Below are 442,992 nucleotides of genomic sequence, written 5' to 3'. Positions count from 1 at the left end.
GTCGAAGAGCTGACCACGCGCGTTCCGCTTCCCCGCGACCTGACGTCGGTCGTTCTTCTCGCCCCGGGCACGACCCAGGGTGACTCGGCCTTCGGTAACCTCGCCTCGATCGGTGGTTCGTCGGTCGCTGAGAACGCTTACTACGTGAACGGCCTCAACATCACCAACTTCGACAACTACCTGGGTTCGGCTCGCGTGCCGTTCGACATGTATCGTTCGGTCGAAGTGAAGTCGGGCGGTTATCCGGCCGAATTCGGTCGTGCGACCGGTGGTATCGTCAACGCCGTCACCAAGTCGGGTTCGAACGAATTCTTCGGTGGTATCCACCTCGACTGGTCGCCCGACTGGGGTCGTTCGACCGGTAAGGACTTCGAGACCTGCAACTACGACGACAACACCTTCACGACGTTCACCTGTGAAAACACCACGAACCGTGAAGCCGATTATGCCCAGAGCTACTCGGCCGTCCTCGAAGCCGGCATGCCCGTCATCAAGGATCGCCTGTTCGTCTATGGTTTGATCGAGTTCCGCGAAAGCGAGAGCCGCACGGTCAGCCGTCCGAACAGCTTCTCGACCCGCAACATCCAGAACGACCCGTTCTGGGGTGTTAAGGTCGATGCATATCCGATCGACAGCCAGCACCTCGAATTCACCATCTTCGACACCCGTCGCCAGACCCAGCAGGCCCGTGCGCCTTATGCTGAGACTGCCGATGGCTTCTCGATCGGTGGCTACAGCGAGACCGGCCGTTTCAACTTCGGTGGCGTCAACTGGGTCGGTAAGTATACCGGCAACTTCACCGACTGGCTGACCGTCTCGGCTGCCTACGGTAAGATGGAAGACCGCTTCGACAACGTTGCGCTCGGTGCGGCTGCTGCCGAACCGCCGTACGTCAACTTCTCGGGTCAGACCGTCAACGGTGTTCCGGATGGTTCGTTCGTCGGCAACCAGACCACGACCAGCACGACCGCTCCGTACGAAACCGAGCGTAAGTTCTATCGTGGTGACGTCGATCTGTACTTCGACGTCCTCGGTGAGCACCACATCCGTGCAGGCTTCGACGTTGAAGAGACCACGCTGTCGCGTGCGACCATCTACAACGGCGGTGACTTCCTGTTCGCTAACAACCTCATCACCTCGGAAGCTTACAACGCCGGTGTCGGCGGTGCGGGCATCTACTACATCATCTTCCCGGGTCGTCGTTCGGACGGCAGCGTGGGCCTGGTCCAGGATCAGATCTACTTCAACTCGGGTGGTGCGTTCGACGGTGTGAACCAGGCGTTCTACATCCAGGACGAGTGGAAGGTGAATGAGCGTCTGACGCTGAACCTCGGTCTGCGTCGCGACGACTTCAAGCTGAAGAAGGCCGACGGTTCGACCTTCGTGGAGCTCGACAACAACATCGCGCCGCGTCTCGGCTTCACCTACGACCTGTGGGACAATGAAGAAGGCAAGCTGTACGGCTTCTTTGGCCAGTACTACCTCCCGGTTGCTTCGAACACGGCGTTCCGCTTTGCCGGTACCGAGTTCTTCTTCCGTGAGCGCTTCGACTTCGAAGGCTTCCAGACGGTCGGCGGTGTCACGGTTCCCGATTTCTCGGGCAACCAGATCACCGACGCGGTCGACAGCCGTTATGGCTCGCCCTGCCCGTTCCGCCTCAACCCGAACGCTGCTGGTGGCAACACCTGCCGCGTGACCGGTGACGGTTCGGTTCCGGACAGCCAGGCTGCGTTCGCTGAGAACCTCGAAGCCACCAAGCAGTCGGAATACATCATCGGTTACGAGCACGACTTCGGTTCGTTCACCGGTGGTATCGCCTACATCCATCGCAACCTCGACCGTACGGCCGAAGACGCCGCGATCGACATCGTCGTTCTCGAGTATTGCGAAGAAGTGGGCATCGTCGGCTGCGAAAGCATCTGGACCGGCTTCCACCAGTACACCACCTACAACATCGGCGGCGACCTCACGGTCCTGCTCGACGGTGATGCGCTGTGCGATACCGACCCGCGTGCTTGTGAAATCGTGACCTTCGCGGCGGAAGACCTGCCCTACGGCGAAGCCACCCGTACCTATGACGCTGTTGAAGTCACCTTCAACCGTCCGTGGGACGGCAGCTGGAGCCTGGGTGGTTCGTACACCTGGTCGCGCAGCTACGGTAACACCGAAGGCTACGTCCAGTCCGACTTCGGTCAGGATGACGCTGGTATCACGCAGGACTTCGACCAGCCGGGCTTCGTCGACTTCGCCGAAGGCCGTCTGCCGAACGATCGTACCCACCGCATCAAGCTCTTCGGCGCCTATCAGCCGCTCGAAGGCCTGGTCATCGGTGCGAACCTGTCGGTTGACAGCCCGCGTCCGCTGAGCTGCTTCGGCTTCCACCCGACCGACGTGTTCGGTAACCTCTACGGTGCGGCGTCGAACTTCTGCGGCCTGCAGGGCATCCAGCGCGGTACCGCGTCGGAGACCGATTGGGTCAGCACGCTCGACCTGTCGGCGCGTTACAACTGGGATATGGGCAACGATCGTCAGATCGCCTTCACGGTTAACGCGTTCAACGTCCTGAACTCGCAGGCTGTCACGCAGCGTAACGAGTTTGGTGACCGCGACATCGCGACGTCGAATGCTGATGGCGAACCGACCTCGGTCATCGCCAACCCGAACTACGACCTCCCGTCGGGCTACCAGGCCCCGCGGAGCCTCCGGTTCGGCATCGACGTCACCTTCTAAGCTTCGGCTTAAAAGGCGACAGCCAAAAAGAGGGGGGTGGGCTTCGGCCCGCCCCCTTTCTTTTTGCGTGAAGGTTGGGCGCGAGAATGTGCGCCAAAAAGAAAGGGCCGCCCGGTACATCACCGGGCGGCCCTTTGCTTGTTCGACTGCTGGGAAGCGCTAGCCGTTATAGACCTTGCGGAACGGCTCCAGCCATGTGTCGATAGCCTTGGCCTGGCCGATCTTGCTAGCGCTGATCGGCTCGCGCACCTGCGCCACACTGGCCGTCTGGACGTCGCGATCGGCGCGATGGAAGTCGGCGATGCCGTCTTCATGCTCCAGGCCGACATGATCGAGGATCTTGCCGATCCACGTTTCGGGATCCTGGACCAGTTCTTCATACTGCACGGTCAGGATGTGCTCGGGGAAGAGCGCGGCCATCTTGGCATGCACGCGATCCTCGATCTTGTAGTAGCGGGCGATGTCCTCGAACGACCAGCTCCACGGCACGGGGCTCGCGAAATAGTTGCGATAGGTCGACCAGGCCATGTCCTCGGGATCACGGCGCAGCCAGATCATCCGCGCGTCGGGCAGCATCTGGAAGAGCAAGGGCACCATCTGGCCCTGCAACAGGGTCTTGTCGACGACATGACCGCCCTTGCCGAAACGTTGCTCGAGCAAGTTCTCGTACTTCTCGGCGAGATGGCCCCAAGGGTCATCGCCAGAGTGACGCGTCTCGAAGCCCTTGGCCGCCTGCGGCATGACGCCGCCGACGGGAAGGAGTGCCGGGCGAACGAGATTGATCTCGGCGCCGCCATCCACCTTCGAATGGGCGTTGAGCAGCGAATCCACAAGCGTCGTGCCCGAACGGGGCAAGCCGTTGACGAAGATGGCCCGCGAGCCCTTGTGCGTGGATGGCGTCAGCGCCTTGATGGCGTCGCTGTCCCACGCGTCGAGCAGCGCATCGACGGCTTTCTCCATCTGGTCGAGGTCCATTTTCTCGACGGTCCGGCGCAGCGCTGCACCCTCGCCATATAGCTCCATCGCCTTGTCGATATTGCCGGCGTCGAAGTGCGCCTTGGCGCGCGCATAGGCAAAGCGCGACCGCGGATCGGCAGGCAATTGCTTGGCCTGCTCTTCCAGCGCGTCCATCGCGGCCAGATCGGGATCGTCCGCGCTAAACGTCTTGATCATCGCCAGCGCGAACCAGCTGAACGGTGCAAAGTTGCTGTTCTTGATGGCGTTGCGCAGGTGCGTCTCGGCCGCCTCGGTGTCGCCGCGGTTGGTCGCGATCGTACCCAGCAGGTGCTGGACATGCGACTGCGCGCGGACATTGTCGGGCAGCTTGGCAGCTTCCTTGACGACGAGGTCGGCGCGGCCATGCGCTGCGAGCGAGCCCCAATAATGCAGCACGCGTTCGAGCCGCATGGGCTGCGTCTTGGCAAAGCGGCGCGCCGCTTCGAGCGCGATGTCGATCTCGCCGATCTGCGTGGCGAGACGTTCGACGCTCGCCCAGCGCTCACCGCTGCGAGGCCCTTCTGCGAGATCCTTCTGGAGGAGATTGACGGCCTTGTTGCGCGCGCCCTGCTTCAGGGCGTCAACGGCCTGCGCGACGGTCGATTGGTTCTGATTCATGAACCGCCTTCTAGGCCGCTTCGTCACCGCCAACAATGGTCAGTTGCCCATCGCCCTCATCGACCTTCACGGTCATGCCATCATGGACGCGCCCGGCGAGGATTTCGTCGGCGAGCGGGTCCTGCAGATACTTCTGGATCGCCCGCTTCAAGGGCCGCGCGCCATAGACCGGGTCGTAGCCGACACGGCCAAGCCAGGCGCGCGCGGCGTCGGTCAGCTCAATGACGATCTTCTTGTCGTCCAGGAGCTTTTGGAGGCGCTTGAGCTGGATATCGACGATCGGCCCCATGTGCGACTGCGACAGGCGGTGGAACAGGATGATCTCGTCGAGGCGGTTGAGGAATTCGGGGCGGAAATGGCCGCGCACGACTTCCATGACCTGGTCCTCGACGACCTTGGGATCGGCATCCTCTTCCTGCTGCGCCAGATATTGGCTGCCGAGATTGGAGGTGAGGATGATGATCGTATTGGTGAAGTCGACCGTGCGACCTTGCCCGTCGGTCAGGCGCCCGTCGTCGAGCACCTGCAACAGGATGTTGAAGACGTCGCCATGGGCTTTCTCGACCTCGTCGAACAGGACGACCTGGTAGGGGCGGCGGCGCACCGCTTCGGTGAGCTTGCCGCCTTCTTCATAGCCGACATAACCCGGAGGCGCCCCGACGAGGCGGGCGACGCTATGCTTCTCCATGAATTCGCTCATGTCGATGCGCACCATTGCAGTGGGATCGTCGAACAGGAATTCGGCCAATGCCTTGGTGAGCTCGGTCTTGCCCACGCCGGTCGGCCCGAGAAACAGGAAGCTGCCCAGCGGACGGCCGGGATCCTGCAAGCCTGCACGGCTGCGGCGGACCGCCTTGGCCACCGCATCGACGGCTTCCTTCTGGCCGATGACGCGCTTGCCCAGCAGCTCTTCCATCTGCAGCAGCTTCTCGCGCTCGCCCTCCATCATTTTCTCGATGGGAACGCCGGTCCAGCGGCTGACGACGGAGGCGATGTCCTCGTCGGTCACTTCCTCGCGCAGCATCGCGCCCTCGGTGGCGGCGCTGGCTTCCTCGAGCTTCTTCTCGAGCTCGGGAATGCGGCCATATTGCAGCTCGCCTGCCTTGGCGAGGTCGCCGGCACGCTGCGCCTGTTCGAGCTCGATGCGGGCGGCATCGAGATCGGCCTTGAGGTCGCCTTCGGCGTCGATCTTGTCCTTTTCGGCCTGCCAGCGCTGGGTCAGCTCGGCCGACTGTTCTTCCAGCTCGGCCAACTCCTTCTCGAGTTTGCCGAGACGGTCCTTCGAGCCCGCATCCTTCTCCTTCGACAGCGCCTCGCGTTCGATCTTCAGCTGGATGATACGGCGGTCGAGGCTCTCGATTTCTTCGGGCTTGGATTCGACTTCCATACGGATGCGCGAGGCGGCCTCGTCCATAAGGTCGATGGCCTTGTCGGGCAGGAAGCGGTCGGTGATGTAGCGATTGGACAGGGTCGCCGCCGACACCAGCGCCGCATCGGTAATGCGCACGCCGTGGTGAAGCTCGTATTTTTCCTTGAGGCCGCGCAGGATCGAGATGGTGTCGGGCACCGTCGGTTCCTCGATCATGACGGGCTGGAAGCGGCGTTCGAGCGCGGCATCCTTCTCGACATATTGGCGATATTCATCGAGCGTCGTCGCGCCGATAACGTGCAGCTCGCCGCGCGACAGGGCCGGTTTCAGCAGGTTGCCGGCATCCATCGCGCCGTCGGTTTTCCCGGCGCCAACCAGCTGGTGCATCTCGTCGATGAACAGGATGATCTGCCCGTCCGACTGCTTCACCTCGTCGATCACGCCCTTGAGGCGCTCCTCGAACTCGCCGCGATATTTCGCACCGGCGATGAGGGCGCCCATGTCGAGCGAAACGAGCGTGCGGTCCTTGAGACCGTCGGGCACGTCGCCATTGGCGATGCGTAGCGCGAGGCCTTCGGCGATGGCGGTCTTGCCGACGCCGGGTTCGCCGATGAGGACTGGATTGTTCTTGGTGCGCCGCGCCAGCACCTGGATGGTGCGGCGAATTTCCTCGTCGCGGCCGATGACCGGATCGAGCTTGCCCGACTTGGCTTTCTCGGTGAGGTCGACGGCATATTTCTTGAGCGCGTCGTAGCGATCCTCGGCATTTTGCGTGTCGGCAGTGCGGCCGCCTCGCAGATCCTCGATTGCGCTGTTGAGGCCTTGCGCAGTCACACCAGCCTGCTTGAGGGCTTCGGCGACATCATCCTTGCCCATCGCGGCGGCGAGCAGCACGCGCTCGACCGTGACATAGCTGTCGCCCGATTTCTCGGCGACTTCCTGCGCCCGGTCGAGGAGGCGCATCGTGTTGCCGTCGACACCCGGGGCCTGGCTGGCGCCGCCACCGGTGACGCTCGGCTCCTTGGCCACGAGCGTGTCGACATTCTTGCGGGCCATGCGCGCATCGCCGCCGGCCTTGGCGATCAGCCCGGCGGCCATGCCCTGCTCGTCATCGAGCAACGCCTTGACGAAATGCGCCGGCGTGATGCGCTGGTGATTTTCGCGCGCTGCAATGGTCTGCGCTGCCTGGAGGAAGCCGCGCGCGCGTTCGGTCAGTTTTTCCAAATCCATCTTGTCCGCCCCTCAACGAAAATCCTCGGGTTTCCGGCGATATGGTGTGACCTTTTCGTCACACAAGAGGCGGTGGGCGATTTTTGTCGATGGGTCGGGAGCGCTCGTCGAAGCGCGCCCGACCCGAAGGGCGGGCGATCAGCCTCCCTGACGCGCCGCGCGGATCGCGCGGACCCAGGATGCCCAGCTGCCGAAATAGCTGTCTTCCTTCCATTCCGGCGCCTCGTCTTCCATCGCCAGCGTATAGGTCACGCGCGCGCCGATTTCGGCGAAGCGCGCGGCCGCATAATAGTCGATGTCGAGATCGGTTTCGTCGCTGACCTTGTGATAATGGTTGCCCATGAAGCGATCGGCCTCGGCCTTTTTCGCTGCATTGAACGGGTCGATCATCACCGAGGGCACGCCCTCGAGCACGAAGCTGTAATGGTCGGAGCGGACGAAATAGGCCTGCTCGGGATCGGGATCTTCGGCCTGGGTGAGGCCCATGGCCCGGGCGGCTTCGTTGACCGCATCGCCAATATCGCTGTGATGCGCGCCGAAGGCGATGACCTGGTCGAAGTCTCCGAACAGCATGGGCATGTCGAGATTGACGTTGGCGACGATGGTCTTGCCGGCGATCGTGCCGCGCTTGGCCATCTGCTGCGAGCCGAACAGGCCCTGTTCCTCGGCAGCGAGCGCCACGAAGGCGATCGAACGACGCGGCTTTTCATCGCGGGCCAGGATGGCGCGGGCGCTTTCCAGGATCGAGGCGACGCCGACCGCATTGTCATAGGCACCGTTGAAAATCTGGTCGCCGCTGCGATCCTCGTCCACGCCCATATGGTCGAGGTGCGCGGTGACGACGACGATCTCGTCGGCAAGCTCGGGATCGCTGCCTTCGATGACCCCGATGACCGTATCGCTCGAGACGATCTCGGCGGCCGGGGCCGACAGGTCGACGCTGACATTGGGGTCGAGCGCGAAGCTGTCGAGACGACCGCTGGCCTTCAGCTTGCGCTCGAGCGTGGCGAGGCTGGTGCCCGAGCCGTCGAACAGGGCGGCGGCGTCTTCAGGACGGATCGAGGCGGCGAATGCGAGGCCTGCCTGACTGTCATATTCCGGCAGGAAGCGTTCGCCGTTGAAATAGTCCATGTAGCGCTGCCAGGCGAAGACCGGGATGCCGCGCGGCATGATGCTGATGAAGCCCACCGCGCCATTCTGCGCGGCGATGCGGGCACGGGCGCTGCCGAGATGGGCGCCGACATCGGGCTCGAGACCCTCTGTATCGCGGACCATCGCGACGACGACCTTGCCGCGCACGTCGACATTGGCATAGCTCGAGCCGCCATATTCGGGGGCATCGAAGCCGTCACCGACGAAGACGAGGCCGGTCGTGCCGCGGATCGGCGCACGCAGCGGGTCGACGCGGATGATGGCATTGTCGCCATGCTCATAGGTCTTGCCGTCGACCGTAAAGCTGGCGGCCAGTTCGGTATCTTCCGCGATATGATGCAGGCGCACCGGCTCGCGATACGTGTCATTGAACCCGCCCGGGGCAAGCCCGATTTCGCGCATGCGCTGTTCGACATGGTCGGCAGCGCGGGCATAGCCCTCGGTGCCGGTCTTGCGACCTTCCATATCGTCGGCGGCGAGGGTGACGGTATCGGCCTCGATACGCTGCGAGGCTTGCGGCGCGACCCAGTCGGTCGCGGACGAGAAAGCAAGGCTGCTGGCGGCGACCAGCGCTACGAAAAACTTCATGTGATAAATCCCCGGGTAAATTACCGTGCGATGCTGGCGGGGACGGGTCCCATATTCAACCCGGTTTTCGACGAATTGCGGCTAGTCGACCTCGTCGCTTTCGACCCGGGCTGACTCGCGCCGTTCCAGCGCCCATTCGCAGGCGCGGCCGCCCTCGGCGACATTGAGGCCCCAGCTTCGATAACCAGACGCATCGACATGAAACCGAATGCCGGCATAGACGCCAAGGCCGAACTCGCGCTCGCGGCCATAGGCGCCGTGGAGGATGCACAGGCGGCGCATCAGGTCGACGCGTTCGATCTGGATTACGGGCACCAGGTCCAGCGCCGCACCGCCGCGATGCGCCGATGCCCTGCTGCCGCCGGCGCAATTGTTGAGATAGGGATTGCGATAGCCTGAGAGCGGCTCGACCTGCCCCAAATTGGGGATCACCACGTCCCGCACGAGGTCGAGCGTCTCGACCAATTCGTCCCAGGATTGGCGGGGGGGCACTTCGAACGGTGCAGCGCCGCAATCGCGCCAGGACGAGGCCGTGCGCAGCAATTGCCAGCTCGGGAAGACCGAGCCGACGCCGCGCGCCTCGAGATAGGCCTCGAACGTCGCAACCCGGCTGGCGCGCGCCGGGCTGGCTTGCAGCCACCCTTGGAACGCCTGCTCGCTCTGGCCCTCGTTGAGATAGGGGGTGGCGGGATCGAACATGCGCACCGACGCCTCGGGCGGCAGCGCGGACGATGGCGCGTTGAGGGCCAGTCCGAGGAACCCCAGCATGGCCAACCGTCGAAGCCCTATTGCGCGCATACCCATCACGTCCCTAGCCTTAGAGGCATGAGCGCACCGATAGAAGTGGAATTGCCGCACCAGCTCGGCAAGGCCGAAGCCAAGCGCCGGATTGCCGGCAACATGCACAAGTTGTCTGGTTTCATTCCGGGCGGCGTCGCCGACGTCCAGGAGGACTGGACCGACGACCATTTGCGTCTCGCCATCTCGGCGATGGGGCAGGAAGTGGTCGCTGCCATCGACGTCGAGGATGCCCTCGTGAAATGCCGGATCGACCTGCCGCCCTTGCTCGGCATGTTTCGCGACGCCTTCGAAAGCGCCTTTCGCAAACATGGCCAGGAAGTCCTGCTGGAGGATCATTCCAAGGACTGATACAGCTTCTGACGCAACAGCGAGGGGTGTCGAATATGCGTCATTTCGCCATTGTCGGGTCGGGCCCGGCGGGATTCTACACCGCGGAGGCGCTGGCCAAGGCCTATGGCGAAAACGCGCGGATCGACATCATCGACAAGCTGCCGGTACCCTACGGCCTCATCCGCTTCGGCGTCGCCCCCGATCACCAGTCGATCAAGAAAGTCTCGGTCCGCTACGACAAGGTCGCCGAAGGAGCGCATGTGCGCTTCGTCGGTAATGTTGCCGTCGGGGATGCGGTCGAGGTCGACGAATTGCGGGACATGTATGATGCCGTGGTGATGGCGACCGGCGCGCCGCATGACCGCCAGCTCGGCATTCCCGGCGAGGACCTGCCGGGCGTCATGGGCAGCGCGGCTTTCGTCGGCTGGTATAATGGTCATCCCGATTTTGCCGAGCTCGACCCGCCGCTCGATACGAAAAGTGCCGTCGTCATCGGCGCAGGCAACGTCGCGCTCGACGTGGCGCGCATCCTGTCGAAGACCGAGGATGAATTCGAAGGGTCCGACATTGTCGGACATGCGTTGCAGGAATTGCTCCGCAGCGACATCGAGACGATTACGATCCTCGCGCGTCGCGGCCCGCATCAGGTCGCGATGACGCCCAAGGAGCTTGGCGAACTGGGGCACCTCCATGCGGCCGCGCCGATCGTCGATCCTGCCGATTTTCCACCGGAATCCGCCGATGAGGGGCTTGAGGATCGCGGTCTCGCCAAATCGGTGGGTCTGCTGCGCGGCTATGCGGCGGAGACGTGGGACAAGCCCAAGCGCATCATCTTCGACTTCTTCGCGCGACCAGTGCGCGTGGAGGGCGATGGCAAGGCGCAAAGCGTCCGGGTCGAGCGCACCCATATCGACAAAGATGGTCGTGCGCGCGGGACGGGCGAGAAATATGATGTGCCCGCCGGGCTTGTCGTCAGCTGCATCGGATATTCCAGCCCGCACATTCCAGGCGTGCCCTACGATCATCGGCGCGGGCGGTACTTGAACGAGGATGGCCGCATCGACGACGGCTTTTTCGCCGTCGGCTGGGCACGGCGCGGGCCGACCGGCACGATCGGCACCAATCGTCCCGACGGCTACGAGGTCGCAGGCCAGATCGAGGAAGCCATGCCGCCCGGCAGCGATGGCGGCAAAAAAGGCGGCGCGGCACTCGATGACCTGCTCGACCATCGCGATGTGGCGGCCACCAGCTTCACCGACTGGCGCAAGATCGAAGCGGCCGAAACCGCCGCCGCGCGCGAGGGCAGCCCGCGCGAAAAGTTCGTGGCGGTGCAGGACATGCTCGACCTGCTGGACGACTAGGGGCGCTTATCCGCTTGCATGGGGGGCAAGAGGTCGCTAGGGAGCGCTTCGCCCTTGCCCCGCGCATCATGCGTTTCGAGCATCAGTCGGGGAGTAGCTCAGCCTGGTAGAGCACTGTCTTCGGGAGGCAGGGGCCGGAGGTTCGAATCCTCTCTCCCCGACCATTTTTTCAAGCAGGCTTGTATCAATTCGTCCGGGGGACGAATTGCGCCTGCTCGAAAGATGGTCGCCACCGGATGGTGAGCCGAGTTTCCCGCAACCTAGCCTTTAAGCGTCGGCATATTCCCGTTTCGCTTCGAGCGCTTTCATCAGCGCTTCGGCCGTGGGTGCGCTCGACGGGGGGTTTTGGCCGGTGATGAGCAGGCCGTCAGCGACGACATGGGGTTGGAAGGTGCCGCCTTCGCTCCATTGGGCGCCCTGTTCCTTGAGCACGTCTTCCAAGAGGAAGGGCACGACATCGGTCAATTCGACCGCGGCTTCTTCCTCGTTGGTGAAGCCGGTGACCTTGCGGCCCTTCACGATGGGCGAACCGTCCTCGCTCTCGACATTCTTGAGGACGGCGGGCGCGTGGCAGACCAAGGCGACGGGCTTGCCTGAACGCAACGTCGTTTCGATGATGCGCTTGCTGTCGGCACTTTCCGCGAGGTCCCAGAGCGGGCCGTGGCCGCCCGGATAGAAGACCGCGTCAAAATTGCTCGTATCCATGTCGGCGAGCACCTTGGTGGTCGACAGCTGCATTTGTGCTTCGGGGTCCGCCTTGAAGCGGCGCGTGGCTTCGGTCTGCGAATCTTCTTCATCGGAACGCGGATCGAGCGGCGGCTGGCCGCCCTTGGGGCTGGCGAGCGTCAGCGTGTGGCCGGCATCCTTGAGCGTGTAGTAGGGCGCGGCAAGCTCTTCGAGCCAGAAACCGGTTTTCTCGCCCGTATCGCCAAGTTCGTCATGGCTGGTGAGGACAATCAGGATATTCATTGGGGTGTCTCCCGGACAAATTGATGAGGGTGACGCATTGCGTCTTCGCCCCTACAACGCATGCATGCACAGCAGCGATCCGATCATTGTCGATAGCCGGTTCCAGGGACCGGACGGAATGGGAAATGGCGGCTATGTGTCCGGCCTCGTCGCCGAGGCGATCGGCGGCCCCGCCAAGATCAGGCTGAAGGCGCCCACCCCGCTCGACATACCCCTGACGTTGGTCCGTGACGGAAGCGGCGCGCGCTTGATGGATGGTGACAGATTGCTGGTCGAGGGCGAGCCGCTGGGCAAACCGCTCGATCTCGATCCGCTCCCGTCACCGCCTGGCGCAGAGGCGATCGAGGCGGCGCGCGGGAGCTTTCCGACCGTCGATCAGCATATGGCGCCCAATTGCTTCGTCTGCGGTCCCAAGCGTGATCCGGATGACGCGCTGCACCTACTCACGGGCTGCGATCCGGCGACTCATCTGGCGGCAGACCATTGGGTGCCGCGCCCCGATCTTGCAGACGATGATGGCCTGGTGGCGGTGCGCTATTTTTGCGCCGCGCTCGACTGCCCGTCCTATTTCGCGACCGGGCTTATCGATATTCCGGCCCTACTCGCAGGCTTCGCGCCGCGCATTGAACGACGGCCCCAACCGGGCGAGAAGCTGACCGTGACGGGTTGGCCGATCATGCGCGACGGGCGCAAATTCCATTCGGGCAGCGTCATCCACGACGAAGCCGGCATCCCGATCGCGATGGCGCGCGCCTTCTGGGTCGCGCCGGACGAATTTGCCGATTACGTTGCGAACGAGGGGTCGAGGCGGTAGGCTTTCCTGAGCAGTGCCGGCCATGCCAGCATGTTGGCGACAATGCCTAGACCCGCCTGTCCCTGCTGCGCGGTGATTTCGGGCGCGCCCTGCGGCGGCTTGTTGAGATTGGCCTCGCCCGCAGCGAGCGCGAGGTTCTGCATCTCGCAGGCCTTTTCCAGATAATAGAGCTTGATGAAGCATTCGCCGACGCTGCCGCCGGTGGCGAGCGTGCCGTGATTACGCAAAATCATCATCGATTTGTCGCCGAGGTCCGCGACCAACCGCTCGCGCTCTTCCATGTCGACCGCGACACCCTCATATTCGTGAAAGCCAATATCTTCGCCGAGCAACATGGCGTGCTGGGTGAGGGGCAGGAGGCCGTCTTTGTGGGTGGAGACGGCGATGCCGTTGGGCGTGTGCAGGTGCATGACGGCATGCGCATCCTCGCGCGCCATATGGATGGCCGAATGGATGACGAAGCCTGCGGGATTGGTCATGAAGGGCGTCTCGTCGACCGCATTGCCATTCTGGTCGACCTTCACCAGCGAACTTGCGGTCACCTCTTCGAACATGAGGTTGTAGGGGTTGAGCAAGAAGTGATGCTCGGGCCCCGGCACGCGGGCCGAAAGGTGGGTGAAGATGAGGTCGTCCCAGCCGAAATGCGCGACCATGCGGTAGGCCGCGGCAAGATTGACGCGGGCGTCCCATTCCTCGTCCGACACCTTGCCTTCAAGGCTGGGGATGTCGCTACTCGCGATCGGCTGCGCGCCTTTCATGGCGGCGGAAAGCGTGTCGGCACGGTTCATCAATGTTGCTCCTGAAGGTCGGGATGCGCGGCGGCGAAGGCCGGGTGCGCGCATGCCGTCTCGCCGGCGCGGCGCAAATGCGGATAATCGTGGATCGGGACCGAAAAACGGCGCGCATTGTAGAGCTGCGGCACCAGGCAGATGTCGGCCAGCGTCGGCGCATCGCCGAACAGGAAGGTGCCGGCGCGCGGGGCCGCCAGCTTTTCCAGCGCATCGAAGCCCTCGCGGACCCAGTGACGATACCATTCGTCCTTGGTGTCCTCGGACAGCTCCAGCTTGCCCTTAAGATATTTGAGGATGCGCAAATTGTTGAGCGGATGGATGTCGCAGGCGATGATCGTCGCCATGGCGAGGACGTGGCTGCGGTCGGCCGGATCATCGGGCACGAAGGGCGGATCGCCCCGCGTCGCGTCGAGATAATCGAGGATGGCGAGGCTTTGCGTCAGGCGATGGCCGTCAATCTCGAGCATCGGAACGAAGCCCTGCGGATTGAGCGCCTTGTAGGTCTCGTCCTTTTGCGCGCCGGCGGCCAGATCGACCTTGCAGCTTTCATAGGCGACGCCCTTGAGATTGAGCCCGATCCGCACGCGATAAGCGGCGGAAGACCGGAAATAATCGTGGAGAATGACGTCGCGCATGGGTTGCAGACTGCAACCTCGTTACGCGCCCGTCAATCTTTGGCGAGGAAGGGCGCGATATGCTCCTTGCGGACCCGCGCGGGTCGGCCGCTTGCCTTGTCGATCATCGCCCAGTTGGTGACCGCGCGGACGAGCGTTTTGCCGTCTTCGCCGACAAATTCCATGTGGCGGTTCGAGCGGGCGCCGCGCACCTCTTCGTCGATCCAGGTGCGGGCGATGACGCTCTCGCCCTCGTGGAGCGGGCGCAGATAATCGATCTCGTGCCGGATCACGACCCAGAAGACGGCTTCGGCCAGCGCTTCGTCGGCAACCGCATACCAGTGCGAAGTCGCCACCTCCTGGATCCAGCGGACCCATTCGGCATTGTTGACGTGGCCCAACTCGTCGATTTGCTCGGCCTTGGCCGTGAGGCTCAATTCGAAGACGGGACTGGTCATGATGACGGCGCCGCTCGAGGGCCGGCCGGGCTGCTGACTCCAGCATAAGCGAGCAAGGCGGAGAGCGTGTTGAAGTCGCCGCCGCGGTCGAAAGCGATGGTGCGCATGAAGGCGGCTGCGGCAGCGGACCCGCCGATCGCCTCGTAATGCGCGATCCATTCTTCGGCGCTCACCGTGCCGCCCTCGCGATTGGCCTCGATGAGGTCCGACCAGAAGGTAAAAAAGTCGCCGCCGGCTTCTTGGGCAGCCTTTTCGGCGACGAGGGAGAAGAGCAGGCCGCAGCCATAGAAACTGCTGTGCAAGCCGCGCTCGGGCGCGGTGGCGAGCGGGCCGCCTTCGATGCCTTGAAGGCAGCTACCCCAGGCCTGTTGTTTTACAGCTGCGGCAAAGCGGGGGCCGACCTCGGGGTCGATCGCCTCGCCGGCGCGAAGGGCCATCAAGTCGGCGCCGCCCTCGGTCGACCAGGCATCGCCGGGGCGACCATAATCAACGAGGTTACCGAGCCAGAAATGCGCGCTTTCATGGGCGATGAACTGGCGCGCATTGGCGCCGAGGCCGCGCGATTCCTCGACCAGCATGTCGCCTTCGATCTGCATGACGATCTGGTCGCCGATGACGCTGCCGCCAAGGCTGGAGGTGCCGGGCGTCGGCCCGTTCCACGAGATGAGCAATTCGGGCGTGCCGCTTTCGTGCGGACCGAGGCGCTCGGCGTAGAAATCGAGCACTTGCGGGGTCTCGGCCTCGATTTGCGTGCCGAGCCATGTAGGCAACTCGGCATCGATGATGGTCGACATGTAGGGGCCGACCGTCGGCACGATATCGCCATGGATCACGTAAGACGCTTCTTCCAGCGAGAAGCGGCCCGGATAGTCGCTGCCGTCGAAGAAGCCGTCGCCACGGAAGCTGACGACCGGGTGGCCGCCTTCATAGTCGGGCAGCGGGGTCCAGTCCTGGCCGAGTTGCTGCACGGCGGCGATGGAGGGCGCCGGGCGCATGGTGAAATGGTCGGAGAAGATCGCCACCGATCCGTCGCCCAGGTCCATGGCCGGCTGGTAGTCGGCTTCGAGAAGGCCGGTATAGGGCCGGAACTGGATGACGATATTGCGCGGCAGGTCGCCGCCATCCTTGGCGATCAGCGCGTCATGATGCCCGATGCGGGTCAGTTCGACGCCGGGGGTAAGGACCGTCCAGCCCTCGGGTCGCCAGCTCGCATCGCTGCCGCGCGCTAGTCCCGAGCGCAGGAAAATCCAGACCGGTGCATCCTCGGACAAGGTCATGCCGACGCGGTAGATGCCGGCCTGCGGCATGTCGCGGATTTCGGCGCGCATGACCGGTTCCGGACTGCCCGGCTTGGCGCGCTCGGTCGGGTTGGGGGCAGCCGCAGCTGCCCCCGCCATCAACATGGCAACAAAAGCGAGGCCGCGCGTCATTCGCTCCCCAGCTGGTCGAGCACGAAGCCATAAGCCTCGGCCGTCTCGTAGAGGCTGTTCCAGCGTCCCGACTTGCCGCCATGACCGGCGCCCATGTTCATCTTCATGAGCAGGAGATTGTCGTCGGTCTTGGTGGCGCGCAGCTTGGCGGTCCACTTGGCCGGCTCCCAGTAGGTGACGCGGGGATCATTGAGCCCGCCGGTGATCAGCATCGAGGGATAATCCTGTGCGGTCACATTGTCGTAGGGCGAATAGGCAAGGATCGTCTCGAACGCTTCCTTGCTTTCGATCGGGTTGCCCCACTCGTTCCACTCGCCAGGGGTGAGCGGGAGCGTGTCGTCGAGCATGGTGTTGAGGACATCGACGAAGGGCACGTCGGCGACGACCGCGCCGTACAGTTCGGGCGCCTGGTTGACGATCGCGCCCATCAATTCTCCGCCCGCGCTGCCGCCCTGCGCGGCGACATTGCCGGCCTTGGCATAGCCTGCATCGATGAGGCCCTTGGTCACGTCGACAAAGTCGTTGAACGTATTTTCGCGCTTGTCGAGCTTGCCATCGAGGTGCCACTGCTTCCCCATGTCGTCGCCGCCGCGAATATGCGCGATGGCATAGGCGTAGCCGCGATCGACGAGGCTCAGGCGTGCGGTCGAGAAGCCCGGCGGAATGGCATAGCCGTAAGCGCCATAAGCATAGACGAAGAGCTTGCCCGTTTGGTCGAGGTCGAAATCCTTTCGGCGCATGACACTGACCGGGACCATCGCGCCGTCGCGCGCTTCGATCATCAGGCGATCGACCGTGTAGAGATCGGCGTCATAGCCAGAGGGGATTTCCTGCACCTTCAGCACTTCGAGCCGCTTGTCGGCGGGATGGTAATCGTAGGTCGTGCCCGGCGTCACCATGGAGGAATAGCCGACGCGATAGGCGTCGGGGGCATATTCGGGATTACCGCCGAAGCTTGCCGAATAGGCTTCCTCGGCAAAGGGCAGGCGCTCCATCGCGCCGCTGGCATAATCGCGCAGGTAAAGCTGGTCCAAGCCATCGACGCGGCCCTCGACCAGCATATGGTCGCGGTGGCTGTCGATGCCCTGCAGGTAGAAGCTGTCCGAGCCTTCGATCACCGTTTCCCAGCTGTCCGCATCTGCAGGATCGGCGCTGTAGAGCGCGAAGTTCACGTGTTCGTGATTGGACACGATCCACAGTTTTCCGTGCGCCGCATCGACATCATATTGCTGGAGCGGCGCGCGTGGCTTGACCAGCTTGAGCGGCTGGGTGGGATCGTCGGCGGACGTGAAATAGGTTTCGTCCGAGCTATTCTCGCCGGTCTGGAGGAGGATCAGGCTCTCGTCGGTCGACTTGCCGACGCCGACGGTGAAGGCCGGGTCTTTGGTTTCCTCATAGAGCAGGACGTCATCCGCAGGCTCGCTGCCAAGCTTGTGGAAGAAGGCCTTGTCGGAGCGCCAATTGTCGTTGACGACCGTATAGACGATGCCGTCCGACCCGTTGGTCCAGACCGGCTGCCCGATCGAGACTTCGGTGATGGTCTCGAGATCCTTGCCTGTCGCAATGTCGCGGATCTTGAGCGTGTAACGCTCGGCGCCGCTCGTATCGGTCGAATAGGCCATGAGCTTGCCGTCGGGGCTGATCGACATGGCGCCCAGACGGAAATATTCGACGCCCTCGGCAGCCTTGTTCTCGTCATAGAGAAGCGTGCCGCCTTCGGGCTTGGCGTCTGCCGCGGTGCCGGTCGCGGGCTTGCGATACCACAGGCGATATTGCGTGCCGGGCGCAAATTCTGACCAGTAGACATGGTCGCCATCCTTTACCGGTACCGACTTGTCATCTTCCTTGATGCGGCCCTTCATCTCCTCGAAGAGACTTTCGATCATCGCTTCGTGCGGGGCCTTCCACGCCTCGAAATAGGCGTTCTCTTTCTTGAGATAGGCGAGCACGTCCTCGTCATCGATCTTGGGATAGGACTGGTCCTTGAGCCAGTGATACGGATCCTCGACCGTGATGCCGTGCGTGGTGAAACTGTAGGGACGCTGTTCGGCAATCGGTGCTGGGGGCATGGAAAAGCTTTCTTCGGTTTCAGAAGGGCTGTCGGTCGTCGTGCAGGCGCTTAAGCCGAGGGAAATGCCGACCAGAGCAGTGGCGATCTTCTTCATGGGTGGATGGGTCCTTCCAATGTGTGCCGCGCATCCTAGAGCGCAAGGCGAGGCCTGCAAGACGCATCTCGACAAACGAGCGCACTGGTGTATCGCTTGACGCGAAGGGCCGCGTCCTGGCCGTCAGTATCCGGAGTTTCTTTCCATGATTTCAATCGTCTCGCTGGTGGCAGCCTCGCTGGCCGCGCAGCCCGCCGCCGATGACGGGCGCAAGCCGGTCGTCCTCGTATCGCTCGGCCATGTGGAGCGTGGCAGCGACGCGCGCTACCCGCGCATTCCCGAAAACTGGATCCGCCGTGCGGTCGCCGACAAGACGATCTACGACCTGTTCGACGAAGACGGGCCGCTGGTGACGATGCAGCTGACCCGCAAACTGCACAATACGGGGGGCTTCGACCTGCTGCTCGATATTGCGGCGGATGGAACGCTGTCCTGCGCGCTCGATCCCGAAAGCCAGGCAAAGCGGGCCGGGGAGATGTCCGCGCAGGACATTGCCGACATTGCCTGCGGGGAATTGATGCAGTCGAGCCCATGGATGCCGGCGCTGACCGAGGGTGGTGAGCGTGTCGCCTCGACCGCTCGGATGTCGATCGGATTCGCCTATCGCCGCCCATGGAGCGAGCGCGAGGAAAATGGCTATGTCAGCTACTTCATCAGCCCCGCGCCGCCCGCACCGCCGCCGCCGACGCTGGCGACGATCGAATGGCTACCACGTAGCAGCGGCACGAAATTGCAGATCGAAGGTCTCGATCTCGCGCAGGGCGTGGCGCCCGAGACCGTTGCCGAAGATGAAAAGGGCTGGGCGGGGCTTGCCGCCTATCTCGACGAGGCCGGGACGTTGTCCTGCCGCGTCGTTCGCCCCTCGGGCAGCCGCCGCTTCGACGAGGCCGCTTGCGATGAGGTGCGCGAAGCGACGGGCATCCAGCCCGAAACGCGCTGGGCATGGCATCGCTACGCCATGCTGATTGCGCTGCCCGGCGAGGACGGCCCGCAATTCCTCACGCAGTCGCAGGACGGCTATCGGATCGGGCGGCCCAGTGAGCAGGGCCTCGCGCTTGCTGCAGCCGAAGTCGAGGCAGCCGGCGGCGATTGGGAACGGATCGCCGTGCGCGGCGGCATTCGCGAAAATGGCCAGGTGTCGAGCTGTTTCGTGATGCAAAGTTCGGGCACAGATGCCGGCGATCTCGCGGCTTGCCGGGTCCTGTCCTCGCACCCCGACATGATGGTCGCGCGCCGCGACTTGTTCGGTTTCCCGATGGCGGGCTATTATCGCTATTTCGCGGACGGCGTCGACGACCAGTAACGCCCTGCCGTGCCGCGGGCTTGAGAAATGCGCCATCCCGACCATGTGGGAGGGGCAAGTTTGAACAATTGAAGATGGAGGATCGACCATGTCGACCCACAAGGACCGCCTCGATGCGCTGCGCGCGCAGCTGAAGACCGACAATCTCGACGGCTTCGTCGTGCCCCTGACCGACGAACATATGAGCGAATATGTCGGCAGCTATGCGCAGCGGCTGGCCTGGCTGACGGGGTTCGACGGGTCGGCGGGTGCCGCTGCGGTGCTTCCGGAAGAAGCCGCCATCTTCACCGACGGGCGCTACACCATCCAGGTGCGCAACCAGGTCGATGGTGATCTGTTTGCCTATGAAGACGTCCCGCAGACCAGCATTGCCGCCTGGCTCCAGGAACATGCGCCCGAAGGCGGGCGGATCGGCTATGATCCCTGGCTCCACACCAAGGCATGGGTGAAACAAGCGACAAAGAGCCTTGCCGCGCGCAATGCCGAACTGGTGGCCGTCGAGCGCAATCCGATCGATGCGGTCTGGGTCGGCAAGCCCGAGCCCAGCAAGGCGCATCTCGAACCCTATTCGGAAAATCTCGCCGGTCGATCGAGCGCCTCCAAGCGCGACGAGATTGCCGACTGGCTGAAGGGCGAAAAGGCCGATGCCACCGTGATCGCCGCGCTGGACAGCATCGCCTGGGTCCTGAACGTGCGCGGTGCGGACATTGTCCATACGCCGGTCGCCTTGGCCTTCCTGATCGTCCAATCGGACGCCACCGCCGACCTCTTCATCGAGGGCGACAAGGTCGACGACGCGCTCCGCAACCATCTTGGCGACGCGGTCCGCATCCACGAACGTGCCGACTTCGAAGCGCATTTGAAGTCCGATTATTCGGGCAAGCTGGTCGCGGTCGATCCCGAGCGTTCTGTCGCGGCGATCGAGCAGGCGCTGGAAGCTGGCGGTGCTCGCATCCTGTCGCGCCGCGATCCCGCCGTGCTGCCCAAGGCGATCAAGAACGAAGCCGAAGTCGCCGGTCACCGCGCCGCGCAGGAACGCGACGGCGCGGTCATCAGCCGTTTCCTCAAATGGCTCGAAGAAGAAGCGCCCAAGGGCGGGCAGGACGAGCTCAGCGTTGCCGCCAAGCTATACGAGCTGCGCAAGGAGACGGGCGAGCTGCGCGACCTCAGTTTCGATACCATTTCGGGTGCTGGTGCCAATGGCGCGCTGCCGCATTATCGCGTGACCGAGGCCTCGAACCACCCGCTCGAGATGAACTCGATCTACCTCGTGGATTCGGGCGGGCAGTATCTCGATGGCACGACCGACATCACGCGCACGGTCATCGTCGGCACGCCGACCGCCGAGATGATCGACCGCTATACGCGCGTCCTGAAGGGCCACATCGCGATTGCCCGCGCCCGCTTCCCCGAAGGCATTTCGGGTGGGCGCCTCGACAGCTTCGCGCGCCAGTACCTCTGGGAAATCGGCGAGGACTTCGCGCATGGCACCGGCCATGGCGTCGGCGCCTTCCTCGCGGTGCATGAAGGCCCGCAGCGCATCTCGCCCCCTGGCGGTGCCTATGCGGGCTCTGACGAGCCGCTCAAGGCCGGTATGATCCTCTCCAACGAACCCGGCTTCTACAAGGAGGGCGAGTACGGCATGCGGATCGAGAATCTCGTGCTCGTCGTCGAGCATGAGGTCGAGGGTCGCAAGGTGCTCGGCTTCGAGACGCTCACCTTCGCGCCGCTCGATTGCCGCCTCATCGACGTCGACATGCTTTCGCCCGCCGAACGCCAGTGGGTCGACGAGTATCACGCGCAGGTTGTCGAGAAGATTGGCGGCCAGCTGGAGGGCGAGGAGCTCGACTGGCTCAAGGCCCAGTGCGCGCCGCTTTAGTCGCGCGAATCGCTCGACTTTTCAGGTGCCGGGTTCGTTTCCTTGGCCTGCGCCTTGCGTCGCCGCAGGTTGGCGCGCAGCGCATCGGCGAGGCGCTTGGCCTTGTCGTCTTTGGATTCGCTCATGAAAGTCATGCTACTCGCTTGACAGATCGGCATCCAGTGGCGATAGGGCCGCGCACTCCAAAAGCGATGCTGCCGTAGCTCAGGGGTAGAGCACTCCCTTGGTAAGGGAGAGGTCGAGAGTTCAAATCTCTCCGGCAGCACCATCCTCAGCCGCCATTTTCGACTTCCTCTTCCGGGTTCGCCACCGAGCGAAAGCCGCTGATGACGGTCATGATCGTCTGGTAGAGGCTCGTGACGGTCATCGCGAGGCTGGCGAGGACCAGCACTGTCATGGTGAACATGATGTTGAAGAGCCAGCCGAACCATTTCTGCGGGATTTCCTTATATTCGCCGATGGGAAACACCATCAGCAGCAGGAGTAGGAGGCTGAGCATCAACGCCAGGGTTGCGAATTTGGAGATGCGCTTGACCAGCACCGAAAGCCCGTCGTCGAAGTCGATCGCATCGACCCGGTTGATCATCCCGAGCAGGGTGAGCATCAACGCGAGAATGGTGGCTGACGCACCGGCACCGGTCGACGCGAGATAGAGACCGGATTCGGTCAGCGCCTCGATCAGCTGGTAGGCTTGCGCGCTGCTGTAGATGGCACCCACGGCAAACCATGCGCCAGCGCCAAGCGCGACGAAGAACGCAAAAGCGAAATAATTCCAAAACCCTGACGGCATCATTTTTCCCTCTTTTGCGCCATGCAACGAAGCGAGACCCTCGACCGTTCCGTTGCCGGAAGATGTGGAGAAAAGCCGAATGGTAGGCGAAACCGACAATCACGGCCGCGACAGCCAGGAACTGGCTGAAGACCGTACCGACCTTGCCGAGGACCGCACCATCATGGCGGTCGAACGCACCATGGCGAGCTGGATGGGATCGGGCATGGGCCTGATCGGCCTCGGGCTCGGCCTGCGCGCCTTGTTCGGCCAGTTCGAGCCGTCATGGGTGCCCAAGCTGATGGCGACCTTCTTCATGATCCTCGCCATCATCGTCGTACAGTCGGCCAAGCGGCGCATGTGCGGCGCGATTCAGCGCATGAGCTCCAATTGGGTGGATTCGCCCAATACGAAGGGCATGGAACTGGTCGCCGGCGGGATTTCGGTCGGTGCCGTTATCGTGGGTGTCGGCATCTGGCTCTTTTTCGAGTAGGGCTTGTCACCATGTCCGAAGAAACCGACCGTATCGACGATGATTACCGCCCCGGCGGCACGGGGATCGTGATGATCGTCCTCACCTTCCTGCTGCTCATCGCGCTCATCTTCATCTTCCGCAACGAGCTTGGCATCGGCACGCCGCAGATCACCGTTTCGGTGCCCGAGGAAGTGCCTGGCGAGGCGCGTTCTCCTGCCGATCTGGCCAGGCAGGCGCCAGCTGCTCCCGAAAAGGATTGATCGGCATCAAGGCAGCGTCGCCCAAGGTGCAGCACACGCGTTGACAGTGCGGGGCAGAGGGGCCAATCCGCAATCCAAGCAGGAGGGAGCCAGCCATGACCGACTATCTGACCGGCTTTGGCGGTATGCACGAGACCGAGGCAGTCGCCGGCGCGCTGCCGATCGGGCGCAATAGTCCGCAGCGGCCCGCTTTCGGCCTCTACGCCGAACAATTGTCGGGCAGCGCCTTCACCATGCCGCGCAGCGAGAACCGTCGCAGCTGGCTCTACCGGATGCGCCCCACCGCCGATCACCCGCCTTACGAAGCCTATCGCGGCAACCAAATGGTCGGGGCGAAGGGTAGCGACAAGCCGCTCGCGCCCAATCGGCTCCGCTGGGATCCGCCCGAGCTTCCGGTCGGCAATGATTTCGTCGACGGGCTGGTGACCATGCTGGCGACGCGCGATCCCGCCGACCTCGAGGGCGTCGCGCTGCATTGCTACCGCGCCGATGTCTCGATGACGCACCGCAGCTTCATGAGCGCCGATGGCGAATTGCTGTTCCTGCCGCAGCGCGGCGCCTTGCATCTGTTCACCGAAATGGGCCGGCTCGACGTGCCGCCCGGCCATATCGCCATCGTCCCGCGCGGCGTGCGCTTCCGCGTCGAAGTGCCCGAGGGCGGCGCGGGCGGCTATGTCGCCGAAAATTACGGCGCGCCTTTCCGTCTGCCCGATCTCGGCCCCATCGGTGCCAATGGCCTTGCCAATCCGCGAGACTTCGAGACGCCCGCTGCGGCCTTCGAGGATGTCGAGGGCGACCATGAGCTCATCCAGAAGAATGGCGGGCATCTGTGGGCCGCGACGATCGACCGTTCGCCGCTCGATGTGGTCGCCTGGCACGGCAATTACGCGCCCTGTCGCTACGACCTCACCCGCTTCAACACGTTGGGTACGGTCAGCTTCGACCATCCCGATCCCAGTATCTTCACGGTGCTGACGAGCCCGAGCGATGTGCCGGGCCGCGCCAATGCCGACTTCGTCATCTTCCCGCCGCGCTGGATGGTTGCCGAGGACACGTTCCGGCCGCCCTGGTTCCACCGCAACGTCATGAGCGAGGCGATGGGCCTCATCCACGGCGAATATGACGCCAAGGCCGACGGCTTCACTCCGGGTGGGCTCAGCCTGCACAATGTGATGAGCGGCCACGGCCCCGACGTCGAAACATGGCGCAAGGCCAGCGAAGCCGAGCTCCAGCCGCATAAGATCGACGGCACCTTGGCCTTCATGGTCGAGACGTGCTGGCCCTACAAGCCCACCGATTTCGCGCTCCAGCGCGCGCAACATGATTATGACGAGGCCTGGCAGGGCTTCCCCAAAGCAAAGGTGCCCGATGCAGATTGACGCGACCCACGACACGAACCTGATCAGCTGGGTGGAGGGCGCTGACGGCCATCCCGACTGGCCGGTCCAGAACCTGCCGCTGGGCGTGTTTGCGGGCGAGGACGGGACGCCGCGGATCGGTACGGCGATCGGCGATCATATTGTCGACCTGGACGGGCTTGGCCGCACCGACTTGCTCGACGAGGATTGGGCCGATGCACTGCAGCAGCCGATGCTCAATGCCTTCTTCGCGCTAGGTGCCGACGCGATGCAGGGCCTGCGCGAGCGGCTGAGCCTGCTGCTGACCAGCGAGAGCCATCGTGCCGAAGTCGAGCCGCATCTCGTGGCGATGGACGCGGTCGAGATGCAGATGCCCGCGCTGCCTGGCGACTACACCGATTTCTATGTCGGCATCCATCACGCGACCAATGTCGGCAAGCTGTTCCGCCCCGACAATCCGCTGTTGCCCAACTACAAATATGTCCCGATCGGCTATCATGGCCGCGCCAGTTCGGTGCGCGTGTCCGGCCATCCGGTGATCCGCCCCAAGGGGCAGAAGCGCCCGGCCGAAGAGGGCGCCGCCCCCAATGTCGGCCCATCGTCGCGGCTCGATTACGAGCTCGAAATGGGCATCTGGGTGGGTGAGGGCAACGCGCTCGGCGACCCCATTCCGCTGGGCGAGGCGGAGCAGCATATTGCCGGCTATTGCCTCTTGAACGACTGGTCGGCTCGCGACCTGCAGGCGTGGGAATATCAGCCGCTGGGTCCGTTTCTCGCCAAGAGCTTCCTCACCACCGTGAGCCCTTGGGTGATCACGCCGCAGGCGCTCGCACCCTTCATGCAGGAAATGCCGGCGCGTCCGACAAACGATCCCGAACCGCTCGATTATCTGAAGGGCGGGCCCAGCAAGGCCGCGCTCGGCATCCATCTCGAAGTCCATTTGCTGACCGCGAAGATGCGCGAGGCGGGCGAGGCCCCGCATGTCCTGTCGAAGGGCGAGGCGGCAAGCGCCATGTACTGGTCGGCGGCACAGATCGTGACGCATCACGCGTCCAACGGCTGTAATCTCCAGCCGGGCGACCTGATCGGCACCGGTACGCTCTCGACGTCGGAAGAAGCAGGCTACGGCTCGCTGCTCGAACTGTCCGACGGCGGCAAGAAACCGATCACGCTCCCCAATGGCGAAACGCGCACCTTCCTCGAGGATGGCGATGAAGTGACGCTGGTCGCGCGTTGCGACGCCGATGGCGCAGCCAGCATCGCGCTGGGCAGCTGCACCGGCCGCGTGATGGCGGCGCGCGCATGACCCTGGCCCTCGCTTTCCTCATCGGTTTCCTCAACGGCCCGCGAACCTTTGCGCCGATCGCACTTGTCGCGTGGAGTGCGGCGTTTGGGTGGCTCGATATTGCCGGGACGGGGCTCGGCTGGCTCGGGGCGGCGGCGCCGGCGGCGATCCTGACATTAGTCGCCTTGGGCGAACTCTATGGTGACAAGCATACCGACCGCTCGCGGACCTGGGTGCCAGCTGTGATTGGTCGCGTGGTGATGGGGGCGGTTGCCGGGGCGGCGCTTGCGCTCGGTGCGGCAGATCCCGCCGTCGGCCTTGTCGGTGCCGGGCTCGGTGCGGTCGGCGCTTTGATTGGCACCTATGCGACATTGCCGCTTCGCCTCCGCCTCGCCAAGAAATGGGGCAAGGACTTGCCGGCCGCTCTGATCGAGGACGCTGTCGTAATCGGCGGTACCGTCCTCCTCATCTTCCTCGCAGTGCAGGCGTAGCCCTAAGGCGGGGTTGGCCTTTTGGTGTCGATCCCCATCTAGAGCGCATGGCCGACGAAACCGAACGCCCACGTGAACGTGCTGTCCCCTCGGGGCGGGCCGCGCGTGTGGGACAGTTTACTCGCCTCGGCCTCGGCGTCGTTGGCGGGATGGTCGGCGAGGGCGCACGGCGGCTGGCGCGGGGCGAGGGGCTCAAGGCACGCGACCTCATGCTCACCCCTGGCAATGTCGCCAAGGTTACCGAGCGCCTGTCGCACCTGCGCGGTGCGGCGATGAAGCTCGGTCAGATGATCTCGATGGACGCGGGCGACATGCTGCCGCCAGAACTGGCGCAGATCCTTGCTCGCTTGCGCGACCAGGCGCATCGCATGCCGCCCCAACAACTGAACACGCTGCTCAAGGCCGAATGGGGTCCGGATTGGCGCAAGCGCTTCAAAAGGTTTGAGCCGACGCCGATGGCCGCGGCTTCGATCGGGCAGGTACACCGCGCCATCCTCCCTGATGGGCGCGAGTTGGCGATCAAGATCCAGTATCCGGGCGTCGCCAAGTCGATCGACAGCGATGTCGACAATGTCGCGACGCTGCTGCGCGTCTCGGGCCTGCTGCCCAAGGAACTCGATATCGCGCCGCTGCTGGCGGCGGCGAAGGAGCAGCTGGCCGAGGAAGCCGATTACGTGCGTGAGGGTGCGCAGATGATGGCCTATGCCGAGCGGCTGGACGGCGATGCACGTTACGTGCTGCCCGAGCTGGTGGAGGAATTCACCACGCCCAACATCCTCGCCATGACCTTCGTGCCGGGCGTACCGATCGAGCAGTTGGCGGACGAAACGCAAGAATTGCGCGATCGCGTCATGGCCGAGCTCATCGAACTGGTGCTGCGCGAGTTATTCGAATTCGGCGTCATGCAGACCGATCCCAATTTCGCCAATTATCGATTTCAGCCCGACAGCGGCAAACTGGTCCTGTTGGATTTCGGCGCGGCGCGCCCGGTCGATCCGGCGGTTGTGGACGGATACCGGCGTATCCTCACGGCGCTCGGCAAGGGCGACCGGGACGGCGTCATCGACGCGGCGTTGGATGCAGGCTTCGTCGGGCAGGCAGCGGTCGACCGGCACCGCCCGATGGTCGAGCGGATGACCGACGTGGTGATCGAGGAGTTCGGACGCGACGGACCCTTCGATTTCGGCGACCGTGGGTTCGTCCAGGTGCTGCGCGATCATGGCATGCAGATCGCCGAGGATCGCGCCGCCTGGCACTTGCCGCCGGCCGAAACCCTGTTCGTCCAGCGCAAGATTTCGGGTACGGCATTGCTTGCCGCCAATCTCAAGGCGAAGGTCGAAGTGCGCCCGATGGTCGAGGCGGCGCTCGCCTAGGCGAGGCTGCGGTCGAGCAGCCGGATCAATCCCAGGATCGAATCGATGAAGGGCGTGTCGATGCCTTTCGACTTGGCGATAGCGCGTGGGGCGGCGACCAATGCCTTCCATTCGAGCGGACGGCCTGCCTCCAGATCCTGCAGCATGCTGGTCTTGAACACGCCCAGCGTACGCGCAACGTCGAGCCGGTCGTCGACGCTCTGTTCGATCGGGCAACCGATCGCAGCGCCAACTTCGCGCAGCTCTTCCATCGCGCCGCGCACCAGCACCAGCAATTGCTCGTCGGCGAGCAGCCGGTCCATCGTCTCGCGGGTGAGCGCGGAGAGCGGGTTCATCGTGAGATTGCCCCAAATCTTGTACCAGATGGCGCGGCGGATATCCTCATCCTCTTCGGACGGCACACCGGCATCGCGGAACAGCGCGGTCAGTGCGGCGACGCGCTCGCTGGTGCCACCGTCGACTTCGCCCAGCAGCAACGTGTCGGCCTTTTTCACATTGATCCAGTCGCCCTGGCGGCTGACTGCGGCATGGACCACGGTGCCGATCGTCTGGTCGCGGGGGATTGCTGTGCGGACCGATCCAACGGGGTCGACATCGACGATGGTCTCGTCCTTCATGAACCAATAGGGGACGCCATTTTGCAGCGGCAGGACCAACGTCTCCTCGCTCATATTGGCGGCGATCAGCGGCGCTACGTCGGGCAGGAACATCGCCTTGACCGCGACCAGCAGGATGTCGGGCTTGGGGTCGAGCGCGGAGAGCACCGGGACCTGGACCCGCTCCTCTTCCTCGCCTTCCTTGATGACGAGGTTTTCGTGCGGCGCCTTGATCCGCTCTTCTTCGCGCAGGATCGCGACTTCGTGACCGGCGGCCTTCAATCGGCCGCCAAGCCAGCAGCCGATCGAGCCCGCGCCGATAACGCCGATATAAGTGGGTTTCTTCATGGTCTTCCGCTTGCCTCTTTTGGCTCAAGCGACGTGCCCCGTATCGGGGTTCCTTTCCCGCAAAAGAAATGGGCGCCAGCGGGTGTCCCCGACCGGCGCCCATGTCCGTTGGCTTGGCCTAGTGCCTAGTCGACATAGGCCTCGGCAGGTCGCCGTGCGAAAACACCGAAGCCGGCGATGATCGCGTAGCAGATGATCGGGAGGACCAGCGCGTTCGACAGGCTGGTGGCATCGGCCACCATGCCGAACACGACCGGGACCACCGCACCGCCGAAGATGGCGATGTTGATGATGCCCGACCCGTCGGCTGCGCGCGGACCCAGCTTCTCGCAGGCGAGGCTGAAGATGGTCGGGAACATGATCGAGTTCATGAGACCGACCGCCAGCAGCGAGTAGGCCGCGACTTCGCCTGTCGACATCATGCTGATGGCGATAAGCGTGATTGCGCCGATGCAGTTGAAGGCAAGGATCTTGCCGGGCGAGAAGATGCGCAGCAGTCCCGAGCCGATGAAGCGGCCGACCATGGCGCCGCCCCAATAGACGGCGATGAGCTTGCCCGCTTCGCTCTCGGGCAGGTTCAGCACGCTTTCCTGCATCAGATAGTTGACGATGATCGAGCCGATCGCGACCTCGGCACCGACGTAGAGGAAGATGCTCAGGGCGCCGTAGCCGAAGCGCTTGCGCTTCAGGAGGTCGTTGTCGAACAGCCAGAGCGCCGGTGCTGCCATGATGATGAGTAGGCCGAGGATCTGGCTGACGTTCAGCGCGACCACGCCGCCAATGACGACGATGGCGATGCCGATGACATAGCGGTTCCACGAGACGAGCTTGTTCTCGCCCATGCTCTTGGCATCGTGCGGCAAGCGATTGCGGAACGCCCAGACGGCGGCGGCGACGATGCCGATCAGGACGGTAAGGCCGAGATAGCCCTTCCAGATGGCGGCGCTTTCGGCCTGGCGATATTCCTGGAGCTCGATGCCCGACAGTTGGTCGGCGGTCACCGTGGCAAGGCTGCCGAGGATGATGATCGTACCGACGATCGGGAAGACGGTCGTGCCCAGCGAGTTGAAGGCCTGCGCGAAGGTGAGGCGGCTATGCGCCGTCTTTTGCGGCCCCAAAAGGCTGATCAGCGGGTTGGCGACGACCTGCACGACGACCACGCCCGAGGCGAGGATGAAGAGCGCGAGCAGGAAGACCCAATAGGTCGCGGTCTGGCTTGCCGGAATGAACATAAGGCAGCCTGCCATCATGGTGATGAGGCCCACCGTCGCTCCGCGCATATAGCCGATGCGCTTGACGAGCTTGGCGCCCGGAATGCCGATTAGCAGGTAGGCGGTGAAGAAGCAGAACTGCACCAGCATGGCTTCGGTGTAGCTCAGCGTGAACAGCTCTTTCAGCTTGGGGATGATGACGTCGTTCAAGGACGTGATCCCGCCGAAGATGAAGAAGAGCGCGAAGACGAAATAGTTGAGCCCCGGCGCCTTCACGCCGCCATCGTCCTCGACGATCGGCCGCGGATCGGTGCTCGTTGCCGCGTCGGGCGAAACGGATACCATAGAAAAACCTCCCCATTATGGTGGCTTGCCCCTGACCGGCATCCACCCAGATCGGCGAATGTGAACGATCACATCGCGAACGTCCATCCCGTTTTATGCGAAGTTGGCGCACCACAGGCCAGTGAAAAATTCGCGAAGCCGCTCAGCGTACGCTTTCGATGCGCGCGATGAGGAAGGTCGAGGCGACCGCTGCAAGCGCTGCGATGCCGAGCAGGGTGCGCAGGACGCCGCCGCCCAAAGCGGCCTCGGCAATGACTAACGCCATTGCCGGCGCGATGATCGCGGGCAGCGTGTTGGTGAGGTTCATGAGGCCGAGCAAGGCGCCTCGTTTTTCGCGACCCGACACGATCTGCGCGACCATCGCGCTGTCGACCGAGAGGAAAGCCGTTAGCCCCGCCGTGAACAGCGCATAGCCGAGGATGATGAGGCGCCAGTCGGGCGCTGCAGCGAGCAGCGCCAGCGCACCGGCGGCGAGCAGGGCGGCAAGCACCAGCGGCAGTTTGCGCCGGCCAATCCGATCGCTCCAGCGACCCGCTGCCAGCCCCGCGCCGATGGCGACGATATTGGCAACGAGGGTGAGGGTGCCGACCGCGGCGCTACTCGTGCTGCCGCCATAGCCCGGCGCCGCGCGCGCGACGCTGTCGACATAAAGGAAGAGGTAGGGAAGCAGGCTCGCGCCGCCGAGCTGGACGAGCAGGCGGGCGACCCAGGCGCGCGCATAGTCGCCCGTGAGCAGGCTGAGATCGGGCAAGCCGCCGTCCTCGTTGCGCTGGCTCGCTTCCTGGAAAGCTGGCGCATGGCGTCGCCAGCCGATGAGCAGCGGCATGACGAGCAGCAGGATCGTGAAGGCGGTCAGGAGGAACGGCCAATCGGCATCCTCGCTGCTGATCCAGCCTAGCGCCGTGACCCCGAAGCCGGCGAGCGGGAGCGCCATGTTGAGCGCGCCTGCCATCAGCCCCTTGCGCGCATCGGGCACATAATCGGCGAGCAGCACGCCCATCGGCGAAAACATGAGGTTGAAGGCGAGCTGGAAGGTGATGATCGCTGCAAAGAGCAAAGCCGGCGTCGCGGCGACTGCAAGTAATGCATAACTGCCCATCAAGGCGGTGAGCCCGATGGCGATCAGGCCGCGGCGTTCGCCATGCCGCGCGACCCAGCGATCGCTCCAGGCGCCGGCCAGGTAATGGGCGATACTCGCGGCGATGCCGCCGACCAGCAGTAGCTGCGACAGGAGGATGAGCGGGGCATCCGGCGAGATGGCCTCGACCCGCCGCGGTAGCAGCAGGACGAGCAGGGGCAGGAAAGCGAGGAACGCGCCGAAATTGGCGAGGACGAAGCGTCGCTCGAACGCGTTCATCGCGGCGCGGGGCCAGTCGTCTCGCGCTTGATCAGCTGGAAGGGCAGGACTGTCTCGTCATTCGATTCCTCACCCTCGGCCGCATCCATCAGGATTTCGCAGGCCCGCGCGATCATTGCAGCAGTAGGCTGGCGGATGGCGGTGAGCGGCGGGACCGAGAAGCGCACGCCCGGCGTATCCTCGAAGCTGATGACCGAAAGATGCTTGGGCACTTCGATCCCGAGTTCGTCGGCGACGTGCAGGACGGCGAAGGCCATTTCGTCATTCTCGGCAATGATCGCCGTGGGCCGGGCCTGGCGGCCGAGCCATAGCCGCGCCATGTCGGCGGCGCGGTCGAAGCTGAAGTCGGCGCTGTCGAGCAGGGGTTCGAGCCCGGCGCTGTCCATCGCTTCGAGATACCCATCCTTGCGGAAATGGCTGCCCGCATATTCGGCGCTTCCGGCAAGAAAGCCGATCCGCTCATGGCCGAGGCCGATGAGGTAACGGGTCGCGGATTCTGCGGCGGATTCCTCGTTCATGTGGATCGAGACGCCATCGATATTGTCGGAGGGCAGGTCGATGCGGGCGTAGGGTTTGCCCTGTTCCTTTAGCATCTCGACGAGCGCGGCATTCTGGCTATGCGGCTGGGTCAGGATGATGCCGTCGGGTTGCAGACTGGAGAGCACGCGGCGGACCTGGCGGACGGCCTCCTCCTGGTCGGTGTCGACCAGTTCGAAGAGCATGTGATAGCCGCGCGCCTCGCAAGCCATCATGCCGCCATAGAGCATCTGGTCGACCCAGTCGTTGCCGCGCCCCGCGGCCCAATTTTCGATGGTGCGGGCACGATCGTTGATCGCCATGATGAGGAAGGAGCGCGCCCCGCCCATGCGGCGGGCGGCAAGGTTCGGCGAATAGCCGAGCTGGGCAATCGCCGACTCGACACGCTCGCGCGCCTTGGCGCTAACGCTCGGCATGCGGTTGATGACGCGACTGACCGTCTGGCGTGAGACCGACGCGGCCCGCGCGACGTCCTCGATCGTGATTGCCTGTTTTTTCATCGGCCTAGGTAATTCCCCCAATTGGCCATTGATAACAGTGACTATTATGTCAGCAAAGCGGTAAAATGTGAACGTTCACGCTACACCCTTGTGAACGATCACAAATTCGCTACTCTTGCGCCCGAGGGGAACCGGGGGCGGTGATGCGCCGTCCTTGGGGTACAGGAGAGGAGTTTCACCCAAGATGCGAATCGCCCAATCGATTTCCGCGCTTGCCATGGCCGTTGCACTGGCCGGCTGCGCGACCATGCCCGCCGATGCGCCCGCAACCGTCGAGGCGCCCAGCGCCGAGATGAGCGAGGATGCGATCGTCGCCGATCTCATTTCGCGCATGACGCTCGAGCAGAAGATCGGCCAGCTGATCCAGCCGCAGATCAACAGCTTCACGCCCGAGGACATGGAGAAGTATCGCTTCGGCTCCTATTTGAATGGCGGCAATGGCGGCCCGTTCGGCGATGAGTTCGCGCCTGCCGAAAAGTGGCTCGAATATGCCGACATGATGTACGAAGCCTCGACCCGGCCGCTGCCGGGCGACCAGCCGGTCATCCCGACCATGTGGGGCACCGATGCGGTGCACGGCCATACCAACGTCATCGGCGCCACCATCTTCCCGCACAATATCGGCCTTGGCGCCACGGGGGATGTCGACCTCGTCCGCCTGATCGGTGCGGCGACGGCGACCGAGATCGAGATTACCGGGATCGACTGGAACTTCTCGCCCACCGTCGCGGTCGCCCGCGACGATCGCTGGGGCCGGACCTACGAAAGCTATTCCGAGGATCCCGAACTCGTCGCCAAGATGGGCGCGGCGCTGGTCGAGGGCCTACAGGGCAGGCCCGGCGATGACGATTATCTCGGCTATGGCCGCGTGATTGCGACGGCCAAGCATTTCTTCGGCGATGGCGGCACCGAGGGCGGTGTCGACCAGGGCAACGTCAATGGCGATATCGAGGAATTGAAGGCGATCCACGCCGTTCCATATCCCGCCACCATCGATGCCGGCGTGCAGGCCGTGATGGCGAGCTTCAACTCGATCAACGGCAAGAAGATGCACGGCAATGAAGAGTTGCTGACCGGCGTCCTGCGCGAGGAGCTGGGTTTTGACGGCCTGGTTGTCGGCGACTGGAACGGTCACCAGCAGGTCGCTGGCTGCACCGTCACCGATTGCCCGCAATCCCTGCTCGCCGGTCTCGACATCTACATGGTGCCCGACGACTGGAAGGGCCTTACCGAAACGCTGATCGCACAGGTCGAAGACGGGACGATCCCGATGGCCCGCGTCGACGATGCGGTCGCCCGCGTGCTGCGCGTGAAGCTGCGCGCAGGCATCCTCGGCGACAATATGCTCAAGCCGTCCGATCGCGCCAATGCGGGTCGTTTCGACAAGATGGGCTTCGCACCGCACCGCATGGTCGCGCGCGATGCCGTGGCCAAGAGCCAGGTCATCCTAAAGAATGACGGCATCCTTCCGCTTGACGGGGCGGCCAACATCCTGGTCGCCGGCACAGCGGCGGATTCGATCGCGCAGGCTTCGGGCGGCTGGACGCTGACCTGGCAAGGCGGGCGCGAGCTCACCAATGACTATTTCCCCGGCGCGACGTCGATCTGGGCGGGCCTGGAAGCCGCAGCCGAAGCCGGTGGCGGCAGCGCGGTGCTGTCCGAAGATGGCAGCTACAACACGAAGCCCGACGTCGCCGTCGTGGTCTTCGGCGAGCAGCCCTATGCCGAATTTGCCGGCGACCTGAAGACGATGGTCTTTGCGGACGAGGAAGGTCTCGACCTCCTCAAGAAGTTCGACACCGAGGGCATCCCGACCGTCGCCTTGTTTCTGTCGGGCCGACCGATGTGGATGAACCGCGAAATGAATGCGTCGGACGCATTCATCGCCTCCTGGCTGCCGGGTAGCGAAGGGGCTGGCATTGCCGACATCGTCTATGGTTCGAAGCCCGCGACCGGGCGGCTGTCATTCAGCTGGCCGGCCTCGTGCAACGGCAATCCTTTGAACGGTCCCGAAGGCGCGCTCTTCCCGCTGGGCTACGGGCGCAGCCTCGACGACCATACGCCGACGCCTGAGCTGGATGAGCAATGCTTCTATCTTGGCGAAGGGGCGGCGACCGACTGGTTCGTGAACGGCCGCCTCGATGCGGACGTGACCGCGTCGGTCGGCGAAGGCATCGAGCTTCCCAACCTGCGCGGCGAAGCCAGCGGCATCGTCGCGCGCGGGGTCGATCGTAATCGCCAGGAAGATGCGCGCCAGATCGACTTCGGTCCCGGCGCCGCGATCCGGCTTGCCAGTGCCACCGATGGCGATGGCGATTATCGTATAGCCTATCAGGTGGGCGCTGCGCCTGCCGACACCGTGATGCTGATGGTCGGTGAACAGGCCATCGACATCACGGCCGATCTCGCCGTCGCGGCGGGCAAGGGCTGGCGCGAAATGGTCATCACCGAAGCCTGTGCGGGCGAGCTGGGCGATGCACTGACCATCCGCTCCGAGGCACCCTTCACGATGCAAATCTCGGCCATCTCGCGGCAGAACATGCCCGAAGATACGGCCTGCTCGTTCTGATCCTTCTTTAGAGCGCTGCCCCGTCCGCCTAGCGGGCGGGGCAGTAGCTTGCGAGGAACTGGTCGTGCGTCGGCATCTCGTTGACCAGATAGGCGATCGATTTCTCGATCTCGCCAACCTCGCGCGCGACGCCATCCTGATTCATCGACGGCGTCATGACATGTGGCCCACCGGGCATGATCCCCTGGCCCATCATCACGGCGACCCAGCTCGTTTCGACGAATAGCTCGTCTTCCTCGCGGAAGATGTGTCCGGTAGCCTTGAACATCTCGATCTTCTCGGTGAGCGTGTCGGGCACATCCATCGTGCGGACGTAATTCCAGAACTCGCTGTCGTCGCGCTTGGTCGCGTTATAGTGCAGGATCAGGAAGTCGCGGATGCGGTTATATTCCGTGCCCGTGAGCCGGTTGAACGTATCCTGCTGCGTTTCGGTAATGCCGTCCATCGACATGATCGTCATGAGCTTGTTGATGCCGGTATTGATGAGGTGGATCGAGGTGGATTCGAGCGGCTCCATGAAGCCTGCGGCCAAGCCGATCGCCACGACATTCTTGTTCCAGAATTTCTTGCGGCGCCCGGTAACGAAGCGAAGGTGATTGGGGTCGGCCTGCGCTTCGCCGTCGATATTTTCTAGCAGGATGCGCGTCGCCTCGTCTTGCTCCATGAAGCTGGAGCAATAGACATGGCCGTTGCCGTTTCGCCGCTGCAGCGGGACGCGCCATTGCCAGCCGGCACTATGTGCGGTCGCGCGGGTATAGGGCAGGACCGTATTGTCGCCCGCCGAGGGGATCGCCACGGCGCGGTCGCAGGGCAGCCAGTGGGTCCAATCCTCGTAGCCCGTTTCCAGCGCCTGTTCGATCAGTAGCCCGCGGAAGCCCGAACAATCGACGAACAGGTCGCCCTCGATCTCGGTCCCGTCATCCATGGTGATCGAGCGCACGAAGCCGCTCTCGCCATGCAGCGCATGGTCGACGACCCGGCCTTCCTTGCGCACGACGCCGAGCTTTTCGGCATAGGCACGCAGATATTTGGCATAGGCCGTCGCATCGAGATGGTAGGCATAGTTGATGGGCGGCAGGTCACCGCGCTGGTTGGGCGGGGTCTTCGCAAACTTGCGATGCATCGCCGCCATTGTTTCCGCATTGAAGCGGTGGAGAGGTCGCGGATCGCCATCGCGGCGCGCCTTGATCCAGACATGATGGAAGCCGACACCGTCGATCGGATAGCCATAGCCGCCGAACGGGTGAAAATAGCTGTCGCCCTGCCGCTCCCAGTTCACGAAATGGATGCCGAGCTTGAAGGTGCCCTGGACCGAGGAGAGCAGGTCCGCTTCATCGATGCCGAGTCGCTCGTTGAAATCGAGGAAGGGCGGGATCGTGGCTTCGCCGACGCCAACGGTACCGATCGCTTCGGATTCTACGAGGGTGATCTTGAGCCCCGGATGCAGTTTCATCATCTGCGCCAGCGATGCCGCGGTCATCCAGCCGGCAGTGCCCCCGCCGACGATCACGATTCTCTTGATACCCATTGTCGTTTCGATCCTCGCCAAATTTACCTGTCACTCAACCGCAACAGTCGGTCCGGCCTCACGCTCCCCTTAGGCCCGCTTTTTAGCGAGTTTCCGGCGAATTGTGAACGCTCATCTTTTTCTTGTGAGCGTTCACAGCAGGCGGTAGAACTAATCCTGTATAGGAGTGTCAGGCTCCAATGCTCAACATAGCCAAGTCATCAGGGGAGGAACCTTTGGCTCGCGAATCAAAAGAGTTTGAAACGAATCTGTCGTGGAAGATGCTCGGTACGGCATCGACCCTCGCCATCTGCATGGGTCTTGCGACCCCCGCTTTCGCGCAGGACACGACTCCGCCGGAAGATGAAGAAGAGGGCACCGATGCCCCGGTGACCGAGGAAGACGATACGATCCTCATCACCGGCTTCGTCCAGAGCCTCAACACCGCGCAGGACATCAAGCGCGACGCCGACACCTTCGTCGACGTCATCTCGGCCGAAGATATCGGCGCGCTTCCCGACCGCTCGGTCGCCGAATCGCTGCAGCGCGTCCCCGGCGTCAACATCAGCCGCTTCGAACAGCGCGACGACCCCGACCGCTTCTCGGTCGAAGGTTCGGGCGTCATCATCCGCGGCCTCCCCTATGTCCGGTCGGAACTGAACGGCCGCGACATCTTCTCGGCCAATGGTGGCCGCGCGCTGAGCTTCAACGACGTCTCGCCCGAGCTTCTCGGCCGCGTCGAAGTCTACAAAAACCAGACCGCCGACATGGTCGAAGGCGGCATTTCGGGTCTCGTCAATCTCGTCACCCGCAAGCCCCTCGATAATGCCGGCCTCAAGGTCGCCGGCACGATCGAGGCGAATTACGGCTCGCTGGCCGAAGAATGGTCGCCCGGTTTCTCGGTGCTCGCCTCGAACACCTGGGACAGCGATTCCATGGGCACCTTCGGCCTGCAGGTCGGTTATGCCCAGTCGGAACTGAAGTCGCGCGCCGACGCTTCGCAGATTACCGACCCTTGCTATCGCGACGATACGCTTGACGGTCCCTGCTTCCGCGTCGCACCGGTGACGTCGGCGGGTTATGACCCCGACAATGCCAGCTTCGATGACGCCAGCTTCCCGCCCGCGGGGACGCTGATCACGCCCAAGGGCGCTGGTGTTCGCACCACGCAGTTCGAACGCGATCGCCGCGCCTATTCGGCGGTCGGCCAGTGGGAGAGCCCCAACGGCAATCTCGTTGCGACTGTCGAATATCTTCGCGCCGAGACCGAGGCGAACCTCAGCGAATTCGCTGTCCTTGCCCAGGTCAACGAGGCCATCAACTTCCCGACCATCGTGGACGGCACCAATCCGGTCATCATCGGCAACGAAGTCGTGTCCGCGACGCTGACGCAGCTCACCGCCGACGATGTGAACAATCCGGGCGTGCTCACGCCGGGTATCCCGACGGAACTGCTTCGCTTCCAGCGTCAGGACGACGCAATGACCGAGGATTTCTCGGTCGACCTCGATTTCTCGCTGACCGACCGTCTGCGCGGTAACTTCGAGTGGCAGTACATCAATTCGGATCGTACCGAAGAGGGCATCATCCTCGCCAACCGCACATTCGCGGATATCTTCTACGACAATCGTGGCGATACGCCGATCGTGCAGTTCCTGCAGCCGGGTAGCTCGGGTGCGAACCAGAACGTTTCGGACCCCGAAGGCGTGTTCTACTGGTTCCATCTCGACAACCAGGTGCGCAACGAAGGCGAACTCTACTCGACCCGCGCCGATTTCGAATACGATGTCGACCTGGGTCCGCTCAAGCAGGCCCGCTTCGGCGCCCGTTGGGCCGAGCGCGATCGCACGACGCGTAGCGCCAACTTCTCCAACTGGTCGAACCTGGGTTCCACCTGGACCACCCGCCAGGGCGACTGGAGCTGGGGCAGCCTCGAGCCGGGTCGCTTCTTCGGCGCAGGTGGCGGCGCCTATGTCGTCGATTTCCCCGACCAGGCGAATCTCTACGATCCGTTCGGTGAGAACTTCCAGAACGGTGAAGTGCCGGCTCCGGTTGGCGCAGCCTATTATTATGGCGGTGCCGACCTCGTGACGCCCTACGTCAATGGCGACATCGAGGCCGACCTCCAGGCAATCAAGGACTTCACCCGTTCGCCGGAAGGCCGTCCGCTCATCTACAGCCGTGCAGGCCTTGTCGATGGCACCTTCCTCGATGGTGAAATCTCGAAGGTCGGCGAAAGCACGCTGGCTGCCTATGGTCGCCTCGACTTCGAGCATGAGTTCGACAGTGGCATCGTGCTTGAAGCCAATGCCGGCGTGCGCTGGGTCGAAACGACTGTGCAGTCGCGCGGCGAACTCCAGCTGATCGGCCCCGAATATATCGATGCCGAGATCGAAGGCGGTCGCGGTGGTGATGGTGACGGGGTCGCGGAGGTTTCCGACGCGCTTAACCGTTGCGCCAACATCGCCACCGGTCAGACCGGTCCGGGCTATTGCGAATTGTCTTCGGCGCGTCTGCAGGAATTCGTGAACTCGCTGACTGGCGAGATCGTCGATGACAGCACCGACGTGGTCTATGACAACTGGCTGCCGAGCTTCAACGCGAAGCTCGACTTCGGTAACGGCATGCTGATCCGTGGTGCGGTCTCGAAGGGTATTTCGCGCCCCGACCTCGCCGCCTACCGGACCGGTGGCTTCGTCGCCGACAATACCCGCACGCTGGTGCAGGAAGGCACGCTCAATGACGGTGCGCTCTTCGCGATCACCACGGGTAACCGTCTCATTCGTCCGATCGAATCGTGGAATTACGACCTTTCGTTCGAATATTATTGGGACGATGTCGGCTCGCTGACCGTGTCGGCGTTCAAGAAGGACTTCTCTAACCTGCTGACCTTTGGCCCGGCGCCGCGTCAATTCGACATCGGTTCGGTTCAGGATCTCGACGTTCTCGTGTTCGGCACGATCAACCAGGGCGATGCAGGTCTACAGGGCGTTGAAGTCGCCTATCAGGACCTGTTCCAGTTCCTGCCCGGCATCCTTTCCGGTTTCGGGACGCAGCTGACCTACACCTATGTCGATGCGAACGACTTTGGTAGCGACGGGGATGTCTTCCCGAACCTGCCGCTGCCGGGCGTGTCGGAGCATACGGTCAACGCCGTGCTGTTCTACGAAAAGGGTCCGCTGTCGGCTCGTGCCGCCTATAACTGGCGCTCCGAGTTCCTGCAGACCCCGCGCGACGTGATCTTCCCGTTCTCGCCCATCTATGGCGAAGCCACGGGCCAGCTCGACGCGTCGATCTTCTACTCGATCACCGACAATGTGAAGCTCGGCGTGCAGGGCGTGAACCTGCTCGACGAGGTCATCGAGACGAGCTACGTCCTCGACTTCGACGGCACCCGGTCGCGCCGTTCGGCCTTCCGTACCGACCGTCGCTTCTCGGCGATCCTGCGCTTCGACTTCTAGTCGAACGCCAACATATTGCTCCCTTATCGGGGGCGGGGGACGAGGGCTCCGGCAGCAATGCCGGGGCCCTTTTCCTATCTGCAGGGAAGCAGGCTAGTCGCTGATGCGGGTGAATGCCGCCGAACAGACGCCGCCGCCGCGCTCGGATGTTCCGAAGCTTGCGCCGTCGAGGATGAAACTGTCGCCGTCGATCGTGATCTTGCCGGCGACAATATCATCGGGGATATAGTTGCCCCCTGTCGCCTCGATCGAGATCGTGCCGGCATCGGCATTGAGCTCGTACGTGCCCCAATAGTCGACATAGGTCTCGAAGGGCCTCCAGGTGATCTCGATGCGGCCGTCAGGCTCGAACTTCGCTTCCAAGATGCGGTCATCGGGATTGCAGTTCCCGCCTTCCTGTTTCCACGTGCCGACCAGCGGTTTCATTGACCGGTCGTAGACATAGATCTGGCCCGCCGCAGTCGTTCCATGGTGGAGCGTTGCGGTAACGTCGATGACAAAGTCCACCGGTGCGTTCTCAGCAAGGGTCAGGCGCTGCACGCCCTCATCGTCGCGCACGACCGATACGATGTCGGGCGCGTTCGTCGTTACCGACGCGACGCAACGGGGATCCAGTTGGCGCGGGGCATAGGGAATGAAGGCCGTTGCGGTAATCGGAATGGTGTCGCCTGGCTGGGCATTTTGCGGTCGCTGCCAGACATAGAAGCTGCCGTCATGATCGGCCTTGCAGTCGACACCTGTAAGGTCGATTTCGGGCGGCACGTCGGCCTTGACGGCATTTGCACTGGCGCATCCTGCCAGCGAAGCTGACGCCAGGAGGACCGAGGTCCATCCCAATGCCATCGAATGGTTACGATACGCACGCATCATCGGCCGTCTCCCTGCTGTTGCGGGCACAACCTAGGAAAAGCAGCAGCTTTCGTCGAGATTCGGTGGAAAATGGTGCCGCTTACAGGACTCGAACCTGTGACCCCATCATTACGAATGATGTGCTCTACCAGCTGAGCTAAAGCGGCCCTTGGGTCCGGCGGAATCAACTTCCGCCGACTGGTGGATGCGCGCCTCTACCAACCTACGTGCCCGCTATCAAGACTTAAGCGCGCCTTGGGAGCGCCGAAGAAGGTTGCCGGCTTTTTAACGCTTTCTTATCGGCTGCGCGCATAGCGTTTCCTGCGAATTGCCATCAGGGCGGGGAAACGACAAAATGCATGCCGATCAGAGCCAGTTCGACACGACCACCAGCAAGCCTGCGGGAGACGCGGTTACCGACCGCCGCATGCAGGTGCGCGCCTATAATTACTGGTATTCGCTGCTCGACGGACGTGACTTTCCCTCGATCGAAGATCTGAAGCCGTCTGAATTGCAGAGCTTCGCGCTCTACAGCGTGCTGATCGACTTTTCGCTCGGCGCCGATGATCCCTCGATCCCCTATATCGGCAACGCCATTCGCCAGCATTGCGCGATTGGCGAAGAAGTCGAGCGCCTGTCCGACATTCCGGGCGACTCGCTCCTGGCCGTGCTTGCCCAGCATTATCCGCGCCTCATCGAATCGCGTGCGCCCGTCGGTTTCGAATCGCCCGACAGTGAAGCAGACCAGCCGATCCGCTATCGCGGCATCCTGATGCCCTTCAGCTCGGACGGCCGTGCCATCGATTTTGTTTATTGCGTGCTCAACTGGAAAACCGCCGAACAGCAGGCTGCCGAAGAGGCCGCCGAAAACCCGCCGGTCGACGAGAGTGCTTACGAAGATCTCGACGCCCCCGCAGCGCTCCCCGACGCAGCGCCCGAGCCGGTGCTCGACAGCTTCGAGGACGGACCGATGGCCCGCGAGGCCGAGGTCGTCGTTCCGGTCGATCCTTATGCCGAGGATGAAGAGGAACAGACCGAGGCGGTGGAAGAAGAAACCGCGCCGGTCGAGGACGCGGTAGAGGTTGAAGAGACTGGCGAGGTCCACGAGGAAGTCGAGATTGTCGATGAAACGCCGACGGTCGACCTGCCGGAAGAACCCGATGTCGAAGCGGTTGCTGCCGCCGAGCCCGAGCAGGAAGATGTGACCAGCGCATCGAGTGCAGCCTATGGTGAACTTGCTTCGGTCGACCTGCCAGAATTCCTCACCGACGAGGATGAGGGAGAAGAGGTCGTCGAGAGCAAGCCGAGCGGTCCGTTCGCCAAGCTCACCGGCACCTTCAGCAAGATGATGGGCCACAATCCGCTCGCCGGCATCGAAGTCGACGAGAATGGCGACGCGCACGACGAAGCCGAGGACGTGACGGACACGGCGGAAGAATTTGTCGCAGCGCCGACCGAGGATGAGTTTGTCGCTGAGGTGCCCGTCGAATACGAGATCGTTGCTGACGAGCCGGTCGCGGAAGAAGAGTTCAACGCCGAGGAGCCCTTCGTCGAGGAAGTAGCGGAAGAGGTCAGCGAACCGGTCGTCGACGAGATTGTCGACCAAGTTGAAGAGACCCCGGTCGTCGCGGACGAGGCGCCGGCCTCATCTGTCCCGAGCTTCGATGGCACGGTGTCGTTCGCGGCACCCGACGAGGTCGAGGAAGCCAAGGCCGAAGCCGAGGCCGAAGATCGCGTCATTCGCGAGCTCGAAGCCGCTGCCGAAGCCGAGATTGCTGCAGCGCAGCCCGAAACGGTCGAACCCGTGGTCGAAGAGACCGAGCCTGTCGTTGAAGAAGCGCAGGCGGAAGAGCCGCTCGATCTCGACAATGTCGTGGCCGAAGACGTCGAAGCGTATGAGCCCGAGCCCGCGCCGGTTGCGGAAGAGCAGCCCGAGGAGCCGGTCGAAGAACACGTTGCCGACATTCCGGACATTCCTGTCAGCATCGTCGCGCCGGTCGCCCCGGTTGCTAGCTTCGCTACGCCCGAGCCGACGCCCGAACCTTTTGTCGAAGAAACGCCTGTCGAGACTCCCGTCGAAGAAGAGGTCGTCGCACCGACCGAGCCGGAAGCCGCGTTCGCCCCCGAGCCCGTGGCCGAAGATGAAGAGGTGACCGACGAGGTTGTCGAGTTCGCTCCGGTCGAAGAAGAGGTTGCTGCCGAAGAGCAGGCCGAAACGCCGGAAGAGGCGATCGAGGAAACGCCCGTCGAGGAAGAGGTCGTCGTCGCGGCGGCCGACACCGACGAGCAAGCCGAGAAAGAGCAGCCCGTCGAAGCCAGTGCGCTCGAGACGTTCCTGGCCGCTGCGCGCGATGCTGCTGCCGCATCGAAGGATGCCGACGGGCGCAGCCGCGCCGCGCTCTACAAGGCGCTGGGCCAAGCCTTCGATTTCAGCATCGTTGCCGCTCAGGACGAGGCCGCTTATGCCGCCTTGCTCGAAGCTGCCGATCTGACCGTCCAGGCGCGTGCGCCGATGACGCCGATCGTCAAGCTCGTCTTCGGTGCCGATTATGACAAGACCCGCCTCACCGAGTTTGCTGCCGCGCTGAGCTACGGCCATCGCAACAATGTCGAGCAGGGCGAGTTCGAAGACTTCGTCGCCGATGCCGATGGCGGTCTCAAGGGCCTCGTCGCTGCCGAACGCGCCTTGAAGCGCGGCGAGGAAGTGCGCAGCGATCGTCCCAGTGCCCGTCTCGAGAAAGCGCATGCAACGCTGCGCCGCCGCGATGCCATCGACCTGGCCTCGCTCGGTGCCAACGAGGAGTTTGCGCTGGTCGTGGTCCGCCGCGACGAGAATGGCCGCCACGTTCCGGTCGCGCGCGTCCTCGACGACAAGCTGGTCGAACGCGCGGTTCTCAAGAGCGCGCGCTAGGCCGCACCATCCGCCCCACGAAAGCGGGTTGTCCCCCTATGTAGCGCGGGTCTATAGCCCGCGCCCTGTGAAACGCAGGTCAGGGATTGAGGATGGCAGAGCGGGACATCGCGCCCACTTGGGTTAAGAAGCTCGAAAAAGCGTTGAAAGACAGCGCTTTACCGGGTGATCTCGAAGGCTTCGACAAGGCCGATCTGGCAGAAGCGGCGGCATTCGTTGCGGAAGCTGCGCAGAGTCGCAAGTCAGGCGAGTTGAAGCTCGCGCTCGAAAGTTCGGGCGGCGACGCCGGCAGCAGGCGCATGCGCCTCGCGCTCGTCAACGATGACATGCCCTTCTTGGTCGACTCCGTCGCCGCGGCCATCGCGGCGCGGGGCCTCGCCGTCTACCGCCTGCTGCACCCCATCCTGTCCGTGGAGCGCGATGCCAAGGGCAACCTCACCGGTCTCGGCGGCGAGAAGCAGGAAAGCTTCATCTACATCGAGCTCGACCGCGCCGACGCGCGTGGGCGACACGAATTGTCGGTCATGCTGCGCGACGTCCTTTCAGACGTGCGCGCCGCCGTCACCGACTGGCGCGACATGCTTGCCGAAATGGGCTCGGATGCCGAGATGCTGCATGCCGATCGTCCCGAGGCAGCAGCCTTCCTCAAATGGCTGCAACGCGACAATTTCACCCTGCTCGGCCATTGCCATGTCGACAAGAAGGGCAAGTGCGAGAATGGCCTCGGCTTGCTTCGCGACGGCATCGACCTGTGGGACGCCTCGATCATCAAGGCGGCGATCGAAGCCCTGACGACTGGCGGTCGAACTTATCTCATCATGAAGGCCGACCAGGTCGCGCCGGTCCACCGCCGCGTGCCGCTCGACGTCATCATGGTCGCGCGCAAGACCGGCATTTCGGTGCATTGCGGGCTGTGGACCTCCGAAGCGCTGCGTGCGCCGGCGACCGAAGTCCCGATCCTGCGCCAGCGTCTCGCTGCGCTCGACAAGGAACTGGGCTTCTCGCCCGCCTCGCATGGCGGCAAGGCGCTGACCCACGCCATCTCGACCCTGCCGCACGATCTCGTGATCAGCTTCGAGGAAGAGGAAGTCCGTCAGGCCGCGCTCACGGCGATGAGCCTTGCCGACCGTCCGCGTCCAACGCTCCTCGTGCTCAACGGCGCGCTGCAGCGTCACCTCTATGCCTTTGTCTGGCTGCCGCGCGATGAGCTGTCGACCTCGCGCCGCCTCGCTATCGCGATGATGCTCGAGGAAGAGGTGGGCTCGCCCATCTCCAGCTGGTCGGTCGAACTGGGCGACGGCGAACTAGCCTTGCTGCGTTACACGATGGCGACCGCGCCCGAGGCCGAAATGCCCGACGTTGGCGCGCTCGACAAAGCCTTGGTCGAAATGGTCCGTGGCTGGGCCCCTGCGGTCGAAAGCGAGCTGATCGGCGAAGTCGGCGCGGGCCGCGCGACGCGGCTTGCGCTCACCTACCTTCCGGCAATGCCCGAAGGCTACCGCGCCCGCACCGAGCCGCGTGACGGGGCGATGGATATCGTCCGTATGGCCGCGCTCGATGACGACAAGGACGAGCGCGACGCGCGCCTTTATCGCACCTCGGTTGACGGCCCGCACCAGCTGCGTCTCAAGACCTATCGCCGCAAGGGCATCATCCCGCTGTCAGATGCGGTGCCGGTGCTCGAGGATTTCGGTTTCCACGTGCTAGAGGAAATCCCGACCGCGCTCGCCGACGGGGCGCTGGGCTATGTCCACGATTTCCATCTCGAATTGCCCGAGGGCACCGATGTGGATGCGATCATGGAGCGCCGCGACGTGGTCGAGCGCGCCATCGCCAACGTCATGGCGGGCGAGGCGGAGAATGACGGTTTCAACAGCCTCGTCCTGTTCGCCGGCCTTGAGCCGCGCTCGGTCGTCTGGCTGCGTGCCTGGTTCCGCTATCTGCGCCAGATCGGCATCGCCTTCAGCCTCGCGACCGTGGTCGAGACGTTGCAGGACGCGCCCGAAGCGACCGCAGCCCTGATTGCCGCCTTCGAAACCGCCCATGACCCCGCGATCAAGGGCAAGCGCGAGGACAAATATGCCGAAGCGCTCGGCGAATTCGATGGCGCGCTGCAGCAGGTCCAGTCGATCGACGACGACCGCATCCTGCGCCTGTTCCGCAGCATCGTCGATGCGACGCTGCGTACCAACGCTTTTGCGCAAAAGCAGGGCGAGGCGCTCGCCTTCAAGCTGGAATCCGGCAAGATTTCGGGTCTCCCGCGCCCGGTGCCCTATCGCGAAATCTGGGTCTACAGCCCGCGCGTCGAGGGTATCCACCTGCGTGGTGGCCCGGTTGCGCGCGGCGGCCTTCGCTGGTCCGATCGTCGAGACGATTTCCGCACCGAGGTGCTCGGCCTCGTCAAGGCGCAGCTGGTCAAGAATGCCGTCATCGTACCGACCGGCGCGAAGGGCGGCTTCTATGCCAAGCAGCTGCCAAACCCCAATATCGACCGCGATGCCTGGCTCGCCGAAGGCACCGAGGCTTATCGCATCTTCATCCGTTCGCTCCTGTCGGTCACCGACAATATTGTCGATGACGATGTGGTGCATCCCGACAATGTCGTGATCCGCGACGGCGAAGATCCCTATTTCGTGGTCGCCGCCGACAAGGGCACCGCAAGTTTCTCCGACGTCGCCAACGCCATCGCGCTCGAGCGTGGGTTCTGGCTCGGCGATGCCTTCGCCAGCGGCGGGTCCAACGGCTACGACCACAAGGCGATGGGCATCACCGCCAAGGGTGCCTGGGTCTCGGTCCAGCGCCACTTCCTCGAAATGGGCGTCGACGTTCAGGAAGAAAGCATCACCGTGGCCGGTGTCGGGGACATGTCTGGCGACGTGTTCGGCAATGGCATGCTGCTTTCCCAAGCGCTGAAGCTGGTTGCGGCCTTCGACCATCGCCACATCTTCATCGACCCCGATCCCGATCCGATTTCGAGCTGGAAGGAGCGCAAGCGCCTGTTCGAGATGAAGCGGTCGAGCTGGGACGACTATAATCGCGATGTGCTGTCGCGCGGCGGCATGATCGTGTCGCGCGCACAAAAGCAGATCGAGCTCACCAAGGCGGCGCGCGAGGCCATCGGGATCGAGGAAGAGGGGCCGCTTTCGCCGCCGCAAATCCTCAATGCAATTCTCAAGGCGCCGGTCGACCTTCTATGGTTCGGCGGCATCGGCACCTACATCAAGTCGAGCGCGCAGAGCCAAGCGGATGCCGGCGATCCAACCAACGATGCAATCCGCGCCGATGCCAATGAAATTCGTGCCAAAGCGATCGGCGAGGGGGCCAATCTGGGGATCACCCAGCAGGGCCGCATCGAATTCGCGCTGAATGGCGGTCGGATCAATACCGACTTCATCGACAATAGCGCGGGCGTCGACTGCTCGGATAACGAGGTCAACATCAAGATCCCGCTCAACCGCGAAATGCGCGAGGGCCGGCTTGAGGAAAAGCGGCGCAACAAGCTTCTTGAACAAATGACCGATGCCGTGGCCGACCTCGTGCTCGAGGATAACAGGCTGCAGGCGCTGGCGCTGTCGGTGGCGGAATCGCGTGGGCCGTCGGGGCTCCCCGGCTTCGTGCGCACGATCGAGATCCTCGAGGCATCGGGTCGGCTCGACCGCCGTGTCGAGGGCATTGCGACCTCGGATGCGCTGCTGCGGCGCGGGCTCGACAATAAGGGCATGACCCGTCCCGAACTGGCGGTCGTCCTGTCCATGTCGAAGATGGCGCTGCAGGAAGCCGCCGAAAAGCTCGACCTGCATGAAGATCCGCTGATGGAGGAAGAGCTGTTCGACGCCTTCCCCGACGCGCTGATCGCCAAGCATAAGGATGCCGTGGCGGCGCACCGCCTCGAAAAAGAAATCATTGCGACCAAGGTTGCCAACCGCCTCGTCAATCGCCTCGGTCCGTCGGTCGCGCTCGACATGACCGAAGAGGAAGGCGCGGCGCTTAGTCAGGTGCTGGTGGCCTTCTTGGTTGCCGAACGACTGCTCGGCCTGCGCGACTTGTGGCAGCGCATCGAAGATGCCGATGTCGATGAAAATACACGCATCGAACTGTTCGCCATGACCTCGCGTACCGTGCGCACGCACTTGTCCGACATCCTGCGTTCGGCAGGCTCGGAGAACCGTGTCTCGGCTTTGATCGATCTCTTCGGCCCCGGTTACGCAAAGGTCGCCAAGGCCACCAAACGCCTCATCAAATCCGAGGTGAAGGCCGAAGCCGAAGCGCGCCGCGCCAAGCTTGAGGAAATGGGCGCCGAGCCGGCGATCACCGAAAAGCTGGTCAAGCTTTACGAGCTGGACGGCGTGTTCGGTTTGGCCGCGCTGGCGCAGCGGAAGGATGTCGACATCCTCACGCTGACCGGCGGCTATACCAAGCTTGGCGAAGCGCTGGGTCTAGACTGGGCGCAGCAGCAGGTGGCGGGCTTCGTACCGCAGGACCATTGGGAACGCCTGCTCATCGCCGGTCTCGCCCGCGATTTCGAGCAATTGCGCATCGACTTCCTGTCGCGCCAACGCGCCAAGGATGGCGAGGTCGAGGCCGCGATCGACCGCTGGATCGACCGCAATCGCCCGCGCATCGCGCAGTTCAAGCGACTGGTCGACCGTGCCCGCCATGCCGGCGGCGTGACCACGCCGATGCTGGCCCAGATTGCCAGCCAGGCGCGCATCCTGCTCGCACGCTAGGGACCAGATGCGCATCGCCATTCTCACCCCGTCCAAGTGGGACCCGCAATTCTACGCGGCCGAGCTGGAGCGCCAGCGCGCGCTGTTCGAAGGGTCAGGACACAAGGTGGTCGACCGGCGCTGGAATACGGCGGACGATGCGTTTTTGCGCGAGGTCGATGCGGTGCTCCCGCTCATTGCGTGGGGTTATCATCTCGATGGCGGCCGCTGGTTCGACCTCCTCGACCGCGTCGCGTTTCGCAAGGTGCCCTGCGTCAATGACCCCGCAATCCTGCGCTGGAACAGCGACAAGGCTTACCTGATCGAACTCAATGACAAGGGCGTCGCCTGCGTCCCCACGATCGAGGGAGAGGGCGGCGACGAGCACTTGCTGGCGCGCGCCGGCGAGCGGTTCAAGACCGACAAGCTCGTTGTCAAACCTCGTCTCTCGGCCTCGGGTGCGGGCACCTACGCCTTGCATTTCAGCGACAACTTGCCGGCCGACCTCGACGGCAAGCGGCTGATCGTCCAGCCCTTCCTCACCGAGATCCTTACCGAAGGCGAGATGAGCCTGCTCTATTTCGACGGCGTCTACAGCCATTGCGGGCTGAAGCGCGCCAAGGAAGGCGATTTCCGGGTCCAGCCGGAATTTGGCGGCAGCGAGGAAAAGATCGACCCGCCGGCCGCGGCCAAGACGCTCGCTGAGGCAGCGATTGCCGAGGCACCGGTGCTGCCCGCTTATGCGCGGGTCGATATCGTCATGACGGCGGACGGTCCGCAGATCATGGAATTGGAACTGATCGAGCCCGACATGTTCCTGCGTTTCGCCCCCGACGAGGGCGCAGCCTTCCGCGATGCGGTCCTGAAGCGCCTCTCCTAATCGCGGGCGCGGGCGATGGGCCCTTCCACCATCAGCCATTGCCGGATCGCGCTGGCGAGCCCGGTGCGCGCTGCGCCGGTGGCATCGAAGCGCGTGAGGTCGATTTGGGCGATGAGGGCGTTGACCGGCAGGTCGCGCTCCGCGGCCGCCACCTTGAGCGCCTCCCAGAAAAGCGGCTCGAGGCTGATCGAGGTTTCATGCCCGGCAATGGTGACCGAGCGCTTGGCGACAGCTTCAGGCGCGAAGGCCATCAATACATGTGCTGGCCGCCGTTGATCGACAGCGTCGACCCGGTAATGAAACCAGCATCCTCGTCGACCAGGAAGCCCACGCCGCGGGCGATTTCTTCGGCCTTGCCGAGGCGATTGACCGGGATACGTGCGACGATCTTTTCGAGCACATTGTCGGGCACGGCAGCGACCATGTCAGTGTCGATATAGCCCGGCGCGATGGCGTTGACGGTCACGTTGTTGCGCGCGCCTTCCTGCGCCAGCGCCTTGGTGAAGCCGTGGATACCGGACTTGGCGGCGGCATAGTTGACCTGGCCATACTGGCCGGCCTGCCCGTTGATCGAGCCGATATTGACGATGCGGCCATAGCCGCGCTCGGCCATGCCTTCGAACACCGACTTGGCCATGTTGAAGCAACCGCCAAGGTTGGTGTCGATGACTTCCTGCCACTGCTGGTGCGACTGGCGCTTCATGGTGGCATCGCGGGTGATGCCGGCATTGTTGACGAGGACGTCGATCGACCCGAGGTCATTCTCGATTTTCGTCACCGCATCCTGGCAGGCATCGAAGTCGGAGACGTCAAACTTGTAGGCGGGAATACCGGTCCGCTCGGTAAATTCGGCGGCCTTCTGTTCATTGCCGGCATAGGTCGCGGCGACCTTCATGCCCTTGTTCTTGAGGTGCAGCGAAATCGCCTCGCCGATCCCGCGTGTCCCACCGGTCACCACTGCAACGCGTTCCGTCATGTCAGCCTCTCTCCCTTGTTACATGAACCAGCCGGCAAGCTCCCTGCGAACCAGTTCTTCGAGCATGTCCATACCTGCTTGCCCGTCATTTAGACAGTCGAGGCGGGCGAATTGTTCACCACCGGCCTCGAGAAATTCCTCTTCGCCGCGAATGCCCAGCTCCTCGATCGTCTCGAGACAGTCGGCGGAAAAGCCGGGCGCGGCGATCGCGACTTTCTTCACGCCCTCGTCCGGATAGGCTTTGAGCAGGTCGTCGGTTGCGGGCGTCAGCCATTGTGCGGGGCCGAAGCGCGACTGGAAGGCGACATCGGTCGGGACGTCGAGCTTTTCCGACAGGAGGCGCGCGCTCTTCTGACAATGGCAGTGATAGGGGTCGCCCTGCTCGAGCGTGCGTTGCGGCATGCCGTGGAAGGACAGGACCAGGCGTTCGGGCGTGAAGTCGAGCGCATCGAGCTGGCGCTTCAGATCCTTTTCGAGCGCGGCGATATAGGCCGCATCGTCGAAATAAGGCGGCAGGGTGCGGATCGCCGGGCCCCAGCGCTTCTTGTCCAGCCAGTCGCTCAGCGCATCGAGGCTGCTCGCCGTCGTCGCGGCGCAATATTGCGGGTATAGCGGAGCGACGAGGATCTTGCGCGCGCCGGCCTGCCACAGATGGTCGAGGCGGTCGGGAATGGACGGATTGCCATAGCGCATCGCCCAGTCGACGAGGACATCATCACCGAGCCGTTCCTGCAATTTCTCGGCCTGCTTGCGCGCGATAACGGCGAGCGGCGAGCCTTCGTCGGTCCAGACTTCGCGATAGGCCTCGGCACTTTTCTTGGGGCGGGTATTGAGGATGATCGTGCGCAGGATCGGCTGCCAGGCGATGGCCGGGATCTCCACGACGCGGCGGTCTGACAGGAACTGCTTGAGATAGCGGCGCACCGATCCCGTCTCGGGCGCGTCGGGCGTCCCGAGGTTGGTCAGCAGGACCCCGACCCGCTCGCGCGGGAAGGTCGGATGTGAAGCGGGTTTTTCCATTTGCCTAGCGATCTAGTGAAAAGGGCACGGTGCGCAACCGTGGTCCTTGGTCCGCCGCCAGCGCGTTGGCAAGGGCCGGGGCCAACCCCATCGCACCAAGGCTGGTCACGCCGCCCATTGGCGCATCGCTCGGCATGACGATGATTTCCATCTCGGGAATGCTCGCCATGGCAGGGCGCGCAGGCCGTCCGCGCAGTCGTGGCAAGGCACGCTCGATCACCGGCGCGGGGTCCTGCATGTCGGCCAAGGCGGAAAGCAAACCACCGGCCACCTGTTGCTCGACGAGACCCGGATTGATGACGCGCCCGCAATCGACCGCAGCGACGAGCCGCGCCACGCGGAGCGACCCTGCGGCCATCTCGGCTTCGGCGATGAGCGCGATGCGGCTGCCGTCGATGGCCGCGCAGGCAACGCCCATCGCGCTACCGGGGCCGCCACCGTCCCACTGCGCCGCATCGGCGACCCGGCCGAGCAATTGGGCGAGCCGCACGTCGCCGCCCAGCATGCCGATCCGGAAGGAGACGGGTTCTGCACCAATGGCGCGCGCGACCTCGTCGACCATGGATTCGCTGGCGAAATTGAGCATCGCATCGAGGCTGGAGCGGTGATGGCCGGTGCGTAGCGGCAATCCGGCATCGACGCTTTCGATGGCGAGGTCCGGGATCGCATAGGGCGTGCCGGTACGACCGACGACCGGCGCAATGCCGCGGCCATCGCCGCCAGCGAGCCGGTCGAGGCTTGCGCCCATCCCGCCATTGGCGACGAGCCGGAGCTGCATGGCGGCGATCCGGCGTTCGGGGCTGATCCTTGCGCTGGCCCGTACCAGTCCCGGCGAGCGCATTGCCGAGGTGAGGCGGGTCTGTGATTGGGACAGCGTCAGCATGACCGGGCGTTCGGTGCGGATGGCTAGCTGCGCAGCGATCGGCGCGGCGTCATTCTCGATAGCGCGGCCGCTATCGTCGCCAACCCCCATGGGGATGACCGAAACGGCACCGATGGCAACGCCGGTAGCGGCAGCGACGGCCTCGCGCAGCGCATCTGGCGCCTGCGTGGTGGCCCAGATATCGAGCCCGCCATCGCTCCGCTGGCGCGCAGCGCAAGACATGGGCTCCAATCCGTGATGGACGAGCGGCGCGAAACGGTAGCGCGCGGACAAGGGCGCTTCGGCGCCGCGCAGCGCACGCGATGCATCGCCGCGCGCGAACTGAGTCTCGCCGCGGCCCTCATTCATCGCCGCATCGAGCCGCGCAGAGAGCGAGGCATCGTCGAGCGGGGCGGTGTCGAAGCGGACGCGAGCGGCGACCAGCGCCTGCTCGGCCTGCCACCAGCTTTCGCCCAGTGCCGCGACATAGTTTGGAGTTTCGATGAGGTCGATGAGGCCCGGACGGTCTGCGGCGGCGCGGTCGAGCCGCGTGATGCGCTGGCCGCGCGGCGCCAGCCGCGCGGCGGCATGGATCATGTTGGGCAGCCGGACATCGCTTGCGAAGCGCCAGAGGCCGCGCGCCTTGGCGGCGATGTCGATCCGCGGTGCGCTGGTGCCGGCAATGCCGCCCGATCCCCATTCGCGCAGGGTCATGCCGCCCGGGACCGATCGCGAGGCAGCGCCTTCCGCAAGGTCGGCAAAGGCGAGCGGGCGCGGCCCGCCGATGATCTCGCTATTGATGGCGGTGAGGCTTGTCGCGTCGATGTCGGTTAGCGCTTCGGCTTCTGCGAGCAGCAGGCCGCGAATGCCGGCGGCGGCCTGGCGCACCGGTTCGGCAAAGCCGCGCACGGAAGTCGCCGCGCCCGTCAGCCGGACATTGCGCCCGAATGCTTCGGCAATGACCGGGTTAGCGAAACCTGCGCCGGCCTGCAGCGGCTGCACCGCCACATCTTCGAGGCGTGCGCCCATTTCATCGGCGGCAAGCTGTGCCAGCGCGGTCCAGATGCCCTGGCCGGTCTCGACCTGCGGGATGTGGAGGGTGATCTCGCCCGACGGCGCGAGGCTGATCAGTCCGCCAATCTCGGCGCTGCCCTCGGGGACGGGGAGCGGGGCATCGCCTTCGGGCCAAAGCCGCCAGGCGACCAGCAGCCCGGCGCCGACCCCGCCCGCAATGAGAAGGCTCCGTCGGTCGATCTGCATCGCCGCCCCCAAGCCCCGTCCTAGCCCTTATTCGCCATATTGCTTCTGGAGCGTCACGCGGTCGATCTTGCCGGTGCCGAGCCGCGGCAGCGGCGCGTCGGCCATGATGAACTCCTCGGGCACCTTGAAGGCAGCAAGCTTGGAGGCGCAATGCGCTTCGAGATCATGCGGTGTGCATTCGCCCTTGCACAGCACCACCGCGATCGGGACTTCGCCCAACCGCTCGTTCTTGCGCGGCAGGACGACGCATTCGACGACGGCTGGATGCTCGTAGAGCGCCTGCTCGACTTCGGCCGAGGCGATATTCTCGCCGCCACGGATGATGATCGATTTCTTGCGGTCGACGATGAAGAGATAATCCTCTTCGTCGAGATAGCCGACATCGCCGGTGCGGAAATAATGATCGTCGGTATAGGCTTCCGCGGTCGCTTCGGGGTCGCGGAAATAACCCTTGATCGTGGCGGGGGCCTGGATCGCGACTTCGCCAGTCTGGCCGGCGGGCAAGTGATTACCCTCATCATCGAGGATGGCGACCTTCACGAACGGCTTTTGCGGCGCGCCGGTCGAGGTCGGCTTGGCAAGGTAATTGTCCCAGATATTGCCGCAGCCCACCGCATTGGTTTCGGTCAGGCCATAGCCCTGGATCGATCGTGTGCCGGGCAGGTCGTCCTTCTGGCGCTTGAGGTGGGCGGCAGGGCGCGGCGCCCCGCCCGAATTGATGTCGCCAAGGCTGGAGAGGTCGTATTCGTCCTTCTTGGGATGCGCCATGAGCTCGAGCGCCATGGTCGGCACGCCGGTAAAGACAGTGACCTTTTCGTCCTGGATGAGCTGCATGGCGAGCTCGACATCCCATTTGGGCATGAGGACCAGCGCGCGGTTGATGACATAGCTGGTGAGCATGACCGGGGTCTGGCCGGTGACGTGGAAAAGCGGCACGCTGACGAGCGCGCGCATCTGCTCGGGCACCGGATTGCCCTCGCTCTCGAGGATCCCGCGCAGCGTCATGAGCGAGACGACATAGATATAGGCGCCCTGCACGACCTGGCGGTGGGTCGACAGCGCGCCCTTGGCCTTGCCGGTCGAACCCGAGGTGAAGAGGATGGTGGCATCGTCCTCGGGCTGCACTTCGGGAAGCGCAGTACCCTCGTCGGCGCCCATCAGGTCGGCCAGCGCCTGCGTGATCGGCTGGTCGATATCTGCATCGACGACCTTGGTGTCGGTGCCCAGCTTCTCGATGAGGCGCGCGCGTGGATGATCACAGATGACGGCCTTGGGCTCGGTCAGTTCGATCGCATGTGCCAATTCCTCATGGCGCCACCAGCCGTTGATGAGCGTCGCGACGCCGCCGGCCTTGGCGATGGCGGCATAGGCAACGACCCAGGCGGTGCAGTTGCGCATCGCGATGCCGACACGGTCGCCTTTCTCGATACCCATCGCGACTAGGCCCTGCGCGGCCTTGGTCGAAAGCGCATCGAACTCGGCATAGGTCAGGCGCTCGTCGCCCGAGATGACGAAATCGTTGGGGCCGTAAAGCTGCGCGAACATGCCGAAGAACATCGGCAGCGTCTGCGGGAAGTTGGCGACGAAGCTGCGACCCTGCTCGTCCTGGTCGATGACGATCCGTCCGCCCGGTCCGCTGAGGGCTGCCAATACGGCTTCATATTTCTGGTCAAGCGGACTGGGCATTCATCTCTCTCCTTTGCCTTTACGCGTCGCCACCCTATGAGGCAGTGACAGACTAGGAAAGCCCAGAATGCCCGCAAACCCGCCGACCAGCGCCGAAACCGTGCCCAATGCCGACCAATATGTCGCCTTTCCCGATCTCGGGATCAGCGACACGGCCATCAATTTCGGCATTTACGAGCTCAAATGGTACAGCCTTGCTTACATTGCCGGCATCTTCATCGGCTATTGGTATGTGCTCAAGATGAGCCGCCAGCCGGGCTCGCCCATGGCCAAGCGCCATGTCGACGATCTCGTCTTCTGGTCGGCGCTTGGTGTCATCCTCGGCGGCCGCCTCGGCTATGTTTTGTTCTACAATCTCGAACTCTATCTGACGCAGGGCACGACCATGTTCGGGGTCGACCTGCCGGCGCCATTCGGCATCCTCAATTTGCGCGACGGGGGCATGAGCTTTCATGGCGGCATGATCGGCGTTTCGGTCGCCATCATCCTCTATGCGCGTAGCCAGGGGCTGCAGTGGCTCCGGGTCAACGACTATATCGCCTGTTGCGCGCCGATCGGGCTCGGGCTCGGGCGCATGGCCAATTTCGTCAACGGTGAGCTATGGGGCGGCGTGACGACCGTGCCTTGGGCCGTGCGCTTCGTCGAGAACGTCAATGGCGTCGCGATGCTTGGCCCGCCGCGCCATCCGAGCCAGCTTTATGAAGCGTTGCTCGAAGGGCTCGTCCTCTTCATCATCCTCGCCATCCTCTTCTGGAAGACCAAGGTGCGCTATTATCCGGGCTTCCTGATGGGCGCTTTCGGGCTTGGCTATGGCATCTTCCGCTTCGGCATCGAATATGTCCGGGAGCCCGACGCGCATCTCTCCGAGTTCGCCGCGTCGACCGGCATGTCGATGGGTCAGTGGCTGTGCGTTCCGATGATCCTCGGCGGGCTCTATCTCATGCTCACTGCCAAGAAGCGCCGCCAGCGCGTCGAACCGATCGCCGGCGGCACGAGCGTGGCGTGAGCCTGCGCGAAGAGATCAAGGCGCGCATCGAGGCCGAGGGGCCGCTGCGTCTCCATGACTATATGGAGATGTGCAATACGGCTTATTATGCGAGCCGCGACCCGCTCGGGCGGGCGGGTGACTTCACGACCGCGCCCGAAATCAGCCAGATGTTCGGCGAGATGGTCGGCGCCGCGCTTGCCGACCTGTTCCTGCGTGCCGGCGCGCCAGCCGATGCGGCTTATGCCGAATTGGGGCCGGGCCGCGGCACGCTGGCAACCGACGCGCTGAAGCTGCTGCGCGGGGTCGGGTTCAAGGGCGGCGTCAATTTCGTCGAGACCAGTCCGGCGCTGCGCCGCGAACAGGAAAAGCGGCATCCGACCGCCGTGTGGCTCGAGACGATCGACAATCTGCCCGAGCGACCGCTGATGATCGTCGCCAACGAATTTTTCGACGCTTTGCCGGTCGCGCAATGGGTCGGTGACGAGGAGCGGATGGTCGCGCTCGGAGGGGACGAGTTGATGCTCACGCCCGACGGCGAGGTGACCCGCGAGGAATCTGAGGTGTCCGTTGAGTTGATGGGCAAGCTGGCCGCGCATCTCGCGCAATATGGCGGCGTCCTGCTGGTGATCGACTATGGTTATGGCGAGGGCGAGCAAGGCGACACGTTGCAGGCAGTGAAGCGTCACGAGAAGGTCGAACCGCTTGCGCATCCCGGAACGTCCGATTTGACCGCCCATGTCGATTTTGCCGCGCTTCGCACCGCCGCAACGGAAGCGGGCGCGCGCGTGACACCGGTCATGACGCAGGGCACGTGGCTGGAGACGCTGGGGCTGGGGCCGCGGGCGATGAGCCTTGCCGGTGCCAATCCCGCCGAAGCCGACAATATCGCGGCGGCACGTCGCCGCCTGTCTTCGCCCGAGGGGATGGGCACCTTGTTCAAGGTGATGGCCGTCCACCATCGCGGCTGGCCCGCACCGGCAGGTCTCGGGGCGTGAGCATGCTCGACATCGTGACGGCGCCTGCGTTGGACGGCGTCGCGCATGGCTTCTTCGGTCGCCCCGGGGGCGTGTCGAGGCCGCCCGTCGAAGGTCTCAATTGCGGTTTCGGCGCCGACGATGATCCCGATGCGGTACGCGCCAACCGTCGCCTCGCCGCCGATGCGATGATCGAGGGCGCCGATATCGCCGCGCCCTACCAGGTCCATTCGCCCGATGTGGCGATCGCGACCGAGGCATGGCCGATCGACGCGCGGCCCACGGCCGATGCCGTCGCAACCAAGACGCCCGGCCTCCTGCTCGGCATTGTGACCGCCGATTGCGCGCCGGTCCTACTTGCCGACCGGGAAGCCGGCGTTGTCGCTGCCGCGCATGCCGGCTGGCGCGGGGCGATAGGCGGGGTCACCGACAAGGCCATTGGCGCGATGATCATGCTGGGCGCGGAGCCCCGTCGCATCGATGCCGCCATCGGCCCCTGCATCGCCCAGAAAAGCTATGAAGTAGGCGAGGATTTCGTGACGCCGTTCGAGCAGGAAGACCCGGAAAACATGCGTTTCTTTCGCGAGGGCTCGACGGGCAAGCCGCATTTCGACCTTGAAAGCTATGTCGCGGCGCGGCTCGCCGGCGCGGGCGTTCGCTCGGTCTGGATGGCCGGCGAGGATACCTATGCCCAGCCCGACCGCTATTTCAGTTTCCGCCGCGCGACCCATGAGGGCGCGGCCAATTACGGGCGCCAGATCAGCCTCATTGGCATTGCGCCCGCCACGCGCTAATCAGCGCCCGAATTTTCTTCAGGAGAACGCCACGTGAAAGATCGCAAGATCGGTAACCACCAGATCGACCCCTCGACGCTCATGATGGGCTATGGTTTCGACCCGAAGCTGTCCGAACAGAGCCTCAAGGCCCCGATCTTCCACACCTCGACCTACGTCTTCAACAAGGCGCAGGACGGCAAGCATTTCTTCGAGGGCATTACCGGCAAGCGTCCGGGTGGTGGCATGGACGGGCTCGTCTATGCGCGTTTCAACAATCCCAACCAAGAAATCCTCGAGGATCGCCTGGCGCTGTGGGAAGATGCCGACGACGCGCTGGTTTTCTCGAGCGGGATGACCGCCATCGCGCTGCTGTTGCTGAGCTTCGCGCGCCCCAATGACGTGATCGTGATGTCGGGCCCGCTTTATGCCGCGACCGAGAGCGTGATCATGAAGATCCTGCCGCAGTTCGGCGTGCAGCATATCGACTTCCCGGCCAGCGCCGAGCGCGACGTCATCGACGCCACCATCGCCAAGGCCAAGCAGATGGCCGCGGACAAGGGCGGCAAGGTCGCGATGATCTACCTCGAGAGCCCGGGCAACCCGACCAACGCCCTGGTCGACGTGCAGGCCGTGCGCGCTGCTGCCGATGCCGCATTCGATGGCGGCGACGTCCCCCCGATCGCCATCGACAACACGTTCCTCGGCCCGCTCTGGTCGAAGCCGCAGGCGCATGGCGCGGACCTCTCGATCTACAGCCTTACCAAATATGTCGGCGGCCATTCGGACCTCGTCGCGGGCGGCATTACCGGCAAGCAGGCGCTGATCGACCAGATCCGCCCGATGCGGAACACGCTGGGCGGCATTTGCGATGCCAACACCGCCTGGATGCTGATGCGCAGCCTCGAGACGCTCGAACTGCGCATGACCCGTGCCGGCGAGAACGCCAAGGCGGTTTGCGAATTCCTCCGGGACCATCCCAAGGTCGAAAGTGTCGGCTATCTGGGCTTCCTTCCCGAAGGCAGTCGCCAGCGCGACATTTACGACCGTCACGAACTGGGCGCAGGCTCGACCTTCTCGCTCTACCTCAAGGGCGGCGAAAAGGAGGCATTCGCCTTCCTCGATGCCTTGAAGATCGCCAAGCTCGCGGTCAGCCTCGGCGGCACCGAAACGCTTGCCAGCGCGCCCGCCGCCATGACGCACCTGTCGGTGCCGGAAGAGCGCCGTCAGCAGCTCAAGATCACCGACAATCTGGTGCGTATCTCGATCGGGATTGAAGCGGCCGACGACCTGATCGCCGACTTCGCCAACGCGCTGGACGCGGTCTAGCCCCAGTCCTCGATCCGCCAGCCGCGCTTGCGGGCGCGCTGGCGGAGCGTCTCGTCCGGATTCACCGCGACCGGCTCGTCCGCCATGTCGAACATGGGCTGGTCGCTATGATGGTCGCTGTAGAAGGCGATCGTGCCCGGCTCGATCGCCGCGCTCGCGAGCCAGGCGTCGACCATGCGCTTCTTGGCCGCCGCATAGCAATTTTCGCCATCGATCCGGGCGCACAGGCGCTGGCGTTCATCCTCGACCGCTTCGGTGCCGATGACATGATCGAAGCCCAACGCTTTGCCGATCGCTTCGGCGTAGAAGCGATAGCTGGCGGTGGCGAGGACGAGCATGCGTCCTTCCTCCTTGTCGCGCCGGATGGCGGCACGCGCACCAGGGCGCAGGTTGCGCTGCAGCGTGATGCGCGAAAAGCTTTCGACATGCGGCGCGAGGCGAGCGGGATCGACCTTGCCGCCGATCAGCAGCCGATGGTTGATCTCCTTGAGCCGCGCGCGGTCAATGGCCTTGGCGCCATAGAGCAGCAACGAGACCGCCACGAACGGCAGCAGGAGCAGCCGCCATGGCGCCGTGCGCAGCGCGACGTGCATCAGGAAGGGCGTGTAGGTCGGCCGCCGCGTGACCGTCTTGTCCATGTCGTAAATGGCGAGGTCGGTCATGCGTCGGTCGCTTCTTCTTCCTGTTCGTCGGTCTGTTCGGGTTCGAGCCAGCTGACGAGTTTTTCGCCGCGCAGGCGCGCCCCCTCGGCTTCAGCGAGTGCGAGGCCCAGCATGATGACGGTCACGACCAGCCAGGCGGCAACCCATTGAATACCGAGGTCGGGCCGCGCGATCAGCAGCGAGGCGCCGAGCAAAGCAAGGTTGATATTGCGCCGCGCCGCAATGAGACGGAACCAGCTGTCGCGCTTGCGCCAAAGCGACGGGGCGAGGCCGTGGCGCTTCTCGAACCACCATTCGATCCAGCGCATGGTGACATAGGCACCGATCATCAGCGCGGTGAGCAACACCGCATAGACGGGCTCGAAGGCGGGCGTGCCGAGCTCCAGCCCGTGCATCCAGGCAACGTACCAGAAGGGCGGGTGAATAAGGTCGAGCCAGGCATCGAGACGCCGACCCCACAGGCTCGACGTGCCGGTGACCTTGGCAAGCTTGCCGTCCACCGTGTCGAGCAGAACGAACATGATCGCCGCGCCCAGTCCGGCAGCAAAGGCCCCGGTCCAGAATCCGAAAAAGGCGAGCAGGCTGAAGACGCCTGCCAAGGCGGTCACGCGGTTTGCGGTGAGCCCGAGGCGCGCGGCCATCTGGGTCAGCGGAAAGCCGGGCAATCGTAGGACGTAGAGGCTAATCGCATCGCTGACCCGCGGTGTCGCGGCATCGTAGAGTTTCCGCTCGACCGCCTCGACCGGTTCGTCGTCGAGCCGTGCCACGAAGGGCTGGCGTCGTTGGTCGAGGGCGTGGGGGTCGATCTCGCTTGCCTCCAGCATCGTCAAGAGGCCCGCTTCGTCCGCTGCCGCTTCACCGCCTTCGATCAGGCGTAAAGCTTCGATACGTTCCGAGGGACGGCTGGCATGGACGAGAACGACGCGACCCTCATGGCACAGTGCGTGGCCGGGCCACTTCATCATCAGCTTTATCCAAGTGGGATCGAGCGCATGATCGATCGACTGGATGACGATCGGGCGGGTGCCATCTTCGCCGAGCATGTCTTCGGTGCCGGGGTCGAGGCCGAGCATCGCGGCGACCCGGTATGCACGCACCTTTGGCGCGAGCCCATAGGGCCGCGCATCGGTCTCTCCGACCGGCAGGAACAGCATCGGGCGCGTGTCGATATCGGGATCGCTGGCACTCATCGCCATCGCCTTAGCGGGAAAAGCGGGCGGCGCGAAATGCTTTTGCAGCGCGGTGCGGCCTTGCCCCGCGCCCTGATTTGCCCCAATCCTTCCCGCCAGATGGCAACGCGCGAAGATGATATGCCCGTCAGCGAGGACGGGGCGACGCTGGCGCCGACGGGGGTGATTTCCATCACGCGCGTCGGGACGCTGGAGCGCGATATCGAGGAGGCGGCGGATCCGCTGGCCATCGACCTGTCGCGCGTCGAGGGCGTCGATACGGTCGGCGCCTGGCTGCTCTATCGCACTGCCAAGCATCGCGACGCGCAATTGGTGAACGCCTCGGCCAATGTCGCCGACCTCCTCGAGCAGGTCGCCAAGGCGGACCAGCAATGTGATATTCGCCCTGAAAAGAAGCCCGGCCCGCTCGCCTTGTTCGAAGAAGTCGGCATGTGGGCCGAGGATTTCTGGCGCACCAGCAAGGGCATTCTCGGCTTTTTCGGCGCAACGCTGATCGGCTTTGCGATGATCTTCCGCTATCCGCGCCGCTTCCGCTTCAATGCGGTCGTCCAGCGCTTCGACATGGTCGGCGTGCGCGCGCTTTTCATCATCGGCCTCATGAGCTTCCTCATCGGCATCGTCATCGGCCAGCAGGGCGCGGTCCAGCTCCAGCAATTCGGCGCCGAGGTCTACACGGTGAATCTCATCGGGCGCCTCACTATCCGCGAACTCGGCACGTTGATGACCGCGATCATGGTCGCAGGCCGCTCGGGTAGCGCTTTCGCCGCGCAGATCGGCACGATGAAGATTACCGAGGAAATCGACGCCATGCGTACGATCGGCGTCTCGCCGGTCGAGGCGCTCGTCATTCCGCGCATGTTGGCGGCGGTCATCATGATGCCGCTGCTCGCCTTCTTCTCGATGGTCCTGACGCTGATCGGCGGCGGGCTGTTCGTGTGGATGGAGCTCGACATGCCGCCTGTCACCTATGTCGCGCGGCTCCAGGAAGTCGTGCCGCTGACAGATATCTGGGTCGGCCTCATCAAGGCGCCGGTTTTCGGTTTCCTGATCGCGCTCGCAGGCTGCTTCCAGGGCATGCAGGTGAAGGGCAATTCCGAAGAAGTCGGCCTGCGCACCACCAATGCCGTCGTCCAGTCCATCTTCCTCGTCATCGTCCTCGACGCCGTTTTTGCCGTCTTCTTCAGCCGGATCGGGTGGATCTGATGCAGCACGGCGAACGCGACATCGTGATCAAGGTCGAGGGCCTGCGCAACGTGTTCGGCGAGCAGGTCGTCCATGACGGCCTCGACCTTGAAGTGCATCGCGGCGAGATTCTCGGCGTTGTCGGCGGCTCGGGCTCGGGCAAGTCGGTGCTGATGCGCTCGATCATTGGGCTGCAGACGCCCAGTGCCGGGCATGTCGAGGTGCTGGGCGAGGACATGATCGGCCGCGACGATGACGAGGCCAAGAATATCCGCCGGCGCTGGGGCATCCTGTTCCAGAATGGCGCGCTCTTCTCGACGCTGACCGTCGCTGAGAATGTGCAGGTGCCGATCCGCGAATATTTCCCGTTCATCCAGCCGCCGCTGATCGACGAGATCGCGTCCTACAAGATCGCGATGAGCGGGCTCGATCCCAATGCGGGGCCCAAATATCCGAGCGAATTGTCGGGCGGCATGCGCAAGCGCGCGGCGCTGGCCCGCGCACTGGCGCTCGATCCCGAGCTGTTGTTCCTCGACGAGCCCACGGCCGGGCTTGATCCGATCGGGGCCGCTGCCTTCGACGATCTCATCAAATCGCTGGCGCGCAAGCTCGATCTCACCGTCTTTCTCATCACGCATGACCTCGACACGCTGCACGCAATCTGCGACCGCGTTGCTGTGATTGCGGACAAAAAGATCATTGCGGTCGGCACGATCCCGGAGCTGACTGCGCTGGACCATCCCTGGATCGAAGAGTATTTCTCGGGACCACGGGGCCGCGCCGCGCTGGCCAGCACGGCGAAGAAGGGGGACTGACGACACCATCATGGAAACGCGTTCGAACCATATCCTCGTGGGTGCCATCGTATTGGCACTGCTAGCGGGCCTGCTCGTCTTCACCGTCTGGATCGCCGGCCTCTCGAGCGATGCCAAGAAATGCTATGACATCTACGTGCCGGGCGACGTGTCCGGCCTTGCTCGCGGCTCCAACGTGAGCTTTGCCGGCGTGCCGGTGGGCGAGGTGGAGTCCATCGCGCTCCAGCCCGACGATCCCGAATTCATCTGGGTGCGCATCAGCGTCGATGCCGATACGCCCGTCCTGCAGGGCACCGAGGCGCAGATCGCCGGCATCGGCTTTACCGGCGTCAGCGAAGTGCGCCTGTCGGGCGCGCAGACCGGGCAGCCCGCCATCAGCGATGTCGGCCCCGAAGGCTGCCCCGTCATCCGCGCCAGCGAAGGCGTGCTCGACAGCGTTCTCAATTCGGCGCCCGAACTGCTCGACCGCATCCAGCGGGTCAGCGAGCGGCTTGGCGAATTGCTGTCGGACGAGAACCAGAATTCGATCGCCGACATTCTCGAGAATATCGAAACCACCACCGACGTCCTTGCCGCGCGCGCACCCGATCTTGCCGATGCCGTCGCCGACGCGCAGGTCGCCGCCAAGCAGGCCGGCATTGCCGCCGAACGCGTCAGCGTCCTGGTCGACAGCACCAACGGCCTTATCGTTAACGAGGCGACGCCCGCGGTCGCCGACCTTCGCGTCGCCATCAACAGCGTCCAGAGCGCGGCCGACAATCTCGACAGCGCGATCACTGCCGCGCGCCCGGGACTGGAGGGCTTCTCCAACAATACGCTGCCCGAGGCGGAGCGCCTGATGCGCGACATGCGCACGCTGACCGACAGCCTGCAGAGCTTTACCAACCGGCTCGACGATGGCGGCATTGGCGGCGCGCTCGGCCCGCGGCCGCTGCCCGACTACAAGCCAGGAGGAAATTGATCGATGCGTAGCCTAGTCATCCTGCTGGCAACCGGTGCCCTTGCGGCCTGCAGCGTCCCCGGCCTGTCCGGACCCGAAGTCCCGCCGTCGCTGACGACGCTGGCTTCGAGCGCGCCCGAGGCCAACGAGAATTCGGTGGTCCGCAGCGAAGCGGTGAGCTTTGCCCTGCCGCTTTTGCCGCAGGCCTACAACACCAACCGTGTCGCCGCGATCGAGGGCGGCACCGCGATCGCCTATATCGAGGGTCTGATGCTGGTCGACCGGCCCGACCGTCTGTTCCAGCAGCTGGTCAGCGAAACCGTCTATCGCCGCACCGACCTGTTGGTCATCGACCCGCGCCAGGCCGCCGGCACCGACCGTCTCAATGTGACCGGCACGCTGTATCGGTTCGACTATGACGGCGATCGCGGCGAAGTCGTCGTCGGTTACGAGGCGATGTGGAGCGATGGCGAACAGGTCGCCACCCGCCGCTTCGAAGCGAGCGCCGGTGCTGCGCCGAGCGCGGCCAGCGTTTCGACCGCGCTCAATCGCGCCGCCAACGATGTTGCCGAAGAGGTCGCCGCCTGGATTTCGGGCAGCTAGCCCAGCGACTTCGACACTTGCTCGAACACGTCCTTGGACAGGCCGTCCGCCTGTTCAATCCGCTGTAGCGCGGCGCGCATCAGCTTGGCGCGCGCATCGGTATAACGTCGCCACCGCCCCAGCGGCGGGACCAGTCGCGCCGCCACCTGCGGATTGAGCTTGTCGGCCTCAATTACCATCCGTGCGAGCAGGTCGTAGCCTCGTCCCGAGGCGTGGTGGAAGACCCACTGGTTGGACGCAAAGTTGACCAGCAGCGCGCGCAGGCGATTGGGGTTCTTGAGCGTGAAATCGGGATGCTCGGCCAGTTTCTCGACCGCGTCCATCGTATCGTCGCGCTCGGCGCGCGCCTGCAGCCCGAACCATTTGTCGAGCACCAGGCCCTGGTCCTTGAAGCGGTTGTAGAAGTCCTCAAGCGCAGCCCCGCGCTCGGCGCCGTCCAGCGAGACGAGCACGGTCAGCGCACCCTGTCGCTCGGTCATATTGCGCGCCCCGTCATACTGCGCCTTGGCGAGCCGCGCGCCCTTGGCCGGGTCGCCCGAGGCGATGAGCCCGAGAAGCTGGTTGGACAAGGCACGCTGGCCCTTGGCCGCGACCGACAGATCGTCGCCAGCCGGGCGTTCGCGTCCGTACATCTGTTCCAGCTTCTCTGTCAGCCCCTTGCCGACCTCGTGGCCCAGCGCCTGGCGCGCTGCGTGCACCTTGTCCGGATCGATGGTGGCGAGCTTCTCGCCGATCATGGCTTCGGACGGGATCATGATCGCTTCGGCCTTGAAGGCATCGTCGAGCCGCTCGTCGGACAAAGTAGCATCGAAGGCCGCGATGACCTTGCTGGCATCCATTACCGTTTCGCCGCGAATGACCGGGAGTAGGGCGCGCAGGTTTAGTTCCTGCAGCGCTTCGTACCGCGCGAAAGCGTTACCGTCGACGCGCGCCAGCGCGGCAAGCTCCTCGTCATCGCGGTCGCTTTCGAGGATGATCGGGGCGGAAAAGTCGCGGTTGATCGAGAGGATCGGGTCGGCCTCGGCGATATCCTCGAACGTGACTGTTTGTTCGGCCTCGCCGAGCATCACGGTGCGCTCTTCGACCAGCTCGGCGCCGGACTGGCGCGACAGCAAGGCCATCTTGAGCGGGATGGCCATCGGCTGTTTGTCCTTTTGGCCCGGCGTGTCGGGAATGTCTTGCTGCAGCTTTAGCACCGCTCCCGACCCGCTGGCATCGACATGGGCACGCACGGTCGGCGTGCCAGCCTGGCTGTACCATAAGCGGAACTGCGCAAGGTCCTTGCCGCTCGCATCTTCCATCGCTTTGACGAAATCCTCGCAGGTCACGGCCTGACCGTCATGCCGCTCGAAATAAAGATCGGAGCCTTTGCGGAAATCTTTTTCGCCCAGGATTGTGCGCATCATGCGGATGAGCTCGGCGCCCTTATTGTAAACCGTTGCGGTGTAGAAGTTCGAAATCTCGATGTAGCTGTCGGGGCGAACTGGATGCGCGAGCGGACCCGAATCCTCCGGGAACTGGATGGCGCGCAGCAGGCGCACATCCTCGATCCGCTTCACGGCCTCACTATTGTGATCCTGGCTGAAGCATTGGTCGCGGAAGACCGTGAAGCCTTCTTTCAACGACAGCTGGAACCAGTCGCGGCAGGTGACGCGATTGCCCGACCAATTATGGAAATATTCGTGCGCGACGACGCCGGCAATGGCGTCGAAATCCTGGTCGGTCGCGGTCTCGCTGTCGGCCAGTACGTAGCGCGAATTGAAGATGTTGAGGCCCTTATTCTCCATCGCGCCGAAGTTGAAATCGTCGACCGCGACGATGTTGAAAAGGTCGAGGTCATATTCGCGGCCATAGACCTCCTCGTCCCACTTCATGCTGTCCTTGAGGGCCTGCAGCGCGTGGTGGGTGAGGGGAAGGTCCTTCTCGCGGACCCAGATGTTCAATTCGACCTCACGCCCGCTCATGGTCGTGAACGCGCCCGAATTGGCAGAAAGGTCGCCTGCCACCATCGCGAACAAATAGGAGGGCTTGGGGAAAGGGTCTTCCCAGCGCGCCCAGTGGCGTCCGTCCTCGCCGATGCCCTCGGAAACCTTGTTCCCGTTGGCGAGGAGGATGGGATAGGCCTTGGCGTCGGCATGCATCGTCACCGAATAGGTCGACAACACGTCGGGCCGGTCGGGGTGGAAGGTGATGCGCCGAAAGCCTTCGCTCTCGCACTGGGTGCAGAGCAGGCCGCCCGAGGCATAGAGGCCCATGAGCTGCGAATTGGCGCTGGGATCGAACTCGACCGTGGTCGCGATTTCATGCGCCTCGCCCGACAATTCGATCAGAAGGTTATCGCCTTCCAGCGTCCACTGCGCATCGGCGCCATCGACCTGCACGGTGAGCGGTTTCAATCCGTCGCCGGCCAGCACCAGCGGGCGGTCGTGCGACCCGTTCTTCTCGACGTTCAGCGTAGCACGGATGCGCGCCTTGTCTGCGGAAAGGTCGCAGTCGAGATCGACATGGCGCACCCACCATTTCGGCGGCTCGTAATCCTTGGCGTAGATCGTCACATGATCGGGCGTCGGCGGCGCTTCGGGGTTCATGCGGCTGTCGGTCATCTCGATTTCTTTCCTTTATCCGGCGTCCGGATTGGTGATGCGTTGCGGTTTCTGGCGCGACCAGAGCGCCAGCATGAGGCCAAGGAGCGCGAGGCTGGCGCCACCTATGGCCAGGGGTGTCCATTGAAAACCCTCGAACAGGGTCGAGAGTGCCATGGCGATGATGGGCACCATGGCCGAGGAATAGGCCGCCTTGCCCGGCCCGATCCGGCGTACCACCGGATAGTATAACGAAAAGCATATGACAGACGCGGCAAGCGCGAGCCACAGGAGACCCGCCCAATAGCCGAGGCGCCATTCGAAGACCGGTGGCCCGGACAGCGCGAAGGCGATCACGCCGTCCAAGACAGCGCCGATCGCCATCGCCCATGCAAGCAGTGCAAAAAGCGGGAAGCGCTTGGCGCGATCGGTGGCCTGATAGACGTTGGAGATCGCCGCAGCGACGAGCGCAAAGATGGTCCAGGCCACCCCGATCATCAGCGCGGTGAGCGTAAGGTCCGGCCGTTCGGCCAGTTCATGCCGGAAGAGCAAGGCGATCCCGGCGACTGCGATCAGCCCGGCACCGCTGAACCGCGCATTGGGCTTCTGCCCTAGCCACAGCCAGCCGAGGATGGCGTTGGGCAGCATCAATAGCGCGAACACCGTCGCGACCAGGCCAGAGGTGATATATTGCTCGGCGGCGTAGACGCCGTTGAAGTTGAAGCAGAATTGGGTGACGCCGACGACGCAGGCGGCGGCGAACATGCCGGGCTGGAGCTTGAGGCTCTCGCCCTTCCAGCGCGCGACCAGCGCCATGCCGGCAGCCGCGATGATGAAGCGATAGGTCACTGACCAGGGTGCCGGGACGACGCCCAACTGATCCTTGATGACGATCCAGGTAGATCCCCAGATCAGGGTGAAGATGATGAAGGGCAGGGCGACCTGCCGGAGGCCGTCTTGCGGGAGGCTCATAGGCGGCGGATGGCCTCGGCGAGCTTTTCGACCGCGCCCATGTCCTGGTCCCAGCTGGTGACGAGCCGCACTTCACCCGCAGCCCAGTCGTAGAAATCGAAGCCCTGCGCGCGAATGGCCGCGGCCTCGTCGGGGGTCATCTTCACGAACAGCTCGTTGGCCTCGACCGGATAAACGAGCCGCTCGCCGCAGGCTTCGGCCAGCACCGTCGCGGCTATATTGGCGGCGCGGGCATTGTCGAGCCACGTCTCGTTTTCCAGCATGGCGAGGATCTGCGCGGCGGCGAAGCGGCCCTTGGACTGGAGATGGCCGGCCCGCTTCTTCATGACCCGGATCGTGTCGGCGAGCGCGGTGTCGAACAGGACCAGCAGTTCCGCGCTCATCCCGCCATTCTTGATGAAGCCGAAGGAGAGCGCATCGACGCCGGCCTTCCAGGTGAGTTCGGCAGGGCTGCAACCGGTCGAGACGACGGCATTGGCGAAGCGCGCGCCGTCGACATGGAATTTGAGCTTGTGCCGCTTGGCCGCCTCGCCGAGCGCGGCCATCTCGTTACGGCCATAAGCGAGGCCATATTCGGTCGCGTTGGTCACCGACAGGCAGGCGGGCTGGACCTGGTGCACGTCCTTGCGGATCGCGGCCATGGCATCGTCGATCGCTTGAGACGCGACCTTGGCGCCCGGTCCATCGAGCAAGGTGAGCTTGGCACCGTGGGCATAGAAACCCGGGGCGCCGGCCTCGTCCTGTTCGATATGGGCGAAGCGGTGGCACAGTATGCTGCCCCAAGGCGGGCACATGGCGGAAAGCGCAAGTCCGTTGGCGGCGGTCCCGGTCGTGACCCAGATGCCGACGGCCTCGGTCTCGAACAGGTCCGAAATCGCCGCGTCGATCCGTGCCGACCATTGATCGCCGTCATAGGCGGTATCGAGCTGGTTGGCGTCCTGCAGCGCAGCCATCACGGCGGGGCAGGCGGGGGCGGCATTGTCCGAGAAAAAGCGCATGGCAATTCGCATGGCCTCTCGTCATGATGGCGTCAATCGCCGCGACTTTCGAGGCGCATAAAAATGGGGCCAGGCATCTGACCATGCCCGGCCCCGAGACTTTAGGGAACATCATGAAGAAAGCCGTCGCTTTCGAGGATCATCTTTACGCGGATATGGTTAACGATTCCTGTATCCCGGGCGGCATCTGATGCCCGCAATGTCGGTTCGTCGCATGGCGCGCTCGCTTGGCACCATTGCGGTGCTCGTGGCGATCCTCCTCCTAGTTGAACGGGCCGGCTTGTTTGGCTCGGTGACGCGCGATGGCGAGGCGATCGTCATCGACAAGATTTTCGTCAGCTGCGACCGACCTTCGTCAGGCGATGCGTGCGTCTCGGATGGCGACAGTTTCCGGCTGGAGGGCGAGCGTTACCGGATCAGCGGCATCGACGCGCCGGAGATCGGGGCGCCTGAATGTCCGGCGGAGCGGACCAAGGGTTTTGCCGCCCGCGACGAGTTGGAGCGATTGTTCAATGCCGGGCCGTTTCGTTTCATTCCCGATGCGCGGCGCGAGCGCGACCAATATGGCCGCTATCTCGGGCGGGTCGTGCGGGATGGGCGTGATCTGGGAGCGGCGATGATCGAGGCTGGCCATGCGCGGCGCTATCAGGGCCGCCAGGCGAGCTGGTGCTAGCCGACCAGGCGGGCGGCGGCAACGAGCGGCTCTTCGAGCTCGTTCGGCAGGATGACCGCAGGAGCCTTCTTGCCGAGGCGCTTGGCACCGCGCACCAGCGCATAGACGACACCGCCCATGGCGATGCCCGAAATGGTGGCGCGGATGGCTTCGTCGCTGCTTTTCATGGGTCCCTTTATAGCCGGCAAAAGTGAACAGAAGCTTGGCGGGAGATTGCGTTTCGATGACGCCGCGCCCAAGCTTCGCGCCATGAAACGCAAGACCTATGAAAAGCTCGTCCAACCCTTGAACCACGAGCTCGTCGCGATGGCGCATTGGGCCAAGGCGACGGGGCACCGTATCTGCGTCCTGTTCGAGGGGCGGGACACGGCGGGCAAGGGCGGGACGATCCGCGCGATCAGCCGCCATATCAATCCGCGCCAGTGCCGCGTCGTGGCGCTGGGCAAGCCGACCGAGACCGAGCGCTCGCAATGGTATTTCCAGCGCTACGTCCCGCATTTGCCGGCAGCGGGGGAGATCGTGCTGTTCGACCGCAGCTGGTACAATCGCGCCGGGGTCGAGAAGGTGATGGGGTTCGCCAGCGACGAGCAGGTCGAGCAGTTCCTCGAGCAGGTGCCGACCTTCGAGAAGATGCTGGTCGACGACGGCATGCTGCTCTTCAAATATTGGCTGTCGGCGAGCCAGGAGAAACAGGAAGAGCGCTTTGCCGAGCGACTGGAAGATCCGCTGAAGCGCTGGAAACTTTCGCCGATCGATATTGCGGCGCGGACCAAATATCAGGACTATTCAGCGGCGCGGGAGACAATGTTCGCGGCGACGCATAGCGATCATGCGCCGTGGACGGTGGTCGACTATAACGACCAGAAGCATGGCCGCCTGACGCTGATCCGCAACCTGCTCGACCGCCTGCCCGACACCCATGTCCCGCCCGAGGAGATTGACTGGCCCGAGCTTGGCCATGCGCCGCTGACCGAGGAATTTACGAGCCTCCAGCCGATCCCTGATTTCCCGACCGACTAATCCGCGGGCGGATAAGCGGGCGCAGCGCCGTGATCGACGCTGATGCTCTCGGTGAGTTTCAGCCCGTCGGCGGTCCATTGCCAGACATGGATGTAGCGCGCGCCGCCGGTCATGACCCAGCTGCCGTCGGCCTGCAGCTCATAGAATTGGTGATGGCCTTCCTCGAGCGCACCCCAGTCGCCGAGCGCCTGGACACGGCGCGAGCCGGGGGTGAGGAGGCGGCGGTTCATATAGCCGCTCTCGGCGCGGCCGGCGCAATTCTGCTCCATCCCAGCGACGAAGTCGGCGCGGCTGGCGACCGACAGGCCGGCAACATCGTGGACCATGCGGAAATCCTCGGTCAGGAGATCGCCGAGGGCGGCGGGGTCGCAGCCTTCGAACGCGGCCCAGAACAAGGCGCTGTCCGCTTCGGCGACGGCGGCGGTCAGATCATTGCCGGTCGGCATGGGATCGGGCGCGGGCTGTGCGGCCAGCAGGGCGGCAAGGATGGTCAGCATGTTTGTCTCCCCCAACATGAATAAGTTTATGAATTTAACGGTGGGGCGTGCCTGTTTCCGGCCCCCGCCGCGAGGGCGGTTCGATCAACGGGTGTGTTATACCACTCAAACGGCCTGTAGGACAGAAATTAACATAGGATAGTCGGGCAGCCGACATTGTGATATTGCGGTGCCTTCTTCGGGGGGAGACACATCATGCCTTATCGTCACGCGCACTGGTGGGTGCTGGCCTGTTTCGGCGTTATCCTGCTGGGCTTCTGGCCGAGCTATTGGTCGGTGGCGACGACATCGCCCTGGCCGTTCCACCTGCATGGCATCGTGGCGACGGTCTGGGTGCTGATGGTGGCGGCGCAGGTCTGGACCATCCACAAGAAGAAGCGCGGGCTGCACCGTGCGACGGGGCAGGCGAGCCTGTACCTGTTCCCGTTCCTGATCATGGGTCTTACCGCGATCGGTGCACGCAATGCGCAGGGGTATGCGACGGATCCGGGGCCGGTCTCGGCGATGTTCGGCGAGAGCTTCCTGCTTGGCCTGTGGATCGCGGTCGCGGCCTATGTCGTGCTGTTCTACCGCGCGATGAAATACCGGCGGAAGGTATGGGTGCATTCGGCCTATCTGCTGGGGACGCCGGTCATCCTGTTCGAAAGCCCGGCGGGGCGCGCGATGAACGGGTTCGTCCCGGGGCTGCAGATACGCGGGCCGGAAGATTTCGGCCATGTCCTCGACGGCATATTGGTGTCCGACGCGCTGATGGTGGCTTTGTGCCTCGTCCTGTGGTGGCGCGCGAAGAAGCATAGCAATGCGTGGGGCGTAGTCGCGGCCTTCGTCGCGGCGCAGATGGTGCTGATGTACGGTGCCTATCACTGGTGGAGCATCGAAAGCTGGGTGATGGCGGCCGCGACCATCCCGATGCCAGTGATGCTGGCGTTCGGCTTCATCCTCGGCGCGGCGACGAGCTGGCTCGGCTGGCAGGCGGGCAAGGGGTCGGCTAGCGTGCGTCCCGCAGGCGCGGTGCCTGCCGAATAGGGACAGGCGCAGATGGACGGATTTTTCTGGGTGATGCTGGCGGGCTTCATGGGGTTCGTCCTCGGCCGCAAGAGCATGGAGAATGAACTGCTCGGCAAGGCCGAAGGCCCGCCGCGCGAACCCGGCACCCTATCCGACCGCGCCCGCGTGGCGATGGAAGACGCGATCCGCCGCGGATCGACAATCGAAGCGATCAAGATCGTGCGCACCGATACGGGCGCGGGCCTCAAGGAGAGCAAGGCGTTCGTGGATGCCTTCGCGGCGAAACGGGCCGAAGGCAGGAAGGGTGATCCTATATCGTGAGGCAACGAGCGTAGCGAAGCGGACGCACAGCGTCCGTTAGCTACGTCGAAGAGATGCCGAACGGCGGACGGCCTGCCTGCCAAAGGCGGGACAGGACCGACGGGGCAAGCCGCCTTGCCCCGTCACCTTACGAGCTATCTGAGCCAGTCGTAGATGATTAGTGAGCCCACACCAGCTGTGATAGTGATTATCCACGACAGTAGGGAGGGCCAAGATTTTCTCCAGAGACCCTCTGATCTTGCGCCTAAGGCCGCTGAAAAATGGGGGATCCACTTTGAATGTGCTGCCGAAGCTGCAAGCAATAATCCTATAACGGAAACTGCGAACGCTGCTCGCTCCAGAAGCTCTAGCTCCGGGAGTACAATGACGGCAGCTACTAATATCAGCTGGTTAATATTAACCCGATGCTTCCCTACTGCGCTTGCGAGCTTATGTAGTCTGGGCCGAAGCTTTCCTGCCAATGCTTCGGCTTCGCCCAACACCCATGACTCATCAGTGCCGTTTGTCATCACGCGATTGAAAGACTGGCCAAGATCTATCGTCACCGCCTTAGAATGGCCCGTAGCCTTGGCGGTGTTCACCGAAAGCTTCAACCACCTCAGATCCTGATTGGACGAATCGCTTTTCAAAAAGTCGCTAACAAACTGCGCCCGCTCCGTCCCCTCGTGAATGTAGCTAACAACGGTTCGTGATTCTGGGAATCTGGTCTCAAGATGACCAACTATCCGTTCCAAGTCAGAACGGGTGATCCGAAGCGCCCCGAGATCGCGAGTTGCAGTGTATGTTTGCGTGGGCGAGGCGCCTTCTTCTCGGATTTCTACGCCCGAGTGCGGATAGAGACTGAGAGGTCCACCAGTTCCTGACGAAGAGGTCCATTCACCATGGAACGACCCGTCGGCCACCAATTTCGCCGTAGCCGTGACGACCCCAAATTCGATGTTCTCTGGAGCCTCTACGACTTCGCATTTGAGTTCGAGAGTGCCACCCGCATACGTGCCAACGGCCTTGAAAACAGCTATTCCGTATACTGTGTCGTTTAAGCGTAGCGTGCCCTCCAGCGCATCAGAAGCAACGCTATCGAACTTCAGGAAGAATCGCCCAGTATTCGTCCCAAAGATGTTGCCTGCCCAGTACCGACTGAAACGCTCAACAGTCATATTCCGGACCTACTCCGCCGCAAACATATCCGCTTCGTCGGCCTCGCCGGCATCCTCGTTCGCTACTTTCGCCTTCTGGCGGGCGTCGAAATTGTCCCAGACGTCGTTCCATTCGCCCTTCGTCGCGCCCTTCGAATATTCGGTCGCGCGGGTTTCGAAGAAGTTGGCATGCTCGACGCCGTTCAAGAGCGGGGCGAGCCAGGGGAGGGGATGTTCCTCGACCATGTAGATGGGCTTGAACCCCATCTGCCCGAGGCGCCAGTCGGCGATATAGCGGATGTAGCGCTTGATATCCTTGGCGGTCATGCCCTCGACCGGCCCCATTTCGAAGGCGAGGTCGATGAAATTGTCCTCGAGCCGCACCACCTTCTGGCAGCAGTCGATAATGTCGTCCTTGACCGACTTGGTGAGGCAATCGCGCTCGCGCACGAATTCGTGGAACATGCGGATGATGCCTTCGCAGTGCAGGCTCTCGTCGCGGACCGACCAGCTGACGATCTGGCCCATGCCCTTCATCTTGTTGAAGCGCGGGAAGTTCATCAGCATGGCGAACGAGGCGAAGAGCTGCAGCCCCTCGGTGAAGCCGCCGAACATGGCGAGCGTCTTGGCGATGTCCTCGTCATTGTCGACGCCGAACTCGTTCATATAGTCGTGCTTGTCGGCCATCTCCTTATATTGGAGGAAGGCCGAATATTCGCTCTCGGGCATGCCGATCGTGTCGAGCAGGTGCGAGTAAGCCGCGATGTGGATCGTCTCCATGTTGGAGAAGGCGGCCAGCATCATCTTGACCTCGGTCGGCTTGAACACGCGGCCATATTTTTCGTGGTAGCAATCCTGCACCTCGACATCGGCCTGCGTGAAGAAGCGGAAGATTTGGGTCAGCAGGTTGCGCTCATGCTCGGTGAGCTTCTGCGCCCAGTCGCGGCAATCCTCGCCCAGCGGCACCTCTTCGGGCATCCAGTGGACCTGCTGCTGCTTTTTCCAATAGTCGTACGCCCAGGGGTATTCGAACGGCTTGTAGGTCTTGCGGGCTTCGAGCAGCGACATGGCGGTTTCTTCCTTCCTTAGGCGGCAAAGATAGGCGCGGGCGCAGGCTTTTGCAGCGCGCGGCGCGACGAGTTGTGATTCGACTGCGCCTGATCGCGGAGCGGGCGGCGCTTTGCGTGCGTTGGTTTAGCGAATTGAGAATGTAGGAGTTTTTGAGAATGTTCGAACGTATGCAGATCAAGGAACATATGGAAGTCAGCGACTGTAACGGACAGCATGTCGGGACCGTCGACAAGATCGACGATGACGACATTGTCCTCACCAAGTCGGACTCCATGGACAACCAGCATCATCGCATTCCGATGAGCCAGGTCGACCGCGTCGACGACAATCGCGTCTATCTCGAACCGAGCGCGCGCATTCCGGAAGGCATCGGTCCGGTAGGCCGGTAACTGATCAACAGGGGCGCGGCGGGCGCGCGTGTAGTTCGCTCGCCGCCGTCCTGACCCGTCACAGGGTTTGCAAAATCGAGAGTGTCGCGGCGACGTTACCGCGGCGCTCTTTTTATGTGCGCGCGATCCGGCCATCCATCAGGCGCCAGGCGAGAAATGGAGGAAGATCGCGACGGCGATGAGGATCAGGCCGACGACCACTTCGCCCGCAAGGATGACGGGGAGGTGCTTCTTCGGGATGCCGGCGATGCGGGGAATGACCAGCAGCGCCGAAGCGATGAAGATGACCCCGAACATGATCAGCAAGATGGGCAGCATTTCCATGGTTCAAGCCTCCCTTACTGGCACGCCAAGCATTCGTCATAGTCGGTCGAGGGCAGCTCGTACTTGGCGGCCTCGGGCGTATTGTCCTTCTCGACGCCACCGGCGAACCCGGCGCGCTGGACCGACTTGGAGCGCAGGTAATAGAGCGACTTGATGCCGAGCTCCCAGGCGCGGAAGTGGAGCATCAACAGGTCCCACTTGTCGACATCGGCCGGGATGAAGAGGTTGAGGCTCTGCGCCTGGTCGATCATCGGCGCGCGGTCGCCCGCCAGTTCGAGCAGCCAGCGCTGGTCGATCTCGAAGCTGGTGCGGAAGGCCGCTTTCTCGTCCTCGCTGAGGAAGTCCAAGTGCTGGACCGAACCATCTTTCTCGAGGATCGAGTTCCAGATCGTGTCGGAGTTCTTCGACTTCTCCTCGAGCATCTGCTCGAGATACTTGTTCTTTACGATGAACGAGCCCGACAGCGTCTTGTGCGTATAGATGTTGGCCGGGATCGGCTCGATGCAGGCGCTGGTGCCGCCGCAGATGATCGAGATCGACGCGGTCGGCGCGATCGCCATCTTGCAGCTGAAGCGCTCCATCGCGCCCATGTCGGCAGCGTCAGGGCAGGGGCCGCGTTCCTTGGCGAGCATCATCGAGGCTTCGTCGACCTGCGCGCGGATATGCTTGAAGATCTTGTTGTTCCAGCTCTTGGCCATGGCGCCTTCGAAGGCGATCCCACGGGCCTGCAGGAAGCTGTGGAAGCCCATGACCCCGAGACCGACCGAACGCTCGCGCTCGGCGCTATATTTGGCGCGGGCCATCTCGTCGGGCGCGCGGGCGATATAGTCGGAGAGGACATTGTCGAGGAAGCGCATGACGTCCTCGACGAAGCGGTGGTTGCCGTTCCACTCGTCCCAGGTTTCGAGGTTGAGGCTCGACAGGCAGCAGACCGCGGTGCGGTCGGCGCCGAGATGGTCGCGGCCGGTCGGCAGGGTGATTTCCGAGCACAGGTTCGAGGTCGAGACCTTGAGGCCCAGATCGCGATGATGCTTGGGCATCGAATTGTTCACCGTGTCGGCGAAGACGATATAGGGCTCGCCAGTGGCCAGGCGGGTCTCGACAAGCTTCTGGAACAGGCTGCGCGCATTGACGCTGCCGCGCACCGAACCGTCGCGCGGCGACTTGAGTTCGAAATCGGTGCCGTCGCGAACCGCTTCCATGAACTCGTCGGTGATCAGCACACCATGGTGCAGGTTCAGCGCTTTGCGGTTGAAGTCGCCCGAGGGCTTACGGATTTCGAGGAACTCCTCGATCTCCGGATGGTGGATATCGATGTAGCAGGCGGCGCTGCCGCGACGCAGCGAGCCCTGGCTGATGGCGAGCGTGAGGCTATCCATCACGCGAACGAAGGGGATGATGCCGCTGGTCTTGCCGTTGAGGCCAACGGGTTCGCCAATGCCGCGCACGCTGCCCCAATAGGTGCCGATGCCGCCGCCCTTGGAGGCGAGCCAGACATTCTCGTTCCATGTGCCGACAATGCCGTCGAGGCTGTCGTCGACGCTGTTGAGATAGCAGCTGATCGGCAGGCCGCGACCGGTGCCGCCGTTCGAAAGAACCGGCGTGGCGGGCATGAACCAGAGGTTCGAGATCGCATCATAGAGACGCTGCGCATGCGCCTGGTCGTCGGCATAGGCCGCCGCGACGCGGGCGAAGAGATCCTGATAGGTTTCGCCCGGCAGGAGGTAGCGATCTTCGAGCGTCGCCTTGCCGAACTCGGTCAGCTTGGCATCGCGCGAAGCATCGGTCTCGATCTTGAATCGACGTTCGTGAACCTTCTTCGAATCCTGGACGACGACGTCGTCTGCAGTGACTTCGCTCGAGCTCGAAAGATCCATGATCATGCTCCCCTTTTTCCTACCGTCCTGGGACCGATCCGAATCGGTCCGATGTTCTTGTTCTGTTCAGGCCCCGCTTCTACCCCCAGAAGGACCTTATGGACAGGGAAAATCGAGTCATTTGAATCGCTTATCCCCAGCATCCCCGTTACGCACAGCCATCCTCATGCCGGAAATAGGGATTCCCGGCCCCAATCGCTATATCTTGCGGGGCGTGTGCTGCCGTAACACTAGGGATAGTGGTCGAAGGCCATTCGCAACACAAGAGTCTTTTTTGCAACTCAGGCAAAAATTAATGGTTGGTTACCGAATTTTTGACGCGCTTTCGGGCTTTTAGCGGGGCAAAAAAATCTGTGGAAAATTCGGTCCCGAAATGGAGCAGGATTCGGCCCCCTCTGTGCGCGCTCTAGATGCTGCATTGCAGCGTCGCAATTGTGGCATCGAAAGCACTATACTTATGCGTGCCGAGCGGCTTGGATATTGCCGCAAGGAATGCGCGGGAGGGAATAATGATGAGCATTGGACTTGCGGCATTGCTGCTGAGCTTCGGACAGGTGGGCTTGTCGGCGAAGGGCGCCGCTGATTCGCTAACCGCAACGCCAACTACCGACACCGAGACTGCAGCGCGCTCGGCCATTGCCGCCCAGGCCAGGGCCTTCTCCGCCGCTTATGTGGCCGGCGACCTCGATGCGCTGCTCGACATCTATACCGACGATGCCGTCGCTATCGCAGGCGCGCGCGATCCGATCATCGGGCGCGAGGCACTGGCGGCCTATTGGCAGCCTTCGGACCGGTTCGAGGTCGTGCGCCACGAGACGGTCACCCATGGTCTCGATATCGAGGGTGATATCGCGATCGACCATGGCATCTATCGCGGCGCCACGCGCGCTACAGGCAGTGAAGAGGTGCAGGCCTTTTCGGGACGTTATGTCATCGTCTGGAAGCGCGGCGAGGATGGCGTCTGGCGGATGAGCCACGACATGTGGGCCGCGCACGACGAGCCGCGCTAGCACAGCTCTACCTGCTTTGGTCCATGCTGGAACCCAAACCCGCATTGCCTAGTTATATTGCCAACGGACCGGGCCCCTCTGGCGGGCGCAGATGACAAGCGCTCGTGATGTCGGACCGTATCGGAAGAACCGATGCGAAAAACCGACTGGCCTATTCCCTCCCCCGCATTGAAGGCCGCGAAAACTCGCATCGGTTCTCCGATCAACATTTGAACGATGTTGTCTGAGGAGACTGAATATGACGGCCCGCATGTATCGCATGACGGAGATCCACCAGCGGATCGACGAGCGCCTGCGCGATGAACAGAAGCGCAAGCGTCCCGATGATCTCGAGATATCGCGCCTCAAAAAATTGAAGCTGCGCGCCAAGGACATCTTGCACCGCTTGACGCATCGCGGGCGCTGACGCGCCGGCGACATTCCGGGGCGGGCGGCCGATCCCTCTGGCCACCCGTCCCACCCTTCTGCCCCATCATGAAAAGATGACTTCGCGGACACGTCGCGGGGTCGGAACACGAAGAAACAGGGATTTCATATGGTAACCGCGATCGCCCCCGCCTTGCGCGACTTCCTGCAAAAGGAAAGTGCCGGCGGTATCCTGTTGATGGGTGCCGCCCTGCTGGCGGTGGTCGTCGCCAATTCCCCGCTCGCGCCGCTCTATCGCGACTGGCTAGCTCTTCCCGTCGTCGCGGGCATTGGCGGCGCGGTCATCGACAAGCCGCTCATCCTCTGGATCAACGATGGCCTGATGGCCGTCTTCTTTTTCCTCGTCGGCCTCGAGGTGAAACGCGAAATCCTGACCGGCCAATTGTCGAGCTGGCGCAAGGCATCGCTGCCGCTGATCATGGCGATTGGCGGGATGGCGCTGCCGGCGGCAATTTTCGCCGCGTTGAACTGGGGCGATCCTGAAACGCTGCGCGGCTGGGCAATCCCGGCTGCGACCGACATCGCCTTTGCATTGGGCGTGCTGGCCTTGCTCGGCAGCCGTGTGCCGGTGGCGTTGAAGGCGACACTACTGGCAGTGGCGGTGATCGACGATATCGGTGCGATCACGGTCATTGCGCTCTTCTATACCGAGAGCGTGGCCACCGACATGCTGATCGGCGGTGCCGTGACGCTGGCGGCGATGTTCGCGCTCAATCGCGCGCGGGTTGCCGATAGCTGGCCCTACGTCCTGCTGACCGTGATCCTGTGGGTCTTCGTCCTGAAGTCGGGCGTCCATGCCACTTTGGCCGGCGTCGCCGCAGCGATGATGATCCCCCTGAAGGCGCGCGGTCAGGAGCCGCTCATCCGTATGGAGCACGCCCTCCATTATTATGTCGCCTTCCTGATCATTCCGATTTTCGGCTTCGCCAATGCCGGGGTGGATTTCACCGGCGTGGCGCTGTCCGACATGCTCGCGCCGCTGCCGCTTGGCATCGCGCTCGGCCTCCTTATCGGCAAGCAGGTCGGTATCTTCGGATTGGGCTGGGTCGCCATCAAGAGCGGGATCACCAGCATGCCCGAAGGCATGAACTTCCGGCAGCTGCACGCGATGAGCCTGCTCGCCGCGATCGGTTTCACCATGAGCCTGTTCATCGGCAATCTGGCCTTCGCCGATCCGGCGCTGGTCAACCAGGTCAAGATCGGTGTCCTGTCGGGATCGCTCGTCGCCGCGCTGGCCGGATATTTCCTCCTCAAGTCAGCGCTGCCCAACGCGGCGCAGTCGGCCCCCAAGGAACTTGCCAATGCCTGAATTCCTGATTGCCGACTGGCTCGGCACACCCGTCTGGTTCTGGGCGGTGTTCCTGATCATCGTCGTCGCGCTGACCGCGTTCGATTTGGGCTTCCTCAACAAGGAAGACAAGGAACTGGGCATTGCCGAGAGCCTGAAGCTCAGCGCCTTCTATATCGGCTGCGCGATGCTGTTCGGCGTCTGGGTCTGGTTCGAGCGCGGCGCCCAGTCGGGCATGGAATATTATACCGGCTTCTTCATCGAGAAGGCGCTGTCGATCGACAACGTTTTCGTGATCAGCCTTATTTTCACCTACTTCTCGATCCCGCCCAAATACCAATATCGCGCCCTGCTCTGGGGCATCATGGCGGTGATCGTGCTGCGCGGCCTGATGATTGCCGGCGGCGCAGCGCTTCTGGCGGAAGCCTATTGGGTCCTCTACCTCTTTGCCGCCTTCCTAATTGTGACGGGCATCAAGATGTCCTTTGCGGGCGATGAGCCGATGGATGTCGGCAAGAACCCCGCGGTGCGCTGGATCTCCACCCACATGCGGGTGACGCCCGAACTGCACGGCCAGAAATTCCTGGTAAAGGTGAAGGACGAGAAGACGGGCAAGGTCGTCCGCGCGGCGACGCCGCTCCTGCTGGCGCTGGTCGTCATCAACATTGCCGATCTCGTCTTTGCGGTCGACAGCGTGCCGGCGATCTTTGCCATCACGACCGACACGTTCATCGTCTATACCTCGAACATCTTCGCGATCCTTGGCCTGCGCGCGCTCTATTTCGCGCTCGCGGCGATGATCCACCGTTTCCATTATCTCAAATATGCGCTGGCGGCCGTGCTGGTTTTCATCGGCTCGAAAATCTTCGTCGCCGACTTCGTTCTGGGCGGGGACAAGTTCCCGGCCTGGATCAGCCTGGCCGTCACTTTCGCGCTCATCACCGCAGGCATCCTCTACTCGCTCTGGAAAACGAGAGGCGAGGAGGAAGAGGAGTGGCCTGCCGAACCGAATGCCGGGGGGCAGAATTTCACGACCAATACTCAACAGGAGAATTTGACATGATGACCAAGCTTTTGGGTGCCGCCGCTGCGTGCGCCATGATTGCGACCCCGGCGCTGGCGCAGGAAAAGCCCGGCAAGGACTGGAATTTCGGCGACGGCGTGACCGATGAACGCTGGAGCCTGATCAGCACCGAATATGGCATGTGCGATGCCGGCCTGATGCAGTCGCCCATCGACCTTGCCACCGCCAAGGCGCGCGGCAATGTCGAGCTCGACGTGAATTTCGGCGATGCGCCGGGCACGGTCGCGCTGGGTGAGGAAAAGGTGCAGGTCGACTTCGCGCCTGGCTACGGCATGAATTCGGGCGGCAAGGACTTCAACCTGATCCAGGTGCATTTCCACACCCCGGCCGAACATGCCATCGACGGCGAGCGCCAGCCGCTGGTCGCGCATTTCGTCCATGCCACGGATGAAGGCGAGCTGGGCGTGCTGGGCGTGCTCTATGAAGTCGGCGATGGGAATGACGCGCTCGACACCCTCGTCGCTGCGGTCAACATGGGCGACGGTACTAGCGTGACGGTCGATACCGAAGGCATGCTGCCTGATGATCTCGACGTCTATCGCTACATGGGGTCGCTTACCACGCCGCCGTGCAGCGAGGGCGTGAACTGGCATGTCGTGGCCGAGCCGGTGGAAGCCAGCGCCGAGCAGATTGCGGCGATCCGCGCTGCGCTGGGCGGCGATACGGCGCGCTCGATCCAGCCGACCGGCAACCGCTTGGTGGTCGCTCCTGAATAAGGCGGACCATTAGCTTTGAAAAAGGAACGGGCCCGGCGTCAAAACCGGGCCCGTTCTTTATTGGGTCGAGGCCGAAGCCCCGAGCAGGCTTAGCTGCAATCGCCGGTGCGCGTCGCGGCGAATGCCTGCGCCAGCTGATAGTCGCCAGCGCCCGGGAAGTAGGTGCCGGTGCGAACCGTGCCCTCGATGCTGTCGGCAGTGAAGTCGCCCTCGACCTGGAGGTTGAGGTTGCCATTGCCTTCACGGGTGCAGGTCAGAGCCTGGGTGATGCGACCGCGGCGGGCGCGGTCGCTGTCGAGCTCGCACGTATCGCCGTCTTCCAGCAGGGCAGTGGCCGGCAGCTGGCCATCCTCGCCGATACAGATGTTGCGCTGGACGACATCGTCCATCGTCAGCGCTGTCGCCGGGTCGGTGCCGTCGGTGCTCGAGATCGACGTCGTCGTAAGCGTGAGTTCGTAGGCACCGGGCGTCAGCGATTCCGCGACCGCTTCTTCTTCAGCCGGCGCGGCTTCTTCGGTGCCGCCCCCGCAGGCGCCGAGCGCGAGCGCCAGCGCGCCCGTGATGATGAGTTGATGCTTCATGAGTTACCCCTCTCCTTGTGGTGTATCTGGTGTCTCAACTGGCGCGGGAAAGCAATCGCCCGCGCGATTGGCTTCGATACGCAGGGTCATGGCCTGCTCACCGAATGTGTCGTTGCGCATCTCCATGTCGACGGCATAGCGTTCCGGGCCATATTCGCCCGACAGATGCGTTTCCATGGCGAGCCCCTGGACCGAGCAGGTGAGGCGCGCGTCGATGCGGCCGCCCTCAAGCTCGAAGCTGCGATAGGTGCAGTCCTGGTCGTCGCCGGTAATGAAGCGAGCGTCCGAACGCTCGGCCTGCTCCGCGGCAAGGCAGGTGGCGCTGGCATCATTGCCCATCGCGCGGTTGCGAGCCTCGACCATGTTGGCGCTGAGGCCCGGGATCGAGACGAAGCTGATCCGCGTTTCCCAGCGCCCCGGGGCCAGGAATTCGCCGTCGGCGATGGCGCGGTCGATGCGGCTTTCCACTTCTTCTTCGGTGAGGATGCGGTCGGCCTCGTCCTGCGGCGCGCCGCAGCTCGCCAGCATGATGCCGCCTATGATGATGCTGTGCAGGCGAACGCGCCCGCATCCAAATCCCCGCTTCATGCGCGCAAGCTTAGGCAGACGGATAGCGAGCGCAAGCCTCCTAACGATGCTTGGCGCGCGTCGGTGCGTGAAAGTCAGGATCCTTGCCGGAAATCCATTCGAGGAATGGCGCGAGGCGAGCATCTTTACGCAGCGCGTCCGGGTCATTCCCGATCGCGGCCAGCTCCTTGTTGGTGAATTGAACGTGCAGGGTGCGGTGGCAGATGGGATGCACGCCCTGGGTCTCGCGCCCACCGCGCGACTTCGGGACTGGATGATGATATTCGACACGCGCCCCGAGCGGACGTTGGCAGAGCCAGCAGGTCTCGGCCTCGTCGCTCAACAGTCGCCGATGCGCCGGCCTTCCTGGATGGCCGATACGCGGATGTTGCGGCGGCCAAGCTCGGCACCGAGATCGGCAGTGCCTTCGAGCGCGATGATCGCCTTGTAATAGGTCGGGCTTTGTTCGACCGTGACGCGCAAAGCGGGCTCGAACTCGGCATCGGAACCGCGCAATTCGGAGCGTCCCGTGCCCGTGACGCGTGCCGCTGTCACGTCCCATGTATCGAGGGTGCACGACCCATTGGTGCGCCGCGAAATGTCGCGCCGCTGCCAGTCGGGCTCGGTGAACAGGGGCTCGCCGCATTTGGCCTCGCTGCCCTCCATCGCCTTGAATTCGGGCGGGAGCTGGTCACCGGTAATGCTCATGCCGCTGACCGTCAGCGTGCCGACGCGCGTCTCCATCTCCCACATCCCGCGCTCGGGAATATTGTCGGGATTGTCGGCAGCGCAGCCGGCCAGCGCGAGAAGGGCGATGGCGGCGAGGCTACGGCTAGCGGTCCTCATCCCACCTCGGTCCCGTCGCAGTCGCCAGTGCGGCGGCCTTCGACTTCGACGACCAGTTTGCCATCGCCTTCGGGGGTCGACATTTCCATCTCGTTGCGCGCCGAATAGCTGTTGCGGCCCTGCGTCCCCGACATGGTCATGCGCATCTCGGCGCCGCCGCTATTGCACACCGCAACGGCCTCGACCTGGCCGCCATTGCGCTCGAAGCTTTCGAACTCGCAATCGCCATTGGATTCCTTCCACACCTGGTCGGGATCCTGCTCGGCCTGTTCGGGCGTCATGCAATAGGCGAAGCTGTTATTCATGCCCATCGAATTGACCACCATGTCGCGCATATTTTCGGGCACGCCGGGGATTTGGGCTTCGATGATCTCCGTTTCGACTTCCCAGCGCCCCGCCTGGGGCTTGTCGCCTTCCGCCAGCACATCAAGCACGCTGTCGCTTTCGGCTTCTGCGGTCGCTGCGCTGTCGGTGTCGGCGCTGTCGCCGGCATCGCCGCTGCTGCCGCAAGCCATGAGCATGGCGCATCCTGCAGTCACAAGGATCATTCGTTTCATCGTCGCTTCTCCCCTGATTGTGCGGGCGAGACTAGCATAGATCGGGCCCCGCCTGCACTGGTGATCAGGGGGGCTGGAACAAAGCAGGCACACCGCCCATATAGTCGGGGCAATGTCCATCCAGATCCGCACCAGCCTCGACGAACCCGAAACGGGGGAAGCCTTTGTCCCGCACCGTCCGCCGCGCCCCGACAAGGCGGAGGGCGGCAGGAAGTTCGTGCTCAAATCGGACTATGAGCCTGCGGGCGACCAGCCGACGGCGATCAAGGAGATTGTCGAGGGCATCAAGGATGAGGGCGAGGACAGCCAGGTGCTGCTGGGCGTCACCGGGTCGGGCAAGACCTTCACGATGGCCAAGGTGATCGAGACGCTGCAGCGCCCCTCGCTCATCCTCGCGCCCAACAAGATTCTGGCGGCGCAGCTTTATGGGGAGTTCAAGGCCTTCTTCCCCGACAATGCGGTCGAATATTTCGTTTCCTATTACGATTATTATCAGCCCGAGGCCTATGTGCCGCGCTCGGACACGTACATCGAGAAGGAAAGCTCGGTGAACGAGGCGATCGACCGGATGCGCCACTCGGCGACGCGCGCGCTTCTGGAGCGGGACGATGTGATCATCGTCGCCTCGGTGTCGTGCCTCTACGGCATCGGGTCGGTAGAGACCTATTCGGCGATGACCTTTGCGCTGAAGCGGGACCAGAGCGTCGACCAGCGCGAGATCATCCGCAAGCTCGTCGCGCTCCAGTACAAGCGCAACGACACCAATTTCGCGCGCGGCTCCTTCCGGGTGCGCGGGGACAATCTGGAAATCTTCCCGTCGCACTATGAGGATATGGCGTGGCGCATCAGCTTCTTCGGCGACGAGATCGAGGAGATTGTCGAGTTCGACCCGCTGACCGGCAAGCCGGGCGGCAAATTGGACAGCGTCAAGATTTACGCAAACTCGCACTATGTGACGCCGGGGCCGACGCTCCAGCAGGCGCGCCATGCCATCAAGCATGAGCTGGACGAGCGGCTGAAGGAACTGACAGCCGAGGGCAAGCTCTTGGAAGCGCAGCGGCTGGAGCAGCGGACCAATTTCGATCTCGAGATGATCGCGGCGACAGGATCGTGCGCGGGCATCGAGAATTACTCGCGCTTCCTGACCGGCCGCCTGCCGGGCGAACCGCCGCCGACCCTGTTCGAATATCTGCCCGACAATGCGCTTCTGTTCGTTGACGAAAGCCACCAGACGGTGCCGCAGATCGGCGCGATGGCGCGGGGCGATCATCGCCGCAAGATCACCCTCGCCGAATATGGCTTCCGCCTTCCGAGCTGCATCGACAACCGGCCGCTGCGTTTCAACGAATGGGACGTAATGCGTCCGCAATCGGTGTTCGTGTCGGCGACGCCGGGGCCGTGGGAGCTGGAGGAAACGGGCGGCGTCTTCTCCGAACAGGTCATCCGCCCAACCGGCCTCATCGACCCGCCGGTCGAGATCAAGCCGGTCGAGGACCAGGTCGACGACCTCGTCCACGAGGCGCGCGAGACTGCGAAGAAGGGCTATCGGACCTTGGTCACGACGCTCACCAAGCGGATGGCCGAGGACCTTACCGAATATATGCATGAGCAGGGATTGAAGGTGCGCTACATGCACTCGGACGTCGAGACGCTTGAGCGTATCGAGCTGATCCGCGATTTGCGGGTCGGGGTCTATGACGTGCTCGTCGGCATCAACCTGCTGCGCGAGGGGCTCGACATTCCCGAATGCGGGCTGGTCGCGATCCTCGATGCTGACAAGGAAGGCTTCCTGCGCAGCGAGACCTCGCTCATCCAGACGATCGGGCGTGCGGCGCGTAACGTGGATGGCAAGGTCATCCTCTATGCCGACCGCGTGACCGGCTCGATGGAGCGCGCGCTCAACGAAACCAGCCGCCGCCGCGAGAAGCAAATCGCCTACAACCAGGAACATGGCATCACGCCGGAATCGACACGCCGCGAAATTGCCGACCTGTTGAAGGACGTGAAGGAAGCGACCGCGGGCGGCGCGGACAAGCCCGCCAAGGAGGCGCCGCCGCTCGCCGGCTCCAACCTGCGCGCGCATATCGAGGGCCTCGAGGAGAAGATGCGCAAGGCGGCTGCCGATCTCGAGTTCGAGGAGGCCGCGCGCATTCGCGACGAGATCCGCAAGCTGGAAGAGGACGAGCTCGGCATTCCCGAAGCCGACCGCGCTGCGCCCCGCGTCGGCTATTCCAATGCGGGCCGCCCCGGCACGCGCAAGGATCGCTTCGGCAAGACCCGCTACAAGAAGATGGGCGGGCGGCCCTAGGTCCGCATGGCGAGCCAGCCTTGTCGCGGGTAGACAGTCGCCATGTTCTGGAGCCTCGCCATGATCCTTGCCGCCGCGCAGCCTGAAAATTGCTGGACGATCGCCGACTTTTCCGATCCCGAAGAGGCGCGGCGCTGGCAGGTCGTCAATGACGGCGTGATGGGCGGTCGCTCGGTGGGCGAGGCGGCAATTCGCGATGGCGCGCTCTATTTTGCCGGCACGATCAATACCAATGGGGGCGGCTTTTCGTCCCTGCGGCGCAGCCTCGATCCCGGTGCGCTGGATGGGGCAGGCCGCATTCGCGTGACAATGCAGGGCGACGGGCGCGACTATCAATTGTCAATGCGCTCCGACGTCGCATGGCGCGGCCGCCCGGTTGCCTATCGCGGCAGTCTCGACCCGCTGGGCGTGGAGACGGGCTGGCAGGTGGCGAGCGTGAAGCTGAGCGACAATCTCGACACCAGCATTTTCGGGCGCACGGTGCGCGCGCCGACCTTCGAGCCTGCCGCCGCACGCGAGATCGGCATCATCCTCGCCGACGGGCAGGATGGCGATTTCGCGGTACGGATCAAACGCATCGAGGCCTGCAAGTAATGTCCGGGCCGACAGGCCTAGTCATAGATGGAATTGCGGCCTAGCCTCTCAGCATGTTCAATCATCGCGGGGGACGCGAGACATGGTATTCCGGATGGCCGCAGCGGCCGCAGCCTTGGCATTGTTGCCAGCCTCGGCGCAGGCGCAGCAAAACGAGATCGACCTTGAAAATGTCATCACGTCGTTCGACCGCGCGTTCATCGAGCGGCTGACCGCTTTCTATAACGGAACGATCGTCCGCGAAGATGGCGAGCACGAATATCAGATCTACTTCAACGGCGATCCGACCAGCATCTACTACCGGCTCTATGGCTGCGATGAGGGGCGCGAAACGACGGGGTGTATCGGCATGCACCTGCAGATCCAGGACACGTTGGTGCCGGGTGCCGATGCCGGCGAATTCATCGAAAGCATCAACGAATGGAATTACGATGCCCGCGTGGGCGCGATTTCGTTGAACGATCGCGATATCCGCTATTCGACCTATTTCGTCGCCGATTACGGCATCAGCGAAGGCAGCATCGTCGTCGAGATGCAGGCCTTCATGTCCAACTGGAACTCGATCCTCAATCCGGAATAGGACCATGAACAAATTCATTCCGAGCCTGTGCCTGCTCGCAGGCCTCGCGGCCTGCGCGCCGGGCGCGCTGACGGCCGACGAACGCGCCGCAATTGCCGGCGAGGTCGAGGCGCGCTTCGAGAGCCTCGTGGCCGCGGCGGAACGGGGCGACACCAACGCCTATTTCGCGCATTTCGACGGCGGGACCTTCACCGCGCTCAATGCCAGCGGGACGGTGAATACCGATTTCGACCTGTTCCGCGTCGACTATCTCGAAGCCTCGGGCGCGATCGAGGGCTATGACGCGCTCGATTTTCCCAAGGTCGAAGTGCGTGTGCTCGACCGCGACACCGCAGTGCTGGTCAACGAATATCAGGGCCGCGTGCGACTGGGCGACGGCAATGTCGTCGCCATCGCCGGTGGCGGGCAGCAGGTGTGGCAGAAGACCGACGGCGAGTGGCTGATGGTCTCGGTCGGGAGCAGCGTCGCCGATGCCTTGCCGATCGTGGAGGAAGAACCTCAAGTCGACGAAGAGCCGACCGGGCTTCCTTAGTCGCAGCCGGCCTCGACGGCGTCCCAATTCTCGCAGTCGATCCGCTTCATGACGATTGTCGACGGTTCGGGCCATGCGCCGTCGGCGTAGATGCTCGTGGTGGCGACCCAGCGTCCTTCCTCATCGAAGCGACCGGTCCCATAAATGTCGAGAATGCTGCCCTCGGCGGTGCGGTGGCGGATATTCTCGAACAGCAAGGTACCATCCTCGGCGAGCATGATATCGCCATCGGAGAAAGCGCCGAGCGAGGTGTAATAATGGAAGCGTGCGATGCCGGCTTCGGGATCGCGGAAATAGACGGTTTCGCCGCGATAGTCGCTGGCCGCGCCGCGAACGATGTGACGCGAGCGCAAATGGCTGCCGGGCATCGTCTCGACACACATGATGTCATAGGCCGCACCGCCCGAAAACTGGCCACGCCAGCAGCTGCCTACGAGCGGCGCCATCGCCTTGAGGGCGTCGACTTCGGGAGTCGGTTCAACGGCCGCAGCGAGCTGCTCGAAGGTCCAGCGATTTGCGCGGACGAAAAAGCCAAGCATGGTGCGATAATCGGGATCGTCGCGATAGCCGGTGCCCCAACTGACGATGCGCGTGCGCCCGGGGCCCAAGGCGTCGAAGGTGATGACGTTGTAGAAGCTGTCGGCTTCGGCGCGAATGGCGTCGGTGAGCCAGTCCGCCTCGACCTCCGACAGGTCGGCCTGCAGGGTAAGGATGCGTTTGGGCGCGAAGTTGACGATCCTGAGCTCGGTCGTTCCCGGATCGCCGATCGCCGCTGCGGGATCGTAATTGGTGCGAATGGCACCGCCGGGACGCAGGTCCACCTCGGCGACGGGGGCCATCCAGGTCGCAGCCCCCTCGCCAGTCGTGAACATCGACCATGCGGTATCGAGATCGGTGTCGAGCACGACTTCCTGGCGCAGCGTCAGCTGGTCACCCGGGCCTTCGATGATCTCGTCCGCCGCTTGCGGGGCGGGCTGGATCGCAAATGCAGGCGTTGCGACGAGCAGGGCGGCGGCGAGAAGAAGGCGCATCCTAGCCCAGCGCGCCGAGGATCGCGCCGATCAGCGTGAACTGAAGCGTGTGATAGCCGCCATTGATGAGCCAGAGAGCGAAGGGGCGATCTTCGAACAGGTAGTTGATGCCGAAGCTCGCTGCGACCCAGAACAGGCCGGCGGTGAAGCCGTACATCAGGCCCATTTCCAGCCCGGCATCGCGGCCGAGGAAGAAGCTGAAGGCGATGACGGCGAGCAGGTTGAGGATGAAGGCGGTGCCGTAAACCTTGCCCATATTGGCATCCTGCACGTCGGCTTCGGTCTTGCCGGTCAGTGCCATCCACTTCTTGCCGAAGAGCGGGCCGTACCAGATGCCGCCGAGCATGAAGCTCGACACCGAGGCGACGAGGATCGCGATCCAGTTCAAATCCATAATGCATTCCCCCTTGTGATGTTGGTCAGGCGATGGCCCGCTCAGCTTCGCGCATGAGCAGGTCGAGATGGGTACGCAAAACCTCGATATTGCGGTCGAACAGGGCGATGTCGCGATGCGTGCGTGCCTGCATGATGCCGCCCTCCATGATGGTCAGGATGAATTCGGCGAGCGCCTTGCGGTCGGTGTCGGCGGGCAGGCGCGGCCCGGCATCGACGAGACATTGTTCGACCGCGTCGACCCAGTTTGAGAAATTCTTGGCGATGAGTTCGCGGACCTTCGGGTCGGGCTCGCTAATCTCGAGCGCCAGGTTGCCGATCGGACAGCCATGCGCGAAGTCGCTGGTGACCAGCATGATGCGATAGCCGTTCAGCAGTGCGAAGATGCGCTCGATCGGATCGTCGACATCCTTCCACGCATAAGCGAGGAGGTTCTCCTCGATCCCGTCGCGATAATATTCGAGCACGGCGACCAGCAGGTCCTGCTTGCCGGGGAAGAAATGATAGAGGCTGCCCGAATGGACCTGCGTGCGAGACAGGATGTCGGCGATCGAAGTCGACTGGAATCCCTTGACCCAGAACAGCTCCATCGCTGCCTCGATGATCTTCTGTCGTGTCGCGCTGTTCATGGCCGTGGATCGTAGCCTTGGTTGAACGTTCAATCAAGTGGTCTGTGGCGCGGCGGTAACAGGCCGCACCTTAACTGGAATTAACCCTTGAAATCAGTGACAAAAGTGGATTGAAGGCAGGGCATCGCCATCCTGGCGGTCTTGAGTGAATGGGGTAATTTTCAAATATGCGTAAACTGATTCTGGTCGCTGCCGCGGCCGTCTCGCTGTCGGCCTGTGCCAGCAACAGCAACACCGTCGTTCTCGAAAATTCGCGCGTCGCCTACGAGGCGCAAAATGTCGAACTCGTCTATGATGAGGAAAACGCCACCGTGGACGTCGAGGAAGGCAAGCTTGCCAAGCTCGACGAATATCTGCGTTCGGCCTTCGTCGAGCGTGGCTTCACGCCGGGCGAGGACGGCCTGACCGTTCGCTACGGCTTCGTTGGTTATGACGAAGGCAGCCAGGCCATGCGTTACCTGGCCGGTGGTCTCGCCGGTGGTGCGAAGATGGTCATCGTCGCCGAATATTTCGACGCCGAGGGCAATAGCCTCGCCAAGATCCACGCCGAAGGCACCGTCGCCGGTGGCTTCTTCGGTGGTGATTCGGACAGCGCCATCAAGGGCGCCGCTAAGAAGATCGCGACCTTCGCCGAGGACAATTTCTCGGACGACGGCGAATAAGCTTCCTATCGCTTTGCCGATCATGACGAAGGGTCGGTCGCTTGCATGCGGCCGGCCCTTTTTCATTGCCTAAAGACCCCGGTAACCAGTTCATGTTATTGGGGCTTTCGATGCAAACGATCGGCCCCGACCCGCTCTACGCCGCCTTGCGCGACGAGCTGGAAATTGGAGAGTCGCTCCGCTGGTGGGGGCGGCCGGTGAAGGGGCCTGCCATCGTCTGGGGTGCGTTTGCCATCTGGCTGTTCGCGGTGCCCTGGACTGCCTTTGCCGTCTTCTGGACCTATATGGCCGCCGCCGGGATGAGCACGATGCCGTCCGAAGGCATGGGAGATATCCTGAAATATGCCTTCCCCGCCTTCGGGCTGCCCTTCATCTTTGTCGGACTGGGCATGATGGCCGCGCCCTTTTTTGCCGGGCGCGCCGAACGCGACACGATCTACGGAGTCAGCGACCGCCGGGTCATTCGCCTACAGGGCAAGGGCCGCAAGATGTCGGTAACGTCGATCGCGGCGCGCCAGATCGGACCCGTCATCCGCTCCGAACGCCAGGGTGTAGGAAAGCTCAAGATCCAGACACATAGCTACCAGGATGATGGCGATCGGCGCACCGGGACGTTCGACCTCAATGGCCTGGCCGATGCGCGCAAGGTCGAACGGCTGGTGCGCGAGCTTGGCCGCTCGGTCGATCCCGCGGCCCCGCGCGAACCTGCCAACGCGGCCTAGGCGCGCCGCTTCGTCGAAACAGGCTGGTCTGACCCCTGTAGGCGTGCATCCTGCTTTCCGACACGAGGAGGGCTGCGTCATGAAGCATGATCTCGATCCCGACGGCACGAGGCTGCCGATCCGCTACGACACCACTACCAATGGCGAATTCTCCCCACTGCCCGCCGATGCGCGGCAGCGGGCGATCAACGAGGCGGCGCAGGCGATGGCGGGGGAGCATGCGCGGCGGCTGGGATTGGGACGGCGCGCCTTCCTCACCTCGACCATGGGCGCGGCGAGCGTGCTGACTGCCTGCAACGCCGCCAACAAGAATGCCGGCGGATCGTTTGCGCTTGAGAAGGATGCGGCGCTCGACGAGGCCGCGGCGGACGCGACCTTGGCAGGCGACGAGTTCATTTTCGACGTGCAGATGCATTGCGTCGACCCGTCGATGGAATGGGCAAACGGGCCGGACGGGCAGGTCTGGCTATCCGCTCTGCGCGATGCCTTTCCGCAGCGGGTCAAATGCGATGGCGAGGACTTTTCCTGCTATTCGGCCGAGACACTGGCCAAGGAAGTCTTTCTCGACAGCGACACCGATGCGGGCGTGGTGAGCGCCTTGTGGGGCACCGACGAGACGAGCCCGACGCCGACCGCCTATGCCGCCGAGGCGCGCGACGTGATCGACACGTTGGAGGGCGATCATGCGCGTTGCCTGATCCATGGCGGCGTGCTGGCTAACGAGCCGGGCGAGATTGCGGCGATGGAGGCCAAGGTGACGGTGCACGGCATCAACGCCTGGAAACTCTACCCGCAATATGGCGTGACGCAGCCCGGCTATTGGCTCGATGACAGTGAGCCGGCGGCGGCTTTTTTCGATGAAGCGCGGCGCCTCGGCGTGACGACGGTCGCGGTGCACAAGGGCATTTCGCTGTTCCAGCAGGACCCGGCATTGTCGAGCCCGCGCGACCTCGGCAAGGCGGCGCTGGCCAATCCCGATTTCACCTTCCTGACCTATCATTCGGGTTTCCAGCCCGGCGTCCCGGAAGGCCCCTACAATCCCGACCAGCCGAACGGCGTCGACCGCCTGATCCGCGCCCACCAGGATGCCGGTTTCGCGCGCAACGAGGGCAATCTCTATGCCGAGATGGGGGCGACCTGGCGTATCCTGATGGGCCAGCCCGACCAGGCCGCGCATTATCTTGGCAAGCTGCTCAAACATTTCGGGGAGGAGCGGATCCTGTGGGGCACGGACAGCCTGTGGTTCGGTAGCCCGCAGGACCAGATCCAGTCCTTCCGCGCCTTCGAGATCAGCGAGGAATATCAGGAGCGCTACGGCTACCCCGCGCTTACCCAAGCGGCCAAGGCGCGCATCTTCGGCCTCAATGCGGCGGAGGTGTACAGCCTCGATCCGGCGACGGTGACGGCAGGACGCCTCAACGAAAAACGCGCAGCCTATGCGGCCGCGCGTAATCCGTCCTTCAGGACTTACGGACCCAAGGACCGGCGCGCGTTCCTGGGCCTCCATGCAGAGGCGCCGGGCGCGCCGGGCTAGGGCCTATTTGAGGACGCCCTTCGTCGCCATGCTGCGGCTGTACCACAGCAGGAAGACGGCGATGATGACGATGAGCCACGGCATGATCGTGGCGACAGCGCCTTCCATCGCCAGCGGGCGATCGGTGAGGCCGGCCATCTCGACGACGAGGCTTGCCATCATGCCGAGGAAGGAGACGAGGAACGCCGTGAAAGCGTGGCGCGAGCGTAAGAGGAGCAGGATCGAGCCGACGACCGAGCCCCAGACGCCGAACGCCCAGGCGGCTTCCTGCGACATCGGCATGGCATCGAGATAGGCGATCATTTCTTCCATGGTGACGCCCATGCTTTCGCCCATGGCGAGATATTCCTCGTTGCGCAGCTGGCTTTGCACATAGTCGTTGGCGCCGATGAGGTTCCACAGCAGCGAGACAATCCCCACGGCCCAGAGGTGCCAGGGTGCCTTGGGCGCAGCGGCTGTTTCGTTCGAGGTGACGATATGGTCGGTCATGATTGAAATCCCCCTTCATCCCAATACGAATGCGAAGGAGACTGCTCTTTCGGGGCCGTAACGTCAATCAGCTGGCGTCGGGTGCGCTCCAGCTGGCAGCGATATCGTCGCGGTCCTCGTCGGCATCGAGGCCGACGGTCACGCCGCGTATCGCCAGCGCGGCGCGGGCTGCTTCGAGCGGTTCTGCCGGGCCCTGCAAGGTGATGCGATTGCCCGTGCGTTTGGCCGCCCATGCGATGAGGTCGACCGCGTCGAGGTCGAGCGCGCCTTCTTCGTCTATAGAGATGGGGGGCAGCGGGCGGGCCGGCGGTGCGATCTCGACGCCCCAGCCCGTGGCATCGGCGGCGATGCGATCCTCGAGCTCGCGGTAGGCGCGTAGGCTCGCCCCGTCGATCGGGCGGGCACGGACGAGCGCGCGGCGCTTTTCGCGATCGATGATGACATCGCCCTCGTCGACGCCGGCAACCAGCGCAAGCTTTTCGATCAGCATGTCGATCTGGCGCTGCGTGGCTTCGGCCTGCGCGCGGCTGCGCGCGGCGCTCAAGGCAGCCTCGGCGGCATCCTCGCCGACCGCGACCTGGAATTGTTCGATCTCGACATCGACCGGCCGGCCGAGCGAGTCGGTCAAGGCGGCTTCGGCGCGGCGCTCGGCCTCCACCTCGACATCGGGGGTGAAGACCACCGAGCGAATGGCGAGCGGCGTCGCCTCCCAGTCGATCGACGGCGTCTCGAACCGCGCGCGGCTATCGAACTCGCGCGCCAGCGCCTGGTTGATGGCGCGCGTCGCGCGCGTCTCGAAGGCGATGTTGGACAGGCTGATGGTGAGCGGCACGGCGAGGATGGCCAGCGCCGCCACGATGATGACCGACTGGATGGCACCGCGCTTCTTCGAAAGGGCGGTACGGAAGCCATAGAGGCGCGCCATTGCGGCAGCGGCCGCGGCGATGGTGACAAGGTTGGTAATAAACAGCATCAGGGCGCCGCCGAACACGCTCCAGTTCCACGTCGCGAGACCGAAGCCGACGACCGACAGAGGCGGCATCAGGGCGACCGCGATGGCAACGCCGACGATCGTCCCGGCACGCCCTTTGATCATGGCGTAGGCGCCTGCCAGTGCGGAAAAGAGCGCGACGGCAAGGTCGAGCAAATTGGGTCTCGTGCGCGCGGCAATCTCGCTGGTGACGGTCTGGATCGGGCTCATCCAGGTGATGAAGGCCGACAGGAGGATGGCGGCGAGGACGCCCGCGAAGAGCGTCTTGCTACTTTCGCGCATCCATTTGACGTCCCAGATGGCGAGCGCGAAGCCGGCCCCGATAATCGGGCCCATCAGCGGCGACAGGAGCATTGCGCCGATGACGACAGCGGGCGAAGACAGGATGAGGCCGAGGACGGCGATGCCCGCCGACATGCTGGTCATGAAGATGTAGCGGCCGTTAAGGCTGCATTCTTCCTTGGTCCGGCGGATCGCCGCCATCTGGTCGACCGGCTTGACGATATTGCGGCGCCACCACTGGCGGGCCAGCGCCAGCATGCGGACGCGCTCGTCACCGAAGGCGCGGCGCTGTGTCTGTTCTGCCTCTTGGGTGGCAGCGGTCCCCGTTTGATCCCCGTTCATGGCAGCTTTCTAGCGGTTTGCGGGGAGATCCGCCAACGAATTAGTGGCCTAGGCGCAACAGCTTCCCGCAAGTTGCACGCTGTGTCGGCAAAAGGACTTTGCGAGAGGCGCGTCCATGGTATCGCGGACGCAACTTGAGTTGAGCGTAGTTGGGGAATTTTCCATGAAAAAGATGATGTTGGCTGGCGCCGCGGCGCTGGCATTGGCCTCGTGTGGTGGTGGCAGCGGCGGTAGCTCTGGCGGATCGAGCGGCGGCGGCTCCGGCGGTGGCTCGGGCGGCGGGCTTGCGGTGACGTCGGGCACCAGCTTCACGGTCACCGAAGGCAATCTCTCGCCGGTTCAGCTGACCGCCAACCGGTCGGGCGTCACCTACTCGATCAGCGGTGACGATGCGGCGTTGTTCGACCTTGACGGCGACATCATCCAGTTCCGCGGCAATCCGAGCTACGAGAGCCCGGCCGATGCCGATGGCGACAATGTCTATCGCTTCAATCTGACCGTCAGTGTCGGCGGCGAAAGCGAGACCGTTGCCATCACCGTGACCGTCCAGAACGATCCCGAAGGCGTGGTCATGACGCGCGTCGCATCGGGGCTCGGTAACATCGTATCGGCAACGCGGGTCGGCTTTGACCGTATCGTCGTGACCGATGCGAACGGCAATATGAGGGAATATAACAACTCGACCGGCGTGCTGAGCGACCTCGGCCAGGCCGCCAACATCGACCTCGGTGGCGGTGGCGCGATCGTGTCGCTGGGTTGGTCACAGGATGGCGAAGATGGCGACCTGTGGGCCGTGCTCGATCGGAATGCAGGCGAAACGCATATCGTGCTGTGGAACAACGGCATCGGCAATGCGCCGCTCGAGGTGACCAATTTCATGTTCTCCGATCCGGGTGAAATTCACGCGGTGATTTCGGGCCATGAGGTCGGCTTCGGCGACAATGGCGATCCGGCCAGCGCTGCCGACCAGAACAGCCTGTTCGGCACGATCCAGATGCTGGTGCGGCAGACCGATCCGATGGGTGTGGAAACGGCACGGCTCGAATATGTCGCGCATGGCTTCCACCGCCCCTATCCGACCTCGACCTGGTGGCTCGATCAGGGCGAGCAGTTCGACGAGGGCAATCAATGGATGTTTGGCGGCAACTTCCAGTGGCCGACCATGGACGGCTTTGCGAGCACCGGCTTTTCGGGTTCGATCCCGACCACCGGCACGCCGCAGACGCCCGTCGTCGCCATCCCACGGGGCACCGGGGCGCTCGAAAGTGCGGGTCTCGTCGGCGCGGCCGCGGGTATCTATGTCACGACTGACGGCACCGACGTGATCCTGGTCGATGCCGCCGGCAACTTCTTCAGCTGGAGCCAGTTCCGCCAGATGGAATTTGGCCAGGGCCTTGAAAATCGTAACGAGGACTTCACGCCCGATCAGGGCTCGGTGGACCAGCCTGTCTTCATGGGGATGGTCGACAATTCTCCGGTCGGCGGGTCGCTTCGTTTCCCCGTCATCGTCGACCGAGACGGCGACATCTTCATCGTGACCAGCGCGAACCCCTAAACGCCATTCGTCGAAGCGGCGATTGCGCAAGCGGAGGCGGCTGAGCTAGGGACAGGGGCATGAAACAGATCATGCCCCTCGTTCCGCTGCTCCTCCTTTCCGCTTGCGCGCGCACCGAACCGGTAAGCGATGCCGAGCTGGAGGATGTCGAAACCACTGCGCCCGTCGGTCAACCCGACCTCGAAGTCGATGATGACGGCCCCGAGGCGCTGCCGACCAGCGCGATGAGCTGGATGGTCGAAGGCGACAGCGCCGTCTATGGCGCCAGCGCGTCGGAGCCGGCCTTTGCGATCAATTGCCAAGATGGCGGCAACGGTATCGATGTCGTGCGTTATGGCGCCGAGGGCTCGGGCACGGCAGGCAGCCTCAGCATCGTCGGCAATGGATCGACCGCGACCGTCCCGGTCGTGGCCAGCGAAGCCGGCGAAGAAGGCGAGTTCAACTGGAGCGCCTCGCTCGAGCGTGGCGAGCTGGCGACGAACTTGGTGACGGCATTCGGCAGCGACGATCCGGTCAACATCAATGCGACGGGTGTCGAGCCGCTGATCCTCAGCGCGACGCCGGACCTGCGCGGCTTGCTCGACCGCTGTGCCGGAAGCAGCGAACAGGAAGAGGCTGACGACGCGGCTTGAGCCGTTTTCCTCATCTAACCCCAACAAGAAAGGGCGGCGGGCCGATTGGCCGCGCCGCCCTTCTTTTTGGGCCGGTGCCCGCGCCGGCTAGAAGCCGAGCGTCAGGCCGACCGAGGCTGCGGTCTCTTCGCCGTCACCCTTGTCGACGGTGGTCGTGGCCGACACGTCGAGGCGGAGCGAGGAGAAGATCTGCGCCGAGAAACCGGCACGCAGGCGACCGTAAATGTCGTCGTCGAGTTCACCGACCGTCCACGAATTGACGATTTCGGGGCTCGCCGTCTGCGAGAAGGTGAAGTCGCGCGGACCGCCCGACATTTCCTTCTCCAGCATGATGCCGCCATAGGGGCGCAGCTGGATGCCTTCACCGGCAAAGTCGCCGCGCACTTCGACACCGACCGAACCGCGGGTCGAGCTGATCTGCGCTTCCGAAACGCTCAGCGCCAGCGCGGCGTCGCCCATTTCGGTGTACGGATCGACGTCGACGTCGAGATGGTCGATGGCGACCACCGGACCGACGCGCAGCTTGCCGACATTGGCGAGGTAGCCGATCTTGCCGCCGACAAAGAAATGTTCGCCGTCCGCCTGACCTTCGAGGCCGAGGCTGTCGACGACGCCGCGGCGCTCGATCTCATGATCGTCGGTGCCGATGCCGACATAGGCCTGCGCAAAGACAGGGCCGAGCGCGTAGGCGCCATAGACCGAGCCCGACAGGCTGGTGGATTCGGTTTCGGCGGCGCCGTTGAGGAATTCGGCTTCGGGCATGCCGTAGCGGACCGCGAGGCCGATCATGGCATTGCCGGCACCATATTCGAGGCCGGCAGCGACGCCGTAATTCTCGATGGCGTAGGCATCGCTGTCCATGGTCATGCCGGTGGTGCGGCTGAAGGTATCGCCCTGGACGAAGAAGTTGAGGCCTTCGCCGAGGCCGCCGTCACGCGGGCTGCTGCCGTCCATGCGGGCGGTGACCGCGCGGCCCATCTGGCGCGCATTGTCGAGCGCATTCTCGCTCGGCGCGACAAGGGTCAGCGGGGCCTGCAACTGAGTAGCGACATATTGCGCGACGATGTCGAAGCCTGCCGACGTCAGGTGCAGCGCATCGCCGTAGAACAGATACTTGGCAGCTTCCGCAGGGTCGGCAGCGCAGGTCGTGTCCGGGAAGATCGGGCAGACCGCACCGACGAGGCCGAACTCGGAGAAGTTGGCACTGATCGACTGGTTCACCGCGCTGAGGTCAAGGTAGTGAACCATCACGCCATTGGCAGCGTAACCGGCCAGGACCTGACGGATCTCGGCATTGAAGGTCGTCGAATATTCGTTGCGAATTGCAGCCGCTTCCAGCGGATTGGGCTGACCGGCAACCTCGGGGATCTCGGCAGTGTTGCCGGCGAGAAAGGAGATGTTGCGTGCGCCGGCGTCGACCAGGAGGTCGAGACCGAATTCGGCTTGCGCGGCGGAGGCGACGGCTGCCGAGGCAGCACCGGCGAAATCGCCACCCTGCGTTTGGTAGAAGCGCGCATCGTTGCCGCCGATTGAAATGGCAAGCAGGTCGTTTTCGTCGAACGTGCCGTTCACGGTCGGGAAGGCGCCGCCGCCGCCCGACAGGAACGCGCCATATTCGGTCGCGAAGCCGAGCGGCGGACCGTTAGTGTTGGTGTTGTCGGTGAGCGCGCCGCCGATAGCGAAATTGTCGATCGGGGCATCGAGCAGAATGCCGAGCGTGTCGATATAGTTGGTGCCGCCGGAGAAGCGTCCGGTCGGATAGACGAGCGTATCGACGGGATCGAGCCCGACGAGTTCAAAGAAGTTGCCATCATCGGCATAGCTGTCGCCGAATGCGACGATGCGGTCGACGCGCTGGGCGTGTGCGGCCTGCGGCAGCGCCATCGTGGCTGCGGCGCCAAGCAACGTGGCGCCGAGAAGCTTTTTCTTGGTCATGTTTTTCCTCTCCTGACGGGCTGTGAGACGCGCCCGCATACAAATAGCCCGATCAGGAGTGCCGCGCCTCTTGTTGCAACACAAGTGTAAGCAAGCGCGAAAGGCGCACAAATTTGGCCAAGTGGTGCGCGCGAACCACAATAAAATCATCGCGCTGTCCTACAGATAACCAATATGGTTATATATTGCGACTCGGACGATCCGGGCCGTAAGGGCCCTTCACTGACGGAAGGCGGCCACATGAAGCCCATGGAATATGCGAGCGCGGAGGCTAAGGTCGATTTTGTCGACCGACTTGTCGATGCACTGATCGAGCGCAAGGGCGGTTTCGTCGACCATCCCGATGATCGCGGCGGGGCGACACGCTGGGGCATCACCGAGCGGGTGGCACGGGCGCATGGCTATGCCGGGCCGATGCGCGAACTGCCGCGCGAAGAGGCGCGCCACATCTACCGGCGCATCTACTGGCTGCGGCCGCGCTTTGACGATGTTGCCGAACGATTGCCGCTGGTGGCGGCCGAACTGTTCGACACCGGCGCGAATATGGGGCCGGCGGTTGCGGCGACGTTCCTGCAGCGCGCATTGAATGCCTTGAACCGGCAGGGCCGCGATTATCCCGATCTCGTGCCCGACGGGCGTATTGGCGAGAAGACGCTGGGCGCGCTGGATGCCTTTCTCGACAAACGCGGCAGGAAGAATGGCGGCATCGTTATCCATCGCGCGCTCGAGGCTTTGCAGGGCGCGCGCTATCTTCGGTTGGCCGAGACACGGCCTGCCAATGAAAGCTTTCTTTATGGCTGGCTCGCCAATCGCCTCGGACCGGTCGAATGAGCGGTCCGCATCAGAAACGCGCCGGTAGAATGAGGCTGCCGAACTGGAGCCCGCGCGACTGGCGCGCGATGATCGCTTTGTGGGCCTCGGTCGCTGGCGCGGCGGTGCTGACCGGCCTTGCCGCTTGGCTGGTGCGCTTGATCCACACAATGGCGCTTGCCGATCCGGCCCTCGCGCCGCGCACGGTGGATGTGCTGGCGCGGTTCAATTACGGCTTCATCGCGATCATCGGGGCGATCCTGCTGAGCCTCGGCCTCGCCATCAATCGTCGCAGCTTTCGTGCCGAGGCCTTCGGGGCGAGCATCGAGGCCGACGGCGGTGCACGGCACCCTGACGAGGGAAGCTGTGATGCGTGAGCTGCTTCATCTGAAAGACCCGCTCGCCTGGCTTGGCCTGTTGCTCGCGGTGGTGCTGCTCGCAACGCCCATCGCCTGCCAAGTCCATCGCAAGCGCGCCGCCGAAGCGCGTGTCAACGAGGCGCAGGCCGACGCAGCGCGAGAAGCGGGCCGCGACGCCGTCGAGACGGTCGGCCGCGCCGCGACCCGCGAAGCGCAGGGCGATGCGCTTACCCGATCCAACGACAAGGAGATCCGCAATGCCCAAGGTGCCGATGCGCGCGTGCATCCTGATGCTCATGCTGCCGGCCTCGACAGCCTGTGTCGGCGCGCAGCCTATCGTGACAGCGAGCGCTGCCGATTGCGCGAGCCTGCTCCCCGCTGACTGGCGCGAGGGGGTCGCCGGGGCCGACCTCCCTGAGGCGGCCGCGACGACAGGTGACTGGATCGCCTTTGCCGATGCCCAGACCGGGCGGCTCGATGCGGCGAATGGTCGCACCCGCGATGCCATCGAGATCGTCGAGAATTGCGAAGCGCGCGAGCGGGCCGCGATTGCCCGCGCAAAACGTCGCGGCGGCCTGTTGGGGTGGATCGGGCTCTAGCCGACGCTACGGAAATGCTGCGGTTTGTTCGCGGGTGCAACATTTGCTAGCAAATGCGCGAATGAAAGTGCCCACGACCACCACGCGTCGCCTGAAGACGCCCGAAGTGCCGCGCCGCGCCAAGCGCTGGGCGAGGCGCGTCGCCGTGGCGGGCGAGCAGTCGCTCTATGTGCTCGATCGCGTGGGCGTGTCGCCGGCGACCCTGCTCGACCGCGCAAGCAAGCTGCGCGAACCCAAGAAGGCCAGCCGCCGCATCGCCACCGGGGTCCGCTATGGCAGCGACAAGCGCCAGCGGATGGACATCTACGTGCCCCAGAAGCCGGGGCCGCACCCGCTTCCCGTCGTCACCTTCTTCTATGGTGGCGGTTGGGTGCGCGGGCATCGCGACGAGTTCGGCTTTGTCGGACGGGCGCTTGCGGCGCGCGGCTATATGGTCGCGATGCCGGACTATCGCCTCGCGCCCAAGCACCGCTTCCCCGCCTTCATCGAAGATGGCGCGGCAGCGATGGCCTGGCTCACCGAACATGGGGCGACGCTGGGCGGCGATCCGACGCGCCAAGCTGTGGGCGGGCATAGCGCAGGCGGGCATCTTGCCGCATTGCTGGCGCTCAATCCCGATTATCTTGACGCGCATGGCGTGCCGCATGACCATGTGAAGGCCGCGGCCTTGCTGTCGGCGCCGACCAATTTCCTGCCGTTCGTCGACTGGCGCGCCATTTCCGCGCTCGGCCATCACGAGCCGGCGCACGAGACGCAGCCCATCAACTTCGCCCATGCCGCCGCGCCGCCCATCCTGTTCCAGCATGGCCGCGCCGACCGCGTCGTGCGCGCCCGCAACGCGCAGCAATTGCATGCCAAGTTGGTCGAGGCCGGCGCCGATGCCGAACTGATCCTCTATCCCGGCGCGACCCACTCCGATCCGATCAAGGCCTTCAGCCCGCTCTTCCAGCGTTTCCCGGTGGTCGAGGACCTCGACGACTTCCTTGCCGGGCACCTTGGCTTGCACGACTAGGCTTCGCTCCCCACATCCCCTCTCGAACCAACGAGAGGATTAGAGTGGAACAGTTTCACGGAACCACGATCATCGGGGTCAAGCGCGAGGGCAAGACCGTCGTCGCTGGCGACGGACAGGTCAGCCTCGGCAATACGGTGATCAAGCCCAATGCCACCAAAGTCCGCCGCCTTGGCAAGGACGGCAAGGTCATCGGTGGCTTTGCCGGCGCGACCGCAGATGCCTTTACTTTGTTCGAGCGGCTGGAGGGCAAGCTGGAGGCGCATTCGGGCAAGCTGATGCGCGCTGCGGTCGAACTCGCCAAGGACTGGCGCACAGACAAATATCTCCGCAACCTCGAAGCGATGATGATCGTCGCCGATGCCGAAACGATGTTAATCGTCACCGGCAATGGCGACGTGCTCGAACCCGAGGGCGGCATCGCCGCGATCGGATCGGGCGGCAACTATGCGCTCGCCGCCGCGCGGGCGCTGTCCGATTATGAACCCGACGCGGAAAAACTGGCCCGCAAGGCGATGGAAATCGCGGCCGAAGTCTGCGTCTTCACCAACGACCGCCTGACGGTCGAAACGGTCTGAACGAGATGAACGAACATATCCCCATTACCAAGGCGCAGCCGCTTACGCCCAAGGCGATCGTGGCGGCGCTCGATGAACATATTGTCGGCCAGAAGGACGCCAAGAAGGCGGTCGCCGTGGCGCTGCGCAATCGCTGGCGCCGCCAGCAGCTCGGCAGCGAACTCAAGGCCGAAGTCACGCCCAAGAACATCCTGATGATCGGGCCGACCGGCTGCGGCAAGACAGAGATTTCGCGGCGCCTGGCCAAGCTTGCCGATGCGCCGTTCGTCAAGGTCGAGGCGACCAAGTTCACCGAGGTCGGCTATGTCGGCCGCGATGTCGAACAGATTGCGCGCGACCTCGTCGAGGAAGCCGTGCGCCTTGAGCGCGAACGCCGCCGCAAGAAGGTCAAGAAGGCCGCCGAGGATGCCGCCATGGAGCGGCTCCTGGATGCGCTGACCGGCAAGGGCTCGACCGAAGCGACGCGGGCGAGCTTCCGCGAGCGGTTCGCGGATGGCAGCCTCGATACGGCCGAGGTCGAGATCGAGGTGGTCGAAGCGCCGCAGACGCCGTTCGACATGCCGGGCCAGGGCGGCATCGGCATGATCAACCTGTCGGACATGATGAAGGGCCTTGGCGGCCAGATGCCGCGCAAGAAGCGCAAGCTGAAGGTACCTGACGCTTATACCCGGCTGGTCGACGAGGAAGCTGACAAGCGCCTCGACGATGACGACGTCAATCGCGCTGCGCTCGAGGATGCCGAGGCCAATGGCATCGTCTTCCTCGACGAAATCGACAAGATTGCGGTGAGCGATGTGCGCGGCGGCTCGGTGAGCCGCGAAGGCGTGCAGCGCGACCTCTTGCCGCTGATCGAAGGGACGACGGTCGCGACCAAGTACGGGCCGCTCAAGACAGACCATATCCTCTTCATCGCTTCGGGCGCATTCCATGTGGCCAAGCCGAGCGACATGCTGCCCGAACTACAGGGCCGCCTGCCGATCCGCGTCGAATTGCGCGCCCTGACGCAGGAGGATTTCGTCGCAATCCTGTCGGATACAAGGGCGAGCCTCACCGACCAGTATCGCGCGCTTCTCGGCACGGAAGACGTGCAGATCGACTTTACCGACGAGGGCATCGAGGCGCTCGCGCGCATCGCGGCTGACGTCAACGAGAGCGTCGAGAATATCGGCGCACGGCGTCTGCAGACGGTGATGGAAAAGCTGCTCGAAGATATCAGCTTCGAGGCCGAGGACCGCGCTGGCGAGACCGTCGTCATCGACGCGGCCTTCGTCGAGAAGCAGCTCAGCGACATTGCCGGTGATACCGACTTGTCGCGCTACGTCCTCTAATCTTCGCCGGGCTCCCGGAAGCGCCAGGGCAGGCCCTTTGAAAAGGGCACCCAGAGGCTTGTCTCGACGCCGGCAATGCGCAGGCGCGAGGCGACCCACTGGTTGCAGGTCTGAACGGCGCTGAAGGGACCTTGCCCTGCATAGAAGGCATCGGACGGGAAATAGCCGTCGACGTCGGCGAGCAATTGCGGCTGGCCGTCATCATCAAGGTCGAAGCTGGAGCGCACCGCCTGGTAGAGGCGGCGATATTCTGCGGGGCGCAGGCGGATTTCGGCGACGGCGAACCTTGCGGGGTCCTCGACATATTGGACATGCATGACCCGCTCGCCATCGACGAGCGCGTTGACGGCGACGCCGGGACGCAGGTCGCCCCAATCCTCCGCCGTGGTGTAGATGCCGAGGTCCCCCGCGCCGATCATGACATGGCTGGCGCTGGCCCAGAGCGGTTCGGCGAGATGATCGGCAGGAAAGTTGGGTCGCCAGTCGAGCCCCTCGGCGGCGACCGGGAAGGCGATGTCGAGATGGACGCCATTGTCGACCAGATAGACGGTCGTGCCTTCTTCGGGCTCTTCCCATGATGGATTGAGCGGCACGATGGCGCCCAATGCAGCAAGGCCGAGATAGCAGGCAAGCGGAATGGCGATCGCGGCGAGGATGCGCCGCGGCCAGCTCGATCTCAGTTTTTTACGTTTGCGCTTGGGCATTCGGGCTTGGTGGCAGGGGTAGTGCGTGATGAAAAGAGTTTAGCGTGGCTCGATGATTGCACCGACCTCGATGTTGCCGATCTGCGCGTCGCTGGTCGCCCATGCCGCAGCCTCGCGTAAGGCTTCGCTGGTTTCGAAGATGCAGGTTTCGAGATATCCGTCTTCGTAGGTCAGGCCTTCGATGTGGGCCATCTCTTCGACGCATGGAGCCCTGCTGAGGTGCAGCTCGTCACCGACCTGATTGATCAGCATGTAGTTTTGATCGTCCATTTCTTCGTCGAGCCCGTTCGACTGGACGACGAACCAATGCTCCTTGAATTGCATGAGGTAGAAACGAAGCTCGTCGCCTTCGACGCTGATCGTGTAGCTGCGGTCTTCGTTGAGCTGGATCGTCGCTGCCGCGGAACGTTCATTGTCGGTTTGGTCATGCCAGGTGAAATTCCCGGCTTCGATGGGCGTATCGGCATTTCCGGCGTGGATTAGCACGCTTTCGGAGGCCCAGCAGGACGCCAAAGCCGCCGCCGCGAACGAAATTGTCGCCCAGCGAACGAATGCCGGATGTTTCATGACAGCGCTCTCCTCTCAAGCAGCTACACCGTATCATTCTCGACGGATTGCTTGAAGCAGCGCAATTGTTCTTGAAAAAATGGTCGGGGAGACAGGATTCGAACCTGCGACCCCCACACCCCCAGTGTGATGCGCTACCAGGCTGCGCTACTCCCCGACCGGTGCCCGCATTGAGCATGGGTATCGCCATGCGGGTCAGGGGGCGGCCTCTAGCGCCGACTTGCCGCCCTTGCAAGCGCCCACTGGCATTCCCAACTGCCTTCTGATAGCGAAGCGCATCTTTTTTAGCGGGGTGGGGCGCATTCGCTGCGACAAGCGAATCGCGTTACCCATGCCGCGCCTTAGACAAGAGTGCATGATCCCATGACCAATATCCTTCTCGTCGCCGCTGCAGCCCCCGCTTCGGGCGGTGGCAGCTTTATCGGCGGCCTGATCCCGCTCGTCCTCATCTTCATCATCTTCTGGTTCCTGCTCATTCGTCCGCAGCAAAAGCAGATGAAGCAGCACCAGGCGACGATCGCCGCGACCAAGAAAGGCGACCAGGTCGTCACCGGTGGCGGGCTGATCGGCAAGGTGACCAAGGTCAGCGATGACGAGGTCGAAGTCGACCTGGGGGGCGGCATGAAGGTCCGCGCGGTCAAGTCGATGCTCGCCAAGGTCGTCGACCCCAAGGCCAAGCCGGCCAACGACTAGGACTTAAGGCACCAACATGCTCGATTTCCCCCGCTGGAAGGTCTGGTCGATCTGGGCGATCATCGCCATCGGCATCGTCCTGTCGATCCCCAGCCTGCTCAGCGAGCGTCAGCTCGAAAGCTATCCCGACCAGCTGCCGCAATCGCGGATCAACCTGGGTCTCGACCTCGCCGGCGGTTCGTACCTGCTGCTCGAGGCTGATGCCGCGGACGCCGCTGTCCAGCGCCTGACGGCGATGGAAGAGAATATCCGCAACGAATTGGTACGCGGCGAGCCGCGCGTGCGGATCGGCGATATTTCGCGCAGCGAGGGGCAGCTGTCCTTCATGGTCCGCGACGTGACGCAGGTCGACGAAGCGGTCGAGCGCCTGCGCGCCATGACGCAGCCGGTCGGCTTTACCGGCCAGCGCGACTGGACCGTGGAAGTCGAGGATACGAGCCGCATCATCGTCGCGCCAACGGCCGATGGCGAACAGCGCGCGCTGGCCGATGCGGTCACCGTCGCGCGCGACGTCGTGCGTCGCCGTATCGATCCGTCGGGCACGCGCGAAGTCACCGTCCGCACCTCGGGCGAAGAGCGGATCGAAGTGATGGTGCCGGGTGTCGATGATCCCGAAGCGCTGAAGGACCTTATCGGCCAGACGGCGCGTCTCGAGTTCCGACTTGTCGACCTGACCGCCAGCCCCGAGCAATTGAGCCAAGGCCGCGCGCCCGCCGGCAGCGAGGCCATTCCCTATCCCGATGCCCCGCCCGGCGTCCCCTATGTGGGCTATGGCGCGGCCGACGGCATTCCGCGCATCGGTCTCGAACGCCGCGTCATTGTTTCGGGCGACCAGCTCGAAAATGCGCAGCAGAGCTTCGATGCGCAGACCAACGAACCGGTCGTCTCGATCAAGTTCAACCCGCAGGGCGCGCGCCGTTTCGGCCGCGTGACGCAGGAAAATGTCGGCGAACCCTTCGCCATGGTGCTCGACGGCAATGTCCTGTCGGCACCCAACATCATCCAGCCGATCCTTGGCGGTAGCGCGCAGATCCAGGGCAACTTCACGGTCGAGAGCGCCAACCAGCTCGGCATCGCGCTGTCCTCGGGCAAGCTGCCGGTGAAGCTGGACGTCATCCAGGAATATACGATCAGCTCGGACCTCGGTCAGGACTCGATCGAGAAGGGCATGCTCGCCTCGATCGTCGCGACGCTCGCGGTACTCATCTACATGCTGATGACCTATGGGCGCTTCGGCCTCTATGCCAATGCGGCATTGGTCGCGAACGCCTTCCTGATCCTCGGCGCGATGGCCGTGTTCAACGCGACGCTGACATTGCCCGGCATTGCCGGCTTCGTCCTCACCATCGGTGCCGCGGTCGACGCCAACGTGCTGATCAACGAGCGTATCCGCGAGGAACTCCGACGAGGACGCAAGATCCTCGACGCCATCGAACATGGCTACAAGGAAGCCTCGACCGCGATTTTCGATGCGAACATCACCAACACCATCGCCGCGGCGATGATGTTCTACTTCGGCTCGGGCCCCATTCGCGGGTTTGCCGTGGTGCTGCTCATCGGCATCGTGACCTCGGTCTGGACCGCGGTGAACTTCACCCGGATGCTGGTCGCCGTATGGGCCCGCGCCAAGCGCCCCAAGAAACTTCATATCTAGGGGCGCGGGAAGATTATCATGAAACTCATCAAACTCGTTCCCGACAATACCAATGTCGACTTCATGCAGTTTCGCAAGATCGCGATCTGGATCACCATGCTGCTCGCCATTGCGGGTTTCGTCCTGACCGGCGTTCGCGGTCTCAACCTCGGCATCGACTTTGTTGGCGGCCAGGTCGTCCAGGCCGAATTTGCCGAACCGGTCGATATCGAGGACCTGCGCGGCAGCGTGGCCGATTTGGGGCTTGGCGATGCCTCGATCCAGGAATTCGGATCGCCCACGACCTTCCAGATCCGCCTGCCGGTTCCGGAAGGCGAGGAATCCGAAGCCAACCGCGTCGTCGGCGAATTGCGCGGCGGTCTTGAAGCCGCCTATCCCGGTGTTGACGTCGGTTCGGGCCAGCTCGTCTCGGGCAATGTCAGCCAGGAACTGGCTATGGACGGCGCATTGAGCCTCATCTTCGCGATGATGGGCATCGCCGCCTATATCTGGATCCGCTTCGAATGGCAGTTCGGGGTCGGCGCATTGGCGACCCTGTTCCACGATATCGGCCTGCTATTGGCCTTTTTCTCGATCACGCAGTTGCAGGTCGACCTCAATATCGTCGCGGCCTTCCTGACGGTGGTCGGCTATACATTGAACGATACGGTCGTCATCTATGACCGCATCCGCGAGAATCTGCGCAAATATCGCAAGATGAACATCGTCCCGCTGATCAATCTCAGCCTCAACGAAACGCTGTCGCGCACGATCACGACCTCGGTCGCGTTGTTGCTGGCGATCGGCGCGATGCTGATTTTCGGCCCGGAAGTGATTTTCGGCCTGACGATCGCGATCTTCCTGGGGCTGTTCATCGGGACCTATTCGTCCATCTACATCTCTGCGCCGTTGCTGGTGATGCTCGGCGTGACCGGCGACAGCTTCGTCCATGACGAAGACAATGTCGCCAATCGCGAGCAGCGCCGCGACGATGGTGCGGTGGTCTGAGGCGACTGACTGCGCGAAGCCGCTTGGCGAAGCCTTAGAGGAAGGTTAGAGTTACCCTTATGTCCATCCGTAATCTTCGCCACGCGGCGCTCATCGCCGCCATCGCCCTTCCGCTCGGTGCCTGCGCCGGCGGCGGTGGCGGCAATGCGCTCGACACCAATTATGTCGCGCGTGACGTCAACACGCTCTACGCGCTCGCCAAGGATCGCCTCGACAGCGGCAATTGGAACCGCGCTGCCGAACTGTTCGAGGAAGTCGAGCGCCAGCATCCCTATTCGGTCTGGGCGCGCCGCGCGCAGCTGATGGGTGCGTTCGCCCACTACCAGTCGGGCAGCTACACCGATGCCGTCTCGGCAGCGCAGCGCTTCCTGACCATCCATCCCGGCAACAAGGATGCGCCCTACGCGCACTACCTCATCGCGATGAGCTATTATCGCCAGATCGAGGATATCAGCCGCGACCAGAAGATCACGCAGCAGTCGAAGGACGCCTTCGAAGAGCTGGTGCGTCGCTATCCCAACAGCCAATATGCCGCCGATGCGCGCATCAAGATCGACCTCGTCAACGACCAGCTGGCGGGCAAGGAAATGGCGGTCGGCCGTTTCTATCAGGACTCGCGTCGCTGGATCCCGGCGACCATCCGCTTCCGTAATGTCGTCGAGAATTACGAGACCACCGCGCATGCGCCCGAGGCGCTGCATCGCCTGGTCGAAAGCTATCTCGCCATCGGTGTGCCCGAAGAGGCGCTGAAGGCGGCGGCGGTGCTCGGCGCCAACCACCCGGACAGCATCTGGTATGAGCGCAGCTATGAACTCATCCAGGAACATCACCCCGATTATTGAGGTCAGCTAAATGCTGCGCCGTCTCTCGATCAGGAATGTCGTGCTGGTCGAGCGGCTCGACCTCGATTTCGAGGCCGGGCTGGGCGTCCTGACGGGCGAAACCGGCGCGGGTAAGTCGATCCTGCTGGACGCCTTGGGCCTTGCGCTCGGCGCGCGGGCGGAGACCAGTCTCGTGCGCGAGGGCGCCGAGCGCGCCGAAGCGGTGGCCGAGATCGAGGTCGCCGCAAACCATCCTGCCATGACCCTGCTCGACGATGCGGGAGCGGAGCCCGAACCTGGCGAAGCTTTGCTGCTGCGCCGCCGCGTACGCGCCGATGGCGGCTCGAGCGGGCAGGCCTGCGGGGCGAGCGTGCCGGCCAAGGTGCTGCGCGCGGCGGGCGACATGCTCGTCGAGGTGCATGGCCAGCATGCCGATCGCGGCCTGCTCGATGCCAAGGCGCATCGCGGCATGCTCGATGCCTTCGGGCAGGTGGATACGACGACGATTGCCGCGACATGGGGCGCCCTGTCGGCGCTGCGGCGTGAACGCGCGGCGCTTGCCGAGGAGATCGAGGCCGCCAAGGCCGATCGCGAATGGCTCGACCATGCCATTGGCGAGATTGAGGAGCTGTCGCCCCAGCCGGGCGAGGAAGAGGAATTGGCGGGCCTGCGCCAGCAGATGAAAGATGCGGCGCGGATCGAGGATGATCTCACCGACATCGAGCCGCTCCTGTCGGGCAGCGAGGGCGCCCTCTCGCAGATGCGCCAGGCCGCGCGAGCATTTTCGCGCGTCAGCGAGGTGCATGAGGGGCTTGCCAATGCGCTGACCGCGATCGACCGCGCGATCATCGAGGCGGACGAGGCAGAGCGGCAATTTGCCGAGGCGCGCGCCGAACTGGTCCATAATCCGCAAGTGCTGGACGAAGCCGAGGAACGGCTGTTCGCGCTGCGCGGGCTGGCGCGCAAGCATCGCGTCGAGGTGGAAGGGCTGCCGGCCCTGCTCGGCGACCTTGTGAAGCGGCGCGATGCGATCACGACCGGCGATGCACGCCTCACCGAACTGGATGGCGAGATTGCCAAGAGCGAGGCGGCCTATCGCAATCTCGCTGCAGCCCTCACCGAGCAGCGCAAGTCGGCTGCCAAAGCGCTCGATGCGCGCGTGGCCGAGGAATTGGAGCCGCTGAAGCTCGGCGCGGCGCGCTTCGTCACCGATATCACCGATGCCGAACCGGGTCCGGCGGGCAGCGACCGCGTCGAATTCACGATCTCGACCAATCCGGGCTCGCCCTTCGGGCCGCTCGGCAAGATTGCGTCGGGCGGCGAATTGTCGCGCTTCCTGCTCGCGTTGCGCGTCGCGCTTGCCGAAGTGGGCGGGGCGGGCACGATCATCTTCGATGAAATCGATCGCGGGGTCGGCGGCGCGGTCGCCAGCGCCATCGGCGAACGCCTCGCGCGGCTGGCGGAAAAGCACCAGGTATTGGTCGTCACGCACTCGCCACAGGTCGCCGCGCGCGCCAGCCATCATTACCGCATCGCCAAGTCGAGCGATGATGGCGTGACGCGCACGAGCGTGGAGCGCCTCGACGATGCCGCACGGCGCGAAGAGATTGCGCGCATGCTGTCGGGCGCGGCAGTCACCGACGAAGCCCGCGCAGCCGCCGCGAAATTGATGGAAGCCGCTTGAACAGGGAAGATACGTCCATGAACCACACCGAACTCACCCAGACCCATGACGGCACCGAGCTCGTCCACCTTGCGATGGACGATGGCAGCGGGGTCGCGCGGCCTGGCGTGGTCATCCTGCCGAGCTTCCTCAATCGCGGGCCGGTCGAGATCGATCATGGCCACCGACTGGTCGACCTTGGCTATTCGGTGCTGGCAGCCGACACGTTCGGCAAGGACATGCATGGTCTCGATGGCGGCAACGAAGAAGATCGCGGTCGCGCCTTCGAGGAAATGAACAAGCGTCTCGAGGATCGCGGCGCCTATGTGAAGCAGCAGCAGGCCATCCTCGACTTCGCCAAGGGCCTCGACAGTGTCGACGAGACTAAGGTGGCGGTGATGGGCTTCTGCTTTGGCGGGCTGTGTACCCTCGACCTCGCGCGTTCGGGCGCGGACTTCGAGGTTGCGGCCAGCTTTCACGGCCTTCTCAAGATCCCGAATTTCGCCACCCAGAAGGTGAAGCCCAAGGTTGCGGTCTATCATGGCTGGGACGATCCGATGGCTCCGCCTGCCGATGTCGTTGCCTTGGGACAGGAACTGACCGAGCAGGGTGCCTGCGACTGGCAGATCCATGCCTATGGCGGGGTCGGCCATGCCTTTACCAACCCCGATGCGGGCAAGCTGGAAATCGATGGCGTGAGCCACGACGCCAATGCCGCCAAGCGCAGCTGGAACAGCTTTGTCGACCTGCTCGAGGCGACGCTGCGCCGATGAACGAGCCCATGCCTCTCTGGCAGAACCGGAGTGCCTATCTGCCGCTCCTGTTCCTGATCCTGCTCATGCCCTGGGCGGCATTTGCGGTGATCGTGATTGCGGGGGCGATGCACATCGTCCAGCCGCTCTTCTATTTCTACCTGGTGATGATGGTGTTTGTCTTTTTCGTCGGCATCCGCCTCATCAAGGAGCGCCCCTCGCTCGGTCTCTATAAGGCCGTGCGCGTGATGGTGGGCGTTTCGGCGCTGCCGACCTTCATTGCCGGCATCTATCTCGTCAGCACGCTGGAAGCGGCGCGATGAGCGATGTCGAGCAGCTGTCGGAGGCCGAGGCCGCCAACCGGCTGATGCGGCTCGCCAAGGCGATCGCGCGCGCCGATGCGGCCTATCACGACCGCGACGATCCCGAGATTTCGGACGCCGAATATGACGCGCTGGTGGGTGAGAACAAGGCGATCGAGGCGGCTTTCCCGCACCTTGTGCGCGAGGACAGCCCCTCGAAGAAGGTTGGCCACATGCCGACCTCCGCGCTTGGCAAGGTCACGCATGCGCGGCCGATGCTCAGCCTCGACAATGGCTTCGATGCGGAGGAGGTGCGCGACTTTGCGGGACGCGTGAAGCGTTTCCTCAACCTCGATGCCGACGCGCCGGTGGCTTTCACTGCCGAGCCCAAGATCGATGGCCTGTCATGCTCGCTGCGCTATGAGGGCGGCAAGCTGGTGCTGGCGGCGACGCGGGGCGACGGGTCGGTGGGCGAGGATGTGACGCCCAATGCGCGGACCATCGCTGACATTCCCAAGACGCTGGACGGAGCGCCCGCCGTGCTGGAGGTGCGCGGCGAAGTTTACATGGCGACCGAGGACTTCCAGGCCTTGAATGCGCGGCAGGAAGCGGCGGGTGACAAGGTTTTCGCCAATCCCCGCAATGCTGCGGCGGGCAGCTTCCGCCAGAAAGACCCCAAGGTCACGGCGGCGCGTCCGCTGCGCTTCTTCGCGCATGGCTGGGGCGAGATTAGCGAGGTCCCGAACGAAACGCAGGCCGAGGTGGTCGCATGGCTGGAGAAGCTCGGCTTTCCGGTCGATCCGATGTTCACGCGTTGCGAGAATATTGCCGAAGCGCTGGAGCAATATGATCGTATCGCCGAGGCGCGGCCCTCGCTCGGCTACGAGATTGATGGCGTCGTCTACAAGGTCGACCGGCTGGATTACCAGGAACGGCTGGGACAGGTGGCGCGCGCGCCGCGCTGGGCGCTGGCACACAAATTCCCCGCCGAACAGGCCGAGACCATCCTCGAAGCCATCGATATCCAGGTCGGGCGCACGGGCAAGCTGACCCCGGTCGGGCGCTTGAAGCCGATCGGCGTCGGCGGTGTCGTCGTCTCCAACGTGACGCTGCACAATTTCGACGAGATCGACCGACTGGGCGTCAGGCCCGGTGACAAGGTCCGCATCCAGCGCGCCGGCGATGTCATCCCGCAGATCGTCGCCAACCTGTCGAATGCGAGCGGCCGCGATCCCTATCCGCGCCCCGACACCTGCCCGGTCTGCGACAGCGATGCCGTGGCCGAGGAAAGCGAGGTCGACATTCGCTGCACCGGCGGACTGATCTGCGAGGCGCAGCGCTTCGAGCGGTTGAAGCATTTCGTATCGCGCGGGGCGATGGATATTGACGGGCTGGGCGAGAAATCGGTGGCCGAATTCCTCGAGCTTGGCTGGATCGAGAAGCCGTCGGACATCTTCACGCTGAAGGCGCACCGCGAGGACTTGCTCGGCCGCGAAGGCTGGAAAGAGAAGTCGATCGACAATCTCCTTGCGGCCATCGAGGCGCGCAAGGGCTTCGATCCCGGCCGCTTTCTGTTCGGGCTCGGCATTCGCCATGTCGGTGCGGTGACAGCCAAGGACTTGATGAAGGGCTTCGGCTCGGTCTCGGGCCTGATGGAGGTGGCGCAGGCCGACGATGCGCTGGCGCAGCTCGTCTCGGTCGATGGTGTCGGCGAGGTGGTCGCGCAGGCGATCATCGACTTCTTCCACGAACCGCATAATCGCGAGGAAGTGGCGCGGCTGATCGAACGCGCGGCACCGGCCGACTATGTCAGCGACGTCCAGGAAACCGCCTGGAGCGGCAAGACCATCGTCTTCACCGGCAAGCTGGAAAGCGTCAGCCGCGACGAGGCCAAGGCACAGGCCGAACGCATGGGCGCCAAGGCGGCGGGCAGCGTGTCGTCCAAGACTGACCTGCTGGTCGCGGGACCGGGCGCAGGCTCGAAGCTTAAGAAGGCGCAGGACCTTGGCGTGCAGGTGATGACCGAAGAGGAGTGGCTAGCTGAGGTTGCACGGGGCTGATGGCGACGCTTCACTTTTTTTGCGGCAAAATTGCCTCGGGCAAATCGACATTGGCCAAGAAGCTAGCGGGCGATGGCGTGCTGGTTTCCGAGGACCATCTGCTGGCGACTCTCTATCCTGGTCAGATTCGCAATCTAGACGAGTTTGCCACGGCTTCGCGCCGCATGCGGGCAGCGATGGCGCCGCATTTTGTGGCTATCTTGCGCGGCGGGCAGGACCTCTATCTCGACTTCCAGGCCAATACGGTGAGATCGCGCGAATGGGCCAGCTTACTCGCGGGCAGCGCCGGTGCCGAATTGGTCGTCCATTATCTCGATGTCAGCGATGCCATCTGCAAGCAGCGGCTGGCCGACCGCAACGCCGAAGGCGAGCATGAATATCAGGTCGACGAAGCGACCTACGACCAGTTCTCGGCTTTCTTCGTGCCGCCTTCGGAGGATGAAGGGTTCAGGGTCGAAATCTACTAATTTCGTGCCCCTGTCGCATCGCCCGACCCTGCGGCGTCTTCCCCGTGAAGCCTGCATGGTGCAGGCTCGTTTCCGAGGGGAGATGCGACGATGAAATATGTGATTTTGATCAACGAGGATGAGAGCGCCTACGCGGTTCCGAATGGCGACCAGGTGGTTGCCGAGGTGATCGAGGGCCACAACAAATTCTCCGCCGCGATGGCCGAAAAGGGCGTGGAATTTTCCGGCGAGCGGCTCAAGGAAGCGCATACCGCGACCACGTTGCACTACAAGAATGGCGGGGAGCCGGTGGTGCGCGACGGGGCCTTTGCCGAAACGCATGAAGAGCTTGGCGGCTTTTACATCATCGATGTCGCCAATCTCGACGAGGCGATCGAGTGGGCCAAGATGATCCCCATTCCCGGCAACGGTGCGGTCGAGGTGCGGCCGGTATGGCCGATGGACGAATACTGAGCCTCGCCGACGACATCATGGCGGCGCGGCCCCGCGTGGTGGCCGCGCTTGCCGCGCAATTTCGTGATCTCGATGCCGCCGAAGACGGCTTCGACGCGGCGGTCGAGAAACTGCTCGCGAGCGGCGAACGGCCGCAGGACGTGTCCGCCTTCCTGTTCGTCGCGGGCAAGCGAAAGATCCTCGATGCGCGGCGTAAGTCGGGGCGCGAGGCCAGGGCGCTGGAGGAGGCTGCAAAGGTGGCCGATACTGCCGATATCATCGACTTTCCCGAGGCGGTACCGGACGAGCGGTTGAAATTGCTCTTCATCTGCTGCCACCCGGCCATCGCGATCGAGGCACGCGTCGCGCTGACCTTGCGCGTCGTGATGGGCGTCGAGGTGGAGGCGATCGCCAGCGGCCTTCTCGCCAAAGTCGATGCGGTGCGCCAGCGCATCACCCGCGCCAAGGCCAAGATCAACGAAGCCGGCGTTCCGTTCGAACTGCCGCACCGGCGTTTTTGGCCCGAACGGGTCGAGGGCATCCTGATGACGCTCGAACTGGCTTTCGCCGCCGCCTATCGCGAGGGCGCGCGGGCCGAGCTTGCCGAGGAAGTCGAGCGGCTGGCGTTATTGCTGGTGGAAGTGCTGCCCGAGGAGGGGGAGGCGCTGGGACTGGCGGCGATGGTGCTGCTTGCGCGTTCGCGCGAGGTAGCGCGGGGCGAGGGAGCCGATATGGTCGCCTTGTCGGAGCAGGATACCGACCTGTGGGACGCGGTGCGGATCGAGGCGGCAGCGGGCCTTCTCAAGCGACCGTTCGCGCACCCCGCGGGGCGTTTTCGATACCTCGCGCTGATCCACCTGGCGCATGCGCAGCGCAAATATCGCGGCAGTATCGATTGGGAGGCGATCGTGACTTTCTACGACGCGCTGGCACGGCTCGATCCGGGGCCGGTGGTGGCGATCAACCGGGCAGTGGCGCTGGGGTGCGCAGGCAAGGTCGAGGCAGGGCTGGCGGCCATGCCCGAACCCATGCCCGATTTTGGGCCATGGCATGCAGCGCAGGCAGACTTGCTCGAAAAGCATGGGGATGTTGAAGGGGCCAGAACCGCAGTCACGCGGGCGCTGGAACTGACGCAAGCGGCGGGACCGCGGGCAATGCTGCAACGGCGATTGGCGCGCCTTTAGCCGATAGCCGATATGGTGACGCGGGCAGTGCCGCGGCTCTTGTCGGCAATTTGCTCGAAAGCGCTTCGCGACAGGTCGATGTCGCGGTCGTCATGGAAGGGGCCGCGATCGTTGATTTTGACGATGACGGTCTTGCCGTTGGCGAGGTTGGTGACCTCGACCATCGTGCCAAACGGCAGGGTGCGATGCGCCGCCGTCGGCTGTTCGGGATCGAACGTCTCGCCGCTCGCCGTCAGCCGACCGGCAAAGCGTGCGCCATAATAGCTCGCCTCGGTCTCGCCCAGCAGGGTGCGGGGCGGCTCGACCACTTCGGGCTCGATCTCGACAATCGGCGCGGGTGGCGGCGGGACTTCCTGCACGAGCTCGACCTTACCGGCGGCGACGGGCTCGGCGGGGAGCACGCTCGCCAGCGCAAGCGCGGGCACGCCGGCCATCATCGCCACGCGGCCACGAAGGCGCGGTCGACGAAACAGGCGACGCAGGCGGTCGCGTTTTCTTAGGTGGGCGGGCTCGGCTGTCATCTCGACGCGGGTCATATATGAGAACAGCGAATGGTCCACCCGCGCCGTTCCGATTCTGGGCACGAAGCGTGATCGAGGTGCGCCGAGGCGTTATTTTGCCGGTTTTTCCAGCACCAGCACACGCCACTGGCCGCTGCCTTTTTCGCGCAAGGTGAGGCCCTGCGACTCATAGGCGGCAGCGACGCGATCGGCCTGATCGTCTAGCAGGCCGGACAGAATCATCGTCCCGCCATCGGCCAACGCACCGGCAAATCCGGGCGCCAGATCGATCAGCGGACCGGCGAGAATGTTGGCGATCAGCAGGTCGAAAGGCTTCAACCGCGCAATCATCGGATGGCCGAGCCCTGCCGCCGTGAGCAGCAGGACATGGCCCGAGCCTTCGCCGACCGGGATGCGATTGAGGCTGGCATTGCCCTCGGCGACCTCGATGGCGACGGGGTCAATGTCACTGGCGACGATCCGCGCCTTGGGCCAGAGGCGATGCGCGGCAAAGGCGAGCAGGCCGGTGCCAGTTCCGATATCAGCAATGTTGGAATAATTGCGGCCTTCATCGGCAATGCTGTCGATCGCCTCGAGGCAGCCCGCAGTCGTGTCATGCTGGCCGGTCCCGAAGGCAAGGCCGGCCTCGACGGTGAAATCGATCACGCCCTCATCGGTGATGCAGGCAAATTGCGGGGTGTGGACATGGAAACGCCCGGCGCGGATCGGCTCGATCCCGGCTTGGCTCATGGTCACCCAATCCTCGTCATCGAGATGCTCGACATGGGGTTCGCCCGAGGCGAGGCGTTTCAACAGGATCAGCTCCTGCGTCGTCGGCTCGGCCTCGAAATAGGCGCGCAGGCACCATTGTTCGGGCTGGTCCTCGTCGGGTTCTTCGGCGACCAGGACGGGGGGCTGGTCGTACATGGCAAAGGCGAGCTCGCCGGTTTCGGCGATGGCCTGCGCTTCGGCGCGGCTGCAATCGAGGGTGACGCGCCAGCTCATAGCATTGCCGTCTCTTCCTCGATCCGCTGGTCGAGGCGTCGGCGCACCTCGTCGGCGTATCGCTGGCAGGCGGTCTCGTCGAGAATGTCGGCATCGCCGGCAAAGCGGTCGATCATGTCGCTGGCGCTGGGATGCGGGGTCAGCAGGATGTCGCAGGGTAATTCGGCCAGCGCATCGAGCCCGGCGCGATAGGCGGCGAGATAGTCGGGATGATCACTGAAGCGATAGCCTTCGGCCGAGACGGGCGAGAGGCTGTCGGCATAGACGATCGACAGGCAGGTGCGATTGTCATCGAGGCCTTCGCAATCGATCCACTGCCAGCTCAGCGCGCCGGGCGTATGACCGGGCGTGGCAAGCGGTGTGACGATGAGGTCAGCGACCTCGATCGGCTGGCTGGTAACCAGCACCTCGTCGGGCGCGATCGGCGTGAAGGCGTCGTGCGTGCCGTGCTGGGGGTCGTCTTCCATGACTTGCCCGGTGCCCATGACGGGCGCGGCCTGCGGGCTGGAGACGAGCGTTGCGCCGCTGGCCTGCTTGATCGCGGCCATGCCACCGACATGGTCATAATGTTCGTGGCTGAAGGCGAGATAGCGGATGTTGCGCGGGGAGAAGCCGGCGCGGCGGACATTGTCGAGGATAAGCTCGGCGCCGCGCTCGGTCCCGGCATCGAGGAGGACGTGGCCCTCGGGCGTGGTGATGAGCACCGAGGAGATGCCGCACGTACCGACCAGGTAGGTACCGCCATAGATGCGCACGACGGGTGCGGGTTTCTCCCACTCGTCCCAATCCTCGCATTGCTCGGCAAAGGCGCTGAAGGGGAAGGGGTCGGGGATGGGATCGCCCGGCGTTTCGGTCACAAGCGCACCCTGCGGCGCGGTGGTGCAGGCGGCGAGCGCGAGGGCTGCGGACATGGCGAGAAGGCTCTTATCGGACAAAGCTTGCTCCATTGACGTCGAGGATGGCGCCGGTGGCGCTTGCCGGTGCCGAAACGGCGAGCCAGCGGATGGTTTCGGCGACTTCTTCGGGGCTCGCGACACGGCCCAGCGGGATGTCGGCGAGCAATTTTTCGCCGCCGCGGCTTTCGACATAGTCTTCAGCCATGCCGGTCATGGTAAAGCCGGGGCAGACGGCGAAGGCGAGGATATTCTCTCCGGCATAGCCGCGCGCGATCGACTTGGTCATCGCCACCATCCCGCCCTTGGAGGCGGCATAATGCCAATGCTGCGGCGAATCGCCGCGATAGGCGGCGCGGCTGGCAACATTGACGATGCGCCCGCTGCCAGTGTCGCGGAAATGATGGATTGCAAGGCGGCAGAGATCGGCGCTGGCCTGTAAGTTGACCTGCATGGTGCGCGCCCAGGCGGCGTGCCAGTCGGCTTCGTCCGCATCGTCGGCGACGGGCTCGAAGATGCCGGCATTGTTGACGAGCACGTCGATCCGTCCGCCGAGGCGCGCCAAGGCGGCCTCCCACAAGGCGCGCGGCGCGAAGGGGTCGGTGAAATCGGCGGCGATGAGGCCGTCGCCACCGCCGGTCGACTGGCCGACGACGTCGTGGCCATCGCCGCGGAGCGCGGCGAGCGCGGCCGCGCCGATGCCGCGGCTGGCCCCGGTGATGAGGACGTTCATAAAGGCCTGACTAGCGGGCCGGCGGCAGGAGGAAAAGGCTTATGCCGCGACGTTGGCCGCGAAGTCGCTCGATGCCTTGGAGAAGCTGTCGATCTGCTGGGTGAAGTCGTCGAAATCGGCCTTTACCTCGCCGATCGAGCTGGCGACGGCTTCGGTCTCGCCGCGGATCGAGGCGATGGTGCTCGACATACTGTCGGCAGCCAGCGCGGTCTCGTCGACTGCAGCGGTGATCGTCGTCACGGTCTGCGCCTGCTGCTCCATGGCTTCGCGGATGCGGTCAGCGGACTTCTGGACATCCTCGACGGTGCGTTCGATCGAGGCGTTGCTGTCGACCGTCTGCTTGGTCGCCGCGGTGATGGCGGTGATCTTGGCAGTAATGTCGTCGGTGGCGCGTGCGGTCTGGCTGGCGAGCGATTTCACTTCCTGCGCGACGACGGCAAAGCCACGACCGGCATCGCCTGCACGCGCAGCTTCGATGGTGGCGTTCAGTGCGAGCAAATTGGTCTGGCCGGCAATGTCGCGGATGAGGCCGAGGATTTCCTCGATCGTGGCGACATGGCCCGACAGCGCTTCGGAGCTTTCGACGGCCTCGCGGGCCTGCCCACCGGCGCGGGTGGCGACATCGGCGGCGGTTTCGACCTCGGCGCGGGCATCTTCGATGGCGCGGATCAGGCCGGCGGCGGTCTGCGCAGCTTCGCGCATCGCGACGGCGCTCTGTTCGGCGGCTGCAGCGACTTCGCTGGTCTTGCCGATCATGCCCTTGGCGCTTTCGGCCGTGGTTTCGGCGCGCGTCAGCATGTGACGCGCCTTGTCGGCGGCGGTGCCGCTGATCTGCTTGACCTGGCGCTGGAACAGGCGGCCATGGACGGTGCGTTCCTCGGCAGCCTCGCGGCTTTCGCACACGGCGACCTGCGCGAGGATGATGTCGGCGGTGTAGAGCATTGTCGTCAACATCGCATGGGCGACGCGTTTGCCGGTTTCCGGATCGTCGGTCTTGTCGCGAACCTTGGCGAGCACTTCCTTGGTCATCGCGGTGCGTTTCACGTTCCAGTTGGGGATCGATTCCTCCTCCCCGAACAGGACGATGCCGATCTGGGCGACATCGCGGACCCAGGCTTCGCTCGGCTCGGTGCCGAACAAGCGGGTCACGAAATCCTCTCCGCGATTGCCGAAATGCTGGCGCGCAGCGGCTTTCAGTTCGTCCTCGAGCAGCGGCCAGACTTCCTGGTGATCGCGCACGAAGTCGGGGTCGCCCAGATAGGCGTCGACACGAGCGCCGACCTGCGCATCGGTGATGGGCTGGAGGGCACGCATCTTGCGGTTGGAAGGCTCGGTCATGCTCATCTCTCTCCTAGACGGCGAAGCGGGCGACGAATTGCTGAGTCGCGTCGCGGAAGTTCGAAATCTGCTGGCTGAAGCGGCCAAACCCTTCCTCGACGCCATCGATATCCTTGGCGACCGCTTCGGTGTCGCTGCGGATGGTGGCGATGGTCGAGCTCATCGAGTCGGCGGCGAGTGCGGTCTCGTCGACGGCGGCGGTGATTGTGGTCACGGTCTGTGCCTGCTGTTCCATCGCCTCGCGGATGCGGTCGGCCGACTTCTGGACGTCGGCGACAGTATTCTCGATCGAAGCATTGGAATCGACCGTCTGCTTGGTGGCCGAGGTGATGGCGGCGATCTTGGTGGTGATATCGTCGGTCGCGCGCGCCGTCTGGCTGGCGAGCGACTTCACTTCCTGCGCCACGACGGCAAAGCCACGGCCGGCATCGCCCGCTCGGGCGGCTTCGATCGTGGCGTTCAAGGCGAGCAGGTTGGTCTGGCCGGCAATGTCTCGGATCAAACCAAGGATTTCCTCGATCGAGCTGACATGGCCCGACAGCGCCTGGCTGACCTCGACGGCCTCGCGGGCCTGGCCGCCGGCGCGGGTGGCGACGTCGGCTGCAGTTTCGACCTCGTTCCGTGCATCCTCGATGGCGCGGATGAGGCCGGCGGCAGTCTGCGCAGCCTCGCGCATGGCGACGGCGCTCTGTTCGGCGGCAGCGGCGACTTCGCTGGTCTTGCCGAGCATGCCGCGCGCCGAGGCAGCGGACTGGCTGGCACGGCCGCGCAGCTGTTCGCTTTCGCTGGCGCAGCTGTCGACGACGCCGAGCACCTGGTCGTTAAATTCGCCCGCCTGACGCGACTGGGCAAGATCGGCCTGAGCGCGAGTGAGCGAGATGGCATGGTGGATGAAGCAGTCGACTTCCAAGGCCTGAATTTCCGACAGGGTGCGCGCAAAGATGACGACCTGTTCCTCGCTCACCGAATGTTTGCGGATGGCGGCAAAGGCGGCTTCGGTCTGCGCAGACACACCGGCGAGCAGCGTCGACAGGCTGATATCTGCATCCAATGAGCGCTCGACATAGGCGCGGGCATTTTCGGTCCAGCCCGGCTGGTCGATGGCGACAAACTTCTTGCGAATATAGGGGACGATGCGTTCGGCGAGGCTTTCGATCTTGCCATTGTCGAACGTTTCCTGGACCTCGGGCGACTTGGCATAACGGCGCCAGAATTCGCGGGCCATCTCGATTTCGACGCCTTCAATGGCTTCGAACAGCGTCTTGGCGCGGACCGCCAGATCGCCGGAAAGGTCATACATCTTCAGACCCCGTTCGAGGTCATATTCGTTAGATGCGTCGCTCTGCAGCACCTTGGACATCGCGTTCATACTTTCCAATCCGTCGACTCAGAATTTCAGATACTGGGTGGGTTCATGCCCTTCTGGCCCGAAAGTGGTTAAAACCCCGTTAGCTTCACGCGCTGCCTTGCACCTTGTCGGGAGAGACCCTATCGGGTTGATCGCCCTAGTTTTCATGAAGAGGAACGTGATGAACGCGCCGACTTCGCGGCCCCTTTCGCCGCACATTTCGATCTACCGCTGGCAACCGCACATGATCGTGTCGATCCTGCACCGCGCGACGGGCGCGGCGCTCACCGTTGCCGGCCTTGCCGTGCTGACCTGGTGGCTCATCGCCATCGCCGCCGGCGGATCGACCCATGCCGACTTCGTTACGGCCGTGACCTCGATCCCGGGCACCATCGTGCTGGTCGGCCTAACTTGGTCGTTCATCCAGCACCTGCTCTCGGGGCTTCGTCACCTCGTCCTCGACATGGGCGCAGGCTACGAACTGAAGACCAACCGTTTCTGGGCCATGATGACGATGGCGGTGAGCGCATTTGCAACCGCCCTCATCTGGGCCATGATCAAGGGGGTGCTCTAATGAGCCGCGGGAAAAGCGCATCGCCGCTCGCCAAGGTTCGCGGGCTGGGCTCGGCCGGTGAAGGCGGAGAGCATTGGCTCTACGAACGCTTCACCAGCGTCGCCCTCGTCCTCCTGTCGGCATGGCTCGCTTATGCCCTTTTCACGCTGCCCGATCTCAATGTCGGCACGCTGCAGGCCTGGCTCGCCAGCCCGCTGGGCGCGGTGCCCATGGCGCTCTTCATCGTCACCAGCTTCGCCCACGGCCTCGACGGCCTCAAGGTGGTGGTTGATGATTACGTCCATGTTGAAGGCAACCGCATTGCCCTCCATTTCATCCTCAACATGATCGCGATTGCCGGCGCCGCACTGGCGCTCTTCGCGCTCGCCCAAATCGCTTTCGGAGCCTGAGACCCCCATGTCCGCTTACAAGATTATCGATCATATCTATGACGTCGTCGTCGTGGGCGCCGGCGGTTCGGGCCTTCGCGCCACGATGGGCGCGGCCGAAAAGGGCCTCAAGACGGCCTGCGTGACCAAGGTTTTCCCGACCCGCTCGCACACCGTCGCCGCACAGGGCGGCATCGCTGCCTCGCTCGGCAATATGGGCCCGGATCACTGGACCTGGCACATGTACGATACCGTCAAGGGATCGGACTGGCTGGGCGACCAGGATGCGATCGAATATTTGTGCCGCGAGGCACCGGCGGCGGTCTACGAACTCGAACATGCCGGCATGCCTTTCTCGCGCACCGAAGATGGCGAGATCTACCAGCGCGCCTTTGGCGGCATGACGCAGAATATGGGTGAAGGCCCGGCAGCGCAGCGCACCTGCGCAGCGGCCGACCGTACCGGCCATGCCATGCTCCACACGCTCTACCAGCAGAGCCTCAAGTATGACGCCGACTTCTTCATCGAATATTTTGCGCTCGACCTGATCATGGAAGATGGCGAGTGCCGCGGGCTCATCGCCATGTGTCTCGACGACGGGTCGATCCACCGCTTCCGTGCGCAGGCCGTGGTGCTGGCAACCGGCGGCTATGGCCGTACCTATTTCAGCGCGACCTCGGCGCACACCTGCACCGGCGATGGCAATGCCATGGTGCTGCGCGCCGGCCTACCCCTGCAGGACATGGAGTTCGTGCAGTTCCACCCCACCGGCATTTACGGCGCGGGCGTACTCATTACCGAGGGTGCGCGCGGCGAGGGCGGCTATCTCACCAACAAGGATGGCGAGCGCTTCATGGAGCGCTATGCGCCGAGCGCGAAGGACCTGGCCTCGCGCGACGTCGTGTCGCGTTCGATGGCGATGGAAATGCGCGAGGGCCGCGGCGTCGGCGAGGAAGGCGATCACATCTTCCTCCACCTCGACCATATCGCGCCCGAAATCCTGGCCGAGCGCCTTCCGGGCATTACCGAGACCGCGAAGATCTTCGCCGGTGTCGACATGACCAAGGAGCCGATCCCGGTCACCCCGACGGTCCACTATAATATGGGCGGGATCCCGACCAATTATCATGGCGAAGTCGTCACCCTGAAGGATGGCGATCCCGATGCGGTCGTGCCGGGCCTGTTCGCGGTCGGCGAAGCGGCCTGCGTCAGCGTCCATGGCGCCAACCGTTTGGGCTCGAACAGCCTTATCGACCTTGTCGTCTTCGGCCGCGCTACCGGTCACCGCCTCGCCGAGGTGGTCAAGCCGGGTGCCGCCCAGGCCAACCTCAAGGACGATGCCGCGGACCTCGCGCTCGCGCGCCTCGATCATTTCCGCAATGCCGATGGCGGCAGCCCGACGGCGGAGATCCGCCTCGACATGCAGAAGACGATGCAGTCCAATTGCGCGGTCTTCCGCACCGAGGAAATCCTCGCCGAGGGCGTGGACAAATTGAACAAGGCCTATGCCCGGATGCAGGACGTGTCGGTCGCCGACCGCGGTCTCGTCTGGAACTCGGACCTTATCGAGACGCTCGAACTCGACAACCTGCTGGGCCAAGCCAAGGCCACCATGGAGCTCGCCGCCAACCGCAAGGAAAGCCGCGGCGCGCACATGCACGAGGATTATCCCGATCGCGACGATGCGAACTGGATGAAGCACTCGCTCATCTGGGTGAATGGCTGGGGCGGCAAGGACGGCTCGACCAAGATCGACTATCGCCCGGTTCACGATTTCACGCTGACCGATGACGTCAGCTATATCGAGCCCAAGAAGCGGGTTTATTAGGCTAGGCGTGGGGGCGGCTTCGGGTTAAGCCGCCCCCATGACTGAAAAACACGATCCCAAGAAGCGCGTCTTTCCGACATCGAAGTCGGATGCAGAAGCCGCCGCGCACGTCCCCTCATCCCCGCAGACCGAGAGCGAAGCCTACAAGCTCGCTTTCCAGGACAATCAGCTCATGCTGCGCGACGAGCTTCGGCCCGTCCGCCTGCAGCTCGAGCTGATGAAGCCCGAACTCTTGATGCAGGAGGCGAATATCGCCTCGACCTTCGTCATGTACGGATCGGCCCGCGTGCCCGAACCTGCCAAGGCGCAGGAAATGCTCGACAAGGCCAAGACCGACTGGGACCGTAAGGTCGCCGAGCGGATGGTCGCCAAGGCGCATCTCTATGACGAGGCCTACAAGCTGGCGCAGATCGCCTCGACCTATCCGGTTGATGCCAATGGCGACCGCCACTTCGTGGTGACTAGCGGAGGCGGCCCGAGCTTCATGGAAGCGGCCAATCGCGGCGCGCACGAGGCGGGCAAGGAATCGATCGGCCTCAACATCGTCCTGCCGCACGAGCAGTTGCCCAACGGCTATATCACCCCGGACCTGTCGTTCCAGTTCCACTATTTCGCGATCCGCAAGATGCACTTCCTCATCCGCGCCCGCGCGGTGGCGGTGTTCCCGGGCGGCTTCGGCACGTTCGACGAATTGTTCGAACTGCTGACGCTCATCCAGACCGGCAAGATGCATCATGTGCCCGTGCTGGTCTTCGGGAAGAAAGAATTCTGGGACCGCGTGCTCGATCTAGACGCGCTGGCGATGGAAGGGACGATTTCCAAGAAGGATCTCGACCTCATCACCTGGGTCGAGACGGCCGAGGAGGCTTGGGCTGAAGTGTGCAAGACCTACGAGGTCTGCCACCACCCCTAAGCGTGGGATCAGGGCGTCGCTGTCTGCTGGTCGAGGAATTGCATGCCGACGACCAGCAGCGCGAGCCCCAGCGCCAGCGCGCCATAGCCGACGCAGCCTTTATGGTCGGTGCGTAGTGCGATCATGCCGATCAGCGCGAGCAGCCCACCGGTAAAGAACAGCCCCGCCAGCCCGATCCCGTAGATCATCAGGCGCGTTTGCCCTTGCCGATGGCCTCGTCGCGGGCCTTGGTTGCGGCGTCGGCAAACTCGGCGGGGGTGAGGTCGATCTCGCGCCCGACCGCGTCCCACGGCACTTCGTCATTGCTTTTGAAGCGGATGCAGGCCTTGCCGCGATCGAGTTTCGAGCCGTGCGCTTTCCACGCCTGTTCGAGCCGGGCCATGCGATCCTCGCTCATATAGGCGCACATGACATAGAGCCCGAGATGGTTCTTCTGCGCAGCGAGCGCGGCGAACATGAGCGGCTTCTTGTTATAGGTCGGCCCCGACACGTCCATCGGGACTTCGAATGTGGGGAAGCCCCAGGTCATGTTGAGGTCGTACCCGTCAGGCACTTGCGCCGAGAGCGAATCAAAAGCGGCGCGAAATTCATCGCGCCGCTTCTCGTCTATGCTGTCGATATAGGCTTCGACCGAGGCTGCATTGCGATCCCCGGCCGTCTGCATCAGGCCGCGTCCGCGGTTTCTTCGACGACCTCTTCAGTCTCTTCGACCGCGCCTTCTTCCTCGGCACTTTCCTCGGTGGCGGCTTCGCCGCCTTCCTCGGCAGGAGCTTCTTCGACGGCGGGCGGGGGCGGGACGGCGATGCCCGAACCCTGCTGGTTGAGCCACAGCATCAAGGCTGCGCGATCTTCCGGCGAGGACATGCCCGGATAGCTCATCTTGTTACCCGAAATGGCGAGACGCGGATTGGCGAGCCATGCCGACATCTTCTCCCAATCCCAGACACCCGGCTCTTCCGAGAGCGCCGAAGAATAGGAGTAGCCAGGCTTCGAACCGATGTCGGCGCCCATAATGCCATAAAGGTTGGGGCCGGCCGCATGCGCACCGCCCTGCACGGCGTTGTGGCAGTTGGTGCAGCTGCGGAACAGGTCTTCGCCGCGCGAGGCGTCGGCGGTCGCAAGGTAGAAAGCGATCGGCTGTTCGGCCTCTTCGTCTGCGGAAGCGACGACGGCGTTGCAGATCTCTTCCGACCCGAAGCCACGAAGCGGTTCGCCTTCTTCGGTCGGACAGTTGGCAAACTCTTCCTTATGGAAGATTTCACCGATCAGCAGGGTCGAACCCAGTGCGATAATGCCTGCGAAGAGAATCCAGCCGGCGATCGTGTTGTTGCGGTCTTGCATATCATCCCCAAAGAATTGCTTGTGCGCCCTTTAGGGCGAGGGGCGCAGGACTTCAAGCGGTGAGCGGCCCTGAACGTTCCGCTTTTGCAAAAGCCTTGACCGCCTTGGCGTATAAAGTGGGCAAACCGGCCTCGTCGAGGCGGTCCAAGGGCTGCCACCATCCTTCGGTCTGGTCGGGCGGGGCGTCGCGCTCCTCGATGCTGAGCGTCAGTGCGAAATGGGTGAAGACGTGTCGGACCGAAATGGCCGGATTCTCGTCGGGCGTGCCATCGTTCCAGTCGGTCCCGGGCAACGCTGCCATGCCGCCGAGCAGCCCCTTTTCGGGGCGACGCACGAGGAACAGCTTGCCCTCGCGCTCGATCCACCAGGCGGTGCCATGGCGCTCGGGGCGCTGCTTCCTGGGCGGTTTGGGCGGGAAGGCTTCGGGCGTGCCGCTCGCAAAAGCCTTGCAGTCGGCCTGCGCGGGACATTCGCTGCATTTGGGGTTTTTCGGGCGGCAGATGGTCGCGCCGAGGTCCATCAGCGCCTGCGCCATCTGGCCCGAATCAACGCTGTCGAAGAGAGGGTCGGCGAGGCGGGCGATCTCGCCCTTGGCCGATTTGACCGGACGATCGAGCGCGTGGAGCCGCGCGACGACGCGTTCGACATTGGTGTCGATGACGACGCTATCCTCGCCGAACGCGATCGCGGCGATGGCGGCGGCGGTATAGGCGCCGATGCCGGGCAACTCACGGAGGCCCGCCTCGGTCTCGGGAAAGCCGCCGCGTTCGGCAACGGCTCTGGCGCAGGCATGGAGATTGCGCGCGCGGGCATAATAGCCGAGCCCCGCCCATTGCTGGAGAATGTCCTCGAGCGGCGCGGCGGCCATCGCCTCGACGTCGGGCCAGCGCTCGAGAAAGGCGGCGAAGCGCGGCGTCACGGTGGCGACGGTGGTCTGCTGGAGCATCACTTCGCTCAGCCAGACGCGATAGGGATCGGGCCGGTGATTGGCGCGCGGACCCACCCGCCACGGCAGGTCGCGGGCAGTGCGATGATAATGAGCGAGAATGGCGTCACGCGCTCTAGCGGGCATGGCAGTGCTATGGCATGGTCGAGGCCTATGAAGGAAGAGCGGGGCGGCAAGAATCGCCGGAAGGGCGATAATGACGAGCGGCGGGTCCATGGCCTGCGCCGTGCCGGCGACCTCGTGTCCGATATCAGTGGTACCGCCTTCAAGCGATTCGGCTTCGTCCAGTCGGCCGTCGTCGAGCGCTGGGAAGAGATAGTCGGCGAACAATATGCCGCGCAGAGCCTGCCCGAGTCGATCCGTTTTCCCGCAGGGTCGAAACGCGGCGGGACGCTGACCCTGCTGGTCGAGGGCGCGCAGGCGCCGTTATTCCAGCATCTCGCGCCGATGATCATCGAGCGCGTGAACGACTTTTTCGGCGCCGGCGCGATCACCAAGGTCGTCTTCCGCCAGGGCCGCGTGCCGCAGCGCAACGTCTCGCCCAGGCGCACCGCGCCCGCGCCGGTGCCCGATGAACTGGGCGAAGGATTGCGTGAAATTGCCGATCCGGAATTGCGCGCCTGTCTGGAATCGCTAGCGTCCAGTCTCGAAGGGTCGCAAAATCCGGTCAACACCATCCCGCTTGTCGGTCGCATCGGCGATCCCAAGCCCAAGAAGAATTAACGGAGTGAAAGCACCATCATGAAGAAATTGATTCTCGCCGCCCCCGTCATGCTTGCCGTGGCCGCTTGCGGCGACAATGGCGACGGCGCCGCCAGCGGCGGCGAACTGCCGGTCGCGACCGAGCGCGTCGAAGAAGTTGCCCCGCCCGAGGGCCAGCAATGGTCGGAGGTCGTCAGCAAGACTTCTGCCGGCGGCTACATGATGGGCAACCCGGATGCGCCGGTGACGCTGATCGAATATGGCTCGCTCACCTGCCCGGCTTGCGCGCGCTTCGATGAGGAAGGCTATCCGCAGCTCGTTCAGAACTACATCAATTCGGGCCGCCTCAATTTCGAATTTCGCAATTATGTACGCGACCCGATCGACATGACGGCGGCCCTCCTGGCGCGTTGTGGCAGCGAGGCGACCTATTATCCGCTTACCCACGCTCTTTACGGTGCGCAGGGCCAGTGGTTCGGTGAGCAGGTCAACCAGCTCTCGGCGCTGATGCAGCAGATCGGCACCCAGCCGCCGGCACAGCAATTCCCGCAGATCGCCGAGGCGGCCGGTCTCAAGACCTTTGCCGCGCAGCGCGGCGTTCCGGCCTCGCGCGCCGATGCGTGCCTTGCCGACCAGGATGCGATCGACGAGCTCGTTGAGATGAAGAATATCGCCGACACCGATTTCGAAGTCCCCGGCACGCCGGCCTTCTATCTCGACAATACGTTGGTGCAGCACGCCTATCAGTGGCCGTCGCTAGAGCCGGCGCTGAAGGCGGCCCTGGGGGACGACAGCTAGGAAAGGAGCGCGGGGGCGCTTCCCGACAGACGTGAAGTTCAAGCGGCTCAAACTGTCCGGGTTCAAAAGTTTCGTCGAACCCACCGAGCTCCGGATCGAGCGGGGGCTGACCGGCGTGGTCGGCCCCAATGGCTGCGGCAAGTCCAACTTGCTCGAAGCCATCCGCTGGGTAATGGGCGAGGGCAGTCCCAAGTCGCTGCGCGGCGGCGGGATGGAAGACGTGATCTTCGCCGGCACGCAGGCGCGCCCCCCGCGCGATTTCGCCGAAGTCAGCCTCTTGGTCGATCGGGACGCGCAGGAAGCGGGCGAGGACCAGGCCGGCGAGATGGAAGTCACGCGCCGCATCGAGCGCGGGGCGGGCAGTGCCTATCGTATGAATGGCCGCGACGTGCGCGCCAAGGATGTCTCGCTGCTTTTTGCCGACGCGGCGACCGGGGCGCATAGCCCGGCGCTGGTCAGCCAGGGCAAGATCGGCGCGGTGATTGCTGCAAAACCGCAGCAGCGCCGCCAGCTGCTCGAAGAAGCGGCGGGCATTTCCGGCCTCCATGCGCGGCGCAAGGATGCCGAGCAGAAATTGCGCGCGGCGGAGAATAATCTCGAACGGCTCGACCGCATCCTCGGTGAGCAGGCAGCGCGCGCCGCGTCCTTGAAACGCCAGGCCAAGGCGGCCGAGCGCTATCGCATCCTGTCCGAACAGATCCGCAACCTCGAGGCACAGCTGACCTATGCGCAATGGCGCGAGGCCGATGCGGCGGCGAAGAAGGCGGAAGCCGACGCCAAGGCGGCCGAAGGCAAGGTCGATGAGCTGCGTGGCGCGCAGGAAGAGGCGCAGAAGGCGCAATATCTCGCAGCGCGTGAGCTGACGACGGCGCGCGAGGCAGCGATTGCGGCTCGGTCGGCCGGACAGGAGCTGGCGCACAAGCTCGCCACCGCGCGGGCCGAGGAGCAGACGGTGCTGCGCCGGATCGCCGAGCTCGATAATGCCGATGCCGCGCTGATGGCCGACCGGGCGCGCGAAGAGGCGCTCAAGGAAGATGCCGCGCGGGCGATCGACGCGCTCGACAAGGAACGCGAGACGATCGAAGCGACGCTCGCCAATGACGAGCAGGAGGCCGAGAAGCTCGCCAAGGCGCTCGGTAAGGCGGAAGACAAAGCCGGCGAAGCCGAAGCGGCGTTGGCGGCGTTGCTGGCCAAGGAGGCGGCGGGGCGGGCCGAGCGACGCGTGGCGGAAGCCGCGCTCGATGCTGCCGAGAGCCAGGCGGCTCGCGTCCAGAATGAATTGCGACGACTGGCCGAGCAGGAAGCGGCGCTCGATGCGGGCGACGATTATCGTGCCGCGCTTGAGCAAGCCGAGAAGGCAGCCAACGAGGCCGAAGCCCGCGCCGAACAGGCCGAGCGCGCCATTGCCGAGGCTGAAGCCGAACGCGACAAGGCTGTGGGCGAGCGCGATGCCGCCGAGGCCGCGCGCGCCGACGCTCGCGCCGCGCTGGCGAGCGTGGAGGCCGAATATCGCACCTTGAAGGCTGCGCTTGCCGAGGGGGGCAGCGGGGCACTGGCGGGCATCAAGGCGGCGCCGGGCTATGAGCGGGCGCTGGCAGCAGCGCTGGGCGAGGATTTGCAGGCCGATGTCGGCGGCGATGGCCCGCGGCGCTGGGAGGGCGCGGCAGGGGCGGGCGATCCGGACCTGCCCAAGGGCGCCGAGGCGCTCAGCAAGCATGTGACCGCACCCGACGCGTTGAAGCGACGCCTCGATATGATTGCGGTAGTCGAAAAGGATGACGGTCAGGCGCTGGCTGCGGGCCAGCGGCTGGTGACGCGTGATGGCGTCATGCGGCGCTGGGACGGGTTCGTCGTGTCGGGCGAGGGGGCTGCTGCGGCCGAACGGCTGGAGCGGGCCAATCGCGCCGAGGCGCTTGGCTCGGAACTGCCGCGCCTGACCAAGGAAGCCGAAGCTGCCGACGCATCGCGCGATGCGATCGAGCGGCGGATCGTGAAGGCGCGCGAGACCGAACAGGATGCACGCTCGCGGCTGGCGCGGAGCGAGGAAGCGCGGCGCATTGCTGCGCGCGATGCCGACCGCGCCCGCGCCGCGATCGAGCGACAGGATGAGCGTAAGGCGGCGTTGATCGAACGTCGCGAGGAATTGAAGCCCTTGTCGGAAAGCGCCGAAGAGCGGTTGGCCGAAGCGCAACGCCAATTGGCAGCGCTGCCCGACGACGATCACATGGCGCGCGATGTCGAGAAAGCGCGCGAAAAAGCCGCGGATGCCGGCAAGGCGGTGGCCGACCAGCGTGCCGCGGTAGCGACGCGCCAGCAGACTATCCGCGCCGCGCGCGAGCGCCATGGTGCAGCAGGGAAGGAGCAATCCGACTGGCGCGCCCGTGCCCGCGATGCCGAAAAGCGGCTTGAGGAAACCGGTGCGCGTGCCGAGCGGCAGGCCGAAGAGCGCAAGGCGCTGGCCGGGCGCCCCGACGAAATTCGCGCGGCCATTGCCAAGCTGGAAGCCGATAGCGGGTCGGGTGCCAAGGCCGCCTCCGAAGCGCGCGCGGAGGAAGAGAAGGCGCAGGCGGCGCTGAGCCAAGCCGATGCCGAGCTCGCCAAGCGCGCCGAGGCCTTCTCGAGCGCGCGCGAGACCCGCGCCGCCGCAACGGCCCGGGCGGAAGCGGCAAGCCAGCGGCGCATGGACCAAGTTCGCGCCAGCCTCGAAGCCTATGAAGCGCAGCCCGGCAGCTTGCCCGCACGCTTCGAGTTCGATCCCGACGCATTGGACAAGGCCTCGGCCATCCGCGATGAGGTCCAGAAGCTGACCGCACAGCGCGAGCGGATCGGTCCGGTCAACCTGGTTGCCGAACGCGAGCTGGCCGAGCTTGAAGGCGAACAGTCGGACAATGCGGTCGAGCGCGAAGAATTGGGCGAGGCGATCAATCGGCTGCGCGGCTCGATCGGCCATTTGAACCGCGAAGGACGCGTGCGCCTGCTCGAGGCGTTCGAAGCGGTAGACGAGCATTTCAAGAGCCTGTTCACGACCCTGTTCGGGGGCGGGCAGGCGCATCTCGAACTGGTGGAATCCGACGATCCGCTGGAAGCCGGTCTCGAAATCATGGCGCAACCGCCAGGCAAGAAATTGTCGGCACTGACCCTCTTGTCGGGGGGCGAGCAGGCGCTGACCGCGGTCGCGCTCATCTTCGCCATCTTCCTCACCAACCCGGCGCCCATCTGCGTGCTCGATGAAGTCGATGCGCCATTGGACGATGCCAATGTCGAGCGCTTCTGCGACTTGCTGGAACGGATGAACCGCGAGACGCAGACACGCTACCTGATCGTCACCCACAATGCCGTGACGATGAGCAGGATGGACCGGCTCTATGGCGTGACGATGATCGAACAGGGCGTCAGCCGCCTGGTCTCGGTCGACCTCGGCGCCGCGGAGGAATTGATCGCCGCGGAATAATTCCACACTTTCGCAACTCTGCTATTGCGAATGATTATCAGTAACGATAGGGCGTCTCTCGAGAGCTTAATTCGGGAGTCGTTCCTTCGTGACCAAATTCGTTTCCGCTACCCTTCGTACCAGCCTGCTCGCGGGCGCCGCTTTCGCGGCCGCGCCTGCGCTCGCCGAGCCAGTCGCCAGCTTCGATGAGAATGATGTCGTCCTCGATGGCGGCGAAGAGGGGCCGGGCGATCCGATCGTCGTCACCGGCACGCGCGATGGCTATGGCCAGCAGCGCAGCCGTAGCGCCACGCGCACCGATGCCGACCTCAACGACGTGCCGCAGTCGATCAGCATCGTCACCGACGAGCAGATTGCCGACCAGGCGCTGCGCAGCGTCGCCGATGTCGTGCGTTACGTGCCCGGCATTTCGGCCGAATCGGGCGAGGGCCATCGCGACGCCATCATCATTCGCGGCCAGTCCTCGACTGCCGACTTCTACACGGACGGCCTGCGCGACGACGTCCAGCATTATCGCGGTCTCTACAATGTCGAGCGCGTCGAGATCCTGAAGGGCCCCAATGCGCTGGTCTTCGGTCGCGGCGGCGGCGGCGGTGTCGTCAACCGCGTGCTCAAGCGTCCCTTCCACGAAGAATATTTTGCAGGCGGCGTGTCGATCGACAATGAAGGCGCCGGTTTTGCCGAAATCGACCTCAACAGCCCGCTTGGGTCCACCGTCGAAGGGCGACTGGTTGCCGTCTATGAACGATTCGACGATTTCCGCGACATTGAGGGCGAGCGCTTCGCAATCAATCCGACCTTGTCCTGGCATGTTGGCGAGGCGACGCGTCTCGACCTCGGCTATGAATATGCCAAGGACGAACGCGACGTCGATCGCGGCCTGCCGCCGGCGCGCGAAGGCACGGTAGCCGATCCGGCCCGCGCGGTCGAAGGCTTCGACACTACCTTCTTCGGCGTGCGCGGGCAGAACCGCACCGACTTCGAAAAACAGGTCGTCGACGCGCGCCTCGAGCATGAACTCGCACCGGGCGTGCTGTTCACCTCGAAGGCGCTCTATGGCGACTATGACAAGATCTACACCAACGCGCTGCCGTCCAGCGCGGTGACCGACATCGATGGCGTCGATAGCGTGAAGATTACCGCCTATCAGGACTTCACCTATCGCCAGAACTTCCTCGTCACCAACGATCTGGTCGCCGAGTTCGACACGGGGTCGATCGGGCACACCTTGCTGATCGGTGCCGACTATGCGCGCCAGGATACCGAAGCCGGCCGCTTGCGCGGCTTCTTCGACGGCCTGCCCGCCGACGAGAAGAGCCCCAATGGCCGCGAGACCTTCGTCCCGCTGGCCGATCCGGTCGACATTCCGGCGATCACCTATCGCAGCGGCTCGGGCGAACGCCGCGCCGATACCGATGTCGAGGCGCTGGGCCTGTTCGTTCAGAACCAGTTCCGCATCGGCGAGACGGTCGAGGTCATTGCCGGGCTGCGCCATGACTGGGTCGACGTGCGCGTGCGCGATTTCATCGGCGATACCGACCTCGAGCGCTCTGACTCGCTGTGGAGCCCGCGTCTCGGCGTGGTGCTGATGCCCAAGCGTCCGCTGAGCTTCTATGCCAGCTGGAGCCGGTCCTACCTGCCGCAGTCGGGCGACCAGTTCTCGTCGCTGTCGGTGACCACTGCCGCACTGGAGCCGGAGCGTTTCACCAGTGTCGAAGCAGGCGTCAAATGGCGCATCATGGACGGGCTCGACCTCACCATGGCCGCCTATCGCCTCGACCGCACCAATGTGCGCGCCACCGACCCCGACACGTTCGAGACGGTCCTCACCGGCGAACAGCGCGCCGAGGGTATCGAGATGGAGATGCACGGCAAGATCGGACGCTTCTCGCTATCGGGCGGCGTCGCCTTCCAGAATGCCGAGATCACGCAGGACACGGCTGCTGCGCCGGCCGGGCGCCAGGTTGCCGACTTGCCCGATTTCGAAGCGACTTTGTGGGGTCGCTATGACGTGACCGAGCGCCTCGGCCTCGGCATCGGCGTCAACCACCGTTCGAGCATGTTCACCAGCTTCTCCAACGAAGTGATTATCGATCCGGTGACCCGCCTCGACGGCGCGCTCTTCTACGATCTTGGCGACAAGATCGCGCTGCAGGTCAATGTCGAGAATATCCTCGGCGAGGACGGCATCGAATTCGCGCATAACGACAACAATCTCTATCCGGTCGCGCCGCGCAATGTGCGCGGGACCATCCGCTTCGCCTTCTAGGCGGCTTCGACAAGGCTGCGGGCGCGCTTCATTTCTTCGACGAAGCGCGCCCGTTCCTCGGCTGCCTTGCCCGGGTCGGGCAGGCGCAACAGGTAGCTGGGATGAATCGTGACAAGCCCGGTGCCCCCGGGTAGCGCGATCGGCTCGCCGCGCACCTTCGAAATCGTGACGGTCTTGCCGAGCAGCGCGCGGGCCGCCGTGGCGCCCAGCGCGACGGTCACCTGCGGCGCGACCAGCTGGCGTTCGGCTTCCACCCACCAGCGATAATATTCGATGTTCCCGGCATTCGGCTTCTGGTGGATACGCCGCTTGCCGCGCTGCTCATATTTGAAGCGCTTGACGGCGTTGGTGACGTAAGTCTCCGCGCGGTCGATGCCCGCTTCTTCGAGGATCTGGTCGAGCAGCTGGCCTGCGGGCCCGACGAAGGGGCGTCCGGCCTTGTCCTCTTCGTCTCCCGGCTGCTCGCCGATCAGCATGAGCGCCGCATCGCGATTGCCGTCGCCGAAGACGAGCTGCGTGCCTGAATTGCCATTGTCCTCACCATGGCGTCGCTGCGCCTCGCGGGCGAGTGCCTCCCAGCTGTCGATGACTTGCGCCGCCGACGTGTCGATCATGCTCGCCTCGCGCGCCTGTGCGCCCGCCAGCAGCTCGGGAATGAGCGCGGTTTCGGGCATGTTCTTCCAATATTTCTTGGGCATTTCGGCGGTCATCGCCTTCACCTTCACTCGCGCGGGATTGAAGATGCTCTTGTAATAGCTCTTCCAGGTCGCCTCGACCGGATCGCCGTCGGGCGCATCGGCGCGGGTCGCGCCCGGTGTCTCGGTCAGTGTTTCGCCATCCCAATGGATGCAGACCTCCGGCGTCAGGATCGACCAGCGCATGTTGGGAAAGCGGCGGATGAAGAAACCCGCTTCGGCGCGGGTGATGTGATTGTCGGGCTCGAACCAGGCGACCATGCGGGTGCCGTCATCATCCTCGGCCTCGCGGAAGCGGACGAAGGCATGCATCTTGTGCGCGTCGCGGCCGACTTCCTTGGCGAGCGCATTCAGCCGCACGACCAGCGGATCGGCGCGGTCTTCGAGCGCGCGGCGGTTGGACTGGAGCTTCCACAGCAAGGCGTAAAGCAGGTCGTAGCGTTCTGTGTCGCGGTGCAGCGCGACGCGCTTTGCCAACGGGACAAAGCCCTTGGGGACGCGCACTTCGCGGTCCCCGTCGTCGGGGAGCGGCGTGTCCTCGCCGAACAGGCCGGCCTGTTCGCCCGCGACTTCGAAGGTCACAGCCTGGGGCGGGACACCCGCCTGAATCAGCGACCGCGCGGCCTCGCGCCACCCTTCGAAATCGTCGGGGCGGGCGAGGGCCACGCGGTGCTGATCGATCTGTGGCCCGTCGGGCAGGATTTTGGTCATCGCACCCCGACAGGCGTCATCTGGTTATTCGCGATTATCTTCGAGGTCGGTGCCCTCGAGCGCGCGATCATATTCTTCGGGTTTGCGCTCTTCGAAACGCTCGCCCATTTCCTTGGCCTTGGCTTCGCTCAGCCCTTCCTTGGCGACGGGGAACATGTCCTCTTCCTCTTCATCGATATGATGGAGGTAGTCGTGGCGCAGCTGCTTGAACTTCTTGGTCCATTCGGCGCTGTCCACGTCCATGTCGGCAAGCTCGCCCATCAGCTCGTCCAGCTCATGATGTTCGGCAACGCTATGCTGCCCGTCATGACGAAGGTCCGGCTTTTCGAGCATGGTCGAATAAAGCGTCTCTTCCTCGGCCGCGGCGTGCGCGGTCACTTCCATGCGGAAGTTGGTGAAGAGCTGCTTGCGCTGTTCGCCCTTGGCTTCGCTGATCTCGTCGAGCAGCTTGCGATGGGTTTCGTGGTCGTTTTTCAGCTGTTTGAAAATCGTATCGGTCATATCTGCAAAAACTCCTGTTTTCTCTTACTTTTCCAACGGATGGAGCCGCGAAAAGTTCAGGCAGCCTTTGGTCTAGGGGTGTCGAAAAGGTCGAGTTGCGCCGGCGGCGGGGCGAGTTGTGCGCGCAGGTCCGCCCGGTCGGTGAGATGGGTCGGACGCCAATCTTCGGCGGTGATGAAAGGGCGGACCTTGGCGATCGAGACGGTCAGGCGCGCCACGTCGTCGAGGCGCAGTCGGCGGTGGCGGCGCGAAGCAAGGATCCGTCCCACCGCGCGGGTGCCGAGCCCAGGCACGCGGAGCAATTGTTCCTTGCCGGCACGATTGACGTCGACCGGGAAATGCTCGCGAAACTTCAATGCCCAGGCCAGCTTTGGATCGATGTCGAGCGGCAGCATGCCCTTGTCGTCGGTCGCGGCGATCACCTCCTGCGGTGCGAAACCGTAAAAGCGCATCAGCCAGTCGGACTGGTAGAGCCGGTGCTCGCGCATCAAAGGCGGGCGCTTCAATGGGAGCACCGCGCTCGGGTCGGGGATGGGCGAAAAGGCGCTGTAATAAACGCGGCGCAGGCCGAACCCGTCATAGAGCCCCTTGGCGCGGGTCACGATGGCGCCGTCGCTCGCCCCGTCGGCGCCAACGATCATCTGGGTCGATTGGCCGCTCGCGGCAAAACGCGGCGCGTGGCGGTAGCGCTTCTTCGCATCCTTCGCGTCGAGAATGTGGTGACGCATCGCCCCCATCGCGCCCTCGATCCGCTTCTCGTCCTTCTCGGGCGCGAGTTCGGCAAGCCCTTTCTTCGTCGGTAGCTCCACATTGATCGACACGCGGTCGGCATAGCGGCCTGCTGCCTCGACCAGTTCGGGATCGGCATCGGGAATGGTCTTCAGATGGATGTAGCCGCGAAAGTCGTGCACCTCGCGCAGCGTCCGCGCGACGCCGACCAGCTGCTCCATCGTATAATCGGGCGACTTGATGATGCCCGAGGAGAGGAACAGCCCCTCGATATAGTTGCGCTTGTAGAAGTTGAGCGTGAGCTGCACGACCTCCTCGACCGAGAAGCGCGCGCGGCGCACGTTCGAGCTCTTGCGGTTGATGCAATAATGGCAATCGAAGATGCAGCTGTTGGTTAGCAGGATCTTCAACAGGCTGATGCAGCGGCCGTCGGGGGCATAGCTGTGGCAAATGCCGCTGCCCGTGGTCGACCCCATGCCCTTGCCGCCCATGCTCGAGCGTTTCTGCCCGCCCGACGAGGCGCAGGACGCATCATATTTCGCCGCATCGGCGAGAATTTCGAGCTTGGACTGGGTGTCGAGGCGGGCCATCTGTTCTCTATACGTTCTTGCGGGTGAGTCGCCAAGTCCGCTGCCCGACACAAAACGAAAATTGGTCGACATTTGGGGGCGGCTCGTCCTAGCGTCCCGCCGTTACCAAGGGAGATATCCGATGCGCCTCATGCTTGCCGCCGCCCTGCTCGCCACTGCCGCCCCGCTGCACGCCATGCAGCCCGCGCCGAGCGCCACCGAACGGTTCGAGGAAGTGACCGAGCGTTATTGGCAGGCGTCGCTGGAAAACAGCCCCTTGCTCGCCAGTTCGGTAGGCGTTCGCGACTATGACGATCAACTTGGCGATCCGTCGATCGAGGCGATGGATGCGCGTGCGGCGCGCGCCGCCGGCTTTCTGGCCGAACTGCACGCCATTCCCGCCGACGAGCTCGACCCCGATGATGCCGTCGCCAAGGCTATCCTCGAGCGACAGCTGGAAGGCGTGATCGAAGGCAATCGGTTCGGCCAGCGCCTCATGCTCTTCACCAATCGCTCGGGCTGGCACCAGATGCTCGCCGGGCTGGCGGGCAACCTCACCTTCCGCAGCACCGAGGATTACGAGAATTACCTGAAGCGCCTCGCCGCCTATCCCGACTATAATGCGGTGGCGCTCGCCATTTCCTCGCAGGCCGTGGCCGAAGGTTATGTCCTGCCCTGTGCGGCGATGGGGAATTTCGAGCAGACCATTACCGGTGTGATCCCCGAGGATCCGACCGCCAGCCGCATCTATTCGCCCTTTGCGGGCGATCGTCCCGACTTCGTCGCGCCCGACAAATGGGCTGAACTGAGCGCCGAGGCCGAAGCGCTGATCGATGGCCCGCTGCGCACTTCCTACACCGAACATGCCAGCTGGTATCGCAACAGCTACGCGCCATATTGCGCCGAAGCGGTCGGCGTGTCGGCGCAGCCCAATGGCGAGGATTATTACGAATATCGCATCGCCCAGATGACGACGACCGACCTCACCGCCGATGAAATCCACGAGATCGGACTGTCCGAAGTCGCACGCATTCGCGCCGAAATGGAGGAGGTCGCTGCGACAGCCGGGTTCGACAGCCGCGAGGCCTATATTGCTGACCTGCGCACCAACCCGGTCTACTATGCCAAGACGCCCGAAGAGCTGATGCAATATGTGGCGCGCGAGACGAAGAAGATCGACGAGCTCATGCCCTCGCTCTTCACCGTCCTGCCGCGGCTTCCCTATGGCATCCGGGAAATCCCGGCGGAGATCGCGCCGGGGACGACGACGGCCTATTACAATCCGGGCAGCCCGCAGAACGGCATTGCCGGGCTCTACTACGTCAACACCTCGAAGCTCGACCAGCGCCCGCTCTTCGAAGTGCCTGCGCTGACGGTGCATGAAGGCGTGCCGGGCCACCACCACCAGATCGCGCTCCAGCAGGAAATCGACATGCCCGAGTGGCGGCGGCAGGTCTTCTTCACCGCCTTCGTCGAGGGCTGGGGGCTTTATTCGGAGCGACTCGGGATCGAGATGGGTCTTTACGACACGCCCGCCAAGGAAATGGGCCGTCTGAGCTACGAAATGTGGCGTGCGACGCGCCTCGTCGTCGACACCGGGCTGCATTCGAAGGGCTGGTCGAAGCAGCAGGCGATCGACTTCATGCTCGACAATACCGCGCTTGCCGAGGCTAATATCGAGGCCGAGGTCAATCGCTACATCAGCTGGCCGGGCCAGGCGCTCGCCTACAAGATCGGCGAACTCAAGATCCGCGAGCTGCGCGGCATTGGCGAGGAGCGCCTCGGCGACGATTTTGACCTGCGCCGCTTCCACGACGTGGTGCTGGGATCGGGTTCGGTCCCGCTCGACGTGCTCGAAATGCAGGTCATGGCATGGATCGAGGCCGAAGAAGAAAGCCGCGACCAGTAAGGCTGGCCGCGGCTTTCGGAAGTATCAGGTTGGGGTGAGGCCCTATTCGGGGACGCTTTCGCGCTCCTCGAGATCCTCGCGGTCGATCCGGCCCTGTTCGATGAAAGTGTTGAGACAGCCGATCGCGCCGGCCGGTCCGACGGGCGAGCAGCGGCTGATGCCGGTTTCGTTGACCGTTTCGAGATAGCGCGCATTGGCAACCCAGCTCTGGCGCGACTGGCGCGAGCCGGTGTCGCGCAGCTCCTCGGGAATGCGATAGCGTTCGCTTTCGTCCTTGCGCGCGCAAATGACGACCTCGTCCTCGGTCGAACGCGGGCAGGGATCGTCACCGAAGACGACGACCTCGATGATGTTGCGGCGCGGCTGATCCTGCGCGGTGGCGGGGCCGGCGATCATGGCTGCTGCACCGACGGTGCCAAGGGCGGCGCCGGCAAGGGTGAGGAACTTGGACTTCATGCTCGTTCTCCTTGATGCCACCAACGTACCGGCGGCCCGAAAGGTCATCAAATGCGTTTTGACAGCTCGATCGCCACCTTGCAGCCGGCACGAATGAGGCCGGTCATGAGCGGGTAGGCGGGCGCTTCCTCGCTGCCGTGCTCGCGCGCCGTGTCGCGATGCTCCAGCTCTTCGGCCTGGAACTGCTTGATATCGGCGCTGAGTTCGGGGTCGCTGTCGCCCAGTGCCTGCAGCTGCTCTTCATAATGCTTGTCGATCTCGGTCTCGACCGCATCGGTGCAGGCCATGGCAGCCTTCTCGCCGATGAGCGCGGTCACCGCGCCAAGGCCGAAGCCGGCAATATTCCAAAAGGGTTGGAGGATCGTGGGGCGCACCTTGCGCTCGGCCATCAGCTGGTTGAAGCGCGCGAGGTGGCGGTCCTCCTGGCTGGCCATGCGGGCGATGACGTGCGCGGCCTGGCTATCCTCGCCGAGCACGGCGAGCTGGCCCGCATAGATGCGCGTGGCGCCATATTCGCCGGCCTGGTCGACACGGATCATGCTGTCGATGTCGGGCTTGCGTTCGCCCGGGGTCCAACCGTCGGTCATGCGCGTCCTTTCTTCGAAATGCCGATCGCGATCAAGGCTGCAGCGCCCAGCGAGATGATGGCGTTCCATCCGGCCATCGAAATGCCGAGAAATTCCCACTGGACCGCATCGCAGCGCACGATGGGCGCCCCCATGATCGTGTCGAGGCCGCCGGCCGTGGTGCTGGCGCAGCTGGTGAGGCCTTCGAAAATGTCGAGCTCGACGCCGGCATGATAGACGCCGATGCCGCCCGACACGGCGATTGCCAGCGCGGCGAGCATGACCATCAGGCGGCGCTGCCCCTTGAGCAGATATCCGCCCAGTGCGAGCAGGATGGCCGCGCCGTGCGGCCAGCGCTGCCAGATGCACATTTCGCACGGGGTGAGGCCGCCGAAGATTTGCGACCCGATGGCACCGCCGAGCAGCAGCGCCGGCACAAGTAGCGCCATAGCGTGCGCGCGGGCCGGGGTCAGCAGACCCTCGTTACGGGAAGCAGGCGCCAGCATCGTCTAGTCGAGCGTCGCCGCGATGCGGTTGCCCGCGCGGGTTTGCGACAGGCGGCCAAGCGTCTCGACGGCATAATGAAGCTGGAAGTCCTCGATGCCCGCTTCGGCTATTTCCTCGGCCGTCTGCGAGAAGCGCGGATCGGGCGTCTTGTCTTCCTCTAGCACCTCATCCTCGACACCGGCCTGCGCAACCAGGTGGCGACGAAGGTCGGCTTCGCGAAGGCGCACGCGGTTGAGGCGGTCGGGGTCGGACAGCTGCGGCACGATGATGTCGGGTTCGATGCCGCCGGCCTGCACGCTCTTGCCCGAAGGCGTGTAGTAGCGCGCGGTGGTGAGGCGCAGCGCGGTCATTTCGCCGGTCTGCACGACGGTCTGGACGCTGCCCTTGCCGAAGCTGGTTTCGCCCATGACGACGGCGCGGCGATGATCCTGCAGCGCGCCGGCGACGATCTCGGAGGCCGAGGCCGAGCCGGCGTCGATGAGGACGATGACGGGGCGGCCTTCGGTGAGGTCTCCATCGGTCGCGTAGAAACGCTGGATGTCGCCCTTGTCGCGGCCGCGTTCGGAAACGACTTCGCCGCGCTCGAGGAAGACGTCGCTGACTTCGACCGCCTGGTCGAGCAGCCCGCCCGGGTTGCGGCGGAGGTCAAGAATGTAGCCGGCGGGGTGACCACCCAGCTCGGCCTTGATCGAGCGGATCGCGTCGGCGACTCCTTCGCCCACGGGCGAGGAGAACTGGTTGATGTTGATGATGCCGACATTGTCCTCGACCGACCATTGCACCGGCTTGAGGTCGATGATCGCACGGGTGATGGTCAGTTCGATCGGTTCCTGGCGACCGGGACGGATGATGGTGATGTCGACATCGGTGCCGGGACGACCGCGCATCATCGAAATGGCTTCATCGAGCGTCATGCCGAAGACGAGTTCGTCGTTGATCTGCGTGATGAAGTCGCCTGCCTTGACGCCAGCGGCATCGGCCGGCGTGCCTTCGGTGGGCGAGACGACGTAGACGACGCCCTGCTGCATGTTCACGCTGATGCCGAGACCGCCATAATTGCCGTCGGTGGTCTGGCGCATATTCTGAAAATCGGTCGCGGTGAGATAGGCGCTATGCGGGTCGAGGCTGGACAGCATGCCGTCGATGGCGCCGCGGATCAGCGTCTCGTCATCGACCTCCTCGACATAGTTTTCGCGCACGCGCTGGAAGACCGCCATGAACTTCTCCAGTTCTTCGTAGGTCTTGGCGTCCTGGGCGCCTGCCGATGCGCTCATTCCCGGAGCCAAGGATACCGCCCCTACGATTGCGAGTGCGGGCAGCGCGGAAAGCGCCATTTTCTGCGGGAAAGTCGTCGTCACCGTGGCCAAATCCTTTTTCTCGGTCGGGCCCCATATGGGACCGATGTCGCGTCATTGCACCGATTCTAGACCGGATGGCGCAAAATTGCACTCAATAGGATGAACCTGCGATGAGGGCCGCAGGTTGCGGGACGCCGTCATGCCACAGCTCGACGCCGACGGGGCCGAGCGCGCGGCCGAGGCGGTTGCCGCGACGCACCCGGCTGTCGGGCGTGACGGCGGTCTGCAGGTTGGTGATGAGGCTGATCCAGCCATTGCCATGGTCGATGACGACGACCCCGTCGCGGTCGCGGAAGGCGCCGGCGAACAAGAGCGTCCCGCTGGCCGGCACGTCGATCTCGGCGCCGGGCGCTGCATCGATCAGGATGCCGCGGGCACGCACGCCGTCGCGCGACAGGCTGCCGAGCCCCTGCAGGACAGCGCCCTCGATTGGGAGCTGGTAATCGAAAGAGGGGCGCGGGCGGCCATCGTCGACCTCGTCGCCCGACAGGCGGCCGGGACGGATCGGCGCGGCGCCGTAATTGCCCAGCGCCTCGGCAAATTCGCGCGAATAGCGGGTGCGTTCGGCCTGGTCCTCGAATTCTGCGGTCTGTTCGTTGGCCGCGATGGCGCGCAGGTCGGCGCGCGCGGCTTCGCCCGCAAGGTTGGTCGCGGCTTCGCGCTGCTCGGCGGCGAGCGTTGCAAGGCGTGCCACCGTGGCTTCCAGATTGACGATTTCCTCGGCCAGCTCCGTCTGCCGCTGCGAAGTGGCGGCAGCCAGGGCGGCGATACGCTGGCGCGCGGCGCGGGTAGCGGCGGTGCGCTCTTCGATGGCGGGGCCGATGATCCCGGCGAGCGATTGCAGGCGGACGAGCTTCTCGACCGATCCCGCATCGGCAAGGGTCAGGACGGGCGGACGACGCGACAGGCTGGCAAGACCGGCATAGAGCGCGGAAGCGGGCGCGGCCTCGGCAGCAAGGCGGGTTTCGATCCGCTCACGCTCGGCGGTCAGTTCCGCCGCCTCGATTTCCAGCGCGGCGCGGCGGGCATCTCTGGCTTCGAGCTCGGCGGCCAGTGCGGCGCGTTCGGCGGCGAGCCGGTCGGCCTCGTTTCCTGCCTCGGCGGCCTCGCGGGCAAGGGTGGCCGCCCTTGCCGACGCGGCTTCGGCCTCGGCACGGACCTGCGCCAGCGTCGCATCCGCTTCCTCGACCGGCTGGGCATGGCCTGCAGCGGCCACCAGCGCGCCGATGAGGAGCAGCCGCCTCATCGCGGCCCCTCGCGATGATAGGGATGACCGGCAAGGATGGCGGTGGCGCGGAACAGCTGTTCGGCGAGCATGGCGCGGCACATCATATGCGGCCAAGTGGCAGGACCGAATGAAAAGAGCAGGTCGGCGCTGGAGATCGTCTCGGCCTCATGGCCGTCGGCGGCACCGATGAGGAAGCGCGTCTCGCGCACGCCTTCATCGCGCCAGCGTTCGAGTTTCCTGGCGAAATCCTTCGAGCGCATGGCCTTGCCGCGCTCGTCGAGGACGACGCTGCGAACGGGCGTGCCGATGGGATCGGGGATGTTGCCGCCCGTATCGGGCAGCTCGGTGACCTTGGTCTTCCACTGGATGCGCTGGAGGTAGCGGTCGGTGAGGTCAGCTTCGCTGGAACGACCGATCTTTCCCCTGGCAATGATGTGCAGCAGCATGGCGGCACGGCAGCGTCAGGCGCTGCCTTCCTCGTCGCCGAACGCCCACATGCGTTCCAGATTGTAAAAGCTGCGCACTTCGGGGCGGAAAAGGTGGACGATGACGTCGCCGCAATCGATCAGCACCCAGTCGGCGACCGGCAGTCCCTCGATGCGGGGCGACTTGCCCGTATCCTTCTTGACCTTTTCAGCCAGCTTGTTGGCGATCGCCGCGACCTGGCGCGAAGAACGACCGCTCGCAATCACCATGTGATCGGCAATCGAGCTCTTGCCCGTTAGCGGGATCGACACGACTTCCTGTGCCTGTTCGTCATCCATCAGCTGCATGACCAGATCGTGCAGCTTTTCGACTTCCTCGGAAGTCGCGGGCGGGGCAGGGTTGTCAGTCGTCATGTCTCGGTCGGTCGCAGATGCTTGGGGCAAAGTCACTCCTCATGGCTTACGACCGGTTCCTCCCGGTCGCTTCTAGGTCGTGAAACCAATTGGGATCGCGCGCGCGCAGCGCGGTTGCGGAGGTCGGATCGGGCGGCAGACGCAGGAACGTGATCGCCGGTACACTCCAATTCGTCCAGTTGATTGCTTGCGCTGCGGGGCGGACGAACCACCGTAGCCAACCCATGGCGCGCGCCGCCCGGGCATCATCCTTATAGCCCGGGCGAGTCATGACGGCAATCGGCATGGTGCGCGCCAGGCCGCGCCAGTCTTTCCACTGGTGGAATTGTGCAACACCATCCTCGCCCATCAGCCAGATGAATTCATGCTGCGGATAGGCCTTTCGGATCGCGGCGAGCGTGTCGACAGTATAGATCGTGCCGGCATGCACCTCGAAATCGCTGGCGCGGATGGGCGCGCGCCTCGACATGAGCTGCGCCGATTTGAAGCGCGCGTCATAGGGCGCCATGCCTTTCTTTGGCTTTAGCGGATTGCCGGGGCTTACCAGCCACCACACTTCGTCGAGCCCGAGCGCGCGATGTGCCGCCAGGCTGATGTGGCGATGTCCGCGGTGCGCCGGGTTGAAGCTCCCGCCCAAAAGGCCGATCCGTGCCATGGCCTGCGGCGCTAGCAGACAAGCTTTGCCCCTGCCAGATGTCAGTGTATGGATGGGGTAAGACGCTGCGACTGGGGGATAAGAGGCAGATGAACGGCATCGAAGGTGCAAGCGCGATCGGCGAGATCGTTGGCGGTGCAGGCGCGGCCAAGGCGATCGAGCCCGGCAGCGAGGGCAAGAAGGGGCATGAGCGCCCCGACAATTGCCTCAATTGCGGGGCCGCGCTGCAGGGCGATTATTGCCACGAATGCGGGCAGAAGGGGCATCTCCACCGTACGCTAGGCGGGCTGCTGCACGATATGCTGCACGGGGTGCTCCATCTCGACGGGAAATTCTGGCGCACCTTGCCGGCACTGATCTGGCGCCCGGGCCGCCTGACGCGCGACTATATCGAGGGCAAACGCGCCCGCTTCATCAGCCCGATCGCCATCTACCTGTTTACCGTCGTGGCCATGTTTGCGCTGGTCGTGTCGGTCGATATCAGCGACCAGCAGATCAATACGATCCGCGAACCGGCCGCGACGATCGAGCAGCAGCGCGAGCGTGTGGCCGAGCTCGAGGCGAACCTTGAAGAGCTTGAAAATGCCGACTTTCCAGGCGTTTCTGGCGCGATGACGGGTGTTCGCGCCGAACTTGACCTTGCCCAATTACAACTCGAAGCCTGGGAGACTGGTGGTGATCCAGCAGCGGTGCAGCGCAGTGGCATCACCTTCGGGGAGTCCGGTATCGGCATGTTCGACGAGCAGATTGCCAAAGCAGAGGAAAATCCGGGCCTCTATCTCTATAAGGTGCAGACTGCGGCCTACAAATTGAGCTGGCTGCTCATTCCATTGTCGCTGCCCTTCCTGTGGCTGCTCTTCCCGATTTCGCGGCGGTTCAAGCTCTACGACCATGCCGTTTTCGTGACCTATTCGATCAGCTTCATGATGCTGCTGGCCATCATCGTGAACCTCATGACTCGTACTGTCGGATGGCAGGACTGGTTTGCGCTACTCCTCGTCTTCATCCCGCCCATCCATATCTACCGCCATTTCCGCGGCACCTATGGACTGGGTAGGCTGCGCTCGCTTGCCGGGACCTTCTATCTCAGCATTATCTCGATCATTACCCTGTCGCTGTTCCTCGCGTTGATGCTGACGCTGGGCGTGATCAGCTGAACCGAAAAGGGCGGCGCCATCGCTGGCACCGCCCTTCGCGTTTGGTGATGTGGTGACGGTTAGGCCGTTGCCGGTCCGCCGATGCCGCTGCCACCCTTCTTGGGCCGCTTGGCCTTGGGGATCGAGCTACCGGCAGTCGGGATGACCGGGCCCTTGGGGCCGCCGCGATCGATCTCGCCGCCATCGAGGATCAGCTTGATCTCCTCGCCCGACAGCGTCTCATATTCGAGCAGCGCCTGGGCCAGCGTTTCAAGTTCCTCGTTATAGTCGGTCAGCACCTGCTTGGCGCGGTCATAGCCCTGGTCGATGAGGCGGCGGATCTCCTTGTCGATCTTCTGTGCCGTCTCGGCCGAGACATTCATGCCCTGGCTCTGCGAGTAGCCGAGGAAGGTTTCGCCCTGCTGCTCCTCATACTGGACCGGGCCCATCTCGTCGGACATGCCCCACTGGGTGACCATGTCGCGCGCCAGCTTGGTGGCGTACTGGATGTCTCCGCTCGCACCCGACGAGACCTTTTCGTAGCCGAAGATAAGTTCCTCGGCGACGCGCCCGCCCATGGCCACGGCCATGTTCGCGTGCATCTTGTCGCGGTGATAGGAATAGCTGTCGCGTTCGGGCAGGCGCATGACCATGCCGAGCGCGCGGCCGCGCGGGATGATGGTCGCCTTGTGAATGGGATCCGACGCGGGCTCATGCAGCGCGACGATGGCGTGACCGGCCTCGTGATAGGCGGTCATGCGCTTTTCATCCTCGTCCATCACCATGGACTTGCGCTCGGCGCCCATCATGACCTTGTCCTTGGCCTCTTCGAACTCGGCCATGGCGACGAGGCGCTTGCCCTTGCGGGCCGCCATCAGCGCAGCTTCGTTGACGAGGTTAGCAAGGTCGGCGCCCGAGAAACCGGGCGTGCCGCGCGCAATCACGCGGGCATCGACGTCGGGGGCCAGCGGCACCTTGCGCATATGCACTTCGAGAATTTTCTCGCGGCCATCGATGTCGGGACGCGGCACGACGACCTGGCGGTCGAAGCGGCCCGGACGCAGCAGCGCCGGGTCGAGCACGTCGGGACGGTTGGTCGCGGCGATGATGATGATGCCCTCATTGGCATCGAAGCCGTCCATCTCGACCAGCAGCTGGTTCAATGTCTGTTCGCGCTCGTCATTGCCATTGCCGAGGCCGGCACCGCGATGGCGACCGACCGCGTCGATTTCGTCGATGAAGATGATGCAGGGCGCATTTTTCTTGGCCTGCTCGAACATGTCGCGCACGCGGCTGGCGCCGACGCCAACGAACATTTCAACGAAGTCCGAACCCGAAATGGTGAAGAAGGGGACGCCTGCTTCACCCGCAATGGCGCGGGCCAGCAGCGTCTTACCCGTACCGGGAGAGCCGACCAGCAGCGCGCCCTTGGGAATCTTGCCGCCGAGGCGCGCAAACTTGCCAGGATCCTTGAGGAATTCGACGATCTCCTGCAGCTCTTCGCGCGCTTCGTCGATACCGGCAACGTCCTCGAAGGTGACGCGGCCCTTGGCCTCGGTCAGCATCTTGGCCTTGGACTTGCCGAAACCCATCGCGCCGCCGCCACTATTCTTCTGCATTTGGCGGATGACGAAGAAGGCGATGACGAGGATGAGGATGAAGGGCAGCGACTGGAACAGGAGATATTGCCAAATGCTGGTCTGCTCCTGCGCGCGCACATCGACCGCGACGCCCTGTTCGAGCAGGCGGTCGGACACATTGGCGTCGGCAGGCGCGGTGGTGGTAAAGCGTTCGCCGTCCAGTTCGCCCGAGATCACCGATGTGCGGTCGGGCTGGCTAGCGATGGTTACCGACTGGATGTCGCCCTGTTCGACGCGATTGACGAACTCGGAATAGGACATCGGCTCGGCGGCATTCTGGCTGTTGCTGCCGCCCAGTGCCTGGACGAACAGGATCAGGCCGAAAATGATCGCCAGCCAGATGACGAGGCTGCGAACCCATGCATTTTTGGGCTGTTCGGGCGGCTGGCCCTGCGGCTGATTATTGTCCATCGCGATACATTATCCGAAAATTGTGGTCGGGTACAAAGATAGGGAGCGCATGGCTCTCCTACAATATGGGCCTAAAGTTGGCGTTCAGTTGACGTCCACGGCGCTTGTGGTGCCGGTTGCGGTCTCTACGCTTTCCTCGGTTCCCGCATGGGGTTTTGGTCGCGTGATCGACCATCTATCGCCGGGAGCGAAGCGCAGTCCGCCAAGGGTCGCGATCTCTCCGGCATTGAGCGCACGGATGAGGCGCACCGTTGCGGGGCCGCGCGGGCGCGGACGGCCGAACCGGTCGAAGGTCCGCAGGATGAGGCGGCGGCGGACCTCGAAGGGCAGACCCTCGGGATCGAGCAGCAGCCCGTTCTCGACGCGCTCGAGCCGGATATCGGCAAGCCCCTCGGCCATCCACTCGACCGCTTCCTCGGCATCGGCCAGATGGCCTGCGGAGCGCGCAATGGCGTCGAAGTCGCCAAGGCCCGACGCCTCGATCGCCTCGCGAATCTTGGTGCGGTCATGCTGGGGATCGCGGTTGGACGGATCGTCGACCGGCTCGATCCCGGCTTTGGCGACGATGTCCTTGAGCTCGCTGCGGCGCCAGCCGAGCAGCGGGCGAACGAGGCGGACATTGTCGGTAAGGCGGCGGTTGCGGCGGATCCCCGCAAGACCGGGCAGCCCTGCACCGCGCGCGAGGCGCATCAACAGCGTCTCGACTTGGTCGTCGGCATGATGCGCCATGGCGATAACCGGCAGGCCATTGGTCTCGGCCCAGCGAATGAGATAGCCGAGGCGCTGTTCGCGTGCGCGGGCCTGAAGGTTGCTGGTCGGCTTCTGACCCCAGGCAATCTCCAATGTTTCGTGCGGCACGCCGAGCTTGGCGCACAAATTGGCGACGAACCTGGCCTCGTCGGCCGCTTCGGGGCGCAATTTGTGGTCGACCGTGGCGACCCAGATGCGGCTCGGCGCGACGACGCGGGCGAGCAGCAGCAGAGCAATGCTGTCGGGCCCCCCGGACACGGCGAGCCCGATTTTCTGGCGCGGCCCGACGAGCGTTCCAAGGATCCTCCTGAAACGCTCTACGACGGCGTCGTCTAGCTGCATTGCGCCGATGCCATCGCGCTCGGCAGGCGGTCGCGCAGGAACTGGCGCATGCTGTCGCCATAATAGTCGATCAGCTCGCCATAGGCCTGGCAGGCGCTTTCATTCTCGCCCAGTTCGACGAGGGCAAGGCCGAGGAAATAGAGGCTGTCGGCAGCCCGCTCGCCAAACGGGTCGGTCTGGTAATTGTCGTAGAGGACACGCGCAGCAGCGGTCGGATCGCCTTTGTCGAGCAAGGCGCGGCCATGAAGGTTGCGGGCCCAGCTGGCGCGGCGATGGTCGGGATAGGTCGCGGCCATCGACGACAAGGCGGTGATGGCGGCGTCGAACTGGCCCTCGTTCCACAGGCGATAGCCGGCAATATAGGCTTCTTCGCCGGCAGCTTCGAAATTGGGATCGCTGGCAGCGACCGTATCGACCTGCGCGGGCGGCTGGGTCGCAGGAGGCGTGTCCTCGACCACCGGCTCGGGCGCAGGCGGGGTGGCGTCATTGACGGCCATTGGCGTCGACTGCTCCGGCACCGTATTGGCGGCGCGGTCGGCCTGCATTTCAGCACGCATACGGGCGATTTCCGCTTCCATCTGGCCGAGGCGATAGGTCGCCTCTTCGGAGGCGCGGACAAGCTCGGTCATCTGGCGTTCGAGCGCTTCGACGCGGCCGGTCATGATGTCGACCGAGCGGCGCGTGGCGACGGGCTCGTCATAATAGCCTGCCGTGCTGGCCGGGCGACCATCGGGATAGACGCGCTCCTGCATCTGGCGAACCTGGCGTTCCAGTCGCTCGATACGGTCGCGATTTTCACGCTCGCGGGCGCGGTCGGACTCTTGCGCGGCCGCCGTGTCGGCCAGCATGAACAATGCGAGCACGGCCAGAAGAAAACGGGTCATTTCAAAGGTTCCTCAAGGTGTTACGTTCCGCCGTCACCCTTTCCAAGGGCAGATGAGCGGGAGATGAATCATTCGGTTGCAGTATCGCCTTCGGCAGCCGCTTCGCCGCCATCGTCGGTCTCGGCAGGCGGGGTCGGCGGCGGCGCGGGCGGTTCGTCCTCGGCGGCCTCAGCGGCCGTATCCTGCGCTTCCTCAAGCGCCTCCTGGGCGCGGGCGGCGGCCTGGCGGTTGAGCTCCTGCGTGGTCGGGCTCGACTGGCGCTGCGGCGTCGGCTGCGGGGCCGTGCGCTGCGGTGCCGGGGCCGGCGCCGTTGCCGTACGTGCCGGCGCTTCGGGCTCGGGCTCCGCCTCGGCTTCGGGCTGCGCCGTCAGGTCTTCGCCCAGCAGGCTGACATTGCGCACGCGCACGCCATCCTCGGCTAGCTGCGGGATGTCATTGCTGCCGACGCGGATGCGAAGCCATTCGGGGCGTGCGGTCTCGAGCATCGGGGCTTCGGCATCGTCGGGGACGCGATAGGTATCGCCGCGCGCAAGCTCACCCGAAAAGAGTGTCGTGCCGCCATCGGTGACCTGTAGCCAGACCTGGTCCTCGGCGATCAGCAGGACGGGCATTTCTGCAGGCGGGATATCGGTCGGCGTATTGGCAGCATCGTCCGCTTCGGACTGTGCCAGCGCATCTTCGGCACGCTCTTCGGCGACGAGGCGCTGGTCGTTCATCCAGCTGAACAGCAAGACGGCAAGGATGATCGCGGCGATGGCAACGATGATGACCCAGCCGGGCATACCGCGCTTGGGATCGGCAATCTCATAGCCGCCAACCTCGGCCATGGGCGGTGCAGCGGCGCCCATTTCCTCGCGCACCTCGGCGGCGGTCGCACTGACATCGAGGCCGTAGCGTTCGGCCAGCGTCTTGGAAAAACCGATCGTGTAAGTGGGGGCGGGCAAAGCTGCCCAGTCGCCGGCCTCGAGGCTGCGAATATGGCGCTGCGGAATGCGGGTTTCGGCGGCAACTTCCTCGATCGATTGACCGGTTTCGTTGCGCGCGGCCTTCAGCCGTTCGCCGATCGGCACATAGCTTTCGTCAACCGCGCCAGTTTCTTCTTCGTCCATGCCTGTCCCCAGCCTCGAAAATCCCGTCTCGTGCCAGAGAAGGCACGGACCACTTCTTTGTCAACCGATGCAACGCACAGGGCCGCGAAAAAGCCTAATCGAGGACGATTTCGTGCGCCTGTGCCCATTCTTTCAGCACCCGGCGCATGTCACGCGGCGGATCGGCGAGCAGTTCGGTCATGCGGCTCTCGATCTCGCTCGCATCGAGCGACCGGATCATCGCCTTGATCGGCCCGACCGCTGCCGGGGTGATCGAGAATCTGCGAAGACCCATGCCGACCAGCGCCATCGCTTCCAAGGTTCGCCCGCCCATTTCGCCGCAAATGCGCAATGGCGTCTCGTGTGCGTTGCACGCATCGATGACGCGCTTGAGGAAACGCAGGATGGCTGGGCTCAGCCAATCATAGCGATCGGCAAGGCGCGGATCGCCGCGATCGGCGGCAAAGAGGAATTGCGTAAGGTCGTTGGTGCCGATCGAGATGAAGTCGCAGCGCGGCAGCAATTGGTCGAGCATCTCGGCCAGCGCCGGCACTTCGAGCATCGCGCCATATTCGATGACCGTCGGCAGGAAGCGCTTGCGCTTGCGCAGCCAGGCGACCTGGTCCTCGAACAAAGCGCGGGCCTCCTCATATTCCCACGGCTCACTGACCATCGGGAACATGACCTTGAGGTGGCGACCTGCGGCGGCTTCGAGCAAGGCGCGGGCCTGCGCCTTCATCAGCGCTTGGCGGTCGAGACTGAGGCGCAGCGCGCGCCAGCCCATGGCCGGATTTTCCGCCTCGTCCTTCTCGTCGAGATAGGGCAGCGCCTTGTCGCCGCCAATATCGAGCGTGCGGAACACGACCGGCTTGTCGCCGGCCAGTTGCAGCACCTGCTTGTAGAGTTTGTACTGGCTCTCGCGTCCCGGCAGCGTGGCCGCGACGAGGAACTGGAATTCGGTGCGGAACAGGCCGATGCCTTCGGCGCCGCTGCTCTCCAGCTGGTCTGCATCGTCGGCAAGGCCGGCATTGACCATCAGTTCGACCCGCGCGCCATCCTTGGTCTCCGCAGGCTTGTCGCGCTGCGCGGCAAATTCGGCGCGGCGCTCGTTGGAGGTCGCCATCGCCTTGTCGAAGCGGTCGCGGGACGTGTCGGACGGGCGCACGGTGATCGTTCCGCTGTCGCCATCGACGAGAATCTGGTCGCCATCGGCGGCGATGTGACGGATTTCCTCGATCTTGCCGACCATCGGCACGCCCATCGCGCGCGCCACGATGGTAACGTGGGCGGTGAGCGAGCCTTCCTGCAGCACGACGGCCTTCAAGCGGCGACGGTCATAATCGAGCAGGTCGGCGGGCCCCAGGTTGCGGGCGATGAGCACGGTATCTTCCTGCAGCCCCTGCTGTGCCGCCGTGCCCGACTTGCCGGCGACGATCCGGAGCAGGCGGTTGGAAAGATCTTCGAGGTCGTGCATCCGCTCCTTGAGCAGCGGATCGTCGATTTCCTGCATACGGGTGCGGGTGCGCTGCTGGACGCGTTCGATCGCCGCTTCGGCGGTCAGGCCGCTGTCGATCGCCTCGTTGATGCGGCGGCTCCAGCCCTCGTCATAGGCGAACATCTTGTAGGTCTCGAGCACCTCTTCATGTTCGCCATGGACGCCGAATTCGGCGTCGCGGGTCATATTGTCGATCTGTTCGCGCATCCGGCGGAATGCCTGGTAGACGCGGGCGCGTTCCGCCTCGGTGTCCTCCGCGACGGTATGTTCGACGGTCACCTTGGGCTGGTGGAAGACGGCGCGGCCGCGGGCCATGCCGGTGACCAGTTTGAGGCCTGCCAGCTGCTGCTCCCCGGTATTGCGCGCGCGCCCCTTGGTGCCGTCGGCAATGCCCGCATTGGCGAGCAATTCGCTGAGTACCATCGCCACGGTCTGCAGCGCCTCGATCTCGACATCGAGATATTTGCGGCTGTCTTCGTGCTGCACAGTGACGACGCCGATCGGCACGTCATGGCGCACGATGGGGACACCGGCGAAACTGTGGAAATGCTCTTCGCCCGTTTCGGGGCGGAAGGCGAATTGGGGATGCTTGCTCGCTTCCTCGAGGTTGAGGATGAGCATCTGCTCGGCAATCGTGCCGACCAGGCCTTCGCCCATGTCGAGCCGCGTCTGGTGTACCGCTTCCTTGTTGAGGCCGTGCGTGGCGTAGAGCTCGAGCGCGCCTTCCTTGAGCACGTAGATCGAACAAACCTCACTCGCCATCGCCTCGGCGATGAGGTCGACCACACGGTCCAGCTTGGCCTGCGCGCTGCCACGGCTGGCCATGACGGCGTGGAGGCCGGTCAGGATCTCGCGGGCGGAGGCGGAAGCGCTTTCAGGCATGCCAGTGGAGCTAGCAGGAAGGCGGGGCGCTGCAAAGCAAATCGCCAGCTGAATCCGATATGGACCGGAATAGGCTGGCGGGGTGGCAAGCGGACCTGCCACAAGAATCCCGTTTCGTTGTAGTAACGAAGGAGGCGGTATGAACGCCTATTCGAGTATCGATGTGCCGGGAGGCGGCGGCCAGGGGGGCGACCTTCGCGACCTTTCCGCCGACCTCCTATGCGCGATCGACCAATATCGCGCCGAGAGCGACAACAGCCTCCTGGTCATGACACTGGCGCGGCTGATCACGCTCCTGCGGCGCCATTATGTCGCTCATCAGCGCCCCTTGCCCGATGCAGCGCTGGCAACCGGTCATGCGCGACTCGCGATGCTGATGCGCGAACGCGCCGAGGCGATGGGGCGGATGGCAAGCGAGGTGGAGCGTTTTGCCGAGCGCTATGAAAGCGGGCTCACCATCATCGACGACTTTGCCGGATTCCGGCACGATGCCCGCGCGCTGATCGGCCTGCTTGCCGAGGGCATGGAGACGGGCGGCGAGGCGGTGCCGATGCCGACCATGCCGGAGGCGAAGGGCTAGGCGGGCTGCTCGGCGCGCATCGTCAGCGCGGCGGCGGCTTCCTCGACCAGTTCGGCGATGATGTCGGCAACCGGCTCCTCGCGCTTGACCATCCCGACCGACTGGCCGGCCATGATCGAGCCCGACTCCACGTCGCCGTCGATCACCGCGCGCTTCAGCGCGCCCGCCCAATAATGTTCGATCTGAAGCTGGGCTTCGGCCATTTCCAGTTCGCCCTTGTCCAGAAGGTCGGCGACTTCGCGCTGCTTGGCGGCGAAGGCTTCGGTTTCCTTATTCTTGAGCGCGCGGACCGGAATGACCGGCAGGCGCGGGTCGATCTGGACGCTGGGGACCGCATCGCGGGCATTGCCGCGCAGGAAGGCCTTCTTGAAGTTTTCGTGCGCGATGCATTCGGTCGCGCAGACGAAGCGGGTGCCGAGCTGCACGCCGACCGCGCCCATTTCGAGATAGGCGGCGATGGCTTCACCGCGCCCGATCCCGCCGGCGACGAAGACGGGCATTTCCTCGGCGACATGGGGCAGGATTTCCTGTGCGAGCACGCTAGTGGAGACGGGGCCGATATGGCCGCCGGCTTCCATGCCCTCGACGACCAGTGCGTCGACGCCTGACCGCTTCAATTTCTTGGCGAGCGCCAGCGCCGGCGCGAAGGCGATGAGCTTGGCGCCGTGCTGCTTGATCCGGTCGATTGCCTTGCCCGACGGAAGGCCGCCCGCCAGCACGACATGGCTGACGTCATGCTTGGCGCAGATGTCGATGAGGTCGTCGAGATCGGGATGCATGGTGATGAGGTTCACACCGAATGGCTTGTCGGTCATCGCCTTGGTGGCGGCGATTTCCTTGTCGAGCAATTCAGGCGGCATCGCGCCGCAGGCAATCACGCCGAAGCCACCGGCATTGGAAATGGCGCTGACGAGATTGCGCTCCGAGATCCAGCTCATCGCGCCGCCGAGGATTGCATAGTCGCAGCCGAGAAATTCGGTGCCGCGCGCCATCAGGCGTTTCAGTTTGTCGTGTCCACGACCCATGTTCATTCTCCCCCCAGGCCGAACGCGGCATGCAATGCCCGGACCGCCACATCGACATGGCTTTCGGGCACCAGCGCGCTGGCCTTCAATTCTGAAAGTGTCGCCGCGAGCAAGGGCACCTGCCGGTCGGCGAGCACGTCATACACTTTGGCCGCGAGCGCCGGGTCCGATCGGACGCCGACACCGACGACGGAAATCTTGGCGACTTCATTGTCGCTTTTGATGGCCGTGTGGCCGATCTTGTCCTTGGCCTTGTCGAGTGCCTTCAATGCGCGGTCCAATGCCGTACGCGGAACCGTGAAATGCAGGCTGTCGGAGGCCTGCGCGACCATATCGACGGTCAGCCCCTCGTCGGCCAGCGCGTGCAGCGCGGCGGCGAGGCGGCCTGGCCTGTCCTCGGCGATGAGTTTCACCAGCGCTTCATTGCGATCCGCGGCGATGCCCGAAATGGCGGTCCGTTCCATAGTCTCGTCCCAGTTGGAGATGATTTCGCTGCCCGGCACATCCTCGAAGGCCGAGCGCACCATGAGGGTCATGCCCTCGCGCATGGCAAGCCCGACCGAGCGTACCTGCAGCACCTTGGCGCCCGAGCCGGCAAGCTCGAGCATTTCCTCGGCCCCGATGCGGTCCAGTTTGCTGGCATTGGGGTCGATGCGCGGGTCGGTCGTGTAGACACCGTCGACATCGGTATAGATATCGCAGCGATCGGCCTTGAGCCCTGCTGCAATGGCGACCGCGCTGGTGTCCGACCCGCCGCGGCCCAAGGTGGCGACGCGCCCGTCGGGGGTCGCGCCCTGGAAGCCCGGAATGACGCTGACCGTGCCGTTCGACAGCGCGTCGTCCAGCTCGCTGCTGTCGATGCCGTCGACGCGGGCATTGCCGTGGACGCCGCTGGCTTTGACCAGTTGCCAGCCCATGAAGCTGCGCGCGTCGAGGCCCGAATTCTGGAGGGTCATGGCGAGAAGGCCTGCCGTCACCTGTTCGCCGCTCGCGACCACCACGTCATATTCGCGCGGGTCGTGTTCGGCGGCGGCTTCCTTGCAGAATTGGACGAGGCGGTCGGTCTCGCCCGCCATCGCGCTCACCACCACGCAGGTCTCGCTCTCCGCTGCCTGTTTGGCGACCAGCGAGGCGACATGGCGGATGCGCTCGATGCCGGCCATCGAGGTGCCTCCGAATTTCATGACGACGCGCGGCAAGTGCGGTTTCCCTTGGGTGAGTGATGTTGAGCGTGTAGGAAGGGGACATGGCAAAGACAAGCATCCTGGCCTCCGAGGCCCAGCATTTCGGGAGCCTTGCGGGCGACTGGTGGGACCCCAAGGGCGCCAGCGCGATGCTGCACAAGCTCAATCCGGTGCGGCTGGGCTTCATTCGCGAACAGCTGGATCGCCATTTCGGGTTGGACGAATGCGACCTGAAGCCGCTGGCCGGGAAAAGCGCGCTTGATATCGGATGCGGGGCCGGGCTGCTGGCCGAGCCGCTGGCGCGGATGGGCGCCAAGGTGACCGCGGTCGATGCTGCCCCCGAACTCATTGACGCGGCCAAGGCGCATGCGGGTGCCCAGGGTCTCGACATCGACTATCGCGCCGGCGAAGTCGCGGCGGTCGAGGCGCAATATGACCTCGTCACCGCATTGGAAGTCATCGAACATGTCGCCGACCCCCACGATTTCCTGAAGGTCGTGGTGTCGAAGCTGGCCGATGACGGCCTGCTTATCCTGTCGACGCCCAACAAGACGCCCTTGTCGAAGCTGCTGACGATCACGCTGGCAGAAGGCACCGGTCGCATCCCGCGCGGTACGCACGATTACGACCAGTTCATTCCGCCCGAGCAATTGGAAGAGATGCTGGCGGCCGAAGGCATGGAGCCCATTGAAACGCGCGGTATCGCCTTCTCGCCGACCAAGGGACTGCACCTAAGCGAGGATCTGCGGCTCAATTATCTGATCGCGGCTCGGCGGGTTTAGCGTCGTGCCGGGGCAGGGCGGCCTGCCCCGTCAGTCCTGTCGCTTTGCGCAGGCTGGCCGGCATTCGCCATCTTTCACGCAATGCCGCTCGCTTCGCTCCGCTTGCATTGCGCTCGGTGGCTCCTGCTAGAAATCGACCTTGTCGTAATGCGCGGGCGGCGCGACGCCCTCCATGCGCTCGCCTAGTAACGGCCTGAAGCCGGGGCGGCTCTTCATCACCGCGTACCAATTCTTCGCATTTTCATGCCCGCGCCAGTCGAGCGCGCCGAGATAGTCGACGACGCTCAGCTGTGCGGCGGCGGCGAAGTCGGCCAGGCTCAGGCGGCTGCCCGCCAGCCAGCGGCGATGGTCGAGCAAGTAGTCCATGTAGTCGAGATGCCCGTTGGCGGCGCGCATGGATTCGCGCAAGCGCACCGTGTCGGGGCTGGCGCGGCTGATGATGCGCTTGAACATCTTTTCCTCGAGCAGGGGGGCGACCACGTCCTGCCACATCTTGCGCCCGAACCAGTCGGCGAGGCGCCGCACCTCGGCGCGGGCGGCGGCGCTCCCTTCGAGCATCGGCGTCTTGGGGTTGGTCTCGTCGAGATATTCGCAAATGGCCTGGGTCCCGATCAGCACGTCGCCCGAGCGATCCTCGACCAGGACCGGGGTCTCTCCCGCCGGATTGAGGTCGAGAAATTCGTCGCGCCGCTCCCACGGGTGCTCGCGCACGAGATTATGCGCGATTCCCTTTTCGCCCATCACCAACCGGACGGTGCGCGAATGGGGACAGAGCGGATATTGATATAATTGCCACATGGGATGCAGCCCTAACTAGGAAAGGCCGCCCCGCCCGGCAAGCGGGCGAGACGGCCTTTCCCGTCTTGAAACGCTTTTAGTCTTCGCTGCCGGCGCGCAATTCCTCGGCACGGGCACGATAGTCGGCGGCCTCGGCCTCGGCGTCGGCGGCCCATTCTTCGTACATGGCGGCGAGGTCTTCGTCGCTCATCTGGATTTCCTCGGTCGCCGTTTCGATCTCCACCGCTTCGGCTTCCATCGCTTCCTCTGCGACTTCCCAGCTATCGTCGTAGCAGGCGTCGACCTCGTCACCTTCCTCGACTTCCGAGCAGGCGATCTCGTCGAACGGCTCGGGCTCGGGGAACATCGGCGGCAGGTCGGCTTCGGCAAAGCGCGTTTCCATGGCCTCGACAAGGCGCGGCATGCCGCGAATGAAACCAGGCATCGCGGCAATGATGGCGCGATAATAGCTGGGCTCGAGGCTCATGGTCCAGAACGTCCGGGTGAGCTTCATGCCCGTCTCAGTCTGAGAAAATGCAGCCAGTTCGAGCAATTCGCTTTCGGTGAAGCGATCGGCGAACAGTTCGGCCATCACCTCGCGCAGGCGCGGTTCGGAATCCGCCATGACCGGCGGGAATTCGGTCGCCATGACATCGCGCACGATCGCGAGACGCTCGTTGAAATATTCGTCTTCCTCGAGGATCATTTCGCGCAGCGTCTTGTCACCCAGCGCGCCGAGCATCATGTCCGCGGCCATCTGCATCTGTTCGGGCGTCATTTCGGGCGGCGCGGTGAATTCCTCACCATCCTCTTCGACTGCCGCTTCGATATCTTCATCGGCCGCCGCCTCGGGTACGTCCATGCCGGCCATGCCGCCAAGGCCCGGGAATCCGAACAGGTCCATGCCTTCGCCCATTTCATAGGCGACTGCGGCCAGCTCCATCATTTCCTGCGCGCCGAATTCGCGCGCGAGTTCCTGGATCGGCGTATCGAGCAGGCGGTCGGCATAGTCACCCAAGACATAATTGACCGTGTTCGCGGCCTGGCCCTGCGGCCAGTAAATGTCGACCGCCTGGAGCGCGAGCTCCATCTTGGCATTGGACGGGTCGAGATCGACTTCCTGGACATTGGTCAGAACAGGCGGCGGCGCGTCCTGCGTCGTCACGACGACCACAGGAGGCGCTTCGTCGGCATCCTGTGCGATGGCCGGCGTGGCAATCGCCATCGCCATGGCCGAAACGGTCAAAGCAAACTTGGTCTTCACTGGAATGTCCCCCACGAACAAAAACTTAGATGGCGCCGAGCCAGAACAGCGCGGCAATCCCGACGACAATACGATACCATGCAAAAGGCGCAAAGCCGATTTTGGTCACGATGGCGATGAAGGCCTTAACAACCGCATAAGCGACGACGAAGCTGACCAAAGCGCCTAGGCCGATCATGCCCAGATCGTCGGCGACCAGTTCGTCGCGCGCCTTGAACAACGAATAGACGGTCGCGCCCGACAGGGTCGGGACGGCAAGGAAGAAGCTGAACTCTGCGGCGGTCTTGCGGTCGATGCCGAGCGCCATCGCGCCCATGATGGTCGCGCCGGAACGCGACACGCCGGGGATCATGGCAAGGCATTGGACGAGGCCGACGGTCAGAGATTTCTTGAAGCTCATCGTCGCGACGGCACCGCCGACCTGGTCTTCTGGCATGTCCGGCCGCGCCGGCGGATTGGCGAGCTTTTCCACGAGCAGGATGCCGATGCCGCCGATAATCAGCGCCCAGGCGACGACCACCGCATTGGCCAGCAGATCGTCGATCTGGTCACCGAAGAGGAGGCCCAGCAGCACCGCCGGGAAGAAGGCGACGAGCAGGTTGCGGGTAAAGTCCCATGCGCCCTTCGAGCCTTCGAACAGGCCCTTGAGCACGCCCCAGAAGGTCTTCCAGTAGAGGACGACGACCGCGAGAATCGCGCCCGGCTGGATAGCAATGTTGAAGACTGCCCATTCCTCTGCCGAAAAACCGAGCAATTCGGTCGCGAGGATGAGGTGCCCGGTCGAGGAGACGGGCAGATATTCGGTGAGGCCCTCGACGATGCCGAGGATGATGACGAGGAGCGTGGTCGACATGGGTTCGGCTAGCCGTGCCGGCCAGTGCCGAAGCGTCCGCCCTTGCGATAGCGGATCAGCCAGTCGCCGGCGACCGCATCCATCGGGGTCGGCGTGATGTCGAAGGCCTTGAGGCCGCGACAATCGGCGTGGGCGATGCTGTCATGGGCGAGCATCTTCCACTGATCCTTGGTCATCGGCGCGCCGGGCAGGAAGCCGAAGCTGGAGATGAAGTCGCCGGCAATGCGCGGGAAGGCGGCAAGGTTGGGCTCCTGGCCCGACAGCTCGGCAATCTTCTCGTTCAATTCCATCATGGTCATGACGTCGGGACCGGCAATGTCCCAACCGTCGCCGCCATAAGTGTCGGGGTCGAGCGCGGCCTTGGCGATGGCCTCGCCCAGATCGCGCACGAACACCGGCTGGAATTTCGTCTGCGGCGCGAGCACCGGCGTCATCGGCAGTCTCATCATCCCGGCAAAGCGGTTGGTGAACTCGTCTTCGGGGCCGAAGACGACGCTCGGGCGCAGCATGGTGGCATTGGGAAAGGCTTCCCACACCGCCTCTTCGCCGGCCTTCTTGGTGTTCGAATAATTGCTGTCGCCCATCTCGCCGGCGCGCAGCGCGCTGATATGGACGAAGGCCTTCACCCCGGCTTTGGCCGCAGCCTCGGCGACGCGGCGCGGCGCATCGACATGCAGCGCCTTCTGCTTTTCCGTATCGAACGTGCCGACCAGGTAGACGACCGCATCGGCGCCCTCGACCGCAGCCTCGACCGACTTATCCTTGGTCACGTTGGCGGGCATCAGCTGGATCTGGCCGACCTTGGACAAAGGTTGGAGCGTATGCGCGCTCTTAGGGTTGCGCTCGGCAATGCGCAGCTGCGCACCGCGCTTCAGCAGCGCTTCGCTGGCATAGCGGCCGATGAATCCGCCGCCGCCGAAAAGGGTGACGAGTTTGGGGCTGTTGGGGTCGGACACGGGTAAATCGCCTCTTGTCGGATCACGCTAGGAAATGTTGCGCCCTCCCTAGGCGAGAGGGCGCCTATCCGACAAGCGCGTTTTAGGTCGGTAACGTTCCCTCTTTTCAGGCGGCCCTCAGCGTGGATCGGGGAGCGGTTCGCCCGGCTCGACGATGACGCCCTGCTCGACCGCTTCCTCGGCCTGCGGCGCGCGCGTCGGGAATTTGACCACCAGCATGATGATCACGCCGATGCTGAAGAGCGTGCCGACGATGTAGAATGGCAGGGTGGTCCCGGCGACTTCCGCACCGACCGTCGCCCCGGCAATCGCGGCGCCCAGCGGACGGCCGAAATTGGCGGTGGTCATGTAGAGCGTGAACTGCGTCGCCGCGACCTGCGGCTGGCACAGGCGCATCGCCAGCGGGATGGTGGCGACGGCGACCAGGGTCGACACGATCGCCTCGACCCACAAATAGGCGCTCACGAAACCGCCATCGGACCAGCGATCGGGCGACAGCGCGAAGGTCAGTGCATAGGCCGCGGTCAGCGCGAAAAGGATCATCGCACTGCGCTGTGCCCCGATGATGCGCACGGCAAGTCCGCCCAGCACCAGGGCGATGAGGCCCGCAGCGAACTGCGCGGCGGCGATGATGTCGGTATATTGCGAGGCTTCCCAACCGGCGAGCTCGGGGCCGAGCACCGGGAAGATGCTTTCCGAGATGCCGAGCGGCACTGCGCGCATGAGCAGCAGAACGAGCAGGACGATGCTCAGGGGCGCGAGCATGGCCTTGAGGCTGTCGCGGATGAGCGGCCACCACGCCTCGACCTGGATGGCGCGGTTGCGCGGATGCTCATCGCCCGCGGTCCAAGGGAGCAGCTTCTCGCCCTCGCGCTCGCGGATGATGATGCCGTAGAACAAGACGATCGCGACCACGGCGCCCGAAGCCATGTAGCCGGCGGCAACGCCCATATCTTCCATCAGGCGCCCGTTCATCCAGGTCGAGAAGCTCATGCCGAGCATCTGCGCCCCGAACATGATGCCGGCGGCGAAGGAGCGTTCGTCTTCCTCCATGATATCGACCGCTAGGCCGTCGATGCCGACATCCTGGAAGGTGACGGCCGCGTTGGCGGCGAAGGCGAGCGCGATGAGGAGCTGCACTTGGTCGGCACCGGGCTGCAGCGCCGCGCCAAGCAGGAGGATCGCGACCATGAGGAACTGCGCGCCGATGATCCATGCCCGGCGGCGGCCCATGGCGAGATAGGTGTAACGGTCCATCAGGAAGCCGTTGACGAATTTCAGCGTCCAGGGGAGCGAGGCTGCAGCGACCACCGAAGCGACTTCGTCGACGCTGCCGCCATTGGCGCCCAGCCATGCCGGGACCGCGAAGAAAAAGAGCCCGATCGGCACTCCCTGCGTGAAATAGAAAAGGAAGACGGTCGCGAGACGCAGCAACTTGTTCTGGGCGAGGATCATGCGGGTTCCTTTGGCTTGGTTCAGGCGGTGGCGGGGATTTCGGGGACTGGCTCGTCCTCGACCTGCGGCGTTTGCGCCTCGACGGCTTTAACCGACGCGACCGAGACAAGCGGCAGCTTGGTGAAGACCGCGATGATGCAGGCGACCAGCAGGATGCCGCCCAGCGCGAAATAGAGATATTGCGGCGCGTAGGAGGCAGTGATGCCGGCGGCGAGACCCGCACCCAGCGGGCGGCCGAAGTTCGAAAGCGCCATGTAGACGGTATATTGCGTCGCCGCGACGCTGGGATCGCAAAGGCGCATCCCCATCGGAATGGCCGCAACCGTGATCATCGTGGTCGCGAACGGGAAAGCGATGAGGATGGCGATGACGAGGCGGCTGTCGGTCCACTGGTCGGGCACGAGGGCGAAGGCGAAGCAGGCGATTGCGAGGGCCGCGAACAGCACGCGGAAGGCACGGGGTTCGCCGGTCTTGCCGACGATCCAGCCACCGATGGTCATAGCAAAGACACCGGCCCCCAACCCGAACATCGAGACACGGTCGGTATAGGTGGTGAGCTCCCAACCGGCGATTTCCTGACCGAGCACGGGGTGGAAAGTCTCGGCGACCCCGCTCGGCATCGAGCTGATCATGAAGGCGATGACGAACAGGATGCTCACCGGCTTTAGGATGGCGCGCACGCTGTTGCGCAGGAGTGGCCACCAGGCGCCGAGTTTGATTTCGAGGTTGCGCGGATGGGCGTTGCCCTTGGACCAGGGGAAACGCCGTTCGCCCTCGCGCTCCTTGAGAAGCAGCCCCATGAGCAGCACCGCGCCGACCACGGCCGCGCCTGTAAAGAAGGCCGCTGAAACCCCTTGCGCGGCAATGATACGCCCGGCGGCGAAGCTGGACGCCGCCATGCCGACCATGCCGGAGCCATACATGAGCCCGGCCGCGATAGAGCGCTCATCCTCTTCGAGAATGTCGACCGCCAGCCCGTCAATGCCGACGTCCTGCGTCGAGGCCCCGAAGCCGCAGGCCAGCGCGACGGCGGACAGCAGAGCGATGTCGGACGAGGGGGGCGAAATGAACGCGCTCAGCAGCAGCGCGCCGACCAGCACGGTCTGTGCGGTGATGATCCAGGCACGCCGGCGGCCCATGGGCAGGAAGGTATAGCGGTCCATCACCAGAGCGGTGAGGAACTTCCAGATCCAGAAGAACATGTAGGAGGAGACGACCTGCGCGGTTTCCACTGCAGTGCCGCCGTTCGATACGATCCACGCCGGGATGGCGACGAGGAAGAGGCCGTTGGGTACACCTTGCGTGAAATAGAAGGCCGACATCATGGTCAGCCGCAGCGGCTTGCTCTCAGCCAAGATCATGCAAAATGTCTCCCACCCCCGTGAAGGAAGGCGAGAGCCTGCGTCAGAATGTCAATAAGTGCAAGCTGGCCAGCAGCTTAGCGCTTGGTCTCTTCCATGCGTTGGCGGATCGTGTCGAAGACCGCGGGATAGAGCGGCGTCGTGAACGCACAGCCGGCAGTCCAGCCGTCATTCCAGCAGACCTGCGCCTCGATCGGCTGCAGGCCGGGCAGGGTAACCCACAGGCGCTCGCCATGCTTGGGGCTGTAGGACAAGTCGACGCAGCAACCGCCCGGCGAGAGGTTGCGAATCGTCGTCGGATAGGCCTTCGATCCCGGGTGGCGCGAGCGCACCTCGCCCTCGAGCGCCACGCGTTCCTCGCGGCGGGTCGATTCCATGTTCGTCCGTGCATTCATCGCCTGATTCTCCGGCACATGCTTCTGTTCGCCTGAGACATTGGCAAAATCCTGTTAAAAACCAGTTAAATAGGTTCCGGAACTGCGGGCGCGCGTGACTTTCCCGTTGACAGGGGCGCCCTCTCGCGAATAGAGCGCGCGGCCTACCGGCAATCCATGCCTGTGCCCAGGTGGCGGAATTGGTAGACGCACCGTCTTCAGGTGGCGGCGGGAGTAATCCCGTGGAGGTTCGAGTCCTCTCCTGGGCACCACTACAGCCGTAACGTCTTGTTGCGGCGAGATATTCTCGGTAATCAGCCCTTCGTTTGTCGCTCCGACGCTACAAAAGACGCTACAAATGCGTCCAGCCGGAGTTGGTTCTATGGGTATGGTCGTGCGCTACATCGCAAAGTTAAAAACAGGGCGGCTCCAATTCAGGCGCGCATATCCGAAACGTCTTCAGCCGCTTATTGGCGCTTCCGAGTTTGTCAGAACCTTTGGCTTTGCCAAACCCACGGACCCCGCCTTCATGGAGCGCTACAGCGACCTGATGGCCGAATACGACCGAATTGTTGGAATGGCGAAACGCGCGTCGGCTGGCGAGTATGATGAGCTCTCTCATGAGGTTGTGGAGTGGGCCGCCGAGGTCTTCAAAATCGAATGGCTCAGGGACAACGACGCAGCACGAGCAGACGGCACACTTTCGGATGAAAAGATAGAGGCCGATTCCATCGGTTTTTCGGACTACGTGGAGGACGCGAGTTCCAACGAAATTATTCGTCACTTTCGCGATGATGCCTTGCGGCTGGCCACGCAGGCTGGATTGGTCGTTGACCCGGCCAGCACTTCGTTTGCTCACTTGTGTCGCCGTCTGGCCGAAGCAAGATGCGAAGCAGCCAGCATCGCGCAAGCTCGCTTAAATGGTGCCATCGTTCCCACTCCTCTTGCTCCCTCCGTTCCCGAAGAGGCATCGCGTGGGCTGAGGCAGTCCGAAGCGCGCTTAGGTGCTAGTCCGGCTATCGGGTTTGTTACACTTGCCCGGGAAGAAGCTCAGCGTGTCACTAAGGAGCGCGGTGAGAGCACGCTCCAGGCGCTGCGAGCGGCTCTTCAGCTTTGGGAGCGGGAAAATGGTGACATTCCGCCGACCGCCATCACGCGTCTCATGGTGACCGAGTTTATCGACGTGCTGCGGTTGCTTCCCAAACAGTGGAAGAAGGCGAACAGCAAAGCGTCGCTGTCCGCCATTGCGGCGAAGGCTAAGGTGGCCGGCGGGCCGACGCTGGCAGCGAAAACCGTCGCTCAACACGTTGGCTCGCTCTCGGCCATTTGGAACCGCATGCTTTCGAGCGGGCGGTTGCCGGAAGGAGCCTCCAACCCCTTCGCAAAGCACAGCCTCCCTAAGCAGGCGAAGAGAAAGGCTGTTAAGGGGCTCACGCGCGATGAAGCTATCGCCATCTTTCAGACGCCGGTCTTTCGTGATGGCGAGCGTCCGCGCAACCTGAGGGGAGAAGCGGGCTATTTCTTGCCCTTGCTGTTGCTTGCAACCGGAGCGCGCCCCGAGGAGATTGCGCAGCTCGTCGTGGACGACTTGCGCTTTCACGATGGCAGGATGTGGCTTGAGATTTCGGCCAATGGCGACCATCCGCATGAGGCAAGTAGGCGCTTGAAAACCGAGGCCTCAGGGCACGGCGCGCGACGATTCCCGCTGCCCCAGTTTCTCATCCGCCTCGGCCTGAGTGACTACATCGATTGGCTAAAGGCGCATGGCGAGGTCGCCTTGTTTCCCTCGCTGCGCACGAAAGGGAAGCGCGACCTTCTTTTTGACAGCTTCACGGCTCCTTGGCGCGATTACCTGAAAAGCCACGGCATCGAGCCGATTTGCCGTCAGCCAGCACGCGGCTTCAGGCACCTTTGGACGACGGAAGCGCGCAAGGCGCACGTCCCGCAGGATGCTCAGGAGTACATCCAAGGCCATGCGCCCTCTGGACGTATGAACGCTGTCTATGGTGACCGCGAACCGTTGGGTTTGGAAATTGACAAGCTCGACTTTGCTTGGCTTCCGGAGAGCATCATGCCTTGGTCTAAGGCTTGAACGTGGTGCTCGTGGAGGGCATACTCAGCCAGCGCGACGACGGTGTTTGACGTCGCCTTATCCGCGAGAATCAGTCAGTTTCTCGATGAAACTAAAAATACGAATATATCTGCCGGGCAAAAGGCCTGTGCAGCGTGCATAGGTGTGTCGAATGGCGGACATTGAAAGACCTAATAGGTTTGAAATTGAAGACGAGCGTGAATCGCTCCTGAAGCTCGAGAAGGAGGGCGGAAAACCCAACGCCTCCTCAGAAATCTTGGCTTCGGATGTGCTCGTCGCCCCCGCGCACTTCCAGCCGCGCGGAGATAGCTTGGTCATGCGCTATGGCGCCTCTCGCAGCCATATCACCGAGATGGCCAAAGTCGTTTCCGGAGGAGGTAGGCTGGACCCGATGACGGTGGTGTCTTTTGGTCCGCGCTATGTCCTTCTTGATGGGCATCACCGGCTTGCCGCCTATCGCGAAGCAAACTTTTCTGGTGCGATTCCTGTCGAAGTTCTCGACTGCGATAAGGAAGGTTTGGACCGCATCAAGTGGGCAATGGCCGAGAGCTCCAAAAGGAACATCAAGGACAAGCTCCCGATGAGTAAAGACGACAAGCAGGATAACGCTTGGCGTATTACCGTCGCGCAAGGCTTGGAGTTGAGCAAGCGCGAGCTTCACGAGACATGCGGAGTGTCGGAGCGGAGTATCGGCAACATGCGGGCAGTTGCGAACAAGCTGTCCGCGTCTGGGTACGACGAAGCGGCGCTGCTCGGAATGAGTTGGCGTGGAGCACGCTGGGAGCTCGGTAGGCTCGAAGGGAATGCGGACGAAACGTCTCCCGATGCACGTCAGAAGCGCCTACGGCGTCTCTCGAAGAAGCTCGCTCCCATCTTGACGCAGCGCTTGGCTGCTAAGGACTTGCTTGAGGCGATGGAGTCCGCTCGACCTGGCATTGTGATTGAACTTGAAGCGGCCATCGCGGACCACAAGGAATTTGAGCGGCTCTCCAAGGAGTTGAACATTTAGGAAGCGGCCTTCGACCGCGCTAACAGGTTGCGGACAGTCGCGGGATGCCAACGTCCGCCCCTCGCAGTCCTGATGCTTCGCTCGTTTAGGCCGTCAGCCATCGCCCGCAGCGAGTGATGGCCTTCCGAGCGCATCGCTTCGATAACGGGCAGAACATCCGCTGCGTGTTCGTCCGCCGACCGCTTGATTTCATTTAGAGCTGCTTTGTTGCCCTTGTTGGCGCGGCGTAGAGCTCGAGCACCATTGGGGTTGCCCAATTTAACACCGCGTCGCTTGGCGGCTTGGAGAGCTGCAGACGTGCGCTGCGAGATGGCCTCGCGCTCCGCCTGAGCGATGACAGCGAGGATGCCGACAGTCATGTCGTTCACATCGGGATTGTCGGCGGCCACGAGCTTCGCGCCGCTATCTCGTAGCTGGAGCAGGAAAGCCGCATTCCGGGATAGCCTGTCGAGCTTCGCAACTACGAGTGTCGCATTCGTCACCTTCGCGTGGTGGAGGGCCTTTGCGAGCTCTGGGCGGTCGTCGCGCTTCCCAGTCTCAACCTCAACATACTCACCCAAAACGTTGCAGCCCCGGCTCGCGCAGAACCGTTGAACCGCCTCTCGTTGCGCCTCTAATCCTAAGCCGGACCGCCCCTGCGCCGCCGTCGAAACGCGTATGTAACTGACAACCTGCATGCCGCTTCCCTTGTATAAAATTGACTAACCACCATTAGGCCAAGTAATACGCATAAGTGAACAGGGACGGAAGGGCCAATACGGGTCCCATTCTTGCCATTTTGAGAGACTCTGTTCTTGTTCATGCAGGCGATTCAAAAATAGGGTTAAAGCTCCTTAGGTGCTGTTGTTGGTTGGTCCTTCTTGGGCTGTGCTCGCCATCCGTTTAAAATAGGGGTGGCTGGTGGGCGTCTTGCTGGCTATCCCTATCGGCGCCGAACGGGGGAGTTTGCGTGGGTACTACCGAACATACGTTGAATGACGCGATTGCGAACATTCTCAGGGAAACTAGAGCGGCTTGGGATGCAGACGGCGTTGTTGCCTCTGAGAACACGGGTGCCTTTTCTGGCAACAACCAGCGACCGGACATCTTGGTTTGCGAACCGCATACTTCACCGGTCGTAATCGAAACTGAAGTCTTGCCCGCGACGACAGTTGAGGTTGAGGCAAAGTCTCGCCTCGGGCAGACTCTGAGGTCGACCGGAAGGGTGGTTTTATCTGCTATCGCGCTACGCTTGCCGAAATCCTATCGAATGCTTGCGGGCAAGCCGCTCCGAGCATCCATTCGGGCCGAGACCGAATTTGAATTGTGCCTCTTTACCGGGGAATCTCCAACCGATTGTGAGCGATGGCCACGCGACGGTTGGTTGCGATGCAGTATAGAGGATATTTCTCGCTACGCACAATCGGCGGCCGTCCCGCCTAAGGTCATCGAAGATGCTGCGGAACAGCTCGTCTTGGGCGTTCAGCAAGCTGCCGCTCTTCTTAACGAACTCTCGACCGACAACCCGAAGTCAACGGAAGCTATCGCCAGCGATCTGCGTCAGCAGGACGAGGACCAAACGCGTAGGATGGCCGCAACCATGTTGGCCAACGCTTTTGTTTTTCACGAGACCCTTGCTGGTGGCTCTGGGAAATTGGGCAGTGTGCTTTCAGTCGATGAATTGCGCGCAAATAACCAGTTCACAAAATCCCATGTCTTGAAGCAATGGCGACGCATCCTAAAGGTCAACTATTGGCCTATCTTCGATATTGCATGTCGTGTTCTGACCCATATTCCGGCCGGACGAACACAGCCAATTCTTGAGATAATGGCGGAGACTGCTGAACGCTTGCTGCAGAACCAAATGATGCGGTCCCATGACCTAACAGGGGCCATCTTCCAGAAACTCATCACTGATAGGAAATTCCTCGCCGCGTATTACACGACCCCTGCAGCGGCCGCTTTGCTTGCGGGTCTAACGCTTCGTCCAAAGCAGACGCCTATGGGCTCCGATTGGTCTGACGAAGACGAGCTGCAGAAAATGAGGGTTGCCGATTTTGCGTGCGGAACCGGCACGCTCCTCTCTGCTGCCTATCAGCGGATGAGTCAGCTCATTGAGTTTGCCGGTGGTGAAGCCGCAAGCCTCCATCCGCATATGATGGCTGATGTTATCGTCGGATGTGACGTGCTTCCGGCCGCATCCCACCTCACGGCTTCTATGCTTGCAGGCGCACACCCGACCGTGAAGTTTGACCAAAGCCACATTCTTACAGTTCCTTACGGTCTGCAGCCTGACAAGAGCGTTGCACTCGGCTCGCTCGACTTGCTGAATCCTCAGAGGACCTTGGGCGTTCTCAATATTACCGCAAAGGCAGCAGAAGGTCTCGGCGAGAAAGAAAAGGAAATGTGGGCGGCTTTGCCCCACGACGCATTTCATCTCGTTCTAATGAATCCGCCGTTCACCAGACCCACAGGTCATGAAGGCGACAAGGTCGGCGTCCCCAATCCGATGTTTGCTGCATTTAGTTCTACTAAGGAAGAACAACGTCGAATGGGGTCGGCCATGAAGAAGCTGGCTGAGGGTACGTCTTACCATGGAAATGCGGGTGAGGCGTCGGCCTTCCTCGCGCTGGCCGATTGCAAGCTGTCGAAGGACGGCACATTGGGCCTTGTTATGCCCATGAGCCTTCTCGCAGGCGATGCTTGGGAAGCGTCTCGGAAGATTGTTCGCGAGAAATTTGGCGATTTGATTGTCTGCACAATTGCGGGTGCCGATGATGACGAGATGTCATTCTCAGCGGACACGGGAATGGCCGAGTGTTTGCTGACAGCCAGAAAAGGCAAAGGACGCAAAGGAAGGGCCCTATTCGTCGTCCTTTTCGAGCGGCCCGATTTCCCAATGCTTGGGTGGTCGCTCGCTGAGCAAATTGCGAACCTCCACGACAATGGTGCAGTTCGTAAGCTTGAAGACGGTCCGCTGGGTGGCACTCGCATTTCTTTTGGAAACGACCTGGTGGGATATGCGCTGGACGTCCCCATCAATGACACTGGTCACTGGAATGTCGCTCGCATTAGAGACCTCGCGCTGGCTCAAACGGCTCATCAAATCGCGGTCCATGGGATGGCATGGCTGCCGGGGATGCCTTCAAGAAACGCGGCGCAGAGTCTTCCGATGTCCACTGTCGGTCAAATCGCGGCGATTGGGCCATATCATATGGACGTCAACGCATCGGGGGCCGGCGGTACCGTCCGAGGGCCCTTCAAGGTAGTCTCGGCATCTGGAAGTCCAACCTATCCTATCCTTTGGGCGCACGAGGCAGATCGTGAGCGGACCATCGTATTTGAGGCGGAAGCAGAAGGCGAAGTGAAGGTCGGGAAAGACTCAGACGAAGTCGATCTCATCTCTCGCAAGGTCACCGCTTTGCAGGCTACTGCCTCCCACGCCCACTTTAACCGCGATTGGCGCTTCAACTCCCAATCGACCGGCATGCAGTTCTCAAATCGCAAGGCGATTGGTGGGCGAGCTTGGCTCTCCATCAAAGTCGGCGACGAAAAGCGAGAGAAGGTGCTCGCTCTCTGGGGTAACACTTCTGTCGGCAGTCTCATGTATTGGTGGCATGCGAACAAGCAGCAAGCGGGTCGAGGTAGCATTGGGAAAAACGCACTCGAAGATTTGCCAGTGCTCGACCTTACTTCCCTCTCCGACAAGCAACTCGATAAGGCTGCGGAAGTCTTCAAAAACTTCCAAAGCAAAGAGTTACAGCCTCTTCACGAAATAGCGAATGACCAAGTTCGTGCGGCACTCGACGAAGCATTTTTCACAGAGGTCTTCGGTTGGCCAGCCGCTCTTTTCGTTGCCAACGGTCCAATGGACCTTCTTCGGCAAAAGATGGGTGACGAGCCGTCGATTCACGGCGGACGGTAATAACAGGCTCGCATACCTTACAAACAGGCGCTACAAAACTGGCGTTGGAGCTTGCAGAAAAGTCGCGATTTTAGGGAAAAATCATCAATTGGCGCCAGTCCTCTCCTGGGCACCATTTTTCCTATATGACAGCATCTTGCGCCGTGCTGGCGCGTGCCCAATTGGTTCCGAAACGGACCAATTAGCGAGATTTGATTCAGGCTGATTGCGGCAGAATGCTTCCGTGCCGATCGCATGGGAGGAAATTCGTGTCGCGCAGAGCCAATCTTGTCACCATCGCGGCGGTGGCGTGCATCTATCTCACGGCCCGGCTGGCCGGGTTCGGCATGGTGGCTACGGCTTGCTTCGTCGTGCTGCTCGCGATCCTCGTCATCAACGATGCGCGCATCTGGAAGATGACGCGCCAGCAGAATCGCAACCTGTCGCGCCAGTCCGAGCAGCGCCGTGTCGCGCTGGAAGAATTGGAAGAATCCAATCGCTTGCTCCTGATGACCGAGGCGACCGCGCATGTCGGGCATTGGAGGATCGATCTGGAATCGGAAGAGCTCTACTGGTCCGACGAAACCTGCCGCATCCATGGCGTGCCCGCCGGCTGCAAGCCCGAAATGTCCAAGGCGATCGAATTCTTCCATCCCGACGATCGTCACATCGTCACGGACGCCGTCGACCATGCGGCGCGCACGGGCGAGGGCTATCGCTTCACGGCAAGGCTCGTGCGAGAGGATGGCGAGATCCGCACGGTCGAATCTGTCGCCAAGGTCGAACAGGACGAGAAGGGACACGCCATCGGCCTGTTCGGTGTCTTCTGGGACCGGACCGAGGAGTTGCAGCGCGAGGATGCGCTGCGCCGGGCTCTGAAGGCGGCGAAGCATGCGACCTCGGCCAAAAGCCGCTTCCTTGCCAATATGAGCCATGAAATCCGCACGCCGATGAATGGGGTCATCGGCTTTACCGACCTGCTGCTCGCCGAGCCTTTGTCTGAGAGGCAGCGCCGCTATGTCCAGCTCATCAGCGACAGTGGCCGCTCGATGCTGCAGCTGCTGAACGACATTCTCGATATCTCCAAGATTGAAGCGGGCAGCCTCGAACTGGCCGTAGAACCGGTCGATATCCGCGCCAAGCTGGAGGATTGCGCCGACATCATGCGTGCTGCGGCGGAAGCGAAGGGCATATCGATTACGGTCGAGGTGGCCGATGACGTGCCGCAGCTGATCGCCGGGGACCGGCTGCGCTTTCGCCAGATCCTGCTCAACCTGCTCGGCAATGCGGTGAAGTTTACCGACGAGGGAGGGGTGGTGATGAACGCGCATGTCGAGCTGGGCGACGGCGCGCGCGAACTGGTCATCGATGTCATCGACAGCGGGATTGGGATCGGCAAGGCGAAACGCGAGATGGTCTTCCAGAGCTTCGGCCAGGCCGATGCAACGACGGCGCGCAAGTTTGGAGGATCGGGCCTTGGCCTTTCGATCAGTCGCAACCTCGCCGAACTGATGGACGGATCGCTCGAGGTCGAAAGCGAACTCGGCGTCGGGTCCACCTTCACCATCCGCCTGCCGATCAAGGAAGTCGCGGTCCGCAAGCTGGAAGACATGGCGGAGGCGCGGCGCGCGTCCAGCCCCGGCAAGGGACGCGTCCTCATCGCCGAAGACAATGAGGTCAACCAGATGCTGTCCAAAGCGATGTGCGAGCGCCTGGGCCTCGAAAGCGATATTGCCGAGAATGGCCGCGAGGCGGTCGAGAAGATCGAGCTGGCGCGCGAGACCGGCCACTTGCACGATCTCATCCTCATGGACCTGCAGATGCCCGAAATGGACGGGCTGGAGGCAACGCGGAACCTGCGCGCGATCGGCTATGATGCCGAACGCCTGCCCATCGTTGCGCTGACCGCCAACGCCTTCCGTGAAGATATCGATGCCTGCCTCGCTGCCGGCATGCAGGATCATCTCACCAAGCCGGTGCGACTGGAGGATATGCAGGCGATGCTCGCCAAGTGGATGCCGCGGCATGCTGGCGGCGATCCGGTCGAGGAGGTGCGCGCTGCGGTCTAGGCAGCGGCGCGGCGAGTGCCTATCGTCGCGGCCATGACATTATACGCCTTGGATGACCTTGAGCCGACGCTCGACGAGGGCGCCTGGGCCGCGCCATCGGCCGACCTCATCGGCGATGTGCGGTTGGCCAAGCGCGCCAGCGTCTGGTTTGGCGCCGTCATCCGCGCTGACAATACGCCGATTATTCTTGGCGAGGACACCAACTTTCAGGATGGCGCGATCGGCCATTCGGATCCCGATGCACCGCTTACCATCGGTTCGCGCTGCACGATCGGGCACCAGGCCATCCTGCATGGCTGCACGATCGAGGATGAAGTGCTGGTCGGCATGGGCGCGCGCATCCTCAACCATGCTAAGATTGGCGCGCAGTCGATCGTCGGCGCGGGCGCATTGGTGACCGAAAAGAAGGAATTCCCGCCCCGCAGCCTGATCGTCGGCGCACCCGCCAAGGCGATACGGACGCTGGACGACAATGTCATCGAGATGCTCCGCGCCTCGGCCAAACTCTACGCCAAAAAAGCTGTGCAATACGCGACGGGCCTCAAGGCACAGGACTGATACCGGGTCACAAAACGGAACCTCGCTTACATCGCCGCTTCTTGAACCCCTTGAGACCCTTACGCATTTCAGGGTCATGATTGATATCCGACCCTTCGCCACATTGGGCCATGCGAACCATGGCTGGCTCAATGCCCGTCACCATTTCAGCTTTGCCAACTACCATGACCCGCAGCGCATGAACTGGGGCCCCATTCGTGTGTGGAACGACGACGAGATCGCCGCGCAGTCGGGCTTCCCGCCGCATCCGCATCGCGACATGGAAATCATCACCTATGTCCGCAAAGGCGCGATCACCCATGAGGATTCGATGGGCAACAAGGGCCGCACCGGTGCGGGCGATGTCCAGGTCATGAGCGCCGGGCGCGGCGTCATGCATGCCGAGTATAACCTTGAGGACGAGCAGACGACCTTGTTCCAGATCTGGATCGAGACCGCCAAGCCGGGCGTCGAGCCGGGCTGGGGGCAGATGCCGTTTCCCAAGGACGAACGCGACGGCGCCTTCCAGGTGCTGGCCAGCGGCGATCCCGACGATGGCGCGTTGACCTTCCATGCCGATGGCGAGGTGCTCGGCGCGACGTTGAAGGCCGGCAATAGCCTGACGTACGAGAGCAAGCCCGGTCGCTATCTCTACCTCGTCCCGTCGGCGCCGATCCGCATCAACGGCAAGGACGCCCAGGGCCGCGATGGCATCGCCATCAAGGATGAGGGCCAACTGACCATTGAGGCACTCGATGAGGATGTCGAACTGGTGCTGGTCGACGCGGCGTGACGATGCATCGCTAACCGCTTGCATATGCGGGCAAAGACGTTAGTCCAGCCCGCATCATGTACCGGTTGAATCTCTCTGTCCGGGCCCTGCTCGCGGCCCTCGTTCTTGCCCTGCTTCCCGCCACTGCTGCCGCGCAGGAGACGGGCAACGTCGTCGCGCCTGCGCCTGCCCAGCCGCAGGATCGCGGCGATGTGATCGGGCCCGACAGCCTGCGCGATTTCTCGCTCGACCCCAATGCGCCTGCGCAGCCGCGCCAGCAGCAGCCGCAACAGCCGCAGACCCAGCCGGACACCACGCCACCGCCAGCGGAAACGACACCGCCGCCAACCCAGCTGCCGACCCGCCAGGCCCCGCCGCCCGCGCAGAGCGCGCCTGCACCGGTCGAGGCGCAGCCGACGGCCCCCGCGCCCGCACCGCAGCGCGAAATCACGCTGCCGCCGCTCGAGGGTCTTGAGGACACTGTCGATCCCGATCTTGAGGTCGAAGGTTTCGACCCGCAGCCGTTCGACCCGGCCGATCTCGATGCCGATACGGGCGCAATGGGCGTCGGCTGGTGGTTGCTGGCGATCCTGCCCGTCATCCTGGTCTTCGGCGCGTTCGTGGCGATCCGTCGCCGCTCGCGCACCCGCGCTGCGCTGGCCGGTGGCGGCGAGATGGTGATGGAGCGCGACGTCGCGCCCGAGCCGGAGCCCGCACCGGCGCCTGCGCCCGAACCGGCACCGGCACCGGCTCCCGAACCGGCGGCACCTGTCGGCGGCATCGTTGCTAGCGGACTGAAGCCCGAGCTCGAGGCCAAGGCGCGGCTCAATGTCGCAGTCGTCGACGGCGAGAATTTCTGGGTCGAATATCGCCTGCTCGTCGCCAATGTGGGCGGTGCGGGCGCGCGCGACATTCGTGTCGACACCGCCATCCTGCCCGCCGGTCCCGACCAGCAGGAAATGATCGCCCAATTCGAAGCGCATCCCGATATCGGCAAGGGCGACCCGGCGATCGAGCGCCTCGCGCCGATGGAGGATGTCATGCTGCAGGGCCGCGTCTCGGTCCCGCTCGCCCAATCGCGCATCGCGCAGGTTGGCGATCGCAAGATCATCATGCCGATCCTGGCCTTCACGCTCCGCCGTGCTGCCAATGCCGAGAGCGCCGTGCCCGTCGCTGCGGGCACGTTCGCCTACATGATCGGACGCGAAGGCGGTGCCGACGGCAAGCTGGCGCCGATCCGTGTCGATCTCGGTTCGCGCCAATTCCGCGACGCGACGCTCAAGGAAATCTAGAGCGGTTCGTTATTGTAGGTATGCCAGGCGAGGATCGCGGCGCTCCCGCGATGCGGCGACCATGGCTCGGCCCATTCGCGCACCAGTTTTTCGGGCGGGCGCTCCTCGCGCTCCAGCAGCCGGCCCAATTGCACCTGCACGGCAAGGTCGCCGGCAGGAAAGACGTCCTGTCGCCCCTCGCTGAACAGCAAGTAGATTTCGGCTGACCAGCGGCCAATGCCCTTGATCTTCGTGAGTTCGGCAATTGCTTCTTCGTCATCCTTGGGGAGGTGGTCGAAATTGACCTCGCCATCTTCCACCATCCCGCAGAGGCTGCGCATGTAGCCGGCTTTCTGGCGCGACAGCCCGGCCTCGCGCAGCGTTGCATCGTCGGCGGCGCGGATCGCAGCAAGGTCCGGATCGGCGCCATAGGCATTTTCGAGCTTGTTCCACATGGACGAGGCTGCAGCGACGCTGACCTGCTGTCCCACGATCGTCCGCATCAGGGTAACATGACCCGTGGGCCGGAGGCGCGGCTCGGGGCGGCCATAGGTCTCGATGGCGCGCGCGAAAGCCGGCTCGAGTCCGCACAGCGCATCGACACAGGCGTCGAGACTGGCCTGCGTCGCGACCATCAGGCCCCGCGTCCTGCAATGCTCGCCGCGTAGAGGCTGATGGCGGCGGCGTTGGAGACGTTGAGGCTTTCCATGCGCTCGCTGATCGGCAGCTTGGCGAGCGCGTCGCAATGATCGCGCACATTGGCGCGCATGCCTGGGCCTTCGGCGCCCAGCACCAGCGCGACCCGCTTGGGGCCCAGCGCCTCGGCCAGCGTGGTGTCGGCTTCGCCCGCCAGCCCGATACGCCAGAAACCGGCCTCGGCCATTTCATCCAGTGCACGGGCGAGATTGACGACGCGCACCCACGGCACGGTCTCCAGCGCGCCCGATGCGGCCTTGGCCAGCGCGCCGCCTTCGGGCGGGGCGTGGCGGTCCTGCGTGACGATGGCGGCGACGTCGAAGGCCGCGGCCGAGCGCAGGATCGCGCCGACATTGTGCGGGTCGGTGACCTGGTCGAGCACGAGGATGGTCGATTTCTCGTCCGCCTCGGCGAGCACGTCGCCCAGCCAGATATCTTCCAATGGCTCGCATTCGATCACGACGCCCTGGTGCGGCGCATCGTGCGGGACGAGGCGGGCAAGGTCGGTGACCTCGGCGCGGACCACCTGCACTTCGCTCGGGAAGTTCATGTAATTGGCCATTTCCTGCGTGGTCCAGGCCTTGAGGACCGTGCGGTCGGGATTGTCCAGAGCAGCGGCGACTGCATGCTTGCCCCAGAAGCGGGGCCGATTGGGGTTATCCCCGCGCTTGCCTTTACGTTTGCGTGCCATGGCCCGCCTCATGCGGCGCTGGCGCGGGCTTTACAAGTGCGCGCGCAACGGGAATCCTCATCAATTCTCGAATGGAATGGGGGGCTTATCCATGAGAACAGCAATTTTCAGCCTTGTTGCCGCCGGCCTGATGGTCGTCGGATGCACGCAAACTGCCGAGAGCGGCGATGCCGGCGCCGATGTGGCGGCGACCGATACGACTGAGCGCAACAAGCGGCTCGCGCGCGAATTTTACGAGAATCTCTGGTTCTCCAACAATACGTCGGTCTACGCCGACTATGTCGCCGACGAATATGTCGTGCATGACCTTGGCGAGCGCAAGAATGTGACCGAGCAGGCGATCGAGCAGAAGAATATCGCCGATTTCTTCCACGGCATGGGGACCATGACCGGCGAGATGGATTACCAGATTGCCGAGGGTGACATGGTGGCCAACCGCTGGTGGCTCAGCCTGTCCGATATTTCCGAACAGGGCCAGGCGATGGGCATGCAGCCGTTCGAGCGGGTCGCGATTATCAACGTCTTCCGCTTCAACGAAGAGGGAAAGATCGTCGAGATCTGGAACCACCGCCACGACGTCGAACTACCGCGACCGCCGGAACGGCATGACGCCTAGCGCAGGATACTTTCGAGCTTCTTGCCGCGGGCCAGTTCGTCGACGAGCTTGTCGAGCCAGCGGACCTTCTGTTCCAATGGATCCTCGATGTCCTCGACACGCTTGCCGCAGACGACGCCGTTGATCTCGCCGACATTGGGATGAAGCTGCGGGGTTTCTTCGAAGAATTGCGCAAACGTCGTCTTGCGCTCGATCTGGTCGGCGAGGCCGGCATCGTCATAGCCGGTCAGCCACTTGGTGACCGTATCCAATTCATCCTTGGTGCGCCCCTTCTTCTCCACCTTCTGGAGATACATCGGGTAGATCATCGCGAATTCATACTCGCCGATGGTCTTGCGCGGCATGACTAGCGCGCGCCTTCGGCGTCCAGTGCATAGCCTGCGGCGCGGACGGTGCGGATCAGGTCGGGGCCGCCATGTTCGTTCAAGGCAATGCGCAGGCGACGGATGTGGACGTCGACGGTGCGCAGTTCGATATCCTCGCTATGCGGCCAGACGGTCTCGAGCAATTGCTGGCGCGAAAAGACGCGGCCGGGATTTTCGAGGAAGTGGCGGAGCAGGCGATATTCGGTTGGGCCGACCTGGATCGGCTCGCCGTCGCGGCGGACGCGGTGCGCGGCGAGGTCCATCTCGATACCGGCATATTCGAGCTGTTCGGCGGCAAGCGCGGGGCGGACGCGGCGCAGCACGGCGCCAGCACGCGCGACCAGTTCCTTGGGGCTGAACGGCTTGGTGATGTAATCGTCGGCGCCGGTTTCGAGGCCGCGGATGCGATCATCCTCTTCGCCGCGCGCGGTCAGCATGATGATCGGGAGGTTGGCGGTATTCTGGCGGCGGCGCAGGCGGCGGCAAACCTCGATGCCGCTAATACCCTCGATCATCCAGTCGAGGAGGATAAGGTCGGGGGTGATTTCCTCGGCGAGGATCAGCGCCTCTTCGCCATCGCCGGTGCGGGTGACGTCGTAGCCGGCCCGATCGAAATGATAGGTGACGAGATCGGCCAGTGCGCGATCATCTTCAACCAGCAATAGCTTCTTGTCCGACATGCGCTTCGACCCCTTTTTCCGCTCTAACCCTAAACGGTATCGTCTGCGTTCAATGCGTCGGCCATCCGCCCGCCGGTGGCTGCATAATAGACCATCTCGGCAATGTTGGTGGCATGATCGCCGACACGTTCGATATTCTTGGCGACGAACAGCAACTGCGTCGCGTGACCGATATTGTGGCTGTCTTCCATCATGTGCGTGAGCAGGGTGCGGAAGATCGAATTGTAGAAATCGTCGACCGCCTGGTCGCGGCGCGCGACGCGCAAGGCCGTCTCGGCATCGCGTTCGACAAAGGCGTTGAGGACATCGTGCACCATCTCTGTCGCGATGCGCGCCATTTCGGGCATCAGCGACAGCGGCTCGATGGCAGGCGCGCTTTCCAGCTCTTCGACGCGGCGGGCGATATTCTTGGCATAATCGCCGATCCGCTCGACCACGTTGGAAATCTTGAGCGCGGCGACGACGTCGCGAAGGTCGCCGGCGAGCGGCGCGCGCAATGCGATCGTCTCGATGGCGCGGCGTTCGGTCTCGGTTTCCAGCTCATCGAGGCGGCGATCGGCCTCGACGACCTTGCGCGCACCTTCGATGTCACGCTGCGTCAGGCAGCGCATGCTCTCGCGAATCTGGTGCTCGGCAAGCCCGCCCATCTGGCTGATGAGCGCACGCAACTGGTCGAGGTCTTCGTCGAAGGCCTTGAGCGTGTGCGCCCCGATGAGCGACTCGTTTTCGGTAGGATCAACCATAGCGACCGGTGATGTAGTCCTGCGTGCGTTGCTTGGCAGGATTGGTGAAGATCCGGCCGGTTTCGCCATATTCGACGAGCGTGCCCAAGTGGAAGAAGGCGGTGCGCTGCGACACGCGCGCGGCCTGCTGCATGTTATGCGTGACGATCGCGATGGCATATTTGCCGCGCAGTTCGTGGATCAATTCCTCGATCTTGGCCGTCGCGATGGGATCGAGCGCCGAGCAGGGCTCGTCCATCAGGATCACTTCAGGATCGACCGCGATGGCGCGCGCGATGCACAGGCGCTGCTGCTGGCCGCCCGACAGGGCCGTGCCGCTTTCCTCGAGGCGGTCCTTCACTTCGTCCCACAGGCCGGCGCGGCGAAGCGACTGTTCGACCACTTCGTCCATTTCCGCCTTGTTGGTGGTGAGACCGTGGATACGGGGCCCGTAGGCGATGTTCTCGTAGATCGATTTGGGGAAGGGGTTGGGCTTCTGGAACACCATGCCGACGCGTGCGCGCAGCTGGACGACGTCCATGGCAGCGGCGTGGATGTCTTCGCCGTCCAGCTCGATATGCCCGGTGACGCGGGCCGAGGGGATAGTGTCGTTCATACGGTTCAGGGTGCGCAGGAAGGTCGACTTGCCGCAGCCCGAAGGGCCGATGAAGGCAGTGACCTTGTCATCGAAAATGTCGATCGAGACGCCCTTGATGGCCTGCTTGTCGCCATAGAAGACGTCGACATTCTCGGCACGCATCTTGGGCGGCCCGTTGGTGGCCGGCGCCGTGCTTGCGTCCTGGGTGGTGGTGTTGGTGTCGTTCATTGGTGGGACGTTCCTACCAGCGCTGTTCGAAGCGGTTGCGGAGATAGATGGCGAGGGCGTTCATCGCGAGCATGAAAAGCAAGAGAACGATGATTGCCGCACTGGTCTTTTCAACGAAGCCGCGATCGACTTCATCGGACCAGAGGAAAATCTGCATGGGCAGCACGGTCGCGTCGCTCATGATGCCGGTGGGCGGCGAGGAGACGAAGGCGCGCATGCCGATGAGCAGCAGCGGGGCGGTCTCGCCCAGCGCGCGGGCCATGCCGATGATGGTACCGGTGAGGATGCCCGGCAGCGCGAGCGGCAGGACGTGATGGAACACGACCTGCATCTTGGAGGCGCCGACGCCGAGTGCAGCATCGCGGATCGAGGGCGGGACGGCCTTGATGGCGTTGCGCCCGGCGATGACGATGACCGGCATGGTCATGAGCGCCAGCGTCAGGCCGCCGACCAGTGGGGCCGAACGCGGCAGGTGCATGAAGTTCAGGAAGACGGCCAAGCCGAGCAGGCCGAAGATGATCGACGGCACGGCAGCCAGGTTGTTGATCGAGACCTCGACCATGTCGGTCCATTTGTTCTTGGGCGCGAATTCCTCGAGATAGACGGCCGAGAGGACGCCGATCGGGAAGGCCAGCAACATGGTGACGATGATCGTCAGGAAGCTGCCGACAAGCGCGCCCCAGATGCCGACTTCGCCGGGATTGGTGGCGTCGCTGGCCGTAAGAAAGGTCCAGTTGAATTTGGTATCGATGGTGCCGCGCTCTGCAGCCAAAGCCGCAAGGGCCTCGCCGGCAGCGCTGCCATCGCCCTTATGGGCAAGATCGACTTCGCTGGTGACCGGCAGCATGATGTCGACTTCGCGCATCAGCATGTCGGGATCGTCGACCAGCATGTCGGTCAGCGCATTGACCGCGCTGCCGCCGAACAATTCTTCGCCTGCCTCGCCATAAGTGTCGACGGCGGCCTCGCGGATCGCGCCGCGCAGCCCGGCGCCCGACAGGATCGAGCGGGCATCGTCGCCCTCGAGCGAGGCCGGATCGACCATGACGTCGCTGGCCGGGAAGTTGACGGTCACGCTGGCTTCGGTCCGGAAGAAGCCGGAGAAACCGTTGGTGGCCATGTTGACGAGCAGAAAGGCCAGGAAGGCGACCGACAGGCCGACCGCGGCCATGCCGAACATCTTGAAGCGACGTTCGGCGGCATAGCGCTGCTTGACGCGGCGCTGCATGGCCTCGCTGGTCCAGCGCTCTGCGGCGCCCAGTTTCTCGGTGGGACTATTCATATGCTTCACGATATTTGCGGACGACGCGCAGCGCGTAGAGGTTGAGCACCAGTGTGATGAAGAAGAGGACGAGGCCGAGTGCGAAGGCGGCGAGCGTCTTGGCACTGTCGAATTCCTGGTCCCCGGTCAGCAGCTGGACGATCTGCACGGTGACGGTGGTCACGCTGTCGAACGGATTGGCGGTAAGGTTGGCGGCGAGGCCGGCGGCCATCACCACGATCATGGTTTCGCCGATGGCGCGGCTGACGGCGAGCAGGATGCCGCCGACAATGCCGGGCAAAGCGGCTGGGAAAATGACCCGCTTGATGGTTTCCGACTGCGTCGCGCCCAATGCCAGGCTGCCATCGTTCATGGCAGCAGGCACGGCGGCGATGCTGTCATCGGCCATCGAGGAAACGAACGGGATGATCATGATGCCCATGACCACACCGGCAGCCAGCGCGCTTTCGCTCGATGCGTTGGACAGGCCCATGGCGAGCGCGAAGTCGCGAACCGCGGGGGCCACGGTCAGCGCGGCGAAATAGCCGTAGACCACGGTCGGCACGCCGGCGAGGATCTCGAGGATCGGCTTGAGCCAGCTGCGCAGCCGGGCGGGGGCATATTGGGTCAGGAAGATCGCGCTCATCAGGCCCAGCGGGATGGCGACGATCATGGCGATGATCGCGCCGATGAAGACCGTGCCCCAGAAGAGCGGAATCGAGCCGAATGCGCCCGAGGAACCGGCCTGGTCGGCGCGGATCGCAAGCTGCGGCGACCAGTCGAGACCGAACAGGAATTCGATCGGATTGACGAGGTTGAAGAAGCGGATCGTCTCGAACAGCAGCGAGAGGACAATGCCGAGCGTCGTGAAGATCGCGACCATCGAGGCGATGACCAGCAGGCCCATCACCCAGCGCTCGACGCCGTTACGGGCGCGGAAGTTCACGCCGACGCGGCGCATCGAGAAGAAGGTGCCGAGGCCTGCAACGACGAAGGCGATGAAGGCGCCGATCATCGAATAGCGGCCGATGGCAGCTTCGAAATAGGGAGCGAGCGCGCGGGCATCGCTGTTGAAGGCGCTGGAGATTTCGCCGGTGGCGAGCGCCTTGGCTTCGGCAAGCACGGCCGGGCGGAAGCCGGTGTCCGGCAACGCCATGCCCTCGGGCGTGGCGAGTACGGCCTGCTCGACGAACATGGCCTGGAGCGGAGCCCAGACCAGGAGGAAAATGAGGGCGGGCACCGCGCCCCACAGGAAGACGTAGGCGGCGTGATAGTTGGGAAGACTATTGAGCCGCGCACCGCCGGCCCGCAGGCCCTTCACGCGCGAACGCGCGAAGGACGCGGCAAAGCCGACGGCGATCAGGATAATGATGGTGGCCAACATGAGGCTCATCGATAACTGTTCCTTGTCTCCCTTGGGGCGCGGCGTCGCTTATTCGAACGACGCTGCGGTGAGCGTGGTCATGCCGTCGGCAGCAGCGTCGGCTTCGGCGCGCTGCGCTTCGGGAAGCGCGACCAGGCCGCGCGTACCGAGCATGCCACCGGGCTGCCAGGCCTGCTTGTAAGCTGCGACGAACTGGCCGAGCGCCGGCTTGTTCTCGACGTGCTGCCCCTTGATGTAGACATAGAGCAGGCGCGCCGCCGGATATTCCAGGTTGCCGATCGTTTCGGCAGTCGGGACGACACCGTCAAGGCCGACCGGCTGGATCTTGTCGAGATTCTCTTCGACGAAGCTGTAGCCGAGGATGCCGATGCGGCCCGGCTCGGCCGAGACCTTCTGGACGAGTAGGTTGTCGTTCTCGCCGGCTTCGGTGAAGGCTTCGTCTTCACGGATCTTGGTGCAGACGGTCTTATATTCGTCTTCGTTCGACTCTTCGAGTTCGGCCATGGCGGGGTTGGCGTTGCAGCCGACTTCCATGATCAGTTCGACGAAGCTGTCGCGGGTGCCGCTCGTCGGAGGCGGGCCGAGGACGCGGATCGGGGCGTTCGGCAGGTCGGGCGAGATGTCCGACCAGTTTTGCGCGGTCTGCTCACCACCATAGGGGTTGGCGGCCAGCGCTTCGTAGACCTGCTGGCTGGTGAGGTTCAATTGCTCTTCGCCCTGCGCCTGGATGAGCGTCAGGCCGTCAATGCCGATGGTGAGTTCGACAATGTCGGTCACGCCGTTCGACTGGCAGTCTTCGAATTCGCTGATCTTCATCTTGCGCGAGGCGTTGACGGCGTCATGCTCGTCGATGCCGAGGCCTTCGCAGAAGAGCTTCATGCCCGAACCGGTGCCGGTCGATTCGACCTTCACGCGCACGCCTTCATTGGCGTTTTCGAACTGTTCGGCGACCGCGGTCGTGAACGGATAGACGGTCGAGGAACCGACCACCGAAAGCTGGCTCACCGAATCGGTGCTGCCACCACTGCCACAGCTGGCAAGAATCATGGCGAGCGGCGCCGCCAGAACGATTTTCTTCATGTCGTATCTCCCCTCGGCGCTCATTCGCCGTATTCATGGATGGGGCTTCCGTTAGTGGCCTAGACTACAGCCTGTGTGACTTTGTCATGACAGAACCATGACACGGTTCGCGGTTCCGTGACGTTTCGGGTTCAGGAGAATGGCAGCGCAAGGGGCTAGCGCAGGATCGGCAAGTCAACCGTCACGGTGGTCCCGGTGCCGAGCGCACTGGCGATATTCAGCGTCCCGCGATGCCGCTCGACAATATGCTTGACGATAGCGAGGCCGAGGCCGGTGCCGCCGCTGCTGCGGCTACGAGCCGGGTCGACGCGGTAAAACCTCTCGGTAAGGCGGGGCAGGTGTTCGGGCGCAATGCCGGGGCCCTTGTCGGCGACCGTGAGGCGGATGCGGTCGCGGCCCGAACGAGCCAAGCCAACACGCACCGAATCGCATTCGCCGTCGCAGCCATAGCGGATCGCATTGCCGACCAGATTATCGACCAGCTGCATCAATTGCGCTTGGTCGCCGCGCACGGGCGGCAGGTTGGCCTCGACATCGCTGACGATATTGCATTGCCGGCGTTCGGCGGTGGGCTGGATTTCCTCGAGCGTGTCATTGACCAGGTCAGCAAGATCGAGCGTTTGACGCGGCGTGACGAAGCGGTCCGCCTCGATCCGCGACAGGCCCATCAGATCTTCGACGATCCGCAGCATGCGCCGCGCCTCGCTCTCGATCGTGTCGGCAAAGTTACGGCGGGTCTCGTCGTCCATCGGTCCGTCGTCGGACAGTGTTTCCGCGTAACCGAGAATGCCCGCGAGCGGGGTGCGCAATTCGTGACTGGCATTTGCGACGAAGTCGACGCGCATGCGCTCTGCCGCACGCTCTGCGGCGCGGTCGATCATGCGCACCAGGGTGATGTCCTCGTCGACCGGGGTGACGATGACCCGCCAAGGCTGATCGGCGCGGCCGATGCCTTCGACCTCGAGCCGGCGCTGGTCGCCCGAATTGATGGCGTCGAGCACGTCGGGGTGGCGGATGGCGAGGCGGATGTCGCTATTGGCGAGGCGCAAGCCCAATTGGTCGCGTGCGGCATTGTTGATGGCGATGATGCGCTGCCCCTCGACCAGGATGACCGGATCGGAAAAGGCGTCGATGAGGGCGGCGGGCAGCGGGTCGATCATGACGGACCCAGTTCTAAACATGGTCGAAGCGTGCGGCTAGGCCGCGCGTGCCTGCTGCGTGTTTTTCTCGGCGCGCAGGCGACGCTGCCAGCCGCGCCACGTGCCGATAATGAGGATGAGGAGGATGGGATAGACCCAGAAGCGCGCCGCCGCGCCATAGGCGTAAGGCAGCAGGTCGGCATTCATCGCCTTCATTGCATGCGCGAAGCTGGTGGTGAGCTGCAGCCCGGCTACCCAAAGCGGCCAGAAACGATCGCTCCGCAGGGCAATCACGCAGAAGATGATGAGGATGAACAGGTCGACTGCAAGGACGCCATATTCGATGCCGCCATACCGTTGATCGACCGGATTGAGAACAAGCGCTGTAGCCAGCGTTCCACCGACGCAGGCGGCAGCAACCAGCCGATGGTCGCGATCGCCGTACAGGAAGGCGAAACCGCAGGCGGCGGCGAGAAAGGCGATATAGAGAGCGAATGGCAGCATGGTTCGTCTTCGAATGGCCGGATCGCCGGTACGCAGGCGATCCGGCCTGTCCCCCTTACTTTGGAGAAACGAAACTAGGCAACGATCTTGAGGTCGACTGCGCCTTCGGGCGGCGGGCATTCGCCCACATCGCCGAAGCCGGTGGTGCGCAGGCCTGGAACGACGCGGGTCGTGTCCTTGAGGATGCGGTGGGCATTGGCCATGCCGCCTCGTGCCTCGACGAGGCCTTGGATGGTCTTGGCGACTTCGGCGAGCGCCTCGTGGCCGGTCGCGGTGGCAACGCCGGCGACGCTGCGCGCATGGATCATGCGGCCCTGCAGCTCTGCAATTTCGGCGAGCGCGGCTTCGATCGTATCTTCGACGACGCGCACTTGGGTCGCGACCTCATGGGCGGCGTTTTGGATCTGGATCTTGCGCATTTGAAAAACTCCCAACTGGTGCGGGCCAGCGGGGAAGCGCATGGGTCAGCCGGAAAGCAACCGGGCGAGGCTTTCAAGTCCTGCCATATACATCCCGGCGGCGAAGGAAGCGCCCAATGCGATGAGCACGATCCACAAGAGCCGGGTTCCGACGCCCATTTCGTTCCGCGGCTGTTTCCGCGTAGCGAACGGCAATTGCAGGAGGAACCGGTCAGAGACGACATCCTGCTCGGTTTGCGACGCCGAAACACCGGTTCCCCCTGCGTGATCGGCGTGCCGAATCTCTGTGCCGATCACCGCTTCTGGATGGCGGGGATCGGGGGTTTCCGGAATGTACGGCGATTGATGTATCAAGCGTTGATATGGGTCTTCACCCGGCGCCGCCTCGGCCTCCGCTAGAAGACGGGCCGCTTGCTGCCAGCGCGAGACACCGAGAATCTGTAGCGACTGGCGCACGCGCTGATCGACCGTATGCGGGCTGATGCCCAATTCGGCAGCGATTTCCTTGGACGACATGTGGGCCGCGACCAGGCGCAGGCATTCGCGCTGCCCGTCCGACAGCCGGGCGACAAGCTCGGTACTAGTGGGCGAGACTGGCATGCTGTCAGGATGCGGGTTCACAAAATGGTGTCCTGCAAAGTTCATAAACGCGACGAGAGCCCCCCGGCTTTACACAATCCAGTTTAATCGAAACTGGAGCTTTATACCACTACACGCTCTTTACCATGGAGCAACGAAGCCGGAAAATCTCGCAATATCATGAACTAATGCGGCTTTGGCGGGATTTAGTTCCTTCGCCGACACGCTCCATTTTGTTGCGTATCCGTCACAACTAAATGGACGTGCGTTCGGTTTTTGATGCCAAAGCGGCATTACGAATCACTGATTCGCGCCAGAATGCGTCAGTTTTTCTGAAAAAGGGAAAGTGGTGGACAGGGCTGGATTCGAACCAGCGTACGCTTGCGCGGGCAGATTTACAGTCTGCTGCCTTTAACCACTCGGCCACCTGTCCACAGATGCTTAAGGCAAGGCAGGCGCGCCGTTTGGCGTTTTCATGGCCCCAAGTCAACAGGGCGAATGGACCTTTTGGCGCAAATTTTGGCGGCTGGAGCGGGTAACGGGAATCGAACCCGTATATCTAGCTTGGAAGGCTAGTGTTCTACCGTTGAACTATACCCGCACGCCGGGTGGCCCCAAGGGCCGGAGCAGCGCTTTGCCAAATGGGGGCGACCCGGTCAATCGGCAAGCGTGACGACGAGCGCGATGGCCGAGGCCGTCACCATCAGGATCGCACCGATGATGAGCAGGACCTTGCCGCCCGAAGGCGGTTCGGCCGCTTGCTGCTTAAGGCCCTTTTCGGTGAGGAAATAGCGCCCGTCCGCGGTCTCCTCGACCTGTTTTCCCTTGAGCAGCATCTTCAACGCACTGCCGCAATCCTTGCCGCCGGGGACGTCGCGCGTCGCACTTTCGGGCGATACGGAGCCCTTGGCCTTGAGCGCATCGAGCACTCTCTTCTGCTGCTGCGCTATGTGCGCGACGATGACGGTGGTGGCGGCGGCGCTGCTCATGCCGACTTGCCTGCAAACCGGTCGGTCGCGCGGACGAGGCCGTCGAGAATGCCGGGTTCGGAATAGCTGTGCCCGCCATCATCGACGATCTGCAATTCGCCCTCGGGCCAGGCCTTGGCCAGCAGCCAGGCCGAATGGGGCGGGGTGCAGCAATCGTGGCGACCCTGGACAATGATCCCGGGGATGTGGGCGATGCGGTCCATCTTGGCGAGGATCTCGCCTTCCTCGAGGAAGCAGCCGTGGCGCATATAATGGTTCTCGATGCGGGCCATGGCGAGCGCCTGCTTGGCGTCCTGCATATGCGCCATGACGTCGGGATCGGGCAGGACGGTGACGGTCACCGCTTCCCAGCGCGACCAGGCGCGCGCGGCTTCCAGTTTCTTGTCTTCGTCATCGCCGGTGAGGATGTGGTGGAAGGCCTGGATCGGATCGTCGCGACCATCTTCGGGCAGCACGGCAAGGAATTTCTCGAATTCGTCGGGATAGAGCTCGCTGGCGCCATATTTGAACAGCCAGCCATATTCGCGCTCGTCGCCGAAGAAGATGCCGCGCAGGATGAGTTCGTCGACGCGCTCGGGATGGGCCTGGGCATAGGCAAGGCTCAGCGTCGAGCCCCAGCTGCCGCCGAAGACCTGCCATTTGTCATGGCCGCAATGCGCGCGCAGCTTCTCGATATCGGCAATGAGGTCCTGCGTCGTATTGTTCTCAAGGCTGGCAAAGGGCGTCGAGCGTCCGCAGCCGCGCTGTTCGAACAGCAGGACGTCGTACAGTTCGGGGTCCCATTGGCCGCGATGGCTGTCGCTGATGCCGCCGCCAGGACCACCGTGGAGAAAGACGGCCGGCTTGGCGCCCGGCGTGCCGACACGCTCGTAATAGAGGCTGTGGCCGTCTCCGACATCGAACATGCCGCTCTCATAGGGTTCAACGATTTCGTAGAGGCCGCGGCGCTCGCTCATGCAGTCATTCCTTGTCATGCACATAAAAAAGGGGCGGGCCCGATGCGGACCCGCCCCCATGTTCTAACGTGGCTTTTGGCCGATTAGAAGTTCACGCCCAGTTCGACGCCGTAGATGCGCGGTTCGTTCACGAAGGCAGTGAGGTTGTTGAAGTCGATACCGCCGACGGGGCTGTAGTCGTTCGTGATGTTACGAACGAAGCCGGCAATGTCGAAGGTGTTGGTGCGGTAACCGATACGCAGGCCGCCCTCGAGGAGGTCGGGGTCCGAATATTCGACCGACTCATAGAGGAAGAACTGGATTTCGCTGCGATAATACCAGTCGGTGAAGACGTAGATGTCGCCATTGCCGACCGGGACTTCGTAGCCAGCGGTCCAGTTGATGGTCCAGTCCGGTGCCTGCGGCAGCGGGTTGCCGTCGATCGAGAAGATGCCCGGGGCACCGCCACGCTCGGGGTCGAGCACGGTGCAGCCCGAGGCGCAGCCCGCGACGAACGCGCCGGGATCCTGGGTCTCGGTGCTGTTGTAGCTGGCGCCGGCGGTCAGCAGCAGGCCCGGCAGCGGGGCAGCGACCAATTCGGCTTCGAGGCCGTAACCGTCAACTTCGGCCGCGTTCAGCAGGCGGGTGAAGTTGTTCTCGCCACCGACCGCAGTGAGCTGCAGGTCTTCGGTTTCGAAGAAATAACCGGTGAGGTTGAAGCGAAGCGCGCGATTGAACTCGGTCTTCACGCCGGCTTCGTAGCTCATGGTCGTTTCGCTGTCGGCGACCGAAAGGTCACGACCGAACAGCAGGCGGCCCTGGATCGACGGCGCGCGATAGCCCTTGGCAGCGCGGGCGTAGATGTTGACGTTGTCATTGACCTCGTAGGTCGCGGCAACGTCCCAGGTCACGACTTCGTCTTCGACCGTGGTTTCGATGGGATCGACCGGACCGCCGAAGCCGAGGAAGCCCGGGCGGGTGTCGAGCGGACGCGCAGCGCGGAAGTCGCGACGGTCGCGGTTGTAGCGAAGACCGCCCTGCAGGGTGACGCCGTTATCGAAGGCGTAGCGCAGCGTACCAAAGACGCCGAGGCCTTCCGAGAACTGCTCCTGATTGGCGATGGCGGCCGGCGCGAGGTCGGTCGGCGTGCCATAATCTTCCGAGCTGATTTCGAGATCTTCCCAGAAGAAAAAGGCGCCGGCCTGGTAGCCGAAGCCGGTCGCCGGGTTGCTGGCGATGCGGACTTCCTGGGTGATCTGCGACAGCGACGGGATGTCATCGCGGCTCTGGGCCGAGAAGGGGATGAAACCCGGGCCCTGTTCGGGGCCGAACTGGTTGCCGAAGCCGCCATCAATGTCACCGCGCGATTCAAGGCTGCCGCCCCAATAGCTGGTGACGCTGGTCAGCGTGGCGTCGGCGCCGATGTCGAAGTCGGCGGTCAGCGCGACATTCTTGGTTTCGAGGCGCTGGAAGTTGATGCCGTCGGCACGAACCTGGTCACGCTTGAACTCGTCACCAATGATAACGCCCTGGAGGTCGTTATCTTCCGGAACAAGTGCGTTGGCGCGGAAGATACGGGCCGAGCCTTCCATGTCGCGGATCTGACCGGTCAGGCGGAAGGTCGCGAAGTCGGTCGGCTCATACTGCAGCTGCAGGCGAGCGGCGAAATCGTCATAACCTTCGAGGTCGCCGATTTCCGGGGTGTCGATATTGTCGATCCAGTCGGCGCGGTGCTGGTAGAGGACCGAGGCGCGGATCGACCATTCGTCGCTCAGCTCGCCGCCCATGCCACTTTCGATGTTGATCGTGTCATAGGTGCCGTAGCTGCCGCGGAAATAGTTCTCGTTCGAGTCCGGACGACGGCTGTCGAACTTGACGATGCCGGCCGGCGTGTTGCGGCCGAACAGGGTGCCCTGCGGACCACGGAGCACTTCGACGCGCTCCATGTCGAATACCGGGAAGCCCTTGAGGATCGGGTTTTCGAGAACGACGTCGTCATAGACGAGGCTGACCGGCTGCGACGCGTTGAGGTCGAAGTCGGTGTTGCCGAGGCCGCGAATGTAGAAACGCGGGAAGGTACGGCCGAACGAGCTCTCGATGTTGAGGCTGGGCACGCGGCCGGCGAGGCCGCGAATGTCCGCGCCACCGGTCGAGACGGCGTTGAGGACGTCTGCATCGACGGTCGCGACCGAGATCGGGACGTCCTGCAGGTTCTGTTCGTAGCGCTGGGCGGTGATGACGATGACGCCGATGCCTTCTTCGGGCTCGGCGACTTCCTGCGGCGTGGTGACGTCCGCTTCTTCATCGGTGCTCTGCGCGAGCGCCGGGTTGGCGGTGGCGGCCATGGCAAGCGCCAGAGCCGAATAGGAAAGCAGGCTGGTGGTGCGACGCATCAGTCCATTCTCTCTTTTCAATATCTTAGAAGTGAGAGGCAGACATGCGCGCCTGCCCGATGGGGGCGCCGTCTAAGCAAGCTGACTTAAGAGTCAATGAATCATCGTCACATGGGTGAAATTATCACTTCATGTTGCTTTGCAGCATCGATTTTTTGGCGGAAAATCAGAAACTTTTTTCGTCATAGACCGGCGCGACGGTTTCGCCCCATCGGCCATGATAGGCATCGAGCAGCAGGTCGGCGGGCGTCTTGCCCTGCGCCAGCAGGTCGCGCAGCGGATCGAGGAAGCCGGTTTCATCATCGCCGGCTGCATTGAAACGAGCGCGGGCGCGAAGGCCGTTGGCCGCCTTGTCGACCACTTCTTCGGCCAGATCCTGCATCGTCCCGCCATTGGGAAGCGGCGTTTTGAGGCCGAGCCGCGGAACGTCGGCGCGCAGCTGCTCGCGCTGCTCGATCGACCAGCCCTTCACGCGGTCCCAGGCCGCATCGAGAGTCGGCTGGTCGTAGAGCAGGCCGACCCAAAGCGCCGGCAGCGCGCAGATACGGTTCCACGGCCCGCCATCGGCGCCACGCATCTCGAGGAAGCTCTTGAGGCGGACTTCGGGGAAGATGGTCGAGAGGTGGTCGGTCCAGTCGGCGCGCGTCGGCTTCTCGCCTTCGAGGCCTTCCAGCTTGCCATCGAGAAAGTCGCGGAAGCTCTTGCCGGCAACATCGTGATAGATGCCGTCGCGGAAGACGAAATACATCGGCACGTCGAGCGCATAGTCGCACCAGCGTTCGTAGCCGAAGCCATCTTCGAAGACGAAGGGCAGCATGCCGGTGCGATCGGGATCGGTGTCGGTCCAGATCTGGCTGCGGAACGAGAGGAAGCCGTTGGGTTTGCCTTCGGTAAAGGGCGAATTGGCAAACAATGCCGTGGCGACCGGCTGGAGCGCGAGGCCGACGCGGAATTTCTGCACCATGTCGGCTTCGCTCGCATAATCGAGATTTACCTGGATCGTGCAGGTGCGCAGCATCATGTCGAGGCCGAGGTCGCCCTTCTTGGGCATGTAGCCCCGCATGATCCCGTAGCGCGCCTTGGGCATCCAAGAGAGATCGCTACGCGCCTTGTCGGGCCACATGCCGAGGCCGAGGAAACCGACGCCCAATTTCTCGCCCACCGCCTTGCACTGCTTGAGGTGGCGACCCGCCTCGTTGCAGGTCTGGTGGAGATGCTCCAGCGCCGCGCCCGACAGCTCGAACTGGCCCGACGGCTCGAGGCTGATCGTGCCATCATCGCCGGTCAGCGCGATGATCTTGCCGCCTTCGATGACCGGCTTCCATCCGAACTCGGTGAGCGCGGTGAGGAGGTCGCGGATACCGCCATCTTCTTCCCAGCTGGGGGCCGAATGGTCTTCGACATTGTAGACGAATTTCTCGTGCTCGGTGCCGATCCGCCAGTCCGACTTGGGCTTCTCGCCGCCGGAAAATACCGCCAACAAATCGTCGCGGCTTTCGATGAGCGGACTCTCGGAAAGGTCGGTGCGCGTCGTCATATTTTTTGCCCTAGCGCTTCATTTGAGTGGCGACTAGCCACTAATCGGTCCAGTCGCCCGCGCTTGCCATATAGGCGGTAACGGCGGCCAGAGCGGCGGTTTCGGCGCGCAGGATGCGCGGCCCGAGACTGATCGCGACGGCAGCTTCTTCGGCGTGGATCATTTCGCGCTCCTCATCGGTAAAACCGCCTTCGGGACCGACGAGGATCGTCGCGGGCGGTGCCCTGAAGCTTTCGAGTGCCGGTGCGCCGCCATTCTCGTCGGCAAAATAAAGTGGCTCGGAAGTTCGCTCGATCAGCCATTGCTTGAGGCGCACCGGCTGCTTCAATTCGGCGATCGCGGTGCGGCCGCATTGCTCGGCCGCCTCGACGATATGCGCGCGGATGCGGTCTTCGCCGATCCGGCTGGCAATGGTGCGCTGGGTGAGGACGGGCTGGAGGGTCTCGACGCCCAATTCGACGGCTTTCTCGATAAGGAAATCGATCCGCTGCTTCTTGATCGGCGCGAAGGCGAGGGTGAGCCCGGTCGCCGCTTCCTGCGGGCGGGTCTGGCCGGTGACCCGCAGCCGGGCGCGCTTCTTGGCGACCTCGACGATCTCGCCGCGCCATTCGCCATGCTCGCCGTCGAACAGGAGCAGGGCATCGCCGAACTGGCGGCGCATGACCGTGCCGACATAATGGGCCTGGTTCTTGGGCAGGTCGATCTCGATGCCTTCGCTGAGCGAGGTCTCGACGAACAGACGCGGCAGGCTTTCGGGCGGCCAGGCGGGAGTAGCGGGCATGGTCATCCATGTAGCCCGCGATGGAACGTGCGTCACCATCAGGCTTTAAGCCTTAGCATGAGCGAGGAAATCACCCCCATCGTTGCGGTCGGCCGCAATTGCTGGCGCATCGAGCGGGCTAGCCACGCCAGCGTCATCGTCGATGCCGCAGACTATTACCGCGTCATCGCCGAAGCGATGGAGCGCGCGCAGGAACGCATCTTCATCGTCGGCTGGGATTTCGACACGCGCATCAGCCTCGCCCCCGATCGCGAGGGCAGCTACCATGCCAGCCTCGGTCACTTCTTCCTCGAATTGGCGCGCAAGAAGCCGGGTCGGAAGATCGATATCCTCAAATGGAATTTCGGAGCGCTGAAGCAATTTCTGTCGCTGCGCGCGACTTACTGGCTGATCCGCTGGTGGATCGCCAGGCCAATCAATCTCAAGTTCGACAGTTCCCACCCCAAGGGCTGCTCGCATCACCAGAAGATCGTCGTCATCGACGAGAGCCTTGCGGCGTGCGGCGGGATCGACATTGCCATGCGCCGCTGGGACACGCGCGAGCACAAGCCCGACGATCCGTGCCGCAAGACACCCAACGGCCATCCCTATGAGCCGTGGCATGACACCACGATGCTAATGAAAGGCGATGTCGCCGAGGCGCTTGGCGAGCTGGGCCGCGAACGCTGGAAAGTCGCGACCAGCCGCGACCTCGATCCGGTCAAGCAGATCGATGATGACTGGCCCGAAAATCTCGACCCGATGTTCGAGGATGCCGACATCGCCATCGCGCGGACCCGCGCGGCGTGGAACGATGTCGAGGAAGTTCGCGAGAACGAGGCGCTAGTCATCGACATGATCGAGAAGTGCGAGCGCTTCGCCTATATCGAAAACCAGTATTTCACCTCGCCCCGCATCGCCGCCGCCATTTGCACGCGGCTGAGCGAACCCAACCCACCCGAAATCGTCATGGTGATGCCGCGCACGGCGGATGGCTGGCTGGAGAGCGTTGCGATGGACGGGACGCGCCAGCGGCTGATGCAGACCATCCAGAAAAATCCGGGCGGCGAGAATTTCCGCATCTACGTGCCGGTTAACGAGGCTGGTACCGACATCTATGTCCACGCCAAGCTGGCAGTCATCGACGACCGGTTTCTGCGGGTCGGGTCGGCCAATCTCAACAATCGTTCGATGGGGCTCGACAGCGAATGCGACGTCATCGTCGATTGCGGGCTGCCGCAGAACCGGAACCGCGGTTTCGAGGAGGTCATTCGTGACCAGCGTCGCGACCTCATGGCCGAGCATCTCGATTGCGACATTGCCGAGATCGAGCGACTGGAAAATGAGGGCAAGGGCCTGATCGACACGATCGAGAAGCTGCGCGGCGAGGGCAAGACATTGACCCTACTCGAGCTCAAGGATTTGAGCGATGCGGAGAATTTCATCTCCGATCACGAGCTGCTCGACCCCGAAAGCACCGAAGAGATGTTAGAGCCGTTCGCGCGCAAGAGCCTGCGCCAGCGCTGGCGCGAACGGCGAGCGCGATTGAAGAAGCGTTTCTCGCGAAGTTCTTGACCGGCAAGGGCGCGCCGCGCCATGCCCGCCAACATGGATCTCGTCCCCGATAGCGAACGCACCGGCCTAATCGGCGCGCTGCCGCAAGGCTGGCGCCCCTACGCCGCATTGATGCGGCTAGACCGACCGATCGGGACGTGGTTGCTCTACTGGCCTTGTGCTGCAGGGCTGGCATTGGGCGGGGTCAATGGTCGCTGGGACCTGTTCGCCTGGTTCCTCATCGGCGCGTTCGCGATGCGCTCGGCGGGGTGCGCCTATAACGACATTGTCGACCGCGATCTCGACGCCAGGGTCGAGCGCACGCGCAACCGCCCACTGGCGAGCGGGCGCGTCTCGTTGAAGGCGGCATGGACGTTGACCATCGCGCTCTGCCTCGTCGGGTTCGTGGTCCTGCTCCAGTTGCCGCGCATTGCGGCCTATGTCGCACTTGCGAGCCTGTTCCTCGTGGCCGCCTATCCCTTCATGAAGCGGATCACATGGTGGCCGCAGGCCTGGCTCGGCCTCGTCTTCAGCTGGGGCGCCCTGGTGGGATTTGCCGCGACCGGCGAGGCCGATCTGGCGCGCGCCGGGCTGCTGCTCTGGGGCGGCTGCGTCTTCTGGGTCATCGGCTATGACACGATCTACGCCATCCAGGATATCGAGGATGATGCGCTGGTCGGCGTGAAATCGAGTGCGCGGGCGCTCGGCAGGAAGGCGCGGAGCGGCGTGACCATCCTCTATTTCCTCGCGCTCACCCTGTGGGGCTTCGCGCTCTTCACGATCAAACCCAATTTCCTCGCGCCTCTTGCCTTGCTGCCGGTCGCCTTTCACCTGGCCTACCAAGCGGTGCGTATTGACCCAGTCGATGGTGCGGGCGCGCTCGGCCTCTTCCGTTCCAATCGCTGGACCGGGCTGCTGCTGGCGCTGGCCTGCGCGAGCGTCGGCTTGTCCCGCGTCCTGTGACGCCCTAAGTCGCGAGCCATGCGAAGCCTCCAACATGCGCGCGACGCCGCGCAAGCCGCCGTCGAAAAAGCCAAAGCCGCAGGCGCCGATGCCGCCGATGCGGCCTATGTCGCGCAAGGATCGACCGAAGTCGAGGTGCGCATGGGCGCGATGGAGGATGTTTCCGCATCCGAAGGCGAAAAGCTCGGATTGCGCGTCTTCATCGGCCAGCGCGTGGCGAGTGTCTCGACCTCGGCGCTGGACGGCGATGCGCTGGAAGACCTGGCGACCCGCGCCGTCGCCATGGCGCGCGCGGCGAGCGAGGATCAATATGCGGGCCTTGCCCCTGCCGACATGCTGCTGGATGGCGAGGCGCCCGATCTCGATCTCGATCCCGACGAGCCGACCGATCCTGCCGAACTCAAGGACATGGCGCTTGCTGCCGAAGCTGCGGCGCTGGGCGTGGATCGCGTGACCCAGTCTATCGGCGCCAGCGCGAGCGCGCAGGCGACCCGTTTCGCGCTGGCCACCAGCCACGGTTTCTCGGGCGCATTCTCAGGCTCGGGCCGCGGCCTTTCGATCAGCTGCATTGCCGGCGAGGGCGATGCGATGGAGCGCGACTATGCCTTCCATTCGGCGCGCTATGCCGAGGATCTGGAATCGCCCGAAGAGATTGGCCGCCGCGCCGGCGAGCGTGCAGCAGCACGTTTGGGACCCGTGAGCTTCAAGCCCGGCAAGATGCCGGTGATCTACGACCCGCGCGTCGCGACCAGCCTGATCAATCATCTGTGCACCGCGGTAAATGGCGCGATGGTCGCGCGGCGCTCGAGCTTCCTCAAGGACATGATGGGCGAGCGGGTCTTCGGTTCAGGCGTCACCATCACTGACGATCCCCTGCGCCGCCGCGGGCTGCGCAGTCACGGCTTCGATGGCGAGGGCCTGCCGGTGAAACGCATGAACATCATCGAAGATGGCGTGCTCAAGACCTGGTTCGCGGCGAGCGCGGCAGCGCGGCAGCTCGGCATCGATCCGACCGGCCACGCCATTCGCGGCCCCGGCGGGTCGCCCGCCGCGGGACCGAGCAATATCTGGATCGAACCCGGCAAGCGCAGTCAGGACGACATGATTGCGGGTGTGAAGCGCGGCTTCCTCGTCACCGAGTTGATCGGGCAGGGGGTCAACCAGGTAACCGGCGACTATTCGCGCGGTGCCTCGGGCTTTTATATCGAAAATGGCGAGATCGTCGGCCCGGCCAGCGGCGCGACGGTCGCGTCCAACCTCAAGGACATGTTCGCCGCGCTCGAACCGGGCAGCGACCTCGAGATCCGCCGCGGCGTTGACAGCCCGACGCTGCTGGTCCCCGAAATGACCGTGGCCATCGGATAGAAAAAGAGCGCCGCACCCCGTGAGGTGCGACGCCCGATTTCGTGGTGCCTCGCGCGCCTAGCGGCGACGCGAACCTTCAGGGCGATAGCCCTTGGCCCACATGACGAAGGTGTAGCGCTTGGCCCCGCCGCGCATGTCGCGCAGGAACTGGTTGGGGCGTCCTTCGGCATCGTAGCCGACGACCCCGCCGAAGCGGCCGCGTTCGAGGCCGGTTTCGGAGGCCGGCAGCGCACCAAGCTTGTTCTTGCCCTTGCCCGGGGGCGGACCGCCGCCGCCGCCATCGCCCTTGTCGGGCTTGCCGCCGCCTCTGCCGCCGCCACCGCCGCCGCCGCTGTCAGCGGCGCCATACATGGTCGAGCTGTTGAGCACGTCCCAGTCGACCTGACCCGGATCGCGATTGTCGGGCGGGCCGGCAGGGTTGGACGTATAGTCCATGCAGCTGCCCAAATTGCCATTGTTGAAATTGGTGTCGAGGTGACCAAGGCCGAACGTGTGGCCGATTTCGTGGCACATCACGAATTCGCGCTGGCCCGGCGTGTCGTAGAAGCTGTTATATTCATAATAGCTGTCGTTCATCTTGGCCGTGGCCTGCGTGATCTGATCGCCGCTGGCCCAGATCTGCGCGATGCCGACCCAACCCTGGTTGGTGCCATATTCGTCGGCGCAGACGATGATCTCGCCGGCAATCGGCTCGCAGCCTGCCGACGTTTTGCCAGCGGCTTCGCCCTTTTCGATGAGCGTCAACGGCGATTGCGAATTGCTGTCCCACTTCTCGATCGCATTGTACGATGCCTGGCTATAGTAAGGCAGCCACTTCGCCTCGGTCGCGGCCGAGAATTTGTAGCTCAGCTCGAGCGTCACCGGCTCGTTGCCCGGACCCCAGCGATAATTTCCCCACTGGTGGCCGGTGCCGGCCATCGCCGCACCGCCGAGCACGACTGCAGCGCAGCCGCCCAATACCCATTTCTTGGTCATCTTCGTCCCCTTTCCCTGTTCGAGACGGGTCGAAGACTGGACCCCCCTCGCTGACAAAGAGCTTCCCGATATGGTTAGCGCAAGTCAAGCAAGTGACTGTCCCGATTAGGGATTCGGCGGATTTCTCAGTCAATTTCGGTGACCGGCTCGATGCCGAGGCGGGGGATTTCGATCTTGGGGCAGCGGTCCATGACGACCTTGAGGCCGGCGGCTTCGGCCCGCGCGGCGGCATCCTCGTCGATCACGCCCAATTGCATCCAGATGGCCTTGGCGCCGACGAGGATGGCCTGGTCGACGATGGCTCCGACGCGGCTCGAATTGACGAAACAGTCGACGAGGTCGATGGGCACGCCGATCTGGTCGAGCTCGCGCCAGACATATTCGCCATGGACATGCTGGCCAGTGATGCGCGGGTTGACCGGCAGGACGCGGTAGCCGCGCCCGACCAGATATTCCATCACCCGGTTGCTGTCGCGCTGCGGCTTGTCGCTGGCGCCGACCATGGCGATGGTGCGCGTGTTGCGCAGCAAGGTGGCAATGTCGTCGTCACTGGTGAGCGGCATGGAAGTCTCCTTTGCCGCCCCAACGGATCAGCCCGCCGCTTGGCTCCCCAGCGCATCGAGCAGGGCGCGGGCGAGCGCTTCGAATGCATCCTGCGCCGGGCCTTCCTCGCCCGCGGGGGGACGGCCCGCATCGCTTGCCTCGCGCAGGCTTGCCGACAATGGCAGCCGCCCGAGGAAGGGGATGTCGCGTGCCTTGGCTTCTGCCTCGGCGCCGCCCTGGCCGAACGGATCGCTTGCTTCCCCGCAATGCGGACAGGCATAGCCGGCCATATTCTCGATGAGGCCGAGCACCGGCACGCCGGTCTTGCCGAACAGGTCGATGGCGCGGGTAGCGTCGATGAGGGCGAGGTCCTGGGGGGTCGAAACGATCACCGCGCCCTCCGGTCTTGCTTTCTGGATCAGCGACAATTGCACGTCGCCGGTGCCGGGCGGCAGGTCGATGAGGATGAGTTCGGCATCGCCCCAGTCCGCCTCGATCAACTGGTTGACCGCGCCCGCCGCCATCGGCCCACGCCAGGCCAGTGCAGTGCCCGGCTCGACCAGCTGGCCGACCGAAAGCATTTTAACGCCCTGCGCATCGACGGGGATCAGTGTCTTGCCCTCGGCCTTAGGTTTGACCTGCGCGTCGAGGAGGCGCGGCTGCGAGGGGCCGTAAATATCGGCGTCGATAAGGCCGACCTTGTGGCCGAGGCGGGCGAGCGCGATGGCGAGATTGGCGCTCATCGTCGACTTGCCGACGCCGCCCTTGCCAGAGCCGATAGCGATCATCCGCCGCTCGACTTTTTCCTCGGTAAAGCCGACGCGCACGCCCTCGACATCGGGCAGGGCGCCGACCGATTGCTCGAAATCCTCCTTGAGCGCGCGCCGCTCGAGTGCGTCCAGTCCCGTGACGTCGACGATCAAACTGACGACACCATCCACCAGCTTCTTTGCGCGGATACGCGCGGCATGAAGATGGCTGTCGAGCGGGTTCAAGGGGTCGTTCATGACCACGGACTTAGGGCGGCTTTCGACGAATGCCACTTTTTTTTGCCTCGATGCTCCCTATTGTAGGGTCATGAGCAAAAGTACGGGCTGGGCCGGATGGGCCCTCTTCAACATGGGTAAGGGTCCCTGGGGCGCTGGCGGCAAAGGCAGCGGCGGCGGGGACAATGGCGGCGGTTCGGAGCCGCCCAAGGGACCGTGGTTCGGCGGCGGCGGGCAAGGTGGCCCGCAAGGCCCCGGCGGCCCCGGCAAGCGCAATGTCACCTCGCTGGACGAGTGGCTCGGCAAGAATCGCGCCCGCTTCGGTGGCGGCAAGGGCGGCGTGCCCGGTCGTCCTGACGGCTCGATCCTGATGTGGGGCTTTATCGGCCTCATCCTCGTCGTGCTGATCTTCTCCAGCTTCCACCAGATCCAGCCTGAACAGCGCGGCGTGCTGACGCGCTTCGGGCGCTATGTCGACACGCTCTCGCCGGGCGTCTCGATCACCCTGCCGGCACCGATTTCGCGGGTCGAGAAGGTGAATGTCGAGGAAGTGCGCGAAATCAAGATCGGCGCCGAGAATTCGGAACGCCTGATGCTGACCGGCGACGAGAATATCATCGACATCGAATACATCGTGCGCTGGCGCGTGCGCGAGCCCGAACAGTATCTCTTCGAGCTCGCCAATCCTGAAGATACGGTTCGCCAGGTCGCCGAGAGCGCGATGCGCCAGGTGATCGCCAACAGCTCGCTGCAGGACGCGATCGGTGGCGGTCGTTCGGCCATCCAGGCTGCGGTCGTTCAGGAGATGCAGGAAACCTTGGACGCCTATGAAGCGGGCATCGAGATGAGCGGTGTGGAAATCAACCGCGCCGATCCGCCGGCTGAAGTGAACGAGGCCTTCAAGGATGTGACTGCAGCGCAGCAGGATGCGCAGAGCTCGATCAACGAGGCTAACGCCTATGCGCTCCAACTGACGGCGCGGGCGCAAGGTGAGGCCGAGGCCTTCAACCGCGTCTACGAGGAATATCGCCTCGCACCCGAAGTGACGCAACGTCGTATGTATTACGAGACCATGGAAGCGGTGCTGAAGGGCGTCGACAAGACGATCATCCAGGCCGATGGCGTGCAGCCTTACTTGCCGCTGTCCGAAGTCAACCGCGGTGCCCGCTCGACCAGCCAGGGAGGCCAGTAAGATGTTGTCGACCTTCAAACGCTATCCGATGGCCTCGCTGTTCATCGGCCTCGCCATCATCGCTATCCTCGCCTTGAGCTTCCCGGTCGCGACCGAGACGCGACAGGGCGTGGTCGTGCGCTTCGGTAATCCCGACCGCATCATCAACCCCTATGTCGAAGGCGATATTGCCGGCGGTGAGGGCGCGGGGATCACCTGGCGCATCCCGTTCGCGGAAAATATCGTCTGGATCGACAAGCGCGTGCGCGACATCGACATGGACACGCAGCAGGTGCTTTCGACCGACCAGCTGCGCCTCGAGGTGGACGCCTTTGCGCGCTATCGCATCGTCGATCCGCTGCAAATGTATGTCGCCGCCGGCAATGAGGAGCGGGTCGAAGCCGCGTTGCGCCCGATCCTCGGTTCGCAGCTGCGCAACGAACTTGGTCGCCGTCCCTTCGCCCTGCTGCTCAGCCCCGAGCGTGAAGGCGTGATGGAGAATATCCGCCAGGGTCTCGATCAAGTCGCCGCGCAATATGGTGCGGAAATCATCGACGTGCGCATCAAGCAGGCCGACCTGCCGCAGGGCTCGCCGCTCGAATCCGCCTATATCCGCATGCGCACCGCGCGTGAGCAGGAAGCGCGTTCAATCCGTGCGCAGGGCCAGAAGCAGGCGCAGATCATCCGCGCCGATGCGCAGGCCGAAGCCGCGCGCACCTATGCCGAAGCCTTCAACCAGGATCCCGATTTCTACAATTTCTATCGGGCGATGGAGAGCTATCGCGTGACCTTTATCGGCGACAGCGCCGGCGCGGCCGCGCCTTCGTCGATGATCCTGTCGCCCGACAATGAATATCTACGTGAATTTAACGGGCAATAGCAACGCTTTAGGGCGTATATGCATTTGGTAGAAGTGAGGCGCCCGTTCGTCGGCACGATGGGGACCATTCAAACCCCGTTCAGCCGTCGGACCTAGCCTCGCTTTTGATATTCAGCCGTGCAAAATAAGGATAGGGAATGGGCAAGGAGATGACTGCCGTGCGCTACGTTTACGGGATTGCCGCCGCTGTGTTGCTGGGGGGTAGTGCCTACTCGATGACAGGTGGAGAGGTTGCGCAACCGGTCAACTCGAACCGGCCGGTGCCGGTCGCCGGAGCGCCGGAAAGCTTTGCCGACCTTGCCGAGCGCCTGCAGCCCGCCGTGGTCAACATTTCCACCCGCCAGCGCGTCGAAGTGCCGCAGCGCGCCGACCCGTTCGAACAATTCCTTCGTCGCTTCGGCCAACCTGTTCCCGAACGCAATGGCGGCGGCGAACCGATCACCCGCGAAACCGGATCGCTGGGTTCGGGATTCGTCATTTCGCCCGATGGTTACATCGTCACCAACAACCACCTCATCGAAAGCCAGGCCGGTGATAACGGCACGGTCGATGAAGTCTTCGTCGTCTTCCCCGATCGCACCGAATATGAGGCGCGCATTGTGGGCCGCGACCCCGAGAGCGACCTCGCGGTTCTCAAGATTGACGGCGACAACCTGCCGTTCGTCCAGTGGGGCGACAGCGACGAAGTGCGCGTCGGCGAATGGGTGATGGCCATCGGTAACCCCTATGGCCTTGGCGGCACCGTGACCGCGGGCATCGTATCGGCGCTGCATCGCGGTCTTGGCCGCGGCAACGCCTATGATCGCTACATCCAGACCGATGCCAGCATCAACCGCGGCAATTCGGGCGGCCCGATGTTCGACATGGCCGGCAACGTCGTCGGCGTGAACAGCGCGATCATTTCGCCCACCGGTGCCAGCGTCGGGATCGGCCTTGCCATTCCGGCCGAGGCTGCGCGCCCGGTCATCGACAGCCTCATTCGCGGCGAACGACCGCAGCGCGGCTTCCTCGGCGTCGGCCTCCAGCCGCTCACCGAAGACATTGCAGCGGGTCTTGGCCTGCCCAAGGATCGCGGCGAACTCGTCAACAGCGTCATCGAGGGCGAAGCCGCCGACAATGCGGGTATCCGCCGCGGCGACGTCATCCTTTCGATCGGCGGCGAGGCCGTCACGCCCGACGACACGGTGAGCTATCTCATCGCCAATACGCCGGTCGGCAGCTCGACCCCGGTTGAGATTATCCGCAACGGCGAGACCCGCACGCTCAACGTCACTGTCGGCCAGCGCCCGACGCAGGAAGAAATGCGTGCGCAGCTCGGCCTCGAGGAAGATGGCGACGGCATGCGCGGCGAAGATGACCCCACGCCCGAAGGTGCCGAAGCCCTCGGCATGACCATCGAGCCGCTGACGACCCGCATCCGCGAAGCGCTGCGCCTGCCCGATGACCTCGAAGGCGTCATCATCAGTGGCGTCGACCCGGCCAGTGATGCCGCCGAGAAGCGCCTGACGCGCGGCGATGTCATCATTTCGGTCAACCAGCAGGAAGTCCGCAGCGTCGCTGACGTCAACGAAGCGATCGAGTCGGCGCGCGATGCCGGTCTCGAAAGCGTCCTCCTGCTGATCCAGCGCGGTCGCGGCCGCCCGGCCTATATCGGGATCGATCTCGACTAGCTTAAGGCTTGCCAGCGTTAGCGCTGACCCCCTAGGCTCCCCGTCTTGCAATGCAATGCGGGGAGTTTCGGGGTGAGTGCAGGCGATACCGTTTTTCTTGGTGCGGCCGGTGAAGGCGGCGAAAAGATCGGGATGCGGCTCGACCGCTCCAACCGTCATGGACTGATTGCCGGCGCGACCGGTACCGGCAAGACCATCTCTCTGCAGGGCCTCGCCGAAGGCTTTTCGCGCGCTGGCGTCCCCACCTTCATGGCCGACGTCAAGGGTGACCTGGCTGGGATCGCCATGCCCGGCTCGCCCACCCACAAGTTGCACGATCCCTTTACCAAGCGCGCCGGCAAGATCGGCTATGACGATTATGCCTATGAGGATTTTCCGGTTCAGTTCTGGGACCTGTTCGGCAAGCAGGGGCATCCGGTCCGTACCACGGTGAGCGAGATGGGGCCGCTGCTGCTGGCGCGGCTGATGGACCTCAACGACACCCAGGAAGGCGTGCTGACGATCGCCTTCCACCTTGCCGACGAGGAAGGGCTGCTCCTGCTCGACCTCGACGATTTGCAGGCGATGCTGGGCGAGGTCGGCTCGCGTGCCAGCGAGCTGCGCAACGATTACGGCAATGTCTCGTCGGCCAGCGTCGGCGCGATCCAGCGCAAGATCCTCCAGCTGCGCAGCCAGGGCGGCGACCATTTCTTTGGCGAGCCCGCACTCAATCTCGACGATTTCATCGCGGTGGACGATAGCGGCAAGGGCGTCGTCAACGTGCTCGCCGCGGACCAGCTGATGCAGAGCCCGCGCCTCTATTCGACCTTCCTCCTGTGGCTGCTCTCCGAATTGTTCGAGGAGCTTCCCGAGGTCGGCGACCCGGACAAGCCCAAGCTCGTCTTCTTCTTTGACGAGGCACACCTCTTGTTCGATGATGCCCCCAAGGCGCTCGTCGAAAAGGTCGAACAGGTCGTCCGCCTCATCCGCTCCAAGGGCGTCGGCGTCTTCTTCGTCACCCAGAATCCGATCGACATTCCCGACGATGTGGCGGGCCAGCTGGGCAACCGTGTCCAGCATGCGCTGCGCGCCTTCACCCCGCGCGATGAAAAGGCGGTCAAATCGGCCGCGGAGACCTTCCGCGAAAATCCCGAGATCGACGTCAAGGAAGTCATCACCGAGTTAAAGGTGGGCGAGGCCTTGGTCTCGATCCTCGACGAGGATGGCGCACCGACCCCGGTCGAGCGCGTGCTGATGAAGCCGCCGCGCGCACGGGCCGGCATCCTGTCGACTGGCGAACGCGCCGCGATCATCGCGTCGGATGCGATCGGCGCGCGCTATGACGAGCGACTGGACCGCGAAAGCGCCGACGAAATCCTCGAAGCGCGCGGCGAGGCGAAAGCCAAGGCCGCCGCCGAAGCCGAAGCCCGCGAAGCCGAGGAAGAAGCACGCGAGAAGCGCGAAAAGGAAGAAGCGCGCCGGTCGCGCTCGAGCCGGTCGCGCCGGTCGTCCTCGCCCGTGGACAAGGTGATCCGCTCGGCCGAGCGTACCATCGTCAACAAGATCGGGCGCCAGATCGGCAATGCCATCCTGCGCGGGATCCTTGGCAGCATGTCGGGGGGTAAGGCTGCACGTGCGACCTCGTCGACCTCGAAGCGCAAGCGCAAGACGAGTAAGAAGAGCAGCAAGCCCGACTGGAACAAGCTCAAATGACCGAGCACCAGTCTCTCGTACAGCGTCTTGAAGCCGAGTGGCGCGAAGCCCTGTTCGCCAAGGACGAGGCGCGGCTGCGCAGCCTCATCCATCCCGATTTCCAGCTTGTCGCGGTGCGCGCCGAACAGCCGGTCGCGCTCGACCTCGACGGCTGGATTTCCGCGCTCAGCCAGATGGACCTTGCCGACATGCAGGTCGAGATCGGCCATTGCGTGCGGGTCGAGAATACCATCGTCGCGACGGTCGATGCCCGCTGGACGGTCAAATGCCTCGGCCAGCTGGTCGAAGAGCGCGTGCTGCTGACCGATGTCTGGGTACAGTGCCAGGAAGGCTGGCGGGTGATCCGCCGCCATTCCTCGCCATTGCCGAGCGACCCGGTCGAACCGGAAGTCGAAGAGGAAGCCTAGCCGCGACCGCGATTGCGCGCGGCGAGGCCTGCCTCAGCCACGGCCACGATACGGTTGGACGCCCTGGTCCGGGAGCCACAACCCCTCGGGCGGCGCGCCGGTCTGCCAGAAGACATCGATCGGAATGCCGCCGCGCGGATACCAGTAGCCGCCGATGCGCAGCCATTTGGGCTTCATCTCGTCGGCAAGCCGCTTGCCGATGCCGACCGTGCAATCTTCGTGGAAGGCCTGGTGGTTGCGGAATGAGCCCAGGAACAGCTTGAGGCTCTTGGATTCGACGATCGTCTCGCCCGGCGCATAGTCGATGACGAGATGTGCGAAATCGGGCTGCGCGGTGACCGGGCAGAGCGAGGTGAATTCGGGCGCGACGAAGCGTACCATGTAGAGCTCGCCCTTGCGCGGGTTGGGCACATAATCGAGTTCGGCCTCTTCGGGCGAGGCGGGGAGCGGGCTGTCCGATCCGAGAAATTTGGGTTCCATGGGGCGAGCGCATAGCCGCGCGGCGCCGGTCGCGCAAATATCTCCCTTGGGCGGGGATCAGGAACCCGACCCCTCCGACGCGCTTTGAAGGCGTGAAAAGGAGAAAAGACATGAGTAATTCGAACAGCTTCCAATCGAACCAGTATGTCAAATGGGACTGGGGCAACGGCACCGGCTGCGGCCAGATCGAGGAGCGTTTCGAACGCGAAGTGACGCGCACGCTGCAAGGCAACGAAGTCACCCGCGACGGCAGCGAGGACAATCCCGCTTACCTCATCAAGCAGGATGACGGCGACAAGGTGCTCAAACTCGGCTCCGAGCTCGAAGCGCAGGACTGACGCGACACAAGCGCGGGGGAGGAAGATGGACGATCTGGTCACCGGTAAATGGCTCCAAGCGCATCTCGACGAGGTGCAGCCGCTCGATGCCAGCTTCTTCCTTCCCGCGCATGAGCGCGACGCCAATGCCGAGTTCGAGGCCGGGCATATCCCCGGCGCCCTACGGCTCGACATTGGCAGCTTTGCTGATCCCGACCATCCCGCCCCGCACATGCTGCCCTCGCCCGAACTGGGCGCGCAGATGCTCGAAAGCATTGGGCTGCGACGGGACAAGCCGATCATCGTTTATGACAATAGCCCGCTGCGCACGGCGACCCGCGGCTGGTTCATTGTGCGCCATTACGGGGCTGCGGAAGCTGCTGTCCTAGATGGCGGCTTCGGCAAATGGACGGCGGAAGGACGCCCGGTCGAGAGCGGGCCTGCCCGCGTGCGCACGGGCCTGTGGCCTGTGACTGCAGCGCAGCTCGAGGTGGTGACCAAGTCCGACATCCTCGCCGGCACGACGCCGCCCGTTGCCGACGCGCGCGGGCCCGAGCGCTTTGCCGGCACGACACCCGAACCGCGCGCAGGCATGGCCGCCGGTCACATACCGGGCGCGAAAAACCTGCCTTATTCGAAATTCTATGCGGAGGGCGGCACGCTCAAGTCGCAAGACGAGCTGCGCCAGGTCTTCGTCGATGCGGGCATGGATCCGTCAGCGGCGTTCACCGCCAGTTGCGGGTCGGGGGTGACGGCCTGCTCGATCCTCTTCGCCGCCCATCTGTTGGGTGGGCGCGAGGGCAAGCTCTACGATGGCAGTTGGGCAGAATGGGGCGCCGATCCGACGACTCCCAAGGAGCAGGGCTCCTAAAGCGCGAGGAAGGTCGGGGCCTTCGATACGCCATTCTGCGCCAGCTTGTCGGCGAGCGCCTTTCGCGCGGCGTCGACGGGCCGGTGAGCCTTCTCGATGAAATGCAGTTTGGGCAGTGGTGCGATCATGAGGACCCTTATAGCGGGCCAAGCATGAAAACCGCGTTAAGCGCGCTGTAGTGCGCGGTTAATCCGCATCCTTGTCGCGCAGGATCCAGCCACGCTGCGGGATCGTCTCGATAAACTCCGCACCACCCGAGGCCGAGCGCAGTTTCTTGCGCAGCTTCGAGATGAAGACATCGATGATCTTGGGCTGCGGCTGGTCGTCGGCGCGGCGATAGAGATGCTTCAACAGCATGTTGCGCGTCACGACATTGTTTCGGGCATAGGCCAGCAGTTCGAGCACGCGATACTCCATCTCGGTAATGCCGATCGGATGACCGTCGATGCGGATGAGGCGCTGCTCTGCATCGACGCCGAGGCGGCCGCCGCACAGGGTCTCGGGCATTTCCTCGCCCGCGCCCTTGAGGCTTTGGAGCAGTTTGGATGCGGCTTCGTCGGGATCGGCGCTGGCATGGCTCTTGGGCGCGCCCAGCACTTCGGCCTGGATATCGCCAAGCGCCTTCTGCGCGGCATCGACCAGTTCGAGCCCGTCTTCCAGCTTCTTGCGCGCGCGCTCGAGCTGGCTCTCGATATCGACCAGGGTCGCCTGGATGTTCTGCCCCGCGTCCGCCATCTTACTGGGGCGTCTCGGCCTGGGCGTCCTGACCGTCGCCAGCCGGCGCGGCGAGGATGGTCTGGGTGGTCGTACCCTTGTCGACGACGCGGGTGCCGGGGTCGCCGGCGGTCGAGCGCGCATCGAGCGGGATGGTGCCTTCGCTGGCACCCTGGATCACCGCACGTTCGCCGGGCGAACGCGGCGCGGGGCCGCCGAACAGGGCTTCAAGAGCCTGGCTCTGCGCTTCGCCCGCGCTGGTCGAGACGGTGCCGGCACGCGGCGGCTCGAGCGTGTAATCGGGCGGGATGATCAGCGGCGCGTTGCGCGTCACTGCGAATTCGTCGAGCGATCCCTGCGCACCTCCACAGGCAGCAAGCGTGCCGCAGGCAGCGACGAGGATCAGGGTCTTACGCATTGTCATTCTCCGGTTGCGCCTTCTTTTCGGGCATGAAGGCGCGGATCAGTAATAGCACGACGCCGATGCTAATGGCTGCATCGGCAATGTTGAACACATAAAAAGGCCTAAACTCGCCAAAGTGCAAGTCCGCATAGTCGACGACATAGCCGAAGCGTGTGCGATCGACGATATTTCCGAGCGCGCCGCCGAGGATCATCGCGAAGCCCAGACGGTCGCCTTCCTCGCCGGGACGGGTGATCATATAGCCGACACCAGCGGCAATCGCCGCCGTGCCGATGACCAGCGCCCAGCGCGCCGTCTCGCTACCGGCCTGCAGGAGGCCGAGGCTGATGCCGCGATTTTCGACCCAGGTCAGGCTGAAGATGCCGACAATCTCGATCGTCTCGCGCGCTTCGAGGTTGAGAGGGTTGATGACCCACCATTTCACCACCTGGTCGACGATGAAGATGGCGAGCGCGATGGCGAACGCGCGGCGCTGGCTCATTTGAGCACCTCGCTGCAGCGGTTACACAGGTCGCCATCTTCCTCGACCTCAGGGAGGTGCCGCCAGCAACGGCCGCACTTCTTGTCCTCAGTGACGCTAGGCAAGACGCGGACTGGTTGAAAACGATCATCGAACTGATCGTATGCAGGCAGCAGTTCGGTCTTGACCTTCGCTACAATGAAAATCTCATCGAGATCATAGTCGTTTATTGTGGAGAGAGTATTGGGATCGTCCACTCCCAATCGCACATTGGCTTGGAGACTTGACCGGATACGCTTCTCTTTCCGCAGCGGTTCCACGGCTGAAGTCACTGCCTCACGGAACGATCGGATCATTCTCCAATTCTGAGCCAGCGCCTCGTCCATCCAGCCGGCATCGACCTCGGGCCATTCGGCGAGGTGAACGCTGTCGGCATCCGGATAGCGGTGGCCCCAGGCTTCTTCCGCCGTGAAGACCAGCACCGGCGCGAGGTAGCGCACCATGGCTTCGAACAGATGGTCGAGGACCGTGCGATAGGCTTTGCGCGTCGCGGTTTCCTCGCCGCTTTCCATGTCGACATCGCAATAGAGCCGGTCCTTGCGGATATCGAAGAAGAAGGCTGAAAGGTCTTCATTGGCAAAGTCGACCAGCGCGCGGACATAGGTGTTGAAGTCGAGATCATCGACGGCGTGGCGGAGCTTCGCGTCCAGCTCGGCGAGGCGGTGGAGCATGTAGCGCTCCAGCTCGGGCATGTCAGCGGGCGCGACGGCCTCGCTGCGATCGTATCCCGAAAGCGCACCGAGCATGTAGCGGAGCGAATTGCGCAGCTTGCGATACTGGTCGCCGACGCCGCGGAGGATCTCGTCACCGATGCGATGGTCCTCGGTATAGTCGACCGAGAGCGCCCACAGGCGGATGATGTCCGCGCCGTTGGTCTCCATGACCTTCAGCGGGCTGATCGTGTTGCCGAGGCTCTTCGACATCTTGAAGCCCTTCGAATCCATGGTGAAGCCATGGGTGAGGACGGTGTCGTAGGGCGCACGGCCGCGCGTGCCGCAGCTTTCGAGCAAGCTTGACTGGAACCAGCCGCGATGCTGGTCCGAGCCTTCGAGATATAGGTCGGCGGGGCTGCGCAATTCGGGCCAGCGCTCGCTTTCCAGCACGAAGGCATGGGTCGACCCGCTGTCGAACCAGACGTCGAGAATGTCGGTGACCATCTCGTAATCGTCGGGGTTGCGGTCGGGGCCGAGATAGTCGGCGGCGCGGCTTTCCTCCCACGCATCGACCGTCTCGCTGGCGATGGCGGCGACGATGCGCGCGTTCACTTCCGGGTCGACCAGCAACTCGCCGGTCTTGCGCTCGACGAACAAGGCGATGGGCACGCCCCAGGCGCGCTGGCGGCTGATCAGCCAGTCGGGGCGGCCTTCGACCATCGAGCTGATGCGGTTCTTGCCCTTGGCGGGCACCCAGCGCGTCTGGTCGATCGCCTCCATCGCGGCTTCGCGCAGCGTGGGGTAATCGTCGATCGGACCGCCATCGTTGGGCGGACCGCCTTCATCCTCCCAGCGCTTCTCCGCGGGCGTCTTGGGATTGAGGTGGTGCAGCGGCTTGTCGATGGCGATGAACCATTGCGGGGTGCAGCGATAGACGACCTTCGCCTTGGACCGCCATGAATGCGGATAGCTGTGCGCATAATCGGCGCTGGCCGAGAGCAGCGCGCCCGCCTCGCGCAAGTCCGAGCAGATCGGGCCTTCGGGCGAGTTGAAGGGCTTGTTGATGACGCTGCGGCGGCGCTCGTCATCGCCGCCCAGCCATAGCCAGTCGTCGCGATAGCGCCCGTCCGCCATGACCGCGAAAACGGGGTCGATGCCGTTGGCCTTGCACAGGTCGAAATCGTCCTCGCCATGGTCGGGCGCCATGTGGACGAGGCCGGTACCGCTGTCGGTCGTGACGAAATCGCCCGCGAGGAAGGGACGCGACTTGGCGTAGAAGCCGCCGAGATGGTGCATCGGGTGACGGGCCACGGTGCCGGCGAGGTCGGCGCCTTTGATAAGAGCGTCTCGTTCCGAAAACGGATCGACATATTCTTGAACGAAGATTGCACCCTTATCGATCTCGCCAAAATCAAGTGCGCGTACGGTCTTGTTCAGTCGGGCAACAAACTCGGTGGCCAAGTCCTTTGCTACTAGAAACTTGACGATGTGATTGACGTTGAAGGGGAGACCCGCAGCCCCGACAACTTCATTTACCCGGTCATCACCCGCCGTGCCGATTCCAACCGTGTCGATTGTCACCGAAAGAAGGACGTATTCAACATCAGGACCATAGGCGAGCGCTTGATTGACCGGGATCGTCCACGGGGTCGTCGTCCAGATGACCGCAAAGGCCCCGACCAATTCCTTGATCGGACTCTCGACAATCTTGAATGACACATCGATCTGCGGGCTATCGGTCAGATCTTGATATTCGACCTCGGCATCCGCGAGCGCGGTCTCCTCGACAGGCGACCACATGACCGGCTTGGCGCCGCGATAGAGCTGGCCCGTCTCGGCAAACTTGAAAAGTTCGGCGACGATCTGCGCTTCCGCCTCGGGGCGCATGGTAAGGTACGGATCGTCCCACTTGCCGCCGATGCCGAGGCGCTTCAGTTGCTCGCGCTGCACGTCCACCCATTTCTGGGCATAGGCGCGGCATTCGGCGCGGAATTCCTTCGCCGGGACCTCGTTCTTGTTCTTCTTTTTCTTGCGGTAAAGCTCCTCGACCTTCCACTCGATCGGCAGGCCGTGGCAGTCCCAGCCGGGCACGTAGGGCGCGTCCTTGCCGAGCAGGGTCTGCGTGCGCACCACCATGTCCTTGAGGACGTGATTGAGCGCATGCCCGATATGCATGTCGCCATTGGCATAAGGCGGGCCGTCATGGAGGATGTATTTCTCGCGACCCGCGCGGGCTTCGCGCAGGCGCTCATACATGCCCATTTCTTCCCACTTGGAAGCAATCTTCGGCTCCTTCTGCGGGAGGCCGGCTTTCATCGGGAAATCGGTCTTGGGCAGGAAGACCGTGTCTTTATAGTTCGGCTTGTCGGACATAGCCGCCCGCCTTAAGCGGTGGCGCTTCCTGCCGCAAGCAGACGTTTCGCCTCTTCGCCATCCGCGTCCATCTGGCGCTTCAGCGCATCCATGTCGTGGAAGGCCGCTTCAGGGCGGAGGTAATGGTGCAGCGCGACGGTGATTTCCTGCTCGTACAGGTCGCCCGCGAAATCGAAGATGAAGGTCTCCAGGAGTTCCTTGGGCGGGTCGAACATGGGCCGTACGCCAAGGTTCGAGACAGCATCATGCTCGCTGCCATCGGCTAGCGTCACGCGGGTTGCGTAGACGCCGTAAGCGGGCCGCAGATATTGCCCCATCTCCATATTGGCGGTGGGCCAGCCCAGTTCGCGGCCGCGCTTGTCGCCATGGACGACTTCGCCGCGAATGGCGAAGGGACGGGTGAGGAGGCGGGTTGCGGTGCCGGGGTCGCCGGCCTGCAGGGCTTCGCGGATGCGGCTGGAGGAGACGATGCCCGCTTCCAGCTCGACCGGATGGACGGCTTCCGCAGCGATGCCCTTGGCCGCGCCCAGCTCGGCGAGTTTCTCGACATTGCCCTCGCGGCCCTTGCCGAAGGTGAAGTCCTCGCCGGTGACGACCGCAGCGACTTTCAGGACGTCGGCCAGCATCGCGACGAACTCGGCAGCGGTAAGCGAGGCAAGTGCATCGTCGAAGGCAAAGACCAGCATCCCGTCCGCGCCCGCCGCCCCGAACATCTCCTCGCGCTGGTCGAGGCTGGTCAGGCGGAACGGCTTGGCGTCGGGGCGGAAGTGGCGGACCGGATGCGGGTCGAAGGTCGCAACGATCGCCGGTCGCCCCTCATGCGCCGCCCGCGCAATGGCGCGTCCGACGACTGCCTGATGCCCGAAATGGAAGCCGTCGAAATTGCCGAGTGCAATGACGGCACCCTCGAGGCCGGCGGGGACAGGATCAGTGTGCGTGAAACGCTGCATGGGGCTTGCTTAGCGAGGGAAAAGCGCCGCGCCTAGTCGATCTCATGCTCATCCAGCATCGCGCCCGACAAACGCTCTTCGGTGAGCGGGTCGAGGTAGATGCCGGGTTCGCCCAGTTGCGCGATGTGGAGTAGCGCATCGCCGCGATTGACCACGCCCATGCGGCTATGGCCGATGACGATGCCTTCGATGGGCGACTTGATGATGCTTTCCTCGGTGCTGGTCGGATCGCGCACGACCGCGACCTGCTGGCCGAGATGGACCTTGCGGCCCGATGGCGTGCGGATCGCGGCGATGCCGCCGCGCGGGGAGCGCAGCCACAGTGAGCGGGTGCTTTCCAATGGCTCGATGATCTTCCGCTTGGTGGGCTTGAGGTCGATCATGTCCATTTCCTGCATGACGCGCATGATGCCGTTGACGCCGACGCGGGTGGAAAAATCGTCGAAGCGGAGCGCCTCGCCCGCTTCGTAGAGGATCATCTCCAGCCCCTCGTCCATCGCCACGCCGCGCATCGATCCTTCGCGCAACTTGGAATGCATGATGATGGGTGGCGAGAAAGCGCGGGCCAGTTCGCTGGCGCGGGTGCAATCGGGGCTGACGCGGACCTGAGGCAGGTTGTAGCGGTGGATCGCCGCCGAATGGAGATCGATGGCGAAGTCCGCGCGGCGCATCAGCCTAGTGCGGAACATATAGGCGATGCGGCTGGCCAAGCTGCCATCCTCGCGCCCCGGGAAGCTGCGATTGAGATCGCGCCGGTCGGGCAAATAACGCGACCAGGCGACGAAGCCGTAGGGATTGACGATGGGCACGCAGATGAGCGTGCCGCGCAGCTTGCGCGCCTTGACCTTGGCGAGGATGCGGCGGACGACCTCGATCCCGCTGATTTCGTCGCCATGGACGGCGGCGCTGATTAGGAGGACGGGGCCTTCCTCGGCGCCATGGACGATGCGCACGGGCATGTGCACGAGGCTACCCGTGGCGTCGCGGCTGATCGGCAGGTCGAAGCTGGCACGGTGGCCGGGCTTGACCTTTTGCTCGTCAAATTCGAAGATGCTTGCACCCATGGAGCAGACCAATAGCGGGCTCACCCGTTTTGCTCCATCAAAAGTGTTGCGCCCCTTGACTCTCAAAGGGGCCAAACCTATTTCGCACCCATCCTGAACCACCGGGGTCCGGCGGCACACTCGTTGTGTCTGCCGTTTTTTCGTTGGAAATCAGGGTTTTAACGCTTTGAGATGGGATCGTGGAGTGCCCGCGATTCTGTGGAGCTTAAGGAGAATCGTTTCAATGGCACGTATCGCGGGTGTTAATATCCCGACCAACAAGCGCGTTGAGATCGCGCTGACCTACATCCATGGCATCGGTCACACGACCGCCAAGGAAATCACCAAGAAGCTGAAGATCAAGCCGGAAACGCGCGTTGCCGACCTGTCGGACCAGGAAGTCCTGCAGATCCGCGAAACCATCGACGCTGACTACACCGTCGAGGGCGACCTTCGCCGCGAAACCGCAATGAACATCAAGCGGCTCATGGACCTCGCGAGCTATCGTGGTCTGCGTCACCGTAAGGGCCTCCCGGTCCGCGGCCAGCGCACCCACACCAATGCCCGCACCCGCAAGGGCAAGGCCAAGCCGATCGCCGGCAAGAAGAAGTAAGCCCTGAAGGGTTTGCTTCCAGCTGCAGCTTTTAGATTAGAGAGATTTCAAAATGGCACGTGAACCGCAACGCGTCCGCCGCCGTGAGCGCAAGAACATCACCGCCGGCGTCGCCCATGTGAACGCTTCGTTCAACAACACCATGATCACCATCACCGATGCGCAGGGCAATGCCATCAGCTGGTCGTCGGCCGGCATGATGGGCTTCAAGGGCTCGCGCAAGTCGACCCCTTATGCCGCGCAGGTTGCCGCCGAAGATGCCGGCAAGAAGGCGCAGGATCATGGCGTTCGCACCCTCGAGGTCGAAGTGAAGGGTCCCGGTTCGGGTCGTGAAAGCGCGCTTCGTGCGCTGCAGGCGGTGGGTTTCACCATCACCTCGATCCGCGATGTTACCCCGATCCCGCATAACGGGGTCCGTCCGTCCAAGCGTCGCCGCGTCTAACAAACGCGCTGATCGCTTCCGGTCCCGCCGTTCGGGACCGGCACTGAATATTACAAATCGGCAGGGGACGCCCTGCCAACAGTCTGGGGACATTATGTCGATCAACGCGAAAAACTGGCAGGAACTGAAAAAGCCCAACGGCCTCGACCGCAAGCCCGGCACCGATGCCAAGCGCAAGGCCACTTTCGTCGCGGAGCCGCTCGAGCGCGGTTTCGGCATGACGCTGGGCAACAGCCTGCGTCGTGTGCTCCTGTCGTCGCTCCAGGGCGCTGCCGTCACCTCGATCAAGATCGAGGGCGTGCTGCATGAATTCTCCTCGCTCGCCGGTGTGCGCGAGGACGTCACCGACATCGTCATCAACGTCAAGCAGATCGCGCTCAAGATGGAAGGCGAAGGCCCCAAGCGCCTGCAGCTTTCGGCGACCGGCCCCGGTGAAATCACCGCCGGCCAGATCGCCTGCCCGGGCGATATCGAGGTCACCAACCCCGACCTCGTCATCTGCCACCTCGACGATGGTGCGACGCTCAACATGGAACTGACCGCAGATGTCGGCTCGGGCTACGTGCCCGCGGCGATGAACCGTCCGGCCGACGCGCCGATCGGCCTCATCCCGGTCGACAGCCTGTTCAGCCCGATCAAGCAGGTCGCCTACAAGGTGGAAAACACCCGCGTCGGCCAGGAACTGGACTATGACAAGCTGAGCCTGACCGTCGAAACCGACGGTACGGTGACGCCCGAAGATGCCGTCGCCTATGCCGCGCGCATCCTCCAGGACCAGCTCCAGCTGTTCGTCCACTTCGACGACAGCATGGTCGCTCCGGCCCCGGCGCAGAGCCAGGGTGGCAGCGAAGGTGGCCAGGACACCAACCAGCTCAACCGTTACCTCCTCAAGAAGGTCGACGAGCTGGAGCTGTCGGTGCGTAGCGCCAACTGCCTCAAGAACGACAACATCATCTATATCGGTGATCTCGTTCAGAAGACCGAAGCCGAGATGCTCCGCACGCCGAACTTCGGCCGCAAGAGCCTCAACGAGATCAAGGAAGTCCTTGCCTCGATGGGCCTGCGCCTCGGCATGGAAATCCCCGGCTGGCCGCCCGAGAATATCGAGGAAATGGCCAAGAAGCTCGAGCAGGAACTGCTCGGCTAAGCTTCGACCGGTTCGAACGACAAAAGGGCCGTCCCTCGCGGGGCGGCCCTTTTTCGTTGGTGAACATGCCGCTAGGCTGCCCCCGTCACGGGTAGGGGCTTGGCGATGACGGCAATGGACGCTTTGTTCGACGAGTTCTTCGCGCGCTCGCCTGTGCCCTTTTTCGTCAAGGACCTGGACGGCCGGTTCGTTCGGCTGAATGCGGCAGCCGACGCGCTGTTCGTCGAGCGTGAAGGCTCGGCGCTTGGCACGCATTATTCGGATCATATGGACGAAGGGACGGCGGCCTCGATCGCCGCCGTTGATCAAGCCATCCTTGGGACCGGCGAGCCGCAATTGCGGCGCCAGACGTTCGTCGTGGGGGGCGAGGAGCGTTACGCGCTGGCGGCAACCTTCCCGCTGCGCGACGAGGCTGGCGAGATCGCCCATTTCGGCGTGGTCATTCTTGAGACGACCGAGGCGGTGAAGACCGAGAAAAGGTTTCGCGCGCTGTCCGAACATCATCCGGTGGCGATGCTCATTGCGCGGCTCGAGGATAATGAGGTGCTGCTCGCCAATCCGGCATTCTTCGAGCTCATTGGTATTCCCGGCGAACATGATGCTGCAAAGATCAGCAAGGCGCGTTGGCTTGCCTCGGCGGAGGAGCATGAGGATTATCGCCGCGCGGTGCTGAGCGAGAAGGATCGCGACATCTACGAATGCCGGGTCCGGCATGCCTCTGGCGACTGGTTCTGGGCTAGTGTCAGCTGGCGCCGCATCGACTATGATGGCGAGCCCGCCGTGGTCGTCAGCGTCGTCGATATTGGCGACAAGAAAGAGGCCGAGGCCAAGCTGCTCGACAGCGAGGCGCGGTTGAAGGCGTTCCTCGATCATGCACCGGTGGCGATGTACCTGAAGGATGCAGACGATCGCTATGCGGTGGTCAACAAGTTCATCGCGCAGATCTTCCAGCGGCCGGCCAAGGACGTGATCGGCATGACGCCGCCGCAATTGCTCGATCCGCAATCGGCCAAGGAAGCCGCAGAGGTCGACGCGATCATCCGCGAGACGCGCGAGCCGCATGTGCGCGAGGCCACATTCGAGACGCCGGCGGGTCCGCGCAGCACGCTGTCGATCCGCTTTCCCGTAATCGATGAAGAGGGCGAGATCCGTTACATTGGCGGCGTCATCCTCGACACCAGCGAAGTGAAGCAGGCCGAGGCCGCCATGCGCGAAAGCGAAACGCGCCTCAACGCCTTCCTCCAGAACGCGCCGATGACCATGTTCATGAAAGATGAGGACGGACGCTTCCTGATCATGAACGAAGAGGGTGGCCGCCAGCTGGCGATGGATCCCGAGGACATAATCGGCAAGACGGTCGAAGAGGTCTCGCCGATGATCGCCAAGGCGGGCGAGCCTTATGAGGCAGAGGTCCGTAAGACCGGCAAGCCGGTGACGGTACAGCAGGAATATCGGCTCGAACATGGCCGCGCGGTCGGCCTCAACATCCGCTTTCCCATCCCCGACGTGAATGGCGAGATGACCCGCGTCGGCGGCGTTTTCATGGACGTGACCAAGCAGGTCGTGGCCGAGGAGGAATTGACGCGCAGCCGCGACGCGCTTCACCAGTCGGAGAAGATGAACGCGCTCGGCAGCCTGCTTGCCGGGGTAAGTCATGAGCTCAATAATCCGCTCGCCATAGTCGTCGGCGAGGCGGCGATCCTCGAGGAGGAGGCAGAGGGGACCGAGGCTGGCGAGGCGGCGGCACGGATCAAGAAGGCAGCGGAGCGGTGCGGGCGCATCGTGCAGACCTTCCTCGCCATGGCCCGGCAAAAGGAGCCGCAGCGCACCGAGACCGACCTCAATGCCCTTATCAAGTCGTCGCTCGAGTTGGCCGCCTATGGCCTGCGTAGTGATGGGATCGAGGTCGTCGAGGAGCTGGATCCCGACCTGCCCAAACTGAGCGCCGACCCCGACCAGATCGCCCAGGTCCTGCTCAACCTCATCATGAATGCCAGCCAGGCGCTGCAACTCTGCGAAGGCGAGCGCCGGCTGATGATCCGCACGTCGCGAACGAACGACGGCATGGCGCGCATCGACCTGATCGATAACGGGCCAGGCGTGCCGGAAGACATTCGGCGCCGCATCTTCGAGCCGTTCTTTACGACCAAGTCGGTAGGGTCCGGCACCGGCATCGGCCTCAGCTTCAGCCATGGCATCGCCGAGGCGCATGGCGGTGCCTTATCGCTGGAGCCCAGCGAGGCGGGCGCGCATTTCCGGCTCGAATTGCCGATCGGAGAAGGGGAAGAACGGGTGGAAGAGGTGACACCGACGCCAACGCCGGTCGAGGGCGGCAAGCGCGTCCTGGTCGTCGATGACGAGGAGGAATTGGCGGGCACGTTGAAACGCATGCTCGAACGCGAAGGGATGCAGGTCGAGATTGCGGTCGGCGGCGCGCAGGCGATCGCCACGCTGGAGGAAGGCGGGGCGTTCGACCTGATCCTGTCGGACCTGCGCATGCCCGACGTGGACGGCCCTGCATTCTATCGCTGGATCGAGGAGAACAGGCCCGAATATGCCAAGCGTTTCGGCGTGGTCACGGGCGATATATTGGGGCCGTCGGCGACGCGCTTCTTGTCCGACGTCGACCTGCCGGTCCTCGAAAAACCTTTCTCGCGCGGACGGCTGCGCGCGCTGATCGAAAGCTTTTTCTAGGCTGCGGCAGCGCGGCGGCGGGCGCCTTCGAGCATGGTCGTCGACATGATCGTATAGGCGGCGATCCAAGCCAGCTTCACCTCGCGGCTAAAGCCGGTGCCTAGCACCTTGTCGAGGCTCCACAGCAGGGCCGATCCGACCGTGTCATAGTCGCGTGGCGCAACACCATAATCCTGGTGCCGCTCGCCCAAGGCACGTAGCACGGGTACGAGGCCGCCGAAGGAATCCAGCGAATTCACGACCAGCTGGATCATCTCCATGAGCCGCTGTTCCTGGTGCCCCATATCGCTTGCAAACAGACGGCGCAGCTGCGGGTTCAGCGCGAACAACCGCGCATAGAAAAGCGCCGAAAAATGGGGTGCGTCGACGGCGATCCTGTCGAAGCTGTTCTGGACGTGGGCAATCTGCAACGGGGTCATCTCTTCCTCCTTGTTCGAGGCTGAAGATGAACCGGCCCTGTCGCAGGCGAATGTCGGCGTACGCGCGACAATGTTTCTATTGTGTCAGGGCGGCCGGCGGCAGATATGCTTTGCCCTTGACTTGGCGGGCAAAATCCCCTTTTAGGCGCGGGCAAGTTCGGCGGGCCTCGCTCGGCCGGATTTTTTGTTGGGGCAAGGCCGTTCCCCCGAAAGCATCGGCCAGGCTGGAGCTACCTAATACGGGCTCCATACGAACGGAGAAAAGATTATGCGCCATCGCGTTGGCCATCGTAAACTCAACCGCACCTCCTCGCACCGTCAGGCCATGCTTCGCAACATGGCAGCCTCGCTGATCAAGCATGAGCAGATCAAGACGACCCTGCCGAAGGCGAAGGAACTGCGTCCCTATGTCGAAAAGCTGATCACGCTTGCCAAGAAGGGCGGTCTTTCGAACCGTCGTCTCGCGCACGCCAAGCTGATGGACGACACGCAGCTCAAGAAGCTCTTCGACGTGCTCGCCGAGCGCTATGCCGATCGTGACGGCGGTTACACCCGCGTCATTAAGGCCGGCATCCGCGCGTCGGACGCTGCGACCATGGGCGTCATCGAACTCGTCGATCGCGACGTCGACGCCAAGGGCCAGGATTCGGGTCCGGTCGATATGGACGACGAACTGGAGGCCTAAGCCCCCGGCACGTTGCCAGAATGAACAAAGAGGGCGCGCTTGCCATGACGGCAGGCGCGCCCTTCTTGTTTTAGGCGGGGCCTATTCGACGACAGGGCAGCTTTCGAGCAGGGTCTGGCCGAACCGTTCGCCGGGGATGCCGAGTTCGGTCCCGTCATCCTTGGCGATCCAGTAGGTGACCCCGCCAGTGTCGGGATGGCCGATCGAGACGAGCCAGGCCTCGCGTGCGCCGGTCGGCGTCTCGACCACTTCCTCGCCCTGCACCTCGATGAGGAAACGCGTTTCGCCCCGCTCATAGTGGAAGGCGGGCAGGTCGAGTTTCATGCCGGGTTCGAGGTCGATCGCCGACAGCAGCGGTCCCCAGATATTCGCATCGAGCGCGGCCGGGTCGATCTCGATCTCTTCGCTCGTCGCGGGCGAGGCCGCCATGGTGCGCGAGACCATGCCATCGCCATAGACGAGCGTCGCATAGGCTTCGCCATTGCGGCTATTGTCGAGGCGCAGCGGCTGGAGCGTCGCGCCATCGAGGATCGCGACGTCCTGCATTTCGAAATTGTTGGCGTCGATCCGCTGCGTGGCGGTGATGGTCCAATAAGGGTCGCCATCCACGTCGCTACGCTCGATGACATGGCGCGCCGTGCCGATGCGATTGCCGCCGGCATGGATGGCAAAACACTGCTCGCCTTCGTGGAGCCGGGCGCCGTCGATCGGCGTGGATTGGATAAGGGCAAGGGCGACGAGGCCGAGAACCATTGTGAACTTCTCCATGTCTTGCGATCCGTCGCGACCGACCTAGCGAGGGCGCCCGCAGGAGCAATCACGCTTCGACCAAGCGTCGTCGCGACTGGACAAGACCCGGGCGAGGGGCCATCCATTGCGCGATTTTGCATCCGTACGGAGAATGACCATGCGCCTTGCCGCCCTGACCGCCATCCTGCTCGCCAGCACGGCCTGCACCACCGCCTATGACGAACCCGCCATGACGACCGGAGAGCCCGAAATGACGATGGCCTATCCCGACACGGTGCGGCAGGACGTGACCTACCAGGTCGGCTCGCTGAGCGTGGAGGATCCTTATCGCTGGCTCGAGGCCGATGTCCGTGAAGAACCGGCAGTCGCGGCCTGGGTCGAGGCGCAGAACGAGCTGACCTTCGACTATCTGGAGACGCTGCCACAGCGCAATTATTTCAAGCAGCGCATGACTGCGCTTTACGATTACGAGCGGATCGGCGCGCCGAGCGAGAAGGGCGGACGCTATTTCTACTCCAAGAATGACGGGTTGCAGCCACAGTCGGTGCTCTATGTCCGCGACGGCATGGACGGCGGTGAGCGCGTCCTCATCGACCCCAATGGCTGGTCCGAAGACGGCGCCACCGCGCTGGCCGGCTCGGTCGCCAGCGACGATGGCAGCAAGCTTGCCTACTTCATCCAGGATGGCGGCTCCGACTGGCGCACCATCGAAGTGCTCGATGTCGCGACCGGCGAGAAGCTGTCCGACAGCATCGAGTGGGTAAAGTTTTCGGGTCTATCCTGGGCCAAGGACGGGTCGGGCTTCTACTACAGCCGTTTTCCCGCCACCGAGGAAGGCGGCAAATTCACCGGGCTCAACACCGACCAGGCGGTCTATTTCCACGCGCTCGGCACCGACCAGAGCGAGGACAAGCTGGTCTTCGCGCGCCCCGACAATCCTGATCTCAACAATACCGCGAGCGTCAGCGATGACGGGCGCTATCTCGTCACTTCATCTTCGACGGGCACGGACGGCTGGGAAACCGCTGTAATCGACCTTGAGGGCGACGGCATGCCGATCGTGATCGAGCCGGGCGTCGACTATGAGACGAGCTATGTCGGCAATGCCGGCACCACTTTCTATTTCGCGACCAATCGCGACGCGCTGCGCGGCGGCGTATTCAAGGTCGACATTGCCGATCCCGACCTTGCCCGCGAATGGGTGATCGCTGAGGATGAAGCGGTGCTAAGCGGCGTCAGCCATGTCGGCGGCCACCTCATCGCCAACTATTTGGTGGACGTGAAATCGGAAGCGCGCGTCTATGACATGGACGGCGATCTCGTGCGCACCGTCGACCTGCCGGGCATCGGCAGCGCGGGCGGTTTCGGCGGCAGCCCGGAGAAGAGCGAGACCTTCTACGCCTTCTCCAGCTTTGCGCAGCCGACGACCATCTACCGCTATGACGTGGCGACCGGGACCAGCAATGTCTGGGCCGCGCCCGACGTGCCGTTCGATCCCAGCGACTATGTCACCGAACAGGTCTTCTACGAGAGCAAGGACGGCACGCGCGTGCCGATGTTCATCACCCGCCGCGCCGATGTCGAGGGGCCGGTTCCGACCCTGCTCTACGCCTATGGCGGCTTCAACATTTCGGTGACGCCGGGTTACAATCCCGTGCGCCTCGCCTGGCTCGATGCCGGCGGTGCCTATGCGGTCGCCAACATTCGTGGCGGCGGCGAATATGGCAAGGCGTGGCATGATGGCGGGCGCCGCTTCAACAAGCAGAATGTGTTCGACGATTTCGCTGCAGCAGGCGAATGGCTCAAGGCCAATGGCGTTACCACGCCCAAGGGTCTCGCCATCGAGGGCCGCTCTAATGGCGGCCTCTTGATCGGTGCCAGCATGAACCAGCGCCCGGACCTTTACGATGCAGGCCATGCGGCCGTGGGTGTAATGGATATGCTGCGCTTCGACCGCTTCACCGCGGGCCGCTACTGGGTGGATGATTACAATTATCCGCAGCAGGAGCGCGACGCGCGCTATAATCTTGCCTTCTCGCCCTATCACAATGTCGAGGCGGAGACCGACTATCCGGCGATTCTTGTGACAACGGCGGACACGGACGATCGCGTCGTGCCGGGTCACAGCTTCAAATATGTCGCCGCGCTGCAGGAAGTGGCCGGGCCTGGCGATGATCCGCTGCTCATCCGCATCGAGACCCGCGCGGGTCACGGTTCGGGTAAGCCCACCGACAAGATCATCGAAGAAGCCGCCGACGTCGCCGCTTTCCTGGCCGAACATACCGGCCTCGACGTGCCGATCGCCGATCCCGCACTCAACATGGCGGGCGGTGAATAAGGATCAGGCGGCGTAAGGCCAGGCAAGGTTGAGCGCGAGAATGGCGACGAAGATCAGGGCAAACAGCTTCCAGCTGAACTTGCCCTTTTCTTTCCAGCCCAAGTGGTCCGACACCAAGATGGCGACGGCAAGCACGACCATCGTGGCGAACAAGTGCGGAATATCGATGTCCATCTGATTTCCCTACTGTTTGGCTGCGGCAACGGTGATCGGGACGCCGGTCGTTTCTGCCCGGATCGGGGCGGGGGTAACCAGCACGTGCATCCCTGCGGATAGCACCGGCTTCAACCGGCGTTCGAATTCTTCGGGCAGTCGCATTCGCTCGAGCAATGTTGCATCGAGCGCATGTCCGCCGTCGCCCTCGTGACCGGGCAGAGGGATGACCGACCAATGAAATTGACCCGTACCGTCGACGATAAGGGTGGCGAGCTTGGTGGCGCTGTGCTGCCCGCCTAGGTCGACAATGCTTCGCCCGATCTCCTTGCCATTGCGCATGACGACCATGCGTCTGTCGCTCGAACTGATGACGATCGATACCGGACCTTCGGGAGCCACTTCAGGGGTCCAGCGCCAGTCTGCACTTCCCAGCGGGCGATAATCTTCGCCTTCGCCTTGCCCGGTGGCGGGCGAAAGGACGCCGGCGGCGCGGAGCTTTATCGGCGCGCCGGCGCGCCCCTGAACGATGATCGTGCCGCCCATCGTGGTCGTGCCGAACAATTCCTCGGCGAATTCGTAGGGCAGGTGCACGCAGCCATGGCTCTCGGGATAGCCCGGTAGGCCGCCGGCATGGAGCGCCACGCCGTCCCACGTGAGGCGCTGCTGAAAATACATGGGCGCGTTGTTGTAGGTGGAGGAATGGTGCCACCGATCCTTTTGCAGGATCTTGAAGATGCCGGTCGGGGTCTCGTGGCCAGGCTTGCCGGTCGATACGGTCGTGACGCCGATCCGAAGACCATTGCGATACACGTCCGCCAGTTGGCGGGTGAGATCGACATAGACGACGACCGGCCCCTCGGGCGCGATCTCGGGCGCCCAAACCCATTCGCCGGGCTTCAAGTCGTCGGCTCGCTGCGCCAGTTCGATCGGCGAGGTTACCTTCGCTCCTTGTGCAAGAGCGGGGGTGGAAATAAGCAAGGCGGCTGCCGCAATCAGAATGCGCATTACGTTACCTTTACCGACGCGGGCGCGAGAAGCGCCAGATGAGATAGATGTTGAGGGCGATGGCGGCAGTGCAGAAGGCAAGGCTTCCCCACGTGCCGACATCTCCCATCAGGTAGAGCGCGATGGTCCAGGGCAGGGCGAGGAGCAGGGCAAAGACGCCTGATAGCGGATCGGACTCCACCCCGAACCAGCCATAGACGCTGGCCGGGATGACAATCAGCGCAAGCAGGCCGGCTAGCGCATAGACGATGCCGAAGCCCAGCAGGACGCGCTGCGCGCCCGAGCGCTTCGATCCAGTCCCCCCGGTCATGGCCTATCCGCCTTCGACGAAGGCATCGACGACGATATAGGTTTCCGGACCGTAATTGATCGTCACCTGGTCGCCGTCACGGCTGACTTCGAAGTCCCAACCGGCGGAACCGTCGGCCTGTGCGCCGTCGGCACCATAAGGCGTCGTGCCGCGGAAGAAGATGGCCCGTTTGCGGCCATCGGGTTTGGTAACTTCGACCAACGTGGTGCCATCATCGCCCCAATTGCGCTTGACGCCCGCATCGCAGTTGGACGTTGGCGCCGCGCCGCCAAAGCCGCAGGGCACCATTGCCGTCGCATTGTAGCCGGTTTCGGGATCGGGAAGGTCGGGCATTTCCTCGACCATCGGCGGGCCGCCTTCGCCCATGCCGGCATTAGCATCGCCTGTCGGGACCGAGACCAGGCGGACGCCGCCGACATTGCCGACAATCTCGCCGTCGAGCGCTTCGGCATCGGCCTCGGTCGGACAGCCGACAAGGATCGCGCTATCGTCGAGATAGTTGCTGGTCGCCTCGCTCTCGCCGAGGCGGAGGCAGGGATCGCCGCTGTTGGGATAGCCGTCGCCGAAGGGTGCGAGATCCTCGCCGATGACGGCGACTTCTTCGGCTGGAGCCTCGGGTTCGTCGGTGGCCGCATCACCCCCGCAGGCGGCAAGTGCCAGCGCGAAGGCAGGCGCGCAGAATATCGACTTCATGTCGGCCTCCTTAGCGACAGCGCGGATGCGTTCGGATGTCGGTGATATTCTCGAGGCGACCGTCGGCAGTGATCACCTGCAGGCATTGGCGGGACCCCTCGCGCCACCAGATCGAATAGCGGGCATTGCCGCTTACGAAATTGTCGACTTGCTCGAAGCCGCGATTATTGAGTTGGTCGATCGCAGTGGCGCGCGCGCCGACAAGATCCCGCCAATCGGCATAATCTGAGTAGCCACCGCGGCGGTCATGATGGCGTAGATTGGCGTTTCGCTGGGTTACACCCGCCCGGTAGCCGCTTGCATATTCATCCGTCCCCCTTCGGTTATGGTATGATGCATTGTGAAGGCCGTCGGTATAGCCGCGATCATATTCCCGATCAGAGTTTCGCTGATTCTCATCCCGATCATCGTCATGGCCTTTGCTTCCGAAGATTGCGCCGAGAATGGCTGCACCCGCAGCGACGCCGAGAGCCGTTTCAACCCCCGAACTGAGATGGTGACCGCAATCTTGATCGCTGGCATCGCTGATCGACTGAACGCGTCCGTCATATTCCTCTACGCGAACGCAATCATCGTCGTCTTCGTCCCACCAATAGCTGTAGTCGTAGCCCCGCGAGTTCCGTTCGTGACTGACAAAGGCAAAACCGCGATCACGCAATGCACGTTCGCCTGGGCCGGCATACATACCGTTGATATCGACTAGCTGGCGTGCTGGGTCCGCAATTGCAGGTGCCGGAACTGCGACCAAGGCAATAGCTCCCAAGGCGAGAGTGCGGGTGGCAACGGTTTTCATGTCAGTCTCCCTTAAGTCACTAGATTGGCATCACTCCGATCAAAGGTCGCGCCTTGAACAAATCAGCGCGCGGTAAAGCGGTAGCTGGCGGTACGAGTGCGCACGACGAGCGTGCGATCATTGTCGTAAATCTCGTAGGCGGTCGCGAGCGGCAGCGCGGCGGCCATCTCCTCGCCATAGCTTGGCGACGGGCAAAGGGCGCGGGTCGACGCAATCTCGCCGATTTCGAGCAGGCCTTCGCGCGCACCCGATGCGCCCGAACCCGGACGATACCAATCTCCATTGCCAGTATTGCAGTCGAGGCTGGCATTGAAATCGCCGCCCTGGCGGAAACGGATCCAGTGGCTGTCCTGCGCCCGGCCCGACAGGTTGACGGTCGGCTGGCTGGGCCGCTCGATGGCGACCAGATGCCATTGGTTCGCCGTCAGCGGATCGGTGGGTATGTCGAGGCCCGCGCAGCCTCCCAGCGCTGCGGTGGCCAGAGCCACGGGGAATAGGAATCTCTTCATGCGACTCGCCCCTTTCCCCGGCATGATGACTAAACCATGTTACATTGGCAAGGCGACGACCCGGCATTTATGGCGGAAAAGTAAGGTTTCGTAGGCGAAACGACTGCATGCGTTAACGATGAACCGCGCCGCCATTCGGCCAAGATGAACCCCCGCCAACAGCTACGTTCAGGATGAATGCATGCACGCTTTCCTACCCCTGTTGGCGAAGATCGACGCGCTGCGACGCCGTGCCGGTCATCGGTGTAACAATGGAACAGGATTGGGAGAGAACCCCATGGCGAAATTTCTGAAGATGGCAGTGCCGGCCGCCGGCATGATCGCAGCGAGTGCAGCATTGGCCAGCCCGGCGCAGGCGCAGGGCTATGACCGCGACGGCAGGGCCGCAGAACGGATTGTCGGCGCAGTGCTGAGCGAAGTTCTGGGCGGACAGCCTTATTACCGCGATCGCTACGATCGCTATGACCGTCGCGGTATTCGCGGCGAGCGTGAAGCGGTCGATCGCTGCGCCCGCCGTGTCGATGCGCGCATCCTGCGCGACTATCGCGGCCGTTACGGCCCTGGCGGCCAGGTGACCGACATCACCCATGTCGAACGCACGCGCTATGGCTGGAAGGTCTATGGCACCGCCACCAGCGGTCGCAACGTCTACGGCTATGACCGCTACAGCCGCTACGATCGCAACAGCCGCTACAATCGCTACGACCGTCGAGGCGGCGACCTCAACTGGAATTGCGAGATCGAATATAATGGTCGCATCCGCGATACCGATGTCGACCGCAACGATCGCTATGACGATCGTCGCTATCGTAACTATGGCTATCGCTACTAAGCGACAGTGACGCGAGAGAGAGGGCCGCGGGAGCAATCCTGCGGCCCTTTTTCGTTGAGGGTCAGGCGCGGCGTCGCGCGAGGCCGAGCAATGCCTCGACCCGCACCACCAATTCGTCGCTGTCGAACGGCTTGATGAGATAGTCGTTGGCCCCGGCCTCGTAAGCGATGGCCTTGTCGGCGACCGACTGGCGACTGGTCAGGATGAGCACCGGAATGCGCGGTGCAATCCCCTCGGCGCGCAGTTGGCGAAGCACTTCGAGCCCCGATTTGCCAGGCATGCCGCAATCGAGGATGAGCAGGTCCGGCTGCTTGGCGAGGATTACCTCGGCAACGCGCTCGCCATCCGGCAGCACGCCGACAATATGGCCCGCATCTTCGAGCAGCGAGCGAACGAGGAAGGTGACCACCTCGTCATCGTCGGCCATGATGATCCGTGCCATGTGAAATGCTCCTGCATCGTCGCGTATCGGCCCCGCCGGTGCCGCCGACCGCGTGGAATACGCGCACGGTCGGCGGCGGGGGTGGAGCTCTGTCGAGGTGACGGAAATCGCCCTAGCAGCATGGCCGCCGCCTTGCCTGCCAAACTGGGTCCGTTTCGGTGAGGATTTCGCATGCGCTCGACCGGCGTTGCGGCGCGCGGCCTTGTCGGCTAGGCGCTTCTCGCAAGGCAATGGCAGACAGGCAGCGAGGGCAATGAGCGATAGCGTGGATCATGGCGGCACCATCCTAATCGTCGATTTCGGGAGCCAGGTGACCCAGCTCATCGCCCGCCGCGTCCGCGAGGCCGGCGTCTATTGCGAGATCGCTCCCTTCACCATGGCCGAAGAGGCGTTCGACCGCTTGAAGCCCGCAGGCATCATCCTGTCCGGAAGCCCCGCCAGCGTCCCCGAAGAGGGGTCTCCCCGCGCCCCGCAAATGCTGTTCGACAGCGGCCTGCCCATCCTCGGCATCTGCTATGGCCAGCAGGTGATGAGCCACCAGCTTGGCGGCGAGGTTCGCCCCGGTCACGAGACCGGCGAGGGCGGCGAGTTCGGCCGCGCCTACCTCACCGTCACAAAAGAATGCGCCCTGTTCGACGGCCTGTGGGAAGTGGGCGAGCGCCACCAGGTATGGATGAGCCACGGCGACAAGGTGACGCAGTTCGCCGAAGGCTTCGAAATCGTCGCGGAAAGCGATGGCGCGCCCTTTGCCGTCATCGCCGATGAGAGCCGCAAATATTACGGCACCCAGTTCCACCCCGAAGTGGTGCATACGCCCGACGGCGCCAAGCTCATCGCCAATTTCGTGCGCCATGTCTGCGCGCTGCCTGGCGATTGGACCATGGCTGCCTACAAGGACCAGCAGATCAAGGCGATCCGCGAACAGGTCGGTGACGGCAAGGTCATTTGCGGCCTGTCCGGCGGCGTCGACAGCGCGGTCGCGGCCGTCCTCATCCACGAAGCGATCGGCGAGCAGCTGACCTGCGTCTTCGTCGATCATGGCCTCATGCGCGCGAACGAGGCCGAGCAGGTCGTCGGCCTGTTCCGCGGCCACTATAATATCCCGCTCGTCCATGTGGATGCCGAAGAGCAGTTTCTCGGCGGGCTCGAGGGCGTCACCGACCCCGAGAAGAAGCGCAAGTTCATCGGCGGCGCCTTCATTGATATCTTCGAGAAGGAAGCCAAGGCAATCGGCGGCGCGGACTTCCTGGCGCAGGGCACGCTCTATCCCGACGTGATCGAAAGCGTCAGCTTCACCGGCGGCCCGTCGGTGACGATCAAGTCGCACCACAATGTCGGCGGCCTGCCCGAGCGCATGAACATGAAGCTGGTCGAACCGTTGCGCGAACTCTTCAAGGACGAAGTGCGCGAACTGGGCCGCGAGCTTGGCCTGCCTGACGCGTTCGTCGGTCGCCATCCCTTCCCGGGACCGGGCCTTGCCATCCGCATTCCGGGCGAAGTGACCAAGGAACGCTGCGACATCCTGCGCAAGGCTGACGCGATCTATTTGGACGAGATCCGCAAGGCGGGCCTCTATGACGCGATCTGGCAGGCTTTTGCTGTGCTGCTGCCGGTGCGCACCGTCGGCGTGATGGGCGATGCGCGGACCTATGACTCGGTCTGTGGCCTGCGTGCCGTCACCAGCGTCGATGGCATGACGGCGGACGTCTATCCCTTCGAAAGCCAGTTCCTGCAGAATGTCGCGACCCGCATCATCAACGAGGTGCAGGGCATCAACCGCGTCGTCTACGATTATACGAGCAAGCCCCCCGGCACGATCGAGTGGGAGTAGTCTCGAACCCGCATAGTTGGGTCGGCTAGACTAGACGGCCACCTTGGCGACGCGGAATGCCGAGTAGAGCAATGCGCCGCCGGCAAATTTGTTGATCGTCGGACGACCGAGGGGCGCACCCCGCGGCTTGCAATCTGCGCGCCGAGCACCGCGTATCCCGAATAGACGATCCAATCGAAGACCAGCGTCACAAGTCCCATGATGACCATCTGCGGCAAGATTGGCGCGCTGGTGTCGAGGAACTGGGGCAGGATTGCCGCGAAATAGAGCAAGGCCTTGGGGTTGGCTGCCTCGACCAGGAAACCCTTGCCGAACAAGGCGGACAGGCTTCCCACTTCGCCCCGCTCGACCTGCAGGCCGCCCGTGCGGCTGAAGATCGCGCTTAGCCCTAGGTAGGTGAGATAGGCGACCCCGAACCATTTGATCGCCGTGAAGATCGATTCCGAGGCGATGATGGTGGCGGAGATACCGGTCGCCGAAAGGACGAAGAAGGCCGCATTGGCGCTGGCAATGCCCGCAACGGTCGCCTGTGTTCGGGCCACCCCGTTGCTCGAAGCCTGCGCCGCGGCCGCGATCGCGGCGGGTCCGGGGGTGAGGACAACCACCAGGGTGGTTGCCGCAAACAGCATGAATGTGCTCAATTCCATGTCAGCCTCCTGTATCGGGGCCGAGTTTGGGGGCGCGAGGCTGGCGCCTCTACCAGCAAGACGGGGGCGATGAAGGAAATCGTCCGGTGCGGCTGGCATTGTGACGGCGAGGCAGAGGGCAACATCGATCATGGCCGACCTGGACGAGAAGGACCGGCTCCTGTTGCGGGCGCTCAGGAAGAATGCGCGCGCAAGCCTCGTCTCGCTGGCGCGCGACATCGACCTGTCGCGTAGCGCGACGCATGACCGCATCTCCAAGCTGGAGGAAATGGGGGTCATTCGCGGCTATACGATCGAGCTGGCGCCCGATGCGCTGCCCGACGTGCGCGGCTTCCTCACGATCAGCTTCAAGGTCGGAGAATCCCACACCAATGTCCTAGACGAAATCAAGCAGCTGCCCGGCGTCGTGGCAGCCTATTGCGTCACGGGAGACATCGATTCCGTAATTTACTGCGAGTGCGATTCCATCCAGCAATTGTCCCAGCTACGCGACGAGCTGGCAGGCTGGCCAAGCGTCGTTTCGATTACCACGCGGCAGATCATCGCCTCGACACAGGACTAGAATAGCGCGGGTTTAACCCATTCTTGCGCATTTCCTCCTATCATTCGAAGTGAAGGAGACGGGAATGTTTGCGCGATCTGTATGGGTAGTGTTGGCCGCAGGCCTGGTGACCGGCTGCGGCCAGGACTTGGAGGCAGCCGCTTCCGAAGAGCCGGTCGAAATCCTCGCCGGGCGTTACGAGGTCGTGCCGAAGCGCAAGATTTTCGAGGCTTTCTACGCCGACTTTGCCGAGCCCAAGACCGCGATGTGCGTCCAGGCCGACAGCATCCTCGATGCCAAGAAGCTAGTGCGGCTGTACCTCCCCAGCAACGAGATTTGCACGCAAGGCACGTGGGAACGTGAGGGCAATGCATTTCGCGCGGCCGGCTCCTGCCGCCATCCCGCTTTCGAGGGCAGCATCGCCATCGTCATCGAAGGCGTGATCAGCGCCGAGGGTTATGAAGGCCATATCCGCTTCGATCCCGAGGACGATGCGACGACCATTTCGCCCGAGGAATTGGCGCAATTGAAAGCCATGGGTTCGCTCGACAGCCCGATCAGCGCCCGCCGCACGGGCGATTGCAGTTTCTAGCGCTCAAGGCGCCAGCGTGCAGTCGAACAGCAAGGTCTCGCCAAACCGATAATCGCCGCCGGAGCAATTGAGGCGGACGCCTTCGCCCTCGCGTAGGCGCGACAGTCTGGATGCGCCCACCGTGTCGACATCGGCAGCGATCGGCGCGCCGCCGCCAGCGTCGAGATAGACGCGATTGCCGTAATTCGGATCGATCTCGATTTCCGTCAGCTCGCCATCGACGGTGAGCCCGTAGCGCCCGAACCCGCCTTGGTAAGCGGGCGGCAAGGCGTCCTGCCACGTACCGATATCGAGCGCGTCGACGCGGCCCTGCTCGTCGGCGGGGAATGGCGGCACTTGCGCGGCGCGGGCGACGGCGTCCGGCATTCTTGTGGGCTCGCGCAAGATGATCTGGTCGGAGGGGATACTGGCAACAGGCGGCCAATCATCCTCGACGTAGCTTGGCGACGGATTGTTCAGCGCCTCGACGACATTGTAGGCCGAATAGCCGACGAATCCGATCCAACCGATGATCCCCACGACCAGGATGACGTTGCGGATGCGCTCCACATTCTCGGTCCGCTGCACCCGGCTCACGGGCTGTCCGTCCGTACCGAATATCGCCATTGTACTGTCCCCCCACGCCACTTGTTGAGCGCTACCTTAGGCCGCGCGTCCCGGATTTCCAGCACCCATTGGTCGAAGCACCGGTTGCCATGCATCTCTCGCGCCCTAGGTTCCGTATCTGCTCGGTGGGTAACGAACAGGGGATGATGATGAAGGCGATGAAATTCCTGGCCTTGGCGCCATTGATGCTGGCGAGTCCGGCACTGGCGCAGCCGCTTTCGGAAGCCGAGCGCGAGGCCGTTGATGCGATCATCTCCTCGATCGAGGTTGGCAAGGCGCCGGGATATGCGATCGGTGTCGTGCGCGGCGGCGAGACCGTGTTCGAGGCCACCGATGGCTTGGCCGACATGTCGCACGGCAATGCGATCACGCCCGACACGGTCTTCAACATCGCTTCGGTCGCCAAGCAGTTCACCGCGATGATGATCCTGCAACTGGCCGAGGACGGACGGATCGACCTCGACGAGGATTTTCGCACTTACCTGCCGAATGCGATGCCGGGCATCGAGGACGAAATTACGGTGCGGCAACTCCTCCGCCACCGCAGCGGCATTCGCGACATATTCGACCTGTGGGGCCTGACCGGCATCACCTGGTACGAAAACCGCCTGCGCAACCGCGAGGCCATGGCGCTGCTCAACCGCCAGACCGATCTCAATTTCGCACCGGGCAGCGACTTTCTCTATTCCAATAGCAATTACATCTTGCTCGCCGAGATGATCGCCAACGTGACGGGCGAGCCGTTCTATGAAGTTGCCAATGGCTTCTTCGCCTCGCTGGGAATGGACGATACGCTGGTGCGTCGGCGCTATGGCGTGGTGATCCCGGACCTGGCGCGCGGCTATATGAATTTCGGCAGTTGGCTGGAAAATCCCGATATCGCAAACACGCAGGGCGACGGGTTCGTCTATTCGAGCCTCACCGACCAGCTCGCTTATGAAGCGATATTGCAGGGCGCCCCGGGTCCGCTCGCTCCCGAGCTCATCGAACTCAGCCAATCGCGTCCCGAGGGCGGCGGCTACGGCTTCGGGCTCGAACACACCGATACGAACGGTCTACACGACATCTACCACCAGGGTTCGACCGGCGCTTACAATGCCTACACGCTGCGTTATCCCGAGCAGCGTTTGAGCATCGTCGTGCTCTCCAACGCCTCCAACCTGCCGATCGTGCAGGCGGTCAACAATATCGGCATCGCGCTGCTGGGCGATGCCCTGCCGCCCGCGCCGCCGCCGTCGCAGCCCTCCGGTCCGCGCAATGTCGTGACGATGGAGGCGGCCTATGATGCGGGCACGCTGGCAGCGATGGAGGGTCGCTACGTCAATGCCGAGACCGATACGGTGATCGTGCTCGAACAGGGTGAGGGGATGGCCTTCACCATGAGCAAGAATGGCCGCGCCCGCGATGCGGTTGCCGATGGCTATGATCGCCTCGTCTGGAACAATTATGTCTTCCGCGGCGTGCGCGACGAGGCCGGGAACGTCATTGCCCTTTCGGTCGACAATAACCGCATCCGCAACGTCCGCTTCGACCGCGAAGACTAGGCACTTCTCAACGCGGCATTAACCACAACTCCACCTTTTGCAGGCACAGATACGCGCATGGGTGTGGAAGGATTTGCCGGAGACCTTGAAGGTCGCGGTCGCGTGGGCAGTGCGCCCGCGCCGTTCCGGCTCGCCTATCGGCCCGAAATCGATGGCTTGCGCGCGATTGCCGTCCTGCCGGTCATGGCCTTCCACGCTGGCTTCGAGGCCTTTGGCGGCGGCTTTGTCGGGGTCGATATCTTCTTCGTCATTTCGGGCTATCTCATCACGTCGATCCTGGTCGGCGAGATGGAGGCAGGACGCTTCAGCCTGACCCATTTCTACGAGCGGCGCGCGCGGCGCATCCTGCCTGCACTGGCGGCGATGATCCTGGCCTGCATTCCCTTTGCCTGGGCGTGGATGACACCCGCCGAATTCGACGCCTTTGCGCGTTCGATGATGGCGGTCGGCCTGTTCCTCTCCAACCTCCATTTCGAGAATGAAAGCGGCTATTTCGACGCAGTGGCTGAAGAAAAGCCGCTGCTTCATACTTGGAGCCTCGCGGTCGAGGAGCAATTTTACGTCATCTTCCCGATCGCTTTGCTGGCCTTGTGGCGGTTTGGCCCGAAGCGGGTCGGTTGGACATTGCTCGGCATCGCGCTCGCCAGCCTCGCCTATAGCGAATGGCTGCAGCCGCGCGATGGCAGTGCCAACTTCTTCCTTGCACCGAGCCGCGCCTGGGAGCTGCTGGCCGGATCGATTTGTGCGCTGCTGATCCGTGAGCGCGGTATCGGCAAGAACGATGCGCTCGCGCTGGTCGGTATCGTGGCAATCGTGGCGTCGATCCTGTTCTACGATGCCGGTACGCCCTTCCCGGGCAAGGCTGCATTGTTGCCGGTGGGTGGGACGGTGCTGCTAATCCTGTTTGCCGGTCAGGGCAACAGGGTCGGCAAGCTGCTCTCGCACCGCTGGCTCGTTGGCGTGGGCCTCATCAGCTACAGCGCCTATTTGTGGCACCAGCCGCTATTCGCCTTTGCGCGGATCCGGAGCCTCGGCGCGCCCGATCCGCTACTGATGGCCGGACTGCTGGTTGCTGCACTCGGGCTGGCGGCGTTGAGCTGGCATGTGATCGAGCGGCCGTTCCGTGACAAGAAAGCGATGCCCGCGCGCGTGCTATGGCGCTGGGCAGCGGTGTTGCTGGCGCTACCTTTGGTGCTGGGGATGGTCGCTGACAAAGGGGACGGTTTTGCAGCAGCGCGTACCGAGCCGTGGCAGCGTGATTTTCTTGCAACGGCGACGCCGAGCCCGCTGCGCGGTGATTGCCATGCCGGCGACGACAATCCGATTTCCTATGCCGACAGTTGCGTCATCGGCGAGGGCGAACCGACCTTGGCCGTGCTCGGAGACAGCCACGGTGTCGAACCCGCCTTCGCGCTCGGCCAGCAAGTGGCGGTGCGCCAGCTGACCTATAGCGATTGCCCGCCACTCTACGGCACCTCCCTCGAGGGTCGGGAGGCCTGCGGCGTCTGGACGCAGCAGGTCGTGGACGCGTTGGTCACTGACGAGGCGGTTCAGACCGTTTTGGTGGCCTATCGGTTGCCCTATCACCTCGCCGGCGAAGTGGCCGGTCACTATCCGGCGCAGCCTGCCGACAAGGATCGCCTGTCGCGGACGGCGATGTACGAGGCCTCGCTCGGCGATACCGTTGCGCGGCTTCGGGCGGCGGGCAAGCGGGTCATCCTGCTCTTGCCGCCACCCGAATTGCCCAAACATGTCGATGCGCTGGTGATGCGGGCCGAAGGTGCGGAAGTTTCGGGTGTGCCGCAACGATGGTGGGAGGAGCGTATGGCGTCCACTCGCCGACTGGTCACTGCCCTGCCGAGCGGCATCACCGTCATCGATCCGAGCACATGGCTGTGCGACGACACGCAATGCAGCGCGACGCTCGATGGCAAAGCGCAATATTTCGATGATGATCACCTGTCGATCGCCGGTGCATCGCGGGTCGCGGACGCCGTCACCGCCGCGCTCTAGGTTGCGCTTGCCCGCATTGGGCGCGATAGCTCGTGCGACCACTCGATCAGGAGCGCACCCCATGACCCCCACCGCGACCATTCTCCTTCTTGGCTCGGGCGAGTTGGGGAAGGAATTCGTCATTTCGTGCCAGCGTCTCGGGTGCCGGGTGATTGCCTGCGATTCCTACGCCGACGCGCCGGCCATGCAGGTTGCCGATGCGGCGGAGGTCTTCTCGATGCTCGATGGCGAGGCGCTGCGGGCGGCGGTCGAGAAGCACCGCCCGAGCCATATCGTCCCCGAAATCGAGGCGATCCGCACCGAGATGCTGGTCGAGCTGGAAGGCGAGAGCTGGAATGTCGTGCCGACCGCCAAGGCGACGCGGCTGACCATGAACCGCGACGCGATCCGCGACATGGCGGCAGGCGAACTGGGGCTGACCACCTCGCGCTTTCGCTATGCCGAGACCTATGACGAACTGGAGGCCGCAGCAGCGACGATCGGCTTTCCGCTGGTGGTCAAGCCGGTCATGTCGTCGAGCGGGAAGGGACAGTCGACGGTCGAGCGGCCTGCCGATTTGGACACGGCCTGGAAATTCGCCTGCGCCGGCATGCGCGGCGATCGCGTGCGCGTCATTGCCGAGCAGTTCATCGACTTCGACTATGAGATCACCCTGCTCACCATTCGCGCGAAGGACGGCGTCCACTATTGCCCGCCCATCGGCCACCGGCAGGAGCGCGGCGACTATCAGGAAAGTTGGCAGCCGGCAGCGATGAGCGATCAGGCGATCGCCGATGCGCAGGCGATGGCAAAGAAGGTCGTCGACGCCTTGGGCGGGCATGGCCTGTTCGGGGTCGAATTCTTCGTGAAGGATGACGAGGTCATCTTTTCCGAGCTGAGCCCGCGCCCGCACGATACCGGCATGGTCACGCTGGCGAGCCAGAATCTGAGCGAATTCGACCTGCACGCGCGCGCCATTCTCGGCCTGCCGATCCCGCCCATCAATGCGCGCCCCAGCGCAAGCGCGGTCATCCTCGCCGATCGCGAGGCCGACGACTTTGCGTTCGAGGGACTGGCCGAGGCAATCGCAGCGCCCGAGGGCATGCATGTTGATGTGCGGATCTTCGGCAAGCCCGTGACGCGGCCCTATCGCCGTATGGGTGTCGCGTTGGCGAGCGGCGGCTGTATCGACCGCGCGCGGCAAGTCGCCGCCGCGGCGGCGGCCAAGGTGAAGATCAACTATTCCTAGCGTGAAACTCGCCTGGATCGGCTTGCTGGCCATCCTCGCTTTCGCCGCCAACTCGCTGCTGGCGCGCGCGGCCTTGCTGGATGGCGACATGGGACCGGGGGCGTACAGCGCGATCCGCCTGGGCGCTGGGGCGCTCATCCTGCTGCCGCTGATGCGCGGCGCTTCGATCAAACGCGATGCGCCGGCCGGGCTGTTTCTCGCGCTCTACGCCATCGCCTTTTCCTTCGCCTACGTCCGGCTCGATACGGCGACGGGGGCGCTGCTCTTGTTCGCGACGGTCCAGACCGTGATGGTGCTGGTCGGATCGGCGCGTGGCGGCCGCATTGGCTGGGGCGGCTTCACCGGGATCGCCATCGCGCTAGCCGGTGTTGTCTATCTTCTGTCGCCAGACGTGGGCACGGTCGATGTTGCTAGCGCCGCGCTGATGATGCTCGCCGGCCTTGGATGGGGCCTCTACTCGCTCGTCTGTCATTCGGGCGAAGGCGAAGCGGCACCCGCGACTGCCGGCGCGTTCGCGGTCGCTGCGGTGCTGGCGCTTCCTCTTTTCGTGATGGCAGAGCCCGTGACCGGCACGGGCGCGGTGCTTGCCGCCTTGTCGGGGGCGTTGGCGAGCGGCCTTGGCTATGTCGCCTGGCGCCTAGTCGCCCCGCACTTCAGCCTGTCGGGCGTCGGCGCCGTGCAACTGGCAACGCCGGTCGCGGCAGGATTGATGGCCTGGCCGCTGCTTGGCGAGGCCGTGACGATGCGCTTGGTCCTCGCGGCCGCCATCATCCTGGGCGGCGTCGCCCTGGCGATGCGCAAGCCTCGGGCAAACTAGATCGAGATTTCCGCCCCGCAGATATTCTTCGCGAAATAGAGAGCGGCCCGTTCCAGTGAGGCAATCTGACCGTCCAGCGGCAGGCCCTTGTTCGATCCCGGCGTATTGGCGACGTCGACAATATAGATGCGACCACTATTGCGATCGCGCAGGCAGTCCAGTTCCCCGACATCGAGGCCCATGCGGCCGCAGAACGTCTCGATCAGCCGGATTTCTTCGTCACTGAAATGCTCGCTGGTCTGCACGACGTCGGTCTTGATGTTCGTCGTCGAGAAGCGAATTTCGATCCGGCGGCGCTCGCGGAAGCAGAAGTCGGCAAGCTCGCCGATATACATGAGCCGGAAATCCTGGACCGAGCCCTCGTCGACCCGCGTATCGACGAGGACGCTGTAGACACAATCCTCGCGCACCTCGCCCGGGGCGATCGGCCCGGTAATGACGCGGCCATCATGCTGGGCATTGGTATCGGACTTCTCGACCATCTCTCCCTCGTGGGTGGTCGGATCGACGTCGAGCGGATAGCCGAACACGTCCTCGAAGACCTTGGCGACATTCCGCTTCGAGATGTCGCGGCACCCATTGTTGATCATTGTGAGGCCCGACAGGTCGCCGGCGTGGTTCGCCACGGCTTCGAGGGCCTTGAATTCTTCCTCGCCTCTTACGGCGTTGGTCGTGTCTTCGAAGCGAATGAAGATGGCCCGCTCGGGGTCGAAGCCATCGGTCGGGCTGAGCCGCTTGATGCCCAGAGCGATGAGGATCTTGGGAAGGTAATAATTGGTGTCGAGCAGGCTTGCCGGGCGCGACAAATCATCGGGCCAGCTCACCGCCTGCATGCGGCTGATCCGCTTCCAGTCGCGCATGCCGATCCGATCGCGCAGCCGGCGTCGCAGTGCCATGCGCAACGGGAAACTAGCCACATTGGCGATCGCGATGGCGGCGCGCCGTCCCAGCAGTTTCTTGGCCCGCTTTTTCAAGCTCACATCAAATCCCTTTGCGAAAATGTCGCGATTCGCGGCTGGCGATGAGACCACCTAGCCGGTTTGCGGTTCGGCTTGGGCATAAATGTGGTCTGCTGTCCATAAAGGCAAAGCGGCTGGGCAATCGACGTCACGACTATCGCTATCCGAAGCTTTGCCATAACGACGACAGGCATGGCTTCTGATTCCCCTGCCGCCGACGCCACCGATAGCAAGCCTTCGCGCAAGTCGGCGATGCTCGTTACCGGTTCGATCCCCGGACATCTCGTCAGCCAGACGCTGCCGATGATGGTCGGCGGCGCCGCGCTGATGAGCGTCGGGATCATCGATGCCTATTTCGTCGGCCAGCTCGGCGCCGATGCACTGGCCGCGATCAGCTTCATCTTCCCGATCACGGTTGCGCTCTCCTCGCTCGGTGTCGGGGTGATTGCCGGAATCAGCAGCGTGGTCAGTCGCGCGCTGGGCCAAGGCGACGAGCAGCTGGCGCGGCGGCGCGGCAATATGGGCGTCGTGCTGGCCGGCGCGTTCGGGATTGCCGTCGGCCTGTCGCTCTACGTCTTCATGGATCCGCTGTTCCGGCTGATGCAGGCGGACGAGGAATTATTGCCGCTCATTCGCGCCTATATGGGGCCGTTCGCGCTCGGCTTTCCTCTGTTGCTCGTCAACATGGGGGCTAATGGCTGCCTACGCGGGCAGGGGCTGGCCAAGCGGGCGAGCACGATCCTCGTTGCTTATGCGGCGGCCAACTGGATCCTCGATCCGATCCTCATCACCGGTGCGTTCGGGTTCGAAGGGATGGGCGTGGCAGGCGCGGCCTGGGCGACCATTGGCGGTTGGGTTGTCGGCTGCGCGATGGGCTTCTTTTTCCTCCAGCGCAGCGATTTGTCCTTCCATCCCAAGACGCTGAACCAGTGCGACTGGAAAGGCGGCACGCGCGCCATCTTCCGGGTCGCAGGTCCGGCAGCCTTCTCCAATTCGATCAACCCCATTGGCCTGTCGGTGCTGACCGCCTTCCTCGCCGCAGGCGCGGGCGAGGCGGCAGTGGCGGGCTTCGGGACCGGCGGGCGATTACAGAGCTTCGCGGTCGTGCCCTTGCTCGGGTTGAGCGCGTCGATCGGCGCCATCGTCGGGCAGAATTGGGGTGCCAAGGAATATGGCCGGGTGCGCCAGGCTTTGCTCTACGCCGCGGGCTTTTGTCTCGCTTACGGCTTGGTGATTGGCGCCGTGCTGGTCATCTTCCGTGAGCCCTTGGGCGGTCTCTTTACCGACGACCCCGAAGTCATCGCGGCGATGGCCGACTATCTCAAGATCGCGGCCTGGGGCTATGCGGGCTATGGCGTGTTGATCGTTGCGAACGGCGCATTGAACGCGCTCGATTTCGCCGGCAACGCGCTGGTGCAGAGCCTCGCTCGCGTCCTGCTGGTGATGGTGCCGGTGGCGTGGTTGCTGCGCGATGCCTGGGGCGCCGACGCCGTCTATGTCGCGGAGCTGGCCGCCAATGTGGTTGGAGGGCTGATTGCCGCGGCGATGATCTGGTGGGTGGTCCTGCGCAAGAAGGCCTAGTCCCCAGGCGGCGCAGGCGGAGGCATAATCGGCTCGGCCAGTTGCTCGCCCCAATACCAGGTCTCGACCGCGCGCGAGAGCGCGCCCGCATCATCGACGGCATTCATCGCGGCAAAGGCCTCGCCGGTCCACAGATTGTAGGCGGCGCGCGACTTGAAGGCGCCGTTGGAGCCCGACAGCCAGAAGACACGCTGGTCGGTTTCGGCATCGATGAGGATGCTGCCGCCAAGCGTGTAGGCTGTCCCGTCCTCGTTCCAGGTCGTCGGCTCCATCAGCGCCTCGACGCCATCCACGCTCAGCGCGTCCTGCTCGACCCAGTACATGAAGCCGATCAGGTCGACAGGCGTGGTCACCATGCCGCCGGCGCATTGCAGCCAGCCGGGCACGGGCATCACATCGCCTTCGACGGCGGGTGCATCGTTGAGGTCGGGGATGCCGCTGGCGATGAAGGTGTCGGCGAGGTTGGCCGCTTGCTGGCCGAAAAGGTCATCTGCCAAATAGTCGGCGATCGGCTGGCTCGACTGATGCTCGAGGATCGCCTGCACCATGATCCAGTTGACCAGGTCGTAGCTATAGTCGCTGTCGCGCGGCGCTGCGGGATCGCCTGCGGCAAACATGTTCGCCGCCTCGAGCGCGCCGATGTCCATCATGAGAAGCGCCTCCGGGCCTTGCTCGCGCAGTGCCGGCATGAGGCCGTCAGCGAGGCCGGATCGATTGGCGAGCAAGTCCCGCACGCGGATCGTAGCGGCGCCTTTACCCTCATAGCCCGGCAGGACGTCGCCAATGGTGCTGTCGAGCGTGAAGCGGTCGCTGTCGACCATGCGCAGAATTGCGACGCTACAGGCCCATTTGGAAATCGATCCGGCCTGGAACTGCGTCGCCGGGGTCAGCCCTGGATCGGCGGCGGCGAGCACGTCGCCATATTCGGTCCGGATCGCGGTGACGCTATTGTCGATGGTCGGCGCCGCTGTGGGCTGAACGGCGCTGCCAATGGCAAGCGCGAAAAGGCTGGGGATCATAGGAAAACTCGGAATCTCGTCAGTATATGCTCTTTCCCTACCGCGCGCCGGAAGCGCGCGCAAAGCCACTTCGACGAAATGTGGCAAACCTCATTTCCGCTATTGCGAACCATTTGCAATAATGACATGAAGGAAGAGTGAAGAGGCAGGCGGGAATCGGGCGCACCAAGGCGCTGGTCTGGGCAGTGCTGGCGGCGCCGGCATTGGTCATGGCGGTGCGTTTGGCGTTGGCCGAGGATCCTTGGCTGGCCGACTGGATCGCCGAGACGGGCGAATGGTCGGCGCGCTTCATCATCCTCGCGCTCATCCTGACGCCGCTGCAAAAGCTTTTCGGCAACCGGCCGTGGGTTGCCTTTCTCATTCGCCACCGCCGCGCGATTGGCGTTGCCGCCTTCCTCTACGCGCTGGCGCATCTCGGCTTCTACCTCGTCGACATGGGGGCGCTTTCGTACGTCATCGACGAGGCACTGGTGCCCTCGATCCTGACTGCCTGGCTGGCGCTGCTCGCCATGCTGCCGCCGGCTCTGTCGTCGAGCGATGCCGCGATGCGTGCGCTCGGCAAGGGATGGAAGCGTCTCCAGCGCTTTGCCTATCCCGCCGCCATCCTGACCCTCATCCACTGGCTCCTTGTTCATGACGGCATGACCGAGGCGCTCGTCCATTTCGTCCCCTTGGCAGCGCTCCAGCTGGCGCGCCTCGCCCAACCGTTTTTCAAAAGAAGGAATTTTGCATGAAGTATCTGATGATTGCCGCCGGCCTTGCTGCGGCCACGACCGGTTTTGCCCTGACCGCGACCCCGGCGCACGCCACGGGCAAGATGAAGTGCGACGTGAAGGCTGAAGATCGCAAGCCGATGGATGCGCTCGAGGCCAAGCTGGTCGAAGAAGGCTGGCAGGTGCGCAAGGTGAAATTGGATGGCGGCTGCTACGAAGTGTACGGCACGACGCCCGATGGCGACCGCGTCGAAGCCTATTTCGATCCTGCCAATTTCGAAAAGCTGCTGGTCTCGCGCCGCGGCGAAATCCTGTTCCGCAAGGAAGGCCGCTAAACGCTCTCAACGGGCGGCTTGGCCTTGCACCCCGCGTTCGCTTCGGTCTCTTAGGGGGTTGAAGCGGGCGCGGGGCTTTCGCATATGGCGTTCCAACAGATTTCCGGGAGGGGTTTCCCCATGATCACGATGTACGGCATTCCCAATTGCGATACGGTCAAGAAGGCCAAGAACTGGTTCGAGAAGCGCCAGATCCCCTACACTTTCCACGACTATAAGAAGTCGGGCGTTGACAAGGAAACGCTGGAAATGTGGGTGCTCGAACATGGTTGGGAGCCGCTTTTGAACAAGCGCGGCACGACCTTCCGCCAGCTGCCCGACGTCCTCAAGCAGGACATGGACGGCGACAAGGCGATCACGCTGATGGTCGCGCATCCCAGCATGATCAAGCGTCCGGTCGTGACCGATGGCGACACCATCCTGATCGGCTATGATTCGACTGGCTACGAAAAGATGACCGGTATCGCCGACTAGGCGACGATTTCCTTTGGTGCGCCGCACACATTAATCTATATCAGCCCCGCCGACGAGGGGTCGGTGCGGGGGCATGATGTCTTGATGAGTCGCCCCCTTGTTAAAGGATGCGGCGCAATGCGCTTGCCGCCCCGATTGAGTTTCGCACTCGTGACATTGGCGATCCTGTTCCTGGTCCTGACCATTCCGGGGGTCTGGAAAATGCTGGTCTAAGCCGAAATTTAACGATGCCGTGCCATGCATGCGGCATGACCGGAAAGCTCAACAACCTTCAGGCAATGCGCGCCGTGGCGGCGGGGATGATCCTCGTCCTTCATGGCGTGTCGATTGCGCTTGGGCTGGGCTATCCGCTCGAGTCGCTCGCCATGCTCGACCCGTGGGCCAATGCCGGGGTCGATCTTTTCTTCGTCCTGTCGGGCTATCTCATGGTCGCGATCCAGGATCGCAAGGCGCGCTCGCCATGGCGTTTCGCTGCCGACCGCGCAGCGCGAATCCTGCCGCTTTACTGGTTCATGCTGGCAATCGTCACGGTCGCGGGCATGGCCGGCCTGTTCGCGCCCAGCAGCGCCGCCCACATTCTGGCAAGCTTTGCCTTGCTGTCGCAGCCGCTCGTCGGCGCCGATCCCATCCTCTATGTCGGCTGGACGCTGGAATATGAGGCCTGGTTCTATGCCGCGTTCGCCGGGGCGATTGCTCTCGGCTCGCGGGTCGGCCTGCTGCCAGTGCTGGCCATCGCGATCGCCTTGATGGTGATGGTCGCCGGCGCCGAATGGGTGGCGTTCGAATTCCTGCTCGGCGCGATGGTCGCGCGGCTGCTGCCGAGGCTCGACACGCGTCGACATCGGGCCGTAGGCATGGCGGCGTTGGCAATCGGCATATGCGGGCTGCTCGCCAGTCTCGGGCTGGAGGGATCTTACGACCTGCGCCTTATCGCCTGGGGTTTGCCCGCCACCTTGCTACTGGTCGCTGCACTCACCCTGCCCCAGATCGGCGAGGGCGCGCTCACGCGAGCGGGCGATGCGTCTTACGCGCTTTACCTCAGCCATCCCATCGTCCTGCAGCTGGCGCTATCGATCGACGTGCCGTTGCCGTGGTGGGCGCAATGGGCAGGCGCGATGCTCCTCGCTTTCCTTGCCGGCAACTTGCTTCACCGGCGGGTCGAACTGCCGCTCACCGAGGCGGCACGCTGGCTCACCAAGGGCCCGCGGCTCGGCTGGCGCCTGCGTCCCGCACCCTAGAGGGAACGGCATTGCCATCTGTCTCGTTCGCTTGGGCGAAGGAGATATGAGAGATGGTCAAGGCAGTGTGGAATGGCGAGACGATCGCCGAGAGCGACGATACGGTGGTGGTCGAGAACAACCACTATTTTCCCCGCGCGGATGTGAAGATGGACCAGCTCGTCCCGTCAGACACGACCAGCCATTGCCCATGGAAGGGCGAGGCCAGCTATTTTTCGATCCGCGCCGACGGCGTCACCAACAATGACGCGGCCTGGACCTATGAAGAACCCAAGGCGGCGGCCGAGGAGATTAAGGGCCGCATCGCCTTCTGGAAGGGTGTCGAAGTCTCTTAATAGCCTTCGAGGCGGCGCCGTTCCTGCCGGGTTTGTTCAAGCCGGGTTTCCAGCGCAGCTAGCGTATCGCGCGCACCGGCGAGGCGATCGCGCGCATCGGCAACGTCTCCGCGCTCTTCGGCAACTTCCTCTTCGGCTTCGCTGAGATTCTTTGCAGCTTCCGAGCGGCGTTTTGTTTCTGCCGCAATCGTCTCGCTGTCGCCAGTCGGGACTGGCGTACCCTCATAGACCGACCATGCACGCTGGGCCTCGACAAGCTCTCCCTCGGCTTTCCGGAGGTCGCCTTCGGCATCGTCGAGTTTGTTGATCGCGCTCTGCACGTCGTCCCTGGCGTCGGCCACCTCTTCGCGCAGTTCTTGCTCTTCGCGGGCAAGGTCCACCCATTTGGTTTCGTTCGCAGTGCCTTCGACCGCAGCAGGCAAGATCATCGGTTTCTCGCCTCCGCCACCAAGGCAGGCGGTCAGCGCAAGGGCGAGCGGGACAATGGCAAGCGATTTGGTCATTATTGTTTCCTCGTGAACTCGGACTGGTTTTTAAAGGTCTGCATAGACTGTGCAACGCGTATTTTCAGATGCGCGGATGCCTAGAGCCAGCGGCGCGACCGGGCGCGATAGTCGTCATAGTCGCTGCCGAACTTGGCCGAGAGATAGCGTTCCTCGCGCGCAATCACGAAGCGGTCGATCACGATCAGGATCGGCGCGAGTATCGCCAGCAGGAGGTAGCAACCGGCCAATACCGACAGGCCAAAATAGATGGCGGCCATGCCGAGATACATGGGGTTTCGGGTGAGGCGGTAAGGCCCCTTGAAGGTCAGCGCGCGGGTCGGCTCCCACGGCTCGGCAGGCGTATCGGCGCGGCGGAAGGCGAGGATTGCGCCGGCAATCATGAAGGCCCCGAAAATGACGAAGCCCGGCCCCATGGCAGCGCGCACCAGCCAGGGCAGGTCGCGCACGGTGAAATCGAACCCGCCGACTAACTCGTGAAAGGCGAGCCCGGCGATCAGCGGCACGCCGAAGATGAGCGGCGGCGGCGCGATGACGCCGGCAATGTCCTTGGTCTCGTCCATCTTTGTGCCTTCTAGCATCGGTCAGGCGCTGCGTACTGCCCTTTTCGACCAAGGGCAGGCAGGGTAGGGAAGGGCCATGTCCAAAATCACGCTCGACAGCGATACGTCCCGCGCCACCCCGACCCCCAAGCCCGGCAAGCGCGTCACTGCGCCCGCGATTCAGGCCCGCAAGCAGGACGGGAAGGTTGACGAGCCGATCGTCATGCTGACGGCCTATACGATGCGCATGGCGCAGTTGCTCGATGCGCATTGCGACATGATCCTGGTCGGAGACAGCCTGGGGCAGGTCATTTACGGGCTCGACAGCACCATTCCCGTCAGCCTCGACATGATGTGCAATCACGGCGCCGCGGTGGTGCGCGGCTCATGGCATGCGATGATCATCGTCGACATGCCGTTTGGCAGCTACGAGCAATCACCGGCCCAGGCCTTCGAGAGCGCGAGCCGGATCATGAAGGAAACCGGCTGCGCGGCGGTCAAGCTGGAGGGCGGCGAGGCGATGGCGGAAACGATCGCCTTCCTCACTTCGCGCGGCATTCCGGTGATGGGCCATGTCGGCCTGACCCCGCAGGCGGTGAACATGCTGGGCGGCTATCGCGCGCGAGGCCGCGACGATAGCGAAGAGGCCAAGATCCTCGCCGATGCTAAGGCTGTGTGCGATGCAGGCGCCTTCAGCCTCGTCGCCGAAGGCGTGATGGAGCCTATTGCCGACAAGCTGGCCGCGCAATGCCCGGTGCCGGTGATCGGGATCGGCGCGTCGAAGAATTGCGACGGGCAGGTGCTGGTGACCGAGGACATGCTCGGCCTGTTCGAACGCACCGCGCGCTTCGTGAAGGTCTACCACAACCTTGCCGAACAGATTTCCAGCGCCGTCGAGACCTATGCGGGCGAAGTGAAAGACCGCAGCTTCCCGACCAGCGACCAGACCTACCGACCGAAAAAGTGACATTCTCCGAGGCGATTCTGTTTTTTGGTGTCTATTTGATCCTTGGCTTCTTAGCCGGTCTCATATCTCGACGTTGGCTTGCCGGGTCGCGTCAGAGGTGGATGTTACCCATTCTACTGTTGGGGATGATTTTTTGGCCGACAATCAGACACTACTATCTGTTGAAGCTGGGTCGCCCGCCTTTTGCCACTCTTAGCGACATGGCCAGCACGTCGTTCATAGCTTCGATCGTAGCGATTATCGGCATGTGGCTAGGATGGCGCATGATGTCTCAAATCAGGTCGCGCTAACCCCCTTTGCCTTTAGGTTGGAAGGGCGCTAAGCCAGCCTCCATTCATCTTGGGGAGGGATAGTCGGTCGCCGACCCCCGCCCCTTACGCATTCAGGTCTGAGGAACAACGTGGCGATCCCCCCGCAAGACAGCGAAACATTCCAGCGCGAAGTCGACGAGAATTTGCGTCGCGACCAGATGGCCGATTTCGGCCGCAAATGGGGTAAGTGGATCGGCGGCGCCGTCTTCATCTTCCTCGCTGCCGTCGCGGGCTTCCTCTTCTGGCAGGACCAGTCGGCAAAGAATGCAGAAGCGAGCGCCGAGGAACTGGCCAAGGTCATTGCCGATCTTGGCAACCCCGAAGAATCCGACACGCTCGTCCCGCGCCTCCAGGAAGCGGCGGGCGAAGCCTCGGGTGCCGGCAAGGGCGCGATCATGATGGCCGAGGCGGCGATCGAGATCGACAATGCCAATCGCGACCGTGCCATCGAAATCTATGCCGCAATCGCGGCTGACGAGGATATCGCCAAGCCCTATCGCGACGCCGCGCTCATCCGCCAGACCCTGCTCGATTTCGACCGGGTCGAACCCGATGTCGTGATCGCGCGTCTCCAGCCGCTGGTGAACGAGGAAGAGCCCTTCTACGGCAGCGCCGCCGAACTGACCGCACTCGCCCTTATCGAGGCCGAGCGTGAGGACGAGGCGGCGCAGCTTTTCAAACAGATTGCCGAAAATCCGGACGTGCCGCGCTCGCTGCGCGCGCGCTCGGTGCAGATTGCCGGCACCTACGGGGTCGACGCGAGCGCCGCGCTGGCCAGTATCGAACAGCAGGATTTCTAAATGATGATGCGTCCTTTCATCCGCCTTTCGGGCTTCGCCGTCGCGGCCGCCATGCTGTCGGGCTGCGGCCTGATCTCGCTCGGCGACAAGAATGACACGACCCCGGTGATCGGCGAACGCCAGCCGGTGCTGGGCGCCGAGCTCGACATCGGTATCGATGCCGCGACTGCAGCGCTGCCGGCGAACATTCCGGCCGCGCGCGTCAACAATGAGTGGAGCCAGTCGGGCGGCAATGCGGCCAAGTCGATGGGCCACCTTGCCATCGCCGATAACGTCGGTCTCGCCTGGAGCCAGAGCATCGGCCAGGGTTCGTCCTCGACCGCGCGTCTCGCTTCCGAGCCGATCGTCACGCAGGGCCGCGTCTACACGATGGACACGCTTGGCGTCGTCCGCGCCTTCGATGCGCAAACCGGCACGCTGAGCTGGTCGACCGAGACCAATTCCTCGGATGAAAATCGCGACTCGCTCTATGGCGGCGGCGTCGCCTTCGGCAATGGCCGCATCTACGCCACCAACGGCCTTGGCAACGTGGTCTCGATCGACCCCGCCAATGGCGGCATCTTTTGGACCGTGACCCCGGCCGGCCCGCTGCGCGGTGCGCCGACGGTCGACGGCACCCACGTCTATGTCACCACGCAGGACAACCAGATTTTCGCCCTGTCGCCGGTGAATGGCTCGACCCAATGGTCGAACCCCGCCAGCTTCGAAATGGCCGGCGTCTTCGGTTCGGCCGCACCGGCAGCGGGTCGCGGTACCGTCGTCGCGGGCTTCAGCTCGGGCGAGCTCAATGGCTATCGTTACGAAAATGGTCGTCTCGTCTGGCAGGACGTGCTGACGCGCACCTCGATCTCGCGCAGCGTCTCGAGCCTGTCGGACATCGACGCCGATCCGGTGATCGACGGCGGCCAGGTCTTCGCGCTCGGCCAGGGCGGCCGCATGGTCGCGCTCGACATCCTGTCGGGCCGTCGTCAGTGGGAACTCAACATTGCCGGTTCCTCGACGCCTTATGTCGCGGGCAACTGGGTCTATGTCGTCACCAGCGAAGCGCAGCTGATCGCGATTGCGCGCCAGACCGGCCTCATCCGCTGGATCAACCAGCTGCCGCGTTTCCGTAACGAGGAAAAGCGTCGCGGCCCGATCTTCTATGCAGGTCCGGTGATGGCGGGGAACCGCCTGTTCGTGACGGGCTCCAACGGTGCATTGGTCGAGATCAACGCCGATACCGGCGCGTTCATGAACCAGCGCGATGTCGGCCAGCCGGTGAGCCTGCAGCCCGTCGTGGCGAACCAGACGCTCTACGTCCTGACCGACGAAGGCCGCCTTGCCGCCTACCGCTAATGCTTGACGGCCGAGCGCGGTCCGTGCAGGGCCGCGCGATGGCCCGAAGCTCCGGAAAACCCGTCGTCGTCATCGTCGGCCGCCCCAATGTGGGCAAGTCCACCCTGTTCAACCGCCTGGTTGGGCAGAAGCTGGCGCTTGTCGACGATCAGCCGGGCGTCACGCGCGACCGGCGCGCGGGCGATGCGACGCTGCTGGGCCTCGATTTCACGCTGATCGACACGGCCGGTTTCGAGACCGAAGACGAACAGACGCTGCCGGGCCGCATGCGCGCGCAGACGCAGGCTGCTGTCCGCGAAGCCGATGTCGCCCTGTTCCTGATCGATGGCCGCGCTGGCCTGACGCCGCTCGACCGCGAGATCGCCAACTGGCTGCGCGGGCTCGACACGCCGATCGTGCTCGCCGCCAACAAATGCGAGGGCAAGGCGGGCGAGGCCGGGCGCCTCGAAGCCTATGAACTCGGTCTTGGCGAGCCGTTCGCCATGTCGGCCGAACATGGCGAAGGCGTGGTCGACCTGTTCGAAGGCCTGCGCGAACATATCGAGCGCGACGAGGAGGAGGTCTGGGAAGAGGACCTGCCGCAGACCGACGTCGTGATCGATCCTGACGCACCCGAAGACGAGCCGGTGGTCGACCTCGGCCCCTTGAAGCTCGCCATCGTCGGTCGCCCCAATGCGGGCAAGTCGACCCTCGTCAACAAGATGCTGGGCGAGGATCGCCTCATCACCGGGCCCGAAGCCGGGATCACCCGGGACAGCATCCATCTCGACTGGGAATGGCAGGGTAAGGATGTCGTGCTGGTCGATACGGCAGGTCTGCGCAAGCGGGCCAAAGTCGATGACAAGTTGGAAAAGCTGTCCGCCGCCGACACCAAGCGGTCGATCGACCGCGCCGAGGTCGTCTGCCTGCTGCTCGATTCTACGCGAGGCCTCGAAGCACAAGACCTACGCATCGCTGACCAGGTGCTGCAGGAGGGCCGCGCGCTGGTCATCGCATCGAATAAGTGGGACGTCGCCGAAAACCCGTCGGGTCTTTTCAATGGCGTGCGCGCCGCGCTCGACGAGGGACTGGCGCAGGTGAAAGGCGTGCCGCTCATCGCCGTCAGCGCCAAGACCGGCAAGGGCATCGACCAGTTGATGGAAGCCGCCTTCGACCTGCGCGAACGCTGGTCGATCCGCGTGCCCACGGGCCTGCTCAATCGCTGGTTCGACGATGCGATCGACGCGCACGCGCCGCCCGCGCCCAAGGGCATTCGCATCAAGCTGCGCTACATCACGCAGGCCAAGACCCGCCCGCCGGGCTTCGTCCTGTTCGGGACGCGCGTCGACAAATTGCCCGAAAGCTATGTCCGCTACTTGGTCAATTCGCTTCGCCGCGACCTCAATCTGGGGCCGATTCCGGTGCGCCTGATGCTGCGCGCGCCCAAGAACCCGTACGCGAACAAGAAACGGTCTTAAACGAAACCTTTACCCTCTTTGCCTAGGCCGATCATTGGACCGGCGCGCCCTGAAGGTGCGTCATCGGATGGGGATGCGGATTGGCGCAGCAGGCAGACATTGTCGACTGGCGATATTTCGAGGAAACGCGGGCACAATTGGGCCCGGGTTTCGTCAAAATCCTCGGCTATTTCCGCGAGGACGGCATCAAGAGCCTCGAAAAGATCGAAGCCGCCATGCACGCCCATGACACGGTCGCGCTGATCATTCCCGCACATACCCTCAAGGGCGAGTCGCGGCAGTTCGGCGCAGAGCCGCTGGCCGAAGTCGCCGAGCGGATCGAAGTCGCCGCCCGCAGCTGCGTCGAGGAAGGCCGCTTCCCTGACGAACTCATTCCCGACGTCGTGAATTTGAAAGAGCTGTTCCACGTCACGCTCGAAGCGTTCGACGAGGCCGTGAGCCCGCTGATGAAGCGCCAGCGTCCCCAGGGCTTCGGCAATGCCGACGTGCATAATTCCAGCTTTGGCCGCGCCTCGCGAGGCTAGGCACCGCGCCATCGCGCGACTAACCTGCCGCGCATGTTCAGTATCTTTATCGCCGCCACGCTGGCGTCCCCCGTCATCAAACCCCTGCCGTTGAAAGCGATGCTCGTCGAATTCGAGCGCCGCAATCCGGGCTTCATCGACGGTTTGCGCCAATCGGAAATCGACGCTGCCGAACTGGGTGAGTTCGATCCCGATTGGGAGGCGAGCGGCATGTCGCGGGAAGACGTGATCGAGGCAGAGGGGCTTGACCTCGACGATAGCGCCGTGGTGCGCGTCGGCGGCCCGTCGGAAAGCGTTTTCGTCTTCAACCAGCGCGGGATCGAGCTCGAAGGGTTCGACTATAGCTATGTCGCGCGCAAACCCAGCGGCGCGGCCGATGGCTGGCGCTACATGCAATATGAGGACGGCATCGTCATCTCGTTCGGGCTGCAATCCGACCGTCGCGGCGTGAATGAGTGCGGTACCTATGACAGCGCCTGGATCCATGCGGACCGACCGATCGAGGAGTGGGATCAGGAGAGCCGGGATAGCGCCATCGTTATGGCCTATCTCTCACTGGTCGAGACGGTGCCCTATTGCGGACAGCTGCGCGCCCTGGGCGACGGGCTGTATCGCGATTTCTACTATGACGATGAAGGCCGCGCCTATCGCTTCAACGAAAGCGATTATTCGACCTTCCGGGTCGAACCGCGCGACGAAGCCGCCGCGCGGTTCAGGACCTCGGACTAGGCCGCCGCGATCTGCTTCTTGCGCATCGGCTGGAATTTGAGCCGGGCAAGGCTGCGCCACAGCCATTCGAGCGGGCCGTACTGGTAGCGATCGAGGATCGGCTTGGACCAGAGCAGGATCAGCGCCCACATGCCGAGCACGAAGATGTTCACGGCGAAGCGATCGAACTGGCCATAAAGGTCGAGGCCATAGCCGTAGAAAACGAGCGTCATCACGATCGAGGTGCCGAGATAGTTGGTGAAGGCCATGCGTCCTGCAGCCGCGAGCCGGGTCGCGAGGCCGCCTTCCATGCCCTTCTTGGCAAGCAGGATGATGAGCGCCGCCCAACCAATCGCCATGACGACTTGGAACGGGCCGTTGGCGGTCATGCCGATCATGATCGACATGAAGGTGAAGTCGGCGGACATCATGGCATAGCCGATCGCTGCCGACCCAAGCCCGCCAATGGCGAGGCACCAGGTCGCGACCTTCTTGTAGCGGGCCGCCTCCCAGCTGCCGGTGAGGAAGCCATTGCGGAACAGCCACATGCCGATCAGCATAATGCCGATCGATTGCGGCAGGCCCTGCGCGGCAAAGCCCAGCATCTTCCAGCGATGCTCGTTGAAGCGCCAGTCGAGGATCCCGGCATAGTCGCCCTTCATGCGGGCGATTTCGGCGGCCACACCGGTCGTGTCGATGCCCATGAAGATCTTGGCCACCGCGAGATTCTCCATCATGCCTTCATAATCCTCGGCGGGGATCATGTCGGGATTGGACATCACCGCAGCGAGGCCGCCCATCTGGACCAGCGAGAAGGCGGTCATGACGCCGAACAATGCGATGCCCCAGTTGCGCAGGACCTTCGCGCTATTCTTGCGCCAGAAGAAGAGGAACAGGCCAGACAGCGCATACATGGCGAGGATGTCGCCCCACCAGATGAACCAGTAATGCGCCATGCCGAAGAGGAAGAGCCAGAACATGCGGCTGTAGTGGGTGAAGGCCGCGCTCTTCTGGCTGGCCATGGCTTTCTCGACGACCAGGAGCGCGGATGCACCGAACAGGATCGAGAAGAGACCGCGCATCTTGCCGTCGAACAGGATGTAGTCGGCATACCAGGTGCCGAGATTGATACCGCTGTCGCCGCCATAGACGTTGGGGTTGAAATAGGCCCCCAACGGCATCGAGAAAGCGTAGATGTTCATCGCCAAGATGCCCATCACCGCTACCCCGCGCACGATATCGAGCGTCAGGATGCGTTGCTGCGTGGTCGTCGCCATAAGCTGAAATCCCCCAATTTCTATTCCGTCAGGCGGTTGCCGCTACCCCACTGGGCAATGCCTTGCGATTAGGCTCTATACGCCCGCGCGCCATCGAGCGCCACGCCCATTCGAGCGGGCCGTAGCGATGGCGATCGAGCCACGGCTTCGACCAGAGCAGCATCAGCGCCCACAAGGCCGGCACAAAGAAGAGCCACAGCTCGCCCCGCGACAGTTCGTTGAACAGGCCGCCGCCAAAGCCGAAGAAGATCGGCGTCGTGATGAGCGTGGGCCCCAGATAGTTGGTGAAGGCGGCGCGGCCTACCGCGGCAACCCGCTCGCCCAGCCATCCGATGTTGCGGAAGGCGAGGATCAGGAAGGCGGCATAGCCCAGCGCCATCGGCGCGCGCGTCCATGCGGTCGCGCCATTGCGCCCGATCATCGGCCAGGGCGGCGCATAATCGTGGACATGGATGATGTAGGCGACGAAGGCGGTGAAGACGATGCCGCCACCCAGCGCGATCCACGCCCATTTCTTGTAGACGCTGTCGCGCATTTCGCCGGTGAGGAAGCCCAATTTGTAGGTCGCCATGCCGAGCAGCATCAGGCCCAGTGTTTCGGGCAGCAGGAAGATGCTGACCATGAAGGGCTGGAGCAGTTGGTTGTCGATCATGTGCATGAGGTGCGCGATCGGGTTGGCGACGGCAGCGGCGGTCGCGGCCAGCGCTTCGGGCGGGGCGCCCTTGGCCATTTGCGCGAAGGCAGCGGCTTGCTGGCTTTCTTCCGGATCCGCACCAATGGCGCGGGCCATGTCGAAACTGCCGCCGATCATCATGAGGGCGTTGAGCACCAGGAAAATGATCGACCAGATGAGGAGCACCTTGGGGCTGCGCTTCCAGAACAGGAAGGCGACGAGGCCGATCAGCGCGTAGTGGGAGAGAATGTCGCCCCACCAGAGGAAATAGAAATGGGCAAGGCCGATGAGCAGCAATGTGACCATGCGCGCATAGTGCGTCTTGGCGGGCGACTGGCCCTTTTCCAGCGCTTTCTCGCAAATCAACACCAGGCTGGCCCCGAACAGGATCGAGAAGAGCGAACGCATCTTGCCGTCGATCAGGACGAAATTAACAAGATACATGATCCGGTCGCCAAGTGCGTCGAAGCCATTGAGGGTCGGCCAGAAATAGGCGCCCTGCATCATACCCAGTCCGACGATGTTGACGGACAGGATGCCCATGACGGCAATGCCGCGGATGATGTCCAGGCTGATGATCCGCCCGGGCTGCGTGGTGGCCAATTTGCTTCCCCTACTTCGCTTCAGGGTCGCACATGGCAGTCGGCGCGGAGGCGCGCTACGCCGCTTCGATGAAAGGGCGAACAGGAGGCACCGACCGACGAACGGTCAGAGCCAGCTCATGATCTGGTCGAGTGGCTTCTTATTGGCGGCATGTTCGGGGACGGTCGCATCTTCGGCGGGAAGCCCTGCGACGATGATCATCACCGGCTTCTCGTCCTTGGGCCGCTCGCAAATGTCGCGCAGGAAGCCCATGGGCGAGGGGGTGTGCGTCAGCGTCGCCAGCCCGGCGCGATGCAGTGCGGTGATGAGCAGCGAGCAGGCCAGCCCGACGCTCTCGGTCACATAGTAATTCTGCTTGCGGTCGCCCGGATCGGGCCCGCCCTTGCGCTGCCCGAAAGCGACGATGAGATAGGGCGCGGTTTCGAGAAATGGCTTCTCTGCATCGGTCCCGATCGGGGCCAATGCGTCGAGCCATTCGTCGCCGGCGCGGCCCTCATAAAAGGCGCGTTCTTCCTCTTCGGCCGCCTCGCGAATGCGTTGCTTCACATGGGGGTTCTCGACGACCGCGAAATGCCATGGCTGGTGGTTCGCGCCATTGGGGGCGGTCCCCGCAGCGCGCACCGCTTCCTCGATCACCGCACGCGGGACAGGGGCGTCGGAGAAGAAACGGCAGGATCGACGATCCTTGATGCTCTCGTAGAATTCACGCGCGCGCTCGACACGCTCGGTCGGCGTGAGGTCGGGCAGGTCGGTATAGGGAATGGAAGGAACGTCTTTCATGCTCCTTCCTTCGCGCGAATGGCGGGGAAGTTACAAGCCCTAGCCGTCGCTATCGTCCGCCGGCTTGGATTGCAGCTGGACGTAATTCTGCAGCCCCATCTGCTTGATGAGGTCCTGCTGCGTCTCGAGATAATCGAGATGCTCTTCCTCGTTGACGAGGATGTCGGCGAGCAGCTCGCGGGTCACATAGTCGCGAATGCTCTCGGCATATTCGACTGCGTCGCGCAGCAGCGGGATGGCGTCCATCTCAAGGTCGAGATCGGCCTGGATGATCTCCTCGACATTTTCGCCCGTGCGAACGCCGGCAAGGCGCTGATAGTTGGGATGGCCATCGAGGAAGAGGATGCGCTCGGTGATGCGATCGGCATGCTCCATCTCCTCGATCGATTCCTTGCGCTCGAACGCGGCAAGGCGGGTGACGCCGAGATTGTCGAGAATGCGATAATGAAGCCAATATTGGTTGACCGCAGTCAGCTCGTTGGTGAGCGCCTGGTTCAAATATTCGATCATCTTCTTGTCGGCGATCTTGGCCATGTCGCAATCCTTGGATGGGGCAAATTCTGGGCGCATTGATACGCCCTGAAACGCGACGCATCAAGACAAAGAATGGCGGATTTTCAGGGTTTTGCGCTAATGCGAGTGATTAGCAGGCGCGGCGATCAAGCGGCGCGGACGTCGCGCGGGGCGAGCAACTTGGCGCGCTCGCAGGCGACCAGGTCGTCGGCATGGTCCTCGCAGCCGCCGCACTGGAACTGGCAGCCGAGCGAACGATAAGCGGTCTCCGCGTCGGGGCATCCCCGGCGCGCGGCGTCGCGAATATCTTTCTCGCGAATCACATTGCAGCTGCAAACGATCATGGTGCGACTGTATGCTATTGCGAATGATTTGCAATAGTAAAACGACGCCGATGCGGATGGCTAGGCATTGGGTCGTGGAACTTGCTGGGCGTCCGGGACTTTCCGTCATTCACAGCCCGCTTCATCGTCAGGCGCGCAGAGAGGGACCCAGCAACCATGGTTGAAAATGAGATCCAGGATGCCGCAGCGCAACTGATTGCGCTCAAGGCCAGCTTGGAAAAGTCCGAAGCTGACCGCGCGATCGAGCTACGCAGTCACCGGGCCAAGGTAAGCCAGCTGGAAGCGATGCTCGACATCGTCCCTGTCGGCGTGGTCGTGACCGATGCCGGGGGACAGATCGTCCACGGCAATGCGCATATGGAGCGGATGGTTCGCCATCCCATTTTCATGAGCGAGGGCGTCGACGAATATGGCGAGTGGGTAAGCTTCCATGCCGATGGTCGCCAGGTGGCCTCGCAGGAATATCCGCTCGCCCGCGTCATCGCTGGCGAAGAGCGCGCCGAACTCGACGTTCATTACCAGCGTGGTGATGGCACCAAATTTTGGATGAAGATTATCGGGTCGCCCATCCTCAATGACGACGGTCAGCGCACCGGGGCGGTCGTGGCCTGTGTCGATATTGATACCGAGGTGCAGCTGCGCGAAAAGCAGAAGATCCTCATCGCCGAACTCAATCACCGCGTGAAGAATGCCTTTTCGGTGACCAAGGCGATCGTCGCGCGCTCGCTGCGCAATGCCGAGGTCGAGGCCGAGATTACCGGCACCATCGACAATCGCCTCGCCGCTTATGCTGCGGCTCATTCCAAGCTGATCGGCAATGACTGGTCGCGTGCGCCGTTCGAGGATGTCGCGCGTGACGTACTCGACCCGATTTGCGGCGAGCGCATCCGATATGAAGGGCCGCTTGCGCAATTGCAGACGCGGCAGGCAATCAGCTTCTCGATGGCCTTTTACGAGCTCGCGACCAACGCCGTTAAATATGGCAGCCTGTCGGTCGAGGGCGGTGAAGTGTTGCTCAACTGGGACAAGGTCCATGTCGATGGCCGCGAGCAACTCCATATAGATTGGATAGAGCGTGGCGGTCCGCAGCCCAGCGCGACAAAGGGCAAGGGCTTCGGCAGTTTCGTGACCAGCAAGGCGCTGGTCGCCGAAACCGGCGGCGCCGTCCAGACATCATACGAACCGGAGGGATTTGAATGGCACTTCCAGCTCCCACTCCTCAGCGAGGAGGAGGCCGCCAGTGACTAGTGACACTCATCGCATCTTCATCGTCGAAGACGAAGTCGTGGTTGCATTCGAAATGACCGACATGCTCGAGGACCTCGGATTCGAGGTCGTGGGCCCTAGCGTCCACGTCGAGGATGCCAAGCGGCTCGCCGACGAAGCCAAGATCGACGCGGCCTTTCTCGACGTGAACATGGGCGCGGGCAAGACGTCCAAACCGGTGGCCGAGATCCTGCGCGACCGGGACATCCCGTTCGTCTTCATCACCGCCTACAGCGCCGACCAGATCAGCTTCAAGACGAGCGATGAAAAGGTGCTGTCCAAACCGGTGACCAGCAGCCAAGTCCTCAGCACCTTGCGCAAGGTGCTGCCCGACCTCGAAGAATAAACGAGGCGGGAGCCTTAGAGCTCGCTGGCCATCAATTCGGGGAAGAAGCTTTCGTGCGCGGCGCGCAGGTCTTCCAGCCGCACGCCGCGGCCGTCGATTGCGACGTCCTGGTGCGGGGCGACCGTGCCGCAGACATCGAACTCGATGCCGGCCTCTGCGAGGCGACCCTTCACTTCGGCCAGCTTGGGCGTGGAGACCACGTAGCAGCCCTGGCTCTCGGCGAACCAGTCGGCAGCGGTATCGCCGATATCGCTGTCGAGCTGCACGCCCTGGTTCGAGGCCAGCGCCATCTCGGCGATGGCGACCAGCGGTCCGCCGTCGGACACGTCATGGACGCCCGACACGAGCCGCGCATCGATAAGGTCGCGGATCATTTCGGCATGCTTGCTTTCGGCGGCAAGGTCGACCCGCGGCGGCGCGCCGTCGCGGCGATCATGGCAGATGTCCAGCCAGCGCGACTGGCCGAGATCCTCATGATGGCGGGTGCCGATGATGACGATGCTTTCGCCGACCGTGCCGAGCTTGATCGTCGCGCTATTCTTCCAATCGGGCATGACGCCGACACCGCCGATGGCGGGGGTCGGCAGGATCGCGCTGCCGCCGCCGGTCGCCTTGGATTCGTTGTAAAGCGAGACGTTGCCCGAGATGATCGGGAAATCGAGTGCGCGGCAGGCTTCGCCCATGCCTTCCAGGCAGCCGACGAACTGGGCCATGATTTCGGGCCGCTCTGGATTGCCGAAGTTGAGGCAGTTGGTGACGGCGAGCGGCTTGGCACCCACGGCGCTGAGGTTGCGATAGGCCTCGGCGATCGCTTGCTTGCCGCCCTCGACCGGGTCGGCATAGCAATAGCGCGGCGTGCAATCGGTGGTGATGGCGAGCGCCTTGTCGCTGCCATGCACGCGGACCACGGCAGCGTCGCCGCCCGGGCCCTGCACCGTGTCGGCCATGACCTGGTAATCATATTGCTCCCAGATCCAGCGGCGGCTGGCGAGATGGGGGCTGCCCATCATCTTCAATAGGTCGCCGCACACATCCTTGCTGTCGGGCAGGTCATCGAGCGAGGCGACATTGGCCCACTTCTTATATTCGTCCTGACTGAGATGCGGGCGGTCATATTCGGGCGCCTTGTCGGCGAGCGGGGCGAGCGGGATGTCGCAGACGACATCGCCTTGCCATTCAAGCACCATGCGACCCGTATCGGTGACTTCGCCGATGACCGCAAAGTCGAGTTCCCATTTGCGGAAAATCGCCTCGGCCATCGCTTCCTTGCCGGGCTTCAACACCATGAGCATGCGCTCCTGGCTTTCGCTCAGCATCATCTCGTAGGGCGTCATGCCCTCTTCGCGCTGCGGCACCTTGTCCATGTCGAGGCGCAGGCCCGTCTCGCCATTGGTCGCCATTTCAACAGAAGAAGAAGTGAGGCCGGCCGCGCCCATGTCCTGGATCGCGACAATGGCATCAGTGGCCATCAATTCGAGGCAGGCCTCGATCAGCAGCTTTTCGGTGAAGGGATCGCCGACCTGCACGGTCGGGCGCTTCTCCTCGATGCCCTCGTCGAAATCGGCGCTGGCCATGGTCGCGCCATGGATGCCGTCGCGGCCGGTCTTGGAGCCGACATAGACGATCGGATTGCCGATGCCGGTGGCGGCCGAGTAGAAAATCTTGTCGGCTTTCGCGAGCCCGACCGTCATGGCGTTGACGAGGATGTTGCCGTCATAGGCCTTGTCGAAATTGGTCTCGCCGCCGACCGTGGGGACGCCGACGCAATTGCCATAGCCGCCAATACCCGAGACGACGCCCGAGATAAGGTGGCGCATCTTGGGATGGTCGGGGCGACCGAAGCGCAGCGCATTCATGTTGGCTACCGGACGCGCGCCCATGGTGAAGACGTCGCGCAGGATCCCGCCGACACCCGTCGCCGCGCCCTGATAGGGCTCTATATAGCTGGGGTGGTTGTGGCTCTCCATCTTGAAGATGGCCGCATCGCCATCGCCGATATCGATGACGCCGGCATTCTCGCCCGGACCCTGGATGACCCAGGACGCTTCGGTCGGCAGCTTCTTCAGATGAAGCTTGGACGATTTGTACGAGCAATGCTCCGACCACATCACCGAGAAGATGCCGAGTTCGACAAGGTTCGGCTCGCGCCCCAGCGCGTCGAGGATGGTCTGATATTCGCTTTGCGACAGGCCGTGTTCGGCGACGGTTTCGGGCGTGATGGGCTGGTCGGTCATGTCAGCGGCTCTAATGGTGTGGGCGGGATAAAAAAAGGCCCTCCGAACCGATGCTGGTTGGGAGGGCCTCTTTTCCTTGGCGGTGCGCGCTTATTGCGAGCAGGTCGCGCCGTTGAAGGTGATGCTGTCGCTACCCGGGGTGCCGCGCAGCGTATTGTCTTCGTTGGCCATCACGCCGGGCGAGGTTTCCGGCAAGGTTATGCCGGTGCTGCCCTGCAGTGTGACTCGCGCGGTCAGGTCTTCGCCAGTGCGCACCCAGTCGACGCGGACCACGGCATTGGAGCCCGAGCAGCGATACGTGTCGCTCCCCACGCCAACGGGCAGGTCGTTGATGTCCATCGGTTCGCGCTTGGCGAGCTCTTCGGCCTGCGGGTCGATGATTTCACCGGCGGTGACGGTCTCGGGTTCGCTGTTGCACCCCGCAATGGCGAGGGCAGCGATGGCGATGGTGAGGTTGCGCTTGATCATGATGGGCGGCTTTTAGACCTGCGAGCCTAGGCGTCAAGTGCGACTGTCACCCATCTGACCATTGCCTAGGCGCACGGGCGGGCCTAACTTTTGGCCATGGGTGTCATGCCGCAACAACGTATCCGCATCGGAATCACCGGTCTTGCCGTCGTGTTCCTGCTGGTCCTTCTGGGCACTGCAGTGACCGGCGCGCGCGAGGATGTGCCGGTCGAAAATGAGGATGTGTTTGCCGAAGACGTGCCACCGCCGCCGGCGAACGAGCCCTTGTCGGAGCTCGGAGTCGCGCCCGGCCAGGCGGCCGAACAGCCGGCACCCGCACCCATCCCGATCCCGATCGATCCGGCGACTGAAGAATTGATCGTCAACGAAATCACCGTCCCGCCGGAGGGCGAGTGAAGACAGTCCTAGGGGTCGTCGCGCTGGTGCTCGCGCTGCTGCTGGGCGGCGCGCGCTTGCTGGCTTTCCTCGATACGCTGGACGACGAGCCGATGCCCGACGTCGAAATCGTCGCGGTGGATACTGCCGAGGAACTGCTGCTGCTCTCCAGCCTGCCGGTGGCTTTTTCGGGTGGCGGCGATCTGCTCGACACTGGCTCTCCGCTGATGAGCCTGCTGCAATCCGAATATCGGGTCGAGACGATCGCGGTGGCCGACCAAGCCAGCCTCGAAGGTCACGACCTCATCCTCATGGCGCATCCTGCCGCGCAGCCCGCCGAGGCGCTGGTCGATTTCGACAATTGGGTCCGTGCCGGGGGCAAGGTCGTGCTGCTGGCCGATCCGCGGCTCGAATATGAAAGCGGGCAGCCGCTTGGTGCGCCGCTCGCGCCGCCGCCATTCTTTGCCGATACCGGATTGCTGGGTCGCTGGGGCGTGCGGCTGACCGGACCCGAAGCCTTGGGGGCCTTTGCCGTGCCGGTCGGCGAGCGGCTGGTCTACGCCCGTGCACCGGGCCGCTTCGCGGTCGAAGACGGCGGCAGGTGCAGCCTCGAGGCAGAGGGCTTCATTGCTTTGTGCGACGTGGGCGAGGGACAGGCCTTGCTCGTGGCCGATGCCGATTTCGTGATGGAAGAGGGCGAGATTGGCGACAGCAACCGTGCGCTGCTCGTCGGCTGGATGAACGTCTTCCTCGACTGAGCCCGAAACGCCTCGCTGCCGAGTCGCGCGATTCGGCCAAATTCACTTGCAAACAGACTTATCCACAGGGTCGTGCTTCCCGCATGGGTGGCGCGGCGTCCCCGACCCTGTCATCGCAACCCCGCAGGAATCCTATAGATTCCATGAAAACCCATGAAATGGCATCAAAACCCATTGTATCCCGCACTGATATGGGTTACCCACATTGGGTGATGGAGGCGCTGCCTCCGCCCGCCGGTCGTCCGCCTTTGTTGGCTCTCTCATGCGCCCCGACCGGCGAGTGGGAGCAGCACCAGGAAACAGGGCGGCAATGGGACTCGAACATTTCTTTCAGGGAAGCGCGGTCAACGCGGTAGACGCCAAGGGTCGCGTCTCCGTGCCCGTATTCCTGCGAGGGGTGATCGAACGGCGCGGCGATGCGCGCACCATCGTGCTGGCCAAGCATGCGCTCTTCGATTGTCTCGATGCCTACGATCCGGCCTATGCCGCATTGAAGCACCAGAAGATGGAGCGCCGCGCGGAAAAGACCGAGACGGCGATGGGCGCTGACGTCGACTATATGGCCGCCAACCTCATGGCCTTCGGTGCCACCGAAGAAGTGCCCTACGACAAATCCGGCCGCATCGTCCTGCCCCCGATGATGCGATCGAAGGGCGGGATCGAGGATCTCGCTCTGTTCATCGGCGTCGGCGAAACCTTCCAGGTCTGGAATCCGGCCAAGCTGCTTGCCGACGACCGAATCCCGGCAGACATGAAGGATATTGCCCGCTTCCGCCTCGAAGAGCGCGGGGTGAAGCTGTGAGCGGTGCGCCCCATATTCCGGTCCTTCTCGACGAGGTCGTGCGCGAACTGCGCGTGAGCGACGGCTCGCGGATTGTCGACGGCACATTCGGTGCGGGCGGCTATAGCCGCGCGATCCTTGAGGCCGGCGCCGGCGAAGTCATCGGCTTCGACCGCGACCCCGATGCGATCGAGGCTGCGCGCGAGCGGCTGCCGGACAATCGCCTTACCCTCATCGAGGCGACATTCAGTCAAATGGACCAGCGCATCGACGGGACGGTAGACGGGGTCGTGCTCGACCTCGGAGTTTCGTCGATGCAGCTGGACCAGGCCGAGCGGGGCTTCTCATTCCGCGAGGACGGCCCGCTCGACATGCGCATGGAGCAATCGGGCCAGACCGCCGCCGATTTCGTCAATAATGCCGATGAAGGCGAGCTTGCCCGCATCATCAAGAAATATGGTGAGGAGCCGCGCGCGCGCCGCGTCGCTGCCGCCATCGCCAAGGCGCGCCCGCTCTCGCGTACCGGCGAGCTGGCCGATGTCGTGCGCAACACCCTTGGCCACCACAAGGGTATGAAGACCGATCCGGCGACGCGCACTTTTCAAGGCATCCGCATTCACCTCAATGCCGAACTGGAGGAACTGGAAAAGGGCCTCAGTGCAGCCGAGCGTGTGCTCAAGCCTGGCGGTCGCCTGGCCGTGGTCAGCTTTCACAGCCTCGAAGATCGTATCGTCAAGAATTTCCTGCGCGACCGGTCGGGCAATCGCCCGCAGGGCTCGCGCCACATGCCCGAGCGTCAGGACGGCCCCGCGCCGACCTTCGAAGACGTGACCAAGGCGATCGGCCCGGGCGAAGAAGAAATCCTGCGCAACCCGCGTTCGCGCTCGTCCAAGCTGCGCGCCGCAACACGCACCTCGGCGCCTGCCTGGGAGAAGGCGGCATGATGCGCGGCTTCGCCTCGATCATCTGGACGGCCGGTGCCGCCGGCGCGATCCTCGCCTGCTATCTCGTCAGCCTGCAGGTCGCCTCGTCGCGCGCCGAGCTGGAGCGGGTCGAAGAGCAGATCGCTTATGTGACGCGCGATATCCGCAAGCTGGAAACCGAAATTGGCACCCGCGGCCGCCTATCGCAGCTCGAGCGCTGGAATGCGCGCTTCCTGCGCCTGAGCGCGCCCGAGGCCGATCAGTTTGCCGCCAATGCCTATGTCGTCGCCGCAATGGCGCGGCCCGAGCCGACCCCGCGCCTCGAAGCGCCGGTCATCCTGGCCGAAGCCGAGCGCGACGGACTTGGTTCGCCGTCCGATCTCGTGGTCCAGGCCAGCCTGACCAGCGAGCGCACCATTCCGACTTCCGATGAGGGCGAGGGGCCCGATGCGGCGTCGCCGGATATCCCCCTTCCGGCGGCGTCGCTTTCGGAAGTCATCTCCGACCTTGAAAATGGCGCCGGCAAGGTCCGCGCTTCGCTCGATACGGGCGAGGGCGAATGAACCGCCCGCCCGCAGGTCCCGTCACCCCCATCACAGCGCCCGAGCGCCTCAAGCTGCAGGGCCAGAAGCGCCAGCTCCTCTCGATGATGCATCAGCGCCTGATGCTGGCGATGATCGCATTCGGGCTGGGCATCACGGTGGTCGGCGGCAAGCTCGCCTGGCTCGCCGCCTTCGGCATGGGCGATGGCGAGCCGCGCAACGCGTCCAACTATCTCCCGACGCGCGGCGATATCGTCGATCGCGACGGCCAGCCGCTGGCCCGCACGATCAACGCCTGGACCATCGGCGTGAACCCCAAGCGCGTCATCGGCAACAAGCTCGACCTCGCACGCGAACTGGCCAAGCTCATGCCGGAGCGTGACGAGGCCGATTATTATGCGCTGCTGAAGGGCGAGCGGTTCAACTTCCTTGCCCGCCGCGCCAGCCCGCGCCTTGTCGAGGCGGTCAACGCACTGGGCGAGCCCGGCATCCAGATCGAGGAAGAGCCCGACCGGCTCTATCCGCAGACGGCGCTCGCCGCGCACGTCATCGGCTATACCAATATTGACGGTCATGGCGTCGCTGGTGCCGAGCGCGCCTTCGACGACCTGCTGCTCGATCCCGCCCGCCGCAACGATCCGGTGGTGCTGTCCATTTCGGCGCCGGTCCAGGGCGCGCTCAAGGCCGAACTGTCCGACGCCATGACCCGCTTCGACGCCAAAGGTGCGGCGGGCGTCATCATGGATATCCATTCGGGCGAAATCCTCGCCATGACCTCGCTTCCCCAGCTCAATCCCAATGTGGCCGGGCAGGGCGGCGACGAAGCGCGTTTCAATCGCGCCAGCCTCGGCTCCTACGAACTGGGCTCGACCTTCAAGCCGTTCACCGTCGCCATGGGGATCGAGGCCGGCCAGATCGTGTCGATGGGGCAGGTCTACGATTGTCCCGACAAGCTCGTCATCCGCAAGCGCGAGATTAACGACACGCACCCCTTCAATCGCCCCTGCACGGTCGCCGAGATCATGATGGAAAGCTCCAACATCGGCACGGCACAGATCGCCATGCGCCTGGGTGCGGAGCGGCAGAAGGAATATCTGCGCAAGATGCGGTTCCTCGAGAAGGTCGATTACGAGCTTCCGGAACGCGGGCCCGCGCTGACGCCGCGCGAGTGGGACGAACTGGCGACCATCACCGTCGGCTATGGCCACGGCATTGCGGTGTCGCCCGTTCACCTCGCCAATGGCTATGCGACCCTGTTCAATGGCGGGCTCTATCGTCCGCCGACCATTCTCAAGGTCGGGCCCGAACATCCTGTCCCCGAAGGCGAACGCGTCTTCTCCGAATCGACCAGCCAAAAGATGCGCGCGCTACTGCGCCTCGTCGTGACCCACGGCACCGGTCGCAATGCCGATGCGCCGGGCTACCGCGTCGGCGGCAAGACAGGAACCGCGGAAAAGCTGGTCAACGGCCGCTATTCGCGCACCCTCGTCACCACCAGCTTTGCGGGTGTGTTCCCGATCGATGAACCCCGCTATGTGATCGTCGTGATGCTGGATGAACCCAAAGGCACCAAGGAAACGTTCGGTTGGCGAACCGCGGGCTGGAATGTCGCGCCGGTCGTGTCCGAAACCGTTGCGCGGATCGCACCGATGCTGGGCGTCACGCCCGATGCGACGCGCGAACCGGACATGGCGAGCGTGCTTCCGTTCATCCGCGAAGACGAGGAGTAGGCATTTTGCGCCTGTGCGACCTCGCGCGCCGCGCGAGCGATATCAAGATTACCGGCTTTGCCATCGACCATCGCAAGGTGGTCCAAGGGAATATTTTCGGCGCGTTTCCGGGCGCCAAGGTGAATGGCGAGGACTTTATCGAAGGCGCGGTTGCGGCCGGCGCGATCGGCGTCATCGCCCGACCCAGCGTGAAGGTCGATGGCGCCGAGCATATCGAGGCGGAAGATCCGCGCGCTTATTTCGCGCATGTCGCCGGCCGCTTCTATGCGCCCTATCCCGACACGATCGTCGCCGTGACCGGCACCAACGGAAAGACTTCGACCGTCGAAATGACGCGCCAGCTGTGGCGCATGATGGGTGCACGGGCGGCGAGCATCGGGACGCTGGGCGTGACGACCTCGGAAGACCAGGTGAAGACGGGGCTCACCAGCCCCGACATCGTCACCTTCCTCAACAATATGGCTGGGCTGAAGCGCATGGGAATCAGCCATGTCGCCTTCGAAGCCTCAAGCCACGGCCTCGACCAGCACCGCACCTCGGGCGTGCCGGTCCATGCCGCCGCCTTCACCAATTTCTCGCGCGACCATCTCGACTATCACGAGACGATGGAGGCCTATTTCGAGGCCAAGATGAAATTGTTCGACGAGCGGCTCGATCCCAAGGGGACGGCGGTCGTCTGGACCGATGACGACAAATCGGACGAGGTTATCGCGCGGGTTAAAGCGCGTGGCGTCAAGCTGATGACAGTGGGGAGCCGCGGCGAGACGATCCGCCTCGGCGAACGCCGCGCGACGCCGCTAGGCCAGGCGCTCAGCATCACTCATGACGGCGAGACGCAGCTGCTCAAGCTCCCATTGATCGGCGAATATCAGGCCGCCAACGTCCTCGTCGCCGCCGGCCTTGCGCTGGCCAGCGGGGCCAGCTGGGGCAAGCTGTTTCAGGCGATGGGCCGCATCTCGCCGGTGCGCGGGCGGCTTGAGCGCGCGGTCATCTCGGCGCGCGGTGCGCCTGTCTATGTCGACTATGCGCACACGCCCGATGCGCTCGAGGCCGCGATTGCGGCGCTGCGGCCGCATGTCGAGGGCCGGCTGATCACCGTCTTCGGTGCGGGCGGCGACCGCGATGCGGGCAAGCGAGGCCCGATGGGCGAAGTCGCTGCCGAATATAGCGATATCGCGATTGTCACCGACGACAATCCGCGCAGCGAAGATCCGGCCAAGATCCGCAAGGCGATCCTCAAGGCAGCCCCCGAGGCCATCGAGATTGGCGACCGGCGCGAGGCCATTCGCGAGGCCATCCGGATGGCGGGAGCAGGCGATATCGTCCTGCTCGCCGGCAAAGGGCATGAGCAGGGGCAGATCGTGGGCGACCATGTCCTGCCGTTCGACGATGTCGAGGTTGCGCGGGAGAGCGCCGCGTGAGCCTGTGGACCGCGCAAGAGATTATCGCCGCCACCGGCGGTACGGCCAGCGGGGATTTCGACGTCAACGGCGTCGCCTTCGACAGCCGCGAGATCGAGCCCGGTCACCTGTTCGTCGCCATGCCCGGTACCGCGCACGACGGCCACGATTTCATCGAGAAAGCCTTCGCCAATGGCGCCGTCGCCGCTTTGGTCAGCCGCGATGTCGACGTGCCGCACATTAAAGTCGAGGATGTCCCTGCTGCGCTGGAAGCATTGGCCAAGGCGGCGCGCGCCCGCTTGAGCGAGGAGGCAGTCGTCGTCGGCGTGACCGGCAGTGTCGGCAAGACCTCCACCAAGGAAGCGCTCCGCGCCGCGTTCGAGCGCACCACCGGCGGCAAGGCGCATGCCTCGGTCAAGAGCTACAACAACCATACCGGCGTGCCGCTGAGTCTTGCGCGCATGCCGCGCGAGACCAAGGCGGCGGTCCTTGAAATGGGCATGAACCATGCCGGCGAGATTGCCGCGCTGACTCGGCTCGTGCGCCCGCATATCGCGCTCGTCACCGCGATCGCCCCGGCGCATATCGAGAATCTCGGCAGCATCGAAGCCATTGCCGATGCCAAGGCCGAGATCTTCGAAGGGCTCGAACCCGGCGGCGTCGCCATCGTCCCCGAAGAGAGCGAACAGCGCGATCGCCTTGTGGCGGCGGCCAAGCAGAAGACCGATCGGGTCCTGACGTTCGGCGGCAAGGAAGGCGATGCCTCGATCCTCTATGCTGCCGCAGCCCCGCAGGGCGGGAGCCAGGTCACCGCGCGCCTGCCCGGACGCACCATCACCTTCACCATCGCGATGCCGGGCGACCATTGGCTGTCCAATGCGCTCGCCGTGCTGACCACGGTGGGCGAAGCGCGCGGCGATGTTGCGCGTGCCGGTCTCGCGCTTGCCGAGATGGCCGGCCTCAAGGGGCGCGGGCAGCGGCTCGATGTCGACATTGAGGGCGGGCAGGTGCTCATCATCGACGAAAGCTACAATGCCAATCCCGCTTCGATGGCGGCGACCTTGAAAATGCTCGGCGATGTCGAGGCGAAGCGCCATGTCGCGGTCTTGGGCGCGATGAAGGAGTTGGGCGAGGAGGGACCGAAGCTCCATGCCGGTCTGGCCGGGCCGGTCGCCGATGCGAAGATCGCGCTCGCGATCCTCGTCGGCGAGGAAATGGCGCCGCTCGCGGATGCTCTTTCGCTGACCCCTACCGAGGTGATTCACGTTAACGATGCGGATGCCGCGGGATATGCCCTGTTAACGGCAATCCGCCCCGGAGATGCGATTTTGGTCAAAGCCTCCAATTCGTTAAGGCTTGGCAAGGTCGTCGATCAGGTGGCAGGAGGCGGCGCATAATGCTTTACCTGATTGCCGAATGGCTCGGATTCCCGGGGCCTCTCAACCTCTTTCGCTACATCACCTTCCGCGCCGGTGCCGCCACGGGTACCGCGTTGCTGATCGGATTGATCCTCGGGCCGGCCTTCATTGCCTGGCTCAGGAAGAAACAGGGCAAGGGCCAGCCGATCCGCGCCGACGGACCGCAATCGCACCTCGCCAAGCGCGGCACGCCGACCATGGGCGGGCTGCTGATCCTCATCTCGGTCTTCCTTGCCACCTTGCTGTGGATGGATATCGGCAACCGCTATGTCTGGGCCGTGCTGCTGGTCACCGCAGGCTTCGGGGTGATCGGCTTCGTCGACGATTTCGACAAGGTGAAGAAACGCCATCATGCCGGCCTCTCGGCCAAGCTGCGGCTGCTGCTCGAATTCCTCGTCGCGGGGCTTGCGACCTTCCTGATGGTCGACCTGTCGGGGACCGATCTCTATCTGCCCTTCATGCAGGGGTCGGTGATGGATATTGGCTGGCTCTACATCGCCTTCGGCGCATTCGTGATCGTCGCCTTCGGAAATGCGGTGAACCTGACCGACGGCCTCGACGGGCTGGCGACGATGCCGGTTATCATCGCTTCGATCGCCTTCACGCTCATCGCCTATCTCGTCGGCAATGCGGTCTTCTCCGAATATCTCGGTATCCCGCATGTCCTTGGGACGGGCGAACTGACCGTCTTCCTGCTGGCGATCGTCGGGGCGGGCCTTGCCTTCCTCTGGTTCAACGCCCCGCCGGCTGCAGTCTTCATGGGCGATACGGGAAGCCTTGCCTTGGGCGGCGCGCTAGGTGCCGTCGCGGTCGCGACCCATCACGAATTCGTCCTCGCCATCGTCGGCGGCCTGTTCGTGCTGGAGGCGGTCAGCGTCATCCTCCAGGTCTTCTTCTTCAAGCGGACCGGCAAGCGCATCTTCAAGATGGCGCCCATCCACCACCATTTCGAACAGATGGGCTGGTCCGAGCCGACCGTCGTCATCCGCTTCTGGATCATCAGCTTCGTGCTGGCGCTGGCGGGCCTCAGCACTCTGAAACTGCGGTGATCGCCTGCACCGCCTGGCGTGGCAAACGCTACGCGGTGTACGGGCTTGCGCGCTCGGGGATCGCGAGCGTCGATGCGCTGATCAAGGCCGGCTGCGAGGTCGCCTGCTGGGACGATAATGAAGAGGCCCGCGCCAAGGCCAATCCGTTCGCGACGCGAGTCGATTTCGTGACCGAGGGGCTCAATGGCTATGACAGCCTCGTCGTCTCGCCCGGCGTCCCGATCAACCGCCATCCCATTGCCGACAAGGCGCGCGAGGCGGGCTGCGAGATCATCGGCGATGTCGAACTGTTCGCGCGCGCTCGCTCGGCACTGCCTCCTCATGCGGTGGTCGGCATCACCGGCACCAACGGCAAGTCGACGACGACTGCGCTGATCGACCATATCCTGCGCGAGGCCGGCGTGCCGAGCATCGCTGCGGGCAATATCGGCGAGCCCATCCTCAGCATCGATCCGTTGGCAGAGGGCGGCGTCTATGTCCTCGAACTGTCGAGCTATCAGATCGATATCACGCAGAGCCTCGATTGCGAGGTGGCTGTCCTGCTCAACGTCACGCCCGACCATCTCGATCGCTACGATGGCAGTTTCGACAAATATCGCGCGTCCAAGGAGCGACTGTTTGCGATGCAGGGCGACGACGGCGTCGCGATCCGCGAGCCCGACGGCAGCGCGCTCGACACCTCGAAATGGCCCGCGCTTGCCGGACCGCATAATGCGCAAAATGCGACGGCGGCGATCCTCGCCTGCTCGGCGCTGGGGCTGGAGCGTCACGAGATCGAGGCGGGGCTCGCCAGCTATGCCGGCCTGCCGCATCGCATGGAGATTGTGGCGGAGAAGGATGGCGTCCTGTTCGTCAATGATAGCAAGGCGACCAATCCCGATGCGGCTGCCCCCGCGCTCGCTGCCTATGAGCGCATCCGCTGGATCCTCGGCGGCGAGGCCAAGACCGACGATCTGGGCGCGATGGAGCAGCACCTAAAAAATATCGCCAAGGCCTACCTTGTCGGAGAGAGTGCGGACTTGTTCGAAGGGCTGCTGGCGGGCAAGGTCGAAACCGTGAAAGCGGGAAGCGTGGACAAGGCAGTCGAGATGGCAGCGGCGGATGCAGTGGCGGGCGATACCGTCCTCCTGTCGCCGGCCTGCGCGAGCTTCGACCAGTTCAAGGATTTCACGGTGCGCGGCGATGCCTTCCGCGCGGCGGTGGAGGCGCTTTGAGATGCTGAAGCTCAGCCCCCAGAAATATGGCCGTGCCGACCGCTCCGCACTGGGGCGCTGGTTCTGGGAAATTGACGGCGTGCTGCTGCTGCTGCTCGCCATCCTGATCGGCATCGGCCTTATCGCCGTCGCAGCGGCGTCGCCCGCCGGTGCGGATCGTTATTCCAGCTCGACGCAAACGCTGCCCGAACTCTATTTCTTCTGGCGCCAGCTGATGTGGATCGCTGCCTCGATCCCGGTGATGATTCTTGTCTCCATGCTGCCGCGCGAGCTGCTGACGAAATTGTGCCTTGTGGCCACCGGCGTCGGCCTCATCGCGCTGGCGCTGGTGCCGGTTATCGGCTCGACCATCAACGGGGCGCAGCGCTGGATCGACTTGGGCTTCACCCGAGTCCAGCCGAGCGAGTTCATGAAACCCGTCTTCGTCGTCGCGTTGGCCTGGATCTTCACGCGCAAGATGAGCTTTGCCGCGCGCGCCGGGGCGAGCGCCCTTCTTGTCGGTGCGGTGGGCTTCCTATTGATGCGCCAGCCCGACTTCGGCTCGACCGTCATCTTCTTCGTGACCTGGGCGGCCTTGTTCGCGCTGGCGGGCGCGCGGATGAAGCTGGTCATCGGCCTTGGCGTCGCCGGTCTGATCGGGCTCGTCCTCGCTTACTTCTTCTACGACGTCGCCACCCAGCGGATCGACGCTTTCCTGTTCGGCACGGGCGACAATTTCCAGACCGACAATGCGATGGCGACGCTGACAAATGGCGGCATGTTCGGCCTGGGCCCGGGCGCGGGCGAAATGAAGTTCGACCTGCCCGAGCCGCATACCGACTACATATTCAGCGTGATCGGCGAGGAGTTCGGGCTGGTCGCCTGTTTCGCCATCGCCATTCTTTACCTCGCCATCGTGGCGCGCGTGCTGGTGAAGCTCCTCGACGAGGACAGCCCGCTGGCCATCCTCGCCGCCTCGGGCCTCGTCCTCCAGTTCGGGCTGCAGGCCTTCATCAACATGGCGGTCAACGTCCAGATCGCGCCCTCCAAGGGCATGACCTTGCCCTTCATTTCCTATGGCGGCTCCTCGATGCTGGCTTTGTCGGTCGGCATGGGATTGTTGCTCGCCTTCAGTCGCCGAAACCCCTATCTCAACCGATCACCCTATGTGGTCCGATGGAGCGGAACATGAATATCACGCTGGCCGCCGGCGGGACGGGCGGGCACATGGTGCCGGCCCATGCGCTGGCCAACGAACTCAAGACGCGCGGCCATGGCGTGATGCTCGTCACCGACGCGCGCGGCGCCAAGATCCCCGCCATCTTCGAGGATGTGCCGGTCGAGGTGCTGCCGGCAGGCCGCCTGGGCGGTGGTCCGCTCGGTATGATCAAGGCGGTTTTCAGCGTAATGAAGGGACGCAAGGCGGCGCGCGAACTCTACCGCGATTTCACCCCCGATTGCGTCGTCGGCTTTGGCGGCTATCCGGCATTTCCCGCGTTGCTTGCAGCGCATGCCGAGAAAATCCCGACCGTGCTTCACGAACAGAATGCAGTGCTCGGCCGGGTCAACCGCATGCTGGCGGGCAAGGCCAAGGCCATCGCAACGGCCTATAAGCAGGTGCAGCGCTCCAAGGACAAATCCAAGGAAGTGATGGTCGGCAATCCGGTGCGTGTCGAGGTAGCGCGGCTGGGCGAGATGCCGTTCCCGGCTTTCGACGAAACCGCGCCGCTCAACATCCTCGTCACCGGTGGCAGCCAGGGTGCGAGCGTGCTGGGCGAAGTCGTGCCAGAGGCGCTGGGCCAGCTCGACGCGTCGCTACGCCATCGCCTCAGTGTCGTGCAGCAATGCCGTCCTGAAGATATCGAAAGGGTGACCGAGCGTTACTCCGAGCTCGACATCCCGGCCGAGACGCTGACCTATATCGAGGACATGCCGCGCCGTATCGGCAATGCGCATCTCATCATCGCGCGCGCCGGTGCCTCGACCATCGCCGAACTCACTGCGGCGGGGCGGCCCGCCATCCTCGTGCCGCTGCCGATTGCGACCGACGACCACCAGACATTCAATGCGCGCGAAATGGCCAAGGCCGGCGGCGCGGCAATGATCAAGCAGCCTGATTTCAAGCCGGAAAAGCTGGCCCGCCAGATCGAAGAAATTGCCGGCGATCCGGAAGCGCTCTCCAACGCAGCAGCGCGGAGCCTGTCGGTCGGCCGTCCGCGCGCCGCCGAAGAGCTTGCAGACCTGGTCGAGCGTATCGCGGCAGGCGATAATCCCATTCCTATCGGACCCGTCGGCGTCGCCGCCCCGCGGCCCAGCGGCATGGGAGTTCCCGCATGAAGGCACTAGGCCGCAACCTCGGCACCATCCATTTCGTCGGCATTGGCGGGATCGGCATGTCGGGCATCGCCGAGGTGATGCACCAGCTCGGCTATTCGGTGCAGGGCAGCGACATGAAGGACGGCCCCGTCGTCCAGAAACTGCGCGATCTCGGCATCCCCATTCATATCGGGCATGACCCCGAAAACCTTGGCGAGGCCGAAGTCGTGGTCTGTTCGACCGCGATCCGCCGCACCAATCCCGAAGTCCAGGCCGCGAGCGAAAAACGCCTGCCGCTGGTGAAGCGCAGCGAGATGCTCGCCGAGCTGATGCGTATGCAGCAAACGATCGCGGTCGCCGGCACCCACGGCAAGACGACCACCACCAGCATGGTCGCGGCCTTGCTCGATGCTGGCGGGATCGACCCGACAGTCATCAATGGCGGCATCATCAATCGCTACGGCTCCAATGCGCGCCTCGGCAGTAGCGACTGGATGGTCGTCGAGGCCGACGAGAGCGATGGCAGCTTCCTCCGGCTCGATGGCACCATCGCCATCGTCACCAATATCGATCCCGAACATCTCGACCATTATGGCGGCTTCGACGAGGTGAAGGAGGCATTCGTCGACTTCATCGAGAATGTGCCCTTCTATGGACTTGCCGTGATGTGCATCGACCATCCCGAAGTGCAGAATGTGATCGGCCAGGTGCAGGATCGCCGCATCCGCACCTATGGCTTCTCGCAGCAGGCCGATCTTCGCGCCGACAATGTCCGCGCCGAGCTTGGTGGCACCTGCTTCGACGTGGTCCACACCGACCGCGACGGCGAGCAGCATGTGATGAAGGACATCCATGTCCCCATCCCGGGACGCCACAACGTCCAGAATGCGCTGGCCGCGATCGGCGCGGCAATGGAATTGGGCGTTACAGAGGAGCAGATCCGCGACGGCTTCAAGAGCTTCGACGGCGTGAAGCGCCGCTTCTCGAAGGTCGGGGAAGTCGATGGCGCGACGATCATCGACGATTACGCCCACCATCCGGTCGAGATCAAAGCGGCGCTCGAAGCCGCACGCGAAGCCGAAGGCGTGGGCCGCGTCATCGCGGTCGCACAGCCGCACCGTTACAGCCGTCTCAACGATTTGATGGACGAGTTCCAGACCGCCTTCAACGAGGCAGATATCGTCATGATCACGCCCGTCTATGCCGCGGGCGAGGACCCGATCGAGGGTGTCGATTCCGAAGCGCTTGCCGAGGGCTTGCGCCAGCGCGGTCACCGCATGGTGCGCACGGTCGAGGACGAAGCCGATCTTGCCGAGGCGCTACGCGACGTTGCGGCCAAGAATGACGTCATCCTGTGCATGGGCGCGGGCGATATTACCGGCTGGGCCGCGCGGCTCGAGGACGGCATCAAGTCGGCGAGGGCGGCCAAGTGAGTACACCCGACAAGATTGAGGTGCGGGGCAAGCTGACCCCCGACGCGCCGCTGGCTAAGCTCGTCTGGTTCAAGTCGGGCGGCAATGCCGACTGGTTGTTCGAACCCGCCGACATTGAAGACCTGTCCGACTTCCTGAAGGCCTTGGACCCGGACGTACCCGTGATGGGCCTGGGCCTCGGCTCCAACCTCATCATCCGAGATGGCGGGGTGCCGGGTGTCGTCGTGAAGCTGGGCAAGAGTTTTGCGCAGGTCGAGCGGGTCGATACGGTTTCGCTGCGCTGTGGTGGCGGCGCGCATGGCGTCCTCGTCAGTTCCAAAGCGCGCGATGCGGGGATTGGCGGCCTCGAATTCCTTCGCTCCATTCCCGGTACGGTCGGCGGCTTCGTCCGCATGAATGGCGGCGCTTATGGGCGCGAGACCAAGGACGTGCTGATCGATGCCGAAATCGTCACCCGCGAGGGCGAAGTGAAGCGGCTCGACAATGCCGATCTTGGTTATTCATATCGGCACAGCGAATTACCCGACGGCGCGATCGTTGTTGCGGCGACCTTTCGCGGGCATCCCGAACATCCCGATGTTGTCCAGGCCGAGATGGACCGCATCCAGGAAGCGCGTGAAAATTCGCAGCCGGTGCGCACCAAGACCGGCGGCTCGACCTTCAAGAACCCCGAGGGCGGCAAAGCCTGGGAGCAGGTCGACGCGGCGGGTTGCCGGGGCCTCAAAAAAGGCGGCGCGATGGTGAGCGAAAAGCACTGCAACTTCCTCATCAATACGGGCGATGCGACGAGCGCGGATATCGAGGATCTCGGTGACGAAGTGCGCGAGAAGGTGAAGCAGCATTCGGGCGTCGAGCTCGAATGGGAAATCAAACGAGTGGGACGTCGGTGAGCGAGTTGAACAAGGACATGCATGTCGCCGTGTTGATGGGCGGCTGGTCGGCAGAGCGCGACGTCTCGCTGTCGAGCGGGAAGGGTGTTGTCGCGGCGCTCGAAAGGCGCGGCTGGACCAATGTCACGGCGGTCGACATGGACCGCAACGTCGCCCAGGTGCTGGCCGCGATGCGACCTGACGTCGTCTTCAATGCGCTGCACGGCACGCCCGGTGAGGACGGCACGGTGCAGGGCATGCTCGACCTCATGCAGATCCCTTACACGCATAGTGGCGTGACCACTTCGGCGGTGGCGATCGACAAGCAGCTGACCAAGGCGGTGCTGGAACCGCATGGCATCCCGATGCCCCCGGGCAAGATCGTCGAGACGAAGAGCCTATACAAAGCCGATCCGATGGCGCGGCCTTATGTCTTGAAGCCGGTCGACGAAGGTTCGTCGGTCGGGGTCGCCATCGTCACTGACGAGAGCAATTACGGGTCGCCCATCTCGTCCGATGCGAAAGGGCCGTGGCAGGATTTCGACCGGCTGCTCGCCGAGGAATTCATCGCCGGGCACGAGCTGACCGTCGCGGTGCTGGGCGGCGAGGCGCTGTGCGTCACCGAGCTCAAGATCGCCAATGGCTGGTACGATTACGAACATAAATATGAGGAAGGGCAGACCGTCCACGTCTGCCCCGCCGAAGTGCCGGACGACATTGCGGAGCGCATGAAACAGATCGCCCTCGATGCGCATCGCCATCTTGGCTGCAAGGGCTGCTCGCGCTCCGATTTCCGCTGGGATGAGGCGCGGGGGATGGACGGACTGTTCCTCCTCGAGGTGAATACGCAGCCCGGCATGACGCCGCTCAGCCTCGTGCCCGAACAGGCCGCCTATCGCGGCATCGACTATGGCGAATTGGTCGAGAAGCTGATCGCGGAGGCGCTGGCCTGATGGCGAAACGCCCCGCCAAGAAAGTGACGCGAAAGAAGGCGCCGGCGCGCAAGAAGAAGGCCGCGCCGAGCACGACGCCGGGTGCCGACAAGGTCGCTCGCGGGGCGCTGGGCGCGCTGATCGCGGTCGCCGTGATTGCTGTCATTTTCGCGCTGGAATTGCCCAGCATGGCGGCGCGCGGCCTCGGCGGCGCGATGGGCGATGCCGGCATGAACGTTCGCACCATCGACGTGAAAGGCGTCGAGCGGATGGAGAGCGAACCGGTCTACCAGATCGCGCTCGGCCAGCGCACCCGCGCGCTGCCGCTGGTCGATGTCGGCGCAGTGCGCAGCGATCTGCTGGCCTTCCCCTATGTGAAGGATGCGCGCGTCTCTCGCCGTTATCCCGACACGTTGGTCATCGACATTGTCGAACGTGAGCCGGTGGCCTTGTGGCAGGGCCGCGACCGCCTGTTCCTGATCGACAATGAAGGCGTCATCCTTGAGCGCGTGCCGGTTGCCGAATTGCCGGACCTGCCGCTGTTGATCGGGGAGGGGGCCAACCAGCAATATGAAGCGCTGGAGCGCCTGCTCGACCGCGCGCCGACCTTGCGCCCGCAACTGGCCAGTGCGCGCTGGGTGAGCGGTCGCCGCTGGGATCTCAACGTCGCCACAGGCGAAATTCTCGCTTTGCCCGAGGGCGAACGCGAAGCCGCTGAAGCGCTCGACAATTTCATCCGCGTCGACCGCCGTTCGCCGCTCCTCGGCATCGGGGTCGAGCGCTACGACTTGCGCCTGCCGGGACGCGCCATCGCGCGGAGCGAACAGTTCGAGGATGCCCGCGAACGCGCCGAGCGCGAGGCGGCGGAAGCTGCTGCCGCAGCGTCCGAGCAGGAAGTCACGGAGGATAGCGAATAATGGCGGCGCCCGACGGCAAGCTCATCGCTGCGCTCGACATCGGATCGTCCAAGGTGGCGACATTGATTGCGCGCGTCGGCGAGGATGGCGAACTCGACATTGTCGGCTCGGGTCAGCGCGAAAGCCGCGGCGTCAAGCGCGGCTCGATCTCGGATCGAGACTTGTCGGAAACCGCCGTGCGCGAAACGCTCGACCTTGCCGAACGGATGAGCGGGGTCACCGTCAACGACGTCTGGGCGGGTTTCGCCTCGGGCGGCTTGATGAGCGATGTCGCCAATGTCGAGGTCGAACTGGGCGGCCAGCAGGTCGAGGATGGTGACGTCGCACAATTGCTGTCAGCCGGGCAGGGCGCGATCGAACGCGATGGGCAAGTCGTGCTGCACGCCCAGCCCGCGCTCTACACGCTGGACGGGGTCGAAGGGGTCAAGAATCCGCGCGGCCTCCATGCCGACAAATTGGGCGTCGACATTCATGTCATCGCCGCGCAGGAAGCGCCACTCCGCAATTTGGATTACGTCATCCGCGCTGCGCATCTCGGGGTTGGCGCGATCATCGCCGCGCCGCTTGCCAGCGCGCGCGCTTGTCTCAGCAAGGATGAGCGCGATCTTGGCGTGGCGTTGGTCGAACTTGGCGCCGACGTCACCACGATCGGTGTGCATGTCGGCGGCATGCTGGTGGGCCTGCGCACCATTCCCATCGGCGCGCGCGATATCAGCGAGGATATCGCCATGGCCTTCGGGGTCACGCGCCGCGATGCCGAGCGGATGAAATGCTTCTACGGCTCGGCAATCCAGAGCCCGTCGGACAACCAGGCGATGATCGATGCCGAGATTGGCGAGCATGGCGAGCCGGCGCGGATCACCCGCGCCCAACTGGTCACCGTCATCCGCCAGCGGGTCGAGGAACTGGCCAACGAAATCGACGCGGGCCTCAAGGGCCTCGGCTTTGGCGGCCCGGCCAAGCGACAGGTCGTGCTGACCGGCGGCGGGGCGGAGCTCAAGAATATCGACGATTACCTGCAAGGCGTGCTCGGCCACCGCGTGCGCATCGGCCGTCCGATCAAGCTGCCCGGCATGCCCGAAGCGCAAGCGGGCCCGGCCTTCTCGACCCTGACCGGCCTCTTGCTGCTGGGCGCCGAGGATGACGGCGCGAGCGAACAGGACCTGGCGCTCGGATCGCTCCGCCGGCGACGCGGCGACAGCATAATCGCGCGGCTGTTCCAGGCTCTCAAGGGCGCCTGATCCGTCCCGAAATGAATCAGCGGGTCGATTAGTCGTCCCATACTGAATCATTTATTCACTTATTGGGCTGTGAGCGCATTTTTCGCTTGGGGTGGGAGTCGCGATGTCATAGGATTCCCTATCAGGTTTCAAAGATTTGCGCGCCAACAGGGAGGGCGACCCAATGAGCATCGATTTCATGCGACCCGAAGTAGACGAACTGCGGCCCCGCATCAGCGTGGTCGGGGTCGGCGGCGCCGGCGGCAACGCCATCGCCAACATGATCGAGGCCGAAATCCAGGGCGTGAATTTCATCGTCGCCAACACCGATGCGCAGGCGCTGAACGCCTCGCCGGCGGACACCAAGATCCAGCTGGGTCTCAAGATTACCGAGGGCCTGGGGGCAGGCTCGCGGCCGGAAATCGGTCGCGCCGCTGCGGAAGAAACCGCCGAGGAAATCGAAAAGTCGCTCGCGGGAAGCCACATGTGCTTCATCGCTGCCGGCATGGGCGGCGGCACCGGCACGGGCGCCGCGCCGGTCATCGCCAAGACGGCCCGCGAAATGGGCATCCTTACCGTCGGTGTCGTGACCAAGCCGTTCGCTTTCGAAGGCGCGCGCCGCGGCCGCGCTGCCGATAGCGGCATCGAAGAGCTGCAGGGCCATGTCGATACCCTGATCGTCATTCCCAACCAGAACCTGTTCCGCCTCGCGACCCCCGACACGACCTTCAAGGAAGCCTTCGAAATGGCCGACGAGGTCCTCAAGCAGGGCGTGCGCGGCATCACCGATCTCATGATCATGCCGGGTCACATCAACCTCGACTTCAACGACGTGAAGTCGGTGATGGGCGAGTTGGGCAAGGCGATGATGGGCACGGGCGAGGCCGAGGGCGACAATCGCGCCATCGAAGCCGCCGAAAAGGCCATCAGCAACCCGTTGCTCGACGGCGTGTCGATGGCTGGCGCGACCGGCGTCGTCATCTCGATCATGGGCGGCAGCGACATGAAGCTCATGGAAGTCGACGAGGCCGCGAGCCACATCAAGGATCTGGTCGACGAAGACGCCAACATCATCTGGGGCTCGGCCTTCGATCCCGAGCTGGAAGGCCGTATCCGCATCAGCGTGATCGCCACCGGCATCGACGGCGACGCCGAAATGAAGGCGCCGACGCGGACCACGACCAGCGCGACCGGTTCGGGCCATGTGTTCAGCTTCCCCGGCGCGGGTCGTCCGGCCACGGGCGCTGCGCCCAAGGCGGATTTCACCATCGGCACGCCGACGCCCAAGGACGAACCCGAAGCGATCATCGAGGAAGATGAGGACGACGCGCTCGACCTCACCGACATGGTCGAAGAAACGAATGACGACGACATCCTGACCCTCGACGAGGAAGATGTGCTGGCCGAGCCGGTCTCGAGCCCGCCCATCGCCCCGCCGGTCGACGAGGATGAAGAGGAAGAAGTCGCCGAGGCTGAAGAAGCCGAACCGATGCCGCTCCTCGCGACCAAGGGTGAAGCCAAGCCGACCGCAGCGCCGAGCGCGCCGCAGGGCGGCGGTGGCAGCCTGTTCGAACGCATGAGCAATATCGCCAAGGGCGCTGCTGCTGCGGGCGAAGAGGAAAAGGCCGGCAGCTTCGGCAACAATGTCGACATTCCGGGCTTCCTTAACCGCCAGAATAATCAGTAATATTAACGGGTTGATGGATTTCCACCTGTCGCTGGACCGGCACGTTTCATCGCGTGCCGGACGGTATCGACAGGCTTTAGAAAGCTTCGACGTGGCACAAGGCCGCCATGCTTAATCCGAAATCCAAACGCGCGCCCGCGATTGGGGCGGCGCTCGCGGCAGTCATGCTCGCGCTCGCGCCTACGCCCGCGACGGCGCAAATCGCCTCGGAAACGCCCGGTGAAAAGCTCTCGCGCAACCTGCGCGTGCTGGCCGAGCGTCCCGATGCCTTCGACCCGCTGATCGGTGCCGGTGAGGCCGCGCTCGCGCTGGGCGACCTGCCCGCCGCCGCCGGCTTCTATGGCCGCGCCGCAGACATCCGCGCCAGCGATCCCCGTCCTTTGATCGGGCTCGGCTGTGTCGCGGTGCAGATGAACGATCCCGAAAAGGCGCTTGCCTATTTCGCCGATGCCGCAGCGCTTGGCGCGACGCAGCGCGACATGGGTGCAGGCCGTGGTCTCGCCTATGACCTGCTCGGTCGCCAGCGCGAGGCCGAAGCCGATTATCGTGCGGCCTTGCGCAGCTCGGAGGGCCAGAAGGCCGGCCGTCGCCTTGCGCTCAACCTCGGCATGCGCGGCGAACGCGACGAGGCGCTTCGCCTGCTCGCGCCGTTGGTCGCACAGGACGACATGGCGGCGATCCGTGCGCGGGCGTTCGTGCTCGCCATGACCGGCGACCTGCAGGGTGCTGCGGCGACCATCGATGAAGTCATGCCGGGCGCTTCCTACCGGATGAACCCCTTCTTCGCCGAACTGCCCACCATGTCGCCGCGCCAGAAGGCCGCGGCCGTACATCTTGGCATCTTCCCGACCGCCGACCGGATCGAACGCGTGTCGACGCCGACCGTGCCGACGTCGCCGGTGCGAGAGCCCGCGGGCCCGCCGGCACCGCGTCCGGTCGCCACGGTCGACCCCGAGGCGCAGAACCTGCCTGAAGGCTGGCAGGTCTCGACGCCCGATACCGAAGTCGCCGAAGCGCAAAACATGCCCGAAGGCTGGGCCGTGGCCGAGGCTGAACCCGCCGCGCCGCCGCCCATCCCGCAAGTAACCGTCCGCGAGGCGCCGGTGCGCAGCGAAGAGGTGCGTGCGGTCGATATCCCTGCGGTCCAGGCGGACCGGTTCGAAGCCGAACGCCGCGGGCAGCAGGCTGCCGCCACGCCGAGCCGCGACACGCGTCTTGCCAATCTCGACAGCGTGCTTGCCAGCATCGAGACGGATGACGAGGCGACCCCGCTGGGAAAATCTGAAGGCGCGGCCGGTATCAATCCGCCGCCCGCGCCCATGCCCAAATATGATGCGCCGCCCGCGCCGCGACCCAAGGTCGAAGCGCCGCGTCCCGCTGCGCCTGCCGCCGCACCCGCGCCCGATATCGGGGTCGAGGGGCGCTGGTTCGTCCAGCTGGCCGGCAGCGACAATGCCTCTGCAATGGCATTCGAATATCGTCGCATCCGCGGCCGTGCGCCTGGCCTGCTCGGCGAGAATGCCGGCCTCGTGACGCGCGGCGTCGAATTTCACCGCTTGCTCGTCGGCCCGTTTTCCAGCAGGGCGGATGCGCAGGCCCGGGTCAACCAGCTCAAGGCCGAGGGCGTCGACGCCTTCGTCTGGTCGCGTGATCCGGCCGCGCTCAAGATCGACCGTCTCTAACCCGACCTTCGAGGGGGCCAACCTTGCTGTCATCCACGCTGAAGAGCGATCCAGCGGCCTCGCGCGGACGCCAGCATTGCGAGGATGATCGCGGCCCCCGAGGCCCCCGCGACGCCTTCCAGCGCGACCGCGACCGCATCATCCATTCGGTCGCATTCCGCCGCCTTCGCCACAAGACGCAGGTCTTCGTCGCGCCCGATGGCGATCATTATCGTGTCCGCCTGACGCACAGCCTGGAAGTCGCGCAGATCGGCCGCGCGATGGCCCGTACCTTGGGCCTCAACGAGGACCTTACCGAAGCGCTCTGCCTCGCCCACGATCTCGGCCACCCGCCGTTCGGCCATGCCGGCGAAGATTCGCTGACCGAGGCGCTCGCGGCCGGTGGCGGCTTTGACCATAACGGCCACTCGATCCGCATCCTGACGACGCTGGAATGTCCCTATCCGGCCTTTGACGGCCTCAATCTAAGCTGGGAAACGCTGGAGGGGCTGGCCAAGCATAACGGGCCTGTCGCCGCCCCCGAATGGGCCCTGCACGAAGCCGATGCCGCTTACGGCCTCGAACTCGGCCAGCATGCCAGCCTCGAGGCGCAGCTCGCGGCGATTGCCGACGACATCGCCTATGACAATCACGATATTGACGACGGGCTGCGCGCCGGCATCCTCGACCTCGACGATCTGCTCGCCCTGCCGCTGGTAAAGCGCCATTGGGACGCGATCGAAGACCGCCATCCGGGGCTCGATCCCGACCGCAAGCGCGCGGCCTTGGTACGCGACATGATCGGCACGATGGTCGGCGATGTGCTTGCCGAGACGCGCCGACGCATCACCGAGACGGGCGTCGACACGGTCGACGACGTACGCGCCGCCGGACGTCCGCTTGTCGGCTTCTCGGAGGGAATGCAGGCCGAAGAACGCGCGTTGAAGCGCCATCTCTACGCCAATCTCTACAATAGCGAGACGCTGCGTCCGATCCGTTGCGGGGCCAAGCGGATCGTCACCGGGCTGGCCGAGGCCTTGCTTGCGGATCCCGTGCTGCTGCCTTCGGGATGGGCACGCGGCGACGGGGAGACCCCTAGGATGCGCGGCATCGCCGACTATATTGCTGGGATGACCGATCCTTTCGCCATTGCCCGCTACGAAGAATGGGTGGGCCCATCACCGCTTCCCGCGGCGCGTTTCTGACGCCGTGACGCGCATCGCCCTTATCGGCGCGACGGGCCTCATCGGCTCGCACCTCGTGCCGCACTTGAAGGACCATCGCTTGCTCTCGCTCGCCCGCCGCGCGAGCCTGCCGCCGCATGTCGGATGGCGCGAAAAGGTGGCCCCGATGAAGGATTGGCCGGGCCTCATTGCCGACGAGGAGGTGGATGTCGCCATTGCGGCCATCGGTACCACGTGGGCCAAGGTGAAGGATTGGGAAAAGTTCGACCGCATCGACCGGCACGGCGTCGTCAATTTCGCCGATGCCGCCAAACAGGCCGGTGCGCGCCAGCTGATCGTCGTTTCATCGAGCCTCGCCGACGCCAATTCGCGCAACAAATATCTGGCGATCAAGGGACAGATGGAGGCGGACGTCGCCGGCGTCGGGTTCAACCGCCTCGACATCGTACGCCCCGGTTTATTGCGCGGCGACCGCGGCAAGGAGAGGCGGCTCAAGGAGCGGCTCGGCATCCTCGTCTCGCCGCTAACCAATCTGATCGTCCCCTCCAATCTGAAGGCCATCGACGGCGAGACCGTGGCTCAAGCCATCGCCGCCTTGGTGGGCGCAGAAGGCGGTGGCCAGACGATCCACCATAATCGCGAGATCCACGCCTTGGCCGAGGGGGACACTGCGTCATGATGAAGCCCTTCATCCCACGCGCGCCCATCATCATGGGGTCGATCACCGGGACCTTCATCGGTTCGATCCTGCTGATCGTCGCTTTATTGCTGTTCGACCGCGAAGGCTTCGATGCGGGGCTGCAGGAAATTCCATTGCTCCTGATGATGACGGCCTTGCTGGTGCCGATCTCGGCCTTCGCCATCGTCATCTTCGGCTATCCGGCCGCTGCCGCCGTGGGCGAGGCCTGGCGCAAGCCATGGGTCGGGATTGCCGCCTTGCTGATGGGCGGGCTTGCCGGGCTGATCACGCGCATCACTTTGGTGAGCGTCTTTGCCGGCGGCTTTGCACGACCCGGCGGGCTCGGCGTCATGCCGGTCGATGCCGGGATCATCTATGGCGCGAGCGTGGGGCTGGCCTACTGGATGTTCGAGCGCGACTGGCGCCTGCGCGACGAAGCACGCCGCGCTGCCGAAGGGCCGGGCGAGGAAGTGCCCAGCTCAACCGAATTTTCGCAGCTGCCTTAGGCCGCTCGAGCCTCCCGACAATTTGCGACACTCTGCGACTGGCTCCCACTGAGGTCAGGTGACATCATGCTCGCCAGGATCAAGGAGGCGGACATGAGCGATATCGGCTTTGCACAGGCCCGTTTCGGGCTCGGTGCCCGCGCCGGAGAGCAAGTGGGAAGTGAGGCGAAAGGCTGGGCGCTGGCGCAGCTCGATCGCAGCCTCGCGCCTGTTCCCGATGACGTCCCGGACCGCCGCGCGTCGGCAGAGAAGGTCGCGGCATTTTACGGGACGCTCCGCGAATTTCGCGACAATGGCCAGAGCGGCGAGATGGACCAGGCCGAGATCGAACGCGACCTCCGCCGCCAGTTGCGCCAGTCGGTTGGCGTCGACACGGTCGCGATGGTCAATGCCCGCGCCCGGCTCGCCATCGACAGCGATGCGCCGATGCTCGAGCGGATGGTGCATTTTTGGTCAAACCATTTCGCAACGTCGGGCCGCAAACCTGGCGTCTTCGGCTTCGCCGGCAACATGGAGTTCGACGCGATCCGTCCGCATGTCATGGGCCGCTTCGAGGACATGTTGCTGAGCGCCGAGGCGCATCCCGCCATGCTCCTCTACCTCGACCAGGCACAATCGATCGGACCGGACAGCATGATCGGACGCGGCGCAGCGCGGCGCGGACGCGATCTCGGGATCAACGAGAATCTGGCGCGCGAAATCCTCGAACTGCACACGCTCGGCGTCGATGGTGGCTATAGTCAGGCCGACGTCACCGAATTTGCTCATGCATTGACCGGGTGGACGGTCGCCGGCCTGACCCGTGGCCCGCTCCAGCGTTTTGCGCGGGGCGAGCCGGGCGAGACGATCTTCGTCGACGCGATGCACCAGCCGGGCAGCCGCACGATCATAGGGCAACGCTTCGGCGATGACGGTCCCGACCAGGCGGCGGAAATCCTGCGCATGCTGGCGCGGCATCCTTCGACCGCGCGGCACATGGCGACCAAATTGGCGCGTCACTTCGCTGCCGACGAGCCGCCGCCCGCCATGGTGGCGCGGATCGAGCAGGCCTGGCTCGCAAGCCAGGGCAGCCTGCCGACCGTCTATCGCGCGATCATCGACAGCCCCGAAGCGTGGGAGGCGACCAGCGCCAAGTTCCGCAATCCCTGGGATTGGACGATCGCCTCGCTGCGCGCGATGGGCGGCGAGACGCCCGACGGTCGCCGCTTGTTTGGCATCTTGAATGAGCTTGGCCAGCCGACCTGGCAGGTCCCGAGCCCGGCAGGCTGGGACGATGTCGCCGGAAGCTGGGCCGGACCCGACGCGCTGGTGCGCCGTGTCGAGGCTGCGCAGCGTATGGCCGGCCTCGCCCGGGGCGCAGATGCCCGTGACATCGCGCCCGCTATCGTCGGGACACGCTGGAGCGAGACGAGCGCACAGGCAGTGCGCCGCGCCGCCAGCGCCACCGATGGCTTCGCCCTTTTCCTCGTCAGTCCTGAAATGCTGCGGAGATAGATCATGGTCACTCGTCGCAACCTCCTGAAGTTGGGCGCGCTGGGCGCAGGCCTGGTGACGCTGCCGCAGATCGGCTTTGCTGCCGGTGCGGACACGCCCAAGAAGTTCCTCTTCGTGATCCAGCGCGGCGCTGCCGATGGCCTCGCCACGCTCGCGCCCATTGGCGATGCGGCCTATCGCGGATTGCGTGGTGAAGAAGCCGAGCGGGTCGGCGAAGGCGTGGCGATCGGCAGCGACTTCGCGCTGCACCCCTCGCTCGAACGCGTTGCTGCCATGCACGGCAAGGGCGATGCGCGCTTCGTCCATGCGGTCGCCTCACCCTATCGCGACCGCTCGCATTTCGATGGCCAGAATGTCCTCGAGACGGGCGGGGCGCAGGCCTATGCCGTCAAGGATGGCTGGGTGAACCGCTTGCTCGGCGCATTGCCCGGCACGCGCGCTGTCGCGCTGGCACCCGCCTTGCCGGTGGCGCTACGCGGGCCGGTCGCAGCGGCCAGCTTCGCGCCGTCACGACTTCCCGATGCCACCGCCAACCTGATGGCGCGGGTCGGCAATCTCTATGCGGAAGATCCCGAACTGGGACCCATGTGGGAACAGGCCGAAGCGGTGCGCGGCATGGCCGGCGATGTCGCCAATGCCCGCGATGGCGCGGCGATGGGCGAGCTTGCCGCCAACCTCATGACCGGCCCCGACGGCGCCAGCATCGTCATGGTCGAGACCGACGGCTGGGACACGCATTACCAGCAGGCTGGCCGCCTTGGCCGCGCGCTCACCGGCCTCGATGCGCTGCTCGGCGGGTTTGAAGCGGCGATGGGCGATGAATGGAGCGACACGCTCGTCATTGTCGCCACCGAATTCGGGCGCACCGCAGCCTTGAATGGCACCAACGGCACTGACCATGGCACCGCTTCGATGGCGATGCTGCTGGGCGGTGCAGTGAAAGGCGGCGACGTGCTGGCCGACTGGCCGGGATTGAAGAGGAATGCGCTTTATCAGGGCCGCGATCTGATGCCGACATTGGGGCTCGATGCGCTGATCGCGAGCGCGCTGGCGCAGCATTTCGGCATCGACGATGCGGGCGCCTTGCTGTTCCCCCAGACCCGCCCGGATTTGATGCGCGAGACGCTGATCGGTTGAAGCGGCCGACCAAGGCGGCTAGATGCCCGGAAACGCTTTTAGATTTCCGGAAAATCCACCATGTCGCTCTACGCCCGTTTCCAGTCGAAACTCGACGCCATCCTTGCCGAGCTGATTGCCGCCGGCACCTTGCCCGAGACGGTGAATACCAAGCCCGTCGCGGTCGAACCGCCGCGCGATCCCTCGCATGGCGACCTGGCGACAAATGCGGCGATGGTTCTGGCCGGGCAGGCCAAGACCAATCCGCGTGCGCTTGCAGGCGAAATCGCGCCCAAGCTCGAAGCGCTGGATGGCGTGACCAGCGTCGAGATTGCCGGCCCCGGCTTCATCAACATGCGGCTCGATCCGGCGGTCTGGAATGACGAACTCCATGCCATGATCGCCGAGGGTGATGCCTATGGCCGCGTCGCCACCTCGGGCGACACCGAGACCGTCAATGTCGAATATGTCAGCGCCAACCCGACCGGCCCGATGCATATGGGCCATTGCCGCGGCGCGGTGGTCGGCGATGCGCTCGCCAACTTGCTCGAATGGGCAGGGCGCGACGTCACCCGCGAATATTATGTCAACGATGCCGGCAGCCAGATCGACACGCTCTCGCGCTCGGCGCACCTGCGCTACCGCGAAGCGCTGGGCGAGGATATCGGCGAGATCCCCGAAGGTCTCTATCCGGGCGACTATCTGAAGCCGGTGGGCCAGGCGCTCGCCGACGAATTTGGCGACACCTATGTCGGCAAGGACGAGGCCGAATGGCTGCCCGTCTTCAAGCCCTTCGTGGTCGAGCGCATGATGGACATGATCCGCGCCGACCTGGCGCTGCTCGGCATCCATCATGACCTGTTTGCCTCGGAAGCCGAATTGCAAGCCTCGGGCAAGGTCGAGGCGGCGATGGAGGAATTGAAGGCCAAGGACCTCGTCTATGACGGCATGCTGGAAGCGCCCAAGGGCGAAACGCCCGAGGATTGGGAGCCGGTCGAACTGACCTTGTTCCGCTCGACCCAGTTCGGCGACGACCAGGATCGCCCGATGAAGAAGTCGGACGGCAGCTGGACCTATTTCGGCGCCGATGCCGCCTATCACTACCAGAAGGCCGAAAAGGCTGACCATCTCGTCAACATCTGGGGCGCCGACCATGCCGGGACGGTGAAGCGCGTCCAGTCGGCGGTCAACGCGCTGACCGATGGCGAGAAGAGCCTCGATGTGAAGTTGGTCCAGATGGTCCGCCTGTTCCGCGATGGCGAGCCGGTGAAGATGTCCAAGCGCTCGGGCAATTTCGTCACGCTCGCCGACATGGTCCGCGAAGTCGGCAAGGACGTGGTGCGCTTCATGATGCTCACCCGCAAGGCCGATGCGCCGCTGGACTTCGACTTTGCCAAGGTGACCGAAGCGACCAAGGAAAACCCTGTCTTCTATGTCCAATATGCGCATGCGCGGATTTCCTCGCTTGGCCGCAAGGCGGCTGAGGCTGGCCTCGATGCAGGCGAGGCCGACCTCACCTTGCTCGACGACGAGGAGCGCGGCGTGGTGAAGCTGGCCGCGCAGTTCCCGCGCCAGGTGCGGCTCGCCGCCGATGCCTACGAGCCGCATCGCATCGCTTTCTATCTCTACGACCTTGCCGCTGCCTTCCACGCGGCGTGGAATCGCGGCAATGACGATCCCTCCAAGCGCTTCCTGCTCGAGGACCAGCCCGAATTGTCGCGCGCGAGGCTGGAATTGGCCCGTGCGATCGGGCAGGTTCTACGGAACGGCCTCGCCATCATGGGCGTCGAAGCGGCCGAGGAGATGCGTTAGTGAACGAAGCCGCCCAGGAAGATGCAGAACGGTTGCCCTGGCTCGAGCCGGTAGAGGACGAGTCGGCACCGCAGACGATCAGCGGGACCAAGATGGCGGTGGGTGCCGTCGTCGTCCTGCTCGCCTTGGGCGCACTCGCCGTTACGACCTTCCTTTTGGGCCGCGATTCCGGTGTCGGTGGGGAGCCCGAGCTAATCGCCGCGCCGTCGACCCCCTACAAGGTGGAACCCGAAGATCCGGGTGGCCTCGATCTGTCCGACGATAGCGGGACCGCCTTTGCCACCAGCGAGGGCGAGGATCCCGACGCGCAGCTCGATACCGACAAGCTGGAAGACAATACGCCGCGTATCGCCGTCGATGAGCCGCAGCGTCCCGCCGCGACCTTGCCGGATAATGAGACGCGCCGTCCGGTGCCCGCGGAAGGCCCGCCGCCCGTCGCGCGCGGCAGTGCCGGCGGTCCGCTCATTCAGCTGGGCGCCTATTCGAGCCGTGCCACGGCCGAGACCGGCTGGGCGCTGCTGTCCTCGCAATTCGACGAAGTCGCGGCGATGGATAAGGTCATCCAGGAGGCCAATGTAAACGGCCAGAACCTCTTCCGCCTGCGCGCCCGCGCTGCCGATGCCGATGCCGCGCGCAGCGCCTGCAACGCGTTGCGTGCCGCGGGCGAAAGCTGCGTGATCGTCAACTGATGCAGGCGGTCATCTATGGCATGTCGGGGCTTACGCTCACCGACGAGGAAACGCGTTTTTTCAAAGACGCCAATCCGGCGGGCTACATCCTGTTCGGCCGCAACGTCGAGGATATGGAGCAGCTGCGCGGGCTGACCGATAGCCTGAAGAGCCTGCATGGCCGTGACGACCTGCCCATCCTGATCGACCAAGAAGGCGGCCGCGTCGCACGGATGCGCCCGCCCGAATTTCCCGAATTTCCGGCGATGGGCAAGTTCGCCAAGCTGTATGACATCGCCCCGTCCTCGGCGATCGAGGCGGCGCGCGCCAATGCCCGCGCCATCGGCCTGATGCTCGCCGAGGCCGGGATCACCGTCGATGCGCTACCCGTGCTCGACGTGCTCCAGCAGGGCGCGGACGAGATTGTCGGCGATCGCTCGCTGGGCGCCGAACCGATGCAAGTGGCGGCGCTGGGCCGCGCGGTGATCGAGGGTCTCCATTCGGCCGGCGTTGTCAGCATCATCAAGCATATTCCGGGCCATGGCCGTGCCATGGTCGACAGCCACAAGGACCGTCCTGTCGTGCAGGCGATCGGGCCCGATCTCGACCTCGACCTTGCTCCGTTCGAGAGCCTCTCCTGGGCGCCGATGGCGATGGTCGCGCACATCGTCTACACCGCCTGGGACCCCGACCATATCGCCACCCAGTCCCCGACCGTCATCGGCGATATCATTCGCGGCCGTATCGGCTTCGACGGCTGGCTGATGAGCGATGACCTCAACATGGCGGCGATGGAAGGCTCGATGGCCGAGCGTGCGCAGGGCGTTATCGAGGCAGGCTGCGATGTCGCGCTCCATTGTTCGGGCAAGATGGACGAGATGGTCGACGTCGCGAAGGTCGTGCCCGACATGCATCGCCTCAGCTGCGAACGCATGGACCGGGCCATGGCGATCCGTGCCGATGCCGGCGATCCCTTGGACCTCGCCGCCGCGCTCGAGAAACGCGACCAGCTGCTCGCGCTTGCCTAAAGCCCCATTCGCGCTAGGGTTCGTCCATGGGGGAGCTTGAATTCCGATCGCCTGTGGCACCGCCCGAGAGCCTGCATCTCGACCTCGACAATTGGGAGGGGCCGCTCGACCTGCTCCTGAACCTGGCGCGGGCGCAGAAGGTCGACCTCCATGAAATCTCGATCCTCCAGCTGACCGAGCAATATCTCGGCTATATCGAGGAAGCGCACACGCTGCAGCTGGAGCTGGCTGCGGACTATCTCGTCATGGCGGCCTGGCTCGCCTACCTCAAAAGCTGCTTGTTGCTGCCCAAAGACCCGGAGGCCGATCCCAGTCCCGAGGAACTGGCGCTGCGGCTCCAGCAGCGCCTGATGCGGCTCGATGCGATGCGCGATGCCGGGGCGCGGCTGCTGGGACGCGATCGGCTGGGGCGCGAACGCTTCTGGCGCGGTGCTCCGGAAGGCCTCAAGACGCTGCGCAAGTCGAATTGGCAGGTCTCGGCCTACGATCTCTATGCCGCCTACGGGCAGGTCCGGGCGCGCACGCAGCCGGCTATGCATGTCGTCCATGACCGCAAGGTGATGACGCTCGAGCATGCGATGGAGCGCCTGTCCTCGATGCTGGGCTTTGCGGTCGAATGGACCGATCTCACCAGCTTCCTGCCCAAGTCGACCGACGGTGCGTTCCTGAAAAGCTGTCTCGCTTCCAGTTTCCTTGCCAGCCTTGAACTGGCGCGGACCGGTCGCCTCAGCCTCGAGCAGGAAGGCGAGTTCGAGCCGATCCGCGTGAAGAGGGTCGTATGAGCATGGATGATTTCGAGCGCAGCGTGGAAGCGGTCTTGTTCGCCGCCGATGAGCCGCTGACCCGCGAGGATATCGAGGCGCATGTCGGCGAGGGCGATGTGAAAGCCGCGCTGGACGCGCTTGCCGCGCATTACGAGAATCGCGGCGTGCGGCTCGTCCAGCATGGCAAGCGCTGGCATTTCGAGACCGCGGCCGACCTTGCGCATTTGCTGCGCCGGACGCGCGAGGAGCAGCGCCGCCTGTCGCGTGCGGCGACCGAGACGCTCGCCATCATCGCTTATCACGAGCCGGTGACCCGCGCCGAGATCGAGGCCATTCGTGGCGTGCAGATTTCAAAAGGCACGCTCGATGTGCTGATGGCCGCTGAATGGATCCGCACGGCGGGCCGCCGCGAGACGCCTGGCCGTCCGCTGCAATATGCCACAACCAAGGACTTCCTCACCCATTTCGGGCTCGGTTCGCGCCGCGATTTGCCTGGGATCGACGACCTCAAGGCCGCCGGCCTGCTCGATCCGCTGGACGAGGAGGCGATGCAGCTGGCGCTCGAGGAAGCGGGCGCGGATACAGATGATGACATGGATGAACTGGAAAGTGAGCGCGAAGAGGACTAGGTTGGGTCCAACTCAAGCTTAGGAGCATATTCCATGGGCAATATCGGCCTTCCCGGTATCCTCATTCTCGCCATTCTCGTGTTGCTGCTATTCGGCCGCAATCGCTTCTCCAACATGATGGGCGATGTCGCCAAGGGCTTGAAAAGCTTCAAGAAAGGCATGGCTGACGAGGATGACAGCAAGCCGCAGCCGCCCAAGCAGATTCCGGGCGACAATCAGACCATCGATGCCGAGGTGACGCGCGACCGCGACCAGGCGTCGAACTAAGCCGCGCCAGCAATGTTCGGCATCGGCACGATCGAATTGCTGGTGGTCGCCATCGCGACCCTGCTCTTCGTCGGCCCCAAACAGCTCCCTGTCGTGATGCGCACGGTCGGCCGCTGGGTCGGCAAGATGCGCGCCTATGTCCGCCACTTCAACGCGGGCATCGACAATATCGTGCGCGAGGCCGAGCTGGAGGAAATGGAAAAGCAGTGGAAGGCGCAGAACGAGGCCATCATGGCCCAGTTCCCCGCCGACCAATATGCCGACGAGATGCTGCCGAAAGAGGCGCGCAAGCCCGCCGATGATGCGGAAAGCGATGCGCCCGATGCCGCGAAAAAGGAGGGCGATTGATGCCGCTCTCCGATATCGATGACACCAAGATGCCGCTGCTCGATCATCTGATCGAACTGAGAAAGCGGCTGGTGTTGGTGGTGGCGGTGCTGGCCGTTGCCTTTTTCGCCTGCTTCTACCTCGCCAAGCCGATCTTCTCGGTCTTGGTCCAGCCCCTGCTCGAGGCAGGCGAGGGCCGTCTCATCTTCACCGACGTCTTCGAAGCCTTTTTCGTCGAGGTGAAGGTGGCCTTGTTCGCGGCGTTGATGATCACCTTCCCGGTGCTGGCGACGCAGTTATGGCGCTTCGTCGCACCTGGCCTCTACGCCAAGGAAAAAAAGGCCTTCCTGCCCTTCCTGATCCTCACGCCCTTCTTTTTCGCAGGCGGTGCCAGCTTTGCCTATTTCGTCGCCATGCCGATCGCATTGGACTTCCTGCTGGGGTTCGAAGGTGAGGTCGGCGGGGTCGAGACCGAAGCCATGCCGGCCATCGGCAATTACCTCTCCTTCTCGACCAAATTCCTGTTCGGCTTCGGGCTGGCCTTCCTGCTACCCATCCTCGTCATGCTCCTGGAGCGTGCAGGGCTGGTGACGCGTGAACAACTGGCTGCGGGCCGACGCTACATGATCGTGGCGGCATTCGCGATCGCGGCCGTCCTGACGCCGCCCGATGCGGTGAGCCAGATCATCCTCGCGGTACCGTTGGTGCTGCTCTACGAATTCGCCATTCTCGCCATCCGCTTCACCCATTGGCGCAGCGCCAAAGAGGGGGCGAAAGATGCGGACGCGACAACCGAAGCCTCGGTGGAAGAGGCCCAGACTGTTTCTACGGAAGCTGGAGACAATTTGGGCCCGGAAACGCCACCGGGGGGGGGGAGGGTTGGCGGTTCCGGGCCCACTTGAGTGGATAGCGAGAGCGGGGGGGCAAAAGGTCACTATCCATGCAATACAACGCCCCTTCTGGAAGTGGGTTCCAGCCTAGCCAAAAAATTTGGGCGATTTGCGACGAACCGTTAGTCGCTTGATTTTTCAGGGAAAACGGGGATTTCCACGCTGTAGTTGCCGAGTTTCTTGTCGAGCGGTGAGCGCAATTGGCGCGACAGGCCTTCGACGATCCGCTCGAACTGCGCCTGTTGCGGCGGCGCATCCTCTCCGCTGACGAGGTCGGCGCTCGCGACCGACAGCCGCGCGGTCAGCTCGCTGGTGCGGCGAAGCCCGATTTCGATCGCTGCATCGCCGCCCGACAGCAAGGCATGCTCGACCACCTCGGTGACGAAGAAGGCAGCCGAGACGGCGGCATCCTGCGTCGTGGCCGCAGCGTCGAGGTCGAGGTCGAAGGCATGGCCCGCATTGCTCGCCGAGGCGCGCAGGCCGGCGGCCAGTTCGGTGAGCAGCGGGCGCAGCTGGATCCCGCGGCTTTCTTCGATCTCGGCAAAGTGGTTGCGGTGGACGACCGCCAGCGCTTCGACCCGCCGCCCGATGCCGGTGTAGGCAGCCTTGGCCTCCTCGCCCTCGACCCCGCGCGAGTGGATGTTGAGCAAGCTGGCGACGACCTGCAGGTTGTTCTTCACGCGGTGGTGGACTTCGCGAACCAGTTTCTTCTGATTGTCGATCGCGGTCCGCAGCTCGTCTTCGCTCTCTTCCATGCGACCGACGGCTGCCATGAAGCTGTTGCCGAGTTCATGGATTTCGCGCGCCGGGCCGAGCCGTTCGGGCAGCGCGAAATCGTCGGTATCGACGTCATATTCGCGCACGGCATGATTGAGACGGCGCAGCGGTCGGATCAGCAGGAAATGGACCAAAACCCAGGAAAGGAGGGCGGCAAAGGCCCACATGATGACCGGCAGGACGAAGCTCAAACGGTCACGATTGGTGAAATCCTGGTAGCTGGTCGCCGCATTCATCTCGAGCCGCTGGCCCGCGATGGGGACATTGAGCTGTTCCGTTGCGATACCGGGGCGGCGTGTCGGCTCGGCTGAGGCAACCGCGAGCCGGCGTTCGCCATCACCGATACTGAATTCATCGATCGATGTCCCGTCTGCCGCGACGGCTTCGAGGATTTCCTGCCGTTGGATTCGACCGGTCGCGGTTGCGCCGGGCACCGCGACCTGGAGGACGATGCCGTCATTTGCAGGGTCGACCCACAAAGCGATCGGATCGCGCGCATCGGCGACGCCGTTGGGCGGTGGCACGGTGGGCAAGTCCCCGCATATCTCGTTGCCATCGGCGTCCGAGATGACGAAGTCACGAGCGACAGCCGGAGCGACCGAAAGAGCTTCGCGTGCTGCCATGCACGGATTGGCTTCCCCCGCAGCGACCGCGCCATAAGCTGCGACGCGCAGTGCGAGTGTGTTGCGGGCGATCAGTGTCTCGGCCGAACGCGCCGCGGCAAACATTTCCGCTTGCGCCTGGCCGCGCAGCGCTTGTCGGCTGTCGTTGAATTCGGCGACCGCGTTCCAGATGATCAGCCCGCCGATCGGAAGCAGCGCGAGCGCGATCGCAACCAGCATCTTGAACGGCGTCGAGATGCGGCCCGCAATCTTGTTGTCGTCAGTGCTCATGCGATGGCCCCCGGGGCCTTAGTCGAGCTTGCCCAGCAGGTCCCGCAATTCGGCAGGAATGTCTTCGCGCAGCGTGTCGTCATAGACCGATTTCAATGCCCTGCTGACCTGTTCGCTTTTGGGGCGTGCGGTCGTGGTGCGGCGCGCTGCGCCGGACTTGGCGTCCGCAGTGCCGCTGTCTTTTTTACCACTCAACCTCACATCCCCTTCGCGCGGATTGTCGCGCGCCATAGTGCAACTCCTGTACGCATCGACTTACTAACCAACGGATCGCGAGAACGTTCACCGTTTACATCGGATGGCGAGAAAGCATCCGCGCTTCTTGTCGTCAAGCGCGTCGATTCCCTCCTGCCCACCGACCTGCGAGAATTATTCGTCGCTGCGGTGTTGGATGGGGAAACCAAACGCGCCCAGCTTTGTTCCACACCAAGAATGGTTGCGGGGAACCCAATGCAATCAGGCCGCGCCGAATGGTCCCGATCCCCCGCATTCGGGCAGGCGCGGTATTGAAACGCTGGCGAAACGGTCCCACTGTTGAAGGGTCGCATCGCCAATCAGGAGTGCAAGTCTATATGTCTCTCGGTCAGGAACTCGCCCCTCATCTGCCTTTCTTGCGCCGCTATGCGCGCGCGCTGACCGGCAGCCAGGTCCATGGCGACAATTTCGTGCGCACGACGCTGGAAACCATCGTTGCCGAACCCGACGAATTCCCGCGCGACCGCGACCCGCGCCTTGGTCTCTACCGGATCTTCCACGCCATCTGGTCGACCGCACATATCGACGATGACAGCGATCCCGGCGCGGTTGCCGGCGATGGCCCCGAGCATATTGCGCAGGCGCGCCTCGCGCAGATCACGCCGCTGTCGCGCCAGGCCCTGCTGCTGACCAGCCTCGAGGGATTTTCCAACGAGGATACCGCCTATCTGATCGACAGCAGCCCCGAAGATGTCGAAAACCTCGTCAGCGAAGCGCTGGCAGAGATCGAGAAGCAGACCCGCGCCGAAGTCCTCATCATCGAGGATGAGCCGATCATCGCGATGGATATCGAGACGATCGTGCGCGACCTCGGCCATAACGTGACCGGCGTGGCGGTGACCCGCGACGAGGCCGTTGCGCAGGCCAAGGCCGACCGTCCGACCCTCGTCCTTGCCGACATCCAGCTGGCCGACGACAGTTCGGGCATCGATGCGGTAAAGGATATCCTCGGCGAATTCCGCGTGCCGGTGATCTTCATCACCGCCTTCCCGGAACGCCTGCTGACCGGCGAACGGCCCGAGCCGACCTTCCTCATCACCAAGCCGTTCCAGCGCTCGACGGTGAAGGCGGCGATCAGCCAGGCATTGTTCTTCGATGCCGCGACGGTGCCCGCTTAAGTCGGGGAGCCGACAAAAGACTGTATTTTCAAGGCTTGTTACATATCGGTAATGGATGGAACTTCGTCGCTTGCGACTTGTTTCGTTCATTCCCGATGCCTACCTTCATCCTGTCATCTTGATCGACAATGATGATGGCGCGGGAGCGTACCGAGTCGTTTTAGTTGGGGTTCAAAGGCCCCCGGGGGAAGCAATTGGCCAAGTCGAACAAGGCAAAGGACGAGGGCGACAAGAAGCCCGATCCGATTCCGCTGCCGGACGACGAGTTCAAGGAGCAGCTGGCGCAGGTCATTCCGCACCTGCGTGCGTTCGGCCGTTCGCTCTCGGGCAATCGCGACACCGCGGACGATCTCGTCCAGGAGACGCTGCTAAAGGCCTGGGCGGCGCGCAAGCGCTTCCAGGCGGGCACCAACATGCGGGCCTGGACCTTCATCATCCTTCGCAACCTGTTCCTCAGCCAGATGCGCCGCGCGCGCTTCAAGGGCGAGTGGGACGATGTGACGGCGGCCAAGATCCTCGCCGCGCCCGCGGACCAGGACAAGCATATCGACCTTGGCGACATGCAGCGCGCCTTGTTGCAATTGCCGCAGCCGCAGCGCGAGGCACTGATCCTCGTCGGGGCGGGTGGCTTTGCCTATGAGGAAGCCGCGCAGATTTGCGGCTGCGCCGTGGGTACGATCAAGAGCCGTGTCGCACGCGGCCGCGTGGCGCTCGAGAATCTCCTCAACAGCGAGGAGCTACCGCCGCGCAAAAGCCAGGATAGCGATCCCGAGCATACGGCGCTTCAGAATATCATGAACCAGGTGGATGAGCTGTCGGGCGACAATTGATCGCCCATGACCTTGGTACGCGCCGCTAGAGTGCGACCTTGTCCAATTCCTCGAGCAATGCCTGCATGTCCTCGGGCACCCCATAATTTGGGTTGTCGTAGATCAGCCGCAGCGAACCGGCCAAGCGGCGACGGTCGCAATCGTCGAACATGGTCGACATATTGCGTTTCTCGTCCCTGCAGGGTGCGGGCTTCAGGCGGGCATGGCTGTTCATCTCGCTTGACAAACGGCAAAAACCCGCCGCGGGTTCCGGATTGTTTCGGAAAAGCGACGAATGGTGCATGGGGGTCGCATGGATGAATTCGCCGCCAATCGACGAAGTGCACTGGACCGGGTTGCGGCCCATTCGCCCTTCCTGAAAGGCGCATCGATGCGCAATCCGGCGATTGTCGAGATCTTCGCTGAGGAAGGCAGCGATGCCGCCGTTGCGGCTGCGCTGGAAATTGGCGACGAGGATGTCGGGCGGGGCCTGCGCTTGCGTCGCGACGCGCTGGCTTTGGCAGTCGCGCTGGCCGACCTGTCGGACGAGTGGGGTTTGGAACAGGTCACTGCGGCGCTGTCCGAATTCGCCGACGATGCCATCGATCGCGCGCTGGCCGCGGCGATCCGCAAGCGCGTGCCGGACGCGCCCTTGGAAGGCATTACCGTCCTCGCTCTCGGCAAACTCGGCAGCCGAGAGCTCAACTATTCGAGCGATGTCGACCTCATCCTCCTGACAGACCCTGCCCGCGTGCCGGTGCGCGAGGGCGGAGACCCCGGCGAGAGCGCGGTTCGCATCGCCCGCGAGTTCGTCTCGCTGATGCAGGAGCGCCGGCCCGAAGGCTATGTGGCGCGGGTCGACCTGCGCCTGCGCCCGGCCTCCGAGGTCACACCCATCGCAATCCCCGTCGGCGCGGCCATCTCGCATTATGAGAGCGCGGCCTTGGGCTGGGAGCGCGCGGCCTTCATCCGTTCGCGCGTGGCCGGCGGCGACCGCATGCTCGGCGCGACCTTCCTCGAGGCCATCCAGCCCTTCGTCTGGCGCCGCGCCATCGATTTCGGCGTGCTCGACGAAATTCGCGGGATCGCGGCGCAGGTGCGCGACCATTATGCCTCCGGCCAGCGCTTCGGCCCGGGTTTCGATCTCAAGCGCGGGCGCGGTGGCATTCGCGAAATCGAATTCTTCGCCCAGTCGCTGCAGATGATCCATGGCGGCCGGGACGAAGCGCTACGCGCACCCGCCACGCTCGATGCCATCAAGGCGCTATGCGAGGCGGGGCATCTGGAGGAGCAGGATGCGACGATCCTCTCGGACGCCTATCGAGCGTTGCGTACGGCGGAACATCGCCTGCAGATGGTCGGCGACCGACAGACCCATGAATTGCCGCGCGATGGCGACGCGCTCGACGGGGCGGCGCAGCTCGCTGGCGCAAGCGATGGCGATGCTTGGCTCGCCGACCTCGCCGACCATGTCGAGGCAGTGGGGCAGCGGTTCGACAAGCTGGTTGCCGAAGATCGCAACCGGCTGCCCGCCGATCCCGAGGCGCTCGAAGCGTCGCTTGGGCGAATGGGTCTCAAGGATGGCGCGTCGGCCGCGCGGCTCATCGCCAATTGGCGGACCGGGCGTGCGCGCTCCTTGCGGTCCGAAGCTGCGCGCGAAGCGTTCGAGGCGATGCTCCCCGGCATGATGCAGGCGATCGGCGAGGCGCCCGATCCCGCCCATGCCTTCAACCGCTTCGCCGATATCGTCGAGCGCGTGCCGAGCGGCATCAACTTCTTCCGCCTGCTCGAGGCCGAACCGCGGCTGGCGCGCTTGCTGGCAACTCTCTTGTCGCAATCGCCGGCGCTGGCGCAGCAATTGGCCCGGCGCCCCGGGCTGATCGACGGATTGCTCGACAAGTCGGCCTTCGACCCGGTCGTTTCCGCCGCCGCCTTTGCGGCGCGGATCGAGGCGGCGATGGAGGGGCTCGATTATGACGTCGCGCTCGACCGTGCGCGTGCGCTTATCAACGAAAAGCGTTTCGCGTTGGGCGTGCAGCTTATCGACGACAGCGCCGACCCGCTCGATGTCGCACGCGGCTATGCGCATGTTGCAGAAGGTGCGATCCGCGCGCTGGCCGCCCGCACGATCGCCGAGTTCGAGCTCGCGCATGGTCGGCACGATGGCGAGGGGCTCGCCATTCTCGGACTGGGCCGACTGGGCGGCGAGGCGCTGACCCATGCCAGCGACCTCGACCTCATCTTCCTGTTCGACGAGCCGGTGAGCGCGCAATCGGACGGTCCCAAGCCGCTCGGCCCCACCGACTATTACAACCGCCTCGCCAGCCGCATTTCCTCCGCGCTCAGCGTGCCGACCGCCGTCGGGCCGCTCTACGAGGTGGATACCCGGCTGCGGCCGCAAGGCGCCAACGGCCCGCTCGCCGTGTCGATCGGCGGGTTCGATGCCTATCAGCGCGGCGAGGCATGGACGTGGGAGCATATGGCGCTGTGCCGCGCCCGGCCCCTGTTCGGCAGCGAGGCGGCCATGGATCGTATCGCCGATGTGCTGGCGGGCATTTACGGCCTCGACCGCGATCCCGCGCAGGTGCGCGCCGACGCAGCGACGATGCGCGCCGACATGGCGCTGCACAAACCCTCCGCCGGTCCGCTCGACCTCAAGCTGGGCGAGGGCGGGTTGGTCGACATGGAATTTGCCGTTCACGTGACGCAATTGGTGACGCGCGACGGGTTGTGCCCCGATTTGGGCGATGCTGTCGAGGCGCTGATCGAGGCAGGACATGCGCCTGCATCGCTTGGCCAGGATCATGCGTTGCTGACCAGGATGCTGGTGTTGCAGCGGCTGGTCGCCCCCGATAGCGCCAGCCCGGCGCGTGCAGCGCGCGAATTGGTGGCCAAGCGGCTGGGGGCGGACGATTGGCCCTCTTTGCTGGACGCGGTCGATGCCGCACGGCAAAGGATACGCGAATTTTGGAAGGGAGTGCGTGATGCTTGAAGCTGGAGACAAGGTGCCGTCGATCACGGTGAAGACGGGCACGGGCGAGATGGTCGACCTGGCCAGCCCCACCTGCACGACGGTGCTCTATTTCTATCCCAAGGATAATACGCCCGGCTGCACCAAGCAGGCGATCGGCTTTTCCGAGCATCTCGATGCCTTCAAGGAAGCTGGCGCGCAGGTCATCGGCGTGTCGCGCGATCCGATGGCGAGCCATGACCGCTTTACGCAGAAACACGACCTCACCGTGCCCCTGGTGGCCGACGAGGATGGCAGCGTTTCGGACGCCTTCGGCACCTGGGGCGAAAAGCAGATGTATGGCCGCAAGTTCATGGGCATGCACCGCGCCACCTTCATCATCGGCAAGGATGGCGAAGTGAAGAAGGTCTGGCCCAAGGTCCGGGTCAAAGGCCATGTCGAAGACGTGCTGGAGGCAGTGAAGGGGCTTTAGGGCCTTCGACTGTCTTGTAGGGGCGCTAGGCTTTTGCCATAGGGTGCCCAACACTTTGAGAGCGTAAGGACTATCCCGTGGCCGAATTCCGTCTTCCCAAGAATAGCCGTGTCAAAAAGGGCAAGAAGCATGCCCCGCAGGATGGTACCAATCTCAAGACGGTGAAAATCTATCGCTACGACCCCGAGAGCGGGGAAAATCCGCGCTACGATCATTATGTCATCGACCTCGACAAATGCGGGCCGATGGTCCTCGACGCGATCATCAAGATCAAGAATGAGATCGACCCGACGTTGACCTTCCGCCGCTCCTGCCGCGAAGGCATTTGCGGCTCGTGCGCCATGAACATGGACGGCAAGAACGGCCTCGCCTGTACCAGCGCGATCGAGGATTATTCGGGCACGCTCACCATCCACCCGCTGCCGCACATGGAAGTGGTCAAGGATTTGGTCGGCGACTTCACCCATTTCTACGCGCAATATGCCTCGATCCAGCCTTGGCTGAAGAGCGAAAGCCCCGAGCCGTCGGGCGCCGAGCGCAAGCAGGCCCCGGAAGACCGCGCCAAGCTGGACGGTCTTTACGAGTGCATCCTGTGCGCTTGCTGCTCGACCAGCTGCCCCAGCTATTGGTGGAATTCGGACCGCTTCCTCGGTCCGGCGATCCTGCTGCAGGCCTATCGCTGGCTGGCCGACAGCCGCGACGAAGCGACCGGCGAGCGCTTGGACCAGCTCGAGGATCCCTATCGCCTCTATCGTTGCCACACGATCATGAACTGCGCGAATGCCTGCCCCAAGGGTCTCAACCCCGCCAAGGCGATCGCCGAAACCAAGAAGATGATCGCCGAGCGCAGCGCTTGACGGTGACGGGCCGAACGGCCTAGCCGCTTAGGCCATGACGACACCGGAAACCGAAGATAGTCGCGGCGTCAGCGAACATCCCGACCATCCAGGCTGGTATTGGTGGGGTGGGTGGAAAAACCCCGACAGCTTCGCCGCCCAGATCGGCCTCATGCTCTTCAAGAAGGGCGATGAAGAGGGGACCGGCATCGTCCGCATGTTCCCCGAGGAACGCCACCTCAATCCGGGCGGCTCGGTGCATGGCGGCTGCATCATGACTTTCATCGACATGGCGATGTTTGCGGGCGGGTTCGCTGCGGGCATGCAGCGCGCTCACTATGTCACATTGGACTGCCAGACCCGCTTCATGGACCGCGCCCGCGCCGGAAAGCCACTGGACGCGCATGTGAAGCTGCTGCGCCAGACGCCCGGCGGCATCGCCTTCATGCAGGGTCATGTCGAGCAGGACGGGCGGCCCTGCTACAGTTTCAGCGGTATGGCCAAGCGCGTCCGCGATCCGCGCAAGAAAGCCGATGACGAGCGATAAGGGCCCGGTCCGCGCCGCCTATGACGCGAAGATTGCTGCCGGCGAGATCGAGGCCGATCCCGACCAGCTTGCTGCCGTCGAGGCGTTGGACCGCTTTGCCGCCGATCTCGGCAAGACCCGCACCGGCTTTCTTTCGCGCCTGTTCGGCCGGGAAACGCCTGCGCCTTGCGGCGTCTACATGTGGGGCGGGGTGGGGCGCGGCAAGTCGATGCTCATGGACCTTGCCTACGAGGCCATCCCCATCGCCCGCAAACGCCGGGCCCATTTCGCGCCCTTCATGCTCGACGTGCATGCGCGGCTGAAGAAAAAGCGCGAGGAAGTCGACAAGGACGCGCTGCCAAAGGTCGCCGAGGACATTGCCAGCGAAGCGCGCTTCCTTGCTTTCGACGAGATGATGGTCACCAACAGCGCCGATGCCATGATCATGAGCCGGCTGTTCACCGCCTTGGTCGAGGCGGGTGTCGGTATCGTCACGACATCCAACCGCCCGCCCATCGACCTTTACAAGGACGGCCTCAACCGCGACCTGTTCATGCCCTTCATCCGCCTCATCGAAGCGCAGATGAAGGTCGTGCCCCTCAACGGCCCGCGCGACTATCGCGTCGGCCGGATGAAGGGGCTGGACCTGTGGCTCAGCCCGCTGGGCGACGACACCACCGCAAAGTTGCGCACGGCTTTTTATGCGCTCACCGGCCATGATGCCGACGAGGCGCATATGGTGCCATCGCAACGCATCGACCTGGGCGGCGGGCGCGATTTCGTGATGCCCAAGGCGCTGGGGGGCGTCGGCGTGTCGAGCTTCAAGCGGCTATGCGGCGAACCGCGCGGGTCCGCCGACTATCTCGCCATCGCCAAAACCTTCCACACGCTCTTCATCGTCGGCGTGCCCAAGATGACGAAGGAGGATCGCAACGAAGCCGCCCGCTTCGTCAGCCTGATCGACGCGCTCTACGAACATGGCGTGCGCATCATCGTCGGCGCCGATGCAGCGCCCGCCGATCTCTACCCCTCGGGCGACGGCAGCTTCGAATTCGAACGTACCGTCAGCCGTATCGAGGAGATGCTAAGCGAGGATTATCTCGAGGCAGGCCATCGCCCCGAAGGGCGCGAGACCCTTTAAACGAGGCTGCCGGTCGAGGCTTCGGCCTTGTGCTCGCCGGCCAGCGCGGCCCAGCCGATGGGGCTGATCGCGTAGCGCGTGCCGTGCGTGACCGGGCTTTCGCTCGACTTGACGAGGCCGGCTTCGGCCATGTCGTCCAGCTTTTCCTCGACCTTGAAGCGCGGCAGCTCGAGATCGGCGGCAACGCCCGCAGCGGTGCGATAGTCGCGCTCGGTCACGGCCTTGAGCATCTTCTGGTCGTCGCTCGACAGGCTCTTGATGAAGAGCTGCTGGTGCTCGGACAGGTCATTGGCGGCGGCGCGGGCCTTTTCGGCGGTCTTCTTGGCGGCGGCACCCTTGGCGTCCTTGCGCGGGGCGGCGGCGCGGTCATCGACATATTCGGCCAGCGCGCGGTTCTTCGCCTGCGCGTCCTTCAGCTCCATCTCCATGCGGCTCATTTCCTCGACCACCCGGCGCGACGAGCTCTCGATGAAGAAGCGCGACAGGTAGGCGGCGACGAGGCCGAGGCCGAAAAGGATGACGAGATTCTCGTAGATCGCGCTCCATTCGGCGTTGAAGATTCCGGAAACGAGATCGGAGCGCACCAGGCTCAGCAGCAAGGGCACGCTGCCCGCCGCGACGATGCCGACCATCAGGTAGGTGGCCAGCCCGTGCAGCTTCTTGCGACGCATCGCCATCGGGTCGCCGCTGCCCTGGCCCATTAGCCAGGCCGCAATGCTGCCAATGATGGCCGCTGCGAAGATGATCGTGCCGACCGCAAGTACCTTATCCATGGTGAGATCCCCCAACCCCTTGAAAACGTGTTTGAATGTGAATGGCGGCGAAGATGCTGAATCGGACCCGCCCTGTCAAAGAAAAAGGCCGCTCAACCGAACGGCCTTTCCCGTGATTTAATGTGCCCGGCCTAGAAGATGGCGTCGAGCACTTCGCGGACGATCAACGTGGTCGGATCGACGCGGTAGATGTAATTGTCGTCATAGACATAGCGATCGCGCGGATCGAGGTCATAGCGACGGCGCAGGTCGTAGGGGATGCGCTCATAATCGGTATAACCGCGAAAATCGCGGTCGAAACGGTGGCCGCGCTCGTACAGCTTCTTGGCCTGGCCGGGCGGCAGGCAGCCATTATCCTTCTTGGCGAGCCCCGGCGGGCAAGCGGGCTGGTAGAGGCTGGCGGCCTTCCACTTGGGCTTGGCCTCGGCAGGTTCCGGGGCGGCGACGAGCGCCGGAACGGCCGCAAAGCTGGCCGCGCCGATCAGCGAAAAAATGATCTTGTTCATGGTCTCTTCCCTAGACTGTTCGTGCTGAACTTGCCCTTAAAAACGTTGGAAATCTCATAAAAACGCTCAGGTCGCCCGCGCCAGCACTCGGTTCGGCGTAAACGGCGCAAAATAACGCAATTGTCGCATCGGCTCGCGCTCCGGCGTCTCAAGGCGTAGGGACATTTCCAAGAGGGAGACAATATCATGATGGCACTGGGTCTTGCACTGGCATTGCATTCGGCGGTGGTGATCGTCGAGGAAGCCCCGCAGCCGATCGAGGCGGCGGCATGGTTGGAGGGTCGCTGGGTCGGCGAAGGCATGGGCGGCAGCGTCGAGGAAGTCTGGTCGCCGGCGCACGGAGGACAGATGGTCGGCCACTTCACCTATGCGCGCGAGGGCGCGCCGGTCTTCTACGAAATCATGCTGATCCGCCCCGACGAAGCGGGCAATCTCGAATTCCTGGTCAAGCATTTCGATGCCGACTTCACGGCATGGGAAGAGAAAGACGAATGGGTCACGTTCGCCGCCATTCCCGACCAGGAATATGGCCAGCGCCTCGCCTTTCGCGGGCTGACGCTCGTACTCGATGAAGAAGGGCAGTTCACGGCGACCGTGACGATGCGGCGCAGCGACGGCTCCGTCAGCGACGTGCCCTTCGTCATGACCCGGGCCGACTAGGCAAGGATTGGCCGTGTAAGCGGTTGCGATGGGGCGCGCGCCAAGCTAGGTGCGCGGGCAAGAGAGTCGCGCCCGTGACCCATTCCCGTTTCGAAGACCCGAAAGGACCCCAAATGGCCCGCAAGAAAATCGCCCTGATCGGCTCCGGCATGATCGGCGGCACGCTCGCCCATCTCGCCGCGAAGAAGGAAATGGGCGACGTCGTCCTATTCGACATCGCCGAAGGCCTGCCGCAGGGCAAGGCGCTTGACCTGTCGCAGTGCGGCCCGATCGAAGGCTTCGACGCCAAGATCAGCGGCACTAACGATTATGCCGACATTGCCGGCGCCGACGTGGTGATCGTCACTGCCGGCGTGCCGCGCAAGCCCGGCATGAGCCGTGACGACCTGCTCGGCATCAATTTGAAGGTCATGAAGGCCGTGGGCGAGGGCATCAAGAATAACTGCCCCGACGCTTTCGTCATCTGCATCACTAACCCGCTCGATGCGATGGTTTGGGCGCTGCGCGAATTTTCGGGCCTCCCGCACAACAAGGTCGTCGGCATGGCCGGCGTGCTCGACAGCGCGCGTTTCGCCACCTTCCTCGCATGGGAATTCGGTGTCTCGACCAAGGACGTCAACGCCTTCGTGCTGGGCGGCCATGGCGACACGATGGTCCCGGTCCTGAGCTATTCGACGGTCAACGGCATCCCGGTCAACGATCTCGCCAAGATCAAGGGCATTTCGGAAGAGCGCATTGACGACATCGTCCAGCGCACCCGCGGCGGCGGCGGCGAGATTGTCGGTCTCCTCAAGACCGGCAGCGCCTACTACGCCCCCGCCACCAGCGCCATCGCGATGGCCGAAGCCTATCTGGGTGACCAGAAGCGCATCCTGCCCTGCGCCGCTTATGTCGAAGGCAAATATGGCGTCGACGGCCTCTATGTCGGCGTGCCCGCGATGATTGGCGCGAACGGTATCGAGGATGTCGTGGAGATCGAGCTGTCGGACGAGGAAGCCAGCAACCTCAAGGTCTCGATCGACGCGGTCGAAGAACTGGTCGATGCCTGCAAGGGCATGGACGAAACCCTCGCTTAAGGAGCGCGCAGCGTGAGCATTCTCGTCGACAAGAATACCAAGGTCATCACCCAGGGGATGACGGGCAATACCGGCACGTTCCACACCCAGCAGGCGCTGGATTATGGCACGCAGATGGTTGCCGGCGTGACCCCGGGCAAAGGCGGGACCGAGCATCTCGGCATCCCCCAGTTCAACACCGTCGCCGAAGCCAAGGACGCGACCGGCGCGGATGCGAGCGTCATCTATGTGCCGCCGCCCTTCGCCGCCGACGCGATCTGCGAAGCGATTGCTGCCGAAGTGCCGCTGATCGTCGCCATTACCGAGGGCATTCCGGTGCTCGACATGGTCAAGGTGAAGCGCGCGCTCGAAGGGTCGAACAGCCGCCTCATCGGCCCGAACTGCCCCGGCGTCCTCACCCCTGGCGAGTGCAAGATCGGCATCATGCCGGGCAAGATCTTCTCCAAGGGCAGCGTCGGCGTCGTCTCGCGCTCGGGCACGCTCACCTATGAAGCCGTGTTCCAGACCACCAATGAAGGCCTCGGCCAGACCACGGCGGTCGGCATTGGCGGCGACCCCGTCAACGGCACCAACTTCATCGACGTGCTCGAACTCTTTCTCGCCGACGATGCGACCGAAAGCATCATCATGATCGGCGAAATCGGTGGCGACGCCGAAGAACAGGCCGCGCAGTTCCTCGCCGACGAAGCCAAGAAGGGTCGCTCCAAGCCGACCGTCGGCTTCATCGCGGGCCGTACCGCGCCTCCGGGCCGTCGCATGGGCCATGCCGGTGCGATCGTCTCGGGCGGCAAGGGCGGCGCCGAGGACAAGATCGCAGCGATGGAAGCAGCGGGAATCACCGTCTCGCCGTCGCCCAGCGAACTCGGCACCACGCTGACCAAGGTGCTCAAGGGCTAGTCCCGAGGCACCAACGAAAGAAGGGGCCTCCGCAGCGATGCGGGGGCCCTTTTTCTATCCGGCCATGCAGCCGGTTGCGGCGGCGGCGAAGTCCTGCCGGCCTTCCAGCGCCTCGTAGACGAATTGCGGCTTGTCGGTGCTGACGATGTCGAGCCCGGCATTGGCAAGGTCGCGATAGGCCGACCCGCTCGCGCCTTGTTCGTCCAGCGTCGCGAAGGCGCCGTAATTGGCGCTGATCCCGCGCGTCTCGAGAAAGCCCCACAGGTCGATGCGCGGGGTCGACAGGCCGGTCCAGGCGGCAATGCGGTTGTCGGGGACACCGGCCGCGTTCAATTCCGCCAGATCGGCCTCGTCGTTGACGGTGGCGGAGATCATGAGGTCGGGATTGGCTGCAGCCACGCGCGCGGCATCGGCGACATTGTAGGTGATGACGAGGCTGAAGCCGGTCGCATTTTCGCCCTCGAGCCAGTCGACCAGCTCGTCGAAATCGACCCCGGGTTTGACGTCGAGCTGGAGCAGCGCACGCCCACGCGCCCACTCGACCACTTCCTCCAATGTCGAAATGCCGATGTCGGTGCCGTTGTAGCGCACGCTCGACAGCTCATTGAGCGTGCGGCTGGCAAGCGCGCCGGTACCGTCCGTATCCTGCTCGAGCTCTTCGTCGTGGAACAGCACGTAATAGCCATCAGCCGTCTGGCGCACGTCGATCTCGAACATCATCGGCGCGGCGGCTGCATTCCAGGCCAGCGTCTCGATCGCATTCTCCGGATAGCCCGGGCCGGCCCCGCCGCGATGGGCGGACAGGATCGCCGCGTCATTTTCCCGGAGACAGGTCATGAAGGCGCCAAGACCGCCAGCAGGCATGTCGAGCGCGAGGCGCGGCGTGGGCAGTGCGGTTGGCGTCGGCGTCACGGTCGGGGTGGGCGTAGGCGCGGCGCTGGAGCCGCTGCCGGTCGATCCGCCGCAGCTGGCAAGCGCGAGCGCGGCGATGCTGGTGAGAAGGCGATTGGTCATGGCCAGTGGGGTTAGTCGAGCGCGACGACGCTTTCCAGTGGCAATGCGCGTCCATCCTTCTTATGTCGCATTGCAGCAATGCGTTCGTGTGGCCTAGCCAGTGCAAGCGCAGGACAGTAAAGCCGCCAACGGTGCAACCGGGGGCGGTGCCGAGACGTAGGGACAAGGGCAAGCAGAGCCCGAAACGACAAGGTGATCATGGACGCGATTTCGCCCGACAGGAAACAAGGCCCGAGCTGGGAAAAAGCCAACTGGCCGATCAGCGAACTGGACGATGCCAATCTGGGCCTCGACCCCGTCGAATCCAACTATGTCGAGCAGGCAAAAGCCGCTGCGCAGGCAAGCGGGGTCGTCGACGAGGCCGAACTGATCCGCGTCGCCGACAATGCGATCCGCGCGATGATGATCATCCGCACCTATCGCGTGCGCGGCCACCTTGCCGCGCGGCTCGATCCGCTCGGTCTCTCGCACCACGAATTTCCCAAGGAGCTGACGCCCGAATGGCACGGCTTCCCCGACCTTGACCAAGAAGTCTGGCTGGGCGGGGCGCTGGGCTTCGACCGCGCCACCATCCGCACCATCGTCGGCATCCTCCAGGCCAATTATTGCGGCACGGTCGGCGTCGAATATATGCACATCAACGACCTCGAAGAGCGCCGCTTTCTGCAGGAGCGCGTCGAGGGCAAGAATGCCGAAATCCACTTCACGCCCGAGGGCAAGCAGGCGATCCTCGAGAAGGTGATCGAGGGTGAGCAGTGGGAGAAATTCCTCGCTCGCAAATATGTCGGCACGAAGCGGTTCGGCCTCGATGGCGGGGAATCGATGATCCCGGCATTGGAAGCCATCATCAAATATGGCGGGCAGCTCGGGGTGACCGAGATGACCATCGGCATGGCCCACCGCGGCCGCCTGAACGTCCTCGCCAACGTGATGGGCAAGCCCTACCGCGCCATTTTCCACGAATTTGCCGGCGGCGCTTCCAATCCCGAGGATGTCGGCGGGTCGGGTGACGTCAAATACCATCTCGGTACCTCGTCGGATCGCAGCTTCGACGGCAACGAGGTCCATTTGAGCCTCGTCCCCAATCCCTCGCACCTCGAGGCAGTCGATCCGGTCGTGCTCGGCAAGAGCCGCGCCGTCATGACGATCCGCGGCGACAAGCATGGCAAGACCGTGCTTCCCATCCTGCTCCACGGGGATGCCGCGTTCGCAGGGCAGGGTGTGGTCGCCGAATGCCTGATGATGAGCGGCCTGCCGGGCTATGGCACGGGCGGGACGATCCATTTCGTCATCAACAATCAGGTCGGCTTCACCACCAGTCCGCAGTTCGCGCGCTCCTCGCCATATCCTTCCGACATCGCCAAATCGATCCAGGCCCCAATCCTGCATGTGAATGGCGATGATCCCGAGGCAGTGACGTGGGCCTGCAAGGTCGCGATCGAATTCCGCCAGACCTTCGGCCGGGACGTGGTCATCGACATGTGGTGCTACCGCCGCTTCGGCCACAATGAGGGCGACGAGCCGAGCTTCACCCAGCCGCTGATGTATGCCGAGATCAAGACACATCCCCCGATCAGCGAAGTCTATTCGCAGCGCCTCGTCGACGAAGGCGTGATCGGCTCGCAATGGCTTAAGGGCAAGGTCGACGACTTCACCCGCCATCTCGAAGACGAATTCGAGGCTGCAGAGGAATTCCGTCCGACGACCGCCGACTGGTTCGGTGGGCGCTGGGCCAAGCTGCAAATGCCCGATGAGAGCGTCTCGGGCCGCCGCAACACCGATACCGCGATTCCCGCGGAGATGTACGACAAGCTCACCGACGTACTGACCCACGTCCCCGAAGATCTCGACATCCACAAGACGCTGACCCGCATCCTCAAGGCGAAGCACAAGGCACTGAGCGAAGGCGAGGGCATCGACTGGGCGACCGGCGAAGCGTTGGCCTTCGGCAGCCTGCTGCTCGATGGCTATGGCGTGCGTCTGTCGGGCCAGGACAGTGGCCGCGGGACCTTCTCGCAGCGCCATGCCGCCTGGATCGACCAGAAGACCGGCGAGAAATTCATTCCGCTGCGCGAGATGAAGGTGCCGGGCCCGCGCTTCGAAGTGCGCGATTCACCGCTGTCGGAATATGGCGTGATGGGCTTCGAATATGGCTATTCGATTGCCGACCCGATGACGATGACGCTGTGGGAAGCGCAGTTCGGCGATTTCGCCAACGGCGCGCAGATCATGATCGACCAGTTCATTGCGTCGGGCGAAGCCAAATGGCTGCGCGCCAGCGGGCTCGTCCTGCTGCTTCCGCACGGTTACGAAGGGCAGGGCCCCGAGCATAGTTCGGCGCGCCTCGAGCGTTTCCTCCAGCTGTGCGCCGAGGACAATATGCAAGTCTGCAACATCACGACGCCGGCCAACTATTTCCACGTGCTCCGCCGCCAGATGCGCCGCGATTTCCGCAAGCCGCTCGTTATCATGACGCCCAAGAGCCTGCTCCGCCACAAGCGCGCGGTCTCCAAGCGCGACGATTTTGTCGGCGAGGGTCATTTCTTCCGCATCCTCTCGGATCCGGACGGCTGCCCCAGCGACAAGGTCAAGAAGGTCGTGCTGTGTTCGGGCAAGGTCGCCTACGACCTCATGGACAAGCGCGACGAGGCCGGCATCGACGACACGCAGATCATCCGCATCGAGCAGCTTTATCCCTTCCCGATCGAGCCGCTGATCAAGCGCCTGTCGGACATGCCGAACCTGGAAAAGCTCACTTGGTGCCAGGAAGAGCCGCGCAACCAGGGCAGCTGGCTGCTCGCGCACGAACTGCTCGAACGCTGCCTCGACGAAGCTGGCCATAGCGGCATGCGTCCCGTCTATGCGGGCCGCGACGCGGCGGCCTCACCCGCCACCGGGCTTGCCAAGCGCCATGCCGCGCAACAGGCCGCCTTGATCGAAGACGCCTTGGGGCTCTAAGGCACCCCGCAAACCACTAGAAGGAACAGACTCACCCCATGGCTACCGAGGTCAAGGTCCCCCAGCTGGGCGAATCGATCACCGAAGCGACGGTCGGCGAATGGCTGAAACAGGTTGGCGATCCCGTCGAACAGGACGAGCCGATTGCAAGCCTGGAAACCGACAAGGTCAGCGTCGACGTGCCGAGCCCGGTCGCGGGCGTGCTCGAAGCGCAGGTCGCGGCGGTGGGTGACACGGTCGAAGTCGGCGCTTTGCTCGCCAAGGTGGGTGCAGGCGAGGGCACCGCGACTGTTGCGGACGAACCGCGTCCGGCCGGCGACGAAGCCAAGGATGGTGGCCCCGACGCCACGACCGAAAATTCCGACGTGATCGACCAGGACAAGGCCGACGAGCAGGCACTGTCGAGCGACCTCACGCTCTCGCCCGCAGTGCGCCGCGCGGTCCTCGAACATGGCGTCGATCCTTCCAAGATCACCGGCACCGGAAAGGATGGCCGCATCACCAAGGATGACGTGCTCGCCGCTGCCAAGGCCAAGGACGCCGCGCCCGAACCCGCCGCCAAGGCTGCGGCTGCATCGGGTGGTCAGGCCTCGGCCCCGACCAGCATCAAGGTCGCCGGCGAGCGCCGCGAGGAACGCGTCAAGATGACGCGCCTGCGCCAGACCATCGCCAAGCGCCTCAAGGAAGCGCAGGACACTGCCGCCCTCCTCACCACGTTCAACGATGTGGACATGAGCGCGGTCATGGAAGCGCGCTCCAAATATAAGGACCACTTCGCCAAGAAGCATGGCATCCGCTTGGGCTTCATGAGCTTCTTCGTCAAAGCCGTCGCGCTGGCGGCCAAGGACGTGCCCGCGGTCAATGCCCGCATCGAGGACGACGAGATCGTCTATCACGACTATCTCGACGTCTCGGTCGCGGTCTCCGCGCCCAAGGGCCTCGTCGTCCCGGTCATCCGCTCGGCGGACCAGATGAGCTTTGCCGAGATCGAGCAGTCGATCGCCGATTATGGCAAGCGCGCCAAGGAAGGCACGCTCGGCATGGAAGACATGGCCGGCGGCACCTTCACCATTTCCAATGGCGGCGTGTTCGGTTCGCTCCTGTCGACCCCGATCATCAACCCGCCGCAGTCGGCCGTGCTCGGCATGCACCGCATCGAGGAACGCCCGATCGCGGTGAATGGCGAGGTCGTCATCAAGCCGATGATGTATCTGGCGCTAAGCTACGACCACCGCCTGATCGACGGCCGCGAAGCGGTGACCTTCCTCGTCCGTATCAAGGAAGCGCTGGAAGATCCGACGCGCCTGCTGATCGACCTCTAGGCCGCCAGCCGCGTCGTACCTTCTTTCGAGCGCACGGCCATCAGCGCCGCGCCACCATTGAGCACGGATTCGGCCTGATCGACCGTCCAGACCGGCGTCTGCATCATCAGGCGCTGGAACTGGCGGCGGTGGGTGAAAGCGCCGTCGAAGGCGATCTTGGCCGCCCCGCCGGTCATGCTGGCAACGCGGGGGCCGGTCAGCATCACGCCATTCCACGCGCCATGGGCATGGATGAGGTTGGTGATGTAGCGGCCGAGCATTTCGCCCATCGCCTTGTCGCGTTCGAGATCGCGCATTTCGGGACAGGCATTCCAGGCCGGGTCATCGCGCGTCAGCGTGAGCATCTGTTCCCAGCTGACATGGCTGTGGGTCGATTTGACCGCATCGGCGACCTTCAACTCGCGCTCAGTCGTCGCGGCGAAGTCCATATGGCCCGACTCAGTCTCTAGAACGCGCTGATACCCCTCGCGGTCGATATCGACGATCGCTGCGCCGACACCGCCACCGACGAACAGCATGGCCATGCGCCCCGGCGACTTGAAGTCGGGCTGCGGTTTGGAGCCGCGCAGGCTGTTCACCCGCGCAAGGCCGCTCTGTACGCCCCAAGCGCGCGCGACGACGTCGTTGATGACGCGCACGCGGCAGCCGAACAGGCTGGACAGGCCGCCGCGGGTAATCGTCCAGTTGGAGCGCACCAGGCTGATCATTTCGCCCGATGCCGCACCGGCAATGCACAGAAGCGGTTCGAGATTGGAGAGGCTCTCACCCGTCTGGCGAGCATAGGTCTGGAGGACATCGGTGAAAGTCGGCTGACCTTCGGTGGCGACAGTGTGCACCGGCCCCAGCTGCGGCCTGTCCGACGGCGCAACCTTGGAAAAGCGGATGCCCTCGCTCGCGCTCGTATCGATGATCAACCAATGACGCTCACTCATTTGCCCTAAACCTCTCTCTGACCTTGAGAACGTTCACAAAAGTCATAGCCTTCAAGCAGTTAACAAGTCGTTCCAGAGCGGGGTTCGGATTTCGGACGCGCCTCGCCACTGTTGCTTCCCGGCGGAAAATCCCTATGTGAGCAGCCAAGAACCGACCCAATTTCCTCAGGTGAGAAATCGACAATGGCTGACTTCGACTATGACGTCCTCGTGATCGGCGCCGGACCCGGCGGTTATGTGGCGGCAATCCGCGCTGCGCAGCTGGGCCTCAAGACCGCGTGCGCGGAGAGCCGCGAGACGCTGGGCGGCACCTGCCTCAACGTCGGCTGCATCCCGTCCAAGGCGCTGCTTCACGCGTCGCACCTCTACGAGGAAGCGAAGGAAGGCCATCTCAAGAAGTTCGGTATCAACCTCGAAGGCGCGACCCTCGATCTTTCGCAGATGATGAGCGAGAAGGCCGAAGCCGTGAAAGGCCTCACTGGCGGCATCGAATTCCTGTTCAAGAAGAACAAGGTCGACTGGCTCAAGGGTCACGCCAGCTTCACCGGCACGAACACGGTCGAAGTGAATGGCAAGACGGTCACCGCCAAGGACATCGTCATCGCCACCGGCTCGAGCGTCATGCCGCTCCCGGGTGTCGAGGTCGACAACGACAAGGGCATCGTGGTCGATTCGACCGGCGCGCTAAAGCTGCCCAAGGTGCCTGAACATATGGTCGTTATCGGCGGCGGTGTAATCGGGCTTGAACTGGGCAGCGTGTGGCGCCGCCTGGGTGCCAAGGTCACCGTGGTCGAATATCTCGACCAGATCCTGCCCGGCATGGACGAGGAAATTCGCAAGGAAGCCAACAAGATCTTCAAGAAGCAGGGCTTCGAATACAAGCTCGGCACCAAGGTCACCGGCTGCGAAGTGAAGGGCGACAAGGCCATTCTCTCGATGGAGCCGGCCAAGGGCGGCGAAACCGAGACGATGACCGTCGATGCGGTGCTCGTGTCGATCGGCCGCAAGGCCAACACCGACAAGCTCGGCCTCGACAAGGTCGGCCTCGAAGTAAACCAGCGTGGCCAGATCGAAGTCGATCACGACTTCCAGACCGCGGTCGAGGGCATTTGGGGCATTGGCGACGTGGTTCCCGGCCCGATGCTTGCGCACAAGGCCGAGGATGAAGGCATTGCCGTGGCCGAGAATATCGCCGGCGAAGTCGGCATCGTGAACCACGACCTCATCCCCAGCGTCGTCTACACCTATCCCGAAATTGCGGGCATCGGCCTTACGACAGAGCAGGCCAAGGAACAGGGCTATGACGTGAAGATCGGCAAGTTCCCCTTCATGGCCAACAGCCGCGCAAAGACCAACCGCGACACGGACGGCCTGGTGAAGGTGATTGCGGACGCGAAGACCGACCGCGTGCTGGGCTGCTGGATAATCTCCTCGCTCGCCGGCACGCTGATCGCGCAGGTCACGCAGGCCATGGAATTCGGCGCGACCTCAGAGGATATCGCCTACACCTGCCACGCCCACCCGACGCACGCCGAAGCGATCAAGGAAGCGGCGATGGCGGTGCAGGGCAAGCCGATCCACATCTAGGTCCAACACATTGCGCAAGACCCTCCGCCGCTGGCATATCTGGCTCGGTTGGCTGGTCGGGGTGCCGATCCTTCTTTGGACGGCGAGCGGCTTCTTCATGGTGTTGAAGCCGATTGAGGAAGTGCGCGGAAACGACCTGCTTTCCGCTGCCGAACAAATCCGGCTAGCGGCGCCGCCTCGCTTGCCCGACGGCCTTGAAGATGTGCCGTTGGGCACCATCAGTCTCGAACAGCGCGCATCGGGCCCCGTATGGGTCATTCCCTCGCCGGACGGTGTCCGGACCGCAGATCCCGCAAGTGGGGAATGGCGCTCGCCGTGGGGTGCAGCCGACGCGGTCGCCGAGGTCGAGGCGCGCTATGTTGGCGAAAGCAAGATCGCGTCGGTAAGGGCAACAGTTCCCGCCGATCCGCCGACCGACTGGCGCCGCGCGACGCCGGCCTGGCAGGTCGAGATGGACGACGGCACGCGCTTCTATGTCGAGCGGGATAGCGGGCGCATTGCCGCCGTCCGCACTGGCTGGTGGCGCGCCTTCGATTTCATGTGGGGCATCCACATCATGGACCTCCAGACACGCGAGCATATTTCCAACAATTGGGTCCGTATTTTCGCGCTGCTGGCGATGCTCACGACCCTCATGGCGTTGGTCCTGCTGCCCGTGGCGACGTGGCGGCGCAAGCGCCGCTAGACTCCCAGAAGTCTCGCCAACCAACCTTTTGGTGCCGCTTCCACCGGACGCGGCGTCGCGCCTGCACATTCGAGACAGCGGGCCTGCATGCGCGGTCCCTGGAGCAGGCCTTCGACGTCCGCGATCGCCTGCAGCAGGCGCGCTTCCGGATTCCCGGTCAGGCGTTCGAACGGGTCGATCGCTTGGACTTCCTGATGCTGCGCATTGAGGAGGCCGAGAAGGCCGGGGAAGGGTTCGTCGCGCTGGATGTAGTGAAGGCTGGGCTCGCCCTCGATGTCCGCCAGTTCCGCGGCATGGGCGATGGCATCGTCGAGGCTGCCGAACCGGTCGACAAGACCGAGCTGCTGCGCGGTGCCGCCGACATAGACGCGTCCTTCTGCCAGTTCGCGGGCGCGCGCCACATCCATGTTGCGGCTCTCCGCAACGAGCGCGAGGAAGCGGCGATACGTGTCGTCGACCCCGGCCTGCAGCACCGCATCGGCCGCCGGCGAGATGCCGCCAAGGATATCGGGTTCGCCCGACAAGGGCGTGGTCGTCACGCCGTCGGTGCCGATCCCCAACTTGTCCATCGTTCCCTCGAAGCTCGGCAGGATGGCAAACACGCCGATCGACCCGGTGAGCGTGGAAGGTTGCGCGAAAATGGCATCGGCAGGGGTGGCGACCCAATAACCGCCGCTCGCCGCGACATTGCCGAAACTGGCGACCACCGGGATGTCCTTCGCCTTGGCCTTTTCGACGGCGAGGCGGATGCGCTCGCTCGCCAGCACCGAGCCACCGGGGCTGTCGATGCGCAGGACCAGCGCATCGAGCTCGCGGTCTTCGATGGTCTTCTCGATCGCCTTGGCGATGCTCTCGCCTGCGGCCGAGCCGAGCGGGCCTTCGCCGTCGACGATGGTGCCGGCAATGGTGACGATGCCGATATCGCCGCCTTGTTCGCGCGGGTCGATGTCGCCGATATAATTTTCGATCTCGATTCGGTCGAACCCGCCTTCGGCACCTTTATCCTCCCCGCCAAGCTCAGCAAGGCGTGCATGCCATTCGTCGCGGGTCGAGACGGCGTCGACAAGATCCAAGTCGAGCGCCAGCTGCGACAGATCGTCGGCACCAGTGAAGGTGGCTTCGGGCTCGAACAGCACGCTGTCGATATCGGCCGCGGGCCGCGCCGCGCGGACATCGTCCTGCCATTGGTCGAACAGGCCATCGACCAGCGCGCGGGCATTTTCACGCGCCTCATCCGACATGCCCGACCGCGTGTAGGGCTCGGTCGCCGACTTGAACTCGCCGGCGCGATAGATGTTGGCGGTCACCCCGATGCGGTCGAAAAATTCGGCATAATAGAGGTTCGAGCCGCCAGGCCCTGCGAAGGCGACGAGACCCAACGGGTTGAGGTGGATTTCGTCGGCATGCGCGGCCAGCTGGTAGCCATCGCCGGTATAGCCGGTGGCATAGGCGCTCACCGTCTTGCCCGCGGCGCGCACGTCGGCAATCGCATCGCCCAATTCGGTCATCGCCGCCTGGCCGCCGCCGAGGAAACCGTCGAGATCGAGCGCGACCGCTTCGACCCGGTCGTCCGTCTCGGCGCTTTCCAGTGCAGCCAGCAGGTCGCCAAGCTGCCACTGTCCCATGACCGGGGTGCCGGTCAGCGCCGCCAACGGATCGCCAGGCGCGGCTTCCTCGACCACGATCCCGTCAAGGTCGAGCACCAAAACGCCCGAGCCGACCACCGGATCAGGCGTGCCGCGCAGGATTGCGAACAGCATCCCGAAGAAGAGCAGCATGAAGATCAGGACCAGCAGGTCCTTGATGCCGACCAGCAATTTCCAAAGCGAACGGGCGAAACTCATCGAAATTCCTCTCTTGTGCTTAGGAACGAAGATAGGTCCCGTTGGCTGCGATGCCAGCCTTATTCGCTGGACTGTTGCACCACTTCGCGTCTAGCCGCAGCCGGCCATGGCCATTGAAGCACACGAACCCGGAAGCTGGCGTCGCGAATTTCGCGCGACGCTGAAGCTCGCCTGGCCGCTCATCCTCACCAACCTCACCATGGCCTCGGTGCAGGCGATCGATACCTTTTTCATCGGTCGTTACGGGACGAGCGAGTTGGCGGCGGTGGCGCTGGCGCTCAACCTCACCTTCGCCCTCAACCTCATCGCGCTCGGCGTGATCACGGCGGCCAGCCCGATGATGGCGACCGCGCTGGGGCGCGGGAAGGGGCGGGTGAAGGATGTCCGTCGCAGCTTCCGCCAATCGGTCTGGCTGGCCATCACGGTGACCATTCCGCTCTGGGCGATCCTGATGAATGCCGAAACGGTGATCGGCTGGCTCGGGCAGGACCCGGCGCTGGCGGTCAACGCGCAAGTCTTCCTCTGGGGCTATCTCTGGTCGACCTTTCTTTTCCTGCTGTTCAACGCGATGCGCAACTTCCTCGCCGCACTGGAACGGCCGGGCTGGATCCTGCTCATCTCGGCCTCGAGCATCCCGATCAACAGCCTGCTCGATTATGCGCTGATCTTCGGCGAACTGGGCGCGCCCGAATTGGGCGTCTTCGGGGCCGGAATCGCCAGCACGATCACCTGGGCGATCATGGCGGTGGCAATGTTCGCGGTGATCCTGACCGACCGGCAATTCAAGCGCTTCCAACTGTTCGCGCGCTTCTGGCGTCCGGACTGGGAGCGATACCGCAACATGTGGAAGCTGGGCCTGCCCATCGGGCTCGCCATGGGCTTCGAAGGCGGCGTCTTTTCGGCAGCGGCCTATCTCATGGGCCTGGTCGGCGAGCAGGCGCTGGCCGCGCACGCCATTGCGCTCCAGATTGCTGCGCTTTCCTTCATGGTGCCCTGGGGCATTGCGCAGGCCTCGACCGTGCGCGTTGGCCTTATGCACGGACGCGGTGACAAGGATGGCATTGCCCGCGCCGGTTGGACCGCCTGGATGCTGGGTGTCGGCTTCATGAGCTGCATGGCCATTTTCCTTTGGACCTTCCCCGAAGAACTGATCGGCCTGTTCCTTGCCGACACGCCTGAAAATACCGAAGTTATTGCCTTGGGCGCCAGCTTCCTCGTCATCGCTGCCATCTTCCAGATCGTCGATGGCGCGCAGGTCGTCGGCGCGGGTGTGCTGCGCGGGTTGCACGACACCAAGATCCCGATGATCTTCACCTTCGTCGGCTACTGGCTGATCGGCATCGGCGCAGGCGCCTGGCTGGCCTTCGAGGCAGGCTGGGAAGGCGTCGGGATCTGGTCCGGGCTGGCCATCGGGCTCGCCATTGTCGGGGTGCTGATGCTGCAGCGTTGGATGCGCCGCGAGCGGTTGGGCCTCATGTCGGACGAACCGAGCAAAGAATCTTCCCCCGCACCTGTTGACTAGTAGGAACGCGCATCCCAAATGCGCAGCGACTTGGCACTCTCTTGATGGGAGTGCCAGACGTCGCATGAACGAACATCAACTATTGAAAGCAGAGGGAACCATGGGTTTCAAACCGCTTCACGACCGTGTCCTCGTCCGCCGTGTCGAGGCCGATGAAAAAACCGCCGGGGGCATCATCATCCCCGACAGCGCCAAGGAAAAGCCGCAGGAAGGCGAAGTCGTCGCCGTGGGCTCGGGCCTTAAGAGCGAAGACGGCAAGGTCACGCCGCTCGACGTCAGCGCTGGCGACAAGATCCTGTTCGGCAAGTGGTCGGGCACCGAAGTCAAGATCGACGGCGAAGACCTGATCATCATGAAGGAAAGCGACATCCTCGGGATCGTCAGCTGAGCTGAATGAGTGGGGCGACCCACCATTAAATTCGTAAACTTATTCAGCTTCCAACAGAGCAAATTAGAAAGGCAATCACATGGCTGCCAAAGACGTGAAATTCGGGCGCGACGCCCGTGAACGCATCCTCAAAGGCGTCGACATCCTCGCCGACGCCGTCAAAGTGACGCTCGGCCCCAAGGGTCGTAACGTCGTCATCGAAAAGAGCTTCGGTGCCCCGCGCATCACCAAGGACGGCGTCAGCGTCGCCAAGGAAATCGAGCTCAAGGACAAGTTCGAGAATATGGGCGCGCAGATGCTGCGCGAAGTTGCCTCGAAGACCAACGACATTGCCGGTGACGGCACCACCACCGCCACGGTGCTGGCCCAGTCGATCGTCCAGGAAGGCATGAAGTCGGTTGCGGCCGGCATGAACCCGATGGATTTGAAGCGCGGCATCGACATCGCCGTCACCAAGGTCGTTGCAGACCTGCAGGGCCGTTCGAAGCCGGTTTCGGGTTCGGAAGAAGTTGCCCAGGTCGGCATCATCTCGGCCAATGGTGACAAGGAAGTCGGCGAGAAGATCGCCGAAGCCATGGACAAGGTCGGCAAGGAAGGCGTTATCACGGTCGAAGAGGCCAAGGGTCTCGAATTCGAACTCGACGTCGTCGAAGGCATGCAGTTCGACCGCGGCTACCTCTCGCCCTACTTCATCACCGATCCGGAAAAGATGACCGTTGAACTCAACGATCCCTACATCCTGATCCACGAGAAGAAGCTGTCGAACCTCCAGGCGATGCTTCCCATCCTCGAAGCGGCCGTACAGTCGGGCCGTCCGCTCCTGATCATCGCCGAAGACATTGAAGGCGAAGCGCTCGCGACCCTCGTCGTGAACAAGCTGCGCGGCGGCCTCAAGGTCGCGGCCGTCAAGGCGCCGGGCTTCGGTGATCGTCGCAAGGCGATGCTCGAAGACATCGCCATCCTGACGGGCGGCGAGATGATCTCGGAAGATCTCGGCATCAAGCTTGAGAACGTGACGCTCAACATGCTCGGCACCGCCAAGCGCGTCCAGATCGACAAGGACAACACCACCATCGTCGACGGCGCGGGTGCCAAGGATGCGATCGAAGCGCGTACCGGTGCGATCCGCCAGCAGATCGAGAACACCACCAGCGACTATGACCGCGAGAAGCTCCAGGAGCGTCTCGCCAAGCTCGCCGGCGGCGTTGCCGTGATCAAGGTCGGCGGCGCTACCGAAGTCGAGGTGAAGGAACGCAAGGACCGTGTCGACGACGCGCTCCACGCAACCCGCGCTGCGGTCGAAGAAGGCATCGTCCCCGGTGGCGGTACCGCGCTTCTCTACGCCAAGTCGGCGCTTGACGGCATGGAAGGCGAAAATGCCGACCAGACTCGCGGCATCGACATCGTGCGCCGCGCGCTGGAAGCGCCGGTTCGCCAGATCGCTTCGAACGCCGGTTTCGACGGGGCCGTGGTTGCCGGCAAGCTGATCGACGGTAACGACCCGTCGCTCGGCTTCAACGCAGCCAACGACACGTACGAAAACCTGGTTTCGGCCGGTGTTGTCGACCCGACCAAGGTCGTGCGCACCGCGCTACAGGACGCAGCCTCGGTTGCCGGTCTGCTCATCACCACTGAAGCGACGGTGGCCGAGCTGCCGAGCGACGACAAGGGCGGTGCTGGCGGCGGCATGCCCGGTGGCATGGGCGGCATGGGCGGCATGGACTTCTAAGTCCCGAACGCTCAGCAACGCTGAACAAAAAGGGCCGGGGCGCAGCGATGCGCTCCGGCCTTTTTCATCTCGATTGTTCACGGGCTGCGTGCAATTCGACTAAACTGTGTTAAGTCGTCAATCGAGTTGCGTCTTATCTCTGGGGGGAGAAATTGATGACGGATGCGATCAAGCCGCCACGCGAAATGGGCAAGCTCGGGTCGACGCTGATGAGCGTCAACGCGATGGTCGGTGCCGGCATCTTCGCCATGCCCGCCTTGCTCTATGCGGCCATCGGGGCCTTCGCGCCGTGGATGATCATGATCGTTGGCCTGCTGGTCGGCGCGGGCGTGATCGTCATGGCGCGGCTCGCCGCCATGTTCCGCCAGTCGGGCGGGCCGCAGCTTTATGCGGAGGCCGCGTTCGGCAAGCAAGCCGGCTTCCAGGTCGGTTGGATGCTGCTCATCGCCATCATTTCCTCGCGCGCCGCCAATTTCTACGTCCTCACGAGCTACATGGCCGTGTTGTTACCCGCGCTCGAGGATCCCTTGTGGCAGCGCGGTGCGATCCTGTTCCTGCTGGTCGCCATGACCTGGCTCACCATTTCCGGCATGCGCAAGGCGACCGCAGGCCTCGTGGTCGGCTCGATCCTCAAACTCAGCCCGATCCTGCTTCTGTGCGTGGTGGCCTTGGCCAAGGGGGGCATCGCGACCGAGGTCGAGCTACCGACCTTCAGCGAGGCGGAGGCCGTGATACTCCTCATTTTCTATGCCTATTCGGGCACCATCGCGAACAGCTATGCGGCTGGCGAAGTGAAGAACCCGCGCCGCACCATCCCCAAAACCATGCTGCTCTCGCTCGCGATCATTATCATTTTCTACATGGTGGTGCAGTGGGCCTATATTGCCGCCGCGCCGAACCCCGACGAAGACCTCACCCCGCTGACCGCTGCTGCCCGTGCGGTGATGGGCGAGACGGGCGCGCTGCTGCTCACGCTGGCAGCCATCTTCTCGATCGCAACCAACCAGCTCACTTTCTACATTGGCGGCCCGAGGATCATGTACGGGATGGCGCGGCGCGGACTGTTGCCTCACTGGCTGCTCCCGCTGTCGAGCAAGTCGCATACGCCGATGGCGTCGATCCTCTTTTTCTCGGCGCTGGTGGCCTTGGTCTCGCTGACCGGCGGGTTCGAATTCCTTGCCATCGTCAGCTCGGTATTCTCGCAGCTTGTCGGCCTCGCCGCTTATGCCGCTTTCGTGGCGTTTCGCACCCGGGGGCATGAGGGCATCGTCGAGGGGATGACGCTCAACTGGTGGGCCATCATCGTGGTGGCGTCGGCCTTCAATGTCGCCGCCTTGTGGCAGGCGCCGGAGCGGGCGTGGCTGATCGGCGCGGGGATGATGGTATTGGGCTTTGGGCTTAACCTCATCACCCGCAGCCAGCCAGCCGATGCGGCCGAAGTGTTTTTCGATGAACCGCCGCGCGAAGCCTAGTCATCGGCGGATGCCGCGCTAGGCTGGGTCGCGTAACGTAGAGCCGGAGAAAATCGTGTTTCGTTTTCTGGTCCTGATTTCTGCCATGCTCGCGCTGTCGGCGTGCCAGGTCACGCGTGTCGGCACCGTCCATCTCGATTCCCGCTACGCGTTCGAAGATCGCGACCGGCCGCCCAGCGACATCCTGATCGTCATCGACGGCACCGCGAACAACAGCGTCTCGCGGACCAATGCGGTGCGCATGTACGAGATTGCCGAGACGCTGGGCAGCGTGTCCGACCGGCCGCTGGTCACCTATTACGCCGAGGGCGTCGGCGCGGGCAAAGGCGAGTTTCGCGGGGCCTTGCTGGGCAAGGGGACGGGCGAGGATGTGCGCGAGGCTTATCGTTTCCTGACGCGCGTCTATCGGCCCGGCGATCGCATCATCCTTGCCGGCTTTTCGCGCGGCGCCTACGCGCAGCGTCTGCTCACAGGCATGATCGCGGTCGCGGGCATCCCGGACATGAGCGGGGAGCATTGGGATCGCAGCGCGCGGCGCAGCAAGGTGCATGACATCTGGGACGCCTATCGGTCCCCGAACGATGCGGGTCTGGACGCGCTCGCGGATTATGACCGGCGCGAGAAAAAGCTCATCCGTGATGGCGTGCTCGCGGACATTGCGGAGCGCAACGGAGCAGCCGGTATGAAAGACCATGATTGGTCCGCACGACGCGACGCCAGCCGCAATGTCGATACACTCGCCTTGTTCGACGTGGTTGCAGAGCTCGGCGGGCGAGACGGCAATCCCGATCCTTTCTTCAGCGATCCCTATTATTGGGTCCAACCGTGCGGGGCAGGGCATCTTTTCCACGCCATGGCGCTGGACGACAACCGGTCCAAGGCCTTCACGCTGGTCATGGCCGAGCAACCGCAGATGCCCGCAACCTGTCCGAAGGGGCTCGATCGAACCGAGATCGAGGAAGTCTGGTTTTCAGGTGCGCATGCCGATGTCGGCGGCAATTATGTCGATGGCGACGATTTGATCGTCGGCCTCATTCCTGGCGTGTCGCTCAACTGGATGCTCGACCGCTTGGCCGCCGAACGCGATCTCTTTGCCTTGGCGCCGCGCGTGAAGGAGGATCGCTACGGCCCGCTCCATGACGCGCAGAAATATACGTGGGCCTATTTCGACGTGGATCGGGTCTATCGCGATCCGATCGACTATGCGCGGCGGTTGGGGGGCAAGCCGAAGATCCATTATTCGGTGGTCCAGCGGCTGGAGCGCGCCTCCGATATGCAGGCGCGCTATGACGATCATTGCGGAGAGGACGCGATCAAGACGCCGCGGCTCCTTTGCCACGAACTCTTGCGCAATCGCGGCTTCCGGCAGGAATTGCGTCGGGAGGGGTGCGTGGAGGGTATCGACCGTGAGGCCGAACTGACGGGCGATGTGCGCGATTGGCACCTCAAAGCCGATCAGACCTGTATCGAAGTGGTTGGTTGGTAGCGTCTAGATCGCTGCCGCAGCCTCGACAGATTCCAGGTCCGGCGGCGCGAGGTCGCGGGCCTCGTCAAGTCGCAGCTCGATCGAATCCAGGCGATCATTGGCGACTTCGTCCGGTTGCTCGGCGACAGGCGGATCGGCGCGACCGCAGGCCGTAAGAAGCGTCAGCGCGACAAGGGGAAACGCGAACCGCATGCCCGCATCATAGCGCAAAAAAGAAGGGCCGCCCACACATGGTGGACGACCCTTCAAAGTCTGCTCGAAAAAGCAGAGGAGTGCGAGAATTACTCGGCAGCTTCCTCAGCAGCTTCTTCTTCGACTTCGCCGGCAGCTTCAGCGACTTCGCCCATGGCTTCGTCACCAGCAGCGTCGAGTTCGTCGCCAGCAGCTTCAACAGCTTCTTCAGCTTCGGCAGCGCCTTCTTCGACGGCAGCTTCAGCGTTGGCGGCATCTTCTTCCACGCCTTCGGCAGTGTTTTCGCAAGCGGTCAGGGCGAAGGCCAGAACCGCAGCAGTCAGAGCAACTTTCTTCATGTTCAAATATTCCTTGCTTTGCGTGCCCGCTCACCGCGCGCACAAGGCACGACCTGCCCTAATCGCTTAAGGCAGGCCTGTGGTGAGACTTACAAAGGTCTGGCCCGTCACGCAATCGTCAAATTTTCACGAGGCAATATCGTTCTCGCTTGACGGTCATAAAGGTTTCTTTATGCCTTTATGCGATGGTTGCACCTATGGAACTGACAAATTTCTTCCACGCGCTCGGGGACGAGAGCAGATTGCGCATTCTGATGGTCATTCGCTCGATGGAATTGACCGTCGGCGAGATCGCGCAGGCGCTCGGTCAATCACAGCCGAGAATTTCGCGTCACGTCCGCATATTGGCCGAAGCCGGCATCGCGCGGCGACGCAAGGAAGGCAGCTGGACCTTCGTAGAGCCTGCATTGCCCGTCGATTCGCCGCTGTTCGAGATCATCGATTCGCGGATGGAGGGCGCGATTGCCGAGGCCTGCGACGGCGATGCGCAGCGTTTGGATGCAATCCGGATCGAGCGGGCGGAGACCGCGTCGCAATGGTTCGCCTCGCGCGCCGAGCGCTGGGATGAGTTGCGCAGCCTGCATATCGAGGAAGAACAAGTCGAGGCCGCGACGGCGAAAGCATTGGAAGGCCGTCCGCTCGGGAGACTGGTCGATGTGGGGACCGGGACCGGCCGCATGCTCGAACTCTTTGCACCGGGCGCGAGCGAAGCGATCGGGATCGACCGATCGCCGGACATGCTCCGCCTCGCGCGCGTGCGGTTGGAAGCTGCGGGCGACATCGCTGCGAGCTTGCGGCAGGGCGACATGTTTGCGCTTCCGCTGGCCGATGGCGCTGCCGATACGGTGATCTTGCACCAGGTGTTGCACTTTGCGCACCAGCCGCGTGCCGCGATCGACGAAGCCGCGCGCATCCTGGCACCAGGGGGGCGTTTGGTCCTGGTCGACTTTGCCGCGCATGACCGCGAGGATTTGCGCCGCCAGCATGGGCATCAGCGGCTCGGTTTTACCGACGCTGCAATCGCCGACATGGTGAAGCTGGCAGGATTGAAGCCGGCGCGGCCGGTAAGGCTCGATGGCGGCGAGCTGACGGTCACGATCTGGGCCGCCGACCGGCCCGGCAAGGCACGAAAGGTAGCGGCATGAGCGAAATCCAGCCCCACGCCCCCGCGCCGCTCTTTGCCGGTCCCAAGGGCGATATCGACGTCAGTTTCGAATTCTTTCCGCCCAAGACCGAGAAGATGAGCGAAAAGCTCTGGTCCTCTATCGAGCGGCTCGAACCGCTCGGCCCGCGATTCGTCTCGGTGACCTATGGAGCTGGCGGTTCCACGCGCGAACGCACGCACGAGACGGTGAAGCGCATCGTCGAGGAAACCTCGCTGACGCCTGCCGCGCATCTCACCTGCGTCGATGCGACGCGCGAGGAAGTGCAGGAAGTGGCGCGCGAGTATTGGGACGCTGGCGTGCGGCACATCGTCGCGCTGCGGGGCGATCCGCCGGGCGAGGGGCAATGTTTCGCGCCGCATCCGGGTGGCTATGCCAATGCCGCCGAATTGGTGGCGGGGCTGAAGGAAGTAGCCGACTTCGATATTTCGGTCGCGGCCTATCCGGAATGCCATCCCGAGGCGTTGTCCTTCGAAGCCGATCTCGATCACCTGCTGCGCAAGATCGATGCGGGCGCGAGCCGGGCGATCAGCCAATTCTTCTTCGATCCCGAGCCCTTCTTCCGCCTGCGCGATGCGCTGGCAGCGCGGGGACGCGAAATCGAATTGGTGCCGGGCATCCTGCCGGTCAGCAATGTTGCGCAGACGCGCAAGTTTGCCGGCATGTGCGGGGCGGAAATTCCCGAGTGGATGGCCGAGCGGTTCGAGGGGCTGGATGACACACCGCAGGCGCGCGAGCTCGTCGCCGCGACCATCGCCGCCGAATTGTGCGGGCAGCTTTACGCCGGCGGGGTACGGCATTTCCATTTCTACACGCTCAATCGCGCGAACCTGTCCTACGCGATTTGCCGCCTGCTGGGGGTGAAGCCGCAATGAGCAAGGCCGATCAGCTGCGCGCGCTCGCTGCCGAGCGGGTTCTCGTTAAAGACGGAGCTTATGGCACCGCCATCCAGAAATTGGGGCTCGGCGAGGCGCAGTTTCGCGGTAATGTCGCGCTGGAGCGCGAGCAGCGCGGGAATAACGACCTACTCAATCTTACGCATCCGCAGGCGGTGGAGGAGATCTGCTCGGCCTTTGCAGAAGCGGGCGCCGACGTGCTCGCCACCAACACGTTCAATGCCAATGCGATCAGCCAGGCCGATTATGACGCGGAGCACCTAGTCGAAGACATCAACGTCGCGGCGGCGCGGATCGTGCGGGGTGTTGCGGACAAGTATTCGACCGAAGACAAGCAGCGCTTCGTGGCGGGCGCGGTGGGGCCGACTAACAAGACGCTGTCGCTCTCGCCGGACGTTGCGGACCCCGGCTTTCGCGAGGTCAGCTTCGACGATGTGGTCGAGGTCTACGAGGGACAAGTGCGCGCTTTGGCCGAGGGCGGAGTGGACTTCATCCTGATCGAGACGGTGTTCGATACCCTGAATGCCAAAGCCGGCGTGATGGCAGTGCGCAATGTCGAGCGCGAATTGGGACGCGAACTGCCGATCATGATGTCGATGACGCTCACCGACCTGTCGGGGCGCAACCTGTCGGGCCATACGGTCGAGGCCTTCTGGGCGAGCATTCGCCATGCGCGGCCGCTGACCATCGGCCTCAACTGCAGCTTCGGCGCGGAGGCGCTCCGGCCGGCTTTGAAGGCCCTCCATGCGCGCGCCGAGACATTGGTCATGGCCTACCCCAATGCGGGGCTGCCCAACGATTTGGGCGAATATGACGAGGGACCGGAGGAAACGGCGCGGCAGGTCGAGGAATGGCTGGCCGAGGGGCTGGTCGACATTGTCGGCGGCTGTTGCGGGACGACGCCTGCGCATATCAAGGCGATTGCCGATACGGTCGAGGGGGCCGCACCGCGCAAGGCGGCTGCAGTGGAGACCGATATGGTCTTGGCCGGGCTCGAACCGCTCGAGGTGCGCGCGTGAACGATATTGCCAGTCGCTTCGTCATGATCGGCGAGCGGACCAACGTCACCGGCTCCGCGCGCTTCAAGAAGCTCATTCTCAACGACGATTACGAGACCGCAGTCGAGGTCGCGCGCCAACAGGTCGAGAATGGCGCGCAGATCATCGACGTGAATATGGACGAGGCGCTCTTGGACGGTGTCGCCGCGATGGAGACCTTCCTCAAGCGCATCGCCGCCGAGCCCGACATTGCCCGTGTGCCGGTCATGGTCGATTCGTCCAAATGGGAGGTGATCGAGGCGGGGCTGAAATGCGTGCCGGGCAAACCGATCGTCAATTCGATCAGCCTCAAGGAAGGCGAGGACGAATTCCTCCGGCTCGCGCGAAAGATCCGCGATTATGGCGCGGCGACGGTGGTCATGGCCTTCGACGAGACGGGGCAGGCCGACACCAAGGCGCGCAAGGTCGAGATTTGCAAGCGGGCTTACGATTTGCTGGTCGCAGATGGCTTCCCGCCGCAGGACATCATCTTCGACCCCAACATCTTCGCAGTGGCGACCGGGATCGACGAGCATCGGCGTTACGGCCTCGATTTTATCGAGGCGGCGAAGGAAATCCGCGAGCAATGCCCGCACGCGCATATTTCGGGCGGGCTGTCCAACCTAAGCTTCTCCTTCCGCGGCAACGAGACGGTGCGCCGCGCGCTGCACAGCGTCTTTCTCTACCATGCGATCCCTGCCGGCCTCGGCATGGCGATCGTCAATGCGGGGCAATTGGACGTTTATGACGAAATCGATCCCGAATTGCGCGAGGCGTGCGAGGACGTGCTGTTCGACAAGGATGAGGGCGCGACCGACCGACTGATCGAGCTGGCGCAGCGCTACCAAGGGCAGGGCGCCAAGGCGTCGGAGAAGGACGAGACCTGGCGCGAGCAGCCGGTGGCCGAAAGGCTCGCCCATGCGCTGATCAAGGGGCTCGACGCGCACATCATCGAGGATGTCGAGGAAGCCCGCGTGGGATCGGAGCGTGCGCTGCACGTCATCGAAGGCCCGCTTATGGATGGCATGAACCGCGTCGGCGACCTGTTCGGGTCGGGCAAGATGTTTCTGCCGCAGGTGGTGAAGTCGGCGCGGGTCATGAAAAAGGCCGTCGCGCAGCTGCTCCCCTACATCGAGGCCGAAAATGCGGGCGAGGCGAACAGCGCCAAGGGCCGAATCCTCATGGCGACCGTAAAGGGCGACGTGCACGACATCGGCAAGAATATCGTCGGCGTCGTGCTGCAATGTAACGGCTACGAAGTGGTCGACCTCGGCGTCATGGTCGGCTGGCCCGACATTCTCGATGCGGCGCGGGCGAACAAGGTCGACATGATCGGCCTGTCGGGCCTCATCACGCCCAGCCTCGACGAAATGGTGCATAATGCGAGCGAGATGGAGCGCGAGAAGCTTAAACTGCCGCTGCTGATCGGCGGCGCAACAACAAGCCGTGTTCATACCGCCTTGAAGATTGCGCCGGCCTATTCGGGACCGGTCATCCACGTCACCGATGCGAGCCGCGCCGTGGGCGTAGCATCCAAGCTGATGGGCGAGGAGAAAGCCGCCTATGTCGGCGAGATCGCCGATGATTATGCCAAGGTGCGTGCCGCTCGCGCCGGCAAGGGCAAGGGGGGCATCGCAACGCTTGAGGAAGCGCGCGCCAATGCCGCGCCCTTCGATCCGGCGGGTATCGCGCCGGCACCGGCCAAGCCGGGGCGGCATGTCTGGGACGACTGGGACCTTGCCGACCTGCGCGCGACATTCGACTGGACCCCGTTCTTCCGCAGCTGGCAGCTTGCGGGCACCTTCCCGGCCATCCTCGAGGATGACATCGTCGGGGATGCGGCAAGTGCGCTTTATGCCGACGCGCAGGCGATGCTCGACAAGATCGTCGAGGAAAAATGGCTTCAGCCGCGCGCCGTGGCGCAAATCTGGCCGGCGCATCGCGATGGCGATGACATCATCGTCGATGAGGTCCGCGTGCCGATGCTGCGCCAGCAGGTGAAGAAGCGCGAGGGGCGGCCCAATTTCTGCCTTTCCGACTTCATCGCCGAGGCAGGCGACCATGTCGGTGGCTTCGCCGTCGCGATCCACGGCGCGGACGAGCGCGCCAAGGCCTATGAGGCTGCGGGCGACGATTATAACGCGATCCTGCTAAAGGCGCTGGCCGACCGCTTTGCCGAAGCTTTTGCCGAGCGGCTGCACCAGCATGTCCGGACTGACGTGTGGGGCTATGCGCCCGACGAGAAGCTCAGCAACGAGCAGCTCATCGCCGAAGGCTATCGCGGCATTCGTCCGGCGCCCGGCTATCCGGCCTGCCCCGACCATGGATTGAAGCCGATCCTGTTCGACCTGCTGGGCCGCGATCCTGCTGGGATTTCGCTGACCGAGAACAACGCCATGTGGCCGGCAAGCGCGGTGTCGGGCTTCTATTTCGGGCATGAAGATGCCGCTTATTTCGGCGTTGCGCGGGTGGGGCCGGACCAGCTTGCGGACTATGCGCAGCGTATGGGCCTTGACCACGCTACGGCCAAAAAGCGGTTGTCGCCCAATCTCGACGAGGCGGCGGCGGCAAGCTAGGGCGGTAGCGATGCTCCAGCGCCTGCTTCTTCTGATCGCGATTCTGTTTGCCGCCGCGCTGCCGGCGCGGGCGCAGCAGACAAACCTCTTACCCAGCCTGGTGGCCGAGACGCCCGCCGACCCCGATGGCGGGACGGTGACGCTGGCGATCCGCTTCGAAGGCAAGCCCGGCTGGTACGGATATTGGAAGAATCCCGGCGATGCGGGGCTGCCGCTTAATGTCCAGTGGGACCTGCCCGACGGGGTCGAAGTGGGCGAAATGCGTTTCCCGACGCCGATGCGCTACGAGGCGGCGGGACTGATGAGCTATATCTACCGCGACACGCATGCTGTGCTCGTCGAGGTCGAGACTCCCGCGACGGGGGCGACGGTGCTGCCCATCGGTGCCGAAATGCGCTGGCTGGCCTGTACCGACCGGCTGTGCGTGCCCGAACGCGGCGAGGTGAAGCTGCTGCTGCCGGTAGGCGAGGGGGCCGAGCGGGCCGACGAATTCGACCAGTATCGTCGCGATTTGCCGCGCCCGCTCGAAAGCGAGGCGCGCTGGGATGTCTCCGGCAGCACGCTTTCGGTGGCGCTCCCCATCCCGGAAAGCGTTGGCGTGGGCAGCCCCGACCTCATCCTCGAACGGGCTGAGGACGGGCAGACCCATCTGATCGATTATGGCGAACCGCAGCGTTTCCGCCGCAGCGGCGAATGGCTCATCGCGGACCTCGCCCTGCGCGATGGCGCGGAGCCGGACCGGGTAGCCGGTCTCATCAAGCTCGGCACTGGTCAGGGCCTAGAGTTCGTGGCGCGTGCGGGTGACGTACCGAGCGGCGGCGAGATCGTCGCCGACAAGGGCTCAGGCGCCATCCTCTATGCAATCCTCGGGGCGCTACTGGGCGGCCTCATCCTCAACCTCATGCCGTGCGTTTTTCCCGTGCTCGCGATGAAGGCGCTGCATCTTGCCAAGGCCGGATCGAGCGAGGCCTATGCGCGGCGCGATGCGCTCGGATATGCGGCAGGCGCTGTCGTCGGCACGGCGGCGCTGGGTCTCGTCCTGCTCGGCATTCGTGCGGGAGGCGACGCGGTCGGCTGGGCATTCCAGCTCCAGGACCCGCGCACCATCTTCATCCTCTTGCTGCTGGCCTGGGCGATCACCTTGAACCTGCTCGGCCTGTTCGAATTGCCCGTGCTGGCAGGCGGGTTTGAAGCCAAGGGCAGTTTCGCGACCGGCGCGCTTGCCGCTTTCGTGGCGACGCCTTGCGCCGGACCGTTTCTCGGGACCGCGCTCGGGACCGCATTGATCCTGCCGCCATTGGCTGCTGTCGCCGTCTTTGCCTCGCTCGGGCTGGGGCTTGCCCTGCCGTTTCTCGCCATCGGCTTCATTCCGGCGCTGCGCAACCGCATGCCCAAGCCGGGCAAGTGGATGGAGACATTGAAGCGTTGGCTGGCGCTGCCGATGGGCCTGACCGTCATCGCCTGCCTGTGGCTGCTGTGGCGGTTGGCCGGGCCGATTGGTGTCACTAGCGGCGTTCTCGGCCTTGGGCTTGCGGCGGCTGCGCTGGCATTATTCGGGCGGCGCGTCGGCATGATGCGGACCGCCTTCGCGCTGGTGCTCGGCATCGGCGTGCTGGGTGCAATCTTTCTGCCCAATGAGCCGATCAAGCGCGAGGTGAGCGTGCCGGGCGCGATTGCCTGGACGCCGCAGGCGGTCGACGCGGCGGCCTCGGCAGGGCGCCCGGTCTTCGTCTATTTCACCGCGGACTGGTGCCTGTCCTGCAAGGCCAACGAGCGCGTCGCGATATCGCGCGACAGCGTCACGCAGGCCTTCGACGAGGCGGATGTCGCGGTGTTCGTGGCCGACTGGACCGACGGCGATGCGCAGATCACGCGTTTCCTTGAAGGGCGCGGGCGTGCGGGTGTGCCGCTCTATCTCTGGTACGCGCCGGGTTCGAACGAGCCGGAAGAGTTGCCGCAGCTCCTCACCCCCGGCATGCTGACCCAGAGGGTCGAAGCGGCTCAGTCCGCAGCGCGATAGACGCGCTTGCCGCCGATCCAGGTTTCCAGAACGTCGGTTTCCGCCAGCATGGTCGGGCTGACCGCCGTCGGATCGCGGTCGATCACGATGAAGTCGGCATAAAGGCCGGGTTCGAGGCGACCAAACTGGTCTTCGGCGAAACCGGCATAGGCCGCACCGATGGTGAAAGCGGCGAGCGCCGTGCCGAGATCCACCTTTTCCTCCGCGATCCAGCCGCCCTGCGGATTGCCATTGGCATCCTCGCGGCTGATCGCGACCTTGAGGCCGACGAATGGATTGGGATGTTCGACCGGGAAGTCCGACCCGAAGGCCAGCAGCGCGCCCGACTGGTCGATGCTGTTCCAGGCATAAGCCGCGCCCAGACGTTCCTCGCCAAGGCGCTTTTCGGCCATCTGCCAGTCGCTGGTCTGGTGGACCGGCTGCATCGACGCGATGATGCCGGCCTCGGCGATACGCGGCAGGTCGGCGGGATCGAGGATCTGGACATGCTCGATGCGCCAGCGGCGCTCGCCCTCATAGGCGTCGCCAAGCTCCTCGAAGGTCGCGATGACCTGCTCGTTGGCGAGATCGCCGATGGCGTGGATGGCGACCTGGAAATTGTCGATCGCGGCGCGGCTGGCGCGGTTCTTGATCGCCAGTTCGTCAGTGACCGGCAGGCCGACCGTGTCGGGCGCGTCTTCGTAGGGCTGCTTGAGCAACGCGCCGCGCGAGCCCAGCGCACCGTCCGAATAGAGCTTGATGCCGCCCATGCGAAGCTTGCCGTCGTAGAGCCACGGCGTCGGGCCCGTGCCCGCCACATTGGTGAGCGTCTCGATCGAATTGGCGTAGCTCATGATACGCAGCTGGAGCCGGCCCGCATCGCCGGCGCGGCGCATCGTGTGCCAATCCTCGTTCGAGGTCCCCATGTCGGCCACGGCGGTGATGCCTTCGGACAGGAGGAAACGCTGTGCCTCGCCCAGGGCCTTGTCGAGCAATAGCGGCTGGGTGCGCGGGATGACGCGGGTGACGTAGCCTTCGGCGGTGTCGATGAAGACACCGGTCGGATTGCCCGCGGCATCGCGAATCAAGCTGCCTCCGTCGGGGTCCTCGGTGGCGGCGGTCACGCCTGCCAATTCCATCGCCAGTGTGTTGCCGACCGCAGCATGGCCGTCGACGCGGCCGAGCCAGACGGGACGGTCGCTCACCACCGCGTCGATATCGGCGGCGGTGGGCAGGCGCCCTTCGGCGAACATTTCCTGGTTCCAGCCGCGGCCCTGAATCCAGCGCAGGCCCGGATTGGCGTCGGCATAGGCCTTCACGCGCTGCTGCAGCTCGGCGATCGAGCTGGTGCCGGTGAGGTCGAGCTGGAGCGCGGCGAGGCCGAGGCCCATGACATGGCCATGCGCGTCGATGAGGCCGGGCATCACGACGGCACCCTGCATGTCGATGGCATAATCGGTGCGGGGATGGGCCTCGCCAGCCTGCAGGATTGCCACGATCCGCCCGTCATCGCTGATCACGAATGCGGTGAAGCGTTCGATCTTGCCGTCTTTGCTGGCCTGGATGCCGTTCACATTATGCACGAGCGTGTCGGCGAAGGCGGTGGCGGGAAGGGCGGTGGCGCTGAGCAGGGCAGCGATGAGGCGGATCTTGATCATGCGCTCACGCATAGCATTGTTTGCGGCGGCGGGAAGGGCTAGGCGATGAGCCCATGGAGAGGGAAATTTCTATTGAAGATATCCGCGCCGCTGCTGCGCGGATCGAGGGCGCTGTCGTCGACACGCCCATGTCGAAGAGCCGGACGCTGAGCGAGATTGTCGGTGCCGACATCTGGCTCAAGTTCGAAAACCTGCAATTCACCGCGGCCTATAAAGAGCGCGGCGCACTCAACAAGCTGCGCCAGCTGAGCCCCGAGGAATGCAAGCGCGGCGTGATTGCCGCGAGCGCGGGCAACCATGCGCAGGCGGTCGCCTATCACGGCGCGCGCCTCGGCATTCCCGTCACCATCGTGATGCCCGCGCCCACCCCCACCATCAAGGTCGAGCAGACCGAGGGTCATGGCGCGCATTGCGTGCTGGAAGGCAAGGTGTTCGACGATGCCTATGCCCATGCGCAGGCGCTGGCCGACGAGAAGGGCTATGTTTTCGTCCACCCGTTCGATGACCCCGACGTCATTGCCGGGCAGGGGACGGTCGGCCTCGAAATGCTGCGCGACGTGCCCGATCTCGACGTGCTGGTTGTGCCGATCGGTGGCGGCGGGCTGATGAGCGGCATCGCGATTGCGGCCAAGGCGATCAATCCCGACATCGAACTGGTCGGCGTCGAGGCCGAGATGTTTCCGGCGATGAAATGCATCATCGAAGGCAAGGGCACGATTACGGGCGGCGATACGCTGGCCGAGGGCATTGCGGTCAAGGAGCCCGGCAAGATCACCCGAGCGATCATCGCCGACCTGGTCGACCGGATCGAACTAGTCCCCGAAGCGGCCATCGAGCATGCGGTCGCTTTGCTGGTGGGGATCGAGAAGACGGTGGTCGAGGGAGCAGGGGCCGCTGGCCTCGCGCTGTTGCTCGACCAACCGGACGCATTCAAGGGCAAGAAGGTCGGCACCGTGCTGTGCGGCGGCAATATCGACCCGCACCTCCTGTCCAACGTGCTGGTGCGCGAACTGGTGCGCGCGGGGCGTATCGCACGGCTCAAGATTGCTGCGGAAGACCGCCCCGGCGCGCTTGCGGCGATCACGGCGAAATTCCACGAGCATCGCGTCAACATCCTCGAGACCAACCATCATCGCATCTTCAATGCGTTGCCCGCCAAGGACACGTTGATCGAGGTGGAGTGCGAGGCGCGCGACGCGGCGGCGATCGACCGGCTGGTCGATGCGCTGGAGGAATGCGGCTTCAATGTGGAGCGTGCCGATCGCCTCAGCGCGGCCGAGGGGCATTAACTACAAAGCGTTCCAGCGCGGCACATTTTGATTCAGTTTCGGGCAGTTGGCGCGAAACCCGATCCTTTTCAAATCCGTTAACCCGTCGCATAAAGACGTTGGTAAGGATTCGACGAAGGAGAGAGACGGGTGAGCGCACCATTCCGCTTCCCCAAATTTTTCGTCACCAATCCCGCGCCCTGTCCCTATCTGCCGGACAAGGTCGAGCGGAAGGTGTTTACGGAATTGAACGGCGACAATGCCGCCGACCTCAACGAAGCGTTGGGGCGGATCGGTTTTCGCCGCTCGCAGTCCGTCGCCTATCGTCCGTCCTGCGTCGATTGTTCGGCCTGTGTGTCGGTGCGCGTGCGGACCGAGGATTTCGAGCCGAGCCGCTCGCAGCGCCGCCTGATCAAGAATAACCAGGATATCGACGTCACTGCCTGCAAGCCGTGGACCACGGACGAGCAATATGACCTGCTTCGCCAATATCTCTCGGCGCGTCATCCTGGTGGCGGCATGGCCGAGATGGACGAGCATGATTATGCCGACATGGTGGAGCAGACGCCGGTGCGTACCTATGTTGTCGAATATCGCGAGCCCGACGATGAATATGGCCGCCCGGGCCGGTTGATCGGTGCCTGCCTATCCGACCAGCAGTCGGACGGGCTGAGCATGATTTACAGCTTCTTCGATACGGGGCCCGACGCGCGCAAGGGGCTCGGCACTTACATCATCCTCGATCACATCATGCGCGCCAAGCAGGCGGGCCTGCCCTATGTCTATCTCGGCTATTGGGTCGAGGGGTCGGACCGCATGGCCTACAAGGCCAAGTTCCGCCCGCTGGAGCGCTTGGGCCGCGAGGGCTGGGGCCCGATGGACGGCACCGGCGAGGACGATGTCGCGGCACGCCGCCGCACCCCGCCTGTCCGTCACATGACGACGCGAAAGCTGCCGATGAAATAGGCGGTCGCACCGCCAACATCCTTAAGCGCTGTTTACCATGATCGTTGAGAGCGAATTATCGCCTCGCGGCTAATGCCCGACGTTTCCGAATAGGAGACGCGGCATTTACCAAGGCCATCCCAGCGCGCCCGTCACGACCGGCGCAACCACCAGTCTCGCCGAGTTGCTCGGCGCCTTCTCCTATGCCCTCGACCTGACCGAAGGCCAGCCGGCCGGGCATAGCGTGCGCTGCGCCTATATTGCCGGGCGAATGGGCGCGACATTGGGCCTGAATGCCGAGGATCGCCGGGCGCTCCATTATGCGGTGCTGCTCAAGGATCTTGGCTGTTCGAGCAATGCGGCGCGGATTGCCGAGCTTTATGCGACCGACGATCGCGACTTCAAACAGAGCTGGAAGACCATTCCGACCGGCCTGCCGGCAACGCTGAAGTTCGTCTTTTCGAAGACGGGCGAGGGCGGTCCGATGGGCACCAAGATCGCCAAGATCGCCAACATCCTCAAGAATGGCGACGATATCGCGCAGGAGATGATCGAGACGCGCTGCACGCGCGGTGCCGATATTTCGAGACAGCTTCGCTTTGGCGAGGAGGTAGCCGAGGCGATCTTCAGTCTTGACGAGCATTGGGACGGGTCGGGTCGGCCGGAGAAACTGAGCGGGGATGCGATTCCGCTGTTCGCGCGCATCGCGCTGCTGTGCCAGGTCGCCGATGTATTCCACCAGCATGCCGGGCGAGAGGCGGTCCTCGCGGAATTGGCGCATCGCAGTGGCAGCTGGCTCGATCCGCAACTTGTCCGCTTGTTCGCGGACATTTCGCGCGATCCGCAATTCTGGCGCGACCTTGAAAGCCCGCACGTCGATACGCTGTCGACGGCGATGGTCGGGCTCGAGGATCGTGTCGATGTGGATGACGATTATCTCGACGACATCGCCGCCGCTTTCGGCGCGGTCGTCGATGCCAAGAGCCCCTATACGGGCGGCCACTCGACCCGTGTCGCCGACTTTGCCGGCTCGATGGGCCGGATCATGGGGCTCGATGCGGGGCAGGGCCGCTGGCTCCACCGCGCCGCATTGCTACACGATATCGGCAAATTGGGCGTGTCGAGCCTGGTGCTCGAGAAGCCGGGCAAACTTGGCGATGACGAATGGGTGGAAATGCGCGACCATGCCGCGCAGACCCATGCCATTCTGAGCCGCATCGGCTGCATGGCCGACATGGCTCCGGTCGCCGCCGCCCACCACGAGCGGCTCGACGGCAGGGGCTATCCGCTACAATTGGACGAACGCACTATCTCGGTCGAGACGCGAATCATCACGGCCTGCGATTTTTATGACGCGCTCACTGCCGACCGCCCCTATCGCGCTGCCATGCCCCGCGCAAAAGCGCTGGAGATTATCGGCAACGAGGTCGGGAAAGCTGTCGATGGGGCCTGCTACGAGGCGCTGGTGGCGGTAACGCGCTAAACAAAAAGGGCGGCGGCGCCTCCCTTGCGCCACCGCCCCATTGCCCCAAAGGCTCTCGCCTGTTCGGTGTTAGGCCGCCGCTTCGGCGCCGTCCTTGCCTTCTTCCGGATCGCGCAGCACGTAGCCGCGGCCCCAGACGGTTTCGATGTAATTTTCACCGCCGCAAGCGAGCGAGAGTTTCTTGCGCAGCTTGCAGATGAAGACGTCGATGATCTTGAGTTCGGGCTCGTCCATGCCGCCATAAAGGTGGTTGAGGAACATTTCCTTGGTGAGCGTGGTGCCCTTGCGGAGCGAAAGCAGCTCCAGCATCGCATATTCCTTGCCCGTGAGGTGGACGCGGTTGCCGTCCACTTCGACCGTCTTGGCATCGAGGTTCACGGCCAGCTTGCCGGTGCGGATGACCGACTGGCTGTGGCCTTTCGAACGACGGACGATGGCGTGGATGCGGGCGACCAACTCGTCGCGGTGGAACGGCTTGGTGACATAATCGTCGGCGCCGAAGCCCAGCGCGCGGACCTTCGAATCCATTTCGCCGATACCCGACAGGATCAGGACCGGCGTCTGCACCTTGGCGGTGCGCAGCTTCTTCAGGACGTCATAGCCGTGCATGTCCGGCAGGTTGAGGTCGAGAAGGATGATGTCGTAATCGTAGAGCTTGCCCAGATCGAGGCCTTCTTCGCCAAGATCGGTGGTGTAGACATTAAAGCCTTCGGTCGAGAGCATCATGTCGATGCTTTTGGCGATCGTGGCTTCGTCTTCGATCAAGAGTACCCGCATGTTCTTCTTCCCCGATGGCGCCGTTGCTTGGGGCTGTTCACTTTGCCTTGTGCAACGTCGTCTTAATCTCTTCTAACGCTTCTTCATCTGTTTGAAGCGCCCGTTAACCATTCTGCTATCTGAAGCCAAAAGGTTAACAAAGTAATAAAGGTTAACGCGGGCGATTTTCATGCCGGACTGTGACTCGAAAGACTCATTCTGGCGGATCTGCGGGGCTATCGCTGGCGCGGCCGCTTGGCTAGGTGAGCGCGATGGATTTGGAAAAGCGCATAATTTTCATCGATGCCGACGTGCTCGTGCTCGACAAGCCGGCCGGCCTGCCGGTTGATACGCCGCGTCGCGGCGGTGATTCGCTCGAAGGGCGGCTGCCGCAGCTGAGGCAGAATTACAAACGCCTGCCCGCGATCATGCACCGGCTCGACCAGGATACGTCGGGCTGCCTGCTGCTGGCGCGTCACCCGCCGGCGCGCAAATGGGTGCAGGCCGCCTTCGAGGCGCATGAGGTGCGCAAGCGCTATCTCGCGGTCGTCGGCGGCGAAGTCGAGGGCGAGGAAGGCACGATCGACCTGCCTTTGGGCAAGATATCGAGCGAGGCGGCGGGCTGGCGCATGACGCATGACCCGAATGGCAAGCCCGCCATCACCCATTGGAAGAAGCTGGCGGTCGTGGACGGCAAGACGATGGTCGAGTTCGTGCCCGAGACGGGGCGGACGCACCAGATTCGCGTGCACGCGCGCGAGGGATTGGGCCACGGCATTGTCGGCGACCGTGTCTACGGCTTCCCCGGCGGACCGATGCTGCTCCACGCCGAGCGGCTCGCCGTGCCGCGGCCCAAGAGCAAGATGCTCAAAGTCAGCGCGCCGCTTCCCGACCATTTTGGCGACTGGAAAGCCCATGTCGCCTGAAGAGGTCGATATTCCCGAAGAGGCGCTGGACGAGACCTTCCTCGCCGGCTCCAGCCCGGGCGGCCAGCATGCCAATACGTCGGAGACGGGGGTGCAGTTGCGCGTCGATCTGATGGCGTTGGGGCTCAATGGGCGCGTGCTCAACCGACTGCGTCATCTGGCGGGCTCCAAGGTCACCAAGGACCGCAAGGAGCTGATCATCACCGCGAAGGGCTCGCGTAGCCGCAAGGGCAATCGCGAGGAAGCGCGGACACGCCTTGCGGAGCTGATCGCCAAGGCCCATCTGGTTCCCAAGAAACGCAAGAAGACCAAGCCGAGCTGGAGCGCCAAGCAGAAGCGCGTCGACCGCAAGGTGAAGCGCGGGCAGAAAAAGGCGCTGCGCGGCAAGGTCGATCTACGCAAGCACTGACGGGAACCGACATGTACGACTTCAAGATCGAGGCAGGCGACAAGGGCGCCTTTTATGACGAGCTGGCCGCCGCGCTGGAAAGCCTCGTCGCGGGCGAGAGCGACGGCATCGCCAACATGGCCAATGCGGCCAGCCTCATCATGGAACAGTTGGACGATCTCAACTGGGCCGGTTTCTATCGCAATGTCGATGGCGAGCTGGTGCTGGGACCGTTCCAGGGGCGCGCGGCCTGCATCCGCATTCCATTCGGCAAGGGCGTGTGCGGTGCAGCCGCCGAAACGCTTGAAACACAGCGGGTCGAGGATGTGCATGCCTTCCCCGGCCACATCGCCTGCGATGCGGCGAGCCGGAGCGAACTGGTCGTGCCGATCGTGCGGAACGGCGAACTGGTCGCCGTGCTCGACCTCGACAGCCCGAGCCCCAATCGCTTCGATGCGGAAGATCAGGCGGGTTGCGAGAAGCTCGCGGCGATCCTCACCGACGCCATTTAGGCCAGCAGCTCAATCCGTTCATCATCCAACCCGCCCGGGACCAGCAGGACCGGGCAGGGCAAATCGCCTGCGCCTTCGCCCGTGAAATGTTTGACAATGGGGCCGGGATTCTTGCCCGGCGCGGCGCCGAGGACGAGCGAGGCGAGGTCATCACGCTCGTGGATGATTTCCTTGATCACCTTGATGGGGTCGCCCTGGCGGATGATGATGTTGGGCTTCAATCCCGAACTCTCGACGATTTCGCCGACCGTTGCGGCGATGGCGGCCTCGACGCGGAGCATGTCTTCTTCCTCGATCGCCGCCTGTACGCCGCCCCAGGAGACGAACTCCTGCGGCTCGACGATGGCCAGCACATCGACGCTGCGATCGGTCTTCAGCGCGCGCTTGGCGGCAAAGCGCAGCGACACTTTTGCCTCGTCGCGTTCGTTCACGATCACGAGATAGGTTTGCGGCATGTCTCTCTCCTGACGGGGAGGCTGCCCCGCCGTAACGATAATCGCAAGTCTTGACGGTTCCGGGTGCATCGGCTTTGAGGCGGGCAAGACAGGAGGAATCATGGCAACCGAACTGAAAATGCCCGCGCTTTCGCCCACGATGGAAGAGGGCACGCTGGCCAAGTGGCTGGTCAAGGAAGGCGATACGATCAGTTCGGGCGACCTTCTCGCCGAGATCGAGACCGACAAGGCGACCATGGAATTCGAAGCCGTGGACGAGGGGGTGCTCCTGAAAATCCTCGTCGAGGAAGGCACCGACAATGTTGCGGTCGGCACCGTGATCGCGATGGTCGGCGAGGAAGGCGAGGAAGTTTCCGCGCCGTCCGCCGACGCGCCCACACCCGAAGCCAAGAGCGCACCCGAAGCCGCGCCGACGCCCGACAAGGGCTATGGCCGCGACAGCGCGCCTGCACCTGCTTCAGCACCCGCGCCTGCCGAGACCAAGGCCCCCGCCGCGCCGACCAAGGATGGCGAGCGGGTGAAGGCCTCGCCGCTGGCGCGCCGCCTTGCCGAAGCGCAGGGCATCGATCTCACCACGCTGACGGGCACCGGCCCCAATGGCCGCATCGTGCGTGCCGACATTGACGCGGCGGCTGGCAAGGCACCGGCTTCGCAGGCTGCTGCGGCCCCGGCCAGTGCGCCCGCACCGGCGGCTGCGCCTGCGGACGTCGAACCGCTGGAAATCCCGCACGAGGTCGAGAAGCTCTCGAACATGCGCAAGACGATTGCGCGTCGCCTGACCGAGGCGAAGCAGCAGATCCCGCATATCTACCTGACGGTCGACTGCCAACTCGACGAACTGCTCAAGCTGCGCAGCCAGCTGAACAAGAGCCTAGAGGATCGCGGCATCAAATTGAGCGTCAACGACATGCTGATCAAGGCGCTTGCGCTGGCGCTCATCGAAGTGCCCGAGTGCAACGTATCGTTCGCCGGCACCGACCTCATCAAATATTCGCGCGCCGATATTTCGGTCGCGGTCAGTATCGATGGCGGGCTCATCACCCCGATCATCGAGAATGCCAATGAGCGCAGCATGTCGAGCATCTCGACCGCGATGAAGGAGCTGGCCGGGCTCGCCAAGGAAGGCAAGCTGCAACCGCACCAATATCAGGGTGGCACGGCGAGCATCTCCAACATGGGCATGTTCGGCATCAAGCAGTTCGACGCCGTCATCAATCCGCCCCAAGCGATGATCCTGGCGGTCGGCGCGGGCGAAAAGCGCCCCCACGTCATCGACGACAGCTTGCAGATCGCGACCGTCATGAGCGCCACCGGCAGTTTTGACCACCGCGCCATCGACGGCGCCGACGGCGCGCGCCTGATGCAGGCGTTCAAGAAGCTGGTCGAAAACCCGATGGGGTTGGTGGCTTAGTGCCAACAACTAATGGTTTCTTGCGAGAATGGCGCAATCACCGGTGTCTAACTCAGTCGCAACTTGCCGATAAAGTCGGCACTACGCAGGCGACGATTGGATATCTAGAAACGGGCAGACGAAAACTTTCGGAATCTTGGTTGCGAAAGCTCGCAACTGCCCTCGATTGTAGTCCGGGGGACATTTTGGATCGTCATCCGACACCGGGTAGAGCTTCGGCCGACAGTGATCGCGGCAATCGCATCGCGGAATTGCGTCATACACGGGGCCTAACGCAGGTTGAGTTGGCCAACCTGTTGGGAACTACCCATAGCCAGATTTCAATGCTGGAGGCCGGAGATAGGCGGCTTACTCAAGATTGGATGGCGAGACTTTCCGATGCTTTGGGAGTGCGTCCGGGTGAGCTGATTGAAGCTCAGCCTGACGTACCCCTCATCCGCGTCACCGCCATGCCGTCGGACACCAATCCTTATGGCGGCATTTTCGGCGGCTGGCTGATGAGCCAGATGGCGCTCGCGGCGGGCTCGCTTGCCTCGCGTCATTCGAAGGGCAAGGCGGTCGTGGTCGCGGCCACCGACCTCGCTTTTCCCGGCGCAATGGAGGTTGGGGACGAACTCAGCGTCTATGCCGAACTGGTCCGCGAAGGCACGACCAGCATGACCATCCGCGCCACTGCCAAGGGACGCGAGCGCGACGGCGAACGCGAATTCGACGTCGCCAGCGGCACCTTCACCTTCGTCGCCACCACGGCCGACAACAAGAAGCGCCCGATCAAGCCCTAGTCCTTGGCCCGCTTGACGCCATCATCTGCCCGCTTAGTCTGCTACCCGACATAAGGGGTTTGAGACGGGGGTCTTATGCAAAAGGGTAATGGCGGGCTGATCGCCATCATCGTCATCTTGGTTGCCGTGATCGCGTTCATGCTGGGACGGGGGGATACGGAATTGCCGTTCCTGTCGGGCGACGAGGATGCGGCCGAGACCGACGGCGCTAACGAGACGGAGGAAACCACGGCGCAAGCCGAGCCCGCGCCGCCGCCGACACCTGCACGCCGCGCCGTGCGGGTCGGGCTGGATGGGCCGGGGTCGACTGCCTGCCGCTCGGGCGCGTTGGTCGCCAATCTGCCGATGACCGGGGGCGATAACGACTTCCTTGCCGTGCGCGAGGCACCGTCGTCGCGCGCCACGCAGGTCGACAAATTGGGACAGGGCCATCCCATCATCATCTGCGACCAGAATGATGCCGGCACCTGGATCGGCATCGTCTACACCAACGATAATTCGCTGTTTCGCGGTCGCGACCGGTGCGGTGTGATGGACCGTGTGCCCGCGACGCGTGCCTATGACGGCCAGTGTCAGTCGGGCTGGGTCTACGCCAAATATGTGCAGGTGGCCGGCTAAACGCCTTCTTCATACTTAAGGCCCATCATCGCCTTTCTCTTGGGGAAGGGAGTTTTGGGTATGAAATGGACGTCTGCGATCCTGATTGCCGGGGTGCTGGCGATGGCCTTGCCGCTATTTTTCGGCGGTGCGGGCGGGCCGTGGCTCGACAGCTGGTTCGCCTGGGGAACGGTGCGGCCGGTGAGCAATTCGCCGGGCTTGCTTTTCTCGCTGCCCATTTTCGGGGTGGCGGCATTCGGCCTGCGCAGCTTCTTCGAGTGGCATTCGGGCTGAGGGGCTTGTCGCTCTAGGCACCCCGCGCTACCTCGCATCTCGAATAGAGACGCGACGCGAAAGGGTGCCCCATGGCCAATAATTACGACCTCATCGTCCTCGGTTCGGGACCCGGCGGCTATGTCGCCGCGATCCGCGCCAGCCAACTCGGCATGAAGACGGCGATCGTCGAACGCGAGAGCCTGGGCGGTATCTGTCTGAATTGGGGCTGCATCCCGACCAAGGCGCTGCTGCGCTCGGGCGAGATCCTGCACCACATGAAGCATGCCGACAGCTTCGGGCTGAAGGCCGACAATGTGGGCATGGACCTGGACAAGGTCGTGGCACGCTCGCGCGGGGTCGCGAAACAGCTCAACCAGGGCGTCACCGGCCTCATGAAGAAGAACAAGATCGACGTGCATATGGGCAATGGCGCGATCGATGCGGCGGGCAAGATGACCGTCACTGCCGAGGACGGTAAGAAGACGCAGCTAACCGCCAAGAACATCATCGTCGCAACGGGCGCGCGGGCGCGCGACCTGCCCTTCGCGCCGGCCGATGGCGAGAAGATCTGGACCTATCGCCACGCCATGGTGCCCAAGGAAATGCCCAAGGACCTGCTGGTCATCGGCTCGGGCGCGATCGGGATCGAGTTTGCGAGCTTCTATAACGACATGGGCGCTAACGTGACCGTGGTCGAAATGATGGACCGCATCGTCCCCGTCGAGGACGAGGACATTTCGGCGGAGCTTTTGAAGCAGCTCAAGAATCAGGGCATGACCATCATGCCCAAGGCCGGTGTCGAGAGCCTCAAGGCCGACAAATCGGGCGTCAAAGCCAAGATCAAGGACGAGAAGGGCAAGGTCGAGGAAAAGAGCTTCTCGCACTGCATCGTCGCCATCGGCATCGTCCCCAACACCGAGAATATCGGGCTCGAGAAACTGGGCGTGAAGACGACCAAGGGTCATATCGACACCGACGCCATGTGCCGCACCAACGTGAAGGGCATCTGGGCGATCGGCGACGTGACCGCGCCGCCCTGGCTCGCGCACAAGGCCAGCCATGAGGGCATTATCTGCGTCGAAGCGATCGCGCAGGAAGCCGGCAATAAGGACGTCCATCCGCATGCCATGGACGTGCGCAACATTCCGGGCTGTACCTACTGCCACCCACAGGTCGCGAGCGTGGGCTATACCGAGGCCAAGGCCAAGGAAGCCGGCCACAAGGTGAAGGTCGGCAAGTTCCCCTTCATCGGCAACGGCAAGGCGATTGCGCTTGGCGAAACGCAGGGCTTCATCAAGACCGTGTTCGACGCCGATACGGGAGAACTCCTGGGCGCGCACATGATCGGCGCGGAAGTGACCGAGCTCATCCAGGGCTATACGGTCGGTAAGCAGGCGGAACTGGTCGAGACGGACTTCATCAACACGGTCTACCCGCACCCGACGCTGAGCGAGATGATGCACGAGGCGGTGCTGAGCGCCTACGGGCGCGTGCTGCACATCTAGCACGTGGCCAAGGGCACCCATCATTACGTCCCTGACGAGCGCAACGCCTCTGTCCTGATCGATGTGAATGGCGCGCATGTGCCGCGTGACCAGGCGATGGTCAGCGTGTTCGACTCAGGCTTCATGCTGGGCGACGGGGTGTGGGAAGGCATTCGCCTGCATGGCGGGAGGCTGGCCTTTCTCGATCGGCATCTGAAGCGGCTCTATCGTGGGGCCAAGGCGATCCACATGGACATCGGCATTTCTCCACAGGAGATGGAGCGGCGGCTCTATGCCGTGCTCGATGCCAATGACATGACCGACGAGGGCGCGCATGTGCGGCTGATGGTGACGCGGGGCGTCCGCTCGACGCCCTATCAGGACCCGCGCGTGGTTGTCGGCGATGCGACCATCGTCATCATTCCCGAATGGAAACGCGCCGCGCCCGAAACGGCTACGCGCATGCTCGACCTCTTCACGGTCCATGTGCGGCGCGGCGATCCGGCAGTGCAGGATCCCAAGCTCAACTCGCATTCCAAATTGAACTGCATTACCGCCTGCATCCAGGCCGCCGAGGCCGGGGCGGACGAGGCATTGATGCTCGATCCGCAAGGCTTTGTCGCGACCTGCAATTCGACCCACTTTTTCATCGTGCGCGATGGCGAGGTGTGGACGTCGAGTGGCGATTATTGCCTCGACGGGATCACCCGCGGGATCGTGCTGGAAATTGCCCGCGAGGCCGGCATTCCGGCATTTGAGAAGAATTTCTCGTTGACCGAAGTCTATGGCGCGGACGAGGCCTTCACGACCGGCACCTTTGCGGGCGTCGCGCCCGTCGGCACGATCGACGGCCGCGTCATCGGCACCGAGCGAGGGGCGATGGTCGAGCGGCTGCAGCAGCTGTATCTCAAACGCATCGGTGAAGACGTCGCGGGGCAGGACCGCCCGTGACCCTGCGCATCGCCATGTGGTCGGGGCCGCGCAACATCTCGACCGCGATGATGCGAAGTTTCTCGAGCCGGAGCGACTGCGCCGTCAGCGACGAGCCCTTCTACGGTGCCTTTCTCGAGGAATCCGGCGAACCGCATCCGATGGCAGCGGAAACGATCGCCGACATGGAAACCGACTGGCAGGCCGTCCTTGCCGAGCAGCAAGGCGAGGCGCCGGGCGGGAAACCGGTCTGGTACCAGAAGCAGATGCCGCACCACATGGTCGGTCCGGTGGGGATCGAGGACCTCCTCGACAGCCACATCAACGCCTTTCTTATTCGCGCGCCCGAGCGGGTGGTGAATTCCTATCGTAAGAAAAACGAGCTGCGCACGCCTGAGATGCTCGGCTTCGCGCAGCTCAGGCACTATGTCGAAGCCGTCGAGAGTGCCACCGGCACCACGCCGCCAATCGTCGATAGCGATGACATTCTGGCCGATCCGGAAACCATGCTGCGCCGCCTTTGCGGCGCGCTCGGCATCGGCTGGGACCCGGCCATGCTGTCATGGGAGCAGGGGCCTCACCCCGAGGACGGTGTCTGGGGGGCACATTGGTATGACAAGGTCAATGCGTCGACGGGGTTCGCCGGGTCGCCGGGAGAAGCGCCCGCGCTGGAAGGCGAATATGCCGATGTCGCGGCGGCATGTGCCGACGACTATGCGTGGCTGCAGGAACGCGCCCTTCGCGCTTGAAGCGGCAACGCTTGATCCTACATGTGGTTGACCTCGCGCGCCTCAACCTCTAATGGCGCGCCTGTCCGATTCCTCCGAGAAATCCGAAGGATGACCGACAAGAGCTGAACATTGGCATGCGCCGCGAAGGGTTTTCGCCCGGAACGACCGGGGGAGGAGCCTTCCTTTTGCGTATGTCAAAAGTAACCGCCGGGGGCTGCCCGGCACGATGAAAGGTGAAGGCTTCATGCCGACGATTAACCAGTTGATCCGCAAGGGTCGTACCATCCAGAAGGCCAAATCGAAGGTCCCTGCGATGGACGCGAATCCCCAGAAGCGCGGCGTTTGCACGCGCGTTTACACCACCACCCCGAAGAAGCCGAACTCGGCGCTGCGTAAGGTCGCCAAGGTGCGCCTCACCAACAGCCGCGAAGTCATCAGCTATATTCCGGGTGAAGGCCACAACCTGCAGGAGCACAGCGTCGTGCTGATCCGCGGCGGCCGTGTGCGCGACCTTCCGGGTGTGCGTTACCATGTGCTGCGCGGCGTGCTCGACACGCAGGGCGTCAAGGATCGCCGCCAGAGCCGTTCGAAGTACGGCGCCAAGCGTCCCAAGTAAGCTGGATCGTCGGACGTGCGCGGCCCGCAATGAGGCACGCGCCCCGCTCTATTAAAGGATAAGAATATGTCCCGTCGTCGTCGCCCCGAAAAGCGCGTCATCCTGCCCGATCCCAAGTTCGGTGATCTGGTTCTCTCGAAATTCATGAACAGCGTCATGCTGGACGGCAAGAAGTCGGTCGCAGAGCGCATCGTCTACGGCGCCCTCGACAATGTCGAAGCGCGCATGAAGACCGACCCGCTCGCGCTGTTCCACGAGGCTCTCAACAACATCAAGCCGGGCGTCGAAGTGCGTTCGCGTCGTGTTGGTGGTGCCACCTACCAGGTTCCGGTCGAGGTTCGCCCCGATCGTGCCCAGGCCCTCGCGATCCGCTGGCTCATCGGCGCCGCGCGTGCCCGCAGCGAGAAGACCATGGCCGCCCGTCTTTCGGGTGAGCTGATGGACGCGTCGCAGAACCGCGGCAATGCCGTGAAGAAGCGCGAGGACACGCACCGCATGGCCGAAGCGAACCGCGCCTTCAGCCACTATCGCTGGTAGCAGACATTCAAATGTAACGGGCGGCCGCCATGGGGCGGCCACCCACTAAATTCCGGAGAAGTTTCCATGGCCCGCAGCCATCCCATCGAGCGCTACCGCAATATCGGTATCATGGCGCACATCGACGCCGGTAAAACGACCACGACCGAGCGTATCCTTTATTACACCGGCAAGTCCTACAAGATCGGCGAAGTCCATGACGGCGCCGCCACGATGGACTGGATGGAGCAGGAGCAGGAGCGCGGCATCACCATCACGTCGGCCGCGACGACCACCTTCTGGAAGGCCAATGACGGCCAGGGCGAAGAGCATCGCATCAACATCATCGACACCCCGGGCCACGTCGACTTCACGATTGAAGTCGAGCGTTCGCTCCGCGTGCTCGACGGTGCGGTCGCCGTGTTCGACGGCGTTGCCGGTGTCGAGCCGCAGTCGGAGACTGTCTGGCGCCAGGCCGACAAGTACAAGGTCCCGCGGATGTGCTTCATCAACAAGCTCGACCGTACCGGTGCCGACTTCTATTATTGCGTGAACTCGATCGTCGAGCGTCTCGGCGCGACCCCGCTCGTCCTCGCGCTGCCGATCGGCGCCGAAGACCAGCTCAAGGGCATCGTCGACCTCGTCGAGATGCGCGGCGTGGTGTGGGAAGACGAAAGCCTCGGCGCGAAGTTCAACTATACCGACATTCCGGCTGACATGGCCGACAAGGCCGCCGAATATCGCGAGAAGCTCGTCGAGCTCGCCGTCGAACAGGACGACGATGCGATGATGGCCTATCTCGAAGGCGAACAGCCCGACACGGCGACCCTCAAGTCGCTGATCCGCAAGGGCACGCTGGCCCGTGCGTTCGTGCCCGTGCTGTGCGGCTCGGCGTTCAAGAACAAGGGCGTCCAGCCCCTGCTCGACGCCGTTGTCGAATATATGCCGAGTCCGATCGACGTCCCGGCCATCGAAGGTATCGTTCCCGATACCGAAGAGACCACCAAGCGTCCTTCGAGCGATGACGAGCCCTTCGCGGCGCTCGCCTTCAAGATCATGAACGACCCGTTCGTCGGCTCGCTCACCTTCGCGCGCATCTATTCGGGCAAGCTCTCCAAGGGCTCGGTCCTGAACACGGTGAAGGACAAGAAGGAAAAGATCGGCCGCATGTTGCTGATGCACTCGAACAACCGCGAGGACATCGAAGAAGCATTCGCCGGCGACATCGTCGCGATTGCGGGTCTCAAGGACACTACGACGGGTGACACCCTGTGTGCCGAAAAGGCGCCGGTCATCCTCGAGCGCATGGAATTCCCCGATCCGGTTATCGAACTGTCGGTGGAACCCAAGACCAAGGCCGACCAGGAAAAGATGGGCATCGCGCTCAACCGCCTGGCCGCCGAGGATCCCTCGTTCCGCGTCTCGACCGATCACGAATCGGGCCAGACCATCATCAAGGGCATGGGCGAACTGCACCTCGACATTCTCGTCGACCGCATGAAGCGCGAGTTCAAGGTGGAAGCGAATGTCGGTGCGCCGCAGGTGGCCTACCGCGAATCGCTCAAGAAGCCGGTCGAGCTGACCTACACCCACAAGAAGCAGTCGGGTGGTTCGGGTCAGTTCGGTGAAGTGAAGGTTGCGCTGACCCCGGGTGAGCGCGGTGCCGGCATCACGTTCACCGACAACGTCAAGGGCGGTAACATTCCCAAGGAATATATCCCGTCGGTCGAGAAGGGCATGCGCGAAACCGCCGAAACCGGTTCGCTCATCGGCTTCCCGATCATCGATTTCGACATCGAACTTCTCGACGGTAAGTATCACGACGTCGACTCGTCGGCGCTGGCCTTCGAAATCACCGGTCGTGCCGCGATGCGCGAAGCCGCGCAGCGCGCGGGCATCAAGTTGCTCGAGCCGGTCATGAAGGTTGAAGTCGTGACCCCCGAAGACTATCTCGGCGACGTGATCGGCGATCTCAACAGCCGCCGTGGTCAGATCCAGGGCACCGACAGCCGCGGTAACGCACAGGTTGTCAGCGCCCATGTCCCGCTGGCGAACATGTTCGGCTACATCAACGAGCTGCGCAGCTTCACCTCGGGTCGTGCCCAATATTCGATGCAGTTCTCGCACTATGATGAAGTGCCGCAGAACGTCGCGGACGAATTGAAGGCCAAGCTGGCGTAACGGGACTAGCGTTCCTGCAAAATACTCGTTAAGGGCGCTCCGTCTCCTAGGGCGGAGCCCGCCCGGAACATCAAAAGAAGAAGACTGAAAAGAGGCGTATAATGGCGAAGGCAAAATTCGAGCGGAACAAACCGCACGTTAACATCGGCACCATCGGTCACGTCGACCATGGTAAGACGTCGCTCACCGCGGCGATCACCAAGACCCTGGCGGAAGCCGGCACGTCGGAAGCTGTCGATTTCGCAAACATCGACAAGGCTCCGGAAGAGCGCGAGCGCGGCATCACCATCTCGACGGCACACGTCGAGTATGAGACCGAGAACCGTCACTATGCGCACGTCGACTGCCCGGGTCACGCCGACTATGTGAAGAACATGATCACCGGTGCCGCCCAGATGGACGGCGCGATCCTCGTGGTGTCGGCCGCTGACGGCCCGATGCCGCAGACCAAGGAGCACATCCTGCTCGCCAAGCAGGTCGGCGTTCCGACCATGGTCGTGTGGCTCAACAAGGTCGACCAGGTCGACGATCCCGAGCTTCTCGAACTCGTCGAGCTCGAAATCCGCGAAGAACTTTCGAAGCGCGACTTCGACGGCGACAACATTCCGATCATCGCCGGTTCGGCGCTTGCTGCCCTCGAAGACAGCAACCGTGAAATCGGTCAGGACGCCATCCTCAAGCTGATGGCTGCCGTCGACGAGTGGATCCCCGAGCCGGATCGTCCGCTCGACAAGGACTTCCTGATGCCGATCGAAGACGTGTTCTCGATTTCGGGTCGCGGCACGGTTGTCACCGGCCGTGTCGAAACCGGCATCGTCAACGTTGGCGACGAAGTCGAAATCGTCGGCATCAAGGACACTACCAAGACGACCGTCACCGGCGTCGAAATGTTCCGCAAGCTGCTCGACCAGGGCCAGGCTGGCGACAACATCGGTGCGCTGATCCGCGGCGTCGGCCGTGAAGAAGTCGAGCGTGGCCAGGTTCTGGCCAAGCCGGGTTCGATCACCCCGCACACCGACTTCGAAGCCGAAGTTTACGTCCTGTCAAAGGACGAAGGCGGCCGTCACACGCCGTTCTTCGCGAACTATCGTCCGCAGTTCTACTTCCGCACCACCGACGTGACGGGTGAAATCACCCTTCCGGAAGGTACGGAAATGGTCATGCCGGGCGACAATGTTTCGCTGGGTGTCAAGCTGATCGCTCCGATCGCTATGGACCAGGGTCTTCGCTTCGCCATCCGTGAAGGCGGTCGTACCGTCGGCGCGGGGGTTGTCGGCAAGATCACGGCGTAATATAGGCGTCAACAATTCGGGGGCCGGTGATTCGGTTCATCGGCCCCCGCATTTTTTAAGAGGCCCCCCGAGGCCGGTTCGCCAGGAGCGAACCAGAAGCGGGAAGGTCCAGTAAGGCCCGGTTCAGCTAGGTTGCGCTATGAAACGCAATCAGAAGAACAGGGTCTTCACTTTGTCAGTTTTAACTTGTTGGCTCCCAAGGGCGATACGCGCCTGGAAGGAGCTTGGCTCTTTCGCATCGGTATACGGACATGGAAACGCAGAATATTCGCATTCGTCTTAAAGCATTCGACCATCGCGTGCTTGATCAGGCCACTGGCGACATCGCCGACACGGCTCGTCGCACGGGCGCACTCATTCGCGGGCCCATTCCGCTGCCGACGCGCATCGAGAAGTTCACCGTGAACCGCTCGCCCCACGTCGACAAGAAGTCGCGCGAGCAGTTCGAGGTCCGTACCTACAAGCGCCTGCTCGACATCGTGCAGCCGACCCCGCAGACGGTCGATGCCCTGATGAAGCTCGATCTTGCCGCAGGGGTGGACGTAGAGATCAAACTGGCCTAAAGGGCCACCAACTCAGCCACTTGGTTGATTTGATTCTGGTTGTTTTGGCCCCTCGGGTCATTACCGCCACAGCCGGTTTCGGCCGGAGGAAAGTATAGGGATACCGCACGGCCATGCCGTGGGCTGCGTCCCCCGCCTCCTTCCCATCGGAAGGAACGACCCGAAGCGGGGGTTCGCATACATTGATGGGTCCAAGCACGTGTCACACGAGGTGATGCGTGCCTCTGATGGGAGTATGAGATCATGCGCACTGGCGTGATCGCGAAGAAAATGGGGATGACCCGCCTGTTCCAGGAAGACGGTCGGCACGTGCCGGTTACCGTCCTCCACGTGGACGGCCTCCAGGTTGTCGCCCGCCGCGAACAAGAACGTGACGGCTATAATTCGGTTGTTCTGGGTGCTGGCAAGGCCAAGTCCAAGAACGTCAACAAGCCGCAGCGTGAAGCCTTCGGCAAGGCCGAAGTCGAACCGAAAATGAAAGTCGCCGAGTTCCGTGTCGATGAAGACGCGCTGCTCGACGTTGGTGCCAACATCACCGCCGACCATTTCGTCGCCGGCCAGCTGGTCGATATCCAGGGCGTGACCCAGGGTAAGGGCTTTGCCGGTGCGATGAAGCGTTGGGGCTTCGGTGGTCTGCGCGCCACGCACGGCGTCTCGATCTCGCACCGTTCGCACGGTTCGACGGGTAACCGCCAGGATCCGGGCCGCGTCTTCAAGAACAAGAAGATGGCCGGTCACATGGGTGCCCGCACCCGTACGCAGCAGAACCTCATGATCGTCCGCACGGACGTCGATCGCGGCCTCATCTTCGTGAAGGGCTCGGTGCCCGGCTCGAAGGGTGGCTGGCTGATGATCACCGACGCGGTCAAGGTTCCGACCCCCGACAATGTGCCGTTCCCGGCTGCGATGCGTCGCAACGCCGACGAAGTGGCATCCGAAGAAGCACCTGCCGGCATGATCGAAAGCAATGCCGAACAGGAAGCCGCACCGATGCCCTCCGACGCTGAAGTCGCAAAGATTGCGGCCGAGCAGGAAGCCGGCGCGGAAGTGAAAGAAGCTGGTTCGGACGAGGGCGCCAAGCCCGAAGCCGACGAAGGCAAGGAAGGCTAAGCGATGAAGGTCAAGGTACAGACCCTCGACGCCAAATCGGGTGGCGACATCCAGCTCAACGACGAGATTTTCGGCGTCGAGCCGCGCGAGGACATCCTCCACCGCGTTGTCACCTGGCAGCTCGTCAACCGCCGCGCCCCGGCGCGTGCGACCCGCGAGCGCTCGGACGTCAACCGCACCGGCAAGAAGTACGGCAAGCAGAAGGGTGGCGGCACGGCCCGTCACGGCGACCGCAAGGCCCCGATCTTCATCGGTGGTGGTAAGGCGCACGGCGCGCGTGCCCGCACCTTCACCTCGAGCCTCAACAAGAAGGTTCGCGCCCTCGGCCTGAAAATGGCCCTGTCGGCGAAGGCGAAGAACGGCAAGCTCATCGTGCTCGACAATCTGGACATGAACGGCGACGCCAAGACCAAGGCGCTGGCGACCAAGCTCGAGAAGCTCGGTTTCGGCACCACCAACCTGGTCATTGACGGCGAAGCGCTGAACGTCGGGTTCGCCCGCGCCAGCGCCAACCTCAAGGGCATCAACCTGATGCCGGCGATCGGCGCCAACGTCTACGACATCCTGCGCCATGACACGCTGGTCCTGACCCGCGATGGCGTCGAGAAACTGGAGGCCCGCTTCAATGGCTAAGCAGAAGAAAGCGGTCGAGAACCGTCACTATGACGTGATCCTCGCGCCCCACATCACCGAAAAGTCGACCATGGCTGCCGAACATAATGCGGTTGTCTTCAAGGTCGCCGGTGACGCCACCAAGCCGCAGATCAAGGCGGCGGTGGAAGCCCTCTACGAGGTCGAAGTCACCAAGGTGAACACCATTGTCCAGAAGGGCAAGACGAAGCGCTGGCGGGGTCGCCCCTACAAGCGCACCGACGAGAAGAAAGCGGTCGTGACCCTGAAAGAGGGCCAGATGATCGACTATACGAGCGGGGTCTAAGGAACCATGGCACTCAAGGCATATAAACCGACGAGCCCTGCGCGCCGCGGGTTGATCCTCGTGGATCGCTCGGCGCTGCACAAGGGCAAGCCCGTCAAGGCGCTGACCGAAGGCAAGACCAAGACCGGTGGCCGCAACAACAAGGGTCACGTGACCTCGCGCGGTATCGGTGGCGGTCACAAGCAGAAGTATCGCATCGTCGACTTCAAGCGTCGCAAGTACGACGTCGAAGGCACGGTCGAGCGTCTGGAATACGACCCCAACCGTTCGGCGTTCATCGCGCTCGTCACCTATACCGATGGTGAGCAGGCCTACATCCTGGCGCCGCAGCGCCTCGCGCCCGGCGACAAGGTCGTCGCTGGCGAGAAGGTTGACGTGAAGCCGGGTAACGCGATGAAGATCGGCCAGATGCCGGTCGGTACCATCGTCCACAATATCGAGCTGAAGCCCGGCAAGGGTGGCCAGGTGGCGCGTGCTGCCGGCACTTACTGCCAGGTCGTCGGCCGCGATAAGGGCATGGTCATCGTCCGCATGAACTCGGGCGAACAGCGTTACATCCGTTCGGACTGCATGGCTTCGGTAGGTGCGGTGTCGAACCCGGACAACTCGAACACGACGCTGGCCAAGGCGGGTCGTACCCGCTGGATGGGCAAGCGTCCGCTCACTCGTGGTGTCGCGAAGAACCCGGTCGATCACCCGCACGGTGGTGGTGAAGGCCGCACCTCGGGCGGTCGCCATCCGGTGACCCCGTGGGGCAAGCCGACCAAGGGTGCGCGCACTCGTAAGAACAAGGCGACGGATAAGTACATCATCCGTTCGCGTCACGCGAAGAAGAAGGGCTAATCGATATGGCTCGTTCCGTTTGGAAAGGTCCCTTTGTCGAACTGTCGCTCCTGAAGAAGGCGGAAGCCGCGCAGGAGCAGTCGAACGCCAAGCCGATCAAGACCTGGTCGCGTCGTTCGACGATCCTGCCGCAGTTCGTGGGGCTCACGTTCAATGTCTACAACGGCAAGAAATTCGTGCCGGTCGCCGTCTCGGAAGAGATGGTCGGCATGAAGCTTGGTGAATTTGCGCCGACGCGCTTCTTCCCGGGCCACGCCGCCGACAAGAAGGGTAAGCGCTAATGTCGAAGGCGAAATCCCCCCGCAAGGTTGCCGATAACGAGGCGATTGCCGTCGGCACCATGATCCGTGGTTCGAGCCGCAAGCTCAACCTCGTGGCCGGGCTCATCCGCGGCCGCAAGGTCGAGGACGCGCTCAACATCCTCAAATTCTCGCCCAAGGCGATGGCCGAGGATGCCTACAAGGTGCTCGCGAGCGCCGTGGCCAATGCGGAAAACAACCACAACCTCGATGTCGACGCACTGATCGTGGCCGAAGCCTCGGTCGGCAAGTCGCTCACCATGAAGCGTTTCGCGACCCGCGCGCGCGGCCGTTCGACCCGGATCGAAAAGCCGTTCAGCCGCCTGCGTGTCGTCGTTCGCGAGCAGGAAGAAGCCTAATGGGTCACAAAAGCTCCCCGATCGGCCTGCGTCTGCAGATCAACCGCACCTGGGACTCGCGCTGGTTCGCCGAGGGCCAGGACTATGGTCAGCAGCTGCTCGAGGATCTCAAGATCCGTCGGTTCATCATGAAGGAACTGCCGCAGGCGGCGATCTCGAAGGTCGTGATCGAACGTCCGGCCAAGCTGTGCCGCATCTCGGTCTACGCTGCCCGTCCCGGTGTCATCATCGGCAAGAAGGGTGCGGACATCGAGAAGCTGAAGAAGCAGCTTTCGAAGATGACCGACAGCGAAGTCAGCCTCAACATCGTCGAAATCCGTAAGCCGGAAATCGATGCGCGCCTGGTGGCGCAGGGTGTGGCCGACCAGCTCGAGCGTCGCGTCGCTTTCCGTCGTGCCATGAAGCGTGCCGTCCAGTCGGCGCTGCGTCTCGGCGCGGAAGGTATTCGTATCACCTGTGCCGGCCGTCTCGGCGGTGCGGAAATCGCGCGTACCGAATGGTATCGCGAAGGCCGCGTCCCGCTGCACACGCTGCGCGGTAACGTCGACTATGCCGAAGCCGAAGCGCACACCGCTTATGGCGTCTGCGGCATCAAGGTCTGGGTCTTCAAGGGCGAGATTCTCGGCCACGACCCGCTGGCGCAGGAAAAGCTGATGATGGAAGCGCAGACTTCGGGCGTCCGCCCGGCGCGCGACCGTCGCTAGAGGAATTGAACAATGCTGCAACCCAAGCGCACTAAATTCCGTAAGGCCTTCAAAGGCCGCATCCACGGCAACGCCAAGGGCGGCACCGAACTGAACTTCGGCGCCTACGGTCTCAAGGCTCTCGAGCCGGAGCGCATCACTGCGCGCCAGATCGAAGCTGCCCGTCGTGCGATCACCCGCCACATGCGCCGTCAGGGTCGCCTGTGGATCCGTATCTTCCCGGACGTGCCCGTTTCGAAGAAGCCGGCCGAAGTCCGCATGGGTAAGGGTAAGGGCTCGCCCGAATTCTGGGTCGCCCGCGTTAAGCCCGGTCGGATCCTGTTCGAACTGGACGGTGTTTCGGGTCCGCTTGCCAAGGCCGCTTTCGAGCGCGCTGCGGAAAAGCTGCCGATCAAGACCAAGGTCGTGGCCCGCCTCGGCGAGAGCCTGATCGAGGAGAAGAAGTAATGGCCAAGATCGACGATCTCAAAGCCAAGACCGACGACCAGCTCGCCGACGAGCTGTCGAGCCTGAAGAAGGAGCAGTACAACCTGCGCTTCCAGGCGGCCACCGGTCAGCTGGAAAAGCCCGCGCGTGTCCGCGAAGTCCGTCGCAGCATCGCGCAGATCAAGACCCTTCAGAACCAGCGCGCCGCCGAAGCGGCGAAAGCTGAATAGGAGACGATAGAATGCCGAAACGTATCCTTCAGGGAACGGTCGTCTCCGACAAGGGAGACAAGACGGTCGTTGTTCTCGTCGAGCGCCGGGTCAAGCACCCGCTCTACGGCAAGATCATCAAGCTGTCGAAAAAGTATCACGCCCATGACGAGAAGAACGAAATCCGTCAGGGCGAGACGGTGCGCATCGAAGAATGCACGCCGATTTCGAAAACCAAGAGCTGGAAAGTGCTCGATCGCGTGGCCAAGGCGGATCCCGCCGATGTGCCCACCGAAGCGTAAGGAAGGACTAGTCTGACATGATCCAGATGCAATCCAACCTCGACGTGGCGGACAATAGCGGTGCCAAGCGCGTCCAGTGCATCAAGGTGCTGGGCGGCTCGAAGCGCCGTTTCGCCACCGTCGGCGACACGATCGTCGTGTCGGTGAAGGAAGCCGCACCGCGCGGCAAGGTGAAGAAGGGTGACGTGCATCGCGCCGTCATCGTTCGCACCGCCAAGGACATTCGCCGCCCCGACGGGTCGGTGATCCGTTTCGACGGCAACGCTGCGGTGCTCGTCAACAAGAATGAAGAGCCTATCGGCACTCGTATCTTCGGCCCGGTCGTGCGTGAACTGCGCGCCAAGAAGCACATGAAGATCATCAGCCTGGCTCCGGAGGTGCTCTAATGGCCGCCGCGAAAATCAAGAAGGGCGACACCGTCGTCGTCCTGTCGGGCAAGGACAAGGGCAAGACCGGTGAAGTCACCCAGGTCCTGCCGAAAGAAGGCAAGCTGATCGTCGACGGCGTGAACATCATCACGCGTCACAAGAAGCCGACGCAGGTCGACCCCAATGGTGGCCTCGAGAAGCGCGAAGCTCCGCTTTTCGCCTCGAAGGTTGCTTTGGTCGATCCCAAGGATGGCAAGGCCACCCGCGTCCGTTTCGAGACCGTCGACGGCAAGAAGGTTCGCGTTGCCACGCGTTCCGGGGAGAAGATTGATGGCTAAGGATTACACCCCGCGCCTCAAGGCCGATTACGAAGACCGTATCGTCAAGGCGATGACGGAAAAGTTCGGCTACAAGAACAAGCATGAGGTCCCGGCCATCGAGAAGGTCGTGATCAACATGGGCGTCGGCGAAGCGACCCAGGACAAGAAGAAGGTCCAGAGCGCCGCCGAGGAAATGGAACTGATTGCCGGTCAGAAGCCGGTCATCACCAAGGCGAAGAAGTCGATCGCGCAGTTTAAGCTGCGTGAAGGCATGCCGATCGGTGCGAAGGTGACCCTTCGTCGCGACCGCATGTTCGAATTCCTCGACCGCCTCGTGACCATCGCGCTGCCGCGCGTTCGCGACTTTCGTGGCCTGAACCCGAAGTCGTTCGACGGCCGTGGCAACTATGCGATGGGCATCAAGGAACAGATCGTCTTCCCGGAAATCTCGTACGACAATGTCGACAAGGTCCGGGGCATGGACATCATCGTCACCACCACTGCGAAGACGGACGAAGAAGCGCGCGAACTGCTGCGTCTCTTCAACTTCCCGTTCCCCGCGGAAAACAAGGAGCCGGAGGCTGCGTAAATCGCAGTCTCTCGCCCGGAAGGAAGAGAGAACTTAAGTCATGGCGAAACTGAGTTCCGTGAACAAGAACGAGAAGCGCAAGAAGCTCGCGAAGCAATATGCTTCGAAATATGCGAAGCTGAAGGCGCAAGCGAACGACAAGTCGCTCGACGATACCGAGCGTCTCATCGCCCGCCTGAAGATGGCCGAACTGCCGCGCAACGCGAATCCGACCCGGATCCGCAACCGTTGCGAGCTGACCGGTCGCTCGCGCGGCTATTATCGCAAATTCCGTCTCTCGCGCATCATGCTCCGTGAACTGGCCAACAAGGGCCTGATTCCCGGCGTGACCAAGTCGAGCTGGTAAGGGGTAAATAGGATGGCAATGACCGATCCCCTGGGTGATATGCTCACCCGTATTCGCAACGGCCAGCAGGCGCGCAAGGATTCGATCCTGTCGCCCGCTTCCAAGCTTCGTGCCCGCGTCCTCGACGTGCTGCAGCGCGAAGGCTACATCCGCGGCTATTCGGAAGAAGAGCTTGCGGGTAAGGCAGGCCTGCGCATCGAACTGAAATATTTCGAAGGCCAGCCGGCGATCCAGCATCTGGCCCGCGTGTCCAAGCCGGGCCGCCGCGTCTACTCGGGTAGCCAGGAGCTGCCGCGTATCCGCAACGGCCTTGGCATCACCATCGTGTCGACCCCGCGCGGTGTCCTGTCGGACGCCGAAGCGCGCGAAAGCAATGTCGGCGGCGAAGTGCTGGCGGAGGTGTTCTAATGAGCCGTATCGGTAAAAAACCGGTCGCGCTGCCCGATGGGGTGACTGCCAAGACCGAGGGCCGCACGCTCTCGATCAAGGGCCCCAAGGGTGAGCTGGCCATGGAAATGATGGACGACCTCATCAAGTTCGATGTCGAGGACGGCCAGATTGCCGTGACGCCGCACAACATGTCGCAGCGTTCGCGTCAGGTCTGGGGCATGCAGCGTACGCTGGTGCAGAACCTCGTCGACGGCGTCACCGAAGGCTTCTCGAAGACTCTCGAGATCAACGGTGTCGGTTATCGTGCGCAGGCCCAGGGCAAGAAGCTCAAGCTTCAGCTCGGCTTCAGCCACGATGTCGATCTCGACGTGCCGGAAGGTGTCGAGGTGAAGACCCCGGACGCCACCACGGTGGAAGTCTCGGGCATCGACAAGCAGCTCGTCGGTCACTTTGCTGCGGAAATCCGCAAGTGGCGCAAGCCGGAGCCCTACAAGGGCAAGGGCATCAAGTATCGCGGGGAATATATTTTCCGCAAGGAAGGCAAGAAGAAGTAAGATGGCTAAACTGTCCCTCTTCGATCGCCGCCGTCGTCGTGTCCGCACGGCGCTCAAGGCGCGCTCCGCCGGTAAGCCGCGTCTGTCGGTTCACCGTTCGGGCAAGCACATCTACGCCCAGGTCATCGACGATGCCGCTGGCAAGACGATCGCTGCCGCCTCGACCCTCGACAAGGACGTCAAGGTCAAGTCGGGCGCCAACGTCGATGCCGCTGCAACCGTCGGCAAGACCGTTGCCGCCAAGGCCAAGAAGGCCGGCGTCGACAAGGTCGTCTTCGACCGTGGCGGATTCCTGTTCCATGGCCGCGTGAAGGCGCTGGCCGATGCCGCCCGTGAAGAAGGGCTGGAGTTCTAATATGGCTGACGAAAAGAAAACCGAAGAAAAGGTCGAAGAGACCAAGGCTCCGGAAGCGGCGGCCGAAACTCCGGCGACCGAAGACACGGCGCATGGCGAGCAGGCTCCCGGCGTTGCGGAAACCCCCGAGGTTGCTGCCGCGCAGGCCGAAGCCAATCTCAAGAATGCCGGCGAAAAGGCCGAAGCGCAGGCCCGCAAGGGTGGTCGCTCGAACCAGCGTGGCGGTGGCCGCGACAATCGTGGTGGCGGCCGTGGCCGTGGCCGTGGTCGCGACAATCGTCAGGACGATGGCGAAGAGCTGATCGAAAAGCTGGTCCACATCAACCGCGTCTCGAAGACGGTTAAGGGTGGTAAGCGTTTCGGTTTCGCCGCGCTCGTCGTCGTTGGCGACGGCAAGGGCAAGGCCGGCTTCGGTTCGGGCAAGGCCCGCGAAGTGCCGGAAGCGATCAACAAGGCGACTGCCGCTGCCAAGAAGGCAATGGTCCGCGTCCCGCTCAAGGAAGGCCGCACGCTGCACCATGACGGCAAGGGTCACTTCGGTGCCGGCAAGGTCGTGGTTCGCACCGCGCCTCCAGGTACCGGCATCATCGCCGGTGGTCCGATGCGCGCCGTTTTCGAAGCATTGGGTGTTGCCGACGTCGTGACCAAGTCGAATGGCACGGCCAACCCGTTCAACATGATCCGTGCGACCTTCGAGGCGCTCAAGGATCAGACCAGCCCCCGCTCGGTCGCGCAGCGTCGCGGCAAGAAGGTTGCGGACCTGCTGGGTCGTGGCGGCATGGACAAGGCTGAAGCCGAAGCCACTGCCGACGCAGTGACGGAGTAAGTCAGATGGCGAAGAACGACACCAAGAAGATCAAGATCACCCAGACGGGTTCGCCAATCCGCCGCGACAAGAGCCAGCGTGCCACGCTCGTCGGCCTCGGCCTCAACAAGATGCATCGCACTGTTGAAGTCGCAGCGACCCCGGAAGTCCTCGGCCAGGTGAAGAAGGTCCAGCACCTCGTCACCGTCGAAGACGCGTAACCCATTTGGCCGTTTTTCGCTGTCTCGTTCTCGGGGAGAATTTCCCCCTGATCGAAGACGGCGAGAAACGGCTCAAAGGCTTCTACGTCACACGATGGACTGAAGCTGAAGATGAAGGCGAAGCCGAGCAAGATGTCCTTGCGAAACTTCGAACTGACGAGCTGCTGGCCAGCTTGAAAGACCTTCGAGACGGAAGCGATCCGGAAGCTCGGATCACTTTCGAAGAGATAGACGAAGTAGAGAGATTTCCTGACGAACAAGGCGGCTTCGCCTGGTTTCCGATGGAAAGCGCGAACAAAAGCGAAAGCGAGTGCAATCATGAAAATCAACGAACTCAAAGACAATGACGGTGCCCGCAAGGGCCGCATGCGCGTCGGCCGTGGTATCGGCTCGGGCAAGGGCAAGACCGGCGGTCGTGGCCAGAAGGGGCAGAAGAGCCGCTCGGGTGTGAGTCTCAATGGCTTCGAGGGCGGCCAGATGCCGCTCCACATGCGCCTGCCGAAGCGCGGGTTCAACAACCCGTTCGGCAAGGACTATGCCATCGTCAATGTCGGCATGGTGCAGAAGGCCATCGACGAGAAGAAGCTCGACGGCAAGAAGACCATCGACCAGGAAGCGCTCAACGCGGCGGGCCTGACCCGCGGCGGCAAGGACGGCGTGCGCCTGCTCGGCAAGGGCGAACTGAAGGCCAAGGCCAAGTTCGTCGTCGCTGGTGCCTCCAAGGGCGCCATCGAAGCGGTCGAAAAGGCCGGTGGCTCGATCGAAATGATCGCGCCGAAGAAGGCCGACGACAAGGCCGACGCCTAAAAAGCTGACGGACAGGGGTGGGCAATCGCTCACCCCTTCCTATATCGGGCTTTCTTAGGGGGGGTGGCCAAGGTGAGTGCCGCCCGAAACGTATAAGGGATCCGCACATGGCGACGTCCGCCGATAACATCGCAGCCGGCATCAGCTTCTCTAGCTTCCAGAAGGCAACCGAACTCAAGCAGCGCTTGTGGTTCACGCTGGGCGTTCTCGTCCTCTTCCGTTTCCTCTCCTTCGTGCCGATCCCCGGCATCGATCCGCGCGCCTTGTCGGCGCTGTTCGACACGCAGCGCGGCGGCGTCCTCGATTTCTTCAACGCATTTTCGGGCGGCAGCCTGGAGCGCATGAGCATCATCGCGCTCGGCATCATGCCTTACATCACCGCCTCGATTGTCGTTCAGCTTGGTGCTGCGCTCCACGAACCGTGGAAGCAGCTCAAGAAGGAAGGCGAAGTCGGGCGCAAGAAACTCAACCAGTATACGCGCTACCTGACCGTCGCGCTGACCACCGTGCAGGGCTATGTCATTGCCACCGGTCTCGAAAGCCTCGGTGCCAACCAGGGCATCCAGGCAGTCGTCGATCCGGGCATGCTGTTCCGCGTCGCGGCCACCATCAGCCTCGTCGGCGGTACGCTCTTCCTCATGTGGCTGGGCGAACAGATCACGTCGCGCGGTGTCGGTAACGGCATTTCGCTGATCATCATGGCCGGCATCGTCGCGGTCATGCCGACCACGCTGGCGCAGCTGTTCGAACAGGGCCGCCAGGGCACGATCGATCCGATCCTGGTCGTGACCATCATGGTCATGCTGGTCGTCCTCACCCTCTTCATCTGCTTCGTCGAGCGCGCCCAGCGCCGCGTGCTGGTGCAGTATCCCAAGCGCGCCACCGCGCGCGGAATGATGCAGCAAGAGCGCAGTCACCTGCCGATCAAGGTGAATACGGCCGGCGTCATTCCCGCCATCTTCGCCTCGTCGATCCTGCTGATGCCGCTGACGGTGCTGCAGTTTGCCGGCGGCAACGTGGCCGATCCGAGCGCCTCGTCGAGCGACGTGCTCATCACCGTCTCGACCTACCTGCAGCGCGGCGCGCCGCTCTACCTGCTGCTCTACGGTCTCGGCATCGCCTTCTTTGCCTTCTTCTACACCTCGGTGCAGTTCAACTCCGAAGAAACGGCTGAAAACCTCAAGCGCGCTGGCGGCTTCGTGCCGGGCATTCGTCCGGGCAAGGCGACCGAGCAATATTTCGATTACTTGCTCAATCGCATCACCACCGTTGGCGCGGCCTACCTGGTGCTGATCTGCCTCATTCCGGAATTCGTCTTCACGACGTTGCCGGTGGCCAGCATCCTGCTCGGCGGCACCAGCCTGCTCATCGTCGTCAACGTGACGATGGACTTCGTGAGCCAGGTGCAGAGCCATCTGATCGCCCACCAATATGGCGATTTGATCAAGAAGGCGAAGCTCAAGGGTGGCGGTCGCCGCCGCTAGGCGCTAGCCCTGTCATCCAAGGGTAACGTTACAGGGGATTCGGCCCAGCCATGGATATCATTCTTCTCGGACCGCCAGGGGCCGGCAAGGGCACGCAGGCGCATCGTCTCGAAGACACGCGCGGCATGAAGCAGCTGTCGACCGGTGACATGCTCCGCGGCGCGATCGCGGCAGGCACCGAAGTCGGAAAGCAGGCCAAGGCCGTGATGGACCGTGGCGAGCTGGTCAGCGATGCCATCGTCTCGGCATTGATCGGCGAGCATCTGGAAGAAGCCGACAAGGGCGCCATCTTCGACGGTTATCCGCGCACCCAGCACCAGGCCGAAGCGCTGGAAATGCTGCTGGCCGATCGTGGTCGCAAGCTCTCCCACGTCATCGAACTCAAGGTCGACGAGGATGCGCTGGTCGAGCGCATCTGCGGCCGCTTCAGCTGCGCCAATTGCGGCGCGCTCTACCATGAGACGGCCAAGCCGCCGAAGGTCGAGCGCACCTGCGACGTATGCGGTAGCCACGACTTCAAGAAGCGCCCCGACGATAATGAGGAAACGGTGCGCAAGCGGATGGCCGAATATCGCGCCAAGACCGCGCCGATTCTTCCCTTCTACGAAGAGCAGGGGCTGGTCCGCGAAGTGAACGGCATGGGCACGGTCGAAGAAGTCGCCGCGGCCATCGACGCCATTCTCGACAGCTAGGCCCTTATCTGGACAGACGCGAAATTCTCGCCTACTTGAATGATCATTCAAGAGGGAGGTTTCGATGCGTTTCCTGACCATGATTGCCGCTGCGGGTATTGCGCTCGCTGCTAGCGTGACCCCCGCAAAGGCTGACGTTGTCAGCGTCGGGACCAACTCCTTCCATATTCGCCACACCGTCCCGCTGGTCGTCCCGGCGGAGCGTGCCTACACGCTCCTGACCGAGCCACGGCGCTGGTGGAATGGCGAGCATAGCTATTCCCTCAACGCAGACAATTTCTCGCTCGACCTGCGTCCGGGCGGCTGCTTCTGCGAGCGCTGGGACGGCAATTTCGTCGAGCATATGCGCGTCGTCGCGGTGACGCCGGGCGAATCCATCATTCTCGAGGGCGGGCTAGGGCCGCTACGCGCAGCCGGCGCATCTGGTGTGCTTGTCTGGTCGCTCGAAAATACCGGCACCGGGTCGCAGCTGGTGATGGACTTCAAGGTCACCGGCTTCGTCGCCAATGACGCCGAGCAATGGTCGGCCGCGGTCGATTATGTGATCGGGGAACAGGCGATGCGCTTTCGCGAGCGCGCCGCTCAATTGCCGCGCCGTTAGGTAACGCGCTCCAGCGTCACGAAGCGATAGGCGGGGTGGTCATCCTCCGCCGGATAATTCTTTGCCTCGGTCACCGCAAAATCGCGCATCTCGCACGGATCGCGCATGAAGGTGTCGCCCTCGGGTTCGGCGAGCACGTCGGTAAGCTCGATCCGCGAGACGTAGGGCAGGAAAATCTCGAAGACTTCGGCGCCGCCGATGATCCAGACCGGATCCTCCTTGGCGAGCTGGAACGCCTCGGCGAAATCATGTGCGACTTCGGCGCCCTTTCGCTTCCACTTCTCGTTGCGCGTGAGCACGATATGGCGGCGTCCGGGCAGAACCTTGGGCAGGCTTTCGAACGTCTTTCGCCCCATGATCATGGCGCCGTCCATGGTCAGCTCCTTGAAGCGTTTGAGGTCGGCGGGCAGGCGCCAGGGCAGGTCGCCATCCTTGCCGATGACGCCATTCTTGGCGCGTGCCACGATCATGTTGATGGGGGGTAGACTGGCCATACAGGCATTTATGCGGGTTTTGCGCGGACTTTGGAAGGGTTAGGAGGGTTCTCATGAGCCGAGGCCACGACCGATTGATCGCAGAATTGCGCGAAAAGCTGGGCGCGACGGTCGTCGTGACCGATCCCGACCTTATCGCTCCATGGCTGACCGATTGGCGCGGGCGGTGGACGGGCAAGGCCGCGGCGATGCTCCAGCCCGGCACCCGCGAAGAGGTCTCGACAATCTTGGCGGCGGCGAACGAAGCAGGCGTGCCGCTGGTCCCGCAGGGGGGGAACAGCTCGATGGTCGGCGGCGCGACGCCTGACCAAAGCGGTGACATGGTCATCCTCTCGTTGCGCCGGATGAAGGAGATCCGCGCGATCGACCCGGAGACGCGACAGTGCGTGGTCGAGGCAGGGATGATCCTTGCGACATTGCAGGACGAATTGGCCGAGGTAGGCCTCCGCCTGCCGCTCGATCTCGGGGCGCGGGGAAGCGCGACCATTGGCGGGCTAGTGAGCACCAATGCCGGCGGGACCGAAGTGCTTCGTCACGGGACGATGGGCGAGCAGGTGTTGGGGCTGGAAGCCGTGCTCGCCGACGGGAGCGTGATCGACACGCTCTCGCCGTTGAAGAAGGATAATCGTGGCCCGCGTATCGATCGCATGATGATCGGCGGGGAGGGGCAGTTCGGGGTCATCACCGCCGTCCGCCTGCAACTGACCGCGCTGCCGAGCGATCGCGCGACGGCATGGGTTGGCGTTGCAAGCCCGCAAGCCGCGCTCAAGCTGCTCCGCTTCTGCGAGCAGGAGTGCGATGCAGTCGAGGGTTTCGAGTTGTTGCCCAAGGACTCCTTGGCGGCGGCGGAAGCGGTATTCGACCTTCGCGCACCATTGGACGGCGATCATGACTGGCAGGTGCTGATCGAGGCCAAAGGCGAGAGCGAGGCTGGGACGCTAAACGAGAAGCTAGGTTCGATCTTGGCTGGAGCGATCGAGCAAGGTCTCGCGCAGGACGCGGTGCTGGCGCAGTCGGAGGCGCAGGCCGAGGCCTTCTGGTCGATCCGCCATCACCTCTCGGATGCGGAAAAGCGGCATTACGGCATGGCCAACAGTCACGACATATCGGTGCCGGTCGACGCGATGCCGGCTTTCCTGAAAGAGGTTCGGGACAGGATCGAGGCGGATTATCCCGGTGCGTGGGTGTCGGGCTACGGCCATTTGGGCGACGGCAACATCCATCTTCACGTCCGGCCCATGGATCGCGCCTCGGATGATTGGCGAGCAACCGAGGGGGCAGAGATCGAACGCAAGGTGCACGACATGATCGTCGCGCATGGCGGCTCGATCAGCGCGGAACATGGGATCGGCCAGATGAAACGCGATGAATTTGCGCGCTTGGGTGAGCCTGCGCGCCTGGCCATGCTCCGCGCGCTTAAGCAGGCGCTCGACCCCAAGCGTATTCTCAATCCGGGGAAGCTGATCCCCTAAAGCGCGTTTGCGAAACCGGTCTCGGCAGGATCGCGGCGGTCGCCCGGGCTAAGCGGGGGAAGTGGGCGACCATCGCGAAGCAGGTCAGAAGTTGACGCGAAGCCCGACGCGCACGCCGGTACGGTTCCAATCGCCAAGATCGGTCGAATAGTCGCGATATTCCGCACCGAGCAGCAAGTCGACCGTGTCGGAGACGGGTTGGACACGGCGGATCGCCACCCCGGTCTGATCGCCTTCGATGACGGGGCCGACGAAGAAGTCGTCTTCAGCGAGACTGCTGCCGGTGCCGGCCCAGACTTGGGTCGAGGCACGTGAGCCGGGGCGATCCTCGATCCGCAGGGTAAGGAGGTGGCCGTCCGTCTCGCCGACATCATCGATGTCGTAGCGCGTATAGGTGTAGCGCACGAAACCGCCGTCGAAATAGAATGCCGGGCCGCCCCAATAGCTGGTCACGCCGACATCGCCGAAATACTCGAGATGCCGTAGCCCCGCGGTCAGGACCAGGCCGCCGCCCGGGCGAAGCAAGACTTCCTGACCGATACGGCGATTGGCGTAGACGGGATCGTCGCTCGAAACGCCGAGGATGGTACGGGTCGCGAGCACGTCATTCCAGTCGATCCACAGATTGGCGCGTGCGCTGCTGCCGTCGAAGCTGACGTCGTTGCCATATTCGCGCCGACCGGCGCGCCCCTCGACGACGAGGTCGGCGGCGCCAAGGTCGAACTTGCTCGACAGGAGCAGCTCGGCGCGTTCGCCGCGATCATCGCTATAATCGGCATAGAAGGCCTCGCCGAAAATCTGCTGGGCCTGCGCCGGATTGGCAAGCACGCAAATTGACAGGCCGGCTAGGAGGGCGAGGGTCTTGGGTCGGATGGTCATATTCCGGCTCCTTCTGCGATCAATTGTTGGGCCAGCCGGTAGCGGCCGGGCGGCAGGTTCTTCTCGATGGTGATGCGGGGGCCGAACAGGCTGTCGGCGGGCACGATGCGACCGGGCAGAATGATGCACTGGATACCCAGCGTCGTCCGCGCGCCTATATGGGTGCCAAGCTTGTCGCGCCCGCTATCGTGCGTGCCGCCATTCGCTTGGACCTGGATATTGGCCTTGTCGAGGCGATGGTTGGAGGTGCGCACCTGTGCACCAAGATAGACGTCGCGATCGAGCAGCGAGTCCGCCACGAAGCATTGCGGGCCGATCGAGACATGATCGGCGAGGATCGACGCCTTCACCTCGGCGCAGAAACCGAGCCGGACATGGTCGCCGATCCGTGTCGCCCCGCGCAGCATGACCTGGTCGCCGATCAGGCAGTCCTCGCCAATCTCGACGGGGCCGATGATATGCGCACCGCGGCAAACGCGTGTCCGCTCGCCGATCCGGACCGGCCCCTCGAGGAGCGCTTCGGGGTGGATGATCGCGCTTGGTGCGATGTCGGTGCCGTCCAGTGCGCGCAAATCCCCGGCGATACGGTCGAGTTCAGTCCACCACATTGCGGGCCTCCTGCGGCGCATAGCGGGTCGGCTTGTCGCGTTTCGGTTCGCGTCCGGTGAGGAGACCGGCAAGGCCGTGGACGGCCCAGATCGTATAGGAGAGCAGGACGTAGAATAGCGCGAAGGGGGCGAGCGGGATGAGCGCCGCGCAGCGATGATGCCATGCCGAAAAGGCGCCGATCAGCGACACGATCGCAACCCACAGCAAGGGAAAGAGGAAGGCGATCAGCGCGACCGGGAAATGTGTGGTGGCAGCAACGGCAAGGCCGGTGAGATAGGCCATGATGCCGACCGCGACGACCAGGAACATGGGAAGGATCGAGAAGAGACCGAAGCGGCTGGACAAGAGCGGCCAGTGCAACCGCATGCACACCGCATAGCCGACGATCCAGCGCCGCCAGCGGCGCCATTCGTCGGCGACATTATTGCATTCCTGCGGAAAGACGACGCAGCGGTTGGAATGGCGCACGCGATAGCCCCTCGCAACCAGCGTCCAGCTGAGATCGAGATCCTCGACCTTGGTACGATCGCAAAAGCCGGTGGCGCGCAACGCGGACACGCGGAACATGCCGCAGGCGCCGGACACGATGAAGGGCGCGCCGCCGAGCATCTGCTGGAAGGTACGGCGCAGCGCGATCATCGGCAGCTTCACCGTGGCGCGGATGTGCGGGAGGAGCCCCGCGCCGACCAGGTTGGATGAAGGAATGCCGCCCACCGCATCGGCGCCGCGCTCGATCTCGCCCAGCAGGTGCGCCAGGCCGAGATCATGCGGGATCAGCGTGTCGGCGTCGGTCAGAAACACCGCTTCGGTACGGACATGGCCGATGCCACGCATCAATGCGCCGCCCTTGCCGGTGTTGGCCTGATGGATGGCGACCAGCCGCGTGCCATGTCGCCGCGCCAGAAGGTCGAGCTCGGCGCGCGTGCCATCGGTCGACCCGTCATTCACCACGATGACGCGATCGATCATCGGGTGGGAGAGCAGCCCTTCGACGGAAGCAGCAATGCACAATTGTTCGTTATAGGCGGGCAGGACCGCATCGACGCAGCCTCGCCGCTGACTGGGGCGCGACGGGCGCGTCAGCATCATCAGGACGAGCCCGACCAGCATCGCGAGGAAGAGCGCGGTCTTCATGCGACCAACTTCATCACAGCATAGCCTTCGCTCGGGCCGGTACCCGCCTGCTGGCCGCGAAACATAGCAGCGGCGCGAAGGCGGTCGGGGTGCATGTACTCGCGATGCCGCTGGCTCTCATGCGCGGCGATGGCCTCGAGCTTCACATCGAGCCAGCGCCCGAGCTCCTCGAAATAATGGGGCACGAAATCGGCACCGCTGGAGGGCGTCTCGTAGGTGAGGACCTGCGGCACGCTGCGTGCAGCGACGAGGCTGGCGCGGTGGACCGTGCGATGGTCCTGGTGCCGGTCGCCATCATCCATCGTGTAGAGGCGTTCAGGGACGAAGCTGCGAATTTCGCTTTCGAGGAAGGCGATCATGTCGGTGAGCGCTTCGGCAAAGCGCGTATCTGGAAAGTCGGCAGTGACGACGTCCTGGACACCCAAGAGCCCCAGCGCGCGGCAAGTCTCGTCGAGGCGATCGAGATTGCTGCCGGATGGAAGGCCGCGCTCGCCGCGGCTCAGGACGATGGCACGGATCCGTGCACCGGACGCAGCAAGCTTCGCCAAGGTGCCGCCACAGCCCAATTCGAGGTCGTCGGGATGGGCACCGACGGCAAGGATTCGCCGCGGTTCACCCACCGGCAAACCTCGTCAGGGCATGATGCGTACCGCAGGCCATTGATGCGTCCTTCCCGCTTGTCCGGCTGCCGGCAGGTCGCCGTAGCGGGACAAAGGAAGAACATCGGAACCGATTCGCGCAATCGAACTCGGGTCCGTTTCGGAGGAAAGGTCGGCGCTAGACCGGCTTCTTCGCGCTGCGCCACAGACCGCGATGGAGGCGCAGATTTTCAGGCCGGGTCCGCGCCTGTTTCATCGCTTCGGCATAGTAGGCCTTGCGCCAACGGGCGATGAATTGCTCTTCGCTCTCGCCCTCCTCGGGATCGGGCAGGCGCACGCGATCATAGACGATTTGGTGACCCTGCCATTTGGCTGCCGTGTAGTAGCTGTGCGTGCCCATCTGGAAGGCAAGGCGCGGCAGCAGAGGCGCGATGCGGATGGGGAGGTTGTGACCGTCGGCGCTTTCGACATTGGCACGCGGGCTGGCATCGGGGGCATTGTAGAGCGTGAGCCCCGCTTCGAGCGCTTCGCGCGCGGCGTCGCGGACCTGGTCCGGGGTGAGGGTAGAAGTCGAAATCAGGCGTTTGGCCAGCGGCGACCCGGGGACCGCGGGAAAGGCCCCGACATAGCGGCAGTCATAGTCGGCGACCGCCCAGAAAAGCGGGCCGCTGAAGATCGGTCCGATATGGGCGGCAGCGACGCAGAGACCGTTCTTGGTCTTGGCGCCTTCCAAGGTCGCGATGGAGTCTTTGAGGTCGGGAAACAGGTTTTCGGCGCCCTTGCCGTCGGGATGCACCTCGAACCAGTCGCGCAGCACCCGGTCGGCCAGCGCACCCCATTTTGCATGACGCTCCCATTCGTCGCGATCCATGTCGAGGTCGTCGGGACGCGCTTCCCAGGCCCAGTCGAGCATGTCGGGATCGAGCCGGACTTTGTCGACATGATTCCAAAGCCCTTCGAGCGCGGTTTCGATCTTGTCGGGCATTTGCGCGGCGCGTTCGGCAATGCTGCGTTCGTTGAGTTTCTGCGCGGCCTCGACATCGCCGAGGCGATAGAGGCCTGCCGTCACGTCGCGCATGAAAGGTGTCGTCATGTCCTTCGCGGCTGCCAGCTTGCGGTAGACCGACAATGCCGCGTCGGGATGGCCGTTGCGCTCAGCATTCATCGCCATTTGCAGCGCCTTTTGGATTGGCACGGTGCGCTGGTTCTTGGCGGACTTGGACTTCGACACGTTTCTTCCCCCTAAAACAGTGGTGCGCCCGGGAGGATTCGAACCTCCGGCCTCAAGATTAGAAGTCTCGTGCTCTATCCAACTGAGCTACGGGCGCCCCCGCCAGCCTCTCTAACCGCTTTTCGCGACTCTGCGAACATTCTTCGTGCGCTTCGCATCGCGTGCTCAGGAAAAACTGTCGGCTGACCGAAGGGCACCGGCAGTCCTGTCAGCTAGTGAGCCGTCAAGCGACCGTCTCGACGAGGCCCTCGAACAGCCGGCGACCGTCGCTATTGCCATGTGCGGTTTCGAAGGCGCGTTCGGGGTGGGGCATCATGCCGAGGACATTGCCCTTGGCATTGAGGATGCCGGCAATGTTCCGGGCCGATCCATTGACCTTGTCCAGATATTTGAACGCGACGCGCCCATCGCCCTCGAGCCGGTCGAGCACATCCTCGTCGGCCTGGTAATTGCCGTCATGATGGGCGATCGGGATGCCGATTTCCTCGCCCTTGCGATAGTCGCGCGTGAAAACGCTGCTGTCATTCTCGACGCTCAGGCGAACGGTGCGGCAGATATAGTGGAGCGAGGCGTTGCGCATCAGCGCGCCCGGCAGCATCCCGGCTTCGGTGAGCAGCTGGAAGCCGTTGCAGATGCCGATGGTGGGAACGCCCTTCTCGGCTGCGGCAGCGACGGCGCGCATGATCGGCGAACGCGCAGCGATCGCGCCCGAGCGCAAATAGTCGCCGTAGGAAAAGCCGCCCGGCAGGCCGATCAGGTCGGTGTCGGCGGGCAGGTCGGTCTCGCCATGCCAGACGAGGTGCGGCGCCTTTCCGGTCACTGCCTCGAACGCAACCGCAAGGTCGCGGTCGCAGTTGGAGCCGGGGAAGATGATGACGGCGGCGGTCATTCGGTCTCGATCCGGTAATTTTCGATCACCGTGTTGGCGAGCAGCTTTTCGCACATCGCCTTCAGCGTCTCGTCATCGGTGCCGTCGGCGACATCCATTTCGATCACCTTGCCGGCGCGCACGTCGGACACGCCATCGAAGCCCAATCCGTTGAGCGCGTGGTGGATCGCCTTGCCCTGGGGGTCGAGGACGCCCGGTTTCAACGTGATGAAGATGCGCGCTTTCATGGGTTCGGGGCCTCTTTGTGGCTGGAAAGGATGGTCAGGCCAGCGGCTATCGCATGCCCGCGCGAAGGACAAGCTTTACCATTTGCTAACCTTATTCTCCGACACTTTTCCCAAGGCGAGCCCGGCAGGGAAGGGGCGCCTTTTGGAAAAGTTGTGTATTTGGCGGATTTCTAGGCTCCGCCACGAGGGAGAATCGCATGATCGTCGGTCTTGCATCCGTATTGTTCATCGCCCTGTTCGGGTGGGGAAATATCTATTTCGGCTGGTCCGATCCGGACGGGAAGGTCCAGGCGGCACTGTTCGCAGCCTTCGCGCTCGGCATTCTTGCCGGCTACAAGACGCGCGGCTGATCTGCTAGCGCGAGCGGCGATGGACGCCGCAAACCTACCGCCTTACGCCCGATTGCTCCGGATCGAGCCCAAGCTGGTCGACGACCGCTTGCAGCTCGTAATGCCCTTCACGGATGATGTCGTGGGACGCCCCGGTTTCCTGCATGGCGGTGCGATTACCGGCCTTTTGGAAAGCGCGGCTTTCGGAACGCTACGCCTCGCATTGGCCGACGAGCAAATCGAGATGAAACCGATCACCGTGACGGTCGATTTCATGCGTGGGGGACGGCCCAAGCCCACCTACGCCGATGCCGTCATCGAGCGGCTGGGAAGGCGCATGGCCAATGTCGATGCCTTCGCATGGCAGGACAGCCGCGACACGCCGATCGCCAGCGCGCGGATGAACTTCCTGCTCGATCGCCAGTCCGACTAGCGGCCGGCCACCTTCAACGCATGATAGTTGGGCGAGCCGAACAGTTCGTCCACGACTGCCTGACGCTTCATGTAGAAGCCGATGTCATGCTCGTCTGTCATGCCGATGCCGCCATGCATCTGGATCGCTTCCTGGACCGCGAGGCGGCTGACCGCGCCCGATTTGGCCTTGGCGACCGAGACGAACAGGTCGGCCTGGGGGCTGCCTTCGTCGAGGAGCTGTGCGGCCTTGAGGGTGGCGGCACGGGCAATCTCGATCTCGCCATAAAGGTGCGCAGCGCGATGCTGCAGCGCCTGGAAGCGACCGATTTCGGTGCCGAATTGCTTGCGCTCCTTGAGATAATCGTTGGTCATCCCGAACGCGCCGGCAGCGACGCCGGTTAGTTCGGACGCTGCGCCGGAGCTGCCGGCCGCAAGCGTGCGCTTGAGGACATCCCAGCCGCCATCGACTTCGCCGACAACCGCATCGGCGTCGACCTCGACATTGTCGAACTGGAGGCGCGCGGCCTTCGATGAATCCGCCATGGCAAGATTGTCGATCTCGAGACCCTTGGCGCCCTTGGAAATCGCGAAGAGAGTCAGGCCTTCCGTCTCGCCCTTCGACCCGCCGGTGCGCGCTGCGACAAGGATGACGTCGGCGCTGGCGGCGTGGACGACGAACTGCTTCTTGCCCGATAGCGAAAATCCGTTGCCCGAACGCTTGGCCTCGAGCGCGACGGCGGCCGGATCATGATGCTTGCCCTCGTCGATGGCGAGCGCGGCGACGGTCTCGCCTGCAACGATGCCCGGGAACCACTTGTCGGCGTGCGCAGTGCCTTCCATCGCGCGGACAGCGGCAACGGCAGTTGTCAGGAAGGGCGAGGGGGTGAGGTTGCGCCCGATTTCCTCGAGCACGACATTGGCTTCGATCTGGCCGAGCCCCGATCCGCCCTGCTCCTCGGGAATGAGGATGCCGGTCAGGCCGAGTTCGGCGAACTGCTTCCACAGGTCATGGCCGAACCCATCCTTGCAACCAATGTCGCGCCAGTGGCGGAGCTGTGTTTCGATCTTGCCCTCGTCCGCCATGAACGGGCGGACGCTGTCCTGCAGCATGACCTGGTCTTCGTTGAGTTTAAGCACGGATCAGGCTCCCGGAAGCTGGAGGATATGCTTGGCGACGATGCCGAGCTGGATTTCGGATGTGCCGCCCTCGATCGAGTTGGCCTTGGTGCGCAGCCAGTCGCGCGGGGTCTGCCCGTTATTCGACCGCTCGCTTTCCCATTCGAGCGCGTTCGAGCCGCCACCCATCATCACCAGCTCGTGGCGACGCTTGTTCAATTCGGTGCCGGCATATTTCATGAGGCTCGGCTCGGCGGGATGCGCTTCGCCGGCCTTCAATTTGTCGATGAAATGCTCGCTCATCGCCTGGAAGGCGAGGGCGTCGACATCGAAGCGGGCAAGGTCGGCGGCGAGGATGGCATCGGCATCCGCAATCGCTTCGCTCATCAGGCTCGACCCGGCCTCGCCGCCAAGGCCCATGCCCGAAATCATCTCGCGCTCATGGCCGAGCAGGTACTTCGCAACGGTCCAGCCTTCATTCTCATTATGGACGAGCTGGTCCTTGGGGACTTTCACATCGTCGAAGAAGGTTTCGCAGAAGGGCGAATAGCCGCTGATCAGCTTGATCGGCTTGGTCGTGACGCCTTCGCTGGCCATATCGAACAGCAGGAAGCTGATGCCGCCATGCTTCGATTCTTTCGAGGTGCGCACAAGGCAGAAGATCCAGTCGGCCTCGTCGGCATAGCTGGTCCATACCTTCTGTCCGTTGACGAGATAATGGTCGCCCTTGTCCTCCGCTTTCGTCTGGAGACCGGCAAGGTCGCTGCCGGCGCCCGGCTCGGAATAGCCTTGGCACCAACGGATCTCTCCGCGTGCGATTTCCGGGAGGAAGCGCTTCTTCTGCTCTTCGGTGCCGAATTTGAGCAATGCCGGGCCGAGCATCGAGATGCCGAACGACGTGAGCGGCGTGCGCACGTTCATCTTCTTCATCTCGGCCCTGAGGATCTTACTCTCCTCAGGGCTCAGGCCACCGCCGCCATATTCCTTGGGCCAGTCGGGCACGGTCCAACCGCGCGAGGCGGCTGCTTCCAGCCATGCCTTCTGGTCGTCCGACTGGAACACGAAGTCGCGTCCGCCCCAGCAAACATCCTTCTCGCTGGTCATCGGCTCGCGCATCGAGGCGGGGACATTGTCCTCCAGCCATTGTCGTACGTCGCGCGCAAAGCTCTCCAGATCGGCCATACCCTTGTCCTCTCCTGTGGGGTGCATTAGCCCCGTTTTGAAGCGCAACTTAAGGATGCGCAAGAAGGGGAGAGAGTGAATGGACTTTGACCTTACGGAAAGGCAGGCCTTTTTCCGTGATCGGGTGAAATCCTTCATCGACGAGCACGTACGACCGCGAGTCGCGGACTATCATCGACAGATTGCCGACGGTGATCGCTGGCAGCCTTTGCCGGTGATCGAGAAGCTGAAACCCAAGGCGCGCGAGGCGGGTCTGTGGAACCTCTTCATGCCGCCCGGCGGCGCGCTCAGCCATGTCGACGAGAGCTTCGAATTCGTTGGCGAGCAACTCACCAACCTCGAATATGCGCTGTGCGCCGAGGAAATGGGTCGCATCCTGTGGTCGAGCGAAGTTTTCAACTGCTCGGCGCCCGATACGGGCAATATGGAAGTGCTGCATCGCTACGGCACGCGCGAGCAGAAGGATCAGTGGCTCGCACCCCTTATGAATGGCGAGATCCGCTCGGCCTTCCTGATGACGGAACCGGGAGTGGCATCGTCCGACGCGACCAATATCGAATGTTCGATTGCACGCGACGGCGATGATTATGTCATCAACGGCAAGAAATGGTGGTCTAGCGGGGCGGGCGATCCGCGCGCCAAGATCGCCATCCTGATGGGCAAGACCGACCCGGAAGAGCATAAGTACCGCCAGCAATCGATGGTGCTGATGCCCTTGGATGCCGAGGGCGTGACGATCGAGCGGGCGCTCCATGTCTATGGTTATGACGATGCGCCGCACGGCCATATGGAGATCAAGCTCGACAATGTCCGCGTGCCGGCCAGCAACATATTGCTGGGCGAGGGGCGCGGGTTCGAAATTGCTCAGGGTCGCCTCGGCCCGGGCCGCATACATCACTGCATGCGCACCATCGGTGCCGCCGAAGAAGCGCTGATGCTGATGGTCAAACGGCTCAACAGCCGCGTCGCCTTCGGCAAGACGATCGCCGAACATTCGATCTGGGAGCAGCGCGTCGCCGATGCGCGGATCGAGATCGATGCGACGCGCCTCCTCTGCCTCAAGGCCGCCGACATGATGGACAAGGTCGGCAACAAGGAAGCCAAGGCCGAAATCGCGATGATCAAGGTGAAGGCGCCCAAGATGGCGCTGCAGGTGATCGACGATGCGATCCAGGCATTTGGCGGCGCGGGTGTCAGCCAGGATGCGCCGCTCGCGCATAGCTGGGCGGGCATTCGCACGCTGCGGCTGGCCGACGGGCCCGACGAGGTGCATGCGCGTTCAATCGCGCGCCTCGAATATGCCAAACATGCGGAGATTTAAGCGATGACCGATCCCTTCGACCTTGCCGGCAAGAGCGCCATCATCACCGGCTCCTCGCGCGGCATCGGGCAGGCCATTGCGGAGCAACTGGCGCAGCGCGGCTGCAACGTCGTCATTTCGAGCCGGACGCAGGAAAAGTGCGACGAGGTGGCCGAGGCGATCAATGCGCGTGGCGGCGGCAATGCCATCGCCGTGGCGGCGAACATCTCGGACAAGGCCGGGCTGCAGGCGATGGTCGACAAGGCCAAGGAAGCGTTCGGCAAGGTCGACATCCTCGTCTGCAATGCCGCCTCCAACCCCTATTTCGGGCCGATGGGCGGGATTACCGACGAGCAGTTCGAAAAGATCCTGCGGAACAATGTTATTTCCAACCACTGGCTCATCCAGATGTGCGCCCCCGGCATGCTCGAGCGCGAGGATGGCTCGATCATCATCGTGAGCTCGATCGGCGGCATGACCGCGTCGACGACCATCGGTGCCTACAATGTGTCGAAGGCGGCAGACTTCCAGCTGGCGCGCAACCTCGCGGCCGAATTCGGGCCCAAGAAGGTGCGCGTCAATTGCATCGCGCCGGGTCTGATCAAGACCGATTTCGCCAAGGCGCTGTGGGAAAATCCCGACCTGTTGAAGAAGATCGTCGCGCCCATGCCATTGAAGCGCATCGGCGAGCCTGACGAAATTGCGGGGGCAGCGGTATTCCTCGCCTCGCCCGCCTCCAGCTACATGACCGGCCAGTCGATCGTCGTCGATGGCGGTGCGACCGTGGGCGCGGGGTTGTGAGTCGTCTCGACGGTAAAATCGCCATCGTCACGGGCGCGGGCTCGGGCATCGGGCGCGCAACCGTGGACTTGTTTCGAGGGCATGGCGCGACAGTGGTTGGTGCCGACCTCAAGGGGGCCGACGTCGAATGCGATGCGGGCAGCGAGGAAGCGGTCAAGGCGCTGATCGACGAGGTGGTCGAGCAGCATGGCCGCCTCGACGTCATGTTCGCCAATGCCGGCGTGTCCGGCGGTTTCGACGGTATCTTCGACCAGGATGAAAACACCTGGGCCGAAATCCTGCGCGTCAACCTGATCGGCCCGGCCATGGCGATCAAGCATGCCGCGCCGGCGATGAAGAAATCGGGCGGCGGCTCGATCATCGCCACGGCGAGCGTAGCGGGCTTGCGCTCGGGCGCGGGCGGGCCGGCCTATACGGCGTCCAAGGCGGGCGTGATCAATCTCGTGAAGATTGCGGCGCAGCAAATGTCCGGCGCCAATGTGCGCGTCAACGCCATCTGCCCTGGCCTCATCGAGACCGGGATGACGCAATTCATCTACGACCATGCCCGCGCCAAGGGCAATGAAGGCGAGATCGGCAAACTCAATCCGCTCCGCCGTGGCGGCGAGCCCGAAGAAATTGCCGCCGCCGCCCTATTTCTCGCCTCCGACGAGGCATCCTACGTCAACGGCCATGCGTTGGTCGTCGACGGCGGGCTTTCCAGTTCCCATCCCTATACGCGGCAGGTCTACGGCCGCACTGCAAGTTAAACGGAGAGACTATCAATGAGCGACGATCCCATCAGCAGCGAGAATCACGGCGATGTCCGGATCATCTGGAGCGACAATCCGCCGGTGAACGCGCTGGGCGCGGCAGTCCGGCAGGGGCTGGTCCGCGAGATCGAGGCCGCCGAGGCCGATGACGGCGTCAATGCGGTGGTTATCGCCTGCAAGGGCCGCACCTTCTTTGCGGGCGCGGACATTTCGGAATTCGGCAAACCGCCGGTCATGCCTTGGCTGCCCGACGTGGTCGACCGCATCGAGGCCTGTACCAAGCCGGTCGTCGCCGCGATCCACGGCACGGCGCTGGGCGGCGGCTGCGAGATTGCTCTCGGCTGTCATTATCGTGTGGCGCTGGGCTCGGCCAAGCTGGGCTTCCCCGAAGTCAATCTCGGCCTGCTGCCGGGTGCTGGCGGCACGCAGCGCGGCCCTCGTGTTGCGGGCCCCGAATTGGCGCTCCAGATGGCCGTTACCGGCAAGCCAATCAGCGCGCAGGTCGCTGCCGGTGCCGGTCTCGTCGACAAGATCATCGAAGGCGACCTTCTCGAACATGCGGTCGCCTATGCCCACGAAGTGAAGGACACGCGTCCGTTGCCGCGGTCGAGCGAGCGCAACGAGCGGATCGAGAATGTCGACCCGGCCATCTTCGACGAGTTCAAGAAGAAGAATGCCAAGCTGTTCCGCGGCGATGTCGCGCCGCAGGCCAACCTCGAGACGATCAAGGCCGCGACCGAAATGCCGTTCGACAAGGGCGTGATGTTCGAGCGCACCAAGTTCATGGAGCTGATGAGCGGCCCGCAGGCGCGTGCGCGTCAGTATTTCTTCTTTGCCGAACGCAAAGCGTCCAAGATCGACGGCGTCGACGACAGCGTCGCCCCGCGCGAGATCAAGCGCGTCGGCGTGATCGGTGCCGGCACCATGGGTGGCGGTATCTCGATGAACTTCCTGTCGGCGGGTATCCCCGTGACCATCGTCGAGATGAACCAGGATGCGCTCGACCGCGGCACCGGCATCATGCGCAAGAATTACGAAGCGACCGCGCGCAAGGGCCGCATGACGGCGGAGCAGGTCGAAGGTGCGATGGGGCTTCTCAAGCCCTCGCTCAACTTCGACGATCTTGGTGAATGCGACCTCATCATCGAGGCGGTCTACGAGAATATGGACGTGAAGAAGGAGATCTTCACCAAGCTGGACGGCATCGCCAAACAGGGTGCGATCCTGGCGTCGAACACCTCCTATCTCGATATCAACGAGATTGCGTCGGTGACGAAGCGTCCCGAGGATGTGGTCGGACTCCACTTCTTCTCTCCCGCCAACATCATGAAGCTGCTGGAAGTCGTCCGCGGCGACAAGACGGCGGACGACGTGCTCGTCACTGCCATGGCGCTGGCCAAGAAGATCCGCAAAGTCGCCGTCATTGCTGGCGTCTGTTACGGCTTCATCGGCAACCGCATGCTCATCCCGCGCCAGCTGGAAGCGGAAAAGCTGCTGCTCGAAGGCGCGACCCCGGCACAGGTCGACAAGGTCCATGTCGAATTCGGCATGCCGATGGGCCCGTTCCAGATGGCCGACCTTGCCGGCGTCGATATCGGCTGGCACCGCGATCCCAGCCGCATCGAGAATATCCGCGATGCGCTCTGCGCCAAGGAGCGTTGGGGCCAGAAGAAGGGCGCGGGCTTCTACGATTATGACGAAAATCGCCGCCCGAGCCCGTCGGACGTGACCGCCGGTATCATCGAGGAATTCCGCGCCAAGAAGGGGATCACCGAGACCCGCGAGATCAGCGACCAGGAAATCGTTGAGCGCACGCTCTACACGATGGTCAACGAAGGCGCGAAGATCCTTGAAGAAGGCAAGGCGCAGCGCGCCTCCGACATCGATGTCGTGTGGATCTACGGCTATGGCTGGCCGGTCTATCGAGGCGGCCCGATGTACTGGGCAGACAGCGAAGGTCCCGACAAGATCGTCGAGGGTTTGAAGCGCCAGCAGGAGCGCCTGGGCGACACGTTCAGCTTCTCCCAGCTCCTTCTCGACAAAGCCGAGAAGGGCGAGAAGTTTACCCGCTAGAACGAGGCATTGGCGGGGCAGGCGGCCAAATGCCGCTTGCCCCGCACGCCTTTGCGTGATTCACTCTCCCTACGAGAGGGAGAGCGATTATGGGCGTGGGCATTCACCGTTATTCGAGCGTGGCGGCATTCTGGCACTGGTTGTCGGCGGCCTTGGTGCTCACCCAATTCTATACCGGCTACATGTTCCACCAAGTGTTCGAGCGCGGGACGCCCGAGCGCACCGACATGTTCGCCTGGCACAAGACGTTCGGGGTGCTGCTGCTCGTGGTGGCCATCCTTCGCGTGGCGACGCGTTTCTTCAAGCCGGCACCGCCAATACCGCAGCAGCTCGAGGCCTGGGAACGCGTAGGCGCCAAGGTGAGCCATCTGCTTCTCTACGGGTTCATCCTGCTCATCCCGCTGGGTGGCCTCGTCGCCATCTCGGACCGCGGGCCGGTCGAACTCAAAGGCGGGATTACCATCCCCGCGCTTCCGGGCGTGACCGAGCCGATCGCCGATTTCGCGGGCGATGCACACGAGACCTATGTCTGGTGGTTTGCGGCCCTGCTCGGCGTGCATCTCGTCGCCGGGCTCTACCATCAGAGCAAGCGAACCGCGGCTGCGGGCCGGATGTGGCCGTTCAAGGGGCCGGCGAACCGCTAGCAAGGATTGGCGTTGCGCTGACTCAGGCGGTATGTGGTCAGCATGCATGCGCGCCTTGTCGAGATACTTGTTCCGGATGAGCTGACGATAAGCGTCGAGGCGCTGCTTAGCGCGCATGGCGAGCGTTATTGGCGCGCCGCCTCGCCCGGACCGCGCGAACAATTTGCCTGCCTCGTGGCGGCGCCAGAGCTGGAACGCCTTCTCGATGAACTCGAAGCGGAGTTTGTCGGTGTCGAAGGCTTTGAGGTGATCGTCCTCGAAACCGAGGCGGTCATCCCGACACTCACCAGACCCCGACTTGCGAGCGGCGGATCGGCGGTGAAACCTTCGACGGCAATCGAAGCCTTTTTCAGCCGTGATCGCCTGAGTACCGACGAGCTTTACGACGATATCGGTCCCAGCATCGCACTGCGCCCCGCTTATCTCGTGATGGTGGCTTTATCTGCGATCATCGCAGCGCTTGGCATGCGGGCGGGGAATGTCGCGGTGATTATCGGCGCCATGGTCGTCGCCCCTCTGTTGGGGCCGGCGATGGGCATGGCACTCGGCAGCACGGTCGGCGACCGGAGGATTTTCGCGAAAGCGATGGGTGCATTGTCGGCGGGCGCGTTGCTGGCCGTCTTGGTCACTTTCGTCATGGGAAGCTTCATCGCAATCGATACGGGTGAGCCCGAGCTCTTGCTGCGCGCCTCGGTAAAGCCTTCCGATGTCGCGCTGGCGCTGGCGAGTGGGGCGGCGGGTGTCCTCGCATTCAGTCGAGGCCGCGCCATCTCGTTGGTAGGCGTCATGATCGCGGTAGCGCTGGTACCGCCGCTGGCTGCCGCCGGAGTATTCCTCGCCAAGGGCTTGATCCCATTTGCTGTCGGTGCACTCTATCTTTTCATGACCAATCTCGTGGCGGTGAACCTGGCCGGCATCGTGACCTTCCTGCTTCAGGGTCTGCCGCCGAAAAATTGGCGAATGACCGGTGGCATCATCGCGGCGTGGACATTGATATTGCTGGTTTTTGTCGCGGCACTGGCCGGTTGGGCCTTGTTCGGATTCGACCCGCCGCAGCTGCCGGGGCTCTGATCACGTGCTGCATTGCAGCACGGCCGACTTTGCTGTAGGGCGCGCCCAAACTCCTTCAGGAACAAGATTATGCAACTTCGCAACGTCGCGATCATCGCGCACGTCGACCATGGCAAAACCACCCTCGTCGACCAGCTTTTCCGTCAGTCGGGGACCTTCCGCGACAATCAGCGCGTCGAAGAACGCGCCATGGACTCGAACGAGCTTGAGAAAGAGCGCGGCATTACCATTCTCGCCAAGTGCACCTCGATCGAGTGGCAGGGCGAAGGGCGCGAGCCGATGCGGATTAACATCGTCGATACGCCCGGCCACGCCGACTTCGGTGCCGAGGTGGAGCGTATCCTCAGCATGGTCGATGGCGTCATCCTTCTGGTCGATGCGGCCGAGGGCCCGATGCCGCAGACCAAGTTCGTTTGCCAGAAGGCGCTGGGCCTGGGGCTGCGTCCGATCGTCGTCGTCAACAAGATCGACCGTCCCGATGCGCGCGAAGCCGAAGTGCTCGACGAAGTCTTCGAACTATTCCTGACGCTCGACGCCAATGATAATCAGCTCGATTTTCCCGCGCTCTATGCCTCGGGCCGCTCGGGCTATGCTTCGACCGATCCGGCAGCGCGCGAGGGCGACCTAACGCCGCTGTTCGAGACCATCGTCGATCATGTCCCGGCGCCGGGCCTCGACAAGGATGCCGAGTTCAAGATGCTCGCGACCCTGCTGGACCGCGACAACTTCCTCGGCCGTATCCTGACCGGTCGTATCGAGCAGGGCACGCTCAAGGTCGGCGACCCGATCAAGGCGATCGACGTGCATGGCAACAAGGTCGAGGAAGGGCGCCTCAGCAAGCTGTTCGCCTTCCGCGGTCTCGAGCGCGTACCGGTCGAGCAGGCCGAAGCTGGGGACATCGTCGCCATCGCGGGCCTTGAAAAGGCCACCGTCTCGAACACCATCGGCACCCCAAATACCGTCGAGCCGGTTCCGGCGAGCGAGATCGATCCGCCGACTCTCAGCATGACCTTCGCGGTCAATGACAGCCCCTTTGCGGGCCAGGATGGCGACAAGGTGCAGAGCCGCGTTATCCGCGACCGCCTTGAGCGCGAAGCCGAAACCAATGTCGCAATCCGCGTGTCCGAAAGCGCCGAAAAGGATGCATTCGAAGTGGCCGGCCGCGGCGAATTGCAGCTCGGCGTGCTCATTGAGAATATGCGCCGCGAAGGATTCGAACTGTCGATCAGCCGCCCGCGCGTGCTGTTCCGCGATGGCCCGGACGGCAAGGAAGAGCCGTACGAGACCGTCGTCGTCGACGTGGATGACGATTATTCGGGCACGGTCATCGACAAGATGGCGCTCCGCAAGGCCGAAATGACCGACATGCGTCCCTCGGGCTCGGGCAAGACCCGCCTGACCTTCAGCGCACCGTCACGTGGCCTCATCGGCTATCATGGCGAATTCCTGTCCGACACGCGCGGCACCGGCATCATGAACCGCGTCTTCGAAAAGTACGGCCCCCACAAGGGCAAGATCGAAGGCCGTGCCAATGGCGCGATGATCTCGATGGAGAAGGGCGATGCGGTCGCCTATGCGCTCAATGCGCTGGAAGATCGCGGCATCCTGTTCGTCAGCCCCGGCGAGCCGCTTTACCAAGGCATGGTGATTGGCGAGAATGCCAAGCCGCAGGACCTCGAGGTCAATGCCCAGAAGTCCAAACAGCTCACCAACTTCCGCGCCTCGGGCAAGGATGAAGGAATCCGCCTCACGCCGCCGCGTCGCATGACGCTGGAGCAGGCGATCGCCTATATCCAGGATGACGAGCTGGTCGAAGTGACGCCAGGCGCGATCCGCATCCGCAAGCGCCATCTTGACCCGCACGAGCGCAAGAAAGCGTCCAAACGCCTCGAAAACGCCTGATTCTGTTCATCTCCTGGACAGTTTTTGGTTAATGTGCGCGACAGAAAAACCAAGAAAATCAATAGGTTGCGGGCTTCGTCTCAATGTGGGAACCGTTCATCGACGGAAAACTTGCGTCTGGTGAACAATTCCCTAAATAGACCCCTGTAACGAGAGAAGAGCGAGGGCTCGCGCCGCCGTGGAGGGTAGGCGAAGAGCGAGGGCGAGACGGACAGCGCGCACGATGCGAACGACCCCGGAGCGAGTGGGGCGCATCACTGCAGACTGGCCGCACTGACTTAGAGACATAATGAAGCGCATTTTGGGGGCCGGCCTGGCGCCGGTGATGGGGTTTGCTTTGCTTGTGACGGCCGGTGGGTCGGAAGCGGTCGGCGCAACGATCGACAAGTTCAGCTTTACCGAAGAGCAGAAGGTCGCCGGTTGGGCGATCGAGGCGGCCGCGGTCGAAGAGACCGAGGAAGCTCATGAGGAAGACAAGACGCTTCCCGAGCTGGTCGCAGAAAATCGCGGCATCGCCGATAGCGAGCTGAGCGCACAGGAATGGTGCCTCGCCAACGCTGTCTATTTCGAAGCACGCAATCAGGATCTCGAAGGCCAGCTGGCCGTCGCCGATGTCGTCATGAATCGCACCGATAGCGATCAGTATCCCGACAATTGGTGCGACGTGATCAAGCAGAAGGCGCAATTCAGCTTCGTCACCAACCGCAAGTTTCCGAAGATCACCGAAGGCAAGTCCTGGGACACGGCCAAGGCGGTCGCGCAGGTTGCCATCGACGAGAGCCACGACATCGTTCGCGGTGACGTGCTCTGGTATCATGCCGACTATGTAAAGCCGGTGTGGCGCCACAATCTCGACCGCGTCGCCAAGGTCGGGGTCCACATTTTCTACGAAGCCTAAGCCGTTTCGTATCGAGGGAGCTTCGCCTCCCACTCTCGTTACACCTAGCGGGAGGCGTTAGCGGGGTCGTGAGGGCATCAGCTCTCACGGCCCCGTTTTCGCGTCCGTGCAAGGTCCGGTCCGATGCGGAGCAAAGCACAAGCAAGCGGCAAGCAATTGCAGCGAACATTCATGGCTCCCCGATCAACAGGAGCTGAGACTATGAAAATCGCAACGAAACTGGCCGCATCGGCCGCCGCCCTTCTGGCGCTCCCTACCATCGCCGTTGCGGCGACCTCGCCCTTCTCCCAACCCGCCAGCACTTCGACGAGTAGCGTGCAAAGCTCGAGCTGCTTCAGCAGCGAAACGGGGTTCTTCACCTATATCTTCCGCCTGCAACGCAACGCTCAGTCGATTGCCGATGAATGCGGGGAGACCTGATTCTAGCCGCACCACGCAAGTAGATTCATTCGGAACGGCGTCCTTCATGGGCGCCGTTTTCGTTTGATCGAATGTCGTGTCCGAAGCGGAGGAAAGCACAAGCAAGCGGCAAGCATGGCAGGCCGAAAAGTCTCGCTCCCTAACGACAAGGAGCCATGATGAACTTCACTTCCAAACTGGCCGCCACGGCCGCTGCATTGGTCGCCGTGCCGGCACTCGCCTGGGCAGCCCCGTCCCCCTACAGCCAGACCAAGGGCCCGCCCGAAAGCGGCCCGTATCGCGCGCAATGCCCCGACAGCGAGGTCGACTATATCGTCCGCCTGCTGCCCAACGGGCGAGCGCATCCCAACCAGAATGCCACTGGCAAGTGCGACGAATTCAACGTGTAGCTGACGTTGAATCGAAGGCGGCCCGCGGTTGAGACAGCGCTGCGGGTCGTCGTTTCTGATTTTCAGAAAGAAATGGATGCCCCACGTGGATTCGAACCACGATTGACGGATTCAGAGTCCGTAGTCTTACCATTAGACGATGGGGCATCAGGAGCGGCGCGAAGATCACGCGTCCCGCTGCGTGGGCGGCGAAATAGGTGAGGGGCGCTTTGCTGTCAACAGCTTGCGTCGGCTCTACATTGCACTTTGGCGTCATTCGCGGCTAAAAGGGCCTCAGGTCAGCCGCGCCCAATTGGGGACGCGGTGTCGTGTTTGGAAGACGTTTCATGGCGCAAGACGCCGCAAAGGTGCCGCCGCGCCGCACATCGAGGGGTAAGCGGCGGCGAAACAAGGCTAGTGGTCCGCCTCCGGCCAGCAATGGCTGCTATGGCGCGCTCGATCTCGGCACCAACAATTGTCGGTTGCTGATCGCGCGCCCCGACCGGCAGGAAGGCTTTACCGTCATCGACGCATTTTCGCGCATCGTCCGGCTGGGCGAGGGGCTCGCGACGTCGGGACGATTGAGCCAGGAATCGATGGACCGCGCCGTCTCCGCATTGTCGGTCTGTTCGCAGAAACTGCGCCGTCGCAACGTGACGCTCGCGCGCTCGGTCGCCACCGAGGCGTGCCGCCGTGCGGCCAACGGGCGTCAGTTCGTCGACCGGGTCCGCCGCGAAACCGGAATCGCGCTCGACATCATTGCACCGCAGGAAGAAGCGCGGCTCGCCGTGCTCGGCTGCCACAAGCTGCTAGGACCCGGCGACGGGCCCGCGGTCATTTTCGACATTGGCGGCGGCTCGACCGAACTCGTGCTGGTCGAGCCCGATGGCGACCTGCCCAAGATCCGTGCGTGGTGGTCGGCGCCTTGGGGCGTCGTCAGCCTGACCGAGAGCGAGGGGCGCGAGAATCTCGAGGGCAAGGACCGGCTCGCCGCCTATGAGCGCATGCGCAATCGCGCGCGCGAGGGTTTCGCCCGTTTCTCCGAATGGCTGCCCAAGGATCGCGACGATATCCGCCTGCTCGGGACGAGCGGCACCGTCACTACGCTTGCGAGCGTCTATCTCGAATTGCCGAGCTACGACCGCCGCGCCGTGGACGGGCTGCATGTGCCCATCGATGCCATGCGCGACATTTCGCAATATATCGCCAAGGCCGACTTTGACGGCCGGGCTGCCTTGCCCTGTATCGGCTCGGAACGCGCCGATATGGTGGTTGCCGGCTGCGCCATCCTCGAGGCGATCCTCGATATCTGGCCAGCGGGCGAATTGGGCATTGCCGATCGCGGAATTCGCGAAGGTATCCTGCGCAGCCTCATGGCGCGCGACGGTTATCGGATGTAGGGCGGACGTCATGCCAAGAGGAACAGGACGCGGCCGCAAGGGCGGCAAGGAACGGGTGCGGACGGCCAAACGTCGCAGCGCTGCATCGACGGCCTGGCTGCAACGCCAGCTCGACGACCCCTACGTCAAGAAAGCACATGCTGACGGCTATCGCAGCCGGGCCGCCTACAAATTGCTCGAGCTCGATGAGCGCTTCAAGCTGTTAAAGGGCGTCAAAGGCGTCGTCGATCTTGGCGTGGCGCCGGGCGGCTGGACTCAGGTCGTGCGCCAAAAATCGCCGCAGGCCCGCGTGGTCGGGATCGACTTGCTGCCGACCGATCCGATCGACGGTGCTGTCCTGCTGGAAATGGATTTCATGGACGACGATGCCCCGGACCGGCTCAAGGCTGAACTGGGGGGACCTGCCGACCTCGTCCTATCCGACATGGCTGCCAATACGATCGGGCATAAGCAGACCGACCATTTGCGCACCATGGGGCTCGTCGAGGCGGGATTGGACTTCGCGCTCGACGTACTGCGTCCGGGCGGAGCGTTTGTCGCGAAGGTGCTGGCGGGCGGCGCGGACAAGGAGCTTGTCCAGCTGCTCAACCGCAATTTCGAAAGTGTGAAACATGCCAAGCCGCCAGCCAGCCGCAAGGGTTCGAGCGAATGGTATGTCGTCGCAAAAGGTTTTCGCGGCCGTGAAGAGGATGTCGCCGCGGACGAGGCCTAGCTGTCGCGCTCGGCCTTGGCGCGAGCGGCCTCGATGGCGTCCTTGTAAGCTTGGTAGCCGTCAGCCGAATTGATGACGCGGTCGCCGATCACGAACACCGGGGTGCCCGTCGCGCCGACCAGGCCCGCAAGCTCATAATTCTTCTGCAATTCGGCCTGATATTCGGGCTTGCTGATGGCCGCTTCCATGTCGAGCCCGACGCTTTCCAAGGCGGCACCGATGCTTTCCTCGGTCGGTGCGCCGAGCGCATAGAGCGCTTCGTGGAATTCATAGAACTTGCCGGCTTCGGACGCGGCGAGCGAGGCCTGCGCGGCGACGATGCTGGCGGGGCCGAGCACCGGATATTCGCGATAGACGACGCGCAGCTTGGGATCTTCCTTGAGCAGTCGGTCGATGTCGGGCTTGGCCTGTCGACAATAGCCGCAGGCATAGTCGTAAAACTCGACCATCACGACGTCGGCATCTTCGGCAGAGGCGCCCTGAACGCTTGAAGCGAACGGCGTCTCGAACAATTCGCGATTGGCCTCGAGGATCGGCGCGAACTGGCGATCGCGCAGCACGTCGCCGGCTTCGAGCAGGATTTCGGGCTGTTCGAGCAAGGTGCTGCGCACCATGCGTTCGCCCATCATCTGCGGCCCGATGCTGAGCAACAGGCCCGCACTGACGGCCGCGCCGACGATGCCGCCAACCAGAGCGGCGCCAAGAGTGGATTTTTCCATGATCAGTCTATGTCCTCGCCCGCCTTGCGTAACTCATGCTCGCTGACGAGTAAAATGTCCTGTGCGCGGATATGGTCGGGGCTGGCCGCCTCGATGCCCGCCATGGCGCGGCGCGCGGAAATGCGCGCCATCTGGTGCTGGCCGGTGAGATGGAAGCGCTCGGCGCTGGCGAGCGCGGCACGAGCCTCGTCGCCCTCGTAGGAATAGATGACGCCAAGCTGGTACCAGGCAAAGGCATTGGTCCGGTCGCGCGCCACTGCGGCCCGCAGGATCTGCTTTGCCTCGGGATAATAGGACGTGTCCTCGGTCGCGATGAGCGCATGGCCGAAGGTCGATGCGATCAGCGGCTCGTCCGGCGCGATCTCGGCCGCGCGGCGCAGCGGTTCGAGCGCGTCCATCGGGAAACCCGATTCGAGCAGGACCTGGCCGTGCAGTTCGAGCATGTAGGGATCGTCCGGCATCATGGTGACGAGCTTGGTCGTCTCGCGCAGCGCCTGATCGGGATAGCCGCCCCGATGATAGGCGTAGGCGCGCGCCGTGATGGCAGGCACGCTCTGGTCTTCGGCGCCATAGTCGCGCGTCGCGCGGGCCGGGTTGATGTAGCCGATGAGCTTGGCCTTCACGCGCTGGAAGCGCCGCTCGAGCTCGGGGTCGTTGGGACGGTTCCACGCCGGGTCGATCATCAGCTGGTTGCTCAGCGAGGCGATGCGGTCGCGGTTCATCGGGTGGGTGCGCGCATAGCCATTATCCTGGCGGATATTGAGACGATATTCCTGGTTCTGCAGCTTCTGGAAGAATTCGATGAAGCCGCGGCCCGAAATACCGGCTTCCTTGAGGTAGCGCGCACCGGCCATGTCGGCGCTGGTTTCCTGGGTCCGCGAGAAAGCGAGGAACTGGCTGGTCGCGACCTGCTGGCCCAATGCCATGGCGCCGAGTCCGGCTTCGCCCGCCCCCGCGGCAATGGCGAGCCCGCCGAGGATCAGCGAGGCGATGGTGATGGCGCCGGCTTGGCCGAACCCGTCCTGGAGGCGGATGATATGCCCGCCTTCGACATGGCCAAGCTCGTGCGCGATGACGGCCTGTAGCTGGCCGACATGATCGGCCTCCATGATCAGCCCCGAATGGATGTAAACACGCTGTCCGCCGGCGACGAAGGCGTTGATCGACTGGTCGGAGAGCAGGACGAATTCGACATTGCCGGGGCGCATGCCGGCCGCCTCGACGAGCGGATCGCTGATATCGCGGAACAATGCCTCGGTTTCGGCATCGCGAAGGATGCTCTGTGCCAGCGCAGGTCGCGCCGTCATCGCCATCATCATGAATATGGCGGCGATCAGTGCGATCAGCCGGTGAGTGTGTCGCGTCATGTCGCTGTCACTCCCACTCTTGCCCTGAACGGGCGATGAAAAACGCCGCCCGGTCATGGGACCGGACGGCGTCATCATATCACAGCTTAGCCGAAGGTGCGCTGCCACCAGCCGCGGCGGGGTTCGCCGCCGTCGCCGTCGCCTTCATTGGCGGCGGGGGCAGGGGCAGGCTCTTCCTTGGCCGGCTTGTCCTCGGCCTTCTTCTTGGGCTTGGCCTTCGCCTTGGCTTTGGCCGTGCCAGCCGAACCGACTGCAGGCTCATCCGGCGTCGCCTTGGGCTCTTCCGGCGTGTCGGCCTTGGGCGCCGCTTTCTTGCGGGTGCGGCGCTTGGGCTTTTCGCCTTCCTCGGCGCCCTTGGTCTCAACCTTTTCCTCGGTCTCGGCCTTCTTGGCGCGCGTGCGGCGCTTGGGCTTGGGCTTTTCTTCCGCCTCGGCCTTGCTGTCGGCTTCGGCCTTGTCGCCCTCTTCCTTGGCCTTGGCACGCGGACGGCGACGGGTCTTGGGCTTCTCCTCGCCCTCATCGTCGTTCTTGGCCTCGTCCGCCTCGGGCTTGTCGGCCTTGGCGTCCTCGTCCTTCTTCTTGCGCGTGCGGCGCTTGGGCTTGGGCTTTTCTTCGGCTTCAGGCTCGGCGTCCGGCTTGGCGTCATCGCCAGCCTTGTCGTCGGACTTGTCGTCCTCGCCATTGTCGCCATCGTCCTGGCGAGCCTCGCCGCCGCGACCACGACCACCACGACGACGTCCGCGACCGCCACGGCGGCGGCGGCGACGCTTGGGCTTGTCGTCCTCGTCCTCTTCGTCCTCGATTTCGTCGATTTCTTCCTCGTCCTCGATGGGCTCGGGTTCTTCGTCGACGATCGGGGCCTGCCTCGGGCGCTTGGCCGGGCGCGGGCCCTTGGATTCGACCCGCATCTTGGCGCCTTCGAACTCTTCGTCGATTTCGACTTCGACGGTTACGCCATAGCGTTCCTCGACCTCGGCCAGTTCGGCGCGCTTCTTGTTGAGAAGGAAGATCGCAGCATCGCGGCCGGCACACAGCACGATGGTCGTGCCTTTGCCGCGCGCAGCCTCGTCCTCGATCATGCGCAGCGCCGACAGACCCGACGAAGATGCCGTGCGCATCAGGCCGGTGCCATCGCAATGCGGGCAGCTGTGCGTGGAGGCTTCGAGCACGCCGGTGCGCAGGCGCTGGCGGCTCATCTCGAGCAGGCCGAAGGAGCTGATGCGGCCGACCTGGATACGGGCGCGGTCGTTCTTCAGCGCTTCCTTCATGGCCTTCTCGACCTTCCGGTTGTGGCTGTTCTGCTCCATGTCGATGAAGTCGATGACCACGAGACCGGCCATGTCGCGCAGGCGCAGCTGGCGGGCGATTTCTTTGGCCGCCTCCAGATTCGTCTGGAAGGCGGTATTCTCGATATTATGCTCCTTGGTGGAGCGGCCCGAGTTGATGTCGATCGACACCAGGGCCTCGGTCGGGTTGATGACCAGATAGCCGCCCGATTTGAGCTGGACGACCGGCTGGTACATGCCCGTGAGCTGGTCCTCGACACCGTAGCGCTGGAAGATGGGCGTGGGGTCGGCATATTGCTTCACCCGCCGCACATGGCTCGGCATGAGCAATTTCATGAAGCGCCGCGCGGCCTTGTAGCCTTCCTCGCCCTCGACCATCACCTCGTCGATCTCGCGACTGTAAAGGTCGCGGATTGCGCGCTTCACCAGGTCGCTGTCGCGATAGATGAGGCTGGGTGCGGAGGATTTGAGCGTCTTTTCGCGAATCTCGTCCCACAGGCGGGCGAGATAATCGAAGTCGCGCTTGATCTCGGTCTTGGTGCGCGACAGGCCTGCCGTGCGCACGATCAGCCCCATGCTGCTCGGCAGCTTGAGGTCGCTCATGATCTGCTTGAGGCGCTTGCGATCCTTGCCGTTGGAAATCTTGCGGCTGATGCCACCGCCATGGCTGGTGTTGGGCATGAGCACGCAATAGCGGCCGGCAAGGCTGAGATAGGTGGTGAGGGCCGCGCCCTTGTTTCCACGCTCTTCCTTGACGACCTGGACCAGCAGCACCTGGCGGCGCTGGATGACGTCCTGGATCTTGTAGCGACGACGCAGCGCGCGGCGCTTGTTGCGGACCTGCTCGACCGCAGTCTCGTCGACCGGGCTTTCGTCCGACGCCTGGCCGGCTTCTTCGACCTCGGCCTCGTCCTCGCCGTCAATATCTTCCTCTTCCTTCTCGCGAAGGCGGGCTTCTTCGGCGGCATGCTCGGCTTCTTCGGCGAGCAGGGCATCACGATCCTCTTTGGGGATCTGGTAATAATCAGGGTGGATTTCGCTGAAAGCCAGGAAGCCATGGCGGTTGCCGCCATAGTCGACGAACGCCGCCTGGAGCGAGGGTTCGACCCGCGTAACTTTCGCTAGATAAATGTTGCCTTTGAGCTGTTTGTGCTCGCTGGATTCGAAATCAAATTCCTGAATACGGTTCCCGTCGGCGACCGCTACCCGGGTTTCTTCCGGGTGGCGCGCGTCGATCAACATGCGCGTTGTCATCAATAACTCTCCGTCCGTGGGGGCGCGTGTCGCGCTGGAGCCACGGCATGTGTAAGGCGCCGGCCGACGAAAATGCCGGTCCGGGCGCAATGGTCAGAATATCTGCTGCTGCATGCATGAGCGACGCGCCGCACCGCCGGTCGGCGTGCGTTCGTAGGGCGTCTTGCTGGCTCATGTAGCGTCAACCTCGTGTGCCGGGGCCGTAGGAATGGCCCCTTGAGAATGCGAACGCACGATCATCCGATCGGGTCCGCAATGAAGTCGAGGTAGCATCGCACTTTGCGAGTTACAATAAGTCAAACCCCACATAAGCGCGATTTATTGACGGATTGACCGCTTGCAGCGACCAGCGGGCGCTTTACTCTTGCCAACATGTCCCGCGCCCGACTTCTCGTCCTCGCCATCATCGCTGCCGCCGTCTTTGGCGCGGGATGGCTGTTGCTGGGCGGCCGTGCCGGCGATGCGGACGAGGCGCAAATGGCGGATAACGCCATTCTCGGGGAAGCGCGTCGTGGTGGTGTGCGTCTGGAATTGCCGGATGCCGTGGGCGAAATCGACATTAGCGAAGCGCGGACCGAAGACGCGCTGCTCGTGCTGATCGACCCCGGCCATGGCGGGCGCGACGGCGGTGCGCGCGGTGCGAGCGGACGCAATAACGAAAAAGCGCTTACCCTCGCCATGGCCGAAGAATTGCGCGACCGCCTTGCCGATGCAGGGCGCGTGCGCGTGGCACTGACGCGGACCGGCGATGACACGCTGACGCTGGACCAGCGCCCCGCCATCGCCCGCGCCATCGGGGCCGACCTTTTCGTCTCGATCCACATGGACGCGGCGCCCAATGCCGAGGCGACCGGGGTGACCATCTATTCGCTCAGCGACGTTGCCTCGACGGTCGAGGCGGCACGGCTCGCCGATGCCGAGCGCGAAAGAGTGGGCGCCGTGGTCAGCGATGCAGACGCACCGGTCGAATTCATTCTCACCGATCTTGCGCTACGCGACCAGATGGCCGCCAGCGCAGCCTTCGCCCGTCGCCTGCTGCGGTTCGCCGAGGAATCCGGCGATGTGCCGCTCCGTCCCACGCCCCACCAGTTCGCCAATTTCTACGTGCTCCGCTTCGCGCAGACGCCTGGCGTGCTGGTCGAGGCAGGCTATGTCACCAACACCGCGGACGAAGCGCGCCTGTCGACGAAGGAAGGCCGCGCGCCTCTGGTCGAGGCGCTGGCCCGCGCGATCGAGGCCGATCTCGCCACCCGCGGGCTCTGATCATTCATTGAAGCGCCAGTAGCTTGGCGCTAGGGAAGTCGCCATGGCCCGAATGCCCGACCTCGTCGCGTTCAACAATCGCGTCCACAAGTGGCTCGACCCGCTGCGCGAAAAGCGTTGGTTCCGGGGGCTGTTCTTCGTTGGCATCGGCTCGATTTTCATCTTCGGCCTCATGTACGCAATCATCGCGGCCAATGTGATGAGCCGCGAGGAAATCCTCGCCTATCGCCCGGCCTTGCCGACGATGGTGCGCGGCTATGATGGCGAGCTGGTCGGCTCCTATGCCCGCCAGCGCCGCGTCGAATTGTCCTATGACGACTATCCCGATCAGCTGGTCGAGGCCTTCATTTCGGCCGAGGACAAGACCTTCTTCTCGCATGGCGGCATCGACTATCCGGGCCTGGCCGCGGCAATGGCCGAATTTCTCAAAACCGAAGTCACTGGCGGCGGTCGCTCGCGCGGCTCGTCGACCATCACCCAGCAGGTCGCCAAGAACCTGACCGGCGACGATGAATATTCGATCCTGCGCAAGGTACGCGAGGCGGTGCTCGCTTTCCGCATCGAGGATACGCTCACCAAGGAAGAAATCCTCGCCCTCTATCTCAACGAGATTTTCCTCGGCCGGAATGCCTATGGCGTCCAGGCCGCCGCGCGCGCCTATTTCGACAAGGACGTCAACGATCTCGACCTCCACGAAATTGCCTATCTCGCGGCGATCCCCAAGGGGCCGAGCAATTATCACCCCGTTCGCAACAAGGATGCTGCGACCGCGCGCCGCAACTATGTGCTGGGCCAGATGGAAGCGAATGGCTTCATCACCGAAGCAGAGCGCGCCCGCGCTGCGAATATCGAACTGACCGCCATCCCGACCGGGTCGGCCCGCGCCTTCCGCGAGCGCGGAGGCTATTTCCTCGAAGAAGTTCGCCGCACGCTGATCGAGCTTTATGGCGAAGAGGCCGAAGATAGCGAGAACAGTGTCTATTCGGGCGGCCTCTGGGTTCGCACCTCGATGGACCCGGCGATGCAGGACGCCGCCGCCGAAGCGCTGCGCGAGGCGCTGGCCCGTTTCGACGGTCCCAAGGGCTGGCGCGACCTCGGCATGACCATCGACATGAGCCAGAATTGGGAAAGCCAGCTGCGCATCGCACGTGTCGGCACGGGCTTTTCCGACTGGAAGAAGGCGGTGGTGCTGGAGAAAGAAGGCCGGTCCGCAACGATCGGTTTCGTCGGCGGTGATACGGCGACCATTTCGCGCAGCCAGGCAGGCATGCCCGTGCGCGGCGGCGGAGGCGTGGCTTTCGACCGCTTCACGCCCGGCATGATCATCGTCGTCAAGGACGAGGGCAATGATCGCTATGCGCTGCGCTCGATCCCCGAGGTGGGCGGCGCTTTCGTGGCCGAGGAAGTCGATACCGGCCGCGTGCTTGCCATGCAGGGCGGCTTTGACGTGCTGGGCAGCCAGTATAACCGCGCCACACAGGCGCGCCGCCAACCCGGCTCAGCCTTCAAGCCGGTCGTCTACCTCACCGCGCTCGAAAACGGCTTCACGCCCGCCACGACCATCGTCGACAGCCCCTTCTGCGTCGACCAGGGCGCACAGCTGGGCGAGAAATGTTTCCGCAACTTTGATGGCGAATATGCCGGGCCCAAGACGCTGCGCTGGGGCGTCGAGCAGTCGCGCAACCTGATGACGGTGCGCGCCGCGAGCGAGACCGGCATGTCCAAGGTCACCGAAAATGCCCGCAAGCTTGGCCTCGGCGATCATCCCGAATTCCTCTCGATCGCGCTGGGCGCAGGCGAGGTGACCGTCACCGATCTCACCAATGCTTATGCGATCATGGCAAATAATGGCCGCGCGGTGGAGCCGAGCCTCATCGACTATGTGCAAGACCGCTCGGGCAAGGTGATCTACCGCGAGGATAATCGCTGCGCTGCGATGGAGAATTGCAACGCCGCCGACTGGAATGGCGAAGCGATGCCGCGCCCGCCGCAGCGCGGTCGGCAGGTCGTCGACCCGCTTGCTGCCTACCAGATGATCCACATCCTCGAGGGAGTCGTGACGCGTGGTACCGCGACGCGGCTGGCCAGCCTCGACCGTCCGCTGTTCGGCAAGACTGGCACCACCAACGGCCCCAACGAGGTTTGGTTCGTCGGCGGCACGCCCGACATCGTGACCGGCACTTATATCGGTTATGACGAGCCGCGCGACATGGGCGGCAGTTGGGTGCAGGGCGGTTCGATCGCCGCGCCGGTCTTCCAGCAATTTGCCGAGCAAGTGCTTGCCGACAAACCCAAGACACCGTTCGTCGCGCCGCCCGGCATTCGCATGGTCCGCATCGACCGCCGCACCGGCGAACGCGTCTATGGCGCCTTCCCGCGCGAGGAAGAGCGGCAGAGTTCGGTCATCTGGGAAGCCTTCCAGCCGCAGACCGAACCGCGGCGCTCCTCGCGCATGGCCGACCCGATGGAAGAGGAAGAACAGCCCGCCGCGCCGGTGGTCCCTGACACGCCTGCGGTGCGCCCGCAGCCGGCCGCGCCGCCACCGCCCGATGAGAGCGACTTCTTGCAAAGAGAGGGCGGGATTTACTAGGGCGAACTGGAAACAGTCATCGCACCGGAAATTTCGCCGGTCTTACGCCCAGGAAACTTGCCCATGCGCGCCGAAGCGCAAACCCATGCCGACCAGATCAACGCCGCGACCGAGTTGCTGCGCCGCTTCCTCGATTGGGACAAGGCGAAAGCGCGGCTCGAGGAATTGAATGACAAGGTCGAGGACCCGACGCTGTGGGACGATCCCAAGGCGGCGCAGGCCGTGATGCGCGAGCGCACCCGCCTCGACAGCGCGATCAAGGCGACGCAGCGGATCGAAACCGAATTGTCCGATACCCTCGAACTGATCGAGATGGCCGAGGCCGAAGGCGATGACGGGATGGTCGACGAAGCGCTGACCAGCCTCGAGAAACTTGCGGGCAAGGCCGAGGAAGACAAGGTCGCGGCACTGCTCGCGGGCGAGGCGGATTCGAACAATGCCTATGTCGAAGTCCATGCCGGGGCCGGCGGCACCGAGAGCCAGGATTGGGCCGAAATGCTCCAGCGCATGTATACGCGCTGGGCCGAGCGGCGCGGCATGAAGGTCGAGCTGATCGACTATCATGCGGGCGAACAGGCGGGCATCAAATCGGCGACCCTGCTGCTCAAGGGCGAGAATGCCTATGGCTATGCCAAGACCGAGAGCGGCGTGCATCGCCTCGTGCGCATCTCGCCCTATGACAGCTCGGCGCGGCGCCACACCAGCTTTTCCAGCGTCTGGGTTTATCCCGAGATCGACGATTCGATCGAGATCGAGATTGCCGAAAGCGATCTGCGCATCGACACCTATCGTGCCAGTGGCGCGGGCGGACAACACGTCAATACGACTGACAGCGCCGTGCGCATCACCCACGTGCCGACCGGTTTCGTGGTCGCCTCGCAGAGCGGCCGTTCGCAGCACAAGAACAAGGCCGAGGCGATGAGCATGCTTCGCGCCCGCTTGTTCGAGGCCGAACTGCAGCGCCGCGAGGAGGAGGCCAATGCCGCCAATGCCAGCAAGACCGAGATTGGCTGGGGCCACCAGATCCGCTCCTACGTCCTGCAGCCCTATCAGCTGGTGAAGGATTTGCGCACCGGGGTGACGTCGACCGCGCCGTCCGACGTCCTCGACGGCGATCTCGACAAGTTCATGGCCGCCGCGCTGTCGCAGCGCGTGACCGGCGAGAAGGTCGAGGTCGAGGATGACGATGTCGAATAAGGCGTTCCTCCTCGGCGCGGCGCTGCTGGCGATGGCAGGCTGCCGGCAGGGGCCGGAAGTCGACGAGGACGGTTTCCCGACGCTCGGTCGCCCGGTGGCGCCCATCGTCTCGGATCGCTTCTCGACCGAGGATGCGCGCGACCGGCTCGGCGAGGCCGAGCTGGTGATGGAGCTGGCCGGCGTCTCCGAAGGCATGCGCGTTGCCGATATCGGTGCGGGTGAGGGTTATTATACGGTGCGCCTTGCACGCGTCGTCGGTCCCGACGGCCGCGTCGTGGCGCAGGACATCGTTTCGGCGACCCGCGATGCGTTGGCGCGCCGCGTCCAGCGGGAGAATCTCGACAATGTCGCGGTGCGGCTTGGCGAGCCCGACGATCCGGGCCTGCCCGCCAACAGTTTCGACCTCATCTTCCTCGTGCACATGTATCACGAGGTGACCGAGCCCTATCAATTCCTCTGGAACCTTCGCGAGGCGCTCAACGAGGAAGGCCTGATCGTCGTCGTCGATGCCGACCGCCCGATCAAGCGCCATGGCATGCCGCCCGACCTGCTCGATTGCGAGTTCGAGGCATTGGGGCTGGAGCGCGTGGACATGGTCGAACTGATCGGATTCGACGATTATTTCGCGACCTATCGCGTCGCCGGGCCGCGACCTGCGCCGGGCGACATCGAACCGTGCACCTAATGCTTGCCTGAGCGTGCGAGCGCTCTAGGTTGAGCCTATGCGACAATATCTCGATCTCATGCAGCGCATCCTCGACGAGGGCGCGTCACAGGACGACCGCACCGGCGTCGGCACCCTTTCAGTCTTCGGCGCGCAGATGCGCTTCGACCTTTCCAAGGGTTTCCCGCTGGTCACCACCAAGAAGCTCCACCTGCGCTCGATCATCGTCGAGCTATTGTGGTTCCTGAACGGCGATACCAACGTCAAATATCTGCAGGACAACAAGGTCAGCATCTGGAACGAATGGGCCGACGAGAATGGCGATCTCGGGCCCGTCTACGGCAAGCAATGGCGTCGTTTCGAGGGCGGCAATGGGCGCACGGTCGACCAGATCGCCGAGCTGGTCGAGCTCATCAAGAAAGACCCGGCCTCGCGCCGCCAGGTCGTGAGCGCGTGGAACCCTGCCGAACAGCCCGACATGGCGCTCGCGCCGTGCCACTGCCTGTTCCAGACCCATGTCGCCAATGGCAAGCTGTCGCTACAACTCTATCAACGCAGCGCCGACCTGTTCCTAGGCGTCCCCTTCAACATCGCCTCCTATTCGCTGCTGGCGCACATGCTGGCGCGCGAGACGGGGTTGGAAGTCGGCGACTTCGTGTGGACCGGCGGCGATGTGCATCTCTACTCGAACCATCTCGAGCAGGCGCGCGAACAGCTGTCGCGCGAACCGCGGCCTTTGCCGACGCTCAAGATTGAGGAGCGTGGCCAGGGATTGTTCGACTACGAGCCCGGTGATTTCAGCTTCGATGGCTACGACCCGCACCCGCACATCAAGGCACCGGTCGCAGTCTAGCGTCCTTTCATCGACAATGCCGGCCTTTTCGGGAGCGTTATGAGCGCGGCCCATGTTGATGTCCCCGCAATGCAAGGAGACTGGAACATGGTTCGTAAGCTTATCGCGACGCTCGCCCTTGGTGGCGCTTTTGCCCTTGGTGCCTGCAACACGGTTCAGGGTGCCGGCGAAGATATCAGCTCGGTCGGCGAATGCGGCGAAGACGTGCTGGACGGCGACAGCTGCTAGTCCGGGCATAACCGAATAACAGGGAGAGCCCCGCTTACCCGTCCCCCTGGGTAAGCGGGGCTCATTCTTTTCGGTTCAGCTACGGTCAATCCTGTGGCACCAACATCCTCAGGTCACACGACCCACCAATCAATAAAGAGGATGAGACATGCGAAAACTCCTGACCATGGCCCTCGTCGGCGGCGCGCTGGTGCTTTCGGCCTGCAACACGGTCCAGGGCCTCGGCGAAGATATCAGCTCGGCCGGCGAATGTGGCGAAGACGTCATCAACGGCGAGAATTGCTAGGCTTCAAGGCTTCAACGCAACGATAGAAAAGGCCCCGGAAGCATGATCGCTTCCGGGGCCTTTCTTTTTGGCTCCGAGGAGGAGAGGGGGTAGCCCTTACTCCTCTTCGGCATCCGCATAGTCGCCGGCGGCTGCGTCCGAACCGTCGCCCGAAGCGGTCACTTCGGCCAGCGGATCATCGACATGGTCGGCCGGGTCCTTGTTGAGCTCGGCTTCATGCTCCGCTTCGGCGGTCGCAGCCATCGCTTCGGCCAGCTTCTTCTGCTGGGCCCGCAGCGCCGCGTCACGCGACGAGGCGGCGATGCGCACGCGGTTCATGCCCGCACCGGTACCGGCGGGGATGAGGCGACCGACGATGACGTTTTCCTTGAGCCCGTTCAGCGTGTCGACCTTGCCCTGCACCGAGGCTTCGGTGAGGACGCGGGTCGTTTCCTGGAACGAGGCTGCCGAGATGAAGCTGCGGGTCTGCAGCGACGCCTTGGTGATGCCAAGCAGGATGGGCTTGCCTTCCGCCTTCTTCTTGCGCGGGGCAAGCTTGGCATTGGCTTCGTCCATCTCGTCGCGATCGACCTGCTCACCCGGCAGCAGGGTGGTGTCCCCGCCAAAGGTGATTTCGACCTTCTGGAGCATCTGGCGGACGATCACTTCGATATGCTTATCGTTGATCTTCACGCCCTGCAGTCGATAGACTTCCTGGATCTCGTTGACGAGATATTCCGAAAGCGCCTCGACGCCCATGACTTCGAGAATGTCGTGCGGATCGGGCGAACCGGCAACCAGATTGTCGCCCTTCTTCACATAGTCGCCTTCCTGCACGTCGATGACCTTCGCCTTGGGGATCAGGTATTCGACTGCATCGCCACCATCCTCGGGGATGATCGCGACCTTGCGTTTCGCCTTATAGTCGCGAACGAAGGTGAACTTGCCCGAGACCTTGGCGATGACCGCATTGTCCTTGGGCTTGCGAGCTTCGAAGAGTTCGGCGACGCGCGGCAGACCACCGGTGATGTCGCGGGTCTTGGCAGCTTCACGCGGCATACGCGCAAGCACCGTACCGGCATCGACCGTCGCACCGTCCTCGACCGCGATGATCGCGCCCGGGGCGAGGCGATAGACGCCTGCTTCTTCGTCCTTCTTGCCCGTCATGGTGAGACGGGGACGAAGGTCTTCCTTCTTGGTCTTGCCCTGATCCTCGGTGATGACGCGCTGCGAAATACCCGTGGATTCGTCGGTTTCTTCCGCAAGGGTACGGCCATCGACGATGTCCTGATACTTCACGGTACCGCCATGTTCGGTGATGACCGGCGAGAAGCTCGGATCCCATTCGGCCAGCTTGTCGCCGCGCGACACGGTGTGACCGTTGTCGTGGATGACATGCGCACCATAAGGGATCTTGTGGGTCGACAGTTCGCGGCCGTCCATGTCGAGGATCGCCACTTCGCCCGAACGCGACAGCGAGAGCGTGCGGCCCTTGCCATCGACAATCGTGGGCATGTCGCGATACTCGATCTTGCCTTCGACCGGCGCTTCGAGGTTCGACTGCTCGTTGAGCTGCGCCGCGCCACCGATGTGGAACGTACGCATGGTCAGCTGCGTGCCCGGCTCACCGATCGACTGCGCGGCGATGACCCCGACAGCTTCACCGATGTTGACCGGCGTACCGCGGGCGAGGTCACGCCCGTAGCACTTGCCGCAGACACCCTGCTTGCTTTCGCACAATAGCGGCGAGCGGATCTTGAGGGCCTGCACCTGCAGTTCCTCGATCTGCTTGGCCATCGCTTCGTCGATCAGGCTGCCCGACTTGATTGCGACCTTGTCGGTTTCCGGATCGACAATGTCCTCGGCGGTCGTACGACCCAGCACACGATCGGAGAGCGAAGCGATGACGCTGCCGCCCTGCACGATAGCGCGCATCTCGAGGCTGTTGTCAGTCTTACAATCCGGCTCGACGATGGTGCAGTCCTGCGAAACATCGACAAGACGACGGGTCAGGTAACCCGAGTTCGCCGTCTTGAGCGCGGTATCCGCGAGACCCTTGCGGGCACCGTGGGTCGAGTTGAAGTATTCAAGGACGGTCAGGCCCTCCTTGAAGTTCGAGATGATCGGCGTTTCGATGATCTCGCCCGACGGCTTGGCCATGAGGCCACGCATACCGGCCAGCTGCTTGATCTGCGCGGGGCTACCACGCGCACCCGAATGGGCCATCATGTAGATCGAGTTGACGTCGCTCTCGCGGCCATCCTCGTTCTTCTTAATCGCCTGGATTTCGTCCATCATGGCGCTCGCCACCTGGTCGCCGCAACGGCTCCAGGCGTCGATGACCTTGTTGTACTTTTCCTGCTGGGTGATCAGGCCGTCCTGATATTGCTGCTCATAGTCGGCAACCAGTGCACGCGTATCGTTGACCAGGTCTTCCTTGGCATCGGGGATGATCATGTCATCCATGCCGAAGCTAATGCCCGCCTTGAAGGCGTTCTGGAAGCCAAGCGTCATGATCTGGTCGGCGAAGATGACCGTCGCCTTCTGACCGGTGTGACGATAGACGGTGTCGATGACGTCGCCGATTTCCTTCTTGGTGAGAAGGCGGTTGACGGTTTCGAACGGCACCTTGTGGCTGGCAGGCAGTTTTTCGCCCAGCAGCATGCGACCCGGCGTCGTTTCGACGCGGACCATATGCTCCTTGCCATCCTCATCAGTCTGCGGGACGCGCGCGATGATCTTGGTGTGGAGGGTGACCGCGCCGACATTGAGAGCCTGGTGGACCTCGGTCATGTCGGTGAAGATCGACCCTTCGCCCGGCTCGCCCTCTTTCTCCATCGTGATGTAGTAAAGGCCGAGGATCATGTCCTGCGAGGGAACGATGATCGGCTTGCCGTTGGCAGGCGACAGGATGTTGTTGGTGCTCATCATGAGCACGCGCGCTTCCAGCTGCGCTTCGAGCGACAGCGGGACGTGCACGGCCATCTGGTCACCGTCAAAGTCGGCGTTGAAGGCGGCGCAGACCAACGGATGAAGCTGGATCGCCTTACCTTCAATCAGGACCGGTTCGAACGCCTGGATGCCGAGGCGGTGAAGCGTCGGGGCGCGGTTCAGGAGGACCGGGTGCTCGCGAATGACTTCGTCGAGAATGTCCCAGACTTCCTTGCGCTCCTTTTCCACCCACTTCTTGGCCTGCTTCAGCGTCATGCTGAGGCCCTTGGCGTCGAGGCGCGAATAGATAAACGGCTTGAACAGTTCGAGCGCCATCTTCTTCGGCAGGCCGCACTGGTGCAGCTTCAATTCCGGACCGGTCACGATGACCGAACGACCCGAATAGTCGACGCGCTTACCGAGCAGGTTCTGACGGAAGCGGCCCTGCTTGCCCTTGAGCATGTCCGAGAGCGACTTGAGCGGACGCTTGTTCGCACCGGTGATGGTGCGACCACGACGGCCATTGTCGAACAGCGCATCGACGGCTTCCTGCAGCATGCGCTTTTCGTTGCGCACGATGATGTCGGGCGCGCGCAGCTCCATGAGGCGCTTCAGGCGGTTGTTACGGTTGATGACGCGGCGATACAGGTCGTTAAGATCCGACGTCGCGAAGCGGCCGCCGTCCAGCGGGACCAACGGACGAAGATCGGGCGGAATGACCGGGATCACTTCGAGGATCATCCATTCGGGACGGTTGCCCGATTCGATGAAGCTCTCGACGATCTTCATGCGCTTGATGATCTTCTTGGGCTTGAGGGTTGACTTGGTTTCCTCAAGCTCCTTCTTCAGGTCTTCGAGCTCTTGGTGGAGATCGAGGTCCATCAGCATCTGCTTGACGGCTTCCGCGCCGATGCCGGCCGAGAAGGCGTCTTCGCCATACTCGTCCTGCGCCTCGAGCAGCTCGTCCTCGGTCAGCAGCTGGAATTTCTCCAGCGGCGTGAGGCCCGGCTCGATGACGACATAGCTCTCGAAGTAGAGCACGCGCTCGAGCTGCTTCAATTGCATGTCGAGCAGCAGGCCGATGCGCGAAGGCAGCGACTTCAGGTACCAGATGTGCGCGACCGGCGCGGCCAGTTCGATATGGCCCATACGCTCGCGGCGGACCTTCGAGACGGTAACCTCGACGCCGCACTTTTCGCAGACAATGCCCTTATATTTCATGCGCTTATACTTGCCGCACAGGCATTCATAGTCCTTGATCGGACCAAAAATGCGCGCACAGAACAGGCCGTCACGCTCGGGCTTGAAGGTACGATAGTTGATCGTTTCCGGCTTCTTGATCTCGCCGAAGCTCCACGAGCGGATGCGTTCGGGCGAGGCGATGCCGATCTTGATCGTATCGAAGGTTTCCGGTTTCGCGGCCGGATTGGTGAAGTTGGTCAGTTCATTCATCTGTACAATCCTTTCGCTTACTCGGCGGCGATGGCGGGGTTGTCGCCATCTTCGTCGTCATCATCCGACACGGTGTCGAGATCGACGCTCATACCGAGCGAGCGCATTTCCTTGACCAGCACGTTGAAGCTTTCGGGGATCCCCGCTTCGAACGTGTCGTCGCCCTTGACGATGGCTTCGTAGACCTTGGTACGGCCGACGACATCATCCGACTTGACGGTGAGCATTTCCTGCAGCGTGTAGGCCGCGCCGTAGGCCTGGAGCGCCCAGACCTCCATTTCACCGAAGCGCTGGCCACCGAACTGGGCCTTACCGCCCAGCGGCTGCTGGGTGACGAGGCTGTACGGGCCGATCGAACGGGCGTGGATCTTGTCGTCCACGAGGTGGTGCAGCTTGAGCATGTAGATGTAGCCCACGGTCACCTTGCGGTCGAACGGTTCGCCCGTACGGCCGTCATAAAGGGTGACCTGGCCCGAGCGGTCGAGACCGGCCTTCTCGAGCATGTCGGCGACATCTTCCTGACGCGCGCCGTCGAACACCGGGGTGCCCATCGGGACGCCGTAGGTGAGGACCTGCGCCAGTTCCATGACCTTGTCATCGTCGCGGCCATCGATCGCCTTGGCATATTTGTCGCCATAGACGTCCTTGAGGTGATCCTTCACCTGCTTGACGTCCTTCTTGGCGATGTCCTTGCCCTTGGCGTGGATGTCCTCGAGCATGTGCTTGATCTGCTCGCCAAGGCCGCGCGCGGCCCAGCCGAGGTGGGTTTCGAAGATCTGCCCGACGTTCATGCGCGACGGCACGCCCAGCGGGTTCAGCACGATGTCGGCATGGGTACCGTCTTCAAGGAACGGCATGTCCTCGACCGGAAGGATCCGGCTGATGACACCCTTGTTCCCGTGACGGCCGGCCATCTTGTCGCCCGGCTGCAGCTTGCGCTTCACGGCAACGAAGACCTTGACCATCTTGAGCACGCCCGGGGGCAGCTCGTCACCGGCTTCCAGTTTGCCGACACGGTCGTCATACTTGGCGTCGATGCGGCCGACGGCCTCATCATATTGCGCCTTCATGGCTTCGAGGTCGGCCTGGGCCTTGTCGTCCTTGACGGCGACCTTCCACCACAGCTTGCGCTCGACTTCCTCGAGCATCGTCGGGGTCAGCTTGGCGCCCTTCTTGATGCCCTTGGGCACCGCAGTGGCGGTCTGACCGACCAGCAGCTCGGCGAGGCGGTTGTAGGTCGCGCGGTTGAGGATCGCCTTTTCATCGTCGGCGTCCTTCTTGAGGCGCTCCTTCTCTTCGGCCTGGATGGCACGCGTACGGTCATCGATGTCGATGCCGTGACGGTTGAAGGTGCGCACGTCGACGATGGTACCGGCAACGCCCGGGGGCAGGCGGAGCGAGGTGTCGCGCACGTCGCTGGCCTTTTCACCGAAGATGGCGCGCAGGAGCTTTTCTTCCGGCGTCATCGGGCTTTCGCCCTTCGGCGTGATCTTGCCGACCAGGATATCGCCCGGATGCACTTCGGCACCGATATAGACGATGCCCGCTTCGTCGAGGTTGCGCAGGGCCTCCTCGCCGACGTTCGGGATGTCGCGGGTGATGTCTTCCGGACCCAGCTTGGTATCGCGGGCGGCGACTTCGAATTCCTCGATGTGGATCGAGGTGAAGACGTCGTCCTTCACGATGCGTTCGCTGATGAGGATCGAGTCCTCATAGTTGTAGCCGTTCCAGGGCATGAACGCGACGAGCACGTTGCGGCCCAGCGCCAGTTCACCGAACTGCGTCGAGGGACCGTCGGCGATGATTTCGCCGGCCGTGACCTTCTCGCCCACCTTCACCAGCGGACGCTGATTGATGCAGGTGTTCTGGTTCGAACGCTGGAACTTCTGGAGCGTGTAGATGTCCACGCCGCTTTCGCCGGCCTGGATGTCTTCGGTCACGCGGATGACGATACGCGTCGCGTCGACCTGGTCGATGACGCCGGCGCGGCGGGCCGCGATGGCGGCGCCGGAATCGCGCGCGACGGTTTCTTCCATGCCGGTCCCGACGAGCGGGGCATCGGCCTGGACCAGTGGCACAGCCTGGCGCTGCATGTTCGAACCCATCAGCGCGCGGTTGGCGTCATCATTTTCCAGGAACGGAATGAGCGAGGCCGCGACCGACACGAGTTGCTTGGGGCTCACGTCCATCAGGGTGATCTGGTCGCGCTGCGCCATGAGGAATTCGCCGGCCTGGCGGCTCGAAACGATTTCCTCGACGAAGCTGCCATCCTTGTTGAGGTCGGCGTTCGCCTGCGCGATCGTGTGCTTCTGTTCTTCCATCGCCGAGAGGTAGACGACCTCGTCGGTCACCTTGTGGTCGACGACCTTGCGGTACGGCGTCTCGATGAAGCCATACTTGTTCACGCGGCTGAAGCTGGCGAGCGAGTTGATGAGGCCGATGTTCGGACCTTCAGGCGTCTCGATCGGGCAGATACGACCATAGTGCGTCGGGTGGACGTCGCGGACTTCGAAGCCCGCGCGCTCACGCGTGAGACCACCCGGGCCGAGCGCCGAAACGCGGCGCTTGTGGGTGACTTCCGACAGCGGGTTGGTCTGGTCCATGAACTGCGACAGCTGCGAGGAGCCGAAGAATTCGCGGACCGCGGCAACGGCCGGCTTCGCGTTGATGAGGTCGTTGGGCATGACGGTCGAGACGTCGACGCTGCTCATGCGCTCCTTGACCGCACGCTCCATGCGCAGGAGGCCGACGCGATACTGATTTTCCAGCAATTCGCCGACCGAACGCACGCGGCGGTTGGCGAGGTTGTCGATATCGTCGATTTCGCCCTTGCCGTCCTTGAGGTCGACGAGGGTCTTCACGACCGCCATGATGTCTTCGCGGCGCAGCGTGGTGACCGTGTCCTCGGCGTCGAGGTCGAGGCGCATGTTGAGCTTGACGCGGCCGACGGCCGACAGGTCATAGCGCTCCGGATCGAAGAACAGGCCGAAGAAGAGCGCATCGGCGGTCTCGCGCGTGGGCGGCTCGCCCGGGCGCATGACGCGGTAGATGTCGGCCAGTGCTTGGTCGGTGCTCTCGGCCTTGTCGGCCTTCAGCGTGTTGCGGATCCAAGGGCCGGTGTTGACATAGTCGATGTCGAGAAGCTCGATCGACTTGATCTTGGCCTTGTCCAGCTTTTCGAGATTTTCCGCCGAAATCTCGTCACCGGCTTCCACGTAGATCTCGCCGGTCTTCTCGTTAATGAGGTCGAACGCGCTGTAGCGGCCGAAGATTTCTTCGGTCGGGATCATCAGCGTCTTAAGACCGTCACTCTCGGCCTTCTTGGCCTTGCGCGGAGTGATCTTCTGGCCGGCCTCGAAGACAACTTCGCCGGTCTTGGCGTCGACAAGGTCATAGGTCGGCTTGGCGCCACGCCATGCGTCTGCCTTGAACGGCAGTTCCCAGCCATCCTTGCCGCGCTTCCAGGTCACGCGATCGTAGAAATGCTCGAGGATCTCTTCATGGTCGAGACCCAGCGCATAAAGAAGCGTGGTGACCGGCAGCTTGCGCTTGCGGTCGATGCGGACGTTGACGATGTCCTTGGCGTCGAATTCGAAGTCGAGCCACGACCCGCGATACGGAATGACGCGCGCGGCGAAGAGATACTTGCCCGACGCGTGGGTCTTGCCGCGGTCATGGTCGAACAGGACGCCCGGCGAGCGGTGCATCTGGCTGACGATGACACGTTCGGTGCCGTTGATGATGAAGGTGCCGTTCGGGGTCATGAGCGGCATGTCGCCCATGTAAACGTCCTGTTCCTTGATATCGATGACCGACTTGGCTTCGGTGTCGGGATCGATTTCGAACGAGGTGAGGCGCAGGGTGACGCGCATCGGCGCTGCGTAGGTCAGGCCACGCTGGCGGCATTCGTCGGTGTCATATTTCGGCGGCTCGAGCTCGTAGCCATCGAAGTCCAGGTGCGCGGTGCCCGCGAAATCCTGGATCGGGAAGACGCCGCGAAGGGTCTTTTCGAGGCCCGAAACATACTCACGCTGCTTGTCGGAGCGGAGGAAGTCTTCGTAGGATTCACGCTGCACCTCGATGAGGTTGGGCATTTCCGAGACTTCGTGGATGTTGCCGAAAATTTTGCGGATTCGACGCGATTTGAGAGCCCGACTTGCGGTGGTCGGGACGTCTTTTGCTTGGGTAGCCATGAATTTCCCTGCGCTACGGGCGCGCGTCATCAACTCGCGGCCCATGGTTCATAGTCCGGCGCGGTTCCTGAAAATCCCTTCCATTCGTTCGTCCCGTGCGCGAGGTGGGACGTGGCCCGGAAAGGCAGGAAGGCCCCGGGCACAGCTTGCGCTGCGGCGGAGCCACATGTGTTGGATAAGTCCTATTTAGAGCAATGCGTGCCGATTGCAAGGGGGATGGGGGCAGGGACAGCAAGCAGGGACAGCAATGTGCCTTCTTGAAGCCACGGCCCGTCGCAATCACTTCGCCAGCAACCCAAGTTGGAGACTGGCCATGAGCAACATCAGGGACTTTCACGTCCACCTCTATTTCGACGCTGCGAAGGTGGATGAAGCGCGCGCACTTGCGGGGCAAATTGCCGAGAAGTTCGACGTGCCCGTCGGCCATTTTCATACGCGCCCCGTCGGCCCCCATCCGCGCGGCTCGGTCCAGCTGACGGTGCCGACCGAACGCTTCGGCGAGGTGGCGAGCTGGCTGAGCGTCAATCGCGCCGGCCTCACCGTCTTTGCTCATGCATCGACGGGAGATGACCGGCGTGATCATACGCACAATGTCATGTGGTTCGGACCGAGCGAGACGCTCGACCTCAGCATCTTCGACTAGGCGACGACGTAGACCTCGGTCTCGAAGTCGGTGAGCTCGAACAGCTGTTCGGCAAAGCTCATCGGCAGACGGATGCAGCCATGGCTCGCCGGATAGCCTGGCAGGCTGCCGGCATGGAGCGCGATCCCGTCCCAGGTGAGGCGCTGCATGTACGGCATGGGCGCGTCATCGTAGAGGTTCGAATAATGCTCTTCATTCTTTTCGAGGATCTCGAACTTGCCGAGCGGGGTCTCGTGCCCGTCCTTGCCCGTCGACACGGTCGTGGCGGCGAGTAGCTGGCGGTCTTGATAGACGTACATCACCTGGTCGGAGAGATCGACGACGAGGTGCACATCGGCACCGCTGTCATTGCGGAACCAGTGATATTCGCCCGGATAGAGGACCGTGGTGCCGGCTTCTTCGTAGAGATCGGCGTGAAAACGCTCGGATGCGATATTGTCGTCAGCGGGCGCTGCCAAGGCGGGGTCCTGCGTCATCAGGACGAGCGCGCCCACAGCCCCCAGGAAGGTGGCTAACCTACTCATAATACTAACCCTTTTTCTTGTTTTCTTTTGCGCAACCAATGCGCGGACTGGGAACGGGTTCCCAGCGTTACATGACCGCAACAATAGGGGAGTCGTCTCAAATCATTATCGTTTTTCGATATTATCGATTGACGATAAGAGAATGATGCATTATCGAAAAACGATAAGACGGATTCATCACGGAGACTTTTATGACCAATCCCCGCCCCAAGGACGGGCTTCTCGACACGACACGGCTGCTGATCGGCATCGTGCGCGTCCTCGCCATTATCGGCATGGTCCTGCTCGGCGGCATCGCGCTCGTCATTCCCGCACTCGGGCCCGAGGGCCTCAAGGATGTCGGGCAGGGCATGACCATGACCCATGCGTTCACGCTTAGCTTCATGCTGCTTCTCGCGGTCGCCATCCTCGTCCTCTTGTTCAAGGGGCTCGGGCTGCTGCGCGACATCATCGACACGGTCGGCGCGGGCGACCCCTTCGCACCGGCCAATGCCGATCGGCTCGAAAAGATGGGCTGGTATGCGGCCAGCGTCATTCCGATGATGGTCGTCATCGTCGGCCTGGCAGTCTGGTTGAAGGGCGTGGTCGAGAATATCGAACTCGATGCGCGTTTCGATTTCGGCGTGGTGTTCCTCGCGCTCGTCCTGTTCGTGCTGGCGCGGGTGTTCCGCTACGGCGCCGAGATGCGGGCCGATCTGGACGACACCGTCTGATGCCGGTGCGCATCCATCTCGATCGGCTGCTCGAGGAAAAGGGCATGACCCTGACCGAGCTTGCCACGCGCGTGGACATCACCCTCGCCAACATTTCCAAACTGAAGACGGGCCGCGCGCGCGCGGTCCGCTTCTCAACCCTCGAGGCCATTTGCCGCGAGCTGGATTGCCAGCCCGGCGACCTCATTTCCTACGATCCCCAAGGAGACTGATCATGACGTTCGCACTTCTCTTCCTTTCGCTTCTCGCTGTCGGCGCCGTCATCACGATGGTAATCCGCAAGGCGGCCTGATGTTCGGGCAGGAAGTTCTCAACACCGCGCTACAGTCCGCATTCGTATTCGGGGTGTCGGCGCTTGCCTGGGTCATCTTCGCCCGCAAGAAGGCCGGATACGTCCAATGGATCGGCCTCGGCAGCCCGGCCAGTGGTTGGATCAAGCCGACGCTCATCACCTTCGCCATTGTCGCCGGTGCCTCTGCGCTGGCGATGCTGCTGCCCGGCCTGTCGGGCCTAGTGCAGGCGGAGGGTACGGTCGGCGGGCGCTTTGCGGAGACCGGCCTGACACCTGTCGCCTTCGCCACCATCCTGCTGGTCGCCTTCGTGAAAACCGGTTTCACGGAAGAGCTTTTCTTTCGCGGCCTGATCGGCAAGCGCCTCATCAACTGGCTCGGCTTTGCCCGTGGCAACTTACTGCAGGCCGCCATCTTCGGCGCGATCCATTTGCTAATCTTCGTCGTCCCCGGCGCGCCCGATCCGACCTTCGCCAGCCTGTTCGTCATGTTCTTCGTGCCGGGCGGTGCGGGCTGGGCGATGGGCTATGCCAACGAGAAGTTTGGCGGCGGCACGATCTGGCCCGGTTGGCTGATGCACGGTCTCGGCAACTTTGTCGCCTATACGATGATGGCAATCGGCTGAGGCATCTTTTGGCGGCGTCGGGGCGTTCAAGCACCCATGTCCGTTTTCGAACTTGCCAAAGATGCCTGGGCGCGAGGTAGCGCCGATAATATCAGCCTCCTCGCCGCCGGCGTTGCCTTCTACGCATTTCTCGCCTTCGTGCCGCTGCTTGCTGCAGTCGTCCTTACCTACGGCCTGTTCGCCGATCCCGAGGACGCGGTGCGGCAGGCCGAAACGGTGGCGGGCGTGCTGCCCCGCGCAGCCACCGAATTGGTCATCGAGCAAATGCAGGATGTCGCGGGCAGTGACCCTAGGGGAAATGCGCTGGGGCTCGTGGTTGCTATCGGCACGGCCATCTTCGGCGCATTGAGGGGCGCAAAGTCGGTCATCATCGCGCTCAATATTGCCGAACATGTGGACCAGCCGCGTGGGTTTATCGGACAAACAGGCATGGCCCTGTCCATCACCCTGTCGCTGATCCTCGTCATCGCCATCGGGTTGGTTGCAATCGGCGCGACATCGTCGATCCCCAAGCTCATTCCCGGCTTTCCCGAGGATTTGCTTCCAGTCGTCAGGACCGCCTTGTGGATCCTGTTCGCGGTTGCCGCGATCTTCGCGCACGCCTTCATCTATCGCTATGCGCCCAACCGCGATGTCTGCTCCTTGAAGGATGTGCTGCCCGGTGCGGTCGTGGCGACGATCCTCCTTTTGGCCGTCACCTTCGGCTTTGCCGCCTATGTCTCCAGCTTCGGGAGCTACAATGCGACCTATGGGGCATTGGGCGCGGTCGTGATCCTGCTTTTCTGGCTCTACCTCTCGACCATGGCGTTGTTGCTCGGTGCGGAGCTCAACGAGGCGGTCCGATGCGCAGACGGCGCCGCCGCTCGTCGAAGCGAGGCTTGCTAGCAGCCTGCACGACGCGCATGGTTCGCCCCGATCAATAATCAGGGGGCCAAAACTCATGAAGAAATGGATGCTTCTTGCCGCGAGCATGATGATCATGCCGGCGGCGGCGAATGCGCAGGAACGCGAATATCGCGTCCTCACCAACCAGACGGACATCGGCTATGTGAAGGTCAACGAAGATGGCGACACCGTCACCATCGAGACCGACATCAAGAATAATGGCCGCGGCCCTACCAGCAGCGAGACGATCCTGCTCGGCGAGGACGGGATTCCGGTGAATTGGACGGTGACGGGCACGACCACCTTCGGCAGCCCGATCGATGAATTTTACCGCATCGAGGATGGCCGCGCCGTCTGGATGGATGCGGCCGGTGGCGGATCGAGCGACACGCCGCTCTTCTACATCGCGCAGAACGGGACCAGTGCAGCCCTGCTCGCCGAACTCCTGTTCGATGATGAGGATATGGCGATGGATGTGCTGCCCGGCGGCACTGCGCGCCTGACCGAGATCGAGCGCTACACCTATGACGGCGCCGATGGCCCGGTCGAGACGATCACTTATGCGCTGTCCGGCCTGTCGATGGCGCCGAGCTACATCACGCTCGACGCGGACGGCGAATTTTTCGCCAGCGCCTCGCCCGGCGGGGCCAGCGTTCTCAAGGGCTATGAAGGCGCTGAAGAACGCCTGCGCGAACGGGCCGCTGCCCTGTCGGCAGAGCGCTTGTCCGGTCTCCAGGAAGAATATGCGCGGACCTTCGATGGGCCAGTGCGGATCCAGAATGTCCGGGTGTTCGACAGCGTCGCGGGTCGCCTCAGCGACCCGGTTGACGTCGTCATGAACGGCGATCGTATCGGCCTCATCGAGAGCGCCGGCGCGACCCCGACCGAAGGCGAGACCATCATCGACGGGGCCGGCGGCGTGCTGATGCCCGGCATGTTCGAGATGCACGGCCATGTCGGCCAAGAAAGCGCCCTCACCAACATCCTCGCGGGCGTTACCTCGATCCGCGATGTCGGCAACCGCAACGACGTGCTGGCCACCCTCATCGATCGCATCGAGAAGGGCGAGATTGCCGGCCCGCGTATCACCCGCTCGGGCTTTATCGAGGGGCAGAGCGACTTTTCAGCCAATGGCGGCATTGTCGTCGGCACGCTCGAGGAAGCGATGGATGCTGTGCGTTTCTATGCGGCGCGCGGCTTCTGGGGCGTAAAGCTCTACAATTCGATGCGTCCCGAATGGAACGAGGTCATCATTCCCGAGGCCAAGCGCCTCGGCCTCAAGGTGCATGGCCACGTTCCGGCCTTCGCGACCGCCGACGAGATGATTGCAGCGGGCTATGACGAAGTGACGCACGCCAACCAGGCGATGCTCGGCTGGGTCATCCAGAAGGATGAGGATACGCGCACGCTTTTCCGCTTCACCGCGATGAAGCGCTTCCCCGACCTCGATGTGGACGGCCCCGAAGTGACGGCGACGCTCGATGCGATGGTCGCCAACAATGTCGCGCACGATCCGACCCTGGTGATCCACGAGCTTGGCCTCACCGCCGAGAACGGCAAGGTCGGCCCGGGCTTCGTCGACGTCTATCCCAACATGCCGGCGAGCAGCCAACGCGGCATGAAACAGGAATTGTTCGGCACGTCCGGCCCCGAAGAGCGCGCCGAATATGTCGCCGCCTACAATTTCATCAAGGATGTGCTGACCAGGATGCACGAGCGCGGCATCATGCTGGTGCCCGGCACGGACATGGGCGGCGGCTTTAACTATCACCGCGAGCTGCAATTGTTCGAGGAACTCGGCATGAGCCGCGAGGAAGTGCTGAGCCGCGCCACGATCGACATGGCCCGCTACCTCGGACAAGAAGAGGATCTCGGATCGATCGAGCGTGGCAAGCTGGCCGATTTCTTCCTGGTGATGGGCGATCCCACCAAGGACCTCAAGGACCTCAAGAAGATCGGCCTCGTCGCCAAGGGCGGGCAGATCTATTTCCCGGCGGAAGTCTATCCGGAATTCGGCATCACGCCGTTCGCGGAGTCGCCTGACATCGTCTCGACGCCCGAAGACTGATCGGCATTGCGGGGCGCGGCGGCGGCTGTAACGGCCCTGTCGCGCCCTTCTTCCTTGGCCCGATATAGCGCCTGATCTGCCCGGCGCAGAACGGCGTCGAGCTTTTCCTTCGCTCCCCAGCGTGCAGCGCCGATCGAAGCGGAAATCTGGCCGAAATAGCCTTCGGGCGCGGCAATCAAGCGAAAGCGCTGGAGGATGGCGGCATTCAGGTCGGCAACGGCGCGGTCGCGCAAGCCTTCGACCAGCAGTCCGAATTCCTCGCCGCCGAGCCGCGCGGCATAGGCTTCGCCCGGAAGGGCCACGGCAACTTCCTTGAGGAGGCTTCCGGTGCTGCGCAGCACCTCGTCGCCTGCGGCATGCCCGGCCTGGTCGTTTACTCGCTTGAAGTGATCAAGATCGATCAGAAGCAGGTTCCAACGATCGCGGTTTTCCTGCTCCTCGATCGTCTGCGCGAATTCCTCGAACGAGCGGCGGTTGCCAATTCCCGACAACAAATCGTGGTGGGCGAGACGGTCATTTTCGCGCGCGGTTTCCTCGAGCTGCAGGTTGAGGGTGCCCAGCTCTTCCGCGAGCCGCCGGTTCTCCAGCACGATTTCGCCGGTCTCGCGGCTTTCGCGCATCAACCCGACGGCGCAGATCAGGATGGCCAGTAGTAACGACAGCGCCGACAGCGCGGGCGCGACGCCATACATCTCGCCGATGCGGTAAAGAAAATGACCGAGGCTGAGCGTGAATCCGAACATGAAGGACCACAATATGTGCGACACCGGGTTAATCGCACTGACGATGAGGGTCAGGCCGGTGACGACCGTGAGCATGAGGAAAGCCGAGCCCAGGCTCTCGACATCCTGAATGGGGATCGCGGCAAGCAGAAGCCCCCAGGTTACTCCGGCCCAGAACAGGGACAGGCTCAGGAAGCGGATCGGCCAGAGAAGGTCGTCACCACGATCCAAGGCTGCGAGCACATATTTGGCGGCTACAGCTGAAGCGAGGAGGGCGGTAACGCGTAAGCCCACCACGATCGCTAGTTGCTCGCCATAGGGCAGAACGAAGCAGAGATAGGCGACGATCGACAATGCCATGACATTGGCGGGCGTGGCGTGCCGGATCCGGCCCAGCATGCTGGCAATGCGCACGCGGCTCAATTCGCCGTGGCTGCCCTGATTGTCGATCCGGTCCATTCAAGCCGGATTAAAGCGACGCGGTAAGCGGTTGGCAAACGGTTATGCCTATCGGCGCGCTAACCTTTCCTAGGGAATGCAGGCAGACTCAGCTGGCCAGTGGCGGGTCGTAGGGCAGGTCCGGAATGTCGTTTTGCGAAGCGACGATGCGGTTCCGTCCCTGTTCCTTGGCATCATAGAGCAGGCGGTCGGCGCGCTGGAGACAGCGGTCGATCGGCTCGTCATCGGCCCAGCGACTGGTGCCGATCGAGCCTGAAATCGTGCCATCATAACCGTCGGGCGCCGGGACGACGCGCAGTCTTGCGTTCACCGAGACGGCAATGTCGCGCACCGCACTGTCACGCAGGCCCCGTACCATCAAGACGAACTCTTCGCCGCCGATCCGGGCAGCGAATCCTTGATCGGGCAGGGCATTCGCCACCGATTTTAGGAGGCTGCCGGCTGCGATCAGCACGGCGTCGCCACCAGCATGCCCGGCGGCATCATTGACCTCCTTGAAATGGTCGAGGTCAATGAGCAGAACCGACCATTGTGAGCGGTCGCCGGCTTCAGTGATGTTTTCCGCGAACAGCTCGAACGAGCGGCGATTGGCTAGCCCCGTCAGCGGGTCGTGGCTTGCAAGGTGCGACTTTTCTTCGGCGATAGCCTCCAACTCGGCATTCAGGCTCGTAAGCTTTTCGGCGAGTTGTCGGTTCTCGAAGATCAGCTTGGCCGCGCCGTTGGATTCGCGCGTCAGCGAGCTTGCGGCACTGATCCCCGCTGCGCCGAGGCCGAGCACGGCAAAAACCGGCGCCATGCCGTAGGTGGGCGTGATGTAGAAGAGCCAGGCAACCAGCATGACGATGAAGGTGGCGAAATAGGACCACATGACCTGCGGCACTGCCGACGCGGTCGCGGCAACGAGGAGGACGCCACTCACCACGACCGACACGATCAGCATCGCCGAGAGGGAGGTCATTTCCTGCAACGGAATGACGAAGAGGAGCGCACCCCAGGTGAGCCCGGCCCAAGCCATGCCCCATGCGAAGCGATTGACCTCCGGAGTGACCGGCTTTCCAGAGGTGATAGCCATGCGGATGCGGCCAGTATTGTATCCGGTGTAGCAAACGGCAGTCATGCGCAGCAGGATCCCGACCACGAGTGCTTCGCGAAACGGCACCATGAAGGCCATCCCGATCAGGATCAGCAGCCCGAAAATGTTGGCGAGGACGCTGTGCTGGGCACGGTCGATCAGGGCGCGGATCAGTTCGCGCTCCATTGCCCCGTCATAACGCCCCACGGATTCACTCTTACTCATGCCACGCCTTATAAGCGAAAGGGGTTAGCGCCCGCTTAAAAAATGGGCGGTGCGACAGGCCCAGAGGGATGGGACCCGCGCACCGCCCGTGGCGTGCTTGGTTGCCGACTAGGGGGCGTTACGGCATCAGCACGCCGTCAATGACGTGGATGACGCCGTTCGAGACGTCGAGGTCGGTCTGGGTGACCGCGATACGGTTACCTTGTTCATCGGTGAGGATGAGCTCGCCGTCCGACAGCGAGGCGATCAGTTCGCCGCCCTGAACCGTGGGGATGGCAGCGCTGCCGCCATGGCGACGGACGAGGTCGAGCACGTCGGCGGCTTTGAATTCGCCGGCAACGACATGATAGGTGAGAATACCGGTCAGCGCGTCGCGATTTTCGGGCTGGACTAGCGCGCCGACGGTGCCGTCGGGCAGCTTGGCAAAGGCGCGGTCGGTGGGCGCGAAGACGGTGAAGGGACCATCGCCCTGCAGCGTTTCGACAAGGCCCGCAGCCTTCACGGCAGCGACGAGCGTTTCGAAATTGTCGTTCGACGCAGCAGCAGCGACGATGTCGGGCTGGCTGTTGTGATGATGGCCGGCGCTAGCGGGAACGGCAGTGGCGGTCGCCAGCGCAGCGGCGGCGAGCAGGGTCTTGGTGAACTTCATTTTTGTCTCCTTTTTCGTGACGCGCCATTGGGGCGAGCATCACGAACTACGGAGACGATTGGGTGGCGGATGATCGCTTCACCGCCAAAATGGGTCAGACTGTCGTGAGACGACCTTCGGCCACGACTTCGCCCGAAATATTTGTGACCGGCTGGCCCTCGGGTTCGAAGCTGATCATCAGCACGGTGCCGGCGGGCAGTTCGCGGGTGGTCGAGGCTGCGACGCCCCCATCGACGGCGGCGAAGGTGCCAAGCGCCACCGCTTTGCCATCCAATTCGGCCCAGAGCTGGGCGCTATGACCGGCAGGGATGGGCATGTCGCCCGGCATGGTCAGCGTTTCGGAAGCGGCATTGTAGATCGCGACCCGGGGCTGGTCGAAACCGGCAACGGTGAAGCTGGCGATCAGCGGCGCGGCTGCGATCGCTCTTTCCGTACCCAGATCGGCATTGGCCATCGTTTCGGTTTCGGCAGTGACCTGCTCGTCCGCCATGCTGGGCACCGACATTTCGGCGGCGTCCTCGTATGCGGTGGAGGAGGGCTGCTGTACCAGGGTCATGGTGGTCAGGCCGACAAGGCCGAGGCTCGCGACAATTGCGGCGGGGCGCCAGAGACCCGGGCCCTTGCTGCGTGCAGCAGGCACAGGATCATTGGCCGCCAGGATGCGGGCCTCGAGCGATGCGGGCGGTTCGGCTTCCGGCACTTGCGGGAAGAGCGTCGCGAAGTGGTCGCGCCACTTTTCGACTTCGGCAGCAAATTCGGGATCGGACAGCACGCGACGTTGCGCCGCCGCCCGCTCGTCTCCCTCGAGCAGGCCCAGCGCCAGTTCGGCTGCAGTTACATCGTCCTTTTCGCTCATTCCTTCCCTTCCATACAGGATTTGAGCGCAATGAGCGCGCGCCGCATCCTGCTTTTCATCGTGCCGAGAGGAATGCCTTCCTTGTCGGCAAGCTCGGCATAGGTGAGCCCGCCAAAGAAAGCGGTACGCACCGCACGCTGCTGGTCATCGCCCAGCCCGCGCAAACATTCCTCCAGCGCTGCATCGCGCTGGCTTTCGGCGATCATGTCGTCGGCGGCCGGCGTGTCGCTGGCGGGTTCGACGACGTCGTCAATATCCGCCATCGGGCGGTTGGCTGCGGCGCGGCGCCAATCGATGGCACGGTTGCGCGCGATGGTGGCGAGCCAGCTGATCGGGCTCGCGCGCCCGGGCTGATAGGCGCCCGCACGCTTCCAGATCGTTAGATAGACATCGCTCATCACGTCCTCCGCAGCAGCCTTGCTTCCACAGATACGTAAGCAGATGCCAAAAAGCTTCGCGGACGTAAGTCGGTAAAGTGTTGAAAAGGCAGAGCGATCCTCTTCGCCCGTCGCAACGAGCGCGGATTCCAGCGCGGCACGTTCCTCAGGGGTCGATCGGCGGGGCGCTCGGCTCATAGGCGCGGACGCTAGGGGGCGGCTGCGAAAAAGGGAAGGGGAAGCGTAACCGAGAGGGGGTTGGCGGCGAACAGCTTTGGTAGCAGACTTGGCCGACAGCAAATGAAGGGGCTCTTGAAATGGTACGCATCTTCGCATTGATCGTGACCCACCTGATCGCCATCGCGATCGGCTTTGGCGCAGGGGTCTATTTCCTGCCTATCCTGACCGCCGAGCCCGCACCGCCGAGCCAAGTCCTGGAGGAGCAGGCCGCGGCGGCGACCTATTCTGCCGAACTGACGCGCGACCTTCGCGGCAGCGACCGGCTCCACTGGGGCGAAGGGAAGATCAGCATCACCGAGGACGCAATCTCGCATCAGGGCGAGCTGGCACCCGGGCCCGATTACTACGTCTATCTCACGCGTGACTTCGTCGAGCATGAGGACGAGTTTTTGGCCGTCAAGGACGAAGCTTTTCGCGTTGGCATGGTGCGAAGCTTCGACGGTTTCATCCTCGACCTGCCCGAAGGCATCGATCTTGAGGAATATACGACCGTGGTGATCTGGTGCGAAAGTTTCGGCGAGTTCATCACTGCCGGCCAGTATCGCGAAGGCTGAATCAAAAAGGGCGACCCGAAGGCCGCCCTTTCCGTGTTCCGATAATCTCGGAAGATCGCGTGGAGCTTACTTGAGCTCGACGGTGCCGCCAGCGGCTTCGATCTTTTCCTTGATTTCGTTGGCTTCGTCCTTCGAAGCACCTTCCTTGAGGGGCTTCGGAGCGCCTTCGACGAGCGCCTTGGCTTCGCCAAGACCCAGGCCGGTGATCGCACGGACTTCCTTGATGACGTTGATCTTCTTGCCACCGTCGCCGGTGAGGATCACGTCGAACTCGTCCTTTTCTTCAGCAGCAGCTTCGCCACCACCGGCACCCGGCGCTGCAACAGCAACCGCGGCCGAGGCGCTCACGCCCCACTTTTCTTCGAGCATTTTCGAAAGCTCGGCAGCTTCGAGAACGGTCAGTTCCGAAAGCTGGTCAACAATCTTTTCCAGATCAGCCATTTATAGTCTCCATGTGGGCAATGTGCCCGGTAATTGAGTTTTGAACCAAACCTAAAGTCAGGCCGCAGCCTTGGCGCTCAGGACGCGTGCGAGAAGACCCGCAGGCTCCTTCGAGATCTGCGCGATCTTGGTTGCGGGCGCATTGATAAGACCCACAATCTTGCCGCGAAGCTCGTCGAGCGAGGGCAGTTCGGCCAGTGCCTTGATCCCGTCGACATCGAGAACGGTCTCGCCCATCGCACCGCCGAGGATTTCGAACTGTTCGTTCTCCTTGGCGAAGTTGACGGCCACCTTGGCGGCAGCCACCGGATCGGACGAGGTCGCAAGGGCGGTCGGCCCCTTCAGCAGTTCGCCGATCGGCTTGTACTGGCTGTCCTCGAGGGCGATCAGGGCAAGGCGGTTCTTCGCGACCTTGAACTGGGCACCGGCGTCACGCATCTGGTTGCGCAGGTTGGACGACTGCGACACCGTGAGCCCGTTATTCCGGGTCACGACCACAACGCCCGTCTCCGCAAAGACGTCTTTCAGCTCGGCAACCAGATCGGCTTTTTGCGAACGATCCATGCCATACTCCCAATCATTCACATGACGGCACCATTGCCGCACATGCGTTTGCCGATGCCTTTGACAGCACCAGCGAAAAGTCCGTTGGGAATTGAGGATCGACAGGTTCGGATACGGCAAGTGCCGTCCGGAATGTCTCTCTACCATCCCCGTCTAGGCTGCAAATTAAGAGGCGAACCTCAGCAACTGTCTCGGACAGAGAAAACCGCCCGAAGGCGGCTTCGAGGGGCTACCTACGGATTTGACCTTGAGAGTCAAGCCTTACTCGTCGTCTCCGGGCCGCGAATTCCAGATCATCCGGCCGATCTGCCAGCTGCCGTCGGCAGCCTGGGCGGCGAGGATCATGTAATTGCCGTCATAGTCGGTCGTTTCGCCCTCATATTCCCATTGCGCGCTCGACCGACCGGTGATGGCAGCGAGGCAGGACGTGCCTTCGATCGAGGCGGTCGCGCGCTCGAAATGATTGACGATGGTGGGCGGGCTGTCCTCGTGGAACCAGAAGTCCTCGAGCGCGTCGCGGCCTTCCAAGGGTTCTGCGCCCGCGCCCGGGATGATGACGGCATCCTCGGCGAACAACTTCATCAACGCTTCGCTTTGCGCCTCGCTGCCTTCGAGCAGCCAAGCCGCGCCATAATCCTGGTCGAGCTGGCGCAATGCCGCCTTGTCGGCTGCCTCGAGCGGTAGGCAGGCATCGGCATCGACGACCTCGACAGCAGCAGGCTCAGCCTCGGGCGCTTCGGGCGCCGAACAGGCCGCCAAGGCGGATAGAAGAGCGAGCGGGGCGAGATGTTTCATGGGCGAAACCTATTGCGGGGTGAGGGGGCGTGTCTAGTCGTCGATGCTGCCGGGCGGGTCGTTGCCCATCTTCTCATGGCATTTGGCGACATGGCTCCAGATCGAGCTGACGACGACCGAGCCTTCGCCCACGGCAGAGGCGACACGCTTGATCGAGCTGGCGCGCACATCGCCGACCGCGAAGATGCCGTCGCAGCTGGTTTCAGCGAACATCGGCTTGCCGACATCGGCACCGCACAAGACGAAGCCCTTCTCGTCGAGCTCGACGAGGTCGGAGAGCCATTCGGTATTGGGCGCGGCGCCGATCATGATGAAGAGACCGCCGCAATCCTGCCGCCGCTCGCCGTCGGGCCCCTTGATCGTCACTGCATCGAGCGTCCCTTCGCCATGCAGCCCGCACACCTCGCTATTGTAATGAATCTGGATGCCGGGGTCGGCTTCGAGCCGGTCGCGCAGGTAGCTCGACATGCTGTCGGCGAGCGTGTCGCCGCGGATCATGAGATGGACGCACTTGGCGTGGCGCGACAAATACATGGCGGCTTGGCCGGCGCTGTTACCGCCGCCGATGACGACGGCTTCCTTGCCGGCGCAGAAGCGCGCTTCCATCTCGGTCGCCGCATAATAGATGCCGGCGCCCTCAAGTTCCTGCAGGCGGTCGAGCGGCAAGCGACGATACTGGACTCCGGTGGCAACAAGGACGGAATGGGCGCAAACGATTTCGCCATCCTCGTCCAGCTCTGCACAGAAGCGGCCATCCTCGCGCTGGGTGAGTTTGACGACGCGGCGCGGCATCACGAAGCGCGTGCCGAACTTCATCGCCTGAACTTGCCCGCGATAGATGAGATCCGCGCCGGAAATACCGGTTGGGAAGCCCATATAATTCTCGATGCGGCTCGATGTGCCAGCCTGGCCGCCAATGGCAGTATCCTCGATCGCGATGGCGGAGAGACCCTCGGCGCCGGCATAGACCGCCGCGGCGACGCCTGCTGGACCGCCGCCCACGATCAGCAGGTCGACCTCGGCCTGTTCGCCCACGCCGAGGTCGAGGCCGAGCAAGCGCGCGACCTTGCGCGGCGTGGGGTCGTCGATGACCATGTCGGACGCGAATATGACGCTCGGCTCATGCTCGGCAATCTTGCAGAGGCGCAGGCCTTCGCCCTCGGACGTGTCGAGATCGTAATTCTGGAAGGGAATGCGGTTGCGCGAGAGGAAGCGCGCGACATTCTGGACCGCGCTATCCTTGTCCGCGCCGATCAGCTTGATCGAGCTGCGATGATCCTCGAATTGCTTGCGCCGCCGCGCCGAGAAGACGGTGATCACATGGTCGGACAGTTCGGGGACCTTGCTCATCAGGTCGAGCATCTTTTCGCGCGGCGCCTCGAGGGTCGTCGTGGCCTTGGCCGCGCGCATGGGCAGGGTGTAGCTGCCGGCATTGAGGAAGGCGAGCTCGCCCATGAACTGGGTGGGACCCAATGTGCTTTCGACGAGACGGCCACCGGAATAGGGATCGACCACCTCGATCTCGCCATCGAGGACATAGACGAACCGGTTCATCGGATCGCCGACTTCGGCGACCATTTCCCCCGTCTCGTACTCGACTTCCTCGGCGATCTCGCGAATGGCCGCGACATGTTCGTCAGCCAGCGGCACCCGCTTCATCACCTCAAGGTCGGCACCGATATTTTCCATCATCATCCCCGCAGTCTGTCTGGATGAAACGTCCACAAACGAAAAAGGGGCCGGAGCGACGAGCTCCGACCCCTTTTTCTTAAGCTGGTTTCGAAAAGCGCTTAGGCGCCTTCGACCTCGCTGGTGTTGATGCGGATGCCGCGGCCCATGGTCGAGCTGATGGCGACCTTCTGGACATACTTGCCCTTGGCGCCCGACGGCTTGGCCTTGACGATCGCGTTCACGAACGCGTCGAAATTCTCGCGAATGGCCTTCTCGTCAAAGCTCGCCTTGCCGATGCCGGCATGGACGATACCGGCCTTTTCGGCGCGATACTGGACTTCACCGGCCTTGGCGGCCTTCACGGCATCGCCCGGGTTCGGGGTCACGGTGCCGAGCTTCGGGTTCGGCATCAGGCCCTTGGGACCGAGCACCTTACCGAGACGGCCGACGACACCCATCATGTCCGGGGTCGCGATGACGCGGTCATAGTCGAGGTTGCCGTTCTGCATGTCTTCCATGAGATCTTCGGCACCAACCTTGTCGGCACCGGCCTTTTCGGCTTCCTCGGCCTTGTCACCCTTGGCGAACACGGCGACCTTGAGGGTCTTGCCGGTGCCGTTGGGCATGGCGACCACGCCGCGAACCATCTGGTCCGAGTGACGCGGGTCGACGCCGAGGTTCATCGAGACTTCGACGGTCTCGTCAAACTTGGCGGTCGCGGTTTCCTTGAGAAGCTTGATCGCTTCGTCGATCGAGTACAGCTCTTCGCTGTCGACCTTGTCGGCGAATGCCTGCTGGCGCTTGGTAAGCTTGACCATGTTTAGCCCTCCACCACTTCAAGGCCCATGGCGCGAGCCGAGCCTTCGATGATCTTCGTCGCCGCGTCGATGTCGTTGGCGTTGAGATCCTTCATCTTGGTTTCCGCGATCTTGGCAACATCGCTGCGCTTGATCGTGCCGGCGCTCTCGGTGCCCGGGTTCGACGAACCCTTCTTGAGCTTGGCGGCGCGCTTCAGCAGGAAGCTGGCCGGCGGGGTCTTCATCTCGAACGAGAAGCTGCGATCCGCATAGACCGTGATGGTCGTCGGGATCGGCATGTTCTTTTCCATGTCCTGCGTGGCGGCGTTGAAGGCCTTGCAGAATTCCATGATGTTGACACCGCGCTGACCCAGCGCAGGGCCGATCGGCGGGGAGGGGTTGGCGACGCCCGAAGGCACCTGGAGCTTAATATAGCCCGAAATCTTCTTCGCCATGGCAAAGAATTCCTTTCACACTGTCGAGACCGCTAAGCGGCTCTCATGTTAAGCGGTACAAGCGGCATGCACGAAGCGAAGCCTCCCGCGCGAATTGCTCGATCTTTCGATGGAACGGCGGCCACATAGCGACAAGTGGCTGCCATTGCAAATGTTTGTGCGGTCAGAAACCCGTGCGCGCGGACAGCTGGAACTGGCCATAGCTATAGGCGCCGCCGAGCAAGGTCGGCTGCTCGGCATAGAGCGCCTGCGCCTCCATGCTGAAGCCGCCGAGATCGGGGCTCGTCAGGCGGGCTTCGGCATAGCGCGACTGGCGCCAGCCCTCGTCGCTGTCGCGCAGAGCGCCCCAGCCGCCGGCAAGGCGGTAGCGCCAACCGTTGTTGAAGCGCTGGACCTGCACCACCGGCAGCAGCTGCAGATATTCGCCCGGCGCGTAATAGTCATATTCGCGTGGGGTCGTGTCGGTGAAATAGCGCGCGCGCAGTTGGATCGAGATGCCGTTGTCGGGGTCGACTACGCGTACCGCATTGGCGCGCAGGTGATAGCGCGTGTTGTCGCCGGTAAACGCCTGCACGCCGCCCAGCAGCGTGAAGCTGGTGAGATCGTCTGCAGGAATATCGACCGCGAGCCCGCCATAGGTGCTCATGAGGCCCTGCGTGAGGCCGATGGGCGTCTCGACAATCTCGCGCTCAAGGAAAAATTCCTTGCGCAGCGCGACGTCGTGGACGGCGGTGATGCTGCCGAGCAGATCGTCGCCATCGGTGCCGACCGTTCCGGCCAGTTTCCATTCGCCGACCGGTTCGGCGATGCGGGCATAGACGCGCAGGTCGGTGTCCTCCACCTCGCTGTTGCCGGGCGCAAAGTGAGCGCGTTCGACCCGGATTCCGCGATACTTTTCGCGGTTCCATCGGGCGATGTCGAAGTCGGCGCCGACCCTGAGTATGTCGGTGCCATCGGCGTCCGACGAGACGAAGATAGTGCCGCCGACAGCGGGGCCGCTGCCCTGCGCGAAGGCGGGAAGCGGGGTCGCCAGGATGGCGAGGGCAAAGGCAAGGCGCATTAGCGCGTGCCCCATTTCTTACGAAGGCCGAGCAGTTCGGAGAGATATCCCCAGACGCAAACCGGCTGCATGATGAGTGTGTACACGAAGCAGTAGAAAAGGAAGCCACGGCGGTTGCGGGTGACCTTGAGGCCCTCGCGGCCGTACATCTTCTTCTGGATCCGGAAGATGACCCCGTTCCACAGTAAGGCGAGCGGCAGCACGGCGAGCGTCAGCGGGCCGACGATCCAGAAATGGCCGAAAAAGGCGGCGACGATGCCCGGGATGAAAATGAAGGTGTAGGCCAGGTCCAGCGGGAGGAACATGAGGTTCCACCAGATGAACAAGCCGGTGAGCCGCGTCGAAAAGAGCATGTTCTTATGGCGCGCAAAAGCTTCCATCAATCCGCGCGACCAGCGGCGGCGCTGCAAGGCGAATTGCTTGATGGTGGTCGGCACTTCGGTGAAGACGATGGCGTCCTCGGCATAGCCGACGCGCCACCCGCGCTCGAGCATGGCCCAGGTGATGACGATGTCCTCGCCAACCGTTTCAGGCCAGCCACCCACGGCTTCCAGCGCCTTCTTTCGATAGAGCGAAAAGGCACCCTGCGCGACCAGCGTACCGTGATACATGCTCTGCATGCGCTTCACTGCAGCAATGCCGTGGAAATAGTCCCATTCCTGCGCCGCCGCGATCAGGCTGTCTCCGGGATTGCGCGCCATGACGCAGCCCGCAATTGCCTGGGTCAGCGGGGGATCGGACATCAATCGCTCGACGATGGCGCGAAGGCTTCCCTCACGCAGGGTACAGTCGCCGTCCAGCGTGATGATGAGGTCGTGGGTGGCTGCGGCCAGGCCGTCATTGAGGACGTGGCTCTTGCCGCGATTCTGCTCGAAATCGAACAGTTTGATCGTGTAATTGGGTGGCAAGCAGGCGCGGCCGATAAAGTCGCGCACAATTTCGGCAGTGCGATCGCGCGAGCCGTCGTTGAGGACGAAGACCTCGACCGGACCGAAATAGCTACTGCGCGTAAAAGCCGAGAGGGTATTCTCGATCGCTTTCTCCTCCTGATAGGCGGCGATAAGGATCGTGATTCCCGGATATTTGCGCAGCGGGCTACGCGGCGGGCGATTGTCCATCAGCAGCGAGAAGATGAGGAAGCCGTTCATGAAGCCCGGCACGAAGGCGATAAAGCCGATCGCGAAGCAGGCGAAGGCGGGGTGCGTCAGTTCGCCGAGATCGCGTACCCAAGGCTGCGCCAACCAGATGGACAGGCCCATCCAGACGAACGCGCCCAATAGCGCCACGAGGAACTTATTGCGGACACCGAGATAGAAACGTTTGTGCGTACGCCGCACGTAGACGCGGTTCGCGTCCGAATCATATTGCATTCCAAAGGACCCCAACAAAACGGAGCCGCTCCGGATATGCTCTACGGAGACGGTCGCACGCACCTATACGACATCTCCGTTCGAACAAAGCGAATTGTTTGATCCGAATTGATCGTATTTTGCGATTACAGCGAACCACGCGCGGCCTATCATCGGAGACGCCAATAGTTTTGCCACTGTAACGATCTTCCGGCGCGGCCTGCGACGGTCTAAGAGCGGCCGCACGCATTCGAACGAAAAGGGGACGTGTCATGAGTGAAGCGTTGGCGCGGCAGATGGTCCAATTCGGCGACTATATGCCGCATGGAATGTGCCTGCTCTGGCAGCCTTGGCTGGTTGTCCTCTGGGCGGGATCCGACTTGCTCATCTTCCTGTCCTACATGGCCATTCCGTTCGCGCTGCTAACCGTGTTGCGCAAGCGCAGGGACATTCCCTTCAGTGGCATCGTCGTTCTGTTCGCGTCCTTCATCCTGCTGTGCGGGCTGACGCACCTATTCGGCATCGTCACCTTGTGGATGCCCATCTACCCCATCGTCGGCTGGCTCAAATTGGCGACCGGGCTCGTCTCGATGGCGACCGCGATCGTGCTGTTTCGCATGATCCCGCAATTGGTCGCCTTGCCGAGCCCAGCAGCACTTGCCGAAGTGAACGCGGAATTGACCGAAGCGCGCGATACGCTGGAGGCCAAGGTGAAGGAGCGGACCGCCGAACTGGCCGCCGCCAATGCCAGCCTCGCCATCCAGGCGCGCGAGGCGGTGCATCGTTCGAACAATTTGCTCACCGTCGTTGGATCGCTGGCACGGCAGAGTGCTCGCGGCAGCGTGTCGGTCGACGAATATGTCGACACCTTCACCGGTCGGGTCGAGGCCCTGGCGGGGGCTACGGCTTCGGTGATGCGCGGCGAGGACGAGACCAGCGAATTGCTGGACAAGATCGTGCGTCGCCAGCTCGAGCCCACCATCCTTGCCTATCCCGACAAGATCCGCATCGAAGGGCCGCCAGTACGCATCGGTTCGGAAGCCGCGCAGCAGATCGGTCTCGCGCTGCACGAACTTGCGACTAACGCTCAAAAATATGGAGCGCTCGGCGATGATGAGGGGGGTATCGACATCGAATGGACGATCGAGCGCGGCGCGGATGCGCGACCGCTTTTCGTCCTTACTTGGGCTGAAATGATGACCGACGAAGCGCGTCGGGCGTTCGGGTCGAAGCGGACCGGATTCGGTACCAAGCTCCTCACCCGGATCGTGCCGACCATGCTGCGCGGACGCGCGGCGCGCGAGATCGTCGCGGACCGCTTCGTCTATCGCCTCGAGATCGGGCTGGAGGAGCTGGCCGCAGGCACGAAAGGCAGCAAGGATGAAGCCCTTGCCGCCCGTATCGTGGATGAAAATTTCGGAGACTAAGCGCGGCGCGCCCGGTCTGGTTTACTTGACCAGTTCGACCTGGTCGAATTCGAGCTCGACGGGGGTGGCGCGGCCGAAGATGGACACGCTGACCTTGACCATGTTGCGCTCGAAATTGAGCTCTTCGACGATGCCGGTGAAGCTGGCGAACGGGCCGTCCAGCACCTTGACGTTGTCGCCGATCTCGTAATCGACCGAAATCTTCTGCTTGGGCGCGTCCGCAGTCTCGTCCTTGGTGTCGAGCATGCGGTTGGCCTGCGCATCGGGGATCGGCTGCGGCTTGCCGTTGGGGCCGAGGAAGCCGGTGACCTTGGGCGTATTCTTCACGAGGTGGAAGACGTCGTCGGTCATGGTCAGCTTGGCGAGCACATAGCCCGGCATGAACTTGCGTTCGGTCTGGACCTTCTTGCCGCGCTTGATCTCGGTGACGGTTTCGGTCGGCACTTCGACGCGCTCGACGCCCTGCTCGAGGCCGAGGCGCTTGGCCTCCGCTTCGATGGCTTCCTTCACCTTGTTTTCAAAACCCGAATAAGCGTGGATGATGTACCAGCGGGACATGAAATCTCTACCCTATTGGCTTAGCTGGCCAGTCCGACGAGGAACTGGACAACCGAGCTGAAAATCGAATCGATACCGAGGAAGAAGAGTGCGAGGATGGTGGTCATGATCATCACCATGATCGCGGTCTGCACGGTTTCCTTGCGCGTCGGCCAAACGACCTTCGCGGTTTCGGTGCGGACCTGACGGATGAATTCGCCGGGCGATACCTTGGCCACTATTCTTGATCCTTCTTCTCGTCTCGCGGCTTTCGGGTAGGAGATTTCCCCCGCCGCCGGTCGCTGCCGGTGCGGGGAGCGTTTCACCACCCATGTCGCATGGGATGGCGATGTAGCGGCGGTGCTCCGCTTTTGCAAGATGTGCTGGAGCGCCTCAGCGCGCGGCAACGAGGTCGGGGCGGCGATAGAGGATCGTGCCCTCGACATTCTTCACCTCGACATAGTCGGCAAAGGCCTCGCGCACCCATTGGGTCTCCTGCGTCGGACAGAGTTTTCCGACCATCACATGTTCGGGCGCCGCGGCGCGAATCTCGGCGAGATGGGCGGGCGTGTCGAAGCCTTCGAGATAGGGGTACATGTGGAGGATGTAGAAGGGGTAGCGGGTCGCCGGGCGCTGCTCGAACAAATGATAGAGAACCGGCTTTTCGCAGGTGATGTAGGAGGTTGCGCCGGGGTTGAACTCGTCGGCGAAGGCTATGCGCATGCGCTGGCCACGATCACCGTCGGGTGCCCGGTCGGCCATCACGTCGCGAGTCACTTCGACGCCCTTCGCTGTCTCGGCGAGGCCGAAGAGGAAGGCGGGTTCGACCGTGATCAGTGCGGCGATGAAGGCAATGCGCACCTGCTTGGGTTCGCCCAGCGGCACGGCGCGCGCCAGCAGGTAGAAGAAGGGCACCCAGAAGAGCAGGAAATAATGCGGGAAGAAGTAGCCCGAACTGCTCGCCATCAGGATTGCGCCCAATGCCAGCAGCAGGATGCGAATGAAGGGCACCTCTTTGAAGCGGTAGACGAGGAGACCGAGGAACAGCAGCATCGGTAGCGCGAGCACCTGCGCGATTTCGGTGAGATCCTTGCGCAGCCAATATTCCGGGCGCGGCGCGCGGTAAACGGACAGGAAGCTCGCCTGCATCGCGAAATATTCGCCGAGCGTCCCAGCCAGCAGCATCGGCACGAGCAGCGACAATGCCGTCCCGATCGAGGTCAGCCCCGAGACGAGCAGCCAGCGAAATTCGCGTTTAGGATTGGCGATGAAGGCGCCGAGATAGAGCGTCGCAAGTACCGGGCCGGCGAGGTAGTTGACCTGAACCGCAATGCCCGCGGCAATGCCCGCGCCGATGGCACTGGCGAGCGGCCGCTGATCGCGAAAGCCAAAAGCATAGAGCCAGGCAAACAGATAGAAGTTGACGATGATCTCGGTGTTGGTCGGCTGGCCTTCGAGCCCGATCGAGGCGAGCGTGTAGAGCAGACCGAGCCCGGTCGCGATGCCGCGGCTGGCGCCAGCCTGCTGTCGCGCGATCGCATAGATGAAAAGCGATGAGCCGATGGCGACGAGAATGGCGAGCAAGCGCACCGCGATGAGGTGCGGCAGCCCGGTCGCCATGACGCCGGCATAATGGAGATAGATACCGATCGGCTTGTGGTCGAAGGCGTGGCTGTAGGGCCAGTTGCCGCGCAGGATCTCGGCGGCGACGAGCGAATAGGCGCTCTCGTCGATGCTGAGGCTGGTGAAACTGGCGGTGGGAAGACGAAGGGCGAGCGTAAGGAGCACGATCGCAAGGATCGGCAGCCATGGCGCGCTACGCTTCGCCTGCTCCATCCAAATATTCCCCCCAACGCGGCCTGGCAGGGGCAGCAGGATTCGAACCCGCGACCCTCGGTTTTGGAGACCGATGCTCTACCAGCTGAGCTATACCCCTAAGGCCGAACGCGGCTCCTACTGAAAGGCGGGGCCGCGTTCAAGTCCTTTAGGCCGCAACTTCGAACGGTTCGATTTCGCCCGACAGATAAAGGTTACGTGCCTTGACGCGGCTCAATTTGCCCGAGCTGGTGCGGGGCAGGCTGCGCGGCGGCACGAGTTCGACGATCGGGCTGATGCCGGTGATCGAGCGGACACGCTCCTTGATGTCGTCCTTGAGGCGGGCGCGCTCGCCAAGGTCGCTGACGCGGCAATGGACCAGGACGGCGGGCAATTCCTCGCCGCTTTCGGTCGTCAGCGCGAAGGCGGCGATGTCGCCATTCTTGAAGCCGGGCAGTTGTTCGACCGCCCATTCGATATCCTGCGGCCAGTGGTTGCGGCCGTTGATGATGATCATGTCCTTCGCGCGGCCGACGATGAAGATATAGTCGTTGGACAGATATCCCATGTCGCCGGTGTCGAGCCAGCCATCCTCGCTGAGGCAGGCCTTGGTCGATTCTTCGTCCTTGTAATAGCCGGTCATGACCGAGCCGCCGCGGACCAGCACGCGGCCGACCTGCCGCTCGGGCAGGATACGGTCGTCATAGTCGCGAATCTCGATTTCCATGCCTTCGACCGCCTTGCCGCAATTGACGATGGCGCGATAACGCTGCGGGCGATCGTCGCCGCCCGGGGCAGGGGCACCGCCGGCCAATTTTTCTTCCTCGACCAATTCGAGCTTGATGCCTTCACCCGGCGGCATGAGCGACACGGCGAGCGTCGCTTCGGCCAGGCCGTAACTCGGGCAAAATGCCGAAGGCTGGAAGCCGGCATCGGCGAACGAATCGACGAAATTCTGCATGACGTCCGGACGGATCATGTCGGCGCCATTGCCGGCGATACGCCAGCGCGCGAGGTCGAAACGCTCGGCAGCCTTGGTCTGGCTCGACATGCGGCGCGCGCAAATGTCGTAGCCGAAGGTCGGCGAATAAGAGAGCGTGGTGCCAGGATTGCGGCTGATGAGGTCGAGCCAGGTCAGCGGACGGCGGGCGAAATCCTCGGTCTTCATATAGTCGACCGAAATCTGGTTCGCCATCGGGCTGAGCATGCAGCCCACAAGGCCCATGTCATGATACCAGGGTAGCCAGCTGATGCAGCGATCGCTCTGCTGCACTTTGAGGCCAAGGCCGTGGGCGCGAAGATTGTCGAGCAATTGGCGATGGGTCACCGCAACGCCATGCGGGAAACGCGTTGAGCCCGAGCTGTACTGGAGATAGGCGATGGCGTCGGGATCGGCTTCGGGCAGGTCCTTGCCCGCCGGCGCGACGGCATCGAGCTGGCTCCACGTCTTGCCCGGCACCTGGCGCTTGGCCGCAGCTTCGGTGGTGAAGCTTTCCATCTCGTCGGGATAGAGAAAGAGCTGCGGATCGCTGCTGGTGAGCATGACCGTCAGCTGGTCGGTATAGGCCTCGCGCCCGCCAAAGCTGGTCGGCAGCGGCAGCGGGACAGGCCAGAGGCCGGCATAGACCGCGCCAAAGAAGGCGGCAGCGAATTCAGGTCCAGTCTCGGCAACCAGCGCCACGCGCTCGCCCGGCTTGAGCCCGAGCGCCATGAAACGCTGCGCCGCTTCCAGCGCGTCCTCGCGCAATTCGCGATACGTATAGGTGCGCAGCAACGTGCCACGCGCATCGTGAAAGTTCATGCCGCGCGCCCCCTGCGCGGCATAATCGAGCGCATCGCCCATCGTGTCGAAATCGGCGATGCGGCGCTCGAGACGGTCCTGCGTCGGAGTCGTACCCTCAGGCGCGTCTACCGTCTGTGTCTGCGGATTCTTGCTGTCCAGCACCCTGTATTCCTAATCTGCTTCTTGGTTTGGAGCCGTTTCAGCCGGCGGTTTTTCCCGCCATTCCCCCAAAATCGGCGTATCTCAATTGCTCCATGCTGCCTGACTATGGCACAAACAAGGCGCGATGGATAAGCCCGGGCCCAGAAAAAGGCGGAAACGACCGCTCGACGCCACAAAACTGGAAGAAATGGCACTGCGATATGTCGGGCGTTTCGCCACGACCCGGGCCAAATTGCTGTCCTACCTCACGCGAAAAATTCGCGAGCGGGGGTGGGAAGGCGATGACGCGCCGCAGCCCGAGCGCCTCGTCTCGCGCTTTGCCGAGCTCGGCTATGTCGACGATGCCGCTTATGCCGCGATGAAGGGCCGCGACCTTGCCGCAAGGGGCTACGGACCACGCCGCGTGGGGCAGGCGCTGCATGCGGCCGGGATTTCCGACGCAGATAGCGAAGAGGCCAAAGAAGCCGCGAACAAGGCTGCCGTAACGTCAGCCTTGCGCTTCGCACAGCGCCGCCGATTCGGCCCTTACGCTTCCGAAACAATAGCGGATCCCCGGGCACTACAGCGTGCAATCGCTGCATTTGCGCGGGCCGGGCATAGCTACGGTCTGGCAAAGGCGATCCTCGATATGAAGCCCGGCGCTGATGTCGATAGTGAACAACTTTCGCTTTAAATCTAAGCTAAACCCTTAGGGCATTTACGGAAATTCACCTTATGTCGTTTGCACGACATAAGCCTCGCTGCTATATGGCGCAGGATAGGGGGCAGAGAGGGAAGTGGCGTCGTGTATGACAATTCGCCGACATCAGCCGTGAACGTTCACACCGACACAGAGCGGGATGAAGACGTCATCGAGGTCGAGGGCCATGTGAAATGGTTCGATGCGACTCGGGGTTTCGGTTTCCTCGTGAGCGACGATATCGACGGCGACATCCTCATTCATTTCTCCATTCTCAAGGATCATGACCGCCGCAGCTTGCCCGAGGGCGCGCGGCTGGTGGCACTGGCTGCGGAAATGGACCGCGGCTGGCAGGCTCGCGAAATCCTCGAAATCGATCTATCGACGGCCTTGCCCGAAAGCCCGCGCTCGTCCATCTCTAGTGCCGAACGAGCGGACCGCGAGGCCTTGATGGACGAGGCCGGGCCGTTCGAGCCGGTGGAGGTCAAATGGTTCAATCGCGTGAAGGGCTACGGGTTCGTCAATCGGCAGGGCACGAACGAGCCGGACATTTTCATCCACATGGAGACGGTGCGCGAGGGGAACATCATGAACCTCGAGCCGGGGGACCTTTTGGAAGCGCGCGTCGCGGACGGTCGAAAGGGCCTCACCGCCATCGCTTTGCGGGCCGACTAGGCCTCCTCATCGCAGCCTTTGCCGCCACACCGCTGGCGGCTTGCCAGCAATCCGAACCGGTCACGCGCGTCTCGCCTGCGGGCATGGAAGAGCGCGACGTCACCGTCGTCACCGACGATGGCGAACAGCATCGCTTCACTGTCGAGGTCGCATCGACCCCCGAACAGCAGCGCCGCGGCATGATGTTCCGCGAATCGCTCGCGCCCGATCGCGGCATGATCTTCATCTACGAAGAAGAGCGCGTCGCCAGCTTCTGGATGCGCAACACCTATATCCCGCTCGACATGATCTTTGTGCGCGCCGACGGGACCATCGCCCGCATCGCGGAAAATACGATCCCGCTGTCGGAAACGCCTTATTCGAGCCTCGAGCCGGTCACCATCGTCTTCGAGATTGCCGGCGGCCGTGCGGCCGAACTCGGCATCGAGGAGGGCGACCGGCTGGTGCTTTGAGCCTTGCCTTTGCAAGGCGGATAGGGATAAGCGCGCTTTCGATATGGGACTGCTTGGCAAAATCTTCACCTGGTGGAACGGCGCGACCGTCGGCACCGGCATTTTCACGAGCCGCAATGGCGAAAAGGTCGGGCAGGATGCCGCCGGCAATGTCTATTATCGTCACCGCAAGGACCCGGCGCGTCGCTGGGTGATCTATGCCGGCTCGAACGATTCGAGCCGCACCCCGCCGGGCTGGAACGCCTGGCTGCGCGGGACGATCGACGATGTCCCGGGCGACGAGACGCTGCCGCCGCGCCGCGCTTTCGAAAAGGACCCGACGCCTAACCTCACCGGCACGCTGGAAGCCTACCGGCCCGGCGGTTCGATGGCGGGCAAGGGCAAGCGGGCTGCCGCGACCGGCGATTATGAAGCCTGGACGCCCGAATAAGGCCGCGCTGCTTCTCGCGTCGCTGATCGCGCTTACGGCCTGCGACCGCAGCGCCGCGCCGCCGCCTGCCGAACGCGATTCTGAAGTGATCATCGAGGATTCGGGCGAGATCGTCGACAATAGCGCGATCCCCGGCGTGACGCCGATGGCCGAACGCGTCGCCGTCTTGGGCGTGCTCAACAAACGCAACAACATCACCCGCGACATTGAGCTGCGGCCGGGCCAGCAGGTCCGCGTCGGCGATGCGCTCATCCGCCTGCGTGCATGCGAAGTCACCGCGCCATGGGAAGAGGAAACATGGACCGGCGCCTTTGTGCAGGTCGATGTCGAGAGCCGCATCAGCGGCGACATGGAACGGGTCTTTTCAGGCTGGCTCTGGAAAGAAAGCCCCTCGCTCAACGTCGTCGAGCATCAGGTCTATGACGTCTGGCCCAAAAGCTGCGCGATGAGCTTTCCCGACGGCCCTGCGCCGCCGCCCGGTATCCGCTCGGTCAGCAGCTCGTCGATCGCCCCGAATCGTGGTGCCGAGGACGAGGTCGAGGTCGACGACACCGAAGCCCCCGTCGAAGCGAGCGGCGAGGGCGAGCCTTCGGAACCCAGCGACAACGCTTCCGACAATAATTGAAGATAGTCGGACCGCGGCACTGTCGTCGCGCCGAGGCTCTTCAGATGGTCGGTCATGAACTGGCAGTCGAGCAGGGTGAAGCCGCCGACCTTCAACCGCGCCACGAGCCAGGCTAGCGCGACCTTCGAGGCATCGGTCATCCGGCTGAACATGCTCTCCCCGAAAAAGGCACCGCCCAGTTGGACGCCGTATAGCCCGCCGACCAGTTCGCCCTCGTGCCAAGTCTCGATCGAATGGGCGTGGCCTGCAGCGTGAAGTCCCATGACCGCGCGCGCGATGGTCGGGTTGATCCAGGTCTCGTCACGGTCGGCGCAGCCGCCCAACACAGCGCCGAAGGCCTTGTCGCAGGTGACCTCGAAGCGGCCCGAACGCAGCCGCCGCGCAAGGCTTTTTGACAAGTGGAAGCGGTCGAGCGGCAGGATGGCACGCTCGCGCGGTTCGACCCAGAAAATGTCGGGCGCGCTGGCGCTGTCGGCCATCGGGAAGATGCCCGCCGCATAGCCGCGCAGCAGCATTCTGGGGTCGAGTGTCTCGCTCACGCCGCCACCTGTAGCAGCAGCGTGAGCGAACTGGAATGAGGGTGGTGGCCCGCTTTAGAGCGAGCGCAGCTTGCCCGGTTCTTCGTTATGCGCGAGCAGGGGCAGCGTGTCGCCAAAGCTCAGGTCGTAAAACTCGGTATCGAAGCCGTCATATTTGAGCTTGCCGGTCTGGTAGCTGCCATTCTGGTCGCGATAGCTGAAAGTGACCGTGGCGTGGCCCTCGACCTTGCGGCGCGCCGAATGCTTCTGGTTCTTGAGTTCGGTCCAGCCGTCGACGGTGATGCAGCTGCCCTTGGTTTCCCAGGAGCTGCCGCCTTCGCCTTCATAGCTGTTGATGATGGTGCATTCGCGGTCGATCTGGGTGACCTTGGCCTCGACCTCGTGGTAATTCTTGGCCTTGTCATGGTCGCTCGCCATGCCGGCAACACCGGCCACACCGATCATCGAGAGACCGATTACCAAACGCGTCATCATTACTCATACTCCCCACTGTTTGATTGCGGGGAAGCTACCGAATGGCGTTTGATGAAAAGTTAATGGCGGAAAAGCGCCACTATCAGAGGATCTTGCGGACCTCGTCCTGCGGCCGGGCGAGGATGACGCCCTTTTCAGTCTCGACCAGCGGACGGTTCACCAGGATGGGATGCTCGACCATCGCGTCGAGGATCTCGTCGTCCGACGCATCGGCAAGGTTCATGTCCTTGGCAATCTGTTCCTTGGCGCGCAGGCCGTCCTTCGCGCTCATGCCGGCGCGGTCGTACAGGCGCTTCAATTCGTCGCGCGACAGCGGGGTCTTCAGATATTCGATGACCGTGACGTCATAGCCCTCTTCCTCGAGGATGGCCTTGGTCTTCCGCGCAGTGCCGCAGCGCGGATTGAAGGTCATGGTCGCGGTCTTGGTCATGCTGTCCTCTTGTCGGGTCCCGGCTCGTGATCAGTCCGCGAGTACCCAGCGGATGGGCAGGCGGACGGTCATGTCGACGGGCTCGCCTTCATCATCGAGCGCCGGGGTGAAACGGGTTCGGGAAGTGGTGATGTCGCAGGCTGCGGTGTCGAGGTCGAAGCTGCCACTGCTCTGGGCGATGCTGCAGTCGGTCGCGCGGCCGTCCGCCGTTATGGTAATACGGATGATGCTCAGCCCCTCGCGGCCCTCGCGCAGCGCGCTGGCGGGATAGTCGCTCGACCCCACCGCTCCGTCGAGCAGGCGCGGCGGTTCGCCAGCGGCCAGCGCCAATGCCATTGCGGTCGCAAGCATCAGTCTTCCTGAGCCTCCAGCCATTCTTCGAGCCACTTGATCGTATAATCGCCGGTGGCGAATTCGTCGGTGGCGATGATGCGCTGGTGGAGCGGCACGGTAGTCTTCATGCCGTCGAGCACGAATTCCTCGAGCGCGCGCTTCAGGCGCAGGATGCAGCGGTCTCGGTCGGTGCCGTAGACGATCAGCTTGCCGATCATGGAGTCGTAGTAAGGCGGGACCGAATAGCCGGCATAGAGGCCGCTATCGACGCGGACATGCATGCCGCCCGGCGCGACGTAATTCTTCACCTTGCCGGGGCTCGGCGCGAAGGTCTTGGGATCCTCGGCATTGATGCGGCATTCGATGGCATGGCCCATGAGGACGATTTCGTCCTGCCCGACGCTGAGGCCGTCGCCCTGCGCGACGTGAATCTGCTCGCGCACGAGGTCGAGGCCGGTGATCATCTCGGTCACCGGATGCTCGACCTGCAGGCGGGTATTCATTTCGATGAAGTAGAATTCGCCATCCTCGTAGAGGAACTCGATCGTACCCGCGCCGCGATAGCCCATGTCGGCCATGGCGTTGGCGCAGATCATGCCCATCCGCTCGCGCTCTTCCTCGGTGATGACCGGGGAGGGGGCTTCCTCGATGACTTTCTGGTGGCGGCGCTGGATCGAGCAGTCGCGCTCGCCCAGGTGGATCGCCTTGCCATTGCCGTCGCCGAATACCTGGAATTCGATGTGGCGCGGATTGCCCAGATACTTTTCCATGTAGACGGTGGGGTCACCGAACGCATTCTTCGCTTCGGTCGACGCCTGCTTCATCAGGCTTTCGAGTTGGTCGGCCTCGGGCACGACCTTCATGCCGCGACCGCCGCCGCCGGAGGCTGCCTTGATGAGCACCGGATAGCCGATTTCCTCGGCCAGCTTCTTGGCTTCCTCGACGCTCTCGATCGCGCCTTCGCTACCCGGCACCAGCGGCAGGCCGAGCTTGCCAGCGGTGCGCTTGGCCTCGACCTTGTCGCCCATGACGCGGATATGTTCGGGCTTTGGGCCGACCCAGGTGATGTCGTGGCTTTCGACGATCTCGGCGAACTTGGCGTTCTCCGACAGGAAGCCATAGCCAGGGTGGATCGCATCGGCGTGCGTCACTTCGGCGGCCGAAATGATGTTGGCGATGTTAAGATAGCTGTCGGTCGCGGGCGGCGGGCCGATGCAGACCGTTTCGTCGGCCAGGCGGACATGCATGGCGTCGGCATCGGCGGTCGAATGCACGGCCACCGTCTTGATGCCCATTTCATGGCAGGCGCGATGGATGCGCAGCGCAATCTCGCCGCGGTTGGCGATGAGGAGTTTCTTTATCATCTGTCCCGGCCCCTTAGCCGATGATGGCGAGGAGCTGGTCGAACTCGATCGGCTGCGCGTCGGCGACCGCAAGCTTCTTGACCGTCCCGCTGGTCGGCGCGGTGATCGGGTTCATGACCTTCATCGCCTCGACGATGAGCAAAGTGTCGCCTTCCTTGACCTGGTCGCCTTCCTTGACGAACTGCGCAGCGCCGGGCTCGGGCGAGAGGTAGGCAGTGCCGACCATCGGCGCGAGCACGCGGGTGCCGGCGACATCGTCACCGCCGCCGCTGTCGGCAGGCGCGGCTTCGGCAGCGAGCGCGGCGGCCTGGGGCGCTGCAGCGGGTGCAGCGACAGGCGCCGGCGCCGGTGCAGGCGCGGCGGCCATGACCATGCCGGTTTTGCGGCTGACGCGGATCTTGCGATCGCCATCCTCGACTTCGATTTCGGTGAGCTCGTTCTCGCTCAGCAGTTCCGCCAGTTCGCGGACCAGCGCGCTGTCGACGCGCATTTTCTCAGTGCCGTTGCTTTTGGGCATCCGATATTCCCTGTTGTTGCGGCGCGTTGCCCCGCGCCTTCTTCTGTTGTGCCGCTATCTGGACGATCCGGTGCGCGGCGTCCAGCGCGAGGAGGTAACCTTGGGTCCCGAGACCCTGGATGCCGCCGACCGAAACTTGGCTGAGCAGGCTCTGGCGACGGAAGCCCTCGCGGGCGTAGATGTTGCTGATATGGACTTCGATCACCGGCACCGTGATGGCGGCCACCGCATCGCGGATCGCGATCGAGGTGTGAGAATAGGCGCCGGCATTGAAGATGATCGCGGCGACGCCCTGGTCCATCGCCTCGTGCAGCCAGTCGATCAGCTGTCCTTCGTGATTGGACTGCTTGACCGTCACCTGGAAATTCAACGGCGCGGCCTTCTCCGACAAAGCAAGCGTGATGTCGTCGAGGCTTTCGGTGCCATAGAGACGCGGCTCGCGCGTGCCGAGCAGATTGAGGTTCGGCCCGTTGAGGACGAGGATCTGTGCTGGTGATGTCATGACGGCCCCCTATATGGACCGAAAGGCCGTAACGGAAGGAAATATAGTGAACATCCATGTCAACGGGGAGCCGCGCGAGGTCAAGGAAGGCGTTACCATCGCCGCCCTGATCGAGCAGATCGGGCTCGATCCCAAGAAGGTCGCGGTCGAACGCAATCGCGAAATCGTGCCCCGCGCCACGCTCCGCGATGTCGCGGTCGAGGATGGCGACACATTCGAGATCGTGCATTTCGTCGGTGGCGGTTGAGGCGAGGGGCCGTTAAGGAAACGCGCATGACCGATAGCAACAACGATACGTGGACCGTCGCCGGACGGACCTTCACCTCGCGCCTCATCGTGGGTACCGGCAAATATAAGGACTTCGCGCAGAATGCTGCTGCCGTGGAGGCATCGGGCGCGGAAATCGTCACCGTCGCGGTGCGTCGGGTGAATGTCTCCGATCCGGACCAGCCGGTGCTGCAGGATCATATCGATCCCAAGAAGATCACCTACCTGCCCAACACGGCAGGCTGCTTCACTGCCGACGATGCCATTCGCACGCTGCGCCTGGCGCGTGAGGCGGGCGGCTGGGACCTGGTGAAGCTGGAAGTGCTGGGAGAAGCCAAGACGCTCTATCCCGACATGCGCGAGACGCTGAAGGCTTGTGAGGTGCTGGCCAATGAAGGCTTTCACCCGATGGTCTATTGCGTCGACGATCCCATCGCCGCCAAGCAGCTCGAGGATGCGGGCGCGGTGGCGATCATGCCGCTGGGCGCACCGATCGGGTCGGGGCTCGGCATCCAGAACCGCGTCACCATCCGCCTGATCGTCGAGGGCGCCAATGTGCCCGTGCTGGTCGATGCCGGCGTCGGCACGGCGAGCGATGCGGCAGTGGCCATGGAATTGGGCTGCGACGGCGTGCTGATGAATACCGCCATTGCCGAGGCCAAGGACCCCATCCGCATGGCCCGCGCGATGCGCCTTGCAGTCCAGGCCGGTCGCGACAGCTATCTTGCCGGACGCATGGCCAAACGCCGCTATGCCGACCCGTCGAGCCCGCTTGCGGGCCTGATCTAGCCCAAGCGGTCGTCACTGCCGACGAGTTGAGGCACGGCATCGAAGCCCCTGCGTTGGTTGGGTAATTCTAATCAAAGTAGGAGTATCCAACATGGGTGAACTGACCGAAAAACTTAAAGGCAATGCCAACGAAGCTATTGGTGAAACCAAGGAATCGATTGGCCGCGCCACCGATAACGAGTCGCTGATCGTTAAGGGTGACGCGCAGGAAAAGAAGGGCGAAGCCCAGCAGTTCAAGGGTGAAGTCGAAGGGGCGCTCGGCAACGACGTCTAATCGAACCCTGATCAGATAGCCGGATGCGTATTTTCCGGTGCAAGAGGCCGGCCCTTGTGGGTCGGCCTTTTTTGCGTCAGGGGCATCGTTTCATGTGCATTGCGACGAAGCGGGAGTCGTCCGGGGCCGGGGGTCGAACCGGGCTGGCGGTCAGTTCGTTCATTCAGTCCCACCCCCAAGTATAGGAGTATGACATGAGCGATCAACGCAATCCCGACAGCCCGCAGCCGAGCTATGGCGAACCGATCGGCCAGAACCGCGAGCCCGATGGCTACCAGCAGCCGAGCGAAGAAGTGAGTTCGGAAATTCCGAGCTACGACAGCGAGGAAGAAGAGTAAGCGCCCAGGCGGTTCGTTGGAGCCGCCAGCGATGAAGAGGGGTCGTGCCACCTTCCCCGGCGCGACCCCTTTTACTTGCCCGAAATCCGCCACTTCCTCCGATCCGGACCGGTTTGAGGGCAACGATCGCGTTAACGATGTTTTATCGCTCCATGTGCTCGGTTTGCACGCCTTGAAAGGATCGGGATGCCACCCAAGACGCCCTTCAGGCCCGCGACCCCTGGCCGCGCGATGCCGACGACTGCGCCATCCGATCCTGCCGGGATGGACGAGGCGCTGCTGGCCGTGGATCATCCGTGCGGCAATTTCGTCGACGCGACCGACGCCTTCGCGCCCTTGTTCGGCGATCCGGACGCGCGCGGCGGGCGAAAGTGGAGCGAGGTCTTCAATCCCGCCAATGCGCGCGAGATCGACCCGCGCGACATCCTCGAGGAATTGCCAAAGCTTTAGCGGGATTTTAGCGCGCTGATCGTCGTCGAGTTGGTGATGATTTCTACATCGGTGAGGCAGTGGAGGAGGCGGATGCCCTTTTTCTCGAGCGCGCGATCCAATGCGGGGCCGAATTCCTCGGTGGTGGTGATGCGCTCACCCCAGCCACCGAAGGCCTCGGCGAACTTCACGAAATCGGGATTGCCGGCACCAAGGTCGGTGCCGCTTACACGATCGGGATAGTCTCGTTCCTGGTGCATGCGGATGGTTCCGTACGTGCCATTGTCGACGAGGATGATCAATAAATCGGCGCCGCGGCTCGCCGCCGTCGCCAGTTCCTGCCCGTTCATCAGGAAGTCGCCATCGCCTGCGACGCAGACCACCTTGCGGTCGGGAAAGCGGATGGCCGCAGCCACGCTGGCTGGCGCGCCATAGCCCATCGTGCCGCTGGTCGGGGCAAGCTGGGTCGGCTGCTCGCCATAATGCCAATAGCGATGCCACCAGCCCGAAAAATTGCCGGCACCATTACAGATGATCGTGTCGGCAGGGAGCTTCTCGCGCATCGCTGCGACGCAGGGGCCGAGATCAAGCGCGACACCGTCGCGGGGCTTGGGATCGCTCCATTCGCGCCATTCCCTGTGCGCCTCCGCGCCGGTGGAGAAGGGGACGAGGTCGTCATCCTCCCACGCATCGACCACCTGCGCGAACTCGGCCATGTCGCTCACGATCGGCAGGTCGGTGCGGTAGACGCGGCTGATTTCGTTGGGGTCGGGGTGGACGTGAACGAGGATCTGGTCGGGATGGTCGGGGGTGACGAGCGTGTAGCCGTCCGTCGTCGATTCTCCCATGCGCGCGCCGACCGCGATGATGAGGTCGGCATCGCGAATGCGTTGCTGCAATTTGGGATTGGGGCCGTAGCCGAGTTGCCCGGCATAGACGGGTGAGGCATTGTTGACCGCATCCTGTCGCCTGAAGGCTGCCGCGACGGGAAGGCCGATCCGCTCTGCCCAGCTGGCAAAGTGATGGCCCGCGCAAGGGCACCAGTCCGCCCCGCCGACGATGGCAATCGGGCTGGCGGCATCCTTGAGCAACTCCATCAACGCGCCGACACCTCCTGGATCGGGGCTGATCGGTGCAGGCGTAATGGCGGGTCGGTCGGTCGCCTCGACCTCGTCCCGCAACATGTCTTCGGGCAGCGCGAGGACGACCGGTCCGGGGCGCCCGCTGCTGGCGACGCGGAAGGCGCGGGCGACATATTCGGGGATGCGCGCGGCATCGTCGATCTTGGCCGCCCATTTGCAGATCGGGCGGAAGAAATCGGGAAAGTCGATTTCCTGGAAACCCTCGCGGTCATGGTCGCCGCGCGCCACATCGCCGATGAAGAGGATCATCGGCGTCGAATCCTGCATCGCCACATGGACGCCGCCCGATGCGTTGGTCGCACCCGGACCGCGCGTGACGAAGGCGATGCCCGGCCGTCCGGTCATCTTGCCGTCGGCATCGGCCATATAGGCGACCCCGCCTTCCTGGCGGCAGATCACATTGTCGATTTCGGGGCTGTCATGCAGCGCGTC

446 protein-coding genes, 10 tRNA genes and 2 pseudogenes (2 of these 458 cut by a window edge) are annotated in these 442,992 nt (G+C 63.5%); 263 read left to right on the top strand and 195 right to left on the bottom strand.

Annotated elements, in window-relative coordinates; genetic code table 11:
* Positions 1-2,730, top strand: partial view of a TonB-dependent receptor gene (locus NDO55_RS08365; protein WP_252114237.1) — the 3' portion only. The gene continues 435 nt to the left of window position 1, outside the view; only the last 2,730 of its 3,165 coding nucleotides appear in the window; its start codon lies off the left edge, out of view; it ends in the stop codon at positions 2,728-2,730.
* 159 nt (positions 2,731-2,889) lie between these two features.
* On the opposite strand, the gene NDO55_RS08360 is transcribed toward NDO55_RS08365, so the two are convergent.
* The 4 genes from NDO55_RS08360 to NDO55_RS08345 all read right to left on the bottom strand — a co-directional run bounded on the left by NDO55_RS08360 (position 2,890) and on the right by NDO55_RS08345 (position 9,451).
* Positions 2,890-4,344, bottom strand: a complete 1,455-nt coding sequence (locus NDO55_RS08360) for a tetratricopeptide repeat-containing sulfotransferase family protein (protein ID WP_252114235.1) — start codon at positions 4,342-4,344, stop codon at positions 2,890-2,892.
* Between the two features lie 10 nt (positions 4,345-4,354).
* Positions 4,355-6,943 carry an ATP-dependent chaperone ClpB gene (clpB, locus tag NDO55_RS08355; protein ID WP_252114233.1) on the bottom strand — a complete coding sequence of 863 codons (2,589 nt, stop codon included), beginning with the start codon at positions 6,941-6,943 and terminating at the stop codon, positions 4,355-4,357.
* A 138-nt stretch (positions 6,944-7,081) separates the two neighbouring features.
* The gene (locus NDO55_RS08350) at positions 7,082-8,683 is read right to left on the bottom strand and encodes a M28 family peptidase (RefSeq protein ID WP_252114231.1); all 1,602 of its coding nucleotides are present in this window, start codon (positions 8,681-8,683) and stop codon (positions 7,082-7,084) included.
* Between the two features lie 81 nt (positions 8,684-8,764).
* Entirely contained in the window at positions 8,765-9,451 is a 687-nt protein-coding gene (locus NDO55_RS08345; RefSeq protein WP_252114229.1) for a D-Ala-D-Ala carboxypeptidase family metallohydrolase, read from the bottom strand.
* A 57-nt stretch (positions 9,452-9,508) separates the two neighbouring features.
* Here NDO55_RS08345 and NDO55_RS08340 point away from each other — a divergent pair, with 57 nt between their 5' ends.
* The 3 genes from NDO55_RS08340 to NDO55_RS08330 all read left to right on the top strand — a co-directional run bounded on the left by NDO55_RS08340 (position 9,509) and on the right by NDO55_RS08330 (position 11,339).
* Positions 9,509-9,832 carry a polyhydroxyalkanoic acid system family protein gene (locus NDO55_RS08340; RefSeq protein ID WP_252114227.1) on the top strand — a complete coding sequence of 108 codons (324 nt, stop codon included), beginning with the start codon at positions 9,509-9,511 and terminating at the stop codon, positions 9,830-9,832.
* A 35-nt stretch (positions 9,833-9,867) separates the two neighbouring features.
* On the top strand, positions 9,868-11,175 hold the full coding sequence (locus NDO55_RS08335; RefSeq protein WP_252114225.1) for an FAD-dependent oxidoreductase: 1,308 nt from the start codon (positions 9,868-9,870) through the stop codon (positions 11,173-11,175).
* 87 nt (positions 11,176-11,262) lie between these two features.
* Positions 11,263-11,339 (top strand) — tRNA-Pro (locus tag NDO55_RS08330).
* 103 nt (positions 11,340-11,442) lie between these two features.
* On the opposite strand, the gene NDO55_RS08325 is transcribed toward NDO55_RS08330, so the two are convergent.
* Positions 11,443-12,144 carry a type 1 glutamine amidotransferase domain-containing protein gene (locus NDO55_RS08325; RefSeq protein ID WP_252114224.1) on the bottom strand — a complete coding sequence of 234 codons (702 nt, stop codon included), beginning with the start codon at positions 12,142-12,144 and terminating at the stop codon, positions 11,443-11,445.
* 64 nt (positions 12,145-12,208) lie between these two features.
* Between NDO55_RS08325 and NDO55_RS08320 the strand changes: the two genes are divergently transcribed.
* Positions 12,209-12,958: a hypothetical protein gene (locus NDO55_RS08320; protein ID WP_252114222.1), complete on the top strand. Its 750-nt coding sequence runs from the start codon at positions 12,209-12,211 to the stop codon at positions 12,956-12,958.
* Here NDO55_RS08320 and NDO55_RS08315 read toward each other — a convergent pair.
* The 5 genes from NDO55_RS08315 to NDO55_RS08295 are packed head-to-tail and all read right to left on the bottom strand — an operon-like array spanning position 12,928 to position 18,320.
* The gene (locus NDO55_RS08315) at positions 12,928-13,716 is read right to left on the bottom strand and encodes a class II aldolase/adducin family protein (protein WP_252115574.1); all 789 of its coding nucleotides are present in this window, start codon (positions 13,714-13,716) and stop codon (positions 12,928-12,930) included. The genes NDO55_RS08320 and NDO55_RS08315 overlap by 31 nt on opposite strands.
* Positions 13,717-13,745: 29 nt before the next feature.
* A complete protein-coding gene (gene maiA / locus NDO55_RS08310; RefSeq protein WP_252114220.1) occupies positions 13,746-14,384 on the bottom strand; it encodes a maleylacetoacetate isomerase in 639 nt (212 codons plus the stop codon).
* A gap of 32 nt (positions 14,385-14,416) precedes the next feature.
* Positions 14,417-14,821, bottom strand: coding sequence for an acyl-CoA thioesterase (locus NDO55_RS08305; protein ID WP_252114218.1), 405 nt, complete (start codon positions 14,819-14,821; stop codon positions 14,417-14,419).
* Entirely contained in the window at positions 14,818-16,251 is a 1,434-nt protein-coding gene (locus NDO55_RS08300) for a hypothetical protein (RefSeq protein ID WP_252114216.1), read from the bottom strand. Before NDO55_RS08300 ends, NDO55_RS08305 begins: the two co-directional genes overlap by 4 nt.
* Entirely contained in the window at positions 16,248-18,320 is a 2,073-nt protein-coding gene (locus NDO55_RS08295) for a S9 family peptidase (protein ID WP_252115572.1), read from the bottom strand. Before NDO55_RS08295 ends, NDO55_RS08300 begins: the two co-directional genes overlap by 4 nt.
* A 241-nt stretch (positions 18,321-18,561) precedes the next feature.
* On the opposite strand from NDO55_RS08295, the gene NDO55_RS08290 reads away from it, so the two are divergent.
* Complete coding sequence (locus NDO55_RS08290) at positions 18,562-19,719, top strand: energy transducer TonB (protein WP_252114214.1); 1,158 nt, start codon at positions 18,562-18,564, stop codon at positions 19,717-19,719.
* A gap of 88 nt (positions 19,720-19,807) precedes the next feature.
* Positions 19,808-21,598, top strand: a complete 1,791-nt coding sequence (locus NDO55_RS08285) for an aminopeptidase P family protein (protein ID WP_252114212.1) — start codon at positions 19,808-19,810, stop codon at positions 21,596-21,598.
* Here NDO55_RS08285 and NDO55_RS11990 read toward each other — a convergent pair.
* The gene (locus NDO55_RS11990; protein WP_279639212.1) at positions 21,595-21,723 is read right to left on the bottom strand and encodes a hypothetical protein; all 129 of its coding nucleotides are present in this window, start codon (positions 21,721-21,723) and stop codon (positions 21,595-21,597) included. The two genes, NDO55_RS08285 and NDO55_RS11990, sit on opposite strands and share 4 nt — an antisense overlap.
* 68 nt (positions 21,724-21,791) lie before the next feature.
* Between NDO55_RS11990 and NDO55_RS08280 the strand changes: the two genes are divergently transcribed.
* Positions 21,792-21,866 (top strand) — tRNA-Thr (locus NDO55_RS08280).
* Between the two features lie 3 nt (positions 21,867-21,869).
* On the opposite strand, the gene NDO55_RS08275 is transcribed toward NDO55_RS08280, so the two are convergent.
* Positions 21,870-22,391 (bottom strand): hypothetical protein, encoded by a 522-nt coding sequence (locus NDO55_RS08275; protein ID WP_252114210.1) that lies wholly within the window; start codon positions 22,389-22,391, stop codon positions 21,870-21,872.
* Positions 22,392-22,467: 76 nt separating this feature from the next.
* On the opposite strand from NDO55_RS08275, the gene NDO55_RS08270 reads away from it, so the two are divergent.
* The 6 genes from NDO55_RS08270 (at position 22,468) to NDO55_RS08245 (ending at position 27,609) form a co-directional block, all read left to right on the top strand.
* On the top strand, positions 22,468-22,860 hold the full coding sequence (locus tag NDO55_RS08270; RefSeq protein ID WP_252114208.1) for a DUF202 domain-containing protein: 393 nt from the start codon (positions 22,468-22,470) through the stop codon (positions 22,858-22,860).
* An 11-nt stretch (positions 22,861-22,871) separates the two neighbouring features.
* A complete protein-coding gene (locus NDO55_RS08265) occupies positions 22,872-23,102 on the top strand; it encodes a hypothetical protein (protein WP_252114206.1) in 231 nt (76 codons plus the stop codon).
* 95 nt (positions 23,103-23,197) lie between these two features.
* Positions 23,198-24,481 carry a homogentisate 1,2-dioxygenase gene (hmgA, locus tag NDO55_RS08260; protein WP_252114204.1) on the top strand — a complete coding sequence of 428 codons (1,284 nt, stop codon included), beginning with the start codon at positions 23,198-23,200 and terminating at the stop codon, positions 24,479-24,481.
* On the top strand, positions 24,471-25,766 hold the full coding sequence (gene fahA / locus NDO55_RS08255) for a fumarylacetoacetase (protein ID WP_252114202.1): 1,296 nt from the start codon (positions 24,471-24,473) through the stop codon (positions 25,764-25,766). The genes hmgA and fahA overlap by 11 nt, the downstream gene beginning before the upstream one ends.
* The gene (locus NDO55_RS08250) at positions 25,763-26,236 is read left to right on the top strand and encodes a DUF4126 domain-containing protein (protein WP_252114201.1); all 474 of its coding nucleotides are present in this window, start codon (positions 25,763-25,765) and stop codon (positions 26,234-26,236) included. The genes fahA and NDO55_RS08250 overlap by 4 nt, the downstream gene beginning before the upstream one ends.
* Positions 26,237-26,283: 47 nt before the next feature.
* Complete coding sequence (locus tag NDO55_RS08245; RefSeq protein WP_252114199.1) at positions 26,284-27,609, top strand: ABC1 kinase family protein; 1,326 nt, start codon at positions 26,284-26,286, stop codon at positions 27,607-27,609.
* Here NDO55_RS08245 and NDO55_RS08240 read toward each other — a convergent pair.
* The 4 genes from NDO55_RS08240 to NDO55_RS08225 all read right to left on the bottom strand — a co-directional run bounded on the left by NDO55_RS08240 (position 27,606) and on the right by NDO55_RS08225 (position 32,503).
* On the bottom strand, positions 27,606-28,553 hold the full coding sequence (locus NDO55_RS08240; RefSeq protein ID WP_252114197.1) for a ketopantoate reductase family protein: 948 nt from the start codon (positions 28,551-28,553) through the stop codon (positions 27,606-27,608). The two genes, NDO55_RS08245 and NDO55_RS08240, sit on opposite strands and share 4 nt — an antisense overlap.
* A 125-nt stretch (positions 28,554-28,678) precedes the next feature.
* Positions 28,679-30,109, bottom strand: coding sequence for a sugar MFS transporter (locus tag NDO55_RS08235; RefSeq protein ID WP_252114195.1), 1,431 nt, complete (start codon positions 30,107-30,109; stop codon positions 28,679-28,681).
* 142 nt (positions 30,110-30,251) lie between these two features.
* Positions 30,252-31,466 carry an MFS transporter gene (locus NDO55_RS08230; protein ID WP_252114193.1) on the bottom strand — a complete coding sequence of 405 codons (1,215 nt, stop codon included), beginning with the start codon at positions 31,464-31,466 and terminating at the stop codon, positions 30,252-30,254.
* Positions 31,463-32,503, bottom strand: a complete 1,041-nt coding sequence (locus tag NDO55_RS08225) for a LacI family DNA-binding transcriptional regulator (RefSeq protein WP_252114191.1) — start codon at positions 32,501-32,503, stop codon at positions 31,463-31,465. Before NDO55_RS08225 ends, NDO55_RS08230 begins: the two co-directional genes overlap by 4 nt.
* 184 nt (positions 32,504-32,687) lie before the next feature.
* Between NDO55_RS08225 and NDO55_RS08220 the strand changes: the two genes are divergently transcribed.
* Positions 32,688-35,072: a glycoside hydrolase family 3 protein gene (locus NDO55_RS08220; RefSeq protein ID WP_252114189.1), complete on the top strand. Its 2,385-nt coding sequence runs from the start codon at positions 32,688-32,690 to the stop codon at positions 35,070-35,072.
* Between the two features lie 28 nt (positions 35,073-35,100).
* Here the strand turns inward: NDO55_RS08220 and NDO55_RS08215 are convergent, their stop codons facing one another.
* Positions 35,101-36,600 carry a tryptophan halogenase family protein gene (locus tag NDO55_RS08215; RefSeq protein WP_252114187.1) on the bottom strand — a complete coding sequence of 500 codons (1,500 nt, stop codon included), beginning with the start codon at positions 36,598-36,600 and terminating at the stop codon, positions 35,101-35,103.
* 260 nt (positions 36,601-36,860) lie between these two features.
* Between NDO55_RS08215 and NDO55_RS08210 the strand changes: the two genes are divergently transcribed.
* A complete protein-coding gene (locus tag NDO55_RS08210; protein ID WP_252114185.1) occupies positions 36,861-40,040 on the top strand; it encodes a TonB-dependent receptor in 3,180 nt (1,059 codons plus the stop codon).
* A 93-nt stretch (positions 40,041-40,133) separates the two neighbouring features.
* Here the strand turns inward: NDO55_RS08210 and NDO55_RS08205 are convergent, their stop codons facing one another.
* Complete coding sequence (locus tag NDO55_RS08205) at positions 40,134-40,910, bottom strand: hypothetical protein (RefSeq protein WP_252114183.1); 777 nt, start codon at positions 40,908-40,910, stop codon at positions 40,134-40,136.
* A gap of 70 nt (positions 40,911-40,980) precedes the next feature.
* Positions 40,981-41,056 (bottom strand) — tRNA-Thr (locus NDO55_RS08200).
* Positions 41,057-41,244: 188 nt separating this feature from the next.
* Here NDO55_RS08200 and NDO55_RS08195 point away from each other — a divergent pair.
* From NDO55_RS08195 to NDO55_RS08185, 3 genes are all read left to right on the top strand, one after another.
* Entirely contained in the window at positions 41,245-43,800 is a 2,556-nt protein-coding gene (locus NDO55_RS08195) for a hypothetical protein (protein ID WP_252114181.1), read from the top strand.
* 92 nt (positions 43,801-43,892) lie between these two features.
* Positions 43,893-48,527 carry an NAD-glutamate dehydrogenase gene (locus tag NDO55_RS08190; RefSeq protein WP_252114179.1) on the top strand — a complete coding sequence of 1,545 codons (4,635 nt, stop codon included), beginning with the start codon at positions 43,893-43,895 and terminating at the stop codon, positions 48,525-48,527.
* Between the two features lie 7 nt (positions 48,528-48,534).
* Complete coding sequence (locus NDO55_RS08185) at positions 48,535-49,386, top strand: ATP-grasp domain-containing protein (RefSeq protein WP_252114177.1); 852 nt, start codon at positions 48,535-48,537, stop codon at positions 49,384-49,386.
* On the opposite strand, the gene NDO55_RS08180 is transcribed toward NDO55_RS08185, so the two are convergent.
* Genes NDO55_RS08180 through NDO55_RS08160 form a run of 5 tightly spaced genes read right to left on the bottom strand, consistent with a single transcriptional unit; the run spans position 49,383 to position 55,190 of the window.
* Positions 49,383-49,637: a ribbon-helix-helix domain-containing protein gene (locus NDO55_RS08180; RefSeq protein WP_252114175.1), complete on the bottom strand. Its 255-nt coding sequence runs from the start codon at positions 49,635-49,637 to the stop codon at positions 49,383-49,385. The two genes, NDO55_RS08185 and NDO55_RS08180, sit on opposite strands and share 4 nt — an antisense overlap.
* Entirely contained in the window at positions 49,637-50,362 is a 726-nt protein-coding gene (gene phbB / locus NDO55_RS08175) for an acetoacetyl-CoA reductase (protein WP_252114173.1), read from the bottom strand. The genes NDO55_RS08180 and phbB overlap by 1 nt, the downstream gene beginning before the upstream one ends.
* An 18-nt stretch (positions 50,363-50,380) precedes the next feature.
* The gene (gene hemH / locus NDO55_RS08170; RefSeq protein ID WP_252114171.1) at positions 50,381-51,382 is read right to left on the bottom strand and encodes a ferrochelatase; all 1,002 of its coding nucleotides are present in this window, start codon (positions 51,380-51,382) and stop codon (positions 50,381-50,383) included.
* A 4-nt stretch (positions 51,383-51,386) separates the two neighbouring features.
* On the bottom strand, positions 51,387-53,504 hold the full coding sequence (locus NDO55_RS08165; RefSeq protein WP_252114169.1) for a molybdopterin cofactor-binding domain-containing protein: 2,118 nt from the start codon (positions 53,502-53,504) through the stop codon (positions 51,387-51,389).
* A gap of 27 nt (positions 53,505-53,531) precedes the next feature.
* The gene (locus NDO55_RS08160; protein WP_252114167.1) at positions 53,532-55,190 is read right to left on the bottom strand and encodes a class I adenylate-forming enzyme family protein; all 1,659 of its coding nucleotides are present in this window, start codon (positions 55,188-55,190) and stop codon (positions 53,532-53,534) included.
* Positions 55,191-55,257: 67 nt separating this feature from the next.
* On the opposite strand from NDO55_RS08160, the gene lgt reads away from it, so the two are divergent.
* The 4 genes from lgt to NDO55_RS08140 are packed head-to-tail and all read left to right on the top strand — an operon-like array spanning position 55,258 to position 59,254.
* A complete protein-coding gene (gene lgt, locus NDO55_RS08155) occupies positions 55,258-56,196 on the top strand; it encodes a prolipoprotein diacylglyceryl transferase (RefSeq protein WP_252114165.1) in 939 nt (312 codons plus the stop codon).
* Positions 56,193-57,173: a class I SAM-dependent methyltransferase gene (locus NDO55_RS08150; protein ID WP_252114163.1), complete on the top strand. Its 981-nt coding sequence runs from the start codon at positions 56,193-56,195 to the stop codon at positions 57,171-57,173. Before lgt ends, NDO55_RS08150 begins: the two co-directional genes overlap by 4 nt.
* 2 nt (positions 57,174-57,175) lie before the next feature.
* On the top strand, positions 57,176-57,946 hold the full coding sequence (pgeF, locus tag NDO55_RS08145) for a peptidoglycan editing factor PgeF (protein WP_252115570.1): 771 nt from the start codon (positions 57,176-57,178) through the stop codon (positions 57,944-57,946).
* A gap of 33 nt (positions 57,947-57,979) precedes the next feature.
* Complete coding sequence (locus NDO55_RS08140; protein ID WP_341869974.1) at positions 57,980-59,254, top strand: cystathionine gamma-synthase family protein; 1,275 nt, start codon at positions 57,980-57,982, stop codon at positions 59,252-59,254.
* Here NDO55_RS08140 and NDO55_RS08135 read toward each other — a convergent pair.
* Together NDO55_RS08135 and NDO55_RS08130 are read right to left on the bottom strand one after the other, a co-directional pair.
* Complete coding sequence (locus NDO55_RS08135) at positions 59,251-59,916, bottom strand: HAD family hydrolase (protein ID WP_252114161.1); 666 nt, start codon at positions 59,914-59,916, stop codon at positions 59,251-59,253. The two genes, NDO55_RS08140 and NDO55_RS08135, sit on opposite strands and share 4 nt — an antisense overlap.
* On the bottom strand, positions 59,913-61,106 hold the full coding sequence (locus tag NDO55_RS08130) for a CDP-alcohol phosphatidyltransferase family protein (RefSeq protein WP_252114159.1): 1,194 nt from the start codon (positions 61,104-61,106) through the stop codon (positions 59,913-59,915). Before NDO55_RS08130 ends, NDO55_RS08135 begins: the two co-directional genes overlap by 4 nt.
* A 99-nt stretch (positions 61,107-61,205) precedes the next feature.
* Here NDO55_RS08130 and NDO55_RS08125 point away from each other — a divergent pair, with 99 nt between their 5' ends.
* Genes NDO55_RS08125 through NDO55_RS08110 form a run of 4 tightly spaced genes read left to right on the top strand, consistent with a single transcriptional unit; the run spans position 61,206 to position 64,646 of the window.
* Positions 61,206-62,309 carry an MlaE family lipid ABC transporter permease subunit gene (locus NDO55_RS08125; RefSeq protein WP_252114157.1) on the top strand — a complete coding sequence of 368 codons (1,104 nt, stop codon included), beginning with the start codon at positions 61,206-61,208 and terminating at the stop codon, positions 62,307-62,309.
* A complete protein-coding gene (locus tag NDO55_RS08120) occupies positions 62,309-63,103 on the top strand; it encodes an ABC transporter ATP-binding protein (protein WP_252114155.1) in 795 nt (264 codons plus the stop codon). The genes NDO55_RS08125 and NDO55_RS08120 overlap by 1 nt, the downstream gene beginning before the upstream one ends.
* A gap of 10 nt (positions 63,104-63,113) precedes the next feature.
* Positions 63,114-64,064 (top strand): MlaD family protein, encoded by a 951-nt coding sequence (locus NDO55_RS08115; protein WP_252114153.1) that lies wholly within the window; start codon positions 63,114-63,116, stop codon positions 64,062-64,064.
* A gap of 3 nt (positions 64,065-64,067) precedes the next feature.
* Positions 64,068-64,646, top strand: coding sequence for an ABC-type transport auxiliary lipoprotein family protein (locus NDO55_RS08110; RefSeq protein ID WP_252114151.1), 579 nt, complete (start codon positions 64,068-64,070; stop codon positions 64,644-64,646).
* Here NDO55_RS08110 and pepN read toward each other — a convergent pair.
* From pepN to NDO55_RS08095, 3 genes are read right to left on the bottom strand one after another with little or no spacing between them, the layout of a single operon-like run.
* Positions 64,643-67,249: an aminopeptidase N gene (gene pepN / locus NDO55_RS08105; protein WP_252114149.1), complete on the bottom strand. Its 2,607-nt coding sequence runs from the start codon at positions 67,247-67,249 to the stop codon at positions 64,643-64,645. The genes NDO55_RS08110 and pepN overlap by 4 nt on opposite strands.
* Before the next feature lie 15 nt (positions 67,250-67,264).
* Positions 67,265-68,200, bottom strand: a complete 936-nt coding sequence (locus NDO55_RS08100) for a DMT family transporter (protein WP_252114147.1) — start codon at positions 68,198-68,200, stop codon at positions 67,265-67,267.
* A complete protein-coding gene (locus NDO55_RS08095) occupies positions 68,197-69,198 on the bottom strand; it encodes a threonine aldolase family protein (protein ID WP_252114145.1) in 1,002 nt (333 codons plus the stop codon). The genes NDO55_RS08100 and NDO55_RS08095 overlap by 4 nt, the downstream gene beginning before the upstream one ends.
* A 23-nt stretch (positions 69,199-69,221) precedes the next feature.
* On the opposite strand from NDO55_RS08095, the gene NDO55_RS08090 reads away from it, so the two are divergent.
* Positions 69,222-69,389 carry a hypothetical protein gene (locus tag NDO55_RS08090; RefSeq protein WP_252114143.1) on the top strand — a complete coding sequence of 56 codons (168 nt, stop codon included), beginning with the start codon at positions 69,222-69,224 and terminating at the stop codon, positions 69,387-69,389.
* Entirely contained in the window at positions 69,389-69,871 is a 483-nt protein-coding gene (locus NDO55_RS08085) for a thermonuclease family protein (protein WP_252114141.1), read from the top strand. Before NDO55_RS08090 ends, NDO55_RS08085 begins: the two co-directional genes overlap by 1 nt.
* Here the strand turns inward: NDO55_RS08085 and NDO55_RS08080 are convergent.
* Positions 69,868-70,038, bottom strand: a complete 171-nt coding sequence (locus NDO55_RS08080; RefSeq protein ID WP_252114139.1) for a hypothetical protein — start codon at positions 70,036-70,038, stop codon at positions 69,868-69,870. The two genes, NDO55_RS08085 and NDO55_RS08080, sit on opposite strands and share 4 nt — an antisense overlap.
* Before the next feature lie 82 nt (positions 70,039-70,120).
* Between NDO55_RS08080 and ppk2 the strand changes: the two genes are divergently transcribed.
* Complete coding sequence (gene ppk2, locus NDO55_RS08075; protein WP_252114137.1) at positions 70,121-70,891, top strand: polyphosphate kinase 2; 771 nt, start codon at positions 70,121-70,123, stop codon at positions 70,889-70,891.
* Here ppk2 and NDO55_RS08070 read toward each other — a convergent pair.
* Positions 70,888-71,388 carry a nuclear transport factor 2 family protein gene (locus NDO55_RS08070; RefSeq protein ID WP_252114135.1) on the bottom strand — a complete coding sequence of 167 codons (501 nt, stop codon included), beginning with the start codon at positions 71,386-71,388 and terminating at the stop codon, positions 70,888-70,890. The two genes, ppk2 and NDO55_RS08070, sit on opposite strands and share 4 nt — an antisense overlap.
* Positions 71,389-71,583: 195 nt before the next feature.
* Here NDO55_RS08070 and NDO55_RS08065 point away from each other — a divergent pair, with 195 nt between their 5' ends.
* Both NDO55_RS08065 and NDO55_RS08060 read left to right on the top strand, forming a co-directional pair.
* Positions 71,584-72,414 (top strand): hypothetical protein, encoded by an 831-nt coding sequence (locus tag NDO55_RS08065; RefSeq protein ID WP_252114133.1) that lies wholly within the window; start codon positions 71,584-71,586, stop codon positions 72,412-72,414.
* 12 nt (positions 72,415-72,426) lie between these two features.
* Positions 72,427-72,717, top strand: a complete 291-nt coding sequence (locus NDO55_RS08060) for a hypothetical protein (RefSeq protein WP_252114131.1) — start codon at positions 72,427-72,429, stop codon at positions 72,715-72,717.
* A gap of 134 nt (positions 72,718-72,851) precedes the next feature.
* On the opposite strand, the gene NDO55_RS08055 is transcribed toward NDO55_RS08060, so the two are convergent.
* On the bottom strand, positions 72,852-73,874 hold the full coding sequence (locus tag NDO55_RS08055; RefSeq protein ID WP_252114129.1) for a hypothetical protein: 1,023 nt from the start codon (positions 73,872-73,874) through the stop codon (positions 72,852-72,854).
* 9 nt (positions 73,875-73,883) lie between these two features.
* Positions 73,884-74,921: a ribonucleotide-diphosphate reductase subunit beta gene (locus NDO55_RS08050; RefSeq protein ID WP_252114127.1), complete on the bottom strand. Its 1,038-nt coding sequence runs from the start codon at positions 74,919-74,921 to the stop codon at positions 73,884-73,886.
* 158 nt (positions 74,922-75,079) lie between these two features.
* Here NDO55_RS08050 and NDO55_RS08045 point away from each other — a divergent pair, with 158 nt between their 5' ends.
* Positions 75,080-75,313: a DUF2171 domain-containing protein gene (locus NDO55_RS08045; protein WP_252114125.1), complete on the top strand. Its 234-nt coding sequence runs from the start codon at positions 75,080-75,082 to the stop codon at positions 75,311-75,313.
* A gap of 138 nt (positions 75,314-75,451) precedes the next feature.
* Here the strand turns inward: NDO55_RS08045 and NDO55_RS08040 are convergent, their stop codons facing one another.
* Both NDO55_RS08040 and NDO55_RS08035 read right to left on the bottom strand, forming a co-directional pair.
* Entirely contained in the window at positions 75,452-75,637 is a 186-nt protein-coding gene (locus NDO55_RS08040; RefSeq protein ID WP_252114123.1) for a hypothetical protein, read from the bottom strand.
* A gap of 14 nt (positions 75,638-75,651) precedes the next feature.
* Entirely contained in the window at positions 75,652-77,514 is a 1,863-nt protein-coding gene (locus NDO55_RS08035; protein WP_252114121.1) for a ribonucleoside-diphosphate reductase subunit alpha, read from the bottom strand.
* 509 nt (positions 77,515-78,023) lie between these two features.
* Here NDO55_RS08035 and NDO55_RS08030 point away from each other — a divergent pair.
* The 5 genes from NDO55_RS08030 (at position 78,024) to NDO55_RS08010 (ending at position 82,038) form a co-directional block, all read left to right on the top strand.
* Positions 78,024-78,524 carry a YybH family protein gene (locus NDO55_RS08030; protein ID WP_252114118.1) on the top strand — a complete coding sequence of 167 codons (501 nt, stop codon included), beginning with the start codon at positions 78,024-78,026 and terminating at the stop codon, positions 78,522-78,524.
* Between the two features lie 238 nt (positions 78,525-78,762).
* On the top strand, positions 78,763-78,930 hold the full coding sequence (locus NDO55_RS08025; protein WP_252114116.1) for a DUF465 domain-containing protein: 168 nt from the start codon (positions 78,763-78,765) through the stop codon (positions 78,928-78,930).
* A gap of 129 nt (positions 78,931-79,059) precedes the next feature.
* Entirely contained in the window at positions 79,060-80,259 is a 1,200-nt protein-coding gene (gene nhaA / locus NDO55_RS08020; protein WP_252114113.1) for a Na+/H+ antiporter NhaA, read from the top strand.
* Complete coding sequence (locus NDO55_RS08015) at positions 80,252-81,301, top strand: TerC family protein (protein WP_252114111.1); 1,050 nt, start codon at positions 80,252-80,254, stop codon at positions 81,299-81,301. The genes nhaA and NDO55_RS08015 overlap by 8 nt, the downstream gene beginning before the upstream one ends.
* A complete protein-coding gene (locus tag NDO55_RS08010) occupies positions 81,298-82,038 on the top strand; it encodes a carbonic anhydrase (RefSeq protein WP_252114109.1) in 741 nt (246 codons plus the stop codon). Before NDO55_RS08015 ends, NDO55_RS08010 begins: the two co-directional genes overlap by 4 nt.
* An 89-nt stretch (positions 82,039-82,127) precedes the next feature.
* On the opposite strand, the gene NDO55_RS08005 is transcribed toward NDO55_RS08010, so the two are convergent.
* The 5 genes from NDO55_RS08005 to NDO55_RS07985 are packed head-to-tail and all read right to left on the bottom strand — an operon-like array spanning position 82,128 to position 84,589.
* Positions 82,128-82,619: a DUF3617 domain-containing protein gene (locus NDO55_RS08005; protein WP_252114107.1), complete on the bottom strand. Its 492-nt coding sequence runs from the start codon at positions 82,617-82,619 to the stop codon at positions 82,128-82,130.
* Between the two features lie 3 nt (positions 82,620-82,622).
* Positions 82,623-83,207, bottom strand: coding sequence for a DUF3617 domain-containing protein (locus NDO55_RS08000; protein WP_252114105.1), 585 nt, complete (start codon positions 83,205-83,207; stop codon positions 82,623-82,625).
* Positions 83,208-83,247: 40 nt separating this feature from the next.
* Positions 83,248-83,529, bottom strand: coding sequence for an HNH endonuclease (locus tag NDO55_RS07995; protein ID WP_252114103.1), 282 nt, complete (start codon positions 83,527-83,529; stop codon positions 83,248-83,250).
* The gene (locus tag NDO55_RS07990) at positions 83,526-84,032 is read right to left on the bottom strand and encodes a hypothetical protein (RefSeq protein ID WP_252114101.1); all 507 of its coding nucleotides are present in this window, start codon (positions 84,030-84,032) and stop codon (positions 83,526-83,528) included. Before NDO55_RS07990 ends, NDO55_RS07995 begins: the two co-directional genes overlap by 4 nt.
* Entirely contained in the window at positions 84,029-84,589 is a 561-nt protein-coding gene (locus NDO55_RS07985; protein ID WP_252114099.1) for a DUF3617 domain-containing protein, read from the bottom strand. The genes NDO55_RS07990 and NDO55_RS07985 overlap by 4 nt, the downstream gene beginning before the upstream one ends.
* Positions 84,590-84,701: 112 nt before the next feature.
* Between NDO55_RS07985 and uvrB the strand changes: the two genes are divergently transcribed.
* The 4 genes from uvrB to NDO55_RS07965 all read left to right on the top strand — a co-directional run bounded on the left by uvrB (position 84,702) and on the right by NDO55_RS07965 (position 88,603).
* On the top strand, positions 84,702-86,897 hold the full coding sequence (gene uvrB / locus NDO55_RS07980) for an excinuclease ABC subunit UvrB (protein ID WP_252114097.1): 2,196 nt from the start codon (positions 84,702-84,704) through the stop codon (positions 86,895-86,897).
* A 42-nt stretch (positions 86,898-86,939) separates the two neighbouring features.
* A complete protein-coding gene (locus NDO55_RS07975) occupies positions 86,940-87,491 on the top strand; it encodes a CIA30 family protein (RefSeq protein ID WP_252114095.1) in 552 nt (183 codons plus the stop codon).
* A gap of 82 nt (positions 87,492-87,573) precedes the next feature.
* Entirely contained in the window at positions 87,574-88,071 is a 498-nt protein-coding gene (locus NDO55_RS07970) for a hypothetical protein (protein WP_252114093.1), read from the top strand.
* A 4-nt stretch (positions 88,072-88,075) separates the two neighbouring features.
* On the top strand, positions 88,076-88,603 hold the full coding sequence (locus NDO55_RS07965; RefSeq protein WP_252114092.1) for a YybH family protein: 528 nt from the start codon (positions 88,076-88,078) through the stop codon (positions 88,601-88,603).
* Here NDO55_RS07965 and NDO55_RS07960 read toward each other — a convergent pair.
* The 3 genes from NDO55_RS07960 to NDO55_RS07950 are packed head-to-tail and all read right to left on the bottom strand — an operon-like array spanning position 88,600 to position 90,656.
* Positions 88,600-89,634, bottom strand: a complete 1,035-nt coding sequence (locus tag NDO55_RS07960) for an SRPBCC domain-containing protein (RefSeq protein ID WP_252114090.1) — start codon at positions 89,632-89,634, stop codon at positions 88,600-88,602. The genes NDO55_RS07965 and NDO55_RS07960 overlap by 4 nt on opposite strands.
* A gap of 1 nt (position 89,635) precedes the next feature.
* Positions 89,636-90,028: a DUF1761 domain-containing protein gene (locus tag NDO55_RS07955; protein ID WP_252114088.1), complete on the bottom strand. Its 393-nt coding sequence runs from the start codon at positions 90,026-90,028 to the stop codon at positions 89,636-89,638.
* A gap of 25 nt (positions 90,029-90,053) precedes the next feature.
* Entirely contained in the window at positions 90,054-90,656 is a 603-nt protein-coding gene (locus tag NDO55_RS07950; protein WP_252114086.1) for a TetR/AcrR family transcriptional regulator, read from the bottom strand.
* 167 nt (positions 90,657-90,823) lie between these two features.
* Between NDO55_RS07950 and NDO55_RS07945 the strand changes: the two genes are divergently transcribed.
* From NDO55_RS07945 to NDO55_RS07935, 3 genes are all read left to right on the top strand, one after another.
* Positions 90,824-91,318: a hypothetical protein gene (locus tag NDO55_RS07945; RefSeq protein ID WP_252114084.1), complete on the top strand. Its 495-nt coding sequence runs from the start codon at positions 90,824-90,826 to the stop codon at positions 91,316-91,318.
* Between the two features lie 92 nt (positions 91,319-91,410).
* Entirely contained in the window at positions 91,411-92,040 is a 630-nt protein-coding gene (locus tag NDO55_RS07940) for a hypothetical protein (RefSeq protein ID WP_252114082.1), read from the top strand.
* 79 nt (positions 92,041-92,119) lie between these two features.
* Complete coding sequence (locus tag NDO55_RS07935) at positions 92,120-93,574, top strand: amidohydrolase family protein (RefSeq protein WP_252114080.1); 1,455 nt, start codon at positions 92,120-92,122, stop codon at positions 93,572-93,574.
* Positions 93,575-93,577: 3 nt separating this feature from the next.
* Here NDO55_RS07935 and NDO55_RS07930 read toward each other — a convergent pair whose 3' ends face one another.
* Positions 93,578-94,063, bottom strand: coding sequence for a hypothetical protein (locus NDO55_RS07930; RefSeq protein ID WP_252114078.1), 486 nt, complete (start codon positions 94,061-94,063; stop codon positions 93,578-93,580).
* A gap of 67 nt (positions 94,064-94,130) precedes the next feature.
* Positions 94,131-95,678, bottom strand: a complete 1,548-nt coding sequence (locus NDO55_RS07925) for a DUF389 domain-containing protein (protein ID WP_252114077.1) — start codon at positions 95,676-95,678, stop codon at positions 94,131-94,133.
* A gap of 163 nt (positions 95,679-95,841) precedes the next feature.
* Between NDO55_RS07925 and NDO55_RS07920 the strand changes: the two genes are divergently transcribed.
* Positions 95,842-97,233: a hypothetical protein gene (locus NDO55_RS07920; RefSeq protein WP_252114075.1), complete on the top strand. Its 1,392-nt coding sequence runs from the start codon at positions 95,842-95,844 to the stop codon at positions 97,231-97,233.
* Positions 97,234-97,292: 59 nt separating this feature from the next.
* Entirely contained in the window at positions 97,293-97,865 is a 573-nt protein-coding gene (locus NDO55_RS07915; protein ID WP_252114073.1) for a hypothetical protein, read from the top strand.
* Between the two features lie 87 nt (positions 97,866-97,952).
* On the opposite strand, the gene NDO55_RS07910 is transcribed toward NDO55_RS07915, so the two are convergent.
* On the bottom strand, positions 97,953-99,800 hold the full coding sequence (locus NDO55_RS07910; RefSeq protein WP_252114072.1) for an autotransporter domain-containing protein: 1,848 nt from the start codon (positions 99,798-99,800) through the stop codon (positions 97,953-97,955).
* A 240-nt stretch (positions 99,801-100,040) separates the two neighbouring features.
* Here NDO55_RS07910 and NDO55_RS07905 point away from each other — a divergent pair, with 240 nt between their 5' ends.
* The 7 genes from NDO55_RS07905 to hslU all read left to right on the top strand — a co-directional run bounded on the left by NDO55_RS07905 (position 100,041) and on the right by hslU (position 104,486).
* Positions 100,041-100,631: a glycoside hydrolase family 108 protein gene (locus tag NDO55_RS07905; RefSeq protein WP_252114070.1), complete on the top strand. Its 591-nt coding sequence runs from the start codon at positions 100,041-100,043 to the stop codon at positions 100,629-100,631.
* A 29-nt stretch (positions 100,632-100,660) separates the two neighbouring features.
* The gene (locus NDO55_RS07900) at positions 100,661-100,987 is read left to right on the top strand and encodes a hypothetical protein (RefSeq protein ID WP_252114068.1); all 327 of its coding nucleotides are present in this window, start codon (positions 100,661-100,663) and stop codon (positions 100,985-100,987) included.
* Positions 100,980-101,351 (top strand): hypothetical protein, encoded by a 372-nt coding sequence (locus NDO55_RS07895; protein ID WP_252114066.1) that lies wholly within the window; start codon positions 100,980-100,982, stop codon positions 101,349-101,351. Before NDO55_RS07900 ends, NDO55_RS07895 begins: the two co-directional genes overlap by 8 nt.
* On the top strand, positions 101,308-101,568 hold the full coding sequence (locus NDO55_RS07890) for a hypothetical protein (RefSeq protein WP_252114064.1): 261 nt from the start codon (positions 101,308-101,310) through the stop codon (positions 101,566-101,568). Before NDO55_RS07895 ends, NDO55_RS07890 begins: the two co-directional genes overlap by 44 nt.
* A gap of 61 nt (positions 101,569-101,629) precedes the next feature.
* On the top strand, positions 101,630-102,580 hold the full coding sequence (locus tag NDO55_RS07885; RefSeq protein ID WP_252114062.1) for an alpha/beta hydrolase: 951 nt from the start codon (positions 101,630-101,632) through the stop codon (positions 102,578-102,580).
* A gap of 44 nt (positions 102,581-102,624) precedes the next feature.
* Positions 102,625-103,158 carry an ATP-dependent protease subunit HslV gene (gene hslV, locus NDO55_RS07880; RefSeq protein WP_252114060.1) on the top strand — a complete coding sequence of 178 codons (534 nt, stop codon included), beginning with the start codon at positions 102,625-102,627 and terminating at the stop codon, positions 103,156-103,158.
* A gap of 5 nt (positions 103,159-103,163) precedes the next feature.
* On the top strand, positions 103,164-104,486 hold the full coding sequence (gene hslU / locus NDO55_RS07875; protein WP_252114058.1) for an ATP-dependent protease ATPase subunit HslU: 1,323 nt from the start codon (positions 103,164-103,166) through the stop codon (positions 104,484-104,486).
* Here the strand turns inward: hslU and NDO55_RS07870 are convergent.
* The 3 genes from NDO55_RS07870 to NDO55_RS07860 all read right to left on the bottom strand — a co-directional run bounded on the left by NDO55_RS07870 (position 104,483) and on the right by NDO55_RS07860 (position 105,914).
* Complete coding sequence (locus tag NDO55_RS07870; protein WP_252114056.1) at positions 104,483-105,190, bottom strand: TIGR02117 family protein; 708 nt, start codon at positions 105,188-105,190, stop codon at positions 104,483-104,485. The genes hslU and NDO55_RS07870 overlap by 4 nt on opposite strands.
* Before the next feature lie 39 nt (positions 105,191-105,229).
* A complete protein-coding gene (locus tag NDO55_RS07865; protein WP_252114054.1) occupies positions 105,230-105,757 on the bottom strand; it encodes a hypothetical protein in 528 nt (175 codons plus the stop codon).
* Positions 105,758-105,837: 80 nt separating this feature from the next.
* Positions 105,838-105,914: transfer RNA gene (locus NDO55_RS07860), tRNA-Pro, on the bottom strand.
* Positions 105,915-106,120: 206 nt separating this feature from the next.
* Here NDO55_RS07860 and yajC point away from each other — a divergent pair.
* From yajC to NDO55_RS07805, 11 genes are all read left to right on the top strand, one after another.
* Positions 106,121-106,450, top strand: coding sequence for a preprotein translocase subunit YajC (gene yajC / locus NDO55_RS07855; protein WP_252114053.1), 330 nt, complete (start codon positions 106,121-106,123; stop codon positions 106,448-106,450).
* A 16-nt stretch (positions 106,451-106,466) separates the two neighbouring features.
* Positions 106,467-108,104 carry a protein translocase subunit SecD gene (secD, locus tag NDO55_RS07850; protein ID WP_252114051.1) on the top strand — a complete coding sequence of 546 codons (1,638 nt, stop codon included), beginning with the start codon at positions 106,467-106,469 and terminating at the stop codon, positions 108,102-108,104.
* Between the two features lie 18 nt (positions 108,105-108,122).
* Positions 108,123-109,091, top strand: a complete 969-nt coding sequence (gene secF / locus NDO55_RS07845) for a protein translocase subunit SecF (RefSeq protein WP_252114049.1) — start codon at positions 108,123-108,125, stop codon at positions 109,089-109,091.
* Between the two features lie 59 nt (positions 109,092-109,150).
* Positions 109,151-109,933, top strand: a complete 783-nt coding sequence (locus NDO55_RS07840; RefSeq protein ID WP_252114047.1) for an outer membrane protein assembly factor BamD — start codon at positions 109,151-109,153, stop codon at positions 109,931-109,933.
* A gap of 10 nt (positions 109,934-109,943) precedes the next feature.
* Entirely contained in the window at positions 109,944-111,596 is a 1,653-nt protein-coding gene (recN, locus tag NDO55_RS07835) for a DNA repair protein RecN (protein ID WP_252114045.1), read from the top strand.
* Positions 111,597-111,613: 17 nt separating this feature from the next.
* The gene (locus NDO55_RS07830; protein WP_252114043.1) at positions 111,614-112,348 is read left to right on the top strand and encodes a dienelactone hydrolase family protein; all 735 of its coding nucleotides are present in this window, start codon (positions 111,614-111,616) and stop codon (positions 112,346-112,348) included.
* On the top strand, positions 112,345-112,650 hold the full coding sequence (locus NDO55_RS07825; protein ID WP_252114041.1) for a hypothetical protein: 306 nt from the start codon (positions 112,345-112,347) through the stop codon (positions 112,648-112,650). The genes NDO55_RS07830 and NDO55_RS07825 overlap by 4 nt, the downstream gene beginning before the upstream one ends.
* Positions 112,647-114,689: an NAD-dependent DNA ligase LigA gene (gene ligA / locus NDO55_RS07820; RefSeq protein WP_252114039.1), complete on the top strand. Its 2,043-nt coding sequence runs from the start codon at positions 112,647-112,649 to the stop codon at positions 114,687-114,689. Before NDO55_RS07825 ends, ligA begins: the two co-directional genes overlap by 4 nt.
* The gene (locus tag NDO55_RS07815; RefSeq protein WP_279639096.1) at positions 114,689-115,156 is read left to right on the top strand and encodes a P-loop nucleotide/nucleoside kinase family protein; all 468 of its coding nucleotides are present in this window, start codon (positions 114,689-114,691) and stop codon (positions 115,154-115,156) included. The genes ligA and NDO55_RS07815 overlap by 1 nt, the downstream gene beginning before the upstream one ends.
* Before the next feature lie 90 nt (positions 115,157-115,246).
* Positions 115,247-115,609, top strand: coding sequence for a YciI family protein (locus NDO55_RS07810; RefSeq protein ID WP_252114034.1), 363 nt, complete (start codon positions 115,247-115,249; stop codon positions 115,607-115,609).
* Positions 115,588-116,772 (top strand): RNA polymerase sigma factor, encoded by a 1,185-nt coding sequence (locus tag NDO55_RS07805; RefSeq protein WP_252114032.1) that lies wholly within the window; start codon positions 115,588-115,590, stop codon positions 116,770-116,772. The genes NDO55_RS07810 and NDO55_RS07805 overlap by 22 nt, the downstream gene beginning before the upstream one ends.
* Here NDO55_RS07805 and NDO55_RS07800 read toward each other — a convergent pair.
* From NDO55_RS07800 to NDO55_RS12125, 6 genes are all read right to left on the bottom strand, one after another.
* Positions 116,769-117,308 carry a septal ring lytic transglycosylase RlpA family protein gene (locus NDO55_RS07800; RefSeq protein ID WP_252114030.1) on the bottom strand — a complete coding sequence of 180 codons (540 nt, stop codon included), beginning with the start codon at positions 117,306-117,308 and terminating at the stop codon, positions 116,769-116,771. The genes NDO55_RS07805 and NDO55_RS07800 overlap by 4 nt on opposite strands.
* Before the next feature lie 75 nt (positions 117,309-117,383).
* On the bottom strand, positions 117,384-118,277 hold the full coding sequence (locus tag NDO55_RS07795) for a 50S ribosomal protein L11 methyltransferase (protein ID WP_252114028.1): 894 nt from the start codon (positions 118,275-118,277) through the stop codon (positions 117,384-117,386).
* Entirely contained in the window at positions 118,274-119,188 is a 915-nt protein-coding gene (gene bla / locus NDO55_RS07790) for a subclass B3 metallo-beta-lactamase (protein WP_252114026.1), read from the bottom strand. The genes NDO55_RS07795 and bla overlap by 4 nt, the downstream gene beginning before the upstream one ends.
* A gap of 13 nt (positions 119,189-119,201) precedes the next feature.
* A complete protein-coding gene (locus tag NDO55_RS07785) occupies positions 119,202-119,903 on the bottom strand; it encodes an SDR family NAD(P)-dependent oxidoreductase (RefSeq protein WP_252114024.1) in 702 nt (233 codons plus the stop codon).
* Positions 119,904-119,942: 39 nt separating this feature from the next.
* A complete protein-coding gene (locus NDO55_RS07780) occupies positions 119,943-121,247 on the bottom strand; it encodes a methyl-accepting chemotaxis protein (RefSeq protein ID WP_252114022.1) in 1,305 nt (434 codons plus the stop codon).
* Positions 121,248-121,254: 7 nt separating this feature from the next.
* Complete coding sequence (locus NDO55_RS12125) at positions 121,255-121,917, bottom strand: methyl-accepting chemotaxis protein (protein ID WP_483012341.1); 663 nt, start codon at positions 121,915-121,917, stop codon at positions 121,255-121,257.
* Between the two features lie 853 nt (positions 121,918-122,770).
* On the opposite strand from NDO55_RS12125, the gene sdhC reads away from it, so the two are divergent.
* Genes sdhC through NDO55_RS07755 form a run of 4 tightly spaced genes read left to right on the top strand, consistent with a single transcriptional unit; the run spans position 122,771 to position 126,272 of the window.
* The gene (sdhC, locus tag NDO55_RS07770; RefSeq protein ID WP_252114020.1) at positions 122,771-123,163 is read left to right on the top strand and encodes a succinate dehydrogenase, cytochrome b556 subunit; all 393 of its coding nucleotides are present in this window, start codon (positions 122,771-122,773) and stop codon (positions 123,161-123,163) included.
* On the top strand, positions 123,163-123,552 hold the full coding sequence (sdhD, locus tag NDO55_RS07765) for a succinate dehydrogenase, hydrophobic membrane anchor protein (RefSeq protein ID WP_252114018.1): 390 nt from the start codon (positions 123,163-123,165) through the stop codon (positions 123,550-123,552). The genes sdhC and sdhD overlap by 1 nt, the downstream gene beginning before the upstream one ends.
* A gap of 7 nt (positions 123,553-123,559) precedes the next feature.
* Complete coding sequence (sdhA, locus tag NDO55_RS07760; protein WP_252114015.1) at positions 123,560-125,359, top strand: succinate dehydrogenase flavoprotein subunit; 1,800 nt, start codon at positions 123,560-123,562, stop codon at positions 125,357-125,359.
* 37 nt (positions 125,360-125,396) lie between these two features.
* On the top strand, positions 125,397-126,272 hold the full coding sequence (locus tag NDO55_RS07755; protein WP_252114013.1) for an LOG family protein: 876 nt from the start codon (positions 125,397-125,399) through the stop codon (positions 126,270-126,272).
* 8 nt (positions 126,273-126,280) lie between these two features.
* On the opposite strand, the gene NDO55_RS07750 is transcribed toward NDO55_RS07755, so the two are convergent.
* Genes NDO55_RS07750 through NDO55_RS07735 form a run of 4 tightly spaced genes read right to left on the bottom strand, consistent with a single transcriptional unit; the run spans position 126,281 to position 128,685 of the window.
* Complete coding sequence (locus NDO55_RS07750; protein ID WP_252114011.1) at positions 126,281-126,460, bottom strand: hypothetical protein; 180 nt, start codon at positions 126,458-126,460, stop codon at positions 126,281-126,283.
* The gene (locus tag NDO55_RS07745) at positions 126,460-126,936 is read right to left on the bottom strand and encodes a DUF1801 domain-containing protein (RefSeq protein WP_252114009.1); all 477 of its coding nucleotides are present in this window, start codon (positions 126,934-126,936) and stop codon (positions 126,460-126,462) included. Before NDO55_RS07745 ends, NDO55_RS07750 begins: the two co-directional genes overlap by 1 nt.
* A complete protein-coding gene (locus tag NDO55_RS07740; RefSeq protein ID WP_252114007.1) occupies positions 126,936-127,613 on the bottom strand; it encodes a c-type cytochrome in 678 nt (225 codons plus the stop codon). The genes NDO55_RS07745 and NDO55_RS07740 overlap by 1 nt, the downstream gene beginning before the upstream one ends.
* A 52-nt stretch (positions 127,614-127,665) precedes the next feature.
* Positions 127,666-128,685, bottom strand: coding sequence for an A/G-specific adenine glycosylase (locus NDO55_RS07735; RefSeq protein WP_252114005.1), 1,020 nt, complete (start codon positions 128,683-128,685; stop codon positions 127,666-127,668).
* Between the two features lie 27 nt (positions 128,686-128,712).
* Between NDO55_RS07735 and NDO55_RS07730 the strand changes: the two genes are divergently transcribed.
* The 4 genes from NDO55_RS07730 to NDO55_RS07715 all read left to right on the top strand — a co-directional run bounded on the left by NDO55_RS07730 (position 128,713) and on the right by NDO55_RS07715 (position 135,779).
* On the top strand, positions 128,713-129,282 hold the full coding sequence (locus NDO55_RS07730) for a DUF721 domain-containing protein (RefSeq protein ID WP_252114003.1): 570 nt from the start codon (positions 128,713-128,715) through the stop codon (positions 129,280-129,282).
* An 18-nt stretch (positions 129,283-129,300) separates the two neighbouring features.
* Complete coding sequence (locus NDO55_RS07725) at positions 129,301-130,059, top strand: thioredoxin domain-containing protein (RefSeq protein ID WP_252114001.1); 759 nt, start codon at positions 129,301-129,303, stop codon at positions 130,057-130,059.
* Between the two features lie 31 nt (positions 130,060-130,090).
* On the top strand, positions 130,091-133,510 hold the full coding sequence (locus NDO55_RS07720; protein WP_252113999.1) for a chromosome segregation SMC family protein: 3,420 nt from the start codon (positions 130,091-130,093) through the stop codon (positions 133,508-133,510).
* 88 nt (positions 133,511-133,598) lie between these two features.
* Positions 133,599-135,779, top strand: a complete 2,181-nt coding sequence (locus tag NDO55_RS07715) for a TonB-dependent receptor (protein WP_252113997.1) — start codon at positions 133,599-133,601, stop codon at positions 135,777-135,779.
* On the opposite strand, the gene NDO55_RS07710 is transcribed toward NDO55_RS07715, so the two are convergent.
* From NDO55_RS07710 to NDO55_RS07700, 3 genes are read right to left on the bottom strand one after another with little or no spacing between them, the layout of a single operon-like run.
* On the bottom strand, positions 135,776-137,185 hold the full coding sequence (locus NDO55_RS07710) for a UdgX family uracil-DNA binding protein (RefSeq protein ID WP_252113995.1): 1,410 nt from the start codon (positions 137,183-137,185) through the stop codon (positions 135,776-135,778). The genes NDO55_RS07715 and NDO55_RS07710 overlap by 4 nt on opposite strands.
* A gap of 24 nt (positions 137,186-137,209) precedes the next feature.
* Positions 137,210-137,686: a hemerythrin domain-containing protein gene (locus tag NDO55_RS07705; RefSeq protein WP_252113994.1), complete on the bottom strand. Its 477-nt coding sequence runs from the start codon at positions 137,684-137,686 to the stop codon at positions 137,210-137,212.
* A 56-nt stretch (positions 137,687-137,742) separates the two neighbouring features.
* Positions 137,743-139,005 (bottom strand): putative DNA modification/repair radical SAM protein, encoded by a 1,263-nt coding sequence (locus tag NDO55_RS07700; RefSeq protein ID WP_252113992.1) that lies wholly within the window; start codon positions 139,003-139,005, stop codon positions 137,743-137,745.
* Between the two features lie 121 nt (positions 139,006-139,126).
* Here NDO55_RS07700 and NDO55_RS07695 point away from each other — a divergent pair, with 121 nt between their 5' ends.
* Positions 139,127-140,893: a DUF885 domain-containing protein gene (locus NDO55_RS07695; protein ID WP_252113990.1), complete on the top strand. Its 1,767-nt coding sequence runs from the start codon at positions 139,127-139,129 to the stop codon at positions 140,891-140,893.
* 42 nt (positions 140,894-140,935) lie between these two features.
* Here the strand turns inward: NDO55_RS07695 and NDO55_RS07690 are convergent, their stop codons facing one another.
* From NDO55_RS07690 to NDO55_RS07655, 8 genes are all read right to left on the bottom strand, one after another.
* A complete protein-coding gene (locus tag NDO55_RS07690; protein ID WP_252113988.1) occupies positions 140,936-141,349 on the bottom strand; it encodes a hypothetical protein in 414 nt (137 codons plus the stop codon).
* Positions 141,350-141,396: 47 nt separating this feature from the next.
* Positions 141,397-141,936 (bottom strand): demethoxyubiquinone hydroxylase family protein, encoded by a 540-nt coding sequence (locus NDO55_RS07685; RefSeq protein ID WP_252113986.1) that lies wholly within the window; start codon positions 141,934-141,936, stop codon positions 141,397-141,399.
* Positions 141,933-142,364 (bottom strand): disulfide bond formation protein B, encoded by a 432-nt coding sequence (locus tag NDO55_RS07680; protein ID WP_252113984.1) that lies wholly within the window; start codon positions 142,362-142,364, stop codon positions 141,933-141,935. The genes NDO55_RS07685 and NDO55_RS07680 overlap by 4 nt, the downstream gene beginning before the upstream one ends.
* 60 nt (positions 142,365-142,424) lie before the next feature.
* On the bottom strand, positions 142,425-143,756 hold the full coding sequence (locus NDO55_RS07675) for a S41 family peptidase (protein WP_425276898.1): 1,332 nt from the start codon (positions 143,754-143,756) through the stop codon (positions 142,425-142,427).
* 115 nt (positions 143,757-143,871) lie between these two features.
* Entirely contained in the window at positions 143,872-145,026 is a 1,155-nt protein-coding gene (locus NDO55_RS07670) for a murein hydrolase activator EnvC family protein (protein WP_252113980.1), read from the bottom strand.
* The gene (locus NDO55_RS07665; RefSeq protein WP_252113978.1) at positions 145,023-145,454 is read right to left on the bottom strand and encodes a 23S rRNA (pseudouridine(1915)-N(3))-methyltransferase RlmH; all 432 of its coding nucleotides are present in this window, start codon (positions 145,452-145,454) and stop codon (positions 145,023-145,025) included. Before NDO55_RS07665 ends, NDO55_RS07670 begins: the two co-directional genes overlap by 4 nt.
* 15 nt (positions 145,455-145,469) lie before the next feature.
* A complete protein-coding gene (gene rsfS, locus NDO55_RS07660; protein ID WP_252113976.1) occupies positions 145,470-145,847 on the bottom strand; it encodes a ribosome silencing factor in 378 nt (125 codons plus the stop codon).
* A 46-nt stretch (positions 145,848-145,893) separates the two neighbouring features.
* Positions 145,894-146,502 (bottom strand): nicotinate-nucleotide adenylyltransferase, encoded by a 609-nt coding sequence (locus NDO55_RS07655; protein ID WP_252113974.1) that lies wholly within the window; start codon positions 146,500-146,502, stop codon positions 145,894-145,896.
* An 89-nt stretch (positions 146,503-146,591) separates the two neighbouring features.
* Between NDO55_RS07655 and NDO55_RS07650 the strand changes: the two genes are divergently transcribed.
* Positions 146,592-147,659 (top strand): DUF3667 domain-containing protein, encoded by a 1,068-nt coding sequence (locus tag NDO55_RS07650; RefSeq protein ID WP_252113972.1) that lies wholly within the window; start codon positions 146,592-146,594, stop codon positions 147,657-147,659.
* Positions 147,660-147,718: 59 nt separating this feature from the next.
* Here the strand turns inward: NDO55_RS07650 and ftsH are convergent, their stop codons facing one another.
* The 5 genes from ftsH to ptsP all read right to left on the bottom strand — a co-directional run bounded on the left by ftsH (position 147,719) and on the right by ptsP (position 155,130).
* Complete coding sequence (gene ftsH, locus NDO55_RS07645) at positions 147,719-149,689, bottom strand: ATP-dependent zinc metalloprotease FtsH (protein WP_252113970.1); 1,971 nt, start codon at positions 149,687-149,689, stop codon at positions 147,719-147,721.
* An 84-nt stretch (positions 149,690-149,773) separates the two neighbouring features.
* The gene (gene tilS / locus NDO55_RS07640) at positions 149,774-150,781 is read right to left on the bottom strand and encodes a tRNA lysidine(34) synthetase TilS (RefSeq protein WP_252113968.1); all 1,008 of its coding nucleotides are present in this window, start codon (positions 150,779-150,781) and stop codon (positions 149,774-149,776) included.
* Positions 150,772-151,665 (bottom strand): tetratricopeptide repeat protein, encoded by an 894-nt coding sequence (locus tag NDO55_RS07635; protein ID WP_252113966.1) that lies wholly within the window; start codon positions 151,663-151,665, stop codon positions 150,772-150,774. The genes tilS and NDO55_RS07635 overlap by 10 nt, the downstream gene beginning before the upstream one ends.
* Positions 151,666-151,733: 68 nt before the next feature.
* Complete coding sequence (locus tag NDO55_RS07630) at positions 151,734-152,774, bottom strand: helix-turn-helix domain-containing protein (RefSeq protein ID WP_252113964.1); 1,041 nt, start codon at positions 152,772-152,774, stop codon at positions 151,734-151,736.
* A 94-nt stretch (positions 152,775-152,868) separates the two neighbouring features.
* Positions 152,869-155,130 carry a phosphoenolpyruvate--protein phosphotransferase gene (gene ptsP, locus NDO55_RS07625; RefSeq protein ID WP_252113962.1) on the bottom strand — a complete coding sequence of 754 codons (2,262 nt, stop codon included), beginning with the start codon at positions 155,128-155,130 and terminating at the stop codon, positions 152,869-152,871.
* Positions 155,131-155,269: 139 nt separating this feature from the next.
* Here ptsP and NDO55_RS07620 point away from each other — a divergent pair, with 139 nt between their 5' ends.
* Positions 155,270-155,710 carry a hypothetical protein gene (locus NDO55_RS07620; protein WP_252113960.1) on the top strand — a complete coding sequence of 147 codons (441 nt, stop codon included), beginning with the start codon at positions 155,270-155,272 and terminating at the stop codon, positions 155,708-155,710.
* Here NDO55_RS07620 and NDO55_RS07615 read toward each other — a convergent pair.
* Entirely contained in the window at positions 155,707-156,735 is a 1,029-nt protein-coding gene (locus NDO55_RS07615) for an NAD(P)H-dependent flavin oxidoreductase (protein WP_252113958.1), read from the bottom strand. The two genes, NDO55_RS07620 and NDO55_RS07615, sit on opposite strands and share 4 nt — an antisense overlap.
* Positions 156,736-156,737: 2 nt before the next feature.
* Complete coding sequence (locus tag NDO55_RS07610; RefSeq protein WP_252113956.1) at positions 156,738-157,934, bottom strand: aspartate kinase; 1,197 nt, start codon at positions 157,932-157,934, stop codon at positions 156,738-156,740.
* Between the two features lie 47 nt (positions 157,935-157,981).
* Here NDO55_RS07610 and ubiG point away from each other — a divergent pair, with 47 nt between their 5' ends.
* On the top strand, positions 157,982-158,701 hold the full coding sequence (gene ubiG / locus NDO55_RS07605) for a bifunctional 2-polyprenyl-6-hydroxyphenol methylase/3-demethylubiquinol 3-O-methyltransferase UbiG (protein ID WP_252113954.1): 720 nt from the start codon (positions 157,982-157,984) through the stop codon (positions 158,699-158,701).
* A 126-nt stretch (positions 158,702-158,827) separates the two neighbouring features.
* Here ubiG and NDO55_RS07600 read toward each other — a convergent pair whose 3' ends face one another.
* From NDO55_RS07600 to NDO55_RS07570, 7 genes are all read right to left on the bottom strand, one after another.
* Positions 158,828-159,499, bottom strand: a complete 672-nt coding sequence (locus tag NDO55_RS07600; RefSeq protein ID WP_252113952.1) for a glutathione S-transferase family protein — start codon at positions 159,497-159,499, stop codon at positions 158,828-158,830.
* 76 nt (positions 159,500-159,575) lie between these two features.
* Positions 159,576-160,742, bottom strand: a complete 1,167-nt coding sequence (locus NDO55_RS12085) for a DUF2059 domain-containing protein (protein ID WP_252113950.1) — start codon at positions 160,740-160,742, stop codon at positions 159,576-159,578.
* A gap of 25 nt (positions 160,743-160,767) precedes the next feature.
* Positions 160,768-161,595: an undecaprenyl-diphosphate phosphatase gene (locus NDO55_RS07590; protein ID WP_252113948.1), complete on the bottom strand. Its 828-nt coding sequence runs from the start codon at positions 161,593-161,595 to the stop codon at positions 160,768-160,770.
* A gap of 8 nt (positions 161,596-161,603) precedes the next feature.
* On the bottom strand, positions 161,604-162,551 hold the full coding sequence (locus NDO55_RS07585; RefSeq protein ID WP_252113946.1) for a complex I NDUFA9 subunit family protein: 948 nt from the start codon (positions 162,549-162,551) through the stop codon (positions 161,604-161,606).
* 117 nt (positions 162,552-162,668) lie between these two features.
* Positions 162,669-164,006, bottom strand: a complete 1,338-nt coding sequence (locus NDO55_RS07580) for an MFS transporter (protein WP_252113944.1) — start codon at positions 164,004-164,006, stop codon at positions 162,669-162,671.
* A 20-nt stretch (positions 164,007-164,026) separates the two neighbouring features.
* Positions 164,027-165,367: an MFS transporter gene (locus NDO55_RS07575; RefSeq protein ID WP_252113942.1), complete on the bottom strand. Its 1,341-nt coding sequence runs from the start codon at positions 165,365-165,367 to the stop codon at positions 164,027-164,029.
* 77 nt (positions 165,368-165,444) lie between these two features.
* Entirely contained in the window at positions 165,445-165,762 is a 318-nt protein-coding gene (locus NDO55_RS07570; protein WP_252113941.1) for a PilZ domain-containing protein, read from the bottom strand.
* 164 nt (positions 165,763-165,926) lie between these two features.
* On the opposite strand from NDO55_RS07570, the gene NDO55_RS07565 reads away from it, so the two are divergent.
* The 3 genes from NDO55_RS07565 (at position 165,927) to NDO55_RS07555 (ending at position 168,842) form a co-directional block, all read left to right on the top strand.
* Positions 165,927-166,013, top strand: a tRNA-Leu gene (locus tag NDO55_RS07565).
* Between the two features lie 110 nt (positions 166,014-166,123).
* The gene (locus NDO55_RS07560; protein ID WP_252113939.1) at positions 166,124-167,833 is read left to right on the top strand and encodes a site-specific integrase; all 1,710 of its coding nucleotides are present in this window, start codon (positions 166,124-166,126) and stop codon (positions 167,831-167,833) included.
* Positions 167,834-167,984: 151 nt separating this feature from the next.
* Entirely contained in the window at positions 167,985-168,842 is an 858-nt protein-coding gene (locus tag NDO55_RS07555) for a ParB/RepB/Spo0J family partition protein (RefSeq protein ID WP_252113937.1), read from the top strand.
* Here the strand turns inward: NDO55_RS07555 and NDO55_RS07550 are convergent.
* On the bottom strand, positions 168,839-169,519 hold the full coding sequence (locus NDO55_RS07550; RefSeq protein WP_252113935.1) for a recombinase family protein: 681 nt from the start codon (positions 169,517-169,519) through the stop codon (positions 168,839-168,841). The genes NDO55_RS07555 and NDO55_RS07550 overlap by 4 nt on opposite strands.
* A gap of 272 nt (positions 169,520-169,791) precedes the next feature.
* Between NDO55_RS07550 and NDO55_RS07545 the strand changes: the two genes are divergently transcribed.
* From NDO55_RS07545 to NDO55_RS07525, 5 genes are all read left to right on the top strand, one after another.
* Positions 169,792-172,746 (top strand): DNA methyltransferase family protein, encoded by a 2,955-nt coding sequence (locus tag NDO55_RS07545; protein ID WP_252113933.1) that lies wholly within the window; start codon positions 169,792-169,794, stop codon positions 172,744-172,746.
* 248 nt (positions 172,747-172,994) lie between these two features.
* The gene (locus NDO55_RS07540; protein ID WP_252113931.1) at positions 172,995-174,794 is read left to right on the top strand and encodes an ATP-binding protein; all 1,800 of its coding nucleotides are present in this window, start codon (positions 172,995-172,997) and stop codon (positions 174,792-174,794) included.
* Positions 174,795-174,827: 33 nt separating this feature from the next.
* Complete coding sequence (locus tag NDO55_RS07535; protein WP_252113929.1) at positions 174,828-175,352, top strand: gamma carbonic anhydrase family protein; 525 nt, start codon at positions 174,828-174,830, stop codon at positions 175,350-175,352.
* 76 nt (positions 175,353-175,428) lie between these two features.
* Positions 175,429-176,124: a pirin family protein gene (locus tag NDO55_RS07530; RefSeq protein ID WP_252113927.1), complete on the top strand. Its 696-nt coding sequence runs from the start codon at positions 175,429-175,431 to the stop codon at positions 176,122-176,124.
* Positions 176,125-176,180: 56 nt separating this feature from the next.
* Positions 176,181-177,395, top strand: a complete 1,215-nt coding sequence (locus NDO55_RS07525) for a hypothetical protein (RefSeq protein ID WP_252113925.1) — start codon at positions 176,181-176,183, stop codon at positions 177,393-177,395.
* On the opposite strand, the gene NDO55_RS07520 is transcribed toward NDO55_RS07525, so the two are convergent.
* A complete protein-coding gene (locus tag NDO55_RS07520) occupies positions 177,392-178,009 on the bottom strand; it encodes a DNA-3-methyladenine glycosylase family protein (RefSeq protein WP_252113923.1) in 618 nt (205 codons plus the stop codon). The two genes, NDO55_RS07525 and NDO55_RS07520, sit on opposite strands and share 4 nt — an antisense overlap.
* A complete protein-coding gene (gene rlmB, locus NDO55_RS07515; RefSeq protein ID WP_252113921.1) occupies positions 178,009-178,761 on the bottom strand; it encodes a 23S rRNA (guanosine(2251)-2'-O)-methyltransferase RlmB in 753 nt (250 codons plus the stop codon). The genes NDO55_RS07520 and rlmB overlap by 1 nt, the downstream gene beginning before the upstream one ends.
* Positions 178,762-178,852: 91 nt before the next feature.
* Here rlmB and NDO55_RS07510 point away from each other — a divergent pair, with 91 nt between their 5' ends.
* Positions 178,853-179,377, top strand: a complete 525-nt coding sequence (locus NDO55_RS07510; RefSeq protein ID WP_252113919.1) for an ester cyclase — start codon at positions 178,853-178,855, stop codon at positions 179,375-179,377.
* On the opposite strand, the gene NDO55_RS07505 is transcribed toward NDO55_RS07510, so the two are convergent.
* The 18 genes from NDO55_RS07505 to NDO55_RS07420 form a co-directional block, all read right to left on the bottom strand.
* Positions 179,374-179,721: a DUF2200 domain-containing protein gene (locus NDO55_RS07505; RefSeq protein WP_252113917.1), complete on the bottom strand. Its 348-nt coding sequence runs from the start codon at positions 179,719-179,721 to the stop codon at positions 179,374-179,376. The two genes, NDO55_RS07510 and NDO55_RS07505, sit on opposite strands and share 4 nt — an antisense overlap.
* A gap of 2 nt (positions 179,722-179,723) precedes the next feature.
* Positions 179,724-180,422, bottom strand: a complete 699-nt coding sequence (gene phoB, locus NDO55_RS07500) for a phosphate regulon transcriptional regulator PhoB (protein ID WP_252113915.1) — start codon at positions 180,420-180,422, stop codon at positions 179,724-179,726.
* A gap of 29 nt (positions 180,423-180,451) precedes the next feature.
* Positions 180,452-181,165, bottom strand: coding sequence for a phosphate signaling complex protein PhoU (gene phoU / locus NDO55_RS07495; RefSeq protein WP_252113913.1), 714 nt, complete (start codon positions 181,163-181,165; stop codon positions 180,452-180,454).
* The gene (pstB, locus tag NDO55_RS07490) at positions 181,158-181,970 is read right to left on the bottom strand and encodes a phosphate ABC transporter ATP-binding protein PstB (protein ID WP_252113911.1); all 813 of its coding nucleotides are present in this window, start codon (positions 181,968-181,970) and stop codon (positions 181,158-181,160) included. The genes phoU and pstB overlap by 8 nt, the downstream gene beginning before the upstream one ends.
* 13 nt (positions 181,971-181,983) lie before the next feature.
* Positions 181,984-183,252, bottom strand: a complete 1,269-nt coding sequence (gene pstA, locus NDO55_RS07485) for a phosphate ABC transporter permease PstA (RefSeq protein WP_252113909.1) — start codon at positions 183,250-183,252, stop codon at positions 181,984-181,986.
* Positions 183,245-184,624: a phosphate ABC transporter permease subunit PstC gene (gene pstC / locus NDO55_RS07480; protein WP_252113907.1), complete on the bottom strand. Its 1,380-nt coding sequence runs from the start codon at positions 184,622-184,624 to the stop codon at positions 183,245-183,247. The genes pstA and pstC overlap by 8 nt, the downstream gene beginning before the upstream one ends.
* Positions 184,625-184,663: 39 nt before the next feature.
* Positions 184,664-185,695, bottom strand: a complete 1,032-nt coding sequence (locus tag NDO55_RS07475; protein ID WP_252113905.1) for a substrate-binding domain-containing protein — start codon at positions 185,693-185,695, stop codon at positions 184,664-184,666.
* Between the two features lie 155 nt (positions 185,696-185,850).
* Entirely contained in the window at positions 185,851-186,855 is a 1,005-nt protein-coding gene (locus tag NDO55_RS07470) for a sensor histidine kinase (protein ID WP_252113903.1), read from the bottom strand.
* A 36-nt stretch (positions 186,856-186,891) separates the two neighbouring features.
* Complete coding sequence (locus NDO55_RS07465) at positions 186,892-187,338, bottom strand: hypothetical protein (RefSeq protein ID WP_252113901.1); 447 nt, start codon at positions 187,336-187,338, stop codon at positions 186,892-186,894.
* 74 nt (positions 187,339-187,412) lie between these two features.
* Positions 187,413-187,757 (bottom strand): hypothetical protein, encoded by a 345-nt coding sequence (locus NDO55_RS07460; protein ID WP_252113899.1) that lies wholly within the window; start codon positions 187,755-187,757, stop codon positions 187,413-187,415.
* Between the two features lie 45 nt (positions 187,758-187,802).
* Positions 187,803-188,402 carry a helix-turn-helix domain-containing protein gene (locus tag NDO55_RS07455; protein ID WP_252113897.1) on the bottom strand — a complete coding sequence of 200 codons (600 nt, stop codon included), beginning with the start codon at positions 188,400-188,402 and terminating at the stop codon, positions 187,803-187,805.
* A 281-nt stretch (positions 188,403-188,683) separates the two neighbouring features.
* Positions 188,684-188,769: transfer RNA gene (locus tag NDO55_RS07450), tRNA-Tyr, on the bottom strand.
* Positions 188,770-188,863: 94 nt separating this feature from the next.
* Positions 188,864-188,937: transfer RNA gene (locus NDO55_RS07445), tRNA-Gly, on the bottom strand.
* A 55-nt stretch (positions 188,938-188,992) separates the two neighbouring features.
* A complete protein-coding gene (locus NDO55_RS07440) occupies positions 188,993-189,325 on the bottom strand; it encodes a hypothetical protein (RefSeq protein WP_252113895.1) in 333 nt (110 codons plus the stop codon).
* Entirely contained in the window at positions 189,322-190,281 is a 960-nt protein-coding gene (pip, locus tag NDO55_RS07435) for a prolyl aminopeptidase (protein WP_252113893.1), read from the bottom strand. The genes NDO55_RS07440 and pip overlap by 4 nt, the downstream gene beginning before the upstream one ends.
* 83 nt (positions 190,282-190,364) lie before the next feature.
* On the bottom strand, positions 190,365-192,653 hold the full coding sequence (locus NDO55_RS07430; protein ID WP_252113891.1) for a TonB-dependent receptor: 2,289 nt from the start codon (positions 192,651-192,653) through the stop codon (positions 190,365-190,367).
* A 166-nt stretch (positions 192,654-192,819) separates the two neighbouring features.
* Positions 192,820-194,190, bottom strand: a complete 1,371-nt coding sequence (locus NDO55_RS07425; RefSeq protein ID WP_252113889.1) for a glutamate--cysteine ligase — start codon at positions 194,188-194,190, stop codon at positions 192,820-192,822.
* Between the two features lie 40 nt (positions 194,191-194,230).
* Positions 194,231-194,971: a 16S rRNA (uracil(1498)-N(3))-methyltransferase gene (locus NDO55_RS07420; RefSeq protein ID WP_252113887.1), complete on the bottom strand. Its 741-nt coding sequence runs from the start codon at positions 194,969-194,971 to the stop codon at positions 194,231-194,233.
* A 57-nt stretch (positions 194,972-195,028) separates the two neighbouring features.
* Here NDO55_RS07420 and NDO55_RS07415 point away from each other — a divergent pair, with 57 nt between their 5' ends.
* From NDO55_RS07415 to NDO55_RS07405, 3 genes are read left to right on the top strand one after another with little or no spacing between them, the layout of a single operon-like run.
* Entirely contained in the window at positions 195,029-196,525 is a 1,497-nt protein-coding gene (locus NDO55_RS07415) for a phospholipase D-like domain-containing protein (RefSeq protein ID WP_252113885.1), read from the top strand.
* 21 nt (positions 196,526-196,546) lie between these two features.
* A complete protein-coding gene (ubiA, locus tag NDO55_RS07410) occupies positions 196,547-197,467 on the top strand; it encodes a 4-hydroxybenzoate octaprenyltransferase (RefSeq protein WP_252113883.1) in 921 nt (306 codons plus the stop codon).
* Between the two features lie 18 nt (positions 197,468-197,485).
* Positions 197,486-198,832, top strand: a complete 1,347-nt coding sequence (locus tag NDO55_RS07405; protein ID WP_252113881.1) for a TldD/PmbA family protein — start codon at positions 197,486-197,488, stop codon at positions 198,830-198,832.
* A 57-nt stretch (positions 198,833-198,889) separates the two neighbouring features.
* Here NDO55_RS07405 and NDO55_RS07400 read toward each other — a convergent pair whose 3' ends face one another.
* The 3 genes from NDO55_RS07400 to NDO55_RS07390 all read right to left on the bottom strand — a co-directional run bounded on the left by NDO55_RS07400 (position 198,890) and on the right by NDO55_RS07390 (position 201,357).
* The gene (locus tag NDO55_RS07400; protein ID WP_252113879.1) at positions 198,890-199,807 is read right to left on the bottom strand and encodes a zinc metalloprotease; all 918 of its coding nucleotides are present in this window, start codon (positions 199,805-199,807) and stop codon (positions 198,890-198,892) included.
* Between the two features lie 125 nt (positions 199,808-199,932).
* Positions 199,933-200,370: a CoA-binding protein gene (locus NDO55_RS07395; protein ID WP_252113877.1), complete on the bottom strand. Its 438-nt coding sequence runs from the start codon at positions 200,368-200,370 to the stop codon at positions 199,933-199,935.
* Positions 200,371-200,397: 27 nt separating this feature from the next.
* Positions 200,398-201,357 (bottom strand): Mrp/NBP35 family ATP-binding protein, encoded by a 960-nt coding sequence (locus NDO55_RS07390; RefSeq protein ID WP_252113874.1) that lies wholly within the window; start codon positions 201,355-201,357, stop codon positions 200,398-200,400.
* Positions 201,358-201,427: 70 nt separating this feature from the next.
* On the opposite strand from NDO55_RS07390, the gene hflK reads away from it, so the two are divergent.
* The 5 genes from hflK to NDO55_RS07365 all read left to right on the top strand — a co-directional run bounded on the left by hflK (position 201,428) and on the right by NDO55_RS07365 (position 207,156).
* Positions 201,428-202,528: an FtsH protease activity modulator HflK gene (gene hflK, locus NDO55_RS07385; RefSeq protein ID WP_252113872.1), complete on the top strand. Its 1,101-nt coding sequence runs from the start codon at positions 201,428-201,430 to the stop codon at positions 202,526-202,528.
* 4 nt (positions 202,529-202,532) lie between these two features.
* Positions 202,533-203,387: a protease modulator HflC gene (hflC, locus tag NDO55_RS07380; RefSeq protein WP_425276897.1), complete on the top strand. Its 855-nt coding sequence runs from the start codon at positions 202,533-202,535 to the stop codon at positions 203,385-203,387.
* Positions 203,388-203,524: 137 nt separating this feature from the next.
* Positions 203,525-205,057: a Do family serine endopeptidase gene (locus tag NDO55_RS07375; RefSeq protein ID WP_252113868.1), complete on the top strand. Its 1,533-nt coding sequence runs from the start codon at positions 203,525-203,527 to the stop codon at positions 205,055-205,057.
* A 72-nt stretch (positions 205,058-205,129) separates the two neighbouring features.
* Entirely contained in the window at positions 205,130-206,749 is a 1,620-nt protein-coding gene (locus tag NDO55_RS07370) for a helicase HerA-like domain-containing protein (RefSeq protein ID WP_341869973.1), read from the top strand.
* Positions 206,746-207,156, top strand: a complete 411-nt coding sequence (locus tag NDO55_RS07365) for a nuclear transport factor 2 family protein (protein ID WP_252113866.1) — start codon at positions 206,746-206,748, stop codon at positions 207,154-207,156. The genes NDO55_RS07370 and NDO55_RS07365 overlap by 4 nt, the downstream gene beginning before the upstream one ends.
* A 33-nt stretch (positions 207,157-207,189) precedes the next feature.
* Here the strand turns inward: NDO55_RS07365 and queF are convergent, their stop codons facing one another.
* Complete coding sequence (gene queF, locus NDO55_RS07360) at positions 207,190-207,636, bottom strand: preQ(1) synthase (protein WP_252113864.1); 447 nt, start codon at positions 207,634-207,636, stop codon at positions 207,190-207,192.
* A 110-nt stretch (positions 207,637-207,746) separates the two neighbouring features.
* Between queF and NDO55_RS07355 the strand changes: the two genes are divergently transcribed.
* Positions 207,747-207,974 (top strand): hypervirulence associated TUDOR domain-containing protein, encoded by a 228-nt coding sequence (locus tag NDO55_RS07355; protein WP_252113862.1) that lies wholly within the window; start codon positions 207,747-207,749, stop codon positions 207,972-207,974.
* Positions 207,975-207,999: 25 nt separating this feature from the next.
* The gene (locus NDO55_RS07350; RefSeq protein ID WP_252113860.1) at positions 208,000-208,824 is read left to right on the top strand and encodes a sulfurtransferase; all 825 of its coding nucleotides are present in this window, start codon (positions 208,000-208,002) and stop codon (positions 208,822-208,824) included.
* On the opposite strand, the gene NDO55_RS11975 is transcribed toward NDO55_RS07350, so the two are convergent.
* Genes NDO55_RS11975 through NDO55_RS07320 form a run of 7 tightly spaced genes read right to left on the bottom strand, consistent with a single transcriptional unit; the run spans position 208,821 to position 215,522 of the window.
* The gene (locus NDO55_RS11975; protein ID WP_279639093.1) at positions 208,821-208,952 is read right to left on the bottom strand and encodes a hypothetical protein; all 132 of its coding nucleotides are present in this window, start codon (positions 208,950-208,952) and stop codon (positions 208,821-208,823) included. The two genes, NDO55_RS07350 and NDO55_RS11975, sit on opposite strands and share 4 nt — an antisense overlap.
* 58 nt (positions 208,953-209,010) lie before the next feature.
* Positions 209,011-209,559: a winged helix-turn-helix domain-containing protein gene (locus NDO55_RS07345; protein WP_252113858.1), complete on the bottom strand. Its 549-nt coding sequence runs from the start codon at positions 209,557-209,559 to the stop codon at positions 209,011-209,013.
* Between the two features lies 1 nt (position 209,560).
* A complete protein-coding gene (locus NDO55_RS07340; protein ID WP_252113856.1) occupies positions 209,561-209,956 on the bottom strand; it encodes a DUF3035 domain-containing protein in 396 nt (131 codons plus the stop codon).
* Positions 209,949-210,443, bottom strand: a complete 495-nt coding sequence (gene lspA / locus NDO55_RS07335; RefSeq protein ID WP_252113854.1) for a signal peptidase II — start codon at positions 210,441-210,443, stop codon at positions 209,949-209,951. Before lspA ends, NDO55_RS07340 begins: the two co-directional genes overlap by 8 nt.
* On the bottom strand, positions 210,440-213,508 hold the full coding sequence (ileS, locus tag NDO55_RS07330; RefSeq protein WP_252113852.1) for an isoleucine--tRNA ligase: 3,069 nt from the start codon (positions 213,506-213,508) through the stop codon (positions 210,440-210,442). Before ileS ends, lspA begins: the two co-directional genes overlap by 4 nt.
* An 11-nt stretch (positions 213,509-213,519) precedes the next feature.
* Positions 213,520-214,458: a bifunctional riboflavin kinase/FAD synthetase gene (locus tag NDO55_RS07325; RefSeq protein ID WP_252113850.1), complete on the bottom strand. Its 939-nt coding sequence runs from the start codon at positions 214,456-214,458 to the stop codon at positions 213,520-213,522.
* 32 nt (positions 214,459-214,490) lie between these two features.
* On the bottom strand, positions 214,491-215,522 hold the full coding sequence (locus tag NDO55_RS07320; RefSeq protein WP_252113848.1) for a succinylglutamate desuccinylase/aspartoacylase family protein: 1,032 nt from the start codon (positions 215,520-215,522) through the stop codon (positions 214,491-214,493).
* A gap of 223 nt (positions 215,523-215,745) precedes the next feature.
* Between NDO55_RS07320 and rpsM the strand changes: the two genes are divergently transcribed.
* The 4 genes from rpsM to NDO55_RS07300 all read left to right on the top strand — a co-directional run bounded on the left by rpsM (position 215,746) and on the right by NDO55_RS07300 (position 220,397).
* The gene (gene rpsM, locus NDO55_RS07315) at positions 215,746-216,114 is read left to right on the top strand and encodes a 30S ribosomal protein S13 (RefSeq protein WP_252113846.1); all 369 of its coding nucleotides are present in this window, start codon (positions 215,746-215,748) and stop codon (positions 216,112-216,114) included.
* A 52-nt stretch (positions 216,115-216,166) separates the two neighbouring features.
* Positions 216,167-216,556, top strand: coding sequence for a 30S ribosomal protein S11 (rpsK, locus tag NDO55_RS07310; protein ID WP_245111242.1), 390 nt, complete (start codon positions 216,167-216,169; stop codon positions 216,554-216,556).
* 94 nt (positions 216,557-216,650) lie between these two features.
* Positions 216,651-217,703 (top strand): DNA-directed RNA polymerase subunit alpha, encoded by a 1,053-nt coding sequence (locus tag NDO55_RS07305; protein ID WP_252113843.1) that lies wholly within the window; start codon positions 216,651-216,653, stop codon positions 217,701-217,703.
* Between the two features lie 105 nt (positions 217,704-217,808).
* Positions 217,809-220,397 (top strand): hybrid sensor histidine kinase/response regulator, encoded by a 2,589-nt coding sequence (locus NDO55_RS07300; protein ID WP_252113841.1) that lies wholly within the window; start codon positions 217,809-217,811, stop codon positions 220,395-220,397.
* Here the strand turns inward: NDO55_RS07300 and NDO55_RS07295 are convergent.
* Positions 220,394-220,816 carry a globin family protein gene (locus NDO55_RS07295; RefSeq protein WP_252113839.1) on the bottom strand — a complete coding sequence of 141 codons (423 nt, stop codon included), beginning with the start codon at positions 220,814-220,816 and terminating at the stop codon, positions 220,394-220,396. The two genes, NDO55_RS07300 and NDO55_RS07295, sit on opposite strands and share 4 nt — an antisense overlap.
* 268 nt (positions 220,817-221,084) lie before the next feature.
* Between NDO55_RS07295 and rplQ the strand changes: the two genes are divergently transcribed.
* On the top strand, positions 221,085-221,501 hold the full coding sequence (gene rplQ / locus NDO55_RS07290; protein ID WP_252113837.1) for a 50S ribosomal protein L17: 417 nt from the start codon (positions 221,085-221,087) through the stop codon (positions 221,499-221,501).
* An 81-nt stretch (positions 221,502-221,582) separates the two neighbouring features.
* On the opposite strand, the gene NDO55_RS07285 is transcribed toward rplQ, so the two are convergent.
* Positions 221,583-222,269, bottom strand: a complete 687-nt coding sequence (locus NDO55_RS07285) for a DUF3108 domain-containing protein (protein ID WP_252113835.1) — start codon at positions 222,267-222,269, stop codon at positions 221,583-221,585.
* 139 nt (positions 222,270-222,408) lie between these two features.
* On the opposite strand from NDO55_RS07285, the gene NDO55_RS07280 reads away from it, so the two are divergent.
* Entirely contained in the window at positions 222,409-224,589 is a 2,181-nt protein-coding gene (locus tag NDO55_RS07280) for a prolyl oligopeptidase family serine peptidase (RefSeq protein ID WP_252113833.1), read from the top strand.
* 3 nt (positions 224,590-224,592) lie between these two features.
* On the opposite strand, the gene NDO55_RS07275 is transcribed toward NDO55_RS07280, so the two are convergent.
* From NDO55_RS07275 to NDO55_RS07250, 6 genes are all read right to left on the bottom strand, one after another.
* Positions 224,593-224,763 carry a hypothetical protein gene (locus NDO55_RS07275; protein ID WP_252113831.1) on the bottom strand — a complete coding sequence of 57 codons (171 nt, stop codon included), beginning with the start codon at positions 224,761-224,763 and terminating at the stop codon, positions 224,593-224,595.
* 9 nt (positions 224,764-224,772) lie between these two features.
* Positions 224,773-225,750 (bottom strand): L,D-transpeptidase family protein, encoded by a 978-nt coding sequence (locus NDO55_RS07270; RefSeq protein WP_252113829.1) that lies wholly within the window; start codon positions 225,748-225,750, stop codon positions 224,773-224,775.
* Between the two features lie 10 nt (positions 225,751-225,760).
* Complete coding sequence (locus tag NDO55_RS07265; protein WP_252113827.1) at positions 225,761-226,060, bottom strand: hypothetical protein; 300 nt, start codon at positions 226,058-226,060, stop codon at positions 225,761-225,763.
* Between the two features lie 3 nt (positions 226,061-226,063).
* Positions 226,064-226,753: a hypothetical protein gene (locus NDO55_RS07260; RefSeq protein WP_252113825.1), complete on the bottom strand. Its 690-nt coding sequence runs from the start codon at positions 226,751-226,753 to the stop codon at positions 226,064-226,066.
* 10 nt (positions 226,754-226,763) lie between these two features.
* A complete protein-coding gene (locus tag NDO55_RS07255) occupies positions 226,764-227,546 on the bottom strand; it encodes a hypothetical protein (protein ID WP_252113823.1) in 783 nt (260 codons plus the stop codon).
* Positions 227,547-227,608: 62 nt separating this feature from the next.
* Complete coding sequence (locus NDO55_RS07250) at positions 227,609-228,055, bottom strand: META domain-containing protein (RefSeq protein WP_252113821.1); 447 nt, start codon at positions 228,053-228,055, stop codon at positions 227,609-227,611.
* A 277-nt stretch (positions 228,056-228,332) separates the two neighbouring features.
* Here NDO55_RS07250 and NDO55_RS07245 point away from each other — a divergent pair, with 277 nt between their 5' ends.
* Entirely contained in the window at positions 228,333-228,887 is a 555-nt protein-coding gene (locus NDO55_RS07245) for a hypothetical protein (RefSeq protein ID WP_252113819.1), read from the top strand.
* A gap of 61 nt (positions 228,888-228,948) precedes the next feature.
* Here NDO55_RS07245 and NDO55_RS07240 read toward each other — a convergent pair whose 3' ends face one another.
* Complete coding sequence (locus NDO55_RS07240; protein ID WP_252113817.1) at positions 228,949-229,329, bottom strand: response regulator transcription factor; 381 nt, start codon at positions 229,327-229,329, stop codon at positions 228,949-228,951.
* 253 nt (positions 229,330-229,582) lie between these two features.
* On the opposite strand from NDO55_RS07240, the gene guaA reads away from it, so the two are divergent.
* Complete coding sequence (gene guaA, locus NDO55_RS07235) at positions 229,583-231,160, top strand: glutamine-hydrolyzing GMP synthase (protein WP_252113815.1); 1,578 nt, start codon at positions 229,583-229,585, stop codon at positions 231,158-231,160.
* Here guaA and NDO55_RS07230 read toward each other — a convergent pair.
* Positions 231,121-231,807: a LysE family translocator gene (locus tag NDO55_RS07230; RefSeq protein ID WP_252113813.1), complete on the bottom strand. Its 687-nt coding sequence runs from the start codon at positions 231,805-231,807 to the stop codon at positions 231,121-231,123. The genes guaA and NDO55_RS07230 overlap by 40 nt on opposite strands.
* A 130-nt stretch (positions 231,808-231,937) precedes the next feature.
* Here NDO55_RS07230 and NDO55_RS07225 point away from each other — a divergent pair, with 130 nt between their 5' ends.
* Positions 231,938-232,369, top strand: a complete 432-nt coding sequence (locus NDO55_RS07225; protein ID WP_252113811.1) for an Lrp/AsnC family transcriptional regulator — start codon at positions 231,938-231,940, stop codon at positions 232,367-232,369.
* Positions 232,370-232,433: 64 nt separating this feature from the next.
* Complete coding sequence (locus NDO55_RS07220) at positions 232,434-232,940, top strand: DUF3617 domain-containing protein (RefSeq protein WP_252113809.1); 507 nt, start codon at positions 232,434-232,436, stop codon at positions 232,938-232,940.
* A gap of 3 nt (positions 232,941-232,943) precedes the next feature.
* On the opposite strand, the gene NDO55_RS07215 is transcribed toward NDO55_RS07220, so the two are convergent.
* Positions 232,944-233,546, bottom strand: coding sequence for a hypothetical protein (locus NDO55_RS07215; RefSeq protein WP_252113807.1), 603 nt, complete (start codon positions 233,544-233,546; stop codon positions 232,944-232,946).
* Positions 233,547-233,671: 125 nt separating this feature from the next.
* Between NDO55_RS07215 and NDO55_RS07210 the strand changes: the two genes are divergently transcribed.
* The 4 genes from NDO55_RS07210 (at position 233,672) to NDO55_RS12080 (ending at position 239,148) form a co-directional block, all read left to right on the top strand.
* Positions 233,672-235,090: a serine hydrolase domain-containing protein gene (locus tag NDO55_RS07210; RefSeq protein ID WP_252113805.1), complete on the top strand. Its 1,419-nt coding sequence runs from the start codon at positions 233,672-233,674 to the stop codon at positions 235,088-235,090.
* A gap of 57 nt (positions 235,091-235,147) precedes the next feature.
* Positions 235,148-237,103, top strand: a complete 1,956-nt coding sequence (locus NDO55_RS07205; RefSeq protein ID WP_252113803.1) for an acyltransferase family protein — start codon at positions 235,148-235,150, stop codon at positions 237,101-237,103.
* A gap of 61 nt (positions 237,104-237,164) precedes the next feature.
* Positions 237,165-238,331: a formate-dependent phosphoribosylglycinamide formyltransferase gene (gene purT / locus NDO55_RS07200; RefSeq protein WP_252113801.1), complete on the top strand. Its 1,167-nt coding sequence runs from the start codon at positions 237,165-237,167 to the stop codon at positions 238,329-238,331.
* A 1-nt stretch (position 238,332) separates the two neighbouring features.
* The gene (locus NDO55_RS12080; protein WP_252113799.1) at positions 238,333-239,148 is read left to right on the top strand and encodes a DMT family transporter; all 816 of its coding nucleotides are present in this window, start codon (positions 238,333-238,335) and stop codon (positions 239,146-239,148) included.
* Here the strand turns inward: NDO55_RS12080 and NDO55_RS07190 are convergent.
* Positions 239,145-240,128, bottom strand: a complete 984-nt coding sequence (locus NDO55_RS07190; RefSeq protein ID WP_252113797.1) for a hypothetical protein — start codon at positions 240,126-240,128, stop codon at positions 239,145-239,147. The two genes, NDO55_RS12080 and NDO55_RS07190, sit on opposite strands and share 4 nt — an antisense overlap.
* Before the next feature lie 171 nt (positions 240,129-240,299).
* On the opposite strand from NDO55_RS07190, the gene NDO55_RS07185 reads away from it, so the two are divergent.
* Positions 240,300-241,688, top strand: coding sequence for an MATE family efflux transporter (locus NDO55_RS07185; RefSeq protein ID WP_252113795.1), 1,389 nt, complete (start codon positions 240,300-240,302; stop codon positions 241,686-241,688).
* Here NDO55_RS07185 and NDO55_RS07180 read toward each other — a convergent pair.
* Positions 241,685-242,707 (bottom strand): serine hydrolase domain-containing protein, encoded by a 1,023-nt coding sequence (locus tag NDO55_RS07180; protein WP_252113793.1) that lies wholly within the window; start codon positions 242,705-242,707, stop codon positions 241,685-241,687. The genes NDO55_RS07185 and NDO55_RS07180 overlap by 4 nt on opposite strands.
* Before the next feature lie 137 nt (positions 242,708-242,844).
* Here NDO55_RS07180 and NDO55_RS07175 point away from each other — a divergent pair, with 137 nt between their 5' ends.
* The 5 genes from NDO55_RS07175 (at position 242,845) to NDO55_RS07155 (ending at position 245,802) form a co-directional block, all read left to right on the top strand.
* Positions 242,845-243,441: a ferric reductase-like transmembrane domain-containing protein gene (locus NDO55_RS07175; protein WP_252113791.1), complete on the top strand. Its 597-nt coding sequence runs from the start codon at positions 242,845-242,847 to the stop codon at positions 243,439-243,441.
* Entirely contained in the window at positions 243,438-243,755 is a 318-nt protein-coding gene (locus NDO55_RS07170) for a PepSY domain-containing protein (RefSeq protein ID WP_252113789.1), read from the top strand. Before NDO55_RS07175 ends, NDO55_RS07170 begins: the two co-directional genes overlap by 4 nt.
* A 120-nt stretch (positions 243,756-243,875) precedes the next feature.
* Positions 243,876-244,229 carry an ArsC family reductase gene (locus NDO55_RS07165; RefSeq protein WP_252113787.1) on the top strand — a complete coding sequence of 118 codons (354 nt, stop codon included), beginning with the start codon at positions 243,876-243,878 and terminating at the stop codon, positions 244,227-244,229.
* A 248-nt stretch (positions 244,230-244,477) separates the two neighbouring features.
* Complete coding sequence (locus NDO55_RS07160; RefSeq protein WP_252113785.1) at positions 244,478-245,467, top strand: acyltransferase family protein; 990 nt, start codon at positions 244,478-244,480, stop codon at positions 245,465-245,467.
* Between the two features lie 53 nt (positions 245,468-245,520).
* Positions 245,521-245,802, top strand: coding sequence for a DUF427 domain-containing protein (locus NDO55_RS07155; RefSeq protein ID WP_252113784.1), 282 nt, complete (start codon positions 245,521-245,523; stop codon positions 245,800-245,802).
* Here the strand turns inward: NDO55_RS07155 and NDO55_RS07150 are convergent.
* Together NDO55_RS07150 and NDO55_RS07145 are read right to left on the bottom strand one after the other, a co-directional pair.
* Positions 245,799-246,305 carry a hypothetical protein gene (locus tag NDO55_RS07150; RefSeq protein ID WP_252113782.1) on the bottom strand — a complete coding sequence of 169 codons (507 nt, stop codon included), beginning with the start codon at positions 246,303-246,305 and terminating at the stop codon, positions 245,799-245,801. The two genes, NDO55_RS07155 and NDO55_RS07150, sit on opposite strands and share 4 nt — an antisense overlap.
* Before the next feature lie 80 nt (positions 246,306-246,385).
* Positions 246,386-246,868, bottom strand: a complete 483-nt coding sequence (locus NDO55_RS07145; protein ID WP_252113780.1) for a methyltransferase family protein — start codon at positions 246,866-246,868, stop codon at positions 246,386-246,388.
* A gap of 76 nt (positions 246,869-246,944) precedes the next feature.
* Here NDO55_RS07145 and panB point away from each other — a divergent pair, with 76 nt between their 5' ends.
* From panB to NDO55_RS07115, 6 genes are all read left to right on the top strand, one after another.
* Positions 246,945-247,814, top strand: coding sequence for a 3-methyl-2-oxobutanoate hydroxymethyltransferase (gene panB, locus NDO55_RS07140; RefSeq protein ID WP_252113778.1), 870 nt, complete (start codon positions 246,945-246,947; stop codon positions 247,812-247,814).
* Between the two features lie 400 nt (positions 247,815-248,214).
* A complete protein-coding gene (locus NDO55_RS07135) occupies positions 248,215-248,925 on the top strand; it encodes a tetratricopeptide repeat protein (protein WP_252113776.1) in 711 nt (236 codons plus the stop codon).
* Positions 248,926-250,263, top strand: a complete 1,338-nt coding sequence (locus tag NDO55_RS07130; protein WP_252113774.1) for a PQQ-like beta-propeller repeat protein — start codon at positions 248,926-248,928, stop codon at positions 250,261-250,263.
* Between the two features lie 38 nt (positions 250,264-250,301).
* Complete coding sequence (gene der, locus NDO55_RS07125) at positions 250,302-251,720, top strand: ribosome biogenesis GTPase Der (RefSeq protein WP_252113773.1); 1,419 nt, start codon at positions 250,302-250,304, stop codon at positions 251,718-251,720.
* Positions 251,721-251,800: 80 nt separating this feature from the next.
* Positions 251,801-252,244, top strand: a complete 444-nt coding sequence (locus NDO55_RS07120) for an Hpt domain-containing protein (protein ID WP_252113772.1) — start codon at positions 251,801-251,803, stop codon at positions 252,242-252,244.
* A gap of 33 nt (positions 252,245-252,277) precedes the next feature.
* Positions 252,278-252,973, top strand: a complete 696-nt coding sequence (locus NDO55_RS07115) for a hypothetical protein (RefSeq protein WP_252113771.1) — start codon at positions 252,278-252,280, stop codon at positions 252,971-252,973.
* Here NDO55_RS07115 and NDO55_RS07110 read toward each other — a convergent pair.
* The 5 genes from NDO55_RS07110 to NDO55_RS07090 all read right to left on the bottom strand — a co-directional run bounded on the left by NDO55_RS07110 (position 252,970) and on the right by NDO55_RS07090 (position 257,142).
* Entirely contained in the window at positions 252,970-254,229 is a 1,260-nt protein-coding gene (locus NDO55_RS07110) for a DUF418 domain-containing protein (protein ID WP_252113769.1), read from the bottom strand. The two genes, NDO55_RS07115 and NDO55_RS07110, sit on opposite strands and share 4 nt — an antisense overlap.
* 28 nt (positions 254,230-254,257) lie before the next feature.
* Entirely contained in the window at positions 254,258-255,505 is a 1,248-nt protein-coding gene (locus NDO55_RS07105; protein ID WP_252113768.1) for a DUF418 domain-containing protein, read from the bottom strand.
* A gap of 105 nt (positions 255,506-255,610) precedes the next feature.
* Positions 255,611-256,285, bottom strand: a complete 675-nt coding sequence (locus NDO55_RS07100) for a nitroreductase family protein (RefSeq protein WP_252113767.1) — start codon at positions 256,283-256,285, stop codon at positions 255,611-255,613.
* Positions 256,286-256,324: 39 nt separating this feature from the next.
* Positions 256,325-256,819, bottom strand: coding sequence for a bacterioferritin (bfr, locus tag NDO55_RS07095; protein ID WP_252113766.1), 495 nt, complete (start codon positions 256,817-256,819; stop codon positions 256,325-256,327).
* Positions 256,820-256,944: 125 nt separating this feature from the next.
* Entirely contained in the window at positions 256,945-257,142 is a 198-nt protein-coding gene (locus NDO55_RS07090) for a (2Fe-2S)-binding protein (protein ID WP_252113765.1), read from the bottom strand.
* Between the two features lie 156 nt (positions 257,143-257,298).
* Here NDO55_RS07090 and NDO55_RS07085 point away from each other — a divergent pair, with 156 nt between their 5' ends.
* Entirely contained in the window at positions 257,299-258,390 is a 1,092-nt protein-coding gene (locus NDO55_RS07085; protein WP_252113764.1) for an HWE histidine kinase domain-containing protein, read from the top strand.
* The gene (locus NDO55_RS07080) at positions 258,383-258,754 is read left to right on the top strand and encodes a response regulator (RefSeq protein WP_252113761.1); all 372 of its coding nucleotides are present in this window, start codon (positions 258,383-258,385) and stop codon (positions 258,752-258,754) included. Before NDO55_RS07085 ends, NDO55_RS07080 begins: the two co-directional genes overlap by 8 nt.
* Before the next feature lie 14 nt (positions 258,755-258,768).
* Here the strand turns inward: NDO55_RS07080 and purL are convergent, their stop codons facing one another.
* Entirely contained in the window at positions 258,769-260,988 is a 2,220-nt protein-coding gene (gene purL / locus NDO55_RS07075) for a phosphoribosylformylglycinamidine synthase subunit PurL (RefSeq protein ID WP_252113759.1), read from the bottom strand.
* 90 nt (positions 260,989-261,078) lie between these two features.
* Entirely contained in the window at positions 261,079-261,456 is a 378-nt protein-coding gene (locus NDO55_RS07070) for a hypothetical protein (RefSeq protein WP_252113757.1), read from the bottom strand.
* Between the two features lie 96 nt (positions 261,457-261,552).
* On the opposite strand from NDO55_RS07070, the gene NDO55_RS07065 reads away from it, so the two are divergent.
* The 32 genes from NDO55_RS07065 to tatC all read left to right on the top strand — a co-directional run bounded on the left by NDO55_RS07065 (position 261,553) and on the right by tatC (position 294,036).
* Complete coding sequence (locus tag NDO55_RS07065) at positions 261,553-261,852, top strand: hypothetical protein (protein WP_252113756.1); 300 nt, start codon at positions 261,553-261,555, stop codon at positions 261,850-261,852.
* Complete coding sequence (locus tag NDO55_RS07060) at positions 261,849-262,589, top strand: hypothetical protein (RefSeq protein ID WP_252113754.1); 741 nt, start codon at positions 261,849-261,851, stop codon at positions 262,587-262,589. The genes NDO55_RS07065 and NDO55_RS07060 overlap by 4 nt, the downstream gene beginning before the upstream one ends.
* Positions 262,590-262,899: 310 nt before the next feature.
* Positions 262,900-263,391 carry a division/cell wall cluster transcriptional repressor MraZ gene (locus NDO55_RS07055; RefSeq protein WP_252113752.1) on the top strand — a complete coding sequence of 164 codons (492 nt, stop codon included), beginning with the start codon at positions 262,900-262,902 and terminating at the stop codon, positions 263,389-263,391.
* Positions 263,388-264,314: a 16S rRNA (cytosine(1402)-N(4))-methyltransferase RsmH gene (gene rsmH / locus NDO55_RS07050; protein ID WP_252113751.1), complete on the top strand. Its 927-nt coding sequence runs from the start codon at positions 263,388-263,390 to the stop codon at positions 264,312-264,314. Before NDO55_RS07055 ends, rsmH begins: the two co-directional genes overlap by 4 nt.
* A complete protein-coding gene (locus NDO55_RS07045) occupies positions 264,311-264,856 on the top strand; it encodes a hypothetical protein (protein ID WP_252113750.1) in 546 nt (181 codons plus the stop codon). Before rsmH ends, NDO55_RS07045 begins: the two co-directional genes overlap by 4 nt.
* Positions 264,853-266,565, top strand: coding sequence for a peptidoglycan D,D-transpeptidase FtsI family protein (locus NDO55_RS07040; protein ID WP_252113749.1), 1,713 nt, complete (start codon positions 264,853-264,855; stop codon positions 266,563-266,565). Before NDO55_RS07045 ends, NDO55_RS07040 begins: the two co-directional genes overlap by 4 nt.
* A 5-nt stretch (positions 266,566-266,570) precedes the next feature.
* Positions 266,571-267,986, top strand: a complete 1,416-nt coding sequence (locus NDO55_RS07035; protein ID WP_252113744.1) for a UDP-N-acetylmuramoyl-L-alanyl-D-glutamate--2,6-diaminopimelate ligase — start codon at positions 266,571-266,573, stop codon at positions 267,984-267,986.
* Complete coding sequence (locus tag NDO55_RS07030; protein ID WP_252113742.1) at positions 267,983-269,362, top strand: UDP-N-acetylmuramoyl-tripeptide--D-alanyl-D-alanine ligase; 1,380 nt, start codon at positions 267,983-267,985, stop codon at positions 269,360-269,362. The genes NDO55_RS07035 and NDO55_RS07030 overlap by 4 nt, the downstream gene beginning before the upstream one ends.
* Positions 269,362-270,432: a phospho-N-acetylmuramoyl-pentapeptide-transferase gene (gene mraY, locus NDO55_RS07025; protein WP_252113740.1), complete on the top strand. Its 1,071-nt coding sequence runs from the start codon at positions 269,362-269,364 to the stop codon at positions 270,430-270,432. Before NDO55_RS07030 ends, mraY begins: the two co-directional genes overlap by 1 nt.
* Positions 270,429-271,646, top strand: coding sequence for a Mur ligase family protein (locus tag NDO55_RS07020; RefSeq protein ID WP_252113738.1), 1,218 nt, complete (start codon positions 270,429-270,431; stop codon positions 271,644-271,646). The genes mraY and NDO55_RS07020 overlap by 4 nt, the downstream gene beginning before the upstream one ends.
* 1 nt (position 271,647) lies before the next feature.
* Complete coding sequence (locus tag NDO55_RS07015; RefSeq protein WP_252113736.1) at positions 271,648-272,817, top strand: FtsW/RodA/SpoVE family cell cycle protein; 1,170 nt, start codon at positions 271,648-271,650, stop codon at positions 272,815-272,817.
* Positions 272,802-273,962 carry an undecaprenyldiphospho-muramoylpentapeptide beta-N-acetylglucosaminyltransferase gene (murG, locus tag NDO55_RS07010; RefSeq protein ID WP_425276884.1) on the top strand — a complete coding sequence of 387 codons (1,161 nt, stop codon included), beginning with the start codon at positions 272,802-272,804 and terminating at the stop codon, positions 273,960-273,962. Before NDO55_RS07015 ends, murG begins: the two co-directional genes overlap by 16 nt.
* Positions 273,959-275,374 carry a UDP-N-acetylmuramate--L-alanine ligase gene (gene murC, locus NDO55_RS07005; RefSeq protein WP_252113731.1) on the top strand — a complete coding sequence of 472 codons (1,416 nt, stop codon included), beginning with the start codon at positions 273,959-273,961 and terminating at the stop codon, positions 275,372-275,374. The genes murG and murC overlap by 4 nt, the downstream gene beginning before the upstream one ends.
* The gene (gene murB, locus NDO55_RS07000; protein ID WP_252113729.1) at positions 275,371-276,264 is read left to right on the top strand and encodes a UDP-N-acetylmuramate dehydrogenase; all 894 of its coding nucleotides are present in this window, start codon (positions 275,371-275,373) and stop codon (positions 276,262-276,264) included. Before murC ends, murB begins: the two co-directional genes overlap by 4 nt.
* Before the next feature lie 17 nt (positions 276,265-276,281).
* Entirely contained in the window at positions 276,282-277,196 is a 915-nt protein-coding gene (locus NDO55_RS06995; protein WP_252115567.1) for a D-alanine--D-alanine ligase, read from the top strand.
* Complete coding sequence (locus NDO55_RS06990; RefSeq protein ID WP_252113727.1) at positions 277,196-278,092, top strand: cell division protein FtsQ/DivIB; 897 nt, start codon at positions 277,196-277,198, stop codon at positions 278,090-278,092. The genes NDO55_RS06995 and NDO55_RS06990 overlap by 1 nt, the downstream gene beginning before the upstream one ends.
* Positions 278,092-279,333: a cell division protein FtsA gene (gene ftsA / locus NDO55_RS06985; RefSeq protein WP_252113725.1), complete on the top strand. Its 1,242-nt coding sequence runs from the start codon at positions 278,092-278,094 to the stop codon at positions 279,331-279,333. Before NDO55_RS06990 ends, ftsA begins: the two co-directional genes overlap by 1 nt.
* 163 nt (positions 279,334-279,496) lie before the next feature.
* Positions 279,497-280,999 carry a cell division protein FtsZ gene (gene ftsZ / locus NDO55_RS06980; RefSeq protein ID WP_252113723.1) on the top strand — a complete coding sequence of 501 codons (1,503 nt, stop codon included), beginning with the start codon at positions 279,497-279,499 and terminating at the stop codon, positions 280,997-280,999.
* A gap of 107 nt (positions 281,000-281,106) precedes the next feature.
* The gene (locus tag NDO55_RS06975; protein ID WP_252113721.1) at positions 281,107-282,681 is read left to right on the top strand and encodes an SPOR domain-containing protein; all 1,575 of its coding nucleotides are present in this window, start codon (positions 281,107-281,109) and stop codon (positions 282,679-282,681) included.
* Positions 282,682-282,704: 23 nt separating this feature from the next.
* Positions 282,705-283,865, top strand: coding sequence for a deoxyguanosinetriphosphate triphosphohydrolase (locus NDO55_RS06970; protein ID WP_252113719.1), 1,161 nt, complete (start codon positions 282,705-282,707; stop codon positions 283,863-283,865).
* A gap of 4 nt (positions 283,866-283,869) precedes the next feature.
* Positions 283,870-284,523, top strand: a complete 654-nt coding sequence (locus NDO55_RS06965) for an NAD(P)H-binding protein (protein WP_252113717.1) — start codon at positions 283,870-283,872, stop codon at positions 284,521-284,523.
* Positions 284,520-285,029, top strand: a complete 510-nt coding sequence (locus tag NDO55_RS06960; protein ID WP_252113715.1) for a hypothetical protein — start codon at positions 284,520-284,522, stop codon at positions 285,027-285,029. The genes NDO55_RS06965 and NDO55_RS06960 overlap by 4 nt, the downstream gene beginning before the upstream one ends.
* Before the next feature lie 93 nt (positions 285,030-285,122).
* Complete coding sequence (locus NDO55_RS06955) at positions 285,123-286,523, top strand: DUF1800 domain-containing protein (RefSeq protein ID WP_252113713.1); 1,401 nt, start codon at positions 285,123-285,125, stop codon at positions 286,521-286,523.
* Positions 286,524-286,526: 3 nt separating this feature from the next.
* On the top strand, positions 286,527-287,660 hold the full coding sequence (locus NDO55_RS06950) for a DUF1501 domain-containing protein (protein ID WP_252113711.1): 1,134 nt from the start codon (positions 286,527-286,529) through the stop codon (positions 287,658-287,660).
* A gap of 60 nt (positions 287,661-287,720) precedes the next feature.
* Entirely contained in the window at positions 287,721-289,451 is a 1,731-nt protein-coding gene (argS, locus tag NDO55_RS06945) for an arginine--tRNA ligase (protein ID WP_252113709.1), read from the top strand.
* Entirely contained in the window at positions 289,451-290,140 is a 690-nt protein-coding gene (locus NDO55_RS06940) for an SPOR domain-containing protein (RefSeq protein WP_252113707.1), read from the top strand. Before argS ends, NDO55_RS06940 begins: the two co-directional genes overlap by 1 nt.
* Positions 290,140-291,147 carry a beta-N-acetylhexosaminidase gene (nagZ, locus tag NDO55_RS06935; RefSeq protein WP_252113705.1) on the top strand — a complete coding sequence of 336 codons (1,008 nt, stop codon included), beginning with the start codon at positions 290,140-290,142 and terminating at the stop codon, positions 291,145-291,147. Before NDO55_RS06940 ends, nagZ begins: the two co-directional genes overlap by 1 nt.
* A 26-nt stretch (positions 291,148-291,173) precedes the next feature.
* The gene (locus NDO55_RS06930; protein ID WP_252113703.1) at positions 291,174-291,929 is read left to right on the top strand and encodes a segregation and condensation protein A; all 756 of its coding nucleotides are present in this window, start codon (positions 291,174-291,176) and stop codon (positions 291,927-291,929) included.
* A 2-nt stretch (positions 291,930-291,931) separates the two neighbouring features.
* On the top strand, positions 291,932-292,540 hold the full coding sequence (gene scpB, locus NDO55_RS06925) for an SMC-Scp complex subunit ScpB (RefSeq protein WP_252115566.1): 609 nt from the start codon (positions 291,932-291,934) through the stop codon (positions 292,538-292,540).
* A gap of 33 nt (positions 292,541-292,573) precedes the next feature.
* Complete coding sequence (locus NDO55_RS06920; RefSeq protein ID WP_252113701.1) at positions 292,574-292,807, top strand: twin-arginine translocase TatA/TatE family subunit; 234 nt, start codon at positions 292,574-292,576, stop codon at positions 292,805-292,807.
* A 12-nt stretch (positions 292,808-292,819) separates the two neighbouring features.
* Positions 292,820-293,155: a Sec-independent protein translocase protein TatB gene (tatB, locus tag NDO55_RS06915; protein WP_252113699.1), complete on the top strand. Its 336-nt coding sequence runs from the start codon at positions 292,820-292,822 to the stop codon at positions 293,153-293,155.
* Positions 293,155-294,036 (top strand): twin-arginine translocase subunit TatC, encoded by an 882-nt coding sequence (tatC, locus tag NDO55_RS06910; protein WP_252113697.1) that lies wholly within the window; start codon positions 293,155-293,157, stop codon positions 294,034-294,036. The genes tatB and tatC overlap by 1 nt, the downstream gene beginning before the upstream one ends.
* A 110-nt stretch (positions 294,037-294,146) precedes the next feature.
* On the opposite strand, the gene NDO55_RS06905 is transcribed toward tatC, so the two are convergent.
* Both NDO55_RS06905 and NDO55_RS06900 read right to left on the bottom strand, forming a co-directional pair.
* Positions 294,147-295,694 (bottom strand): sensor histidine kinase, encoded by a 1,548-nt coding sequence (locus NDO55_RS06905; RefSeq protein ID WP_252113695.1) that lies wholly within the window; start codon positions 295,692-295,694, stop codon positions 294,147-294,149.
* An 18-nt stretch (positions 295,695-295,712) separates the two neighbouring features.
* Positions 295,713-295,889 (bottom strand): NepR family anti-sigma factor, encoded by a 177-nt coding sequence (locus NDO55_RS06900; RefSeq protein ID WP_252113693.1) that lies wholly within the window; start codon positions 295,887-295,889, stop codon positions 295,713-295,715.
* A gap of 377 nt (positions 295,890-296,266) precedes the next feature.
* Between NDO55_RS06900 and NDO55_RS06895 the strand changes: the two genes are divergently transcribed.
* Both NDO55_RS06895 and NDO55_RS06890 read left to right on the top strand, forming a co-directional pair.
* Positions 296,267-297,067, top strand: a complete 801-nt coding sequence (locus NDO55_RS06895) for a response regulator (RefSeq protein WP_252113691.1) — start codon at positions 296,267-296,269, stop codon at positions 297,065-297,067.
* Positions 297,068-297,261: 194 nt separating this feature from the next.
* A complete protein-coding gene (locus NDO55_RS06890) occupies positions 297,262-297,897 on the top strand; it encodes a sigma-70 family RNA polymerase sigma factor (RefSeq protein WP_425276883.1) in 636 nt (211 codons plus the stop codon).
* A 25-nt stretch (positions 297,898-297,922) separates the two neighbouring features.
* On the opposite strand, the gene NDO55_RS06885 is transcribed toward NDO55_RS06890, so the two are convergent.
* Positions 297,923-298,111, bottom strand: coding sequence for a hypothetical protein (locus tag NDO55_RS06885; protein WP_252113689.1), 189 nt, complete (start codon positions 298,109-298,111; stop codon positions 297,923-297,925).
* Positions 298,112-298,189: 78 nt separating this feature from the next.
* Here NDO55_RS06885 and glnE point away from each other — a divergent pair, with 78 nt between their 5' ends.
* The 5 genes from glnE to zapE all read left to right on the top strand — a co-directional run bounded on the left by glnE (position 298,190) and on the right by zapE (position 303,822).
* Complete coding sequence (gene glnE / locus NDO55_RS06880) at positions 298,190-300,868, top strand: bifunctional [glutamate--ammonia ligase]-adenylyl-L-tyrosine phosphorylase/[glutamate--ammonia-ligase] adenylyltransferase (RefSeq protein ID WP_252113687.1); 2,679 nt, start codon at positions 298,190-298,192, stop codon at positions 300,866-300,868.
* Complete coding sequence (locus NDO55_RS06875) at positions 300,861-301,319, top strand: peroxiredoxin (protein WP_252113685.1); 459 nt, start codon at positions 300,861-300,863, stop codon at positions 301,317-301,319. Before glnE ends, NDO55_RS06875 begins: the two co-directional genes overlap by 8 nt.
* A 77-nt stretch (positions 301,320-301,396) precedes the next feature.
* On the top strand, positions 301,397-302,176 hold the full coding sequence (locus tag NDO55_RS06870; protein WP_252113683.1) for a succinate dehydrogenase iron-sulfur subunit: 780 nt from the start codon (positions 301,397-301,399) through the stop codon (positions 302,174-302,176).
* 34 nt (positions 302,177-302,210) lie between these two features.
* Positions 302,211-302,702 carry a PaaI family thioesterase gene (locus tag NDO55_RS06865; RefSeq protein ID WP_252113681.1) on the top strand — a complete coding sequence of 164 codons (492 nt, stop codon included), beginning with the start codon at positions 302,211-302,213 and terminating at the stop codon, positions 302,700-302,702.
* A complete protein-coding gene (zapE, locus tag NDO55_RS06860; RefSeq protein WP_252113679.1) occupies positions 302,689-303,822 on the top strand; it encodes a cell division protein ZapE in 1,134 nt (377 codons plus the stop codon). The genes NDO55_RS06865 and zapE overlap by 14 nt, the downstream gene beginning before the upstream one ends.
* Here zapE and NDO55_RS06855 read toward each other — a convergent pair.
* Together NDO55_RS06855 and NDO55_RS06850 are read right to left on the bottom strand one after the other, a co-directional pair.
* A complete protein-coding gene (locus NDO55_RS06855) occupies positions 303,819-304,595 on the bottom strand; it encodes a YEATS-associated helix-containing protein (RefSeq protein ID WP_252113677.1) in 777 nt (258 codons plus the stop codon). The genes zapE and NDO55_RS06855 overlap by 4 nt on opposite strands.
* Before the next feature lie 131 nt (positions 304,596-304,726).
* On the bottom strand, positions 304,727-305,101 hold the full coding sequence (locus tag NDO55_RS06850) for a hypothetical protein (RefSeq protein ID WP_252113675.1): 375 nt from the start codon (positions 305,099-305,101) through the stop codon (positions 304,727-304,729).
* 186 nt (positions 305,102-305,287) lie between these two features.
* Between NDO55_RS06850 and NDO55_RS06845 the strand changes: the two genes are divergently transcribed.
* The 3 genes from NDO55_RS06845 (at position 305,288) to sucD (ending at position 307,734) form a co-directional block, all read left to right on the top strand.
* On the top strand, positions 305,288-305,761 hold the full coding sequence (locus tag NDO55_RS06845) for a DUF6265 family protein (RefSeq protein WP_252113673.1): 474 nt from the start codon (positions 305,288-305,290) through the stop codon (positions 305,759-305,761).
* A 113-nt stretch (positions 305,762-305,874) separates the two neighbouring features.
* Positions 305,875-306,837, top strand: coding sequence for a malate dehydrogenase (gene mdh, locus NDO55_RS06840; protein ID WP_252113671.1), 963 nt, complete (start codon positions 305,875-305,877; stop codon positions 306,835-306,837).
* A gap of 12 nt (positions 306,838-306,849) precedes the next feature.
* Positions 306,850-307,734, top strand: coding sequence for a succinate--CoA ligase subunit alpha (gene sucD, locus NDO55_RS06835; RefSeq protein ID WP_252113669.1), 885 nt, complete (start codon positions 306,850-306,852; stop codon positions 307,732-307,734).
* A gap of 54 nt (positions 307,735-307,788) precedes the next feature.
* On the opposite strand, the gene NDO55_RS06830 is transcribed toward sucD, so the two are convergent.
* Positions 307,789-308,748: a glycerophosphodiester phosphodiesterase family protein gene (locus NDO55_RS06830; RefSeq protein WP_252113667.1), complete on the bottom strand. Its 960-nt coding sequence runs from the start codon at positions 308,746-308,748 to the stop codon at positions 307,789-307,791.
* 198 nt (positions 308,749-308,946) lie between these two features.
* Here NDO55_RS06830 and NDO55_RS06825 point away from each other — a divergent pair, with 198 nt between their 5' ends.
* Complete coding sequence (locus NDO55_RS06825) at positions 308,947-311,706, top strand: 2-oxoglutarate dehydrogenase E1 component (RefSeq protein WP_252113665.1); 2,760 nt, start codon at positions 308,947-308,949, stop codon at positions 311,704-311,706.
* A gap of 38 nt (positions 311,707-311,744) precedes the next feature.
* On the top strand, positions 311,745-313,028 hold the full coding sequence (gene odhB / locus NDO55_RS06820; protein ID WP_252113663.1) for a 2-oxoglutarate dehydrogenase complex dihydrolipoyllysine-residue succinyltransferase: 1,284 nt from the start codon (positions 311,745-311,747) through the stop codon (positions 313,026-313,028).
* On the opposite strand, the gene NDO55_RS06815 is transcribed toward odhB, so the two are convergent.
* Positions 313,025-313,960: a glucokinase gene (locus NDO55_RS06815; RefSeq protein ID WP_252113661.1), complete on the bottom strand. Its 936-nt coding sequence runs from the start codon at positions 313,958-313,960 to the stop codon at positions 313,025-313,027. The two genes, odhB and NDO55_RS06815, sit on opposite strands and share 4 nt — an antisense overlap.
* Positions 313,961-314,143: 183 nt before the next feature.
* Between NDO55_RS06815 and lpdA (NDO55_RS06810) the strand changes: the two genes are divergently transcribed.
* On the top strand, positions 314,144-315,547 hold the full coding sequence (gene lpdA / locus NDO55_RS06810) for a dihydrolipoyl dehydrogenase (RefSeq protein ID WP_252113659.1): 1,404 nt from the start codon (positions 314,144-314,146) through the stop codon (positions 315,545-315,547).
* A 10-nt stretch (positions 315,548-315,557) separates the two neighbouring features.
* Positions 315,558-316,232, top strand: a complete 675-nt coding sequence (locus NDO55_RS06805; RefSeq protein WP_252113657.1) for a PepSY domain-containing protein — start codon at positions 315,558-315,560, stop codon at positions 316,230-316,232.
* Here NDO55_RS06805 and sppA read toward each other — a convergent pair.
* Positions 316,229-318,076, bottom strand: a complete 1,848-nt coding sequence (gene sppA, locus NDO55_RS06800; RefSeq protein ID WP_252113655.1) for a signal peptide peptidase SppA — start codon at positions 318,074-318,076, stop codon at positions 316,229-316,231. The two genes, NDO55_RS06805 and sppA, sit on opposite strands and share 4 nt — an antisense overlap.
* A 106-nt stretch (positions 318,077-318,182) precedes the next feature.
* Between sppA and NDO55_RS06795 the strand changes: the two genes are divergently transcribed.
* The 5 genes from NDO55_RS06795 to NDO55_RS06775 all read left to right on the top strand — a co-directional run bounded on the left by NDO55_RS06795 (position 318,183) and on the right by NDO55_RS06775 (position 324,673).
* Complete coding sequence (locus tag NDO55_RS06795) at positions 318,183-319,598, top strand: MATE family efflux transporter (protein ID WP_252113653.1); 1,416 nt, start codon at positions 318,183-318,185, stop codon at positions 319,596-319,598.
* Between the two features lie 100 nt (positions 319,599-319,698).
* Positions 319,699-319,986 carry a co-chaperone GroES gene (groES, locus tag NDO55_RS06790; RefSeq protein ID WP_252113651.1) on the top strand — a complete coding sequence of 96 codons (288 nt, stop codon included), beginning with the start codon at positions 319,699-319,701 and terminating at the stop codon, positions 319,984-319,986.
* Between the two features lie 79 nt (positions 319,987-320,065).
* Positions 320,066-321,715: a chaperonin GroEL gene (groL, locus tag NDO55_RS06785; protein WP_252113649.1), complete on the top strand. Its 1,650-nt coding sequence runs from the start codon at positions 320,066-320,068 to the stop codon at positions 321,713-321,715.
* Positions 321,716-321,870: 155 nt separating this feature from the next.
* Entirely contained in the window at positions 321,871-323,187 is a 1,317-nt protein-coding gene (locus NDO55_RS06780; protein ID WP_252113647.1) for an APC family permease, read from the top strand.
* Between the two features lie 55 nt (positions 323,188-323,242).
* The gene (locus tag NDO55_RS06775) at positions 323,243-324,673 is read left to right on the top strand and encodes a T6SS phospholipase effector Tle1-like catalytic domain-containing protein (RefSeq protein WP_252113645.1); all 1,431 of its coding nucleotides are present in this window, start codon (positions 323,243-323,245) and stop codon (positions 324,671-324,673) included.
* A 3-nt stretch (positions 324,674-324,676) separates the two neighbouring features.
* On the opposite strand, the gene NDO55_RS06770 is transcribed toward NDO55_RS06775, so the two are convergent.
* Positions 324,677-324,865, bottom strand: a complete 189-nt coding sequence (locus tag NDO55_RS06770) for a hypothetical protein (protein WP_252113643.1) — start codon at positions 324,863-324,865, stop codon at positions 324,677-324,679.
* 89 nt (positions 324,866-324,954) lie between these two features.
* Positions 324,955-325,203, bottom strand: coding sequence for a hypothetical protein (locus NDO55_RS06765; protein WP_252113641.1), 249 nt, complete (start codon positions 325,201-325,203; stop codon positions 324,955-324,957).
* Positions 325,204-325,388: 185 nt separating this feature from the next.
* Here NDO55_RS06765 and NDO55_RS06760 point away from each other — a divergent pair, with 185 nt between their 5' ends.
* From NDO55_RS06760 to NDO55_RS06740, 5 genes are read left to right on the top strand one after another with little or no spacing between them, the layout of a single operon-like run.
* A complete protein-coding gene (locus NDO55_RS06760) occupies positions 325,389-326,348 on the top strand; it encodes an ArsR/SmtB family transcription factor (protein ID WP_252113639.1) in 960 nt (319 codons plus the stop codon).
* A complete protein-coding gene (gene metF / locus NDO55_RS06755) occupies positions 326,345-327,241 on the top strand; it encodes a methylenetetrahydrofolate reductase [NAD(P)H] (protein ID WP_252113637.1) in 897 nt (298 codons plus the stop codon). Before NDO55_RS06760 ends, metF begins: the two co-directional genes overlap by 4 nt.
* Positions 327,238-328,281 carry a homocysteine S-methyltransferase family protein gene (locus NDO55_RS06750; protein ID WP_252113635.1) on the top strand — a complete coding sequence of 348 codons (1,044 nt, stop codon included), beginning with the start codon at positions 327,238-327,240 and terminating at the stop codon, positions 328,279-328,281. The genes metF and NDO55_RS06750 overlap by 4 nt, the downstream gene beginning before the upstream one ends.
* Before the next feature lie 23 nt (positions 328,282-328,304).
* Positions 328,305-330,875 (top strand): methionine synthase, encoded by a 2,571-nt coding sequence (metH, locus tag NDO55_RS06745; RefSeq protein WP_252115564.1) that lies wholly within the window; start codon positions 328,305-328,307, stop codon positions 330,873-330,875.
* Positions 330,876-330,885: 10 nt separating this feature from the next.
* Complete coding sequence (locus NDO55_RS06740; protein WP_252113633.1) at positions 330,886-332,895, top strand: protein-disulfide reductase DsbD family protein; 2,010 nt, start codon at positions 330,886-330,888, stop codon at positions 332,893-332,895.
* On the opposite strand, the gene NDO55_RS06735 is transcribed toward NDO55_RS06740, so the two are convergent.
* Positions 332,877-334,544, bottom strand: coding sequence for an amidohydrolase (locus tag NDO55_RS06735; RefSeq protein WP_252113631.1), 1,668 nt, complete (start codon positions 334,542-334,544; stop codon positions 332,877-332,879). The two genes, NDO55_RS06740 and NDO55_RS06735, sit on opposite strands and share 19 nt — an antisense overlap.
* A gap of 41 nt (positions 334,545-334,585) precedes the next feature.
* Here NDO55_RS06735 and NDO55_RS06730 point away from each other — a divergent pair, with 41 nt between their 5' ends.
* The 3 genes from NDO55_RS06730 (at position 334,586) to NDO55_RS06720 (ending at position 338,228) form a co-directional block, all read left to right on the top strand.
* Positions 334,586-335,821: a threonine ammonia-lyase gene (locus tag NDO55_RS06730; protein WP_252113629.1), complete on the top strand. Its 1,236-nt coding sequence runs from the start codon at positions 334,586-334,588 to the stop codon at positions 335,819-335,821.
* Between the two features lie 129 nt (positions 335,822-335,950).
* Entirely contained in the window at positions 335,951-336,766 is an 816-nt protein-coding gene (locus tag NDO55_RS06725; protein WP_252113627.1) for an arginyltransferase, read from the top strand.
* A 163-nt stretch (positions 336,767-336,929) separates the two neighbouring features.
* Entirely contained in the window at positions 336,930-338,228 is a 1,299-nt protein-coding gene (locus tag NDO55_RS06720) for an HD-GYP domain-containing protein (RefSeq protein ID WP_252113625.1), read from the top strand.
* Between the two features lie 69 nt (positions 338,229-338,297).
* Here NDO55_RS06720 and ctrA read toward each other — a convergent pair whose 3' ends face one another.
* Positions 338,298-339,005: a response regulator transcription factor CtrA gene (ctrA, locus tag NDO55_RS06715; protein WP_252113623.1), complete on the bottom strand. Its 708-nt coding sequence runs from the start codon at positions 339,003-339,005 to the stop codon at positions 338,298-338,300.
* A 251-nt stretch (positions 339,006-339,256) separates the two neighbouring features.
* Here ctrA and NDO55_RS06710 point away from each other — a divergent pair, with 251 nt between their 5' ends.
* Genes NDO55_RS06710 through NDO55_RS06700 form a run of 3 tightly spaced genes read left to right on the top strand, consistent with a single transcriptional unit; the run spans position 339,257 to position 340,810 of the window.
* Positions 339,257-339,910 carry an RluA family pseudouridine synthase gene (locus NDO55_RS06710; protein ID WP_252113621.1) on the top strand — a complete coding sequence of 218 codons (654 nt, stop codon included), beginning with the start codon at positions 339,257-339,259 and terminating at the stop codon, positions 339,908-339,910.
* Positions 339,900-340,319 carry an alternative ribosome rescue aminoacyl-tRNA hydrolase ArfB gene (arfB, locus tag NDO55_RS06705; RefSeq protein ID WP_252113619.1) on the top strand — a complete coding sequence of 140 codons (420 nt, stop codon included), beginning with the start codon at positions 339,900-339,902 and terminating at the stop codon, positions 340,317-340,319. The genes NDO55_RS06710 and arfB overlap by 11 nt, the downstream gene beginning before the upstream one ends.
* An 11-nt stretch (positions 340,320-340,330) precedes the next feature.
* Complete coding sequence (locus NDO55_RS06700; RefSeq protein ID WP_252113617.1) at positions 340,331-340,810, top strand: GAF domain-containing protein; 480 nt, start codon at positions 340,331-340,333, stop codon at positions 340,808-340,810.
* Here NDO55_RS06700 and NDO55_RS06695 read toward each other — a convergent pair.
* Positions 340,807-341,265 (bottom strand): universal stress protein, encoded by a 459-nt coding sequence (locus tag NDO55_RS06695; RefSeq protein ID WP_252113615.1) that lies wholly within the window; start codon positions 341,263-341,265, stop codon positions 340,807-340,809. The genes NDO55_RS06700 and NDO55_RS06695 overlap by 4 nt on opposite strands.
* A gap of 100 nt (positions 341,266-341,365) precedes the next feature.
* Between NDO55_RS06695 and NDO55_RS06690 the strand changes: the two genes are divergently transcribed.
* The 37 genes and pseudogenes from NDO55_RS06690 to NDO55_RS06515 all read left to right on the top strand — a co-directional run bounded on the left by NDO55_RS06690 (position 341,366) and on the right by NDO55_RS06515 (position 365,365).
* Entirely contained in the window at positions 341,366-342,676 is a 1,311-nt protein-coding gene (locus NDO55_RS06690; protein ID WP_252113613.1) for a pyruvate dehydrogenase complex dihydrolipoamide acetyltransferase, read from the top strand.
* Positions 342,676-342,861: pseudogene (locus NDO55_RS12120) on the top strand (helix-turn-helix transcriptional regulator); the annotation flags it as partial. The gene NDO55_RS06690 and the pseudogene NDO55_RS12120, both read left to right, overlap by 1 nt.
* Positions 342,862-343,458, top strand: a complete 597-nt coding sequence (locus NDO55_RS06685; RefSeq protein ID WP_279639090.1) for a helix-turn-helix domain-containing protein — start codon at positions 342,862-342,864, stop codon at positions 343,456-343,458.
* 75 nt (positions 343,459-343,533) lie between these two features.
* Positions 343,534-344,076, top strand: coding sequence for an SH3 domain-containing protein (locus tag NDO55_RS06680; protein ID WP_252113609.1), 543 nt, complete (start codon positions 343,534-343,536; stop codon positions 344,074-344,076).
* A 60-nt stretch (positions 344,077-344,136) separates the two neighbouring features.
* Positions 344,137-344,349, top strand: a complete 213-nt coding sequence (locus NDO55_RS06675; RefSeq protein ID WP_252113607.1) for a hypothetical protein — start codon at positions 344,137-344,139, stop codon at positions 344,347-344,349.
* Positions 344,350-344,420: 71 nt separating this feature from the next.
* Positions 344,421-345,836, top strand: coding sequence for a dihydrolipoyl dehydrogenase (lpdA, locus tag NDO55_RS06670; RefSeq protein ID WP_252113605.1), 1,416 nt, complete (start codon positions 344,421-344,423; stop codon positions 345,834-345,836).
* 3 nt (positions 345,837-345,839) lie between these two features.
* The gene (locus tag NDO55_RS06665; RefSeq protein WP_252113603.1) at positions 345,840-346,766 is read left to right on the top strand and encodes an aminotransferase class IV; all 927 of its coding nucleotides are present in this window, start codon (positions 345,840-345,842) and stop codon (positions 346,764-346,766) included.
* On the top strand, positions 346,763-347,494 hold the full coding sequence (locus tag NDO55_RS06660) for a sulfotransferase-like domain-containing protein (protein ID WP_252113601.1): 732 nt from the start codon (positions 346,763-346,765) through the stop codon (positions 347,492-347,494). Before NDO55_RS06665 ends, NDO55_RS06660 begins: the two co-directional genes overlap by 4 nt.
* A gap of 226 nt (positions 347,495-347,720) precedes the next feature.
* Positions 347,721-348,092: a 30S ribosomal protein S12 gene (rpsL, locus tag NDO55_RS06655; RefSeq protein ID WP_252113599.1), complete on the top strand. Its 372-nt coding sequence runs from the start codon at positions 347,721-347,723 to the stop codon at positions 348,090-348,092.
* A 66-nt stretch (positions 348,093-348,158) separates the two neighbouring features.
* A complete protein-coding gene (gene rpsG, locus NDO55_RS06650; protein ID WP_252113597.1) occupies positions 348,159-348,629 on the top strand; it encodes a 30S ribosomal protein S7 in 471 nt (156 codons plus the stop codon).
* Between the two features lie 66 nt (positions 348,630-348,695).
* Positions 348,696-350,789, top strand: a complete 2,094-nt coding sequence (gene fusA, locus NDO55_RS06645; RefSeq protein ID WP_252113595.1) for an elongation factor G — start codon at positions 348,696-348,698, stop codon at positions 350,787-350,789.
* Between the two features lie 101 nt (positions 350,790-350,890).
* The gene (gene tuf, locus NDO55_RS06640) at positions 350,891-352,081 is read left to right on the top strand and encodes an elongation factor Tu (protein WP_252113593.1); all 1,191 of its coding nucleotides are present in this window, start codon (positions 350,891-350,893) and stop codon (positions 352,079-352,081) included.
* Between the two features lie 251 nt (positions 352,082-352,332).
* Complete coding sequence (gene rpsJ, locus NDO55_RS06635) at positions 352,333-352,644, top strand: 30S ribosomal protein S10 (protein WP_028969184.1); 312 nt, start codon at positions 352,333-352,335, stop codon at positions 352,642-352,644.
* Positions 352,645-352,887: 243 nt separating this feature from the next.
* A complete protein-coding gene (gene rplC, locus NDO55_RS06630; protein ID WP_252113591.1) occupies positions 352,888-353,754 on the top strand; it encodes a 50S ribosomal protein L3 in 867 nt (288 codons plus the stop codon).
* 3 nt (positions 353,755-353,757) lie between these two features.
* Positions 353,758-354,387: a 50S ribosomal protein L4 gene (gene rplD, locus NDO55_RS06625; protein ID WP_252113589.1), complete on the top strand. Its 630-nt coding sequence runs from the start codon at positions 353,758-353,760 to the stop codon at positions 354,385-354,387.
* Positions 354,380-354,691 carry a 50S ribosomal protein L23 gene (locus NDO55_RS06620; protein WP_252113587.1) on the top strand — a complete coding sequence of 104 codons (312 nt, stop codon included), beginning with the start codon at positions 354,380-354,382 and terminating at the stop codon, positions 354,689-354,691. The genes rplD and NDO55_RS06620 overlap by 8 nt, the downstream gene beginning before the upstream one ends.
* Before the next feature lie 6 nt (positions 354,692-354,697).
* Positions 354,698-355,534, top strand: coding sequence for a 50S ribosomal protein L2 (gene rplB, locus NDO55_RS06615; RefSeq protein ID WP_252113585.1), 837 nt, complete (start codon positions 354,698-354,700; stop codon positions 355,532-355,534).
* A gap of 5 nt (positions 355,535-355,539) precedes the next feature.
* Complete coding sequence (gene rpsS, locus NDO55_RS06610) at positions 355,540-355,815, top strand: 30S ribosomal protein S19 (protein WP_252113583.1); 276 nt, start codon at positions 355,540-355,542, stop codon at positions 355,813-355,815.
* The gene (rplV, locus tag NDO55_RS06605) at positions 355,815-356,192 is read left to right on the top strand and encodes a 50S ribosomal protein L22 (RefSeq protein ID WP_252113581.1); all 378 of its coding nucleotides are present in this window, start codon (positions 355,815-355,817) and stop codon (positions 356,190-356,192) included. The genes rpsS and rplV overlap by 1 nt, the downstream gene beginning before the upstream one ends.
* Positions 356,192-356,896 (top strand): 30S ribosomal protein S3, encoded by a 705-nt coding sequence (rpsC, locus tag NDO55_RS06600; protein ID WP_252113579.1) that lies wholly within the window; start codon positions 356,192-356,194, stop codon positions 356,894-356,896. The genes rplV and rpsC overlap by 1 nt, the downstream gene beginning before the upstream one ends.
* 12 nt (positions 356,897-356,908) lie before the next feature.
* Positions 356,909-357,343 (top strand): 50S ribosomal protein L16, encoded by a 435-nt coding sequence (rplP, locus tag NDO55_RS06595; protein ID WP_252113577.1) that lies wholly within the window; start codon positions 356,909-356,911, stop codon positions 357,341-357,343.
* Positions 357,343-357,552: a 50S ribosomal protein L29 gene (rpmC, locus tag NDO55_RS06590; protein WP_252113575.1), complete on the top strand. Its 210-nt coding sequence runs from the start codon at positions 357,343-357,345 to the stop codon at positions 357,550-357,552. The genes rplP and rpmC overlap by 1 nt, the downstream gene beginning before the upstream one ends.
* A gap of 11 nt (positions 357,553-357,563) precedes the next feature.
* Positions 357,564-357,833, top strand: a complete 270-nt coding sequence (gene rpsQ / locus NDO55_RS06585; RefSeq protein WP_252113573.1) for a 30S ribosomal protein S17 — start codon at positions 357,564-357,566, stop codon at positions 357,831-357,833.
* 17 nt (positions 357,834-357,850) lie between these two features.
* Positions 357,851-358,219, top strand: a complete 369-nt coding sequence (rplN, locus tag NDO55_RS06580; protein WP_252113571.1) for a 50S ribosomal protein L14 — start codon at positions 357,851-357,853, stop codon at positions 358,217-358,219.
* Complete coding sequence (gene rplX / locus NDO55_RS06575) at positions 358,219-358,539, top strand: 50S ribosomal protein L24 (RefSeq protein WP_252113569.1); 321 nt, start codon at positions 358,219-358,221, stop codon at positions 358,537-358,539. Before rplN ends, rplX begins: the two co-directional genes overlap by 1 nt.
* The gene (gene rplE, locus NDO55_RS06570) at positions 358,532-359,110 is read left to right on the top strand and encodes a 50S ribosomal protein L5 (RefSeq protein ID WP_252113567.1); all 579 of its coding nucleotides are present in this window, start codon (positions 358,532-358,534) and stop codon (positions 359,108-359,110) included. Before rplX ends, rplE begins: the two co-directional genes overlap by 8 nt.
* Before the next feature lie 40 nt (positions 359,111-359,150).
* On the top strand, positions 359,151-359,456 hold the full coding sequence (rpsN, locus tag NDO55_RS06565) for a 30S ribosomal protein S14 (protein ID WP_252113565.1): 306 nt from the start codon (positions 359,151-359,153) through the stop codon (positions 359,454-359,456).
* A gap of 12 nt (positions 359,457-359,468) precedes the next feature.
* A complete protein-coding gene (gene rpsH / locus NDO55_RS06560) occupies positions 359,469-359,864 on the top strand; it encodes a 30S ribosomal protein S8 (RefSeq protein WP_252113563.1) in 396 nt (131 codons plus the stop codon).
* Positions 359,864-360,400, top strand: coding sequence for a 50S ribosomal protein L6 (rplF, locus tag NDO55_RS06555; RefSeq protein WP_252113561.1), 537 nt, complete (start codon positions 359,864-359,866; stop codon positions 360,398-360,400). The genes rpsH and rplF overlap by 1 nt, the downstream gene beginning before the upstream one ends.
* Position 360,401: 1 nt before the next feature.
* Positions 360,402-360,755: a 50S ribosomal protein L18 gene (gene rplR, locus NDO55_RS06550; RefSeq protein ID WP_252113559.1), complete on the top strand. Its 354-nt coding sequence runs from the start codon at positions 360,402-360,404 to the stop codon at positions 360,753-360,755.
* Position 360,756: 1 nt separating this feature from the next.
* Positions 360,757-361,581, top strand: a complete 825-nt coding sequence (gene rpsE / locus NDO55_RS06545) for a 30S ribosomal protein S5 (protein ID WP_252113557.1) — start codon at positions 360,757-360,759, stop codon at positions 361,579-361,581.
* Between the two features lie 5 nt (positions 361,582-361,586).
* A complete protein-coding gene (rpmD, locus tag NDO55_RS06540; protein ID WP_252113555.1) occupies positions 361,587-361,781 on the top strand; it encodes a 50S ribosomal protein L30 in 195 nt (64 codons plus the stop codon).
* A 5-nt stretch (positions 361,782-361,786) separates the two neighbouring features.
* Positions 361,787-362,128 (top strand): hypothetical protein, encoded by a 342-nt coding sequence (locus NDO55_RS06535; RefSeq protein WP_252113553.1) that lies wholly within the window; start codon positions 361,787-361,789, stop codon positions 362,126-362,128.
* A complete protein-coding gene (rplO, locus tag NDO55_RS06530; RefSeq protein ID WP_252113551.1) occupies positions 362,100-362,588 on the top strand; it encodes a 50S ribosomal protein L15 in 489 nt (162 codons plus the stop codon). The genes NDO55_RS06535 and rplO overlap by 29 nt, the downstream gene beginning before the upstream one ends.
* Before the next feature lie 107 nt (positions 362,589-362,695).
* The gene (gene secY / locus NDO55_RS06525; RefSeq protein ID WP_252113549.1) at positions 362,696-364,072 is read left to right on the top strand and encodes a preprotein translocase subunit SecY; all 1,377 of its coding nucleotides are present in this window, start codon (positions 362,696-362,698) and stop codon (positions 364,070-364,072) included.
* Between the two features lie 50 nt (positions 364,073-364,122).
* Positions 364,123-364,764 carry an adenylate kinase gene (locus NDO55_RS06520; RefSeq protein WP_252113547.1) on the top strand — a complete coding sequence of 214 codons (642 nt, stop codon included), beginning with the start codon at positions 364,123-364,125 and terminating at the stop codon, positions 364,762-364,764.
* Positions 364,765-364,828: 64 nt separating this feature from the next.
* Positions 364,829-365,365, top strand: a complete 537-nt coding sequence (locus NDO55_RS06515) for an SRPBCC family protein (protein WP_252113545.1) — start codon at positions 364,829-364,831, stop codon at positions 365,363-365,365.
* On the opposite strand, the gene NDO55_RS06510 is transcribed toward NDO55_RS06515, so the two are convergent.
* Positions 365,362-365,859 carry a dihydrofolate reductase gene (locus NDO55_RS06510; protein WP_252113543.1) on the bottom strand — a complete coding sequence of 166 codons (498 nt, stop codon included), beginning with the start codon at positions 365,857-365,859 and terminating at the stop codon, positions 365,362-365,364. The two genes, NDO55_RS06515 and NDO55_RS06510, sit on opposite strands and share 4 nt — an antisense overlap.
* Positions 365,860-365,912: 53 nt before the next feature.
* On the opposite strand from NDO55_RS06510, the gene NDO55_RS06505 reads away from it, so the two are divergent.
* Entirely contained in the window at positions 365,913-367,331 is a 1,419-nt protein-coding gene (locus tag NDO55_RS06505; protein WP_252113541.1) for an FAD-binding oxidoreductase, read from the top strand.
* A gap of 84 nt (positions 367,332-367,415) precedes the next feature.
* Here NDO55_RS06505 and NDO55_RS06500 read toward each other — a convergent pair whose 3' ends face one another.
* The 8 genes from NDO55_RS06500 to purS form a co-directional block, all read right to left on the bottom strand.
* Positions 367,416-368,210, bottom strand: a complete 795-nt coding sequence (locus NDO55_RS06500) for a YaiO family outer membrane beta-barrel protein (protein WP_252113539.1) — start codon at positions 368,208-368,210, stop codon at positions 367,416-367,418.
* Entirely contained in the window at positions 368,207-368,818 is a 612-nt protein-coding gene (locus NDO55_RS06495; RefSeq protein WP_252113537.1) for an LbetaH domain-containing protein, read from the bottom strand. Before NDO55_RS06495 ends, NDO55_RS06500 begins: the two co-directional genes overlap by 4 nt.
* Positions 368,805-369,953 carry a glycosyltransferase family 2 protein gene (locus NDO55_RS06490; RefSeq protein ID WP_252113535.1) on the bottom strand — a complete coding sequence of 383 codons (1,149 nt, stop codon included), beginning with the start codon at positions 369,951-369,953 and terminating at the stop codon, positions 368,805-368,807. Before NDO55_RS06490 ends, NDO55_RS06495 begins: the two co-directional genes overlap by 14 nt.
* The gene (locus NDO55_RS06485; RefSeq protein WP_252113533.1) at positions 369,950-370,573 is read right to left on the bottom strand and encodes a PIG-L deacetylase family protein; all 624 of its coding nucleotides are present in this window, start codon (positions 370,571-370,573) and stop codon (positions 369,950-369,952) included. Before NDO55_RS06485 ends, NDO55_RS06490 begins: the two co-directional genes overlap by 4 nt.
* Positions 370,574-370,730: 157 nt before the next feature.
* The gene (locus NDO55_RS06480; protein WP_252113531.1) at positions 370,731-371,783 is read right to left on the bottom strand and encodes a hypothetical protein; all 1,053 of its coding nucleotides are present in this window, start codon (positions 371,781-371,783) and stop codon (positions 370,731-370,733) included.
* Between the two features lie 20 nt (positions 371,784-371,803).
* Positions 371,804-371,880, bottom strand: a tRNA-Arg gene (locus NDO55_RS06475).
* Positions 371,881-372,006: 126 nt separating this feature from the next.
* The gene (gene purQ, locus NDO55_RS06470) at positions 372,007-372,672 is read right to left on the bottom strand and encodes a phosphoribosylformylglycinamidine synthase subunit PurQ (RefSeq protein ID WP_252113529.1); all 666 of its coding nucleotides are present in this window, start codon (positions 372,670-372,672) and stop codon (positions 372,007-372,009) included.
* A complete protein-coding gene (purS, locus tag NDO55_RS06465; protein ID WP_252113527.1) occupies positions 372,669-372,899 on the bottom strand; it encodes a phosphoribosylformylglycinamidine synthase subunit PurS in 231 nt (76 codons plus the stop codon). Before purS ends, purQ begins: the two co-directional genes overlap by 4 nt.
* A gap of 197 nt (positions 372,900-373,096) precedes the next feature.
* On the opposite strand from purS, the gene NDO55_RS06460 reads away from it, so the two are divergent.
* On the top strand, positions 373,097-373,249 hold the full coding sequence (locus NDO55_RS06460; protein ID WP_252113525.1) for a hypothetical protein: 153 nt from the start codon (positions 373,097-373,099) through the stop codon (positions 373,247-373,249).
* Positions 373,250-373,268: 19 nt separating this feature from the next.
* On the top strand, positions 373,269-373,661 hold the full coding sequence (locus NDO55_RS06455; protein ID WP_252113523.1) for a PaaI family thioesterase: 393 nt from the start codon (positions 373,269-373,271) through the stop codon (positions 373,659-373,661).
* Here the strand turns inward: NDO55_RS06455 and NDO55_RS06450 are convergent.
* Complete coding sequence (locus NDO55_RS06450; RefSeq protein WP_341869972.1) at positions 373,658-374,779, bottom strand: acyl-CoA dehydrogenase family protein; 1,122 nt, start codon at positions 374,777-374,779, stop codon at positions 373,658-373,660. The genes NDO55_RS06455 and NDO55_RS06450 overlap by 4 nt on opposite strands.
* Before the next feature lie 3 nt (positions 374,780-374,782).
* On the bottom strand, positions 374,783-375,940 hold the full coding sequence (locus NDO55_RS06445) for an acyl-CoA dehydrogenase family protein (RefSeq protein ID WP_252115560.1): 1,158 nt from the start codon (positions 375,938-375,940) through the stop codon (positions 374,783-374,785).
* 79 nt (positions 375,941-376,019) lie between these two features.
* On the opposite strand from NDO55_RS06445, the gene NDO55_RS06440 reads away from it, so the two are divergent.
* The 10 genes from NDO55_RS06440 (at position 376,020) to NDO55_RS06395 (ending at position 386,190) form a co-directional block, all read left to right on the top strand.
* Positions 376,020-377,261, top strand: coding sequence for an acyl-CoA dehydrogenase family protein (locus NDO55_RS06440; RefSeq protein ID WP_252113521.1), 1,242 nt, complete (start codon positions 376,020-376,022; stop codon positions 377,259-377,261).
* Positions 377,262-377,264: 3 nt separating this feature from the next.
* Positions 377,265-378,041 carry an SDR family NAD(P)-dependent oxidoreductase gene (locus NDO55_RS06435; protein ID WP_252113519.1) on the top strand — a complete coding sequence of 259 codons (777 nt, stop codon included), beginning with the start codon at positions 377,265-377,267 and terminating at the stop codon, positions 378,039-378,041.
* Complete coding sequence (locus NDO55_RS06430; RefSeq protein ID WP_252113517.1) at positions 378,038-378,790, top strand: SDR family NAD(P)-dependent oxidoreductase; 753 nt, start codon at positions 378,038-378,040, stop codon at positions 378,788-378,790. Before NDO55_RS06435 ends, NDO55_RS06430 begins: the two co-directional genes overlap by 4 nt.
* Positions 378,791-378,805: 15 nt before the next feature.
* Positions 378,806-380,866, top strand: a complete 2,061-nt coding sequence (locus tag NDO55_RS06425; RefSeq protein WP_252113516.1) for a 3-hydroxyacyl-CoA dehydrogenase NAD-binding domain-containing protein — start codon at positions 378,806-378,808, stop codon at positions 380,864-380,866.
* Between the two features lie 89 nt (positions 380,867-380,955).
* Positions 380,956-381,510 carry a cytochrome b gene (locus NDO55_RS06420; protein WP_252113514.1) on the top strand — a complete coding sequence of 185 codons (555 nt, stop codon included), beginning with the start codon at positions 380,956-380,958 and terminating at the stop codon, positions 381,508-381,510.
* Between the two features lie 42 nt (positions 381,511-381,552).
* Positions 381,553-382,581: a TIGR00341 family protein gene (locus NDO55_RS06415; RefSeq protein WP_252113512.1), complete on the top strand. Its 1,029-nt coding sequence runs from the start codon at positions 381,553-381,555 to the stop codon at positions 382,579-382,581.
* Between the two features lie 69 nt (positions 382,582-382,650).
* On the top strand, positions 382,651-384,483 hold the full coding sequence (gene typA, locus NDO55_RS06410; protein WP_252113510.1) for a translational GTPase TypA: 1,833 nt from the start codon (positions 382,651-382,653) through the stop codon (positions 384,481-384,483).
* Between the two features lie 289 nt (positions 384,484-384,772).
* Entirely contained in the window at positions 384,773-385,381 is a 609-nt protein-coding gene (locus NDO55_RS06405) for a cell wall hydrolase (protein WP_252113508.1), read from the top strand.
* 201 nt (positions 385,382-385,582) lie between these two features.
* Positions 385,583-385,801, top strand: a complete 219-nt coding sequence (locus tag NDO55_RS06400) for a hypothetical protein (protein ID WP_252113506.1) — start codon at positions 385,583-385,585, stop codon at positions 385,799-385,801.
* Positions 385,802-385,956: 155 nt separating this feature from the next.
* On the top strand, positions 385,957-386,190 hold the full coding sequence (locus NDO55_RS06395) for a hypothetical protein (RefSeq protein WP_252113504.1): 234 nt from the start codon (positions 385,957-385,959) through the stop codon (positions 386,188-386,190).
* Between the two features lie 73 nt (positions 386,191-386,263).
* Here the strand turns inward: NDO55_RS06395 and NDO55_RS06390 are convergent.
* Positions 386,264-386,337: transfer RNA gene (locus tag NDO55_RS06390), tRNA-Gln, on the bottom strand.
* 179 nt (positions 386,338-386,516) lie between these two features.
* On the opposite strand from NDO55_RS06390, the gene NDO55_RS06385 reads away from it, so the two are divergent.
* Together NDO55_RS06385 and NDO55_RS06380 are read left to right on the top strand one after the other, a co-directional pair.
* Positions 386,517-387,569: a Ppx/GppA phosphatase family protein gene (locus NDO55_RS06385; RefSeq protein WP_252113502.1), complete on the top strand. Its 1,053-nt coding sequence runs from the start codon at positions 386,517-386,519 to the stop codon at positions 387,567-387,569.
* 10 nt (positions 387,570-387,579) lie between these two features.
* Positions 387,580-388,281, top strand: a complete 702-nt coding sequence (locus NDO55_RS06380; protein WP_252113500.1) for an RlmE family RNA methyltransferase — start codon at positions 387,580-387,582, stop codon at positions 388,279-388,281.
* Here the strand turns inward: NDO55_RS06380 and NDO55_RS06375 are convergent.
* The 3 genes from NDO55_RS06375 to NDO55_RS06365 all read right to left on the bottom strand — a co-directional run bounded on the left by NDO55_RS06375 (position 388,278) and on the right by NDO55_RS06365 (position 392,907).
* A complete protein-coding gene (locus tag NDO55_RS06375) occupies positions 388,278-389,000 on the bottom strand; it encodes a DsbA family protein (protein ID WP_252113498.1) in 723 nt (240 codons plus the stop codon). The two genes, NDO55_RS06380 and NDO55_RS06375, sit on opposite strands and share 4 nt — an antisense overlap.
* Positions 389,001-389,002: 2 nt before the next feature.
* On the bottom strand, positions 389,003-390,367 hold the full coding sequence (locus NDO55_RS06370; protein WP_252113496.1) for a M48 family metalloprotease: 1,365 nt from the start codon (positions 390,365-390,367) through the stop codon (positions 389,003-389,005).
* 86 nt (positions 390,368-390,453) lie between these two features.
* Entirely contained in the window at positions 390,454-392,907 is a 2,454-nt protein-coding gene (locus NDO55_RS06365) for an Rne/Rng family ribonuclease (protein ID WP_252113494.1), read from the bottom strand.
* Between the two features lie 372 nt (positions 392,908-393,279).
* Between NDO55_RS06365 and NDO55_RS06360 the strand changes: the two genes are divergently transcribed.
* The 7 genes from NDO55_RS06360 to NDO55_RS06330 all read left to right on the top strand — a co-directional run bounded on the left by NDO55_RS06360 (position 393,280) and on the right by NDO55_RS06330 (position 399,988).
* On the top strand, positions 393,280-394,170 hold the full coding sequence (locus NDO55_RS06360) for an N-acetylmuramoyl-L-alanine amidase family protein (RefSeq protein WP_252113492.1): 891 nt from the start codon (positions 393,280-393,282) through the stop codon (positions 394,168-394,170).
* 43 nt (positions 394,171-394,213) lie between these two features.
* Positions 394,214-396,760 carry a penicillin-binding protein 1A gene (locus tag NDO55_RS06355; RefSeq protein ID WP_252113490.1) on the top strand — a complete coding sequence of 849 codons (2,547 nt, stop codon included), beginning with the start codon at positions 394,214-394,216 and terminating at the stop codon, positions 396,758-396,760.
* 63 nt (positions 396,761-396,823) lie between these two features.
* Positions 396,824-397,957, top strand: coding sequence for a peptide chain release factor 2 (gene prfB, locus NDO55_RS06350; RefSeq protein ID WP_252113488.1), 1,134 nt, complete (start codon positions 396,824-396,826; stop codon positions 397,955-397,957).
* Positions 397,941-398,642 carry a class I SAM-dependent methyltransferase gene (locus tag NDO55_RS06345; protein ID WP_252113486.1) on the top strand — a complete coding sequence of 234 codons (702 nt, stop codon included), beginning with the start codon at positions 397,941-397,943 and terminating at the stop codon, positions 398,640-398,642. The genes prfB and NDO55_RS06345 overlap by 17 nt, the downstream gene beginning before the upstream one ends.
* A 37-nt stretch (positions 398,643-398,679) precedes the next feature.
* Positions 398,680-399,474, top strand: coding sequence for a thymidylate synthase (locus tag NDO55_RS06340; RefSeq protein ID WP_252113484.1), 795 nt, complete (start codon positions 398,680-398,682; stop codon positions 399,472-399,474).
* 87 nt (positions 399,475-399,561) lie between these two features.
* Positions 399,562-399,702 carry an entericidin A/B family lipoprotein gene (locus NDO55_RS06335; protein ID WP_252113482.1) on the top strand — a complete coding sequence of 47 codons (141 nt, stop codon included), beginning with the start codon at positions 399,562-399,564 and terminating at the stop codon, positions 399,700-399,702.
* Positions 399,703-399,850: 148 nt separating this feature from the next.
* Positions 399,851-399,988 (top strand): entericidin A/B family lipoprotein, encoded by a 138-nt coding sequence (locus NDO55_RS06330; RefSeq protein WP_252113480.1) that lies wholly within the window; start codon positions 399,851-399,853, stop codon positions 399,986-399,988.
* 96 nt (positions 399,989-400,084) lie between these two features.
* Here the strand turns inward: NDO55_RS06330 and rpoC are convergent, their stop codons facing one another.
* Complete coding sequence (gene rpoC / locus NDO55_RS06325) at positions 400,085-404,350, bottom strand: DNA-directed RNA polymerase subunit beta' (RefSeq protein WP_252113478.1); 4,266 nt, start codon at positions 404,348-404,350, stop codon at positions 400,085-400,087.
* A gap of 17 nt (positions 404,351-404,367) precedes the next feature.
* Complete coding sequence (gene rpoB / locus NDO55_RS06320) at positions 404,368-408,543, bottom strand: DNA-directed RNA polymerase subunit beta (RefSeq protein WP_483012340.1); 4,176 nt, start codon at positions 408,541-408,543, stop codon at positions 404,368-404,370.
* A 313-nt stretch (positions 408,544-408,856) separates the two neighbouring features.
* Between rpoB and NDO55_RS06315 the strand changes: the two genes are divergently transcribed.
* Positions 408,857-409,186 (top strand): DOPA 4,5-dioxygenase family protein, encoded by a 330-nt coding sequence (locus tag NDO55_RS06315; RefSeq protein ID WP_252113474.1) that lies wholly within the window; start codon positions 408,857-408,859, stop codon positions 409,184-409,186.
* Here the strand turns inward: NDO55_RS06315 and NDO55_RS06310 are convergent.
* Positions 409,183-409,710, bottom strand: a complete 528-nt coding sequence (locus tag NDO55_RS06310; protein ID WP_252113472.1) for a L,D-transpeptidase family protein — start codon at positions 409,708-409,710, stop codon at positions 409,183-409,185. The two genes, NDO55_RS06315 and NDO55_RS06310, sit on opposite strands and share 4 nt — an antisense overlap.
* Before the next feature lie 191 nt (positions 409,711-409,901).
* Between NDO55_RS06310 and NDO55_RS06305 the strand changes: the two genes are divergently transcribed.
* The 5 genes from NDO55_RS06305 (at position 409,902) to NDO55_RS06285 (ending at position 414,291) form a co-directional block, all read left to right on the top strand.
* A complete protein-coding gene (locus tag NDO55_RS06305) occupies positions 409,902-410,423 on the top strand; it encodes a DUF2975 domain-containing protein (protein WP_252113471.1) in 522 nt (173 codons plus the stop codon).
* Complete coding sequence (locus tag NDO55_RS06300; protein ID WP_252113470.1) at positions 410,423-410,635, top strand: helix-turn-helix domain-containing protein; 213 nt, start codon at positions 410,423-410,425, stop codon at positions 410,633-410,635. Before NDO55_RS06305 ends, NDO55_RS06300 begins: the two co-directional genes overlap by 1 nt.
* A gap of 79 nt (positions 410,636-410,714) precedes the next feature.
* Entirely contained in the window at positions 410,715-411,338 is a 624-nt protein-coding gene (locus tag NDO55_RS06295; RefSeq protein ID WP_252113469.1) for a CPBP family intramembrane glutamic endopeptidase, read from the top strand.
* Between the two features lie 36 nt (positions 411,339-411,374).
* Entirely contained in the window at positions 411,375-412,223 is an 849-nt protein-coding gene (locus NDO55_RS06290) for a YihY/virulence factor BrkB family protein (protein ID WP_252113468.1), read from the top strand.
* A 55-nt stretch (positions 412,224-412,278) separates the two neighbouring features.
* Positions 412,279-414,291: an amidohydrolase family protein gene (locus NDO55_RS06285; RefSeq protein WP_252113467.1), complete on the top strand. Its 2,013-nt coding sequence runs from the start codon at positions 412,279-412,281 to the stop codon at positions 414,289-414,291.
* Here NDO55_RS06285 and NDO55_RS06280 read toward each other — a convergent pair.
* The 5 genes from NDO55_RS06280 to NDO55_RS06260 all read right to left on the bottom strand — a co-directional run bounded on the left by NDO55_RS06280 (position 414,225) and on the right by NDO55_RS06260 (position 418,849).
* Positions 414,225-415,472, bottom strand: a complete 1,248-nt coding sequence (locus tag NDO55_RS06280; protein WP_252113466.1) for a GGDEF domain-containing protein — start codon at positions 415,470-415,472, stop codon at positions 414,225-414,227. The genes NDO55_RS06285 and NDO55_RS06280 overlap by 67 nt on opposite strands.
* 88 nt (positions 415,473-415,560) lie before the next feature.
* A complete protein-coding gene (locus NDO55_RS06275; protein WP_252113465.1) occupies positions 415,561-416,769 on the bottom strand; it encodes a GGDEF domain-containing protein in 1,209 nt (402 codons plus the stop codon).
* A gap of 118 nt (positions 416,770-416,887) precedes the next feature.
* Positions 416,888-417,418, bottom strand: coding sequence for a fasciclin domain-containing protein (locus NDO55_RS06270; protein ID WP_252113464.1), 531 nt, complete (start codon positions 417,416-417,418; stop codon positions 416,888-416,890).
* 94 nt (positions 417,419-417,512) lie between these two features.
* A complete protein-coding gene (locus NDO55_RS06265) occupies positions 417,513-418,274 on the bottom strand; it encodes an anti-sigma factor (RefSeq protein ID WP_252113463.1) in 762 nt (253 codons plus the stop codon).
* Positions 418,271-418,849 carry a sigma-70 family RNA polymerase sigma factor gene (locus NDO55_RS06260; protein ID WP_252113462.1) on the bottom strand — a complete coding sequence of 193 codons (579 nt, stop codon included), beginning with the start codon at positions 418,847-418,849 and terminating at the stop codon, positions 418,271-418,273. The genes NDO55_RS06265 and NDO55_RS06260 overlap by 4 nt, the downstream gene beginning before the upstream one ends.
* Positions 418,850-418,968: 119 nt before the next feature.
* Here NDO55_RS06260 and NDO55_RS06255 point away from each other — a divergent pair, with 119 nt between their 5' ends.
* Positions 418,969-419,445 carry a DM13 domain-containing protein gene (locus tag NDO55_RS06255; RefSeq protein ID WP_252113461.1) on the top strand — a complete coding sequence of 159 codons (477 nt, stop codon included), beginning with the start codon at positions 418,969-418,971 and terminating at the stop codon, positions 419,443-419,445.
* Between the two features lie 66 nt (positions 419,446-419,511).
* On the opposite strand, the gene rplL is transcribed toward NDO55_RS06255, so the two are convergent.
* The 8 genes from rplL to NDO55_RS06215 all read right to left on the bottom strand — a co-directional run bounded on the left by rplL (position 419,512) and on the right by NDO55_RS06215 (position 426,598).
* Complete coding sequence (rplL, locus tag NDO55_RS06250; protein WP_252113459.1) at positions 419,512-419,886, bottom strand: 50S ribosomal protein L7/L12; 375 nt, start codon at positions 419,884-419,886, stop codon at positions 419,512-419,514.
* 57 nt (positions 419,887-419,943) lie between these two features.
* Complete coding sequence (gene rplJ, locus NDO55_RS06245) at positions 419,944-420,450, bottom strand: 50S ribosomal protein L10 (RefSeq protein WP_252113457.1); 507 nt, start codon at positions 420,448-420,450, stop codon at positions 419,944-419,946.
* A gap of 261 nt (positions 420,451-420,711) precedes the next feature.
* Complete coding sequence (locus NDO55_RS06240; RefSeq protein WP_252113455.1) at positions 420,712-421,245, bottom strand: YybH family protein; 534 nt, start codon at positions 421,243-421,245, stop codon at positions 420,712-420,714.
* 33 nt (positions 421,246-421,278) lie between these two features.
* Positions 421,279-422,940, bottom strand: a complete 1,662-nt coding sequence (locus tag NDO55_RS06235; RefSeq protein ID WP_425276882.1) for an FAD-dependent oxidoreductase — start codon at positions 422,938-422,940, stop codon at positions 421,279-421,281.
* A 95-nt stretch (positions 422,941-423,035) separates the two neighbouring features.
* The gene (rplA, locus tag NDO55_RS06230; protein ID WP_252113453.1) at positions 423,036-423,734 is read right to left on the bottom strand and encodes a 50S ribosomal protein L1; all 699 of its coding nucleotides are present in this window, start codon (positions 423,732-423,734) and stop codon (positions 423,036-423,038) included.
* Between the two features lie 2 nt (positions 423,735-423,736).
* Complete coding sequence (rplK, locus tag NDO55_RS06225) at positions 423,737-424,168, bottom strand: 50S ribosomal protein L11 (protein ID WP_252113451.1); 432 nt, start codon at positions 424,166-424,168, stop codon at positions 423,737-423,739.
* 163 nt (positions 424,169-424,331) lie between these two features.
* The gene (locus NDO55_RS06220) at positions 424,332-425,228 is read right to left on the bottom strand and encodes a hypothetical protein (RefSeq protein WP_252113449.1); all 897 of its coding nucleotides are present in this window, start codon (positions 425,226-425,228) and stop codon (positions 424,332-424,334) included.
* Positions 425,228-426,598, bottom strand: a complete 1,371-nt coding sequence (locus NDO55_RS06215; protein WP_252113447.1) for a glycosyltransferase family 2 protein — start codon at positions 426,596-426,598, stop codon at positions 425,228-425,230. The genes NDO55_RS06220 and NDO55_RS06215 overlap by 1 nt, the downstream gene beginning before the upstream one ends.
* Positions 426,599-426,849: 251 nt before the next feature.
* Between NDO55_RS06215 and NDO55_RS06210 the strand changes: the two genes are divergently transcribed.
* Positions 426,850-428,004: a sensor histidine kinase gene (locus NDO55_RS06210; protein ID WP_252113445.1), complete on the top strand. Its 1,155-nt coding sequence runs from the start codon at positions 426,850-426,852 to the stop codon at positions 428,002-428,004.
* 21 nt (positions 428,005-428,025) lie between these two features.
* On the opposite strand, the gene nusG is transcribed toward NDO55_RS06210, so the two are convergent.
* From nusG to NDO55_RS06185, 5 genes are all read right to left on the bottom strand, one after another.
* Complete coding sequence (gene nusG, locus NDO55_RS06205) at positions 428,026-428,562, bottom strand: transcription termination/antitermination protein NusG (RefSeq protein ID WP_252113443.1); 537 nt, start codon at positions 428,560-428,562, stop codon at positions 428,026-428,028.
* A gap of 20 nt (positions 428,563-428,582) precedes the next feature.
* Positions 428,583-428,780 carry a preprotein translocase subunit SecE gene (gene secE / locus NDO55_RS06200; protein ID WP_252113441.1) on the bottom strand — a complete coding sequence of 66 codons (198 nt, stop codon included), beginning with the start codon at positions 428,778-428,780 and terminating at the stop codon, positions 428,583-428,585.
* Positions 428,781-428,934: 154 nt separating this feature from the next.
* A complete protein-coding gene (locus NDO55_RS06195; RefSeq protein WP_252113440.1) occupies positions 428,935-430,377 on the bottom strand; it encodes an ArnT family glycosyltransferase in 1,443 nt (480 codons plus the stop codon).
* Positions 430,378-430,401: 24 nt separating this feature from the next.
* Positions 430,402-430,477 (bottom strand) — tRNA-Trp (locus NDO55_RS06190).
* A 48-nt stretch (positions 430,478-430,525) separates the two neighbouring features.
* Positions 430,526-432,199: a fatty acyl-AMP ligase gene (locus NDO55_RS06185; protein ID WP_252115557.1), complete on the bottom strand. Its 1,674-nt coding sequence runs from the start codon at positions 432,197-432,199 to the stop codon at positions 430,526-430,528.
* Between the two features lie 289 nt (positions 432,200-432,488).
* On the opposite strand from NDO55_RS06185, the gene NDO55_RS06180 reads away from it, so the two are divergent.
* The 5 genes and pseudogenes from NDO55_RS06180 to NDO55_RS12075 form a co-directional block, all read left to right on the top strand.
* Positions 432,489-432,974: a regulatory protein RecX gene (locus NDO55_RS06180; protein WP_252113439.1), complete on the top strand. Its 486-nt coding sequence runs from the start codon at positions 432,489-432,491 to the stop codon at positions 432,972-432,974.
* 111 nt (positions 432,975-433,085) lie between these two features.
* Positions 433,086-433,655 carry a cold-shock protein gene (locus tag NDO55_RS06175; RefSeq protein WP_252113438.1) on the top strand — a complete coding sequence of 190 codons (570 nt, stop codon included), beginning with the start codon at positions 433,086-433,088 and terminating at the stop codon, positions 433,653-433,655.
* Positions 433,656-433,738: 83 nt separating this feature from the next.
* Positions 433,739-434,107, top strand: coding sequence for a DUF192 domain-containing protein (locus NDO55_RS06170; protein ID WP_252113437.1), 369 nt, complete (start codon positions 433,739-433,741; stop codon positions 434,105-434,107).
* 43 nt (positions 434,108-434,150) lie between these two features.
* Positions 434,151-434,537 (top strand): NADH:ubiquinone oxidoreductase subunit NDUFA12, encoded by a 387-nt coding sequence (locus NDO55_RS06165; protein WP_252113436.1) that lies wholly within the window; start codon positions 434,151-434,153, stop codon positions 434,535-434,537.
* Positions 434,515-434,919: pseudogene (locus NDO55_RS12075) on the top strand (DUF2155 domain-containing protein); the annotation flags it as partial. The gene NDO55_RS06165 and the pseudogene NDO55_RS12075, both read left to right, overlap by 23 nt.
* Before the next feature lie 35 nt (positions 434,920-434,954).
* Here NDO55_RS12075 and aat read toward each other — a convergent pair.
* The 7 genes from aat to aroQ form a co-directional block, all read right to left on the bottom strand.
* Entirely contained in the window at positions 434,955-435,677 is a 723-nt protein-coding gene (gene aat / locus NDO55_RS06155; RefSeq protein ID WP_252115554.1) for a leucyl/phenylalanyl-tRNA--protein transferase, read from the bottom strand.
* 78 nt (positions 435,678-435,755) lie between these two features.
* A complete protein-coding gene (locus tag NDO55_RS06150; protein ID WP_252113435.1) occupies positions 435,756-436,175 on the bottom strand; it encodes a hypothetical protein in 420 nt (139 codons plus the stop codon).
* Positions 436,176-436,257: 82 nt separating this feature from the next.
* Positions 436,258-436,605: an arsenate reductase family protein gene (locus NDO55_RS06145; protein ID WP_252113434.1), complete on the bottom strand. Its 348-nt coding sequence runs from the start codon at positions 436,603-436,605 to the stop codon at positions 436,258-436,260.
* Positions 436,606-436,635: 30 nt separating this feature from the next.
* Positions 436,636-436,956 (bottom strand): energy transducer TonB, encoded by a 321-nt coding sequence (locus tag NDO55_RS06140; protein ID WP_252113433.1) that lies wholly within the window; start codon positions 436,954-436,956, stop codon positions 436,636-436,638.
* Positions 436,956-438,302: an acetyl-CoA carboxylase biotin carboxylase subunit gene (gene accC / locus NDO55_RS06135; RefSeq protein ID WP_252113432.1), complete on the bottom strand. Its 1,347-nt coding sequence runs from the start codon at positions 438,300-438,302 to the stop codon at positions 436,956-436,958. The genes NDO55_RS06140 and accC overlap by 1 nt, the downstream gene beginning before the upstream one ends.
* 13 nt (positions 438,303-438,315) lie before the next feature.
* Positions 438,316-438,819: an acetyl-CoA carboxylase biotin carboxyl carrier protein gene (gene accB, locus NDO55_RS06130; protein WP_252113431.1), complete on the bottom strand. Its 504-nt coding sequence runs from the start codon at positions 438,817-438,819 to the stop codon at positions 438,316-438,318.
* Positions 438,797-439,321, bottom strand: a complete 525-nt coding sequence (gene aroQ, locus NDO55_RS06125; protein WP_341869970.1) for a type II 3-dehydroquinate dehydratase — start codon at positions 439,319-439,321, stop codon at positions 438,797-438,799. The genes accB and aroQ overlap by 23 nt, the downstream gene beginning before the upstream one ends.
* Positions 439,322-439,367: 46 nt before the next feature.
* Between aroQ and thiS the strand changes: the two genes are divergently transcribed.
* From thiS to NDO55_RS06100, 5 genes are all read left to right on the top strand, one after another.
* The gene (gene thiS, locus NDO55_RS12070; RefSeq protein ID WP_252113429.1) at positions 439,368-439,568 is read left to right on the top strand and encodes a sulfur carrier protein ThiS; all 201 of its coding nucleotides are present in this window, start codon (positions 439,368-439,370) and stop codon (positions 439,566-439,568) included.
* A gap of 26 nt (positions 439,569-439,594) precedes the next feature.
* Entirely contained in the window at positions 439,595-440,377 is a 783-nt protein-coding gene (locus tag NDO55_RS06115) for a bifunctional sulfur carrier protein/thiazole synthase protein (RefSeq protein ID WP_252113427.1), read from the top strand.
* A gap of 91 nt (positions 440,378-440,468) precedes the next feature.
* Complete coding sequence (locus NDO55_RS06110; protein WP_252113425.1) at positions 440,469-440,651, top strand: CsbD family protein; 183 nt, start codon at positions 440,469-440,471, stop codon at positions 440,649-440,651.
* A gap of 194 nt (positions 440,652-440,845) precedes the next feature.
* On the top strand, positions 440,846-440,989 hold the full coding sequence (locus tag NDO55_RS06105) for a hypothetical protein (protein ID WP_252113424.1): 144 nt from the start codon (positions 440,846-440,848) through the stop codon (positions 440,987-440,989).
* 186 nt (positions 440,990-441,175) lie between these two features.
* Positions 441,176-441,439, top strand: a complete 264-nt coding sequence (locus NDO55_RS06100) for a hypothetical protein (RefSeq protein WP_252113422.1) — start codon at positions 441,176-441,178, stop codon at positions 441,437-441,439.
* Here the strand turns inward: NDO55_RS06100 and NDO55_RS06095 are convergent.
* Positions 441,436-442,992, bottom strand: partial view of a thiamine pyrophosphate-binding protein gene (locus NDO55_RS06095; protein WP_425276881.1) — the 3' portion only. 108 nt of this gene lie beyond the right edge of the window; only the last 1,557 of its 1,665 coding nucleotides appear in the window; the start codon falls outside the window, past its right edge; it ends in the stop codon at positions 441,436-441,438. The genes NDO55_RS06100 and NDO55_RS06095 overlap by 4 nt on opposite strands.

The sequence above is a fragment of the Sphingomicrobium sediminis genome (assembly GCF_023805295.1).
Classification (GTDB): domain Bacteria; phylum Pseudomonadota; class Alphaproteobacteria; order Sphingomonadales; family Sphingomonadaceae; genus Sphingomicrobium; species Sphingomicrobium sediminis.
The sequence above is the reverse complement of the archived record's forward strand: the minus strand, read 5'-3'. Positions and strand labels throughout refer to the sequence as shown.

What these genes read in the sequence shown, in the direction of transcription:
- fusA (WP_252113595.1), top strand. Translation starts at nt 348,696, where the DNA reads ATGGCCCGCAGCCATCCCATCGAGCGCTACCGCAATATCGGTATCATG.
- NDO55_RS07085 (WP_252113764.1), top strand. Translation starts at nt 257,299, where the DNA reads ATGGTTGAAAATGAGATCCAGGATGCCGCAGCGCAACTGATTGCGCTC.
- NDO55_RS07340 (WP_252113856.1), bottom strand. Translation starts at nt 209,956, where the DNA reads ATGCGTAAGACCCTGATCCTCGTCGCTGCCTGCGGCACGCTTGCTGCC.
- rplE (WP_252113567.1), top strand. Translation starts at nt 358,532, where the DNA reads ATGGCTAAGGATTACACCCCGCGCCTCAAGGCCGATTACGAAGACCGT.
- NDO55_RS07685 (WP_252113986.1), bottom strand. Translation starts at nt 141,936, where the DNA reads ATGACCGACGGTTGGACCCCGGGCGAACGCAAGCCCGACATCGACAGC.
- NDO55_RS07970 (WP_252114093.1), top strand. Translation starts at nt 87,574, where the DNA reads ATGGTATTCCGGATGGCCGCAGCGGCCGCAGCCTTGGCATTGTTGCCA.
- NDO55_RS07870 (WP_252114056.1), bottom strand. Translation starts at nt 105,190, where the DNA reads ATGCCCAAGCGCAAACGTAAAAAACTGAGATCGAGCTGGCCGCGGCGC.
- NDO55_RS07680 (WP_252113984.1), bottom strand. Translation starts at nt 142,364, where the DNA reads ATGGCGCTACTTGTGCCGGCGCTGCTGCTCGGCGGTGCCATCGGGTCG.
- NDO55_RS06110 (WP_252113425.1), top strand. Translation starts at nt 440,469, where the DNA reads ATGGGTGAACTGACCGAAAAACTTAAAGGCAATGCCAACGAAGCTATT.
- NDO55_RS08070 (WP_252114135.1), bottom strand. Translation starts at nt 71,388, where the DNA reads ATGCTGACCATCCTTGCCGCCCTGCTGGCCGCACAGCCCGCGCCCGAT.
- NDO55_RS06990 (WP_252113727.1), top strand. Translation starts at nt 277,196, where the DNA reads ATGGCGAAACGCCCCGCCAAGAAAGTGACGCGAAAGAAGGCGCCGGCG.
- rpsC (WP_252113579.1), top strand. Translation starts at nt 356,192, where the DNA reads ATGGGTCACAAAAGCTCCCCGATCGGCCTGCGTCTGCAGATCAACCGC.
- rplP (WP_252113577.1), top strand. Translation starts at nt 356,909, where the DNA reads ATGCTGCAACCCAAGCGCACTAAATTCCGTAAGGCCTTCAAAGGCCGC.
- NDO55_RS08350 (WP_252114231.1), bottom strand. Translation starts at nt 8,683, where the DNA reads ATGAAGTTTTTCGTAGCGCTGGTCGCCGCCAGCAGCCTTGCTTTCTCG.
- NDO55_RS06170 (WP_252113437.1), top strand. Translation starts at nt 433,739, where the DNA reads ATGGAAGAGCGCGACGTCACCGTCGTCACCGACGATGGCGAACAGCAT.
- NDO55_RS06920 (WP_252113701.1), top strand. Translation starts at nt 292,574, where the DNA reads ATGGGCAATATCGGCCTTCCCGGTATCCTCATTCTCGCCATTCTCGTG.
- NDO55_RS06270 (WP_252113464.1), bottom strand. Translation starts at nt 417,418, where the DNA reads ATGAAGTTCACCAAGACCCTGCTCGCCGCCGCTGCGCTGGCGACCGCC.
- NDO55_RS06255 (WP_252113461.1), top strand. Translation starts at nt 418,969, where the DNA reads ATGGTACGCATCTTCGCATTGATCGTGACCCACCTGATCGCCATCGCG.
- NDO55_RS06850 (WP_252113675.1), bottom strand. Translation starts at nt 305,101, where the DNA reads ATGAACAAGATCATTTTTTCGCTGATCGGCGCGGCCAGCTTTGCGGCC.
- NDO55_RS06235 (WP_425276882.1), bottom strand. Translation starts at nt 422,940, where the DNA reads ATGATGATGGAAAATATCGGTGCCGACCTTGAGGTGATGAAGCGGGTG.
- NDO55_RS07665 (WP_252113978.1), bottom strand. Translation starts at nt 145,454, where the DNA reads ATGCTGCTGCACATCATTGCCAGGGGAAAGATCGGTCGTTCCAGCGAA.
- NDO55_RS07725 (WP_252114001.1), top strand. Translation starts at nt 129,301, where the DNA reads ATGAAGAAATTGATTCTCGCCGCCCCCGTCATGCTTGCCGTGGCCGCT.
- NDO55_RS08040 (WP_252114123.1), bottom strand. Translation starts at nt 75,637, where the DNA reads ATGGAAATGCTGCCCATCTTGCTGATCATGTTCGGGGTCATCTTCATC.
- NDO55_RS06460 (WP_252113525.1), top strand. Translation starts at nt 373,097, where the DNA reads ATGATCGTCGGTCTTGCATCCGTATTGTTCATCGCCCTGTTCGGGTGG.
- NDO55_RS08160 (WP_252114167.1), bottom strand. Translation starts at nt 55,190, where the DNA reads ATGCCCAGTCCGCTTGACCAGAAATATGAAGCCGTATTGGCAGCCCTC.
- NDO55_RS06285 (WP_252113467.1), top strand. Translation starts at nt 412,279, where the DNA reads ATGAAGAAATGGATGCTTCTTGCCGCGAGCATGATGATCATGCCGGCG.
- NDO55_RS06955 (WP_252113713.1), top strand. Translation starts at nt 285,123, where the DNA reads ATGAGCGATATCGGCTTTGCACAGGCCCGTTTCGGGCTCGGTGCCCGC.
- NDO55_RS06750 (WP_252113635.1), top strand. Translation starts at nt 327,238, where the DNA reads ATGAGCAAGGCCGATCAGCTGCGCGCGCTCGCTGCCGAGCGGGTTCTC.
- NDO55_RS07555 (WP_252113937.1), top strand. Translation starts at nt 167,985, where the DNA reads ATGGCGGACATTGAAAGACCTAATAGGTTTGAAATTGAAGACGAGCGT.
- NDO55_RS06365 (WP_252113494.1), bottom strand. Translation starts at nt 392,907, where the DNA reads ATGACAACGCGCATGTTGATCGACGCGCGCCACCCGGAAGAAACCCGG.
- NDO55_RS07365 (WP_252113866.1), top strand. Translation starts at nt 206,746, where the DNA reads ATGACCGAGCACCAGTCTCTCGTACAGCGTCTTGAAGCCGAGTGGCGC.
- NDO55_RS06140 (WP_252113433.1), bottom strand. Translation starts at nt 436,956, where the DNA reads ATGCTTGCGACCGCAATGGCATTGGCGCTGGCCGCTGGCGAACCGCCG.
- NDO55_RS06150 (WP_252113435.1), bottom strand. Translation starts at nt 436,175, where the DNA reads ATGATGACGCGTTTGGTAATCGGTCTCTCGATGATCGGTGTGGCCGGT.
- rplX (WP_252113569.1), top strand. Translation starts at nt 358,219, where the DNA reads ATGGCCGCCGCGAAAATCAAGAAGGGCGACACCGTCGTCGTCCTGTCG.
- NDO55_RS06335 (WP_252113482.1), top strand. Translation starts at nt 399,562, where the DNA reads ATGGTTCGTAAGCTTATCGCGACGCTCGCCCTTGGTGGCGCTTTTGCC.
- NDO55_RS07465 (WP_252113901.1), bottom strand. Translation starts at nt 187,338, where the DNA reads ATGCTGCCATTCGCTCTCTATATCGCCTTTCTCGCCGCCGCCTGCGGT.
- yajC (WP_252114053.1), top strand. Translation starts at nt 106,121, where the DNA reads ATGACCAATATCCTTCTCGTCGCCGCTGCAGCCCCCGCTTCGGGCGGT.
- NDO55_RS07840 (WP_252114047.1), top strand. Translation starts at nt 109,151, where the DNA reads ATGTCCATCCGTAATCTTCGCCACGCGGCGCTCATCGCCGCCATCGCC.
- NDO55_RS06905 (WP_252113695.1), bottom strand. Translation starts at nt 295,694, where the DNA reads ATGAGCACTGACGACAACAAGATTGCGGGCCGCATCTCGACGCCGTTC.
- NDO55_RS06315 (WP_252113474.1), top strand. Translation starts at nt 408,857, where the DNA reads ATGAGCAACATCAGGGACTTTCACGTCCACCTCTATTTCGACGCTGCG.
- NDO55_RS06400 (WP_252113506.1), top strand. Translation starts at nt 385,583, where the DNA reads ATGAAAATCGCAACGAAACTGGCCGCATCGGCCGCCGCCCTTCTGGCG.
- NDO55_RS07910 (WP_252114072.1), bottom strand. Translation starts at nt 99,800, where the DNA reads ATGACCAAGAAAAAGCTTCTCGGCGCCACGTTGCTTGGCGCCGCAGCC.
- argS (WP_252113709.1), top strand. Translation starts at nt 287,721, where the DNA reads ATGTCGCTCTACGCCCGTTTCCAGTCGAAACTCGACGCCATCCTTGCC.
- NDO55_RS08230 (WP_252114193.1), bottom strand. Translation starts at nt 31,466, where the DNA reads ATGAACGCGTTCGAGCGACGCTTCGTCCTCGCCAATTTCGGCGCGTTC.
- NDO55_RS06220 (WP_252113449.1), bottom strand. Translation starts at nt 425,228, where the DNA reads ATGCGCCTTGCCTTTGCCCTCGCCATCCTGGCGACCCCGCTTCCCGCC.
- NDO55_RS07230 (WP_252113813.1), bottom strand. Translation starts at nt 231,807, where the DNA reads ATGGAATTGAGCACATTCATGCTGTTTGCGGCAACCACCCTGGTGGTT.
- ftsZ (WP_252113723.1), top strand. Translation starts at nt 279,497, where the DNA reads ATGAGCATCGATTTCATGCGACCCGAAGTAGACGAACTGCGGCCCCGC.
- nusG (WP_252113443.1), bottom strand. Translation starts at nt 428,562, where the DNA reads ATGTCCCGCTGGTACATCATCCACGCTTATTCGGGTTTTGAAAACAAG.
- NDO55_RS07100 (WP_252113767.1), bottom strand. Translation starts at nt 256,285, where the DNA reads ATGAAAGACGTTCCTTCCATTCCCTATACCGACCTGCCCGACCTCACG.
- NDO55_RS06795 (WP_252113653.1), top strand. Translation starts at nt 318,183, where the DNA reads ATGGCCATTGAAGCACACGAACCCGGAAGCTGGCGTCGCGAATTTCGC.
- rplQ (WP_252113837.1), top strand. Translation starts at nt 221,085, where the DNA reads ATGCGCCATCGCGTTGGCCATCGTAAACTCAACCGCACCTCCTCGCAC.
- NDO55_RS07170 (WP_252113789.1), top strand. Translation starts at nt 243,438, where the DNA reads ATGAAGTATCTGATGATTGCCGCCGGCCTTGCTGCGGCCACGACCGGT.
- NDO55_RS07320 (WP_252113848.1), bottom strand. Translation starts at nt 215,522, where the DNA reads ATGGGTGCAAGCATCTTCGAATTTGACGAGCAAAAGGTCAAGCCCGGC.
- NDO55_RS07510 (WP_252113919.1), top strand. Translation starts at nt 178,853, where the DNA reads ATGAGAACAGCAATTTTCAGCCTTGTTGCCGCCGGCCTGATGGTCGTC.
- NDO55_RS07420 (WP_252113887.1), bottom strand. Translation starts at nt 194,971, where the DNA reads ATGCCCGCTACTCCCGCCTGGCCGCCCGAAAGCCTGCCGCGTCTGTTC.
- ileS (WP_252113852.1), bottom strand. Translation starts at nt 213,508, where the DNA reads ATGTCCGACAAGCCGAACTATAAAGACACGGTCTTCCTGCCCAAGACC.
- NDO55_RS07520 (WP_252113923.1), bottom strand. Translation starts at nt 178,009, where the DNA reads ATGGTCGCGACGCAGGCCAGTCTCGACGCCTGTGTCGATGCGCTGTGC.
- NDO55_RS07055 (WP_252113752.1), top strand. Translation starts at nt 262,900, where the DNA reads ATGGGACTCGAACATTTCTTTCAGGGAAGCGCGGTCAACGCGGTAGAC.
- NDO55_RS08055 (WP_252114129.1), bottom strand. Translation starts at nt 73,874, where the DNA reads ATGACTGTTGAGCGTTTCAGTCGGTACTGGGCAGGCAACATCTTTGGG.
- NDO55_RS06520 (WP_252113547.1), top strand. Translation starts at nt 364,123, where the DNA reads ATGGATATCATTCTTCTCGGACCGCCAGGGGCCGGCAAGGGCACGCAG.
- NDO55_RS07460 (WP_252113899.1), bottom strand. Translation starts at nt 187,757, where the DNA reads ATGCGCAAGATCCAGATCCAAAACGCCGCCCATGAGGTCGCGACCCAA.
- ppk2 (WP_252114137.1), top strand. Translation starts at nt 70,121, where the DNA reads ATGAAACGCAAGACCTATGAAAAGCTCGTCCAACCCTTGAACCACGAG.
- NDO55_RS08295 (WP_252115572.1), bottom strand. Translation starts at nt 18,320, where the DNA reads ATGCCCCCAGCACCGATTGCCGAACAGCGTCCCTACAGTTTCACCACG.
- NDO55_RS08185 (WP_252114177.1), top strand. Translation starts at nt 48,535, where the DNA reads ATGCGCATCGCCATTCTCACCCCGTCCAAGTGGGACCCGCAATTCTAC.
- ubiG (WP_252113954.1), top strand. Translation starts at nt 157,982, where the DNA reads ATGGCAAAGACAAGCATCCTGGCCTCCGAGGCCCAGCATTTCGGGAGC.
- NDO55_RS08270 (WP_252114208.1), top strand. Translation starts at nt 22,468, where the DNA reads ATGGTAGGCGAAACCGACAATCACGGCCGCGACAGCCAGGAACTGGCT.
- NDO55_RS07185 (WP_252113795.1), top strand. Translation starts at nt 240,300, where the DNA reads ATGGCTTCTGATTCCCCTGCCGCCGACGCCACCGATAGCAAGCCTTCG.
- NDO55_RS07250 (WP_252113821.1), bottom strand. Translation starts at nt 228,055, where the DNA reads ATGAAGAGATTCCTATTCCCCGTGGCTCTGGCCACCGCAGCGCTGGGA.
- NDO55_RS07815 (WP_279639096.1), top strand. Translation starts at nt 114,689, where the DNA reads ATGGCGACGCTTCACTTTTTTTGCGGCAAAATTGCCTCGGGCAAATCG.
- NDO55_RS07620 (WP_252113960.1), top strand. Translation starts at nt 155,270, where the DNA reads ATGAACGCCTATTCGAGTATCGATGTGCCGGGAGGCGGCGGCCAGGGG.
- NDO55_RS06730 (WP_252113629.1), top strand. Translation starts at nt 334,586, where the DNA reads ATGGAGAGGGAAATTTCTATTGAAGATATCCGCGCCGCTGCTGCGCGG.
- zapE (WP_252113679.1), top strand. Translation starts at nt 302,689, where the DNA reads ATGACGAGCGATAAGGGCCCGGTCCGCGCCGCCTATGACGCGAAGATT.
- NDO55_RS06780 (WP_252113647.1), top strand. Translation starts at nt 321,871, where the DNA reads ATGACGGATGCGATCAAGCCGCCACGCGAAATGGGCAAGCTCGGGTCG.
- NDO55_RS06300 (WP_252113470.1), top strand. Translation starts at nt 410,423, where the DNA reads ATGCCGGTGCGCATCCATCTCGATCGGCTGCTCGAGGAAAAGGGCATG.
- NDO55_RS06345 (WP_252113486.1), top strand. Translation starts at nt 397,941, where the DNA reads ATGACGATGTCGAATAAGGCGTTCCTCCTCGGCGCGGCGCTGCTGGCG.
- NDO55_RS07145 (WP_252113780.1), bottom strand. Translation starts at nt 246,868, where the DNA reads ATGGACGAGACCAAGGACATTGCCGGCGTCATCGCGCCGCCGCCGCTC.
- NDO55_RS07810 (WP_252114034.1), top strand. Translation starts at nt 115,247, where the DNA reads ATGAAATATGTGATTTTGATCAACGAGGATGAGAGCGCCTACGCGGTT.
- NDO55_RS06830 (WP_252113667.1), bottom strand. Translation starts at nt 308,748, where the DNA reads ATGACCAATCGCCTTCTCACCAGCATCGCCGCGCTCGCGCTTGCCAGC.
- NDO55_RS08240 (WP_252114197.1), bottom strand. Translation starts at nt 28,553, where the DNA reads ATGAAGAAACCCACTTATATCGGCGTTATCGGCGCGGGCTCGATCGGC.
- purT (WP_252113801.1), top strand. Translation starts at nt 237,165, where the DNA reads ATGACCCCCACCGCGACCATTCTCCTTCTTGGCTCGGGCGAGTTGGGG.
- NDO55_RS07090 (WP_252113765.1), bottom strand. Translation starts at nt 257,142, where the DNA reads ATGATCGTTTGCAGCTGCAATGTGATTCGCGAGAAAGATATTCGCGAC.
- NDO55_RS12125 (WP_483012341.1), bottom strand. Translation starts at nt 121,917, where the DNA reads ATGCGCGAGGCTGCGCAGACTGCCGCCGGCCTCATCCGCGCCATCGAG.
- hflK (WP_252113872.1), top strand. Translation starts at nt 201,428, where the DNA reads ATGAGCAAAAGTACGGGCTGGGCCGGATGGGCCCTCTTCAACATGGGT.
- queF (WP_252113864.1), bottom strand. Translation starts at nt 207,636, where the DNA reads ATGGAACCCAAATTTCTCGGATCGGACAGCCCGCTCCCCGCCTCGCCC.
- NDO55_RS07260 (WP_252113825.1), bottom strand. Translation starts at nt 226,753, where the DNA reads ATGAAGTCGATATTCTGCGCGCCTGCCTTCGCGCTGGCACTTGCCGCC.
- pstC (WP_252113907.1), bottom strand. Translation starts at nt 184,624, where the DNA reads ATGAGCCTCATGTTGGCCACCATCATTATCCTGATCGCCGTCGGCTTT.
- NDO55_RS07130 (WP_252113774.1), top strand. Translation starts at nt 248,926, where the DNA reads ATGATGATGCGTCCTTTCATCCGCCTTTCGGGCTTCGCCGTCGCGGCC.
- rpsM (WP_252113846.1), top strand. Translation starts at nt 215,746, where the DNA reads ATGGCACGTATCGCGGGTGTTAATATCCCGACCAACAAGCGCGTTGAG.
- ftsA (WP_252113725.1), top strand. Translation starts at nt 278,092, where the DNA reads ATGGCGGCGCCCGACGGCAAGCTCATCGCTGCGCTCGACATCGGATCG.
- NDO55_RS06995 (WP_252115567.1), top strand. Translation starts at nt 276,282, where the DNA reads ATGCATGTCGCCGTGTTGATGGGCGGCTGGTCGGCAGAGCGCGACGTC.
- secF (WP_252114049.1), top strand. Translation starts at nt 108,123, where the DNA reads ATGAAACTCATCAAACTCGTTCCCGACAATACCAATGTCGACTTCATG.
- NDO55_RS07560 (WP_252113939.1), top strand. Translation starts at nt 166,124, where the DNA reads ATGGGTATGGTCGTGCGCTACATCGCAAAGTTAAAAACAGGGCGGCTC.
- NDO55_RS07400 (WP_252113879.1), bottom strand. Translation starts at nt 199,807, where the DNA reads ATGACCAAGAAATGGGTATTGGGCGGCTGCGCTGCAGTCGTGCTCGGC.
- NDO55_RS07885 (WP_252114062.1), top strand. Translation starts at nt 101,630, where the DNA reads ATGAAAGTGCCCACGACCACCACGCGTCGCCTGAAGACGCCCGAAGTG.
- NDO55_RS07150 (WP_252113782.1), bottom strand. Translation starts at nt 246,305, where the DNA reads ATGACCAAATCGCTTGCCATTGTCCCGCTCGCCCTTGCGCTGACCGCC.
- tuf (WP_252113593.1), top strand. Translation starts at nt 350,891, where the DNA reads ATGGCGAAGGCAAAATTCGAGCGGAACAAACCGCACGTTAACATCGGC.
- NDO55_RS07600 (WP_252113952.1), bottom strand. Translation starts at nt 159,499, where the DNA reads ATGTGGCAATTATATCAATATCCGCTCTGTCCCCATTCGCGCACCGTC.
- NDO55_RS08030 (WP_252114118.1), top strand. Translation starts at nt 78,024, where the DNA reads ATGATGAGCATTGGACTTGCGGCATTGCTGCTGAGCTTCGGACAGGTG.
- lpdA (WP_252113659.1), top strand. Translation starts at nt 314,144, where the DNA reads ATGGCTGACTTCGACTATGACGTCCTCGTGATCGGCGCCGGACCCGGC.
- lspA (WP_252113854.1), bottom strand. Translation starts at nt 210,443, where the DNA reads ATGAGCCAGCGCCGCGCGTTCGCCATCGCGCTCGCCATCTTCATCGTC.
- rplV (WP_252113581.1), top strand. Translation starts at nt 355,815, where the DNA reads ATGTCGAAGGCGAAATCCCCCCGCAAGGTTGCCGATAACGAGGCGATT.
- NDO55_RS07975 (WP_252114095.1), top strand. Translation starts at nt 86,940, where the DNA reads ATGTTCTGGAGCCTCGCCATGATCCTTGCCGCCGCGCAGCCTGAAAAT.
- NDO55_RS07945 (WP_252114084.1), top strand. Translation starts at nt 90,824, where the DNA reads ATGCGTAAACTGATTCTGGTCGCTGCCGCGGCCGTCTCGCTGTCGGCC.
- NDO55_RS06420 (WP_252113514.1), top strand. Translation starts at nt 380,956, where the DNA reads ATGGGCGTGGGCATTCACCGTTATTCGAGCGTGGCGGCATTCTGGCAC.
- NDO55_RS06865 (WP_252113681.1), top strand. Translation starts at nt 302,211, where the DNA reads ATGACGACACCGGAAACCGAAGATAGTCGCGGCGTCAGCGAACATCCC.
- fahA (WP_252114202.1), top strand. Translation starts at nt 24,471, where the DNA reads ATGCAGATTGACGCGACCCACGACACGAACCTGATCAGCTGGGTGGAG.
- NDO55_RS07065 (WP_252113756.1), top strand. Translation starts at nt 261,553, where the DNA reads ATGGGTGTCATGCCGCAACAACGTATCCGCATCGGAATCACCGGTCTT.
- NDO55_RS07750 (WP_252114011.1), bottom strand. Translation starts at nt 126,460, where the DNA reads ATGATCTACGGGATCGGGCTGGCGGGGCTGTTCTTTACCGGTGGGCTG.
- NDO55_RS08025 (WP_252114116.1), top strand. Translation starts at nt 78,763, where the DNA reads ATGACGGCCCGCATGTATCGCATGACGGAGATCCACCAGCGGATCGAC.
- glnE (WP_252113687.1), top strand. Translation starts at nt 298,190, where the DNA reads ATGGATGAATTCGCCGCCAATCGACGAAGTGCACTGGACCGGGTTGCG.
- phoB (WP_252113915.1), bottom strand. Translation starts at nt 180,422, where the DNA reads ATGTCGGACAAGAAGCTATTGCTGGTTGAAGATGATCGCGCACTGGCC.
- ubiA (WP_252113883.1), top strand. Translation starts at nt 196,547, where the DNA reads ATGCCCGCCAACATGGATCTCGTCCCCGATAGCGAACGCACCGGCCTA.
- rlmB (WP_252113921.1), bottom strand. Translation starts at nt 178,761, where the DNA reads ATGGCACGCAAACGTAAAGGCAAGCGCGGGGATAACCCCAATCGGCCC.
- NDO55_RS11975 (WP_279639093.1), bottom strand. Translation starts at nt 208,952, where the DNA reads ATGATCGCACCACTGCCCAAACTGCATTTCATCGAGAAGGCTCACCGG.
- NDO55_RS06100 (WP_252113422.1), top strand. Translation starts at nt 441,176, where the DNA reads ATGCCACCCAAGACGCCCTTCAGGCCCGCGACCCCTGGCCGCGCGATG.
- NDO55_RS07825 (WP_252114041.1), top strand. Translation starts at nt 112,345, where the DNA reads ATGAACGAGCCCATGCCTCTCTGGCAGAACCGGAGTGCCTATCTGCCG.
- NDO55_RS11990 (WP_279639212.1), bottom strand. Translation starts at nt 21,723, where the DNA reads ATGAGCGAATCCAAAGACGACAAGGCCAAGCGCCTCGCCGATGCGCTG.
- NDO55_RS06950 (WP_252113711.1), top strand. Translation starts at nt 286,527, where the DNA reads ATGGTCACTCGTCGCAACCTCCTGAAGTTGGGCGCGCTGGGCGCAGGC.
- tatB (WP_252113699.1), top strand. Translation starts at nt 292,820, where the DNA reads ATGTTCGGCATCGGCACGATCGAATTGCTGGTGGTCGCCATCGCGACC.
- NDO55_RS06265 (WP_252113463.1), bottom strand. Translation starts at nt 418,274, where the DNA reads ATGAGCGAAAAGGACGATGTAACTGCAGCCGAACTGGCGCTGGGCCTG.
- NDO55_RS06695 (WP_252113615.1), bottom strand. Translation starts at nt 341,265, where the DNA reads ATGCCGCAAACCTATCTCGTGATCGTGAACGAACGCGACGAGGCAAAA.
- murG (WP_425276884.1), top strand. Translation starts at nt 272,802, where the DNA reads ATGGAGCGGAACATGAATATCACGCTGGCCGCCGGCGGGACGGGCGGG.
- NDO55_RS07655 (WP_252113974.1), bottom strand. Translation starts at nt 146,502, where the DNA reads ATGGCACGGATCGGCCTTTTGGGCGGGAGCTTCAACCCGGCGCACCGC.
- NDO55_RS07045 (WP_252113750.1), top strand. Translation starts at nt 264,311, where the DNA reads ATGATGCGCGGCTTCGCCTCGATCATCTGGACGGCCGGTGCCGCCGGC.
- NDO55_RS06275 (WP_252113465.1), bottom strand. Translation starts at nt 416,769, where the DNA reads ATGAGTAAGAGTGAATCCGTGGGGCGTTATGACGGGGCAATGGAGCGC.
- aat (WP_252115554.1), bottom strand. Translation starts at nt 435,677, where the DNA reads ATGCTGCTGCGCGGCTATGCGGCGGGCATCTTCCCGATGGCCGACAGC.
- NDO55_RS07805 (WP_252114032.1), top strand. Translation starts at nt 115,588, where the DNA reads ATGGCCGATGGACGAATACTGAGCCTCGCCGACGACATCATGGCGGCG.
- NDO55_RS06845 (WP_252113673.1), top strand. Translation starts at nt 305,288, where the DNA reads ATGATGGCACTGGGTCTTGCACTGGCATTGCATTCGGCGGTGGTGATC.
- NDO55_RS06380 (WP_252113500.1), top strand. Translation starts at nt 387,580, where the DNA reads ATGCCAAGAGGAACAGGACGCGGCCGCAAGGGCGGCAAGGAACGGGTG.
- NDO55_RS07690 (WP_252113988.1), bottom strand. Translation starts at nt 141,349, where the DNA reads ATGAAGTCCAAGTTCCTCACCCTTGCCGGCGCCGCCCTTGGCACCGTC.
- bfr (WP_252113766.1), bottom strand. Translation starts at nt 256,819, where the DNA reads ATGGCCAAGATCGCCGACAAGAAGATGATCGAATATTTGAACCAGGCG.
- NDO55_RS07650 (WP_252113972.1), top strand. Translation starts at nt 146,592, where the DNA reads ATGAACGGCATCGAAGGTGCAAGCGCGATCGGCGAGATCGTTGGCGGT.
- NDO55_RS07245 (WP_252113819.1), top strand. Translation starts at nt 228,333, where the DNA reads ATGGCGAAATTTCTGAAGATGGCAGTGCCGGCCGCCGGCATGATCGCA.
- NDO55_RS08005 (WP_252114107.1), bottom strand. Translation starts at nt 82,619, where the DNA reads ATGAAGCATCAACTCATCATCACGGGCGCGCTGGCGCTCGCGCTCGGC.
- NDO55_RS08045 (WP_252114125.1), top strand. Translation starts at nt 75,080, where the DNA reads ATGTTCGAACGTATGCAGATCAAGGAACATATGGAAGTCAGCGACTGT.
- NDO55_RS07580 (WP_252113944.1), bottom strand. Translation starts at nt 164,006, where the DNA reads ATGATCCTCGCCCAGAACAAGTTGCTGCGTCTCGCGACCGTCTTCCTT.
- NDO55_RS08360 (WP_252114235.1), bottom strand. Translation starts at nt 4,344, where the DNA reads ATGAATCAGAACCAATCGACCGTCGCGCAGGCCGTTGACGCCCTGAAG.
- pepN (WP_252114149.1), bottom strand. Translation starts at nt 67,249, where the DNA reads ATGACCGACAGCCGCATGAACCCCGAAGCGCCGCCGACGCCCGATCAT.
- NDO55_RS06260 (WP_252113462.1), bottom strand. Translation starts at nt 418,849, where the DNA reads ATGAGCCGAGCGCCCCGCCGATCGACCCCTGAGGAACGTGCCGCGCTG.
- NDO55_RS06165 (WP_252113436.1), top strand. Translation starts at nt 434,151, where the DNA reads ATGGGACTGCTTGGCAAAATCTTCACCTGGTGGAACGGCGCGACCGTC.
- NDO55_RS08125 (WP_252114157.1), top strand. Translation starts at nt 61,206, where the DNA reads ATGGCAACGCGCGAAGATGATATGCCCGTCAGCGAGGACGGGGCGACG.
- ptsP (WP_252113962.1), bottom strand. Translation starts at nt 155,130, where the DNA reads ATGCCTGAAAGCGCTTCCGCCTCCGCCCGCGAGATCCTGACCGGCCTC.
- NDO55_RS07255 (WP_252113823.1), bottom strand. Translation starts at nt 227,546, where the DNA reads ATGAAAACCGTTGCCACCCGCACTCTCGCCTTGGGAGCTATTGCCTTG.
- NDO55_RS06360 (WP_252113492.1), top strand. Translation starts at nt 393,280, where the DNA reads ATGTCCCGCGCCCGACTTCTCGTCCTCGCCATCATCGCTGCCGCCGTC.
- NDO55_RS06415 (WP_252113512.1), top strand. Translation starts at nt 381,553, where the DNA reads ATGCATGCGCGCCTTGTCGAGATACTTGTTCCGGATGAGCTGACGATA.
- ftsH (WP_252113970.1), bottom strand. Translation starts at nt 149,689, where the DNA reads ATGGACAATAATCAGCCGCAGGGCCAGCCGCCCGAACAGCCCAAAAAT.
- NDO55_RS07470 (WP_252113903.1), bottom strand. Translation starts at nt 186,855, where the DNA reads ATGATCGACCCGCTGCCCGCCGCCCTCATCGACGCCTTTTCCGATCCG.
- NDO55_RS07505 (WP_252113917.1), bottom strand. Translation starts at nt 179,721, where the DNA reads ATGCCGCGCAAGACCATCGGCGAGTATGAATTCGCGATGATCTACCCG.
- NDO55_RS07570 (WP_252113941.1), bottom strand. Translation starts at nt 165,762, where the DNA reads ATGAATGCACGGACGAACATGGAATCGACCCGCCGCGAGGAACGCGTG.
- NDO55_RS07070 (WP_252113757.1), bottom strand. Translation starts at nt 261,456, where the DNA reads ATGATCAAGCGCAACCTCACCATCGCCATCGCTGCCCTCGCCATTGCG.
- NDO55_RS07895 (WP_252114066.1), top strand. Translation starts at nt 100,980, where the DNA reads ATGCGTGAGCTGCTTCATCTGAAAGACCCGCTCGCCTGGCTTGGCCTG.
- NDO55_RS06185 (WP_252115557.1), bottom strand. Translation starts at nt 432,199, where the DNA reads ATGGGCGATGCGCTCGATTATGCCGCGCAGGGGGCGCGCGGCATGAAC.
- clpB (WP_252114233.1), bottom strand. Translation starts at nt 6,943, where the DNA reads ATGGATTTGGAAAAACTGACCGAACGCGCGCGCGGCTTCCTCCAGGCA.
- tatC (WP_252113697.1), top strand. Translation starts at nt 293,155, where the DNA reads ATGCCGCTCTCCGATATCGATGACACCAAGATGCCGCTGCTCGATCAT.
- rplC (WP_252113591.1), top strand. Translation starts at nt 352,888, where the DNA reads ATGCGCACTGGCGTGATCGCGAAGAAAATGGGGATGACCCGCCTGTTC.
- NDO55_RS08300 (WP_252114216.1), bottom strand. Translation starts at nt 16,251, where the DNA reads ATGACGCGCGGCCTCGCTTTTGTTGCCATGTTGATGGCGGGGGCAGCT.
- NDO55_RS06385 (WP_252113502.1), top strand. Translation starts at nt 386,517, where the DNA reads ATGGCGCAAGACGCCGCAAAGGTGCCGCCGCGCCGCACATCGAGGGGT.
- NDO55_RS08290 (WP_252114214.1), top strand. Translation starts at nt 18,562, where the DNA reads ATGATTTCAATCGTCTCGCTGGTGGCAGCCTCGCTGGCCGCGCAGCCC.
- NDO55_RS06690 (WP_252113613.1), top strand. Translation starts at nt 341,366, where the DNA reads ATGGCAACCGAACTGAAAATGCCCGCGCTTTCGCCCACGATGGAAGAG.
- NDO55_RS06500 (WP_252113539.1), bottom strand. Translation starts at nt 368,210, where the DNA reads ATGACCATCCGACCCAAGACCCTCGCCCTCCTAGCCGGCCTGTCAATT.
- NDO55_RS07700 (WP_252113992.1), bottom strand. Translation starts at nt 139,005, where the DNA reads ATGGCCCGCCTCGACACCCAGTCCAAGCTCGAAATTCTCGCCGATGCG.
- NDO55_RS06280 (WP_252113466.1), bottom strand. Translation starts at nt 415,472, where the DNA reads ATGGACCGGATCGACAATCAGGGCAGCCACGGCGAATTGAGCCGCGTG.
- hmgA (WP_252114204.1), top strand. Translation starts at nt 23,198, where the DNA reads ATGACCGACTATCTGACCGGCTTTGGCGGTATGCACGAGACCGAGGCA.
- panB (WP_252113778.1), top strand. Translation starts at nt 246,945, where the DNA reads ATGTCCAAAATCACGCTCGACAGCGATACGTCCCGCGCCACCCCGACC.
- NDO55_RS06440 (WP_252113521.1), top strand. Translation starts at nt 376,020, where the DNA reads ATGGACTTTGACCTTACGGAAAGGCAGGCCTTTTTCCGTGATCGGGTG.
- prfB (WP_252113488.1), top strand. Translation starts at nt 396,824, where the DNA reads ATGCGCGCCGAAGCGCAAACCCATGCCGACCAGATCAACGCCGCGACC.
- NDO55_RS08335 (WP_252114225.1), top strand. Translation starts at nt 9,868, where the DNA reads ATGCGTCATTTCGCCATTGTCGGGTCGGGCCCGGCGGGATTCTACACC.
- sdhD (WP_252114018.1), top strand. Translation starts at nt 123,163, where the DNA reads ATGAGCCGCGGGAAAAGCGCATCGCCGCTCGCCAAGGTTCGCGGGCTG.
- rplL (WP_252113459.1), bottom strand. Translation starts at nt 419,886, where the DNA reads ATGGCTGATCTGGAAAAGATTGTTGACCAGCTTTCGGAACTGACCGTT.
- NDO55_RS07800 (WP_252114030.1), bottom strand. Translation starts at nt 117,308, where the DNA reads ATGACCCGCGTCGAGATGACAGCCGAGCCCGCCCACCTAAGAAAACGC.
- mraY (WP_252113740.1), top strand. Translation starts at nt 269,362, where the DNA reads ATGCTTTACCTGATTGCCGAATGGCTCGGATTCCCGGGGCCTCTCAAC.
- rpmD (WP_252113555.1), top strand. Translation starts at nt 361,587, where the DNA reads ATGGCGAAGAACGACACCAAGAAGATCAAGATCACCCAGACGGGTTCG.
- secD (WP_252114051.1), top strand. Translation starts at nt 106,467, where the DNA reads ATGCTCGATTTCCCCCGCTGGAAGGTCTGGTCGATCTGGGCGATCATC.
- rplO (WP_252113551.1), top strand. Translation starts at nt 362,100, where the DNA reads ATGAAAATCAACGAACTCAAAGACAATGACGGTGCCCGCAAGGGCCGC.
- NDO55_RS06815 (WP_252113661.1), bottom strand. Translation starts at nt 313,960, where the DNA reads ATGAGTGAGCGTCATTGGTTGATCATCGATACGAGCGCGAGCGAGGGC.
- NDO55_RS07940 (WP_252114082.1), top strand. Translation starts at nt 91,411, where the DNA reads ATGTTATTGGGGCTTTCGATGCAAACGATCGGCCCCGACCCGCTCTAC.
- NDO55_RS06620 (WP_252113587.1), top strand. Translation starts at nt 354,380, where the DNA reads ATGGCTAAGCAGAAGAAAGCGGTCGAGAACCGTCACTATGACGTGATC.
- NDO55_RS08120 (WP_252114155.1), top strand. Translation starts at nt 62,309, where the DNA reads ATGCAGCACGGCGAACGCGACATCGTGATCAAGGTCGAGGGCCTGCGC.
- NDO55_RS07530 (WP_252113927.1), top strand. Translation starts at nt 175,429, where the DNA reads ATGATTGATATCCGACCCTTCGCCACATTGGGCCATGCGAACCATGGC.
- rpsS (WP_252113583.1), top strand. Translation starts at nt 355,540, where the DNA reads ATGGCTCGTTCCGTTTGGAAAGGTCCCTTTGTCGAACTGTCGCTCCTG.
- NDO55_RS07475 (WP_252113905.1), bottom strand. Translation starts at nt 185,695, where the DNA reads ATGAAGAAAATCGTTCTGGCGGCGCCGCTCGCCATGATTCTTGCCAGC.
- NDO55_RS06445 (WP_252115560.1), bottom strand. Translation starts at nt 375,940, where the DNA reads ATGGCCGATCTGGAGAGCTTTGCGCGCGACGTACGACAATGGCTGGAG.
- NDO55_RS08305 (WP_252114218.1), bottom strand. Translation starts at nt 14,821, where the DNA reads ATGACCAGTCCCGTCTTCGAATTGAGCCTCACGGCCAAGGCCGAGCAA.
- NDO55_RS08265 (WP_252114206.1), top strand. Translation starts at nt 22,872, where the DNA reads ATGTCCGAAGAAACCGACCGTATCGACGATGATTACCGCCCCGGCGGC.
- NDO55_RS06510 (WP_252113543.1), bottom strand. Translation starts at nt 365,859, where the DNA reads ATGGCCAGTCTACCCCCCATCAACATGATCGTGGCACGCGCCAAGAAT.
- NDO55_RS07695 (WP_252113990.1), top strand. Translation starts at nt 139,127, where the DNA reads ATGCGCCTCATGCTTGCCGCCGCCCTGCTCGCCACTGCCGCCCCGCTG.
- NDO55_RS08165 (WP_252114169.1), bottom strand. Translation starts at nt 53,504, where the DNA reads ATGCAGATCGACCGACGGAGCCTTCTCATTGCGGGCGGGGTCGGCGCC.
- NDO55_RS07295 (WP_252113839.1), bottom strand. Translation starts at nt 220,816, where the DNA reads ATGACCCCGTTGCAGATTGCCCACGTCCAGAACAGCTTCGACAGGATC.
- NDO55_RS07040 (WP_252113749.1), top strand. Translation starts at nt 264,853, where the DNA reads ATGAACCGCCCGCCCGCAGGTCCCGTCACCCCCATCACAGCGCCCGAG.
- NDO55_RS07920 (WP_252114075.1), top strand. Translation starts at nt 95,842, where the DNA reads ATGAAAAAGATGATGTTGGCTGGCGCCGCGGCGCTGGCATTGGCCTCG.
- NDO55_RS07960 (WP_252114090.1), bottom strand. Translation starts at nt 89,634, where the DNA reads ATGCGCCTTCTTCTCGCCGCCGCCCTGCTCGTCGCAACGCCTGCATTT.
- phoU (WP_252113913.1), bottom strand. Translation starts at nt 181,165, where the DNA reads ATGGTTGATCCTACCGAAAACGAGTCGCTCATCGGGGCGCACACGCTC.
- NDO55_RS08010 (WP_252114109.1), top strand. Translation starts at nt 81,298, where the DNA reads ATGATGACCAAGCTTTTGGGTGCCGCCGCTGCGTGCGCCATGATTGCG.
- NDO55_RS07225 (WP_252113811.1), top strand. Translation starts at nt 231,938, where the DNA reads ATGGCCGACCTGGACGAGAAGGACCGGCTCCTGTTGCGGGCGCTCAGG.
- NDO55_RS07160 (WP_252113785.1), top strand. Translation starts at nt 244,478, where the DNA reads ATGACCGGAAAGCTCAACAACCTTCAGGCAATGCGCGCCGTGGCGGCG.
- NDO55_RS08050 (WP_252114127.1), bottom strand. Translation starts at nt 74,921, where the DNA reads ATGTCGCTGCTCGAAGCCCGCAAGACCTACAAGCCGTTCGAATACCCC.
- NDO55_RS06355 (WP_252113490.1), top strand. Translation starts at nt 394,214, where the DNA reads ATGGCCCGAATGCCCGACCTCGTCGCGTTCAACAATCGCGTCCACAAG.
- NDO55_RS07535 (WP_252113929.1), top strand. Translation starts at nt 174,828, where the DNA reads ATGACATTATACGCCTTGGATGACCTTGAGCCGACGCTCGACGAGGGC.
- NDO55_RS07900 (WP_252114068.1), top strand. Translation starts at nt 100,661, where the DNA reads ATGAGGCTGCCGAACTGGAGCCCGCGCGACTGGCGCGCGATGATCGCT.
- NDO55_RS08220 (WP_252114189.1), top strand. Translation starts at nt 32,688, where the DNA reads ATGCGAATCGCCCAATCGATTTCCGCGCTTGCCATGGCCGTTGCACTG.
- purS (WP_252113527.1), bottom strand. Translation starts at nt 372,899, where the DNA reads ATGAAAGCGCGCATCTTCATCACGTTGAAACCGGGCGTCCTCGACCCC.
- NDO55_RS06240 (WP_252113455.1), bottom strand. Translation starts at nt 421,245, where the DNA reads ATGAAACATCTCGCCCCGCTCGCTCTTCTATCCGCCTTGGCGGCCTGT.
- NDO55_RS08065 (WP_252114133.1), top strand. Translation starts at nt 71,584, where the DNA reads ATGCCTTATCGTCACGCGCACTGGTGGGTGCTGGCCTGTTTCGGCGTT.
- NDO55_RS06455 (WP_252113523.1), top strand. Translation starts at nt 373,269, where the DNA reads ATGGACGCCGCAAACCTACCGCCTTACGCCCGATTGCTCCGGATCGAG.
- guaA (WP_252113815.1), top strand. Translation starts at nt 229,583, where the DNA reads ATGAGCGATAGCGTGGATCATGGCGGCACCATCCTAATCGTCGATTTC.
- NDO55_RS06210 (WP_252113445.1), top strand. Translation starts at nt 426,850, where the DNA reads ATGAGTGAAGCGTTGGCGCGGCAGATGGTCCAATTCGGCGACTATATG.
- NDO55_RS06740 (WP_252113633.1), top strand. Translation starts at nt 330,886, where the DNA reads ATGCTCCAGCGCCTGCTTCTTCTGATCGCGATTCTGTTTGCCGCCGCG.
- rplR (WP_252113559.1), top strand. Translation starts at nt 360,402, where the DNA reads ATGGCTAAACTGTCCCTCTTCGATCGCCGCCGTCGTCGTGTCCGCACG.
- NDO55_RS08135 (WP_252114161.1), bottom strand. Translation starts at nt 59,916, where the DNA reads ATGACCGACCTCGCCATTTACGACATGGACAAGACGGTCACGCGGCGG.
- NDO55_RS06370 (WP_252113496.1), bottom strand. Translation starts at nt 390,367, where the DNA reads ATGACGCGACACACTCACCGGCTGATCGCACTGATCGCCGCCATATTC.
- NDO55_RS06115 (WP_252113427.1), top strand. Translation starts at nt 439,595, where the DNA reads ATGACCGATAGCAACAACGATACGTGGACCGTCGCCGGACGGACCTTC.
- NDO55_RS07630 (WP_252113964.1), bottom strand. Translation starts at nt 152,774, where the DNA reads ATGGACGAAGAAGAAACTGGCGCGGTTGACGAAAGCTATGTGCCGATC.
- NDO55_RS06515 (WP_252113545.1), top strand. Translation starts at nt 364,829, where the DNA reads ATGCGTTTCCTGACCATGATTGCCGCTGCGGGTATTGCGCTCGCTGCT.
- NDO55_RS08100 (WP_252114147.1), bottom strand. Translation starts at nt 68,200, where the DNA reads ATGAGCCTCCCGCAAGACGGCCTCCGGCAGGTCGCCCTGCCCTTCATC.
- NDO55_RS07015 (WP_252113736.1), top strand. Translation starts at nt 271,648, where the DNA reads ATGCTGAAGCTCAGCCCCCAGAAATATGGCCGTGCCGACCGCTCCGCA.
- NDO55_RS06770 (WP_252113643.1), bottom strand. Translation starts at nt 324,865, where the DNA reads ATGCGGTTCGCGTTTCCCCTTGTCGCGCTGACGCTTCTTACGGCCTGC.
- NDO55_RS08000 (WP_252114105.1), bottom strand. Translation starts at nt 83,207, where the DNA reads ATGAAGCGGGGATTTGGATGCGGGCGCGTTCGCCTGCACAGCATCATC.
- NDO55_RS06930 (WP_252113703.1), top strand. Translation starts at nt 291,174, where the DNA reads ATGGGGGAGCTTGAATTCCGATCGCCTGTGGCACCGCCCGAGAGCCTG.
- rplJ (WP_252113457.1), bottom strand. Translation starts at nt 420,450, where the DNA reads ATGGATCGTTCGCAAAAAGCCGATCTGGTTGCCGAGCTGAAAGACGTC.
- maiA (WP_252114220.1), bottom strand. Translation starts at nt 14,384, where the DNA reads ATGCGCGACGTCATTCTCCACGATTATTTCCGGTCTTCCGCCGCTTAT.
- NDO55_RS08205 (WP_252114183.1), bottom strand. Translation starts at nt 40,910, where the DNA reads ATGATGCGTGCGTATCGTAACCATTCGATGGCATTGGGATGGACCTCG.
- NDO55_RS07395 (WP_252113877.1), bottom strand. Translation starts at nt 200,370, where the DNA reads ATGCCGCTCACCAGTGACGACGACATTGCCACCTTGCTGCGCAACACG.
- NDO55_RS08095 (WP_252114145.1), bottom strand. Translation starts at nt 69,198, where the DNA reads ATGCGCTTTTTCTCGGACAATGCCGCCCCCGCCTGCCCCGCCGTGATG.
- NDO55_RS07925 (WP_252114077.1), bottom strand. Translation starts at nt 95,678, where the DNA reads ATGAACGGGGATCAAACGGGGACCGCTGCCACCCAAGAGGCAGAACAG.
- NDO55_RS07830 (WP_252114043.1), top strand. Translation starts at nt 111,614, where the DNA reads ATGAACCACACCGAACTCACCCAGACCCATGACGGCACCGAGCTCGTC.
- tilS (WP_252113968.1), bottom strand. Translation starts at nt 150,781, where the DNA reads ATGCAGCTAGACGACGCCGTCGTAGAGCGTTTCAGGAGGATCCTTGGA.
- NDO55_RS06675 (WP_252113607.1), top strand. Translation starts at nt 344,137, where the DNA reads ATGAAATGGACGTCTGCGATCCTGATTGCCGGGGTGCTGGCGATGGCC.
- NDO55_RS08130 (WP_252114159.1), bottom strand. Translation starts at nt 61,106, where the DNA reads ATGAGTGCCAGCGATCCCGATATCGACACGCGCCCGATGCTGTTCCTG.
- lpdA (WP_252113605.1), top strand. Translation starts at nt 344,421, where the DNA reads ATGGCCAATAATTACGACCTCATCGTCCTCGGTTCGGGACCCGGCGGC.
- NDO55_RS07375 (WP_252113868.1), top strand. Translation starts at nt 203,525, where the DNA reads ATGGGCAAGGAGATGACTGCCGTGCGCTACGTTTACGGGATTGCCGCC.
- NDO55_RS06680 (WP_252113609.1), top strand. Translation starts at nt 343,534, where the DNA reads ATGCAAAAGGGTAATGGCGGGCTGATCGCCATCATCGTCATCTTGGTT.
- NDO55_RS07635 (WP_252113966.1), bottom strand. Translation starts at nt 151,665, where the DNA reads ATGACCCGTTTTCTTCTGGCCGTGCTCGCATTGTTCATGCTGGCCGAC.
- NDO55_RS08315 (WP_252115574.1), bottom strand. Translation starts at nt 13,716, where the DNA reads ATGAAAGGCGCGCAGCCGATCGCGAGTAGCGACATCCCCAGCCTTGAA.
- NDO55_RS07670 (WP_252113980.1), bottom strand. Translation starts at nt 145,026, where the DNA reads ATGAGGCGGCTGCTCCTCATCGGCGCGCTGGTGGCCGCTGCAGGCCAT.
- NDO55_RS07425 (WP_252113889.1), bottom strand. Translation starts at nt 194,190, where the DNA reads ATGACGACGCGCACCGACCTTTCCGAGAGTCCGCTCATCGAAAGCCGC.
- NDO55_RS06875 (WP_252113685.1), top strand. Translation starts at nt 300,861, where the DNA reads ATGCTTGAAGCTGGAGACAAGGTGCCGTCGATCACGGTGAAGACGGGC.
- odhB (WP_252113663.1), top strand. Translation starts at nt 311,745, where the DNA reads ATGGCTACCGAGGTCAAGGTCCCCCAGCTGGGCGAATCGATCACCGAA.
- uvrB (WP_252114097.1), top strand. Translation starts at nt 84,702, where the DNA reads ATGTCCATCCAGATCCGCACCAGCCTCGACGAACCCGAAACGGGGGAA.
- NDO55_RS07155 (WP_252113784.1), top strand. Translation starts at nt 245,521, where the DNA reads ATGGTCAAGGCAGTGTGGAATGGCGAGACGATCGCCGAGAGCGACGAT.
- NDO55_RS07935 (WP_252114080.1), top strand. Translation starts at nt 92,120, where the DNA reads ATGAAGCATGATCTCGATCCCGACGGCACGAGGCTGCCGATCCGCTAC.
- typA (WP_252113510.1), top strand. Translation starts at nt 382,651, where the DNA reads ATGCAACTTCGCAACGTCGCGATCATCGCGCACGTCGACCATGGCAAA.
- rplK (WP_252113451.1), bottom strand. Translation starts at nt 424,168, where the DNA reads ATGGCGAAGAAGATTTCGGGCTATATTAAGCTCCAGGTGCCTTCGGGC.
- NDO55_RS08215 (WP_252114187.1), bottom strand. Translation starts at nt 36,600, where the DNA reads ATGGGTATCAAGAGAATCGTGATCGTCGGCGGGGGCACTGCCGGCTGG.
- NDO55_RS06395 (WP_252113504.1), top strand. Translation starts at nt 385,957, where the DNA reads ATGATGAACTTCACTTCCAAACTGGCCGCCACGGCCGCTGCATTGGTC.
- NDO55_RS06825 (WP_252113665.1), top strand. Translation starts at nt 308,947, where the DNA reads ATGGACGCGATTTCGCCCGACAGGAAACAAGGCCCGAGCTGGGAAAAA.
- NDO55_RS07930 (WP_252114078.1), bottom strand. Translation starts at nt 94,063, where the DNA reads ATGACCGACCATATCGTCACCTCGAACGAAACAGCCGCTGCGCCCAAG.
- NDO55_RS06145 (WP_252113434.1), bottom strand. Translation starts at nt 436,605, where the DNA reads ATGACCAAGACCGCGACCATGACCTTCAATCCGCGCTGCGGCACTGCG.
- NDO55_RS07180 (WP_252113793.1), bottom strand. Translation starts at nt 242,707, where the DNA reads ATGATCCCCAGCCTTTTCGCGCTTGCCATTGGCAGCGCCGTTCAGCCC.
- NDO55_RS07415 (WP_252113885.1), top strand. Translation starts at nt 195,029, where the DNA reads ATGAGCGAGGAAATCACCCCCATCGTTGCGGTCGGCCGCAATTGCTGG.
- sppA (WP_252113655.1), bottom strand. Translation starts at nt 318,076, where the DNA reads ATGAGTTTCGCCCGTTCGCTTTGGAAATTGCTGGTCGGCATCAAGGAC.
- NDO55_RS07455 (WP_252113897.1), bottom strand. Translation starts at nt 188,402, where the DNA reads ATGAACTTTGCAGGACACCATTTTGTGAACCCGCATCCTGACAGCATG.
- secY (WP_252113549.1), top strand. Translation starts at nt 362,696, where the DNA reads ATGGCGACGTCCGCCGATAACATCGCAGCCGGCATCAGCTTCTCTAGC.
- NDO55_RS08180 (WP_252114175.1), bottom strand. Translation starts at nt 49,637, where the DNA reads ATGGCCTTCGCGCCTGAAGCTGTCGCCAAGCGCTCGGTCACCATTGCC.
- rplD (WP_252113589.1), top strand. Translation starts at nt 353,758, where the DNA reads ATGAAGGTCAAGGTACAGACCCTCGACGCCAAATCGGGTGGCGACATC.
- NDO55_RS08085 (WP_252114141.1), top strand. Translation starts at nt 69,389, where the DNA reads ATGCCCGCAATGTCGGTTCGTCGCATGGCGCGCTCGCTTGGCACCATT.
- groES (WP_252113651.1), top strand. Translation starts at nt 319,699, where the DNA reads ATGGGTTTCAAACCGCTTCACGACCGTGTCCTCGTCCGCCGTGTCGAG.
- pgeF (WP_252115570.1), top strand. Translation starts at nt 57,176, where the DNA reads ATGCTCGACATCGTGACGGCGCCTGCGTTGGACGGCGTCGCGCATGGC.
- ctrA (WP_252113623.1), bottom strand. Translation starts at nt 339,005, where the DNA reads ATGCGGGTACTCTTGATCGAAGACGAAGCCACGATCGCCAAAAGCATC.
- rpsG (WP_252113597.1), top strand. Translation starts at nt 348,159, where the DNA reads ATGTCCCGTCGTCGTCGCCCCGAAAAGCGCGTCATCCTGCCCGATCCC.
- NDO55_RS07950 (WP_252114086.1), bottom strand. Translation starts at nt 90,656, where the DNA reads ATGAACAGCGCGACACGACAGAAGATCATCGAGGCAGCGATGGAGCTG.
- NDO55_RS08325 (WP_252114224.1), bottom strand. Translation starts at nt 12,144, where the DNA reads ATGAATATCCTGATTGTCCTCACCAGCCATGACGAACTTGGCGATACG.
- ligA (WP_252114039.1), top strand. Translation starts at nt 112,647, where the DNA reads ATGAGCGATGTCGAGCAGCTGTCGGAGGCCGAGGCCGCCAACCGGCTG.
- NDO55_RS06295 (WP_252113469.1), top strand. Translation starts at nt 410,715, where the DNA reads ATGTTCGGGCAGGAAGTTCTCAACACCGCGCTACAGTCCGCATTCGTA.
- NDO55_RS06495 (WP_252113537.1), bottom strand. Translation starts at nt 368,818, where the DNA reads ATGTGGTGGACTGAACTCGACCGTATCGCCGGGGATTTGCGCGCACTG.
- NDO55_RS08115 (WP_252114153.1), top strand. Translation starts at nt 63,114, where the DNA reads ATGGAAACGCGTTCGAACCATATCCTCGTGGGTGCCATCGTATTGGCA.
- rpsE (WP_252113557.1), top strand. Translation starts at nt 360,757, where the DNA reads ATGGCTGACGAAAAGAAAACCGAAGAAAAGGTCGAAGAGACCAAGGCT.
- NDO55_RS07430 (WP_252113891.1), bottom strand. Translation starts at nt 192,653, where the DNA reads ATGCGTCGCACCACCAGCCTGCTTTCCTATTCGGCTCTGGCGCTTGCC.
- rpsJ (WP_028969184.1), top strand. Translation starts at nt 352,333, where the DNA reads ATGGAAACGCAGAATATTCGCATTCGTCTTAAAGCATTCGACCATCGC.
- NDO55_RS07110 (WP_252113769.1), bottom strand. Translation starts at nt 254,229, where the DNA reads ATGGCGACGACCACGCAGCAACGCATCCTGACGCTCGATATCGTGCGC.
- NDO55_RS08345 (WP_252114229.1), bottom strand. Translation starts at nt 9,451, where the DNA reads ATGCTGGGGTTCCTCGGACTGGCCCTCAACGCGCCATCGTCCGCGCTG.
- NDO55_RS07205 (WP_252113803.1), top strand. Translation starts at nt 235,148, where the DNA reads ATGGGTGTGGAAGGATTTGCCGGAGACCTTGAAGGTCGCGGTCGCGTG.
- NDO55_RS08235 (WP_252114195.1), bottom strand. Translation starts at nt 30,109, where the DNA reads ATGGTATCCGTTTCGCCCGACGCGGCAACGAGCACCGATCCGCGGCCG.
- pip (WP_252113893.1), bottom strand. Translation starts at nt 190,281, where the DNA reads ATGAGCGAGCGCCGCGGCCTCTACGAAATCGTTGAACCCTATGAGAGC.
- NDO55_RS07275 (WP_252113831.1), bottom strand. Translation starts at nt 224,763, where the DNA reads ATGGACATCGATATTCCGCACTTGTTCGCCACGATGGTCGTGCTTGCC.
- NDO55_RS07985 (WP_252114099.1), bottom strand. Translation starts at nt 84,589, where the DNA reads ATGAAACGAATGATCCTTGTGACTGCAGGATGCGCCATGCTCATGGCT.
- rpsN (WP_252113565.1), top strand. Translation starts at nt 359,151, where the DNA reads ATGGCGAAACTGAGTTCCGTGAACAAGAACGAGAAGCGCAAGAAGCTC.
- NDO55_RS06425 (WP_252113516.1), top strand. Translation starts at nt 378,806, where the DNA reads ATGAGCGACGATCCCATCAGCAGCGAGAATCACGGCGATGTCCGGATC.
- nagZ (WP_252113705.1), top strand. Translation starts at nt 290,140, where the DNA reads ATGCAGGCGGTCATCTATGGCATGTCGGGGCTTACGCTCACCGACGAG.
- accB (WP_252113431.1), bottom strand. Translation starts at nt 438,819, where the DNA reads ATGCCCAAAAGCAACGGCACTGAGAAAATGCGCGTCGACAGCGCGCTG.
- NDO55_RS07355 (WP_252113862.1), top strand. Translation starts at nt 207,747, where the DNA reads ATGAGTAATTCGAACAGCTTCCAATCGAACCAGTATGTCAAATGGGAC.
- NDO55_RS07165 (WP_252113787.1), top strand. Translation starts at nt 243,876, where the DNA reads ATGATCACGATGTACGGCATTCCCAATTGCGATACGGTCAAGAAGGCC.
- NDO55_RS07675 (WP_425276898.1), bottom strand. Translation starts at nt 143,756, where the DNA reads ATGGCGCTTTCCGCGCTGCCCGCACTCGCAATCGTAGGGGCGGTATCC.
- NDO55_RS07270 (WP_252113829.1), bottom strand. Translation starts at nt 225,750, where the DNA reads ATGCGCATTCTGATTGCGGCAGCCGCCTTGCTTATTTCCACCCCCGCT.
- mdh (WP_252113671.1), top strand. Translation starts at nt 305,875, where the DNA reads ATGGCCCGCAAGAAAATCGCCCTGATCGGCTCCGGCATGATCGGCGGC.
- NDO55_RS07325 (WP_252113850.1), bottom strand. Translation starts at nt 214,458, where the DNA reads ATGCAGCGTTTCACGCACACTGATCCTGTCCCCGCCGGCCTCGAGGGT.
- aroQ (WP_341869970.1), bottom strand. Translation starts at nt 439,321, where the DNA reads ATGACATCACCAGCACAGATCCTCGTCCTCAACGGGCCGAACCTCAAT.
- NDO55_RS06405 (WP_252113508.1), top strand. Translation starts at nt 384,773, where the DNA reads ATGAAGCGCATTTTGGGGGCCGGCCTGGCGCCGGTGATGGGGTTTGCT.
- NDO55_RS07965 (WP_252114092.1), top strand. Translation starts at nt 88,076, where the DNA reads ATGAACAAATTCATTCCGAGCCTGTGCCTGCTCGCAGGCCTCGCGGCC.
- NDO55_RS06760 (WP_252113639.1), top strand. Translation starts at nt 325,389, where the DNA reads ATGGTTGCACCTATGGAACTGACAAATTTCTTCCACGCGCTCGGGGAC.
- NDO55_RS07865 (WP_252114054.1), bottom strand. Translation starts at nt 105,757, where the DNA reads ATGAAACATCCGGCATTCGTTCGCTGGGCGACAATTTCGTTCGCGGCG.
- NDO55_RS06855 (WP_252113677.1), bottom strand. Translation starts at nt 304,595, where the DNA reads ATGGATAAGGTACTTGCGGTCGGCACGATCATCTTCGCAGCGGCCATC.
- rplF (WP_252113561.1), top strand. Translation starts at nt 359,864, where the DNA reads ATGAGCCGTATCGGTAAAAAACCGGTCGCGCTGCCCGATGGGGTGACT.
- NDO55_RS08340 (WP_252114227.1), top strand. Translation starts at nt 9,509, where the DNA reads ATGAGCGCACCGATAGAAGTGGAATTGCCGCACCAGCTCGGCAAGGCC.
- NDO55_RS08320 (WP_252114222.1), top strand. Translation starts at nt 12,209, where the DNA reads ATGCACAGCAGCGATCCGATCATTGTCGATAGCCGGTTCCAGGGACCG.
- NDO55_RS07115 (WP_252113771.1), top strand. Translation starts at nt 252,278, where the DNA reads ATGTTCAGTATCTTTATCGCCGCCACGCTGGCGTCCCCCGTCATCAAA.
- NDO55_RS07755 (WP_252114013.1), top strand. Translation starts at nt 125,397, where the DNA reads ATGACTGAAAAACACGATCCCAAGAAGCGCGTCTTTCCGACATCGAAG.
- NDO55_RS07735 (WP_252114005.1), bottom strand. Translation starts at nt 128,685, where the DNA reads ATGCCCGCTAGAGCGCGTGACGCCATTCTCGCTCATTATCATCGCACT.
- NDO55_RS07405 (WP_252113881.1), top strand. Translation starts at nt 197,486, where the DNA reads ATGCGAAGCCTCCAACATGCGCGCGACGCCGCGCAAGCCGCCGTCGAA.
- NDO55_RS07265 (WP_252113827.1), bottom strand. Translation starts at nt 226,060, where the DNA reads ATGACCGGGGGGACTGGATCGAAGCGCTCGGGCGCGCAGCGCGTCCTG.
- NDO55_RS06330 (WP_252113480.1), top strand. Translation starts at nt 399,851, where the DNA reads ATGCGAAAACTCCTGACCATGGCCCTCGTCGGCGGCGCGCTGGTGCTT.
- NDO55_RS08110 (WP_252114151.1), top strand. Translation starts at nt 64,068, where the DNA reads ATGCGTAGCCTAGTCATCCTGCTGGCAACCGGTGCCCTTGCGGCCTGC.
- NDO55_RS06340 (WP_252113484.1), top strand. Translation starts at nt 398,680, where the DNA reads ATGCGACAATATCTCGATCTCATGCAGCGCATCCTCGACGAGGGCGCG.
- NDO55_RS07785 (WP_252114024.1), bottom strand. Translation starts at nt 119,903, where the DNA reads ATGAACGTCCTCATCACCGGGGCCAGCCGCGGCATCGGCGCGGCCGCG.
- phbB (WP_252114173.1), bottom strand. Translation starts at nt 50,362, where the DNA reads ATGACGGAACGCGTTGCAGTGGTGACCGGTGGGACACGCGGGATCGGC.
- NDO55_RS08080 (WP_252114139.1), bottom strand. Translation starts at nt 70,038, where the DNA reads ATGAAAAGCAGCGACGAAGCCATCCGCGCCACCATTTCGGGCATCGCC.
- rpmC (WP_252113575.1), top strand. Translation starts at nt 357,343, where the DNA reads ATGGCCAAGATCGACGATCTCAAAGCCAAGACCGACGACCAGCTCGCC.
- rplA (WP_252113453.1), bottom strand. Translation starts at nt 423,734, where the DNA reads ATGGTCAAGCTTACCAAGCGCCAGCAGGCATTCGCCGACAAGGTCGAC.
- NDO55_RS08195 (WP_252114181.1), top strand. Translation starts at nt 41,245, where the DNA reads ATGCATGCCGATCAGAGCCAGTTCGACACGACCACCAGCAAGCCTGCG.
- rsfS (WP_252113976.1), bottom strand. Translation starts at nt 145,847, where the DNA reads ATGACGACTGACAACCCTGCCCCGCCCGCGACTTCCGAGGAAGTCGAA.
- NDO55_RS08250 (WP_252114201.1), top strand. Translation starts at nt 25,763, where the DNA reads ATGACCCTGGCCCTCGCTTTCCTCATCGGTTTCCTCAACGGCCCGCGA.
- metF (WP_252113637.1), top strand. Translation starts at nt 326,345, where the DNA reads ATGAGCGAAATCCAGCCCCACGCCCCCGCGCCGCTCTTTGCCGGTCCC.
- groL (WP_252113649.1), top strand. Translation starts at nt 320,066, where the DNA reads ATGGCTGCCAAAGACGTGAAATTCGGGCGCGACGCCCGTGAACGCATC.
- der (WP_252113773.1), top strand. Translation starts at nt 250,302, where the DNA reads ATGGCCCGAAGCTCCGGAAAACCCGTCGTCGTCATCGTCGGCCGCCCC.
- NDO55_RS07300 (WP_252113841.1), top strand. Translation starts at nt 217,809, where the DNA reads ATGACGGCAATGGACGCTTTGTTCGACGAGTTCTTCGCGCGCTCGCCT.
- NDO55_RS06735 (WP_252113631.1), bottom strand. Translation starts at nt 334,544, where the DNA reads ATGCGTGAGCGCATGATCAAGATCCGCCTCATCGCTGCCCTGCTCAGC.
- NDO55_RS08225 (WP_252114191.1), bottom strand. Translation starts at nt 32,503, where the DNA reads ATGAAAAAACAGGCAATCACGATCGAGGACGTCGCGCGGGCCGCGTCG.
- accC (WP_252113432.1), bottom strand. Translation starts at nt 438,302, where the DNA reads ATGATAAAGAAACTCCTCATCGCCAACCGCGGCGAGATTGCGCTGCGC.
- NDO55_RS08285 (WP_252114212.1), top strand. Translation starts at nt 19,808, where the DNA reads ATGTCGACCCACAAGGACCGCCTCGATGCGCTGCGCGCGCAGCTGAAG.
- sdhA (WP_252114015.1), top strand. Translation starts at nt 123,560, where the DNA reads ATGTCCGCTTACAAGATTATCGATCATATCTATGACGTCGTCGTCGTG.
- NDO55_RS07220 (WP_252113809.1), top strand. Translation starts at nt 232,434, where the DNA reads ATGTTTGCGCGATCTGTATGGGTAGTGTTGGCCGCAGGCCTGGTGACC.
- NDO55_RS07990 (WP_252114101.1), bottom strand. Translation starts at nt 84,032, where the DNA reads ATGAGGACCGCTAGCCGTAGCCTCGCCGCCATCGCCCTTCTCGCGCTG.
- NDO55_RS06310 (WP_252113472.1), bottom strand. Translation starts at nt 409,710, where the DNA reads ATGAGTAGGTTAGCCACCTTCCTGGGGGCTGTGGGCGCGCTCGTCCTG.
- NDO55_RS07710 (WP_252113995.1), bottom strand. Translation starts at nt 137,185, where the DNA reads ATGACCAAAATCCTGCCCGACGGGCCACAGATCGATCAGCACCGCGTG.
- NDO55_RS07740 (WP_252114007.1), bottom strand. Translation starts at nt 127,613, where the DNA reads ATGCAAGACCGCAACAACACGATCGCCGGCTGGATTCTCTTCGCAGGC.
- lgt (WP_252114165.1), top strand. Translation starts at nt 55,258, where the DNA reads ATGCCCGCAAACCCGCCGACCAGCGCCGAAACCGTGCCCAATGCCGAC.
- scpB (WP_252115566.1), top strand. Translation starts at nt 291,932, where the DNA reads ATGGATGATTTCGAGCGCAGCGTGGAAGCGGTCTTGTTCGCCGCCGAT.
- NDO55_RS08035 (WP_252114121.1), bottom strand. Translation starts at nt 77,514, where the DNA reads ATGGATCTTTCGAGCTCGAGCGAAGTCACTGCAGACGACGTCGTCGTC.
- NDO55_RS08275 (WP_252114210.1), bottom strand. Translation starts at nt 22,391, where the DNA reads ATGATGCCGTCAGGGTTTTGGAATTATTTCGCTTTTGCGTTCTTCGTC.
- purL (WP_252113759.1), bottom strand. Translation starts at nt 260,988, where the DNA reads ATGACCGACCAGCCCATCACGCCCGAAACCGTCGCCGAACACGGCCTG.
- sdhC (WP_252114020.1), top strand. Translation starts at nt 122,771, where the DNA reads ATGAACGCGCCGACTTCGCGGCCCCTTTCGCCGCACATTTCGATCTAC.
- NDO55_RS06195 (WP_252113440.1), bottom strand. Translation starts at nt 430,377, where the DNA reads ATGGAGCAGGCGAAGCGTAGCGCGCCATGGCTGCCGATCCTTGCGATC.
- NDO55_RS07305 (WP_252113843.1), top strand. Translation starts at nt 216,651, where the DNA reads ATGTCGATCAACGCGAAAAACTGGCAGGAACTGAAAAAGCCCAACGGC.
- bla (WP_252114026.1), bottom strand. Translation starts at nt 119,188, where the DNA reads ATGTCCGCAGCCCTCGCGCTCGCCGCCTGCACCACCGCGCCGCAGGGT.
- NDO55_RS07390 (WP_252113874.1), bottom strand. Translation starts at nt 201,357, where the DNA reads ATGAACGACCCCTTGAACCCGCTCGACAGCCATCTTCATGCCGCGCGT.
- NDO55_RS07915 (WP_252114073.1), top strand. Translation starts at nt 97,293, where the DNA reads ATGAAACAGATCATGCCCCTCGTTCCGCTGCTCCTCCTTTCCGCTTGC.
- rpsL (WP_252113599.1), top strand. Translation starts at nt 347,721, where the DNA reads ATGCCGACGATTAACCAGTTGATCCGCAAGGGTCGTACCATCCAGAAG.
- purQ (WP_252113529.1), bottom strand. Translation starts at nt 372,672, where the DNA reads ATGACCGCCGCCGTCATCATCTTCCCCGGCTCCAACTGCGACCGCGAC.
- NDO55_RS06215 (WP_252113447.1), bottom strand. Translation starts at nt 426,598, where the DNA reads ATGCAATATGATTCGGACGCGAACCGCGTCTACGTGCGGCGTACGCAC.
- NDO55_RS07590 (WP_252113948.1), bottom strand. Translation starts at nt 161,595, where the DNA reads ATGTCGACCACGCTCCTCGTCATCATCCTCGGCATCGTCGAGGGCCTC.
- NDO55_RS06490 (WP_252113535.1), bottom strand. Translation starts at nt 369,953, where the DNA reads ATGAAGACCGCGCTCTTCCTCGCGATGCTGGTCGGGCTCGTCCTGATG.
- pstA (WP_252113909.1), bottom strand. Translation starts at nt 183,252, where the DNA reads ATGAATAGTCCCACCGAGAAACTGGGCGCCGCAGAGCGCTGGACCAGC.
- NDO55_RS06290 (WP_252113468.1), top strand. Translation starts at nt 411,375, where the DNA reads ATGTCCGTTTTCGAACTTGCCAAAGATGCCTGGGCGCGAGGTAGCGCC.
- murC (WP_252113731.1), top strand. Translation starts at nt 273,959, where the DNA reads ATGAAGGCACTAGGCCGCAACCTCGGCACCATCCATTTCGTCGGCATT.
- NDO55_RS07240 (WP_252113817.1), bottom strand. Translation starts at nt 229,329, where the DNA reads ATGGCACGGATCATCATGGCCGACGATGACGAGGTGGTCACCTTCCTC.
- NDO55_RS08190 (WP_252114179.1), top strand. Translation starts at nt 43,893, where the DNA reads ATGGCAGAGCGGGACATCGCGCCCACTTGGGTTAAGAAGCTCGAAAAA.
- nhaA (WP_252114113.1), top strand. Translation starts at nt 79,060, where the DNA reads ATGGTAACCGCGATCGCCCCCGCCTTGCGCGACTTCCTGCAAAAGGAA.
- NDO55_RS07345 (WP_252113858.1), bottom strand. Translation starts at nt 209,559, where the DNA reads ATGGCGGACGCGGGGCAGAACATCCAGGCGACCCTGGTCGATATCGAG.
- NDO55_RS06960 (WP_252113715.1), top strand. Translation starts at nt 284,520, where the DNA reads ATGATGAAGCCCTTCATCCCACGCGCGCCCATCATCATGGGGTCGATC.
- recN (WP_252114045.1), top strand. Translation starts at nt 109,944, where the DNA reads ATGCTGCGCCGTCTCTCGATCAGGAATGTCGTGCTGGTCGAGCGGCTC.
- NDO55_RS07905 (WP_252114070.1), top strand. Translation starts at nt 100,041, where the DNA reads ATGAAGCCCATGGAATATGCGAGCGCGGAGGCTAAGGTCGATTTTGTC.
- NDO55_RS06975 (WP_252113721.1), top strand. Translation starts at nt 281,107, where the DNA reads ATGCTTAATCCGAAATCCAAACGCGCGCCCGCGATTGGGGCGGCGCTC.
- NDO55_RS07550 (WP_252113935.1), bottom strand. Translation starts at nt 169,519, where the DNA reads ATGCAGGTTGTCAGTTACATACGCGTTTCGACGGCGGCGCAGGGGCGG.
- NDO55_RS07280 (WP_252113833.1), top strand. Translation starts at nt 222,409, where the DNA reads ATGCGCCTTGCCGCCCTGACCGCCATCCTGCTCGCCAGCACGGCCTGC.
- NDO55_RS07705 (WP_252113994.1), bottom strand. Translation starts at nt 137,686, where the DNA reads ATGACCGATACGATTTTCAAACAGCTGAAAAACGACCACGAAACCCAT.
- hemH (WP_252114171.1), bottom strand. Translation starts at nt 51,382, where the DNA reads ATGGAAAAACCCGCTTCACATCCGACCTTCCCGCGCGAGCGGGTCGGG.
- NDO55_RS07615 (WP_252113958.1), bottom strand. Translation starts at nt 156,735, where the DNA reads ATGGGTCGTGGACACGACAAACTGAAACGCCTGATGGCGCGCGGCACC.
- NDO55_RS07745 (WP_252114009.1), bottom strand. Translation starts at nt 126,936, where the DNA reads ATGCAGACGGCCGGGGATCGCAATGCAGCCTCGGTCGAAGCCTATATC.
- NDO55_RS07350 (WP_252113860.1), top strand. Translation starts at nt 208,000, where the DNA reads ATGGACGATCTGGTCACCGGTAAATGGCTCCAAGCGCATCTCGACGAG.
- NDO55_RS08060 (WP_252114131.1), top strand. Translation starts at nt 72,427, where the DNA reads ATGGACGGATTTTTCTGGGTGATGCTGGCGGGCTTCATGGGGTTCGTC.
- NDO55_RS07955 (WP_252114088.1), bottom strand. Translation starts at nt 90,028, where the DNA reads ATGGATTTGAACTGGATCGCGATCCTCGTCGCCTCGGTGTCGAGCTTC.
- NDO55_RS06375 (WP_252113498.1), bottom strand. Translation starts at nt 389,000, where the DNA reads ATGGAAAAATCCACTCTTGGCGCCGCTCTGGTTGGCGGCATCGTCGGC.
- NDO55_RS07440 (WP_252113895.1), bottom strand. Translation starts at nt 189,325, where the DNA reads ATGAGCAGCGCCGCCGCCACCACCGTCATCGTCGCGCACATAGCGCAG.
- NDO55_RS07575 (WP_252113942.1), bottom strand. Translation starts at nt 165,367, where the DNA reads ATGATCTTGGCTGAGAGCAAGCCGCTGCGGCTGACCATGATGTCGGCC.
- rpsH (WP_252113563.1), top strand. Translation starts at nt 359,469, where the DNA reads ATGGCAATGACCGATCCCCTGGGTGATATGCTCACCCGTATTCGCAAC.
- hslU (WP_252114058.1), top strand. Translation starts at nt 103,164, where the DNA reads ATGAACGAACATATCCCCATTACCAAGGCGCAGCCGCTTACGCCCAAG.
- metH (WP_252115564.1), top strand. Translation starts at nt 328,305, where the DNA reads ATGATCGGCGAGCGGACCAACGTCACCGGCTCCGCGCGCTTCAAGAAG.
- NDO55_RS07780 (WP_252114022.1), bottom strand. Translation starts at nt 121,247, where the DNA reads ATGAGCATGACCGAGCCTTCCAACCGCAAGATGCGTGCCCTCCAGCCC.
- rpsK (WP_245111242.1), top strand. Translation starts at nt 216,167, where the DNA reads ATGGCACGTGAACCGCAACGCGTCCGCCGCCGTGAGCGCAAGAACATC.
- rpoB (WP_483012340.1), bottom strand. Translation starts at nt 408,543, where the DNA reads ATGGCTACCCAAGCAAAAGACGTCCCGACCACCGCAAGTCGGGCTCTC.
- NDO55_RS07285 (WP_252113835.1), bottom strand. Translation starts at nt 222,269, where the DNA reads ATGGAGAAGTTCACAATGGTTCTCGGCCTCGTCGCCCTTGCCCTTATC.
- rpoC (WP_252113478.1), bottom strand. Translation starts at nt 404,350, where the DNA reads ATGAATGAACTGACCAACTTCACCAATCCGGCCGCGAAACCGGAAACC.
- NDO55_RS06435 (WP_252113519.1), top strand. Translation starts at nt 377,265, where the DNA reads ATGACCGATCCCTTCGACCTTGCCGGCAAGAGCGCCATCATCACCGGC.
- NDO55_RS07795 (WP_252114028.1), bottom strand. Translation starts at nt 118,277, where the DNA reads ATGAGCTGGCGCGTCACCCTCGATTGCAGCCGCGCCGAAGCGCAGGCC.
- NDO55_RS08090 (WP_252114143.1), top strand. Translation starts at nt 69,222, where the DNA reads ATGATGGCGTCAATCGCCGCGACTTTCGAGGCGCATAAAAATGGGGCC.
- NDO55_RS06505 (WP_252113541.1), top strand. Translation starts at nt 365,913, where the DNA reads ATGAGCCGAGGCCACGACCGATTGATCGCAGAATTGCGCGAAAAGCTG.
- NDO55_RS08210 (WP_252114185.1), top strand. Translation starts at nt 36,861, where the DNA reads ATGCTCGGTACGGCATCGACCCTCGCCATCTGCATGGGTCTTGCGACC.
- NDO55_RS08245 (WP_252114199.1), top strand. Translation starts at nt 26,284, where the DNA reads ATGGCCGACGAAACCGAACGCCCACGTGAACGTGCTGTCCCCTCGGGG.
- NDO55_RS08015 (WP_252114111.1), top strand. Translation starts at nt 80,252, where the DNA reads ATGCCTGAATTCCTGATTGCCGACTGGCTCGGCACACCCGTCTGGTTC.
- NDO55_RS06885 (WP_252113689.1), bottom strand. Translation starts at nt 298,111, where the DNA reads ATGAACAGCCATGCCCGCCTGAAGCCCGCACCCTGCAGGGACGAGAAA.
- rplB (WP_252113585.1), top strand. Translation starts at nt 354,698, where the DNA reads ATGGCACTCAAGGCATATAAACCGACGAGCCCTGCGCGCCGCGGGTTG.
- NDO55_RS07215 (WP_252113807.1), bottom strand. Translation starts at nt 233,546, where the DNA reads ATGGCGATATTCGGTACGGACGGACAGCCCGTGAGCCGGGTGCAGCGG.
- NDO55_RS06765 (WP_252113641.1), bottom strand. Translation starts at nt 325,203, where the DNA reads ATGAAGAAAGTTGCTCTGACTGCTGCGGTTCTGGCCTTCGCCCTGACC.
- rpsQ (WP_252113573.1), top strand. Translation starts at nt 357,564, where the DNA reads ATGCCGAAACGTATCCTTCAGGGAACGGTCGTCTCCGACAAGGGAGAC.
- rplN (WP_252113571.1), top strand. Translation starts at nt 357,851, where the DNA reads ATGATCCAGATGCAATCCAACCTCGACGTGGCGGACAATAGCGGTGCC.
- NDO55_RS06700 (WP_252113617.1), top strand. Translation starts at nt 340,331, where the DNA reads ATGTACGACTTCAAGATCGAGGCAGGCGACAAGGGCGCCTTTTATGAC.
- pstB (WP_252113911.1), bottom strand. Translation starts at nt 181,970, where the DNA reads ATGAACGACACCAACACCACCACCCAGGACGCAAGCACGGCGCCGGCC.
- NDO55_RS07525 (WP_252113925.1), top strand. Translation starts at nt 176,181, where the DNA reads ATGTACCGGTTGAATCTCTCTGTCCGGGCCCTGCTCGCGGCCCTCGTT.
- NDO55_RS07730 (WP_252114003.1), top strand. Translation starts at nt 128,713, where the DNA reads ATGAAGGAAGAGCGGGGCGGCAAGAATCGCCGGAAGGGCGATAATGAC.
- NDO55_RS06305 (WP_252113471.1), top strand. Translation starts at nt 409,902, where the DNA reads ATGACCAATCCCCGCCCCAAGGACGGGCTTCTCGACACGACACGGCTG.
- NDO55_RS06180 (WP_252113439.1), top strand. Translation starts at nt 432,489, where the DNA reads ATGGCACTGCGATATGTCGGGCGTTTCGCCACGACCCGGGCCAAATTG.
- NDO55_RS06710 (WP_252113621.1), top strand. Translation starts at nt 339,257, where the DNA reads ATGGATTTGGAAAAGCGCATAATTTTCATCGATGCCGACGTGCTCGTG.
- NDO55_RS06105 (WP_252113424.1), top strand. Translation starts at nt 440,846, where the DNA reads ATGAGCGATCAACGCAATCCCGACAGCCCGCAGCCGAGCTATGGCGAA.
- NDO55_RS06895 (WP_252113691.1), top strand. Translation starts at nt 296,267, where the DNA reads ATGTCTCTCGGTCAGGAACTCGCCCCTCATCTGCCTTTCTTGCGCCGC.
- arfB (WP_252113619.1), top strand. Translation starts at nt 339,900, where the DNA reads ATGTCGCCTGAAGAGGTCGATATTCCCGAAGAGGCGCTGGACGAGACC.